The organism is Pseudomonas azotoformans, assembly GCF_900103345.1.
Taxonomy (GTDB): domain Bacteria; phylum Pseudomonadota; class Gammaproteobacteria; order Pseudomonadales; family Pseudomonadaceae; genus Aquipseudomonas; species Aquipseudomonas azotoformans.
The window spans coordinates 456,386-917,758 of record NZ_LT629702.1 but is presented as its reverse complement, the minus strand read 5'-3'; the positions used below and the strand labels follow the sequence as shown (position 1 = coordinate 917,758).

Annotated in this window: 349 protein-coding genes, 7 pseudogenes and 1 riboswitch (2 of these 357 only partly in view); of the genes and pseudogenes, 142 read left to right on the top strand and 214 right to left on the bottom strand. The window is 62.2% G+C overall.

Features of this window, described 5'->3' with window-relative positions:
* From BLR69_RS03945 to BLR69_RS03915, 6 genes are all read left to right on the top strand, one after another.
* On the top strand, positions 1-593 hold the 3' portion of the coding sequence (locus tag BLR69_RS03945; RefSeq protein WP_071496074.1) for an ABC transporter ATP-binding protein. Its footprint begins 1,021 nt before the window's first position; 593 of the gene's 1,614 nt are visible here — the last part of the coding sequence; its start codon lies off the left edge, out of view; the stop codon is at positions 591-593.
* Between the two features lie 190 nt (positions 594-783).
* On the top strand, positions 784-1,305 hold the full coding sequence (locus BLR69_RS03935; RefSeq protein ID WP_071496075.1) for a sigma-70 family RNA polymerase sigma factor: 522 nt from the start codon (positions 784-786) through the stop codon (positions 1,303-1,305).
* On the top strand, positions 1,302-2,252 hold the full coding sequence (locus BLR69_RS03930; RefSeq protein ID WP_071496076.1) for a FecR domain-containing protein: 951 nt from the start codon (positions 1,302-1,304) through the stop codon (positions 2,250-2,252). The genes BLR69_RS03935 and BLR69_RS03930 overlap by 4 nt, the downstream gene beginning before the upstream one ends.
* Positions 2,253-2,350: 98 nt before the next feature.
* Complete coding sequence (locus BLR69_RS03925) at positions 2,351-4,813, top strand: TonB-dependent siderophore receptor (RefSeq protein ID WP_071496077.1); 2,463 nt, start codon at positions 2,351-2,353, stop codon at positions 4,811-4,813.
* A gap of 121 nt (positions 4,814-4,934) precedes the next feature.
* Positions 4,935-8,429, top strand: coding sequence for a hypothetical protein (locus tag BLR69_RS03920; RefSeq protein WP_071496078.1), 3,495 nt, complete (start codon positions 4,935-4,937; stop codon positions 8,427-8,429).
* Between the two features lie 49 nt (positions 8,430-8,478).
* A complete protein-coding gene (locus tag BLR69_RS03915; protein ID WP_071496079.1) occupies positions 8,479-9,354 on the top strand; it encodes an AraC family transcriptional regulator in 876 nt (291 codons plus the stop codon).
* On the opposite strand, the gene BLR69_RS03910 is transcribed toward BLR69_RS03915, so the two are convergent.
* Positions 9,296-9,883: a LysE family translocator gene (locus BLR69_RS03910; RefSeq protein WP_071496080.1), complete on the bottom strand. Its 588-nt coding sequence runs from the start codon at positions 9,881-9,883 to the stop codon at positions 9,296-9,298. The genes BLR69_RS03915 and BLR69_RS03910 overlap by 59 nt on opposite strands.
* A 226-nt stretch (positions 9,884-10,109) precedes the next feature.
* Here BLR69_RS03910 and BLR69_RS03905 point away from each other — a divergent pair, with 226 nt between their 5' ends.
* Positions 10,110-10,952 (top strand): alpha/beta fold hydrolase, encoded by an 843-nt coding sequence (locus tag BLR69_RS03905; RefSeq protein ID WP_071496081.1) that lies wholly within the window; start codon positions 10,110-10,112, stop codon positions 10,950-10,952.
* Between the two features lie 8 nt (positions 10,953-10,960).
* On the opposite strand, the gene BLR69_RS03900 is transcribed toward BLR69_RS03905, so the two are convergent.
* Positions 10,961-11,395 (bottom strand): winged helix-turn-helix transcriptional regulator, encoded by a 435-nt coding sequence (locus tag BLR69_RS03900; RefSeq protein WP_058426307.1) that lies wholly within the window; start codon positions 11,393-11,395, stop codon positions 10,961-10,963.
* Positions 11,396-11,501: 106 nt separating this feature from the next.
* On the opposite strand from BLR69_RS03900, the gene BLR69_RS03895 reads away from it, so the two are divergent.
* On the top strand, positions 11,502-12,200 hold the full coding sequence (locus tag BLR69_RS03895; RefSeq protein WP_071496082.1) for an SDR family oxidoreductase: 699 nt from the start codon (positions 11,502-11,504) through the stop codon (positions 12,198-12,200).
* 26 nt (positions 12,201-12,226) lie between these two features.
* On the opposite strand, the gene BLR69_RS03890 is transcribed toward BLR69_RS03895, so the two are convergent.
* A complete protein-coding gene (locus BLR69_RS03890; RefSeq protein WP_071496083.1) occupies positions 12,227-12,856 on the bottom strand; it encodes a ribonuclease T2 family protein in 630 nt (209 codons plus the stop codon).
* 37 nt (positions 12,857-12,893) lie between these two features.
* Positions 12,894-13,874, bottom strand: a complete 981-nt coding sequence (locus BLR69_RS03885; RefSeq protein WP_071496084.1) for a Gfo/Idh/MocA family protein — start codon at positions 13,872-13,874, stop codon at positions 12,894-12,896.
* 127 nt (positions 13,875-14,001) lie between these two features.
* Between BLR69_RS03885 and BLR69_RS03880 the strand changes: the two genes are divergently transcribed.
* Complete coding sequence (locus tag BLR69_RS03880) at positions 14,002-14,364, top strand: NUDIX hydrolase (protein WP_071496085.1); 363 nt, start codon at positions 14,002-14,004, stop codon at positions 14,362-14,364.
* A 36-nt stretch (positions 14,365-14,400) separates the two neighbouring features.
* Here BLR69_RS03880 and BLR69_RS03875 read toward each other — a convergent pair whose 3' ends face one another.
* From BLR69_RS03875 to BLR69_RS03860, 4 genes are read right to left on the bottom strand one after another with little or no spacing between them, the layout of a single operon-like run.
* The gene (locus BLR69_RS03875) at positions 14,401-14,868 is read right to left on the bottom strand and encodes a periplasmic heavy metal sensor (protein WP_071496086.1); all 468 of its coding nucleotides are present in this window, start codon (positions 14,866-14,868) and stop codon (positions 14,401-14,403) included.
* The gene (locus BLR69_RS03870; RefSeq protein ID WP_071496087.1) at positions 14,865-15,296 is read right to left on the bottom strand and encodes a hypothetical protein; all 432 of its coding nucleotides are present in this window, start codon (positions 15,294-15,296) and stop codon (positions 14,865-14,867) included. Before BLR69_RS03870 ends, BLR69_RS03875 begins: the two co-directional genes overlap by 4 nt.
* Positions 15,293-15,871 carry an RNA polymerase sigma factor gene (locus BLR69_RS03865; RefSeq protein WP_071496088.1) on the bottom strand — a complete coding sequence of 193 codons (579 nt, stop codon included), beginning with the start codon at positions 15,869-15,871 and terminating at the stop codon, positions 15,293-15,295. The genes BLR69_RS03870 and BLR69_RS03865 overlap by 4 nt, the downstream gene beginning before the upstream one ends.
* 15 nt (positions 15,872-15,886) lie before the next feature.
* A complete protein-coding gene (locus BLR69_RS03860; protein ID WP_071496089.1) occupies positions 15,887-16,198 on the bottom strand; it encodes a YXWGXW repeat-containing protein in 312 nt (103 codons plus the stop codon).
* 198 nt (positions 16,199-16,396) lie between these two features.
* On the opposite strand from BLR69_RS03860, the gene BLR69_RS30875 reads away from it, so the two are divergent.
* Positions 16,397-16,537 carry a hypothetical protein gene (locus BLR69_RS30875; protein WP_166794343.1) on the top strand — a complete coding sequence of 47 codons (141 nt, stop codon included), beginning with the start codon at positions 16,397-16,399 and terminating at the stop codon, positions 16,535-16,537.
* Here BLR69_RS30875 and BLR69_RS03855 read toward each other — a convergent pair.
* A complete protein-coding gene (locus tag BLR69_RS03855) occupies positions 16,534-16,782 on the bottom strand; it encodes a DUF1652 domain-containing protein (protein WP_058427593.1) in 249 nt (82 codons plus the stop codon). The genes BLR69_RS30875 and BLR69_RS03855 overlap by 4 nt on opposite strands.
* Before the next feature lie 247 nt (positions 16,783-17,029).
* On the opposite strand from BLR69_RS03855, the gene BLR69_RS03850 reads away from it, so the two are divergent.
* A complete protein-coding gene (locus BLR69_RS03850) occupies positions 17,030-17,974 on the top strand; it encodes a GGDEF domain-containing protein (protein ID WP_071496090.1) in 945 nt (314 codons plus the stop codon).
* Between the two features lie 266 nt (positions 17,975-18,240).
* On the opposite strand, the gene BLR69_RS03845 is transcribed toward BLR69_RS03850, so the two are convergent.
* From BLR69_RS03845 to BLR69_RS03825, 5 genes are all read right to left on the bottom strand, one after another.
* Positions 18,241-18,498, bottom strand: a complete 258-nt coding sequence (locus tag BLR69_RS03845) for a hypothetical protein (protein ID WP_071496091.1) — start codon at positions 18,496-18,498, stop codon at positions 18,241-18,243.
* A 3-nt stretch (positions 18,499-18,501) separates the two neighbouring features.
* Positions 18,502-18,948, bottom strand: a complete 447-nt coding sequence (locus BLR69_RS03840; RefSeq protein ID WP_071496092.1) for a GNAT family N-acetyltransferase — start codon at positions 18,946-18,948, stop codon at positions 18,502-18,504.
* A gap of 75 nt (positions 18,949-19,023) precedes the next feature.
* Positions 19,024-19,932 (bottom strand): helix-turn-helix transcriptional regulator, encoded by a 909-nt coding sequence (locus BLR69_RS03835; protein WP_071496093.1) that lies wholly within the window; start codon positions 19,930-19,932, stop codon positions 19,024-19,026.
* A 36-nt stretch (positions 19,933-19,968) separates the two neighbouring features.
* On the bottom strand, positions 19,969-20,664 hold the full coding sequence (locus BLR69_RS03830) for a fumarylacetoacetate hydrolase family protein (protein WP_071496094.1): 696 nt from the start codon (positions 20,662-20,664) through the stop codon (positions 19,969-19,971).
* A gap of 65 nt (positions 20,665-20,729) precedes the next feature.
* The gene (locus tag BLR69_RS03825; protein ID WP_071496095.1) at positions 20,730-21,782 is read right to left on the bottom strand and encodes an AbrB family transcriptional regulator; all 1,053 of its coding nucleotides are present in this window, start codon (positions 21,780-21,782) and stop codon (positions 20,730-20,732) included.
* Positions 21,783-21,891: 109 nt separating this feature from the next.
* On the opposite strand from BLR69_RS03825, the gene BLR69_RS03820 reads away from it, so the two are divergent.
* Positions 21,892-22,791: a LysR family transcriptional regulator gene (locus BLR69_RS03820; protein WP_071496096.1), complete on the top strand. Its 900-nt coding sequence runs from the start codon at positions 21,892-21,894 to the stop codon at positions 22,789-22,791.
* A gap of 4 nt (positions 22,792-22,795) precedes the next feature.
* Here BLR69_RS03820 and BLR69_RS03815 read toward each other — a convergent pair whose 3' ends face one another.
* Together BLR69_RS03815 and BLR69_RS03810 are read right to left on the bottom strand one after the other, a co-directional pair.
* Positions 22,796-23,125: a hypothetical protein gene (locus BLR69_RS03815; protein WP_071496098.1), complete on the bottom strand. Its 330-nt coding sequence runs from the start codon at positions 23,123-23,125 to the stop codon at positions 22,796-22,798.
* A gap of 80 nt (positions 23,126-23,205) precedes the next feature.
* The gene (locus BLR69_RS03810) at positions 23,206-25,707 is read right to left on the bottom strand and encodes a TonB-dependent siderophore receptor (RefSeq protein ID WP_071496097.1); all 2,502 of its coding nucleotides are present in this window, start codon (positions 25,705-25,707) and stop codon (positions 23,206-23,208) included.
* 253 nt (positions 25,708-25,960) lie between these two features.
* On the opposite strand from BLR69_RS03810, the gene BLR69_RS03805 reads away from it, so the two are divergent.
* Complete coding sequence (locus tag BLR69_RS03805; RefSeq protein ID WP_083365767.1) at positions 25,961-30,586, top strand: RHS repeat-associated core domain-containing protein; 4,626 nt, start codon at positions 25,961-25,963, stop codon at positions 30,584-30,586.
* On the top strand, positions 30,583-30,993 hold the full coding sequence (locus BLR69_RS31460) for a DUF6896 domain-containing protein (RefSeq protein WP_071490046.1): 411 nt from the start codon (positions 30,583-30,585) through the stop codon (positions 30,991-30,993). The genes BLR69_RS03805 and BLR69_RS31460 overlap by 4 nt, the downstream gene beginning before the upstream one ends.
* Before the next feature lie 37 nt (positions 30,994-31,030).
* On the opposite strand, the gene BLR69_RS03795 is transcribed toward BLR69_RS31460, so the two are convergent.
* Positions 31,031-31,468: a DUF3995 domain-containing protein gene (locus tag BLR69_RS03795; RefSeq protein ID WP_058425721.1), complete on the bottom strand. Its 438-nt coding sequence runs from the start codon at positions 31,466-31,468 to the stop codon at positions 31,031-31,033.
* Between the two features lie 93 nt (positions 31,469-31,561).
* On the opposite strand from BLR69_RS03795, the gene BLR69_RS03790 reads away from it, so the two are divergent.
* The gene (locus tag BLR69_RS03790) at positions 31,562-31,951 is read left to right on the top strand and encodes a DUF2946 domain-containing protein (protein ID WP_071496099.1); all 390 of its coding nucleotides are present in this window, start codon (positions 31,562-31,564) and stop codon (positions 31,949-31,951) included.
* Between the two features lie 95 nt (positions 31,952-32,046).
* Complete coding sequence (locus tag BLR69_RS03785) at positions 32,047-34,173, top strand: TonB-dependent receptor (RefSeq protein WP_071496100.1); 2,127 nt, start codon at positions 32,047-32,049, stop codon at positions 34,171-34,173.
* A 138-nt stretch (positions 34,174-34,311) separates the two neighbouring features.
* Here BLR69_RS03785 and BLR69_RS03780 read toward each other — a convergent pair whose 3' ends face one another.
* Positions 34,312-35,328, bottom strand: a complete 1,017-nt coding sequence (locus BLR69_RS03780) for an ABC transporter substrate-binding protein (protein ID WP_071496101.1) — start codon at positions 35,326-35,328, stop codon at positions 34,312-34,314.
* Between the two features lie 133 nt (positions 35,329-35,461).
* Complete coding sequence (locus BLR69_RS03775) at positions 35,462-35,911, bottom strand: hypothetical protein (protein WP_050554011.1); 450 nt, start codon at positions 35,909-35,911, stop codon at positions 35,462-35,464.
* Between the two features lie 267 nt (positions 35,912-36,178).
* Between BLR69_RS03775 and BLR69_RS31050 the strand changes: the two genes are divergently transcribed.
* From BLR69_RS31050 to BLR69_RS03760, 3 genes are all read left to right on the top strand, one after another.
* Entirely contained in the window at positions 36,179-36,604 is a 426-nt protein-coding gene (locus BLR69_RS31050; RefSeq protein WP_232000951.1) for a hypothetical protein, read from the top strand.
* 110 nt (positions 36,605-36,714) lie between these two features.
* Positions 36,715-36,945, top strand: a complete 231-nt coding sequence (locus BLR69_RS03765; protein WP_071496102.1) for a hypothetical protein — start codon at positions 36,715-36,717, stop codon at positions 36,943-36,945.
* Between the two features lie 68 nt (positions 36,946-37,013).
* Positions 37,014-37,250, top strand: a complete 237-nt coding sequence (locus tag BLR69_RS03760; protein ID WP_071496103.1) for a DUF2789 domain-containing protein — start codon at positions 37,014-37,016, stop codon at positions 37,248-37,250.
* Between the two features lie 7 nt (positions 37,251-37,257).
* Here the strand turns inward: BLR69_RS03760 and BLR69_RS03755 are convergent, their stop codons facing one another.
* From BLR69_RS03755 to BLR69_RS03695, 14 genes are all read right to left on the bottom strand, one after another.
* On the bottom strand, positions 37,258-37,461 hold the full coding sequence (locus tag BLR69_RS03755) for a hypothetical protein (RefSeq protein ID WP_034104418.1): 204 nt from the start codon (positions 37,459-37,461) through the stop codon (positions 37,258-37,260).
* Between the two features lie 114 nt (positions 37,462-37,575).
* Complete coding sequence (locus BLR69_RS03750; protein WP_408003530.1) at positions 37,576-38,808, bottom strand: methyl-accepting chemotaxis protein; 1,233 nt, start codon at positions 38,806-38,808, stop codon at positions 37,576-37,578.
* Between the two features lie 545 nt (positions 38,809-39,353).
* Complete coding sequence (locus tag BLR69_RS03745) at positions 39,354-39,758, bottom strand: TraR/DksA family transcriptional regulator (RefSeq protein ID WP_003191666.1); 405 nt, start codon at positions 39,756-39,758, stop codon at positions 39,354-39,356.
* A gap of 423 nt (positions 39,759-40,181) precedes the next feature.
* Positions 40,182-41,204 (bottom strand): ABC transporter permease, encoded by a 1,023-nt coding sequence (locus BLR69_RS03740; protein ID WP_016975559.1) that lies wholly within the window; start codon positions 41,202-41,204, stop codon positions 40,182-40,184.
* Positions 41,205-41,230: 26 nt separating this feature from the next.
* A complete protein-coding gene (locus BLR69_RS03735; RefSeq protein WP_071496105.1) occupies positions 41,231-42,784 on the bottom strand; it encodes a sugar ABC transporter ATP-binding protein in 1,554 nt (517 codons plus the stop codon).
* Between the two features lie 65 nt (positions 42,785-42,849).
* A complete protein-coding gene (locus BLR69_RS03730) occupies positions 42,850-43,779 on the bottom strand; it encodes a sugar ABC transporter substrate-binding protein (protein WP_071496106.1) in 930 nt (309 codons plus the stop codon).
* Positions 43,780-43,827: 48 nt separating this feature from the next.
* The gene (locus BLR69_RS30870) at positions 43,828-44,004 is read right to left on the bottom strand and encodes a hypothetical protein (RefSeq protein ID WP_163033238.1); all 177 of its coding nucleotides are present in this window, start codon (positions 44,002-44,004) and stop codon (positions 43,828-43,830) included.
* A 127-nt stretch (positions 44,005-44,131) separates the two neighbouring features.
* The gene (locus BLR69_RS03725) at positions 44,132-45,160 is read right to left on the bottom strand and encodes a Gfo/Idh/MocA family protein (protein WP_071496107.1); all 1,029 of its coding nucleotides are present in this window, start codon (positions 45,158-45,160) and stop codon (positions 44,132-44,134) included.
* 138 nt (positions 45,161-45,298) lie between these two features.
* Positions 45,299-46,309, bottom strand: coding sequence for a Gfo/Idh/MocA family protein (locus BLR69_RS03720; protein WP_071496108.1), 1,011 nt, complete (start codon positions 46,307-46,309; stop codon positions 45,299-45,301).
* A gap of 19 nt (positions 46,310-46,328) precedes the next feature.
* Positions 46,329-48,260: a 3D-(3,5/4)-trihydroxycyclohexane-1,2-dione acylhydrolase (decyclizing) gene (gene iolD / locus BLR69_RS03715; protein WP_071496109.1), complete on the bottom strand. Its 1,932-nt coding sequence runs from the start codon at positions 48,258-48,260 to the stop codon at positions 46,329-46,331.
* Positions 48,261-48,270: 10 nt separating this feature from the next.
* Positions 48,271-49,086 carry a TIM barrel protein gene (locus BLR69_RS03710; protein ID WP_071496110.1) on the bottom strand — a complete coding sequence of 272 codons (816 nt, stop codon included), beginning with the start codon at positions 49,084-49,086 and terminating at the stop codon, positions 48,271-48,273.
* 29 nt (positions 49,087-49,115) lie between these two features.
* Positions 49,116-49,904 (bottom strand): 5-deoxy-glucuronate isomerase, encoded by a 789-nt coding sequence (gene iolB / locus BLR69_RS03705; protein ID WP_071496111.1) that lies wholly within the window; start codon positions 49,902-49,904, stop codon positions 49,116-49,118.
* Positions 49,901-50,794 carry a myo-inosose-2 dehydratase gene (gene iolE / locus BLR69_RS03700; protein WP_071496112.1) on the bottom strand — a complete coding sequence of 298 codons (894 nt, stop codon included), beginning with the start codon at positions 50,792-50,794 and terminating at the stop codon, positions 49,901-49,903. Before iolE ends, iolB begins: the two co-directional genes overlap by 4 nt.
* Positions 50,795-50,964: 170 nt before the next feature.
* A complete protein-coding gene (locus BLR69_RS03695) occupies positions 50,965-52,902 on the bottom strand; it encodes a bifunctional 5-dehydro-2-deoxygluconokinase/5-dehydro-2-deoxyphosphogluconate aldolase (RefSeq protein ID WP_071496113.1) in 1,938 nt (645 codons plus the stop codon).
* A 284-nt stretch (positions 52,903-53,186) separates the two neighbouring features.
* Here BLR69_RS03695 and BLR69_RS03690 point away from each other — a divergent pair, with 284 nt between their 5' ends.
* Positions 53,187-54,095, top strand: a complete 909-nt coding sequence (locus tag BLR69_RS03690) for a MurR/RpiR family transcriptional regulator (protein WP_012723775.1) — start codon at positions 53,187-53,189, stop codon at positions 54,093-54,095.
* Between the two features lie 54 nt (positions 54,096-54,149).
* Here BLR69_RS03690 and BLR69_RS03685 read toward each other — a convergent pair whose 3' ends face one another.
* From BLR69_RS03685 to BLR69_RS03660, 6 genes are all read right to left on the bottom strand, one after another.
* A complete protein-coding gene (locus BLR69_RS03685; RefSeq protein ID WP_071496114.1) occupies positions 54,150-57,248 on the bottom strand; it encodes an efflux RND transporter permease subunit in 3,099 nt (1,032 codons plus the stop codon).
* Positions 57,245-58,474 carry an efflux RND transporter periplasmic adaptor subunit gene (locus BLR69_RS03680; RefSeq protein ID WP_071496115.1) on the bottom strand — a complete coding sequence of 410 codons (1,230 nt, stop codon included), beginning with the start codon at positions 58,472-58,474 and terminating at the stop codon, positions 57,245-57,247. Before BLR69_RS03680 ends, BLR69_RS03685 begins: the two co-directional genes overlap by 4 nt.
* Positions 58,467-59,705, bottom strand: a complete 1,239-nt coding sequence (locus BLR69_RS03675; protein WP_071496116.1) for a TolC family protein — start codon at positions 59,703-59,705, stop codon at positions 58,467-58,469. Before BLR69_RS03675 ends, BLR69_RS03680 begins: the two co-directional genes overlap by 8 nt.
* 96 nt (positions 59,706-59,801) lie before the next feature.
* Positions 59,802-60,140 carry a hypothetical protein gene (locus BLR69_RS03670; RefSeq protein WP_071496117.1) on the bottom strand — a complete coding sequence of 113 codons (339 nt, stop codon included), beginning with the start codon at positions 60,138-60,140 and terminating at the stop codon, positions 59,802-59,804.
* A 78-nt stretch (positions 60,141-60,218) separates the two neighbouring features.
* Positions 60,219-61,076: a hypothetical protein gene (locus BLR69_RS03665; protein ID WP_134434923.1), complete on the bottom strand. Its 858-nt coding sequence runs from the start codon at positions 61,074-61,076 to the stop codon at positions 60,219-60,221.
* Positions 61,077-61,325: 249 nt separating this feature from the next.
* The gene (locus BLR69_RS03660) at positions 61,326-62,231 is read right to left on the bottom strand and encodes a hypothetical protein (RefSeq protein WP_058425745.1); all 906 of its coding nucleotides are present in this window, start codon (positions 62,229-62,231) and stop codon (positions 61,326-61,328) included.
* Between the two features lie 324 nt (positions 62,232-62,555).
* Here BLR69_RS03660 and BLR69_RS03655 point away from each other — a divergent pair, with 324 nt between their 5' ends.
* On the top strand, positions 62,556-63,239 hold the full coding sequence (locus BLR69_RS03655; RefSeq protein WP_010564812.1) for a response regulator transcription factor: 684 nt from the start codon (positions 62,556-62,558) through the stop codon (positions 63,237-63,239).
* Positions 63,217-64,611 carry a sensor histidine kinase gene (locus BLR69_RS03650; RefSeq protein WP_071496119.1) on the top strand — a complete coding sequence of 465 codons (1,395 nt, stop codon included), beginning with the start codon at positions 63,217-63,219 and terminating at the stop codon, positions 64,609-64,611. Before BLR69_RS03655 ends, BLR69_RS03650 begins: the two co-directional genes overlap by 23 nt.
* Before the next feature lie 117 nt (positions 64,612-64,728).
* On the opposite strand, the gene BLR69_RS03645 is transcribed toward BLR69_RS03650, so the two are convergent.
* The 5 genes and pseudogenes from BLR69_RS03645 to BLR69_RS03630 all read right to left on the bottom strand — a co-directional run bounded on the left by BLR69_RS03645 (position 64,729) and on the right by BLR69_RS03630 (position 69,181).
* Positions 64,729-65,145 (bottom strand): SRPBCC family protein, encoded by a 417-nt coding sequence (locus tag BLR69_RS03645; protein ID WP_071496120.1) that lies wholly within the window; start codon positions 65,143-65,145, stop codon positions 64,729-64,731.
* Between the two features lie 29 nt (positions 65,146-65,174).
* Positions 65,175-65,264 (bottom strand): annotated as a pseudogene (locus tag BLR69_RS31045) (oxidoreductase); the annotation flags it as partial.
* 154 nt (positions 65,265-65,418) lie between these two features.
* On the bottom strand, positions 65,419-66,714 hold the full coding sequence (locus BLR69_RS03640; RefSeq protein WP_071496121.1) for an NAD(P)/FAD-dependent oxidoreductase: 1,296 nt from the start codon (positions 66,712-66,714) through the stop codon (positions 65,419-65,421).
* Complete coding sequence (locus BLR69_RS03635) at positions 66,711-67,799, bottom strand: polyamine ABC transporter substrate-binding protein (protein WP_071496122.1); 1,089 nt, start codon at positions 67,797-67,799, stop codon at positions 66,711-66,713. Before BLR69_RS03635 ends, BLR69_RS03640 begins: the two co-directional genes overlap by 4 nt.
* 23 nt (positions 67,800-67,822) lie before the next feature.
* On the bottom strand, positions 67,823-69,181 hold the full coding sequence (locus tag BLR69_RS03630; protein ID WP_058425759.1) for a glutamine synthetase family protein: 1,359 nt from the start codon (positions 69,179-69,181) through the stop codon (positions 67,823-67,825).
* A gap of 139 nt (positions 69,182-69,320) precedes the next feature.
* Between BLR69_RS03630 and BLR69_RS03625 the strand changes: the two genes are divergently transcribed.
* A complete protein-coding gene (locus BLR69_RS03625; protein ID WP_071496123.1) occupies positions 69,321-70,268 on the top strand; it encodes a helix-turn-helix domain-containing protein in 948 nt (315 codons plus the stop codon).
* Here the strand turns inward: BLR69_RS03625 and BLR69_RS03620 are convergent.
* The 5 genes from BLR69_RS03620 to BLR69_RS03600 form a co-directional block, all read right to left on the bottom strand.
* Complete coding sequence (locus tag BLR69_RS03620; protein WP_071496124.1) at positions 70,265-80,980, bottom strand: LysM peptidoglycan-binding domain-containing protein; 10,716 nt, start codon at positions 80,978-80,980, stop codon at positions 70,265-70,267. The two genes, BLR69_RS03625 and BLR69_RS03620, sit on opposite strands and share 4 nt — an antisense overlap.
* 25 nt (positions 80,981-81,005) lie before the next feature.
* Positions 81,006-82,430 (bottom strand): hypothetical protein, encoded by a 1,425-nt coding sequence (locus BLR69_RS03615; RefSeq protein WP_071496125.1) that lies wholly within the window; start codon positions 82,428-82,430, stop codon positions 81,006-81,008.
* A complete protein-coding gene (locus BLR69_RS03610; protein ID WP_071496126.1) occupies positions 82,427-86,068 on the bottom strand; it encodes a hypothetical protein in 3,642 nt (1,213 codons plus the stop codon). The genes BLR69_RS03615 and BLR69_RS03610 overlap by 4 nt, the downstream gene beginning before the upstream one ends.
* A gap of 28 nt (positions 86,069-86,096) precedes the next feature.
* Positions 86,097-86,846, bottom strand: a complete 750-nt coding sequence (locus BLR69_RS03605; RefSeq protein WP_134434924.1) for a hypothetical protein — start codon at positions 86,844-86,846, stop codon at positions 86,097-86,099.
* Between the two features lie 130 nt (positions 86,847-86,976).
* Positions 86,977-87,360: a hypothetical protein gene (locus BLR69_RS03600; RefSeq protein WP_071496128.1), complete on the bottom strand. Its 384-nt coding sequence runs from the start codon at positions 87,358-87,360 to the stop codon at positions 86,977-86,979.
* A 318-nt stretch (positions 87,361-87,678) separates the two neighbouring features.
* Here BLR69_RS03600 and BLR69_RS03595 point away from each other — a divergent pair, with 318 nt between their 5' ends.
* The gene (locus tag BLR69_RS03595; RefSeq protein WP_071496129.1) at positions 87,679-89,832 is read left to right on the top strand and encodes a TonB-dependent siderophore receptor; all 2,154 of its coding nucleotides are present in this window, start codon (positions 87,679-87,681) and stop codon (positions 89,830-89,832) included.
* Here the strand turns inward: BLR69_RS03595 and BLR69_RS03590 are convergent.
* Entirely contained in the window at positions 89,822-90,952 is a 1,131-nt protein-coding gene (locus BLR69_RS03590; RefSeq protein ID WP_071496130.1) for an MFS transporter, read from the bottom strand. The genes BLR69_RS03595 and BLR69_RS03590 overlap by 11 nt on opposite strands.
* 99 nt (positions 90,953-91,051) lie before the next feature.
* On the opposite strand from BLR69_RS03590, the gene BLR69_RS03585 reads away from it, so the two are divergent.
* Entirely contained in the window at positions 91,052-91,822 is a 771-nt protein-coding gene (locus BLR69_RS03585; RefSeq protein ID WP_071496131.1) for an AraC family transcriptional regulator, read from the top strand.
* A 4-nt stretch (positions 91,823-91,826) separates the two neighbouring features.
* Here the strand turns inward: BLR69_RS03585 and BLR69_RS03580 are convergent, their stop codons facing one another.
* Positions 91,827-92,264 (bottom strand): carboxymuconolactone decarboxylase family protein, encoded by a 438-nt coding sequence (locus BLR69_RS03580; protein WP_071490085.1) that lies wholly within the window; start codon positions 92,262-92,264, stop codon positions 91,827-91,829.
* 794 nt (positions 92,265-93,058) lie between these two features.
* A complete protein-coding gene (locus tag BLR69_RS03570; protein WP_071495339.1) occupies positions 93,059-93,967 on the bottom strand; it encodes a LysR family transcriptional regulator in 909 nt (302 codons plus the stop codon).
* A gap of 204 nt (positions 93,968-94,171) precedes the next feature.
* Here BLR69_RS03570 and BLR69_RS03565 point away from each other — a divergent pair, with 204 nt between their 5' ends.
* On the top strand, positions 94,172-94,570 hold the full coding sequence (locus tag BLR69_RS03565) for a helix-turn-helix domain-containing protein (RefSeq protein WP_071495221.1): 399 nt from the start codon (positions 94,172-94,174) through the stop codon (positions 94,568-94,570).
* A 58-nt stretch (positions 94,571-94,628) separates the two neighbouring features.
* Entirely contained in the window at positions 94,629-97,391 is a 2,763-nt protein-coding gene (locus tag BLR69_RS03560) for an ATP-binding protein (protein WP_071495222.1), read from the top strand.
* Here the strand turns inward: BLR69_RS03560 and BLR69_RS03555 are convergent.
* On the bottom strand, positions 97,338-98,807 hold the full coding sequence (locus BLR69_RS03555; RefSeq protein WP_071495223.1) for a winged helix-turn-helix domain-containing protein: 1,470 nt from the start codon (positions 98,805-98,807) through the stop codon (positions 97,338-97,340). The genes BLR69_RS03560 and BLR69_RS03555 overlap by 54 nt on opposite strands.
* Before the next feature lie 149 nt (positions 98,808-98,956).
* Positions 98,957-99,907: a GlxA family transcriptional regulator gene (locus tag BLR69_RS03550; protein ID WP_071495224.1), complete on the bottom strand. Its 951-nt coding sequence runs from the start codon at positions 99,905-99,907 to the stop codon at positions 98,957-98,959.
* Between the two features lie 180 nt (positions 99,908-100,087).
* Here BLR69_RS03550 and BLR69_RS03545 point away from each other — a divergent pair, with 180 nt between their 5' ends.
* Both BLR69_RS03545 and BLR69_RS03540 read left to right on the top strand, forming a co-directional pair.
* Positions 100,088-100,810, top strand: a complete 723-nt coding sequence (locus BLR69_RS03545) for a pirin family protein (protein WP_071495225.1) — start codon at positions 100,088-100,090, stop codon at positions 100,808-100,810.
* Between the two features lie 146 nt (positions 100,811-100,956).
* Positions 100,957-101,304 carry a hypothetical protein gene (locus tag BLR69_RS03540; RefSeq protein WP_071495226.1) on the top strand — a complete coding sequence of 116 codons (348 nt, stop codon included), beginning with the start codon at positions 100,957-100,959 and terminating at the stop codon, positions 101,302-101,304.
* Between the two features lie 122 nt (positions 101,305-101,426).
* On the opposite strand, the gene BLR69_RS03535 is transcribed toward BLR69_RS03540, so the two are convergent.
* On the bottom strand, positions 101,427-102,386 hold the full coding sequence (locus BLR69_RS03535; RefSeq protein WP_071495227.1) for a GlxA family transcriptional regulator: 960 nt from the start codon (positions 102,384-102,386) through the stop codon (positions 101,427-101,429).
* Positions 102,387-102,495: 109 nt separating this feature from the next.
* On the opposite strand from BLR69_RS03535, the gene BLR69_RS03530 reads away from it, so the two are divergent.
* The 5 genes from BLR69_RS03530 to BLR69_RS03510 all read left to right on the top strand — a co-directional run bounded on the left by BLR69_RS03530 (position 102,496) and on the right by BLR69_RS03510 (position 107,090).
* Positions 102,496-103,038: an acyl-CoA thioesterase gene (locus tag BLR69_RS03530; RefSeq protein WP_071495228.1), complete on the top strand. Its 543-nt coding sequence runs from the start codon at positions 102,496-102,498 to the stop codon at positions 103,036-103,038.
* A gap of 296 nt (positions 103,039-103,334) precedes the next feature.
* On the top strand, positions 103,335-104,063 hold the full coding sequence (locus BLR69_RS03525) for a winged helix-turn-helix domain-containing protein (protein WP_071495229.1): 729 nt from the start codon (positions 103,335-103,337) through the stop codon (positions 104,061-104,063).
* Positions 104,056-104,751 (top strand): YuxH family protein, encoded by a 696-nt coding sequence (locus tag BLR69_RS03520; protein ID WP_071495230.1) that lies wholly within the window; start codon positions 104,056-104,058, stop codon positions 104,749-104,751. The genes BLR69_RS03525 and BLR69_RS03520 overlap by 8 nt, the downstream gene beginning before the upstream one ends.
* Before the next feature lie 31 nt (positions 104,752-104,782).
* On the top strand, positions 104,783-105,442 hold the full coding sequence (locus tag BLR69_RS03515) for a winged helix-turn-helix domain-containing protein (RefSeq protein WP_071495231.1): 660 nt from the start codon (positions 104,783-104,785) through the stop codon (positions 105,440-105,442).
* Between the two features lie 256 nt (positions 105,443-105,698).
* On the top strand, positions 105,699-107,090 hold the full coding sequence (locus tag BLR69_RS03510) for an undecaprenyl-phosphate glucose phosphotransferase (RefSeq protein ID WP_071495232.1): 1,392 nt from the start codon (positions 105,699-105,701) through the stop codon (positions 107,088-107,090).
* A gap of 114 nt (positions 107,091-107,204) precedes the next feature.
* Here BLR69_RS03510 and BLR69_RS03505 read toward each other — a convergent pair whose 3' ends face one another.
* The 20 genes from BLR69_RS03505 to BLR69_RS03410 form a co-directional block, all read right to left on the bottom strand.
* On the bottom strand, positions 107,205-109,280 hold the full coding sequence (locus BLR69_RS03505; RefSeq protein ID WP_071495233.1) for a YjbH domain-containing protein: 2,076 nt from the start codon (positions 109,278-109,280) through the stop codon (positions 107,205-107,207).
* Complete coding sequence (locus BLR69_RS03500) at positions 109,277-110,044, bottom strand: capsule biosynthesis GfcC family protein (RefSeq protein WP_071495234.1); 768 nt, start codon at positions 110,042-110,044, stop codon at positions 109,277-109,279. The genes BLR69_RS03505 and BLR69_RS03500 overlap by 4 nt, the downstream gene beginning before the upstream one ends.
* Entirely contained in the window at positions 110,041-110,694 is a 654-nt protein-coding gene (locus BLR69_RS03495) for a YjbF family lipoprotein (protein ID WP_371858642.1), read from the bottom strand. The genes BLR69_RS03500 and BLR69_RS03495 overlap by 4 nt, the downstream gene beginning before the upstream one ends.
* A gap of 12 nt (positions 110,695-110,706) precedes the next feature.
* Positions 110,707-111,819 carry a polysaccharide biosynthesis/export family protein gene (locus tag BLR69_RS03490; RefSeq protein WP_071495236.1) on the bottom strand — a complete coding sequence of 371 codons (1,113 nt, stop codon included), beginning with the start codon at positions 111,817-111,819 and terminating at the stop codon, positions 110,707-110,709.
* Between the two features lie 87 nt (positions 111,820-111,906).
* The gene (locus BLR69_RS03485; protein WP_058425523.1) at positions 111,907-112,146 is read right to left on the bottom strand and encodes a hypothetical protein; all 240 of its coding nucleotides are present in this window, start codon (positions 112,144-112,146) and stop codon (positions 111,907-111,909) included.
* Between the two features lie 180 nt (positions 112,147-112,326).
* Positions 112,327-113,736 (bottom strand): mannose-1-phosphate guanylyltransferase/mannose-6-phosphate isomerase, encoded by a 1,410-nt coding sequence (locus BLR69_RS03480; RefSeq protein ID WP_071495237.1) that lies wholly within the window; start codon positions 113,734-113,736, stop codon positions 112,327-112,329.
* Between the two features lie 23 nt (positions 113,737-113,759).
* Positions 113,760-114,218 carry a GDP-mannose mannosyl hydrolase gene (locus BLR69_RS03475; protein ID WP_071495340.1) on the bottom strand — a complete coding sequence of 153 codons (459 nt, stop codon included), beginning with the start codon at positions 114,216-114,218 and terminating at the stop codon, positions 113,760-113,762.
* Positions 114,219-114,223: 5 nt separating this feature from the next.
* Positions 114,224-115,432: a glycosyltransferase WbuB gene (locus tag BLR69_RS03470; protein WP_071495238.1), complete on the bottom strand. Its 1,209-nt coding sequence runs from the start codon at positions 115,430-115,432 to the stop codon at positions 114,224-114,226.
* Entirely contained in the window at positions 115,432-116,409 is a 978-nt protein-coding gene (gene fcl, locus BLR69_RS03465; RefSeq protein ID WP_071495239.1) for a GDP-L-fucose synthase, read from the bottom strand. The genes BLR69_RS03470 and fcl overlap by 1 nt, the downstream gene beginning before the upstream one ends.
* A gap of 2 nt (positions 116,410-116,411) precedes the next feature.
* Entirely contained in the window at positions 116,412-117,533 is a 1,122-nt protein-coding gene (gene gmd, locus BLR69_RS03460; RefSeq protein WP_071495240.1) for a GDP-mannose 4,6-dehydratase, read from the bottom strand.
* Between the two features lie 69 nt (positions 117,534-117,602).
* Positions 117,603-118,538, bottom strand: coding sequence for a glycosyltransferase family 2 protein (locus BLR69_RS03455; RefSeq protein ID WP_071495241.1), 936 nt, complete (start codon positions 118,536-118,538; stop codon positions 117,603-117,605).
* Positions 118,535-119,104 (bottom strand): LbetaH domain-containing protein, encoded by a 570-nt coding sequence (locus tag BLR69_RS03450; protein WP_071495242.1) that lies wholly within the window; start codon positions 119,102-119,104, stop codon positions 118,535-118,537. The genes BLR69_RS03455 and BLR69_RS03450 overlap by 4 nt, the downstream gene beginning before the upstream one ends.
* Positions 119,101-120,246 (bottom strand): glycosyltransferase, encoded by a 1,146-nt coding sequence (locus tag BLR69_RS03445; protein WP_071495243.1) that lies wholly within the window; start codon positions 120,244-120,246, stop codon positions 119,101-119,103. The genes BLR69_RS03450 and BLR69_RS03445 overlap by 4 nt, the downstream gene beginning before the upstream one ends.
* Positions 120,247-120,277: 31 nt before the next feature.
* Positions 120,278-121,600, bottom strand: coding sequence for an O-antigen ligase family protein (locus BLR69_RS03440; RefSeq protein ID WP_071495244.1), 1,323 nt, complete (start codon positions 121,598-121,600; stop codon positions 120,278-120,280).
* Positions 121,578-122,810 carry a glycosyltransferase family 4 protein gene (locus BLR69_RS03435; protein ID WP_071495245.1) on the bottom strand — a complete coding sequence of 411 codons (1,233 nt, stop codon included), beginning with the start codon at positions 122,808-122,810 and terminating at the stop codon, positions 121,578-121,580. The genes BLR69_RS03440 and BLR69_RS03435 overlap by 23 nt, the downstream gene beginning before the upstream one ends.
* A gap of 1 nt (position 122,811) precedes the next feature.
* Positions 122,812-123,405, bottom strand: coding sequence for an acyltransferase (locus BLR69_RS31295; protein WP_269458220.1), 594 nt, complete (start codon positions 123,403-123,405; stop codon positions 122,812-122,814).
* Entirely contained in the window at positions 123,395-124,696 is a 1,302-nt protein-coding gene (locus BLR69_RS03425; protein WP_071495246.1) for a lipopolysaccharide biosynthesis protein, read from the bottom strand. The genes BLR69_RS31295 and BLR69_RS03425 overlap by 11 nt, the downstream gene beginning before the upstream one ends.
* 8 nt (positions 124,697-124,704) lie before the next feature.
* Positions 124,705-126,042 carry a UDP-glucose dehydrogenase family protein gene (locus BLR69_RS03420; protein ID WP_071495247.1) on the bottom strand — a complete coding sequence of 446 codons (1,338 nt, stop codon included), beginning with the start codon at positions 126,040-126,042 and terminating at the stop codon, positions 124,705-124,707.
* A 73-nt stretch (positions 126,043-126,115) separates the two neighbouring features.
* A complete protein-coding gene (locus BLR69_RS03415; protein WP_071495248.1) occupies positions 126,116-128,338 on the bottom strand; it encodes a polysaccharide biosynthesis tyrosine autokinase in 2,223 nt (740 codons plus the stop codon).
* Positions 128,339-128,474: 136 nt separating this feature from the next.
* Positions 128,475-128,915 (bottom strand): low molecular weight protein-tyrosine-phosphatase, encoded by a 441-nt coding sequence (locus BLR69_RS03410; RefSeq protein ID WP_071495249.1) that lies wholly within the window; start codon positions 128,913-128,915, stop codon positions 128,475-128,477.
* Between the two features lie 219 nt (positions 128,916-129,134).
* Here BLR69_RS03410 and BLR69_RS03405 point away from each other — a divergent pair, with 219 nt between their 5' ends.
* On the top strand, positions 129,135-129,443 hold the full coding sequence (locus tag BLR69_RS03405) for a phosphomannomutase (RefSeq protein WP_232000950.1): 309 nt from the start codon (positions 129,135-129,137) through the stop codon (positions 129,441-129,443).
* Positions 129,440-129,772, top strand: coding sequence for a hypothetical protein (locus BLR69_RS03400; protein WP_071495251.1), 333 nt, complete (start codon positions 129,440-129,442; stop codon positions 129,770-129,772). Before BLR69_RS03405 ends, BLR69_RS03400 begins: the two co-directional genes overlap by 4 nt.
* Here the strand turns inward: BLR69_RS03400 and BLR69_RS03395 are convergent.
* The gene (locus tag BLR69_RS03395; protein WP_071495252.1) at positions 129,724-130,344 is read right to left on the bottom strand and encodes a hypothetical protein; all 621 of its coding nucleotides are present in this window, start codon (positions 130,342-130,344) and stop codon (positions 129,724-129,726) included. The two genes, BLR69_RS03400 and BLR69_RS03395, sit on opposite strands and share 49 nt — an antisense overlap.
* A gap of 291 nt (positions 130,345-130,635) precedes the next feature.
* On the opposite strand from BLR69_RS03395, the gene BLR69_RS03390 reads away from it, so the two are divergent.
* Complete coding sequence (locus BLR69_RS03390) at positions 130,636-131,718, top strand: LLM class flavin-dependent oxidoreductase (protein ID WP_071495253.1); 1,083 nt, start codon at positions 130,636-130,638, stop codon at positions 131,716-131,718.
* A gap of 52 nt (positions 131,719-131,770) precedes the next feature.
* Here BLR69_RS03390 and BLR69_RS03385 read toward each other — a convergent pair whose 3' ends face one another.
* On the bottom strand, positions 131,771-132,568 hold the full coding sequence (locus tag BLR69_RS03385; protein ID WP_071495254.1) for a class II aldolase/adducin family protein: 798 nt from the start codon (positions 132,566-132,568) through the stop codon (positions 131,771-131,773).
* A 245-nt stretch (positions 132,569-132,813) separates the two neighbouring features.
* The gene (locus BLR69_RS03380; protein WP_071495255.1) at positions 132,814-133,719 is read right to left on the bottom strand and encodes a LysR family transcriptional regulator; all 906 of its coding nucleotides are present in this window, start codon (positions 133,717-133,719) and stop codon (positions 132,814-132,816) included.
* A 217-nt stretch (positions 133,720-133,936) separates the two neighbouring features.
* Here BLR69_RS03380 and BLR69_RS03375 point away from each other — a divergent pair, with 217 nt between their 5' ends.
* The 6 genes from BLR69_RS03375 to BLR69_RS03350 all read left to right on the top strand — a co-directional run bounded on the left by BLR69_RS03375 (position 133,937) and on the right by BLR69_RS03350 (position 140,666).
* The gene (locus tag BLR69_RS03375; protein ID WP_071495256.1) at positions 133,937-134,548 is read left to right on the top strand and encodes a cysteine dioxygenase family protein; all 612 of its coding nucleotides are present in this window, start codon (positions 133,937-133,939) and stop codon (positions 134,546-134,548) included.
* Entirely contained in the window at positions 134,545-136,128 is a 1,584-nt protein-coding gene (locus BLR69_RS03370; protein WP_071495257.1) for a rhodanese homology domain-containing protein, read from the top strand. Before BLR69_RS03375 ends, BLR69_RS03370 begins: the two co-directional genes overlap by 4 nt.
* A gap of 85 nt (positions 136,129-136,213) precedes the next feature.
* Positions 136,214-137,188 carry an ABC transporter substrate-binding protein gene (locus BLR69_RS03365; protein ID WP_071495258.1) on the top strand — a complete coding sequence of 325 codons (975 nt, stop codon included), beginning with the start codon at positions 136,214-136,216 and terminating at the stop codon, positions 137,186-137,188.
* Positions 137,189-137,200: 12 nt separating this feature from the next.
* Positions 137,201-138,550 carry an LLM class flavin-dependent oxidoreductase gene (locus tag BLR69_RS03360; RefSeq protein ID WP_071495259.1) on the top strand — a complete coding sequence of 450 codons (1,350 nt, stop codon included), beginning with the start codon at positions 137,201-137,203 and terminating at the stop codon, positions 138,548-138,550.
* Complete coding sequence (locus BLR69_RS03355) at positions 138,547-139,725, top strand: acyl-CoA dehydrogenase family protein (RefSeq protein WP_071495260.1); 1,179 nt, start codon at positions 138,547-138,549, stop codon at positions 139,723-139,725. The genes BLR69_RS03360 and BLR69_RS03355 overlap by 4 nt, the downstream gene beginning before the upstream one ends.
* Positions 139,722-140,666: a D-isomer specific 2-hydroxyacid dehydrogenase family protein gene (locus BLR69_RS03350; protein ID WP_071495261.1), complete on the top strand. Its 945-nt coding sequence runs from the start codon at positions 139,722-139,724 to the stop codon at positions 140,664-140,666. The genes BLR69_RS03355 and BLR69_RS03350 overlap by 4 nt, the downstream gene beginning before the upstream one ends.
* A gap of 126 nt (positions 140,667-140,792) precedes the next feature.
* Here BLR69_RS03350 and BLR69_RS03345 read toward each other — a convergent pair whose 3' ends face one another.
* The 5 genes from BLR69_RS03345 to BLR69_RS03325 form a co-directional block, all read right to left on the bottom strand.
* Positions 140,793-141,548, bottom strand: a complete 756-nt coding sequence (locus BLR69_RS03345) for an energy transducer TonB (RefSeq protein ID WP_071495262.1) — start codon at positions 141,546-141,548, stop codon at positions 140,793-140,795.
* A complete protein-coding gene (gene tolR / locus BLR69_RS03340; protein ID WP_048731426.1) occupies positions 141,545-141,991 on the bottom strand; it encodes a protein TolR in 447 nt (148 codons plus the stop codon). Before tolR ends, BLR69_RS03345 begins: the two co-directional genes overlap by 4 nt.
* Before the next feature lie 15 nt (positions 141,992-142,006).
* The gene (tolQ, locus tag BLR69_RS03335) at positions 142,007-142,699 is read right to left on the bottom strand and encodes a protein TolQ (RefSeq protein ID WP_071495263.1); all 693 of its coding nucleotides are present in this window, start codon (positions 142,697-142,699) and stop codon (positions 142,007-142,009) included.
* Between the two features lie 46 nt (positions 142,700-142,745).
* On the bottom strand, positions 142,746-144,608 hold the full coding sequence (locus BLR69_RS03330; RefSeq protein ID WP_071495264.1) for a phytase: 1,863 nt from the start codon (positions 144,606-144,608) through the stop codon (positions 142,746-142,748).
* A 144-nt stretch (positions 144,609-144,752) separates the two neighbouring features.
* Positions 144,753-147,266 (bottom strand): TonB-dependent receptor, encoded by a 2,514-nt coding sequence (locus BLR69_RS03325; RefSeq protein WP_071495265.1) that lies wholly within the window; start codon positions 147,264-147,266, stop codon positions 144,753-144,755.
* A 416-nt stretch (positions 147,267-147,682) separates the two neighbouring features.
* On the opposite strand from BLR69_RS03325, the gene BLR69_RS03320 reads away from it, so the two are divergent.
* Both BLR69_RS03320 and BLR69_RS03315 read left to right on the top strand, forming a co-directional pair.
* Entirely contained in the window at positions 147,683-148,597 is a 915-nt protein-coding gene (locus BLR69_RS03320) for a GGDEF domain-containing protein (RefSeq protein ID WP_071495266.1), read from the top strand.
* A gap of 1 nt (position 148,598) precedes the next feature.
* A complete protein-coding gene (locus BLR69_RS03315) occupies positions 148,599-149,636 on the top strand; it encodes an AraC family transcriptional regulator (protein ID WP_071495267.1) in 1,038 nt (345 codons plus the stop codon).
* Here the strand turns inward: BLR69_RS03315 and BLR69_RS03310 are convergent.
* The 5 genes from BLR69_RS03310 to BLR69_RS03285 form a co-directional block, all read right to left on the bottom strand.
* Positions 149,623-150,504 carry a LysR family transcriptional regulator gene (locus tag BLR69_RS03310; protein ID WP_058425557.1) on the bottom strand — a complete coding sequence of 294 codons (882 nt, stop codon included), beginning with the start codon at positions 150,502-150,504 and terminating at the stop codon, positions 149,623-149,625. The two genes, BLR69_RS03315 and BLR69_RS03310, sit on opposite strands and share 14 nt — an antisense overlap.
* Positions 150,505-150,675: 171 nt before the next feature.
* On the bottom strand, positions 150,676-151,293 hold the full coding sequence (gene ycaC / locus BLR69_RS03305; RefSeq protein ID WP_058425558.1) for an isochorismate family cysteine hydrolase YcaC: 618 nt from the start codon (positions 151,291-151,293) through the stop codon (positions 150,676-150,678).
* Between the two features lie 29 nt (positions 151,294-151,322).
* Positions 151,323-153,161 carry an amidohydrolase gene (locus BLR69_RS03300; RefSeq protein WP_071495268.1) on the bottom strand — a complete coding sequence of 613 codons (1,839 nt, stop codon included), beginning with the start codon at positions 153,159-153,161 and terminating at the stop codon, positions 151,323-151,325.
* Complete coding sequence (locus BLR69_RS03295; RefSeq protein ID WP_071490110.1) at positions 153,158-153,748, bottom strand: antibiotic biosynthesis monooxygenase; 591 nt, start codon at positions 153,746-153,748, stop codon at positions 153,158-153,160. The genes BLR69_RS03300 and BLR69_RS03295 overlap by 4 nt, the downstream gene beginning before the upstream one ends.
* A 941-nt stretch (positions 153,749-154,689) precedes the next feature.
* On the bottom strand, positions 154,690-155,160 hold the full coding sequence (locus BLR69_RS03285) for an Lrp/AsnC family transcriptional regulator (protein WP_071495269.1): 471 nt from the start codon (positions 155,158-155,160) through the stop codon (positions 154,690-154,692).
* Positions 155,161-155,283: 123 nt separating this feature from the next.
* On the opposite strand from BLR69_RS03285, the gene BLR69_RS03280 reads away from it, so the two are divergent.
* Together BLR69_RS03280 and BLR69_RS03275 are read left to right on the top strand one after the other, a co-directional pair.
* Positions 155,284-156,519, top strand: a complete 1,236-nt coding sequence (locus BLR69_RS03280) for a methionine gamma-lyase (RefSeq protein WP_071495270.1) — start codon at positions 155,284-155,286, stop codon at positions 156,517-156,519.
* Between the two features lie 155 nt (positions 156,520-156,674).
* Entirely contained in the window at positions 156,675-157,346 is a 672-nt protein-coding gene (locus BLR69_RS03275) for a response regulator transcription factor (protein WP_134434925.1), read from the top strand.
* 116 nt (positions 157,347-157,462) lie between these two features.
* On the opposite strand, the gene BLR69_RS03270 is transcribed toward BLR69_RS03275, so the two are convergent.
* From BLR69_RS03270 to pvdP, 5 genes are all read right to left on the bottom strand, one after another.
* Entirely contained in the window at positions 157,463-159,421 is a 1,959-nt protein-coding gene (locus tag BLR69_RS03270; RefSeq protein ID WP_071495272.1) for a MacB family efflux pump subunit, read from the bottom strand.
* 3 nt (positions 159,422-159,424) lie between these two features.
* Positions 159,425-160,576 (bottom strand): macrolide transporter subunit MacA, encoded by a 1,152-nt coding sequence (macA, locus tag BLR69_RS03265; RefSeq protein ID WP_071495273.1) that lies wholly within the window; start codon positions 160,574-160,576, stop codon positions 159,425-159,427.
* An 815-nt stretch (positions 160,577-161,391) separates the two neighbouring features.
* Positions 161,392-172,686, bottom strand: a complete 11,295-nt coding sequence (locus tag BLR69_RS03255) for a non-ribosomal peptide synthetase (RefSeq protein ID WP_071495274.1) — start codon at positions 172,684-172,686, stop codon at positions 161,392-161,394.
* Positions 172,683-185,510, bottom strand: a complete 12,828-nt coding sequence (locus BLR69_RS03250; protein WP_071495275.1) for a non-ribosomal peptide synthetase — start codon at positions 185,508-185,510, stop codon at positions 172,683-172,685. The genes BLR69_RS03255 and BLR69_RS03250 overlap by 4 nt, the downstream gene beginning before the upstream one ends.
* A gap of 367 nt (positions 185,511-185,877) precedes the next feature.
* Positions 185,878-187,497 (bottom strand): pyoverdine maturation tyrosinase PvdP, encoded by a 1,620-nt coding sequence (gene pvdP, locus BLR69_RS03245; protein ID WP_071495276.1) that lies wholly within the window; start codon positions 187,495-187,497, stop codon positions 185,878-185,880.
* A gap of 142 nt (positions 187,498-187,639) precedes the next feature.
* Here pvdP and pvdM point away from each other — a divergent pair, with 142 nt between their 5' ends.
* Genes pvdM through pvdO form a run of 3 tightly spaced genes read left to right on the top strand, consistent with a single transcriptional unit; the run spans position 187,640 to position 191,175 of the window.
* Positions 187,640-188,989, top strand: coding sequence for a pyoverdine-tailoring dipeptidase-like protein PvdM (pvdM, locus tag BLR69_RS03240; protein WP_071495277.1), 1,350 nt, complete (start codon positions 187,640-187,642; stop codon positions 188,987-188,989).
* 18 nt (positions 188,990-189,007) lie between these two features.
* Positions 189,008-190,279 (top strand): pyoverdine-tailoring periplasmic protein PvdN, encoded by a 1,272-nt coding sequence (pvdN, locus tag BLR69_RS03235; protein WP_071495278.1) that lies wholly within the window; start codon positions 189,008-189,010, stop codon positions 190,277-190,279.
* Positions 190,280-190,314: 35 nt separating this feature from the next.
* On the top strand, positions 190,315-191,175 hold the full coding sequence (gene pvdO, locus BLR69_RS03230; protein ID WP_071495279.1) for a dihydropyoverdine dehydrogenase: 861 nt from the start codon (positions 190,315-190,317) through the stop codon (positions 191,173-191,175).
* A gap of 819 nt (positions 191,176-191,994) precedes the next feature.
* Here pvdO and BLR69_RS03225 read toward each other — a convergent pair.
* Positions 191,995-192,825, bottom strand: a complete 831-nt coding sequence (locus tag BLR69_RS03225) for a N(5)-hydroxyornithine transformylase PvdF (protein WP_071495280.1) — start codon at positions 192,823-192,825, stop codon at positions 191,995-191,997.
* A 201-nt stretch (positions 192,826-193,026) separates the two neighbouring features.
* On the opposite strand from BLR69_RS03225, the gene BLR69_RS03220 reads away from it, so the two are divergent.
* Positions 193,027-194,679, top strand: a complete 1,653-nt coding sequence (locus tag BLR69_RS03220) for a cyclic peptide export ABC transporter (RefSeq protein WP_071495281.1) — start codon at positions 193,027-193,029, stop codon at positions 194,677-194,679.
* A 108-nt stretch (positions 194,680-194,787) separates the two neighbouring features.
* Positions 194,788-197,220, top strand: a complete 2,433-nt coding sequence (locus BLR69_RS03215; RefSeq protein ID WP_197681377.1) for a TonB-dependent siderophore receptor — start codon at positions 194,788-194,790, stop codon at positions 197,218-197,220.
* A 120-nt stretch (positions 197,221-197,340) separates the two neighbouring features.
* On the opposite strand, the gene BLR69_RS03210 is transcribed toward BLR69_RS03215, so the two are convergent.
* The 4 genes from BLR69_RS03210 to BLR69_RS03195 are packed head-to-tail and all read right to left on the bottom strand — an operon-like array spanning position 197,341 to position 237,441.
* Positions 197,341-201,459 (bottom strand): amino acid adenylation domain-containing protein, encoded by a 4,119-nt coding sequence (locus tag BLR69_RS03210; protein WP_071495283.1) that lies wholly within the window; start codon positions 201,457-201,459, stop codon positions 197,341-197,343.
* Positions 201,459-215,609, bottom strand: coding sequence for a non-ribosomal peptide synthase/polyketide synthase (locus BLR69_RS03205; protein ID WP_371858638.1), 14,151 nt, complete (start codon positions 215,607-215,609; stop codon positions 201,459-201,461). The genes BLR69_RS03210 and BLR69_RS03205 overlap by 1 nt, the downstream gene beginning before the upstream one ends.
* Before the next feature lie 10 nt (positions 215,610-215,619).
* The gene (locus BLR69_RS03200) at positions 215,620-223,401 is read right to left on the bottom strand and encodes a non-ribosomal peptide synthetase (protein ID WP_076955280.1); all 7,782 of its coding nucleotides are present in this window, start codon (positions 223,399-223,401) and stop codon (positions 215,620-215,622) included.
* A 3-nt stretch (positions 223,402-223,404) separates the two neighbouring features.
* A complete protein-coding gene (locus BLR69_RS03195) occupies positions 223,405-237,441 on the bottom strand; it encodes a non-ribosomal peptide synthase/polyketide synthase (protein ID WP_071495284.1) in 14,037 nt (4,678 codons plus the stop codon).
* A 209-nt stretch (positions 237,442-237,650) separates the two neighbouring features.
* Between BLR69_RS03195 and BLR69_RS03190 the strand changes: the two genes are divergently transcribed.
* Both BLR69_RS03190 and BLR69_RS03185 read left to right on the top strand, forming a co-directional pair.
* Positions 237,651-237,902, top strand: coding sequence for a type II toxin-antitoxin system HicA family toxin (locus BLR69_RS03190; RefSeq protein ID WP_058424734.1), 252 nt, complete (start codon positions 237,651-237,653; stop codon positions 237,900-237,902).
* The gene (locus BLR69_RS03185) at positions 237,899-238,264 is read left to right on the top strand and encodes a type II toxin-antitoxin system HicB family antitoxin (protein ID WP_071495285.1); all 366 of its coding nucleotides are present in this window, start codon (positions 237,899-237,901) and stop codon (positions 238,262-238,264) included. Before BLR69_RS03190 ends, BLR69_RS03185 begins: the two co-directional genes overlap by 4 nt.
* Here the strand turns inward: BLR69_RS03185 and BLR69_RS03180 are convergent, their stop codons facing one another.
* On the bottom strand, positions 238,265-239,437 hold the full coding sequence (locus tag BLR69_RS03180) for an MFS transporter (RefSeq protein ID WP_071495286.1): 1,173 nt from the start codon (positions 239,435-239,437) through the stop codon (positions 238,265-238,267).
* Positions 239,438-239,579: 142 nt separating this feature from the next.
* Between BLR69_RS03180 and BLR69_RS03175 the strand changes: the two genes are divergently transcribed.
* Positions 239,580-240,167 carry a TetR/AcrR family transcriptional regulator gene (locus BLR69_RS03175; protein ID WP_071495287.1) on the top strand — a complete coding sequence of 196 codons (588 nt, stop codon included), beginning with the start codon at positions 239,580-239,582 and terminating at the stop codon, positions 240,165-240,167.
* Here the strand turns inward: BLR69_RS03175 and BLR69_RS03170 are convergent.
* The 3 genes from BLR69_RS03170 to BLR69_RS03160 all read right to left on the bottom strand — a co-directional run bounded on the left by BLR69_RS03170 (position 240,151) and on the right by BLR69_RS03160 (position 242,925).
* Positions 240,151-241,506 carry an MATE family efflux transporter gene (locus BLR69_RS03170; protein ID WP_071495288.1) on the bottom strand — a complete coding sequence of 452 codons (1,356 nt, stop codon included), beginning with the start codon at positions 241,504-241,506 and terminating at the stop codon, positions 240,151-240,153. The genes BLR69_RS03175 and BLR69_RS03170 overlap by 17 nt on opposite strands.
* 24 nt (positions 241,507-241,530) lie before the next feature.
* Positions 241,531-242,103, bottom strand: a complete 573-nt coding sequence (locus tag BLR69_RS03165; RefSeq protein ID WP_071495289.1) for a DUF2239 family protein — start codon at positions 242,101-242,103, stop codon at positions 241,531-241,533.
* A gap of 81 nt (positions 242,104-242,184) precedes the next feature.
* A complete protein-coding gene (locus tag BLR69_RS03160) occupies positions 242,185-242,925 on the bottom strand; it encodes a GntR family transcriptional regulator (protein WP_071495290.1) in 741 nt (246 codons plus the stop codon).
* A gap of 104 nt (positions 242,926-243,029) precedes the next feature.
* On the opposite strand from BLR69_RS03160, the gene BLR69_RS03155 reads away from it, so the two are divergent.
* The 3 genes from BLR69_RS03155 (at position 243,030) to BLR69_RS03145 (ending at position 247,272) form a co-directional block, all read left to right on the top strand.
* Positions 243,030-244,385 carry a class-II fumarase/aspartase family protein gene (locus BLR69_RS03155; RefSeq protein ID WP_071495291.1) on the top strand — a complete coding sequence of 452 codons (1,356 nt, stop codon included), beginning with the start codon at positions 243,030-243,032 and terminating at the stop codon, positions 244,383-244,385.
* A gap of 164 nt (positions 244,386-244,549) precedes the next feature.
* Positions 244,550-245,854: a cation:dicarboxylate symporter family transporter gene (locus BLR69_RS03150; RefSeq protein ID WP_071495344.1), complete on the top strand. Its 1,305-nt coding sequence runs from the start codon at positions 244,550-244,552 to the stop codon at positions 245,852-245,854.
* Between the two features lie 11 nt (positions 245,855-245,865).
* The gene (locus tag BLR69_RS03145; protein WP_071495292.1) at positions 245,866-247,272 is read left to right on the top strand and encodes a class II fumarate hydratase; all 1,407 of its coding nucleotides are present in this window, start codon (positions 245,866-245,868) and stop codon (positions 247,270-247,272) included.
* Positions 247,273-247,333: 61 nt separating this feature from the next.
* On the opposite strand, the gene BLR69_RS03140 is transcribed toward BLR69_RS03145, so the two are convergent.
* Positions 247,334-248,164 (bottom strand): IclR family transcriptional regulator, encoded by an 831-nt coding sequence (locus BLR69_RS03140; protein WP_071495293.1) that lies wholly within the window; start codon positions 248,162-248,164, stop codon positions 247,334-247,336.
* Positions 248,165-248,406: 242 nt separating this feature from the next.
* Between BLR69_RS03140 and BLR69_RS03135 the strand changes: the two genes are divergently transcribed.
* From BLR69_RS03135 to BLR69_RS03105, 7 genes are read left to right on the top strand one after another with little or no spacing between them, the layout of a single operon-like run.
* On the top strand, positions 248,407-249,435 hold the full coding sequence (locus BLR69_RS03135; RefSeq protein ID WP_071495294.1) for an ABC transporter ATP-binding protein: 1,029 nt from the start codon (positions 248,407-248,409) through the stop codon (positions 249,433-249,435).
* The gene (locus BLR69_RS03130; protein WP_071495295.1) at positions 249,432-250,277 is read left to right on the top strand and encodes an ABC transporter permease; all 846 of its coding nucleotides are present in this window, start codon (positions 249,432-249,434) and stop codon (positions 250,275-250,277) included. Before BLR69_RS03135 ends, BLR69_RS03130 begins: the two co-directional genes overlap by 4 nt.
* A gap of 4 nt (positions 250,278-250,281) precedes the next feature.
* Positions 250,282-251,076: an ABC transporter permease gene (locus tag BLR69_RS03125; protein WP_071495296.1), complete on the top strand. Its 795-nt coding sequence runs from the start codon at positions 250,282-250,284 to the stop codon at positions 251,074-251,076.
* Positions 251,076-251,366, top strand: a complete 291-nt coding sequence (locus BLR69_RS03120) for a (2Fe-2S)-binding protein (protein WP_071495297.1) — start codon at positions 251,076-251,078, stop codon at positions 251,364-251,366. The genes BLR69_RS03125 and BLR69_RS03120 overlap by 1 nt, the downstream gene beginning before the upstream one ends.
* Positions 251,363-252,706 (top strand): FAD/NAD(P)-dependent oxidoreductase, encoded by a 1,344-nt coding sequence (locus tag BLR69_RS03115; RefSeq protein ID WP_071495298.1) that lies wholly within the window; start codon positions 251,363-251,365, stop codon positions 252,704-252,706. Before BLR69_RS03120 ends, BLR69_RS03115 begins: the two co-directional genes overlap by 4 nt.
* Positions 252,703-253,800 carry an NAD(P)/FAD-dependent oxidoreductase gene (locus BLR69_RS03110; protein WP_071495299.1) on the top strand — a complete coding sequence of 366 codons (1,098 nt, stop codon included), beginning with the start codon at positions 252,703-252,705 and terminating at the stop codon, positions 253,798-253,800. Before BLR69_RS03115 ends, BLR69_RS03110 begins: the two co-directional genes overlap by 4 nt.
* Before the next feature lie 14 nt (positions 253,801-253,814).
* On the top strand, positions 253,815-254,846 hold the full coding sequence (locus BLR69_RS03105; protein ID WP_071495300.1) for an ABC transporter substrate-binding protein: 1,032 nt from the start codon (positions 253,815-253,817) through the stop codon (positions 254,844-254,846).
* A 1-nt stretch (position 254,847) separates the two neighbouring features.
* Here the strand turns inward: BLR69_RS03105 and nadE are convergent, their stop codons facing one another.
* The 3 genes from nadE to BLR69_RS03090 are packed head-to-tail and all read right to left on the bottom strand — an operon-like array spanning position 254,848 to position 257,535.
* Complete coding sequence (gene nadE, locus BLR69_RS03100; RefSeq protein ID WP_071495301.1) at positions 254,848-255,657, bottom strand: ammonia-dependent NAD(+) synthetase; 810 nt, start codon at positions 255,655-255,657, stop codon at positions 254,848-254,850.
* A gap of 1 nt (position 255,658) precedes the next feature.
* Positions 255,659-256,876, bottom strand: coding sequence for a nicotinate phosphoribosyltransferase (gene pncB, locus BLR69_RS03095; protein ID WP_071495302.1), 1,218 nt, complete (start codon positions 256,874-256,876; stop codon positions 255,659-255,661).
* A gap of 11 nt (positions 256,877-256,887) precedes the next feature.
* On the bottom strand, positions 256,888-257,535 hold the full coding sequence (locus BLR69_RS03090; protein WP_071495303.1) for a nicotinamidase: 648 nt from the start codon (positions 257,533-257,535) through the stop codon (positions 256,888-256,890).
* A gap of 146 nt (positions 257,536-257,681) precedes the next feature.
* Here BLR69_RS03090 and BLR69_RS03085 point away from each other — a divergent pair, with 146 nt between their 5' ends.
* Positions 257,682-258,374, top strand: coding sequence for an NUDIX hydrolase (locus BLR69_RS03085; protein ID WP_071495304.1), 693 nt, complete (start codon positions 257,682-257,684; stop codon positions 258,372-258,374).
* Positions 258,375-258,499: 125 nt separating this feature from the next.
* On the opposite strand, the gene BLR69_RS03080 is transcribed toward BLR69_RS03085, so the two are convergent.
* Positions 258,500-259,273 carry an L-iditol 2-dehydrogenase gene (locus tag BLR69_RS03080; RefSeq protein WP_071495305.1) on the bottom strand — a complete coding sequence of 258 codons (774 nt, stop codon included), beginning with the start codon at positions 259,271-259,273 and terminating at the stop codon, positions 258,500-258,502.
* An 18-nt stretch (positions 259,274-259,291) separates the two neighbouring features.
* Entirely contained in the window at positions 259,292-260,551 is a 1,260-nt protein-coding gene (locus BLR69_RS03075) for an ABC transporter substrate-binding protein (RefSeq protein WP_371858639.1), read from the bottom strand.
* Between the two features lie 262 nt (positions 260,552-260,813).
* Here BLR69_RS03075 and BLR69_RS03070 point away from each other — a divergent pair, with 262 nt between their 5' ends.
* The 3 genes from BLR69_RS03070 (at position 260,814) to BLR69_RS03060 (ending at position 263,897) form a co-directional block, all read left to right on the top strand.
* Entirely contained in the window at positions 260,814-261,734 is a 921-nt protein-coding gene (locus BLR69_RS03070; protein WP_071495307.1) for an AraC family transcriptional regulator, read from the top strand.
* A 172-nt stretch (positions 261,735-261,906) separates the two neighbouring features.
* Positions 261,907-262,854: a nucleoside-specific channel-forming protein Tsx gene (locus BLR69_RS03065; protein ID WP_071495308.1), complete on the top strand. Its 948-nt coding sequence runs from the start codon at positions 261,907-261,909 to the stop codon at positions 262,852-262,854.
* Positions 262,855-262,868: 14 nt separating this feature from the next.
* Entirely contained in the window at positions 262,869-263,897 is a 1,029-nt protein-coding gene (locus tag BLR69_RS03060) for a purine-nucleoside phosphorylase (protein WP_071495309.1), read from the top strand.
* Between the two features lie 112 nt (positions 263,898-264,009).
* On the opposite strand, the gene BLR69_RS03055 is transcribed toward BLR69_RS03060, so the two are convergent.
* From BLR69_RS03055 to BLR69_RS03030, 6 genes are all read right to left on the bottom strand, one after another.
* On the bottom strand, positions 264,010-264,969 hold the full coding sequence (locus BLR69_RS03055) for a quinone oxidoreductase family protein (RefSeq protein WP_071495310.1): 960 nt from the start codon (positions 264,967-264,969) through the stop codon (positions 264,010-264,012).
* A 27-nt stretch (positions 264,970-264,996) separates the two neighbouring features.
* Entirely contained in the window at positions 264,997-265,170 is a 174-nt protein-coding gene (locus tag BLR69_RS03050) for a DUF1427 family protein (protein WP_076955279.1), read from the bottom strand.
* Positions 265,171-265,259: 89 nt separating this feature from the next.
* On the bottom strand, positions 265,260-266,024 hold the full coding sequence (locus tag BLR69_RS03045; protein WP_071495311.1) for an AraC family transcriptional regulator: 765 nt from the start codon (positions 266,022-266,024) through the stop codon (positions 265,260-265,262).
* A 120-nt stretch (positions 266,025-266,144) separates the two neighbouring features.
* On the bottom strand, positions 266,145-266,315 hold the full coding sequence (locus BLR69_RS03040; protein ID WP_076955278.1) for a metallothionein: 171 nt from the start codon (positions 266,313-266,315) through the stop codon (positions 266,145-266,147).
* An 89-nt stretch (positions 266,316-266,404) separates the two neighbouring features.
* Positions 266,405-266,857 (bottom strand): DMT family transporter, encoded by a 453-nt coding sequence (locus tag BLR69_RS03035; RefSeq protein WP_071495312.1) that lies wholly within the window; start codon positions 266,855-266,857, stop codon positions 266,405-266,407.
* A 4-nt stretch (positions 266,858-266,861) separates the two neighbouring features.
* Complete coding sequence (locus BLR69_RS03030) at positions 266,862-267,350, bottom strand: DMT family transporter (RefSeq protein ID WP_071495313.1); 489 nt, start codon at positions 267,348-267,350, stop codon at positions 266,862-266,864.
* 117 nt (positions 267,351-267,467) lie between these two features.
* Here BLR69_RS03030 and BLR69_RS03025 point away from each other — a divergent pair, with 117 nt between their 5' ends.
* The 3 genes from BLR69_RS03025 (at position 267,468) to BLR69_RS03015 (ending at position 269,277) form a co-directional block, all read left to right on the top strand.
* Complete coding sequence (locus BLR69_RS03025) at positions 267,468-268,400, top strand: LysR family transcriptional regulator (RefSeq protein ID WP_071495314.1); 933 nt, start codon at positions 267,468-267,470, stop codon at positions 268,398-268,400.
* A 143-nt stretch (positions 268,401-268,543) separates the two neighbouring features.
* Positions 268,544-268,903 (top strand): type II toxin-antitoxin system Phd/YefM family antitoxin, encoded by a 360-nt coding sequence (locus BLR69_RS03020; protein WP_076955277.1) that lies wholly within the window; start codon positions 268,544-268,546, stop codon positions 268,901-268,903.
* The gene (locus BLR69_RS03015) at positions 268,900-269,277 is read left to right on the top strand and encodes a type II toxin-antitoxin system VapC family toxin (RefSeq protein WP_071495316.1); all 378 of its coding nucleotides are present in this window, start codon (positions 268,900-268,902) and stop codon (positions 269,275-269,277) included. The genes BLR69_RS03020 and BLR69_RS03015 overlap by 4 nt, the downstream gene beginning before the upstream one ends.
* A gap of 23 nt (positions 269,278-269,300) precedes the next feature.
* Here the strand turns inward: BLR69_RS03015 and BLR69_RS03010 are convergent, their stop codons facing one another.
* The 3 genes from BLR69_RS03010 to BLR69_RS03000 form a co-directional block, all read right to left on the bottom strand.
* Complete coding sequence (locus BLR69_RS03010; RefSeq protein ID WP_071495317.1) at positions 269,301-270,623, bottom strand: Nramp family divalent metal transporter; 1,323 nt, start codon at positions 270,621-270,623, stop codon at positions 269,301-269,303.
* Positions 270,624-270,662: 39 nt separating this feature from the next.
* Positions 270,663-272,216 carry a DUF726 domain-containing protein gene (locus tag BLR69_RS03005; RefSeq protein WP_071495318.1) on the bottom strand — a complete coding sequence of 518 codons (1,554 nt, stop codon included), beginning with the start codon at positions 272,214-272,216 and terminating at the stop codon, positions 270,663-270,665.
* Between the two features lie 102 nt (positions 272,217-272,318).
* A complete protein-coding gene (locus tag BLR69_RS03000; RefSeq protein ID WP_071495319.1) occupies positions 272,319-273,116 on the bottom strand; it encodes an AraC family transcriptional regulator in 798 nt (265 codons plus the stop codon).
* 209 nt (positions 273,117-273,325) lie between these two features.
* On the opposite strand from BLR69_RS03000, the gene BLR69_RS02995 reads away from it, so the two are divergent.
* Both BLR69_RS02995 and BLR69_RS02990 read left to right on the top strand, forming a co-directional pair.
* A complete protein-coding gene (locus BLR69_RS02995) occupies positions 273,326-274,228 on the top strand; it encodes an EamA family transporter (protein ID WP_071495320.1) in 903 nt (300 codons plus the stop codon).
* 82 nt (positions 274,229-274,310) lie between these two features.
* The gene (locus tag BLR69_RS02990) at positions 274,311-274,712 is read left to right on the top strand and encodes a RidA family protein (RefSeq protein ID WP_071495321.1); all 402 of its coding nucleotides are present in this window, start codon (positions 274,311-274,313) and stop codon (positions 274,710-274,712) included.
* On the opposite strand, the gene BLR69_RS02985 is transcribed toward BLR69_RS02990, so the two are convergent.
* Together BLR69_RS02985 and BLR69_RS02980 are read right to left on the bottom strand one after the other, a co-directional pair.
* Complete coding sequence (locus tag BLR69_RS02985) at positions 274,702-275,598, bottom strand: LysR family transcriptional regulator (protein WP_076955276.1); 897 nt, start codon at positions 275,596-275,598, stop codon at positions 274,702-274,704. The genes BLR69_RS02990 and BLR69_RS02985 overlap by 11 nt on opposite strands.
* Positions 275,599-275,630: 32 nt before the next feature.
* A complete protein-coding gene (locus BLR69_RS02980) occupies positions 275,631-275,936 on the bottom strand; it encodes an XRE family transcriptional regulator (protein ID WP_071495323.1) in 306 nt (101 codons plus the stop codon).
* Between the two features lie 183 nt (positions 275,937-276,119).
* Between BLR69_RS02980 and BLR69_RS02975 the strand changes: the two genes are divergently transcribed.
* Both BLR69_RS02975 and BLR69_RS02970 read left to right on the top strand, forming a co-directional pair.
* Positions 276,120-277,928 carry a monovalent cation:proton antiporter-2 (CPA2) family protein gene (locus BLR69_RS02975; RefSeq protein WP_071495324.1) on the top strand — a complete coding sequence of 603 codons (1,809 nt, stop codon included), beginning with the start codon at positions 276,120-276,122 and terminating at the stop codon, positions 277,926-277,928.
* Positions 277,929-278,000: 72 nt separating this feature from the next.
* Positions 278,001-278,555 (top strand): DcrB/PsbP domain-containing protein, encoded by a 555-nt coding sequence (locus BLR69_RS02970; protein ID WP_071495325.1) that lies wholly within the window; start codon positions 278,001-278,003, stop codon positions 278,553-278,555.
* Positions 278,556-278,614: 59 nt separating this feature from the next.
* Here the strand turns inward: BLR69_RS02970 and BLR69_RS02965 are convergent, their stop codons facing one another.
* Genes BLR69_RS02965 through BLR69_RS02950 form a run of 4 tightly spaced genes read right to left on the bottom strand, consistent with a single transcriptional unit; the run spans position 278,615 to position 281,297 of the window.
* Positions 278,615-279,334 (bottom strand): alpha/beta hydrolase, encoded by a 720-nt coding sequence (locus BLR69_RS02965; protein ID WP_071495326.1) that lies wholly within the window; start codon positions 279,332-279,334, stop codon positions 278,615-278,617.
* Between the two features lie 11 nt (positions 279,335-279,345).
* A complete protein-coding gene (gene cobF, locus BLR69_RS02960; RefSeq protein ID WP_071495327.1) occupies positions 279,346-280,101 on the bottom strand; it encodes a precorrin-6A synthase (deacetylating) in 756 nt (251 codons plus the stop codon).
* A gap of 45 nt (positions 280,102-280,146) precedes the next feature.
* Positions 280,147-280,701: a histidine phosphatase family protein gene (locus tag BLR69_RS02955; protein ID WP_071495328.1), complete on the bottom strand. Its 555-nt coding sequence runs from the start codon at positions 280,699-280,701 to the stop codon at positions 280,147-280,149.
* A 47-nt stretch (positions 280,702-280,748) separates the two neighbouring features.
* Entirely contained in the window at positions 280,749-281,297 is a 549-nt protein-coding gene (locus BLR69_RS02950) for a DUF4865 family protein (RefSeq protein WP_058424688.1), read from the bottom strand.
* Positions 281,298-281,390: 93 nt separating this feature from the next.
* Here BLR69_RS02950 and BLR69_RS02945 point away from each other — a divergent pair, with 93 nt between their 5' ends.
* Entirely contained in the window at positions 281,391-282,257 is an 867-nt protein-coding gene (locus tag BLR69_RS02945; RefSeq protein WP_071495329.1) for a LysR family transcriptional regulator, read from the top strand.
* A gap of 72 nt (positions 282,258-282,329) precedes the next feature.
* On the opposite strand, the gene BLR69_RS02940 is transcribed toward BLR69_RS02945, so the two are convergent.
* From BLR69_RS02940 to gspG, 20 genes and pseudogenes are all read right to left on the bottom strand, one after another.
* The gene (locus tag BLR69_RS02940) at positions 282,330-283,307 is read right to left on the bottom strand and encodes a LysR family transcriptional regulator (RefSeq protein ID WP_071495330.1); all 978 of its coding nucleotides are present in this window, start codon (positions 283,305-283,307) and stop codon (positions 282,330-282,332) included.
* 51 nt (positions 283,308-283,358) lie between these two features.
* Entirely contained in the window at positions 283,359-284,300 is a 942-nt protein-coding gene (locus BLR69_RS02935) for a peptidylprolyl isomerase (protein WP_071495331.1), read from the bottom strand.
* A complete protein-coding gene (locus BLR69_RS02930; protein ID WP_071495332.1) occupies positions 284,297-284,749 on the bottom strand; it encodes a YbjN domain-containing protein in 453 nt (150 codons plus the stop codon). Before BLR69_RS02930 ends, BLR69_RS02935 begins: the two co-directional genes overlap by 4 nt.
* A 20-nt stretch (positions 284,750-284,769) precedes the next feature.
* Positions 284,770-285,396, bottom strand: a complete 627-nt coding sequence (locus BLR69_RS02925; RefSeq protein ID WP_071495333.1) for a DNA repair protein — start codon at positions 285,394-285,396, stop codon at positions 284,770-284,772.
* Between the two features lie 18 nt (positions 285,397-285,414).
* A complete protein-coding gene (locus BLR69_RS02920; protein WP_071495334.1) occupies positions 285,415-287,115 on the bottom strand; it encodes a putative porin in 1,701 nt (566 codons plus the stop codon).
* Between the two features lie 43 nt (positions 287,116-287,158).
* The gene (locus BLR69_RS02915; protein ID WP_071495335.1) at positions 287,159-287,863 is read right to left on the bottom strand and encodes an energy transducer TonB family protein; all 705 of its coding nucleotides are present in this window, start codon (positions 287,861-287,863) and stop codon (positions 287,159-287,161) included.
* Between the two features lie 3 nt (positions 287,864-287,866).
* A complete protein-coding gene (locus tag BLR69_RS02910) occupies positions 287,867-288,292 on the bottom strand; it encodes an ExbD/TolR family protein (protein WP_010211136.1) in 426 nt (141 codons plus the stop codon).
* 11 nt (positions 288,293-288,303) lie between these two features.
* Positions 288,304-290,103, bottom strand: a complete 1,800-nt coding sequence (locus tag BLR69_RS02905) for a DUF2341 domain-containing protein (protein WP_071495336.1) — start codon at positions 290,101-290,103, stop codon at positions 288,304-288,306.
* Between the two features lie 24 nt (positions 290,104-290,127).
* Complete coding sequence (locus BLR69_RS02900; RefSeq protein WP_071495337.1) at positions 290,128-291,711, bottom strand: ShlB/FhaC/HecB family hemolysin secretion/activation protein; 1,584 nt, start codon at positions 291,709-291,711, stop codon at positions 290,128-290,130.
* Between the two features lie 59 nt (positions 291,712-291,770).
* Positions 291,771-292,364: a transposase gene (locus BLR69_RS02895; RefSeq protein ID WP_071495338.1), complete on the bottom strand. Its 594-nt coding sequence runs from the start codon at positions 292,362-292,364 to the stop codon at positions 291,771-291,773.
* Between the two features lie 903 nt (positions 292,365-293,267).
* Positions 293,268-293,672, bottom strand: a pseudogene (locus BLR69_RS02885) (Lrp/AsnC family transcriptional regulator); the annotation flags it as partial.
* 86 nt (positions 293,673-293,758) lie between these two features.
* Entirely contained in the window at positions 293,759-306,211 is a 12,453-nt protein-coding gene (locus tag BLR69_RS02880) for a filamentous haemagglutinin family protein (protein WP_071495346.1), read from the bottom strand.
* Positions 306,212-306,409: 198 nt separating this feature from the next.
* Positions 306,410-307,633, bottom strand: coding sequence for a substrate-binding domain-containing protein (locus BLR69_RS02875; protein ID WP_071495347.1), 1,224 nt, complete (start codon positions 307,631-307,633; stop codon positions 306,410-306,412).
* Between the two features lie 449 nt (positions 307,634-308,082).
* Entirely contained in the window at positions 308,083-309,294 is a 1,212-nt protein-coding gene (gene gspF / locus BLR69_RS02870; protein ID WP_071495348.1) for a type II secretion system inner membrane protein GspF, read from the bottom strand.
* On the bottom strand, positions 309,294-310,712 hold the full coding sequence (gspE, locus tag BLR69_RS02865) for a type II secretion system ATPase GspE (protein WP_071495349.1): 1,419 nt from the start codon (positions 310,710-310,712) through the stop codon (positions 309,294-309,296). The genes gspF and gspE overlap by 1 nt, the downstream gene beginning before the upstream one ends.
* Positions 310,713-311,517: 805 nt before the next feature.
* Positions 311,518-313,794: a type II secretion system secretin GspD gene (gspD, locus tag BLR69_RS02855; RefSeq protein WP_071495350.1), complete on the bottom strand. Its 2,277-nt coding sequence runs from the start codon at positions 313,792-313,794 to the stop codon at positions 311,518-311,520.
* Positions 313,791-314,303, bottom strand: coding sequence for a type II secretion system protein GspM (gene gspM / locus BLR69_RS02850; RefSeq protein WP_071495351.1), 513 nt, complete (start codon positions 314,301-314,303; stop codon positions 313,791-313,793). Before gspM ends, gspD begins: the two co-directional genes overlap by 4 nt.
* Positions 314,296-315,354: a type II secretion system protein GspL gene (gspL, locus tag BLR69_RS02845; protein WP_071495352.1), complete on the bottom strand. Its 1,059-nt coding sequence runs from the start codon at positions 315,352-315,354 to the stop codon at positions 314,296-314,298. The genes gspM and gspL overlap by 8 nt, the downstream gene beginning before the upstream one ends.
* The gene (gene gspK, locus BLR69_RS02840) at positions 315,351-316,220 is read right to left on the bottom strand and encodes a type II secretion system minor pseudopilin GspK (protein ID WP_156790782.1); all 870 of its coding nucleotides are present in this window, start codon (positions 316,218-316,220) and stop codon (positions 315,351-315,353) included. Before gspK ends, gspL begins: the two co-directional genes overlap by 4 nt.
* A gap of 8 nt (positions 316,221-316,228) precedes the next feature.
* Positions 316,229-316,678 (bottom strand): type II secretion system major pseudopilin GspG, encoded by a 450-nt coding sequence (gene gspG / locus BLR69_RS02835; RefSeq protein ID WP_071495354.1) that lies wholly within the window; start codon positions 316,676-316,678, stop codon positions 316,229-316,231.
* A gap of 148 nt (positions 316,679-316,826) precedes the next feature.
* Between gspG and gspI the strand changes: the two genes are divergently transcribed.
* A complete protein-coding gene (gene gspI / locus BLR69_RS02830) occupies positions 316,827-317,192 on the top strand; it encodes a type II secretion system minor pseudopilin GspI (RefSeq protein ID WP_071495355.1) in 366 nt (121 codons plus the stop codon).
* Here the strand turns inward: gspI and BLR69_RS02825 are convergent.
* Positions 317,179-317,610 (bottom strand): type II secretion system protein N, encoded by a 432-nt coding sequence (locus BLR69_RS02825; RefSeq protein WP_058427241.1) that lies wholly within the window; start codon positions 317,608-317,610, stop codon positions 317,179-317,181. The genes gspI and BLR69_RS02825 overlap by 14 nt on opposite strands.
* A gap of 93 nt (positions 317,611-317,703) precedes the next feature.
* Here BLR69_RS02825 and gspH point away from each other — a divergent pair, with 93 nt between their 5' ends.
* Complete coding sequence (gene gspH / locus BLR69_RS02820; RefSeq protein WP_071495356.1) at positions 317,704-318,156, top strand: type II secretion system minor pseudopilin GspH; 453 nt, start codon at positions 317,704-317,706, stop codon at positions 318,154-318,156.
* The gene (locus BLR69_RS02815) at positions 318,153-318,749 is read left to right on the top strand and encodes a type II secretion system protein GspJ (protein ID WP_071495357.1); all 597 of its coding nucleotides are present in this window, start codon (positions 318,153-318,155) and stop codon (positions 318,747-318,749) included. The genes gspH and BLR69_RS02815 overlap by 4 nt, the downstream gene beginning before the upstream one ends.
* Positions 318,750-318,777: 28 nt before the next feature.
* Here BLR69_RS02815 and BLR69_RS02810 read toward each other — a convergent pair whose 3' ends face one another.
* The 8 genes and pseudogenes from BLR69_RS02810 to BLR69_RS31455 form a co-directional block, all read right to left on the bottom strand.
* Entirely contained in the window at positions 318,778-319,032 is a 255-nt protein-coding gene (locus BLR69_RS02810) for a helix-turn-helix domain-containing protein (RefSeq protein WP_071495358.1), read from the bottom strand.
* Positions 319,033-320,007: 975 nt separating this feature from the next.
* Positions 320,008-320,295, bottom strand: coding sequence for a hypothetical protein (locus BLR69_RS02795; RefSeq protein ID WP_071495359.1), 288 nt, complete (start codon positions 320,293-320,295; stop codon positions 320,008-320,010).
* 8 nt (positions 320,296-320,303) lie between these two features.
* Positions 320,304-320,540, bottom strand: coding sequence for a TreTu family toxin (locus BLR69_RS30680; protein ID WP_134434926.1), 237 nt, complete (start codon positions 320,538-320,540; stop codon positions 320,304-320,306).
* A 124-nt stretch (positions 320,541-320,664) separates the two neighbouring features.
* Positions 320,665-320,970: a hypothetical protein gene (locus BLR69_RS02790; protein WP_071495360.1), complete on the bottom strand. Its 306-nt coding sequence runs from the start codon at positions 320,968-320,970 to the stop codon at positions 320,665-320,667.
* Positions 320,971-321,063: 93 nt separating this feature from the next.
* The gene (locus BLR69_RS02785) at positions 321,064-321,582 is read right to left on the bottom strand and encodes a hypothetical protein (RefSeq protein WP_071495361.1); all 519 of its coding nucleotides are present in this window, start codon (positions 321,580-321,582) and stop codon (positions 321,064-321,066) included.
* Entirely contained in the window at positions 321,579-322,058 is a 480-nt protein-coding gene (locus tag BLR69_RS02780; protein ID WP_232000949.1) for a hypothetical protein, read from the bottom strand. The genes BLR69_RS02785 and BLR69_RS02780 overlap by 4 nt, the downstream gene beginning before the upstream one ends.
* 266 nt (positions 322,059-322,324) lie before the next feature.
* Complete coding sequence (locus BLR69_RS30675) at positions 322,325-322,690, bottom strand: hypothetical protein (protein WP_134434927.1); 366 nt, start codon at positions 322,688-322,690, stop codon at positions 322,325-322,327.
* Positions 322,691-323,622: 932 nt separating this feature from the next.
* A pseudogene (locus BLR69_RS31455) lies at positions 323,623-324,024 on the bottom strand (DUF637 domain-containing protein); the annotation flags it as partial.
* A gap of 86 nt (positions 324,025-324,110) precedes the next feature.
* Between BLR69_RS31455 and BLR69_RS02770 the strand changes: the two are divergent.
* Both BLR69_RS02770 and BLR69_RS02765 read left to right on the top strand, forming a co-directional pair.
* The gene (locus tag BLR69_RS02770; RefSeq protein WP_197681376.1) at positions 324,111-324,506 is read left to right on the top strand and encodes a helix-turn-helix domain-containing protein; all 396 of its coding nucleotides are present in this window, start codon (positions 324,111-324,113) and stop codon (positions 324,504-324,506) included.
* 54 nt (positions 324,507-324,560) lie between these two features.
* Positions 324,561-325,187: an RNA 2'-phosphotransferase gene (locus tag BLR69_RS02765; RefSeq protein ID WP_076955220.1), complete on the top strand. Its 627-nt coding sequence runs from the start codon at positions 324,561-324,563 to the stop codon at positions 325,185-325,187.
* Positions 325,188-326,193: 1,006 nt separating this feature from the next.
* Here the strand turns inward: BLR69_RS02765 and BLR69_RS02760 are convergent.
* The 8 genes and pseudogenes from BLR69_RS02760 to BLR69_RS02725 all read right to left on the bottom strand — a co-directional run bounded on the left by BLR69_RS02760 (position 326,194) and on the right by BLR69_RS02725 (position 338,010).
* On the bottom strand, positions 326,194-326,595 hold the full coding sequence (locus BLR69_RS02760; protein WP_071494827.1) for a DUF6911 family protein: 402 nt from the start codon (positions 326,593-326,595) through the stop codon (positions 326,194-326,196).
* Positions 326,596-327,175: pseudogene (locus BLR69_RS02755) on the bottom strand (cytidine deaminase-like fold-containing protein); the annotation flags it as partial.
* 31 nt (positions 327,176-327,206) lie between these two features.
* The gene (locus BLR69_RS02750) at positions 327,207-327,701 is read right to left on the bottom strand and encodes a hypothetical protein (protein ID WP_231999494.1); all 495 of its coding nucleotides are present in this window, start codon (positions 327,699-327,701) and stop codon (positions 327,207-327,209) included.
* Complete coding sequence (locus BLR69_RS02745) at positions 327,701-333,703, bottom strand: two-partner secretion domain-containing protein (RefSeq protein WP_076955221.1); 6,003 nt, start codon at positions 333,701-333,703, stop codon at positions 327,701-327,703. The genes BLR69_RS02750 and BLR69_RS02745 overlap by 1 nt, the downstream gene beginning before the upstream one ends.
* A 22-nt stretch (positions 333,704-333,725) precedes the next feature.
* The gene (locus BLR69_RS02740; protein WP_071494832.1) at positions 333,726-335,420 is read right to left on the bottom strand and encodes a ShlB/FhaC/HecB family hemolysin secretion/activation protein; all 1,695 of its coding nucleotides are present in this window, start codon (positions 335,418-335,420) and stop codon (positions 333,726-333,728) included.
* A gap of 424 nt (positions 335,421-335,844) precedes the next feature.
* Positions 335,845-336,771 (bottom strand): FecR family protein, encoded by a 927-nt coding sequence (locus tag BLR69_RS02735; protein WP_071494833.1) that lies wholly within the window; start codon positions 336,769-336,771, stop codon positions 335,845-335,847.
* Positions 336,772-336,808: 37 nt separating this feature from the next.
* Positions 336,809-337,354 (bottom strand): RNA polymerase sigma factor, encoded by a 546-nt coding sequence (locus BLR69_RS02730; RefSeq protein WP_016980117.1) that lies wholly within the window; start codon positions 337,352-337,354, stop codon positions 336,809-336,811.
* Entirely contained in the window at positions 337,351-338,010 is a 660-nt protein-coding gene (locus tag BLR69_RS02725; RefSeq protein ID WP_071494834.1) for a TonB family protein, read from the bottom strand. Before BLR69_RS02725 ends, BLR69_RS02730 begins: the two co-directional genes overlap by 4 nt.
* 201 nt (positions 338,011-338,211) lie before the next feature.
* On the opposite strand from BLR69_RS02725, the gene BLR69_RS02720 reads away from it, so the two are divergent.
* Together BLR69_RS02720 and mntP are read left to right on the top strand one after the other, a co-directional pair.
* Positions 338,212-338,523, top strand: a complete 312-nt coding sequence (locus tag BLR69_RS02720; RefSeq protein WP_071494835.1) for a hypothetical protein — start codon at positions 338,212-338,214, stop codon at positions 338,521-338,523.
* 210 nt (positions 338,524-338,733) lie between these two features.
* Positions 338,734-338,906, top strand: a riboswitch (yybP-ykoY riboswitch).
* A gap of 10 nt (positions 338,907-338,916) precedes the next feature.
* Positions 338,917-339,480 carry a manganese efflux pump MntP gene (gene mntP, locus BLR69_RS02715; protein ID WP_071494836.1) on the top strand — a complete coding sequence of 188 codons (564 nt, stop codon included), beginning with the start codon at positions 338,917-338,919 and terminating at the stop codon, positions 339,478-339,480.
* 133 nt (positions 339,481-339,613) lie between these two features.
* Here the strand turns inward: mntP and BLR69_RS02710 are convergent, their stop codons facing one another.
* Positions 339,614-340,681: an NAD(P)-dependent alcohol dehydrogenase gene (locus BLR69_RS02710; protein WP_071494837.1), complete on the bottom strand. Its 1,068-nt coding sequence runs from the start codon at positions 340,679-340,681 to the stop codon at positions 339,614-339,616.
* A 149-nt stretch (positions 340,682-340,830) separates the two neighbouring features.
* Here BLR69_RS02710 and BLR69_RS02705 point away from each other — a divergent pair, with 149 nt between their 5' ends.
* Entirely contained in the window at positions 340,831-341,649 is an 819-nt protein-coding gene (locus BLR69_RS02705; RefSeq protein ID WP_071494838.1) for an alpha/beta fold hydrolase, read from the top strand.
* 135 nt (positions 341,650-341,784) lie between these two features.
* Here BLR69_RS02705 and BLR69_RS02700 read toward each other — a convergent pair whose 3' ends face one another.
* Positions 341,785-342,174: a DoxX family protein gene (locus BLR69_RS02700; RefSeq protein WP_071494839.1), complete on the bottom strand. Its 390-nt coding sequence runs from the start codon at positions 342,172-342,174 to the stop codon at positions 341,785-341,787.
* A 77-nt stretch (positions 342,175-342,251) separates the two neighbouring features.
* Positions 342,252-343,127 carry a LysR family transcriptional regulator gene (locus BLR69_RS02695; protein ID WP_058427152.1) on the bottom strand — a complete coding sequence of 292 codons (876 nt, stop codon included), beginning with the start codon at positions 343,125-343,127 and terminating at the stop codon, positions 342,252-342,254.
* Between the two features lie 111 nt (positions 343,128-343,238).
* On the opposite strand from BLR69_RS02695, the gene BLR69_RS02690 reads away from it, so the two are divergent.
* Positions 343,239-344,225, top strand: a complete 987-nt coding sequence (locus BLR69_RS02690) for an NAD(P)H-quinone oxidoreductase (RefSeq protein WP_071494840.1) — start codon at positions 343,239-343,241, stop codon at positions 344,223-344,225.
* Here the strand turns inward: BLR69_RS02690 and BLR69_RS02685 are convergent, their stop codons facing one another.
* The 3 genes from BLR69_RS02685 to BLR69_RS02675 all read right to left on the bottom strand — a co-directional run bounded on the left by BLR69_RS02685 (position 344,226) and on the right by BLR69_RS02675 (position 346,733).
* The gene (locus tag BLR69_RS02685) at positions 344,226-345,350 is read right to left on the bottom strand and encodes an alkene reductase (RefSeq protein WP_071494841.1); all 1,125 of its coding nucleotides are present in this window, start codon (positions 345,348-345,350) and stop codon (positions 344,226-344,228) included.
* 79 nt (positions 345,351-345,429) lie between these two features.
* A complete protein-coding gene (locus BLR69_RS02680) occupies positions 345,430-346,107 on the bottom strand; it encodes a type 1 glutamine amidotransferase domain-containing protein (protein WP_058426953.1) in 678 nt (225 codons plus the stop codon).
* Positions 346,104-346,733, bottom strand: coding sequence for a TetR/AcrR family transcriptional regulator (locus BLR69_RS02675; RefSeq protein WP_071494842.1), 630 nt, complete (start codon positions 346,731-346,733; stop codon positions 346,104-346,106). Before BLR69_RS02675 ends, BLR69_RS02680 begins: the two co-directional genes overlap by 4 nt.
* A gap of 173 nt (positions 346,734-346,906) precedes the next feature.
* On the opposite strand from BLR69_RS02675, the gene BLR69_RS02670 reads away from it, so the two are divergent.
* Positions 346,907-347,851, top strand: coding sequence for a GlxA family transcriptional regulator (locus BLR69_RS02670; RefSeq protein ID WP_071494843.1), 945 nt, complete (start codon positions 346,907-346,909; stop codon positions 347,849-347,851).
* Here the strand turns inward: BLR69_RS02670 and BLR69_RS02665 are convergent.
* Complete coding sequence (locus tag BLR69_RS02665) at positions 347,829-348,335, bottom strand: GNAT family N-acetyltransferase (protein WP_071495187.1); 507 nt, start codon at positions 348,333-348,335, stop codon at positions 347,829-347,831. The genes BLR69_RS02670 and BLR69_RS02665 overlap by 23 nt on opposite strands.
* A gap of 168 nt (positions 348,336-348,503) precedes the next feature.
* On the opposite strand from BLR69_RS02665, the gene BLR69_RS02660 reads away from it, so the two are divergent.
* Positions 348,504-349,376, top strand: a complete 873-nt coding sequence (locus BLR69_RS02660) for an undecaprenyl-diphosphate phosphatase (protein ID WP_071494844.1) — start codon at positions 348,504-348,506, stop codon at positions 349,374-349,376.
* 115 nt (positions 349,377-349,491) lie between these two features.
* On the opposite strand, the gene BLR69_RS02655 is transcribed toward BLR69_RS02660, so the two are convergent.
* Genes BLR69_RS02655 through BLR69_RS02635 form a run of 5 tightly spaced genes read right to left on the bottom strand, consistent with a single transcriptional unit; the run spans position 349,492 to position 353,970 of the window.
* Positions 349,492-350,454, bottom strand: coding sequence for a Dyp-type peroxidase (locus tag BLR69_RS02655; protein ID WP_071494845.1), 963 nt, complete (start codon positions 350,452-350,454; stop codon positions 349,492-349,494).
* A 50-nt stretch (positions 350,455-350,504) separates the two neighbouring features.
* Positions 350,505-351,323: a sugar phosphate isomerase/epimerase family protein gene (locus tag BLR69_RS02650; RefSeq protein WP_071494846.1), complete on the bottom strand. Its 819-nt coding sequence runs from the start codon at positions 351,321-351,323 to the stop codon at positions 350,505-350,507.
* 1 nt (position 351,324) lies between these two features.
* Positions 351,325-352,524: an NAD(P)/FAD-dependent oxidoreductase gene (locus BLR69_RS02645; protein ID WP_071494847.1), complete on the bottom strand. Its 1,200-nt coding sequence runs from the start codon at positions 352,522-352,524 to the stop codon at positions 351,325-351,327.
* 2 nt (positions 352,525-352,526) lie between these two features.
* Entirely contained in the window at positions 352,527-352,847 is a 321-nt protein-coding gene (locus BLR69_RS02640; RefSeq protein WP_071494848.1) for a MocE family 2Fe-2S type ferredoxin, read from the bottom strand.
* A gap of 28 nt (positions 352,848-352,875) precedes the next feature.
* Entirely contained in the window at positions 352,876-353,970 is a 1,095-nt protein-coding gene (locus BLR69_RS02635; protein WP_071494849.1) for a fatty acid desaturase family protein, read from the bottom strand.
* Between the two features lie 162 nt (positions 353,971-354,132).
* Between BLR69_RS02635 and BLR69_RS02630 the strand changes: the two genes are divergently transcribed.
* Entirely contained in the window at positions 354,133-355,176 is a 1,044-nt protein-coding gene (locus tag BLR69_RS02630) for a LacI family DNA-binding transcriptional regulator (RefSeq protein ID WP_071494850.1), read from the top strand.
* Here the strand turns inward: BLR69_RS02630 and rtcA are convergent.
* The 3 genes from rtcA to BLR69_RS02615 are packed head-to-tail and all read right to left on the bottom strand — an operon-like array spanning position 355,173 to position 357,686.
* On the bottom strand, positions 355,173-356,198 hold the full coding sequence (gene rtcA, locus BLR69_RS02625) for an RNA 3'-terminal phosphate cyclase (RefSeq protein ID WP_071494851.1): 1,026 nt from the start codon (positions 356,196-356,198) through the stop codon (positions 355,173-355,175). The two genes, BLR69_RS02630 and rtcA, sit on opposite strands and share 4 nt — an antisense overlap.
* A gap of 8 nt (positions 356,199-356,206) precedes the next feature.
* Complete coding sequence (locus tag BLR69_RS02620; RefSeq protein ID WP_071494852.1) at positions 356,207-356,446, bottom strand: hypothetical protein; 240 nt, start codon at positions 356,444-356,446, stop codon at positions 356,207-356,209.
* A 13-nt stretch (positions 356,447-356,459) separates the two neighbouring features.
* Positions 356,460-357,686, bottom strand: a complete 1,227-nt coding sequence (locus BLR69_RS02615) for an RtcB family protein (RefSeq protein ID WP_071494853.1) — start codon at positions 357,684-357,686, stop codon at positions 356,460-356,462.
* Positions 357,687-357,900: 214 nt separating this feature from the next.
* On the opposite strand from BLR69_RS02615, the gene rtcR reads away from it, so the two are divergent.
* The gene (gene rtcR, locus BLR69_RS02610; protein WP_071494854.1) at positions 357,901-359,481 is read left to right on the top strand and encodes an RNA repair transcriptional activator RtcR; all 1,581 of its coding nucleotides are present in this window, start codon (positions 357,901-357,903) and stop codon (positions 359,479-359,481) included.
* A gap of 167 nt (positions 359,482-359,648) precedes the next feature.
* Here rtcR and BLR69_RS02605 read toward each other — a convergent pair whose 3' ends face one another.
* Entirely contained in the window at positions 359,649-361,610 is a 1,962-nt protein-coding gene (locus BLR69_RS02605; protein WP_071494855.1) for a sigma-54 interaction domain-containing protein, read from the bottom strand.
* A 185-nt stretch (positions 361,611-361,795) separates the two neighbouring features.
* Between BLR69_RS02605 and BLR69_RS02600 the strand changes: the two genes are divergently transcribed.
* From BLR69_RS02600 to BLR69_RS02590, 3 genes are read left to right on the top strand one after another with little or no spacing between them, the layout of a single operon-like run.
* Positions 361,796-362,800, top strand: coding sequence for a Gfo/Idh/MocA family oxidoreductase (locus BLR69_RS02600; protein ID WP_071494856.1), 1,005 nt, complete (start codon positions 361,796-361,798; stop codon positions 362,798-362,800).
* Entirely contained in the window at positions 362,797-363,576 is a 780-nt protein-coding gene (locus BLR69_RS02595; protein WP_071494857.1) for a TIM barrel protein, read from the top strand. Before BLR69_RS02600 ends, BLR69_RS02595 begins: the two co-directional genes overlap by 4 nt.
* A 19-nt stretch (positions 363,577-363,595) precedes the next feature.
* Positions 363,596-364,522, top strand: coding sequence for a sugar ABC transporter substrate-binding protein (locus BLR69_RS02590; protein WP_071494858.1), 927 nt, complete (start codon positions 363,596-363,598; stop codon positions 364,520-364,522).
* Positions 364,523-364,653: 131 nt separating this feature from the next.
* Here BLR69_RS02590 and yghU read toward each other — a convergent pair whose 3' ends face one another.
* The 5 genes from yghU to BLR69_RS02565 all read right to left on the bottom strand — a co-directional run bounded on the left by yghU (position 364,654) and on the right by BLR69_RS02565 (position 369,768).
* A complete protein-coding gene (yghU, locus tag BLR69_RS02585) occupies positions 364,654-365,487 on the bottom strand; it encodes a glutathione-dependent disulfide-bond oxidoreductase (RefSeq protein WP_071494859.1) in 834 nt (277 codons plus the stop codon).
* 44 nt (positions 365,488-365,531) lie between these two features.
* On the bottom strand, positions 365,532-366,632 hold the full coding sequence (locus BLR69_RS02580) for an agmatine deiminase family protein (protein WP_071494860.1): 1,101 nt from the start codon (positions 366,630-366,632) through the stop codon (positions 365,532-365,534).
* A gap of 132 nt (positions 366,633-366,764) precedes the next feature.
* Positions 366,765-367,844 (bottom strand): extracellular solute-binding protein, encoded by a 1,080-nt coding sequence (locus BLR69_RS02575; RefSeq protein ID WP_071494861.1) that lies wholly within the window; start codon positions 367,842-367,844, stop codon positions 366,765-366,767.
* Positions 367,841-368,722 (bottom strand): N-carbamoylputrescine amidase, encoded by an 882-nt coding sequence (aguB, locus tag BLR69_RS02570; RefSeq protein WP_071494862.1) that lies wholly within the window; start codon positions 368,720-368,722, stop codon positions 367,841-367,843. The genes BLR69_RS02575 and aguB overlap by 4 nt, the downstream gene beginning before the upstream one ends.
* The gene (locus tag BLR69_RS02565) at positions 368,719-369,768 is read right to left on the bottom strand and encodes an agmatine deiminase family protein (protein ID WP_071494863.1); all 1,050 of its coding nucleotides are present in this window, start codon (positions 369,766-369,768) and stop codon (positions 368,719-368,721) included. The genes aguB and BLR69_RS02565 overlap by 4 nt, the downstream gene beginning before the upstream one ends.
* Positions 369,769-369,902: 134 nt before the next feature.
* On the opposite strand from BLR69_RS02565, the gene BLR69_RS02560 reads away from it, so the two are divergent.
* Positions 369,903-370,760: a LysR substrate-binding domain-containing protein gene (locus BLR69_RS02560; protein WP_071494864.1), complete on the top strand. Its 858-nt coding sequence runs from the start codon at positions 369,903-369,905 to the stop codon at positions 370,758-370,760.
* 1 nt (position 370,761) lies between these two features.
* On the opposite strand, the gene BLR69_RS02555 is transcribed toward BLR69_RS02560, so the two are convergent.
* A complete protein-coding gene (locus tag BLR69_RS02555) occupies positions 370,762-371,988 on the bottom strand; it encodes an MFS transporter (protein WP_071494865.1) in 1,227 nt (408 codons plus the stop codon).
* Positions 371,989-372,052: 64 nt separating this feature from the next.
* Here BLR69_RS02555 and BLR69_RS02550 point away from each other — a divergent pair, with 64 nt between their 5' ends.
* The 3 genes from BLR69_RS02550 to BLR69_RS02540 are packed head-to-tail and all read left to right on the top strand — an operon-like array spanning position 372,053 to position 374,208.
* A complete protein-coding gene (locus BLR69_RS02550; RefSeq protein ID WP_071495188.1) occupies positions 372,053-373,051 on the top strand; it encodes an AraC family transcriptional regulator in 999 nt (332 codons plus the stop codon).
* Positions 373,048-373,581: a G/U mismatch-specific DNA glycosylase gene (mug, locus tag BLR69_RS02545; protein ID WP_071494866.1), complete on the top strand. Its 534-nt coding sequence runs from the start codon at positions 373,048-373,050 to the stop codon at positions 373,579-373,581. The genes BLR69_RS02550 and mug overlap by 4 nt, the downstream gene beginning before the upstream one ends.
* 30 nt (positions 373,582-373,611) lie before the next feature.
* Positions 373,612-374,208: a glutathione S-transferase family protein gene (locus tag BLR69_RS02540; RefSeq protein WP_071494867.1), complete on the top strand. Its 597-nt coding sequence runs from the start codon at positions 373,612-373,614 to the stop codon at positions 374,206-374,208.
* Positions 374,209-374,214: 6 nt separating this feature from the next.
* Here BLR69_RS02540 and BLR69_RS02535 read toward each other — a convergent pair whose 3' ends face one another.
* Complete coding sequence (locus BLR69_RS02535) at positions 374,215-374,982, bottom strand: SDR family NAD(P)-dependent oxidoreductase (protein WP_071494868.1); 768 nt, start codon at positions 374,980-374,982, stop codon at positions 374,215-374,217.
* Between the two features lie 137 nt (positions 374,983-375,119).
* Between BLR69_RS02535 and BLR69_RS02530 the strand changes: the two genes are divergently transcribed.
* A complete protein-coding gene (locus BLR69_RS02530; RefSeq protein ID WP_071494869.1) occupies positions 375,120-376,268 on the top strand; it encodes an aldose epimerase family protein in 1,149 nt (382 codons plus the stop codon).
* Positions 376,269-376,382: 114 nt separating this feature from the next.
* Here BLR69_RS02530 and araH read toward each other — a convergent pair whose 3' ends face one another.
* From araH to BLR69_RS02495, 7 genes are read right to left on the bottom strand one after another with little or no spacing between them, the layout of a single operon-like run.
* Complete coding sequence (gene araH, locus BLR69_RS02525; RefSeq protein WP_071494870.1) at positions 376,383-377,351, bottom strand: L-arabinose ABC transporter permease AraH; 969 nt, start codon at positions 377,349-377,351, stop codon at positions 376,383-376,385.
* Positions 377,352-377,360: 9 nt separating this feature from the next.
* Positions 377,361-378,863, bottom strand: coding sequence for an L-arabinose ABC transporter ATP-binding protein AraG (gene araG, locus BLR69_RS02520; RefSeq protein ID WP_071494871.1), 1,503 nt, complete (start codon positions 378,861-378,863; stop codon positions 377,361-377,363).
* Positions 378,860-379,864 carry a substrate-binding domain-containing protein gene (locus tag BLR69_RS02515; RefSeq protein WP_058426978.1) on the bottom strand — a complete coding sequence of 335 codons (1,005 nt, stop codon included), beginning with the start codon at positions 379,862-379,864 and terminating at the stop codon, positions 378,860-378,862. Before BLR69_RS02515 ends, araG begins: the two co-directional genes overlap by 4 nt.
* A 36-nt stretch (positions 379,865-379,900) precedes the next feature.
* Complete coding sequence (locus BLR69_RS02510) at positions 379,901-380,764, bottom strand: SMP-30/gluconolactonase/LRE family protein (RefSeq protein ID WP_071494872.1); 864 nt, start codon at positions 380,762-380,764, stop codon at positions 379,901-379,903.
* Between the two features lie 36 nt (positions 380,765-380,800).
* Positions 380,801-382,381 (bottom strand): aldehyde dehydrogenase (NADP(+)), encoded by a 1,581-nt coding sequence (locus BLR69_RS02505; RefSeq protein WP_071494873.1) that lies wholly within the window; start codon positions 382,379-382,381, stop codon positions 380,801-380,803.
* Between the two features lie 11 nt (positions 382,382-382,392).
* A complete protein-coding gene (gene araD1, locus BLR69_RS02500; protein ID WP_071494874.1) occupies positions 382,393-383,382 on the bottom strand; it encodes an AraD1 family protein in 990 nt (329 codons plus the stop codon).
* 15 nt (positions 383,383-383,397) lie between these two features.
* Positions 383,398-384,720: an MFS transporter gene (locus BLR69_RS02495; RefSeq protein ID WP_071494875.1), complete on the bottom strand. Its 1,323-nt coding sequence runs from the start codon at positions 384,718-384,720 to the stop codon at positions 383,398-383,400.
* Positions 384,721-384,913: 193 nt separating this feature from the next.
* On the opposite strand from BLR69_RS02495, the gene BLR69_RS02490 reads away from it, so the two are divergent.
* Complete coding sequence (locus tag BLR69_RS02490; protein ID WP_071494876.1) at positions 384,914-386,650, top strand: IlvD/Edd family dehydratase; 1,737 nt, start codon at positions 384,914-384,916, stop codon at positions 386,648-386,650.
* 48 nt (positions 386,651-386,698) lie between these two features.
* On the top strand, positions 386,699-387,421 hold the full coding sequence (locus tag BLR69_RS02485) for a FadR/GntR family transcriptional regulator (RefSeq protein ID WP_071494877.1): 723 nt from the start codon (positions 386,699-386,701) through the stop codon (positions 387,419-387,421).
* Between the two features lie 70 nt (positions 387,422-387,491).
* Here the strand turns inward: BLR69_RS02485 and BLR69_RS02480 are convergent, their stop codons facing one another.
* Entirely contained in the window at positions 387,492-389,618 is a 2,127-nt protein-coding gene (locus BLR69_RS02480) for a TonB-dependent siderophore receptor (protein WP_071494878.1), read from the bottom strand.
* 191 nt (positions 389,619-389,809) lie between these two features.
* A complete protein-coding gene (locus BLR69_RS02475; protein ID WP_071494879.1) occupies positions 389,810-390,901 on the bottom strand; it encodes an NADH:flavin oxidoreductase/NADH oxidase in 1,092 nt (363 codons plus the stop codon).
* A gap of 80 nt (positions 390,902-390,981) precedes the next feature.
* Here BLR69_RS02475 and BLR69_RS02470 point away from each other — a divergent pair, with 80 nt between their 5' ends.
* Positions 390,982-391,293, top strand: a complete 312-nt coding sequence (locus tag BLR69_RS02470; protein ID WP_134434928.1) for an ArsR/SmtB family transcription factor — start codon at positions 390,982-390,984, stop codon at positions 391,291-391,293.
* Between the two features lie 16 nt (positions 391,294-391,309).
* On the opposite strand, the gene BLR69_RS02465 is transcribed toward BLR69_RS02470, so the two are convergent.
* On the bottom strand, positions 391,310-392,335 hold the full coding sequence (locus tag BLR69_RS02465; RefSeq protein WP_071494880.1) for a GGDEF domain-containing protein: 1,026 nt from the start codon (positions 392,333-392,335) through the stop codon (positions 391,310-391,312).
* Positions 392,336-392,361: 26 nt separating this feature from the next.
* On the bottom strand, positions 392,362-393,225 hold the full coding sequence (locus tag BLR69_RS02460; protein WP_071494881.1) for a hypothetical protein: 864 nt from the start codon (positions 393,223-393,225) through the stop codon (positions 392,362-392,364).
* A gap of 447 nt (positions 393,226-393,672) precedes the next feature.
* On the opposite strand from BLR69_RS02460, the gene BLR69_RS02455 reads away from it, so the two are divergent.
* The 3 genes and pseudogenes from BLR69_RS02455 to BLR69_RS31445 form a co-directional block, all read left to right on the top strand.
* Positions 393,673-394,563: a bestrophin family protein gene (locus BLR69_RS02455; RefSeq protein WP_071494882.1), complete on the top strand. Its 891-nt coding sequence runs from the start codon at positions 393,673-393,675 to the stop codon at positions 394,561-394,563.
* A 143-nt stretch (positions 394,564-394,706) separates the two neighbouring features.
* Positions 394,707-395,786, top strand: a pseudogene (locus BLR69_RS31450) (HAMP domain-containing protein); the annotation flags it as partial.
* A gap of 321 nt (positions 395,787-396,107) precedes the next feature.
* Positions 396,108-396,650, top strand: a pseudogene (locus BLR69_RS31445) (methyl-accepting chemotaxis protein); the annotation flags it as partial.
* Here the strand turns inward: BLR69_RS31445 and BLR69_RS02445 are convergent.
* Entirely contained in the window at positions 396,588-397,919 is a 1,332-nt protein-coding gene (locus BLR69_RS02445; RefSeq protein ID WP_083365763.1) for a dicarboxylate/amino acid:cation symporter, read from the bottom strand. The pseudogene BLR69_RS31445 and the gene BLR69_RS02445 sit on opposite strands and share 63 nt — an antisense overlap.
* 91 nt (positions 397,920-398,010) lie before the next feature.
* A complete protein-coding gene (locus BLR69_RS02440) occupies positions 398,011-399,066 on the bottom strand; it encodes a tartrate dehydrogenase (protein WP_071494883.1) in 1,056 nt (351 codons plus the stop codon).
* Between the two features lie 139 nt (positions 399,067-399,205).
* Between BLR69_RS02440 and BLR69_RS02435 the strand changes: the two genes are divergently transcribed.
* Together BLR69_RS02435 and BLR69_RS02430 are read left to right on the top strand one after the other, a co-directional pair.
* Positions 399,206-400,126: a LysR family transcriptional regulator gene (locus BLR69_RS02435; RefSeq protein ID WP_071494884.1), complete on the top strand. Its 921-nt coding sequence runs from the start codon at positions 399,206-399,208 to the stop codon at positions 400,124-400,126.
* A gap of 67 nt (positions 400,127-400,193) precedes the next feature.
* On the top strand, positions 400,194-401,015 hold the full coding sequence (locus BLR69_RS02430; RefSeq protein ID WP_071494885.1) for a DeoR/GlpR family DNA-binding transcription regulator: 822 nt from the start codon (positions 400,194-400,196) through the stop codon (positions 401,013-401,015).
* Positions 401,016-401,027: 12 nt separating this feature from the next.
* On the opposite strand, the gene BLR69_RS02425 is transcribed toward BLR69_RS02430, so the two are convergent.
* The 6 genes from BLR69_RS02425 to ltnD all read right to left on the bottom strand — a co-directional run bounded on the left by BLR69_RS02425 (position 401,028) and on the right by ltnD (position 407,421).
* Positions 401,028-402,107: an alpha/beta fold hydrolase gene (locus BLR69_RS02425; protein ID WP_071494886.1), complete on the bottom strand. Its 1,080-nt coding sequence runs from the start codon at positions 402,105-402,107 to the stop codon at positions 401,028-401,030.
* A 72-nt stretch (positions 402,108-402,179) separates the two neighbouring features.
* Positions 402,180-402,962: a 2-oxo-tetronate isomerase gene (gene otnI, locus BLR69_RS02420; protein ID WP_071494887.1), complete on the bottom strand. Its 783-nt coding sequence runs from the start codon at positions 402,960-402,962 to the stop codon at positions 402,180-402,182.
* A 15-nt stretch (positions 402,963-402,977) separates the two neighbouring features.
* Positions 402,978-404,438 (bottom strand): GntT/GntP/DsdX family permease, encoded by a 1,461-nt coding sequence (locus BLR69_RS02415; RefSeq protein WP_071494888.1) that lies wholly within the window; start codon positions 404,436-404,438, stop codon positions 402,978-402,980.
* Positions 404,439-404,535: 97 nt separating this feature from the next.
* Positions 404,536-405,180 carry a 3-oxo-tetronate 4-phosphate decarboxylase gene (otnC, locus tag BLR69_RS02410; protein WP_071494889.1) on the bottom strand — a complete coding sequence of 215 codons (645 nt, stop codon included), beginning with the start codon at positions 405,178-405,180 and terminating at the stop codon, positions 404,536-404,538.
* A complete protein-coding gene (otnK, locus tag BLR69_RS02405; protein WP_071494890.1) occupies positions 405,177-406,469 on the bottom strand; it encodes a 3-oxo-tetronate kinase in 1,293 nt (430 codons plus the stop codon). Before otnK ends, otnC begins: the two co-directional genes overlap by 4 nt.
* 10 nt (positions 406,470-406,479) lie before the next feature.
* The gene (ltnD, locus tag BLR69_RS02400; RefSeq protein WP_255336088.1) at positions 406,480-407,421 is read right to left on the bottom strand and encodes an L-threonate dehydrogenase; all 942 of its coding nucleotides are present in this window, start codon (positions 407,419-407,421) and stop codon (positions 406,480-406,482) included.
* Between the two features lie 219 nt (positions 407,422-407,640).
* Between ltnD and BLR69_RS02395 the strand changes: the two genes are divergently transcribed.
* The 6 genes from BLR69_RS02395 (at position 407,641) to BLR69_RS02370 (ending at position 412,519) form a co-directional block, all read left to right on the top strand.
* Complete coding sequence (locus tag BLR69_RS02395; RefSeq protein WP_071494892.1) at positions 407,641-408,231, top strand: amino acid synthesis family protein; 591 nt, start codon at positions 407,641-407,643, stop codon at positions 408,229-408,231.
* 45 nt (positions 408,232-408,276) lie between these two features.
* Positions 408,277-409,110: an alpha/beta fold hydrolase gene (locus BLR69_RS02390; protein ID WP_071494893.1), complete on the top strand. Its 834-nt coding sequence runs from the start codon at positions 408,277-408,279 to the stop codon at positions 409,108-409,110.
* A complete protein-coding gene (locus BLR69_RS02385) occupies positions 409,107-410,588 on the top strand; it encodes an aldehyde dehydrogenase (RefSeq protein WP_071494894.1) in 1,482 nt (493 codons plus the stop codon). The genes BLR69_RS02390 and BLR69_RS02385 overlap by 4 nt, the downstream gene beginning before the upstream one ends.
* 12 nt (positions 410,589-410,600) lie before the next feature.
* Positions 410,601-411,086 carry a flavin reductase family protein gene (locus tag BLR69_RS02380; RefSeq protein WP_058427007.1) on the top strand — a complete coding sequence of 162 codons (486 nt, stop codon included), beginning with the start codon at positions 410,601-410,603 and terminating at the stop codon, positions 411,084-411,086.
* Between the two features lie 114 nt (positions 411,087-411,200).
* Positions 411,201-411,953, top strand: coding sequence for a GntR family transcriptional regulator (locus BLR69_RS02375; protein ID WP_071494895.1), 753 nt, complete (start codon positions 411,201-411,203; stop codon positions 411,951-411,953).
* Positions 411,954-411,955: 2 nt separating this feature from the next.
* Positions 411,956-412,519 carry an NUDIX hydrolase gene (locus tag BLR69_RS02370; RefSeq protein WP_071494896.1) on the top strand — a complete coding sequence of 188 codons (564 nt, stop codon included), beginning with the start codon at positions 411,956-411,958 and terminating at the stop codon, positions 412,517-412,519.
* 140 nt (positions 412,520-412,659) lie between these two features.
* Here the strand turns inward: BLR69_RS02370 and BLR69_RS02365 are convergent, their stop codons facing one another.
* Positions 412,660-412,953, bottom strand: a complete 294-nt coding sequence (locus BLR69_RS02365) for a DUF1330 domain-containing protein (protein WP_071494897.1) — start codon at positions 412,951-412,953, stop codon at positions 412,660-412,662.
* A 69-nt stretch (positions 412,954-413,022) separates the two neighbouring features.
* On the opposite strand from BLR69_RS02365, the gene ribBA reads away from it, so the two are divergent.
* From ribBA to BLR69_RS02340, 5 genes are all read left to right on the top strand, one after another.
* Positions 413,023-414,132, top strand: coding sequence for a bifunctional 3,4-dihydroxy-2-butanone-4-phosphate synthase/GTP cyclohydrolase II (gene ribBA / locus BLR69_RS02360; protein WP_071494898.1), 1,110 nt, complete (start codon positions 413,023-413,025; stop codon positions 414,130-414,132).
* A 166-nt stretch (positions 414,133-414,298) separates the two neighbouring features.
* Positions 414,299-415,324, top strand: a complete 1,026-nt coding sequence (locus BLR69_RS02355; protein ID WP_071494899.1) for an ABC transporter substrate-binding protein — start codon at positions 414,299-414,301, stop codon at positions 415,322-415,324.
* Positions 415,321-416,238 (top strand): ABC transporter permease, encoded by a 918-nt coding sequence (locus BLR69_RS02350; RefSeq protein WP_071494900.1) that lies wholly within the window; start codon positions 415,321-415,323, stop codon positions 416,236-416,238. Before BLR69_RS02355 ends, BLR69_RS02350 begins: the two co-directional genes overlap by 4 nt.
* A gap of 6 nt (positions 416,239-416,244) precedes the next feature.
* A complete protein-coding gene (locus BLR69_RS02345) occupies positions 416,245-417,054 on the top strand; it encodes an ABC transporter permease (protein ID WP_071494901.1) in 810 nt (269 codons plus the stop codon).
* Between the two features lie 17 nt (positions 417,055-417,071).
* Positions 417,072-418,226, top strand: coding sequence for an ABC transporter ATP-binding protein (locus BLR69_RS02340; RefSeq protein WP_071494902.1), 1,155 nt, complete (start codon positions 417,072-417,074; stop codon positions 418,224-418,226).
* A 37-nt stretch (positions 418,227-418,263) separates the two neighbouring features.
* Here the strand turns inward: BLR69_RS02340 and BLR69_RS02335 are convergent, their stop codons facing one another.
* The 3 genes from BLR69_RS02335 to BLR69_RS02325 form a co-directional block, all read right to left on the bottom strand.
* Entirely contained in the window at positions 418,264-419,349 is a 1,086-nt protein-coding gene (locus BLR69_RS02335) for an HNH endonuclease family protein (protein ID WP_071494903.1), read from the bottom strand.
* A 3-nt stretch (positions 419,350-419,352) separates the two neighbouring features.
* Entirely contained in the window at positions 419,353-421,599 is a 2,247-nt protein-coding gene (locus BLR69_RS30665) for an AAA family ATPase (RefSeq protein WP_166794307.1), read from the bottom strand.
* Positions 421,600-421,770: 171 nt separating this feature from the next.
* Positions 421,771-423,177: a purine-cytosine permease family protein gene (locus BLR69_RS02325; RefSeq protein WP_071494905.1), complete on the bottom strand. Its 1,407-nt coding sequence runs from the start codon at positions 423,175-423,177 to the stop codon at positions 421,771-421,773.
* Positions 423,178-423,498: 321 nt separating this feature from the next.
* On the opposite strand from BLR69_RS02325, the gene BLR69_RS02320 reads away from it, so the two are divergent.
* Positions 423,499-423,984 carry a flavin reductase family protein gene (locus tag BLR69_RS02320; protein WP_071494906.1) on the top strand — a complete coding sequence of 162 codons (486 nt, stop codon included), beginning with the start codon at positions 423,499-423,501 and terminating at the stop codon, positions 423,982-423,984.
* Between the two features lie 156 nt (positions 423,985-424,140).
* On the opposite strand, the pseudogene BLR69_RS02315 reads toward BLR69_RS02320, so the two are convergent.
* Positions 424,141-424,325: pseudogene (locus tag BLR69_RS02315) on the bottom strand (hypothetical protein); the annotation flags it as partial.
* Between the two features lie 374 nt (positions 424,326-424,699).
* On the opposite strand from BLR69_RS02315, the gene BLR69_RS02310 reads away from it, so the two are divergent.
* From BLR69_RS02310 to BLR69_RS02300, 3 genes are all read left to right on the top strand, one after another.
* A complete protein-coding gene (locus tag BLR69_RS02310) occupies positions 424,700-425,743 on the top strand; it encodes an LLM class flavin-dependent oxidoreductase (protein ID WP_071494908.1) in 1,044 nt (347 codons plus the stop codon).
* Positions 425,744-425,906: 163 nt separating this feature from the next.
* Positions 425,907-428,315, top strand: coding sequence for a glucose/quinate/shikimate family membrane-bound PQQ-dependent dehydrogenase (locus tag BLR69_RS02305; RefSeq protein ID WP_071494909.1), 2,409 nt, complete (start codon positions 425,907-425,909; stop codon positions 428,313-428,315).
* Between the two features lie 56 nt (positions 428,316-428,371).
* Entirely contained in the window at positions 428,372-429,637 is a 1,266-nt protein-coding gene (locus BLR69_RS02300; protein ID WP_071494910.1) for a carbohydrate porin, read from the top strand.
* Positions 429,638-429,643: 6 nt separating this feature from the next.
* On the opposite strand, the gene rpiB is transcribed toward BLR69_RS02300, so the two are convergent.
* Positions 429,644-430,126 carry a ribose 5-phosphate isomerase B gene (rpiB, locus tag BLR69_RS02295; protein ID WP_071494911.1) on the bottom strand — a complete coding sequence of 161 codons (483 nt, stop codon included), beginning with the start codon at positions 430,124-430,126 and terminating at the stop codon, positions 429,644-429,646.
* Positions 430,127-430,382: 256 nt separating this feature from the next.
* Between rpiB and BLR69_RS02290 the strand changes: the two genes are divergently transcribed.
* Genes BLR69_RS02290 through dhaL form a run of 5 tightly spaced genes read left to right on the top strand, consistent with a single transcriptional unit; the run spans position 430,383 to position 435,306 of the window.
* Entirely contained in the window at positions 430,383-431,870 is a 1,488-nt protein-coding gene (locus tag BLR69_RS02290) for a sugar ABC transporter ATP-binding protein (RefSeq protein ID WP_071494912.1), read from the top strand.
* Positions 431,867-432,844 (top strand): ABC transporter permease, encoded by a 978-nt coding sequence (locus BLR69_RS02285; protein ID WP_071494913.1) that lies wholly within the window; start codon positions 431,867-431,869, stop codon positions 432,842-432,844. The genes BLR69_RS02290 and BLR69_RS02285 overlap by 4 nt, the downstream gene beginning before the upstream one ends.
* 14 nt (positions 432,845-432,858) lie before the next feature.
* A complete protein-coding gene (locus BLR69_RS02280; protein ID WP_071494914.1) occupies positions 432,859-433,617 on the top strand; it encodes an SDR family oxidoreductase in 759 nt (252 codons plus the stop codon).
* 36 nt (positions 433,618-433,653) lie between these two features.
* Positions 433,654-434,655 carry a dihydroxyacetone kinase subunit DhaK gene (locus BLR69_RS02275; protein ID WP_071494915.1) on the top strand — a complete coding sequence of 334 codons (1,002 nt, stop codon included), beginning with the start codon at positions 433,654-433,656 and terminating at the stop codon, positions 434,653-434,655.
* A 3-nt stretch (positions 434,656-434,658) separates the two neighbouring features.
* Positions 434,659-435,306: a dihydroxyacetone kinase subunit DhaL gene (gene dhaL, locus BLR69_RS02270; RefSeq protein WP_071494916.1), complete on the top strand. Its 648-nt coding sequence runs from the start codon at positions 434,659-434,661 to the stop codon at positions 435,304-435,306.
* A gap of 271 nt (positions 435,307-435,577) precedes the next feature.
* Here dhaL and BLR69_RS02265 read toward each other — a convergent pair whose 3' ends face one another.
* A complete protein-coding gene (locus tag BLR69_RS02265; protein ID WP_071491483.1) occupies positions 435,578-436,555 on the bottom strand; it encodes a sugar-binding transcriptional regulator in 978 nt (325 codons plus the stop codon).
* 88 nt (positions 436,556-436,643) lie between these two features.
* Entirely contained in the window at positions 436,644-437,816 is a 1,173-nt protein-coding gene (locus BLR69_RS02260) for a XylR family transcriptional regulator (protein WP_071494917.1), read from the bottom strand.
* 139 nt (positions 437,817-437,955) lie between these two features.
* On the opposite strand from BLR69_RS02260, the gene xylA reads away from it, so the two are divergent.
* The 4 genes from xylA (at position 437,956) to BLR69_RS02240 (ending at position 443,234) form a co-directional block, all read left to right on the top strand.
* Positions 437,956-439,272: a xylose isomerase gene (xylA, locus tag BLR69_RS02255; RefSeq protein ID WP_071494918.1), complete on the top strand. Its 1,317-nt coding sequence runs from the start codon at positions 437,956-437,958 to the stop codon at positions 439,270-439,272.
* Positions 439,273-439,551: 279 nt separating this feature from the next.
* On the top strand, positions 439,552-440,544 hold the full coding sequence (xylF, locus tag BLR69_RS02250) for a D-xylose ABC transporter substrate-binding protein (protein WP_071494919.1): 993 nt from the start codon (positions 439,552-439,554) through the stop codon (positions 440,542-440,544).
* Between the two features lie 5 nt (positions 440,545-440,549).
* Positions 440,550-442,097: a D-xylose ABC transporter ATP-binding protein gene (gene xylG / locus BLR69_RS02245; protein ID WP_172832125.1), complete on the top strand. Its 1,548-nt coding sequence runs from the start codon at positions 440,550-440,552 to the stop codon at positions 442,095-442,097.
* Positions 442,098-443,234, top strand: a complete 1,137-nt coding sequence (locus BLR69_RS02240; protein WP_071494921.1) for a sugar ABC transporter permease — start codon at positions 442,098-442,100, stop codon at positions 443,232-443,234.
* A gap of 90 nt (positions 443,235-443,324) precedes the next feature.
* On the opposite strand, the gene BLR69_RS02235 is transcribed toward BLR69_RS02240, so the two are convergent.
* Together BLR69_RS02235 and BLR69_RS02230 are read right to left on the bottom strand one after the other, a co-directional pair.
* Positions 443,325-444,575 (bottom strand): glycoside hydrolase family 68 protein, encoded by a 1,251-nt coding sequence (locus tag BLR69_RS02235; protein WP_071494922.1) that lies wholly within the window; start codon positions 444,573-444,575, stop codon positions 443,325-443,327.
* Between the two features lie 251 nt (positions 444,576-444,826).
* Positions 444,827-445,765 carry a pectate lyase family protein gene (locus tag BLR69_RS02230; RefSeq protein ID WP_071494923.1) on the bottom strand — a complete coding sequence of 313 codons (939 nt, stop codon included), beginning with the start codon at positions 445,763-445,765 and terminating at the stop codon, positions 444,827-444,829.
* A 383-nt stretch (positions 445,766-446,148) separates the two neighbouring features.
* Here BLR69_RS02230 and BLR69_RS02225 point away from each other — a divergent pair, with 383 nt between their 5' ends.
* The 7 genes from BLR69_RS02225 to BLR69_RS02195 all read left to right on the top strand — a co-directional run bounded on the left by BLR69_RS02225 (position 446,149) and on the right by BLR69_RS02195 (position 453,158).
* A complete protein-coding gene (locus BLR69_RS02225) occupies positions 446,149-447,165 on the top strand; it encodes an iron ABC transporter substrate-binding protein (RefSeq protein WP_071494924.1) in 1,017 nt (338 codons plus the stop codon).
* A 27-nt stretch (positions 447,166-447,192) separates the two neighbouring features.
* Complete coding sequence (locus BLR69_RS02220) at positions 447,193-448,758, top strand: ABC transporter permease (RefSeq protein WP_371858627.1); 1,566 nt, start codon at positions 447,193-447,195, stop codon at positions 448,756-448,758.
* Positions 448,755-449,795: an ABC transporter ATP-binding protein gene (locus tag BLR69_RS02215; RefSeq protein WP_071494925.1), complete on the top strand. Its 1,041-nt coding sequence runs from the start codon at positions 448,755-448,757 to the stop codon at positions 449,793-449,795. Before BLR69_RS02220 ends, BLR69_RS02215 begins: the two co-directional genes overlap by 4 nt.
* A gap of 88 nt (positions 449,796-449,883) precedes the next feature.
* Complete coding sequence (locus BLR69_RS02210; RefSeq protein ID WP_071494926.1) at positions 449,884-450,648, top strand: COG4705 family protein; 765 nt, start codon at positions 449,884-449,886, stop codon at positions 450,646-450,648.
* Positions 450,649-450,671: 23 nt separating this feature from the next.
* Complete coding sequence (locus BLR69_RS02205) at positions 450,672-451,094, top strand: hypothetical protein (protein WP_071494927.1); 423 nt, start codon at positions 450,672-450,674, stop codon at positions 451,092-451,094.
* 76 nt (positions 451,095-451,170) lie between these two features.
* On the top strand, positions 451,171-451,836 hold the full coding sequence (locus BLR69_RS02200) for a response regulator transcription factor (protein WP_071494928.1): 666 nt from the start codon (positions 451,171-451,173) through the stop codon (positions 451,834-451,836).
* Positions 451,812-453,158 (top strand): ATP-binding protein, encoded by a 1,347-nt coding sequence (locus tag BLR69_RS02195; RefSeq protein WP_071494929.1) that lies wholly within the window; start codon positions 451,812-451,814, stop codon positions 453,156-453,158. Before BLR69_RS02200 ends, BLR69_RS02195 begins: the two co-directional genes overlap by 25 nt.
* A 113-nt stretch (positions 453,159-453,271) precedes the next feature.
* On the opposite strand, the gene BLR69_RS02190 is transcribed toward BLR69_RS02195, so the two are convergent.
* Positions 453,272-455,845: a hypothetical protein gene (locus BLR69_RS02190; RefSeq protein ID WP_134434931.1), complete on the bottom strand. Its 2,574-nt coding sequence runs from the start codon at positions 455,843-455,845 to the stop codon at positions 453,272-453,274.
* 245 nt (positions 455,846-456,090) lie between these two features.
* Positions 456,091-457,590, bottom strand: coding sequence for a CoA-acylating methylmalonate-semialdehyde dehydrogenase (locus tag BLR69_RS02185; protein WP_071494931.1), 1,500 nt, complete (start codon positions 457,588-457,590; stop codon positions 456,091-456,093).
* Positions 457,591-457,699: 109 nt separating this feature from the next.
* Here BLR69_RS02185 and BLR69_RS02180 point away from each other — a divergent pair, with 109 nt between their 5' ends.
* The 5 genes from BLR69_RS02180 to BLR69_RS02160 all read left to right on the top strand — a co-directional run.
* Positions 457,700-458,641 (top strand): LysR family transcriptional regulator, encoded by a 942-nt coding sequence (locus BLR69_RS02180; protein ID WP_071494932.1) that lies wholly within the window; start codon positions 457,700-457,702, stop codon positions 458,639-458,641.
* Between the two features lie 184 nt (positions 458,642-458,825).
* Positions 458,826-459,038, top strand: a complete 213-nt coding sequence (locus BLR69_RS02175) for a hypothetical protein (RefSeq protein WP_232000948.1) — start codon at positions 458,826-458,828, stop codon at positions 459,036-459,038.
* Positions 459,039-459,122: 84 nt separating this feature from the next.
* Positions 459,123-460,067, top strand: a complete 945-nt coding sequence (locus tag BLR69_RS02170; RefSeq protein ID WP_071494934.1) for an ornithine cyclodeaminase family protein — start codon at positions 459,123-459,125, stop codon at positions 460,065-460,067.
* On the top strand, positions 460,064-461,197 hold the full coding sequence (locus BLR69_RS02165) for an NAD(P)/FAD-dependent oxidoreductase (RefSeq protein ID WP_071494935.1): 1,134 nt from the start codon (positions 460,064-460,066) through the stop codon (positions 461,195-461,197). The genes BLR69_RS02170 and BLR69_RS02165 overlap by 4 nt, the downstream gene beginning before the upstream one ends.
* On the top strand, positions 461,197-461,373 hold the start of the coding sequence (locus BLR69_RS02160) for a helix-turn-helix transcriptional regulator (RefSeq protein ID WP_071494936.1). The gene runs 450 nt beyond the window's last position; only the first 177 of its 627 coding nucleotides appear in the window; the start codon lies at positions 461,197-461,199; its stop codon lies off the right edge, out of view. Before BLR69_RS02165 ends, BLR69_RS02160 begins: the two co-directional genes overlap by 1 nt.

Sequence of the window (461,373 nt, the reverse complement as noted above, 5' to 3'; positions counted from 1 at the left end):
GCATTCGTTTCGAAGGCCAGCAGTTGGACACGCTCAGCCAGCAACAGGTGCGCCCGTTGCGCCGGGAAATGCAGGTGGTGTTCCAGGACCCGTTCGGCAGCCTGAGCCCGCGCATGTGCGTCAGTGAGATCGTCGGTGAAGGCTTGCGCATCCACAAGATGGGCACGCCGGCAGAACAGGAAGCAGCGATTATCGCGGCGCTCAAGGAAGTGGGCCTGGACCCGCAGTCCCGGCATCGCTACCCCCACGAGTTCTCCGGCGGCCAGCGCCAACGCATCGCCATCGCCCGCGCGCTGGTGCTCAAGCCACGCCTGATCCTGCTCGACGAGCCAACCTCGGCCCTCGACCGCACGGTGCAACGCCAGGTGGTGGAACTGCTGCGCAGCCTGCAGGCCAAGTACAACCTGACCTACCTGTTCATCAGCCATGACCTGGCGGTGGTGAAGGCGTTGAGTCACCAGTTGATGGTGGTCAAGCATGGGCAGGTGGTGGAACAAGGGGATGCCAAGGCGATCTTTGCCGACCCACAACATGCCTACACCCGGCAACTGCTGGAGGCGGCTTTCCTGGTTCCCGAGGCCAGCACTTTGTAGGAGCGAGCTTGCTCGCGAAGGTCGTCAACGCTGACGCGGGAAACCTGACACCCAGCGCTGCTCTCAGGCTTCTCGCGAGCAAGCTCGCTCCTACCTCCTGCTTCATAGCAATCCAATATCATTTGCGCACGCCCCCTCCCTCTGCTTTAATCGCGACCAATTCTTATTTACGCCAATCCTTTTGCGCTGGATGGACAGTGTGTCGACCTCTTTCACCCATCTCTACGGCACCCACCACAGCTGGCTGCTCGGCCTGTTGCGCCGACGCCTGAACGACCGCTGGGATGCCGCCGACCTGGCCCACGACACCTTTATCCGCATCCTCGACCGCCCACTGGCCGAAACCGACCACGTGCGCCAGCGCTCGTACCTGGCGACCATCGCCCGGGGTTTGTGCATCGACCACTGGCGCCGTCGCCAGCTGGAAAAAGCCTGGTTGGAGTCACTGGCGCAGCGTCCGGAAGACACGCACCCCTCCCCGGAGCAACGGGCAATCATCGTCGAAACCCTCTACGAAGTGGACGCCATGCTCGCGCGTCTGCCCAGGAACGTCCGCGAAGCCTTCCTGCTCGCTCAACTGCACGGCCAGCCCTACAAACAGATCGGCCTGCAATTGGGCGTGTGCGAGCGCATGGTCAAGAAATACCTGGCCCAGGCCCTGCTGCACTGCGCGATCCTGGAAGCCGAGCTCGACGGGATGCTGGTGCAATGAACACCCCCGGCAAGCTCAGCCACGCCAGCCTGGAACAGGCCGCGCAGTGGTACGTGCGCCTGCAGGACCCGGCGGGTACGCAGGAACAGCAACGCTGGCAAACCTGGGTCGCGCAGAACCCCGAGCACCTGGCCGCGTGGCAGTACGTGGAGCGCGTCAGCCAGCGCTTCGCGCCCTTGATGGAGCAACCCCATGGCGCCAGCCGGGCATTGCGCAGCTCGCGCCGGCAAACCCTCAAGACGCTGCTGGTACTGTGCGGGGGTTCGACATTGGCCTGGGGCACCTGGCGCAACACCGCCCTGCCGCGGTTGGTCGGCGGCTGGAGCGCGGACTATGCCACCGGTAGCGGTGAGACGCGCGACGCCCTGCTGGCCGATGGCAGTCATGTGTGGCTGAACGCCTTGAGCGCTGTGGACGTGCGCTTTGATGCGGTGCAGCGGTTATTGCAGTTGCGCTTTGGCGAAGTGCTGATCGACACGGCCAAGGATGCCCACCGGCCGTTTTTGGTGGATACCGAACACGGGCGCCTGCAGGCGCTGGGGACACGTTTCAGTGTGCTGCACGGCGAACACCATACCCAGCTCAATGTGTTCGAAGGGCGGGTGCAAGTCACCACCCTCGACCAGCACGTGCGCATCATCGAAGCCGGCCAACAAGTGTCGTACACCGCCAACGGCTTCAACCCGACCCTGCCCGTCTCCCCGGCCCGTGAAGCCTGGAGCCGTGGCGTGCTGCTGGCGGATAACCTGCCGCTCGGCCAATTGATTGCTGAACTGAATCGCTATCGCCCCGGCCACCTGGGCTGCGACCCAGCCGTGGCGCACTTGCCGGTGATGGGCTCATTCCCGCTGCAAGACAGCGACCACGCCCTGGGTTTGTTGCAGGCGGCGCTGCCGATTCGCGTGGATAAACCGATGCCGTGGTGGGTCACTGTCGGTCCAAAGTAAAAAAACGCTCAGCACCAGTTCCCTTTTCCCACCTTCGTTCGGTTAACCCTGCAGACGCTTTCAATTCGCCGATCGATCTGATCCAAAGGGAAACATCCATGTCGCAACCTGCCCGCTTCGCGCTGCGCCCACTGGCGCTGGCCACCTCGCTGTTTTGCCTGGGCGCACCGTCGCTGCAAGCCGCCGAATCGCCCTCGACCCAGGAAGCTTCACGCAGCTATCGCATCGCCGCCGGCCCGCTGGTCAGCGTGCTCAACAGCTTCGCCGAGCAGTCGGGTATTTTCATCGCGGGCCACAACAGCCTGGCCGCCGGCAAAACCAGCCCCGGCCTGAATGGCAGCTACACCCCGGCGGCCGGCTTGCAGCGCCTGTTGCAGGGCAGCGGTTTGCAGGCCCTGCCCCAGGGCAATAACGGCTACGTACTGGAACTGATCCCGGCCAACACCGGCGCTCTGGAGCTGGGCGCCACGACGATCTCCGGCCAGGGCCTGGGCGCCACCACGGAAGACACCCATTCGTACACCACCGGCTCCATGGCCTCGGCCACCGGCCTGCCGCTGTCGATGCGCGAAACCCCGCAATCGATCACGGTGATCACCCGCCAGCAAATGGACGACCAGGGCACCAACAGCATCGCCGACACCCTGCGCCGTGCCCCCGGCGTGAGCGTGCAGAACTACGACAGCGAGCGCTGGGAGTTTTCCAGCCGTGGCCTGCCGATCACCAATTTCCAGTACGACGGCGTCAATTCCACCTATGACGGCGTGTATGACTATGGCACCACCAGCACCGACATGGCGGTGTACGACCACCTGGAAATCATCAAGGGTTCGGCCGGCCTGCTGAGCGGTTCCGGCGACCCCTCGGCCACGGTCAACCTGATCCGCAAAAAACCCACGGCAGCGTTCAAGGCTTCAGTAACCCAGACCTTCGGCTCCTGGGACAACTACCGCACCGAAGGCGATATCTCCGGCCCCTTGACGGCGTCGGGCAATGTGCGCGGGCGTTTTGTCGGTGTGTACCAGGATCGCCAGTCTTACCTGGACCACTACCAGAACACCAAGGACATCGCTTACGGCATCCTTGAAGCCGACCTCACACCCGACACCCTGCTGACCTTCGGCATCGACCAGCAGAACACCCGCTCACGTGGTGCCAGCTGGACCGGGTTCCCGATGTACTTCAGCGACGGCTCGCGCACGAACTTCTCGCGTTCGTTCAACCCGGCCGCCGACTGGAGCCGCCGCGACTTCCAGAACCAGACGCTGTTCGCCTCGGTGCAGCAGAAGCTGGCGAACGACTGGTCACTCAAAGTCAGCCTCGACCGCAAGCGCAGCCAGCACGACACCCTGCTCGCGTCCGCCAGCGGCGGCAACCCGGACCCGGTCAGCGGCCAGAACATGTACATGTTCATGGGCAAGTACAAGGGCGACCAGGTGCAGAACACCCTGGACGTCAACCTCAGCGGGCCGTTCAGCCTGCTCGGCCGTGAACACGAACTGATCATGGGCTTCATGGCCACCCGCTCGAAACAGGACGTGCCGGTGTACGGCTCGATCTACCCAGCGGTGGGGGGCAGTATCTTCGACTGGCACGGCGAGTACGCCAAGCCGGACATCCCGCGCAGCGGCCAGAACGATATCGTGCAGCGCCAGACCGGCGCCTACCTGGCCACACGCCTGAAGCCCACCGATGACCTGTCGGTGATCCTCGGCACCCGCGTCAGCACCTTCAGCGGCACCGACACCACCGATTTCTACGACCCGACCAAGGCCGATAACCGCACGACTTATCACCAGAGCGGCGTGGTCACGCCCTACGCCGGCATCGTCTATGACCTCAACGACACCTGGTCGGTGTACACCAGCTACACCCAGATCTACCGTCCGCAAACCAGCAAGGACGCCGATCGCAAACTGCTCGACCCGATCGAGGGCGAAACCTCCGAGGCCGGGCTCAAGGCCACGTTCTACGAAGGGCGCCTGAACGCCAGCTTTGCCGCGTTCCGTATCCAGCAGGACAACGTGGCCGAGTACGTCTCGGGCTTCGAGACCGACTCGGTGTACCGCCCCATCGCCGGCGCCACCACCAAGGGCTTTGAAGCGGAGTTGTCGGGTGAAGTGCTGGACGGCTGGAACGTCTCCGCCGGCTACACCTACCAGCACACCCGTGATGCCAAGGACGACTACGTCTACAGCTCGGTGCTGCAAACCACCACACCGCAGCAGGTGGTGCGCCTGTTCAGCACCTATCGCCTGCCCGGTGCCCTGGAGAACGTCACCGTCGGTGGTGGGGTGAACTGGCAGAGTGAGTTCTTCGGCAACGTGTTCCAGCCCGACCCGACTGACACCGTCAACTTCGGCCACAACGCGCGCATCACCCAGGACAGCTACTACCTGGTCGACCTGATGGCGCGCTACCGCTTCAACGAGCACTTGAGCACCACACTCAACGTGAAGAACCTGTTCGACAAAAAGTACTACACCGGGCTGGGCAACTTCGGCACCGGGTTCTATGGCGAGCCGCGCAGCCTGCAATTGGCGACGCGCTGGGACTTCTGAGCGCCGGCCTGAACCTTGCTGCCGTGGCTGACGCAAGCCACGGCCTTGCAGGAAACACCTGCTACAGATGCCCCCTCCTCGCGGCGCATCATCCGAGGTTTCATCAACCGGAACCGTCCTCATGGATGACATTCACGCCCTCGCCCTGACCTGGGACAACCTGCCCAGCGACACGCCCCTGCCACTCAGTGTCAGCCCCTCCAGCGCCTACCTGAGTGAGCGCCAGACCTTGCGCAACGAGGGCGACCCACCTCTGATCGCGCAACTGACCCGTCTCTTGGTCACCGCTTCGAACCAAGCGTTGCCGCTTCCCACGCACCCCGTACCAATGATCGAGCATTCACAGTTGGGCCAGTGGTGCGAAGCCTTTTGCAAAGCCATCAACCAGAAAGATTTCATCGACTGGGCCAACGCCCAAGGCTTTGATCTCGCCACGCTGCGGGTGCACAACAGCCGGCTCAGCGTGACGGCTCACGGGCAGCCCAGGGTCTACTGCCTGGCCGACTCGTCCGCCTGGTGGACACTGGCCAACCCGATCATCTACATCAGCCAACTCCTGGACCCGACCGAGCTGGGCATGCCGTATATCGCACCTGTACCTCCCGCCGGCGTGCGCAGCTTTCCGTTGAACCTGACCCTGGCGTTCCATGGTTTGCCAATGCCTGCGAACCGCCTCCAGGCGCAGACCATTGTCGAAGAACTCGAGGCCTTGCAGGGTTTTCCCGGGTTTGATGACAACGGTCGCAGCAAGTCGATGATCTACGCCGAACTGGGCCAGCAGGCGCGTGACTTTCAGCAACTGGCTGACGCCCTGCAACAGTTGGTCAAAGACCAGAGCAGCTTTAACGCCTTGGACGTCTACAGCACCGCACTGTATCTGCAGTCCGACTCGCGACTGGCCAGAAACCTCAAAGAAGCGGCCGACCTGTTGCGGGCAATCATCGACAATCAAGACCTGGGCACAACAGACGACGCACCGCAGCCCACTTACTACGATTACCAGCGCCAAGTGTTGTGCGTGCTGAGCCCCGACAGCGGGCTGGAGATGAACACCCTGGCGCCCAATGTGCCCGATGCGCGGTGGCACAGGCTGGGAACGCTGGGCGAACAACTGGGCAGTCATCTCTATCCCGACCGGCGCATCAGTATTGTCGGGGTTTTACAGGCGTATGCCATCGAGCGTCCACTGAGCAGGACGGAGGTCAGCTTCCTGAGCGAGCGCCTGCGCAACTGGCCTGCTCCCGCGGTGCCGGTGGTACTGAACAGCGCCCGCTCGTTCGGCGAACTCTACCGCTATCGGCAGTACATCGGCCTGCTCAACGATCGCCACGCGCTGCGCGCTGCGTTGTCGACGGTGATCGATGGCGGCAACCTGAGCGATGCCGACACGCTCGATATTGGCAGCAACGTCGACCAGGACACTCTCCAGGCGACCGTTAAAAAAGCCTACGCGGCGCTCAACAGGCTGACCGATCACCCGGACTTCCTGGACATCCGCACCCAGCAACGTATCGACCCCGACAGCCATGTGTTGCTCAGCGCCACCGGCAGCGTGGGCGCCAATGGCCTGGATGGCACCTGGAAAAGCCTGACCGACGCGGTGATGAGCAATATCGAGCTCGCCGCCCTGGTCCCTCCCCTCAAACAGCTCGCGGCCAAAACCGGTGGATACCTGCGCAGTCACTTCAAGGTCACGCTTTCTCAGGCACTGCGCCTGTACCACCTTGAACGCCCCGAGACCTTGGATGAGGCACGCCTGACTTTGCAGCAATTGGCGGTCAGCCAACCGCTGCCGGCGCGTCAGGGGCACTACTGGCGAGCGCTCAAGCCGCTGTCCGGCTCACAGCCTTCGGCCTGGAAACTGTCGGTGCTCGAGCGTGCGCAGATTGTGCGCATCATTGAGCGTTTCATGGCTGACCAGGACGTGCCCCTGTTCGAGTACCTCGGCCAGCCCATCGTCGCCGGCAAGTCTATAGCCGATGTCAGGGCGCAGGCGGATTTCCTCATGGTCCGCCTGCTCGCAACGCCGTTGGCCCAGCAACTGGCAGACGCCTTGTCGAACACCCTGAACTGGCATGGCGGCCACGCGGGTGAGCGTACGGAACGCGGCAGCCGCACGGCGCTGATACTGGCCGCCCTGATCCTGAGCCTGGATCCCGAGCCCGATGCGTTCCCCACCCGTATCAACCTGACCGACTGGAACTCCGATTACTTTTGGGGCGAAGGCGTGCCGTTCGTACGCCAGAGCATCGATAGCAGCCTGAGCGGGCTCGGCGCAGCCACCGCAGCACTGGCCGCGCACCTGTTGCTGAGTGAAAAAAGCCCGCACCTGCTCGTACGCGGCATACCCGATGCAACGCCATGCCTCAGTGCCCAGGCCTGGGTGCTGTACCGTCAGTACGTCATGTATATGGAAAGGGTCATGCCGGGGTCTTCCCGCCAATTGACCTACAGCCAGATCATGTTCCTGGCCGGACTACCGCCAAAGGGCAGCTGGAAGCGCTTCATAGAAAGCCGCGAAGCAGCACCGCCAGTGGTGGAGTGGGCCGTGGTCAACGGCATACTGGGTCCTCAACCGCATTACGATGTGCAGGCGATCAACACGGCGCTGGACAGCCTCAACCAACAGCGAGCCAGCCTGGCCGCCGCGCTCGAGACGTTTGCGCAGCCCGTGGTGACCGTACGCCAGACCGCCCTGGAAGATCTGCGCAGGGTTTACCCCAATACCCCTCTGTTGGATCAACCAGTATTGATGTACCTGCCGGAAAACTCGCCATTTTCCGAAGAAGGCCGTTTCGAAGGTGTGTACAGCGGCCCACTGTACTCGTTCGTCGACTTGCACAGTGCTGGCGCGCTCGATGTCACGTCGACACGCTGGCACTCCACAAACACAGCGGTCAAATACCGGGAAATGGCTCGGCAATTCCATTTGCTGACCCCGATCAACCGGCTGTTTTTCGAGACCTTCGACCGCAAGCTCGGGCAACTGAAAGACGCTTATGGGACTGCCATCCGGTATTGGTTGTCGCACCTGACCTTGCCCAGTCGTGAAGCCCTGGAGTACGGCCTGGTGGGGTTTTTCGGTATTGCCCAGCGGCGGGCTGCCGATGTCGGCCGATTCGGCGTGCTGATGTATGTCTCGCACTACGGCGACCGCAAGTTCTATGAAATCTTTCCCAGGCACCTGCTGGTTCGTCCACGTCCAGACCTTGACTATGAACAGGTCACACACGCGGCCGAGAACGGCGCCAGCAGTGCCTGGATGCGTTTCGACTGGCCGGCCTATGCGCAAGGAACCCGACCGGCCGAGGTGGCGCTGACCACTGCCGACAACGCCCTGGTCATTCGTCAACTCGACAACCTGGCGCCCGCCGCAATACCCGCACCGGACCTCTTCGGACGCCGGGTCCCGCGTACCTTCGACTCACCACGCACCCGCGCATTGACCCGTGTCATCGTCGAGCGGCATCTGCTGCATGACGGTGAGGCGTTACGTGAAAAAGCGCGGCTGCCGATCACCCTGGCAGAGGCGGTGAGCGGCAACGACCCATGGGCCGACTACCTGCGACGCTATGCACCACTGGTACGCCAGGGCTTGAACAATGGCGGGTTTTAGCTGACGCTGCTGCCCTGTCCGTTCAACTGCTGCGAGGAAGCGCCCGCCCATGACTGCTGCCACTGCTCCGTGTTTCTGGCGTGACCCCGCGTTGGCCTTCATCGAGGCGCGCACCATCGCTGATGGGCGCAAGGTCACCTACAGCCGGCATGCCCATGAGCATTTTTCCATCGGCGCGATCACCAGCGGGCGCAGCTACTACCACTATGGCACCGACACGTTCCAGATCAGCGCTGGCACGGTGGTGTTGATGAACCCCGGCGATGTGCATGCCTGCAACCCCATCGATAATCAGCCGTGGTCCTATCAGATGCTGTACATCGACACGCCCTGGCTGACGGAGTTGCAGCATCAGTTAGGCTTCAGCACCGACCAGGGTTACCGGCCGTTCAATACGCCCCATACCCAGGACGCCGTGCTGTACCGTGGTTTGCTGGAGTTGTACCGCATCCTCGTCGATGAACAGGCCGAGCACCTGCAGAAACAGGGCGCGCTGGTGAGTTACTTCAGCGACGTCCAACAGCGCCTCAACCCTGCCGGCACCCCGCTGCGCGAGGTCAACCACAAACTGGAACGGGCCGCCGAGTACATCCGCACGCACTGCACCGAAGGGTTGAAGCTGGAAGACATCTGCCTGGCGGCCGAACTGTCGCCGTCTTACCTGATCCGCGCCTTCAAGCAGTATTACGGGCTGACACCGCATGCTTACCTGGTCAACCAACGCATCCAGTTCGCTCGCGCCCAATTGCGCCAGGGTGCGCTGATCGCCGATGTGGCGCTGGCGGCGGGGTTTGCCGACCAGGCGCATTTCCAGCGCGCGTTCAAACAGCATTTCGCCGCAACGCCGGGGCAATACCGCGACGTGCTCAAGCCATCAGCAAATAACCCACACTGGCCACCAGCAACGCGGCCATTGAACGGTTGAATACGCGCACGCCCTGGGGGTTGCCCAGGTAGCGCCGCAAAAACGTGCCGGCATAGGCCCAGCACGCCACCGACAGATAGCAGATCACCAGGTAGAGCCCGGCAAACAACCACACCTGCCGTGCATCGCCATCGGCCACGAACAACCCCATCCCGGCCACACACGCCAGCCAGGCCTTGGGGTTGAGCCACTGCATGATCGCGCCATACAGCATCGACGGCGCCGTGGCACTGCCATCGGCGTCGAGCCGGCCGTCGTCCACCGCCAGCTTCCAGGCCATGTACAGCAAAAAGGCCACCCCGCCCCACTGGATCAACTGGGTCAGTATCGGCCAACGTATCAGCACCTCATGCAACCCCAGGCCAATCAACACCAACAGCAACGTGAAGCCCACGGCGGCGCCCAAGACGTGTTTCTGGCTGGCGAGAAAACCGAAACGCGCCCCCGAACTCAGTGCGACCACATTCACCGGGCCAGGGGTGATAGACGTGGCGAGTGCGAAGGCAGCCATGGAAATGATCAGACTCATTGCAGTTCCTTGTTATTCGAGCGAATGACGACGGAGCCACGGTAAAGGGGCCGCTCGGTCGAGGTATTGAAGAAAATGCCCCTCGCTCGCTTAGACGCTTTTATTCCATTGATATAACTGCATTTTTTTCTTTCGCACAGGCAGTTTTGATAGGCAAAAATGCGTATTTGCCGTGCGGAGCCCGATGCTAGAGTTCAACCCCTGCTGATCAAAAAGAGGAACCGCCATGTCACGTCGCCTGCTGGCAGCCGCCTGCCTGATGCTGTGTTTTTCCGCCGCCCAAGCCGCTGAACGCTGGGAAACCCTGCCGCCAACGCCCGCCCCTGTGGCCGGTGCCCAGACCGGCTATGCCGCCGTCAACGGCATCAAGGTCTACTACACCCGTACCGGCCATGGCTCGCCGGTGGTGCTGCTGCACGGCGGCCTGTCCAACTCCGATTATTGGGGTAACCAGGTCAAGGCCTTGGCGGCCAGGCATACGGTGATCAGTATCGATAGCCGTGGCCACGGGCGCAGTTCGCGGGATGAAAAACCCTATGGTTATGACCTGATGGCCGATGACGTGGTGGCCGTACTCGACCACCTGAAAATCCCCCGCGCCGATATCGTCGGCTGGAGCGACGGCGCCATCATCGGCATCGACCTGGCCCTGCGTCACCCGGACCGCCTCGGCAAAGTCTTCGCCTTCGCCGCCAACACCCAGACCGCCGGGGTGAAGGACGGCGTCGAGAAGAACCCGACCTTCGCCGCCTTCATCGAGCGCGCCGGCAAGGAGTACGCCAGGCTGTCGCCGACGCCGAAAGAGTACGACGCGTTTGTCGAGCAGATCAGCCATATGTGGGCCAGCCAACCGAACTGGACTGACGCACAATTGCAAAGCATCAAGACGCCGATCCTGATTGCCGATGGCGACCATGACGAAGCGATCAAGCGCGAGCACACCGAGTACATGGCCGCAACCATCCCCGGCGCCGGCCTGCTGATCCTGCCGAACACCAGTCACTTTGCGTTCCTGCAAGACCCGGCGTTGTTCAATGCGGCACTGCTGGGCTTCCTCGACGGCAAATAGGCACAGCCTCAAGCCCCGGGCATTTGGGTGACGATGTCGCCGATGCCCAGCACCCGGCCATCCTCGGCGAGGATCTCGACCTTGCGCAGAGGCTTGAGCAAGCGCGCATCCAGCACTTGCGCGCCGACATCCTCCGGCTCGGTATAGGCCTGGCCCCACTGCGCCAGCGTCACCAGCACCGGCATCAGCGCACGGCCCTTGTCAGTGAGCTGGTATTCGCTGCGCGCACCGACTTCGCTGGTCTGCAACAGGCCTTGCTCGACCATGTCCTTGAGCCGTGTGGCGAGGATGTTTTTCGCCACGCCCAAGTGTTTTTGAAAATCACCGAAACGCGTTACTCCGGCAAAGGCGTCACGGATGATCAACAACGTCCACCAGTCACCCACCACATCCAGGGCACGGGCCACCGGGCAGCCGTCGCCTTCCAGGCATTTGCGCTTCATCGTCGGCCCTCCGGGCACTTGCAAAATAAGGTTGCATTATAGGACCAACAAGCTCAGGATAAAAACGGTTTCATTATTAAACCTAATTCCTTGTCTGGAGCGCATCATGGATATTCGTGGAAAAGTGGTACTGGTCACCGGCGCCAATCGCGGCCTGGGTAAAGCATTCGTCACCGCCTTGCTGCAAGGTGGTGCAGCCAAGGTCTATGCCGGCGCACGCGATCCAGGCAGCGTGGACATCCCCGGCAGCACGCCGATTGCCCTGGACATCACCGACCAGGCCAGCGTGCAGCGCGCCGCGGAGCAGTGCAGCGATGTAGATGTGGTGATCAACAACGCGGGGTTCCTGAAATACGGCTCGCTGCTGGCTGAAGACAGCGTCGAGAACCTGCAACAGCACTTTGACGTGAACACCTTCGGTACCCTGCGCGTCAGCCGTGCCTTTGCGCCGATCCTCGCCAGGCAAGGCGGCGGCGCGCTGATCAATGTGCTGTCGGTATTGAGCTGGCTCAGCCCGCCCGGCACTGGCGGCTACAGCGCCTCCAAGTCCGCCCAGTGGGGCCTGACCAATGGACTGCGCGGCGAACTGCGTGAGCAAAAGACCCTGGTGATCGGCGTGCATCCCGCCTACATCGACACCGACATGGTGGCCGAGGTGCAGGCGCCGAAGAGCACGCCCCAGGACGTGGTCGCCATCACCCTCAAGGCCCTGAGCGAAGACCGCGAAGAAGTGCTGATCACCGACATGACCCTGGCCGTGAAGGCCTCGTTGTCCACTGACAGTCCGGTTTACCTCAACAACTGATCAACCCGATGCCCGCCAGCGGCCGATCACCGCTGCGCGGGAATCCGGATGTCGCCATCGCGGCATTGGGTTTTCACACTGCGCGGGCAACCGGCGAAGGCCAGGTCCTTGGTCAGGCATACCCGCACCTCGGACAGCACTTTGCCTTTGCAGATGACTGCCAGCCCATGATTGCCCATGCGCGGGTTGCTTTCACGGAACAACGCCTCGATCTCACTGGCCTGCAACGATGGCGGCGTATTGAACGGCTGCAGTTGTTGCGGAATGGTCACTACCCCCAGCGCCTGGTCGGTTTTTTCCAGGTAGGCCAAGGGTTCCAGGCCACTGCAGGTGCCATGCTTGGACCATTCATGCTTGAGCAGTGAGCGGGTCGGGAACAGTGCCGCGCCCTTCTCGATTTCTTCACGACTCAACGGCGACTGTGGCGCACAAGAGGCCGGCCAGCCACCACGCGCGTACTGCGGCCACAGGCCATGCAAGACAAAACCGTAGCCCTTGCCGGAACATTGCTCGTTGTCCGGGTGCGTCTGGCAAAAGGTCGGCGACCACGACAACGACAGCACATAAAAATCAAACTCCCCCGGTGTGCCTTGGCTGCGCGGCGCCGCCATCGCACTTGTCGCCAGTACCAGCCATACCGCCATCCAGTATTTCATCTGTCTGTTCCTTGGAAAAAAGACCACCCTATGCCGCCTACCCGGGACGATGGGGGTTACGTTGTAGCACCTTGTCCAGGATCCGGTCGGTCTTCAACGCGTCGATGCCCATTGATGGGTGCTCGGCTTCGCCACGGATATGCGCATTCATCGCCAGCACGTGGTGCCACTGGATATGCGCGTGGCACGGCACTTCCAGCACTTCGCTGGTTTCACCCTCAAGGTGCAGCGGCTGGTCTTCGAAGACCGAGAATCGGATGCGCCCACGGCTGCCGATCAGTTCCACCTGGTCTTCGCGACGGTCCGCGACAAAATTCCAGCAGCCCATGCCGAGTGCGCCCGAACTGAACGTCCAGCACGCCGTCACCGCATCCTCGGCCGCATACCCCCCGGCTTGTCGCGCGGTAAAGCCTGTGACCTCAACGATATCCCCGACCAGGTACTGGAACAGGTCAAAACCATGGCTGGCCAGGTCGGCAAAGTAACCACCGCCGGCGATGGCCGGGTCGGTGCGCCAGTTGGCGGCGCTGGCATCATTGGCGCCCGGTGGCTTGCACAGGGTCCAGGTGAGCTGGCGCAGTTCGCCGATGCGTCCATCCCGCAGCCAGTCGCGCACTTGCTGGAAACGCGGCAGCGAACGGCGGTAATAGGACACAAACAGATGCAGCCTGGCACGTTCGAAGGTGCGCTGCATCAACGCGCTCTGCTCGGCGTTGAGCGACATGGGCTTCTCGACGCAGCAATGCTTGCCGGCCGCCGCGACCATCAGACTGTATTCGAGGTGGCTGTCCGGGGGAGTGGCGATGTACACCGCGTCCACCTCGGGGTCGTTGATCAGCGCCTGGGCGCCGGTGTAGCACCGCGCAATGCCATGGCGTGCCGCATAATCACGCACCGCCACTTCGCGGCGCCCCATCACGGCTACCAACGCAGAACCTGGCGCTTTGTAGAAAGCCGGTCCACTCTTCAACTCAGTGACACTGCCACAGCCGATCATGCCCCAGCGTACGCTGCCCATCTGCTCTCCTCGTGCGTTTTGATCAATCGGGCAGTATCCACATCCCCACACGTCAGCGCCACAAGCACTTAGCATGACAATTGCATTACACTTTTATGACAATCATCCCGCTGCGGGGGCACAGACGATGAAGATACGCGCAACGGTCATTTGCGAACACGAGGGGCATATCCTCTTCGTGCGCAAGGCCAGATCCAAGTGGGCATTGCCGGGAGGCAAGGTCGAACGCAATGAACGCCCGGTCGGCGCGGCCGAACGTGAGTTGGAAGAAGAAACCGGATTGAACGTGGACGGCTTGCTGTACCTGCAGGAGCTCAAAGCCCGCGACACCGTGCACCACGTGTTCGAAGCGTCGGTGGTGAACGTCGCCGATGCAAAACCTTGCAATGAAATAATCGATTGCCAGTGGCACCCCTATGGCGCCATGGACGCGCTGGACACCACCGATGCCACCCGCCACATCGTCAAATCCTTCCTGCGTCGCCTGTAGTTCAGCGCTCTGGGCGCAGACCTACAAGCGCCACGTTCAAGACTGAGGCTTGCGGCCTGCCGCCTGCCCCCGCAGATACAACGCCTCCACTAACTTCTGCCGCTCCTCCCGAGGCAAGGTGCTGGCGAACTGCGCCAACGTCGTGTCCACCAACGCACGCAGCGCCATATCGGCTTCACGGGCCTTGGCCAGTTCCGCCACCAGCACATCCCGATCCAGGCTCGGCGCCTCCAGTTGCTTGATCACCCCCATGCGCGCTTCACGCCCGGCCATGATCAGCGGCTGGCTGTCGGCCCGGTTGTGCCGCAGCAGTTGGCGCAGTTCCCGGCGCAGCTCCGGCGGCAGCTTGATCATCGCCTGGCGCAAGCCATGCTGGTTGACCACCGCTTCAACGGGCTTGGCACTGGCCATCCAGTGGTAGAGGCCACCGCCGACGCCACCGATCAGGAACACGTTGAGCAAGACCGAGGCCAGCAGCCAGGGTTTCAGGGGGTTCAGGCTCATTGCTCGGTGTCCTCGGCATTGACGGTAAAGATGACTTGCGCGTCGCCTTGATCGAAGACGCTGGGCAGCACCTCGGACGACAGCATCGGCAGCGGCACACTCAGGGATGCCACCAGCATCCCGGTGACGATGCCCGCGACGCCCACGCCCACCAGGCCGGCGGGCGACAACCAGCGGGCATAGCGCGACCAGAATGAACGGCGGCGCGGGGCCGACAGGCGAATCTTCCGCGCCAGCGAGGGATCGACGAACGCCAGTTGGTGGCTGTCCAGTTGGCCGTCAAGCCAGCGCGCCTGTTGCTGGGCCTCGCGCGCAAGCACATCGCCGCTGTCCAGTAATGCCTGGGCTGCACGCTGTTCGGCGCCGGGCCAGCGGTGCAGGTCGGCGCCATAGGCGTCGGCCAGGTAAGCAAAGCGTTCGGGTGTCATGGTTTTCCCCTTCCTGGGCGGGCGAGCCCGGGTGTATCGGCAAGTTGGCTGCGCAACTGGCGTCGGGCCCGCGACAGCAGGCTCTCCAGTGCCTCGACGCTGATATTCATCAGGGCCGCGGCGTCGATGTTCGACAGCTCCTGGTAGTACTGCAACACAATCGCCTCGCGCTGACGCTCGGGCAACGCCGCCAACGCAGCGGCCATGCGAGCGCTACCGTCGGCGGCTTCCAGCTGTTCATCCGGCAGCGGTGCGCTGTCTGCCAGCGCCAGCGCCTCCTCGTCCTCCAATGGACGCTCCTTGCGCCGGCGCAAACGGTCGTGGCACAGGTTCAATGCCACACGGTGCAGCCAGGTATCGAAACGCGCCTCGCCACTGCGCCAACTGGCCGCATGGCGCCAGATGCGCAGGAAGCTTTCCTGGGCCACGTCCTTGGCCTCGTCGGCATCCCCCAGGATCCGGCCGGCGAGCGCCAGCAGACGCGGCAGTTTGCGCGTCACCATTTCGTTGACAGCCGCAGGCTCGTTGTTACCGATGCGCGCCAGCAGTTCCACGTCCGGATCAGTGTCTTTCAATCGGGCAATTCTCGGTCAGCGGATCCAATGCCCTTCGCGCCAGTACCAATTGGGGCCGTGGGCCTCCCAATGGCCCGGTTCCCAGCGCGCATTGCGCATCACCGGCTGCCAGTGACCCGGCACCCAGCCATAACCGCGCCCTTCCCAGCGCCAGTGGCCGCGGTCCCAGGCGTAACCTGGGCGTTCCACGGGGATCACTTCCACACGTTCCGGCGGCGGTGCCTGGCGGATGATGATTTCGGTCTGGGCAAACACAGGGGTGCTGACAAACGCAGCAAGGGCCAGCGGAGCAAGCAAGGCATAGCGCAATTTGGCCAGGGATCTCATGGCAACTCCTTCATGCAACACGCGAAAGTGCGGGTGCTGATGGGTTGAACGGCGGGGGCAGGAAAATCCGTCGCAGGTTTTTCAGCAGTATTGCGCAGGGGGTGGCAGGGCTTGATGAAATGTTTGAAAGCTTCGCGACGGATTTATGCCGGTGGCTGCGTTGAAGGATTAACGCTGAACAACCCAAGAGGAAACACCATGTACCGCCGACTTTACATGCTGGTTGCCGCACTGCTGATCGTCAGCCTCAGCGGCTGCGTGATCGTGCCGGAACATCGCCATTGCTGCTGGCGCTATTACGGCGCGCTCGACACCCCCACCCACACCGTCAACGGCTAACCCACCGCAGCAAACCCGCGACGCCCGGCCTTGATCTCGGTACGCAACTCACCAATCAGGTTTGAGATGGAACGGATGCTGTCCAAACCGTCGGGGGAGACCCCGGTCAGCAGCAGGTCGACCCGGCCGGACACCGGTTCGAAGACAGTGATGCGCAACGAACCGTCGCTGTTCAAGGTGCAATCGCACGCCAGCGGCAGGAAACCCGAAGCCATGATGCGATTGAATTCAATGATTGAAATCATGACAAGTCCCCACCCCTGGGCCTCACCCGGTCGTTGTGATGGAACCAGAGTAGACGAGGTTCTGCGGGGCATGGGGCGGTTCGTGCAAAAGTGTTAGCCATGCCTCATTTCCGTGTGGAAACGCCGGCCCGCTGGCGCCAGAAACCCGTTTGGCGACCTCTCGTCTGCTGCGCCGGCGAAGGCTTGACTCGGCGCCCCGATCGAAAGACGCTCTTGGCTTTTCGCCATCATCCAGAGCAACCGCCCCATGAGCATCGACCCTCCGAGCCAGCCCGACAGCGATGTGTACAAAACCTTGCTGGAGTCGACCAAGGCCATCCCCTGGCGTATCGATTGGCAGAGCATGACCTTCAGCTATATCGGCCCGCAGATCGAGGGGTTGCTCGGATGGACCCCACAAAGTTGGGTCACCGTAGACGACTGGGTCGAGCGCATGCACCCGGACGACCGTGAATACGTGGTGAATTTCTGCGTATCCCAGTCCCGCGCCGGGGTCGATCACGAAGCGGATTACCGGGCGCTGACGGTGAATGGCGACTACGTGTGGATCCGCGATGTGGTGCACGTGGTGCGCAAGGACGGCGAGGTCGAGGCGCTGATCGGTTTCATGTTCGATATCAGCGAGCGCAAGAAGACCGAAGAGCACCTGGTGCGCCTGCAGAAACAACTCGAGGAATACTCCTATCAGGATGGCCTGACCGGCATCGCCAACCGCCGCATGTTCGACACCGTGCTGGAACGGGAATGGGCCAGCGCCCAGCGCAGCCAGTTGCCACTGTCGTTGATCATTCTGGATATCGATTTTTTCAAGCAGTACAACGACCACTACGGCCATATCAAAGGCGATGAGTGCCTGCGCCAGGTGGCGCACACCTTGTCCCAGGCGGCCAATCGGCCACGGGATTTCATTGCGCGCATCGGCGGCGAGGAGTTTGTGTGGTTGCTGCCGGAAACCGATGCGCAATCGGCCAGGCAGGTGGCGCAACGCTGTCTGCACCTGATCCGCCAGCAACAGATCGAGCATGGTTATTCGGCGGTATCGAGCCTGCTGACCCTGAGCCTGGGCGTGGGTACACGTATCGTAAAACCTGATACACCGATGCTGGAGTTCGTCGAAGAGGTCGACAAATTGCTGTACCAGGCCAAACGCAATGGACGAATGCGCGCGGAGTTCGCCGACGGTGAAGGTTGACGCGAAGGTCAAATCCAGGGCAAAAAAAATCCCAAGTAGCTGATGGAAACTTGGGATTTAAAAATGCATAAACCGTGGGAGGTGAACGCCCGGCTATAGTAACGATTGTAAAAAGCTGTAACAAGATTATTTTAATCCTTTCGTCGGATTGAAAGCGCTGTAAGTCATTCAATAACCACACATTTTTTAAGGTAGCCAAACATCTAAATGCCACTTTTTGGTGCAACTACTGGCGCTATTTCCACTTATAAAAAAGGGTTATTGAGTTAAGGCGACGTTACACTTTTCGATATACGCTCGCTCAACTGTTCGCAGGCATCTTGTGTATCGAGGCTATTGGGCAACACCGAGCGCGCCACACTTTCCACCTGTCGGCACAGCGCCAAGCGCTCATTGGTCGCATCCCGCTCGCGGTCGACCTGGGCATTGAGTTGCACAAAATAGCCGCCCAGCAACACCGCCGCGCACAGTACTCCGAACACGAAGTAGCGAAAGTTGTTGGACGGCGGCTCGGGTGGACTCATGGCTCACTGCGCCCTGCTCTTCTCATACCGCACGTCGCCATCCTCGACCTGCGCCGTCAGCGTCCAGCCCAGGCGTTGGTAAAACCCGTTGGCGCGGATTTCGTCGCGTCCATCCGTGATCAGAAACAACCTGTCATGGTGTTCAAACAGCGCGGCTTCGGCCACCGCCATCAGTCGACGCCCCAGCCCCAGGTTTTCGTGGGACGGCAATACGAACATCGCGAACACCTCGCCGGTTGCCAGGTCAACCATGCTGAAGGCCACGGGCCGGCCATCCACTTCGGCGATCCATACGCAGGGGGCTTCGCGGATGCTGTCGGCCAGCACCTCTGGGGTGATGCCCAGCTCGGCCATCTGCTCGACACTCAGATGGTTTTGCACCACCGAGGTGCGAAGGGTGAAGAGCGTGTCGACATCGTCCTGCGTCGCCGCGCGGATAAGCGTTTGCATACTGGCCTCCCAATGAAGGACGCAATTGTATGCAAATAGAAACACAGCGATTGTCGTGGATTTGTAAACCGCCGCCTAAAAGGACTCGCCATGCTGCTGGCGACGGAATTGCCCTGGCGCCAGGCCATGGGCCTTGCGGAAGCAGCGGGAAAAGTAAGCTTCATCGGTAAACCCGCAACGGTGTGCAATGGAGCCGATCATCTGCGCACTGTTGAGCAACAAAGTGCGCGCCAACTGCAAGCGGCGGTCGAGCACCAGTTGCGAGAAGGGTTTGCCGGTCTCCTTGCGTAACAGATGCGTGAGGTAGTTGGGTGACAGAAACGCCGCCGCTGCCGTGTCGGTAAGGTTGAGGGTCGGCTCGTGCAGATGCTCGCGGAGGTAGCGCTGCACCCGCGCCAACGCATCCTTGCGCCCGCGCCGGGTGGCATTGTCGGCGGCGAACGCCTGCAACGGCTCGGCATATTGTTCGCAGACCAGGCCGATCAGTTGAAACAGGTAACCCTTGAGACGTTCGCGGGTGCCGAAGGTGCGGTGGGCATCCAGTTCGCGCATGTGAACGAGCCAGCGTTGCACCTGCTCAAATGCTGCGTCATCGAGGATGAAGTCCAGGTGTTCCTGGAAGCGAAACGGTGAAAGCTCTGGCGCCTGAACGATGGGAATATCTTCCAGGTCGAGGGGGTCGCAGGTCAGTTGCGGCAGGAAAAAGCCCTGGCTGAAGTTGATCAGCATGAACTCGCCGTCTTCGGGATGGGGGATCACATGCAGGCGATGGGGCAGGATAAAGGCCAGGGCCTTGCACGGAAACGGTCGCACCGCGCCGCCGATGTGCTGCACGGTGTCGCCGCCAAGGTTGATCTGGATCTGGAAGTATTCATGCCGATGCGGACTGGTCAGCGCCGCCCGCCCGCGTTTGTCGCGTATGTAGAAGTCGGGGCGGTCGCTGCGCTGTTCCATGCCGTAGGTGGTGACGCGGGTGCCTGGCATAACGGTCTCTCGGGTGGCCGGGTCACCACTTTAGCCTCAAGCCTGGCCGAGGGTGAACTGCAACTCGCCGATGCCCTCGATGCCCGCCGTGACCACATCGCCCGGCTGCAAGGCACCGACACCTGCCGGGGTGCCGGTGAAGATCAGGTCGCCCGCCTTCAGCGCGACGGACCTTGAGGCATGGCTGATCACTTCGCTGACCGACCAGATCTGGTCGGTCAGGTCGCCCACCTGGCGTTGTTCGCCATTGACGTCAAGCCAGATCTTGCCGCTGGACGGATGCCCTACCGCGCTCACCGGGCGCAATGCGGTGCTCGGCGCAGACGCATCGAACGCCTTGGCCCATTCCCATGGCCGCGAGAGTTTTTTCGCCTGCGCTTGCAGGTCGCGGCGGGTCAGGTCGACGCCGACGCCATACCCCCAGATGTGGGAAAACGCCTGTTCCGGGGCGATATCCACTCCGTCCTTGCCGATGGCCACCACCAGTTCCACTTCATGGTGCAGGTCGGCGGTCAGCGGTGGGTAGGCGATCACCCCTTCGGCGGGTACCACGGCATCCGCCGGTTTCATAAAGAAAAAAGGCGGCTCGCGGTCCGGGTCGTGACCCATCTCACGCGCATGCTCACTGTAGTTGCGGCCCACGCAGAACACACGGCGCAGCGGGAAGCGCGCATCGCTGCCTTGGACTGCGAGGGATGGGGTTGGCGCGGGGGTGAATACGTAGTCAGTCATGGCCTGTGCCTCGAGTTTACCTGGCGCCAGTATGGCCAGGGCCGCCGAGGAAAAGTTGGACAGGCTTACGCAGATTTTGTACTGGCCGGTGCTTGCGCCTGAGGTTCCCGGTTCAGTAGGCGATACAGCGGCAAACACGCCGCCTGGATCAGCAGCATGCGGATCACCTGCATCGCCGTCACCAGTGTCACGGCTAGGCCCAGGGCCTCGGCGGTGAGGCTCATTTCCGGCGCGCTGCCGGGCATCATGCCCAGCGCCAGGGACAGCCAGGGCATGCGCAACCCGGCACCAAGCGCCCAGGCGGCCAGCGCCGTAGCGATCAGCGAAGCGCTCAATAACAGCAGTACCTTGCCCAGCAGGCCCGGTGCGCGGCGCATGAAACCGCGGTCAAACCCGGCGCCCAGTGCACAGCCGATCAACACCTGCCCGCTGCCACTGAGCCAACCCGGCATGCTCATCGACAAATGATTACAGCCCACCCCCACCGCGCAGATCAGGAACGGCCCGAACGTCCAGGGGTTGGGGAGCTTGCATTGTTTGAAACCCAGAGCCGCCAACCAGCCCATCGCCAGGATAAAGATCAGCCACGGCCAGATCACTGGCAATGGCACACGGGCCGCCACCGCGGGCATGCCGAAGGTGGCGACGGCAGGCACCGTCAACAGAATCAGCAGCAGCCGGAGGCTATGGGCAGCAGCGATAAAGCTGGTGTCCGCCTGGCGTTCGCGGCCCAGGTGCACCATCTCGCTGGAGTTGGCCGGCATCAAGGCAAAGAACGCCGTGCCGAAAGGCACACCCCAGCGGTGCAGGATCAGTACCGAACACTGCGCCAGCACCAGTGTCAGCAGCACCGCCGTGACGATCAGCCCGAGGTGAGCCGCCACCTGCTGCATCACCGGCAGGGTGAAATGACAGCCGATGGCGACCGCCACGATGAGTTGCCCGGCTTGGCGACCATGGGGGATTTCCGGCACAAGACCACCGGCGCAACGGGTCAGCATCACGGCGACCAGCGCACCGATCACCCAGGGCAGTGGCCATCCCGCCCAACTGGCAAGGCTGCCACCCACAGCACCGACGATCAGAGTGATGAACCAGTATTGGCGCAGGTTGGGCATCTTGGGGCGCTCGGCATGGAGAAGAATGCCGACAGGTTATAGACTTGCCTTCATCACAGAAAATATCCATTTGTTAAGCAAACCATCACCCTTTGTTATGCGAGATCGTATGAACCTGAAAGCGCTGGAGTATTGCGTCGAGATCGCTCGCCAAGGCAGCTTCACCAAGGCGGCCCAGGCGTTGCACGTTGCACAGCCGGCGCTGAGCATGGCAGTGAGTCGGCTGGAGGATGAATTGGGCGTGGCCCTGTTCAACCGCGCCACGCGGCAAATCAGCGTGACAGCCGAAGGCCAACTGTTCCTGGCGCGGGCCGAAGCCTGCCTGCAAGGCCTGGCCGGTGCCCGACGTGAACTGCAGGACCTGACGCAGTTGCACAGCGGCGAAATCCGCGTCGGCGTGCCGCCGATGTATGGCATCCGGCATATTCCCGAACTGTTGATGCAGTTCCGTGCCCAGTACCCCGGCATTGCCATGCATGTGGTGGAAGGCAGCGCCGACGACATCAACGAGCGCCTGGCCACACGGGATATCGACGTGGCGTTGCTGGAGTCGCGGCGGGTGGACCCGGGATGGGAGTCGGTGTTGCTCGGCAGTGACGAGATGGTGCTGTGCATGGCCGAGCAGCACCCGCTGGCGGGCGCCGCGTCCATCCCGGCGCAACAGCTGCAAGGCGAACCGATGCTGGTGTTCGACAACACCTTCCTGCAACGCCACCTGCTGGAGGCCTTTTGCAGCAACGCCCGCGTACGTTTCGACATTGCCCTCGAAAGCAACTTTGTTCCGCTGGTGATCACCGCCACCCGCAGCGGCATGGGCGTGTCCACCCTGCTGCGCTCGGTTCAGCAGCAGGAGCCCGGGTTGGTGGGCGTGTCGTTCGAGCCGGCGCAGTTCATGCACTTCAACCTGTGCTGGCGCGCCAATGAGTACCTATCCCAGGCCAATCGACGGTTTATTGAAACGGCGAAGATGTATTTCCAGGAGGACGCCAGCTCGCCACTGTCGCGCTGAGGGGTTATTTGCGTGCGACCTTGTAGCGCACGCAATCCTGATAGAAACCCTGGCGAATCGCCTCGGGTTTGAGCCGCGAACGGCTGTCGTAGGTCTGTTCGGTGATGCCCATGGCCATCATGCGCATCCAGGACTTGTTGAACTTCATGCTCTGGATCTTCTGCCGCGCCGCGTACAGCGACACCCCCGACAGTTTCAACTCCTGGGCCCTGGCGGCGGTGCCGGCGCCCCAACTGCACATATACTTGTCACCCTCGCGCAGCTCCCGTGCCTGCACGGCAGCCGCGCAGCCGGCCAGGGAGCAGACGATCAGCATGATTCCAACAGTGCGCATTTGCATCCTCACCTAACCACCTGAAAATAAAAGCGATTCTGGCGAGGATTTGGTTACAAGGGGGCCATTAAATTGCCTTATCACCACTGGTAGGTTGCACTCGCCTGCACAGTGCGCTGCGAGCCATACCAGCACCACGAATAGGAGTAGCAGGACGCGACATACTCTTTATTCGCCAGGTTGGTGGCATTGAGCGCCAGGCGCAGGTTGTCCTTGAGGCTGGTGATATTGGGGATGTCGTAGTGCACCGCCGCATCGAACAAGGTGTAGCCCGGCACCTTGAGGGTGTTGGCGGTATCGCCCCAGGAAGACCCGACATAACGCGTGCCCGCACCCGCGCCGAAGCCCTTGAGGTGGCCGTCGTGGAAGGTGTAGTCAGCCCACGCCGAGGCGGTGTGGCGCGGCACGCCGTAGGTGGTGGTGCCTTCGGCGGCGATGGCCGGGCCTACGCCGATATCGCTGATGGGCGCATAGCGCACAGTGTTGTTGGATTTGCTGATGCGGTTGTCCAGGTATGCGTAGGCCGCTGTGATGTCGAGGTTATCGTTGAGGCTGGCCTTGCCTTCCAGCTCGAAGCCACGGGATTGCACTTCACCGTCCTGGCTCTGGCAGCGCCCGGTGCCGCACAGGTGGGTGGGGTCCGGGTCGGTGGTGAGCACGTTGGTCTGACGCAGGTCGAAGATAGCCGCGGTGATAAAGCTGTTGCTGCCCGGCGGCTGGTACTTGATGCCGATTTCGTACTGCTTGCCTTCGGTCGGCTTGAACACCGAACCGCCGTAGCCGGTGCCCGATTGCGGGTTGAACGACTCCGCATAACTCGCATACGGCGCAAGGCCATTGTCGAAGAGGTAGACCAGGCCGATACGACCGGTAAACGCCTTGCTGTCCAGGGACGACTTGCTCTTGGCCCCCGTGCTGATGGTCTGGGTACTGTTATCGGTGCTGGCCCAGTCATAGCGACCGCCCAGCAGCAGCACCCACTTATCCCACTTCATCTGCTCTTGCAGGTACACCCCGGTCTGTTCGCTGCGCGAAGTGCCGTCGGTGGTGTAGGCCGGCACCGGGACAGCCGCGCCATAGACCGGGTTGAAAATATCCAGGGTCGGGCCGGCGGTGTACACGCCGGAGCCGGACTTGGTGTCGGTGCTGGTGTTCTGGTAGTCGAGGCCCATCAACAAAGTGTGCTGCAACGGGCCGGTGTCGAATTTGGCCTGCAGTTGATTGTCGAGGGTGTAGGCATCCAGGTCGACATCGCTGGCGATGGTCGAGCGGCGGATGGTGCGGTAATCCGCCATCAGGTAGTTGCTGTAGAGGCTGCGGTACTGGCCTTCACTGCGCAGGTAACGTGCATTCTGGCGCACGGTCCAGACGTCATCGAAGTGATGCTCGAACGCCCAGCCGATGGAGTAGTACTCGCGGTCGCTTTTCTCGAAGTTCTTCTCGCCATCGTAGAAATCCACATCGATGCTGCGCCCGGTCGGGCTGTGCAGTACCGAGCCCCAGGCCGGCACCGAGCCATAGGACGCACCCTTGGGGTCCTTCTGGAAATGCCCGAGCAGGGTCAGCGAAGTGGTGTCGTCCGGGCGCCAGGTAAAGGCGCTGGACAATGACTGACGGCGCGTCTCGGTGTGTTCCACTTGCCCATCGGCATCGTCGAAAAGCCCGGCCACGCGGTAGGAATACACGCCCTGATCATCCAGCGGGCCGCTCAAGTCGAAGGTGGTGCGCTTCTTGTTGAAGGTGCCGTATTCCACGCCGACTTCATGAAACGGCGTATCCAACGGGCGCTTGCTGACCATGTTGATCACCCCGCTCGGCGTGCCCTGGCCGTACAGCACCGACGCCGGGCCGCGCAGCACTTCCACGCGTTCCAGGTCAAAGGCGTCTTTCTGCGGCAGCGCGTCACGGCTCGACGGCATGCGCAGGCCATCGAGGTAAGTGGCCGGGGAGAAACCGCGGATAGTCAGTTGGTCAAGGCGCGACGCAGTGGCGCCACGGGTTTCCGGGATGACGGCGGCGCTGTAACGCAGGATCTGGTTGAGGCTCTCGGCGTTTTGCGCACGCATCTGGTCTTTGGTGACGATGGAAATCGACTGCGGGGTTTCGATCAGCGCGGTGTCAGTCTTGGTCCCCGACAAACTGCGCGTGGCCACATAACCGGCCACCGGCCCGGTCGGGCTTTCGGCCTGATACGCGCCACTGATGGTGGTGGCCTGCAGTTCCATGGCCCCACCGTTATCCGGGATGGCTTCGAGGCGGTAGCGGTCGGCGGAAATCTTCAAGGCTTGCAGGCCGCTGCCGGCGAGCAATTGGCTCAGTGCCACGTCAGTGTCGTATTGCCCGCTCAACCCCTTGCTGCGTTTGCCCCGGGTCAGGCCTGCATCGAAGGCCAGCACCAGGCCCGCCTGTTCGGCGAGGTTGTTGAGCGCCTGGCTCAGGTCACCGGCAGGGATCGAGAAACGGCGCAACGCGCTGCTGCTCTCTTCGGCATAGGAGGACTGGACGGTCAGCAACGGTACGGCGGCAAAAGCCATCGCCACTGACAGGGCCAGTGGGTGCAAGGGAGGAGCAAGGCGCGACATGGGAAATCCTGCGTAAGGGAGGTTCTATTAACCATGACGGCCATGTCGGGGAATCGGGCAAGGATGCGAGCGATTTTTATTTGGCGGGCAATTCTGCAATCAGGTTTATCGCTTTTCCGTGTAGCACTTTGGGCTGACTTTTCGCGGTTTTTTCCCCTGCGTAGTGGGCTCTTTCTGAATTTTCCAACCGTTCATCCAGCCGCTTTTTGCTGGGGCATGCTCCGACGCCTTGCCCTTTGCCGAGACGTCACGGATGACCAACGCTTCCCACATTGCCCTGATCGAAATGGAACTGGACGGCTTTCATCAGAGCCTGGTGAGTTATCGCCAGCAGATGAACGCCTGGTATTCGCGTGCGCTGGATTCGCTGAGTCATGCGGCTGACATGCCGTCGTTGCTGGGGATTGACCGGGTATTGCGGGTTGGCGATTCGCAGCGTTCGGTGAGCCTTTCCGACACTGACTTTTCGACCGTGACCCGCTGCCCGATGGGCGGTGAACTGAAGATCGAGAGCAAGTTCGAGTCGGTATATGACGTACCAATCGGCAATATCCCGGTTGAGGTCATCGGCCTGGATGACGGCAGTTCCAGAGTAATCATGCTGGATGAACAGGGTAAGGGCTCACATCACTGCGCGGCGGGTGGGCGCTATCAGGTGCGGGTGCAGGGCGGTGTTTCCAGCGAGCAAGTCGACGCGTTGTTTGCCTCCTACGACGGGTTGATGGGGGATCTGCAGCAGTGGCTTCGGGAGCAGTGGTCTGGCTTTAAACCGCATTGGGAGCGCTCGACCGCCAGTGCAATTGGCAGCGGTTTATTGGCGGGCAGTTGGGCGGCGATTCGCGACGTGTGGGACAGCATCAAGCTGGTGCAGGCAATTCTTGAAGACCCGTTGGCGTTCGTTGAGCAGTTGGGTGAGCAGGCCGCCAGGTTGGCGCAAATCGCCACCGACACGCCGAAGGTCATGGAACAGGCGATGTTGCTCGCCAGTGACGAGGCGGCGCTGTACCTGATGGTACGTACGGCAATGCTCTGGCTGGACGCATTACCCCCCGGTGAGATGGCCGAGGTAGCAGCAGGGTTTGTGGTGTCGCTGCTGATTGACCTGGTGATTGGCGCCGTGTTGACCATCGCCTTGCCGGCGGCGGGTGTGGCGTATCTGAGCTTGCGGTTGGTCAAGTATGGAGCGGCGATTCTTGAGGCGGCGGTGGGTTTTGTTAAGGGCCTGTTGGCGATTCTGACCAAGTTCATGCAGGCGGTGGATCGCTACAAGGCGGTGGCGGTTCGCGGGGTAGTCGGCGGGCTCAAGCAAGGCACGATGCAGATACGCTGGAAGGCGCGGCAGAACGCGGTGCTGAAGCAGAAAGAACATGTGGATGATGTGCCGGCTTCTGCTCGAAACCCGAATGGGGATGCGGCGGCGCCTGCGGACAAGACCGCCACTAACGGTTGCCCGGTGTCGATGGTTACCGGCGAGGAATTGCTGACCCTCACCGATGGGACGCTGGACGGGATCTTGCCGTTTGAGTGGACCCGGTTGTATCGCACCAGTGCGGTGGAAGTGGATGTCGGGCTGGGGTTTGGTTGGAGTCACGCGCTGGCGCATCGGCTGGTGGTTGTGGGTGATGCGGTGGTGTGGACCGATCATGAGAATCGGTCGACCACCCTGCCCTTGCCGACTGCCTCTCGACCTGCGATCACCAACAGTCTGGCCGAAGCCGCAATCTATTTGGGTGCTGTGCCTGATGAACTGGTGCTGGCCCAAGCGTCACGTTTCTACCACTTCCGCGACGGTGTGCTGACAGCGATCAGCGACGCGTATGACAACCGCCTGCGCATTTCCCGGGATTTTCTGGGGCGTGTTGAGCGGGTGGATAACGGCGTCGGGCGCTCGCTGTTCTTGCGGTATGCGTCGGGTCGGATTGTGGCGGTGGATTACCAGATTCATCGCGTTCTGGATGAGGGTCCGTTTGTTTGGGTGACGGAGCAGACCGTTGTTTCCTACACCTATGACGACCTGGGACGACTGGTTTCAGCGACCAATGCGGTCGGTGAAAGCGAGGTTTATCGGTACGACGAGCAGCACGTCATTCTTGAGCGCGGTTTGGCCGGTGGGGCGAGTTTCTTCTGGGAGTGGGAACGGTCTGGCAAGGCGGCGCGGTGTGTGCGGCATTGGGCCAGCTTCTCGCAGATGGACACGCGTTATGCCTGGGATGACAACGGCCAGGTCACGGTGTTTAACGCCGATGGTAGCCAGGAAGTCTACGTGCATGACCAGCGGGCGCGACTGGTGCAGCGGGTCGATCCTGACGGGGCCGAGCATTTCAAATCCTACGATGAAAAAGGCCGGCTGACGGTTGAGCAGGATCCGCTAGGAGCGATCACGGCGTATCAGTACGACGAAGCCGGGCGCTTGGTGGCGGTGTTTCCGGGGGACGATGAGCCGAAGACCTACGAACATGACAATGGGTTCGTACGGGTTGTAAGGCGGGGTCAGGCGGTTTGGAAGTATGAGCGCAATGACCAGGGCGATGTCATTCGCAAGATCGATCCTGACGGTCACGTTACCGATTACACCTACAACAAATATGGGCAGCTGATTGGAGTTTGGTACCCGGATCACAGCTGTCAGCGGCTGGTGTGGAACGAGCGTGGGCAGTTGCTTGAGGAGCAGTTGCACAATGGTGGGATCAAGCGTTATCGCTATGACGATCTCGGGCGGCAGATTGCGCGGGAAGATGAACACGGCGGGCTGACCCAGTATCAGTGGGACAGCGTGGGTCGGTTGACTCGCGTTGTGCTGCCAGGCGGCGAGTTCAGGGAATACAGCTACAACCCCTACGGAAAAATCACCGCCGAACGCGATGAACTCGGGCACGTCACCCGCTACGAATACGCCGACGGCCTGCACCTGATCAGCCGCCGCATCAATGCCGATGGTACACAGGTCAACTACCGCTACGACAACGCGCGGTTACTGCTGACTGAAATCGAAAACGAAGTTGGCGAGACCTACCGACTCCAGTACCACAACAACGGCCTGATCCAGCAGGAAACCGGCTTTGACGGTCAGCGCACGGCGTACGTGTACGACCTCAACGGCAACCTTCGGGAAAAGACCGAACACGGCGATGACGGCAGTCAGTTGGTTACCCGCTACGAGCGCGATTACGCCGGACGCCTCGTCAGAAAAACCCTACCCGATGGCAATACCGTCGATTACACCTACGACCGCCAAGGCAATCTCTTAGGCGTCGAAGACGGCCACTGGTCCCTGGCCTACGAGTACGACAGCCAAAACCGCCTCACCGCCGAACACCAAGGCTGGGGCACCCTGCGCTACGGCTACGACGCCTGCGGCCAGCTGCAAAACCTGCGCCTGCCAGACAACAACCGCCTCACCTTCAATCACGACAAAGGCGGTCACCTCGCCACCGTCGAACTGAATGGCTCGGTACTCACCTCACACCTGTTCAAGGCCGGCCGCGAACAGCAACGCCAACAAGGCCAACTGCTAAGCCACTACCAACACGACCACCAGGGACGCCTGTTCAACCAGAGCATCGTTGATGCCGAAGGCCCGGTCTACCGACGCCACTACGACTACGACAAATCCGGCAACCTCACCCGCCTGCTCGACACCCGCAAAGGCGAACACCGCTACCACTACGACCCACTCAGCCGCCTCACCCGCGCCGATCACACCCAAGGCGAGCAAGAACGCTTCGGCCACGACCCCGCCGGCAACCTACTGATGCACAACCGCCCCGGCCCCGACATCGTCGCCGGCAACCGCCTGATGATCCAGGGCGACCATCATTACGACTACGACGCCTTCGGCAACCTGATTCGCGAACGACGCGGCAAAGGCCATCAACTCGTCACCGAATACCGCTACGACTGCCAGCACCGCCTGATCGGTATTAAAAAACCCAACGGCCAGACCGCCAGCTACCGCTACGACCCGTTTGGGCGGCGTATCAGTAAAACCGTCGACGGCATCACCACCGAGTTCTTCTGGCAAGGCGACAAACTCATCGCCGAACACCACGCGGATCGGCATCGCAGCTATCTCTATGAGCCCGACAGCTTCCATCCGCTAGCCTTGCTGGAAGGCTTCGGCCCCAAGGAAACCAAGGCCTACCACTACCAGCTCGACCACTTGGGCACCCCGCAAGAACTCACCGCCCCGGATGGCGAAATCGTCTGGTCGGCGCATTACCGTGCCTACGGGGAAATCACCCGCCTCGACATCGGAAAAGTCGACAATCCGCTGCGTTTCCAGGGTCAGTATTTCGATCGGGAAAGCGAGCTGCACTACAACCGCCATCGCTACTACAATCCGGATGTTGGTCGTTACCTGACGCCTGATCCGGTGAAGCTGGCGGGTGGGATCAATGCTTACCAGTACGTGCCCAATCCGACGGGATGGGTGGACCCTTTAGGACTGAGTGCCTGTCCCGGGGAGGACAGCTGCAAACTACAGACAATCCCAGGCGCGGACGATCCAACCCAAAAAGCACATGTGGACGATGGAGTTCAATCGCCTCCCCTCATCCACGGAGTTAATGCGGAAACCTTGATTCGAACACACACCATCGAGGGCAAACGCTCAACCAAACGGGTTGAGAGAATTGCTCTCAGCATGCGAAGCGATGGGTACAAAATCAACGAACCCATTGAAATACTCGAACACAACGAACGGCGCTATATTGTTGACGGGCATCATCGTGCCTCGGCAGCAAGACAAACACATACGCCAGTCACCTTAAAGTTAATCACCGATATATATAGCCACAAAACCACGTTCAACAGCATTGAAGAAGTGATAGAAGCATCAAATGCGGTTGGGCTCGATAGATTGGATAGGCCAAGACGATGAAAAATCAGACCCTGGAAAATTTGATAGCCGAGTATTTGACGCAAGTAAAAATAGCGACTGACTTGCTTGAACAAACTTTTGGAACCAAGAACATTCTCAGGCTGTGGCACTCCAAAAAAATTCCGCGACGAGGATTTGTCACCGACGGCGTAACCTACGAGTTGCATGGCATTGGATGCAGCGTTTATCTATCTGAACTCTGTGTCGACTTTGATTACGGCCCGAATGAAAGAGTCGATGGATTCGACCCGTGGAGACTATATATGTACGCGTGCGAGGTTCCATGCAGATACAAGAAATATACCAATAAAGACTCGCTTGAGCGTGATTTCAGCGAGTACCTGAAAAAGGGCAAAGCTCAGAAAATCTCTGGATCCATGTCCAACTTGTACTTCATACAGCCTTGATTGCATGGCCTGATCCAATGATCAGGCCCTCCACCTCTCACCCCCACGCCACCACCAACAACCCCACCCCCAACACCAGACACAACGGCGAATAAAAATACGTATCCCACCTCGCAAACCTCGACCCACCGACCTTCTTGAAGAACCCCACCAACTCCGAATCCCCAATCGCCCGGGCAAACATCAGTACGGCAATCGCGCTGATGCCCCACTGCAACGCCCCATGGGATACCGCCGAGAAGTACAACCCGGCGCGCAGGCACACCAGCAGTGCAATGGCCACCAACCCCATCGCGACCAGGAACGTGCCCAGTGCCGAGGGCTTGAATGCAGGTCTGGGTCCGTTGGCAAATTCGCCGGGCAGTTGGGGAATGGCGGCCTGGAAGCCGAGTTTGCCGCCGGCCGCCCAGTACAGGTGGACCATGCTGATGCAGGTAAAAACCCCGACAATCCATCGTGCGACAACGAAGCTCATGGCTGGCTCTCCCTGAAAAGGTGCGAAACAGGATAGTCGCCCTGAGATTTTTTGCAGGCATTTCGTCGGCGGCTGATGGTAAAGTGCCGCCCCATGAAACTTGCCCGTGCCGACCGCTCGCTCATTGCCTGGATGCTCTACTGCTGCGTCCTGTTCAATGTGTTCGCCTGCAGTATCGGGCATGGGCAGATGGTCGGGATGCAGCTCAATGGCATCGGCGGTCAGTTTTGTACAGTGGACCCGCGTACCCAGGCGCCACAGCCGTCCAACTCCACTGAAGAGAATTTGCCTACGCTGTCCAAGGCGTTTGGTTGCCCGCTGTGTTCCACCGGTGGAATGGGCCCGGCGCTGAGTTCCAGCCTGAATGTGGCGGTGTTGCCTCAGCCCCATGCACCACCGCCTGCCATTGTCCTGGCTGCCGACATCCCTGCCCGCTTCACCTGGCCTGCAGCTAATCCGCGCGCGCCGCCTGCCTTCGCCTGATGCCTTCGCTTTCCGATCTGCACTGAGTACCGTTTCCGCAAGGAAGTACGGGCGCCTGTGCGTTGTTTTCAAGCCAAGTTTTTCAGGATTCAACCATGAAACATCTACCCCTGTTGGCAGGCCTGTTCGGCTGCCTGCCTGTCTGCGGCTGGGCCCTTGAGCTGGCCCCGACCACCATCGATGGCGAGCAAACCGCCGAACCCGGCCTGGCCCTGGATCAATCCAGCGGCGTGGCGTCACGGTTGGGCTTGAGTGTGCGGGAAACCCCGGCGTCGGTAGCCATCGCCAATCGCAATGACATCGAGCGCCATGGCGCCAAGACCTTCCGCGATGCGGCCAACACCTTGCCCGGCGTCAACGCCAGCGCCCCGCCGGGGTTTGGCGGGTTTGTTTCCTATCGCGGTTTTACCAGCAGCCAGATCACCCAGATGTTCAACGGCATCAATGTCGCCACTGGTCTGGCCCGCCCCGTGGATGCGTGGATCTATGACCGGGTGGAGCTGGTGGGTGGCCCCTCCTCGCTGATCAACGGCGCAGGCTCCGTGGGCGGCTCACTCAACTACGTGACCAAGCTGGCCACCCGCGAGGAACAAGCCGCCGAAGGCCAGCTCACCTACGGCAGCTACGACACCGCCGGCATGGCCTTCGGCGTCAACCATGCCCTGACCGAACCTGGCGCCGAGGTGCAGCATTACGCCCGCCTGGATGTGAGCCGCAACACCAACCACAGCTACATCGACCGAGACCAGCGCGACGCCTGGAGCCTGGCGTTTTCGCTGCTCAGCGACCTCACGCCCAACCTGTCCCACACCCTGGCGCTGGAATACCAGGATGAGCATGAAGACAGCCCCTACTGGGGCACGCCGGTGCTCAACCCCAAGGCCGGCGAGTTGAAGATCGACAAACACAACCGCTTCAACAACTACAACGTCGCCGACGGGCGCTACGAACAGCGCACCCTCTGGGCGCGCTCGATCATCGACTACCGCCTCAACGACAGCACCACCCTGAAAAACACCCTTTACCACTTGGACAGCCAACGCGATTACCGCAACCTTGAAACCTATCAGTACAACGCGAACAACACGGCGGTAAACCGTTCGACGGCCTACCAGGTTCGCCATCAAGGCGAACAGAACGGCAACCAGTTCGAGCTGCGCCACGACGATAGCCTCTTCGGCCTGTCAACCACCTGGTCCGGCGGCTTCGAGTACAAGGTCAACAGCACCACCAATACACCGTGGAACGTACCCGGCAACGGCACGGTAGACCCGAACAACTTCGACCCCGGACACTTCTTTGACCTCCCGCGGACCCGGGAAAGCTTCGGCAAGGACAAGACCAACGCAGTCACCACCAAGGCATTGTTCGTGGAGAATCGCCTGGGTCTTACCGACAAATTGTCGCTGTTGACCGGCCTGCGTTATGACGCCATCGACCTGGACGTCACCAATCATCGCGCAATAACCGCCACCAACCCCCGCCACTTCAAACGCAGCTGGGAGCCGGTGACCGGACGCGTGGGCCTGACCTACCAGTTCATCCCAACGGCCAATGTGTATGTGCAATACAGCACCGCCGCCGAGCAACCGAACACCACCACGCAGGTGTTTGATGTCTCGACGGGCAAGCAGTGGGAAGTGGGCAGCAAGTTCGACTACCTGGACGGCCGTGGTTCGGCCACCGTTGCCGCGTACAAGATCGAGCGCAAGGACTTTGCCGTCACCGACCCGCAGGATCCCACCAATAGCATTCCGGTCGGTGCACAGTCATCCAAGGGGATCGAATTGGCCAGCTCGCTGCGCATCACGCCAAAGTTGCTGGCGGAAGGCAATTTCGCCTGGGTGGATGCCGAATACGATGACTTCAACGAGAAAATCGCCAGTGGCGCCGTGGTGTCGCGCAAGGGCAACACGCCAACCAACGTGCCCAAGCGCGTGGGGAATCTGTGGCTGACCTATGATTTTGCCGAGGACTGGCAAGGGGGCGTGGACGCGCGATATGTAGCCGAGGTGTATGCGGACAACGCCAACACCCAGACAGTGCCGGCCTACACGCTGTTCGGGACGTTCCTGCGCTATAAGGTGGATTCACACACCTCGGTGACGGGCCGTGTGCGCAACTTGACGAATGAGGTGTATGCCGAGTTTGCCCATGTGTCGCCGGCGTATTACTTGGGCTCACCACGAACCTTTGAGTTGGCGGTACAGACCCGGTTCTAATCCTGGAATGCAACTAAATGTGGGAGGGGGCTTGCTCCCGATAGCGGTGAATCAGTCAACCATGCTGTGACTGACACGCTGCAATCGGGAGCAAGCCCCCTCCCACACTTGATTTGCATTGAACTGAAAGATCCGTGGTTATTTCAGGCTCGCCTCGACCTTCTGCGCCACATCCTCAGTCAACCAAGCCTTCCACACCTCGGGATGCTCCTTGAGAAACACCTGGGCGACCTCCCGTGGCGCCGTATGGTTCTCACTCATGGTCGCCAACGCCTTGTTCAACGGCTCAATCGGAAACTCGACCTTCTCGAAAAACTGCGCAACCTGCGGATGCTCTTTCTGGAACGGCGTCGACACCCCGATACTCAACTTCGACGCCAATGACCGGGTCGGCTTCGGATCCGGGTTATCAGCATCGGTCAGGGTCTTCCATGCCTCTGCATCAAACGGCGGCTCTTCCAGCTGGATCAACTTGTAACGCCCCATCAGCGGCGTCGGCGACCAGTAATAGAACAGCACCGGCTTGCCGCGGCGGATCGACGAGGCGATCTCGGCATCCAGTGCCGCGCCCGAACCACTGCGGAAGTTCACGTAGCTGTCATCCAGGCCGTAGGCCTTGAGCTTCTGTTTGTTGACCACTTCCGAGGTCCAGCCGATGGGGCTGTTGAGAAAGCGCCCCTTGCCTGGGGATTCCGGGTCCTTGAACACGTCCTTGTAGCGTGCCAGGTCCTTCACGCTCTTGAGGTCCGGCGCCAGGGGTTTGATACCTTTGGCGGGGTCGCCCTTGACCACGTATTCCGGCACCCACCAGCCTTCGGTCGCACCCTTGACCGTGTCACCCAGGCCCACCACTTTGCCTTCGGCCTCGGCCTTGACCCACACCGGGCTGCGGCCGGCCCACTCTTCGCCGATCACCTGGATGTCGTTCTTCGCCAGGGCGGTTTCCAGGGTGATGGTGGTGCCGGGCAAGGTATCGGTGGGCAGGTCGTAGCCCTTCTCGACAATCACCCGCAGCACTTCGGTGATCAGGCTGCCGCTTTCCCAGTTCAGGTCGGCAAAATGTACCGGCGCCTCGGCGGCGCTTACCGGCAACGTGGCCACTGACAGCCCCAGGGTCGTCAGGGACGCAGCCAACAGCGTTCTCAATCCTTTCATGCCTTCGCACCTCGCGATATCGCAGCCAATGGCGGACGGCTTTGCTGCGTATGCGCGAAGCCTCTGAATAGTTAAGTCAACTCAACTGTAGTAGAGGTTCCGGGAGATAACGGGTGTTCGCGGTTTTTGCTGATTATTCACTGGCCTTGAAGGTAACCAGTTCGCCCTTGCGCCATTTGGCGGCCTTGCCGGTCACGGCCTTCAGGGTTTTGGTCAGGCCTTCCTGCAGTTGCTCGTTGGCGGCGAACACCAGCATCACGCTGTGGCCTTCCTTGAACACGATGCCCTGGCCTTCGGCCGATGACACAAAGGCGTAGTCGCCCAGGCCATAGACCGTCAACTTGATGTCGCGAAACTTCAATTCGAACTTGCCGCCCTCACGGCTGGGCAACACCGCCGCGCGGAAATGGTCGCCGACCTTGAGCTCAAGGCGCGGTTTGTCATCCACCACCATCGCCGCCTCGGTATCGATTTCGGCGATGTAGATGCCTTCCGGCGTCTGCTCGGTAATGTAAACAAAACGGGATTGGAACTGTTTGACCAACTTTGCGCGCAAATCACCCAGCACGAATAACGCGTGCATATCCAGATTACTGACTGCCAAGGAAACGCCCCCACATGGAAAAGAGTGCTGTCCGCCAGAGCGAGCAGCACAAAAAAACGGCCATCACGGCACGATCACACAACTCATTCTTTTAAAAAACTGAAGAAAATCCTGCTGTCGAACCAAAAGACTAGTACAGACATGCGCGATGGGCCTTATGCAAGGTCATCAGGCGCCACAGGAGATCACAGGTTCAACGGCCCGAGAATACGGGTCGACCAACTTCAGAGAATAACCCGATTAAAAATGCAGTTTTCCGACATGCATACACAAATAAACACGCTGTCATGGAACCGGACGCACACCGCTGACGACAATACTAAAACAGCAGCATGGATCAAGACCACTCAAAACGCTGCAATCCAGTCATCCCGCCAGATCGAAAAGGAGCAGGCCATGCAACGATCACCCTACAGCGCTATGTCTTCGCAAACCCGTTCATCCTTTCAGGACGAGGCTCAATACTACCGCTTCAACGGCTTCGAGGGGTACCCGGCTGCGGTTCTTTACCAAGTCGTACCTGCAGGCCGGAACTTCTTCCACGTGCGCGAAGTGCTCAGTGGCCGCATCAAAGGCTTTCGCAGCGACCATGTCAAGGCCTGTGAACTGGCCAGAAAACTGGAAGCGATGTTGCACGCCCCCCACGGCGCAATCGTTTCGTCCGCCCGGTAACTTTACTGCGCCGCCGACCCGCGACAACTGCCATACTGGCCCGTCCACTGAAGTTTGCGCCCCACGGGCCAGGTTTCTCCAGTGCAGTTATCTCCAAGGGAAGGCTCTACGTGACGGAATTTGATATCGGCGAATTTTTCATCCATGGCGACGCAAGGGAAGTAGACGGTGAGTTTCAAGCAGTGATCGTGATGCGGGCCAAGCCACCGCTGACCACTGTGACCACGCACCAAGTGGAAAAAGACCGCTGGTTCAAAACCGTCGACGCAGCCGCCGCCGCTGCAAAAGAGGCCGCCAAGGCGTTAAAGACGGCTGTGGATGCCGGGGCCTTGAATTCCTGAACATTCGATAGAACTCCGCTGCGCTACAACCCTCCCATGCATAACGACCACCCTGCATGGAGAACGAAATGGACGCGCCAATTCCCACCCTCGAAACCCTGTTTGAACAATTGGGCCTGGATTCAACCCCGGAGGCCATCGACGCGTTTATCGTCGCCCATCCTCTGCCCGAAGATGTGAAACTGATCGATGCGCCGTTCTGGTCCGCACAACAGGCCAGCTTTCTCAAGGAAGAACTGCGTGACGACGCCGAATGGGCGATTGCGGTGGATGAGCTGAACCAACGCCTGCATCAACCGCACTAAGCAGCCGTCAATGCAGGCTGTCTGACTGCTCCAGCCGCAACAGCGCCTGCCAGGCAGCCCTGCATTCCTCCGCCTCATCGCGACTGGCGAACGCCGTGCCGCGCTGCTCACCGTTGAGCAACACCACCCAGCAAGCCTTCTGGCCCAGCGCACGCAGGGTTGGGGGTACGCCACTGCCAATCATCACGGCCACATCGACTTTGTTTTGCATGGAGCTTCTCCGCAGCATTAGTTAGCTGGCTAACAATGTTCGCCATGCTACGGTTTTCCTCCCGTTGGAAAAAGCTGTCTCCGGAATAGCTTCATTGCATAAACCGCAATAATCCTAACGCCCGCCTTTCGCGGCCTCGGGCTTGTAACCCAGGCGCAAACCGCCCCAGTGCCGGCCCTTGACCATGATCGGCACCGACAGATCGTGCATCAGCTCACCGGTGTCGCGGGTATAGGTTTGCAACAACACCGCCTGCTGATGGCTGCCGCAGCGGATTCCGGTACGGTCGTCGAACTTGCGCTTGGTACGGTTCTGCACGGCGTCCACCTGCGCATCGCCGGTCAGGGCCTGGGAAAATGCCTTGTTGTGCGTCGGCACATAGCCCTGGGGCGTACAGGCAATGGCGAACACCAGCCCTTCGTGACGCGGCAACAGCGCCTCCTGGATCGCCGGCAACACTTGGTCGGTGTAGCCGTCGAAGCGGGTGTGGTATTTGCTCGGGCGGGTGTTGGCGATCGGTGTGTAGCTGCGGTCGAACAGGTCATCCAGGCTGATGCGGTTCTGCTGCACATCGGCCTCGAATTGCGCAGCGATCCGACTCGCCCCTTCGCGGGCCAGGTCATAGATGCGCTGGTGGTAGTCATCCAGGCCGACTTCCGCCAGGCGCTCACTGATGGTTTCGGCCTGGCCTTCCATCTGCACGGCCGCGTCGGCCAGTTGGCGGGTTTGCTGATCGCTGACGGCGAGGTCGCTGCGCATCTGTTCCACGGCATGGAACAGGCTATCGAGCTGGGTGCGGTTGGTGTCGGTGCCCTGGGCAATTTCATTGACCTGGCCTTCCACATCCGCCGCCAGGCTGGCGATATTTTGCAGCTGTTCGCCCGCGTGTTCCACCTGCTCGACACCGGTGTGCAGGTCCGCCGAGAGCTGGCGAATCTGCTCCACCACCTGGGCAGTGCGTTGCTGGATATCCGCCACCATCACACCGACTTCATCGGTGGCCGTGGCAGTACGCCCGGCCAGCCCGCGCACTTCATCCGCCACCACGGCAAACCCGCGACCATGTTCACCGGCCCGCGCCGCTTCAATCGCTGCGTTCAGCGCCAGCAGGTTGGTCTGGCTGGCGATGGATTGGATCACCAGGGTCACGCGCTGGATTTCCTCACTGCGCTGGCTCAAGGCTTCGATCAGCTCACGGCTGGCATTCGCACGCTGGCTGAGCTGGTGCATGCGGCTGATCGACTGGGCCAGCACTTCACGGCCTTCGGTGCTGCGCTGATGGGCCTGGCTCGCGGCGCTCAATGCCTCACGGCTGAGCTGGGACGTCACCTTCTCAGTGCCGATCATCACTTCGGCACTGCTGACGATCTGCTTGGCCGCACTCAACTGCGACTGCAGGCGCGCCGCCAGTTGCTTGACCGAATAGGCCACGCCGGCGGCGGAGAGTGCGTTATGGCTGGTGGTATAGGACAGGTCGCGGGTCAACTCGCCAATGGCATCGGCGGTGTCGGAAGGCGCAATAACCGGCGTACGATTTTTCAGGCGAGGCAGCCAGATCACCAGCACGGCCAGTGGCAGGCAAAGGTAGAGCGGCAAGTTGGCAAACACGAGGCCCAGCAGTACCAGCACCAGGGCGGTGCTCTGCAACAACGGCGTGAGCCAGCCGGGCAGCCCGCGTACCACCGGTTGCGGTGACACAGCTGCGCCCATCAGAGATCCGTCTCCAGCCATCTTCGTTACCCCACTGCTTGTCATTATTGTCGCTGCATTAAACGCCACTATCGGGCCATTATCCATGGGCCTTTAGTGGGGTAGCTTGCAGCAGATCAATAGACAGGGCGTAACGGGTCTTGCCCTGGGGAACCGCGTGGCGGTCCCCCAGCTTCACCGCATCAGGCTTGGCGCTGGTGCTTGTCGATCTGCTCGTGGCGCTCTTGCGCTTCGATGCAGTACTTGGTGGTGGGGCTGATCAGTAGGCGCTTGAGGCCGATAGGCTCACCGCTGTCATCACACCAGCCAAAGGAATCTTCCTTGATACGCTCCAACGCGCGCTCAAGCTGCGGCAGCATGCGCTGGTCGCGGTCGATGGCGTTGACCAGCCAGGTACGCTCTTCTTCCACGGAAGCGGCGTCGGCCGGGTCGGCCGGGGTATCCAGGCTTTCAATGGCGATACGGTTCTGTTCAATGCGCTCGTGGTGTTCCACTTTCATGTCTTGCAGCAACTTCTCGAAAAAAGCGTGCTGTTCGGCATTCATGTAGTCATCCGCCGGCATGGCCAGCAACTTTTCCTTTGTCATTGATTTCTCTATAAAAAATACGTGCATTAAGGCGAATAAGGGAGCGTTCCGGAAGGCCTCTGCAGGTCCCAGAAAGGCGCCGTCCATTTCAAGCGCCACCCGGCACTCAATTTACGAGGGGCGGCAGTCTAAGGCCGACTTGAGGGCGCAGCAACTGAAATGACAGGCATTTTTTCCCGGATAACCCCAAAAGGCACCAGGACGGGCTTGGCGAATGGTTATCGGAGTGCGTTTATAGCAAGAAATTCAGTGTTGTGGAGCTATATAGAAGACAAACGGTTAGCACAGGTCAGCGATAGACCCCATGTGGGAGCGGGCTTGCTCGCGAATGCCGTCTGCCAGTCAACACATCTTTGACTGATACACCGCTTTCGCGAGCAGGCCCGCTCCCACATTTTATCCCGTGTTCGACAGGGTATTGAATCAGCGCTTGAGCTTACGCTTGTTGCGGTATTGGTCGATGACCACGGCTACCACAATGATCAGGCCCTTGATGATGTCCTGGATATACGCATCCACCCCGACAAAGGTAAACCCGCTGGCCATCACCCCGAGGATCAGCGCGCCGATCACTGTGCCGGTAATGCGCCCTACCCCGCCCGCCAGGCTGGTACCGCCGATGACCGCAGCGGCAATCGCATCCAGTTCATAGGACATGCCCATGCCCGCCTGCCCGGTCGCGGCACGTGCCGACGCCACTACGCCGGCCAGGCCTGCGAGCAAACCGGCGATGCTATAGACAATGATCAGATGCCGCTTGACGTTGATCCCCGAGGTGCGCGCCGCCTGCATGTTGCCGCCGATGGCGTAGGTGTACTTGCCGTACTTGGTGTAGCGCAGGGCGATGTGGAAGATCACCGCCACCACCAGGAAGATGATCACCGGCATCGCGCCATGGCCGATGGCCGTGTACGAGTCCGAGAGCATGCTCACCGGCTGGCCTTCGGTGTAGTAACGCGCCAGGCCACGGGCCGAAACCATCATGCCCAGGGTGGCAATGAACGGCGGAATGCCGGTGACAGCAATGATGCTGCCGTTGATCGCCCCCGCCAACAGCCCCACGCCCAGCCCCATCGCCACCGGAATCCACACCGGCAAGTCGGTCAGGCTGGGGAACACCGCCCGGGAAAAGTCGGAAGTCTGCGCCAAACTGGCGGCAATCATCGCCGACAGCGCCAGCACCGAGCCTGAAGACAGGTCGATCCCCGTGGTAATGATCACCTGGGTCACACCGATTGCCAGCAAGCCGATGATCGACACTTGCAGGATCATCAGCACCAGGCGCTGGGAGTTCATCAGGAAGCTCTGGTCGCGCACGATCCAGCCGAACAATTCAAACACCAGGCCAATGCCGATCAGCACCAGGAAGATGCTCAGCTCGGTGGGCATGCGTCGGCGACTTTTGGTTGGCACCGTCGCAGGTTTGTTATCCGTTATTGCGTTCATAGCCCATCACCTTTTTATTCTGTACATCAGTGGACTGCGGTCATCCCGGAGGCCAACTGCATGACTTTTTCCTGGGTTGCATCGCTGCGGTCCAGGGTGCCCATCAATTCGCCCTCGTGCATCACCATGACCCGGTCGCTCATGCCCAGCACTTCAGGCAACTCGGAGGAAATCATGATCACCGCCATGCCTTCACTGGCCAGGAACGAGATCAGGCGGTAGATCTCGGCCTTGGCACCCACGTCGATGCCCCGGGTCGGTTCATCGAGGATCAGCAGGCGCGGGTTGGTCATCAGCCAGCGTGCGAGCAAGGCCTTCTGCTGGTTACCGCCGGACAAGGTATCGATGCACTGCTCAAGGGAGGGGGTTTTCACCCGCAGCTTCTTGCACATGTCTTCGCACAGCGCCCGCAGGGCTTTCTGCTGGATAAAGCCGTTGCCGGTGTAGTGCGGCAGTACCGCCATCTCCATGTTTTCCAGCACCGACAGGCACGGGAACAGGCCACTGAGCTTGCGGTCCTCGGTCAACAGGGCGAAGCCTTTCTCGATGGCCATGTGCGGGTCGGTAATGCGTACCGCCTTGCCATCCAGGGTGATCTGGCCACTGCTGCTGGGGGTGATGCCGAAAATGGTTTCGGCCACGTTGGTGCGGCCCGAGCCCATCAACCCGGCGATGCCGAGGATCTCGCCGGCATGCAGGTCGAAGGACACGTCCTTGAACACACCGTCCAGGCTCAGGTCGCGCACCGACAGCAGCAGATCGCCGATGGGCGTCTCGCGCACCGGGAACAGCTGGCTCAGCTCACGGCCGACCATCATCGAGATCAGGCTGTCGCTGTTCATGCTCTCGGCGCGCTGCAGGCCGATGTACTGGCCGTCGCGGAACACCGCCACTTCATCGGCGATGGCGAACACTTCGTTCATTTTGTGCGTGATGTAGACGATGCCTTTGCCCTGGGACTTGAGGTCGGCAATGATCGAAAACAGATGGGCCACTTCCTTCTCGGTAATGGCCGAGGTCGGTTCATCCATGATCAGGATGTCGGAGTCGTAGGACACGGCCTTGGCAATCTCGACCATCTGCCGCTCCGCGATGCTCAGGTTGCCCACGTGTTCCTCGGGGTCCAGGTTGATACGCAGGCGCGCCAGCAACTCGGCGGTGCAGCGATGCATTTCGCGGTGGTTGACCATGTGCAGGCTGTTGAGCTGCTCGCGGCCAATCCAGATGTTCTCGGCGATGCTCATGTGCGGCATCAGGTTGAGTTCCTGGTGGATCATCGCGATCCCGGCCTTCTGGGCCGCCAGGGGGGTTTCAAACACAATCGGCTTGCCACGCAGACGAATCTCGCCTGCATCGGGCTGGTAGATGCCAGCGATGATTTTCATCAGCGTCGACTTGCCCGCACCGTTCTCGCCCATCAGCGCCAGCACCGTGCCAGGGCGAACGCGCAATTGCACGTCGGCCAGGGCCACGACGCCGGGAAAGCCTTTGCTGATGTTGACGATTTCCAGCAGGTAGGGTTCGTCCAGCGGCAGCGGCTGGATACCGGGAGGCTGCGAGACAGCGGCTTGAGCGAGCATAGGGAGGTACTCCATCGGCAAGGCGGGCACGACCGCCCTGCCGGCTTATTGTTGTTATGTAGGGACTACTTGAAGTCTTTGACGTTGTCCGGGGTGATCAGCTGGAAAGGGATCACCACGTTCTGCTCGATGGGCTCGTTCTTGGCCATCTTGCGCGCGGTCTCTACCGACTTGTCCGCCTGACCCTTGGCATCCTGGAAGGCCGACACGGTCATGTCACCCTTGGTGATCGCGTTCAAGCCGTCTGGCGTGCCGTCGACACCGGCGATCAACACGCCCTTCCTGCCCGCCGACTTCAGCGCCATGGACGCGCCGATGGCCATTTCATCGTTGTTGGCCAACACCGCGTTGAACTCACGGCCCTGGGTCAGCCAGTCGTTGACCAGGGTCATGCCCTTGTCACGCAACCAGATCCCGGTCTGTTCCTGTTCGATCTTGATGCCCGGGTATTTGGTCAGGACTTCCTTGACCCCCTTGGTGCGGTTGGTGGTGGAGTTGTTCGCCAGGTCGCCCAGCAGGATCACGATGTTGCCCTTGCCGCCGAGTTTTTCGGCGATGTACTGCATCTGCAGCTTGCCGGCCTCGACGTCGTCGGAGGTCACCGCCGCGACGCCCGGCGCCAGGGTCGGGCTGTCGGGGCGGCGGTTGACGAACACCAACGGGATTTTCGCCGCGGTGGCAGCCTTGATGATGTTGGCTGTCGAGGCGGTATCCACCGGGTTGACGATGATCGCGTCGACTTTCTGGCTGATAAAGTTCTCGACCTGGCTCAACTGCTTGACCACATCGGCACGCGCATCTTCGAACTGCAACTGCACGCCGTCTCCCTTGGGGTAGGACTTGGCTTGCTTGTCCATGTCTTCGCGCAGGTAGGTGAGGAAGGTGTCATCGAAGGCGGACATACTCACGCCTATCTTCAGATCGGCAGCCGCGGCAACACCGCTGGCGAGCAGCATGGACAAGGCCAGCGCGGTAAAACGGATCGGGGTCTTCATGAACGGTCTGTCTCCACTTTCTTGTTGGTTTTTTGGACGTTGCGTTTATCAGAGCTCGGCAGGCAGCCGCACGACCGGTGCGCCGGGAATACAGCAGACCAGCGCGCCCTGGTTTTCGACGCACAGCACATTAAGGAAGGAGAAGTAGAACGGCCGGGCGCGGGGCAGACCGCGTGGCGTGTGGGCAGGGCGTAAAACTCGCAGTACAGCGTTGAAGATTTTCATCTGACGGTACCTGGTTGTTTTTGATCTTGTTTTTGTTGAGTCGTACGGATCGAGTCCGAACGTACTTTATGCAACCTGGAAAAGACTTTATTGGAAAATAATTTCCATATCAACCTGTTTTAGAATTTTATTCTATTTTTGTTGAAACCACCTGCTGACGCTCGGCGCTCAGGCGTGCGGCGTCCAATATACGGGTGGTTTCCAGCGCATCATAGGCGTCCACCGGCAGCGGTCCCTGCCCTTGCACAGCCATTTGCAACTGCCGATAGAACTGCGTCCAGCAGCCCTTCTCCGACGGCACCCGCTCGCGTTCCGGGCCTTGTTCGAACCAGCCCCAGCGTCGGTGCTCTTGCGCCCCCCAATGCTCGCCTTCGGTTTTCGGCGACTTGCCAGCCATCAAGGCCTCTTCCTGGCCGTCCAGGCCTTCGACGGTGTAGCACCCGGAGGTGCCGCTCACACGAAAGCGTGGCGCCTGGCTGTTTTGCAGGGCATTGCCCCACAGGTGCGAGATCACACCGTTGGCATGGGTCAGGGAGACAAAAAAACCGTGGTCCACCGTGGGGTGTTCGGCGGTGTAGTGCAGTTGGGCGAACACTCGGTCTACCGGGCCGAACAGTTGCAGGGCCTGATCGACCAGGTGGCTGCCCAGGTCGCGCAACCAGCCGCCACCGCTGGCGTTGCCCACGGCTTGCGGGCTGTAGCGTTCCACGCGGGATTCGAAACGGGTGATTGTGCCCAGGGCGCCTGCGTCGATCAGCTTGCGCAGGGTCAGGTAGTCCGAGTCCCAGCGCCGGTTCTGGTAGACGCTGAGCAGCGAGCCCTGGCGTTCGGCGGCGGTGATCAGCGCCTGGGCCTGCTCGGCGTTGGCGGCGAAGGGTTTGTCGCTGACCACGGCTACGCCGTGTTCGATGGCCTCCAGCACCAGCGCGGGGCGGCCCTTGAGGGTGGTGGAGATGACCAAGGCATCGACGCCGGCTTCGACAATCTGACCGATGGAGTCGAAGGCCTTGAGGCCTGGGTGGTCGGTTGCCAGTTGTTGGCGGCGTTCCGCAGACCGGGTGACCACGCCGACAAATGTGGCACCGGCCAATGTTGCAATCAGCGGCGCATGAAAGAAGCGCCCTCCGTGGCCGTAGCCGACTAGTCCGATTCGCATACCTACACTCCTTGCTTGAAGTGAAAACCCGATTCAAATGTGGGAGGGGGCTTGCCCCCGATTACAGTGTGTCAGTCAATAAATATCTATCTGATCCACCGCCATCGGGGGCAAGCCCCCTCCCACATTGCCCGAGTATTAGCCGTAGAAACGTGGGCGATCCGGCAAGCTCACCTTCACAATCTGCTCACTGCCCTGCGCTTCAATACACGCATCCGCCGCCACCGCCGCGGCAAAGCCATCCCACGCCGACGGCCCACCGACCTGCCCGGCGCGCACACTGTCGATGAACGCCTGCAACTCCACGTCATACGCGCCAATAAACCGATCCTTCCAATCCATCAGGATCGCGTTGGACAGCTTCGCGCCACTGCGCATCTGCACCTGGGAAGGCTCCGGCAGCTTGGCGATACCGGTCTCCCCCACCACTTCGCACTGGATGTCGTAGCCGTACTGGCAGTTCACAAACACTTCCACATCGATGCGCGTGCCCTTGGCGGTTTCCAGCAGCACGATCTGCGGGTCACGCAGGTGGGCCAGGGCCTTGCTGGATTGGCGCGGGAACACCACCTGCACCGACACGTAGTCGTCGTTGAGCAGCCAACGCAACACATCCAGCTCGTGGATCAAGGTGTCGGTGATCGCCATGTCGGTCTTGTAGTTCTCGCCCACCGTGGGGTTGCGGTGCGCGCAATGCAGCATCAGCGGCTCGCCGATCTGGCCGCTGTCGATCACAGCCTTGAGTGCGCGATAGCCTTCGTCGTACGGGCGCATGAAGCCGACCTGCACCAGGCGCTTGCCGTAGGCCACTTCGGCGTCGACGATCTTGCGGCAGCCCTCGGCGGTGACCGCCAGGGGTTTTTCGCAGAACACCGGTTTGCCGGCGGCGATGGCGGCGAGCACAAACTCTTCGTGGCTCGGTCCCCAGGACGTCACCAGCACGGCCTCGACCTGCGGCGAGTTGATCAACGCATGGCCGTCGGCGTACACCTCGGCGTCCAGCTTCAAATCGGCGACGACCTTGGCGGCCTGCTCCAGGTTGATGTCAGTCACCGCCACCACCTGGCTGTTGAGCAAGGTCTGGCTGCAACGACGGATATGGTCCCGGCCGATAGCGCCTGTACCGATGACACCTAGCTTCAAAGACATACAAACACTCCTCTTGTTATTAGTACTGCCGGGCCTTCGCCAGGTGTTCATTGAGTTTTTTCGCGGCGGCATTCGTGCGTTCGCTGGTGGACACTTGCGCCACACCCACCCGCCACCACGACAGGTAGCCGTGGACCATGGTCTTGGGCAGCACCTTGATATCGATCAGCGTCGACACCGTTTGTATACGCGCATCCGCCAGCGCCGCTTCGAGTTGCTCCAAGGTGCTGACCTTGTAGGTCTTGCAGCCATAGGCCGCCGCGCTCATGGCGAAGTCCACTGGCACCAGCCCACCGTCGAGCTTGCCGCTCTCAGGGTTGCGGTAGCGGAATTCGGTGCCGAAGCTGTCCATGCCATTGCCGATCTGCAAGTTGTTGATGCAGCCGAACGCCATGTTGTCGAGCAGCACCACGTTGATCTTGCGCCGCTCCTGGATCGAGGTGGCCAGCTCCGAATGCAGCATCATGTAGGAGCCATCGCCGACCAGGGCGTACACCTCTTTAGTCGGCTCGGCGAGTTTCACGCCGAGCGCCGCGTTGATCTCGTAGCCCATGCACGAGTAGCCGTATTCGACGTGGTAGGTGTTGACGCCCTTGCTGCGCCACGCGCGTTGCAGGTCGCCGGGCAGGCTGCCGGCGGCGGCGACGATGATCGCATCGTCGGCCAGGGTCTGGTTGAGCACACCCAGTACACGGCTCTGGGTCAGGCACGAGCCGGTCAGCTCGATAAATTCACGCAGCACGCCACGGTCAAGGCGGTCGTCGACCTCGGGCACAAACCCGTCGCTGTGGTATTCGACCTGGTGCACACGATCCACTTCGGCGTCCAACTGCGCCTTGGCCTCGACGACCTGCTCGCCCCAGCCAGAGCGGTAATCGCCGAGGGCATCCGCCAATGCTTCGAGGGCGACCTGCGCGTCGGCCAGCACTTGCACGCCGTCAAGCTTCAAGGCATCGCAGGGGCTGATGTTGAGGTTGAGGAACGTCACCTCAGGGTGCTTGAACAGCGATTTGGACGATGTGGTGAAATCGGTGTAGCGCGTGCCCACACCAATGATCAGGTCGGCCTCGGGCGCCAGCAGGTTGGCCGCCAGGCAACCGGTTTCGCCAATGCCACCCACGTTCAGCGGATGGCTGGAGACCACGGCGCTCTTGCCCGCCTGGGTCTCGGCGAAGGGAATAGCAAAGCGCTCGGCAAAGGCTTGCAGCGCGGCATTCGCACCGGAGTACTTCACCCCGCCACCGCAGATGATCAGCGGCTTGCGCTTGCCCCGGAAAGCGGCCAATGCATCGCCGATCATCGCGTTGGTCGCCGGGCGCCGTTCGATACGGTGCACGCGTTTTTGCAGGAAGTAATCCGGATAATCCCAGGCCTCGGCCTGCACATCCTGGGGCAATGCCAGGGTCACCGCGCCGGTTTCGGCCGGGTCGGTAAGCACGCGCATGGCGTGGATCGCGGCAGTCATCAACTGCTCGGGGCGGTTGATGCGGTCCCAGTATTTGCTCACAGAGCGGAAGGCGTCGTTGGTGCTTATGCTCAGGTCATGGAACTGTTCGATCTGTTGCAGCACCGGGTCGGGCTGACGGCTGGCATACACATCACCGGGTAACAGCAGCAACGGAATACGGTTGGCCGTGGCGGTCGCGGCGGCGGTGAGCATGTTGGCCGCCCCTGGGCCCACGGAGGCAGTGCACGCGTAGATCTTGCGGCGCAGGTGCTGCTTGGCGAACCCGATCGCCGCATGGGCCATGCCCTGCTCGTTGCGGCCCTGGTGCACCACCAGGTCGCCGCTGTCCTGCTCCAGGGCCTGGCCCAGGCCCAGCACATTGCCGTGGCCGAAAATGGTGAACACCCCGGCGACGAACTTGCTCTGTACGCCATCGACTTCGATGTATTGGTTGTCCAGGAACTTCACCAGGGCCTGGGCCATGGTCAGTCGGGTTGTGGTCATGTCGCGCCCCTTATCGTTTCTGCAGGTGGGCGATGCTTGCGCCCAAGGCCTGCTGGATATCCGCCAGCCCGTGCACGCTCTCGGCAAACGGCTCGAACGACAGGTAGCCGCTGTAGCCGGTGCTGAGCAAGGTGTCGATCTGCGCCGCGTTGCCGAGGATGTCGCCCTCGCCCACCAGCACGCGGTGGCCGTCGCGAATCGAACTCAGCGGCGCCTCGGTATCTTCGACGCCGGAGATATGCACCAGGCCGGTCAACTCCGGGAAGAACTCATGCTCGCTGGCCAGGTGATGATGGAAGGTGTCGTGCACCAGGCGGAACACATCCAGGCCGCCGATGGACTTGATCGCGTCCACCGCCACACGCTTGCGCCGCAGCGCACACTCTTCAAAGCCCAGGGGTTCGATAAACCCGAGGATGCCGTACTCGCGCAGGATCGGCGCCAGCTCGCTCAAGGCCGTGCGCAAACCGGCCGCACGCTGGGCCTCGTTGCGCGTGTCGCCCGGCTCGTTGAGCGGGCACATCACCAGGCCCTGGGCGCCGCACTCGCGGGCGTAGGTCGCCAGCTTGATTGTCTGGGCACGACGCTCGTCGTTCCACACGTCAAAGGGGTACAGCGCGTTGATGGACAGCACCGTGATGCCCTGCACCGCGCACAACTCACGCACGCGACTGGCCGGGGTGCCGAACTCGATCTGCTTGTCCGCCAGGTCATTGCGCAGCTCGATGGCATCGCACTTGAGCGCCGCCGCCAACTGGATGAAATCCGGCAGGGACAGGTTGGGCGCGACCATGCGGTTAAGGGCGAAACGTAGAGGCGACTTCATTGTTGTTGTTCTCCGTCCAGAACCGCTGATTAGAGGTCCAGCAGCCAGCTGTGCTGCGGGTCGTTGTGGAAATGCCAGGCGCGCTTGGGGCCGGCCATCACGTTCAGGTAATAGGACTCGTAGCCATAGGGCACGCTGACCGGGTGATAGCCCTTGGGCACGACGACCAGGTCGCTGTTTTCCACGGCCATGGCCTGGTCGATGCTGCGGTCGTCGGTGTAGACGCGTTGGAACACAAAGCCCTGGGGCGGGTTGACCTGGTGGTAGTAGGTCTCTTCCAGGAAGCTCTGGTGCGGCAAATCATCGGTGTCGTGTTTGTGCGGCGGGTAGCTCGACGAATGCCCGGACGGCGTGCGCACCTCCACCACCAGCAGCGAATGGGCCGGTTCGCTGTCGGGCAGGATGTCGCACACATAGCGGGTGTTGGCACCTTTGCCGCGCACGCTGCGCTTGCAGGTTTCCGGGCGGATCAGCCGCGGTTCGTAGCCTTCGGCGCCGGGCGCGGCGCAGACCGCAATCTGCACATCGCTCAAGGCGGTGACCTGGGCGTCGGTGCCCGGCGGCAGGTAAGCGGAGAACGGTGATTTGTCTTCAAACACCGACTGGCGATCGCCCAGGTTCTGCCAGTTGAAGCCCTCGCCCTCGATGTTCACGCGGCCACTGAGCAACACCAGGCACAGTTCCTGGTCACCAGCGCTGACCGGCAGGGTTTCGCCCAGGCTCAGGCGGTAGGCGGCGAAGCCCACGTACTCCAGGCGCCCGGCCTCCAGGGCGACCATGGTCTGGCCGCGTTTGCTGCTTTTGACCAACAGGCTCATTGTCCGGTCCTCTCATTCAGAAGCGCACGCAAGGTGTCGTAGCCTTTTTTCGCATAGATATAGCTGGGCGCCACGGCCGGGTCCTGCTCGGCTTCCACCACCAGCCAACCTTCATAGTGGGCGGCCAGCAGCACATCGAGCAGTTCAGCGAAGTCGATATCGCCATCGCCGGGCACGGTAAAGGTGCCGTTGACGATGCAGTCGGGAAAACTCCACATCTGGTTACGCGCCAGTTGTACCACCGCTTTGCGCACGTCCTTGAAATGCACGTGGCAGATGCGGTCGATGTGTTTGCGCAGCACCTCGATCGGTTCGCCGCCGCCCATGTAGCAATGGCCCGAATCGAACAGCAGGCCGACTTCGGGGCCGGTGCGTTGCATCAGTTGGTCGATGTCTTCCGGGGACTCGACATAGGCGCCCATGTGGTGGTGATACGCCAGGCGCACGCCCTGGGACAGGGTGAAGCGCGCCAGTTCGGTGAGTTTGTCGGCGTAGTCCTGCCAGGCCTGTTCGCTGTGGAAACGTGGGCGTTCGATCAGGCGGATGCGCGAGCCCTGGATCGAATCGGCCACCTCGCCGTACACCAACACGGTGGCGCCGTTCTGTTTGAGCAACTCGACATGCCCGGCGATGGCCTCGATTTCTTCAGCCACCGAACGCCGGGCCAGGCGGCTGGAATACCAGCCGGAGACCAGCGCCAGGTCATACGGGCGCAACACGTCGCCGACGCCCTTGGCGTCCTTGGGGAATTTGCCGTTGAGTTCGAAGCCTTCGTAGCCGATTTCCTTGCCTTCGCTCAGGGCGGTGCTCAGGGGCGTTTCACCGCCCAGGGCCGGCAGGTCGTCGTTGCTCCAGGAGATCGGGTTGATGCCAATTCGGATTGCGGGCATGGCTGCACCTTTATTATTTTCAGGTATCACTGAGATCTGCTTTTTGCTGTATGTGGGAGGGGGCTTGCCCCCGATAGCTGAGTGTCAGACACCACTGCTGTCACTGAACAACCGCAATCGGGGGCAAGCCCCCTCCCACATTGGATTGCATTTCAAATCAAGAACTGGGTTTAGCCTCGGGAACTGCACCAGGCGTTGATCAGTTGTTCGAACGTGGCCTGCACCTGCTGGATCAGGGCTTCATCGTCGATCTCGCCGGCCATCCACGCCCGGCTCGGCTCCTGGAAGATCGTGCGGCCCACCGCAAAACCCCGGCAGGTGGTGCTCAGGCGGGCCTGCTGGAAGCCATCGGCGAGGCATTCGGCCGAGGCATTCAGGCCCAGCAGTACCACGCCTCGGCAGTACGGGTCGCGCTCCTGGATCAGGGCGTCGAGCTTCTGCCAGTCCTCGGCCGACTGCGCTTCGATCTTCCACCACGCCGGGTAGATGCCCAGGTTGTACAGGCGCTTGAGGCTGCGATAGAGCACGTCGGGATATGTGGACGGGTGGTCCTTGGGCGGGATGACTTCCAGCAGCAGTTCATGGCCGCTGACAATCGACGCCTCGTACACCGCTTTCAGTTGCGCTTCCTGTTCCAGGCGCAGTAGCGGTTCGTCGTCCGGGTGGAATTGCACCAGGCACTTGATGATCTGTTCCTGGGGCCAGGCGATCAGATTGCTGCCCACCGAACGGCCGTGTTCAAACGCCAGCGGCCGCGAGTTCTGCACTTCCACCGGGCGCGCGACCCACCAGCCGCGACCGCTGGCGGCGTTGAGTGCGTCCTGGCCGAAGCGCTGGTCGGCGAGCAGGCCGACATCGGCCTCTACGCCTTGTTCGGCGAGCTTTTGCTCGACGCGTTCGATGGCCTGGATAAACAGTTGCTTGGCCTCGCTGATGCGCGCCAGGTCCTGGCCGCCCTTCTGCGCCAGGTCCACCAGTTGCCAGCGGTGGTCAAAGGCAAACACGAACAACTGCTTCCAGCTTTTGCGCGGCACCGTCACACGGTGCAGGCGCTGCAGGGTCACGTCCTGGTCCGGACGGGTGATCGGCACCGGGCTGTTGAACAGGTATTCCAGCTCCGCCGGCGTCGGCATGGCCGGTGCGCAGGCGTGGCGCGAGACCACCAGGCCACCGCAGGCATTGGCCAACTGGCTGCAACGCTCATCACTGGCATCGTTGAGCCAGCCGCTGAGGAAGCCCGACATGAACGCATCGCCGGCCCCCAGCACATTGAGCACTTCCACGCGCACGCCGGGGTAGATGGCGCCGTCTTCCAAGCGTGCGGGGATGGCGCCGTGGATCACCGTGCAGCCTTGCGGACCGAGCTTGACCACCAGGGTCGCCGGGGTCAGTTCACGCACCTTGCGCAAGGCAGCGAGCAAGTCTTCACTGCCGCCCGCGATGAGGAATTCTTCTTCGGTGCCGACGATCAGGTCGAAGCGCGGCAGGATCTTCTGCACGTGCTGGCTGACATTCTGGTCGGGGACAAAACGGGTTTCGCCATCGGCCTTGCCCGCCAGGCCCCATAGCACCGGGCGATAGTCGATATCCAGCACGCGCTTGACGTTGTGCCTGGCCGCGTAATCCAGGGCCTGGATGCTGGCCTTGTACACGCCGTCGGTGGAGAAATGCGTGCCGGTGATCAGCAGGGCTTTGCTGGACGCGATAAAGGCTTCGTTGATGTCCTCGGCGCGCAGGGCCATGTCGGCGCAGTTTTCGCGGTAGAACACCAGGGGGAAGGTTTCGCGGTCCTTGAGGCCGAGCAGCACCAGGGCGGTGAGGCGTTCCGGGTCGACCTTGATGCCGCTGACATCGCAGCCCTCGCGGGCCAGGGATTCCACCAGGAAACGACCCATGTGGTCGTCGCCGACCCGGCTCAGCATCGCCGACTTGAGCCCGAGCCTGGCGGTGCCGAAGGCGATATTGGCGGAGGACCCGCCGAGGTACTTGGCGAAGCTGGACACGTCCTCAAGCCGCGCACCGACTTGCTGTGCATAGAGGTCGACGCCCAGGCGCCCGAGGCAAATCAGATCCAATTGACGCCCACTGGCAAAACGAGTCTGGCCCATGCTGGCTCCTGTTATTTTTATCAGCCTGCGTTGTGCCGCCGTGGGGGCGGCAAACGCTCTTGGTGGGAGCAGACTAGAACGTCCGGCGGCACCAATCAATATTTATTCCAGATATTTTTTCATTGGAATATTTTTTCCATTAAGCTTGTACAGGCGCACTCCCACCACAGTGCATCGTTTCAGCAGGCCACGCCGGCCGTGATGCCGGGGTATTTTTTTGCGCCTACCCTGTAGACTTGCGCCACCCATCAGCGCAACAGACGAAAACGCCAGAAGGATTGCCCATGTCCCGCACCGATCCCGAGACCACCCTGGAAGACTCTATCGCCAGCCCTCCGATCAATGCCGAGCGCCTGTTGCAGCTGATCACCGACGAATACGAGAGCCTGCCGCGCCAGCTCAAGCGCATCGCCAGCTACATGAGCCAGCAGAGCGACCGGATCATGGTCGACCGCATCAGCGACATCGCCCGCGAATGCGAAGTGCACCCGTCGGCCATCGTGCGTTTCTCGCAGCGTTTCGGGTTCAGTGGCTTTAGTGAGATGCAGGCACTGTTTCGCGAGGCCTACACCCACAAGACCACGCCGGTGCAGAACTACCAGCAGCGCATCCGCAGCATGATCGCCAACAAGTCGCAAAAGGCCAGCGGCGGCGACCTGGCGCGCGAATGCGTCAACGCCACGCTGTCAGGCATCGAGCGCCTGGGCTTGGAGCTGGATGATGTCGCCTTCGACAAAGCCGTGGACCTGGTGGTCAACGCCGACAACATCTACGTGGTCGGCGTGCGCCGTTCCTTTGCGGTGGCCGATTACCTGGTCTACAACCTGCAGCACACCAACAAGCGCATCCACCTGATCTCGGGCCTGGGCGGCAGCTACCGCGAGCAGATGCGCAGCGTGCGCGCCAATGACCTGGTGATCGCCATCAGCTTCACGCCCTACGGCAAAGAGACCCAGCACTGCCTGCGCATCGCCCAGCACCACCAGGCCAAGACGCTGATCATCACCGACAGCAACCTGTCGCCCCTGGCCAAGCGGGCGAACGCAGTGCTGTTGGTGAATGAAGGCTCGTCGTTCGCCTTCCGCTCGTTGAGCGCCACCCTGTGCCTGTGCCAGGCGCTGTTTATTGCGGTGGCGTACCGGTTGGAGCTGAAGGTGGATGAGATTCACGAGCAGGTCGGGTTCGACGACTGAACCTGCCGGCATTGGAGATCCCTTGTGGGAGGGAGCTTGCCCCCTCCCACATGTTTATCGGCGGCGCATCAGGTAGTAGGCTGCGGGAATGACGAACAGCGACAACAACGGCGCCGTCAGCATCCCGCCAATCATCGGTGCAGCAATCCGGCTCATCACCTCACTGCCGGTGCCGCTGCCCAGCAAAATCGGCAGTAACCCGGCAATGATCACCGCCACCGTCATCGCCTTGGGCCGTACCCGCAGCACCGCACCTTCGGTGATGGCCGCCAATAGATTGCCATCCTTGCGCTCGGCCCAGGCGTTCTTCAGGTACAGCAGCATGATCACGCCGAACTCCGCCGACACCCCCGCCAGCGCAATAAAACCCACGCCCGTGGCGACCGACAGGTTGAAGCCCAGCCAGTAGAGCAGCCACACGCCGCCGGTCAACGCGAACGGCAAGGTCGCGAGGATCAGCAACGCCTCCCCCACCCGGCGAAAGGTCAGGTACAGCAGCACGAAGATGATCAGCAAGGTGGCCGGCACCACCAGCTTCAAACGCTGGTTGGCGCGTTCAAGGAACTCGAACTGCCCCGAATAACTGAGGCTCATCCCCGGTTGCAACTGCACCTGCTGGTTGATCGCCGCACGCAGGTCCTTGACCACCGAAGCCAGGTCACGATCACGCACGTCGATATACACCCAACCGGAAGGCCGCGCGTTTTCACTCTTGAGCATCGGCGGGCCATCGTTGACCTTGATCCTGGCCACCGTGCCCAGGGTGATCTGGCTGCCCTGCGGCGTGTACACCGGCAGGTTGCGCAGCGCTTCCACCGAGTCGCGCCATTCCTTCGGGTAGCGCAGGCTGATGGGGAAACGCGCCAGGCCTTCCACGGTTTCGCCGATGGTTTCACCGCCCACCGCACCCGACACGATGGACTGCACATCGCTGATGTTCAGCCCGTATTGCGCGGCGGCGGCACGGTCGATGTCGACGTCGATGTAGCGCCCGCCGGTCAAGCGTTCGGCCAGCGCCGAACTCACGCCAGGCACGGTCTTGGCGACTTTCTCCACGGCCTGGGTCACCACATCGATCTGCATCAGGCTGGTGCCCGCAACCTTCACGCCAATCGGGCTCTTGACCCCGGTCGCCAGCATGTCGATACGGTTGCGGATCGGCGGGATCCAGATGTTGGTCAGGCCCGGCACCTGCACCACGCGGTCCAGCTCCTTGACCAGTTTGTCCGGGGTCATGCCGGGGCGCCATTGGTCCTTGGGCTTGAACTCGATGGTGGTCTCGAACATCTCCAGCGGCGCCGGGTCGGTGGCGGTTTCAGCGCGACCGGCCTTGCCGAACACGTGGGCGACTTCGGGCACCGTCTTGATCAGCCGGTCGGTGCGTTGCAGCAGTTCACCCGCTGTCTGTGTCGACAAACCCGGCAGCGCCGAAGGCATGTACAACAGATCGCCCTCATCCAGCGGCGGCAGGAACTCACCGCCCAGTTTCGAGATCGGCCACAGCGCGCTCGCCACCATCAGCAGCGCCACCAGCAGGGTCATGCGCGGCCAGCGCAGCACCGCCTCCAGCGCCGGCTGGTAGAGCTTGATCAGGCCGCGATTGAGCGGGTTGCGTTGCTCGTCGGGTATGCGCCCGCGAATCCAGTAGCCCATCAGCACCGGGATCAAGGTCACCGACAACCCGGCGGCGGCCGCCATGGCGTAGGTCTTGGTGTAGGCTAGCGGCCCGAACAGCCGGCCTTCCTGGGCCTGCAAGGTGAACACCGGAATAAACGACAGCGTAATGATCAGCAGGCAGAAAAACAGCGCCGGGCCGACCTCGACCGCCGCGTCCGTCATCACCTTCCAGTGCGCATCGCCCTTGAGTTCCCGGCCAGGGTTGGCGTGGTGCCAGGCTTCGATTTTCTTGTGCGCGTTTTCGATCATCACCACCGCCGCATCGACCATCGCACCGATGGCAATCGCAATACCGCCCAGGGACATGATGTTGGCGTTGATGCCCTGGAAGCGCATGACGATAAACGCGATCAGTACACCCACCGGCAACGAGATGATCGCCACCAGGGAAGAGCGCAGGTGCCACAGGAAAATCCCGCACACCAAGGCCACCACCAGGAACTCTTCCAGCAACTTATGGCTGAGGTTGTCCACGGCGCGGTCGATCAGCTTGCTGCGGTCGTAGGTGGTGACGATCTCCACACCCGGCGGCAGGCTGCCTTTCAACTGTTCCAGCTTGGTCTTGACCGCGGCGATGGCTTCCCGCGCATTCTTGCCGCTGCGCAGGATCACCACGCCGCCGACCGCTGCGCCCTCGCCGTCCAGCTCACTGATGCCCCGGCGCAGGTCCGGGCCGAGCTGGATGTTCGCCACGTCGCCGAGGGTGACCGGCACATTGTTGGCGTCGAGGCGCAGCGGGATGGCGCGGAAGTCGGCCAGGTTTTTCAGGTAGCCGGAGGCACGCACCACGTATTCGGACTCGCCCAGGTTCAGCACCGAGCCGCCGGCTTCCTGGTTGGCTTTGTCGATCGCGTCTTTCACTTGCGCCTGGGTAATGCCGCGACTGGCCAGGGCCAGCGGGTCGAGCTGCACCTGGTATTGTTTAACCTGGCCACCGATGGTGGCGACTTCCGCCACATTCGGCAGGGTCTTGAGTTCGAACTTGAGGAACCAGTCCTGCAACGCGCGCAATTGCGCCAGGTCGTGCTGGCCGGTGCGGTCCACCAAGGCGTACTGGTAGATCCAGCCCACGCCGGTGGCGTCCGGCCCCAATGACGGTTTGGCCGATGCCGGCAGCCGCGCCTGCAACTGGCTGAGGTATTCCAGCACCCGCGAGCGCGCCCAGTACAGGTCGGTGCCTTCATCGAACAACACGTACACGTAGCTGTCGCCGAAGAACGAAAAACCGCGCACGGTCTTGGCCCCCGGCACCGAGAGCATGGTAGTGGTCATCGGGTACGTGACCTGGTTCTCCACAATCTGCGGCGCCTGGCCCGGGTACGGGGTGCGGATGATTACCTGCACATCCGATAGATCTGGCAAAGCGTCGACGGGTGTGTTCTGCACCGACCACACGCCCCACGCGGTGATGAACAAGGTGGCGAGCAGCACCAGGAAGCGATTGGCCACCGACCAGCGAATCAGTAGCGCGATCATGGCTGGGCTCCCGGCTGCATGTTCATCGCCGCTTCCGCAGCGGTGGCGGTAATGCCCTTGAGACTGGCCTCGGAGTCGAGCAGGAACTGCCCGGAGGCGACCACCTGCTGGCCTTCCTGCAGGCCACTGAGGATCACCGTGTGGTCCTGGTTTTCCACGCCGGTTTCGACCTCGACCGGACGATAGCGCCCACCCTCCTCGGCCAGCATCACCAGCACGCGCTTGCCGGTGCGGATCAACGCTTCACTGGGCACCTGCAACACTGCTTGGCCGCTGGTCTGTGCCAGGCTGACCTGGGCGGTCATGCCCGGGCGCAAGGCGCCGTCGGGGTTGGGCAGCTCGACCCGCACTTGCACGGTGCGGCTATCCATGGCGGTGGCCGGCAAGACCGCGCTGACCGTGCCGTCGAGCGTCTTGCCCGGCAAGCCGACGAAGCGGCTCTGCACGGTTTGCCCCACTTTCAACGTGGCCCCCTGGGCTTCGGGCACGGCGACCTGCAACCACACCGAGCCCAGGCCGTTGAACCGCGCCAGGGTCTGCCCCGGCGCCACGGTCATGCCTTCGCGCACCTCGAGGGTTTGCAGCGCGCCGCTGATCGGGCTGGTCACGGTCAAGACCGACTGCACCTGGCCGCTGCGTTCCATCTGCGCAATCAACCCGGCCGGCATCCCGCTCAGGCGCAGGCGTTGGCGGGCAGCGGCAATCAAACCGCGCTCGGCGCTGCGTCGCAGGGCCAGGAACTCCTCCTGGGCGGCCGCCCACTCGGGTATCAGCAGGTCCACCAATGGCGCGCCGGCCTTGAGCACATCCCCCGGCGCCCGCGCGTAAACCCGCTCGACAAACCCCGCCGCCCGCGCCTGCACCACCGCCACATCGCGATCGTTGAAGGCCAGGATGCCCGACAGTTCCAGGCGGGAGGTCAGCATGCCGCGGCTCACACTCGCCAGGCGCACGCCGATGTTCTGCGCCAGACCCGGGTCAATCTGCACCGCTGGCGTGGCTGCCGACCCCGCACCGTCGGCGTAGCGCGGCACCAGTTGCATGTCCATGAACGGCGACTTGCCAGGCTTATCGAACTTTTGTTGCGGGAACATCGGGTCGTACCAGTACAGCGCCTGCTTGTCGGCGTTGACGGGCATTGCGGGTGCGCCGGGCTGCCACTGCGCCAACCCGTAGCCCGCGCCCAGGCCCAACAGCAATACAGCGGCCACGATTCGATTATTCATTGGCGGGTTCCCCATAGGCGAAATACAACTGCGCGCCGACCAGGGCGCGTTGTTCGATGGCATCGATCTGCTTGAAACGGGCTTCGACCAGCTCACGGCGGGCGTTGACCACCGTCATCAAGTCGCCTTTGCCGGCGCGGTAACCGGACAGGCTCAAGCTGACTTTTTCCTCGGCCAACGGCACCAGGCTGTCCTGGCTGCGTTGCACCGCGCGGTCCAGGCGCTGGTAGTCGGCGAGGTCGTCATCGAGCATCTGGATATGCTCACGGGTCGCGGCTGCACGCTCGGCGTCGAGCTGGTCCAGCTCGGCCTGTTTGGCGGCAATGCCGGGGTTCTGTCGACGGCCGGGGAAGATCGGCAGGTCAAAGGTGAACTGCACGTTGACCATGTCACCGAACTCACGGCTGCGATGCCCGTAGTCGACCTCCCAACTCCAGTCAGAGGTCTTTTGCGCCTTGGCCTCCTGCAAGCGCGCCTGCGCTTCACGGGTGCGCGGCACGTAGGCTTGCAGTGCCGGGTGCTGGTGCAGGTTGTGGTTCAGGCTGTGGGGGTCGAAGGTCCAGTTGGGCAGCTGACCGCTGGGGGCTTCGTTGGCGGCCGTGCCGATCCAACGCTTGAGCGCGGCGCGGGCCTGGACGCGTTGCTGGGTCAACTCATCTTCGCGCCCCGCCAGCTCGGCGGCTTCCTGCCGGGGGATGACCGCGTCGGCGGCCTGACCACGGCCGCCAGCCAACTGCGCACGCACGGTGTCTTGCAGCAGACGGTTCTGTTGGTAGAAGTCCTTGAACAAGGCTTGCTTGCGCGCGACCGCATACGCACGAATCCACGCCTGGGCCGTGGCCTGGCGCACGTTCAGGCGCTCGATACGCCCTTCGGCGGCGGCCCGCTCGATGGTTGCATCGGCCAGCTCGACCCGGGCCTTGCGTTTGTCGCGGCTGGGCACTTGTTGCTGGATGCCGATCATCTGTTGCGTCATCTCATCGCCATACAACGTGCCGCGATTGGGCCCGCCGATGGGAAAGTTCTGCAGGCCGACCACCAGCTTGGGGTCGGGCAGTTCACCCGCCGGGATCGCCGCCTGGGTGGCGGCCTGCAACTTGGCCGACTCGGCCAGCAGCGACGGTGCAGTGTTTTGCGCCAGGCGCAGGGCGTCATCCAGGGTCAGCGCACTCGCCAACGCCGGCCACGCCAGCACGCCCACCACCAGGGCGCGCATGTAGGAGGCATTCATGTTGAAAATTCCCGTTCCGTTGCGCTGTGCGCCGCGTCAGGCGGCCCACAGCAAAACCATCCCGATCAAGGGATGCGTCTTGAGGTGCAACAGGGATCAGGCCCGGGGTGGGCGCCAGACGCCGGACGGCGTACGGAGGGGGACGAAATCGGAAGCGGTGCCGACCAGCAGCGGATGGGCCAGGGTCAAGGGCGCCTTGAGCACCGGCAAGGAAAATTGCAGCAGGCCACCGGTCTTGCATTCCTGGCCGGGCTTGCAGGCCTTGCCATGGTCAGCGCCGTCCTGGCAGCAGTCGGGCGACATGTCGCTCATCATCGGCATGTCCGACATTTTCATCGGGCAGGGCTCGGTGCTCGACGGCACCCCCGCCATCCCGGTCAGGGGAAGCGTGAGGCTCAGCAGCAGGACCAGGAATAAACGCAGAAGGCAGCTCATGGGGCGCGAGTCTAGCCAAGCGCGGGTTAAGCCGCCATTAACAATTGCGTGAGAAGTCGGCAGGCCCGCCGGCTGAACCTAGAGTGCAATATCGAACACCACCTTGACGTGGAAAGGCGGCTCCTGATTCTTCTGCACCATGCAGTCTAGGCTGCCGGCTGCACGACCGCTGGCAGGTAGAGCGGTGAAGTTCAACGACCCGCTGTTGGCATACGCAAACCCAAAGGAGTCCATCTTGGCGAAAAAAGCGCGGGCTTCACGGTTACTCCCTAACACGTAGTTAAGCGCCGTCTGGTCAACGTCCAGCAAGATGGCAACATAGTTCTGAACCCTGAACTCATCGTACTGCCTGCCGATGATTTCAAAGTAGTTCTTGATAATGCCACCACCGTCGACTTCTCTGAGGCTGACAACTTCCGCGTCAAAGTTCGGGTTTGGCAAAGGTCCGCCTACAACATCACCTCGCATATAGCCCGTACCTGTGACCGTTGGCGGCCGCACCGGTACTGGCTGGGTAATAAAGCCCGTCAGGTCGATCTGGCCCTGGCTGACGCTGACGTGCTGGCTGCCGTTCTCTCCCGAGAAATTGAACGCCCCCGTCAACGTGTCGTTCTGGTCCAGTGAAACAGTGAGACTGCCACTTACAGCCGTGTACGGCGTGACACCACCATGCTCATGAGCCCAATAAATACCCAGAGCAGTAACGCCAAGCACGAAGGTGTGCGACCCACTCCCCGGAATGAGGTCCGGTATACGAAAATTGAAACCGTTGAAATCATTGACCGTGGAGCCCAACCTTTGCGTTGCAGCAATCTCGATATATCCGCCGGATCGGTACATCCGCATTTCACCGGGATCGCCATTAAACAGTTTGTTCGGTGGAGTGACTTGTGGGTTGACGACAGTTGCCGTCCATGTGCCGGTTGTCTGGTTCATGACCGTGCTCTCACTGAGTGTGGACTTAGACCAAACTAGGCACTTTCAGCGCCCGGCGATACTGTCAAACTTCACAGGTATAAGCCTTCGTGCCCGAGAGAACAAAAAGCCGCGCCTGTGGAAACAGGCGCGGCCTTGGGAAGCCTGAGCGAGGATCAGTGCATGAAGATCGCAATCAGGATGATCACCGGGATAGGCACACCGAGGAACCAGAGCAGTAATGAGCGCATGTTGTTCTCCTTGAATTGATTAACGAACGAAGTGTTCGGTTTCGACATACACCACGGCATCGCGGCGGCGACCGCCGAAGGTGGCGGCGAGGCTGGCGAAGAACGCACCGATCAACAGGGCGACGAAGGTCCACAGCGAGGTATACGCAGCCACTTTGGCGGCGGTTTCCGCAGCTTGCTTGGCTTTGAGCTTGGCGTCTTCCACCGCTTTACGGGCGTCGCCGTAGACTTTGTCGATGCGCGCTTCGGCATCCGCCTGGCTGAGGTTGGTGCGCTGGCTGATCAACTGGGCCAGGTAGGCACGGTCTTCCGGCGCAAGCTGGCCGTCGTTGCTCAGGGTACGGGTGAAGATGCGCGCCACCACGCCATGGGCGGCGTCATCGCTGACGGCGACCGGGCGATCGTCACGGAACAGGCTGTCTACGTAGTAATCGAAATCGCCGCTGTTGGCACCTTTGGCGGCACTGCCGGCGGCTTGGGTGATACCGCTGGCCGCACCGGCTGCAACGCTGGCACCGGCTTTCACGCCGCCGCTGACCACACTGCTGACCGAACCGACCACCAATACGGCAGTGACCAGTGTGGCAACGGCCCAGGCCAGGAAGCCATGGGCGGTGTCGCGAAAGTACACCTCATCGCCGTGCATATTGGCCCATTTCACACGCAACCGACCGGCGATGTAACCGCCCAGGCCGGATGCAACGATCTGGGTAAAGGCCAGCCAGACAATCGTGGAAATACCCAGTCCCTTGGCACTGATACCGCTGTCGGCCCACGGCGACACCGCCGAAAAGCCCAGGCCGAAGCCTAGCAGCACCAGGATCAGCGACAGCGCAGCCGCGGCGGCAGCCCCGGCAAAAATCGCCCCCCAGGAAACCCCGGAGAGCGCGCTCGACTCTTGCAGCGTGGATGAGGATGTGATCATTGTTGTTTTGCTCCAAGGCAGAAAAATAGTGTTACAAGTCTCAAAAGGGACAGTGCAGGCACCATGCCAGCCTGGTCAAAAAATAAAGTCCTTATATTTCAATGAATTAAGTAATTTGAACTAACCTGACCCATGCAACTTGCAAGAAATGGCCGTTTGAAGCGGGCGTTATGCATTCCCCGGCGCGGCGATGAAATCGGTGTCAGTTTTGCCAACATGAAGTTTTATTTAGGAAGCATTCAGCCGTTTCTTGGCAAAATGCCCCCACTTCTGTAGGAGCCGGCTTACCGGCGATTGCGGTCTTCCAGTGTGAAAGGTAATCCCATGACCCGAATTTTGACCATCGAGGATGACGCCGTAACGGCTCGCGAGATCGTCGCCGAGCTGAGTAGCCATGGACTGGATGTAGATTGGGTAGACAACGGCCGTGAAGGCCTGGTCCGCGCCGTGAGTGGCGATTACGACCTGATCACCCTCGACCGCATGCTGCCGGAACTCGATGGCCTGGCCATCGTGACCACGCTGCGTACCATTGGCGTCTCCACGCCGATCCTGATGATCAGCGCCCTCTCCGACGTTGACGAACGCGTGCGTGGCCTGCGTGCCGGCGGTGATGACTACCTCACCAAACCGTTCGCCTCGGATGAAATGGCCGCCCGCGTCGAGGTACTGCTGCGGCGCAAAAGCACGGTCAAGGAATTCGAAACCGCCCTGCGTGTGGCCGACCTGGAGTTGAACCTGATCAGCCGCGAAGCCAGCCGCGCCGATCAACCCCTGAGCCTGCTGCCCACCGAATACAAACTGCTGGAATTCCTGATGCGCAACACCGGGCAGATCCTGTCGCGGATGATGATCTTTGAGGAAGTCTGGGGCTATCACTTCGACCCGGGCACCAACCTGATCGACGTGCACATCGGCCGTCTGCGCAAAAAGATCGACCCACCGGGCCTCACGCCGCTGATCCGCACGGTACGAGGTTCCGGTTATGTCATTGCTGAACCCCTCTAAAGGCTGGCGCTCCTCCAGCAGCCGCCTGCTGGCGCTGTACAGCTCGCTGTTCGTGGCCTGGAGCTGCATCCTCATGGGGGTGCTGTATTACGAGGTGTCAGGTTACCTGGGCGACCTGTCGCGCCACTCCCTGATGCAGCGCCAGCACCTGTTCCAGCGCTTCGACGGCGAGGAACTGGTGGAAGCGCTGACCACCAGCATGACCTTCGACATGAAGGGCGTGGATGCCTACGGCCTGTTCGATGAACAATTCCGTCCCTTGAGCGGGCCGATTCGTGCGATCCCGCCGGATCTGCCGCTGGACGGCAAGATCCACGCCCTGGCCAATTGCGTCGAGTCTGACGACCCCAAACTGCCTAAAGACAGCTGCGACGCCGTGGCCACCCACACCGAAGACGGCCGTTGGCTGGTGCTGGTGCGCGCCAACGGCTCGCTGTTCGGCGTGACCCGGATCATCTGGCATGCCCTGCTCTGGGCATTGTCCCTGACGATTATTCCCGGCGCGGCCGGCTGGCACTTGCTGCGCCGCCGCCCGTTGCGGCGTATCCGTGGGATCCAGGCCAGCGCCGAAGCCATCGTCGCCGGCGACCTCACCCACCGCCTGCCGCTGTCCAACCGGCGTGACGAACTGGACATGCTCGCGGCCATCGTCAACGCCATGCTCGACCGCATCGAGAAGCTGATGAACGAGGTCAAGGGTGTGTGCGACAACATCGCCCACGACCTGCGCACCCCGCTGACCCGCCTGCGTGCGCAGCTGTATCGCATCAGGCAGGAGGCTGAGGCCGAGTCGGACTACGCGGTGAAACTCGACGATGCAATTGCCGAGACCGACACCCTGATGGCGCGCTTTCGCGGGCTGTTACGCATCTCCGAGCTGGAGGACCATCAGCGCCGCTCCGGTTTCCTGGTCATGGACCCGTTGCCACTACTGCGCGAGTTGCACGACTTCTACCTGCCCCTGGCCGAAGAAGGTGAACTGCAACTGAAGCTCGAAACCCCGGAGTCCCTGCCATGGATCACCGGCGACCGTGCCCTGTTGTTCGAAGCCCTGGCCAACCTGCTGAGCAATTCGATCAAATTCTCTCCGCCGGGCGGCACAGTGATCCTGCGCGGGGTCAATGACGCCGGCAGCACGCGTATCGAAGTGCACGACTCCGGGCCGGGTATACCGGCAGCGGAGCGGGATGCGGTGTTCCAGCGTTTCTACCGCGTGGATGAAAGCGACCAGCAAGGCGGGTTTGGATTGGGCTTGTCGATTGTGGCGGCGATCATCAACTTGCATGGCTTCAAGCTGGACGTAGGGACGAGTGAGCAAGGCGGTGCCCGCCTGGTGCTGGAGTGCCGCCAGCAACTGATGCCGGAGGCCTGAGACCACTGGCGTCCCAATGTGGGAGGGGGCTTGCCCCCGATTGCAGTGTGTCAGTCACCCTACATATTGACTGAAGCACCGCCATCGGGGGCAAGCCCCCTCCCACATTGGACTGGATCAGGCCGGGAAGTTGGCGCGTAGGGCCTCAAGACCACCGCTGTAGACACCGGCAAACAGCTCCTCCACTGCCGCATCCGTGGTCCCCGCCGCTGGCGTGAACACACCGGACCAGGTCACTTTCGCCGAAGCGTCCGTCAGCGCCTCAACCTGCAACGTCGCCAGATACGCACTCACCGGAAACGGCGACTGCTCAATGGTGTAGCTGTAGGTACGCCCGACGTGATCAAAGCGCTGCAAGCGCTCGACGATCACTGCGCCGTCCGCCGTTTGCAGGTGACGCACGCGGCCGCCATCGTCCGGCTCACTTTTGACAATCAACGGCAACCAGTTCGGCAGGCTGTTGAAGCCGCCGACCAATTGCCAGACCTGATCGGCCGACACCGGGATTTCAATCACAGAAGACGCTATTGCCACGATAAATACTCCAGAAAATGAAAAACAATTCAGATCGCCATGCTGTCAACAACACCACCGTCGACGCGCAACGCGGCACCGGTAGTCGCAGAAGAAAGCGGTGAAGCAATGTACGCCACCGGTGCAGGCTGAGCCACTCAACCAGAGAGGGTTCCGCCGAGCATTATTCGCGGACATGAGCAGTCCTTTACGCGCTGAATTGCGCAGTGTAGCCCCCCAAACCTATCTGGCGATGTGCATAGCAGCTGCCAATACCTGTGATGTTGCGGCCCGTCACTGCACGAACTCTCGCAACCGAAACCACATCATCCCCAACGCCAACAACGGTGACCGCAATGCCTTCCCCCCCGGAAAGGTCATATGCGGCACCTGGCTGAAAATATCCAGGCCCGAACTCACGCCTGCGTGAATCCCCTCGGCCAGCAACCTTGCACACCAGTGCGTCACGTTCAGCCCATGCCCGGAATACCCCTGGGCATAAAACACATTGGGGTACTGCTTCAGGCGCCCCACCTGCGGAAAGCGGTTGGCGGTAATGCCGATCTTGCCACCCCACTGGAACTCAATGGCGGTCTGCGCCAGTTGAGGGAACACCTTGAGCATTTTCGGGCGCATGTAGGCGGCGATGTCCGCCGGATCGCGCCCCGAGTAATGGCAGGCGCCGCCGAACAACAGGCGCCGGTCAGCGGACAGCCGGTAATAGTCCAGCCCGACTTTCTGGTCGCACAGCGCCAGGTTCTGTGGGATCAACTGCTGGGCGACGGCTTCCGATAACGGCTCGGTGGCGATGATGTAGCTGCCCGCCGGAAGTACCTTGCCGCTCAAGCGTGGTTCCAGTTCTTCCAGGTGTGCATTGCAGGCCAGCACCAGGCTGGTCGCGCGCACCGTGCCGCCGGCGCAGCGCACTTGCACCGTGTCGCCGTGGATCAGTTGCAGCACTTCGGTGTGCTCGAAAATCCGCACGCCGAGGGACTCGGCCAGTCGCGCTTCACCCAGTACCAGGTTCAACGGATGCAAATGCCCGGAGCCCATGTCCACCAGTCCCCCGGCATACACCTTCGAACCGACCACTTGCTGCATATCCTGCGGGCCGACCAGGCGGGTTTCGTGGGCATACCCAAGCTCCGCCAGGTGCGCCTGCTCGCCCTTGAACGCGGCGAACTGCGCGGGCGTGTTCGCCAATTCACAAAAGCCCCAGCGCAGGTCGCAGTCAATGCCGTGTTCGCGAATGCGCTCGCCCACCAAGGCCACCGACTCGATCCCAGCGCGCTCCAGGTAACGCACGCCCTCCTCGCCCACGTATTTGGCAAATCCCGACACGTCATGGCCGATACCGCGGATCAACTGCCCGCCGTTGCGCCCGCTGGCGCCCCAGCCGATGCGCCGGGCTTCCAGCAGAATCACCGAGAGCCCGCGCTGGGCCAGTTCGATGGCGGTATTCACGCCAGTGAACCCGCCGCCGATCACGCACACATCGGCGGTCAGGTCGGTGCCCAATGCGGGGCGCTCCGCCAGGGCGTTGGCCGTGGCCCGGTAGTAGGACCGGGCGTGGTCAGTCGGCTGCATCATTTGTTGGTCTTCACTTTGCTCCAGGCGCGGGTCATCAGGCGCATGGTCGACGGGGTCGGCGTGGTGGAAATATAGAGTTTGTCGAGCACCGCCTGCGGCGGATACACCTCAGGGTTGTTCACCAACTCAGGGTCCATGAACGCCTTGGCCGCCGGGTTGGCGTTGGCATAGCCCACCGAGGCGCTGACCTTGGCGATCACTTGCGGGTCGAGCAGGTAGTTGATGAAGGCGTGGGCTTCTTTCGGGTTGCTCGCGTCGGCGGGAATCGCCAGCAGGTCGAACCAGAGGTTGGAACCTTCCTTGGGAATGGAATAGGCGATGTTCACGCCGTTCTTGGCCTCCTTGGCACGGTTCGCCGCCTGGAACACATCGCCGGAATACCCGAAGGCCACGCAGATATCACCGTTGGCCAGGTCCGAGATGTACTTGGAGGAATGGAAGTAGGTGATGTACGGCCGCAGCGTCAGCAGCTTGGCTTCGGCTTCCTGATAATCCTTGGGATTCTCGCTGCGCGGGTCCTTGCCCATGTAGTTGAGGATCGCCGGGAACAGCTCGTCCGCCGAATCGAGGAAGGCCACGCCGCACTGGTTGAGCTTCTTGATGTTCTCCGGTTCGAACAGCACCGCCCATGAGTCGATATGGTCGATGCCCAGCACCTGCTTGACCTTGTCGACGTTGTAGCCGATGCCATTGGTGCCCCACAGGTACGGCACCGAGTGCGCGTTACCCGAGTCGTTTTTCTCCAGCAGCGCGAGCAGCTTGGGGTCGAGGTTCTTGAAGTTGGGCAATTGCGTGCGGTCGAGCTTGAGGAACGCACCGGCCTTGACCTGGCGCGCCAGGAAGTGGTTTGACGGCACCACCACGTCATAGCCGGTGCGGCCGGCGAGCAACTTGCCTTCCAGGGTCTCGTTGGAGTCGAACACGTCGTAGATCGGCTTGATCCCAGTCTTGGCCTGGAAGTCGGCCAGGGTGGTCTCGCCGATATAGTCGGTCCAGTTGTAGATACTGACTGTCGGCGCCGCCTGGCCGGCACTGCTGAATGCGGCCACCAGGGCCAGCGGGAGAAGCTGTTTTACAAGACGCATATCGACACCCCTTTATTGGTTTTTTAGACGCTCAACAGCAGGAACTCACGCTCCCAGGAACTGATCACCCGCTTGAAATTCTCGTGCTCGGCGCGTTTGACCGCGACGTAGCCGCGCACGAATTTATCGCCCAGGTACTGCTTGACCGTGTCGCAGTCCTCCATGCGTGCCAGCGCATCTTCGAGGGTGAACGGCAGGCGCAGGTTGCGACGCTCGTAGGCGCGGCCTTCCACTGGTGCGCTGGGTTCGATCTGCTCGACCATGCCCAGGTAGCCACACAGCAGACTAGCCGCGATCGCCAGGTACGGATTGGCATCTGCGCCGGGCAGGCGGTTTTCCACGCGCATGGCGTCGGGGCTGGAGGTCGGCACGCGCAGGCCGACGGTGCGGTTTTCTTCGCCCCACTCGACGTTGACCGGCGCCGAAGTGTCAGGCAGGAAGCGGCGAAACGAGTTCACGTTGGGCGCGAACATCGGCAGCAGCTTGGGGATGTACTTCTGCAGGCCGCCGATATGGTGCAGGAACAACTGGCTCTTGTTGCCCTCGGCATCGACGAACACCGGTTTGCCGGTGGCGATCTCCACCACGCTCTGGTGCAGGTGCATGGCGCTGCCCGGCTCGTCGGCCACCGGCTTGGCCATGAAGGTCGCGGCCACGTTGTGCTTGAGCGCGGCCTCGCGCAGGGTGCGCTTGAACACGGTGATCTGGTCGGCCAGGTCGAGAGCGTCGCCATGGCGGAAGTTGATTTCCATCTGCGCCGGGCCGTCTTCGTGGATCAGCGTATCAAGGTCCAGGCCCTGGGCTTCGCACCAGTCGTAGACGTCCTCGAACAGCGGGTCGAATTCGTTGGCGGCGTCGATGGAGAACGACTGGCGGCCGGTCTCGGCGCGGCCGGAGCGGCCCACCGGGGTTTTCAGCGGCAAGTCCGGGTCTTCGCAGCGCTGGGTCAGGTAGAACTCCATTTCCGGCGCAACAATCGGCTGCCAGCCCTTGTCGGTGTAGAGCTGCAGGACTTTCTTCAGCACATTGCGTGGCGACAGCTCGATGGGGTTGCCCAGTTTGTCGAAGGTGTCGTGGATCACGATTGCGGTGGGCTCGATGGCCCACGGCACGACGTAGGTGGCGTGTGAGACCGGGCGGCAAACCATGTCGATATCGGCGGGGTCGAGCAGGTCGTAGTAGATCTCGTCGTCGACAAAGTCCCCGGTTACCGTTTGCAGCAGCACACTTTCCGGCAGGCGCATGCCTCGCTCATGCAGGAACTTGTTGGTGGGCGCAATCTTGCCGCGTGCGATGCCAGTCAAATCACTGATCACGCATTCGACTTCGGTAATCTTGTGTTCTTTCAGCCAGGCGGACAGCTGATCGAAGGGGGCGTTCATAAAGACCTCGGCATGGGTTGGGTGCATGCGCCGGCTTGTACTCCTGGCGCATTGAGGTCTATCTTGAGGCCGCCGCGCCCCGGCATCTATCCACTTTGCACGCACCACAACGCACCAATAGAGTGCGCCCAGGCTCCCCATGACACAGGCAACCGCTTTGCGCGTACAGGCCTTCACCACCGGTGATGTGGCCGCTCAATGCAGTGCGACACCCGGCTGGGTGCAGCAGTACCAGCAGATGTCCCCGGGGCATTTCGCCGGGCGCATCCGTTACCTCGACCTGCAAGGCGTGGAGGTGTACGAAGAGTGCATGAACACCCGCGTGGAGCAGCATTTCAATGCGCCAGCGGGCTCCCTGGCATTCTGTTTCGACGGTAGCGACAACGCGCTGTACCTGCTCAATGGCGAGAGCCGCAACACCTGGATCACCCCGGAAAACTACCGTGAAGTGGCAGTGGTGTTCGGCCCGCAGTTCGTGCAGCGCCATGGCTTGGAGGTGGCGAAGCTGGAAGGTTTGTTCATGGCGCCGCTGACCGGCCAGCAGAACGCGTTGTTCGCCCGTTGGCTGAGTGGCACGCTGACACGCTTGCCCACGGTCAGCGACCCCGCCGCGCTCATCCAGCAACTGCTCGACGATTGCCTGTTCATCCTCGACAACGCCTGCGTGTGCCTGGACCGCAGTTCCTTGCAGCGCCGCAACGAAGAACGCCGGCTGATGGCACGCATCGGCGAATGGGCGGCGGACGCGCCGGACGAGACCGTCAACCTGCTGGAACTGGCGCAGATTGCCGGGGTGCCGTTGCGCCAATTGCAGCAGGGCTTCAAGACCTACACCGGGATGAGCCCGGCGCAGTGGTTGCGCTTGCGCAGGTTGAATGGGGCGCGGCGTGAGCTGCTCAATTCAACCGGGACCACCGTGGCCGAGGTGGCGATGAACTGGTCGTTCTGGCATTTGGGGCGGTTTTCCAATAGCTACCGGGCGTTGTTCAAGGAGTTGCCCAGCGAGACCCTCAAACACCGGCATGCCTCCTGTCAAAACGCCGCCCTTGCCTGTGATGACAGGCAAGGGCCATGGACGTCCCCCTAGTCCTCGGCGATATTCTTCGCCGCTAATGTCAACGCATCGATTTTCAAAAGTGGCAGGCGATTGGTGCCCGTACCAGAGAAAACCGTCAGCCCGAAAATGAAGCCCGCCGCCCTGTCCCTTACAGGTTGCGCCGTCTGGAACCACTGCTGGTTGGCGTTCCCCACTTGCGCAATGAACGGCGGATGCACCTCACCCGCCGTCAAGGTCGGCGCCAGCAAGCTCACGGGAATGACCGTTGGCGGCACATTGTTTTTGTCCCCGTCTGGCACCAGGTTGTAGGCGTAACTGCTCTGTAGGCCAAGCAGCACGGGGAGTGCCGTGTCCGCGCGCAGGGTCGGCGCCAGCAGCCCGGCAAAGAACCCGTCCAGCCACTGTGTAACGGTTTGAGGGTGAGGGGCTTGGCGGTCCAGGGCATAGCGTGGGATTTGCAGCAGCGGCACCATGGCATCCGCGAAACGTGAGACGGCTGACGCGAACTCGAAGGCCGGCGTGGTCTGCACCGCAGGGTCAGGCGCCAGATGACGGTTGCGCGTGACCTGGATCGATGCCCAGCCATTCTGCAAGGCGAACAGGTCCAGGTCGGCGAACTCCACCGCGCGCTCGGTAGTAAGCCGTGCAGTCTCATAAGGCAAGACCGCTGGCAGCGAAGGGTCCTTGGCATCCTTACGCAGTTCATAGCGCCACGTAACGGCGCCCGTGGCGGGGTCGAAGCTGACCTGTTCGGGGGCGTAGTTGTCCGGATCTATCAACACCTTCGCCGCCGGCAGAAAGTTGCTGGATGGCTGTTCATACTGCGTGAAGGCCTGTGGCAGGACCTGCACCTGCGCGGCTTCAGTCAGTCCATCTGGCACCAGGCGAATCTCGAAGGTGTACTCAACCTTGTAGTCCGCCGCCAATACTCGCGCGGCCATCGACTGGGATGCGGCCCATGCAGCAAACGCCTCGGCCACGCCCGAAACCACCGTATCCAGTGCGTCCACGGCGTCGCGGGCACGCTCGACATTCGGGTTGCCGACCACCGTTTTGCCGTCGATAGGACGCAAGAAAGTTTCGAGGTCTCGATTCACCGCAGGGTAGATGGCGACGAACTGTGCCAGGGCCATGTAAAGCTGCTCGGTAGGTGACGGTGTGCCCCGCAGCATTTGACCATCGGCATCGGAGTTGAACACCACATTGGCGATCACCGAATCCTGGGCGGCCTGCTGTTGAAGGTAGCTGAAACGGTAGGTCCAGCTTTTCAGCTCAGCGGGGGTGGCTGTCAAGGGGTCGACCACACTGGAACGGCCTGTCTGCGCCACCACGGTTGCGGGTACCGGCAGCGCGCGCAAGGCGACCGGGATGGCAAAGCGCGTGCCCGTCGCGGGCTTGATCGCTTCGCTATAAGGCCCGGTCAGGAAGGTCACCCAGCGCGACTGCTGGTAGTTCTCGATACCGGACACACCGTGGATATCATGCTCAACATGAGTGAGCGCGTACGCCAGGTCCAATTGAACGTAGGCTTCGCTCTCGGCCGACCGCGAATTCACCAGGAACGCCAGCGAACTGACGTCGGCCCCCGCAACCAGCGGAATCTTCGCCGTGGACAGCGCAAAGTTATCGTTGGACAGCGCACTGGTGTTGCCCAGATCCCCCGTCGGCTGCCCGAACAGTCGCGGCGCAATCACACCACTGGGCAGTGCCGGGCCGTATTGGGCGTTGGTCACGGGGAACACGGCTACGCAGGTGAGACTATTGGCATTGCTCAAGCGCCGCAGCAAGGCCTGCTCCAACTTGTCCACTGCTGCAGGCTTGAGGTCACCCGCCGATTGCTTGAGAACCGGGGTCGCCGTCGAGGCAATCGCACTGGCCAGCACTTTCTTGGACTGCAATAGCCGATAGAGATAACCGGCCTTGGGGTCCTTCGCCCCGCTGGGGTTCTCGCTCAGGCCCAGCAAACGGTCGAGCTGGAACATTGGCGTCGCATAGGTTGCACCCAGGGTGTCATCAATCGCGGCCAGGCACTCGGCCAGCCACACATTCGGGTCAGCATTCGTGAAGGTGGTGGGTATGGCCGTTCCCGCCGGATAAGGCTGGCCACTCTGGTATTGATCCACGTCCACTTGCAGGGTCTGCAGGCGGCTGGCGATGGGCAATGGCGCGAAATAACATGGGGCATTGCCGATCTGGAAACCGATCCCCTGAGGCGCGTTGCCAGTGCGCTTGGCCATGCGTACGGCCCAGACGGTCGGGGTACGTGCATCATTGGGTGTGGCGGGGTCTGCAGAACTGGTACCCAGGCGCATCTGCCAATCAGCCGTGACGAAGACTTTTTCGAAATCGACGGCGAATTGACGCAGAGCGATCGGGTACGCCGGGGCATCCACCGGGTTGTCATTATCCGGCGCAGTTTTATCCAGACTGGCGTCGACCGGTATCGTCGACACCACCGCCCTCCCGTCTCGCAGTGCCCGTAATGCAGGCGCCACCAAGTCGGCCTGGCGACTCAGGCGCAGGGCCAGGTCCAGACGAATGATGTCGCTGCCTCGGGTCAGGGTGCTGATGTCCACCGGTATTGACACGTCCGCTGGCTGCGGCGGCGTGGCAACGCTGCCAACCGCACGGGCAGCCAGGTAAACAACGGCTTGGTTGACGTAATCGAGAATCGCCCCCCGCGCGGCGTCAGGCAACGGCTGTTCAGGCGTTGCCAGCAGCGAGTTGACCAACGACATGGACACTGCCGGCCCTGCAAGCCCCTCGACCCCAAGCCCGTCATAGTTCTGGTTGAGCTGGAAGTAGATCAACCGGAATCGGGCCAGGTCTGCCTCGGCATTGCGCTGCCAGACCGGCAACACGTCACCGAAGCGGACCGTGTTGAGATAAGCCTTGGCATTCGTGGCCTTCGGTTCGTACGGTGTGTGATCGAACGCCAGCACAATGTTCAGCACCGGCGCACCGGCCGCGCCTTTGTAGCGGTAGCCACGGGTCGTACTCGGCCAGGCATCCAAAGGTATCAGCCGATCGCTGTACATGAGGGCCATAGGCACATTGCCAAAGGGCTGCGGATCGCCAACGGCAGGGTCACTGAACGGGCTGGGCGTCCGGTTGCCGAACAGGTCCTGCCAATCCACCTGCAACTGTACAAGCGTACCAATCCCCACGTAGGGATTACTTTCAGGGGCAGGCAAGCCGGGCAATGGCGACGTCGGTGCAGGATTGATCAAGGCCAACGCGCCAAACCCCAGGGCCTGGCTGTACAGATACGGGCTCTCTTCGGCGGCGGCGACAAACCCACTACCGCTTTTGCGCACCCTGCCCTGCGCCGGCGTTGTCGGCACATCTTTTGGCCCGAACGCCGCGCTCTCCACGCTGGGTTTGAAGAACCGTGTGGCAACGATGCGTGCCGAGAGCAGTTGATACAGCTGAAGCAAGGTGGCACGGGTGTACGCGTCAATTTCAGCCTGGGTGGGGTTTGCCCCCAGCGTAACCGGAGGCAAACCGCGCTCACGCTCCAGCGTCAGCGCTGCATTGGTCAGGCCCAGGTTGGGTGTGGCGTCCAGCGCGACCGGATTGATCGTCACGGTGGTCTGGGCGAACAGCCCACCGACCTCCCGTGCACCGAAGGCGAGCGCCGCAAGGTCTGCCTGGTAATACTCGGCCATTGTGGACAGGGTATTGCCTGGTCCATCCGCCCCGACCGTATAAGTGAACGGCGGAACCCTGAATACAGCCTGCGGCTCCACCGCGACGCCGAGGTTGAACTGTTTGATGGCATCGACAGTGACCGGTGGCGTCACACCGACCGAGTAGTAGGCGGCCATGGCCGCGATGGGGTCTTTACCGTTACCGACATCCCCAGGCAGCAGTTGATGATAGAGGCCCGAGACAGGGATCGACTTGCCAGGCACTAATGGCGCATCGGCGTTGCTGCCGGCCAGGCCGGCGATATCGATAGCGTAGGCATCGCTGATCCCGGCAATGCTGGCATCGGCGGCCAGCGCCAGACTGGCCGTTGGGGCGTCGACACCACAGAGCTGTACCACCGACGACTGCGGATCAATCGCCGCGGTGGTCAACAACGCGTTGATCCCGTTGAAGATCCGCTGCCCTTTGGCCAGCACCGCATCCCGGCGCAAGGTCACCACCAGGGTCAACGTGCCAATCCCACTCTCGTCGAACAATGCCGGCGGTAAACCGGTTCCCTCAGCCAGCAACTGATAGAACAAATAGCTGCCACCGGAATTGACCGTCGACAACTCCCACAGCAACTTGATGAACTCCGCGGGTGTGTTGGCAATGCCGCTGGGCGGTTCGGCCTTGGCAAATACGTCCACCTTCAGTGATTGTGGCGGGTTGGTCTCGGTCGACAGGTTCGATTGCACGATGAACGACAAGAACTCACTGTCGGCGCGACCGGTCAAACCGTTGGCACCGTTATTCACGTCGCCATACAGCAGGAACAACCCACTGGCGAGGTGCTCCCCCTCGCTCGCCATCGCCGTCAACCAACGCTCGAGCAGCACCGCCTGGGCGGGGTTGGGGCCGATGATCTCATAGGCGAACTTCGCCAGGGAACGTGCAGCCGAACCCGGGTTGCCGGGGCCGGGTGGCACCACGTCATTGGCGTTCGGCTGCTCGGGTGCAAGGTCCGCATCCTGGGCCAATTGCTTGATGCGAAATTCAATGCGGGTGGCAAATGTGCAGTCCTCGACATCACTGTAGGTCGTCAGAGAAGTGGCGGGATTGCTGATGCCGACGGACGCGGACAACACCGGCATATACGGCATGAGCGCCGAGGTGGACGCGATCCGGGAAGCCAGGGCAGCCTGTTTCGTTTCTATGGTCGTCAGCAAGGCGCTGGAAAGGTCGAACAGCAATGGCTTGACCTGGGGAGTGGCACTCGCATCACCCAACACCTTGCCCTGCGGCCGGCTCACGGCGACCAGATTGGCCATGTCCGACGTGAGCCAGGTCACTGCGTTGCCCACATTGTAGTGAGTCGGGGCCACCGTCATGAGCGGCTCTGCGATCAACTTCTCGACCTGCGGCCGGTAACCGTTCTGTTGCCCACAAGCCACGACCTTGCTGAGCAACGAGGTCTGCAGGTCAATATCGAAGGTCAGGCTCGCACCACTGCCCAGCGTGAACCAGGCGTGGGCCGGATCATCCGGACGCGTCAGCGTGACGGGGTAGGTCCCCGTACGGACCGCCAACGGGAACTGCTGGCCGGTCAACTGGTAGATACCATAACCGGCCTGGGCAGACGCCCAATGAGGCGCGCCGTAAAGGAACCCGTTGGCTGGAATATTCAAGCCTGGCGCCACCGGCAAACGCATACCGTGCAACATGTAGCGTGCCGCCGTCCCGGCCGTCTGGGCAAGCGTACCGGTAGCCAGAACCGCTTGCCACAGGCTGTCCTGGGGTAGAACCACCAACCCCGGTACGGCGAAACGCAGGCCTGCATCGACCTTGAACAGGCCTGGGAGTGCAAGATTGGCGGCCGTCAGGAAACTGTCCAGTGGTACTCGCAATGCATCAATGACCGACGCGATGGTATCGCCAGCGGCAGTCGTCACCACCACATGGGGAATGGTCAGCACCACCGAGGCACGCAGCAAGCCGACCATGCCGTACAGCGTCGACTCAGTCGCCAGTTGTTCGAGGGTGAGGCCGAAGGCCCTGGCGATGCTGTTGAAATCATCGCCGACTTGCGTGGTGTACTGCTCGGCCTTGCCACCGACGATTAACGTGATCAGCACTGGCGCCGCGATCAAGTTGCTTTGGGCCTGATTGGCGAGGATCAACGCCGCCGGGGTGGTACTGTCAGGCGTCAGCGGGTCTGCGTAGCGTGCCGCGATGGCGGCCAGGGTGTCCGCGGCTTGCACCATGTATGCGATGTTGGCGATATCGAGCTTGAGCCCTGTATTGAGCGGATAGTTCAAGTTAGCCTGCGCAAGCGGGGTCGCCTTCAACTGGCCGTCGAGCAAACCATTGGCCCAATCGAGGATGGATTGCAGGCTGGTGGTCGCAACCAATGGAAACGGATAATCGTCAAACCCATCGAGGGCGCTCTGCACCAGTTGGCGCGCCAGCAGGATGAAATAATCGCTGAACACAGAGGCGGCCAGCGGTTCACTGGCATCCAGCAGCGCCGTACGCGCACGAGGTGGTGCGGTTTCATCGCTGACGTGAGCGGCCACCGAATTGAACATTGCCCGCAGCTCCGCCTGGTAAGCGGGGGTTGCCGTGACGTAGTTGTCGTAGTTGACCGTGACCGAGGCACTGTCACTGTTGGGGTCCGGAACCTCCATGCTGAGGAAGCTGACCGCTGGAAAAATGGTTGATCCGGCGTCCAGTTCCGCCTGTCGCTGAGCCGTCAGGCTGGCTTGGGCCGCCGACACAGTCACGGAGAAGTTGGCGGCGAGGAAATCCAGCAGTTGCGTGGCGGTGAATGGCGCCTGGGCTGGATCGGACAATGCCTGCAAAATGCCTTCGAGCAGCGGCCGCGAGACATCGTTCGCGCCTGCCGAAGGCAACGCGAACAGGTTCGAACCGACTTTCGGAACCACACTCTCAATCAGCCAGGGCAGCAGTGCATGGCAGAGTTTGCCGAACGACGTCTGGTCGCCCACCCCGCCACCGTCGACCGTTGGTGCATCCATGGCAAACAGCAGCACCAGGGCGCCCTCCTGGCCGGCATACCCCGCGCCCTCGGCAGCCAGCACGGTGAACTGGGTGATGGCGGTAATCTCGATAGCCACCTTGTCGACACTGCGGTTACGCGACGTGAACAGTCGATGAGCCTGGGTGAAATCCAGTTGGAACGGTCGGGTTGTCACGCCATGCTCGTGCAAAGTACGAGGCAACGGCAGCGAACGTGATTCCGTCAGCGCCTTGCCTTGGGTGAAGGTCGGGGCGGCGAGCGTGTCCGAGCCATCCCAAGGTGCCTGGCTGTCGGAGCCGATGGTCAGTTGTTCGGTAATGCTGGCCGAGAACGACAGGCTGATCTTGATGGAGAACAGACCCAGATCGATCTTGATCGACACGCTGACGTTAACCGATGCCGATAATGTCAGCGGAATCTTGCGGAACGACTCATATTCGATCTTCAGGTAGACCACGACCGTCAAGTTGACATCGGCCTTGATGATGGCGAAATCAATCGAGCCATAAAGCTTGCCGATGATCCCGAACGTCCCGGCGATCTTGAAGTAATAGTCGCCCTGGACCTCATTGGCACTGCCGCTGTTGCCGATCTGGTAGGGGTGCCACGAGGCCAGTGTGCCTTCGATGATGCCGAACACCGTGATTGAGAAACCGGCCTTGAGAATCCCCTTGTCGATGTAGCGACCAATGCCCAACTGCGCACCGAAGCCAAAGACGATGACCGGATGGAATGTACCTCGGGTGGTCTTCGGCAAGTTGGGTGCCGTGGCATTGGACAGCTTGCCGAAATAAAAGCCCCCGGAGCCCAGGACCGGAACCCCGTAGATGATCGCCTGCACAGTAAAGGAGCGGGAAAAATCCATGTTGTAGGGGAAGCCGAAATCCACCAGGAAGTCGCCATTGGTATAGATTTGCAAGCCGATGACGGGCAACGTGACGGAAAATGCGCCGAAATCCAGGTTGCGCAGCACACTCGGCAAGGTGAACTCGATCTGGTAGCAACCGATATCATCGGTGACTTTCTTGTACAACACATCGATGGCCAGGCCTGCCAGCACTTTCATCTTGTCGCCGTTGAGCGCCAACCGCATGCCGTATAGATCCGGATCGTTGAACACCACCATGAAGTCGATGGCGTACTCCGCCGTATCGCCGATCCGCAACACCCCGAAATGCATCGCGCCCAACCAGTTGGAACTGCGACTGTAATAGGGCTGGCCGGGCGTTCTCTGGCCAGGGTCAAACGGCATACCCGGACCACTCGACGGCGGAACCGCCTCCAGGGCCTTGATCACGCCCTGGGTGGTCTTGAAGTCAGGTGCCCCCGCAATGGCAATACGTTGGCCCAGGGCCAGGAGCTTCAGATCGAAGTAGGCGTTGCCCTGCCCCGGCACCGTCGGCATGTCCTTGACATCCTGCCCACCCTGTTGTGGATTGAACAACGGCTGATCATTGAGCCCTGGCACCGTGGTTGAACCGTCAATGGCCAGCGTGACCTTGCCATCGGCCTGAAGAAACTGCAGGCCATTGATGGTGAGAAAGCCGAGATTGATCGGCGACGGCAAGGTGTACTTCGCCGTCACCCGGTTCTTGACGCCCGTGTTGAGGTCAATTTGAAGGGAAAACCCATTCAGCGAAATCGTATTGAGCACACTCCATGGGTCCGGCAAGGTGAAGTAAGGATCGCCCAACATGTCCATCAGTGCGGTGATCAGTGAGCCGACGGTCCAGCCCGTCAACGAAAATGCCACGACCTTTTTGCCAAAATCGTACTCGGCCCGAAAGCCCTTCCAACTCATCCACAAGGTACTGTTGCCCGCACCGGGCACGGCAGACGGAAACAACAGCGCGCCGTCAGGTGCCGTCGGCGCACCGAACCGGTAACCGATCTGGATCGCGCCAATAAAATCGATGTCGATGGTACCGATAGCGCTGCCTGCGAACTGCTCCCCGGCCTTGCGGTTACCGTCATAGTCCAGGCCGAGTTCGGCCAGGATATCCACCGGGATGTCCGGCGTCAGGTCGAACACCCAGCGGATGCGTGTCGATAGTGAATAAGCCGACTGGTTCGCCGGCTCGACAGCCAGGAAGCTATGCAAATCCAGGACTGCCGGGTGCGTCGGGGCACGCACCGGGCTGCGCCAGCCGTTGCGCGGATGGCGGCGATTCGGGGTGCGGGTATGGGGGCGACCGGCTTTAGCCCTGAGCAAGGACTTGGCAGTAACCGGGATACTCGCGTGAATCGCCAACGCTTCGACCGTCAGGGTTCCCGGCAGGAAATCGGGCAGGTTGTAGGCGAGGAAAAACTGCTCGATCACGTCCGACAGCACCAACGGCTGCGCCAACGCGGCATCCAGTGTCCAAACGGGCGTTTCAGCGGTACCGTCGTACACCACACTGACATCGGCGGCGAGCGGACCCACGATAATCTGCCCGACCATCGAGCCGGCATACACGCTTTTGCCGGGCTGGCCATCCGTGCGATTGGGCGTGTTGGCGGCCAGGTCAAACACCAGCCCCTCGATCTGGATCAACGGTTGCGGCTGACCGGAGGTATCTGTGTACTGTACGAACGGCACGCTGAGGGCGGCGTCCACCTGGAAGCCCAGGCCGTAGGATTTGCGACTTGGGCTGACCTTGACATAAATATCCGAAAAGTCGATGGCAACCCCTTCAGGCAAACCGATCGCTCCTCCGGTAATGCCATTGAGCACATCATCCAGGGACGCGCGACCTTCAAAGCTGCCGGCAAAATTCAGGTCCTGGTCGATGGTGACCTTGAACAGGCCCCCGGGCTTGCCGTCCTTGGTCTTGAACACCTCGGGAAACAGCTTGAAGGCCGCCATCAGCGAGCCATTGGTCTTGCGCTTTCTACTCTCCAGGGGATTGCTGATAAGCCAGGCCAGCGAAAACTCGTCCAACTGGAAGACCTGGTTGGAAGTGGGATCGGAAAACAGCACGATAGGCTGGCTCTGCACACTGCCAATGCGTGTGGACAGGCTGGTGATGGTCATCTTCGGTGCCAGTTGGCCAGAGATGGAAATGCCCTGCATCTGTACGCTCGCCAAGTACTCCTGCAGCACCGGCGGGATCAGGTTGAAGAAGCTTTCGCCCATCAGCTTGATCATCGCCGCCGGCGTGATGGGAGAACGGTCATCGAGGGCCAGCGCATTAAAGCGATAACGCTCGCCTGTCGGGCTGGCATCGGCCGATAGCGCCATGCCGACGGTGCTGCCATCGGCGCCATTCATCACCAGGTTGATGCCCAGGCCGTAGGACGACTGTTGGAAATACTGGGTTTTCGACGGTTCTCCCAACTCAGGGGAAGGCAGTTCACCTTCGGCGGTCGTGATCCTGAAGGTCAGGTGCGGATCGCTGACCTCTATGAAAAACAACGTCAAGTCGACCCCGGCGAGTGGCGCCCGCAGATTCATGTCCGGCAGCAGGATCGTCGCGTTGTCCACCTTGTCGAGCTCGATAGCGCCGCTGATCAGTACATTGGGTCCAACCGCCGGCAAACCGCTCAGTAACGGAAACAGCGCCGAAATAGCATCGGGAATCGAGGTCAGGCCATAGAGATTTTGCCCGGCGTCGAACATCAGCAACTGGGCATTCCAACCGAAGGGTTGGGGTGCGGAGGCAAAATAAAATCGCTGCTGGTCGAAGGCAATCAGCGTAAACGGCCAATTGTCCGGGCTCATCGCCGGGAACTGGTCCGAGAGCTGCCAGCCCGCGGGCACCACGTCGATCCCCAGCAGTGGCGTTTGCGCAGTGCCTGGGGTGCAATAGAGCGTGGCGCTGGTCGTATCGGCAGGCGCGTCGAGGAACGACAGCCCTACCCCCGTAATTTGGAAGCCCTGTTCATCGGCAGGGGTGACGGCGCCCCGGTCATAAGTGATCAATAGCCCTTCCTGCGTCAGCGGCAAACGGAATGCCGCGTTGATCAGGCTATTGAACCCTGACGGTGGCGCGACGCCTGCCATCATCCAAAAGTCGGCATTCACAGCAACCGGCCCGGCTGGGGCGGTCGCGAAGGCGTCACGCAGTTTCTGGACGGCTGGGTCTGTCACGGAACACCTCTCGGTACTTCAGGTTTTAGACGTCAAACAGGATTGGCACATGATCGCTGGTGGAGCGAATGCACCCATAGTTGCCCCATTGCCCGAACGAGGCCCGCCGAGGATCAGGCACAACCGGCGGCGGCGGAGGCGCAGGTGCCGGGATCACCAGAGGTGGTGCTTGATATTGATTGACTGTGCCCATTTGCATGCCGTAGCCGAAATAGCCGATGGGCATGTTGCCAACCCGTGCATGGTCGTCGTAGGGCGTGCCGACGACACTGTTGAGCATCGTGATGTGGGTGAGTGCCCCGCAAGGGTCAACGCCCCCCTGGACCGGGCCGAACCTGGCAAATATGTTATCGAGGCAGAAACTCTTCGGGTCGGTATAGCCATAGCCGGGATAGCAGTCCGCGTTGCTGCCCGTCCACCAATAAGTGGCCTCTGCGAGGGTTCTCATGTGGGTGGCAAAGAAACCACGGTAACCGGTGGGCGGACCTGGCACGGGGGGAGCGGGAGGGTCCGCCGGTTGCACAATACCGAGCTGGAAGCCGGTCGCTGCAAAGTCGGTATAGGCTTGGTCCTGAACCAGGTTGGGGTCCGTCAGATTGAAGTTGAAATCCCCCAGTACCAGCCGAACGTCATTCGTTGCCAAGACGGCTGGCCGGACCACCTCCGTGACGTTGGCGAGCTTGCCAAGGTAGGTGCGCGCACGATTGGGCCGCACCGGGCCGTGAATCGCGAACAGAGAAAAGGTGCGTCCGACTTGCGGCGGCTCAACGCCAAAATCCACCTCCGCCAGGGTTGCCAGACAAGGTGCCCGTTGAGGGCCGTCAAACACCACCGGTGCGCCTGCTGCATCACCACCGATGGTTTGGTAGTAGGTGTAGCCGGTCACCCGACTCGCCACACAAGACTCATTCATGCCGGCATTGGGCAGTCCATCGGGTATCGGGCGGTCCGGCAAGCACCCGTCATAGCCGTCGTAGGCCGGATTTTCGATAGGCGCTCCACCCGGGGCACGGGACGGCCCGACATTACCGCCGGGCCATAGCCAAGGCCCGGTAAAACAATAGCGACTGCTGTCGTAATAGATCGCGACACCCTCACAGCGCCCCGTCATCAGGGGTGGGATCAGCATCCAGGCCTCGTTATCGGTACTGGCCCTGATGTTCTCGAGAAGCAGGCGCACACCCGCCCCTGCGTTTCCGGTCACCAGGTCACCCGTGGCGGTATAGCCGCCCATGCCGACATTGACCTCTACCACGACGATGATGTCCGGGAATTCCTTGGGATCGTCACCTGGAGCCGTCGCATGCAGATTGTTCAGAATGAAGGTACTGCGATCTCCGGAAGCGGCACTGTTGGAAATATTGAAGGGGAGTAATACCCCGTCCATATCGGGATCGTCTATTTTCAACAGGTCGAACATCTCGATATTCCAGTACAAAATCCTGGTCATGACACATTCTCCGCACTGGCTTGGCCTTCATGCCCAAGCCTGGTTTCGTGCCCCTGGGGCACCACCTGTATGGCGCTCAGTTGGGTTTTCCGGTCCTCGACGTAGGCCGCATACCAGCCAAGGCTGCCGGTGCCGGCTGGATCGCCGAAGAGGAAAAAATTGATCGTAGCGCCGGGCGGCAATTTGACGATGCCCAGGAACGTCAACCCAACGTTGTTCAGACGCAAGGTGAACGAGTACTCCTCCCCGGTGACCTGCTCGCGTCGCAGCAACAGACTGTCGATCGACAACTTGAGCACGCCCTGAATAGAAAACAGCTTGGCGCCCGGTGCCGCACCCGGCAGTTGCAGCCCGGTAAAAACCGACGTCGTGGTGTCGCGTGAAAGCGAGGTCGGTGCCCACGCCAGGAGCATGCGCGAGCTGAACCCCGCCTGCGATACCAACCCGCCGGGAGACCCCATCGTGACGTTGTAGGTGACGCCAAACCAGGGGCCGGACAAGGCCTTCACCTTGGGTTCCACCCCCACCGGCAAGAAGCCGAAATCAATCGGACGCTTGTCTTCAGCGCCGACGATAAAGCCGTCGACCTGCAATGCCAGGTCCGTGAACAGACTGTGAGGGCGCGGCTGGCTGGCGCCCTGATCAAGCGCCAGTTTGTTGGCTTCGAACGCAAAGGTGACGGCGTTGGGCGCATCCACCGGCGAACTCATGGAGACATCCAGACCCGAGAAACTCAATCCGGCGGCGGCAGCCGTCGGCTCGCCAGCACCCTGTGCACCAAAGGACAGCAGGTCGATCTCGCGTGCCGCCTGGTCTTTGATTGCCACCGACAGCATCGCGAATTCCAGCGACCCGGACATCAGGAAGCGACTGCGTACAATCCCGTCGCCTCCCGGCTCGTCGCCACTGGACAACGTATTGAATACCACGCGTTGGAGCGCGACGCTGGGCAACACATTACTGTTGAGCAGAAAGCGCGTGGTTGCGTTCTGCTCAAACACATACACACCTGTTTCGCCTTGGCGCTGATAACTGCCCTTGAGCACCACGGCCTGCGCCGGTAGTTGACCCACGGCGCCATATGCCGAAACCACCGGTGACAGGAACAGTTGGTTGACCGTCAGTTGCACGTGGCTACGGAAGTCGACCAACGCGGCGTTGCGAAACAGGGTTTGCAGCTGTAGTACCTGGAAGCCAAACTCTGCGCTGCCCGCAATAGGCACAGGCATATCAGGGCTTCCTCCGGCCGCGACATTGGCCTTGTAGGCCGGCAGTTCATAGTCGATCAATCCGAACAGGCTGCTGGGTGTCTGCACGGTCACGCTGGTGCCGGAAACGTCTACGCGGCTGGCTGTCGCACCGAAATGGTGGGCACGAAACTGGGTGAAATCGATCCCCCCCACCAGGCCCTTGATCTGATCGGGGAACCCCGAGGGATCGACATCGGCGGCCAACACGATGAAGCCTTGCCAATCCGGGTCCTGCACGATCCTGGCAAAGTCCTGGTACAGGTCATTTCCATGGTCGGCCGCAGCGATGCCCGCCTCCAGATAACGCTGTAGATACGTCGACAACCCTGTGAGCGCCACCGAGGCGTTACCTGTATTGCCGGCCGACACTGAGAAAGTCCCCACGTCCACCCATTTGTTCGGGTTACGCAGCCGTTCCAGCAGTGTGCCGTCGCAATACTTCATGATCAGGATGTTGCTGTAGGAGGTACTGTTCAGCGAGTCGCCCACCGCCGCCGTCATCCGCCAGTCGGCAATCACTACATCGCGCTCGAAGGTGGCCGCATCAGCAGAAACCGGGGCCGATAAAACGGGTGCGCCGAGCTTGGTCGAGTTGACGACGACCGCCATCAGCTGGTTAGTCTGGAACAGGTTCTGCACCTCAGGTTTCAGCGCATTGAAGGCGAAATCCACACTGCCGGTAGCGGGCAGCTTGGCGATAGAACGCGCAACCACCACTCGGTGATAGAGGCTTTCCGGCGAGTCTTGCGAGGGCACTTCGACGTCGGCATACAGACCTTGCGGCGTCGTGGCCTGATGCGTGCTTGCTGAGACACCCGCGACCCTCAACCGACTGTTACGGGCGTTCTTCAACGCCGCCACGCGCGGCATGCCCAAAGCACCCAACCGGTCCTTGCGCACCGAGGAGAGAATCTGGCTCTCAAAAGCGGCAAGGTTTTCAATCGGTGTCGTGCCAATGCCCGCGTAAGGTACCAATGGCAACAACACCAGCGCGCCCGCGGCGTCACATTGTGAAATGGGCGAAGGTGTCGGCAACGGCGCCAGCAATGCCAGGCTACCGCTGCTCGCCCCGCAAGCCGGTGCATACAACGGGCTGCCTTCGGGTTGCGCCAGGTAGCAGGCGTGCCCCTCGGCGCCATTCAATACGGCTGCCCAGGCCGTGACATAAGTACTGTCCAGGCGTGGCTTGGGCTTACCGATATCCGGCGCATTCATGTTGGCCGGTGCGTAGGGAAAGACCGGTGCGTTGGCCGCTTGTCCGGGCACAAAACGCAAGCGATCGAAGGGCTGCGCCGACTGCCACGGCGTCATCAACACCCGCTCGCTGCCATACAGCCCGGGCATGAACTGCAACGCCGATTCACTGCTCACCGGGTTGGCCTCGGCCATGGCGTAGTCACCGGCCAAGGTCATGTACACCGCGTCCACAGGCGCCCCGGCGGGTGTCTTGGGCTGCAGCACCAAGGCGCTGCACCAGGCTGACGGTTGCCCATCAGCGTCCAGCCCATTCAGGGGAATCAGCACGATGGGCCGACCGGTCGGGGTGCGATACCAACTCGGCAATGCATCGGCGCCGGTCAATGCAAACTGGGTACGCAGGATACCGGGGGGCAACGCCACGGTCTGGCTGTTGAACAGGTTGAGCGGGTCGACCGTGCCGGTATACGACAACGTGGCCTTGGCAGGCCCGGAAACAATCACCGGATAGACCTGCCGTTTCAGGCCGTCGGTCGCACGGTGGAGGTAGTGAAAGCCGGTTTCGAAGCCATTGAGCGTGTTGTGTTCGCCGGAGCGCAAAAGCGTTCCCGCAACAATAAAAGCCCCCGCGTAAGCGCCCACGAATGGCAGGTACGAATCGCCGTCCACCGAAGGCGTACTGGCCGCGCCTTCCATAAGGAAATCGATTTGGCCAGCACCATTGGCGCGAAACACCAGACCTCGCGCATCGACGCCAAGTACCGTCTGGGCCGGCACGGAAAAGGTCAACTGGCCAGCGTGCAGGTTGAAATCGCTGGCCGTAGAGACGGTGCCGCCACCGCCCTGGGAAAAGGTAATCGCACACTGAGCGGGATCGTCGCCAAATACCGGCCCGTTGGCATCCGGCAGCCACAGACAGGCATAACCCAGGAATGGGTCATTGAAGTTGTCCGCCAGCCACGCCTTGATCTTCAAGGCATAGTCAGTCGCCGCCTGTTCGTCAGCGAAGGTCGGCGCCGAGGGCGCGAACAGATAATAACCACTGGTAAAACTCGCTTCGAACGACAGGCTCGGCGGCGGGTCAGCACCTTGCCAGACAAAGCCGACCCACCCCACAGCCCCCGAAAACGCGTCGAGTTCATAGAGTGAACTTGCGAAATACCGATTGAAAAACGGCGCGTTGGTGTTCATCACAAGATCCTGGTTCTGGGCAACGCATTCAGGCGCCCGGCAATTGCCAGTTGGCGACCGACGAAGAGACTTGCGTTGGCGGGGTGGTGGATGAAGAAAATGTCGCCTGTAGCCATAACCAGCCGGTGCTGATCGTTGTGGGGATGAACAGGGAGACCTGTGCGGCGGGCAATATCTTGATGTCGCCCGACTCGATCGCATCGGGGAAAATCTGCAACGGCGCAAATTGCGTGGCTTCGGTCTGCGTCATCAAGGTGGAACCTGCGTAGAAGGCAAAGCCGGCGATATTCGCCGCCGCCCCCCGCACGGTTGTCAACGTGCTCAGTTCGCTGGTCAACATCACTCGATACTCGCCCACCACGGGCTCTATCGTGGCCGGCCAGTCGCACACCATGCCCCGTAGCGGGTAAGCGGTTGCGGCCTGAGTAGCGATGACATCCGCCGTCACCGAAGCGTAGCCTTGGGTGCCTTGCAAATTCAGCGTCAGGGTGCCCTTGGCAGTGCTGTCGGCCAAGGCAATGTCCAAGGTCAGCACCGGCTCGAGAAAACACAGCAACTGTTTGGCCAACAACGTGCCCAGCAGCGTGGCGCCGACCACCGCCTGCCCCCGGGAAGCATCGGCCTGGACGCTGATGGACAGCGGCCCGACCTGGACGTGGACGGGAGGCACATCGGTAAACAGTTTGAGTATTTCTTCGGAACCCAGGGGTTTGCTGATCACTGCGGACGCTGGCAGAAGTATCGGTGAAGACCCCTCTGGCGGAGGTAAGGCAGGCATATGCAGGTCTCCCTGACCGTGAAGCGGCAGCACGCATCGCGTCTCTCCCTGTCATCCTTGACTCATGGGGCTAACAGCGTGAACCCACTGCCGACACACGGCCATGACGGCCGTGCCCGACAGTTCTGGATCAGGAACTAAGTGGCCACTGCGCCACCTGCGCATTGAAGGGAATGCCGCCTGGGTTGTTCGGTGTGATCAACGTCAAAGCCGCCGTCATGCTGCCCGGTTGAGTCACGGTCGGAATTTGCAGGGTGAATGTGCCGCCAGCCTTGATGGTCACCGACCCAATGATCAGATTGGACCCGATAGTCGCGGTCGGTTCAGCCTGGGTCATCGTCGCGTTCCACACCTGCTGGCTGCCATTCATGATCGTGACCGTCGCATTCTGACGAGCATCGCCGCTCACCTCCGTGACGATGCTGATCGTCGAGGTCAAGACGTAGGTGATTTTCAGATTGGCCGCGGCAAAGGCGGCGACGGAGAATTCGTCCAGCTTTTGATGAGAAGTCATTGCAGTTCCTTTTGCGAGCAGAGTGAGTGAAAAGAAAAAGACATGCTCCGAGGTTTGACCATCGCTTAGCGATCAGCAAATGGCTGGTAGCTCCGTCCTCTGCGACATCCTTTTCTGACGAGGAAACGCTCCTCGAGCCGAGAGACTAGACCCCCATGGGAAATCCACAAGCCGCAGACGTGGATTGAATTCGCATCAAAAGCTATGTTTTTATTTCCTTTATTGGCATCAAATAGCCACCACCTTTCAGACTTGTAAAAACTGGCCGATATGCCTAGCTTATGCGCCCCCCCGCCCGCGCTTTAAGGCCCTGCCCCCATGGTTTTGCGTTTTCGTCCCATCGTCACCTCACGTCTCGCCCTCGGTTTGCTGATCAGCGGCGGCATCGGTCACACCCTGGCGGCGGACCTTGAACTGCCGGCAGTGAAGGTCCAGGGCCAGGATGAATCCGGCTACCGCAGCGAAACCGCTTCGGTGGGCGGCTTCGATGAGGCAGCGCTGCTCGACACCCCGGCCTCGATCACCGTGATCAACGCCGCACTGATCAAGGACCAGCAAGCGCGCCTGCTCAGTGAAGTGCTGCGCAACGATGCCTCGGTGGGCGACAGCTATGCGCCCATCGGTTACTACGAGAACTTCGTGGTGCGCGGTTTTTCGCTGAATGCGGCGAGCAGCTACAAGATCAACGGGCGCACCATCACCGGCGAGCAGAATGTCGCGCTGGAGAACAAGCAGCAGGTCGAAGTGCTCAAGGGCCTGGCCGGCCTGCAAAGCGGGATTTCCGAGCCCAGCGGTGTGATCAACTACGTGACCAAGCGCCCGGAAGACGTGCGCTCGGTGACCGTCTCCACCGACGATCGTGGCAGCGGTTACGTCGCCACCGACGTCGGCGGCTGGTTCGGCAGCGAGCAACAATTCGGCCTGCGCGCCAACGTGGCCCACGAAGACCTTAACTCCTACGTGGAACACGCCAACGGCCAGCGCGATTTCGTGTCCCTGGCCTTCGACTGGAACATCAGCCCCGACGCCGTGTTGCAACTGGACGCCGAATACCAGAACAAGCAGCAACGCTCGGTGCCGGGCTACCAGTTGCTGGGCGGCACCGAGGTGCCACACGGTGCCTCGCCGAAAAAACTGCTGGGGCATCAGAGCGGGTCCAGGCAGGTGGGCATTGATTCGCTGAACCTCAACGGCAAGTTTGAATACCGTTTCAGCGACCAGTGGAAAGGCAGCGTCAGTGCGGCGCGCAGCAAGGTGGTGATCGACGATTACAGCTCGTTTGCCTATGGTTGCTTCTATGTGACCGATTGCGGCACCGCCTTCTTCAGCCCCACCGGCGACTACGACGTCTACGACTACCGCAGCCCCGACGACACCCGCCGCGACGACGAAGTGCAGGCCGCCATGACCGGGCTGTTCAACACGGGCAGCCTGGGCCATGAACTGACGTTTGGCACCAGCGCCTTTCGCCGGGTAGTCGACAAGCGCAAGTCGGTCAACGAATACATCGGCAGCACCAACATTAACGCCGACGCTCCAACCTTCACCCCCACCGACAAGCCGCTGAACGACAGCCATCGTAACCTCGACAGTCGCCAGTACGGCCTGTTCGTCACCGACCGCATCCGCCTCAACGAGCAATGGCAAACCATCCTCGGTGGCCGCGAAGTGCGCCTGGACGAAAAAGCCTTCGACGGCACCTCTGGCGACCAGGTACGCCACACCCAGCAATACGTGTTCCTGCCCCAGGCCTCGTTGATCTACAAGCCGGTCGAAAATATCTCGCTCTACACCAGCTACAGCAAAGGCCTTTCCCTGGGCGGTCAGGCGCCGTGGACCACCAGAAACGCCGACGAAACCCTCGCCCCCACCACCTCACGCCAAATCGAAGCCGGGGTGAAATACGACTGGCGCCGCATCAGCTTCGCCGCCGCCGTGTTCCAGACCCGCCAGGCCTACCAGTACGCCAAGCCGGATGGCACTGGCCAATTCGACTACGTGCAACAGGGCGAGCAAAAGAACACCGGGCTGGAACTGTCGGCCAACGGCTGGGCCACCGAGCGCCTGCAGATCGCAACCAGCGTCGCGGCGATTCGCGCACGGGTCACCGGCAGCGGCACGCCGGACTACGAAGGCCACCAGGCGATCAACGTGCCCAAGCTGCGCGCCAGTGTGTATGCCGATTATGCGTTGCCGTGGGTGAACGGCCTGGCGGTATTGGGCGGCGTGCAATACAGCGCCAAGAAGTACGCCAACCGCAGCGGCAATGTGGAAGTGGGGGACTACGCGGTGGTGAATGTGGGCAGCCGCTACACCACCCGAGTGGACGGCTATGAAACGGTGTTCCGCCTGAGCGTCGACAACCTGTTCGACAAGCGCTACTGGCGCGACGCGGGCGAGTACATGGGCGATGACTACCTGTTCCAGGGCGCGCCAATGACGGCGCGCCTGAGTGCTTCGGTCAACTTCTGAAGCCCCGCGCCGCCGCTAGCCACAATGCCACCAGGCCGCAGGTCAACAGGCTCCAGCCCAGGTCCTGTGCCCAGGCGACCAGGGTAAGCCCAGCGCCAATCACCAGGTAATAGAGCAAGCCAAATACCGCAGCGGCGGTGCCCAGGCGGTCCTGATAAGCCACCAGCGCGACCCCCAGTACATTGGGGATCGCCATGCCAAATGCCAGCACTACCAGCAGCATAGGCCATACGAACAGCCAACTGTGCTGCAGCATCAGAACTGACAGGCCGCCCAGCAGTGCCAGCCCGGCGGCGGCCAACACCAACTGATCGCCATTCAGGCCACGCTTGAGCAAGGCTTTGTTCAGCCACGCCCCGAGTGCTGATCCAAGCGCCAGCAACACACCGCTGTAGCCGAATTCGGCAGCGGAAAAACCCAGCCGCGCGAAGATAAACGGCCCCACGCTGTAGTAGCCAAACAGCGCAATATTGAACGCCGCCACCAGGCCAACGGAACGCCATACCCCGGCGTCCCTGAGCATCAAGCCCACGGTCTCGCCCAGCGGTGACCTCGGCAAGAACGCTGGCCGCGTCTCGGGCAAGGCCCACAGGCAAGCGCTCCACAATATCGCTGCCATCAGCAGCAAGCCCGCGAGCACGCCACGATAGCCGAAGGCCTGGACCAACGTCGCACCAGTGAACAGGCCAATTGCCGGGCTGGCGGCCAAGGCAATGCCCATTATGGAAAACACCTGGGCCAACTGCGCGCCCTGGAAGCGGTCGCGCAACAGCGTCTGCGTGGCTACCGAACCGACTGCCGCACCAAAGGCCGCGATGGCCTGGGCCAACAACAAGCCGTTGAAGGTGCTCACACTCAAGGCCAGCAGCATGGCGGCGACATACAACCCCAGCCCGGCCAACATCACCGGGCGCCGACCCCAGCCATCACACAACCGGCCCCACACCACCACGCCGAATGCAAACGCCAGGGAGTATACCGACAGGGCCTGCCCGGCCCGTTCAGGACCGACTGCGAAAGCCTCGCCGATATTACCCAGCGCCGGGCTGTAGAGGGTTTGGGCCAGTTGCGGGAACATCAGCAGCGCCACGGCCAGCACCAGCAAGTATTTAGATGACATGGAAAGATCCTTCACGAGAACACAGCGTGAGGATTCTAAGCAGCGCGGCCTGGGGTATTATCCAGACTTTGACAAATTACCCATGAAATCGGACAAACCATGGCCTGGCTCGCTGCCGACGCATCCTTCGACCCGGACCAGTACCCGGCGCCCGTCATTGGCATTGCCGCCCTGCTCGGCGACCACGACTCCGGCCTGCACCAGCACCAGCGCGGTCAACTGCTGTTTACCCAGCAAGGCTGCACCCGCATTACCCTGGACAACCAACTGTGTCTGCTGCCACCGACCCGGGCGGCATGGATACCTTGCGGCGTGTATCACCGGGCGATGATGAGCAAGACCGTCGATTACCGCTCGCTGTATGTAAGCCCGGCGGTCGCAGCACAGTTGCCGACACAGGTGCGGGTGATCGAAGTGAGCGGCTTGTTGCGGGCCGTGTTGGAACCGATGGCCATGGCCCCTTTCGAGACCCATTGGCACACAGGCCGATATGCCCATTTGTTGGCGTTGTGCCTGGAAGAAATTCAGGCCGCGGCCGAGCAACCGCTGCTCCTGCCATTGCCACGGGACAAGCGTCTGGCGCCATTGCTGGCCAATCTGGAGCGATTGCCGCCCACGCTGCAAGACCTGGAAAAGCAGATCGGCGCAAGCGCCAAGACCATCGGCCGGATCTTCCTGCGAGAAACCGGCCTGGGGTATCAGCAATGGCGCCAGCAGTGGCGCTTGATGCGCGTCATCGAGTTGCTCGCCACCGGGCGCAGCCTCGGTTACTGCGCCTTTGAACTGGGGTTTGCCAGCGACAGCGCGTTGATCGCCTTCTTCAAGGGCATGACCGGCACCACGCCACGCGGCTATTTCAAATCAGGTTGAGACCTTATTTGGGCATCTTGCGGAAACCCACGGCCAGGCGGTTCCAGCTGTTGATGGTGGCGATCGCCACACTCAGATCGACCTGCTCCTTGGGGCTGAACTCGGCGGCCAGTGCGTTGAAGTCTTCATCCGGCGCGTGGGTATGGCTGATCAGGGTCAGGCTTTCGGCCCAGGCCAGTGCGGCGCGTTCACGCGGGGTGAAGAACGGCGTTTCGCGCCAGGCCGACACGGTGTACAGGCGGCGTTCGGTCTCGCCGCCTTTGCGGGCGTCGGCGGTGTGCATGTCGAGGCAGAAGGCACAGCCGTTGATCTGCGAGACGCGCAGGCGTATCAGTTCCAGCAACGGTAGTTCGATGGACAGTTTGCCGACGGCGGCTTCCAGCGCGAGCATGGCTTTCATGGCGTCTGGGGAGGCGGTGTAGAAATCGGTACGGGGTTGCATGGTGATGCTCCAAGGCGGTGGGGATTGATGGCTAGGTTAGTCATCGGGCCTTGGGGGAGGAATAGCCAATTTGGGGTAAGAGTGGGTGACCAATTTTTGGGGGCTGGGGTTGAGTACATATCCGTTATTTCGGTAACGGCGGTTTATGGTTCCGCCCTTACGGCGGGTCACTTTCGAAAAGCCGGAATGCCGGCCCAGTCGAAAGTAACCAAAGCGCTCTTGCCCCAACACTCGGCACCTCGCTTAGGCTCGGTGTGCCCGTAATCCGACAGTGATTTGGGGGGCCGCCTAAGATCAAAAGCCAGAGCCAGAGCAAACCACCCTTCAACTGATACATGAAGATCAAACTGTGGGAGGGGGCTTGCCCCCGATGGCGGTGTGTCAGCCAACTCATCAGTGACTGACCCACTGCCATCGGGGGCAAGCCCCCTCCCACACTTTGACCGAGTACCGGCCATACAATCCGGTCGGCTCTAAGGCCGCCGCGCTCTTGCTTTTGATCTGGGATCGCCCCGTCAAACACGCTGGCCGAACGCAGGCTTGAATTCGTGGGTAACCCGGCAGGACGCCGGGTTAGCCGTCCTGGGCCAGGGATGGCCCATGACGGCGGCCCACGGATTCAAGCCGGAGTGAGGGCACACCGAGCCTAGGCGAGGTGCCGAGTGTTGGGGCGAGGACCTTTTGCTTACTTTTGGCTGGGCCGGCATTCCGGTCCTTCCAAAAGTGAGCCGCTGTAAGAGCGGAACCATAAGCCGCCGTTACCGAAGCAACGGATATGTACTCAGTCAAACCAGTCAAACCACCCGAGCCATATGCTCCCCAATCCTCCCCCTCAACCACCGCTCCGCCGGATCATTGTCATGCACCCCACTCCACACCATCGACAACTCCGCCGCATCAATCGCAAACGGCGGATCCTGCGCTCGTAAGGAAGTCCCCTCCGTCAACGCACACGCCGCATAATCCGGCACCGTCGCAATAATCTGCGTACCGGCGAGCAACGCCCGCAACCCACTGAACTGCGGCACCGCCAACACCACCCGGCGCGTACGACCAATGCGCGCCAGGTCCAGGTCGATGTTGCCGCTCAAGTCCCCCGAAAACGACACCATCGCATGGGGCCGTTCGCAGTACTCTTCGAGGGTCAGCGGTTCAACGCCGTCATCCCCACGCAAGACCTTGCACGGAATATCCCGCAGTTTCTTGCGCTTGGCATTCGCCGGCAATTCCGTGGTGTAGCTCACCCCCACCGAAATCTCGCCGCTGGCCAGCAGCGATGACATCAACAGGTAATTGGCCCGACGCACCACCACGACAATACCCGGCGCCTCTTCGCGCAATTGACTGAGCAGCGGCGGAAACAGACCGAATTCGGCATCGTCGGAGAGGCCAATGCGGAACACCGCACAACTGGTGGAAGGGTCGAAATCCTTGGCACGGCTGACCGCGCCGGAAATGGTGTCCATGGCCGGTTGCAACTCCTTGAGTATCGCCACGGCGCGTGGCGTGGGCTCCATGCCCCGCCCGTTGCGCAGCAGCAACGGGTCGTCGAACAGATCGCGCAAACGTCCCAATGCCGCACTCACCGCCGGTTGGCCCATGAAGAGTTTTTCGGCGACCCGGGTCAGGTTCTTCTCGAACATCAACGCTTCGAAAATCACCAGCAGGTTCATGTCGACGCGGCGCAGGTCGTTGCGATTCATGCTGGTATCCAAACGGTTGGCAAGCTCACAGATAAACACGCCCAACGCTGGCTGCATTGCACACCTGTGCTGTCTTTTCCGGGTCGGCACCTGGCGAAATTAACAACGATTAACTCGTCAGCCGGACGGTCCGGCAACAAGATTGGCCACGTCTACACTGCATCCATCCACCGGGAACGCTCCCATCGACTGCGGATATTTGTCATGGCCCGACTCGATCAATACCCCCCTCGCTTGTCCGCCACCGGTGGCCTGTGCCCACGGCGCGAGCGCATCGCCAAGCAACTGATCCTGGCCAACCTTGGCGAAAGCCTGGCCATTGCCGACCTCGCCCAGGCCTGCGCGCTGTCGCGCAGCCATTTTTCCCGTGCGTTCAAGTGCACCACCGGGCTGTCGCCGCAGGAATGGATCCGCCAACAGCGCATCCAGCGGGCCAAGGAGCTGATCGCTCATTCATCCTTGAGCCTGACGCAAATCAGCCTGGAATGCGGCTTCTGCGACCAGGCGCATTTCTGTCATATGTTCACCCGTAGCGAAGGCGTCAACCCGATGACCTGGCGAAATCACCACTCTCGCCCTAAACCGCAAGTGATCGCGGCCTAGTGGTCCTGGCCTGCCTGGCCTATGCTGGCCGCTCATCCCGTTTCGAGCATGGCCACCCATGAACGACCTCAGCGACCAGGCCGTGCACTTCGGCCCCTACCGCATCCACCCGCGCCAGCGCCTGGTGCTGGAGGCGGGTCGCCCATTGCGCCTGGGGCGGCGTGCGGTGGATATCCTGCTGATCCTGCTGGAACAGGCCGGCAATGTGGTGAGCAAGCAGGAGCTGATCGCCCGCGTCTGGCCCAGGAGCGTGGTGGAAGACGGCAACCTGCGGGTGCATATGGCGGCGTTGCGCAAGGCATTGGGCGATGGCCAGGCCGGGCAGCGCTATATCGTGACCGTGGCCCAGCGCGGCTACAGTTTTGTTGCGCCACTGAGCATCGAGCCGATGACCCTGCCAACCGAAGGTGCCGCCCAACGTCCGTGCCACAATTTGCCGCTGCGCCGTACCCGCATGCTCGGCCGCCAGGCCCTGATCGACAGCCTGGTACAGCAACTGCCCGAGCAACGCTTTATCACCCTGACCGGCGCCGGCGGCATCGGCAAGACCACGGTGGCCCTGCGGGTGGCGGAATTGCTGATCGGGCACTACCGCGACGGCATCCGCTTGCTGGACCTGGCGCCACTCAGCGCGCCGTCGATGATCCTGCCCAACCTCGCCGCCCTGCTCGACCTCACCCACGCCGAGCACGAAGCCCTGCCCACGTTTGCGCGGCGCTTGCAGGAGCATCAGTTGCTGCTGGTGATCGACAATTGCGAACACGTGCTCGACGACATCGCCCTGATCAGCGAAACCCTGCTGCGCCACGCGCCCCGCTTGCACATCCTGGCCACCAGCCGCGAGGCCTTGCGCGCCGAAGGCGAATACGTGCAGCGCCTGGAGCCCCTGGCCTGCCCGCCCGCCACCGGCAACCGCGCCCAGGCGCTGGGCTACCCGGCCCTGCAATTGTTGATCGAGCGGGCCATGTCCCATCAGGACAGCTTTGAACTGAGCGAAGCCGAGCTGCCATTGGCGATTGATATCTGTCAGCGCCTGGACGGTATCCCCCTGGCAATCGAGTTGGTGGCGGCGCAGATCGAACGTTTCGGCCTGCCCGGACTGCTGGTGCAGATGGAAGACAACTTCCGCCTGCTCACCCGAGGTCGGCGCAGTGCCCTGCCCCGCCATCAGACCCTGCGCGCCACCCTGGACTGGAGCTTTGCGCTGCTGACCGCCTGCGAACAGGTCTGCCTGCGTCGCCTGGCGGTATTTCGCGGCGGGTTCAGCCTGGCCAGTGCAGCGGCGGTGATTGCCGGGGAACAGATTGCACCGCACGAGGTGCTGCATTCGATCACTCAGCTGGTCGCCAAGTCCTTGCTCAATGTGGAAGCCGGCGATGACGAGATGGTCTACCGTCTGCTGGACATCACCCGTACCTATGCCCTGGAAAAACTCAGCGTCGCCCAAGAACTCGACGCCACCCGCCAGCACCACGCCGAGCGCTGCCTGGCGCTGATGAACCAGGCGCAGGACGATTGGGAGCTGGTCGCCACCCAGACCTGGATCGACCGCTATGCGCCGCTGCGCGAAGACATCCGCGCCGCCCTCGACTGGGGCCTGGGCGACCAGGGTGCGCACCTGCTGGGCATTCGCCTGACGGTGAGTGCAATGCCGTTGTGGCAGGAGCTGTCGCTGCTGCGCGAACACGGCTTGTACGTGGGCAAGGCCCTGGCACGACTCGGGCAATCGAATGCGCCGAGCCAGCGCTTGAACATGGCCTTGCAGCTGGCGCTGGGCAGTTTTTCCTATCACACCCAGGGCGGCACGCCGCAGACCATTGAAGCGTTCTGTTGCGCACGGCGCCTGGCGGAAGCCGGCAAGGATCTGGCCGGCCAGCTGCGTGCGGTGTCGGGGCACATGGCGGTGAACCTGTGCTGCGGCAACTACCGCGAGGCCTTGGCGCAGAGCCTGCATTTCGACCAACTTGGCCCCCAGGCCGAGCCGTTGCTGGCCCTCAGTGCCCAGCGCCTGCGGGTGTTGGCGCAGCACTTCGCCGGTCACCAGGCCCTCGCGCAGCACAATGCCGAACAAGTGATCCAGCGCATGGCCCAGAGCGGCCATCTCAACCGCTTTACCCATGGTTTTGGCGTGCAGTACGACCAGAGCGTCGCCTCCCTGACCATCCTCGCACGCATCCTGTGGCTGCGCGGTTATCCGGAGCGCGCGTGGCGTACGGCGAGCCAGGCGCTGGCGCTGGCCTTGCAGATCAACCATGGCACGTCGATCTGCTACACCCTGGCCCTGGGCGGGGTGGTCATCGCCCGCTACAACGGCGACAGCGGCATGGCCCACGAGCACCAGGATCAACTGCTGCAGCAGGCGCAAAAGCACTCGGTGCAGTTGTTTCACACCTGGGCGCGTTGCTATGAGGGCACGCTGCCCATCGCCGATGTGCAGGGGCTGGGCCTGGTCGAGGATATCCTGGTGACCTTCAATGCAATCGAGGTCAGTGACGCGGCCTTCGAGCGCGCCAGCAGTGGCGCGGCCGGTTGGTGCACCCCGGAAATCCTGCGGGTGCGTGCCGAAAGCCTGGGCGATAGCCGTGCGGCAGAAGCCCTGCTGCTGGAAGCCCTGGGCCTGGCGCACCAGCAAGGCGCGCTGGCCTGGGAATTACGCTGTGCAACCTCGTTGGCAAGCCTGTGGCAGACACAAGGCCGCGTCCAGGCGGCGCGCGACTTGCTGAGTTCGATCTACGCCCGCTTCACCGAAGGCTTTGCCACCCAGGACCTAGTCCGCGTACGCAGCCTGCTCGACGAGTTGCAGGACAAACGGCCGGCCTGAAAACGGCCCCAGGTAATGCCCATAGCCCTGCTGCAAACGCGCCACCTGCAACGGGTCGCGCAGTTGCGCCAGGGCGTAGCTGCGCACGCAATTGAGCAGGCGATAACGCGGGTCTCCCGGCCCGGGCTCAACCGTCAGCAACGACGTGCCAACCAGGCGCCCCAGCAGGTAGGACAGGTCGGCGTGTTCCAGCTCGGTACCGGCGACCAGTTCACTCAAGGTGGGCAAGGTCACGGCCATCTTGAACAACCCCAATTGCAGGAATAGCCAGCGCTCCGGCAGGCTCAGGCGCTGATAGGTCCAGTCCAGGGCCGCCGTCAGGGACTGGTGGCGTTCCACCGCGGTGCGCCGGCCTCGGGTCAGCACCTGCAAGCCTGCGCGCAACTGCTGCTGTAAACCGCGCACGCCCAGGGCATCCACTTGGGCGGCGGCCAATTCCAAGGCCAGCGGGATACCGTCCAGTCGCCGACAGATATCCCGCAGCGGCGCCAGGTCATGCAGGCGCAGCGCAAACCCTTGCTGGCCGGCACGCACCCGCGCAACGAATAATTGCACCGCCGGGTAAGCCATCGCCTGTTCGACACTGCCCTGGGCAGTCGGCCCCGGGATCGCCAGCCTGGGCACGCGCTGTACCCATTCACCGGGGACTTGCAGGGTTTCACGGCTGGTGACCAAGACGCTGACTTTGGGCGCTGTTTCGCGCAGCGCCCGCACCAGATGCCGGCAGGCGCCGAGCAGCAGGTCGGCACCGTCGAGCACCAGCAACAGGTGGCGCGAGGCCAATTGACGGCACAGGTCGCTGGCGTGGGTGCAGGGCTCCAGGTGCAGCACGGCGGCCAAGTGGCGCAACATGGTGATCGGCGCCTCGACGGTAGCGAGGTCAACCCACCACACGCCGTCCCGGTAGCGCGGCAACACGCGCTCGGCCAATGCCAGGGCCAGGGTGCTCTTGCCGACACCGGCGCATCCTGTAAGCGTCATCAGGTGTTGCCCGGACAGACGCCGGACCAGCACGCCCAACACCTCGTCACGGCCGATCACTGCACTGAGCCGCATCGCCAGGTTGTGCCGTGGCAGCGAGGCCGGCAGCGCACCGTGTACGGGGGCCGCGAAACAGTAACCACGCAGAGGGTCATTCAGAATGAACTGTTGCCCATCGAGCACGCGGCGCAGTGCGGCGATGTGCACCCTCAGGTTGTTTTCTTCCACCACACTGTTCGGCCAGACCCGCTCGATCAGGCTGGCTTTACTGATGAACTGCCCAGGCGCTTCGAGCAGCGCCGTGAGGATATCCAGCGCACGCCCGCCCACAGGCACCGGCCAACCCGACTTGCTGACCAGCCGCTGCTGCCGGTGAAACACATAGGCGCCGAAGCGTACCGTGCCATCAGCGTCAATCGCCTGAGGATTGTTCATGTGTGTAATAGCGCTGAAACACCCGGCCTTGGGCGTTCGCGCATCCTTTTCCGTGGGCTCGACGCTATCTTGCCAGTTGGCGATGACAGGACAATGCTGGCACAGGGAGCGATACGGACATTCGGGTGCGCGAGACGGACATTCTGTCGTTAACTGAACTGTTGTCGGTATTGGGTCGGGTTGAGGCCCAGTTTTTCACTGAACAGAAAGCGCATATGCCGCACGCTGCCGAAGCCTGCGTGAAAAGCCACGGTCTTGAGCGGCAGGTCGGTGGTCTCCAGCAACTGCCGGGCGCGGTCGATGCGCGCACCTTGCAGGAAGACCATGGGCGTCATCTGCACTTCCTTGGCGAACAGCCGCGCAAAATGGCGGGCGCTCATGCCGGCCAACTCAGCCATGGACTCGATGGTGAACGGTTGGTCCAGATGCGCCAGCACATGGTTCTGCACCCGGGTAATCGTGGTCTCCTGCGGTGCCACCGCCGCCGTCATCGGGCTGAACTGGGCCTGGCCGCCCTGGCGCTTCATCACCACCAGCAACACTTTGGCCACGTCCACGGCGACTTGCTTGCCATGGTCCTGGGCCACCACCGACAACGCCAGGTCGATGCCGGCGGTGACGCCGCCCGAGGTGATCAAGCGTCCGTCCTGCAGGTAGATGCGATCCGTTTCGACCCTCGCCTTGGGGAACGCCTTGATCAGTCGCTCGGTGTAATGCCAGTGCGTGGTCACGCGGTGACCGTCCAGCAGCCCGGCATGCCCCAGCACAAAGGCCCCGGTGCAGATCGAGCCGAAGCGCCGCGCCCGTGGGGCCGCGTCCCTCAGCCAAGGCAACAGCGCCGGGTGACATTCGTTGTAGGCACCGGGGCCGCCGGGCACCAGCAGCAGGTCGTAGGCATCCTGGGCCTGGTCCAGCAGCAGGTCGGCCTGTACCGCTACGCCATTGGAAGCCCGCAACGGACCGGGCTCCGTGCCGAGGGTGAGGATCTGGTAATGCGCCGCCGCCGGCAGGTAGCGGTTGGCAATGGAAAACACCTCGAGCGGCCCGGCCATATCGAGCAGGAGAAAGTCCGGGAACAGCGCCATGGCCACGGTTTTCATAGCAGGTAAGGTCCATCGGGAAGGAATACGGCGGGCATTATGACACGCTCGAAACTGTCAACCTGAATGAGACAGTTATTCAGTTTTCATCTTCTTAATGAATATTCCAGTAACCATTAATCTTCTTCTCAACGCAAGAGCCCTGCATGCCGCAGCCCGCTCTCACTTGAGGACAAGACCATGCTGACCCTTCGCAAAGCTTCCGAACGCGGTGCCGCCAATCACGGTTGGTTGAAGTCGTTCCACACTTTCTCGTTCGCCAACTACTGGAACCCTCAGGAACAGGGGTTTTCCGATCTGCTGGTGATCAACGATGACCGTGTCGCCGCCGGCAAAGGTTTCGGCCAGCACCCGCACCGCGACATGGAGATCTTCTCTTATGTGCTCGAAGGCGCCCTGGAACACAAGGACACCCTGGGCACCGGCTCGGTGATCCGCCCCGGCGATGTGCAACTGATGAGCGCCGGCAGCGGCGTGGCCCACAGCGAGTTCAACCACAGCCAGACCCGTGGCGTGCACTTCCTGCAAATCTGGATCGTGCCTGCCGTGGCCGGTGCCGAACCGCGCTACCAGCAGGAACACTTCAGCGAGGCACAGAAACGTGGGCGCCTGCAGTTGATCATCTCGCCGGACGGTGCCGAAGGCTCCCTCAGCGTGCGCCAGGACGCACGGGTGTATGCCGGGCTGTTCAACGGCGACGAGAGCGCAGCCCTGGACCTGCCGCCTGATCGCCATGTGTACATCCATGTGGCCCGGGGCAGCGTTGAAATCAACGGCCAGCGCTTGCAGGAAGGCGACGGCGCCCGGGTGCGGGATGAGCGGCAGATCCGTGTGGGCCACGGTGAGGACGCCGAGGTGCTGGTGTTCGACCTGCGCCCGCAGGAACTGCCGCAGATGCCATGACCGGCCCTGCGATGGCTCGCAAAACCGAGCCATCGCTGACGTCGATAGTCACCATCAGCCCAATGAAGTTCTCTTAAAAAATGCAACGCGTAACATCAAACCCATACCCGGCAACACTTAAATCAAAACACTCGGAGCACACACTCATGAAACGCCAAATCTTGCTTAGCCTCGCTTTCTCGGTACTCGCTGCCAATGCTTTTGCCCACCCGGTTGTGGCTGAAGGCGGTTCGGATCGCCTGATCGAAAGCCGCGTCGCCGAGGGTGGTTCGGACCGCCTGCAAGGCAACCGTGTTGCCGAAGGTGGTTCGGACCGCCTGCTGGAACGCCGTGTCGCTGAGGGTGGTGCCGACCGCCTGCAAGGTAACCGGGTAGCCGAAGGTGGCGCCGACCGTCTGCAGGAACGTGGCCTCGCTGAAGGCGGTGCTGACCGCTTGCAGGAACGTGGTCTGGCCGAAGGCGGTGCTGATCGCCTGCAGGGCAACAACGCATAATCCCGCGCTGTTTGCGGGAACCCCAAACCGGCCTGATCAGCCGGTTTTTTTTCGCCTGTGATTCATGCAGGTCACGATCGATCCTCAGCAACGCCTTGCCGATCTGTTGCCGCGCCCCTGAGTCAAACCGGCCGGACCAGGAACTTCTTGCGATACGCCGCCGGCAACACACCTACCCGTTGCAGGAACAGGCGGCGGAATGAATTGCTGTCTTCATAGCCCACCGCATAGGTGATGCTTTCCAAGGTCATACGGGTCGACTCCAGCATTTGCTTGGCCCGTTCCAGACGCAGGGTCTGCAGGTAGGCAATAGGCGTGAAGCCAGTGGCCTCCTTGAAGCGCCGCTTGAAATTGCGCACGCCAAAACTGAATTGCCGGGCCACCTCGTCAATCACCACGGGTTCGGCAAAGTGTTGTTCCAGCCAGTGCTGTACCCGCAGGATCTCAGCGTCGCCATGGCTTTTGGGCAGTGACCACATGGCATACACCGATTGTTCGCTGCGCACGTTATCGATCAGCAGGTATCGGCCACAGGTATGGGCCAGTTCCGGTGAGCCGAAACGGCGGATCAGGTGCAGCATCAAGTCCATCGCTGCACTCGCCCCGCCGCTGGTGATCACCCGGTTCTCCTCGCAGAGCAGCTGCGCGTCGTCCAGGCTCACGTCGGTGTAGCGTCGCCGGAACAACTCGGCAAACGCCCAGTGGGTCGTGGCGCGCAGGCCCTGGAGCACGCCGGATTCAGCCAATAGAAAAGCTGCGGTGCACATCGAAGCCAATACCGCACCACGTGCGTGCTGTTCGCGCAGCCAGGGCGCGTAGGCGGGAAAAGTCGGCAGGGCTTCCTTCAGCGTGAACAGAAAGCCCGGGATCAACACCAGGTCAGTCTGCACGATCTGCGCAAGCGCGTGATCAACCTGCAGGCGTTGACCACCCCAGGCCTCCACGGCGTGACCGTCCAGGGAAGCCACTGCGACCTCAAAGGGTGGTTGGTCGGCAAACAGGTTGGCGGCGCTGAGCATCTCCAAGGCCGTGGTGGCACTGGCGGCAGAGCAGCGATCAGCCAGAAGCAAGGTGATATGCATGATAAAAACCCGATTGCGTTTTTCGCATGTAATAAGTCATTTGTGCATCTACCTTAGCGGATTCCACGTCCCTACAGTGCTGCCTTTGATCAACTGTCAGGTACTTTGGATGAATCTGTGGTTTCGCTTGCTCTTCATGCTGTCCCGGCGCCCCTGGCGCAAACCTGTGCATGGCCTGGACACCACGGTGGTGCGCATGCGCGTCTGGCCGCTTGACCTGGACATCAACCGACACGTCACCAATGGCCGGTACTTTTCCCTGGCGGATGTTGCCCGGATGGATTTCGTATTGCGCACCGGGGCCTTTCGCGTGGCATTGCGCAACAAGGCGCTGCCGATCGTCGGTGATACCTGGGGCAAATTCCGTCGCGAGCTGAAGCTGTTCGAAGTGTTTGAGGTACACACGCGCATGCTCGGCTGGGACCACAAGTGGAGCCTGATGGAGCACCGCTTCGTGAGCAACAGCCGGGTGGTCGGCGTGGTGGTGATGCGCGGGCTGTTCCGGTCGGCCAAGGGCACCCTGCCGCCGGGCGACTTTGTGAAGGCGTTGGGCCTGGAAGAGACGTCGCCACCGATGCCGCAATGGCTCAGTGACTGGGCGAAAAACTGCGATGACATGAGTGTGCAATTGCGGGGGGAGGAGCAGATTTGAATGCAGGCGCGTGGCGCGCGCCTCTGCCTTCCCTCCTTAGCGATGCAAGGGTTTCCCCGATTCAGCAAAAAAACCGTTTGGGCTAAAATACTTATCGCACATTAAGAGTTTGCACTAGCATATGTGTACGCCCGTGCAAAACCCCTCGCAATAACCGCGCACTACCCCATTCCTTTTTGAAAACAAAGTGGCGAATGTTAAAATTTGTCACGTTTTACCGTATTCAATTCGATTAGTATCTAAACGCTAGCAGCGATTGAACTGACGGCCTTGCATGCCGGAAAAGGGAGTAGGTGATGCATTTTTCCAACGTCCTCGCTATTGCACGGACTCCATCTAAATCGGAGGATTTTCGGGAGCTTATAGTTCGCACTGTAGCGGATGATTTGAAAGTCGATACACGTTACTACGAACAACTCGTTGACACCCAGGAAAGCCACGCAAGCTACCGCGCTATCATCATAGAGATCGACACCCCTGCGGCGAGCAATCAAACCCTGGACATAATAAGAAAAACCCGAAACAGCCACCCCAACTGCACCATATTTGTCGTCGTCACATTCGCCTCCAGTTTGAGTAAGACCAAATACTATCTGGCTGGCGCGGATTACTGCATCAAAGTGGCAGAGGGGTCCCCTGAAAAAAAGTTAAGCCTGTTTGATGCTTTTCTCAGTGAGGGTGAACGACTGAATCGTTGTGGCCTGGTGCTCGATCAGGATCGCATGTGCCTTTATGGTAACGGCAAGAAACTTGAAATTTCCTTCATCGAAATGAAAGTTCTGGACGCGCTTATACAGCGCCGACTGCTCAGTCACAATGAAATCGCCGAAGTCATGGGCCTTAATACCAAGTACTACGACTCCCGCGCCCTGGAAAAGTCCATCAGCCGACTGCGTAGCAAAATCAAGGCGCACTACGGTGACAACATTATTCAGAATATCCGTGGTTATGGGTACAAACTAAGCCGGGGAGTTATATGTGCCAGCCATTTTCAAACCGCCAAGGAAAGACCCCATCGTGAATAGCGAAAAGGTAGCCCCTGCCAATGCTGTGGACTTCAGGCTTGCCAGGCAAGCCATCGTTGATCGCAGCCATGCACTTTGGGGCAGCGAAGTCAGTGTCGGCTCACTGCAGGATCACCAAGTACCCGACAGCGCCTACCACAAGGCGCTGCAACGTATCAGCGCAGCACACAAAGCCTCCAACTCCGTTGTCAGCCGCAAGTTCCTGCGGATCGATCAAGCCGCCTTGATGAACGAAGATCTCCACAAGAGCATTGTTCAGACCGCCCAGTCACTGGAAAAACGCAGACAGCCCTTTACGCTCAGTATTACCAATCCTCTGGATGCCCTGCCCGGCCCTGTCGAGCGCCGCGCGATGGTGCGTCAGTTGTATAAGTTAAAAGACCAGTGCGCTATCACCCTGGCCTACAACAATTACAGACTCGATACAAAACCGGCAGACTTGCTGATCGACCTCAAGCTTTACGACTACGTGAAAATGCCTTTTCCGGACTCCGCCCTGCGGCTGAGCCTGAATACGCGTTCCGGTCTGTTCGATCGGCTGTACGACCGCATGCTAGAGCTGATCAGTGCAACCGGGATGTGCTTCATCGCCGACACCGTGGAATTTGCCGACAGTGCCATGCTGGCTAAAAATCTTCCGTTCGAATACTTTCAGGGCGGTTACTACTCCCCTGCCGATTGTTTATAAAAACCGCACTTTCATACTAACGGTGGACACGATGAGCTCCCTCAAGAAACACACCTTCACCCCCACACTTGCGGCCATCGCACTGCGAGACTTTACACCCAATGCCGAATTATTTAATTACGACTTGAATACACTCGCGCCAACAGAAACAGACCCTAGAATCCGTGCAAACAATCCTCGACACTGCAACTCCGACGACAACCGGCGCCTGACAACCTATGTCATTACCCACACACTTGGCTTACCCTCACACTCTTTTAACGCTGTGCGACAAGAATCCAGACTCCCCATGCCAACGGATCACGACAGCACGCCTAATAGCCCCACTCGGCCTACGGAGATACCTCCTGAGCGAACTCAACTTTATCCTCAGGATTTCTGGCTACTGACACAACATGACCGCACTCTGGTCAAAGGCGGCTTACGTATTTCACTGACAACCATTGAATCGGCGTTGATTAAAAAGATGCTGCACCATGAAGAGCGTGTGGTCAGCAAAGAGGAGCTGATCCGTAATATCGGACGCGAACCTGATCTATATCGCGGGTTGGAAATGTGCCTGAGCCGGCTGCAAGAAAAGTTCAAGCGTGCCAACGATGGCGAACGCTTGTTTCGCGCGGTGAGAAACCGTGGTTATTGCCTTACACAAAAAATCAAGAAACCACTGGAACTCACACAGTCACGCCGTTAAAACCAAAAAAAAAAAAAACAAGAACGGATACTTTGATACCCACCCTGCCTATTAATACACATTTTTTTACCTGCCCATTTATAACACCCTCACACTAAGACGCCGCTGACCTTGTTATAAGTCGTCAGCCAATGCCTCCTGCCGTTCATTACTATCCGTGGGTACGCGACTGCGCGTGCCTATCTTTTAGTGCGGGTATTCCACCGCGTGATTAGACCCTGCCACCACCTGCGTGGTCACCACCGGGAGCAGAACTATGCTGAATAACACTAGAATGCATCGCAACCTGACCCCCAAGGGGTTGACGTTCTGGGGTCAGTGGATGCTTGCCTCGGGTTTGGTCGTTGCACTGTTATTTATGTTGGTCGTGTTCAAGACCGGCCAACTTGAGTACAACTACCGTGTGCTCGCGGCGTTTACCATACTGGCTTCATTACCGGCGTACAGCCTGTGTGATGTCTACAGCAAGAAAGATGACTATGGCGTGGGCTTGGGACGACTGTTCATGGGCTGGTTACTCACCGCTTTAATAGTGTTCGCGGTGGGTATCGCCTGCAATGCCACCTCATTGTTTCCATTGGACATCTTGTTGCTCTGGGCGGCGGTTAGTTACCCTCTGCTGGCCCTGTGTTATATCCCGCTGCACAGCCTGTCCCGGTATTACCATCGCCAACTTCACCAACGGCATAAATCACTGATAGTGGGCACCGGCAAGCTTGCCGTTGACCTGGCGAACACCCTGTCTCGCCAAAAGCGCTCACCGTTGGTGGGGCTCGTCGGCAGCCATGCCGAGGCCGCGCCGGATGCACAGGCGCAGATCCTTGGCGAGCTGCCGCAATTGCCGCAACTGATCCGCCAGCATGGCATTCGCCGCCTGTACATCACCCACTCGTTGCAGGACGCCACCCACATCGAGGCGTTGTACCTCAACCTGCTGGAGATCAGCGTGGATGTGATCTGGGTGCCCGACCTCAACAACATGCTACTGCTCAACCATTGCGTCGCCGAAGTGGATGGGCTGCCAGCGATCTTCCTCAATGAAAGCCCGCTGACCAGCCGCCCCACCGCCGCCCTGAGCAAAGCGTTGCTGGACAAGAGCATCGCGCTGCTGGCCATCCTGGTGCTGAGCCCGGTGCTCCTGGCGTTTGCCCTGCTGATCAAGCTCACCTCCCCCGGCCCGGTGATCTTCAAACAGGACCGCCACGGCTGGAATGGCCAGGTGATCAAGGTGTGGAAGTTCCGCTCGATGCGCGTGCATGACGACCACGAGGTACGCCAGGCCAGCCGCAACGATTCGCGCATCACGCCGGTCGGCCGGTTTATCCGCCGCACCTCTATCGATGAATTGCCGCAATTGTTCAACGTGCTGCAAGGCCATATGGCCCTGGTCGGTCCACGCCCCCACGCCATCGCACACAACGACTATTACTCGGGCAAGATTCACGCGTACATGGCGCGCCATCGCATCAAGCCCGGCATCACCGGGCTGGCGCAGATCAATGGGTGCCGGGGTGAGACCGAGACACTGGAGAAGATGCAAAAACGCGTGGACATCGACCTGCGCTACATCAACACCTGGTCGTTGTGGCTGGATATCAAGATCCTGCTGAAGACACCGTTTACGCTGCTGTCCAAGGACATCTACTAACCCCCAATCCTGTAGGAGCGAGCTTGCTCGCGAAGAACTCATAGGCGCCGCGTTTATCCAGCTATCACGCGTTATCGTTGAGTTTCTTCGCGAGCAAGCTCGCTCCTACAGGCCTTACTCAGTGATCTTGTCGATGTTCTTGTAGAACAATGCACTGTCGCGCCCATCGGTCATCGAGTGCAGTGAATACGCGCGATTCAGGCGCGCGCCGCCATCGCGGGTCAGCGGTGCCCACACCAGGTTGGCGCGGCGCATCGTCGACAGGCTCATCAACTCATCAAACGGAATGGACAGGTAGAGGCCCTTGTCGAAGCTGCCTTCGCCAAACTCTTGCTTGGACACGTTGGTGCGAGTGATCCACGCACCAATCCGCACGCCATTGTTGAACTCCCGCGAAAGATCCAGCGTTGCACCCCAGTCCCGAGCCAGGTAGCGGCCGACACTCAAGGCCCCCTGCAGGTTGAATGGCAGGTCGGTATACCCGGTGATATGCCCGGTCACCGTGCGATAGTCGCGCAGGCTGAAATCCTGCTCGAAACCGCGCTGACGCACATAGTTCACATCGGCCCCCACCGCCCAGCCCTGGCCCATCGGCCGGTACAGCACTTCACTGCCCACACCGGCATACATCGATTCCAGCAAACCACCGTAGACCATGCCGTACAGGTCCTGGTCCAGGCGCTGCGCATGGTTTAGCTGAAAGGTCGGCAGGGTCACGTCGGCACTGGTCATGTACTTGCGCAGGTCGGTGCGTACCCGCGGCAAGCCCGTGGGCGCGTCGTAGGTGAACCCATCGTAGTTGTTCAGCAGGTTGACGCTGAGCAAACCACTCCACCAGGTGTTGCGGGTGAAGCGGTACTCGGCATCGAGGTCGGCGGAAACCTGGTAGAGCAGACCATCCGGCCCACCGACGTTCTGCTTGTAGCCCAGGCCCAGCCCATAGCTGAGGGGCTTGGGCGTTTGGGTGTAGAGCACGGTCTGCGTACGCTCGCTGGCACGATTGACCTCGACCTGGCGGTGCAGGTCCTGCAGGGCTTCGCGCTGGTTGACCACCTCGCGAAAGGTCTTGCGCGGCACGCTGGTTTCCTCGATCGGCATGGCATAGCGTTCGCTGACCAGGGTGAACCAGTCGATCTGGTCATTCACACTGTTGTCCAGGATACGACTGGCGCGCCCCACCGCCTTGGCGCTGTAGAAATAGCGCTGCTGTTCGCCATACACCAGCAACTCCGGACCACGCTGGGTAATGCGTTGCACATTGTAGCCGGCGTTATCGTGCAGGCGCTGGGACACGGCGGCCCAATCCACCTGGTCCGGCGGTGTGGTCGGTGCCTTCGCCGGCAACGGAGGAGCCGGTGGGTCATAGGTCTTGGCGGGTGCCTTGCGGCTGACAAAATTGGTGTGCTGGGTAATGCCGAACATCGCGGTATTGCCCCGCTCCCATGCGGCGCTCACGTCGACCGCATCGGCGAGCTTGTAGACCAGGCCCAGGTTGACCGGTGAAGCCTGGCGAAAGCTGTTGCTGCGTGGTTCATTTTTGTAGTCGTTGCCTTCCACTTCAAGCTTGAGGCTCAACGGCGCCCAGGGCGTCTGGTAGGCAATACCGCCAAACAGCGCGGGCCGGCCACGGAAATAGCCGTTGGAAAAACTGCCGGATCCTTCAGCGCTGGGACGTTCGTTGAAACGATCGTCCAGCACGCCCAGCGGGTTGCCAAAATCACCACGGCTGCCCAGGTAGCCCCAGGCGATGCCGGCACTGAAATCCACATCGCCATACCGCTTGTTGGCCACCAGGTACTCACTGGAAAACAACCCGGTGCCACCCAGGTCCATGAACCCCAGCGCCACTTCCGGCAGCCAGTGGGTTTCCTGGTTCAAGCGCACCTTGGCGTCGACGGCCTTGTCCTTGTAACTCTGGCCGCCGCTGAATGACTCAGCGCCATAGGGCCGGTTGGTGATCGCGGTGTAGCGGAACGTGCCTTCCAGCCAGTCCAGTGGTTGCGCAGAAAAACTGTAGCGGCTGTAGGGCTCGGTGCGGTTGGCGTTCACGCTGAGTTCGCCGGCGGGCGCCATGCGGGCGGTAGGCGTCTGCAGCAGCCCTACGCCGCCGAAATCGCTTTGGGTGTAACGGGGATCACCATGCACGACGCCACAAGGCACCAGCAGCACGGCCGCAATACATAATTTCAAGGCGTGACCTCGGCCAGGGGTTGGGTGGCGAGAAACTCGGCCAGTTGCTGATTCAGGTCAGGGGTGGGCGCGCTCAGGTCGTCACTGCGGATCGGCACCAGCAGCGTGGCGCCGGGCGCTGGGGGGGCGCCCTCTTCGCGGTTCCAGGACGCAATGCCCAGGCGCGAGACCTTCCCGTCAGGCTGGATCACCCACAAATAATCAGCATCCGCCTCCACCAGTGGCGGGCATGCAGTGAGGTAATCGCGGGCTGCCCGCAGCGGCTCGAACGCCAGGCTGCACGCCGCAGCGACAGCCCCCACCACCCGCACCTGCGTGGGCCGTGGCGGGTACACCAGGCGATCGCCATCGCTGAGCGGCAGGTTCGGCGCAAAGCCGACTTCCACCGCCACCGGGTCCAGCACCGCCACCTGGCGGCCAGTGACCGGCAAGGCCTGCACCTGCTGATACAAGCGTTCGGCAACACGGGCCCGGCCTTCGCGTGCGTCAGCCCGCGCGGCCTGGTGCAGGGTTTGCAAATCAAACAGCACACCGGCCTTGAGCCGCGCCTGGCGTTCCAGCAAGGGTTGATGCAACCAGGCTGCACCCAGCCAATAACCCTGGGCATCCGGTTGCGACGGAATGATCGCGTCGAGCAAACGTGCATCGGGTGGCAGCGCAATAGGCCCTGGGGTGCGCACCTGGCCGCTGACGGTCACGGCGGCGTGGCTCGTACTGACGCAACTCCAGGACAGCAGCAGCGCCGTGAGTATTCGACCGATCATCGGGCGTCCTTGCGAGTGGGTTGCAGCTGGGTGATGGTCAGGGTCAGGTCGGGCGTGAGGTGCTGTTCGCTCTGCACGATAAAGCCGTCGACGGGGTCGACCCAGTAACGGTTGCGCGCCTGAAAACCGCTGGCCTCGACGTCTTCGTCCACCCGCAACAAGGCGTAGGGCGTGCCGAGGATCTCGACCGTTTCGATGCCCTTGCGGGTCATACGGCTGGTGAGCGTGATGCCCATGCGATAGCCGTCCACCCCATCGATCTGCCGCGTGCTGCGGTAGCCATCCGGCACACGGTGCAAGCCTTGCTGGAACGGCGACTGGCCCTGCCAGTGCGTGCCATTGAGGTCCACGCCCAGGCCGACCGTGCGCACCACCAGGCCGTCACGCACCAACAGCACCTGCTTGCCGGAAGCCACCCAGAACTGCAGGTCGCCACGCTGGCGAATCAGCGCCATCACCCCTTCGCTGGACACCGTGGTGACCTTGATCTGGGCAAACGGCACTGCGTCCACCTGGGCCTGGGTCAGCTCCAGCGGCGCCGGCCCAGCCACGGCCGCCTTGAAGGTATCGAGGGAGGCGGTCATCAGCGGATTGCAGCCCGCCAACAGCCACGCCAACCCCATGTAAGCAGCGAATTTATGAGTGTTCACGCAGGTTCCACCCTATCGGCTGCTGGCTTCGCTCAGGTTGTTCTGGGTGGACGCGCCGATGCCGACGATCGTGGCGGAAGGGATCAACTGGCTGATGAAGCGGTTCCAGCGCGTGATATTCGCTGGGCCGACAAACACCACGTCCTGGGGCTGCACATCAAAGCGCGTGGCCAGGGCCATGGCCGAAGGGGACGCAGCTTCCAGCTGGAACACCTTGGCCGGCTCGTTGGCGATATTCTGCGCGCCGCGAATCACATAGATCGCGTCCGCGTTGGAGGTGTTCTGATTGACCCCACCCACCGAGCCGAGCACGTCGGAGAGGTTCATGCTGCGGGTCTTGAAGGTCAGGGCACGGGGCTGCATGACTTCGCCCATCACATAGATGCGCTTGCGGTCGTTGTAGGCCAGGTACAACTGGTCGCCGTCCTTGAGGTAGATGTCGTTCAGGCGCGACTGCGCCAGGTTGAGCGTGTCGAGGTCCAGGGTGTAGCGCTTGCCGCCCCGGCTGAGCGTGAGGTTGGACAGGTCGGCATTGAGCGGGTCGATCCCGGCGGCGCCCATGGCTTCCATCACGTTCAACGGGATGGTGGTGATCGGCACCGGCCCGGCCTTGGCCACCGCGCCGGTGATCACCACGCGCTGGCTGGCGAAGCGCAGTACGCTGACGTCCACCTGGGGGCTGTCGATGTATTGGCGCAGCTTGTCGGTGATCTCACTGCGCAGCGCTTCAATGGATCGACCCTTGGCAACCAACTCACCCACGTAGGGGTAGAACAGGTTGCCCTCGGGGCTGACCAAGCGGCCGTTGGCGTCGATCTGTTGTTGCGGGCCGGACGGTGCCGTGAGTTCAGGGTGATCCCACACGGTGATATACAACGCGTCATTGGCGCCGATCAAATACGGGCCCGGTTTATAACTCAATAGTTCCGCGGGAATGGAATAAAGCACTTGGCTGGCCGCGTCCATGGCAAGTAACTTTGGTGTGATCGGAATCAAATCCACCCGGCTGTTTTGCGCGCCGCCACTTTCAGTCAACGCCGCCGTGTCCATGTATTGGCCCGGTGCGAACATGCAGCCCTGTAACAATGCGGCGGCCACGGCCGCCACAGAAAAAATACGCATCATAGTGCTCGGACACTCGCGATAAACGACAAGAAAAAAAGACTACTCGGGTGGGGAATCCAAGCAGTCTGAAAAGCGGAAGGTGGTGGATCAGTTGCCGGTGCCGGTGGTTCCGGTCGTACCCGTGGTCCCGGTGGTGGTGCCGCCGTTGGAACTGCCGCCGCTGTTGGACGCAGCCGCCACGCCGGCAACAATGGCGCTGGCGACCAGCAGGGTTTCCCCGACTGTCACCGAACCCGCGACCTTGGTACTGAGCCCCAACGGCAACTCGTCGGCCAACACCGTCGTACTCATGACACTGAGCACAATAACCGCCAGTGCTTTTCTCATAACAGACTCCTTATCGTCAGTGAGTAGCCGGGCCGATAGTGCCATCCAACTAAACAGCGCACCAGACGGGTAACTTCCAGGCGCATTAGTTGAAAATAACGTTTTACCGGCAAAGTGCCCGGCCCTCACTGCATTGCCGATGGTTGAAGTTATTCGGAACGTTATTAATTGTCGGAAACTTCAGGCCCTGCCGTACTTGTCTTCAAACCGGATAATGTCGTCTTCGCCCAGATAAGACCCCGACTGCACTTCGATCAACTCCAAAGGAATCACCCCCGGATTCTCCAGCGCATGCACTTGGCCGATGGGGATATAGGTCGACTGGTTTTCCGCGACCAGGTAGGTCTGCTCGCCATTGGTGACCCGGGCCGTGCCGCTGACCACGATCCAGTGTTCGGCGCGGTGGTGATGCATCTGCACCGACAATTTGGCTCCCGGCTTCACGGTGATGCGCTTGACCTGATACCGCGCGCCACTGTCCACCGAGTCATACATGCCCCACGGCCGATACACCTCTCGGTGGTTGAGGTGCTCGTGCCGCCCGGCTTGCTTGAGCTGATCAACGATCCCCTTGACCTGCTGCACCTGGTCCTTGTGGGCCACCAGCACGGCGTCCTTGGTCTCGACGATGATCAAGTCGTGCACCCCGACGGTGGCGACCAGGCGGCTGTCGGCGTGCACATAGCTATCGCGGGTATCGAGCAGCAACCCATCACCGCGCAGCACATTGCCGCCGGCGTCTTTTGCACTGGCCTCCCACAGCGCCGACCACGAGCCGATGTCGCTCCAGCCGGCGTGCAACGGCACCATCACCGCGTCATCGGTTTTTTCCATCACGGCGTAGTCGATGGAGTCGTCCGGACATGTGGCGAAGGTTGCCGCATGCACGCGGGTGAACGGCAGGTCCTGGCTACCGCCCTCCAGCGCCACGCGGCAGGCTTCGAGCATGGCCGGCTGGAAGCGTTCGAGTTCTGCCAGGTAGCGGCTGGCGCGGAACATGAACATGCCGCTGTTCCAGGCGTAATCACCGCTCGCCACATACTGCGCGGCCGTGGCAGCGTCCGGCTTCTCGACAAAGCGCCTTACCCGGTACCCGCCCTCGCCCACCGCCGCACCCTGCTCGATGTAGCCGTAGCCGGTATGCGCGCAGGTCGGGGTGATGCCGAAGGTCACCAGCTTGCCAGCCCTGGCCAGGGGTAACGCCACTTCGAGGCTGGCATGGAACGCGGGCACATCTTCGATCAAATGGTCGGCGGCCAGCACCAGCAGGATCGGGTCCTGGCCCTCGGCAACCGCCTTGCACGCCGCCAGCGCGATGGCCGGCGCGGTGTTGCGCCCCACCGGCTCCAGCAGGATGCTCGCCTGCTCCATGCCGAGCTGGCGCAACTGCTCGGCCACCAGGAAACGATGCTGCTCGTTACAGATCAACTGCGGCAAGGCGACGTTGGCGCCCTCCAGGCGCTGGATGGTCTGCTGCAGCATCGACAGGTGCGCATCGGTCAGGCGCAGGAACTGCTTGGGGTTCAGTTGCCGCGACAGCGGCCACAGGCGCGACCCCGAACCGCCTGCCATGATCACGGGTAACAACATAAATGCATCCTCGAGGCAGAGCGTCAGAAATAGGCGCGGCTGTTTTCATGCACGCGCGGGCTGAAACGCAGTTCATCCTGTGGCCACCAACGGTACTGCTGATGCTGCTCGGTGGGCAGCAAGAGAGTCTGCCCATCGTCCAGGTCCAGGCAATAGCCGAGCACCACATAGTGGGTGTCCGGCCCGCTGCCGGCGTTGGCGAACACGCTGTCATCGTAGAAATGCTCGTACACGCCCAGCAGACATGCATTGGCGCGTTCAAACGTGCGTCCCAGCTCCTCGCCGGTGATGCGCCGGAACGCGCTGTCGAGGCTTTCGTTCTTGCGGATACGCCCACCGGGCACGAACCAGAAACCAAAGGCTGGCCGGTTGACGCGCAAACCGAGCAAGACTTCGCCACGACTGTTTCTCACCACCAGGTCAATCGCCACCAACGGCGTCGAAGCCACGACCGTTTGGAAGGTCGGTAAATCAAGCCACATACCCATCAAACCTGTGCCAGAAAACGTTGCAGAATGCGTTCCTTGTCGAGGAACTCCTTGGCGTAATTCAACGCCACCTCATTACGCGTCGGCATTGCCAGTGCCCGCTCGATACCCGTGCTCAGTGCCGTGACCGATTCCGGCTCGATCAACACCGCAATGCCCTGATGTTCCTCGCACAGGCGGCCGAGGGTGGTGTCGGGGTCGGCGGTGATGATTGCGTTGCCGCCCACGGCCAGAATATTGGTGAGCTTGGACGGCAACACCGCATCTGCCACGCCGCGTTTCTGGATCACCAGGTGCACGTCGGCCGAGGCCAGCAGCGCCGGCAAGTCCTCGTAGGCCTGCAACGGCGCGAACAGCACATTGCGCAGCCCGTCACGCTGAACACGTTCGAGCAGACGCGCCTTGCCGGCGCCCTGGCCGACGATCAGGAACACCCACTCCGTGCGCTGGGCATGGGCTTGGGCAGCATCGAGGATCAGCTCCAGGCCTTGCTTCTCGCCGAGGTTGCCGGAGTACAACAACACCTTGGTTCCCGGCGGCACGCCCAGGCGTTGCAGCAACGCGCGGTCGCGCGGCACATCGCGAAAGCGTGCGGTCTCCGACCAGTTCGGAAAGAACATCAGCCGCTGGCTGTACACGCCCTTGCCCCGCGCCTTGTCGAGCATGCCGCTGGAAATCGTCGAGACCCGATCGAAGCGCCGCAGCAGCCAGCGCTCCACACCCAACGCCAGGCGCCGCAACAGCGAACCGCCGCCAATGCCCAGGCCGAGCATCGCATCCACTTCATAGTCCTGGACATGCAACACCGACCGCGCGCCAGTGAGCTTGGCCAACAGCAACGCCTGGGGCGCACAGAACAGCGTGGGCACCACCAGGATCACCAAGTCCGGCTTCCAGCGCAGTTGCCCCAGCACCGCCACACACGAGCTGGCGGAAAAACTCATCAGGTGCAGCAGGCGCGTCATCGCCGTGGGCTGGCGCGGGACGTACAGCGGACAACGGATCACCGTCACGCCGGCATCCAGCTCGGTGCGAAAACGCCACGGCGAATAGCCCTCGCCCACCTGCCACTGCGGGTAATACGGCGGCGCCGTGACCACGCGGACCTGATGACCTTGCGCTGCCAGCCAGCGCGCCTGTTCACCGCTGTACTTGCCGATACCGGTCAGCTCCGGGCTGTAATTGATGCCGTACAAAAGCACTTTCATCACTGGCCCCGAGGCTGTTCGAGCGCCGCGAGATAGGCGTTGTAGGCGTCACGCAAGCCCTCCTCCAGCGGCACGTAGGCTTCCCAGCCAAGGGCGTTGATGCGGCTGACATCGAGCAACTTGCGCGGCGCGCCGTCGGGTTTGTCGGTGTCGAAACGCAGGCGACCCTGGAAGCCGGTGACCCGCGCCAGCGCCTCGGCCAGCTCGGCGATGGTGCAATCCACCCCGGTGCCGACGTTCAGGTGCGAGCGCATCGGCTGGGTCTGTTCGCGGTAGCGTGCCGCATCGAGTTCCATCACATGCACGCTGGCCGCCGCCATGTCGTCCACGTGCAAGAATTCCCGTCGCGGTCGGCCGCTGCCCCAGATCACCACCTCGTCATCGCCGCGCTGGGTCGCTTCGTGGAAGCGCCGTAACAAGGCGGCGATCACATGGCTGTTTTGCGGATGGTAGTTATCGCCCGGCCCATACAGATTGGTCGGCATCACACTGCGGTAATCGCGGCCGTGCTGGCGGTTGTAGCTTTCGCACAGCTTGATCCCGGCGATCTTGGCCACGGCGTAGGGCTCGTTGGTGGGCTCCAGTGCACCGTCCAGCAACACCGCTTCGATCATCGGTTGCGGCGCATGCACCGGGTAGATGCATGACGAGCCGAGGAACAACAGTTGCTGCACGCCATGGCTGTGGGCAGCGTGGATCACATTGGCCTGGATCATCAGGTTCTGGTAGATGAAGTCGGCCGGGTATGTGGCGTTGGCATGAATCCCACCCACCTTGGCGGCCGCCAGGTACACCTGGTCGATACGGTGCCTGGCGAAGTATGCCTGCACGGCCGCCGGGTCGAGCAGGTCCAGTTCATCGCGGCCCGCCGTGAGTATCTGCGTGTAGCCCAACGCCCACAGGCGCCGCACGATGGCCGAACCGACCATGCCGCGATGGCCGGCGACAAAAATCCGCGCATCAAGATCACGTGCCATGTTCAGTTCTCCACCGCAATCGGTGCGTCATGCCCGTGCAGGCGCAACAAGGCGTGGCGCTGGGCGATCTTGAGGTCTTCGCGGACCATCTCCGCACACATCGCCTGCGCACTGATTTCAGGCCCCCAACCGAGCACACGCTTGGCCTTTGACGGGTCGCCCAGCAGCGTCTCCACCTCGGCCGGGCGGAAGTAACGCGGGTCCACCCGGACAATCACATCGCCCACCAGAATGCCCGGCGCCAGGTCGCCGTCGATGTGCTCGACCACCGCCACCTCCTCCACGCCTTCACCCACAAAGCGCAGGCGTAGCCCAAGCTCCGCCGCCGACCAGCGAATGAAGTCACGCACCGAATACTGCACACCCGTGGCGATCACGAAATCTTGCGGGCTGTCCTGCTGCAACATCATCCACTGCATGCGCACATAGTCCTTGGCATGCCCCCAGTCGCGCAGGGCATCCATGTTGCCCATGTACAGGCACGGCTCCAGGCCCAGCGCGATGTTGGTCAGGGCGCGGGTGATCTTGCGCGTCACGAAGGTTTCCCCACGGCGAGGCGACTCGTGGTTGAACAGGATGCCGTTGCAGGCATACAGGCCGTAGGCTTCGCGGAAGTTCACGGTGATCCAGTAGGCGTACAACTTGGCTACTGCATAGGGCGAGCGCGGGTAGAACGGTGTGGTTTCCTTCTGCGGGGTTTCCTGCACCAAGCCATACAACTCGGAGGTCGAGGCCTGGTAGAAACGGGTCTTCTTTTCCAGGCCCAACAGGCGGATCGCTTCAAGGATGCGCAAGGCGCCCAGGGCGTCCACATCGGCGGTGTATTCCGGTGAATCGAAGCTCACCGCCACATGGGATTGCGCGCCGAGGTTGTAGATTTCGTCGGGCTGGATCTGCTGGATGATGCGCGTCAGGTTCGACGAGTCCGCCAGGTCGCCATAGTGCAGGATCAGGTTTTTATGCAGGGCCTGCGGGTCCTGGTAAATATGATCGATGCGCTGGGTATTGAACGACGACGAACGTCGTTTGAGGCCGTGCACCGTATAGCCTTTTTCCAGCAGCAGTTCCGCCAGGTACGAGCCATCCTGGCCGGTAATACCGGTGATAAGCGCAACTTTGTTCATGTCTGTCTCCCGATTGATAGGCGAGCGAAGGCCGACACCCAAACTTGGGTGTTTGTTAAAAACGGTCAGTTACTTCTGTTTGGGCAGGTTCAAGTTATGGCCGGTCAACTTCGAGAGTTCCCGGACAATGGCTTCCTTATCGTTTAAATGGGCAATTGCGGTTTCCAGCTCCAGCACCTTGGCGCCCACCAGGAAGCGGTACCAATAGCCCTGGAGCAGGTGATAGACCAGGCCGCTGCGGCCATCGAGAAACCCCAGCTGGATGATGTAGCGCCACAAGAAATAGGCGGTGGAACTCAGGGTGAACGGCACGCGGTTATAAAGGCGGTTCTTGATCAGGCGCTTGGCCTTGGCCTGGAACGAACTCTGCCCCGTGTGCAGTTCATCGCGGATCGCAAACAACCCCAGCCGCGTGTTGAGCACTTCAATCGCTTCGCGGGTGGCGTACTGGTTGTGCTTGTGGGTGAAGAAGGTCAAGTCATGCAAGTTATGGTCGGCGAACCCACCTTCCAGGGTGATGGTGCGACCCTCGGCCACCGTGATGTGCTCGTCCATCCAGCGGTCTTCCATGCGCCCGAGCCCGGTGCGCCACAGCCGCAGCATCCTCAACGGGTAGCGCCCGCCGTGCCGCACCCAGCGCCCCATGAAAATGTGCTTGCGCTTGAAGTTGATGCCGGTGATATCGCTGGCCAACGTCGGCAAGCGTGCGTTGATCTCGGCAGCGAGGTCAGCCTCGATGATCTCGTCGGCATCCAGGCGCAGCGTCCAGTTGCCGGTGATCGGCAGGTTGTCCAGCGCCCACTGGAACTGCTTGGCCTGGTTGACGAACGGGTGCTGCACCACCCACGCGCCGTGGGCACGGGCGATGTCGCAGGTGCTGTCGGTGGAGAATGAGTCCACCACCAGCACTTCATCGCTGAAGGCCCGCACCGAGTCGATGGCCCGGGCGATGTGCAGGCTTTCGTTGTAGGTGAGGATGATCACGCTGATGGTTTCGCGCTTCATGGCGTGGGCTCCTGCACATGCTGGGTACGCAGGCCGATCTGGCGGGACGGATGCCCTGCATGCACGGTCCACGGCTGCGCGATGTTCTTGATCACCAGGGCGCGGGCACCCACCACCACGCCGTCAGCCACACTGACGCCCGGGGTGATGAACGCCTCGGCACACACCCACACGTGCTCCCCCAGCACGATGGGTTTTGCATACAGCTGGAAGTTCTTGCTGTTGTAGTCGTGGGAGCCGCCGCACAAATGCGCGCCCTGGGAAACCACGCTGTAGCGCCCGATGCGGATCAACGCCATGCTGTACAACGTGGTGCCATCGGCAATGCCGACATGGTCACCCAGCTCCAGGTTCCAGGGCGCCCAGACCTTGGCCCGTGGATACACGTGCACCCCTTTGCCCAACCGCGCACCGAACAGCCGCAGCAGAAAGGCCCTCCACGCATGGAACGGGCGCGGGCTGGTGCGAAACAGCACCACGTACACCATGTTCCAGAGCTGGCGGCGCAGCCGATGGCCCAATGAGAACGAGGCCGAACGGTGCGGGTCATTGCCTTGAAGAATCACGGGAAGCACTCCCGTACAATCTCCAGCAGGCGCTGCGCACCGCGACGGATATGAAAGCGTTCGGCAAAGCACGCCCTGGCCCGCTCGGACATTTTCGCGTAAGCGGGCGCCTCCAGCTGCAACCAGCGTTGCAGGTTGTGCAGGGCGCCGTCGGCGGTGTCGTCACTGACAAAGCCGACGCGATCCTTGTCGATTTCACGCCAGATATTGACCTTGTTGCTGATCAGCACGGGCTTGCCGCACGCCAGCGCTTCCGCCACCACCACGCCGAAATTTTCCTGGTGCGAAGGCAGGCAAAACACTTCGGCGGCGTAAAACGCGCCCCACTTTGCAGTCCCCTGCAACATGCCGGGCCAGCTGATGCGATGGGCAATGCCCGACTTTTCGGCCTGATCCTGCAGCGCCTGTACCCAACCGCCCTGATCGGGGCCGGCCATGACCAGGTGCAGACGCTCGTCTTGCCCGGCGACCTGGGCAAATGCCTGCAGCAGGTGGTCGCACCCCTTCTTCTTATGGATGCGACTCAGGAACAGCACTACCCGCTTGCCCTTGAGTTCCGGGTGACCGTTGATGAAGTCCCGCGCCAGGCGCGCCCCATCGGCCGGTGGGCTGGCAGTGCCATACGCCGTGATCGTTTCATGGGCGCGATACAGCCAGAACGACTCACGCGCGCGGATTTGCTCTTCTTCACTGGTAAACACCACGCGCCGCGCATCCCTCAGCACCCGGTATTCGCCCCATGGCCAGTAGAGCCATTTCTTCAGATGCTTGAGCGGGTATTCGTGCTTGAACCAGGGATCCAGCATGCCGTGGGTATACACAATGTAAGGTCGTCCCAACTTGTTCAGCACCTGGCGGGCGACAAACCCGTGGTACTGCCACAAGCCGTTGATAATGAAAAAATCATAGTGCCGGGCGTGCTGCTCCAGCCATTGGCGGATGTTGCCGTTCAAGCCGTAGCCGAAACGGCTTGGCCCCATGAAGTGCACGGTGCCGGGATAGTCCACCGCGAACTCGGCATCCAGCGTCAGGACATCCACGCGATGTCCCTCCTGGGCGAGCACCGTGTCGATTTCCCGGGCCGCGTTGATCGGGCCGCCTTTTTCCGGTCTGACCGAAGAGATGATTCTTAGTAACTTCACGTGCTGTCGTCCGCTGATGCGTTGAGTAGGTTCAGGTTTTCTTGCAGGCCGCGAGAATCAGGCAGGCATACAGCACACCAAACGCCAGGAAGGTGCCCTGCATGGTCATGACCCCGTTGAACAGGATCGGCGCCAGGAAACCGCACAGCAGCAACGGCACCCCGGTGCCTTGCCTGACCAGCGCCGTGTAGGACTTGAGCAGTAACCAGAGCAGCACGAAGATCCGGAACAGGATGAACATCAGCCCGGCGGGCAGGCCCATTTCCAGCACGATGCGTGACCATTCATCTTCGGCCAGTAAAAAGCCTGCACCCTGCTCCCGCCCTGCACGCAGGATCGTCGAGGCGGCGTTGGTGCCCGAACCTATCCCGTGGCCCCATAACGGCGCGTCATCGACCACACGCGTGAAGGCATAGAGGCTGGAGAAGGCGCGAGTGACCGGCGAGCCTTCACTGGCCACCGCGCTGCGGTTGCGCTCCACCAGCACCTGGTAGCTGTCGGTGGACATGAAAATCAGCAGGCTGACAAACAACGCGGACGCCAGGAAAAACAACGACAACAGGTTGCGTTGCGATTTCTTGATCAGGGCGACCATCAGCGCCGCCAGCAGCACAATCGCAGCGTACGCGTAGATGGCCCTTGAGCCCGTGAGGAAACACATCACCGCCACCGCAGCCGCCGACACGCCAAACAGCCCGTAACGCCGGGCGAACACGGCTCGGAACAAGGCCTTGTCAAACACCGCCGCGACCAGGAATGCAAAGCAGGCCGACACGTACACCACATGCCCGGCCGTGAACGTGAAGGTGCCGTAGGGGCGCACGACACCGTCGGCAATCATGAAGATGAAGTCATCATCACCAATGCCTTTGTTCACATACGCCTGGGGTCCGGACGAATACTGCAACACCACCAGCACGCTGATCGGGATCGCCGCGAACAGCGTGATACGGGCGAACCGATAGACATCCGTCAACCTGAGCGTCTTGCCAGCGACAAATATCAACGGGAAATACAGCAGGTAGTTGCGCACGCCGTAGCCGTAGATGACGAAGCCTTCAGGGCTGCTCAACAAAAACGCGGCCACCAGCAGGAAGAACACCATGACCAGCACGACAAAGTAGGCCGACACCAGGTTTTTCGAGAAAAACCCGAACCGGTAGGCGCACCAGTAGATATAAAGAACAATCGGGTCCTTGATGAAATAGATGGCCGAACTGAGGCCCGGCATCACCCACTTGCGCAAGACCCCTTCGAACAGGATGAACAGGTAGATGAGCACGAAGGCGCTGACCACCCGCGTGCGATAGCGATCATGCAGGCTGACCCTGTCAGGAATGGCCAAGGATTGCATCCATCACCTCCCTGGCGTAGCTGTCCCAGGTGGTTCCACCGGCAGACAGCACAGCGTTGTGCTGCAACGCACTGAGCTTGTCCTTGTCTTCGGCCAGCTCAACCAGACGGCTGGCGATCGCTTCGGCAGAGCGGATCGGCACCACATAACCGTTGAAACCCTCGACGACCAGGTCGGCCGCCCCGCAGTTCTGCGACACGATCACCGCTGTGCCCGTGGACAAGGCTTCACCCACCACCAGGCCAAACGCCTCGGCGACCGACGGCAGCACCAGCACATCTGCCTCCAGCAAGTGGCGGATAACGTCATCGTGGGACGCGGAGCTGAACCACTGGTACTTTTTCAGCTCGGCATTGAGCACGGGGTTGCGACCGTTGGCGTAGTCGCCACCGATCACCGTGACGTCCAGGGCAACGCTGCTCGCCGCAAGGTTCAACGCGTCGAAAAAGTACGAAATGCCCTTTTGCTGGGTCAGCGCGCCGACATAAATCACTTTCAGTCGTGCACCTGGCCGGGCGCTTGCTTCATGACGCACCATCGGCGCCGGCGCGCCATAGGGCGTGATCGCAACCTTGCCTGGCGCAACGCCGTGCTCACCCAGGGTGCGCTTGGCAAAGGTACTCGCCACTATGATCCGGTCCGCCAAAGCCAACTCGGCCGTCTGTTTGCGCACGGTGTCATCGCTGATATTGGGAATGCTGGCACGCCAGGCAGGGTTGGCCTCGCGCTCATGCTCAAGCATCCTGCAGGCGTAGGCGATGGAGCCGAAGGCCGCCTCATAATTGAGGGTGATGCCCCCGATGTCGCGGGCGGCGCTGAACAAGCCCAGGCACTTGCCGTCATAGCCGTACACCTGGCTGGGTTTGCGCGGGGTGTTGTAGAGGAAACCGGCGCTTGCCTGGTCAATGTGGTTGTAGACGTTTTCCGGGCAGAAGATGCCGGTGTTGCGCCGTGTCAGGCGATACCACCTCAGTTTGTCGCAGATCACACGCGGCACGTCATAACGCGGGTAACTGTGCAGCAACGCGCCATCGACCTGATCGAACGTACGCCGCAGGCACTCCTTGCCCACCACCGGCAGACGGCAGAGGAACGACTCCTTATGCAGTGCCAGCGAGGTATGGAACGAGTGCAGCAACTGCCGTTGATTCAACGCGCGCAGCAACGCGCGGACATTCTGATTACCAACGGGATGAGCGACCAGAATCATCTTATTTACCCATCCAGGCTTCGACGACGGCACTTGAGCGGACCGGGCTGTAGGTAAACGCATGCGCCCCGCGCGACCTGATGACCCGTGCCGGATTGCCCGCCACCACGCTGTACGGTTCCACATTGCGCCCGACCACACTGCCGGCACCGACGACGGCACCTTCACCGATCGTCACGCCCGGCAGGATGATCGCGTCGGTGGCGACCCAGGCGTAGTCGCCGATCACCACCGGGGCGACTTTCAAGCGCCAGGCAGGATCATCCAGGCCATGGGTACCCGTGAGAATACGCACGCCTTCATTGATCGCCACATGGGCGCCCACACGGACGGCGGCGTGCAATTGGATAAAGGTGCGCTTGCCGATAAAGCTGCCGGTGCCCACGCTGAAACACGCGACGGAGCCTTCGAATTCCACGGCATTGATCATCACCAGCGGAGCCAGGCTGGCCCCCTGTCGGCGCAACATGCGTTGGCGGCGATCGGCCTTGAGCAAGCGGCCCAGCAACAGCACGCGCTTGGCCAGGTACTTGAGCCCCTCAGGCGTCAGCAGGCTGATTTTCAATCGATGGCGGATCAGGTGATTAATCAGCACGGGCCATCCTCAGTTCAAGACGATGGAAACCGCGCCTGGCAAAACAGAACAGGACGACTTCGGTGGCCACCAGCACATAGCAGACGCCGAGCAAGCCATAGTCTTGTGCCAGGCAGAACACCGCCAGAATGCTGGCGATTGACACCAACATGAACACCACGGCAAACGACGAATAGGACGCCGTGGCCATCATTGCCACCCAATACACCTGCCAGGCCACGTGGGTCAGCGCGCCGATGATCAGCACCAGCATGATGCTGGAGGAATAATCGTCTTTGCGGCCCGACCACACATCGAAGATCGTCCCGCCGAATATCACCACCAGCGCGCCCAGCACACAGGCGATGGGCAGCGAGAACCGCAACGCGTAGCGGATCATCTTGCGGACCAGTTGGTTGTCACCGATAGAGAACGCATAGGAAATCTCCGGCCACAGGGACTGATTCACCACGGTCGAGAATTGCACCAACACCCTGGAAATGGTCCGGTACAAACCGAATATCGCCGCGTGCGCCGGAGACAGCAGCACCGACAACAGAATGATCAGCCCCTGCACGTTCAACGCCAGGCCAATCGGAAAGGCCAGCGAAGCCAGCGAGGGTTTGATCAACGTCACAAATGCCCGCCTGCCGATTGCAGAAAGGTTGAAACGCAAGGCGATCCCCAACCGATTGGCGATCTGGTTCTTGCTGACGATGCCCGTCGCGCGCACGGCCAACAGCACCAGGCTGGTGGCGACCAGGCTGTGGCTCAGATAAGCGCACAACAACGCAGCCGACCACTCCAGCATGCGGATGACGTTCATGATGAATGCCGACAACGGCAAGGCCTTATTGGCCCGGTAGCGGATCGAAATCATGTTGGTAAACAGGCAAAGCAGCGAGTAGCCGGTCAGCGCCGAGAGAATCAGCACCCCGTCGCCGCTCTTGATCGACTGGAGGTTGAGCACGCTGAACAGGTCAAACAACGCCAGGGCGCCCAGGGTCAGCAACAGCACACTGAGTCCCGCCAGGGATAGAAACGCAAAGCTGGTGCTGTACACCGCACTCGCGACCTTCAACCGTCCGCGCTCGTGCCAGATCACGACCTTGCTCGATGCCGCCGTGGTCACGCCCAGGTCAGACAGCGCCAGGTAGGTCGGAATCGCAGACAGCACCACCCACTCGCTGTAGGCGCCAAAGCCCCAACTGGCAATCAGCACCGGAACACTCACCACCTGGATCAGCAGGTTTACCACCTGGCCAAACGAATTGGCGCCAATGCCGCTGACGATTCTTTTAAGCACACTCATGGGAAGACCTATACCGGGTTGAGAGGTCGCCCAACGGATACGTAGTGAATACCTTTCTTCTGCACACTGACGGGGTCGAACAGGTTGCGTCCGTCAAAGATCAGCGGTTGCTTGAGCTGCTGTTTGATCACCGTGAAGTCCGGTGCCTTGAAGACCTGCCACTCCGTGACGATCAGCAAGGCATCGGCGCCTTTCAGGCAGGCTTCCTTGGTGCCGCACAGGCGCAGGTCTTCGCGGTCGCCATAGAGGCGCTGGGTTTCATCCATCGATTCCGGATCAAAGGCCTGCACGTTTGCCCCGGCACGCCACAAGGCCTCCATCAACACGCGGCTGGGGGCTTCGCGCATGTCATCGGTATTGGGTTTGAAACTGAGCCCCCAGAGCGCGAAAGTCTTGCCCGCCAGTTGCGCGTTGAAGTGCGTGGACAGTTTGTTGAACAGGCTGTTTTTCTGTTCGGCATTGCGTCGTTCCACGGCCTTGAGCAGCGTGGCATCGAAGTCGAGGGTCTCGGCGGTCTGGATCAAGGCCTGGACATCCTTGGGGAAACACGACCCGCCATACCCCACGCCTGCATACAGAAAGTGATAGCCGATACGCGGATCGGACCCGATGCCCTGGCGCACCATCTCGATGTCGGCCCCCAGTCGCTCGGCCAGGTTGGCCATCTCGTTCATGAAGCTGATCTTGGTGGCGAGCAGGCAATTGGCAGCGTATTTGGTCAACTCGGCGCTGCGCACATCCATCACGATGATTTTTTCGTGGTTGCGGTTGAACGGCGCGTAGAGCTCGCGCATCACCGCCTCCGCATGCCGGCTGGCGGTGCCGATGACAATGCGGTCCGGACGGATACAGTCCGCCACCGCGCAGCCTTCCTTGAGAAACTCCGGGTTGGACACCACGTCGAAGGCCAGGTCGGTGCGCTCGCGCAGCGCGAGCATGGCAGCCACCCGTGCACTGACTTTGTCGGCGGTGCCCACGGGAACGGTGGATTTGTCGATGATGGTCAGCGGGGCCAGCATGTGCTGCCCAATGGTCTCGGCCACCGCCAGCACGTACTTCAAGTCGGCCGAGCCGTCTTCATCAGGCGGTGTCCCCACCGCGATAAACTGCACTTCGCCATGCTTGACTGCAGCCACGGCGTCGGTGGTGAAGTTCAAGCGGCCGGCACCATGGTTTTCCCGGACAAGCGCCTCCAGGCCCGGTTCGTAGATCGGGATATGCCCCTGTTTGAGACGCTCAACCCGCTGCGCATCAATATCGACACACAGCACATCGTGGCCGACTTCAGCAAGGACGGCGCCCTGGACCAGCCCTACATAACCAATGCCAAAAACTGTGACTTTCATAGCGTTTCTCGTTGAACCTGCGGCCAGTGGTAGACGTGCTGCGCGTTGGACTTCAAATGCCTGGCGTCCAGGATCAAACGCGGTCTGACGTGTACTCGTAGTGGTAATAGCTGTAGGCGCCGTATCCGTATTTGGCGGATGAGCGCTTCTCGATACCGTTGAAGATCGCGCCTTTGAGTTCAATGCCGTTCTGTTGATAGCGACGCATCGTCAGCTCCACCTCGCGCACAGAGTTCAACTCGAAACGGGCCACAATCAGATTGGTACCGGACTGGCGCCCGACGATGGTTGCATCGGTGACCGCCAGGAATGGCGGTGTATCCAGAATCACCAGGTCGTACAGCGCGCTGACCTGCTCCAGGAATTCGCTGAAGTTGGCGTGCATCAGCAGTTCCGATGGGTTCGGCGGGATCCGCCCACGGCTAAGGACGTGAAGGTTCTCGACCTCCGTGGGATGGATCGCAGTGGTGAGCTCGCAGCGTTTGGCGAGCAGGTCGGACAGACCGTTTTCTGCCGCAACGCCAAAGACTCTGTGCAAGTAACCCTTGCGCATATCCACGTCCACCAGCAACACACGCTGCCCCGAATGCGCGACCACAGCAGCCAGGTTCGCCGAGACGAATGTCTTGCCCACCTGCGGGCTCGGCCCGGAGATCATCAAGCGGTTGTTGCCCGCTTCCAACATGGCGAAATGCAGACTCGTGCGCAGGCTGCGCAGCCCTTCAATGGCCAGGTCCGTTGGGTTGCTGATGGCCAGCAGTTGCGTAGGCCCTGACTGGTTGCTGCGAAAGAGCTTCTGGTCCATGTCCTTCTGGATGGCACTGAACGGGATGGCCGCATACACCGGCAAGCCGAGTTTTTCCAACTCGTTGGGGTTGGACACGCCCCGATTGAGCGCCTTGCGAAACAGCACCAGCGCGACTGCAACAAAGGCCCCGAGCAGCGTGGCGATCACCACGATCAATGCTTTTTGCGGCCTGACCGGGTTCCTCAGGTCGACATCGGCGGTATCGATCAAGCGCACGTTACCGACCGTGCCGGCGCGCATCACGTCCAACTCCTGATACTTGTTGAGCAGTTGCGTGTAGATCTCGGTGCTGACCTTGAGGTCGCGGGTCAGGCTCAGCAACTCTTGCTGGGTGGTCGGCAAGCTTTCGACCTTCTTGGCCAGCTCGCTCTGGCGGGCCGTGAGTTCTGCCAGTTGCGTCAGGAGCGCGCGGTACACCGGGTGCTGGGGGGTGAACTTTCGCTCGATCTCGGCCTGTTGCATCTTGAGTTCGGAGATGCTCGCGTCCAGCGCCACGATCTGGTCAAGAATGGCCTTTGCCTCAAGGCTGATGTCGATGGTTTTATTGCGGATCTGAAACTGGTTCAGCGCCGTCTCAGCCTGCTCGACATCCTTGCGCACCTGGGGCAATTGGTCTTTGAGGAAGGCCAGGCTCTGGGCCGCCTCGGCGGAGGTGCGCTCGATGTTCTGGCGCACGTAGATACGGGCGACCTCATTGAGTACCTGAATGGCCGCCTCGGGCCGCGTGCTTTCCAGCGCCAGGCCAATGATCCCCGACTCCTTGCCGCGCTCTGCCACATCCAGCAGCTTCTGATAGCGCAGAATGCTGGTGAGGCGTGGCGAACGCACAACGCTGAATTGCGCGCCGGGGTTGGCATCCAGCGTTTCGACCTGCAGTTGGAGGCCACTGCTTTCATAGAAGCGACCCACCTGCCCCGTCAGCAACACGTTTTGGTCCTGGTCCGACAGGGTAAAGGTGCTGCCACTACCGGCAGTCAAGGTCAGTTCCTGGCCCAGCAAGTCGGCCGGAAGGCGCAACCGCGAAAACTTCAGGGCCTCGCCACCCCAACCGTAACTGTCGAGGCCGAGCCAGGGGTTCGCCACCTCATGGGCTTGCGCTGGCTTGAAGCGACGCGCCATGAAATCACCGATCAAGGGGAAGCGCTTGGGCTTCACTTCGAGGTCCAGGTTCAGGTTGTCGACGGCAGTGCCAACGGTGATCCGTGAGCGGATCAACTCGACCTCCGTGACCGTGGGCGACTCCTTGCCGAGCAGGCTGCCGACATCGGAAAAGCCGAGCATGTCGCCTTTTTTCGGTTCGACCTGAATCAGTGCGGTGGCTTGATAGACCGGAGGCGTCAACACGGCATAGGCCACGCCCAGCGCCATAAAGACGATACTGATGCCACCGATCAGCCATTTGTGATCGAGCAACGTGCCCAACAACATCATGAAATCCAGATCAGTTTCTTCGCCGTTATGCGACGCTGTTGCGGGTGTTGATTGCATAAGTCAGTTCTTTTTTCCAACCAATAGTCAAGGAATGGCACAGGGTGCAAGACGCCCGGCTCCATGCACGATTAACGCAGAACTTATCAAGTGTGTTACATGACGACTTTTAACCAACTTAACCAACTTAACCAACTTAACCGACTAACCTTTGCGCCCACGCCTGAGCCGCTTGCTCTATCAACGCATAGGCATGAACAAAGGCTGGTTTGCCTTGACGATAAGGGTCCATGATCTCGCGGTTGTATTGCCATTTACCCAGCAGGAACACTTTGCCCCGTGCTTCCGGCGCGAGGCTGAGTACCCCGTCGATATGCCGTTGTTCCATCACGAGTACAAGATCCGCGTCACTCACCGCAGCGCTTGTCAGTTGACGTGCCCTGTGTGAAACCGGTGCATGCCCGTGCTCTTCCAGTACCCGCAGAGCCGTGGGCTCCAGCGGGCTGTCACGCAATGCGGCCAACCCCGCAGAACTCACTTCTATCGCGGAGTGCGCCAGCGCATTGCGCAGTAATTGTTCTGCCGTGGGGCTGCGACAAATATTGCCGACACACACAATCAAAATCCTATTGAACAAGGCAACCTCCCACGCGCCGACTGTATTAACCCGGTAGTAAAAGGGAAGACCTTACTTCAAGCAGCGAGGCGATTATGGTCACAACCGCGGCACTTCGACCACCTGCCGAGGCAGACTAAAAATAACAACACCCGGCATAACCGACTAAAAATAACATTCCAGTACTTTTGCCCTCCCACAGAATAAAGTGCCGCCTGACCGCAACAACAAGAGACGGCCATGAACATGTCAAAGTTATTGGTAGAGCGTATTGGTCTATTTCCTTCTTCGGGAAACATTCATGTCGAAGTGAATAACTCGACCCGCGTCGTCGAGCGCATGCAGGTGTTATACCGCGACAATTCCCTGGCCAGCGATGAATCCTGTTCCGGACTGTCGATGGTGTTCGCCGATTGGCGCTTCAAGTTGCAGGTGAGTGATGCGCTGTCGGTGTGCCTGTGCGTGGAAAGTCGCGGTGACAGCCAGTTCATGCGGGTCAAGACCGCCGAGTTGCTGGCGAACATCTGCGGCACCGAGGAGCGGCCATGAGCCTGTTGGATGATGTGATACGCAGCTATGCGCTGAGAAAACTCACCGGGATGTTCGAAGGTTTCGCCGAGCCGCCGGTGGGTACGCAATACCGGCGCAATACCCAGGCCATCGGCCGTTGGCTGGAGCAGCTGCACGGCAGCTCACCGCAGCAGATCACCCATACGCTGCTCAAGCAGATGAACGAGGCGCGGCTGCGCGGCGATATGCGGCGTTTCAATGCGCAGACGGTGTTGCTGGAACTGATGGTGGACAGCCACCGGGCGCTGGACCTGGTGACTTACTCGGCCTTTGTGTGTGCCGCATCCAGCCGCCAGGAAGGCTCTTGATGGGCCTGGTCGGCACCTGACAAGGTGATGGCAACCCGGTTGAGCAGCAACTCGGCGTTGAACTTTGGCACCAGTGCGCAGGCCAGCAACACCACCAGCCCACCGCCGATGAAAGAGGGGGACACCCTGACGTGGGTGGTCTCAATGCGCCAGAGAAAGGCAATCGCCGCGACAGCACCCACGGTAACACCGGCCAGTGCTTCATTGACTGGATGTATGTACGGCGCGACACAGTAAGCACCAAACCAGGCGCTGGCGAGTAACCCCGCACCTGCCGCCGGCCAGCGCAATGCCGGATTGAACTGGCGGGCCACCAGACTCAGCGCCACGGTGAGCATCAGGCAGGTATTCATGGCATGGCCGCTGATGACGGCAATGTCCAAGCGCTGAAATGACAGGCCCCAGCCCTTGAACAGCAACTTGCTGAGCGCGACCACTGAATAAGCGACACCGACCGTAATGATCCAGGCCCTCAGTGCCCGAGGGTTGGAATACCGCAACCACACGGCGATGATGATCGCGGCCGGAATCATGACGGTAATGCCGCCATATTGCGCAAGTTCTGCCCGCATAGTTCCCCAATCCGGCAAGCCCGTTTCGGCGCCCATCAGACCTCAGTGCCGGGGAAAATACAACGTTATCTAAAGTCAGCCTTGGCACATGAAAAGCCGGCAGGTGACTCGCCTAAACACTCTGAAGATGCAATTTACTGATACACAACCAAATTAATAATTCCACATTTTAATAATTAGGTTAGAACCAATCGGCATTTTACAGACCCCGTCCCTGCCCCTACTTTGGACGCGAATAACCGACCCCCTGCCCGGTGGAGGTGGTAATCACACCCAAGACAAGGACAGACCATGAGCATCGAATTCATCGGCTACATTGGCGGCCATCACGCTTCCGAGATCCATCCGCGCAGCGGCCCTACCCTGCAACCCGACTACGTCGAGAGCGTGGCCCGCGCCCACGAAGAGGCCGGTTTCGACCGCGCCCTGGTGGCCTTCCACTCCAACAGCCCGGACAGCACGCTGATCGCCTCCCACGCCGCCAGCGTGACCACCAAGCTGCAATTTCTCATCGCCCACCGCCCCGGTTTCGCCCAGCCCACCCTGGCCGCGCGCCAATTCACCACCCTTGATGTGTTCAACGGCGGGCGTACAGCGGTGCACATCATCACCGGCGGCGACGACCGCGAACTGCGCGCCGATGGCAGCCATATCGGCAAGGACGAACGCTACGCCCGCACCGACGAATACCTGAGCGTGGTGCGCCAGGAATGGACCAGCGAGCAGCCCTTCGACTTCAAGGGCACCTACTATCAGGTCGAAGGTGCGCACTCCACGGTGAAGTCGCCACAGCAGCCGCATATCCCGCTGTATTTCGGTGGCTCGTCCAAAGCGGCGATTGAAGTGGCGGGCAAGCATGCCGACGTGTATGCGCTGTGGGGCGAAACCTACGAGCAGGTGCGCGAGATCGTCACCCAGGTACGCGCCGAAGCAGCCAGGCATGGGCGTACGATCAGGTTCAGCTTGTCGTTGCGGCCGATCCTCGCCGAGACCGAAGAGCTGGCGTGGGCACGGGCCGAGCGCATCTTGCAGCAGGCGACCGAGCTGGCAGAGAACAATGGCTTTGTGCGGCGTGAACCGCCCAACGAAGGCTCGCGCCGCTTGCTCGCCGCAGCGGCGCAAGGCTCACGCCTGGATAAGCGCTTGTGGACCGGGATTGCCGGGTTGCTCGGTGCGCAGGGCAATTCCACCTCGCTGGTGGGCACCGCTGAGCAGGTCGCGGAGGCCTTGGTGGATTATTACGACCTGGGGATCACCACGTTCCTGATTCGTGGGTTTGATCCTCTGAATGATGCGATTGACTACGGCAAGCGCCTGATCCCCCTCACCCGCCAACTGATCGCAGAACGCGAACAGGCCAAACAAGTCGCCTGAGCACAACACAAAACCCAATGTGGGAGGGGGCAAGCCCCCTCCCACATTAAGCTCAGTTTTTGTAGTCGGTATCGCTGCGCTCCAACTGCCGGACCAGCGCATTCCAATGCCGCGCCACGCCCGGGCCTTCGCCGCTGGCGTGCGCCTTGGCCTGTTGCTCGACTTTCTCCACCACTTCCTGCGGCGGGAAGATCAACTCCGCATTCCCCGCTGCCTGCGCTGCGACCTGGATATTGCAGGCCCGCTCAAGTTGCTGCAGTTGCTGAAACGCATGCTCTACGCTGACGCCCGCGGTCAACAACCCATGATTGCGCAGGATCATCACGCTTTTGTCGCCCAGGTCGGCAACCAAGCGCTCGCGCTCGTCAAGGTCGAGGGCAATCCCTTCATAACCGTGATAGGCCACCCGCCCGGAGAAACCGATGGAGTGCTGGGAGATCGGCAGCAAGCCGTCTTTTTGCGCCGACACCGCGATGCCGTCGCGGGTATGGGTGTGCAGCACCGCTTGCAGGTCGTGACGCGCGCCGTGGATGGCGCTGTGGATGACATAGCCGGCGTAGTTGATGCCCAGGCCCGTCGGGTCATCCACGATAGTGCCATCGAGGTCGACCTTGACCAGGTTGGACGCACTGATTTCATCGAACAGCAAGCCGAAGGCGTTGATCAGGAAATGCTCCTCCGGGCCCGGCACACGGGCGGAGAAGTGGGTATAGATATGGTCGGTCCACTTGTACAAGGCCGCCAGGCGATAGGCGGCGGCCAGCTTGACGCGCACTTCCCATTCTTCTGGCGTGACGCGTTGGCGAACGGTGTTGCTGGAAACGCTGGAAATCGAGGTGACGCTGCTCATGGCAAAACTTCCTGGATGGCCTTAAGGACTTCCAGGCAAGCCTAGGGGATGCAAAAAAATAATAAAAAGCACATTTTAATCTAAGCTAATTATTATTTTTTTTCATAACCATTCAAGCAACAACACAGAGCAAATGTGGGAGCGGGCTTGCTCGCGAAAGCGGTGGATCAGTTAGAACAGCTTTGACTGACACACTGCATTCGCGAGCAAGCCCGCTCCCACATATAAAGCTGCTTTCACTAAGGTTAAGCGGCGTCTCTGATCTTGTGCAATGAGGCAGCCACCAGCTTGCCAAACGCATCCACCGGCCCCTGCAGGTTGCCCAGGAAGTGCGGGTAGATCAGCCACAGGTCCATCACCGGCTTGAAGTCCTTGAGCGGCATCACCGCCAGGTGCTCGCGGTGCGCGCTGCGTTCCAGCAGCGGGCGCGGCACCAGGCCCAGGCCCAGGCCGTCCGCCACCAGGCCCAATTGCAGCTCGGTGCCGAAGGTTTCCAGGTTGACCCGCAGCGCCAGGCCCTGATCGGACAAGGTCCGCTGCAAGCCCGCACGGAAGCCGCAGCCATCCGGGTTGAGAATCCAGCCGTTCTGGTACACATCCGCCAGCTTGCACGGTTTCTTCGGCAACTGCGCCTTGGCGCACACCACCACCAGTTCCATCTTGCCGATGGACTCGCCGACGATGTTGTCCGGGAAGATCTTGCCCGCCGGGAACAGCGCCGCCGCCGCATCCAGCTCACCGCGTTCGATCTTGCCCACCAGTTGGCTGCCCCACCCCGTAGCGACCTGGGCACGCAGGTCGGGGTATTCGGTGCGCAGGTGCTTGAGTGCATCCAGCAACACCACATCGCCGATGGTCTGCGGCACGCCCAGGCGCAACAGGCCAGTGGGCGGTGCATCGGTGGCCACCAGTTCGCGCAGGGCGTCCATCTCGCGCAGGATCAACCGGCACTGCTCGTAGACGCGGGTGCCGATCAGCGTGGGCTTGAGGGGCTTGGTGTTGCGGTCGAACAACTCCACCCCCAACGCCTGCTCGAAGTTCTGCACGCGACGGGTAATGGCCGGCTGGGTCAGTTGCAACGACTCGGCGGCGTGGCTGATGGACTGGCAACGAATCACTTCGACAAAGGCATCGATATCGTCAATTTTCATTTGGGCCGCACATAGAGAACCGTCATTAAGATGTGTGCGAAGCATAGTTGCAGGAAAGCTGCCTGGATAGCCTGCGCTGTGATCGATAACGTCTAACGCTATTCAGACCAGTTCTAAATTACCTTCAGCTATAAGCTAATCATTAAAAAATAGCATATTAACTATAAACATTATGCTTAGATAAACCCATCACCACCGACCGCACGATGGAACTGTCATGACCCAGGCCCGACACCCCGAGAGACTCAGAGCCTTCATAGGCGCCCTGGCGGAATTGATCGACGGTAATCCACGCGAAGGCGACCTGCTGCACCGTGGCGGCAAGCTGCTGGCGCAACTGGTCAGCCATGACGACTGGCTTCCCGACGAATTCGCCCAACCTGATCCCGAGCGCTACCAGCAGTTCCTGCTGCATGCCGATTCACGCCAGCGTTTCAGCATCGTCAGCTTTGTGTGGGGGCCGGGACAAAGCACACCGATCCACGACCACCGGGTATGGGGCCTGATCGGGATGCTGCGCGGCTCAGAGTTTTCCCAAGGGTTTGAACGCGCCCCTGACGGCCGCCTGATGGCCGAAGGCAAGCCGATCCAGTTGGTGCCGGGCCAGGTTGAAGCGGTGTCGCCCAAGGTCGGCGACATCCACCAGGTGAGCAACGCCCACAGCGACCAGGTGTCCATCAGCATCCATGTGTACGGCGCCAATATCGGTGCGGTGCGCCGCGCGGTGTACCAGCCCGACGGCAGCGAGAAACTGTTTATCTCCGGTTATTCCAACGCCTTCCTCCCGAATATCTGGGATTTGTCCAAAGAAAAGAGCCCTGCCCTATGACCACCCTCTCCACCCGCAGCTTTGCCCGGATTCGCCAGGCCCTGTTGGACCATGCAGAAGTCGCGCTGATCGACGTGCGCGAAGAAGCGCCGTTCGCCGAATCCCATCCACTGTTTGCCGCGAACATCCCGCTGTCCAAGCTTGAGCTGGAGGTGTATGCACGCATTCCACGGCGCGATACCCAGGTCACCGTGTACGACAACGGTGAAGGCCTGGCCGCCCGCGCCGCCGAGCGCCTGGTTGCGTTGGGCTATTCCCAGGTCAGCCTGCTCGAAGGCGGCCTGGACGGTTGGCGCAAGGCCGGTGGCGAGCTGTTCATCGACGTCAACGTACCGAGCAAGGCGTTCGGCGAACTGGTGGAAAGCGAACGACATACGCCGTCCCTGGCCGCTGAAGAGGTGCAGGCGCTGCTCGACAGCCAGGCCGATGTGGTGGTGCTCGATGCCCGGCGTTTCGACGAATACCAGACCATGAGCATTCCCACCGGCATCAGCGTGCCGGGGGCCGAACTGGTGTTGCGCGCCCGCGAACTGGCGCCCGACCCGGCCACCCGCATCATCGTCAACTGCGCCGGACGTACCCGCAGCATTATCGGCACCCAATCGCTGATCAATGCCGGCGTGGCCAATCCGGTGTCGGCCCTGCGCAACGGCACCATCGGCTGGACCCTGGCCGGGCAGAAACTTGCCCATGGCCAATCGCGGCGTTTTGCGCCGACCTCCGAGGAGCACCGCCAGATCGCAGCCGTGGATGCGCGGCGTGTCGCCGACAAGGCCAGCGTTGGCCGTGCCACCCTGAGCGACCTGCGCACCTGGCAGCAGGACACCACACGCACCACCTACCTGTTCGATGTACGCACCCCGGAAGAATTCGAAGCCGGTCACCTGCCGGGCGCACGCTCCACGCCGGGCGGGCAACTGGTGCAGGAAACCGATCATTTCGCCAGCGTGCGCGGTGCCCGGCTGGTGCTCGCGGATGACGATGGCGTGCGCGCAAACATGTCCGCGTCCTGGCTGGCCCAATTAGGCTGGGAAGTGCATGTGCTGGACGACCTGCAAGCGGCGCACCTCAGTGAGCAAGGCACTTGGGTCGCGCCGGTGCCGGTGCCGCCCCAGGCCGAGCTGATCAGCCCCCATACCCTCGTCGATTGGCTGGCCCATGGCGACACCGTGGTGCTGGATTTCACCGCCAGCGCCAACTACGTGAAGCGCCATATCCCCGGAGCCTGGTGGGTACTGCGTGCACAACTCGCCGAGGCCCTGGCCAAGGTGCCCGCCGCCCAGCGTTACGTGCTGACCTGCGGCAGCAGCCAACTGGCGCGCCTGGCGGTGGCTGAAGTCGAAACCCTCACCGGCAAGCAGGTGTTCCTGCTGCAGGACGGCACTGCCGGCTGGATCAACGCGCAGCTGCCGCTGGAAGCAGGCGAAACCCACCTGGCCTCGCCGCGTATCGACCGCTACCGCCGCCCGTACGAAGGCACCGACAACCCCAGGGAAGCCATGCAAGCCTATCTGGACTGGGAATTCGGCCTGGTCGACCAGTTGGCACGCGACGGCACCCACGGTTTCCATGTGATCTGACCCACCCCGTACATGCGATGGAATCCGACCCCTTCTCCAGGCGGAGGTATCCCTTGAAAGACACCAAACGCCTGGAGTTTGCCCCATGCTCGACAACCGCCCTTTCAAACGCCTGCTCCTGGGCACCGCCCTCGCCCTTGGCCTGATCGGCAGCGCCGCTGCCGCCGACCTGCAACCGCTGCGGGTGGCCAACCAGAAGTCGACAATCAAGGCGCTGCTGGAAGCCTCCGGCGAAACCCGGAATGTGCCTTACACGATCCAGTGGTCGGAGTTCCCATCGGCCTCGCCGCTGGGCGAAGCACTCAACGCCGGTGCCGTGGACATCGGCGCCCTCGGTGATGCGCCGTACGTGTTCGCCCTCGGTGCCGGTGCCTCCCTCAAGGTGGTCAGCATCATCCACTCCGAAGGGCGCACCACGACCGCCCTGGTCGTGCCCAAGGACTCACCGATCAAGACCGTTGCCGACCTCAAGGGCAAGAAGATCGTCACCGGGCGCGGCTCCATCGGCCATTACCTGGCGATCAAGGCCCTGGCCACCGCCGGCCTGACCACCCAGGATGTGCAGTTCATTTTCCTGCTGCCCAGCGAATCACGCCTGGTGCTGGATAACGGCACCGCCGACGCCTGGGCCACCTGGGACCCGTACACCACTGTGGTCACTTCACAAAGCCAGGCCCGTGTGCTGATCAGCGGCAACCAACTGTTGAGCAACCACCTGTACCTCGCCGCCACAAGCCAGGCCATCGCCGACAAGCGCCCGCAGCTCGACGACTTTGTCGCCCGCGTCGACCGCGCGTATGCCTGGGCCAACACCCACCCCAATGAATACGCCGCCGCCCAGGCCAGGATCACCGGCCTGCCGCTGGACGTGCATGTGACGGTGGCCAAGGACACCCGCCTGAACCCGGTCACGATCGACGATGCGGTGATCAGGGGCCTGCAAGCGACCGCCGACACCTATCAACAGGAAGGCCTGCTGCTCAAGCACATCGACGTGTCGCAGGGCTTCGACAAGAGCTTCAACGCCAAGCGTGTCCCCTTCAACCAAGCCTCGCGCTAAAAGGAGCAGCACATGAGCAAGCCACGTCATTTGAAACTGGGAGCCATGGTCCATGGCGTCGGTCACGGCTGGGGCGAATGGCGCCACCCGAACGCCCAACCGAATGCCAGCACCAGCTTCGGCTTCTACAAACAACAGACTGAATTGGCCGAAGCCGCCAAGTTCGACTTCGTGTTCATCGCCGACAGCCTGCATATCCACGCCAAGTCCAGCCCGCACTACCTCAACCGTTTCGAGCCGTTGACCATCCTGTCGGCACTCGCCGCGATCACCACACATATCGGCCTGGTCGCCACCGTGACCGTCAGCTACACCGAGCCCTACCAGGTCGCGCGCCAGTTCGCGTCCCTGGACCATATCAGCGGCGGTCGCGCCGGTTGGAACGTGGTCACCTCATGGCTCAGCGGCACCGCCGACAACTTCAGCAAGGCCGAGCACCCGCCCCACGCCGTGCGTTACCGCATCGCCAAGGAACACGTAAGCACCGTGCAGGGCCTGTGGGATTCGTGGGAAGACGACGCCTTTACCTACAACAAACAGTCCGGCGAGTTTTTCGCCCCGGGCAAGCTGCATGCACTCAACCACAAGGGCGACTTCTTCTCGGTCAAAGGTCCGCTGAACATCGCGCGCTCGCGCCAGGGCCAACCGGTGATTTTCCAGGCCGGCACCTCGGAGGACGGGCGCAACTTCGCGGCGCAGAACGCCGATGCGATCTTTGTGCACGTGGACAGCATCGAGGAGGGCCTGGTGTATACCCAAGACCTGAAACGCCGCGCCGAGGGCTTTGGCCGTGACCCGCAAAACCTGTCGATCCTGCCGGGCATCCGCCCGATTGTCGGCCGCGACGAGGCCGAAGTGGAAAGCCGCTACCAGCAGGCCGTGGAGCTGGTCACCGTGGAAGATGCCATCGTCGCCCTCGGTCGCCCGTTCAACGACCACGATTTCAGCCAATACCCGCTGGACGCGCCGTTCCCGGAACTGGGGGACCTGGGGTCCAACAGCCAGAAAGGCGGCTCCGACCGCATCAAGCAACTGGCCAGGGACGAAGGCCTGACCCTGCGCGAAGTGGCCCTGCGTTTCTCGCGGCCCAAACGTGATTTTGTCGGCACCCCGGAACAGGTCGCCGATGCGATCCAGACCTGGTTCGAGCGCGGCGCCAGTGACGGTTTCATCATCAACTCGGTGCTGCCGGATGGCTTGCAGTACTTCACCGAACTGGTGGTGCCAGTGTTGCAGAAGCGCGGCCTGTTCCGCAGCGAATACAGCGGCCAGACCCTGCGCGATAACCTGGGCCTGGAGGTGCCGGTGAACCGCTACAGCGTCGCCGCCGAGGTTGAAGAGCAGCAAGAGGCGCTGGCATGAGCCCATCCTTGCAGCCCTCCTTGCGCTCCGTGGAAGTCGCCCAGTTCGACGCCCTGCTCGAACGTCTTACCACCGAGCTGGCCAGCACCGCGCAAGTCTACGACGAGAGCGGCGCTTTCCCTCACGCCAACTTCAAGTTGCTGCACGAACACGGCCTGCTCGCCCTCACGGTGCCCAAGGCCCTGGGCGGCGGCGGCGCCAGCCTGTCCCAGGCACGCAGGGCAATCAGTGCGATTGCCAAGGGCGAGCCGTCCACCGCGCTGATCCTGGTGATGCAGTACCTGCAACACACCCGCCTGCAAGACAGCAAGACCTGGCCCGCGCACCTGCGCAGGCAAGTGGCCGAAGACGCAGTGCACAACGGCGCACTGATCAACGCCCTGCGCGTCGAGCCCGACCTCGGCACCCCGGCCCGTGGCGGGCTGCCGACGACCACCGCCGTGCGCACCGCCGAAGGCTGGCGCATCAGCGGACGCAAGATCTACTCCACCGGCAGCCACGGCCTGAGCTGGTTCAGCGTGTGGGGCCGCAGTGACGACGCCGACCCGCTGGTGGGCGCCTGGCTGGTGCCCAAGGACAGCCCCGGGGTGAGCATCATCGACACCTGGGACCACCTGGGCATGCGCGCCACCTGCAGCCATGAAGTGCTGCTCGAGAACGTGCTGGTGCCACTCGACCACGCCGTCAGCGTCAGCCCGTGGAGCGCGCCGTCGCCGGAGCTGGATAGCGAGGGCTTCCTATGGATGTCGGTGTTGCTGTCCTCGGTGTATGACGCCGTGGCCCAGGCCGCCCGGGACTGGCTGGTGAACTGGCTGGAGGAACGCCAACCGTCTAACCTCGGTGCGGCGCTGTCGAGCTTGCCGCGCTTCCAGGAAACCGTCGGCCATATCGACACCCTGCTGTTTGCCAACCGCAGCCTGCTCGACGCCGCCGCCGAGGGCCAAACCCCGGCCGCCAACGCCGCGCAATTGAAGTACCTGGTAACCAACAACGCGATCCGTGCCGTGGAGCTGGCCATCGAGGCCTCGGGCAACCCGGGCCTGTCGCGCCACAGCCCGCTGCAACGGCATTACCGCGACGTGCTGTGCAGCCGCGTGCATACCCCGCAGAACGACGCGGTATTACAAGGTGTCGGCAAGGCTGCCTTCGCCCAACGCCACAAGGAGCGCACATGACCCAGGTGATTATCGCCAGCCAGCTGGACGAGGATTACAACGAGGTCCTCCGCCAGCGCCTGGCGTCGATCCACCCCGAGGCCCAGGTGATCGGGGTGCCCGTCGGGGTGCCCAGCGACCTGCCGCCCCAGGCGAATATCCTGCTGCTGCGCCCGATCAACGTGCGCGGCTACACCGCCCCGGACACTCCGCCCCCCGGTTGGCCCTACGGCGTACAGTGGGTGCACCTGGTGTCGTCGGGCATCGACTTCTACCCACAGTGGCTGTTCAACGGCCCTCCGGTGACCACATCGCGGGGCAGTGCAGCCGACAACCTGGCCGAATTCGCCTTGGCAGCGATCTTTGCCGCGTCCAAGCATTTGCCGGATATCTGGGTCAAGGATGCCCAGTGGCACTTCACCCCGCTGCGCCCGCTCAAGGGCACCACGCTGGGCATCCTGGGGTTTGGAGCGATTGGCGAGCGCCTGGCGCACAAGGCCCTGGCCCTGGGGATCAAGGTGGTTGCGCTGCGCCACAGCTCGGCCCCCTTCAGCACCGGAGTGGAAGCCGCCAGCGACATCCACGACCTGTTCGCCCGCGCCGATCACCTGGTGGTGGCGGCACCGCTGACCGAGGCCACGCGGCATATCATCAACCGTGACGTCTTCGCCAGCGCCAAGCCGGGGTTGCACCTGATCAACATAGCACGGGGTGGCTTGCTGGATCAGGAAGCGTTGCTGGAGGCGCTGGACAATGGGCAGGTTGGCTTGGCATCGCTGGATGTGACCGAGCCGGAGCCGCTGCCGGACGGGCATGCGTTGTACACCCATCCACGGGTTAGGCTGTCGCCGCATACCTCGGCGATTTCGACCAATAGCCGCAACGAGATTGCCGATACTTTTTTGGCGAACCTGGAGCGCTACGTGGCCGATCAAGCGCTGAATAACTTAGTTTACGTCTAACGCAAATCAAAACGTGGGAGCGGGCTTGCTCGCGAATGCAGAGTGTCAGTCGATAGACCTTTGACTGAACCACCGCATTCGCGAGCAAGCCCGCTCCCACATGTGATCTGTGTTGACTGGGAGAAATCATTTGATGCGGTAGTGGAACGTGTTGCGCACTGCTGGCACGGGCACGGGTTTTCCATCAACAATCCGTGGCTGGTAACGGAAGGTATTCGCCGCCGCCAGTGAAGGCCGCATGAACAAAGGGTGGCAGCCGTCGAGCACCCTGGGGTTTTCCACGCGGCCCTGGGTGTTGACGGTGTACTCCACCGAACAATCGCCTTCGATGTGCTTATCCAGGGCGCGCTCGGGGTAGTCCGGCGCGTCCTTGCTCAAGGGCTGGTACTGGCGGCTGTCGAAAGCCGGTGCCGCAGCGGGTGTTGCAGCTCGCGCTGTTTCAGCGGCCTGGCGCTGCTGGTCAGCACGCTGTTGTGCCTGCTCACGGTTGCGCTGTTCAGTGGCCAGCCGTTGCTGCTCCTGCTGCTTTTCTTCGACGCGCTTACGCGCCAGGGCGGCCTGTTCGAGTTTGCGCGCCTGGATCTGCGGATCGACCGTGGGCTTCACCGGTACGGGCACCGCGACCGGCTCCAGGGGCGTGATGGCCACCGGTTCAGGTGCGGGAGCCGGCACAGGTGCAGCCGGCAGCATTACCAACTGGGTATGCATCACCCTGGGGGCTTCCACCGGCGGTTTTTCCGTCGACCAGCCGAGCATCAGCGCAGCCAGCACGCCTACATGCAGCGCCACCGCGAGGCTGGCCGCCACGCTGTTTCTCCAGAACCCGGAAGGCTCCCCAGGCCCCACTGCGAGCAGCGGACTGTGCATGATCATCGCCGTCATTGCGGGGCCTCGGTCACCAGCCCAAGGTTGCTCACCCCGCCCTTCTGCAACACCGCCATGGCCGCGACCACACGGCCGTAACCTGCGTTATCGTCGGCGCGGATGTACACCTGGGTGTCGCTGCGCGCCGCCACCACCTGCATGACCTTGGCGCCCATTTCGTCGAGGGTCACGGCGCTGTCGGTCTGGTGTTGGGTGTCGAGTTCACCGCCGAGGTTCCAGTAGTAGCCACCATCGGCCTTCACCGACAGCGTGAGGATCTGCTGGCGGGTGTCGGTGGCCAGCGCCTCGGCGGCGACCTTGGGCAGCTCGATCTTCACGCCCTGGGTGAGCATCGGCGCGGTAACCATGAAGATCACCAGCAGCACCAGCATCACGTCGATATAGGGCACCACGTTCATCTCGGCCTTGGGCCCATGCTTGCGTTGCGGCCTGGTCAACATCGGTTTGCTCCTTGTTCAGGCGGCCACGGCCAGGTTGATCGGCGTGCCGCGCAAGGTGCGGTGCAGGCGCACTTGCAGTTCGTTGCCGAAGGCGTAGTAGCGGGTGAGCAAGGTTTGTCCGCGTGCGGCGAAGCGGTTGTAGGCGATCACTGCCGGGATCGCGGCAAACAGGCCGATGGCCGTGGCGATCAAAGCTTCGGCGATGCCCGGCGCCACGGTGGACAGCGTGGCCTGCTGTACCTGGGACAGGCCGATAAAGGAATTCATGATCCCCCACACAGTGCCGAACAGGCCGATGTAGGGGCTCACCGACCCCACGGTCGCAAGGAATTGCAGGCCTTTTTCCAGCTCGACTTCCTGCTCGGTGATCGCCACCTGCAACGCACGCTCCACGCCGTCCAGCACGGCCGGATCATGGCCGTGCAGGTGCTGGTATTCCTGCACGCCGGCTATGAAGATCGGTGCAATCCCACCCTCGCCGGCCTGCACGGTGTCGCGGTACAGCGGCTGCAAGTCGGGCGCCGCACGAAAGCGCTGCACAAAGCCATTCAACTGGCGCTCCAGGCGCCGCAGCACACTGCCGCGCTGGATGATCAGGTACCAGCTGAGCAAGGAGGCCAGCAGCAAGGTGATCATCACCGCCTTGACCAACAGGCTGGCGTCGCTGATCAAGCCCCAGATCGTCATATGTTCCATCGTCGCGTGCATGGTGAAGCTCCTATTCGATAAAAAAGTGATGACCGGGTGATGACGCCTACGGCAATTTCAACGTGCGGGTCACCTCGGCCCAGGGCACGAACTTGAAATTCTGGGTCTGCTCGGGCATGCGCTTGCGGCCGTCCTGCACCACCAACATGCCCTTGCTCCAGGGCCCGCCGAGGTTCATGGCCGTCACTTCCAGACCGTCGGTTTCCGAAGCGCCATCGATCCCCGCTGCCGCGTTCAGGCCGACACGAAAGGCACCGTGGCTGGCGAACGGCGGCTCGGCATCCAGCACCAGGTAGCTGTCATTGCCCTGGCTGGAGATCACCAGGTAGTCGCGCTTGTCGCTCTGGTACAACGCCAGGCCCTCGACATCCGCATGCAACTGCGGGCCGACCTTGATCACGCTGGTGAGCGTGGCCGGCTGGTCGGCGCGGGCATCCACTGCCCACACGCCGACGTCTTCTTCACCGATAAACAGGCGCTGGCGCTGGTCATCGGCCACGCAACCCTCGGGCTGGCTGTCGACCTTGAACTGGCGCACCAGCTCGCCCTGCACCCGGCCATCCGGCGCGCTGAGGCGGTATTGCAGGAAGGTGCCGTCCTTGCCGTTGGCGATCGCGTAGAGCTCGCCACTGGCGGGCTGGAACAGGCAGATGCCGTAGATCTCCTTGAGCGGCGTCGGCACTTCACCGGCTTCGCGCAGTTCGCCGCTCTGGCGGTCAATGCTGAACAGGCTCAGGCTGTTGTGATCGCGATTGCTCGCCACGGCCAGGTCGACAGTCTGCGCGCCGAGCTTGAAGTGGGGGCGCACATCGACATTGTTGAGACGCCCCACCGCCAGTTCCTGCAACAGCTTGCCGTCAAGGTCGTAGGCCAGCAGGCCCTGCTTTTTGTTGGTGCCAAGCACGCGACTTTTTTCCGGTTGTGCGGGGTGAATCCAGATCGCCGGGTCATCCGCCGCATCGCCCTGTCGACCGACCGGGTCGGTCTGGCGCACCGCAGCGACTTCCGGCAGTACCGGTTCCGCCGTCACAGGCTTGGCTTTCCAGCTGAGCGTGCCCTGGTAAAGCTTGCCATTGTCGTCATCGCGCACCAGCAGTTGCTGGCCGTTGACGCTGAGCTGTTCCGGTTCCTTGAGGCCTGGCAGCGTCAGGCCCGGTTGCTCGACCCAGCCCTTGCCGACGTGCTGGAACAGGTGCACCTGGGCCGTCTTCGGATCGAGTGCGACCATCCCGCCCGGCACCAGCGCCATGGCGCCCGCTTCACGCTTGGGGTTGTCGAACAACGCCACCGGCGTGCGCTTGACCTCGGCTTCCGGGTGCGCCGGGTAGGCCCACCAGCCGACGTTTGCTTCATTCACCACCAGCTGTTGGGTGGTGTCATCCACCTGGCAGAACTGCGCCGACGGCGGCAACGGCAGACCGCGTACACGCTGGGGATCGCTGAGCAACGTCGAGCCGTTGCCCACCAGCCACTGCTCACCCTTGCCCTCTTCACCCACCAGGAACACAAACAGGTTGGCGGCGCCGTCGCGGAACAGGCACAGGCCGTTGACCGGGTAGTCACGGGTGGGCAGGTACAGCGGTTTGCCAAAGCTTTTGGCGGACGCGTCAAGGTTGATCAGCACGGCTTGCTGGCGGTCGTTGTCGAGGCTGGCGACCAGTACCTGGGTGCCGGCAGCGCGGGTGTCGAGGCTGCTGAAGTTGCCGTTGAAGCGGGCGAGTTCGGTGCCTTTGGCGTCGAGCAGTTGCAGGCCGTTGCGGGTACTGGCGGTGAGGCGTTCGGTGCTGCTCAGCACGGCCATGGCCTCGGCATTGAGGCTGGGAGCCCAAGGGGTCAGGACCAGGTCCGTGGCCATTGCCGGTGCGCAGAGGGTCAAGGCCATTAGCAGGTACAGCTTGGAAATCTTCATGTACGAGTCAATCCGTCAAAAACAATGGAGATCCAATGTGGGAGGGGGCTTGCCCCCGATAGCAGTGTGTCAGTCAACACAGATGCCAGCTGGGCCACAGCCATCGGGGGCAAGCCCCCTCCCGCATTTCGACCGAGGTATGGGTTAGAAGTGGGTGAAGGTCAGGCCAACTTTGTAGGTCGGGCCGTACTCTTCGTACTGGCCGTTGTAGCTGCGGTGGCCGGTGTAGACGAAGTACGACTCATCGGTGAGGTTCTGGGCCTCGAAGCTGACTTGCAGGTTCTTGGTCAGCGAGTAGCGTGCGCTGAAGTCGACAAAGGTCTGGGCGTCGACGTGCAGGTCGTGGGCCTTGTCGTTGATCGAGGCCAACTCGTAGAGGTAGGCCGATTTGTAGTTGGCCGACAGGCGCAGGCTGAGCGTGTCGTCTTCCCAGCCAAGCATCAGGTTGCCGACGGTGTCGGACTGGTTGGGCAGGCTGATATTGCGCTTGCGGTTCGTGCCACTGGCACTGTCGAAACCTTCGATGTCGGCGCTGGAGCGGCTGAACGTGCTGTTGGCACCGATCAGCAGGCCGTTCCACGGCGCGGGCAGCCAGTCGAACTTCTGTGAGTAAGCCAGTTCCAGGCCATAGAGCTTGGCGCTGTCGCCGTTGGCGTAAGTATGGGCCTCGGCGAAGTTGGTCCAGGCGCCGGTGCCGGCCAGGTCGGTGTTGTAGACGAAATTCTTGATGTCCTTGTAGAACACGAACGCCGAGACGGTGCCGGCGCGGCCCATGAAGTGCTCGATGCCCAGGTCCAGGTTGCTCGATTCCAGGGGCTTGAGGTTCGGATTGCCAAAGGTGGCTTCGTCATCATCGATCACAAAACCCGGCGCCAACTGGCCAAAGGTCGGGCGGACCACGGACTTGGTCCAGGCCGCGCGCACCTGGGTGTTCTTGTCGATCTGGTAGCGCGCATGCAGGCCCGGCAGCCAATGGTGATAGCGGCGTTTGGTATCGGTCGGGGTGAATACGCCATCGGTGGCGCCGGTGCCCTTGGCTTCGAACTCGGTGCCTTCGTAACGCAGCCCGGCGATAAAGCGCCAGTCGTCAATATCGACGGTGTTCATCAGGTAGCCGGCGTTGATGTCTTCGCGAATGGTGAAGTCGTTGACCCGCGATTCGGTCTCGTCATAGAAGTCCGCCGGGTTGAGGCTGCCGATCAGCTGCTTGATCGCGCTGGGGCTGATGCCGGGGCCGTAATTGCCCAGGCGGTAGTCGACGTTGCCCTTCTGGAACTGGCTGAGGTTGAGCTGATCGGCAGTAAAACCAAGGGTGTCGAAATCTTTGTAGACCCAGGCTTCCAGATCGTTGTCCTTGTTGCGGCGGCTGACCTTGCCGCCGAATTTGACCTGGGATGCATAGCCGCTCAGGTCGTAGTCGCGGGCCAGGTCCAGGCGCAGGTTTTTCTCGGTGTCCTGGGTGTTCTGTTTTTCCCAGTCGACTTTGTCGAGGCTGAAGTTGCGCGCGTCGTAGAAGCCGCTGTCGATGATCGGGCGGGGCTTGTCCTTGTCATAGAAGCCGCTGTTGGCAAAGTCGCCGCCGTCGAAGGTGGCGCCGGCGATGTGCGCCGGGCTGTCTTCGCTGGACTGGCTGTAGCCGGCCTGGCCGCTCAGGGTCCACAGGCCGAGCATGCGTTCGCCGCCAAATACGTAGGACTGGATTTGCTGGGTCTCTTCGCGGTTCTTCAGCTTGCGCTTGCCCTCGGCATCGCCCAGTTGGCCGGGGGCCTGCGGGTCGGCGAATTCGAGGCTGGTGGAGTTGCGGGTTTCGGTGTCTTTGTAGCGGCTGTAGAGGGTGCGCAGGTAGTAGCTGCTGAGGTCATCGGGTTTGTAGTCGAAGTTCAGGCCGCCACCGGCCCGCTCGCGGCTGATGTCGTAGTCACGCTGTTCGAACTCGTTGAGTCGGGCGCCGTCGGTGAAGTCCCAGGCGCCGCCGGTCTCGACGTTGTCCGAGCCGAAGTCGCGCTTCTGCCAGCTCAGTGCGGCGGCCACACCAAAATTGTCGATGCCGTCGCCAAGACTGAAACGGTTGCTGGCCGCGCCGGAGAATTTGGGGCTGGTCTGGCTCGTGTTCTTGTCGTAGCTGGCCTCGCTGCTGCCGGTGTAGAACAGGCCCTTGTGGTCGAAGGCCGACAGGCTTTGCACATCCACCGTGCCGCCGAGGGAGTTGGCGTCCATGTCCGGGGTGAGGGTCTTGATCACCGACAGCGATTGCACCAGTTCTGCGGGCAGCACGTCGAGAGCCACCGCGCGGCGAGCGCTCTCCGGGGCGGGTACCAGGGTGCCGTTGATGGTCACGCTGTTGAGGTCCGGGCCCAGGCCACGCACGCTGACGAAGCGCCCTTCGCCCTGGTCGCGCTCCACGCTGATGCCCGGCAGGCGCTGCGCCGCTTCGGCGACGTTTTCATCCGGCAACTGGGCCACGCCGTCGGCATGCACCACACTCTTGATGCTGTCCGAATTGCGTTGCTCCTTGAGCGCCTGGTCGATGGCCGCTGCCTGGCCGACCACTTCGACGTGCTCGGTGTTGGCCGCTTCGGCCGCGTTGAGCCGCTCGCTGGCAATCGCCAGGGCCAAGGCAGTAAGCGTGAAGCTGACGAGCCCGGTGCGCTTGTACATGCAATCCTCCCCAAGAGTCCGTTGGCGCCAGGCAAGAGGCCCGGCAACTGGGAGGGCACGCTAGGGGTGGGGGATGACGGTTCTGTGACAGCGAGTGGCGCGGAGCCCCGTAAACCGGGGGTTTGAGCAGCATCTTGAGTTGGAATGAGCTGAAATGACCTGTGAAGATCAACTGTGGGAGGGGGCTTGCTGTGGTGAGCGGGCTTGCCCCGCGCTGGTCTGCGAAGCAGACCCACCGGATCATCAGTGAACCTGTCGGGGGACAAGCCCCCTCACCACAGCAAGCCCCCTCCCACATTCTTTGACCTTTGTTGTCGGTGAGATGAGCTGATTCGACCCCTGCCCTGCGTCACGCAACCGTCACATCCATCTGCTGTGCTGGCGCCCACGACTGAACCTTGCAAGGACTCGCGGCCATGTTTTCCGTGCTCAAACCCCACCGCTGGAAACTCTCCCTGCTGCTGATCGCCGCCAACCTGGGGCTGATCCTGCACCTGGCCTGCGGCGAGTTGAAAAGCGTCAGCGAATGGGTGTGGCTGGATATCTTCGGTGAAGGCGGTTCCGCCCTGCTCGCCCTGGTCTGGCTGGGGCTGGTGCTGAAAAGCCGACCCGCCGGGCGCGTGACCAACTACCTGGCGCTGGGGCTGTCATGCATTTTCTTCTCGTGGTGGATCGACAGCCTCGACGAATTTATCCGCCTGCCCGACAGCATCACCTGGGACCACTGGCTGGAGTCCGGGCCGATGCCGGTGGGCATGATCCTGCTGACCATCGGCATCTACCACTGGCACCGCGAACAACTGGCGATCAGCGCACAGATGGAGAAACGCGAGCGACTGTTCCGCGAGCATCGGCTGTTCGACAAACTCACGCCCCTGGCCGGCGCCGACTACCTCAAGCGCCAGTTGGCCGACAGCCTGCAAGACAGCCAGACCCAGCAGCAACCGCTGTCCCTGCTAGCCCTGGACCTGGACCACTTCGCGGCCATCAACCAGGCCTACGGGCATGCCGAAGGCGATGCGGTGCTGCAGGCCCTCAGCCATTTGCTGTTGCTCAACCTGCGCCGCCAGGACCTGCTGTGCCGCCTGGCCGGCGACCGTTTTGTGGTGCTGCTGCCCAACACCGGTGAGCGCCAGGCCAAGGAACTGGCGCTGGAGTTGCAGCAGGCAGTGCGCGGCCTCGCGCACAAGACCCGGCTGCACGGTGAGCGCCTGCAACTGGCGGCGACCACCGCCGTGGTCATGGCCCTGGACGAGCCGCCCCAGGACTTGCTCAAGCGCCTCAACCTGGCCCTGGCCAGGGCCAAGCAACCCCTGGCGAAAAGCGCCTGAAATGGCCGTGAAAACCAGTTGGTACGAAGCCGACAGCCGCTTCATACCGGGGCACTACCAACCCGCCACGCTGATCGACCTGGCCTTGTCCCGGGACATCGACAGCCATCGCCTGCTGCGCGGCACCGGGCTGTTTCACGAGGACATCCTGGCCGGCACGGCGCGCTTGAGCCCGCAGCAGTTTTTCGGCTTGATCGGCAACAGTCGCAAACTGCTCGACGCCGACGACAGCAGTTTTCTGTTCGGCCAGCGGCTCTTGCCCGGTTATTACGGCGCGGCCAGCCATGCCTTGGGGCATGCGCAGAACCTGCACCAGGCCCTGGAGATCCTGATCCAGCAACAGGTGCTGCTCAGCCCGCTGGTCACCCTGCAACTGGAGTTGGATACGCATCACGCCTACCTGTACTGGCGGGACAGTTGCGGCGCCGGCGAGCACTGGCGGTTTTTGCTGGAAGCCAGCATGACCTCGCTGGTTGCCATGAGCCAGTGGCTCAGTGGCGAGCGCCTGCCGTGGGCGTGCAGCTTCAGCCATGCCGAACCGCGCTACGTCGAGCAGTACTGGGTACATCTGGGTGAAGAGACGCGCTTCGAACGGCCGCTGGATATGCTGAGTATCCCCCGCGAATACCTCACCCGCGCCTGGCCAGGTGCCTCGGCCACCGCCGGCCAGGTGGCACGCCAGCAAGCCCGTGTGCAGATCGAACAACTGGGCTTCTCCAGCAGTTTTCTCGACTGCCTCTACGACTATCTGCACGAACAGGTACGCCAACCGCCCAGCCTGGAACAGGCTGCGCAGGCCTTCACCATGAGCCCGGCGACCCTCAAGCGCAAGTTGCACAAGCATGACACCGGCTTTCAGCAGCAGGTGGACCGCGTGCGCAAGCAGGTGGCGTTGCACCTGTATCAGGTCAAGGGCTACAGCAATGATGAAGTGGCGGCGTACCTGAACTTCAACGATGCGGCGAACTTCCGCCGCTCATTCAAGCGCTGGACCGGCAGTACGCCCAACCTGATCCGCCAGCTCTTCAACAGCCGCTAGCCAGGCGCTCACGCAGGAATTCCACCAGCGCCTGCACCGGTCGCGAACTCTGCCGGTGCTGGGGGTACACCGCCGACAGCGTCAGGTCTTCGGGGGCGAATTCGTCCAGCACCGTGACCAGGCGGCCATCCTTCAACGCCTCGCCGACGATAAAGGTCGGCAGGTAGGTCACGCCCAGACCGGCGATGGCGGTATCGCGCAGCAAGTCGCCGTTGTTCACCCGCATGCGCCCGCTCACGCTCAGCGCCTGCAACTTGCCCTTGAAGCGCCATTGCACCTGGCGGCCGTGGCCGTAGGGCAGGCAGTCGTGGTCGGCAAGGTCATCGGGTTTTTGCGGCGTACCACGCAAAGCCAGGTAGTCGGGGCTGGCGCAGTACACCCGGGGAATGCTGGCGATACGCCGGGCAATCAGGGTGGAATCTTCCAGGGTGCCGATGCGCAAGACCAGATCGTAGCCTTCGCCGATCAGGTCCACGGGGCGGTCGCTCAAGTCGACCTCCACCGCCACCTGGGGATGGCGTTGCAGGAACAGTGGTAACAGGCAGCCCAGATGAGCCATGGCAAACGACAACGGCGCGCTGAGGCGAATGGTGCCGCGCGGCTCGCTGTTCTGGCCGGCGATGCCCTGCTCGACTTGCTCGACTTCACTGAGCAGGCGTAGGGCGGATTCGTAGTAACTCTGGCCGAGTGGCGTGACATCCAGGCGGCGGGTGGAGCGGTTGAGCAGGCGCACGCCGAGGCGATCTTCCAGCTGGATCAGGCGGCGGCTGACGAATTGCTTGGACAGGCCCAACTGTTCGGCGGCGGCGGTGAAGCTGCCGGATTCCATGACTTGGCAGAACAGGCGCATGTCTTCGAAGGGGTTCATTGTCGCTTCTCGGTGGACATTTCTCGGATTTATAGCCTGTTAGTGGACACACCACAAAACAAATTGTGGGAGGGGGCTTGCCCCCGATAGCAGTGGGCCAGTCAGAGAAGTTGTGACTGACACACCGTCATCGGGGGCAAGCCCCCTCCCACAAGGAATAACCTGAGCCAGTTACTTGGCAGTAAACGCCGAGTAGCTGTTCATCAGGTTGCGATAGTTGGGGATGCGTGGCGACAGCAGGTTGGCCAGGCCTTCCATGTCGTTGCGCCAGTCGCGCTGCAGTTCGCAGGCCACGGCAAACCAGTTCACCAGTTGGGCTCCAGCGGCGGTCATGCGCGCCCAGGCCGCTTGTTGTACGGTTTCGTTGAAGGTGCCGGAGGCGTCGGTGACCACGAACACTTCAAAGCCTTCTTCCAGCGCGCACAGGGTCGGGAACGCGACGCACACATCTGTCACCACACCGGCAATGATGATCTGCTTGCGGCCGGTGGCCTTGACGGCCTTGACGAAGTCTTCGTTGTCCCAGGCATTGATCTGGCCAGGGCGGGCGATGTACGGCGCGTCCGGGAACAGGGCTTTGAGCTCTGGCACCAGTGGGCCGTTGGGACCGCTTTCGAAGCTGGTGGTGAGGATGGTCGGCAGGTTGAAGAACTTGGCGACGTCAGCCAGGGCCAACACGTTGTTCTTGAATTCGTTGGGGGAGAAATCCTGCACCAGGGAAATCAGGCCAGTCTGGTGGTCGACCAACAGTACAACGGCGTCATCTTTGTTCAAACGAGGGCTAGCCATGGTTCAACTCCTTACGGGGGTATGGGTAATCAAAACGCAAAACACGAGCAGCCGAACGCACCCCAGAAACCCTGGAAGTCGCTGACCGGCACGCTGGAATGGCGGGCTTTTTCGTGGCTGTGGGCATGCACGCCGCACGGCCCGCTGCACTGGTGCACCTGGGCCTGCAACGGCGAGCCTGGGCGCCAGTGACCCGGCACCTTGACCACCGGCGACCAGTCCGGCAGTACCGGCACGCGCGGGGGTGCGAAGTCTTCGAAGTCACCGGCACCGTAGACCACCTTGCCGCCGACCACGGTGAGGACCGACTCGATCCACTTGATCGCTTCTTCATCGACACTGAAGAAGTCTGCCGACAGCGCCGCCACGTCCGCCAACTGCCCGACCTTGATCTGGCCCTTCTTGCCCTGCTCGGACGAGAACCAGGCGCTGCCATGGGTGAACAGTTCCAACGCGGTCAGGCGTGGCAAGCCTTCGGCATGCAACTCCAGGCCACCGACGGTGCGGCCGCTGACCATCCAGTACAGCGAGGTCCACGGGTTGTAACTCGACACCCGCGTCGCATCGGTGCCCGCGCCGACCGGCACGCCTTCGGCCAGCATGCGCTTGATCGGCGGCGTGGCTTCGGCGGCCTTGGCGCCGTAGCGCTCGACAAAATATTCGCCCTGGAACGCCATGCGGTCCTGGATCGCAATACCGCCACCGAGGGCACGTACACGCTCGATGTTCTGCGGGGTGATGGTTTCGGCGTGGTCGAAAAACCACGGCAGGCCGTTGAACGGGATGTCGCGGTTGACCTTCTCGAACACATCGAGCATGCGCGAGATGGATTCGTTATAGGTGGCGTGCAAACGGAACGGCCAGCGCTGTTCAACCAGGTGGCGCACCACCGGCTCCAGTTCCTGCTCCATGGTCAACGGCAGGTCCGGACGCGGTTCCAGGAAGTCTTCGAAGTCGGCGGCCGAGAACACCAGCATCTCGCCGGCGCCGTTGTGGCGCAGGTAATCGTCGCCCTGATACAGGGTGACGCTGCCGGTCCAGTTCTTGAAGTCGCTGAGTTCTTCCTTGGGCTTCTGGGTGAACAGGTTGTAGGCGATGCGCACCGTCAACTGTTGGTCCTTGGCCAGTTGCTCGATCACCGCGTAGTCATCGGGGTAGTTCTGGAAACCGCCGCCGGCGTCGATGGCACTGGTGAGGCCCAGGCGGTTGAGTTCACGCATGAACTGGCGGGTCGAGTTGACCTGGTACTCCAACGGCAGTTTCGGGCCTTTGGCCAGGGTCGAATACAGAATCATCGCGTTCGGCCGCGCCACCAGCATGCCGGTGGGGTTGCCGTTACTGTCCCGCACAATCTCGCCGCCCGGCGGGTTCGGCGTGTACTTGGTGTAGCCAGCCACACGCAGCGCTGCGCGGTTGAGCAAGGCGCGGTCGTACAGGTGCAGCACGAACACCGGGGTATCCGGCGCCGCCTGGTTGAGTTCTTCCAGAGTCGGCATGCGTTTTTCGGCGAACTGGAATTCGTTCCAGCCCCCTACCACACGTACCCATTGCGGGGTCGGGGTGCGGTCGGCCTGGTCCTTGAGCATGCGCAGGGCATCGGCCAGGGACGGCACGCCCTCCCAGCGCAGTTCGAGGTTGTAGTTCAAGCCGCCCCGGATCAGGTGCAGGTGCGAGTCGTTGAGGCCGGGGATGACGGTGCGGCCCTTGAGGTCGATGACCTGGGTGCCACTGCCGCGCAGGGCCATGGCTTCACCGTCGGTACCCACGGCGACAAACCGCCCCTCGCGGATGGCGACGGCCGTGGCGCGCGGGTTTTCACGGTCCACGGTGTGGAACTGGCCATTGAACAGAATCAGATCGGCGTTCATAGGGTTTCCTTTACAGAGGCTTCAAGCCAGGGAGCGAACAGGCGGGTGGCCGCCGGCATCAGCAGGTAGACCACCAGCACGACGATGGTCACGGTCACCAGGAACGTGGCGACCACGTAGTTGGAGAGGAACGGGTGCAGGCGCAGCACCGGGCCCCACACGATCGGCACCAGCAGGGTCAGCGGCAGGATCACACACAGGGTGACCACCGCCTGCTTCCAGCGCGGCGGCTTGGCGGCGTTTGGCGTTTCGGGGTTGAACCAGAATTCGTTGACCGCGCCGATTTCGGTGTTGTCACCGTCGGCAAGCATGGGCGCGGCTTCGGCGATCAGGGTTTTGCGCTCGGGGGAGTCGAGCCAGGTTTGCAGGTCATCGGTGGAACGGTAGCGCAACACACAGGTAAACAGCGCCAAATTGCCCTGTTTGCCGCGTACCACGTCGACACCGAGGTGGCCAGGGCGGTCGCCGGCAATGCGCACGATGCGGCGCAGCCAGGCTTCGTAGTCGGCCTCCAGGCCGGGTTTGATGAGGTGTTTGACCACCAGGGTGACGACTTCGTCGGGGCCTGGTTTTGTGGTTGGGTCCATGGGTGTCCCTCTGCCTTGAAGATTCAGCGATGAGGGAGTTTGAGGGGGGATGGGGTGGGGAAAATTGGATGTACGTGCTGTTTGGGGGGTTGGGTTGGATTGGGGACATATCCGTTATTTGGGTGATGGCGGATATTGGTTCCGCCCTTACGGCGGCTCACTTTGGAAAAGCCCCAAAGTAAGCAAAGGGCTCTTGCCCCAACACTCGGCACCTCGCTTAGGCTCGGTGTGCCCGTAATTCGACAGGGATTTGGGGGGCCGCCGCCACGCGCCATCCATGGCGCGGGGCGGCTAAACCGGCATCCCTGCCGGTTTACCCCCCAAATCCCTGCCGAATTCCGGCCAGCGTGTTTGACGGGGCGCCTAAGATCAAAATCAAAAGCAAAGCGCGGCGGCCGAATAGCCGACCGGATCGTTGAGGCATACGCGTTCCTCTGTAGGAGCCGGGCTTGCCCGCGATGGTCGTTAACGATGATGCGGGAAGCCAGAATGCACGCGGCGCCCTCACTGGTCTTAGGGCTGCTTCGCAGCCCAACGCGGGGCAAGCCCGCTCACCACAGTAAGCCGGCAACACAGTAAGGCGCTAACACAGAACAAAAAGCGTATCTACGATGCGCAGCGAGTCGCTCTTGCTTTTGATCTTCGGCGCCCCGTCAAACACGCTGGCCGAACGCAGGCTTGAATCCGTGGGTAACCCGGCAGGACGCCGGGTTAGCCGCCCCGCGCCATGGATGGCGCGTGGCGGCGGCCCACGGATTCAAGCCGGAGTGAGGGCATGCCGAGCCTAAGCGAGGCACCGAGTGTTGGGGCGAAGGCCTTTTGCTTACTTTTGGCTGGGCCGGCATTCCGGCCTTTCCAAAAGTGAGCCGCTGTAAGAGCGGAACCATAGGTGGCCGTTACCGCAGCAACGGATATGTACACAATACGACACCACCACCCAATCACCCCGGCACCGGAATCACCCGCAACCCCCTCACCGACTTATAGGAAAAACTCGAATAAATCTCCTTGACGCAAGGCAACGTCTGCAACACCTCCCGCGCAAACTCCCCAAACGACTCCAGATCCTTCGCCACCACTTCCAACAAAAAATCATACCGCCCCGACACGTTATGACACGCCACAATCTCGGGAATCTCCAACAGCCGCTGCTCGAATGCCCGGGCAATGTCCTGGGTATGACTCTCCATCATGATGCTGACAAAGGCCGTCACCCCATACCCCAGCGCCTTGGGCGAGAGAATCGCCTGGTACCCACTGATCACCCCGCTCTCCTCCAGGTTGCGCACCCGGCGCCAACACGGCGAGGTCGTCAGGGAAACGCGGTCGGCCAATTCGGCCACCGTGAGGCGAGCATTACCTTGCAACGCGTTTAAAAGCGCTTTATCGGTGCGATCCAGACTGACAGGCATAACGTGCCTCTATTCGTTATTTTTATGAGGTTTTCATCCCAGGACGCGGGATTTAGCAGCAAATATTGCAAAATTCATCTGTGGTTATGAGCATAGCATTGTAGGAAATAAGGAGCGTCCGACATGAACAATAAACACAATGCATTCGGCTTTTCCACCCGCGCCATCCACCACGGCTACGACCCCAAGGACCACCACGGCGCGCTCGTCCCGCCGATTTACCTGTCTGCCACCTTTGCCTTCCCCACCGCCGAATACGGCGCCGCCTGTTTTGCCGGCGAAGCCAGCGGCCACTTCTATACGCGCATTTCCAACCCGACCCTGGCACTGCTGGAGTCGCGCATGGCGACCCTGGAAAACGGTGAGGCGGCGGTGGCGTTCAGTTCCGGGATGGGGGCGATTGCCGCAACGTTCTGGACCCTGCTGCGCCCCGGCGACGAGGTGATCGTCAGCCAGACGCTGTACGGTTGCACCTTCGCCCTGCTGCACCACGGCATCGGCGAGTTCGGCATCAAGGTGCGACATGTCGACCTCACCGACCTGGCGGCCCTGCAAGCCGCGCTCAGCCCCGCGACCCGCATGATCTACTGCGAAACCCCGGCCAACCCCAACCTGCAACTGGTGGATATCGCCGCCGTCGCCGCCCTCGCCCACCAGCAACCCGACATCACCGTGGTGGTCGACAACACCTACTGCACGCCCTACCTGCAACGCCCCCTGGAACTGGGCGCCGATGTGGTGGTGCATTCGGCGACCAAATACCTGAGCGGCCACGGCGATATCACTGCGGGCATTGCCGTGAGCAGCCAGGCGCTGGCCCAGCGCATTCGCCTGCAAGGCCTCAAGGACCTGACCGGCGCCGTCATGTCGCCCCAGGATGCCTCGCTGTTGATGCGCGGCCTCAAGACCCTGGCCCTGCGCATGGACCGCCATTGCAGCAACGCCCAGGCGGTAGCCGAAGCCTTGCAGGCGCACCCCGCCGTGGAGCGCGTGACTTACCCGGGGCTGCGTTCTTTTCCACAATACGAACTGGCGTCACGGCAGATGAAAATGCCCGGCGGCATGATCGCCTTTGAACTCAAGGGCGGGATCGAAACCGGCCGGCGCTTCATGAATGCACTCAAGCTGTTTACCCGTGCGGTCAGCCTGGGCGACGCCGAGTCACTGGCCCAGCACCCGGCAAGCATGACCCACTCCACCTACACCCCGGAGCAACGCGCCCGGCACGGTATCAGCGAAGGGCTGGTGCGGTTGTCGGTGGGCCTTGAGGACGTCGCCGACCTGCTGGCCGATGTGCATCAGGCACTGGCCAAATGCACGCGCACGCCGCAACACAAGTCCAAACTCGTGAGTGTCTAATCCAATTTTTTTAGATTGGATCCCCTTCCCGCCGCCAGGCTGTACTAGCATAGGTTCCGGCGGGAAGGATTATCACCGCAGGTTATTCGCATTGGCATGCCTCTTAATCCCCGTCGCTATAAGGCCGAATACCTGCACGCCTCATGGACGAATTGATGAACTCACAGCTGTTTCCCCATATTGGCAAGGTCATCGCCAGCACCGGCAGCCGCCATTTTCCGCGCATGCTGCATGACCTGATCCTCACCCAACTGGCCGTGGACGCCACCCATATCAGGCAATTGCAGCTGAGTGCCGAAGGGCAGGTCCGCCGCAAGATCAGCCCGGTCTACACCGACTCGGTAGAAGCCTTGGGCGAAGAGCAACCTGCGGCACAATTGCACCTCACCCGCCGCCGCGACGACGTGCGCTATGTGTTATCGGTGTATCGCTCACACCAGTCCGAAAATTTCTCGCCGCAGGAGCGCAGCATGCTGCAGGACTTCTCCACCCTGCTGCTGCCCATGGTCGAAAAACACATCGCCGCGATCCAGCCGTGCCGCCAGGACAGCGAGCCGGTGAACCCGGAAAACCAGGGCCTCGAAACCCTGCGCCGGCGCATCGAGGAACGCCTGGTGCAATCGGGGCTGACCCTCTCCAACCGTGAGCTCGAAGTGTGCGTCGGCCTGCTGGCCGGGCGCACGGCGCCGGAGTTGGCGGAGCAATTGGCGTTGAAGGTCAACACCATCGAGAGTTACCTGAAACGTGCGGCGATCAAGCTGGGGATCAGCGGGCGGCATTCGTTGCTGCGGTGGATGTATGCCACTGAGGACACCGCTGGTTTTTAAGACGACACCGGTCTGAATGTGGGAGGGGGCTTGCCCCCGATGGCGGTGGGTCAGCAACATAAATTGTGGCTGATACACAGCAATCGGGGGCAAGCCCCCTCCCACATTCGGCCCTATCAATCCCTTGCCAAGGCCTCGATCGGATCGAGCCGCGCCGCATTCCGCGCCGGCACAAAGCCGAACACGATGCCGATCAATGTCGAACAGGCAAACGCGGTGATGACCGAGCCCAGGGAAAACACCATCTCCCATTCCTTCACAAACAACGAAAACAGAAAGCCCAGGGCATAGGACAGCGAGATCCCGATCAGCCCGCCGATCAAACACACCATCACCGCCTCCACCAGGAACTGCTGGCGAATGTCCGATTGCCGGGCGCCCACCGCCATGCGAATACCGATCTCACGGGTGCGCTCGGTCACAGACACCAGCATGATGTTCATCACCCCGATACCGCCCACCAGCAGCGAAATCACCGCGATCAACGACAGCAACAGTGCCAGGGAGCGGCTGGTTTTCTGCACCGTCTGCATGATGCTGTCGAGGTTGTTGGTGAAGAAATCCTTGGTGCCGTGGCGTTGCAGCATCAGCTTGTTGACGTTGTCTTCGACCACCTTGCTCGGCTGGCCGTCCTTGATGCGCACAGTAATGCTGTCCAGATGGCGTTGCCCCAACAGGCGCCCCGCCGCCGTTTCATACGGCACCCACACATTCAATGCCTTGCTGGCGGCGAACATGTTTTTGTTGTCGGCCGTCACCCCGATCACCGTGCACGGCAGGTTACCCACCAGGATCACCTGGCCCAGCGGGTCGACGTTCGGCCCGAACAGACGATGGCGGGTGTTGTGGTCGATCACCACCACCTGGGCCTGGCGCCGCGCATCGCTTTCGCTGAAGGCGATACCCGCTTCGAGCTTCAGGCCCTTGACCTTGAAGTAGCGGTCACTCACCCCGTTGACCTGCGCATCCAGGTCGATATTGCCAAAGCGCAGCAACAGGTTGCGCCCCACCACCGGCGTGGCGCTGTCGACGTAATACAGCTGGTTCAAGGCGTCGACATCCGAGGGCATCAAGGTCTCGATGGCCGATGCGCGACTGTCGCCGAAGCTGGTGCCGGAAAAGATATCGATGGTGTTGCTGCCGATCGCCTGGATGTCCTTGAGCACATAACGCTTGGCGCCTTCACCGATGGCCGAGATCGACACCACCGAGGTGATGCCGATGACGATACCGAGCATGGTCAGCAAGGTCCGCATGCGATGGGACACCAGCGCGACCCAGGCCATATTGAAGGCCTCCTTGAACAACCCCAAGCTCGCCACCAGACGCCTGGCGCCGCTGCGCTTGGACTCGATGGGGGTTTCGCTGGGCAGCTCCAGGCCGACACTCTCGTTGGCCTTGTCGCTGACAATCTCGCCATCGCACACCTCGACGATGCGCTGGGCGTTCGCCGCGACCTTGGGGTCGTGCGTCACGATAATCACCGTGTGCCCCGCGGCGTGCAGCTCGGCGAGGATACGCATGACCTCCTTGCCGCTGTGGGTGTCGAGGGCGCCGGTGGGTTCGTCGGCGAGGATCACTTCACCGCCGTTCATCAACGCCCGAGCGATACTCACCCGCTGCTGCTGCCCGCCCGACAGCTGGCTGGGACGGTGGCTGGTGTGGCCCGCCAACCCCAGGCGCGCCAGCAACTCCCGCGCACGGCTATGGCGCGCGGTCTCCGGTGTACCGGCATAGATCGCCGGCATCTCCACGTTGTGCAAGGCGCTCAAGTGCGCCAGCAAGTGGTAGCGCTGGAAGATAAAGCCGAAGTAATCGCGGCGCAGTTCGGCCAATTGCTCGTCGCCCAATGAGCGGGTCTCGATACCATTGATCTTGTAGCTGCCGGCCGTGGCGTAATCCAGGCCGCCGAGGATGTTCATCAGGGTCGATTTACCCGAGCCCGAGGCGCCGATGATCGCGACCATTTCCCCGGCGTGAATCGTCAGGTCGATGCCCTTGAGCGCAATGAACTCACGCTCGCCGGCCATGAAACTGCGGGTGATGCCCTTGAGTTCCAACAGTGGCTGGGTCATCCGTCAGTTCCCCGCCACAGCCGGCGTGGCGTCGCCGATCACCACTTTGTCACCTTCGGCCAGGCCGTCGAGGATCTGCACCTTGACGTTGTTGTTGATCCCGGTCTTCACATCCCGCGACACCGCCTTGCCCTTGGCATCCAGCACCCGCAGCGGGTAGCTGCCGTCGTTGTTGCGCGCACCGAGCGCCGCCACCGGCACCATCAACGCGGCCTGGGCAGTATCGAGCACGATACGCACCTGGGCGGTCATGGCGATACGCAAGCGGTGATCGGGGTTGGGCACGTCGAACAGCGCGTTATAGAACACCGCCGTGTTCTGCTTCGGCGTGCCGGCGGTCTGGGTTTCCAGGAAGTTCTGCGGCGCCGGCTCGGTGCCGCGCAGCTTGGCGTAGTAACGCTTGTCGGCTTCACCGAGGATGGTGAAGTACACCTGCTGGCCGGGGCTGATGTGAATCACATCCGCCTCGGAGACCTGGGCCTTGACGGTCATGGTGTCCAGGTCCGCCAGCTTGAGCAGCACCGGCGCCAGCTGGCTGGCAATCACGGTCTGGCCTTCCTGGGTGACGATGCCCACCACATCGCCGTCGATGGGCGCGACGATGCGGGTGTAGGCCAGGTTGACCTTGGCAGTGTCGATCTGGATGTGGGCGCTTTTGATCTGCGCATCCAGGGACAGCAGGTTGGCCTGTTGCACCTGGAAGTTGGACTCGGCGTCTTCGAAATCCTGGCGTGAAACCGACTCGTCGATCTGCAGGCCTTTGTAGCGCTCGTACACGGACTTGGCCTGCTTGAGCTGGGCCGCTGTGGCGCGGCGTTGGGCCTGGAGGTTTTCTTCGTCGACCTGGGCTTTGCGCAAGGTGTTTTGCAGGACCAGTGGGTCGATTTCGGCGAGCCATTGGCCCTTTTTGACTTTGTCGCCGACTTTGACTTTGAGGGATTTCAATTGGCCGGAGACCTGGGCGCCTACGTCGACCTGTTTGATGCCTTCGAGCAGGCCGGTGGCCAGGACGGCGTTTTCGATGTCACCGCGTTCGGCGGTGGCGGTGAGGTATTGGGGGGCGTCGGCGGGGGCCTGGACCGTGTAGATGATCAGGCCGATGGCGACTGTGATGACTGTGAGCATTCCTAGTTTGCGTAACTTTGACTTTTCCATGGGTGGCCTTTGGTTGTGTACATATCCGTTGTTTCGGTAACGGCAACGATTGGTTCCGCCCTTACGGCGGGTCACTTTTGAAAAGAGCCCAAAAGTAACCAAAAGGCTCTTGCCCCAACACTCGGCACCTCGCCTAGGCTCGGTGTGCCCGTAATCCGACAGTGATTTGGGGGGCCGCCGCCACGCGCCATCCATGGCGCGGGGCGGCTAAACCGGCATCCCTGCCGGTTTACCCCCCAAATCCCTGCCGAATTCCGGCCAGCGTGTTTGACTGGGCGCCTAAGATCAAAATCAAAAGCAAAGCGCGGCGGCCTGGTAGCCGACCGAATCGTCGAAGCGTACGCGCTCTCCCTGTAGGAGCAGGGCTTGCCCGCGAAGGTCGCCAACGATGACGCGGGAAACCAGGATAAACGCGGTGCTCTCACTGGTTTTAGGGCTGCTTCGCAGCCCAACGCGGGGCAAGCCCGCTCGCCACAGTAGTAAGTGGGCAACACAGAACAAACAGCGTATCCACGATGCGCAGCGAGTCGCTCTTGCTCTTCGGCGCCCCGTAAAACCACGCTGGCCGAACGCAGGCTTGAATCCGTGGGTAACCCGGCAGGACGCCGGGTTAGCCGCCCCGCGCCATGGATGGCGCGTGGCGGCGGCCCACGGATTCAAGCCGGAGTGAGGGCACACCGAGCCTAGGCGAGGTGCCGAGTGGTGGGGCGAGGACCTTTTGCTTACTTTTGGGTCCTTCCAAAAGTGAGCCGCTGTAAGAGCGGAACCATAAGCAGCCGTGACCGCAGCAACGGATATGTCCCCATACCAAAACTTCACGAAACCACCTCCCCAGCCACCACCCCGTCCACCCACCACCGCGCCACCCCCAAAACATTGGGCGCCTTGAGCAACGTAAAGTGATTCCCCCCGCCATACCAAACCTGCAACCCACTCCCCTGCCGTCGCCACCCCTCAACCATCAACCCTTGCTCCCGCTGATTCCCCGCCGCATCCAGCGCCGGATCCTCCGCCAACACCAACCGCACCACGCCCTTGAACCGCGCACCCGGCCGATACTCTGTTCGCAACGCCGCCGCATAAGTGCGCGCCGGCCCCTCCATCGCATCCACCGCAGAACGCCCCGGCAACAACCCGACACCAACCATGCCGGCGTGTAACCACCGCCGCTGCGCCCCCTCATCACTCGCGGCAAAATCCCCCGGATCAATCCCCAGCGACCTGCCGGCCGACAACTGCATCGCCTCGATCAACCGCAGCAATACCGCCGTCGTGGTGTACACCTTCGCGGCCCCACCAGGTGCCTCACTGTCGATCACCGTCAACGACGCCACCTCGCGCCCGGCCGCCTGCAACCGCAGCGCCATCTCCAGCGCGACCCAGCCCCCGAACGAATGCCCCACCAGATGCACCGGCCCGTGCGGACATTCCTGCTCCAAGGCCATCAAGTAACACGTCGCCGCCGCTTCCACCTGGCTATGGGGCACCGCCTCGCCGTCCAGCCCACGCGGCTGCAAGCCAAACAAAGGCCAGTCACGCCCGAGGGCCTCGCCCAAGCCAACGAACCCGGTGACACTGTCCCCTGCCCCCGGTACACAGAACACCGGCGCATACCCCGCCCGGCCACTCTGAATACGCAACGTGGGTTGATGCGGCGCCTGCACCACCGGCGAGCAGGCCCCCAGCGCCTCGTTCATCGCTCGCCCCAGCGCCTGGATATGCGGCGCCTGCATCATGCTCTGGTGGTCCCCCGGCACCTGTACCTGGCGCAATTGCCCCGGCGCCAATACCTCTTGCCAACCCAGCGACTCACTGCGCCGCGACAACTCGGTCGGGCGCTCACCCGCGCTGAACAGGTACACCGGAACCGGCAACGGGAACAGGCTGTAGTGCGCCAGCGCATGGCCGTGGCCGACTTCGCGCTGGATATAGTTCAAGAGGTCCGCGTCCGTCGCCGCCGCCATTTGCGCGTGCAGCACACCTTCATCGCGACAACGTTGCAGCAGGCGCGCAAAGTCCAGATGTCCAACGTCTGCCTCCAAGTGTTCAAGGCTCGCCAGTTCACTCACACCTCCCTGTGCCTTCCAATACGCCGTGCACTGCAACAGCAAATGCCGCTTGAGCGCGTCCGGCCCGCTCCAGCGCGCCTTGCCCTGGTCGGTCATGCGCGGCACGTAGCTGTCGATCAGGCCGAGGAACTCCACCGCCTCATCCAGCCCCAGCAGTTGCATCGCCACTTCATAGGCCAGCACGCCGCCAAACGACCAGCCGGCCAGCCGATAAGGTCCATGGGGTTGAAGGCCGCGAATCAAGCCGACCAACCGCGCCGCCAGGCCTTCCATGGTGTTCAGGTGCGGTTCGCCCAGGGCCACGCCCGGCAGGCCGTAGATCGGGTAGTCACCCGGCAAGTGCTGGCCCAGCGCCGGGAAGTACACGTCCATGCCACTGAACTCGTGCACCAGGAACAACGGCGCCTGCGTACCACTGCCACGCACCGTGATCACCGGAGTGTCGCGCACCGGCGCGGCGGTACGCTGGCGCAACAGCACAGCAACAGAGGCCACGCTGGCGTGCTGGAACAGCTCGGCCAGAGACAGATGCAACCCGGCGTCCTCCACCAGGGTGACCAACCGGATCGCCAGCAGGGAATGCCCACCCAATTCGAAGAAGCTGTCATGACGCCCGACCTGCTCCAGCTTCAGCACCTCGGCCCACAGCGTTGCCAGGGTCTGCTCCAGTGCATCCACCGGCGCTTCAAACTCGCGGCGGTGCAAAGCTTCCAGCGCGGGCACCGGCAAGGCTTTGCGGTCGATCTTGCCGTTGGCGGTCAATGGCAGGTGCTCCAGCGGCACGAAGGCCGACGGCAGCATGTAGTCTGGCAACTGGCCTTGCAGGTAGGCCCGCACGCTGTCGATGCCGAGGGGCGCGTCAGCCCAGGTGAAATACGCCACCAGGCGCTTGTCGCCCGGTGCGTCTTCACGGGCCAGCACCACCACGTCCTGGATACCCACGAAACCGGCCAGGCGCGCTTCGATCTCGCCCAACTCAATACGGAAACCACGGATCTTCACTTGGTCGTCATTGCGCCCGATGCATTCCAGCAAGCCCTCCGCCGTCCAGCGGCCGAGGTCGCCGGTGCGGTACATCAAGGCGCCTGGGATAAACGGGTCCTGCACGAACTTCTCGGCGGTCAATTCAGCACGGTTCAGATACCCCTTGGCCACACCGTCGCCGCCGATGCAGATTTCACCGGTCACGCCCACGGGCACCGGCTGCAACTGCGCGTCCAGCACATGCACCTGCGTGTTGGCGATCGGCCGGCCGATGGGCACGCTGTCGGCCGTTTCGGCCAGCGACCGCACCTCGTAGGTGGTGGCGTAGGTGGTGGTTTCGGTCGGCCCGTAGCAATGCACCAGGCGCAATGCCGGTGCCTGCGCCAACAGGCTGCGGAACGCCGCCGGGTCGGCCCGCTCGCCGCCGCACAGCAGGATGCGCAAGCCCGCCAGGGCCTGGGGAATCAATTGCACGTACTGGTTGAACAATGCGGTGGTGACAAACAGCACCGTCGCGTCCGCCAAGGCCACGCCGAAGGCGGCCGGGTCGAGCAAGGTGGCGTGGTCGATCACCTGCACCTGGCCGCCATTAAGTAACGCCCCCCACACGTCCATGGTGCTGGCGTCGAACGCCGGGTTGGAGGCGAAGGCGACGCGGTCACTGGCATTGAAGTCGGCGTAGCCGTTGTTCAGCACCAGGCGCGTGATGCCGCGATGGGGCACCAATACGCCTTTGGGAGTACCAGTGGAGCCGGAGGTGTACATGATGTACGCCACGCTCTCCGACGACTGCGACAGATCCGGGTTATGGCTCGGCTGCGGGTCGAGGGCCAGGGTGTCGAGGTCCAGGCGCTGCACGGGGTAATCGACGGCAACGTCGCTGCCGGTCAACAACCAGGCCGCGCCGCTGTCCTGCACCATGAACGCCTGGCGCTCGGCCGGGGCGTTGATATCCAGCGGCACGTAGGCGGCGGCGCACTTGAGCACGGCCAGCTGGCTGACCAGCAGGTCCAGCGAGCGCGGCAGCAGGATCGCCACGTGATCGCCGGGGCGCACCCCAAGGCCCAGCAAGTGATGGGCCAGCCGATTGGCGCGGCTGTTCAGCTCGCCATAACTGAGTGATTGCTCGCCATGCAGCGCCGCCATGGCTGCGGGACGCGCATGGGCCTGGGCTTCGAACAAACGGTGCACCGTATGCTCACGCGGGAATGCGCGGGTGGTGGCGTTCAGGTCGAGCAATTGCTGGCGTTCGGCGGCAGGCAGGATCGGCAGGTGGCCGATGGCCGTCGTACCGCCCTGTTCCAACGCCTGCACCACCTGCTCCACGGCGATGCGCAGGTAGTCGCACACGCGGCGGGCGCCCTGCCCCACGGCTTTGAAGGAGAAACCCGCGCCCAGGTCATCCACGCTCACCGACAGGCCATAGTTGCTGTGTTCCTCGGCCTTGAGCAACCGGATGCCCTGCCAGGCCTCGCTCGCCACCTGCGGCGCACTGTGGCGGTAGTTGAACAGCGTATCGAACAGCGGCGTGGCCACCGGCACGCCGCTGCAGCGCTGGGCCAAGGCCAACGGCGCCTGCTCGTGGCTGAGCAGTTGAGTGAGGCGTGCGTGGGTGGCACGTAACGCGTCGCGCACGCTGTGCCGACCCAGGTCGACCCGCAGCGGCAGCGTGTTGATGAACACGCCCATGGCCCGCTCGGCCCCCTCGCCGCCTTGCAGGCGACCCAGCATCACGCTGCCGAACACCACCTGCTCACGGCCCGAGACCTTGCCCAGCACGTGCGCCCAGGCCAGGTGCATCAGGCTGGCGGCGCTCACGCCGGATTGCCGGGCCTGGGTGCGCAGGCGTTGGCTCAGCTCCAGGTCAAGGGCGCAGTGAACCTGCTCATTGCCGCCGAGGTTTTCCAGGCGGGTCGGCTCGTCGATCTCGCCCAGCATCTCGCGGAAGAACGCCTCGTGATCGTCCACCCCCAAGCGGGTCTGGGCCACATAGTTGCGATACGGCACCGGCGCGCCCAGGCTGTGTTGGGTGCCCGACAAATACGCCTGCATTTCGTGCTGCAAAATCTCCAGGGCGATGTGGTCCATCACCAGGTGGTGGAACAGCAAGGTGGCACCGTCTTCACTCACCACCAGACGCATCAGCGGCGCCTGGGACAACTCGAGCCGCTCCGGCCCCGGCCCCTGTTCGACCCGCAGCGCGGCCTCGCGCCACACCACCTGCACCGGTTCTTCCAGGCCGTCCCAGTGGAACGACGAACGCAGGATGTCGTGACGCTGGATCACCGCCTGCAAGGCTAGGGCAAATGCCTCCAGTCGCTGGGCGCTGTCGAATGCAAACTGCGCCCGTAGCACATAGTCGTCACCGCCCTGCGCGGCGCGATGGTGATAGAGCATGCCGGCCTGCAACGGCGCCAGCGGGTAGATGTCCTGCACATTCGCCGCGCCGCCCGGGATGCAGGCGACGATACGCTCGATGGCCGGCTGGTCCAGCTGGATCAACGGCAACATGGCCGGGGTGATCGCGGTGCAATCGGCAGCAATGCCATTGACCGGCACCGCCACTTCACGCCCGCCGCCCAACGCAGCGGCTAACGCCGACAAGGTCGGCTGGCCGAACACTACCTTCACATCCGCCGACAATCCGAGGCGACGCATGCGCCCCATCAGGCTCACGGCGAGCAACGAGTGGCCACCCAGCTCGAAGAAGTTGTCGTGACGGCCCACGCGCTCCACGTTGAGCAACTCGGCCCACAGGCTGGCCAGGGCGATTTCCGTGTCGCCCTGGGGCGCTTCGTACTCGCGCACCACCACCGAGTCCAGGCCCGGCGCGGGCAGTGCCTTGCGGTCGAGCTTGCCGTTGGGGCTCAGGGGCAGCGTCTCCAGATGCACGAAGATCGCCGGCACCATGAACTCCGGCAGGTGCTGCAACAGGTGCGTGCGCAAGGCATCGATCTCGCTGAACGCCCCGGTGTAATAGGCAATCAGGCGATTGTCGCGTGCGATCACCGCAGCTTCTTTGACCTGCGGGTAGTCGGTGAGGCGCGCCTGGATTTCCCCCAGCTCGATGCGCAGGCCACGGATCTTCACCTGGTCATCGTTGCGCCCCAGGTACTCGATAGTGCCGTCCACCAGGTAGCGGCCTACGTCGCCAGTGCGATACAGGCGCCCATCGGTGAACGGGTCCTTGAGGAAGCGTTCGGCGGTCAGTTCCGGTCGGTTCAGGTAGCCGCGCGCTACTTGCACGCCGCCGATGAACAGCTCGCCGACCACGCCCAATGGCACGGGCTGCATCTGTGCATCGAGCACGTACATACGGGTGTTGGCGATGGGTTTGCCGATCGGCGTGTTGTCCGGCGTCACCGGCCCGGCGCAGTTCCAGGCGGTCACATCCACAGCGGCTTCGGTCGGGCCATACAGGTTATGCAATTGGCTGCCTGGCAATTGCTGCTTGAAGCGTCGCACCAGGCTGCCCGGCAGGGCTTCGCCGCTGCACATTACGCGCAACAGCCCGGCAGCCTGGCTCACATCGCCATGGGCCAGGAACACATCCAGCATCGACGGCACAAAGTGCAGCGTGCTGATCTGCTCGGCGGCAATCACCTCACATAGGTACGCCGGGTCTTTGTGACCGCCCGGGCGCGCCATCACCAGGCAGGCGCCGGTAAACAGCGGCCAGAAGAATTCCCACACCGACACGTCGAAACTGAACGGGGTCTTTTGCAGCACCCGGTCATGGGCTTGCAGGCCATAGGCATCCTGCATCCACAGCAGGCGGTTGACCACGCCAGGGTGGTCGTTGATCACGCCCTTGGGCTGGCCGGTGGAGCCGGAGGTGTAGATCACGTAGGCGCTGATGGCCGCCACGTGGGGGTTTTCGGTAGGTTGATGCTGCCAGGTCGGCTGGTCCAGATCGACCACCGGCACATCCCCCAGCAATGCCCGCGTCGCCCCCTGGGCCAGCACCGCCACCGGCGCGCTGTCGTCGAGCATGTAGGCAATGCGCTCCAGTGGATACGCCGGGTCCAGCGGCACATAGGCGGCGCCAGCCTTGAGGATCGCATACAGGCCGATGACCATGTCCAGGCCGCGCTCCACGCAGATCGCCACCCGTGAATCCGGCTGCACGCCCATTTGCAGCAGGTGGTGGGCCAACTGATTGGCTCGTGTATTCAGCTCGGCATAGGTCAACACACGGTCATCGGCCTTGACGGCGATGGCATCCGGCGTCCGTGCCACCTGCGCTTCGAACAGGCCATGCAAGGTCTGCTCAAGGTTGTAAGCCACTTCGGTGGCGTTGAAATCAAACAGCAGGTGCTGGCGCTCGCGCTCATCCACCAGCGGCACCTGTTCCAGCACGGCCTGGTCGTTGTCGACCATGGCCTGCAACACGCGGGTGAAGTAGCCGACGTAACGCTGCACCGTCGATGCGTCGAACAACGCCACCGCGTATTCCAGCGTACCGATGATGGTGCCCTGCACTTCCGACAAGTCCAGGGACAGGTCGAACTTGGCAAAGTGGCTGTCCTCGACAATGCCTTCCAAGGCCAGGTCGCCCAGGGCCAGGGTCGGTGCGCTGCTGTCCTGCCAGGTCAGCAGGGTCTGGAACAGCGGGCTGTGGGCCAGGCTGCGCGGTGGCCGGGTGATCTCCACCACTTGTTCGAACGGCAGGTCCTGATGGGCCTGGGCTTCCAGGGCCTGGGCCTTGACCCGCGCCAGCAGCGCTTCGGTACTCAGCTCGCCGGAGGTGTCGATGCGCACCGCCAGGGTGTTGACGAACAGGCCGATCAGCCCCTCCACCTCGCTGCGCGTGCGATTGGCTACCGGCGAGCCGATCACCACGTCATGCTGCCCGGACAGCCGTGCCAGCAGCGAAGCCCAGGCGCTCATCAAGGTCATGTACAGCGTGGTGCCGTGGCGTTGGCTCAAGGCCTTGAGCCCGGCAGTGAGGCGTTCGTCCAGGCGCACCGCGACGCTGCTGCCGGCGTAGTCCTGCTGCGCCGGGCGCGGGCGGTCGGTGGGCAGTGTGAGCAAGGCCGGTGCACCGGCCAGGGCCTGTTGCCAATAGGTGCTCTGGCGCTGCAGCACTTCGCCGCTGAGCCACAAACGCTGCCACACCGCGAAGTCGCCATACTGGATCGGCAACGCTGGCAAAGGGTCGGGCTGGCCGTGGCTGAAGGCCTGGTACAGCGCCATCAGCTCACGGGTGAGCACGCCCATGGACCAGCCATCGGAGACGATATGGTGCAGGGTCAGCAACAGCACATGGTGATCGCCGGCCATCACCACCAGGCGCCCGCGCAGCAGCGGGCCGCGCTCCAGGTCGAACGGCGCCGAGGCCTCGCCATGGATCAGCGCGTCCAGCGCCTGCTGCGGCTGCGGGTGGCGGCGCAGGTCCTGCACTTGCAGGGGCAACACGTCTTCGGCGGGCACGATCACCACCTGGGCCTCGTCGCCGTGCTGGGCAAAGCGGCTGCGCAGGGTTGCGTGGCGCGCGACGATGCGCGCCAGCGCCCGTTGCAGCGCTTGCACATGCAACTGCCCACGCAGGCGCAGGCCGATGGGAATGTTGTAGGCGGTGTTGGCGCCTTCCATCAGCGCCAGGAACCACAGGCGTTGCTGGGCGAAGGACAACGGCGTGGGCTCATCGCGACTGGCCGGGAGAATATCCGGCAAGGTGCTGCGACCGGACTGGGCCAGCACCTCGGCCACGGCTGCCAACTCAGCATTGGCAAACAAGTCGCCCAGCAGCAACTCCACACCCAGGCGCTGGCGGACCTGCGAGACCATGCGCATCGCCAGCAACGAGTGCCCACCCAGTTCGAAGAAATGATCGCGACGCCCCACGCGCTGCACCTGCAGCACATCGGCCCAGATCTGCGCCAGCACGTTCTCGATCTCGCCTTCCGGCGCCACGTACTCGCGGGTAAACAGCGCCGCCATGTCCGGCGCCGGCAAGGCCTTGCGGTCGAGCTTGCCATTGGCGGTCAGGGGCAACGCGTCCAGCTTCACGTAGGCGACCGGCACCATGTAGTCCGGCAGGTGCGCCACCAGATGGGCGCGGATGTCGCCCACCGCCAGCGGGTCGAGTTGGCGCTGTTCAGTGAAATACGCGATCAAGCGCTCGTCACGCACCAGCACCACCGCTTCCTGAATGCCCGCCAGGTGGTTGAGCTGGGTTTCGATTTCGCCCAGCTCGATACGCATGCCACGGATCTTCACCTGATCGTCATTGCGCCCCAGGTACTCGATGTTGCCGTCCGGCAGCCAGCGCGCCAGGTCGCCGGTGCGGTACATGCGCCCGGGGTTGAACGGGTCGTGCAGGAAACGCTCGGCGGTCAGCTCCGGGCGGTTCAGGTAACCACGCGCCACACCTTTGCCGCCCACGTACAACTCCCCCGTCACGCCCAGCGGCACCGGCCGCTGTTGCTCATCCAACAGGTACACGGTGGCATTGGCGATGGGTTTGCCGATGTGCAACGGCTGGCCCGCCTCGACCTTGCCGGAGGTGGCGACCACCGTGGCCTCGGTGGGGCCGTAGTTGTTGATCAGTTCAAAACGCTGGGCGCGGCCGAACTGGCGCAGGCGATCGCCACCGATCAGCAGCGTGCGCAGCGTCGGGTGTTCGAGCTGCTGGCTGAACGCGTACTCGGCCACCGGGGTGGGCAGGAAGCTCACATCCAACGGCTGCGCACACCACCAGGCCAGCAGTGCGTCGACATCCTCGGTGCCGTCATGGGCTGGTGGCAGGTGCAGGGTCGCGCCCACGCACAGCGCCGGCCAGACTTCCCAGGCCATCGCATCAAAGCCGAAGCCGGCGACGCTGGCGGTGTGGCGCCCGGCGCACAGGTCAAAGGCGCGGCAGTGCCAGTCCACCAGGTTGGTCACGGTGTGGTGCTCGACCATCACGCCCTTGGGCAGCCCGGTGGAGCCGGAGGTGTAGATCACATAAGCCAGGTTGGACGGGGTGACCGCCACCTTGGGATTGCTCGCCGAATGGTGCTGCCAGGTGTAGCGGTCGAGGTTGATCACCGGCACTTCGAGGGCCGGCAGGCGCTCCAACAGCGCCTGCTGGGTCAACACTGCCACCGGCGCGCTGTCGCTGAGCAGGTAGTTGAGGCGCTCGGCCGGGTGGGACGGGTCCACCGGCACATAGCAGGCGCCGGCCTTGAGGATCGCCAGCAGGCCGGCCAGGGTGTCGAGGCCGCGACGGGCAACGATGGCGACGCGGTCGTCGGGCCTCACGCCCAGCGCCAGCAGGTGATGGGCCAGCAGGTTGGCTTGCTGGTTGAGTTCGGCATATGTCAGCTGGCGGCCCTGATGCACGGCGGCAATGGCATCGGGGCTGAGCGCGGCCTGGGCTTCGATGCGCGCGTGCAGCGTATCGCCTTGGGGGAAATCCGCCTGGGTGGCATTGAAGTGCTGCAACAGCAAACGCTGTTCGTCGGCGGGCACCACCGCCACCTGATTCAGCGCGGTATGCGGCGCCTCTTCCAGGGCCGTCACCAGATGGTCGAGGGCGGTTTGCAGGTAGGCGCAGACACGCTGCGGATCGACCTGGGTAGTCGCCAACAGCCGCAGGACAAACCCTTCACCGAGGTCATCGACACTCAAGGTCAGCGGGTAGTTGGTACGTTCATCCGAACGCAGTGTCTCGATGCCCTGCCACGCCGCCACCGCTTCGCTGCTGGTGCCGGTGCCGCTGTGGCGATAATTGAGCAGCGCGCTGAACAACGGCGTCGGCGCCAGCACCCCACTGCAACGCTGCGCCAGGGCCAGCGGCGCGTGCTCGTGGCGCAGCAGGCCGGTAAGACGCGCATGGGTGGCCTTGACCGCACTGCGCAGGTCGTTGTCGCCCACGTCCACGCGAAACGGCAAGGTGTTGATGAAGATGCCCAAGGCACGGTCCGTGGCGTGCCCGCCCTGCATGCGCCCCATCAGCACAGTGCCGAACACCACCTGGGACTTGCCGGCCAGCACACTCAGCACCCGCGCCCAGCCCAGGTGGAACAGGCTGGCGACGCTGACCCCAAGCACGCGGGCCTGGGAGCGCAGGCGCTGGTTGAGTGTGTCTGTCAGCGGCCAGTCGAGCTCATTGATGCCCCGGCCATCGCCCTGCACATCCTGCAGGCCGAAGGGCAAGGTCGGCTCCAGCACATCGCCGAGCATCTGCTGGAAGAACGCTTCGTGCTGTTGCTCGCTGACCCCCAGGCGCGCCTGCGCCACGTAGCTGCGAAACGGCACGGCGTGCCCCAGTTGCCCGGCGTGGCCTTGCAGCAACGCCTGCATTTCATGGCGCACCACCTCCAGGGCGCTGTGGTCCAGGGCCATGTGATGGAACAGCAGCATGGCGACGATGCGCTGCTGCGCCGGGTCCTTGGCCCAGGCCAGGCGCAACAGCGGCGCCTGGGTCACGTCGAGGCGGTAATGGCGGGCGTCGAAACGCGCATGCAACTGGGCGGCGATATCGCCGTCGGCCGGGTCCAGCTCCAGCGCCTGCACCGGCAGCGTTGCCGTGCGCCACACCACTTGCGAGGGTTGCTGCAAGCCGTCCCAGACCACGCCGGTACGCAGGATGTCATGCCGGTCGATCACCCCTTGCAGGGCCTGGGCAAACGCCTCGAAACGCTCGATAGAGTCGAAGGCGAACTGCGACTGCATCACATAGGGGTCGCCCTGCTCGGTGCTGACGTGGTGGAACAGAATGCCTTCCTGCAGCGGCGCCAATGGGTAGATGTCCTGGATATTCGCCACCCCGCCGTCGACGGTGGCGACGATACGGTCGATCTCGTCCTGGCTCAGGTCGGACAGGGTCAACATGGCCGGGGTGATGTGTGCGGCGCCAGCCGGGATGCCATTGGCCGGCACCTCGTTGGCCGCCGAGTAGTCACCGGCCTTGATCAGTTCGATCAGCGCCGGTTTATGTTCGCGCAAGGCGGCGAGGATCAACGGGTCGCTCAGCGCTTGCTTGTTGCCTTGCACCGACAATTGCTCGCCCTTGAGCGCGAGTTGCACATCCTTGGTTTTCAGCGTCGCCAGCAGTTCGAGAATGCTCACAGGACGATCTCCATTCGTTCAGTCATTGCGGCGTAGCCGGCCAGGGTCGGCTGTTCGAACAACCCACGCACATCGGCTTCCATGCCTTCCTGGCGCAAGCGCCCGATCAAGCTCACGGCGAGCAGCGAATGCCCGCCCAGTTCAAAGAAATTGTCCTGGCGCCCTACCCGTTCGACGTTGAGCAGTTCGGCCCAGAGTTGCGCCAGAAGGATTTCGGTGTCGCCCAGCGGGGCTTCGTAGTCGCGCAGGGTCAAGGCATCGGCGTCTGGCGCCGGCAGTGCCTTGCGGTCCAGCTTGCCGTTGGGGCTCAACGGCAACGCGTCCAGGTGCACGAACAGCGCAGGCACCATGAACTCCGGCAGGTGCTGCAACAGATGTTCACGCAGATCGGCTGAGCGCGTGCCGGTGTAGTAGGCGACGAGCCGCTCTTCACGGGCCACCACCGCGGCTTCGCTGACCTGGGGATGTTCCAGCAGGCGCGCCTGGATTTCCCCCAGCTCGATGCGCAGGCCACGGATCTTCACCTGATCATCGTTGCGCCCGAGGTATTCGATGTTTCCGTCGGCCAGGTACCGCCCCAGGTCCCCGGTGCGATACAGGCGGCCATCGGTGAACGGGTCCTTGAGGAAGCGTTCGGCGGTCAGTTCCGGGCGGTTCAGGTAACCGCGCGCCACCTGCACGCCGCCGATAAACAGCTCGCCGACCACGCCCAATGGCACGGGCTGCATCTGTGCGTCGAGCACGTACATACGGGTGTTGGCGATCGGTTTGCCGATCGGCGTGTTGTCCGGCGTCACCGGCCCGGCGCAGTTCCATGTGGTCACATCGACAGCGGCTTCGGTCGGGCCATACAGGTTATGCAATTGGCTGCCTGGCAATTGCTGCTTGAAGCGCCGCACCAGGCTGCCGGGCAAAGCCTCGCCGCTGCACATCACGCGCACCAGGCCGGCGGCCTGGCTTACATCGCCATGGGCCAGGAACACGTCGAGCATCGACGGCACGAAGTGCAGCGTGGTGATCTGTTCGCTGGCAATCACCTCGCACAGGTACGCCGGGTCTTTGTGCCCGCCCGGGCGCGCCATCACCAGACAGGCGCCAGTAAACAGCGGCCAGAAGAATTCCCATACCGACACGTCGAAGCTGAACGGGGTCTTTTGCAGCACCCGGTCATGGGCTTGCAGGCCATAGGCATCCTGCATCCACAGCAGGCGATTGACCACGCCGGGGTGGTCGTTGATCACACCCTTAGGCTGCCCGGTGGAACCGGAGGTGTAGATCACGTAGGCGCTGGCGGCAGGCACTTGCGGGTTGTCGACAGGTTGCTGCTGCCAGGTCGGCTGGTCCAGATCAACCACCGACACGCCCCCCAGCAATGCCCGCGTCGCGCCCTGGGCCAGCACCGCTACCGGCGCGCTGTCTTCGAGCATGTAGGCGATGCGCTCCAGCGGATACGCCGGGTCCAGCGGCACATAGGCGGCGCCGGCCTTGAGGATCGCGTACAGGCCGATGACCATGTCCAGGCCGCGTTCCACGCAGATCGCCACCCGCGAATCCGGCTGCACACCCAATTCCAGCAGGTGGTGGGCCAGTTGATTGGCCCGCGCATTCAGCTCGGCATAGGTCAATACCGCGTCATCGGCTTTGACGGCGATGGCATCCGGCGTCCGCGTCACCTGCGCTTCGAACAGGCCGTGCAGGGTCTGCTCCAGGTCGTAAGCCACTTCGGTGGCATTGAAACCAGCCAGCAGTTGCTGACGCTCCTGGGCCTCCAGCACCGGCAGGCGGTTGACCGCCCACTGCGGTGCCTGCTCCAGCGCGTCGACCAAGCCCTGCAAGGTCACCTGCAGGTAACCGCAGATGCGTTGCGCGCCAATCGACTTCGCGGTCATCGCGGTGAGGCGGAAACCGTCGCCCTGATCGTCCACGTTCAACGTCAACGGGTAGTTGGTACGTTCCTCACTGGCCAGGGTCTGGATGCCTTCCCAGGCCTGGGACACCGGCGCATGCCGGCTGTCGCTGTGGCGGTAGTTGAGCATCGCGCTGAACAACGGCTGCGGCGCGGCAACCCCGCTGCAGCGTTGGGCCAGGGCCAGGGACGCGTGTTCATGGCCGAGCAGCGCGGTCAGTTGTGCATGGGTCTGCTTGACCGCAGCGCGTACGCCGCGCCCATCGATGTCCACGCGCAACGGCAAGGTATTGATGAACATGCCCAGCGCACGGTCACTGCCTTGGCCGCCTTGCATGCGGCCCAGCAGCACGGTGCCGAACACCACGTGCTCCTGGCCGGACGTGCTGGCCAGTACCCGCGCCCAGGCCAGGTGGAACAGGCTCGCGGCACTTACCCCCTGCAAGCGGGCCTGGGTGCGCAGGCGCTGGTTGAGCGACGGGTCCAGGTTCAGTTGCAGCTCTTCAATGGCGTTGCCGTCGCCGCGCACATCCTGCAAGCCAAACGGCAACGTCGGTTCGCTGATATCACCGAGCATCCCGCGGAAGAACTGCTCATGCTCCGCTTCGCTGACACCCAGGCGGGCCTGGGCCACGTAGTTGCGGTACGGCGTGGCCGCACCGCTCGGCTGCGGCAGGCCGAGCAGGCTGGCCTGCATCTCGTGGCGTACGCCGTCGAGCGCCGTGTGGTCGAGGGCAATGTGGTGGAACAACAGGATCGCGACCACCCGCTGATGCGCCGGGTCCGGCGCATACACCAGGCGCACCAGCGGCGCCTGGTTCATCGGCACACGGTACTGACGCGGGTCGAAGCGCTGGTGCAGGTGCTCAAGCACATCGGCCTGCACCGTCAACTCGGCCTTGCGCCACACCACTTGCAGCGGTTGCGCCAGGCCCTCCCAGACCACGGCGGTGCGCAGGATATCGTGACGGTCGATCACCTGCTGCAACGCCTGGGCGAAGGCATGCAGGCGCTCGAGGCTGTCGAACGCCAGGTGCGATTGCAGCAGGTACGGGTCGCCCTGCCCGGCCGTGATGTGGTGGTAGAGAATACCTTCCTGCAACGGCGCCAGCGGGTAGATGTCCTGCACGTTGGCGGCGCCGCCGGGCACCTGGGCGACCACGTGATCAATCGTCGCCTGGTCGAGTTGCACCAATGTCAGCAGGTCCGGGGTGATGCGCCGGCAATCGGCAGCAATGCGATTGGCCGGCACCTGCACTTCGCGGCCACTGCCTACGGCGGCGGCCAGGGCGGCCAGGGTCGGCTGGCTGAACAGCACGCGCACATCGGCACTCAGGCCGACCTGGCGCATGCGCTCGATCAGACTGACGGCCAGCAACGAATGGCCGCCGAGCTCGAAGAAGTGGTCATGGCGCCCCACCCGTTCAACCTGCAGCACTTCGGACCAGAGGCGCGCCAGGGTGGTTTCCACATCGCCCTGGGGGGCTTCGTATTCGCGGGTCAGCAGCGCCGCTTGATCCGGCTCCGGCAGGGCCTTGCGGTCCAGCTTGCCGTTGGCGGTCAGGGGCAATGCCTGCACCTGAATATAGGCGACCGGCACCAGCGCCTCGGGTAATCGGGCTTGCAAGTGGGCACGCAGGGCCTCGATGTCCAGTGGTTGCTGTGCGGTGAACCAGGCAATCAGGCGGCCTTCGCGCACCAGCACCACCGCTTCGCCGACGCCTTCCACGGCCGCCAGGCAGTTTTCGATCTCCCCCAGCTCAACCCGCACGCCGCGCACTTTGACCTGGTCATCATTGCGCCCCAGGTACTCGATAGTGCCATCGGGCAACCAGCGCGCCAGGTCGCCGGTGCGGTACATGCGCCCGGCGTTGAACGGGTCTTGCAGGAAGCGTTCGGCGGTCAGGTCCGGGCGGTTCAGGTAACCGCGAGCCACGCCGCTGCCGCCCACGTACAACTCGCCCGCCACGCCCACCGGCACCGCACGCAAGTGCGCGTCCAGCAGGTAGATACGGCCGTTGGCGACGGGCCGCCCGATATGCAGCACCTGCCCGGCGCGTACACGGCCGGAGGTGGCGACCACCGTGGCTTCGGTGGGGCCGTAGTTGTTGATCACCGCAAAGCGCCGCTCCTGGGTGAACTGGCGCAGGCGATCACCGCCGATCAGCAGGATGCGCAAGGTCGGGTGTTGCAACTGCTGGCTGAACGCGTACTCGGCCACCGGCGTCGGCAGGAAGCTGACGTCCAGCGGTTGCGCCAGCCACCAGGCCAGCAGTTCGTCGATATTTTCATTGCCCAGATCGGCCGGCGGCAGGTGCAAGGTCGCGCCCACGCACAGCGCCGGCCATACCTCCCAGGCCATGGCATCAAAACCGAAACCGGCCACGCTGCTGGTGTGGCTTGTCGCATCCAGGCCAAAGGCTTCGCAGTGCCAGTGCACCAGGTTTTCCACGCTGCGGTGTTCCACCATCACGCCCTTGGGCTGGCCGGTGGAGCCGGAGGTGTAGATCACGTAGGCCAGGTGCGCTGGGGTCAAGGTGTTGAGCTGTGGGTTGCTGACGGGATACTGCTGCAAGCCTGGGTCGTGCAGGTCCACCGTAGCGATGCTGCCCAACAGGTCGCGGGTAGTGGCTTCGGCCAGCACCGCCACCGGCGCGCTGTCCTGGAGCAAATAGGCGATGCGCTCGGCGGGATACGCCGGGTCGATGGGCACGTAACCGGCACCGGCCTTGAGGATACCCAGCAAACCCACCAGCATCTGCGGGCCGCGCCGGCAGCACAGCGCGACGCGGTCGTCGGGCTGTACACCGAGTGCCAACAAATGATGGGCCAGTTGGTTGGCGCGCCGGTTGAGCTGTTCGTAGGTCAACGCCTCACCGTCCTGCACCACCGCGACGGCCTGGGGTTGGCGTTCGGCCTGCACCTCGAAGGCACCATGAACGGTTTGCCCCTGCGGGAACTCCTCGGCGGTGGCGTTGAAATCGCGCAGCAGGGTTTCGCGCTCCGCCGCCGGCAGGATCGGCAGTTGGTTGAGCACGGTCGTCGGCGCGTTTTCCAGGCAGGCCACCAATTGTTCTACGGCGTTATGCATATAGGCGCACAAGCGCTGGGCGCCGATCTGCGGCAGCGCCAGTACCGTGAGGCCAAAGCCTTCGCCCAGGTCATCCACGCTTAGGGTCAGCGGGTAGTTGCTGCGCTCTTCGCCGCCGAGCAGTTGCACGCCTTCCCAGATGCCGTGGCCGTCGCGGGCCATTTCACCGGGGCTGCTGTGACGGTAGTTGAGCAAGGCGCTGAACAGCGGCGATGCACTTGCCACCCCGCTGCAACGCTGGGCCAGCGCCAGGGACGCATGTTCATGGCCGAGCAAGGCGCTCAAGCGCCCGTGGGTAGCCTTGACCGCAGCGGCGGCAGTGGCTGCCACGTCCACGCGCAGGGGCAAGGTGTTGATGAACATGCCCAGCGCACGGTCCGCCCCGTCACCGGCCTGCATGCGCCCCATCAACACGGTGCCGAACACCACGTCGTCACGCCCGCACACCAGTCCCAGCACCTGCGCCCAGGCCAGGTGCATCAGGCTCGCGGCGCTGACGCCCAGTTGCCGCGCCTGCTCGCGTACCCGTTGGGCCAGCGCGGCATCCACGGCCTGTTCGGCTTCCTCGATATCGCGCCCATCGCCCTGCACGTTCTGCACGCCGAACGGCAAGGTCGGCTCATCCACATCGGCGAGCATGTCGCGGAAGAACGCCTCGTGCTCCTCGACACTGACACCCAGACGCGCCTGGGCCACGTAGTTGCGAAACGGCGCCGCCTCGGGCAGGTCCTGGGCCTGGTTGAACATGAACGCGCGCATTTCCTGGCCCACCACCTCCATGGCGGTGTGATCCAGCGCCAGGTGATGGAACAGCAGGATCGCCGCCACCCGGTTGTGCGCCGGATCGTGGGCGTAGACCATGCGCAGCAACGGTGCCTGGGTGATATCCAGGCGGTAGTGACGGGCATCGAAGCGTGCGTGCAACTGCTCGATGATGGCGCCGTCGGCCGGGTCCAGGTCGACCGCTTGCACGCTCAGCTGTGCCTTGCGCCACACCACTTGCACCGGGCTGTCCAGGCCTTCCCAGACCACGCCGGTGCGCAGGATATCGTGACGGGCCACCACCTGTTGCAGGGCCTGCATGAAGCCGTGCAAACGTTCGAGGCTGTCGAAGGCCATGCGCGATTGCAGCAGGTACGGGTCGCCCTGCTCGGCGCTGATGTGGTGGTAGAGAATGCCTTCCTGCAACGGCGCCAGCGGGTAGATGTCCTGCACATTCGCCGCACCGCCCGGTACGTTCGCGACGATACGGTCAATGGCCGAGGGGTCGAGTTGCACCAGCGTCAGCATCGCCGGCGTGATCCGGGTGCAACCCTGTGGAATGCCATTGGCCGGCACCACGATTTCCCGGCCACTGCCCACGGCAGCGGCCAGCGCCGCCAGGCTTGGCTGGCTGAACAACACGCGCACGTCACAGCTCAGGCCGACCTGGCGCATGCGTTCGATCAGGCTGACCGCCAGCAGCGAATGCCCGCCCAGTTCGAAGAAATGATCATGACGGCCGACCCGCTCCAGCTTGAGCACGTCCTGCCAGATCTGCGCCAACTGGGTTTCCACTTCGCCTTCCGGCGCCTCGAAACCACGGCTGAGCAACGCGCTCTGGTCCGGCACCGGCAGGCCCTTGCGGTCGAGCTTGCCGTTGGCAGTCAGCGGCAACAGCTCCAGCCACACATAGGCCGAGGGCACCATGTAGTCCGGCAACCGGCCTTGCAGGTGCGCGCGCAGGGCCTCGATCTCCAGCGCCGCACCGGCCGTGTAGTAGGCCACCAGGCGTTTGTCGCCGGGCTGGTCTTCGCGGGCCAGCACCACCACGTCCTTCACGCCGGGGAAACTGGCCAGGCAGGTTTCGATTTCGCCGGGTTCGATACGGAAACCACGGATCTTCACCTGCAGGTCATTGCGCCCCTGGTACAGCAAGGTGCCGTCGGCCTGCCAGCAGGCCAGGTCACCGGTGCGGTACAGCAGGCCTTCGCCGAAGGGGTTCGGGATGAATTTCTCGGCGGTGAGCTGCGGTTGGTTCAAATACCCCGTGGCCACGCCCGCACCGCCGATGTACAGCTCGCCAACCACACCCAACGGCAGCGGTTGCTGACGCGGGTCCAGCACATAGGCCTGGGCATTGGCGATCGGCCGCCCGATGGGGATGCCGCCCTCGCCGACCCGGGTGATTTCATGGGTGGTGGAAAACGTGGTGGCTTCGGTGGGCCCGTAGCCATTGAGCAGGTGCTGGGGCTTGCCGTGCCTGAGCACGCGGCCGATCACCTGTGGGTCGAGGACATCACCACCGACGATCAGGTAGCGCAACTGCGCGAACACCGGCAGCAGCGCGTCGGCGTACTGGTGGAACAGCCCGGCGGTCATCCACAGCACGCTGACGGCTTGCTCGTGCAACAAAGCAGCGAACGCGGCCTGGGACAACAGCACCGCGTGCTCGACCACCACCACGCAGCCGCCATTGAGCAGGGGCGCCCACACCTCGAGGGTGCTGGCGTCGAACGCCGGGTTGGAGGCGAAGGCCACGCGGTCGCGCGCATTGAAGTCGGCATAACCGTTATTCAGCACCAGGCGCGAGATGGCGCGGTGCGGCACTTGCACGCCTTTCGGCGCGCCGGTGGAGCCGGAGGTGTAGAGGATGTAGGCGACGCTTTCGGCAGCCTGCGGCAACTCAGGGTTGCGCGGCGACAGCGCGTCCAGGTTCAGGTCGGCCAGGGTCGTGAGCACCCGGTGCGCGCCGCTGTCCTGCACGATGAATGCCTGGCGTTCGACCGGCGCGTTGATGTCCAGTGGCACATACACCGCGCCGCACTTGAGGATCGCCAGCTGGCAGATCAGCAGGTCGAGCGAACGCGGCAGTGCAATCGCCACGCTTTCGCCGGGTTGCACACCCTGGTTGAGCAAGTGATGGGCCAGGCGATTGGCGCGGCGGTTGAGGTCGCGGTAACTCAGGGACAATGCGCCCTGCACTGCCGCGACCGCTTCCGGCCGAGCCAGCGCCTGGGCTTCGAAAAGCTGATGCACGGTGAGGTGCGACGGGTACTCGCGGGCAGTGGCGTTGAAATCCACCAGTACCTGGTGACGCTCGGCGGCCGGCAGGACCGACACCGCCTGCAACGGCGTGGTCGGCGCCTGCTGCAACGCCGTCACCAGATGGCGCAGCGCGGTGAGCATGTAGTCCCCCACGCGCTGTACATCCAGGCTCGCCACGCCTTGTACCGTCAGGGCAAAGCCTGTGCCCAGGTCATCGACGTTGAGCACCAGCGGGTAGTTGCTGCGTTCCTCGGAACTGAGGATCTGAATGCCGGAGGCCGCGAACGGGTTGTCTCCCGGCGCCTCCCCCGGTGCGCTGTGGCGATAGTTGAGCAAGGTGCTGAACAGCGGCAGCGAACCCGGCACGCCACTGCAGCGCTGGGCCAGGGCCAACGACGCATGTTCATGCCCGAGCAACTGCGCCAGGCGCGCATGGGTGGCGCGCACGCCGGCTTGCACACCCACGGCACCGAGGCTGACCCGCAGCGGCAAGGTGTTGATGAACATCCCCAACGCCCGATCGGCGCCTTCGCCGCCTTGCATGCGCCCCAGCAATACCGTACCGAACACCACCGACTGCTGCCCCGACACCTGCCCCAGTACCTGCGCCCAGGCCAGGTGCACCAGGCTCGCGCTGCTCACGCCCAGTTGTCGCGCCTGTTCGCGCAGGCCCAGGCTCAGTGCCGGCTCCAAGGGCAAATGGGCCTCGATGATGCCACTGCCATCGCCATTCACGTCCTGCAGGCCGAAGGCCAGGGTCGGCTCGTCGATGTCGCCAAGCATCTCGCTGAAGAACGCTTCGTGCTGCGCCTGGCTGACCCCAAGCCGCGCCTGGGCCACGTAGTTGCGGTACTGCACGGCGGCGGGCAGTTGCGCGCTGGTGCCGCCCAGGCTGGCGCTCATTTCTTCGACCAGCACTTGCAGCGCGGTGTGGTCGAGCAGGATATGGTGCAACAGCAGGATGCCGACAAAGCGGCCCTGCTCTTCGGCGTAGACAAAGCGCATCAGCGACGCACGGCTCAAGTCCAGTCGGAAGTGACGCGGGTCGAAGCGTTGCTGCAACTGCGCCAGCGGTTCGTCGATGCGCTCGACGGCCAGCGCTGCCTGGCGCAATACCACCTGCACCGGCTCGTTGAGGCCTTCCCAGAGGATCGCGGTGCGCAGGATGTCATTGCGCTCGATCACGCTGTGCAGCGCCTGGACAAACGCGTCCACCGCCGTCTGGTCGTCGAAGCTGAACTGCACCTGCAACACGTAGGGATCGCCCTCGGTGGTTGCCAGGTGGTGATACAGGATACCGGCCTGCAACGGCGCCAGGCCGTAGATGTCCTGCACATTGCTGACGCCGCCGGGCACGCTTTGGATAACGTGGTCGAGGCCGGCCTGGTCCAGTTCGACCAAAGGCAGCATGTCCGGGGTGATGTGCTGGGTGGCGGCGGTAATCCGGTTGGCCGGCACCTGCACCTCGTGCTGCCCACCGACCGCAGCGGCCAGTGCCGCCAGCGTCGGCTGGCCGAACAGCACGCGCACATCGGCGCTGAGATCGACCTGGCGCATACGCTCGATCAGCTTGACCGCCAACAGGGAGTGGCCGCCGAGTTCGAAGAAGTTGTCGTCACGCCCCACCCGGTCAAGCGTGAGCAGGTCTTGCCAGATCGCCGCGATGGCCGTTTCCACCGCGCCTTGGGGCGCCTGGTAACCGCGGCGCGCCAGGGCATCGGTATCGGGTGCAGGCAGGGCCTTGCGGTCGAGCTTACCGTTGGTGGTGAGCGGGAATTTATCCAGCAGCACAAAGGCGCTGGGCACCATGTAGTCGGCCAGGCTCAGCAACAGATGGTCGCGCAGGTCGGCAGCACGCAATTCGCCGTCGGCAATCACGTAGGCCACCAGGCGCTTGTCACCCGGTTGGTCTTCACGGGCGATGACAACCGCGTCACGCACGCCCTCGGCGCTGGCCAGGTGCGCTTCGATCTCGCCCAGTTCGATACGGAAACCACGGATCTTCACCTGGTCATCGTTGCGGCCCAGGTATTCGACACTGCCGTCGGCCAGCAGGCGGCCAAGGTCGCCGGTCTTGTACAGGCGCTGGCCGCTGGCCGGGTCGACCAGGAAGCGCTCGGCGGTCAGCGCCTCACGGTTGAGGTAACCCCGCGCCACCCCGGCGCCGCCCACGTACAACTCGCCGACGACACCCAGCGGCAACGGCTCGCGGCGTGCATCGAGCACATACAACTGCAAGTCGGGAATGCGCACGCCAATCGGGCTCACGCCGACCAACTGCGCATCCGCCGCTTCCAGGGCGCGATAGGTCACGTGCACGGTGGTTTCGGTGATGCCGTACATGTTCACCAGTTGCGTGCCGGCGTTGATCGCCCGGGCGTACCACGGCTTGAGCAGGCCCGGTTCCAGCGCCTCGCCGCCGAAGATCACCTGGCGCAGGGAGTGGGAATGGGGGTTCTGGCCTTGCGCAGCGATCAATTGGCGGAAGGCGCTGGGCGTCTGGTTGAGGATGCTCACACCGGCTTCGCAGAGCAGTGCGTAGCACTCGTCCGGCGAGCGGCTGACCAGTTGCGGCACGATCAGCAACTGGCCGCCGTGCATCAGCGCACCCCAGATTTCCCATACCGAGAAGTCGAAGGCAAAGGAATGGAACAACGCCCAGACGTCGTTGCGGTTGAAGCCGAACCAGTGTTCGGTGGCGGTGAACAAGCGCACAACCTGGCGGTGTTCGATCATCACGCCCTTGGGCTGGCCGGTGGAGCCGGAGGTGTAGATCACGTAGGCCAGGTGGGCCGGGCTGAGGTCAACGCGTGGGTTGACGATGGATTCACCGCGCAAGCCATTGAGGTCGATCTGCGGCAGGTCGCCGACCAAGTGACAGGTATTGGCTTGCACCAATACCGCCAAGGGTGCGCTGTCGGCCAGGGTGTAGGCGATGCGTTCCAGCGGGTAGGCCGGGTCGATCGGCACATAGCCTGCGCCGGCCTTGAGGATGCCCAGCAGGCCAATGATCATCTCCGGGCCGCGCTCTACGCAGATCGCCACGCGGTCATCCGCGCGAACGCCCTGGGCCAGCAGGCGATGGGCGACCTGGTTGGCACGTTCGTTGAGTTGGCGGTAAGTAACGCGCTGGTTGTCGAAACGCAGGGCAATGGCGTCAGGCTGGGCGGCGGCGTGGGCTTCGACTTGATGGTGGATCAGTGCGGTATCGGCGTAATGCGTGGGGCTGTGGTTGAGGCCGTGCAGCAGGGTGTGGCGTTCGGCGTCGGGCAGGATGTTCAGGCCGCTGAGCGGCATATCCGGTCGCTGCTCAAGGGCGTCGGCCAGGCTGTCCAGGGCGGTATGCAGGTAGGCGGCGACCCGTTCGGCGCCAATGGCGGCATCGACCATCACCGTCAGCGCAAAATCCTCGCCCAGGTCATCGACGTTGACCGTCAGCGGGTAGTTGGTGCGTTCCTCGGCACTGAGCACGCGGATGCCTTCGGCCACCTCGATCACCTCGGCCATGTCCGTGGCGGCGCTGTGGCGGTAGTTGAGCATGGCGCTGAACAACGGCGTCGGCGCCGCCACGCCACTGCAGCGCTGGGCCAGCGCGAGGGAGGCGTGCTCGTGGTTGAGCAATGCCGTGAGGCGCTCATGGGTGGCCTTGACCCCGGCCCGCACGCCCTGCTCGCCCACATCCACGCGCAGGGGCAAAGTGTTGATGAACATGCCCAGGGCTCGCTCCCCGCCCGCGCCCGCGCCCATGCGCCCGAGCATCACGGTGCCGAACACCACCGCGTCACGCCCGGCGACCACGCCCAATACGCGGGCCAGCGCCAGGTGCATCATGCTGGCCACGCTCACGCCCAGCGGGCGGGCCAGGGTGCGCAGGCGGCGGCTCAGTACGCTGTCGACGGGGACGCGCGCCTCGTCGATGCCCAGGCCATCGCCCTGCACATCCTGCAAGCCGAACGGCAAAGTCGGCCCGTCGATATCCGCCAGCATCTCGCGGAAAAACGCCTCATGGGCCTGCTCGCTGACACCATGGCGCACCTGGGCAATATAACTGCGGAACGGCACCGGCTCACCGGCCTGGGCCTGTTCGCCGGCCAGGTACAGCTGGATCTCGTGGCGCACCACGTCAAGGGCGGTGTGGTCGAGGATGGTGTGATGAAACAGCAACGTTGCCGCCACGCGCCCGTCCGCTGGATCTGCGGTATACACCAGGCGCAGCAGCGGTGCCTGGCCCAGGTCCATGCGATCGGTGCGCGCATCGAAGCCCACGGCCTCGCACGACAGGGTCGCCTTGCGCCACACCACTTGCAGCGGCTCGTCGAGACGCTGCCAGACCATCGAGGTGCGCAGGATGTCATGGCGATCGATCACCCACTGCAAGGCTTCGGCAAACGCCTGCAAACGTGCGCGACTGTCGAACTCGAACTGCGCGTGCAGTACGTAGGGATCGCCCTGCTCCGCCGACAGATGGTGGTAAAGCATGCCCTCCTGCAGCGGCGCCAGCGGGTAGATGTCCTGCACATTCGCCGCGCCACCGGGGATGGCGGCGACGATACGGTCGATGGCCGCCTGGTCGAGGCTGACCAGCGGCAGCATGTCCGGTGTGATGCGGTAGGCCGGGCTCAGCCAGTCACCGCCATGTTCAGCGACCAGTTCCAACAGGCGCGGCTTGTGCACGATCAATTGATCCCACAGCGCATCGTCCAGCGCCTCGTCGTCACCCAGGATGACCAGGTCGCCTTCTTCCCGTTGCAGACGGATCGCATGGGTGGAAATCGCTGCCAATAATTCGCTGAACTGCATGGGGGTAACCTGCCTGATAAGTCACGGTTGAGAAGAAAGTCCGTTTTCAGCTGCCGCTTGGATCGGGTCTGCTGGGCGCACCGCCGTCAAAAAAAGCGGGCGCAGCCGGGGGCCTGGAGAGGCTTCCGGCAGGCTTGGAAAATTAAGGGATTTGGCGGGCGGGGGGTGACATGGGAAGCGGGGACAAGGCGGGACGGGGTTGGTTCAATCCAGGTGGGTGGAGTGTATTCCAGTGGTGAGCAGGCTTGCCCTGCGTTGGGGCGCGAAGCGGCCCTAATCCGGCCACCTCGTTTTACCTGAAAGAACACAGCGGCCTTGATGGGGCTGCTTCGCAGCCCAACGCAGGGCAAGCCTGCTCACTACAAGTTCAGGCAAGTTTCAGGTGACGGGCGTACCACGGGCGTCTCGGCACGCGTTTGAACAACCCCTTCAACAGGCCCTCGTCTTCACCGAAAGTGATGCGCAGCGCCAGCTTCATGGTCTCCGGGTCCATCTCCATCGACCGGCCCATCTGCAACCCCGGCGTGGTGCTGCAGCCGTGGGTATCCGGACCCAGCCAGGGGTCGCCGACTTCCACCCAGCGGCCCGGCGCGAACCAGGCTACGCCGTTGACTTCCATGCGGCTGACTTCGCCTGGATTGAAACGCTCATGGGCGCGAAACCAGTCTTCGATACGGTCATCGATCCAGCCGTGGAAGTGCCAGAACACCGGGTTGACGTGGGAGGAAAACGGATCGCCGAGGAAGTCGTTTTCCGCCGCGTACCAGCGCGGGGCAAAGTCGGAGGGGTCGCGGGCCATGGGCACCGGTGCGCCGTTGGACGGGTCGCGGGGCACCGAGGCCCAGCGCATGTGCAACCAGTCGTGCAGGCCCAGCTCCATTTCGGAGCCGAGCTGCCCCAGGGTAAATCTGGCCAGGTAGCGCGGGTCGCGGTACTGCGACTCCCACACCTGGAAATTGCTGTGATAGGTCTCGGCGGCCTTGATGTCGCTGACCCACTGGGTGTAGTCGCTGTCGTCCGGCGCCCACCAGGTGGGCGGTAGCGCAAAGCCGTCGTGGTTGTCGAAGTAGCGCAGAAAGCCCAGGCGATCACGCTCCAGGGCCGGTTGCGGCGCGGGGAATTGCGGCCATGAGGGCAGGTCCTGCATGGAGCGCGCGGTGCCGAGCATGTGGCGGTGCATGAAGAAGAAGTCGATACCCGAGCCGTTGCGGTCCTTGCGCTTGCCCCGGGCGTCGCGCTCCTGGCCACGCGGGCCGGGTTGCCAGCCGATGCCGCGCAAGGCGTCGCGCTTTTCTTCGGAGAGTTTGTGCCATTGGTCGCGGGTGGCGTGCCACAGTTGGTGGAACAGGCGGTGTTCGGGGGATATCAGCCAGGCCAGCAGGGTCGGGTTGAGGCCGATGCGTTGCCGGGCTTCGGGGAACCACTGCTTATGGGCGATGAAACGGTTATCGCGCTCGACCAGCGCCAAGGGCCGGTCGAGGTCAAGGATCTGACCGCTGAGTGTGCTGCTGCCGGCATTGGCAAAATCCGCCCAGACCTGGTCAAGGGTCATCTTGAATTCATAGGCGGGGATGCCGTCAATCGCGTCGCGGTCGATCAGGCGCCAATAGAGCACGGCGCTCTCGCCTGTCAGCAGGTCACCCAACACGCGGTAACGCGGCTCGCCCTCGGCGCGCAGGTGGGCGGCGGTGTCCAGGTACCCTCGCAAGCCACGTCCACGCGGGGCGATGTCGAGCAGCAACTCCAGACCTTCCAACGGCAGGCCCTTGAGGCCGGCGTCGCGGCCTTCCAGGCGCAGGCTCCACACCCCACGCAGCGTGTTCGCCAGGTGCTGGCCGGCGGTGTCGGCCAGGTCCACCGTGGCTTCGCCGGGGGTGACGGGCAATTCTTCTTCGCGCGTCAACTCGCGATGGGCATAGAAGGCGGCCGGCACGGCGGCGCCGGTCAGCGCCAGGCCTGCGATGAACCCACGTCGAGAGATGGTCATTGTCTACCTTAGGAAACGGCTTTATCAGAGCTAGAACGTTTGCACGCCGGGGAAATTTACCGCCGCGCCCTCACCGCCTAAATTTCCCCGCCCATCACTCGTTCTTCCCTGATAGCGAAGGCCTCAACTGACTGAGATGGCAATGACAAAACCACGTTCGAAAAAGGCGCTGTATATCGGCTTGCCGTTGGCACTGGCCATCGGTGCCGGGGCCGGTTTCCTGGTCTGGGATCACTGGTTCAAGGGCAATGCCGGTTACCCGTTGGAGGTGATCAAGCAGGCCAATGAAATGCAGGACCGGCTGTTGTCGTTCGACAGCCATATCACCGTGCCCATCGATTTCGGCACCGCCGGCAACGAGGCGGACAAGGACGGCAGCGGCCAGTTCGACCTGGCCAAGGCGGCACGCGGGCGCCTGTCCGGTGCGGCACTGACGATTTTCGGCTGGCCGGAAATCTGGAACGGCCCCAACGCCCCGCACAAGCCCACCGATGGTTTTGTCGAAGCCGCGCGCAACGAGCAGGAAGTGCGCTACAAGATCATCAGCGGCATGGTACGCGACTACCCCAACCAGGTCGCCATCGCCTACACCCCGGATGATTTCCGGCGTCTGCATGGCGAAGGCAAGTTCGCGATCTTCATCAGCATGCTCAACGCCTACCCGCTGGGCAACGACCTGAACCTGCTGGACCTGTGGGCGGCGCGCGGCATGCGCATGTTCGGCTTCAGCTATGTGGGCAACAACGCCTGGTCGGACTCGTCGCGCCCGCTGCCGTTTTTCAATGACTCCACCGACGCCCTCGACGGTTTGTCGGACATCGGCAAGCAAGCGGTGCACCGCCTCAATGACCTGGGGGTGATCATCGATGTGTCGCAGATGTCGACCAAGGCCCTGGAGCAGGTGGCGCAGTTGAGCCGCACACCGATGGTCGCCTCCCACTCGGCGCCGCGTGCGTCGGTGGATATCCCGCGCAACCTGAGCGACAAAGAGCTGCAACTGATCAAGCAGAGTGGCGGCGTGGTGCAGATCGTGGGCTTCTCCGCCTACCTGCGCCCGCTGAGCCAGCCGACCCAGGACAAGCTCAACGCCCTGCGTGCGCGCTTCGACCTGCCGCCCCTGCCCAACCTGGCGGTGGCCTTGATGCCGGGCGACGCGATCATCGCCGCCTGGCCGGAACACAAGTTCGGCGAGTACGCCAGCGCGCTGTACGGAATCCTCGATGAAGAACCCAAGGCCACCCTCAAAGACCTGGGGGACGCCATCGACTACACCGTGCGCAAGATCGGCATCGACCATGTCGGCCTCGCCTCGGACTTCAACGACGGCGGCGGCGTCCAGGGCTGGAACAACGTCGGTGAAATCCGCAACGTCACCGCCGAACTGATCCAGCGCGGCTACTCCGAAGCCGATATCGCCAAGCTGTGGGGAGGCAACTTCCTGCGGGTGTGGGACCAGGTACAAAAAGCCGCCAAGCCGTTGGCCAATCGCTAATCACCTAGAAGCCAGTCCATGACCGACCGCCGTACATTTCTCAAGCAGGCCGGGGTATTTGCCGCCAGCCTGCCACTGGGCGCCGCCCTGCTGCCCCAGGCCGTTGCCGCCCCCGCATCGAATGACCCATGGACCGGGTTCAAGCAACTGTTCAACCAGGACCCGGACTACCTGCACTTTTCCAACTTCCTGGTGGCCACGCACCCCAAGCCGGTGCGCGATGCCATCGAGCGCTACCGCGCGCAGATCGACCGCAACCCGGGCCTGGCCATGGACTGGGGCCTGCAGGAAACCTGGAAACGCGAAGGCCAGGTACGCGAATGGGCCGGCCGTTACCTGAAGGCCACGCCGGCGCAGATCGCCCTCACCGGCAGCACCTCCGAAGGGCTGGCGATGATTTATGGCGGGATCAAGGTGCGGCCTGACCAGGAGATCCTCACCACCGTCCACGAACACTACGCCACCGAGTTCAGCCTGGACTTCCGGGTGCGCAAGGAGCAGACCCAGGTCCGCAAGATCAGCCTGTTCAAAAACGCCAACCAGGTGTCCGTGGACGAGGTGCTGGGCAATATCCAGCGCAATATCCGCCCCAACACCCGCGTGCTCGGCATGACCTGGGTGCAGTCCGGCAGCGGCGTGAAACTGCCCATCGGCGAGATCGGCAAGCTGGTGGAAGAACACAACCGCAACCGTGACGACAGGGACCGCATCCTCTATGTGGTGGACGGCGTGCACGGCTTTGGCGTGGAGAACCTCGACTTCCCGGACATGCGCTGCGACTTTTTCATCGCCGGCACCCACAAGTGGATGTTCGGCCCACGGGGTACCGGACTGGTGTGCGCCCGCGACCCGCAAAACCAGTACGTGACCCCGATGGTGCCGACCTTCTCCGAAGACAAGGACTTCGCCACCACCATGACCCCGGGTGGCTATCACGCCTTCGAGCATCGCTGGGCGGCGGATGAGGCCTTCAAGCTGCATCTGCAACTGGGCAAGGCGCAGGTGCAGGCGCGCATCCACGCCCTGAACAGCGAACTGAAAGACCACCTGCTGGGGCACCCGCGTGTCGAGTTGGTCACCCCGCGCAGCCCCGAACTGTCGGCCGGTTTCACGTTCTTCCGGGTCAAGGGCCAGGACAGCGATGCCGTGGCCGACTACATGATGAAAAACCGCGTGGTGATCGACGCGGTGGACCGTGATGTCGGCCCGGTGATCCGCACTTCGCCCGGCCTGCTTAATTCCTCCGATGAGATCCAGCGCTTCATGACGTTGCTGGGTCAGCGGGTGTAACGCACAGCTTTTTCCACTTTGAATGAGAGGACCCCATGAACAAACCCCTCACGGCATTGGCACTCACCGCCCTGTGCGGCGCCTTGCTGCCCAACCTGGCCCAGGCCGCCACGCCGCAACCCGGCAAAGTGTTCAAGGACTGCAAGGATTGCCCGGAAATGGTGGTGCTGCCGGCCGGCACCTTTACCATGGGCACCCCCGAGGACGAAGTCGGCCGCGAGCCCGATGAAGGCCCGATGCACGAGGTGACCTTCGCCAAGCCGTTCGCCATGAGCCGCTTCCACATCACCGCCGGCGAGTGGGACAGCTATATCCGCCAGACCGGCGTGAAGATCGCCGACGGCGACACCCGCCCCGGCCGCGAATGCATCGCCAGCAAGCCGCGCTACCCCCAGGGCCCGCGCCAGCCGGCGGTGTGCATGGACATGGACGACATCAAACAGTACGTCGCCTGGCTATCGAAGAAAACCGGCCAGCAGTACCACATGGTCAGCGAAGCCCAGCGTGAATACGCCGCGCGCGCCGGCTCCACCGGGCCGTTCCCCTTCCCGTTCGACGAGGGCAAGGACTACAGCATCGCCAAGCACGCCAACACCTATGGCCCGGCCGATGGCTACAGCTATTCATCGCCGGTGGGCAGCTACCCGCCGAATGCCTTCGGCATGTACGACATGCATGGCAACGTCTACGAGCGCGTGGCCGACTGCGAACACCCCAACTACATCGGCGCGCCCACCGACGGCAGTGCGTGGATGGAGCCGAACTGCGAGGGCTACATGATTCGCGGCAATGACTGGGGCGAGGCACCGGTGTTTTCGCGCTCGGGCAACCGCAATAACATCTACCCGCAGACGCGGGGGGATTGGATTGGGTTCCGCGTCGTGCGCGACCTCTAACGGCACTGGAGATCCAATGTGAGAGGGGCGGCTTGCCCCCGATGGCGGTGTATCAGTCACTGCCGCCATCGGGGGCAAGCCCCCTCCCACATGTTTAACCGTGCCTGCTTTAGATTCCCTTGCCTTCAGCATGCGCGATGTGCGCGGATTGGATGGGGTTTCGCGTCATGCGCGACCTCCAAGAACACTGGAAATCCATTTGTGGGAGGGGGGCTTGCCCCCGATGGCGGTGTATCAGTCACTACCGCTATCGGGGGCAAGCCCCCTCCCACATTTTTAACCGTGCCTGCTTTAGATTCCCTTGCCTTCAGCATGCGCGATGTGCGCGGACTGGATGGGGTTTCGCGTCATGCACGACCTCTAACTGCACTGTAGATCCAATGTGGGAGGGGACGGCTTGCCCCCGATGGCGGTGTATCAGTCACTACCGCTATCGGGGGCAAGCCCCCTCCCACATTTTTAACCGTGGCTGCTTTAGATTCCCTTGCCTTCAGCATGCGCGATGTGCGCGGATTGGATGGGGTTCCGCGTCGTGCGCGACCTCTAACGGCACTGGAGATCCAATGTGAGAGGGGCGGCTTGCCCCCGATGGCGGTGTATCAGTCACTGCCGCCATCGGGGGCAAGCCCCCTCCCACATTTTTAACCGTGCCTGCTTTAGATTCCCTTGCCTTCAGCATGCGCGATGTGCGCGGATTGGATTGGGTTCCGCATCGTGCGCGACCTCTAACTGCACTGGAGATCCAATGTGGGAGGGGGCTTGCCCCCGATGGCGGTGTATCAGTCACTGCCCCCTCCCACATTTTTAATCGTGCCCGCTTTAGATTGCCTTCCGGGCCAACAACGCCAACCCTTCATGTAACGCCGGGAACAGGCTGTTGTTGAAGTTGTTCCAGCGCAACTCAAGGATGGTGTCGTCCGGCGCGATTTCGGTGTTGAGCACGTCGTGGAACACTTCACCCGAATCAATGCCGTTGTCCACGTAGTGGAACGAGGCACCTGTGAGGTACAGCGGCTCGGATGGCGTGGTGGCCTTGGTCGCCCAGTCGGTGACCGTCAGCCCCCGCGCACCGTACAGCGCGTTCCAGGTGGCATACGCGCCACGGCGCTCGTACGGCGATTCGATACGGGTGATGCCGGGGTGAATGTTCATGATGCGCCCGGCAAACGGCGCGCCCGGGCGCACCAGCTCATCGAGGATCACCAGCAGGCCGTCGAGCACCACGATGTCCGCCTTCAATTCCACCAGCGTGTCGTGCAGGCGACGTTCGAAGTCCTGCTTGCCGGCGATATGTTCCGCGCTGCCCCGTGGCAGGCGTCGATAGGTGGACGGCACGCTCAGCAGCAAATCATTGACCAGGCGCCCCTGCACGCGCAGGTCGGCCGGGTACAGCCATTGGCGGCCCGGTTGGTAGGCAAAGCCGTAGTCGCGGACCAGTTGCTGGTCGCGCGGGTTCTGCTCGTCATCGTCGTACACCACGCCCACCAGGTTGTAAGCCTCGCCCAGCGGCGTGTCGTTCAGCGCCCCTGCCAGGGATTCCAGCACCGACATCATGTAGCGCTCGTGGTCCTTGTAGGCCACTGGCTGTCCGGCCTTGTCGGCGGCGGCATTGCGCAGTGACCACACGTACACCAGATTCCTTTTCGTCATTGTTTCGCTCTCGCTGGATAGATCAGGCACGCGTCGATACGCGTGCGGCTACTCCACAAGAACGAACCAGGCCCCGCCTAATTTATCCATCCCTGCCACCGCCGGGCGCGCCGCGCTAAATAGTCGCGCCAATCCTTCGTTTGTCATGGGTAAGGGTCTGTGTGCCCAGCCCCCTCTTTTTTCACTTTCCGGGAAGTATTTATGACCGACCCCAAGCGCGGCGCCTTCAAAGGTTTGCTCGCATTGCTCAGGCCCTTTCGCACCATCGTGACCGTCTCCGTCGCGCTGGGCATGGCCGGCGGCCTGGCCATCACGCTGTTGCTGGCGACCATCAATAACGCCCTGCACTCGTCCACCGGGATGACGCAGGGGGTGATTCTGACGTTTGCGGCGTTGTGTGTGCTGGCGCTGGTCAGTTCGATCGTGTCGGATATCGGCACCAACTACGTAGGCCAACGCATCATTGCGGCACTGCGCAAGGAACTGGGTGAGAAGGTGCTTTCGGCGCCCATCGAGCAGATCGAGCGCTACCGCACCCACAAGCTGATCCCGGTGCTGACTCATGACGTCGATACCATCAGCGACTTTTCCTTCTCATTCACACCACTGGCAATCGCCACCACGGTAACGCTGGGCTGCCTGGGCTACCTGGCGTACCTGTCGGTGCCGATGTTCCTGATGATGGTCGTGGCGATTGTGATCGGTACTGCCGTGCAATACATGGCTCGCTCCGCAGGCATCAAGGGCTTTGAGGCGGCTCGCGACCAGGAAGACGAACTGCAGCGCTACTACACCGCCATCGCTTCCGGCGCCAAGGAGCTGCGCATCCACCGACCGCGTCGCTACCGCATGAATACCCACCGCATCCAGGCCACTGCCGATCGGATCGGCGATATCCAGATCCGCTCGGTCAACATCTTTATCGTCGCCAAAACCTTTGGCTCCATGCTGTTCTTCGTGGTGATCGGGCTGGCGCTGGCGTTCCAGGCGTACAACCCCAACCCCGACCCGGCGGTGATCACCGGTTTTGTGCTGGTGCTGCTGTATATGAAGGGCCCCCTGGAGCACGTGGTGACGGCGCTGCCAATTGTCAGCCGCGCGCAGATCGCGTTCTCGCGCATTGCCGAACTCTCGGAACGTTTCTCGTCTCCCGAGCCGCATTTGCTGCTGGAAGACAGCGAAGCCCCCAAACCGGTGGTGCACAGCCTGGAACTGCGCGGCGTGAGCTACAGCCCGCCACCGGTGGAAGGCAGCGAGCCGTTCCACCTGGGGCCCATCAACCTGAGCATCAAACAGGGCGACATCGTGTTTATCGTCGGCGAGAACGGCTGTGGCAAGACTACGCTGATCAAGCTGCTACTGGGCCTTTACCAGCCGCAATCCGGTGAAATCCACCTCAATGGCGAAGCCGTGATCGCCCCGACCCGCGACGATTACCGCCAATTGTTTACCACCGTCTTTGCCGATTACTACCTGTTCGACGACCTGGTCCAGGGCGGCGGGAAACAGTCGCTGGACAGCGCGGCCCAGTACCTGGAACGCCTGGAAATCGCCCACAAAGTCACGATCAAGGACGGCGCATTCAGCACCACCGACCTCTCCACCGGACAGCGCAAGCGCCTGGCCCTGGTCAACGCCTGGCTGGAAGAGCGCCCGGTACTGGTGTTCGACGAATGGGCCGCGGACCAGGACCCGGCGTTCCGCAGGATCTTCTACACAGAACTGCTGCCGGACCTCAAGCGCCTGGGTAAAACCATCATTGTCATCAGCCACGACGACCGTTATTTCGACATCGCCGACCAGTTGGTACGCCTGCGTGCCGGAAAAGTAGTACACGAAATGGAGCCTGCATGAGTTTTCTTTTCCGGTTTTTCCAGGCAGGAACGTCTCACTAGTGGTAATGAGAACCAACCTCATAAACATCTAAAAACTGCCCAACCAAACATAGAAGAGAAAACATCCATGTCAGTACGACTCGGTCTCAGCCCCCTGAGCAAAGCGTTGTCAATGCGCAGGGCCTTGAACGTCAACCTGAAGCCATGCGCCCTGGCCCTGGCGGTTTCGTTACCGCTATCGGGCTATGTACAGGCTCAAGAGATCGAGATCGACATTCCTGCACAGCCGTTGGGGACGGCACTGCAGGAGTTTGGCCGTCAGACCAATCTGCAGGTGCTGTACAGCCCGACGGATGTTCAGGATAAAAGCAGCACTGCGGTGAAAGGCAGACTGGAACCGACCCAGGCCATTACCGCCCTGCTCAAGGGCACCGGCGTCAGCCACGCCCAGCAGGGCAATGCAGTGACCATCACGGCCGGCACCACCTCCGGGCTGGAACTGGGAGCGACCCAGGTGACCGCCAACCAATTGGGGACGATCACCGAAGGCAGCGGGTCCTACACGCCGGGCACTATTGCCACCGCGACCAGAATGGTGCTGACCCCGCGTGAAACCCCACAGTCGATCACGGTCATCACCCGCCAGCACATGGATGATTTCGGGCTGAACTCCATTGATGACGTGATGCGTCATACCCCGGGCATTACCGTGTCGACCTTCGACAGCGAGCGTACCAACTATTACGCCCGTGGGTTTTCGGTCGAGAACTTCCAATATGACGGTATCCCTACCCTGCGCAACTCGGCCTACTCGTCGGGCCAGACCCTCAGCGACATGGCGATCTACGACCGCGTGGAAATCCTCAAGGGTGCAACCGGCCTGTTGACCGGAGCGGGGGCGCCAGGCGCAACCATCAACCTGATCCGCAAGAAACCAACCCGAGACTTCAAGGCGAGCCTGGACCTGGGTGCTGGTAGCTGGGACAACTATCGCTCCCAGATCGACGTGAGCGGCCCGCTGACCGAGAGCGGCAACATACGCGGGCGTGCCGTGGCGGCCTACCAGGACAAGCATTCGTTCATGGACCGCTATGAGCGCAAGACCAACGTCTATTTCGGCACCCTGGAAGCCGACCTGGACGAAGACACCCTGCTGACGGTGGGCTTCGACTACCAGAACAGCGACCCCAAGGGCTCGGGCTGGTCCGGCAGCCGCCCACTGTTCGATCGCAGCGGCAACCGCATCGATGTAAAGCGTTCGTTCAACAACGGCGCCAAGTGGAGCAGTTGGGAGCAGTACACCCAGAGCGTCTTCTCCACCCTGGAACACAATTTTTCCAACGGCTGGGTGTTGAAGGGCCAGTACACCCACCAGTTCACCGGCTACGACGCACCGATGGGCGCGATCCAGCTCGGCCCGTTCCCAGCGACCGGCCTGTCGACCCTCTACGCAAACAAATTCACCGGCCACACCCGCGCCGACTCTGGCGATATCTACGCCAGTGGCCCGTTCACCCTCGGTGGTCGCGAGCATGAACTGGTGATTGGTGGCTCGGCCTCCAACTCCCGCTGGAGAGGCAAGGACTATGGTGCGCCGATTTACGTCAACGGTCGTGTCGTTGACTTCTGGAACTTCGACGGCAACTTCCCGGAGCCGAATTGGGGCAAGCCAACCCGTGTGATTGACGAAACCACCCGGCAAACCGCTGGCTACATGACCGCGCGCTTCAACCTGACCGATGACCTGAACGTCTTCCTCGGCAGCCGCGTGGCCAACTACTGGCTGACCGGTGACAACCACTCCACGGAAACCGGCAAGGTCGTCCCTTACGCTGGCGTTACCTATGACCTGAACGACAACTTCACCGCCTACGCCAGCTACAGCGAAATCTTCATGCCGCAGGTGTACAACCGCGACCGCGAGAACAAACTGCTGGAACCGGACGAAGGCAAGAACTACGAAGTCGGCGTGAAGGGCGAGTTCTTCAACGGCGGGCTCAACACCAGCCTGGCCTACTTCGAAGTGCATGAAACCAACCGCGCCGAGCCCGATGCGCAATACAACGCCAACCCGACCAACCCAAGCATCGAGTTCGCCAACAAGGGCATCACCGCCAAGACCAAAGGCTTCGAAGCGGAAATGTCTGGCGAGCTGGCCCCCGGCTGGCAAGCTCAAGCGGGCTACACCCATAAGGTCATCCGCGATGAGCATGGCGTGAAGGTCTCGACCTGGGAGCCGCAGGACCAGGTCAGCTTCTGGACCTCCTACAAGCTCAAAGGCCCGCTGGACCGCTTGACCATCGGCGGCGGCGCGCGCTGGCAGGGCAAATCCTGGCAAAACGTGTACAACAGTGGCAAGGGTCGCAACGAAGACTTCACCCAAGAGGCCTATTGGCTGGTGGACGTAATGGCCAAGTACCAGATCACCGACAATGTCTCCGCGACGCTGAACGTGAACAACCTGTTCGACAAGTACTACTACACCAACATCGGCTTCTATAACACGTCCTATTACGGTGACCCGCGCAACGTCATGCTGAGCACGCGCTGGAACTTCTAAGCGCAAGTAACCCAGGAACCCCGCCCCTTCGGCGGGGTTTTCTTTGGGCGTTTACAAACCGCCAGGCAAAAAAAACACCGGCGCAGGGCCGGTGTCCAGAGCTGAAAAGGTTGGCCGGGCTTAGTGCCCGGCCGCCTTTACAGACGCCACGAACGACGCAATGAACTCGGGGTTATCGACGATTCGATCATGGGTTGTGTCAAGAACCACCGACGCCGCGACTTCGTGACCGATCCCCTCCTCCAGCGCCGTGCAGATAACCTGGCGGTCCTGCAGGGACTTGCTTTGCGCCGCCCACCAGCAACTGACCGGCGCATCAAGAGGTGCGTAAGCCGCGTCCTTCAAGCGCTCATCCAGCGTGCGCTTCAACGCCCAGGAAACGTCCAGCTCTCCGCCTTGTTGCAATTCGTTGCGCAGACTGGCAATTCCTTCACCCAAAGCCACCTGTGCCCACGCACAGAGCGCCTCCCACCGTTGCTCCGCAGTCGCATCGGAGTACTCGATATCCCGCCAGGCGTGCGTAATAGCCTGCGCTGACTCTGGGAACATCACCGTCAGCAACTCCACACGCTTGTCGCCTGAGCCGGAGAGTTCGGCCACGGGCTGCGAGGTTTTATCCCTGTCCCAGAACGCTTTGACGTGCCACGGTGGAGGCGCATCGATGCACCCCAGGAACGCCACTGCGCCGCCCTGTGCTTCCAGATAGGCAGCCACCTGCAGCGCAAGGTTCCCGCCCAGCGACCACCCGCCCAGGTAATACGGCCCCTCCGGTTGGCTCGCCAGAATCTGCTCTGCGTAGTCCGACACCATGGCATCCCATGTAGGCACTTGGTTTTGCGGGTCGAGCAACGCACGACAGACCACGCCCTGTACCGGCATGTCCTCACGCAACGCCAAGCCAATGGCCTTGTAACAATGCACTGAACCAAAGCTTGGGTGAAACAGGAACAAGGAAGGCCCGCCCTTGCGGCCATTCAAGTCAACGATCGACGACTGCCGCGAGTCCGTCGGCGTACCATCCGCCAGCGCCCTGACCGTCGGGCGCGTCATCAGTTGGCTGACCGTGAGCGCCAGCCCGCATTGAACGGCGAGACGCTCTTTAACCACCAGCAGCAGCAGCGAATGCCCGCCCAGTTCGAAAAAGTTGTCGTCAAGCCCCACCCGCTCGACGCCCAGGACATCCTGCCAGACCTGTGCAATCTGCACTTGCAGTGCCGTGTGCGGCGCAACGTAGCCACGCTGTTGGCTGCCGGCCTCAGGACGCGGCAGCGCCTTGCGTTCCAGTTTGCCGTTGGGGCTCAGTGGCATGGCCTCCAACAACACCCACTGGGCAGGCACCATAAAGAGCGGCAAATGGGTCGACAGATGCGCAGCGAGGGTTTCACGCCAGTGCGAAGACGGAGTGTCGAGCACCACATAACCGACCAGTTGCGTACCGTCCAACGCCAACACTGCCGTCTCGCGCACCCACGGATGCTCAAGCAGGCGCGCCTCGATTTCACCCAATTCGATACGCAGCCCGCGCAATTTGACTTGGTGGTCGATACGCCCGGCGTACTCGATCACCCCGTCAGGACGATACCGCGCCAGGTCCCCGGTCCGGTACATACGCTCGCCGGCGCCGAATGGGCTGGCGACAAAGCGTTCGGCGGTCAGCAGTGGCCGACGGTGATACCCGCGCGCCAGCCCCTTGCCTGCCAGGTACAACTCACCCAGCACTCCGATCGGCACGGGTTCCAGGTTTGCGTCCAGGATATGGCAGCCGAGGTTGGCAATGGGCTTGCCGATGGGCACCGTGTCCTTGCCTTCGTCGACGCAGTGCCAACTGGTCACGTCAATCGCAGCTTCCGTAGGGCCATAGAGGTTGTACACATCGGCTTTGGGCAGTTTCGCGAACACCTGTTGCTGCGCGTCCACCGGGAGTGCTTCGCCGCTGCAGATAATGCGCTGCACACTGCTGCAGGTGCCGACCTGTCTATCCTGCAGGAAGGCTTGCAACATCGAAGGCACAAAGTGCAGCGTCGTGACACCTTCACGTGTGATCACCTCCACCAGCTTCGCCGGGTCGCGGTGATCGCCAGGCGCCGCCATGACCAAGCGAGCGCCACTGAGCAAGGGCCAGAAGAACTCCCATACCGACACGTCAAAACTGAACGGCGTCTTCTGCAACACCGTGTCACTGGCATCCAATGCATAGACCTGTTGCATCCAGCACAAGCGGTTTGCCAAGGCCGCGTGACTGTTCCCCGCCCCCTTGGGTTTACCGGTGGAGCCGGAGGTGTAGATCACATACGCCAGGTTTTCGCCGCTGACAGGCACTTCAGGGTTGGCATCGCTGTAGCCATGGAGCCAGTGTTCATCGAGGTCCAGGTCAATACGCTGTACGCCCTCAGGTGAGGGCAGGCGCAAGTGTGACTGACTCAGCAGCAGGCTGACTGCACTGTCATCGAGCATATAAGCCTGACGCTCCTCGGGGTAGTCAGGGTCCACGGGGACGTAGGCCCCCCCGGCCTTGAGCACGGCCAACAGGCCGACCACCATCTCCACCGAGCGCTCCATCGCCACGCCTACCAGACTGTCCGGGCCAACGCCGCGCTCGATCAAGGCATGGGCCAGGCGGTTGGCACGGGCGTTCAATGCCGCGTAGTTCAATTGCTGTGCACCAAACACCAGTGCGCACGCGTCAGGCTTGAGCGCGACGTGCGCTTCGAAACGTTGATGCACGGCTGCTTCAAGGGGGTAATCGGTGGCCGTGGCATTCCAGTCCACCACCATCTGGCGACGCTCATCCGCCTCCAGCATGGGTAGCCTCTCCACCAAGGCGTCAGGCGTGGCGATCATGGCGTGCAACAGTCGTTGCCAGTGATGCGCCATACGCTCCACAGTGGCGGCTTCGAACAGGTCGGTCGCGTAGCCAAAGGATGCCTGGATGCCCGAAGCATCCTCGGCGACGTTCAAGCTCAGGTCGAACTGGGCCGTACGGCTCTCCCAATCCAGGCCTTCCAGCACAAGGCCAGACCCTGTCGGCTCGCTTGCACTGCCAGCGCCGCGGTTCTGATGATTGAACATGACCTGGAACAACGGGCTGTAACTCAAGCTGCGTTCCGGGCGAAGCGCTTCCACCAGTTGTTCAAACGGCAGATCCTGATGGGCCTGGGCCTCCAGCACGCGCTGACGAGTCTGACGCAGCAGTGCAAGAACAGTGGTCTGCTCATCCAGCTCGGCTTTCAGCACCTGGGTATTGACGAAAAACCCGACCAGCCGCTGCGTTTCCACACGATTACGGTTGGCCGTCGGCACACCGACCCGGATGTCCCGTTGCCCGCTGTAGCGATGCAACAACACCTGGAACGACGCCAGCAGCACCATGAAGCTGGTTGCACCTTCACGTTGGGCCAAGGCCCTGACACCCGCTGCCAATTGGCCGTTCAGGCTCAAGTCCAGGGATGCACCACGATAGCTCTGCACGGCAGGACGTGGCCGGTCCAGAGGCAGTTCCAGCACCGGCTGATCGCCGCCCAGCAGGTCGCGCCAATAGGCCAACTGGCGCTCCTTCTCGCCCGCCTCCATCCAGCTTCGCTGCCAGATGGCATAGTCCGCGTACTGAATCGGCAAGGTGGGCAATTCAAACTCGCGACCCTGGCTGTAGGCCGTATAGGCCTGCACCACGTCTGCCACCATCACCTGCATCGAACCACCATCAGAAATGATGTGATGCTGCACCAGAACCAGCACGTGTTCCTGCTCTGCCAGACGCAGGAGGGTCATGCGCAACAGCGGGCCCTGCTCCAGGTCGAAGGGTTGCTCAATGGCCTGCTCGACGCGCGTCTGCAACTGGCTTTCATCAATCGTTTCGGGCACCAACACCACACGGCAATCGGCCTGGACCTCCTGCTGCACATCCTCACCCACCTGCCGGAACCGCGTGCGCAAACTCTCATGCCGGGCGATCAGGTGCTCGAAGCTCTTCTGTAGCGCTTCGAGATCGAGGCAGCCTTTGAGCCGCAGGGCGCTGGGGATGTGATACGCCGCGCTTTGCGGATCCAGTTGCCAGAGAAACCATTGGCGTTCTTGTGCATAAGAGAGTCTCAGGGCGGTTGCTTCAAGGCGAACCTGCGGGATTGGCAGGTTGGCCGGCGAAACACCTTCCTGCAGCATCCGCTGCAGGTAGACCTTGCGCTGTTCAAGCGGCAGCCCGATAAAGCGCTTCATGATCTTGTGCGCCATCTGGTCGTCCATTACAGCTGCTCCATTTCGTCTAGGAGTGAGTCGAGGAACGACAGTTTCTCGGTGCTGACACCTGCCCCCTGCCCCTGCAGATGCTCTGCCAGTTGCTTGAGTACGGCATGCTGGAACAGCTCATGCACACTGATCTTCGCGCCCAGTTCCAACTGAATGCGCGACATCACATTGATCACCAACAGCGAATGCCCGCCCAGTTCGAAGAAGTTGTCGTTCAAGCCCACTTGCTCAACGTCCAGCACATCCTGCCAGATCGCTGCCAGTTGTTTTTCCAGGTCACTGCGGGGCGCCACGTATTCGCCCTGGGTGATTTGGCTGTCGGGCTCAGGCAAGGCCTTGCGGTCCAACTTGCCACTGGGGCTCAACGGCATGTGCGAGAGGCGCACGAACTGCTTGGGTACCATGTAGTCCGGCAATTGCGCCAGCAGAGTGTTGCGCAGCGCCTGCCCATGCTCGGCCGCGTCCGGCGCCGAGGGATGAGCGACGTAGTAGCCAATCAATTGGCCGCCGCCACTGCCCTGGCGCAGCACCACTTCGGCCTGGATCACGCCCGCCTGGCGCACGACCAGGGCCTGGATTTCTTCCAGCTCCACACGGAAGCCGCGAATCTTGATCTGATGATCCAAGCGCCCCAGGTATTCCAACGCTCCATCCTCGGCCAAGCGCACCCGGTCGCCGGTGCGATACAGGCGCGAGCCCGCACTGCCGGACGGGTCGGCGACAAAGCGCTCTGCCGACAACCCTGGCCGCCCGAGATAACCACGCGCCAAGCCAACGCCTCCCACGCACAGCTCGCCGGCAACCCCCACAGGGACCGGGTTCAGGTCACCATCCAAGACTCGGCAGATCACATTGCCCAAGGGTCGGCCGATCGGCGAACGGGCGCCATCGTCCAGGGAGCATGGCCACCAGGTGGCATTGATGGTCGTTTCAGTCGGCCCATAGCGGTTGTGCAGCACAACGGCAGGCAGGGTGCGCAGGATCTGATCGCGCAGCTCGGCCGTCAGTGCTTCCCCGCCGGAGAACAACCTGCGGATACTGTGGCACCGGGCGACGCCCGGTGTGTCCATGAACAGTTGCAGCAGCGATGGGACGAAATGCAGCGTCGTCACACCATACGCCTGGATCAGCTCCATCAGGCGCACCGGATCGCGGTGTTCGCCCGGCGCTGCGATGACCAAGCGACTGCCGCTGATCAACGGCCAGAAACACTCCCACACCGACACGTCAAAACTCATCGGTGCCTTTTGCAGCAGCACGTCGTCGGCCTGCAGCGCGTAGGTCTGCTGCATCCAGTGCAGGCGCTCGGCCAAGGCTTCGTGCGTCACGCCCACGCCTTTCGGGTTACCGGTGGTGCCCGAGGTGTAAATCACGTACATGAGGTTCTGGCCGTTCACGGTGACCCCAGGATCAGACTCGTCGCCCTCACTCAACCACGCCTGCTCGCCCTCCAGGCTCAGGCACTGCACGCCATCGGCCAGTGGCAGGTTCAGGTCGGAGCGGGTCAGCAGCCACTTCACGCCACTGTCCTTGAGCATGTAGGCCAGGCGCTCTTCAGGGTAGTCAGTGTCCAGTGGTACGTACGCACCGCCCGCCTTGAGAATGGCCAGCAGCCCGGCCAACATGTCAAAGGACCGCTCCAGCGCGATACCCACCAGAGCGTCAGGCCCCACCCCCTGCCTGATCAGCCCGTGAGCCAGGCGATTGGCGCGCCGGTTCAACGCCTCGTAGGTCAACGACTGCTCGCCAAACACCACGGCCGTGGCGTGCGGCGTGCGGCGCACCTGTTGTTCGAACTGCTGCTGGACAAGGCTGCATGGATGCGCATCGACCAGCCCGTTGCCCAGCGCCATCAGGTCGAGGTGCTCGGGTTCCGTCAACAGCGTCAGTTGCGCCAGGGCCGCCTGCGGTTGGGTGACCAGCTCCGTCAACAGGTGCAGCAGGTGCCGATTGAGGCGCTCGACCGTCGGCGCATCCACTTCGCTGCGGTCATAGCTGTAGTGCAATGTCAGGGTGTCGCCCACACCGACGGCAATCGACAACGGATAGTGTGTCTGCTCGCGGCTGCTTACGCTGCCAAAGCGCACACCTTGGGGCGCGCCCTGCTCCAGCACCTCCGACACCGGGTAGTTCTCGAACACCAGGATAGTGTCGAACAACGCTTCGCCGCCCAACCCGGCCCAGCGCTGCAGTTCGAACAACGGTGTGTGCTCCTGTTCGCGCAGCGCAAGGTTCTGTTGCTGGATCTGTTGCATCCATTGCGACACAGGCATGTCTGGCCGTGGGGTTGCCACCACCGGCAAGGTGTTGATGAACAGCCCGACTTGTTGCTCCACGCCACGCAGGTCTGCGGGGCGCCCTGACACGGTTGCGCCGAAGGCTACTGTGTCCTGGCCGGTGTAGCGTTGCAGCAGCAACAACCAGGCGGATTGCACCAGGGTATTGAGGGTTATTTTCTGCCCCTGGGCAAACGCCTTGATCCGGGCCATCTGCGCGGCATCCAGCTCATGGGCATGCTCACCCAGCCCGGACGCGTGCAGATCCCGGGTGCGCGGCAGTGCCTGGAACAAACGCGTCGGCTCCTCCAGATTGGCCAATTGGGTCTTCCAGAACGCTTCGCGCAAGGATTTGTCCTGCGCTTGCAACCAGGCGATAAAGTCGCGGTAACGTGCAACCTGAGCCTGCGGCACATGGCCGGCGTAACGTTCCAGCACCTCACCGAGCAGTTGGGAGTTGCTCCAGCCGTCCATCAGGATATGGTGGCTGGTGTAGATCAGGTGGCAGCGTTGCGGCCCGGTATGCGCCAGCGCGATACGCACCAGTGGCGGCATCTCCAGATTGAACCCCTGCAAGCGTTGCGCGTCGGCGAGATGGTCCAGCCGCTGTTGCTGATCGTCACCTTCAGGGCACTCGATTTCGATAAACGGCAGTTGGGCATCGCGATGCACCACTTGCAACGGCTCACCGAGGTCGCCATGCCAGATAAAACCGGTACGCAGGATGTCATGGTTGTCCAGCGCAGCCTGCCAGGCTGCGCGGAAACGCGGAATGTCCAGCCCGTCCACATCCACACGCATCTGGTTGACGTAGTCACCGGCCTGCGGTTCGTACAGCGCATGGAACAACATGCCTTGCTGCATGGGCGACAGCGGGTACACATCATCGGCGCCAGCCAATGCGAACTGATCCAACTGCACCTGGCTGAGCCCGGCCAGCGGGAAGTCCGAAGGCGTCACACCTTGCTGGGTCGACGCACAGCAATGTTCGATGAGGTTTTTGAGCTCCTGTGCATAGGCGTCGGCCAAACCTTGTATGGTCGCCTCGCTGAACATCTCACGGCTGAAGCTCCAGCTCAGGTTCAACTCACCGCCAAACACCTGGCCGTTGATTTCCAGCCAGTTGCCCAGCAACGCGTGCTCGCTCTGGTCAGAGCCGGCGCGTTCACCCGTCGGGGTGAAGAATGCCTGCTCGGTGTCGTCCTCGAAGCTGCCATCGAACTGGCCGAGATAGTTGAACGTGATGCGCGGTTGCGCCAGACCGCCCAACGCCTCACGGGCCGGCTCATCGCCCAGGTAGCGCAGTGCGCCAAAGCCCAGGCCTTTGTCCGGGACCGCGCGCAGTTGCTCCTTGATGCCCTTGATTGAGTCGGCCAGGCTTTGCGCCGGTGTCAGCGCCAGCGGATACATGCTGGTGAACCAGCCGACCGTACGGGTGAGATCGACATCATCGAACAAGTCCTCGCGGCCGTGCCCTTCCAGCTTGACCAGCAGTGAATCACCCCCCGTCCAACGCGTGATGACGCGGGACAAGGCGGTCAACAACAGGTCATTGATCTGCGTGCGATAAGCCGACGGAGCCTCTTGCAGCAGGCGTCGGGTGTAGGACGAGTCAAGGTGCGTGCCCACGGTAAGGGCCAGCGAATTGCGCAGGCTGCCCTGGGGGTTGTCACACGGCAAGCCGGCATCGGCGCCTTGCAATTGCGCCTGCCAGAAACGCAGTTCTTCCTGCAACGCCGGGCTCTGTGCATGGGTTTGCAAGCGCTTTGCCCACGCCTGGGTGGAACTGGTCTTGACCGGCAGTTCCACGGCTTGCCCGGACTGCACCTGGGTGTAGGCAGTTTGCAGGTCCTCCAGCAGAATCCGCCACGATACACCGTCCACCACCAGGTGATGGATCACCAGCAACACACGTTGCGATGCGTCCGGCAATTCGACCAGCACCGCTCGCAGCATCGGCCCGCCTGCCAGGTCCAGGCTGCGCTGCGCCTCCAGGCCCAGCGCCTCAAGTGCCTCGATGTTATCCAGGGAAGTTTGCCAGAGCAGGCTGTCCTGTGATTCAACCGCGCGATAATGAGCCTGCCAGCCCGTTGGTTGAAGGGTAAAGCTCAGGCGCAACGCATCATGGTGCGTCACCAGCGCTGCCAGTGCTGCGCTCAATCGCGCACCCTCCAGACGCTCGCCAGGGCGCAAGACCACGGATTGGTTCCAGTGATGGCGTTCGGCAATCTCTTCCTGGAAGAAGTACTGATGGATCGGCAGCAGCAGCGCTTCGCCCGTGGCCGGTCCTTGTTCAATAACCAGCCCTTGCCCGCCGATCTGGGCGACGCCGGCCAGGCTCTGGACGGTCTGGTGCTGGAACAGGTCCTTGGGCGTGAAGCGGATACCGGCCTGCCGCGCTCGGCTGACCACTTGGATCGAGATGATCGAGTCGCCGCCCAACTCAAAGAAGTTGTCGTTCAAACCGACCCGCGGCAGACGCAGTACGTCGGCCCACAGGCCGGCGATTTTTTGCTCCAGCTCGCTGCGCGGTGCCACATAGGCCTGTTGCATCTGGCTCGCGTCCGGCTGCGGCAGCCCTTTGCGATCAAGCTTGCCGTTGGGCGTCAGCGGCATCTGTGCCAGGAACATGAAATAGGTCGGCACCATGTAATCCGGCAGGCGGGTTTTCAGGGCCCGGCGCAGGGTGTCGCGCCACTCGGCCTGGTCCGCCAGGTCAGCATCTGCCGGCACCACATAGGCCACCAGCTGTTTACCTGTAGGGCCGTCCTGGGCCACCACTACGGTTTCGCCGACGTTGTCCTGTTCGCGCAGACGCGCTTCGATTTCACCCAGTTCGATACGGAAACCACGGATTTTTACCTGATGGTCGACGCGCCCGAGGTAATCCACCACGCCATCCGGGCGGCCACGGGTCAGGTCGCCACTGCGGTAGGCACGGCTGCCGGGCTTGCCGAACGGGTCCGGCACAAAGCGTTCGGCGGTCAATGCCGGGCGCTCAAGATACCCACGGGCCACGCCTTCGCCGCCCAGGTACAGCTCACCGGCTACGCCTATAGGTTGCAGGTTGAGTTGCGAGTCCAGCACGTAGCCATTGCGATTGCCCAGCAATGTGCCAATCGGGGCGTAGACCGCGCCGCATGGGTCGCCCTTGCGCGCTTTCCACAGCAATGGCGTGACCACCGTTTCCGTCGGGCCGTAGCCGTTGAACAGATAGGTCGGCTTGAGTGCGCGCCAGGCCAGGTCGTAGCTGGCTTGGGCAACGGCATCACCACCGAAGCAGTACACGCGCACCTTCGGCGGGTTGCCGTCACGCTCGGCATGCTCGGCCAACTGTTGCAGGTACACCGGCGGGAACACCGCCATGGTCACGTTGTGGCGGTGCATTTGCTGGTAGGTGTATTCCGGCAGCCACAGGCTGTCATCGCGGATCAACACACTGGCGCCGTTGATCAGCGGGTGCATCCAGCCTTCATGGGAGCCGTCGAAGGCAAACGACATGAAGTGCAGTTCGCAATCGGCGGGCGAGGTTTCATAACGCTCGCCGGTGGCGATGATATGGGCCACCAGCGGACCGTGGGATACCGCCACGCCCTTGGGCAGGCCCGTGGAACCGGATGTATAGATCACATAGGCGAGGTTGTCGCCGTCCAGTTTCACATCAGGCGCCGTGTCGCTGTAACCAGACCACTCCTCGGTGCGATCAATCGCCAGGCTGTCCAGACCCTCGGGAATCGGCAATTGCTGCAACGCGCTGGTGTGGGTCAGCAGCAATTTCGCACGACTGTCCTGCATCATGTACAGCAGGCGATCACGCGGGTATTCGATATCCAGCGGCACGTAGACGCCACCGGCTTTCATCACCGCAAGGAACGCCACCATGATCTCGGCACTGCGCGGCATGGCAATCGCCACGCGCACTTCCGGGCCGACGCCACGGGCGATCAGCGCATGGGCCAGGCGGTTGGCCTGGCGGTCCAGTTCGCCGTAGCTCAGGGTTTGCGCGTCGAATTTCACGGCGACTGCATCCGGGTTTTCCCGGGCGCGGTCGGCCACCAATTGGTGCACCAGGCGCTCGGCCGAGAAGCCCGCGTCGGTCTGGTTCCACAGCCGGAGGATGCGTTGTTGCTCATCCTGGCCCAGCAGGTTGAGTTGGCTGATGGGTTGCTGTTGATCGGCGACCATCGCCTGCAACAGGTTCTGCCAGTGGCCGGCCATGCGTTCAATCGTGGCTGGGGCAAACAGATCAGTGGCATACCCCAGGGAAGCACTCAGCCCCTCGCCCCACTCGTGGACATCCAGGTCAAGGTCGAAATGCGCGGTTTGGCTGTTCCACGCCAGCCCTTCGACGCGCAATTCGCTCGACGCGTGCTCCGTGAAGGCTTGGCGGCTGGCCGCCTGATGGTTGAACATCACTTGGAACAACGGGTTCAGACTCAGGCTGCGCTCGGGTTGCAGTGCCTCCACCAGTTGCTCGAACGGCAGGTCCTGATGGGCCTGGGCGTCCAGCGCACGCTGCTTGACCTGTTGCAGCAACTGGGTAACGGTGGTTTGCCCATCGATATCGGCCTTGAGCACCTGGGTATTGACGAAGAAGCCAATGAGTCGTTCGGTTTCAACACGGTTGCGGTTGGCAATCGGCACGCCGACACGGATGTCTTCCTGGCCGCTGTAGCGATGCAGCAGGGTCTGGAACGACGCCAGCAGCAACATGAACATTGTCACGCCTTCGCGCTGGGCCAGGGCGTTCAGGTCGGACACCAGCGCAGCCGGCAACGCCACATGCAAACGCGCGCCTCGATGGCTTTGTTCCGCCGGACGCTGGAAGTCGAATGGCAATTCGAGCACCGGTTGCTCACCGGCCAGCAGGTCGCGCCAGTAGCCGAGTTGACGCTCTTTTTCGCCAGCGTCCATCCAGTCGCGCTGCCACACGGCATAGTCGGCATATTGAATCGGCAATGCAGGCAATTGCAGGTCCCGGCCCTGGCTGAACGCACCGTAAAGCTGCACCAGTTCATCGACCATGACTTGCATCGACCAGCCATCGGAAACGATATGGTGCTGCACCAGCACCAATACATGGTCGTCCTCGGCAATGCGCAGCAGATCAACACGCAGTAGCGGGCCCTGCTCCAGGTTGAACGTGCGCGCAATCTTCGCTTCCACAGTAGCCTGTAGGTCAGCCTCCAGCACGTCACTGCGAATGATTGCGACAGGCGCCGGCTCACCCACGACTTGCACCGTGCCATGGTTTTCCTGACGCAGCAGGGTGCGCAGGCTCTCATGACGCGCCACCAGGCGGTCAAAACTGTGTTGCAACGCGGCTTCATCCAACGGGCCTTTCAGGCGTAGCGCGCTGGGCACGTGGTAAGCGGCACTGTCTGGGTCCAGTTGCCAGAGAAACCACTGCCGCTCCTGGGCATACGACAGCGGCAAACCACCGTCTCGTGCGACGGGAACCAGCGAGGGCGCTTGAGCGCCCTCACTCGCTTCAAGGGCGAGCAACGCGGCGACAAATCCTTGCAGGCGGGGTTGTTCGAACAACACCTTGAGCGGCACTTCCAGTGCCAGCGCCTGGCGCAGTCGCGACGCCACCTGCATGGCCAGCAGCGAGTGCCCGCCTAGCTCGAAGAAGTGATCCGTCAGACCGACGCGCTCCACGCCGAGGATATCCGCCCAGATCGCTGCTACTTGCACCTCGAGCACGCTGACCGGCGCGACCCAGTTTTGCAATGAGAGGCTCGCATCCGGTCGCGGCAGTGCGTGGCGATCCAGCTTGCCGTTGGGGTTCAGCGGCAGACGTTCAAGGAATATCAGGTGCGCCGGTACCATATAGTCCGGCAGTTGCTCGCGCAGGACCGCTTTGAGCGTCTCGCCCAATACGCCAGCATCCGGTTGTTTGGCCACCAGGTACGCCAGCAACTGGTTGTCGACCGCCAACACCACGGCTTCACGAACACTGGCCTGGGCAAGTAACAGGGCTTCGATTTCACCCAGTTCAATACGGAAACCGCGGATCTTCACTTGATGATCGACCCGCCCGACGTATTCGATCACGCCGTCGGCACGGTAACGCGCCAAGTCCCCGGTGCGGTAAAGGCGCCCGCCATGATTGCTGAAAGGATCTGCGACAAAGCGTTCGGCCGTCAGCAACGGACGGTTCAGGTAAGCGCGCGCCAGGCCGCAGGCGCTGCCGATATACAACTCGCCCACGGCGCCCAACGGCGCGAGGTTGAGATCGCGATCCAGCACATACAAGGCACGCCCCGACAGGGAGCGACCAATCGGGCTGGCGGTGGCGCCAATGACTTCATCGCCCGAGGTGCAGTCCAGCACACTGGAGACCACGGTGGCCTCGGTCGGCCCGTAAGTGTTGAGCAGCCGCACATGCCCCAGGCCCGCACGCAACCATTGTGCGGGACCGTCCAGTGGCATGGCTTCGCCGCCGATATGCACTTGCCGCAGGGCGCCATAGGTACGCGGCCCGGCCGCCAGGCAGTCAAGCAGGAACAGGTTCCAGTAAGCGGTCGGCAGGTCGGCCAGGGTGATGCCCTGTTGCAGGATCTCGCGGTACAGCCGCCCGCTGTCCCATAGTTCCGGGCCACGCAGGATCACGGCGGCGCCGTGGGTCAGCGCCGGGTACAGCTGTTCGACGAAGCCGTCGAAGTTCAGGGTCGCGAACTGCAGTACGCGGTCATCCTCGGTCAGCTTGGAATAACCGGCGGCAATGCTTGCGAATTCGCTCAAGGCACCATGGTCGATCGCCACGCCCTTGGGTTTTCCAGTCGAGCCGGAGGTATAGATCACATAGGCGAGGTTGTGCGGGCTGACCGCTCCATCGAGGTTGTCCTCGGCATATTCCGCCAGAGGGGCCGTATCAATTGCCAGCGCGGCGATCCCTTCGGGCAACGCAATCGGCACCTGAGACTGGGTCAACACCAGCCCTACGCCACTGTCTCCAAGCATATGTGCCAGGCGTTCGCGTGGGTATTGCGGGTCAAGCGGCACATAGGCGCCGCCGGCCTTGAGTACCGCCAGCAGGCTGATCACCATGGCGAAGGATCGCTCTACTGCGACCCCCACCAGCACCTCCGGCCCCACGCCCTGCTCCACCAGGCAGCGCGCCAGACGGTTGGCTTGCCGGTTGAGTGCCTCATAGGTCAGCGACGTGTCAGCGAGTACCAGCGCCACCGCTTGCGGGCGTTGCAGCACTTGAGCCTCGAACAAACGATGGACACCGGCCTGCCAGGCCGCTGCCGGACCGCTGGCGTTCCAGTCCTGTTGCAGTGCGTGTTGTTCTTCCGGCGCCAGTACCGGCAAGTGGGCAATTCGCTGGGTCGGTGCCTTTATCACAGCACGCAACAGGCCAAGCCAATGCTGGGCCAAGCGCCCGATGGTAGCCGCCTCGAACAGGTCCGTCGCATAGGTCAGCGACGCCCAAAGCCCATCTTCGGACGCCTGGGTATCCAGGCTCAAGTCAAAGTGCGCGGTATGGCTATCCCATGCCAGGCCCTCGACCTGCATTCCCGGAATCGACTGCACGCCCGTTTCGCCGCGCGCGTCGGACTGGTGGTTGAACATCACCTGGAACAACGGGCTATGGCTCAGGCTGCGTTCGGGCTGCAACGCCTCCACCAACTGTTCGAACGGCAGGTCCTGATGTGCCTGCGCATCAAGAGCCACTTGCTTGACCTGCTGGAGCAATTGGGCAAACGACAGCTCGCCGGTAATATCGGCCTTGAGCACCTGGGTATTGACGAAGAAGCCGATGAGTTTCTCGATCTCGACCCGGTTGCGGTTGGCAATCGGCACGCCGACACGAATGTCCGATTGGCCGCTGTAGCGATACAACAAGGCCTGGAACGATGCCAGCAACACCATGAACAAGGTCGCACCCTGGCGCTGGGCGAAAACCTGCAACTCGCTTGCCAGCGCTGCATCGAGCTCCAGGTCCAGGCGTGCGCCGCGATGGCTTTGTACCGCCGGGCGAGGATGATCCAATGGCAGTTCCAATACCGGCTGCTCGCCGGCCAGGCGCTCACGCCAATAGGTCAGCTGACGATCCTGCTCGCCCGCTTCCATCCAGCCACGCTGCCACACCGCGTAATCGGCATACTGAACCGGCAATGCCGGCAACTGGGGTGCCATACCCAGGCTGAACGCGGCATAAGCGTGCACCAACTCATCGACCATCACCTCCATCGACCAGGCGTCGGAGATGATGTGATGCTGGACCAACACCAGCACATGATCATCCGCGGCCAGGCGCAACAGCTTGACCCGCAGCAGCGGGCCTTGGCACAAGTCAAATGGACGGGCGATCTCTGCTTCGACCCGGGCCTTCAAGGTGCCCGGCTCATCGCTGTGCAAGGTCTCACTGTCGATCAGAAACGCGGTCGCAGCCGCGACCCGCTGTACCGTACGCTCGCCATCGACGGCAAACACCGTGCGCAGGGTTTCATGGCGTTCAAGCAGCTCATCGAAGCTACGTTGCAGGGCATGAAGGTCCAATGCACCCCGCAAACGCAGGGCCGCCGGTATGTGATAGGCGGTGCTCTGCGGCTCCAGCTGCCAAAGGAACCACTGGCGCTCCTGGGCATAGGACAGCGCCAGGGGTTGATCACGTGGCAACCGCGGGATCGGCGGCAAGTCCAGCGTTTTACCTGACAACGCCTGCACGAAACGGCCAAGCACGGGCTGTTCGAACAGGCCTTTCAAGGGCGCATCAATGCCCAGTGCCTGGCGTACGCGGGACATCACCCGCGTGGCCAACAGGGAATGCCCGCCGATTTCAAAGAAGTGATCTTCCAGGCCAACCTGTGGCAGTCCCAGAACCTCGGCCCAAATAGCGGCGACCTGACACTCGTGCTCGGTGACAGGCGCGACAAAGCGCTTTTGCAGGGCCGCAGCATCGGGCTTGGGCAACGCCTTGCGGTCGAGCTTGCCATTGGGCGTCAGGGGCATCCGCTCCAGGAACACCAGGTGAGCCGGCACCATGTACTCTGGCAACTGCTCACGCAGGGCGGCCTTGAACTGCTCGCGCAAGGTGACTTGCTCGTCGTCCGACACCAACTGCCGGGTGACCAGGTACGCCAGCAATTGCTCATGCTGCGCCACGACGGCGGCTTCGCGCACGGTCGGCAGCTCGCGCAGGCATGCCTCAATTTCCCCCAACTCGATACGGAACCCGCGCACCTTGACCTGATGGTCGACGCGGCCGATGTACTCGACCACGCCATCCACGCGATAACGCGCCAGGTCGCCGGTGCGGTACAGCCGCTCACCGTTGCGGGCAAAGGGATTGGGCACGAAGCGCTCGGCGGTCAGCGCCGCCCGGCCGTGATAACCCCGGGCCAGGCCGACACCGCCGATCAGCAGTTCGCCGCTGACGCCGACCGGGGTCGGAGCGAGTTCGGCATTGAGAATAAACAGGGAGGTGTTGGCGATCGGGCGCCCCACAAACGGCAACGGCTCAACCAGTGGGTGAGCCGCCGACCAGATGGTGGTTTCCGTCGGGCCGTACAGGTTCCACACCGTGCCCTGCTGGGCCAGCATGCGCTCGGCCAGGTCGGCCGGCAGCGCTTCGCCGCCGCACAGGCACTTGATCCCGTGCAGCACGGCACGGCGCTCGCTGTCGAGCAGCATGCGCCAGGTCGAGGGCGTGGCTTGCACGACAGTGATCGCCTGTTCATGCAGCAGGCTCAGGATGGCTTCGGGGTCCTGGGAAACAGGCTTGTCCGCCAACACGACCGTGCCGCCCATCGCCAGGGGGACATAGAGTTCAAGGGCGAAAATATCGAAGGAGAAGGTGGTCAACGACAGCAACCGCGCCTTGGCGTCGATGCTCAACGTGTCGGCCATGCCCTGGGTAAAGCTGCTCAGGGCGCCATGGCGCACCATCACACCCTTGGGCTTGCCGGTGGAACCGGAGGTGTAGATCACATACGCCAGGTGCTCATCGGTCAGCGCGACCTGCGGGTTGTCACTGCTGTAACGGGCGTCCTCCTGTTCACTGATGAACAGCACCTGTTGATCGGCTGCCAGCGGCAGGCGCTCGTGCAGGTCGCCGGCGGTCAACAGCACACGTGCGCGGCTGTCTTCGAGCATGAACGCCAGCCGGTCGGCCGGAAACTGCGGGTCGAGCGGCACATAGGCGCCGCCCGCCTTGAGGGTCGCCAGCAACGCCAGCACCATGTCCACCGAACGCTCCAGCGCCACGGCCACCAGCACATCCGCGCCGACACCGGCCGCGCGTAGGCGATGGGCCAGGCGGTTGGCGCGCAGGTTCAGTTCTGCGTAGCTCAGCGACTGGCCATTGCAGACCAGTGCTGTCGCGTCCGGACGGGCCTGCGTCTGGGCTTCCAGCAGGCGGTGCACCCCGACATCCTGGGGGACCGCCTGATGCGTGTTGTTCCAGGTGTGCACCAGTTGCTGCCATTGCGCATCGTCCAGCAACGGCAGCTCGCCGACGCGGCCGTTGCAATCCAGCACCACCTGTTGCAACAAACGGTGCCAGTGCGTGAGGAAGCGCTCAAGGCCCGGCGCGTCAAACAGGTCAGTGGCGTAAGTCAACGACGCCTGGATGCCCTCAGCCGATTCCTGGGTGTCGAGGTTGAGGTCGAATTGCGAGGTCTTGCTCTCCCACTCCAGCCCCTGCACGTGCAGGCCGGTGACGCTGCCGCCGCTGCGCTGGGTGTCGGTCTGGTGGTTGAACATCACCTGGAACAACGGGTTGTAGCTCAGGCTGCGCTCCGGCTGCAGCGCTTCCACCAATTGTTCGAAGGGCAAGTCTTGATGCGCCTGGGCTTCTACCGAGCGCTGCCGGGTTTGTTGCAGCAGTTCGCGGAAGGTCATCTGGCCGTCGATATCGGCCTTGAGAATCTGCGTATTGACGAAAAAGCCGATCAGGCGCTCGGTTTCCACCCGGTTACGGTTGGCCACCGGCACGCCGATGCGGATGTCACCCTGGCCGCTGTAGCGATGCAACACGGCCTGGAACGACGCCAGCAGCAACATGAACACCGTCACGCCTTCGCGCTGCGCCAGGTGCTTGAGGCCCGCCACCAGCGACGCTTCGAGCGTCAGGTCGAGCCGCGCACCCCGGTAGCTCTGCACCGCCGGTCGTGGTCGGTCCATCGGCATTTCCAGTACCGGTTGCTCGCCACCGAGCATGCCGGTCCAGTAACCCAATTGGCGCTCGCGCTCCCCCGCCTCCATCCAGCTGCGTTGCCACAACGCATAGTCGGCGTATTGAATCGGCAAGGCCGGCAATTGCAGGTCCTGGCCCTGCACATGGGCCGCGTAGAGCTGGACCAGTTCGTCGACCATCACCTGCATCGACCAGCCATCGGACACGATGTGATGCTGGACCAGCACCAGCACATGTTCCTCAGGCGCCAGGCGCAGCAGCTTGACTCGCAACAGCGGGCCCTGCTGCAAATCGAACGGCTGGGCAATTTCCGCTTCCACCAGGTCCTTGAGCTGCGACTCCCGGGCGTCGACCACGGCGATCTGCACCCGCGCCTGCTCGGCAATCACCTGCAAGGCACTGTCGCCGTCCTCCTGCAAATGCGTGCGCAGGCTTTCATGGCGCATCACCAGCGCATCAAAGCTGCGCTGCAATGCGGCCACGTCCAAGGCACCGCTCAGGCGCAGCGCCCTGGGCACGTGATAAGCGGTGCTCTGCGGCTCCAGTTGCCACAGAAACCACTGCCGCTCCTGGGCATAAGAGAGTCGAAGGAGCTCACCGTCCTGACGCTTGAAAACCGGGGCAATCTCAAACAGGTTGATGCCTTGCTGCTTGAGCATTACCGCCAACGCTTTCTTCTGTTGCGCCGAAAGTGACCCTACCGACTCGATTAATGCTTGCACGCCACGCCCCTCAGGAAATCAATTTATCCAAATCTTCTGCTGATAGACGTTTGAGGGCCTCCAAGGATTTAGCCAATGCGTCCTGCACCGGCGAATTATTTGTCTGCCGGGCCGCCACATAGCCACTGAAATCGGCCAGGGTCGGGGTGGTGAAGATCGATTTGACGTCGAACTCGGCGTGCAATTGCTCACGCAGGCGCACCACCACCTGGGTGGCCAGCAGGGAATGTCCGCCCAGTTCGAAGAAGTTGTCGTTTAGCCCCACCCGCTCAACGTCCAGCACCTCGGCCCAGATCGCGGCGATCTGTTGTTCCAGTTCGCTGTGCGGGGCCAGGTATTCGCGGGCTTGCAGGTTGGCGTCGACCTTCGGCAGCGCTTTGCGGTCCAGCTTGCCGTTGGGGCTCAGCGGCATCTGTTCCAGCAACATCCACTGGGCCGGGACCATGTAGTCCGGCAGTTGTTGTGCCAGGTGAGCGCTCAGCACATCGCGCCAGTCATCGCCGGCGTCTTGCAACACCAGGTAGCCCACCAGGTATTTGCCGTCCACCGCCAGTACGGCGGTTTCACGGACCCAATCGTGTTCCAGCAGGCGCGCTTCGATCTCACCCAGCTCGATGCGCAAGCCGCGCAATTTGACTTGATGGTCGATGCGCCCGGCGTATTCGATCACGCCGTCTTCGCGGTAGCGCGCCAGGTCACCGGTGCGGTACAGGCGCTCGCCCTTGATGAAGGGATGGGCGACAAAACGTTCGGCGGTCAGCGCCGGGCGGCGGTGGTAACCACGCGCAAGACCGACGCCGCCCAGGTACAGCTCGCCCAGCACGCCCACGGGCACCGGTTCGAAGTTGCTGTCGAGGATGTAGCAACCGAGGTTGGCAATCGGACGGCCAATCGGTACGGCGTCACGGCCTTCATCGACGCAGGTCCAGTGGGTCACATCGATGGCCGCTTCAGTTGGGCCGTACAGGTTGTAGAGCCCGGCTTGCGGCAGCTTGGCGAAGACTTGCTGCTGGGCATCCACCGGCAAGGCTTCGCCGCTGCACACGATGCGTTGCAGGCTTTGGCAGGTGGACACCGCCGGATCCTGCAGGAACGCCTGCAACATCGACGGTACAAAGTGCAGCGTGGTGACCTGCTGTTGATTGATCAGGTTGATCAACTTGGCCGGATCGCGGTGATCGCCCGGCGCTGCCACCACCAGGCGCGCACCGGTCATCAGCGGCCAGAAGAATTCCCACACCGATACGTCGAAGCTGAACGGCGTCTTTTGCAGCACCGTGTCGCTGACGTCCAGGCCGTAGGCTTCCTGCATCCAGTGCAGACGGTTGGCCAGGGCTGAATGCCGGTTACCGGCGCCTTTGGGTTGGCCGGTGGAGCCCGAGGTGTAGATCACGTAGGCGAGGTTTTCGCCGTCCAGCGTGATGCCTGGGTTGGCGTCGCTGTAGGCTTCAAAGGCCGACTCACCCAGCACAAGGGTTTCCAATCCCTGAGGAATCGGCAACTGTTCACGCAAATGCGCCTGGGTCAGCAGCAGCCTCACGCCACTGTCGTCCAGCATATAGGCCAGCCGATCACGCGGGTATTCCGGGTCCAGCGGCACATAGGCGCCACCGGCCTTGAGCACCGCCAGCAGGCCCACCACCATTTCAATGGAGCGCTCCACGGCCAGGCCCACCAGCACGTCCGGGCCGACCCCGGCTTCCATCAGGCGATGGGCCAGGCGGTTGGCGCGACGGTTCAGTTCGATATAGCTCAAGCGCTGCCCGGCAAACACCAGCGCCGCAGCGTCCGGCGTGCGCGCCACCTGTTCTTCGATCAGTTGATGTACGCCGTGCTGCAACGGGTAGTCCCGCGCCGTGGCGTTCCAATCCTGAAGCACCTGCTGACGTTCCGCCGTATCGAGCATCGCCAGGTCGCCCAGACGTTGCTGGCCACCCTCAAGCATGGCTTGCAGCAGATTGACCAGGTGACGCCCATAGGTGTGCACCGTGCTTGCATCGAAATGCGCACGCGCAAAGCTGAACTGCACCGACAACGTATCGCCGACATCCACCAGCACCGTCAGCGGGAAGTTGGTCTGTTCGCGGGATTCCGGCAGGCCAAAACGGATTCCGCTGCCACCGCTTTGTTCCAGGGCCTTGGACACCGGGTAGTTCTCGAACACCAGGATATTGTCGAACAACGCTTCACCGCCCTGCCCGGCCCAGCGCTGGATGTCGTACAGCCCGGTGTGTTCATGCTCGCGCAGGGCCAGGTTCTGCGCCTGCACGGCCTGCAACCAGGCCGCCACGTTCTGCTGATCATCCACTGCACTGATCACCGGCAAGGTGTTGATGAACAGCCCGATCTGCTGCTCCACCCCCACAAGCTCCGCCGGGCGCCCGGCCACCGTGGCGCCGAAGGCCACCACCGACTGCCCGCTATGGCGCTGCAACAGGATCAGCCATGCGGCCTGGATCAGTGTGTTGAGCGTCACTTTGTTGTGGCGTGCAAAGGCCTCGAGGCGTTCAGTCTGAGCGCGATCCAGGCTCAGTTGATGCTCGCCATGCCCGTCTGCCGCCAGCGGCTGGCTGCTGCCCAGGCGGGTGGGTGCTTGCAGAGTGCCCAACTGTTCGCGCCAGAAGGTTTCGGTGGCAGCGGCATCACGTTGCTGCAACCAGCCGATGTAGTCGCGATAGCGCCCCGCCGCTGGCGGCACCGCCACGCCAGCGTAGCGTTGCAGCACTTCGCCGAACAGGCGCGAATTGCTCCAACCATCCATCAGGATGTGATGGTTCGTATAGATCAGCTCGTGACGTTGCTCATCGGTGCGTACCAGTACCAGGCGCACCAGCGGCGCCTTGGCCAGGTCAAAGCCCTGGCGGCGTTGGGCTTGCTGCAGGTTGTGCAATTCCAGTTCGCGCTCCGGCATGGCGCGCCAGTCGAGGTGTTCAATCGGCAGTCGGGCTTCGCGGTACACCACCTGGCACGGCCATTCCAGCTGGCCTTCCCAGAAAAAGCCGCTGCGCAACACATCATGGGCTTGCACCGTGGCGTCCCAGGCCTGCTGGAACCGCGCCACGTCCAGGCCCTCGGCGGTCACGCGGATCTGGTTGATGTAGTCGCCGGCTGCTTGCTCGTAGAGCGTGTGGAACAGCATGCCCTGCTGCATGGGCGACAGGGTGTAGAGGTCTTCGATGGCATCGGCGGCCAGCGGCAGGGATTCCAGCTGCGGCTGGGTGAGGCGCGACAACGGGAAGTCAGAGGCGGTCACACCGTGGTTGCCAGGCGTGCAGCAATGCTCGACCAATGCAGTCAGTTCACGTGTAAACGCCTGGCTCAAGGCTTCGATCTGCGCAGGCTCGAACATCAACGGGCTGAAAGTCCAGCCCATGTGCAGCTCGCCGCCATACACCTGGCCGTTCAACGTCAACCAGTTACCCAGCGGCGCCTCCGGGCTCTGCTCGGCACCGGTGCTCTCCGCCGCCGGTACGAACAAAGCGTCCGGCTGATCGAAGCTGCCATCGATCTGGCCCAGGTAGTTGAAGGTAATGCGCGGCACCGGCAACTGGCTGAACGCCTGGCGTGTAGCGTCGTCGCCCAGGTAGCGCAGCGCACCGAAGCCCAGGCCCTTGTCCGGCACGGCGCGCAGTTGTTCCTTGACCTGCTTGATCGAGGTCGCCAGGGAGTCGGCCGGGGTCAGGCGCACCGGGAACAGGCTGGTGAACCAGCCCAGGGTGCGAGTCAGGTCGATGTCGTCGAACAGGTCTTCGCGGCCATGGCCTTCCAGTTGGATCAGGCTGGAATCCTGCCCGGTCCACTGGCAGATGACGCGTGCCAGGGCGGTCAGCAGCAGGTCGTTGATTTGGGTGCGGTAGGCCGTGGGCGCCTGTTGCAGCAGTTGCCGGGTGCGCTCGCCATCCAGTTGGCTGACCACGGTCTGGGCCAGGCGCCCGGGACGTGCGCCCTGCGGATCGCGGCAGGGCAAGTCGGTCGACACGCCCTGGAGCTGTTGCCGCCAGAAGGCTTTTTCCGGCGCGACCGCTTCGCTGCGGGCATGGGCCTGCAAACGCTCGGCCCAGGCTTTGAACGACGAAGTCTTGGCCGGCAAGCGCTGTTGCCGATACAGGCTTTGCAGGTCTTCAAGGAATACCCGCCAGGACACGCCGTCCACTACCAGATGATGCATGACCAGCAACAGGCGCTGGGAACCGTCGGCCATGTCAGCAAGCACCGCACGCAGCAACGGGCCTTGTTGCAGGTCGAGGCTGCGCTGGGCGCGTTCGCACAGGGCATGCAGTTCGGCCGCGTCCTGCACGCTGGCCTGCCAAAGCAGCGTGGCAGCTGGCGCGTCGTGGCGTGCGGTCCAGCCTTCGGCCTGTGGGGTGAAGCTCAGGCGCAGCACATCGTGGTGCTGGGTGAGTGCCTGCAACGCCGTCTCCAGTGGCTCGGCACGCAGCGGCTGGCGCGGCGTCAGCAGCAAGGACTGGTTCCAGTGATGGCGGTCCGGCAAGTCCATCTCGAAGAACAGTTGCTGGAACGGCAGCAACGGCGTCGCGCCCTGCACCGGGCCCTGGTCGATTACTTGCGCGGTCTGTAATTGCGCCACGCGGGCCAGGCTGCGCACCGTCTGGTGCTGGAACAGCGCCTTGGCAGTGAAGTGGATACCGGCGGCACGGGCGCGGCTGACCACTTGAATGGAGATGATCGAGTCACCGCCGCGCTCAAAGAAGTTGTCGTTCAAGCCGACTTGTTCGACGCCGAGCACCTCGGCCCAGATGGCAGCGATCTGCTGCTCCAGCGCACTCTGCGGCGCTTCGTAGTGCTGGGTGGCTGCGGGCTTGGGCAGGGCCTTGCGGTCCAGCTTGCCGTTGGGGCTCAGCGGCATCTGTTCCAGCAGCACCCATTGGGCCGGGACCATGTAGTCCGGCAGGTGCTGGCCCAAGTGGGTGGCCAGCACATCGCGCCAGTCATCGTCGGCGCTTTGCAGCACCAGATAGCCCACCAGGTATTTGCCCTCCACCGCCAGCACAGCGGTTTCGCGGACCCATTCGTGTTCCAGCAGGCGCGCTTCGATTTCACCCAGTTCGATACGCAGGCCGCGCAGTTTGACCTGATGGTCGATGCGCCCGGCGTATTCGATCACGCCGTCTGCGCGATAGCGCGCCAGGTCACCGGTGCGGTACAGGCGTTCACCCTTGATGAAGGGATGGGCGACAAAACGTTCGGCGGTGAGTGCTGGACGGCGGTGGTAACCACGCGCCAGACCGATGCCGCCCAGGTACAACTCGCCCAGCACACCCATAGGCACCGGCTCGAAATTGCTGTCGAGGATGTAGCAACCGAGGTTGGCAATCGGACGGCCAATCGGTACGGCGTCACGGCCTTCGTCGACGCAGGTCCAGTGGGTCACGTCGATGGCCGCTTCGGTCGGGCCGTACAGGTTGAAGAGCCCGGCTTGCGGCAGCTTGGCGAAGACTTGCTGCTGGGCATCCACCGGCAAGGCTTCGCCGCTGCAGACGATACGCCGCAGGCTTTGGCAGGTGGATACCGCAGGGTCCTGCAGGAACGCCTGCAGCATCGACGGCACAAAGTGCAGCGTAGTGACCTGCTGTTGATTGATCAGGTTGATCAACTTGGCCGGATCCCGATGATCCCCAGGCGCTGCCACCACCAGGCGCGCACCGGTCATCAGCGGCCAGAAGAATTCCCACACCGATACGTCGAAGCTGAACGGCGTCTTTTGCAGCACCGTATCGCTGACATCCAGCCCATAGGCTTCCTGCATCCATTGCAGGCGGTTGAGCAACGCCGAATGACGGTTACCCGCCCCTTTCGGTTGGCCGGTGGAGCCTGAGGTGTAGATCACGTAGGCGAGGTTTTCGCCGTCCAGCGCGATGCCTGGGTTGGCGTCGCTGTAGTTCTCACATGCAGACTCACCCAGCACCAGGGTTTCCAGCCCCTCGGGAATCGGCAACTGTTCACGCAAATGCGCCTGGGTCAGCAGCAGCTTCACGCCACTGTCGTCCAGCATGTAGGCCAGGCGCTCACGCGGGTACTCAGGGTCCAGCGGCACATAGGCGCCACCGGCCTTGAGCACCGCCAGCAGGCCCACCACCATTTCAATGGAACGCTCTAGCGCCAGGCCCACCAACACGTCCGGGCCTACCCCGGCTTCGATCAGGCGATGGGCCAGGCGGTTGGCGCGGTGGTTCAGTTCGGCATAACTCAGGGCGATAGCGTTGAAGCGCAACGCCGGCGCATCCGGCTGGGCCAACGCCTGGGCTTCGATCAACTGATGCACCCACTGCCCTTGCGGGTAGTCGCGCTCGGTGGCGTTCCACTTGACGAGGATCTGCTCGCGCTCTTGGGTGTCGAGGGTCGCCAGGTCCTGCAACGGCAACGCGGTGTCTGCCACGGCGGCACGCAGCAGGCTCAGCCAGTGCTCGGCCATACGCGCTACGGTGGCGGCGCCGAACAGGTCGGTGGCGTAGGTCAGGGACGCCCAGATCCCGTCGCCGCTCTCCTGGGTGTCCAGGCTCAGGTCGAACTGGGCACTGTGACTGTCCCATTCCAGGTTGGCCACGCGCAGCCCCGGTAGCTGCTGTGCCACGGCCGGAGAATGGGCCTGATGGTTGAACATCACCTGGAACAACGGGTTATGGCTCAGGCTGCGTTCCGGTTGCAGCGCTTCCACCAACTGTTCGAAGGGCAAGTCCTGATGGGCCTGGGCTTCCAGCGCACGGCGCTTGGTGTGTTGCAGCAATTGGGCAAAGCTCATCTGGCCATCGAGGTCGGCCTTGAGCACCTGGGTGTTGACGAAGAAGCCGATCAGCGATTCGGTCTCGACGCGGTTGCGGTTGGCAATCGGCACACCGACGCGAATATCCGGCTGGCCGCTGTAGCGGTACAGAAAGGCCTGGAACGAAGCCAGCAGCAGCATGAACATCGTCACGCCTTCCCGCTGGGCCAGCGCCTTCAACCCGGCAACCAGCGCCGGTTCCAGCGTGATGTCCTGGCGCGCCCCGCGGAAGCTCTGTTGCGCCGGACGCGGCTGGTCGAACGGCAATTCCAGTACCGGTTGCATGCCGCTGAGCAATTCGCGCCAATATTCCAGTTGCCGGGCCTTCTCCCCCGCCTCCATCCAACTGCGCTGCCACAGGGCATAGTCGGCGTACTGGATCGGCAACGGCGCCAACGCACAATCCTGGCCCTGGCTGTAGGCGGCATAGAGCTGCATCAACTCCTGCACCATCACGCCCATCGACCAGCCATCGGAGACGATATGGTGCTGCACCAGCACCAGCACGTGTTCCTCTTCACTCACGGCGAGCAAGCTGACCCGCAGCAAAGGGCCGTGCTGCAGGTCGAACGGACGGGCCATCTCGGCCTCGACCCATGCCTTGAGCTGTGTTTCGTCGACGGCATGCTCGGCGATCTCGATCACCCCATGTTCCAGCACTTCCTGGGCACGCTGCTCAGCGTCCAGGTGCAGGCGCGTGCGTAGGCTTGCGTGGCGGGCCACCAGGGTATCGAAACTGCGTTGCAGGGCGGCCTTGTCCAGCTGGCCGCTCAGGCGCAGGGCGCCGGGGACGTGGTAAGCGTCGCTGTCCGGGTCCAACTGCCAGAGAAACCACTGGCGTTCCTGGGCGTAGGACAGCGGCAGGTGCTGGCCGTCCTCGCGGATCGAGGCAATCGGTAGCTGGGCGAAGCTCATGCCCCGGCTTTGCAGGCGTTGGTAAAACTGCTGGCGCTGTTCCAGAGGCAGGCGAAGAAAGCGCGAAACCAGATCGATGTTAGGGTTGGAAAGCATGGGTCAAATCGCCTCTAGTTCGCTCAAAAAGTCACGAAGATCATCAAAGTCTTCCGCGCTGCCGGCGCGGAAGGTGGCGGCGGCCTGCACGTAGGCACGCAACGTTTCGGTCTGGAACACTTCCACCAGCGGCACTTCCAGGCCCAGTTCGGCCTGGACCCGCGAGGTGATCTGGATCGCCAACAGGGAATGGCCGCCCACCTCGAAGAAGTTGTCGTTCAGGCCCACTTGCGGCAGGCGCAGGACATCGGCCCAGATCGCGGCGATCTGTTGTTCCAGCTCGGTTTCGGGAGCCACATAGGCCTGTTGCAACAGGCTCGCATCCGGCTCGGGCAGGCCCTTGCGGTCGAGCTTGCCGTTGGGGGTCAGCGGCATTTGCGCCAGGAACATGAAATGCGTCGGCACCATGTAGTCCGGCAGGCGGGTTTTCAGGGCGCGGCGCAGGGTATCGCGCAACTCGGCTTCTTTGATCTGGCTGCCGTCTGCGGGCACTACGTAAGCCACCAACTGCTTGCCGGTCGGGCCTTCCTGGGCGACCACAACGGTTTCGCCGACGTTATCCTGTTCGCGCAGACGCGCTTCGATTTCACCCAGCTCGATACGGAAACCACGAATTTTCACCTGATGGTCGACACGCCCCAGGTAATCCACCACGCCATCCGGGCGGCCACGGGTCAGGTCGCCGCTGCGGTAGGCACGGCTGCCAGGTTTGCCGAACGGGTCCGGCACGAAGCGTTCGGCAGTCAGTGCCGGACGTTCCAGATAACCCCGCGCCACGCCCTCGCCGCCCAGGTACAGCTCGCCTGCTACGCCGATGGGTTGCAGGTTGAGTTGTGAATCCAGCACGTAGCCGCTGCGATTGCCCAACAGCGTGCCGATGGGGGCGTAGACGGCGCCGCACGGGTCGCCCTTGCGCGCTTTCCACAGCAATGGGGTGACCACGGTTTCGGTCGGGCCATAGCCGTTGAACAGGTAAGTCGGCTTGAGTGCGCGCCAGGCCAGGTCGTAGCTGGCTTGGGCCACGGCATCACCACCGAAGCAGTACACGCGCACCTTCGGCGGGTTGCCGTCACGCTCGGCATGCTCAGCCAACTGTTGCAGGTACACCGGCGGGAACACCGCCATGGTCACGTTGTGGCGATGCATTTGCTGGTAGGTGTATTCCGGCAGCCACAGGCTGTCATCGCGGATCAACACACTGGCGCCGTTGATCAGCGGGTGCATCCAGCCTTCGTGGGAACCGTCGAAGGCGAAGGACATGAAGTGCAGTTCGCAATCGGCGGGCGAAGTTTCATAACGCTCGCCGGTGGCGATGATATGGGCCACCAGCGGACCGTGGGATACCGCCACGCCCTTGGGCAGACCCGTGGAACCGGAGGTGTAGATCACGTAGGCGAGGTTGTCGCCGTCCAGTTTCACATCAGGCGCCGTGTCGCTGTAACCGGACCATTCCTCGGTGCGATCAATCGCCAGGCTGTCCAGACCCTCGGGAATTGGCAGTTGCTGCAAGGCACTGCTGTGGGTCAGCAGCAATTTCGCACGGCTGTCCTGCATCATGTACAGCAGGCGATCACGCGGGTATTCGATGTCCAGCGGTACGTAGACGCCACCGGCTTTCATCACAGCGAGGAACGCCACCATGATTTCGGCACTGCGCGGCATGGCAATCGCCACACGCACTTCCGGGCCGACGCCACGGGCGATCAGTGCATGGGCCAGGCGGTTGGCCTGGCGGTCCAGTTCGCCGTAGCTCAGGGTTTGCGCGTCGAATTTAACGGCGACTGCATCCGGGTTTTCCCGAGCGCGGTCGGCCACCAATTGGTGCACCAGGCGCTCGGCCGAGAAGCCCGCGTCGGTCTGGTTCCACAGCCGCAGGATGTGTTGTTGCTCATCCTGGCCCAGCAGGTTGAGTTGGCTGATGGGTTGCTGTTGATCGGCAACCATCGCCTGCAACAGGTTCTGCCAATGGCCGGCCATGCGTTCGATGGTCGCCGGGGCGAACAAGTCGGTGGCATAACTCAGGGACGCACGCAGCGTCGCCTGGCTTTCCTCCACATCCAGCGCCAGGTCGAACTGCGCCACACCTTCATCCCAGCTCAGCACCTCGACATCCAGATCGGCGAGCCGCTGCAAATGATTGGCGGCCGAGGTCACGCGATGGTTGAACAGCACCTGGAACAGCGGGCTCAGGCTCATGCTGCGCTCGGGTTGCAAGGCTTCGACCAGTTGCTCGAACGGCAGGTCCTGATGGGCCTGTGCTTCCAGGGAACGCTGGCGCACTTGCTGCAACAGTTGCGTCACACTCATCTGCCCATGGATATCAGCCTTGAGCACCTGGGTGTTGACGAAGAAGCCGATCAGCCCTTCGGTTTCCAGGCGATTGCGGTTGGCAATCGGCACGCCGACGCGCACGTCTTCCTGGCCGCTGTAGCGGTGCAGCAGCGCCTGGAAGGACGCCAGCAGTGCCATCGGCAAGGTGACCCCGACGCTCTGCGCCAACTGACGCAGACCGCTCAACAGCTGAGGTTGCAACTCGATGCCCAGGCGCGCGCCACGCTGGCTTTGTACCGCCGGGCGCAAGTAGTCGAAAGGCAGCTCCAGCACCGGTTGTACGCCACCCAGTTGAGCCTGCCAGTACGCCAGTTGACGGACCTTCTCACCGGCTTCCATCCAGTTGCGCTGCCACAGGGCGTAATCGGCGTACTGGATCGGCAAGGCTGGCAAGTCGGGCATCCGCCCCTGGCTGAAGGTGGCGTACAACTGCACCAGTTCCTCGACCATCAATTGCATCGACCAGCCATCGGAGACGATGTGGTGCTGCACCAGCACCAGTACGTGCTCCTCAACAGCCAAGCGCAGCAACTGGGCCCGCAGCAGCGGCCCGCGCAGCAGGTCGAATGGCTGCGCAACCACTTCTGCGACCTGCGCCTTGAGGCCATCTTCCTCGGTGTCAAGCAGGCTGATCTCGATCAGGCCCGAGTCTTCAATCACCTGCACCGCGCCGCCAGCGTCCTGGCGCACATGGGTGCGCAGGCTTTCATGGCGTGCCAGCAAGGTGTCGAAACTGCATTGCAGAGCAGGCAGGTCGAGCAGCCCTTTCAAACGTAATGCGCTGGGGATGTGATACGCCGTGCTTTGCGGGTCCAGTTGCCAGAGGAACCATTGCCGCTCCTGGGCATAGGACAACGGCAGCGGTTGATTGCGGTCAGCCTTGAGCAACGCGGGTGCAACCACGCCCTCCTCGCCCAGCGCCTGAACGAAACCCTCCAACCGCGGGTGTTCGAACAGGGTCTTGAGCGCCACTTCCCGCGCCAGCACCTGGCGAACCCGCGAGACAACACGGGTGGCCAGCAGCGAATGCCCGCCGAGCTCGAAAAAGTGATCGTCAAGGCCGACCTGCGGCAGCTCCAGCACCTCGGCCCAGATCGCCGCGACCTGCTGTTCACGCAGTGTCACTGGCGCTACATGGCCGTTGCTCAACTGTGCCACGTCCACCGCAGGCAAAGCCTTGCGGTCGAGCTTGCCGTTGGGGGTCAGGGGCAGGCTGTCGAGGAACACCAGGTGCGCGGGCACCATGTAGTCCGGCAGGCGCTCGCGCAGGGCCGCCTTGTAGGCTTCTACCGTGTCGGGTACCGCGCTGACCAGGTAAGCGATCAAGCGGTCGTTATCGGCCAGGACCACGGCCTCGCGCACGCCGGCATGCTCGCGCAGGCAGGCTTCGATTTCACCGAGTTCGATGCGGAAGCCACGCACCTTGACCTGATGGTCGACGCGTCCGATGTACTCCACCACGCCATCGGCACGGTAGCGGGCCAGGTCGCCGGTGCGGTACAGGCGCTCTCCCGGCGCACCATACGGGTTGGGCACAAAGCGCTCGGCCGTCAGCGCGGGGCGCTCGTGGTAACCACGGGCCAGGCCGACACCGCCGATCAGCAGTTCACCGGCAGCGCCCATCGGGCTCGGTGTCAACCCGGCATTGAGGATAAACAACGTGGTGTTGGCGATAGGCCGCCCGACAAATGGTTGTGCGTCGTGCAGACGATGGGCCGCCGACCAGATGGTGGTCTCGGTGGGACCATAAAGGTTCCACAGCGGGCCTTGCAGGTCGAGCATGCGCTGCGCCAGGTCGGCCGGCAGTGCTTCGCCGCCGCACAGGCTCTTGATACCGTGCAGCAGCTGGGAGCGTGGGCTTTCCAGCAGCATGCGCCAGGTCGACGGCGTCGCTTGCAGCACGTTGGCCGATTGGCTGTGGACCAGGTCGATGATCGCTTCCGGGTCGAGGGCCAGTTCCTGGCCGCTCAGCAATACGGTGGCGCCGACGGTCAACGGGACGTACAGCTCCAGGGCGAAGATGTCGAACGAGAAGGTGGTCAGCGACAACACCCGAGCGTCAGCACCGATGTCCAGGGTGTCGGCCATGCCGCAGGTAAAACTGCACAGCGCCTGGTGCCGCACCATCACGCCCTTGGGTTTGCCGGTGGAACCGGAGGTATAGATCACATAGGCCAGGTGTTCCGGCGTGACGTCGACCTGTGGGTTGTGCTCGGCAGCCTGCGCGTCGTCAACCATCACCACCTGCAATCCATGCGGGTGCGCCATGCGCCCGATCAGGTGTGGCTGGGTCAGCAGGACCTGTGCGCGGCTGTCGTCGAGCATGAACGCCAGGCGATCCGCCGGGAATTGCGGGTCCAATGGCACATAAGCGCCACCGGCCTTGAGCGTCGCCAGCAGGCCGACCACCATGTCCAGGGAACGCTCGACATGCACCGCCACCAATACGTCCGGCCCCACACCCGCCGCGATCAGACGATGGGCCAGGCGGTTGGCGCGACGGTTGAGTTCGCCGTAGCTCAGGGCTTGGCCATTGAATTGCACCGCCAGGGCTTGCGGCTGTGCCACGGCCTGGGCTTCGAACAATTGGTGCACGCAGCGTTCGCGGGGGTAGTCGACAGCGCTGTCGTTCCACGTTTCGACCATCTGCTGCCATTGCGGGGCGCTGAGCATCGTCAGTTCATCCACAGCCTGGGACGCGTCCTGCACCACCGCGTGCAACAGGTTTTGCCAATGCTCGGCCAGGCGATCCAGGGTAGCGGCGTCGAACAGGTCGGTGGCGTAGGTCAGAGAGGCCCATAGGCCTGCAGCGGACTCCTCAGTCTCAAGATTCAAGTCGAACTGGGTGCTGTGCCCTGCCCAATCCACCGCTTGCAGGTCCAGGCCAGGCAACTGCAGCGGGGTGGCGCGCAGGCGGTCCTGGTGATTGAACATCACCTGGAACAGCGGGTTATGGCTGAGGCTGCGCTCCGGTTGCAGGGCTTGCACCAGTTGCTCGAACGGCAGGTCCTGATGGGCCTGGGCTTCGAGGGCACGCTGCTTGACCTGGACGAGCAATTGGTCGAACGCCATCTGCCCGTGCACATCGGCCTGCAGCACCTGGGTATTGACGAAGAAGCCGAGCAGGCGCTCGGTTTCGAGGCGATTGCGGTTGGCAATGGGCACGCCGACCCGGATCTGGGATTGACCACTGTAGCGATGCAGCAGGGTCTGGAACGACGTCAGCAGCAGCACGAACAAGGTTACGTCCTGACGCTGGGCCAGGGCCTTGAGCCCGGCGACCAACGCGTTGTCCAGGTGCACCTGGCGGCGTGCACCGCGATGGCTTTGCACGGCCGGGCGTGGGTGGTCCAGGGGTAGTTCCAGCACGGCATGCTCGCTGCCCAGGCGCAGGCGCCAGTAGTCGAGTTGGCGTTGTTGCTCACCGGCTGCCATCCAGTCACGTTGCCACTGGGCATAGTCGGCGTACTGGATGAGCTGCGCCGGCAGTTCGGCCCGGCCCTGATACAGCGCCACCAGCTCATCGACCATCACCTGCATCGACCAACCGTCGGAGATGATGTGGTGCTGGGTGATCACCAGTACGTGGTGCTCGGCCTCGATCTGAAGCAATTTGACGCGCATCAGCGGGCCATTGACCAAGTCGAACGGGCGTTGGACCTCTTGCGCCACGGCAGGCTCGATCGCCCAGGCCTCGACCTGTTGGTGTTCGATCGGCAGCGCAAGGTGCGGGTGGATCCGTTGCCAGGTGTGCTCGCCCTCTTCCACAAAGGTGGTGCGCAACGGTTCATGGCGTTGCACCAGGGCGTGGAACGCCTGTTCCAGCGCCGCGACGTCCAATCGGCCACGCAGGTGCAGCGCGCTCGGCACATGGTAGGCGGCGCTGGACGGATCCAGTTGCCAGAGGAACCATTGGCGCTCCTGGGCGAACGACAGCGCCAGCGGCCGATCACGCGTCAGCGCCACCAGAGGCCGTGCAGTGCTGGCCTGCAACCCTGCGCAAACATCGGCGAACGCCTCCAGCGTCGGTTGTTCGAACAATGCCCGCAGCGGCACTTCCAATTGCAGTGCGTGGCGCACCCGCGAAATGACTTGGGTGGCCAGCAACGAATGACCGCCACGCTCGAAGAAGTGGTCATTGAGCCCCACCTGGTCCACTTGCAACACCGCTTGCCAGATGGCGGCCAAGCGCGTTTGCAGCGGGGTTTGCGGCGCCAGGTAGGCCTGGCGTGCGTGATTCAAGTCCGGTACCGGCAGTGCGCGACGGTCAAGCTTGCCATTGTTGTTCAACGGCAAGGCGTCGAGGACGACCCAGTGCCCCGGCACCATGTAGTCCGGCAGGGACTGGCGCAAGGTGGCCGCCAATGCCTGAGCGTCCACGGTCTGCCCGTTGGCGGCAACAACGTACGCCACCAACTGCGTGCCCGTCGCGCTGGATTGCGCGATGACCGCGGCTTCACGCAGCTGCGGCAAAGCTTGCAGGCTGGCTTCGATCTCACCCATTTCCACGCGGAACCCGCGGATCTTCACTTGATGATCGATGCGCCCGACATACTCCAACGTACCCGCCTGGTTATAGCGCGCCAGGTCGCCACTGCGGTAAAGCCGTGCGCCGGGCACAGCGGAAAACGGGTCCGGCAGGAAGCGCTCGGCGGTCAGCGCCGGGCGATCGAAGTAACGCTGGGCCAAACCTTGCTCGGCGCCGATGCACAACTCGCCCACGCCGTCGGTGGCGAGCAATTCGAAACCACTGTCCAGCACATACAAGGAGCGACCGTCGATGGCCCGGCCAATCGGCACGCCAAACGCATCACTGGCGTCCGCCAACTGGCAAGTGTGCACACTGGACACCACTGTCGCTTCAGTCGGCCCGTAGGTGTTGACCAGGCGCACGTCGCACAGGCCGGCGGCGTGCCACGCACGCAACCCTTCCACCGACATCGCCTCGCCGCCGACATGCACCTGACGCAGGTTGCCCAGGGTGCGCTGGTCGACGGCACATTCCTTGGCCAGCAAATACCAGTAGGCCGCCGGCAGGTCCGCCAGGGTCACACCCTGCTCGACGATGTGCCGCGCCAGTTGCCCGGCGTCCCACAATTCGTCGCCACGCATGATCAGCGCCGCGCCCACACACAGCGGCGGGTAGCATTGCTCGACAAAGCCGTCGAAGCTGAACGTGGCAAATTGCAACACCCGGTCTGCCGCGCTCAAGCCGCTGTAGACCTCGGCACTGTCGCAGAACTGGCCGAGGGCGGCATGGTCGATGGCTACACCCTTGGGCAGCCCGGTGGAGCCCGAGGTGTAGATCACATAGGCCAGGTCGGCAGCGGCGGCATGGTTGGTTGGATTGGTCGACGGGTAGCCTGCCAGTTCTTCTCCGGACGCGGTGAAACTCTCGCGCGCCAGCCCTTGGGGCAATGGCAGGTCGGCCAGCAGCCCGGTTTCGCTGAGCAGCAGGTCGAGCCGGCTGTCGGTCAGCATGTAGGCCAGGCGTTCGGCGGGGTAGTTCGGGTCCAGCGGCACATAGGCGGCGCCACTTTTGAGCACCGCCAGCAGGCTGACGATCAACTGCGGGCCACGTCGTGCCGCCAGGCCGACGCGCTGGCCTGGGCCAACGCCCAGTTCCAGCAGGCGATGGGCAAGCCGGTTGGCGCGAGCATTGAGCAGGGCGTAGCTCAGGCGTGCGTCGCCCGCCTGCACGGCCAGCGCGTCAGGCGTGGCGGCGGCCTGGACGGCGATGCGTTCATGCACGCGCAGTTGGCGCGGGACGGCACCGGTCGCCCGGCTATGGGCGAGAACGTCGCGGCGTGTAGCGGGGTCCATCAGGCGCAGGTTGCCCAGCGGTGCTTGCGCGTCTGCGAGCATCTGCACCAGCAGGTGGTGCAGGTTGCCGCCCAATCGAGCGACCTGTTGAGCGCTGAAACGGGCCTGGTCGTAGCCGAACTCCAGGCGCAGGCTGGCGCCCAATTCGATCCCCAGGGTCAGCGGGTAGTGGGTCTGCTCATGGTTATGCAGGCGGCCGAACGTCAGGCCGGCGGGTGCGCCTTGTTTCAAGGCTTCGGCCACCGGGAAGTTTTCGAACACCAGCAAGGTGTCAAACAGCGCAGCGCCCTGCTGCCCCGCCCAGCCCTGGATGTCGTAGAGCGGCACATGTTCGTGGTCGCGCAGGCTCAGGTTGAGGGCTTGCAGCTCGCTCAGCCAGCCGGCCACCGACAGCGCTGGCGAGGCCGCGCTGATGATGGGCAGCGTATTGATGAACAGGCCCAGTTGTTGCTCGATCCCCGGCAACGGTGCCGAGCGCCCCGCCACCGTGGCCCCAAAGGCCACGCAGTCCTGCCCGGTATAGCGTTGCAGCAGCACGCTCCATGCGCCTTGCAGCAGCGTGTTGAGGGTGACTTTCTGATGGCGGGCAAACTCGCCGAGGGCGCGGGTGAAGTCGCTGTCCAGCAGTACCTGATGGTCCGCCATGCCCTTGCCTTCGACCGGCACACGCAGCGCCTGCGCAAGCAGGGTTGGCGCTTGCAGCGGCGCCAGCGCAGCTTTCCAGAACGCCTCGCCCGAAGCCTGCTGTTGCAGCCAGCCCAGGTAATCGCGGAACTGCCCCTGCGGCAACGGCACGGTTTGCCCGGCGTAATGGGCGATCACTTCGCCGAGCAACTGGGCGTTACTCCAGCCGTCCATGAGGATGTGGTGGCTGGTGAAGATCAGGTGCCAGGCCTTACCGGCACCGCGCACCAGCATCAGGCGAAACAGCGGCGCGGCATTCAGCGCGAAACCTTTCTCGCGCTCGGTAGCGGCGAGCGCATCGCAATCGGCGTCGATGTCTTCGATCACGTGCAACTGCACATCGATTCGGCGCTGGATCACTTGATGCGCGCTGTCCAGGCCAAGCCAGTGGAAGCTGCTGCGCAGGATGTCATGCCGGTCCAGCGCTGCCTGCCAGGCACGGCCGAATGCCAGTAAATCCAGACCTTCGATGTCCAGGCGCAACTGGTTGATGTATGCCTCAGCCTCGGGCGCATACAGGGTATGGAACAACATACCCTGCTGCATCGGCGACAACGGGTAGAGATCGGCAATCGCCGGCCCGGCGATGGGCAAGGCATCCAGTTGCTGCTGGGTCAGGCGCGTCAGGGGGAAGTCCGAAGGCGTGACCTGCCCCGCCGGCGTGGCGCAGCAGTGTTCAATCAAGGCCTGGAGTTCAGCGGCATAGTCATCCGCCAGGCGTTGGACGGTCGCCACCTCGAACATCTCGCGACTGAACCCCCACCGCAGGGCCAGCTCACCGCCGTACACCTGGCCTTCCACCGTCAGCCAGTTGGCCAGCGGTGCTTCCGGGTCCTGGGCCTGACCGCTGCCCTGGGTCGCCGGAACGAACAGCGCCGCCTCGTTGAACTGGCGATCGAACTGACCCAGGTAGTTGAAGGTGATGCGTGGCGCTGCCTGTTTTGACAAGGCCTCGCGTGCGCCAGGCGTGCCGAGGTAGCGCAGCAGGCCATAGCCGATGCCTTTGTGCGGCACGGCACGCAGTTGCTCCTTCACCGACTTGATCGCCGCCGACAGCTCGCCTTCGGCTTGCAGGCGCACCGGGAACAGGCTGGTAAACCAACCCACGGTGCGGCTCAGGTCGAGCGTGTCGAACAGGTCTTCGCGACCATGGCCTTCCAGTTGGATCAGTGCGGCAGGTTGCTCGCTCCAGCGGCTGATGACCCGCGCCAACGCAGTCAGCAGCAGGTCGTTGACCTGGGTGCGGTAGGCCGCCGGGGCGTCTTGCAGCAGTTGGCGGGTGTGTCCGGCGCTGAGGCGGATTTCGAGGGTGCTGCCCAGGCGGTTTTGCAGGCCGCCCTGGGGGTTGTCGCACGGCAGGTCGGCGCTTGCGGTCTGTGCCTGCCAGTACGCCAGTTGCGCGTCCAGCGTCTGCGCGTGGGCCTGCAACTGCTGCGCCCACTGCTGGTAGGCGCTGGTCTTGGCCGGCAGCGCGGCGTTGCGATAGGCCTGCTGCAGGTCTTCGAGCAGGATGCGCCACGATACGCCGTCCACTGCCAGGTGATGCACCACCAGCAACAGGCGTTGGGTACCGTCGGCCATGATTGCCAGGACCGCCCGCAACAGCGGGCCCTGTTCGAGATCGAGGCTGCGTTGAGCCTCATCGCACAGTGCGGCCAACTCAGCCTCGCCGGCGACCTGGGACTGCCATAACGAAGCGGTCGCAACCGGCTCGGAATGAACCTGCCGCCAACCATCCGCCTGCCGCACAAAACGCAGGCGCAGGGCATCGTGGTGGTTGATCAAGCGGGTCAAGGCGGCCTCAAGGCGCACGGGCTCCAGCGCCTCACGCGGGGTCAGCAGCAATGACTGGTTCCAGTGCTGGCGCGCAGGAATCGCCTGCTCGAAAAAGCTGTGTTGCACTGGCGTGAGGAGCACCTCGCCGGTGACCGGCCCCTGGTCGATGAGGGTCGCCTGCTCGAAGGTCGCCACCAACGCCAGGCTGCGCACGCTCTGGTACTGGAACAGGTCCCGCGGGCTCAGGCGAATGCCCGCCTGGCGCGCACGGCTGACTACCTGGATGGAGATGATCGAATCACCGCCCAGCTCGAAAAAGTTGTCTTCCAGACCGACTTGCTCCACGCCGAGCACATCACTCCAGATCGCTGCCAGGGCTTTTTGCACCTCGCTTTCCGGGGCGACATACGCCTGCTGGGGCGCGGCGTCGGGCAACGGCAAGGCCTTGCGGTCGAGCTTGCCGTTGGCGGTCACTGGCAGCTTGGCCAGGCGCACCATATGGGTCGGCACCATGTATTCCGGCAGGCTGTCGAGCAGCCAGGCCTTGAGGTCGGCCGGCGCCTGGTCTTCCAGCACCAGGTAGGCCACCAGTTGCTTGCCGCCCTGCACCAGCACCACGGCTTCACGCACCGAGGGGTGCTGCATCAGGCGCGTCTCGATTTCGCCCAGCTCGATACGCAGGCCGCGCAGCTTGACCTGATGATCGAGGCGACCGAGGTATTCGATCACCCCATCGGCACGCTGGCGCACGCGGTCGCCGGTGCGATACAGGCGCGCACCGTCACCGAACGGGCTTGGCACAAAACGTTCGGCGGTCAGTGCCGGGCGCCGGTGGTAACTGCGCGCCAGGCCGGCGCCGCCCAGGTACAGCTCACCGCTGACGCCGGCAGGCACCGGGTTGAGCTGGGCATCGAGCACGTACGTAGCGAGGTTGGCGATGGGCCGGCCGATGGGCACGCTGTCGGCGCCTTCGTCGACGCAGGTCCAGTGCGTCACGTCGATGGCGGCTTCGGTCGGGCCGTAGAGGTTGAACAGACCCGCCTGTGGCAACTTGGCGAACACTTGCAACTGCGCATCCAGCGGCAAGGCTTCACCGCTGCACACGATGCGTCGCAGGCTGTTGCAGGCTTGCACGCCCGGTTCATGGATAAACGCCTGGAGCATCGACGGCACGAAGTGCAAGGTGGTGATGCGCTGTTGCCCGATGGTCTCGATCAGGCGCGCCGGTTCGCGGTGTTCACCGGGCGCGGCAACCACCAGGCGAGCGCCGGTCATCAGCGGCCAGAAGAACTCCCATACCGATACATCGAAACTGAATGGGGTTTTCTGCAGCACCGCATCGCTGGCGTCCAGACCATAGGCCTGTTGCATCCAGCACAGGCGGTTGACCAGCGCACGGTGGCTGTTGCCGGCGCCCTTGGGCTTGCCGGTGGAGCCTGAGGTGTAGATCACGTAGGCCAGGTTAAGCGCATGCAGGTCAACATTGGGTGACTGACTGCTGTAACCATCAAGCCAGTCGGCGGGCTGGTCCAGGGCTATCACCCGGATGCCCTCGGTCGGCAGCAAGGGCAACAGGGCGCGCTGGCTGAGCAGCAACTGAATGCCGCTGTCTTCGATCATGTAGGCCAGGCGTTCCCGGGGATATTCAGGATCCAGCGGGACATAGGCGCCGCCAGCCTTGAGAATCGCGAGCAGGCCGACCACCATCTCGATGGAGCGCTCGACGCAGATCCCCACCAGCGCGTCAGGGCCGACGCCCTGCGCGCGCAAGGCGTGGGCCAGTTGGTTGGCACGGGCATCGAGCTGGGCGTAGGTCAGCGTGGTCGCACCGAACACCAGTGCCGGCGCATCCGGCGTGGCCTGCGCCTGGTCTTCGATCAGGTGATGAATGCCGCGCTCGGTCGGGTACGCCTCAGTCGTCTGGTTCCACCCGTGGACCAGCACCTGCTGCTCATCCGTAGCCAACATCGGCAGCTCGCCGATGCGCTGTTCACCGTCGACCACCATGGCCTGCAACAGGCTGATCCAATGCCCGGCCATGCGCTCGATGGTTGGCGCGTCGAACAGGTCGTTGGCGTAGGTCAACGCGGCGTGCAGGGTGCCGGATTTTTCATAGGTGTCGAGGGTCAGGTCGAACTGAGTGGTGCGGCCTTGCCACTCCACCAATGCCAGTTCCAAGCCGGAGGCGGTGCTGACGCTGGTAATGTCGGCCACAACCGGCTGGTGGTTGTACATCACCTGGAACAGCGGCGTATGACTCAGGCTGCGCTCGACCTTGAGGGCTTCCACCAGGCGCTCGAACGGCAACTCCTGATGGGCCTGGGCGCCCAGGGCGTGTTCCTTGATGCTTTGCAGCAGCTCATTGATGCGGGTTTGCCCAGTCAGCTCGGTACGCAAGACCTGGGTGTTGACGAAGAAGCCTATCAGCCCTTCGACTTCAGTGCGGTTGCGGTTGGCGATCGGCACGCCGACGCGGATATCGCCCTGCCCGGTGTAGCGATGCAGCAACACGTTGAAAGCACCGAACAACAGCATGAACAGGGTGACGTTGTGTTTTTGCGCGCAACTACGCAGCTGTGTGGCCAGCGCAGGTTCAATCGCGAAATTGTGGCGCGTGCCCTGGTAACTCGGCATGGCCGGGCGCGGGCGGTCGGTGGGCAGCTCCAGCACCGGGTGCTCATCGCCCAGGCGCGCTTGCCAGTAATCCAGTTGGCGCGTCTGCTCCCCCGCTTCCAGCCAACGGCGCTGCCACAGGGCGTAGTCGCTGTACTGGATCGGCAAGGCCGGCAGATGCGGGGCTTCATTGCGCTCGTGGGCGTCGTAGCAGCGGATGAACTCGTCGATCAGCACGTTCATCGACCAGCCGTCGGAGACGATGTGGTGCAGGGTCAACAGCAGCACGTGTTCCTGCGCGTCGAGCTTGAGCAATTGCACGCGCAGCAGCGGACCGTTTTCCAGGTCGAACGGCAGCAGCGATTGACGGGTCGCGGCCTCGTTGACGGCCTGTTCGCGCGCGGCGGCGGCCAGGTGACTCAGGTCCAGGTGCTCGACGGTCAACGACGTGTCTGCCGGCACCTGCATCAGGCGCTCGTCCGCCTGGCGCTGGAACACTGTGCGCAGGGTTTCGTGGCGCGTGACCAGGCTGGCGAACGCCTGCTCCAGCGCGCCGAGGCTCAACGCCCCCTTGAGTCGCACCGCTCCCGGCAGGTTATAGGCGCCGCTGGCCGGGTCCAATTGCCAGAGAAACCACATGCGCTGCTGCGCGTAGGACAACGCCTGGCGATCCTGCGCCTCCACCCCTGCCGGAATCGGGAACCGGGAAAAATCCACGCCTTCTTTCTGCAGGGCCTGCAGGAACAATTGGCGTTTTTCCAGGGGCAACCCGATAAACCGGCGAGCAAGTTTCAAGGAGTCTTCAGCATTCATTTCTTGGAGTCCGGAGCAATAGGCAGGAAGCACAAAGGCACGTCGTCCCTATAAAACGAACCGGAGAGGGAAAAATTAGCGGGGGATGCGAGGCGCGGCGCACAGTGTCATCAAGGGTTACATCAATCTCGGGAAGACCACCCGAACAGCAGCTAGCATTGACGAACACCACTTTTTGCAACTACATTTAGTTACACGCAGGGAACGCCGTGTCCAAAAATGAAAAGCTGCTGACCAAATTGCTCAACGAGCAAATGACATTTACCTGGCCCGAGCTCGTCACGCTGCTGCGACGACTGGGCTACACGCAGATTGAAGGGGCTGGAAGCCGCGTCAAATTCGACATCGGCGACCCCAGTGCAATGATCACCTTGCACAAGCCTCACCCTGGCAACGAACTGAAACACTACATTCGGCGCCAGATCATCGAACAATTGAAATCAGGAGAGCTGATTCAGTGAACAACCAACTGAAACACAACGGCTACATCGGCTCCATCGAAGCCAGCCTCGAAGACAACTGCCTGTTCGGCAAGGTCTTGTTCATCAAGGCACTGGTGAGCTACGAAGGGAAAACCGTCGCCGAACTGGATACGGCTTTTCGTGAGGCGGTGGATGATTACCTCGCCACCTGCCAGACCCTGGGGCATGCACCAGAGAAACCTTGCAAGGGCTCCTTCAATGTCCGGGTCGGCCATGATCTGCACCTGGCGGCGGCGCTGGCGGCAACCCGTAAAAAGGTGACGCTCAATGACCTGACCCGCCAAGCGTTGAACGAGTTTCTGCAGCATCACGGCGCAGACGCTTGCCCTGCGATCAACTGATCATCCCAGCCGCCGATACCCCAACACCGCTGCCCCAAACACGACCGCCCCCGCCGCCAGCGCCACCCAGAACCCGCTGGTGGCGCCAAAGTGATCGATCATCCACCCGGAGCTGGCGGCGCCGATGGCCACGCCGATGCTGAGGCCGGTGATCAGCCAGGTCATGCCCTCGGTCAATCGGCTGGCGGGCACGACCTGTTCCACAAGGGCCATGGACACAATCAGGGTGGGGGCAAAGAACAGTCCGGAGACAAAGACCGCCACCGCCAGCCCTGCGATGTTGGTCACCAGCAGCAACGGCAAAGTGGTCAACGCCGTGGCGATGCCGCACAACAGGAACTGCCGGGGCAGCGGCGCCTTGAGCTTGAGGGTGCCGAACGCCAGCCCCGCCAGGCACGAACCGATGGCGTACACCGACAGCACGATACTGGCAGCCGCCGGCTGGCCCTGATGCTGGGCAAAGGCGACACTGACCACATCTACCACGCCGACGATCACGCCCATGGCCAGCAGCAGGATCATCAGGATCAACACCGAGGGCGACGCGATCAGCCAGCGACCGTGATGCCCGTGATGCGCGTGCACCGGTGGCTCGGTCTCGCGCTGCAGCACAAAGGTGGTGACGCCCACCGCCAGCAACAACGCAGCCACCAGCGGCCCTGCTTCCGGGAACAGCACCACGCACAAACCCACCGAGATCGGCGGGCCGATGATAAAGCACACCTCATCCAGCACCGACTCCAGCGCAAATGCGGTCTGCAACTTGGGCTGGCCCCGGTACAACTCGGTCCAGCGCGCGCGCACCATGGCCGACATGTTGGGCATGCAACCGGCCAGGGCGGCGAACAGGAACAGCGTCCAGTTCGGTGCCTGCAAGCGAGTGCACAGCAGCAACATCAACAACGCCCCACCCCCAACCAATGCGGCAATCGGTAACACCCGCCCTTGGCTATAGCGATCCACCAGCCTGGATACCTGCGGCGCGCAAAACGCCGTGGCCAAGGCAAACACCGCCGCCACCGAGCCCGCCAGGCCGTAACCGCCGTGCACCTGCGAGAGCATGGTGATCAAGCCGATCCCCGTCATCGAGACCGGCATGCGCGCCAGCATCCCCGCCAGTACAAAAGCCCGGGCGCCAGGAACCTGGAACAACTCGGCGTAAGGGTTTGCCATCCTGCGTGACCTCTTTGTGAAAGCCCCGGAACTTGCTATCTGCACTGTTCGAGGCAAAATACATACGGTGCGTATGTGACAAATCATGCGTAACATACGCAGCGTATGTCAATCTTTCACTTGCCCATTGCGAGCCCTACCCATGAGCCGAGCCCGTGCTGAAATGATCGAAGAGACCCGCGCCAGGCTGATCGCCAGCGCCCGCGAAGCCTTCGCAGCCCAAGGGTACGCCAATACCTCAATGGACGATTTCACCGCCCGCGCCGGTCTGACCCGGGGGGCGTTGTACCACCACTTTGGTGACAAGAAGGGCTTGTTGGCGGCCGTGGTGGCCCAGCTCGACAGTGAGATGGATGCGCGCCTGCAGCGCATCACCGCTGAGGCCACCGACCCCTGGGTCGGTTTTTGCGAACGTTGCCGCACCTACTTGCGCATGGCTCAAGACAGTGAGATCCAGCGCATTGTGTTGCAGGACGCGCCAGCCGTTCTGGGCGACACCGGCTCTCAGCAACACTGTGTCGAATCGCTGCGCGAACGCCTGGAGGCGTTGATGCAAACCGGTGTTATCCGCCCGGCCCCGAGCGATGCACTGGCGCAGTTGATCAATGGAGGCCTGGTCAACACTGCCCTGTGGATCGCCAGGGACCAACACTCGGACGAGCGGCTGGAACAAGGCTTGCAAAGCCTGGAACTGTTGCTGCGCGGCCTGAGCCTCACACCAACCGCTTGATCTGCTTGTGTCGCCACACCAGCCGGTAATACGCAGCCTGCAACGCCAGCATGGCCAGGTAGGTCACCGGGAACGCCATCCACACCCCTTCCAGGCCGAAGTGGGCGTTGAGCAGGTACGCCATTGGCAGTTCCACGCAGAGCACGCAGAAGATCGAGATCGCCACCGGCATCAACACCACGCCGCTGGCGCGCATGATCCCGCCCACCACCGCCTGGAAACCGAACACCAGGATGCTCCACAACATAATGTGCAGCAGGTGCTCGGCATTGGTCCGTGCCGCGTCATCGGTGATGAACAAGCCGAGCAGCCAGTGGGACAACAGGTAGCCGAGCACGATCAGCCCACCGGTGAGGCAGGTGTTGATCAGCAGCCCGGTGCGCAGGATCGGCCCGATGCGCTCCAGGCGCCCGGCACCAATCGCCTGGGCCCCGAGGATCGACGCAGTGATGGCAATCGACAGCGCCGGGAATTGCACATAGTTGACGATCTGCGTTACCGCGCCATAGGCCGCGGTGGCCTGGGAGCCATGGCCGTTGACCAGGGCGAGGATGACCAATTCCGACAGCGACAACACCACCATCTGCAAGCCCGTGGGCAAGCCGATGCGCAGGACCTTACCGAGAATGACGCGATCCAGGCGCAGGGCCGCCAGCAGTTCGCGATCCGGCGCCATCACATGATGCTTATGCCGCAGGCGCAGGATCAAAAACAGCATCGCAGCCGCGTTACCCACCAACCCGGCGTAGACCGCGCTCTGGATACCCAAGGGCGGCAGGCCGATCCAGCCGCGTATCAGCGCCGGTGTCAGCAGCAGGCCAACCAGGGTCGAGACCATCAGCGCGAGCAACGGCGAGATCGTGTCGCTGACGCCCCGCAACAATTGGGTGTAGAGGATAAAGACCAGCAGCAGCGGCATGATCAACATCATCATCTGCGCATAGCCCACAGCATCGTCGAGCACATCCACCGGCGTGCCGAGCGCCTGCAACGCAGGGCGTGCAAACAGACTACCGAGTACTGCTGCGATCACCCCCACCAACGCGCCCAGCGTCAGGGTGGCGCCGGTGATCACCTTGACCAGCGCGGTTTCCTGCGCGCCCCACGCCTGGCCGATCAGTACCGAGGCGCCCGCCCCCAGGCCGATCACCAGAGCAATAAAAAAGAACACGATGGGAAACATCCCCGACACCGCCGCCAGCGCCTGGGTGCCAAGCATCTGCCCGACATAGATACCGTTGAGGGTGCCGGAAAAACTTTGCAGGAAGTTGGACAGCACCATCGGTGCCAGAAAGATCAGGTAGATCTGCCACAACGGCCGTTGCTGGGTGACTTCCATGAGGTTCGAATCCAGGAGTTGTTGTCAGACAGGGAACGCGTCGCGCGACAGCCAAGCCAGGTAGGTCTGCACGTCTGGCGGCCAGTGCGCGATCTTGCTCGAAAAGTCCGCCGCATCAAAGGCAAATAACGCACGCGAGGCGTCTTCAAAACCGGGCAGGTCACCGCCGACGGCACTCATGAACCGATAGCTGGCTTCCTTGGCCTGGCGTATCCGGTCACGGGAAGCATGGGCAGTGCGCGCTTCATCCACCAGCCGCCGCAATACCGCCGAAGCCCCGCCGCGTTGTTGGCCCAGCCATTCCCAATGACGCGGCAACAGCGTGACTTCCCGCGCGACTACCCCAAGCTTCGGGCGCCCAACCGAGGGGGTAGCGGGAGGCTCGTCGGTCACGTCGACCTGGGTTGGTAGTTCGGGCGCATAGCCTGCGGGCCAGGGAAAGTCGACCTGGTTGCCGGTGGCGTCGTCGAAGACCAGGAAACTGCCCGTGGGCTGGTCAAGCTCGGCGAGCGTCGTGGCGACGTCCGTATAGGAACCTGCCGCCACACGCTGGTGGCGGATAAAGGCGGTACAAGCAGGAAGCGTGCGCGTAGACATATTTATTACCCGGGCGATATATGTTTTACCCGGGTCATATTAGCCAAAGTTTTACCAGATGCAAGGTTATCGTCGTATGGATCAGCGCTTGTCGCGCTTCATCTGCATGGTCAGGGTGAAACGGTCCGCTGGATAGACCGTCTCCGACACCGCAATCAGCCCGCCGTTTTCATCACGATACTGGCGGATGATATTCAGCCCCAGCGCCCCGCCCTGTGCCTTGAGGCTGGCCGCCAGTTCGGTCGACAACTGCACCGGCCGCACTTGCTGGTCCACCACATCGATAGACCGCGAGAACGCCTTGCCGATCAGCGCGGCGATCAGTTCATCCGGGTGCTTGCGCGCTTCGGGGATCACTTCGGCAAAGGCCTGTTCGGCGTACACGTCGGTCCAGCACAGCGGCGCATTGCCGGCGCTGGCATCGACCTTGATGCTCGACACGCAGAAATAATGCCCACCCGGCTCCAGCCCCAGGCGCCGGGCCTGGGCGATATCGACGACGAATTCGCGTACGCCTTGGATATCCCGGATATGGGTTTCAGCGACCTGCACCAGGTCGGCCACCGAGGCCATCGCCTGGGAATACCCGCCCTGGGGCGAAGCGGCTTCGACCCGCGTGCCCACACGCTTGCGCCGCGAGACCATGCCCTGCCCCTGCAACTGGTCGATGGCCGCGCGCACGGTGTGGCGACTCACTGCGTACAGAGAACAGAGTTCGAATTCAGTCGGCAATAACGACCCTACCGGGTAATGGCCATTGCCAATCTGATCGATCAGGTCCTTGGCCACCGCCGCATAACGCCTCTGGCTCACACTTTCCATTTTTACCCTCGCAGTCGAGTTGACAGTGTATCAGCACAAGCGTAATCATAATGTACGGACATATTAAATATGTATGGTTTAAAAATAACAAATAGGATTAGCCCATGTCGAGTACCGTTTTTGATTCCGCCCTGTTCCGCGACATGTTCGGCACCGCCGAAATGCGCGGCGTGTTCTCTGATAAAGCGCTGATCGAGCGTTACATCGAAGTGGAAGTGGCCCTGGCTCGCGCCGAAGCGCGGTGCGGCGTGATCCCCGCCGACGCCGCCGAGCAGATCGCCGCGCTGTCGCAGTACGAGGCCCTGGACCTGGCGCTGATGCAGCACGAGACCGAGATCGTCGGTTACCCGATCCTGCCGCTGGTGGAGCAACTGTCGAAAATCTGCGGTGAAGCCGGCCGCTACGTGCACTGGGGCGCCACCACCCAGGACATCATGGACACCGCCGTAGTCCTGCAAGTGCGCGCCGCGCTGGCCATCGTCGAGCGTGATATCCAGACCGTACGCAGCCTGCTCGCCGGCCTCGCCGCGCGCTATCGCGACACGCCGATGGCGGGTCGCACCCACTTGCAGCACGCGCTGCCGATCACCTTCGGCTACAAGTGCGCGGTATGGCTGAGCATGTTCGATCGCCACGCCGAGCGCCTGGTGGAGTTGCGTCCACGGGTCGAAATCGGTCAGTTCGCCGGGGCGGCCGGCACCCTCGCCTCCCTGGGCGACAAGGGGCTGCAGGTGCAGGAAGCGTTGATGGCTGAGCTCGGCCTGGGCGTGCCGCAAGCCACCTGGCATGTGGCCCGTGATGGGCTGGCCGAAACCTTGAACTTCCTCGGCCTGGTTACCGGCTCCCTGGGCAAGATCGCCCTGGACATCATGATGATGATGACCAGCGAACTGGGCGAAGTGTACGAACCCTTCGTCAAGGGCCGTGGCGCCAGCAGCACCATGCCGCAGAAGCGCAACCCGATTTCCTGCGAGCTGATGTACGCCGCCGCCAAGGGCGTGCGCCAACACGCCGGGCTGATGCTCGACGCGATGATCCAGGACTTCGAACGCTCCACCGGCCCGTGGCAGGCGGAGTGGATCGCCATCCCTGAAGCCTTCGCCCTCAGCGCCGCGTCCCTTGGCCAGGCGACCTTCATGCTCGCCGGCCTGGAAGTGCGCCCCGAGCGCATGCGCAGGAACCTCGACATGACCCAGGGCCTGATCGTCGCCGAAGCCGTGATGATGGGTCTCGCCCCGGCCCTCGGTCGCCAGGTGGCCCACGATGTGGTGTACGCCGCGTGCCGCATGGCCAACGACCAGGGCACCAGCCTGCTCGACGCCCTGCTCGCCCAGGGCGAAGCCACTGCGCAATTGGATGTGGCCGAACTGCAACGCCTGACCGACCCCGCCAACTACCTGGGGCTGGCGCCGCAGATGGTGGACATCGCGCTGGCGCGCAGCGGACCAGTCAAACGCTGATCCCAAATCCAACGGAGATCTAACTGTGGGAGCGGGCTTGCTCGCGAAAGCAGTCTGTCGGTTGATGAATGGGTTGACTGATGCACCGCATTCGCGAGCAAGCCCGCTCCCACACTGGGATCTCCAGCGTCACACCGAACCATAACAACAACGAGATCACAGACATGTCATCCACCCCCGCCAAAAAACCGCTCTACAAGGACCTGACCTTCCAGGTCGTCGCCGCCATGTTCCTCGGCATTGCCTTCGGCTTTCTCGCCCCGGAACTGGCCGCCAGCTTCAAGATCCTCGGCGATATCTTCCTCAAGCTGATCAAGACCGCTGTCGCGCCGCTGGTATTTTTCACGGTGGTCCACGGCATCGCGTCAGCCGGTGATATCAAGCGGGTCGGCAAGGTCGGCCTGCGTGCGTTGATCTACTTCGAAGTGGTGTCGACCATCGCCCTGGCCATCGGCCTGTTGTGGGGCAACCTGCTGCAGATCGGCTCCGGCATGCATGACGCCCACCCGAGCAGCGCCGCTGCCGCCGCCGCGAGCGCCGCCGTGGCCAAGGGGCATGCGCCCGCCTCGACCATGGACTTTATCTACGGCATCTTCCCGGACAATTTCGTCGGTGCCTTCGCCGGCGGCCAGCTGCTGCAAGTGCTGGTGATCTCGGTGCTGTTCGGCTTCGCCCTGCTGGCGTTGAAGCCCGAGCGCCGTGAAGTGATCGAGGACGGCCTGAACCGCATCTCCGAATGCTTCTTCGAGTTCATCAACCTGATCATGAAGTTCGCGCCCCTGGGTGCCTTCGGCTCGGTGGCGTACGCGGTGGGCAGCAATGGCACAGCGGTGCTGATGTCCCTGGCCAACCTGGTGTTGATGTTCTACGTCGGCATCGCCTTCTTCATCTTTGTGGTGCTGGGCGCCGTGTGCCGGTTGAGCGGCTTCAGCCTGTGGCGCTTCCTCACCTATATCAAGGATGAAATCTTCATCGTGCTCGGCACCGCCTCGTCGGAAAGCGCCCTACCGCGCCTGCTGCAAAAGCTCGAGAAATTCGGCTGTTCCAAACAGAGCGTCGGTCTGGTGCTGCCTACCGGCTATGCGTTCAACCTCGACGGCACATCGATCTACATGTCGCTGTGCGTGCTGTTTATCGCCAATGCCTACGGCGTGTCGCTGAGCTGGGAACAACAACTGGGCATCATTGCGATCATGTTGGTGACCTCCAAGGGCGCGGCGGCGGTGTCGGGTGGCAGCTTTGTGGTGTTTGCCGCGACCGTGACCGCCATCGGCGTACTGCCGGCCGAAGGCCTGGCGCTGCTGTTCGGCGTGTACCGCTTCATGTCCATGGCGATTGCCACCTGCAACACCATCGGCAACAGCGTGGCCACGGTGGTGGTATCGAAATGGTCCGGCGAGTTCTCCCAGCAGACTGCCCAGGGTGAATATCAACGCGTGCTCGGCCGTGCCGCCGGCGCTGCGCTTTAACGAGGCTTCTGATGACTACTCAGCGAATCGAACACGACGCGTTCGGCCCGGTGTCCATACCGGCCGACCGCTACTGGGGCGCACAGACCCAGCGGGCGCTGGAGGTGTTCGGCAGCAAACAGCCGTTCCCCGCCAGCCTGATCCGCGCCTTCGGCCACCAGAAACGCGCGTGTGCCCGTGCCAACGTACGCCTTGGCGCGCTGGCGCCCGCCCTGGCGCAGGCAATCGAACAGGCCGCGGACGAACTGGCCAACGGCGAGCTCGACCTGCACTTTCCGCTGTCGGTCTGGCAAACCGGCTCCGGCACCCAGACCAACATGAACGCCAACGAGGTGATCGCCAACCGCGCCAACCTCGCGCTCGGCGGTGAACTGGGCAGCAAGTCGCCGGTGCATCCCAACGACCATGTGAACTGCTCGCAGTCGTCCAACGACAGCTTCCCCACGGTGATGCACCTGACCACCGTGCTGGAACTGCGCGGTCGCCTGCTGCCTGCATTGGGCCATCTGCGTGATGGACTCAACGCCAAGGCAGACGCCTGGCAGGACGTGCTGAAAATCGGTCGCACCCACCTGATGGATGCGGTGCCCATGAGCCAGGGCCAGGCATTTGGCGCGTTTGCCCAGCAAATCCAGCACGGTATCGCGCGCATCGAAGCGTGCATGCCGCGCCTTTGCCTGCTGCCCCAAGGCGGCACGGCGGTGGGCACTGGGTTGAATACACCTGTCGGTTTTGACGTGGCGTTCTGCGAGGAAATCAGCCGGCTCACCGGCGAACCCTTCGAAACCAACCCGTGCAAATTCGAAGGCATGGGCACCCACGATGCCCTGGTCGAAGCCTCTGGCGCGCTGAATGTGCTGGCCGTGTCATTGACCAAGATCGCCAATGACATCCGCCTGCTCGGTTCGGGTCCGCGCTGCGGCCTGGGTGAATTGATCGTGCCGGACGATGGCCTGACCTCCTCGATCATGCCCGGCAAACGCAACCCGACCATTGCCGAAGTACTGGTGCAGGCGGCGATGCAGGTGATGGGCAACCACACCACGATCACTCTGGCGGGCGCTTCGAGCACCTTCGAATTGAACGTGGCCAAGCCGGTGCTGATCCATAACCTGCTGCAATCGATCGACGTGCTCACAGACGGCGTCGACCTGTTCACCCACAAGCTGCTGAGCGGCCTGGAGGTGAACCGCCCGCAGTTGGCACACAACGTGGAGCATTCATTGCTGATGGCGACGGTGCTCAACCCGCTGCTGGGTTATGACCGCGTGGCCCAGATCACCCGCAAGGCCGCGGACGAGGGCTTGTCACCCAAAGAGGCGGCGGTGCAATTGGGCTTGATCAGCGCCGAAGAGTACGAACAACGGGTAAGGCCGGAAACGATGATTCATCCCACTGCGCCGACAAACAACGGCTGACCCACCTCACCCATAAGCCAGCCTGCTCAGACTTTTTGATCTTCATCGTGGCTGAAATGGATTATCCGCCAAAGGTTTGTGAGGGCCGGCGCAACGTCGGATCAAACGGATTGATCCGTGGCCCGATCGCCGCCGCTTCGCGCTTGAGCAACTCCACCACCATCGGCAACCGGCCCGGCCCCAGGCGATCGCTGATGGTCGCCACACTCAACGCCGCCACCGCGTGCCCATCCCGATTGAGGATGGGTACGGCCAACCCGGCCATGCCTTCCAGCACCCCGGTATTGCGCGCCGCATACCCCAGGTTGCGCACGTTCTCCACTTCCGAGCGCAACAGCACTTCGTCATACAGGTGGAAGTCCTTGAGCCGTGGCAGGTTGTAGCGGATCACGGTTTCGCGCTCTTCCTCCGGCAGAAAGGCCAGGATCGCCAGGCTGCCCTGCCCCACACCCAATGCCACGCGCCCGCCGATATCGCCGGTGAAGGTGCGGATCGGGTACGGGCCTTCGCTGCGGTCCAGGCAGATCGCATCGAAGCCGCTGCGCGCCAGCAGGAACAGCGAGTCACCCAATGACGCACTGAGGCGCAGCATGCTCGGGCGCACCAGGTCGCGCAGGTTGCCGGTCTTGCCCGCGTTCGCCGCCAGGGCGAAGAACTCCAGGCTCAGGCGATAGCGCTTGCTGCGGGCGTCCTGCTCGACCATCCCTTCGTCCATCAGGCTGCGCAGCAGCCGATGGGTGGTGGGTTGCGACAGGCCCACCTGTTGCGCCAGCTGGGTGACGCGTTCGCCGCCCTCCGGCACGTCACCCAGGGTGCGCAGCAGGGCGAACAGCCGGGACACCGCACCGGCGCCGACTTCTTTGCCAGTTTCGTTTCGATCAGTGGAATCCATAACACTCAATCTCTTGGTAAATTCCGGTGAGTGAATAAATACGAAAATAATAGTCCGTTCAGTGAAATTCCATCTTCCGCCCATCCTAGTCTTCGTCCTAATCTGCGTCCACAGGGGCGAAATGAACAACAACCGGCAGCCGACTCAAGATCGAGCGCCAACGCACCGGCAATACCTCATTCGCATCTGCCCAAAACAAAAAAGCGCGTTTCGACGCGACTCAAAAAAGGTGGAACGCAGACATGGCATTTCTCCAACTCAACGCCTTGAGCAAACGCTACGGCGCCGTCGACGCGGTGGTCGCCACCGACCTTGCGGTGGAAAAGGGCGAGTTCGTTTCCCTGCTCGGCCCCTCGGGCTGCGGCAAGACCACCACCCTTCAAATGATCGCCGGCTTTGTCGACGTCAGCGGCGGACAGATCCTGCTCGACAGCCGCGACATCACCCACGCCAAGCCCGCCAGCCGTGGCCTGGGCGTGGTGTTCCAGAGCTATGCGCTGTTCCCCCACATGAGCGTGCGCGACAACGTCGCCTTCGGCCTGAAGATGCGCAAAGTGCCGGCCGCCGAGATCGCCAGCAAGGTCAAGACCGTGCTCGAACTGGTACGCCTGGCGCCCCACGCCGAGCGCTACCCCCGGGAACTGTCCGGCGGCCAGCGCCAACGCGTGGCCCTGGCCCGTGCGTTGGTGATCGAGCCGCCGGTGTTGCTGCTCGATGAGCCGCTGTCCAACCTCGACGCCAATTTGCGCGAAGAAATGCAGTTCGAGATCCGCCGCATCCAGTGCGCCGTCGGCATCACCACCTTGATGGTCACCCACGACCAGGCTGAAGCGCTGTCCATCAGCGACCGCGTGGTGGTGATGCAGGCCGGGCGAGTGACCCAGATCGACGCGCCGTACAAGCTCTACGAACACCCACGCACGCGCTTCATCTCCGATTTCGTCGGCAAGGCCAACCTGCTGGCTGGCGATTACGATCAGTTGGGGATCCCGCAAGTACGGCATGAACGCGGCGATGGCGAGTTGGTCCTGAGCCTGCGCCCGGAAAAGATCACGCTGGTGGATGTGGGCGCCGGCCGCCTGCAAGGCAAGGTGCTTGATCGTTACTTCTTCGGCAGCCAATGGCTGTACCGCATCCACACCGACCTGGGCGAGATCACCGTGGTGCGCAGCAACGATGGCAGCGCACCACTGGGCTGCGGCGCGGCGGTGGGCCTGGACTGGCATTCGGACTTGCTGCGCGTACTGGCAGCCGACGAGGTGCACGCATGAGTCGCGGTTACCTGCTGTCGCTGCCGGCGCTGGTGCTGTTTGCCGGGCTGCTGGTTTTGCCGCTGGGCCTGACCCTGGTGCTGTCGTTCAACGTGTTCGACTACCAGGTGGGCGTGAAGGCCGATGAATGGACCTTGGCCCATTACCTGTCATTGTTCAGCGACTCGTACTTCTACGAGATCTTCTGGCGCACCTTCTGGATCAGCGCGCTGGTGACTCTGCTGTGTGTGGTGATCGGTGTGCCCGAGGCCTACATCCTCAGTCGCATGGGCACGCCGTGGCGCTCGATCTTCCTGATCCTGATCCTCACGCCGCTGCTGATTTCGGTGGTGGTGCGCGCCTTCGGCTGGAGCCTGCTATTGGGCGCCGATGGCCTGGTGAACCAACTGATCCAACTGCTCGGCGGGCGCCCGGTGAAGCTGCTGTACACACCGTTCGCGGTGATCATCGCGCTGGTGCACGTGATGCTGCCGTTCATGATCATCCCGGTGTGGACCTCCCTGCAAAAGCTCGACCCGTCGGCGGAACAGGCCGCATTGTCGCTGGGCGCCAGCCAGGCCACGGTGATGCGCAAGATCGTGCTGCCGCAGGTCATGCCCGGCGTGCTGTCCGGCACCCTGATCGTGTTCGGCCTGGCCGCCAGCTCCTTCGCGATCCCCGGCCTGCTCGGCGGACGCCGCCTGAAAATGGTCGCCACCGTGGTGTACGACCAGTACCTCTCGGAACTCAACTGGCCCATGGGAGCGACCATCGCGGTGGTGCTGCTGTTGGTCAATCTGCTGATCATGCTGAGCTGGAACCGCATGGTCGAAGGCCGCTACAAAAAGTCCCTGGGGGTTTAAGCGCATGTCCAGAAACGGTCCTTTGGCCCTCGGTTTCCACGGTTTGGTGGTGCTGTTCATGATGGCGCCGCTGGTGGTGGTGTGCCTGGTGGCCTTCACTCCGGAAAACACCTTGAGCCTGCCCACCTCGGGTTTCTCGCTGCGCTGGTTTCGCGCGGTGTTCGAGCGGGCCGACTTTATCCAGGCGTTCTACAACAGCCTGGTCCTGGCCTTCACCGCAGCCAGCCTGGCCACGTTGATTGCGGTGCCGGCGGCGTTGGCGATCAGTCGGTACACGTTCCCGGGGCGCAACTTCTTCAGCGCGTTGTTCCTGTCGCCGATCATCATCCCGCACCTGGTGCTGGGCGTGGCGATGCTGCGCTTGTTCGCACTGATGGGCGTCAACGGCAGCTTCACCTGGCTGATGCTCGCCCACGTGGTGATCATCACACCGTATGTGCTGCGCCTGGTGCTGGCGGCCGCCATCGGTATTGATCGCAGTGCCGAGCAGGCCGCCGAATCCCTCGGCGCCGGCCGCTTTACACTGTTTCGCCAGATCACCCTGCCGATGATTCTGCCCGGTGTCGCTGGCGGCTGGTTGCTGGCGTTCATCAACAGTTTCGATGAAGTGACGCTGTCGATCTTCGTCAGCTCGCCGGCCACGCAAACCCTGCCGGTGCGTATGTATGTGTACGCCACCGAGTCCATCGACCCAATGATGGCGGCGGTGTCGGCCCTGGTGATTGCGCTGACGGCGGCCACCATGATTCTGCTGGACCGGGTCTACGGCCTGGACCGCGTGCTGGTGGGGAAACATTGATGGCCTTGTTCAAACGTGTAGCCGAGCGCGCGCGCCCTGCCCTGTCCTTTACTCTGGACGGTCAACCCGCCAGCGGCTTGCTTGGCGATACCTTGCTCACCGCCATGCTGACCTGCGCCGAACACCTGCGCGGCAGTGACTTCAGCGCCGAGCGCCGCGCCGGTTTCTGCCTGATGGGCGCCTGCCAGGACTGCTGGGTGCGGCTTGAGGACGGCCGCCGCGTGCGCGCCTGCTCGACGCTGCTGGAAGAAGGCCAGGCGATCAGCCGTGACCCGGGGCGCCAGCCATGAAACCGGTGGTGATTGTGGGCGCAGGCCCGGCCGGGATCAGCGCGGCGCGCACCCTGCTCGACCATGGCGTCACGCCGTGCCTGATCGATGAAAGCCTGCGCGGCGGCGGGCAGATCTATCGGCGGCAACCCCTGGGCTTCCAGCGCACCGCCAGGCAGATCTACGGATTTGAAGCGAGCAAGGCCCAAGCCGTGCACCGCACGATGGATGAGCTGGCGCCGCTGATCGACTATCGACCGCAAACCCTGGTGTGGAATGCCGAGGACGGTCGCCTGGACATGCTCAACAACGGCCGGGCCGAGAGCGTCGAATACGCCAGGATCATTGTCGCGACCGGCGCCACCGACCGTATCCTGCCGGTGCCGGGCTGGACCCTGCCCGGCGTGTACAGCCTGGGCGCGGCGCAGATCGCCTTGAAATACCAGGGCTGCGCCATCGGTGAGCGCGTGGCGTTCTGCGGCAGCGGGCCGTTGCTGTATCTGGTCGCCTACCAATACGCCAAGGCCGGGGCCAAGGTGGTGGCGGTACTCGACAGCGCGCCGTTCAGTGCACAGTGCCGTGCGCTGCCGGCGCTGCTCGGGCAACCACTGACCTTGGCCAAGGGCATGTATTACCGCGCCTGGCTGAGTGCCCATGGGATTCCCGTGCATCAGGGCGCCACGCTGCAGAATATCGAAGGAGAACAGCGGGTCAGCGGCATTCGTTGGGGGGAACACCGTCTGGAATGCGACGCCGTGGCTTTCGCCCACGCGTTGCGCAGCGAGACGCAACTGGCGGACTTGCTCGGCTGTGAGTTCGCCTGGAACAGCTTGAACCGCGCCTGGTTGCCGCAACGGGACAACGCCGGGCGCAGCAGCGTCAACGGTGTGTACCTGGCTGGCGACGGCGCAGGGATCATGGGTGCGGACGCCGCACAGATGGCCGGTGAACGTGCGGCACTGGCGGTGCTGGAAGATTCGGGGGCAACGATTGACTCGCGCCGCTCCGCCGTATTGGAGCAGCAACTGGTGCGCATCCAGCGTTTTCGTCATGGGCTGGAAACCGCGTTCCCCTTCCCCGAGCAATGGGCGGCCCAGGCGCCGGACGCGTTGATGGTGTGCCGTTGCGAAGAAGTCAGCGCCGGCGAGATACGCGCGGTGGTGGATGAAGGCCACTGGGAGCTCAACCGGGTCAAGGCCCACTGTCGCGTCGGCATGGGCCGCTGCCAGGGCCGGATGTGTGGGCTGGCGGCAGCGGAGATTGTCGCCGAACGCAGCGGCCGCGCCATTGAACACGTGGGCCGCCTGCGCGGCCAGGCACCGATCAAGCCGCTGCCGTTTGGCGTGGAGGTGCAGCCATGATCGACGTGATCGTCCTCGGCGGCGGCATTGTCGGCGCCTCGGCGGCCTTGATGCTCGCGCAGAAAGGCCAGCGCGTGGCCCTGGTGGAGCGGGATTTTTGCGGCTCGCATTCCAGTGGCGTCAACTATGGCGGCGTGCGGCGCCAGGGTCGGCCCTTGCACCAACTGCCATTGTCCCAGCGCGCCCATCGACTGTGGGCCGACTTGCCGGGGTTGATCGGCATCGACGGCGAATACGTGCGCTCCGGGCATTTGAAGCTGGCGCGCAGTCATGCTGACTTCGCCGCGTTGCAGGTGTATGCCGAGCAGACCCGTGGCTTTGGTCTGGGCCTTCAGTTGCTGGATTACACCGAGTTGCGCGCACGCTTCCCCTGGGTCGGCGATATTGCCGTGGGCGCCTCGCTGTGCCCGGAAGACGGACATGCCAACCCGCGCCTGGTGTCTCCTGCCTTCGCCCGTGCCGCACAGCGTTATGGCGCCGTCGTGTATGAGCAGGCCGAGGTGATCCGCATCGAACATGACAGCCGCCGGTTCCAGGTGCACTGCGCCAACGGCCTGCACCTGCAAGCGCCATGGCTGCTCAACTGCGCCGGCGCCTGGGCCGGAAGCGTCGCCGCGCAGTTTGGCGAAGCGGTGCCGATCACCTCGGCGCATCCGGCGATGCTGGTCACCGAGCCCTTGCCGGTGGTGATGAACGTGAGCACCGGCGTTGAAGGTGGCGGGATTTATGCGCGGCAGGTCGCTAGGGGCAATTGCATCCTCGGCGGTGGTCGCGGCTTTGCTCTCGGCCCGCTGACCGCGCGCCCAGGGCAGGCGGCGGTGCTGGAGATCCTGCGCAACGCCGGCGAACTCTACCCCTTTCTCAAGGGCGCCCAGGCCATCCGCACCTGGAGCGGCACCGAAGGTTACCTTCCCGATCACGAACCGGTGATCGGCCCCAGCAGTACCCAACCGGGCTTGCTCCACGGTTTCGGCTTTGCCGGCGCCGGGTTCCAGCTCGGTCCCGCGGTTGGTGAAGCCCTGGCAGAGATCGTCTGCACCGGGGCCAGCCGCCACCCCATCGAAGCGTTTTCCATCCGTCGTTTCCAAGCCTGAGAGGAAAAACATCCATGAACCCACGTATTGCGCTGTCCTGCTTGTCCCTCGCCCTGCTCGCCTCAACGGCGCACGCCGCGCCCACGCTGTACCTGGGCATGAACGGCGGCACCATGGAACGGGTGTACGCCGACAAGGTGCTGCCCGCGTTCGAAAAGGCCAACAACGTCAAGGTGGTGATCGTGCCCGGCACCTCGTCGGACATCCTCGCCAAGGTCCAGGCCAACAAAGACAACCCACAGATGCACGTGATGTTCCTCGACGACGGCATCATGTACCGCGCCATCTCCATGGGCCTGTGCGACAAGCTGGCGCCGAGCGCGACCCTGGAGCAGATCCCGGCCAAGGCGAAGATCAAGGACGAAGCCGTGGCCGTGACCCTCGGCGTGACCGGCCTGGGCTACAACGCCAAGATGTTCAAGGAAAAAGGCTGGGCCGCGCCCACCTCGTGGATGGACCTGGCCGACCCGCGCTTCAAGGAGAAAGTGGTGTTCCAGTCCCTGGCATCGTCCACCTTCGGCCTGCACGGTTTCCTGATGTTCAACCGTATCCAGGGCGGCGACGAAACCAACGTGGAGCCCGGCTTCAAGGCCTGGCCAAAGACCGTCGGCCCCAACGTGCTGGAATACATCGCCAGCTCGGCGAAAATCTCCGAGATGGTGCAGACCGACGAAGCCGCGATCTTCCCCCTTACCCCGACCCAGGTCGCCACCCAGAAACTGCTCGGCGTGCCCATGGAATACGCGCAGCCCAAGGAAGGCGCGGTGGTGCTGAACGTGGCCGAATGCGTGATTGCGCGCAATGACCAGCCGGAACTGGCGCAGAAACTTGCGGCCTTCCTGCTGACCGCCGAAGCCCAGGCCCCGGCGCTTGAGGAAGGCGACCAGATTCCCTCGAACCCCACCACGCCGACCACCGACAAGACCCGTGCGCGGGTGGAAGCGATGCAGGGTTACTTGCAGACGGCGATTTCGATTGATTGGGACCAGGTCAACCAGGCGCGGCCGGAGTGGAATGCGCGGTGGAGTCGCTCGATCGAGCGTTAAATCAAAGGGGCGCAATCGGCAGCGCGCGTTTGTGCGCTGTCTTGCTGTACGCGCCCTCGACAATCGCCCTCACCCGTTCGCTCACCGGTTCACCCATCAGGTAAGCGTCGATCTCTGCGTAGGTGCAACCGTAGGCATGCTCATCCAGCTTGCCCGGTGCCAGTTCTTCCAGGTCGGCCGTCGGGTGTTTGTGCACCAGGTTGGCCGGGGCGCCGAGGGCCGTGGCGAGCAATCGCACCTGGGTCTTGGTCAGGCCCGACAACGGGGCCAGGTCGCAGGCGCCGTCGCCGAACTTGGTGAAGAACCCCATCAACGCTTCGGCGCCATGATCGGTGCCCACCACCAGGCCATTGTGCAGGTTGGCCACGGCGTACTGCGCGATCATGCGCGTGCGGGCCTTGACGTTGCCCTTGATGAAATCGACATGCTCGGCGCTGGCTTCGGTGGCGGTCAGGCTGGCCATCAGGCCGTCGACGCTGGCGGCGATGTTGAGGGTGTCGATGTGGTCCGCAGTGATGAAGTCCAGGGAGGCCTGGGCGTCGCGTTCATCGGCCTGGGTCTTGTAGGGCAGGCGCATGGCGATGAAGCGTGCGGCGTAGCCCTCGCTGCGCAGTTGCTCCGCCGCCAATTGGCACAGGCGGCCGGCGGTGAGGGAGTCGACGCCGCCACTGATGCCCAATACCAGGGCCTTGCAGCCTGAGTGGCGCAAGGTGGTCTTGATGAAGTCGATGCGCCGTTGGATTTCCTCGGGTTCGCCGCCTTGGGTCAACGCGCGATTGATGTTCAGTTCCCGTGCGATACGTTCTTGCATGTCACACCTCCACACTGCCAACGTTGAACACTTGTGCTGCGTACTGCAAAAACGAAGCGTCTTCGCAGACGTTCTTGATCGGGTCATCGGAGAATTTCACCACTGGCTCGCCGTGCACCCGCACCAGTTTCATCACGATGCTCAGCGGCTCCACGCCGTCCACATCGCAGGCCAGGCTGGTGCCCATGCCGAAACCGAACTTGGCCTTGCCGCGCACGTGACGCAGGATCGGCAGGCATTTTTCGAAGTTCAGGCCGTCGGAGAACATCAGGTCCTTGGTCATCGGGTCGATGCCCAGCTGCTTGTAACGGGCCAGCACCTTGTCGGCCCAGGCGATGGGATCGCCGGAGTCCTGGCGCAGGCCGTCGTAGAGCTTGGCGAAGTACAGGTCGAAGTCCTTGAGGAAAAAGTCGGTGCTGATGCAGTCGGTCAGGGCGATCCCCAGGCGACCACGGTACTCGCGCACCCAGTTTTCCAGGGCGGCGTTCTGGCTCTCGCGCAGGCGCCCCAGTTGCTGGTGCACCATCAGCCATTGGTGGGCCATGGTGCCGATCAGCGGCAGGTCGAATTCGTAGGCCAGGTGCGCGTTGCTGGTGCCGACGAACTGGCCGGGGAAGTCGCGGCGCATGATGTCGACCACTTCGCGCTGGGTCTTGAACGACAGGCGCCGACGGGTGGAGAAGTCCGACACACGCAGGTCAGCCAGTTCATCGCGGCTGAGGTTTTTCTCCAGCCAGTCGAACTTCTGGTAGAGCTTGCGGGTGACGTCTTCGAGGGTCACGTCGGGGTATTTGTCGCGGTTGCGCAGCTCGCTGACCAACGCCAGCACCGGTTGCTCGAACATGATGCAGTGCAGCATCGGACCGACCACGCGGATATTGAGTTGGCCGTCGACTTCACTGACGTGGATGTAGCGCAGGTTGAATCGAAACAAGCCGAGGAAGCGCTCGTAATCCGGGGTGAGGTATTCACGAAAACGTGGGTTGAACAGGAAGCGCAGCTCGCCTTCGCGCATCCGCAGGCTGGCGAGTTTCTCCAGTTCAGCACGGATTTCAGGAATCAGGTGGCCGAGCTTTTCCCTGGAGCGGACGATGAAGTTGTACTCCACATCGACGTTGGGGTACTGGTGCAACACCGCCTGCATCATGGTGAAGGTGTAGTAGTCGGTGTCGAGCAACCCCTGGATCACCGGGGATTCGTAGTCGTAGGCACTTTCCATGGTGTTTCTCCTTAACGCGTGGCCATCGCGGCCAGTTCTTCGCGGGTACGGCTGATCGCAGCACCGGCCTTGAGCAACTGATTGACCGCCTGTACACCGCCCTCCTCGCTGATGCCTCGGCACGCCGGCAAGTGCAGCACCACTTGCAGGCCGGCCTTGAGCAACTGCAACGCGGTGGTCTTGACGCAGTAATCCAGGGCCAGGCCGCCGACGATCACGCGAACCACACCTCGGGCTTTCAAGTACTCGATGACGCCGGTGGACAGCTTGTCGTGCAGGTCGTGGTAGCAGGCGCCGTAGGGATGCAGGTCGGGTTCGACGCCTTTCCAGATGAAGTAGTCGTAGTCATAGGGCGTGGGCAACTCGTCCAGCAGGTTGAAGCCTTCGGTGCCCGGCACACAGTGGCTCACCCAGGTCACATCGGCGTGTACCAGGCCGGTGGGTTGCAACATCTCGCTGTGCTGCGACACCACCCACGGAGCGTGCGGGGTGTGGGCATCCTTGCTGCCGACACGATGGCCGGCGAGGCTGGCCATGTAGTTGAGTTCGGCGCCGATCCGGTCACCGCCGGCCACCGGCAACTCGTTGGGGCACAGCGGCGTGAAGCTTTTCTGGGCGTCGACGTCGAATGAGGCAATGGCAGTTGTCGCGAGGGTCATGGTGGTTCTCCTGTGGCCTGGAAACAAAAGTACACGTCATGTACTTTCATTGCAAGAAACATTTGCTTATCTATCCTGGAGTCAGTACATGACATATCTGTTCGATCCGTTAGACTGTGCCGCACTGCTGTTTAGAAGGACATAACATGCCCCGTAGCGCCTACCTCCATACCGTCGATCTGTGCGTGCTGTTTTACTGCCGCACCACAAGTGAACTGAAACTGCTGCTGAACCAACGCGACGCCGAGCCCTTCGCCGGGCACTGGGCGTTGCCGGGCGTGGTGGTGAATGGCGGCGTGCAAGATCTGAGCCTCGAGGATGCGGTGGAGCGCTTGCGAGCGAGTGACAAGGTCGGGCTGGACCTGGCCTGGAGCGAACAGGTGGGGACGGTGGGGGATGCGTTTCGCGATCCGCGCTGCTGGTCGTCGTCCACCTATTACCTGGCGATCGTGAACGAGGACGTGACGCTGGGTGAGCATCAGGGCTGGTTTTCGCTGACGGCGGTGGCCAGTGGCGGCATCAAGTTGCCGTTCGATCACAACAGCATCGTGGCAGCGGTGCAGGAACGTCTGTTTTCCAAATCGTTGTACAGCAGCTTGCCGCTGATGTTCCTGGGCAATGAATTCAGCGCGCCGGAAGCGACCACGATTTTTTCCCTGGTGCTGGCGCGGCCGGTGTTGAAGACCAGTATTCGCCAGCGGTTGCTGAAGCTGACTGAAGCGGGTTTTCTGCGTGAGACCGGGCGCAAGAAACAAGGTGAAGGCGGCAGGCCCCAGGCGACGGTGGAGAACCTGAAGCCCGGCGAGATTTACTTCTTCGACCGCAGTTTTGCGGACTGACCCTATCCACTGTAGGAGCGAGCTTGCTCGCGAAGATCGTCAACGATAACGCGTGCATTCTGGATGGGCGCGCCGTCTATGCGTTTTTCGCGAGCAAGCTCGCTCCTACAGGGAATGCAACGAGGTCAGTTCAGCCAGTTGCCACCATCGACGTTGTAGGTCTGCGCCACCACGTAGTCGGCCTCCTTTGACGCCAGGAAGACCGCCATCCCGGTCAAGTCCTGTGCCGTACCCATCCGCCCGAACGGCACCTCGGCCCCTACCCGCTTCTTTTTCTCGCCAGGCGCCAATCCTTCATGCTTGGCAAACAACGCATCCACGCCATCCCAATGTTCCCCGTCCACGACCCCGGGAGCAATGGCATTGACGTTGATACCCTGCCTGATCAGGTTTAACCCCGCCGATTGCGTCAGGCTGATCACCGCCGCCTTGGTCGCGCAGTAGATTGCCACCAGCGGCTCGCCGCGCCGCCCGGCCTGGCTGGCCATGTTGATGATCTTGCCGCCATGGCCCTGGCTGATCATCTGCCGCGCCGCAGCCTGCAGGGTGAACAGCGTGCCGGCGACGTTGATCGAGAACAGCCGCTCGTAGCTGTCGCGGGTGATGTCGACGATGGGCGCCAAGTCGAACAGCGCAGCGTTGTTGACCAGGATGTCCAGCTTGCCAACCTGGGCCACCACAACGGCAATCGCGCTGTCGATGGAGGCCTGGTCAGTGACGTCCATGGCCACGGCATAGGCCTGCGGGCCCAGTTCGGCGGCCGTGGCCTGGGCCCGTTGCAGGTTGATATCGGCGATGGCCACGGTAGCGCCCTCTTCGATGTAGGCCTGGGCGAAGGCGCGGCCGATACCGCGCGCCGATCCGGTGATCAGCGCGCTTTTACCTTCCAGTCGTTTCATGGGTAGGTCCCGTCAAAGTTACTTCGGATAGCCGGCGCGTTTCATCTCGCGCTCGGTGGTGGACTGCGCTTGCAGCAAGGCCTGGTCAACCGACATGCCGCCCGTCAGCGCCGCCGAGAACAGCTTGCCGACCGAGGTGCCGATGGCCTGGAACTCGGGGATGGTCACGTACTGGATGCCCACGTACGGCACCGGCTTGGCCGATGGGTGCGCGGGGTCGGCGTGTTTCATCATCTCCAGGGTCACCTGGGCAAACGGTGCTGCCTTCAGATACGCCTCGTTATAGGTGGACTGGCGGGTGCCTGGCGGCACGTTGGTAATGCCTTCTTTATCGGCAACCAACTGGATGTAGTCCTTGGACGTCGCCCAACTGATAAAGGCCTTGGCGGCGTCCTTGTGCTTGGAGGTGGCCGGGATCGCCAGGGACCAGGCGTAGAGCCATGACGAGCCTTTATCGGTGACCTCGGTGGGCGCGGCGGCGAAACCTACGCTGTCGGCTACTTTGCTCTGGCTTTTATCGGTGGTGAAGGAGCCAGCCACGCTGGCATCGACCCAGATCGCACATTTGCCGCTGTTGAACAGTGCTAGGGTTTCGTTGAAGCCGTTGCTGGATACGCCCGGCGGGCCGTATTGCTTAAGGGTGTTCACGTAGAAGTTGGCGGCGGCAGTCCACTCGGGGCTGGTCAGCTCGGGCTTCCACTGCTCGTCGAACCAACGCGCACCAAAGGCATTGGCCATGGTGCTGAGCAAGGCGATGTTCTCGCCCCAGCCGGCCTTGCCGCGCAGGCACATGCCGTATTGGCCCTTGTCCTTGGCGGTGAGCTTGGACGCGAACTCGCCGAGCTGGGTCCAGGTGGGGTGCGCCGGCATGCTCAGGCCCGCCTGCTGGAACAGGTCGGTACGGTAGTAGGTCACGGTACTTTCGCCGTAGAACGGCAAGGCATAGAGGGTGTCGTTGACCGACAGGCCCTGGCGTACCGAGGGGAAGATATCGTCGGCGTCATAATCGGCCGGCAGTTGGGTCAAGGGTTCCAGCCAGTGCTTGGCGCCCCAGAGCGGGGTTTCGTAGGTGCCGATGGTCAGCACATCGAATTGCCCGCCCTGGGTGGCGATGTCGGTGGTGAGGCGCTGGCGCAGCACGTTTTCTTCCAGCACCACCCAGTTGAGCTTGATGTCCGGGTGCTGGGCTTCGAACACCTTGGACAGGCGCTGCATGCGGATCATGTCGCTGTTGTTGACCGTGGCGATGGTGACGGTGTCGGCGGCGTGGCTGGGCATGGCCAGCACCAGGCCGGACAGCAGGAACAACACTTGCGGGAGCTTGAACATGGCGGTTTCCACCGGTTGTTTTTGTTGTTGAGCGCCGATTACAGCAGCTTGGCCAGGCCCTCACAAACCCGTGACGGATGCTCGACTGGTACTTTTTTAACCTGGGCGCGCGAGTTAAAAAAGTATCAGCGCCGGACGCAAGCGGGGGTAGCGCCTGAACGCCCGAGGCGCGTATTTTGAAGCGATTACAAGAACCCCAAGAAGCCCGCTCATGCCCATCAGCCGTGCCACGCTGTTCGAGCACCGCCCCGCCGAACTGGAAGTGATCCTGCCCGAGCCGGACCACTGCTTCCGCTGGTTCGAACATGACTACCCCTACGACCTGGCGCGTTGGAACCACCACCCTGAATTCGAAATCCACTTGATCCGCCAAGGCAGCGGCAAACTCGTAGCGGGCGACTACATCGGTGCATTCAGCGCGGGGCACGTTGCACTGATCGGCCCGGACCTGCCCCACGACTGGATCGGCGAACTGGCCCCTGGCGAATACCTCACCGGCCGCGACGTGGTGCTGCAATTCGACGGCGCCGCCCTCCTCGCCTTGCGCAACACCCTGCCGGAGCTCGGCGACCTGCAGCCGTTGTTCGAACAGGCACGCCGTGGCCTGGAGTTCACCGGCGACACGGCGCTGCAGGCCGCGCATTGGATGGAAGCCATCGGCAACGCCCAGGGTCTGCAACGCTTGATCCTGTTCCTGCAACTGCTCGACACCCTGAAAAACGCCCCGCCCCAGCAGGCCAAGGCCCTGGCCAGCCCCTGCTACGCGCCGACCCTGGATGCGCGCAGCGCCGAACGCATCAACAAGGCATTCGACTATTTGATGCGCGAGCTGACCGGCGATGTGCGCCTGTCGGTGATCGCACAACAGTTGGAGATGAGCGAACCGGGCTTTTCGCGCTTCTTCAAGCGCAACACCGGCCACGGCTTTATCGAGCTGATGCGCAAGTTCCGGGTACAACGCGCCTGCCGGCTGTTGCTGCAAAGCGATATGTCGGTGGCGGACATCTGCTTTGAAGTGGGCTACGCCAACCTGTCGAATTTCAACCGGCACTTTCGCATCGAGATGAATCAGACGCCGAGTGAATATCGGCGGGAAACCGCGATGCACCTGTTCCAACGCCTTGAAAAATGACACCCAGTCAATTCTGACCAAAAGGTCGACTAATCCAGTTTTTTTCCAAGCTGATCAATCGATTGAGCAAAGTTGGTACAGCCTGTGCAAACGTTTGCGGTACGAACTTGGCAACCAAGTTCACCTCCACCCGAAGAATCGGGTTCAAACCGCGTACGAATAGGGATTTTCAATGCACTTCACCTCAAGGCGTCCTACCTCCTTTGGTGTTTCCTTGCTACTGGCTGCCGTTACAGGACTACCCAGCGCGCCCCTTTTGGCGCAGGAAAAACCCGTCGATGACTCAGCACAGGGCGAAACCCTCAGCCCTGAAGCCAGCCCGACAAAAAAAGGCGTGTACCTGTCGGACTGGTTCAACCAGGACCTGACGTTGATCGGCAGCAAAGACATCAGCTTCGGCCCCAAGCCGCAGGATGACGTGTACCTGGAGTACGAGTACTTCGGCCGCAACGGGCCTTTCGAGCTGTACGGCTATATCGACGTGCCGAAGATCCTCACCATCGGTAACAGTAATGACAAGGGCGTGTGGGACCATGGCTCGCCGGTGTTCATGGAGCATGAGCCGCGAATTTCCATCGACTACCTGGCGGGCCGCAGCCTGGCCATCGGGCCGTTCAAGGAATGGTACGTGGCCTTCGACTGGATCTACGACCACGGCAGCAACAAGGCCAACCGCGCCAATACGCTGTACAGCGGCCTGGGCACCGATATCGACACCTACTCGCGGGTCAACCTGTCGGCCAACTTCTACGGGCGTTACCAGTGGGAAAACTATGGCGCCAGCAACGAATATTCCTGGGACGGCTACCGTGCGCAAATGAAGTACATCGTGCCCATCGGCAAATTCGATAACGGCGCCTCGCTGACCTACATCGGTTTTACCAACTACGATTTTGGCTCGGACCTGCACAAGGACAACCCGGCACGCACGGCCAATTCCCTGGTGGCCACCAACGTGCTGCTGTATTCGTTTACCCACCTGCGTTTCACCCTGGTCGGCCGTTACTTTCATAACGGCGGCAACTGGGAAGACGGCAGCGAGTTGAATTTCGGCGAAGGCAATTTCCGCGCGCGCTCGGACGGCTGGGGTTACTACGCCGGCGTGGGCTATCAATTCTGATCAAGGAGCTTTAGATGAACGCGTTTACCCGTCTCTCAATGGCTGTTGGCCTGGCCGTTCTGCCCCAGCTGGTGCTGGCCGATGCATCTGCACCGATCAAGCCCAAGGTGATGCTGATCACCATGTTCGCCCCCGAGGCGCAAACCTGGATCGACCGCCTGGAACTCAAGCAGGAAGTGCGCGTACCGGGCTTGTCTGCCGAGTATCCGGTGATCCGCTGCAATACCCAGGATGTGTGCCTGCTGGTCACCGGCATGGGCCAGACCAACGCCGCGGCCTCCACCCTGGCCTTGGCGCTGTCGCCCAAGTTCGACCTGCGCCAGAGCTACTTCCTGATCGCCGGGATTGCCGGCATCAGCCCCAAGCACGGCACGATCGGCACCGCCGCGTGGGCGCATTACCTGGTGGAATTCGGCACCCAGTGGGAGCTGGATTCGCGGGACGCGCCGCAGGATTGGCCGACCGGCTATATCGGCATCAACACCAAAGGCCCCAACGAAAAGCCACCACTTGACTACAAGACCGAAGTGTTTGAGCTGAACCCCAAGTTGCAGGCCAAGGCGTTTGCCCTGTCGCAGAAAGTCGAGCTGGCGGAAAGCAAGGAGTCCAGTGCCTGGCGCAAACACTACCCCGCCGCGCCGGCCAACCAGCCGCCGCAAGTCACCCGCTGCGACACCTTGGCGGGCAACACCTGGTTCTCCGGCACACGCTTGAGCGAGCGCGCCGAGGTGTGGACCAAGCTGCTGACCGACAACAAAGGCGAATACTGCACCACCCAGCAGGAAGACAACTCCACCTATGAGGCGCTGCTGCGCGCCAGTCGCGAAGGCTTGGTGGACATCCAGCGCCTGGCGGTGGTGCGCGCCGGTTCGGATTTCGACCGGCCGTACCCGGGCTACAGCGAAGTGGATAACCTGTTGAAGTACGCGGACCAGGGCGGTTTTGTCCCGGCGCTGGAGAACCTGTACCGCACGGGCAAACCGTTGGTACAGGCAATTCTCAAGAACTGGTCGGCCTGGGAAAAAGGCGTTCCTGAAGCTTAATGGAGATCGACAGGTGGGAGGGGGCTTGCTCCCGATGGCGGTGTATCAGGTACAGATTCGCTGACTGACACACTGTCATCGGGAGCAAGCCCCCTCCCACATTTTCACCGTGTCAGGGCAGGAAGATAATTTTGTCGGGGCTGCCCTGGTTCACCTCTTCGAAGTACTGCACCCCATCGGCCAGCACCACTTCACGCAGGCCGGTGGGCAGCGGCAACAAGCCTTCGTCAAAGAAACGCCCGAACTGCTCCAGCATCACCGCGCACTGCTCGCAGTTGTAGAGCAACGAGTTGATCCCCACCACCGAACCGCCCTTGCGGTACAACGCGAGGGCCGGCAGTTGTACATGGCCGTCCACCGGCGCGGCGATAATGGCGATACGGCCGAAGGGCGCCAGGCCTGCCACGGCGGCCGGCAGCCAGAAACCGGTGGTGTCGAAGATCACATCCACACCGCCCTTGAATACGGCGTTGACCTGCGCACCCAGGTCTTCCGGCTTGCCCAGGGCAATCGCGTCGAAGCCCTGGCCCAGCAAGACGTCGACCTGTTCCGGGCGACGCACGGCGGCCAGCACCTGGGCACCACGGATTTTTGCCAGGGCCAGGGCCGCGCTGCCCACCGCGCCATTGGCACCGATCACCAGCAGGCGTGTGCCTTGGGACACGCCGCTGCGCTCCAGTGCATCCCAGGCGGTGGTGTACGGCACGCCAAGGCTCGCGGCCTGGGCGAAACTCAGGTGGGTAGGCTTATGTGCCACGCCCTTGGCCGACACGGTGAGGTACTGGGCATGGGAACCGTCGGCAAAAAAGCCCAGGTCACGGCCGGTGCCCCAGACTTCCTGGCCCACCAGTGCCTGCGGGCCTTCAACCACAACACCGGCGAAATCACGGCCGGGGATGCGCGGCAAGGTAGTGTAGGGGAAACGACCGAGCACGTTTTTCACGTCGCTGGGGTTGAGGCCCGCGGCCTTGATCTGTACCAGCACGTCACCCACGGCCGGCACCGGGGTGGCGACGTCGACAAAGCGCAGGGTGTTGAGGTCGCCGGTGGCAGTAAATTGCAGTGCTTTCATGGCCAATATCCATCGAAGAAAAAGAGATCAGGAGAACCAAGTGCCCACCAGTTGCCGCCCCATGGGCCAGAGCTTTTCGCCCAGCAACATGCCCATCAAGCCGATCAGGGCGATGGCCGGCGGCGCGGGCGAGCGGAAGTCCAGGGCACCGTAGATCACGCCGACAAACAGGCCGATGGCGAGGGAAATCAGGTAGTTCATGGGGGCAGCGCCTTGTGGGTGGATGCGCTCAGTGTAGAGAGCGCTTGCCTGAGGCATCGGCCAAGTGCTTCAGGCTATCGGCCAACCCCTCAGCCCTGGTATTGCGATGGTGCCACACCGAGTTCACGCCGGAACATGTCGCTGAAACTGCTGGGCGAATACCCCAGGGAACGCGCGATGGCGCTCACCGACTGGCCCTGGATCAACTCCGCCACCGCCGTGGCCAGTTGCACCTGGCGGCGCCATTCGGCAAAGCCCATGCCCAGGTGGTTCTGGAACAACCGCGCCAGGGTGCGCACGCTGGCACCGGCGGTTTCGGCATGCTGCTCGAAAGGGATCTCCAGGGACGGCGCAGCCATGACCGCCTGGCAGGCGTTGATCAACCGGCGGTCGGCCTCCACCGGCATGGCGATGCGAATCGGCGAGCGGCGCGCCCGCTGCAGCTCCAGCAAAGCCAGGCTGACCAGTGCGTCGTAGTACGCCACCTCACCGTTGTCGCCCTCGCCCACCAACGTGACGATCAGCTCGCGCAACAACCCACCGACTTCGATCACCTGCACCTGGCTGTCCAGCGTTGCGGCCAGGGCCGGGCGCAGGTAGATATTGCGCATCTGCAAGTCCGAGACCACGCGAATGCCATGCTCCACTCCGGGCGGCAGCCATACGGCACGCTGCGGTGGCACCACCAACGCTTCTTGTGGAGTCTCGACCCACATCACGCCGCTCATGGCATAGAGCAGCTGACCCCAGTCGTGGCTGTGGGGCTCAACGTAGAGCCCACGCGGATAGGTGCGCGCCAGGGGTTGCACGGGAACGGCAGGATCACTGAGGTCAGGCGGCGCGGCCAGGGCCATGGGGTGCACATCATTCGAGGGAGAGTCGCTATGGTAATCACCACCGCATGACAATCCGAGTGATTTTTGCGGCCGGTAAACCATGTGGGAGCAAGCATGCTCCCACCGGTTCAAACACCGCTAGCCTTTGGCAGACTTGGCACATTCACACCCCGTCGCAGCCGCACACGGCTCACCATGGGCATGGTGCTCGGCACAGCCCTGACAGCAATAGCCTTTGCCGTCCTTCATGACCGCATCAGTTCCCAGCACGCATTTGCAGTGTGGGCAGGCACAGGTTTTATCTGGCATGGTCAGACTCCTTCTTCATGGTCGTCCCGGTGCGGCGGGCGCCGGCACCTTAAGCAGTGACTGCGGCCCGCCGTCGTTGGTTCAAGCCATCAGTCGGTGCGGGTATTGCTGCGGTACATGAACACCAGTGCCAGGGCCAGACAAACCATCGCCACGATCCGGGCACCCGACAGTTCGATGGCCGGGTTGCCCAGCCAGCCAAAATTGTCGATCAGCATGCCCATACCCAATTGCCCGACGATCACCGCGACGGTGGCGACGGCCGTGCCAACCACCGGTACCGCGCCGACCATCACCATCATGTACACCACACCGAACAACGCACCGGTCAGTTGCCATTTCGGCACGTCCAGCAGGCTCACCGCCTGGACGGGTTCAAAGAAGAAAATCATTAACGCGGTGACAATCGCACCCACCGAGAAGGTCACCAGGCTGCCACGCAACACCCCCACCGCCTGGCCCAGGCGACCGTTGATCGCCGCCTGCACGCTCAACACCGCACCCGCGGCAACCACTACGACCAGTAACAGAATCAGATTCATCGCCTTAACCTCGTGCAATCAGAACAAGTGCCACCACAATCAACGCCAGGGCAATCCAGCGTTCGCCATTGACCCGCTTGCGCGCCGCGCCGAACCAGCCGAAATGGTCGATCAGCACACTCTTGCCGACCTGCCCGGACAAAATCGCGATCATGGTCATCGCAATACCGATATGCGGCGTGGCCAGAGTCAGCACCACCACGTAGATCGGCCCCAGGAACCCGCCGATCAACTGCCAGCGCGGCAGTTCGGAGAGCGCCGGGCCCTTTTGCTGGCCACTGAACAACAGCAGCAGATACAGAATCGCCGAGCCCACCCCGAAAATGCTCAGGGTCGCCCACAAATGCCCCACCTGCACACCCAGCGGCCCGAGCAAACCGGCCTCTACCGACAGGCCCATGCCGGCCAGGATCACCAGCGGCAACAACAGCAACCTCAAGCCGTTTTTTTTCGGCGTGGCTTGCGCCACACCCTCGATGGAACTTGCCTGCATACATCACCCGCGCTTCAAGAAAGGAAACATGGCGCGCATTATCCGGTGGCCGTCCTGTGCGATAAATGGGAGCATGCTGACAACACCTTTGCGAAAAACGCACAGCCTGGAGGCATGATGCAAGGCTTGAATGAATTGAGTTTCAAAGCACTGCGCCTGTTCGTGGCGGTGCTGGACCTGGGCAGCTTCTCCGAAGTGGCGCGCCGCGAAGGCCTGGCGCCCTCCTCCATCTCCCGGCAGATACAGTTGATGGAACAGGCCCTCGGACAACAGTTGCTCTACCGTCACACCCGCGCGGTCAGCCCCACCGAAGCCGGTCGTCTGCTCGGGCGGCATGCGCGATTGATGCTGGAACAACTGGAAGCCGCCGGCCAGGCGTTGCAGGAACAGGAAAGCGAGCCCAGCGGCCTGGTGCGCATCAATGCGCCCATGGTGTTCGGCCAGCGTCACCTGTCACCGTGGCTGGGCGAATTGTGCCGACGCTATCCGAAGCTGCAACTGGACATCCAGCAGACCGACACCTACGTCGACCCACTGCAGGACGGTACCGACCTGCTGTTCCGCATCGGCGTGCTCAACGATTCCAGCATGCAGGCCCGCATCTTTGCGCCCCAACGCTTTCGCATCGCCGCCAGCCCCGCCTACCTGGCCCGGCATGGCACCCCGCAGCACCCCGACGAGCTGAGCAACCATCAATGCCTGGCCTACAAAGGCATCACCGGCCAGCAACGCTGGTTCTTCCGCAAGGGCCAGGGCGACTGGACGCCCTACAGCGTCAAGGGCCCGATCACCGGCAACCATGCCGACACCTTGACCCACGCCGCCGAGCAAGGGCTGGGGCTGGTGGTGTTCCCCTCCTGGTTGATCGGCGAAGGCTTGCGCGCAGGCACGTTGCTGGCGGTGCTGACCGACTATGAAGTGGCGACCACCCTGGAGCCACAGCAGATTGCGGCACTGTGGCCGGGTAGCCGGCGCTTGTCGCTGAAGGTGCGGACGGTGATTGATTATTTTGTGGAGTGTTTCGGGGGCGTGCCGTATTGGGATCGGTGAGCTAAGTGGCTCGGGAGAAACATCGCCACGTCGGGAATTCTCTTACAGGAAAAAGTAGTTCCATTCTGTTTTTTCGGGCCAGTATTCTTCCGACCAAGCCTATTACGGCAGACTTGCGCAACATCCTCTTTTAGAGAACTGCCATGAAAGTCACGTATCACAAACCATCGCGATCTGAGCGCGCCGCTACCGCCAGTGGTCTGGCCGTCTTTGATAGCGCACCCGTTTTTGGCTATATTTGGCCAAAATATGGGGGTAACCACATGATCACGGTTCCTTTGGGCGAAGCGAAAAACAATCTGTCAAAACTTGTGGATGAGGCCGCTGCGGGCAAGGTCATCACCATTGCCAAACATGGACGTGCAATGGCACAGCTAGTGCCCATGGGGAAATCCAAGGGACGCAGAATCGGTGCCATGAAAGGCAAGTTCATCATTCCCGAAGACTTCGACGCACCTTTGCCTGACGATCTGCTGGATGCCTTCGAAGGCAAGCCTGCATGAGAGTGCTGTTGGACACCCACATTCTGCTTTGGACCCTGATGGAAGATCCCAGGCTATCCAGCAAAGCCAGGAAGTTGATAGAGAATGCGGCGGAGGTTTACATCAGCGCTGCGACATTCTGGGAGATGGCAATCAAGGTCGGCCTGGGGAAACTCGCTGTCGATCTGGATGAAATCCGTGAGTACTGCCTGGAAAGCGGATTTGTCGAACTGCCCGTCACCTCGGAACACGCCATCGCGGTCAAGGATCTCGAGCACCATCACAAGGACCCTTTTGATCGGCTCATCGTTGCCACAGCCATGAGCGAACCCATGAGGCTGTTGACGGCCGATCCACACATCGCCCAATACACATCCTTGGCAATTCTGGTCTGACCCATCTTGATGGCTGCACAGCCTCAACCAAACACCCACTGCCCAATCAACCAGGCATTCGCCCCGCTGATCAGCGCAAACAGAAACCACGCCAACAAGCGCGTCGGCAGCCGATTCACGAATGGCCCCATCAGCTGTTTATCACCGGTCATGCGGATCAACGGATACAGCGCAAACGGCAACTGCAGGCTGAGCACCACCTGGCTGAGGATCAGCAGCTTGCCGATGGCATCGTCGCCCATCAGCCACACCCCCAGAAACGCCGGAATCAGCGCCAGCCCACGGGTGATCAGGCGGCGTTGCCAGCAGGGAATACGCAGGTTGAGGTAGCCCTCCATGATCACCTGCCCGGCGATGGTGCCGGTAAAGGTGGAGCTTTGCCCGGAGGCCAACAGCGCAATGCCGAACAGGATGCTGGCGAAGGCACCGCCCACCAGCGGGTCAAGCAGGTGGTAGGCGTCCTGGATCTCGACCACTTCAGTGTGGCCGGTCTTGTGGAAAGCGGCGGCGGCAAGAATCAGGATCGCCGCGTTGACCAGCAGCGCCAGGGCCAATGAACCGATGGTGTCGATGCGCGCCAGCTTGACCGCGTCCAGTTTGCTGGCGAGGTCCTTGCCGATCAGGCGGGTTTGCACGATGGAGCTGTGCAGGTAGAGGTTATGGGGCATCACCGTGGCCCCGAGGATACCGATGGCCAGGTAGAGCGGCGCGGCGTCGCTGATCACGGAAAGTGACGGAGTGAAACCACTGAACACGTCCGGCCAGTAAGGTTTGATCAGCACCAGCTCGATGAAGAAACACACACCGATGGTCGCCACCAGCGCCAGCATGATCGCCTCCAGGCGCCGGAAACCACGATTCTGCAGGGCCAGGACCAACAGCGTGTCAAAGGCGGTGATCACAATGCCAGTGGTCAGCGATACCCCCAGCAGCAAGTGAAATGCCAGGGCACAGCCCAGTACTTCGGCAAGGTCGGTGGCGATGATGGAGATTTCCGCCAACACCCACTGGGTGCGTGCAGAACGCGTGCTGTAACGCTCTCGGCACAGCTGCGCCAGGTCTTTGCCGGTGGCGATGCCCAGGCGCGAGCACAGGCACTGCACCGCCATCCCTGCCAGGCTGGCCAGCAACACCACGAACAACAGGCTGTAACCGTAGCGCGAGCCGGCCTCGATGGCCGTGGCCCAATTGCCCGGGTCCATATAGCCGATGGAGACCAGCAGGCCAGGGCCGGCGAACATCAGCATGCGTTTGAAGAACGAGGCCTTGGGGTCCACGGCGACGGAGCCGGCCACTTCCGGCGGGCAGAACGGGGCGGTAGCAATTTTCGGCAGGCTGAATTTCACGCGGTATCCCAGGCACACACAAGACAAGGGTGCAGCTTATCAGTCAGACGCGACCGTGCGCATCACCGTTTCCCTTGGCAGGTCGAACGCCTCCACCACCTGCACCACCAGGTCCATCTCCTGGTTCAGCGCTTCACGCTCCATGCGCTGGCGGATAACGCCGATCACCAGCACGGCCAACGTGGTGATCGAATACGCCGGGCCGGAAAATGCTCGCACGCCGCTCACCACCAGCATCGCCGCCGCCAACGCCTGGCCCACCACCGGGATTGCCGTGGCCGCGCCACGGCGCAGGATAAAACCGGTGAGCCCGGCCAACGCCGTGCCGCTCAACGCGGTGGTGGCCGACCGGCCTACGTTAAAACGGCTGAACAAGCCCTGCTCCTTTTGCGCGGCAGCCTTGAGTTCTGCGTCGAACACCTGTCGGTCCGTGTTGCTGAGTTTGTCCTTGTACTGTTCGATGAGTTTCTCGGCGACCCGGGTTTCGAGATCGGCCAGCGCGACCGTGTCCAGCGGTTCATCGAACTTGATCCCCAGCCGCTGCGATACATCTTCGGCGATCTGGCGGTAACCCACGCCATGCCCACGGGCCAGGTTCATGAAGGTATCGCCACCCATGCGTTGCAGTTCAATCGCCAACTTGAGCGGCTCGCGCACCGTGGCGTCGATTGAGGCGCTACGCTTTTGCACCATCAATTCGGCAAGAAACTTCAACTCTTCCGGGCGGGCCTGTACCAAGGCAGGAAACAGATCAACATCCTCCTCGGCAAAACGCACTTCAGCACTGCGCTGGTCGGAGCGGATCATGCCGCGTCGTTCATGCAGCAGGTCGGTGTACTGCACCACCGTCTGCAATTGCGGCCAGTAGGCGGCGTGATCGAAAGTCGCCAGGTGCACGTTGGTGACCTTGGCCTTGAGCGCCGGCGTCACCGGGATCGCATAACGGCCAATACAGCGTTCAGTGTCCGGCTTTATGGCCAAGGCCCAGTCCTTGCTGGAGTGACAGTTGATGACCCGCCCCTTGAGCGGCGCCGACACCACATCCCACGGGCTCGACGTGCAAATTGCGCCGCCCATCAACAACAGGTTGTCCAAAGGCAGCTCACGGGCGGTTTCCGGGCTGGCCAGCAAGCTCTTGACCAGGATCCGCGCGCCGAGGGAGTGCCCGATCAGATTGATACGCCGCACGTCCATGGACTCACTGTGCAGGTAGTTGGCCAGTTCCGGCAGCAGGCTGTTGGCGACTTCGTCCACCCGCGCCTCGACGCTTTTGTAGTGATCGAGAAAATAGGCAATCGCCTTGCCCACCCCAACGGTCGCCGCGCCCAGGCTGCCGCCGCCCAGCATTGCACCGATCACCTCCTTGAAAGGCGCAAACAGGTTTTCCAGGAAATGCCCCGCCGGCCAGAACAGCATCAGGTTGGTCGAACCTTCGATACTCGCCAACTGCTCCTTGAAACTGCCCAGTTGTTGCCGGTTGAAGAACGCCGAATAACCGTGAACATAGAGATTGAGCACGTCGCCCTGAGGCTCGCCGCACAGTACGAAGGTGGGCTTGCGGGTGCGGTGCATTTCATCCCACTGGTGCTGCATGGGGCAGTGACTCCTGGCGACAAGGGACGGCGATAGTAACAAAGGGCGAGGCTCATCGCCGTACCGCTGGGGAAAAGGCACCCGGTTGGCCCCCTCCTCCTTTCAGAATAGGGACGCGGCCTTGGACTTGGCCAGGTAACGTGCAGGTGAGTCGCCCAGGTTGCGACGAAATACCGAGGTGAACGCGCTGGAACTGCTGAACCCCAATTCGAACGCCACATCGGTGATGGACGAACCATGGCTGAGCCGCGCCGTGGCTTCCAGCAGGCACACTTGCTGACGCCATGAAACAAAAGTCATGCCGGTGTACTCACGGAAGTTACGGGTAAAGGTGCGCCGGCTCATGCTCGACCAGTCGGCCATCTCGCCGATGGAGACTTTCTGCGTGGGCGCCTCCAGGAAGCGCTGGCAGGATCGGGCCAGGCGCGACTCGGACGGCAGCGGCGCACTCAGCGGCAATTCGGGCATGGCGCCGATTTCATCGATCAACAGGGTCAGTACGCAGCAATCGCGCACGCTGGGCGAGGCGCAAGGCCCGATCGCCAGCGCCGCCTCCAGCAGGTGCCGCAGCAACGGCGACACGCCAAACACCTGGCAGTAGTCCTGCAACCCGGCGCGCCGCGCCGCATCGTCATCCAGATAGGTGTTGAGCATCACCACGTCGCCGCGCATGTGCATCTCATGCGCCACCCCGCCCGGCACCCAGATCGCCCGCTGTGGCGGCACCACCCAATTGCCCAGCTCCGTGAACATCTTCAACGCGCCGGTGGACGCGTAGGCGAACTGCCCGCGCCGGTGGGTGTGGCGTGGGAACACCGTGCCGGACGGGTACTCGCGCAGCGTCACCACCGCAGCAGAGCTATCGAGTTCGTAAGGGGATAAGGTGAAGGTCGGTGACATGGCCCGATTTTGTCAAAGTATGACCTGACATAGCAAGCGGGCCAATCATCTACCACCTAGAATCGCCGCGTCCCAAGTTGGGTTCGTTCGAAGGGGTATCCGGAAATGGAAATCACCGAGCTGTGCCTGATGCAAAAACGGTTCGCCTTGAACTGACTTCCCGTCGGCACATCGCGATTGCGCTGTGTCGCCTGACCCAAGGAGGGTCCATGCTGAAAAAACATTTGTCACTCGCCGTGCTCGTCACCCTGGTCTGGGGGGTCAACTTCCCCATCACCAAGCTGGGCCTGCGCGCCATCGACCCGTTTGTGCTCACCGGTATCCGCTTCGCTCTCGCTGCCTTGCCACTGGTGTTCTTTATCAAGCGCCCGGCCGTCAAGTTCAGCTATGTGGCCGCCTACGGTTTTATCTTCGGGCTGGGCATGTGGGGCGTGATCAACTACGGCATCCAGGTGGGTGTGAGCCCGGGTATTGCTTCACTGATCATTCAACTCAGCGTGTTCTTCACCATGGGCTGGGGCTTTGTGCTGTTCAAGGAGAAAATCCGTGGCGCGCAGATGATCGGCGCCGTGCTGGCCTTGATCGGCCTGGCAGGGATCATCTCCACCCAGGAAGGCAACCATGCAGTGCTGGGCGTCATGCTGATCGTCCTCAGTGCGGTGGCCTGGAGCATAGGCAACGTGATCATCAAGAAGTCCGGGGTCAAGGAGATCTTCTCGTTCATGGTCTGGGCCAGCCTGATCCCGCCGATCCCGCTGTTCCTCACCGCCTGGCTGCTGCACGGCAGCGCCGCGTTCGAAGGCTTGCAAGCCAGCCTCGACCTGACGGCGATGCTGTCGATCCTGTTCCAGGTTTACCTGGCGACGCACTTTGCCTACTGGGGCTGGAACTCGCTGCTCAAGCTGTACCCGGTGTCCACCGTGGCGCCGCTGTCGTTGCTGATTCCGGTGTTTGGCATCACCAGTTCGATGCTGATTCTTGATGAGCGCATTTCCACGCCAAACCTGATTTCGATCGGGATCATCATTGTCGGTTTGGCAGTGGGTTTGTACCGCAAGCCAGTCAATCTGGCGCCAGCGAATCCGCAGCCCATTGTCCACATGGATGGATAGTCTTGGCATAAATTCGGCATTTTGTTCGCGTATTGAGTGCTTTAGCCTGGGTCCGGTCTTGCACTGAACCAAAGGAAATACCATGAGCACGCCCGAATTTTTTGTCACTCCTGGCTACGGCGATTACATGCGCGAACACCTGCATTACTCGCAGGCGGTGAAAGTCGGCAATCGCGTGGAAACCTCAGGACAAGGGGGCTGGGACGATGAATTCCAGATCCCCGCCGACCTGGCCGACGAGATCACCCAGGCGTTCCACAACCTGGAACGCACGCTCGCTACTGCCGGCGCCAGTTGGGAACACGTGATTCACGTCAACTCCTACCACGTCGGCGGTTTCCCGCCTGAAGTCAACGACACGATGGTCAAGCACTACCGCCAGTACATGCCGCACCATGCGCCAATCTGGACGCAAGTCGGCGTCGAGGCCTTGGGCCTGCCGACCATGCGCGTGGAGATCCGAGTGACCGCGATTATTCCCTGACCCCGAACCTACGAATCACCCATTCGACAAACACCTTGAGCCGTGCGCTCTGGTGGCGATTGGGTGGATAGAGGATGTGCAGCGGCGTGGCCGGACGCGACCACTGCGGCAGGACACTGACCAATTGGCCGTTGTCCACGTAATACTGCACGATGGCTTTGAAATGCTGCCCGACGCCCAAGCCGGCGAGCAGCATTTCCTTGAGGCCATTGCCTTCATTGGTGGAATAGGCGCAATCGCTCACTTCGATGCGCCTGTCACCCTGTTCGAAAATCAGTGGCTGCGCTTTACCTGATCCGGCAAAAAAATAGCCGGCCTTGAGGTGGTTGTGCGCCAGGTCCTCCGGAGAAACCGGCACACCTCGGCGCGCCAGGTAGTCGGGCGCGGCGCAAGTCAGATAATCCAGGTCGGCCACCTTGCGCCCGATCATCGCCATGTCATCGAGTTGACCGGCGCGGATCACACAATCCACGCCCTCCCCCACGATATTCACCGCGCGATCACTGATGCCCAAGGCGACCGTGATGTCGGGATACTCGCGATGAAAATCCACCAGCGCAGGAATCAGCAGGCAATTGGCAAACGACGCCGGTGCATCCACCCGCAAATGCCCGCCGGGCTTGAGGACTTGCCCGCGGATGGCGCTGTCCAGTTCATCCAGCTCCGCCACCAAACGCCGGGCATGCTGGTAATACTCCAGCCCGTCGGACGTGGGCGCCAGGGCGCGGGTGGTGCGATGCATCAACTGGATGCCCAGGTGTTTCTCAAGATCCGTGATGAGCTTGCTGACGGTGGAACGTGGCAGCGCCAACTGGTCGGACGCACGGCTGAACGAGCCGGTTTCGACGACGCGAACAAAGGCACGCATGGCGAGAAGTTGGTTCACGAGGCTGACCCTTTGAATAACTGCAACCGCTTTCAGTAAGCGAAATTGTCGATCTTGACCTGGCCATCGGGGAAGGTTGCGATGATTTCCAACTCGCCCCCCATCGCACGGATGTAGTCGCGCAGCGTGCTGATGTACATGTCTGTACGTCGCTCCATCTTGGAGACGGCCGCCTGGTTGATGTTCAACGCCTTGGCCAGGCTCTGCTGGCTCAACTGCTGGGCTTTACGCAGCTCATGCAGCGGCATTTCCTGCAGGTGTTGCTGGAACAACTGCTTGGCTTCGGCTCGGTCTTGCGGCGTCATGCCCGCTTGAAGTTCAGCGAATTTCTTAGCCATAGGAGCCCTCTCACACAAAAATTCAACACCGAAAATTATTCCACCAAGGGAATACATATTCAACCTGCCTTTAAGTGTCATCCCCCTGCCTCTACTTACTCCCCTCAAAAATACAATTTTCGACCTGTAAAAAGCGCTCTAATACCCGTCTGTTGATTGGCTTTAAAGATCCTGGAGTTCGTAATGCCCCATGAAGGCAACCTGTTACAAGCAGCCGTGGTGTTCCTGCTCGCCGCCGTGCTGACCGTGCCCCTGGCCAAACGCCTGCAACTGGGCGCGGTGCTGGGCTATCTGTTCGCCGGTGTGATCATCGGCCCCTCGGTGCTCGGCCTGATCGGCAACCCGCAAAGCGTCGCGCAGTTTTCCGAGTTGGGGGTGGTGTTGCTGCTGTTCATCATCGGCCTGGAACTGTCCCCCAAGCGTCTGTGGGTGATGCGCAAGGCGGTGTTTGGCGTCGGCCTGGCGCAGGTGTTGCTGACAGGGCTGGTGATGGGCGTGGTGGCGTTGTGCCTGTTTGGCCAGTCGTGGAACAGCGCCATCGTGCTGGGCCTGGGCCTGGCGCTGTCGTCCACCGCCTTCGGCCTGCAAAGCCTGGCCGAGCGCAAGGAGCTGAACCAGCCCCACGGTCGCCTGGCCTTTGCCATCCTGCTGTTCCAGGACATCGCCGCGATCCCGCTGATCGCCATGGTGCCGCTGCTGGCCGGCAGCGATCATCCGACCACTGAAGCCCAGGGCCTGCAACACGTGCTGCAGATCCTCGGCAGCATTGCCGTGGTGATCATCGGCGGACGCTACCTGTTGCGACCGGTGTTTCGCATCGTGGCCAAGACCGGCCTGCGTGAAGTGTCCACCGCCACCGCGCTGCTGGTGGTGATTGGCACGGCGTGGTTGATGGAGTTGGTGGGCGTGTCCATGGCCCTCGGCGCCTTCCTCGCCGGCCTGCTGCTGGCGGACTCGGAGTACCGCCATGAACTGGAATCGCAGATCGAGCCATTCAAGGGCCTGCTGCTGGGGCTGTTCTTCATTAGCGTGGGCATGGGCGCCAACCTCAGCCTGTTGCTCAGCTCGCCGCTGGTGGTGATTGGCCTGACGCTGCTGTTGATAGGCCTGAAATTGCCGCTGCTGTATGCCGTGGGCCGCATGGTGGGTGACCTCAATCGCGAAAGCGCCTTGCGCCTGGGCGTGGTGCTGGCGGCCGGGGGTGAATTTGCCTTCGTGGTGTTCAAGATCGGCCGCGACCAGGGCCTGTTCGAACCACACCTCTACGACGTGCTGGTGCTGACCATCACCCTGTCCATGGCGGTGACGCCGCTGTTGCTGCTGGTGTGCCCGAAGCTGTTCAAGCCCAAGGTCAAGCCGGTGGAAGTGCCCGAGGAATACCGCACCATCGAAAGCGATGCGCCGCGCGTGGTGATCGCCGGCATGGGCCGTATGGGCCAGATCGTGGCGCGGATCCTGCGTGCACAGAACATCTCGTTCATCGCCCTGGACACCTCGGTGGAAACCATTGAGCTGACCCGCAGCTTCGGCGGCATGCCGGTGTTCTACGGCGACCCGCAACGCCCCGAGATCCTGCACGCGGCCAAGGTCGACCAGGCGGAATTCTTCGTGATCGCCATGGACGACCCGGAGATCAACATCAAGACCGCCGAGCTGGTGCGCAACCTCTACCCGCACATGCAGATCATCGCCCGTGCACGTAACCGCCAGCACGTGCACCGCCTGGTGGACCTGGACGCCTCGCCGGTGCGCGAGACCTTCTATTCCAGCCTGGAAATGAGCCGACGTACCCTGGTAGGCCTCGGCTTGAGCCAGGCCCAGGCCGATGCGCGCATCACGCGCTTCAAGAACCACGACCTGCAAGTGCTGGCCGCACAACACGCAGTGTACGACGACGCGGCCAAGGTGATGCAAACCGCCCAGGAAGCACGGGCAGAACTGGCGCGGCTGTTTGAGATGGATCGCCTGGAGGAAGAGTCCGACAAGGTGTGAGGCTGCCGATGAACGATATTGCGATTTTTCTGACAGAATACGCCGCAATCTCGTTCATCCCTGGAGCGCTTCATGGCCACTTTCACCAAGACCGCCGTCCTGCTGGCCCTCGCGCTGACCGCCGGCAGCGTATTCGCCGCGTCCAAGCCGACCACGCAAACCATCTCCACCCTGGGCGGCAAGTTCACCTTCAATCTGCCCAAGGCCTACGCCGCCGACACCCTGCCGGCCGGCAAGGCCGAGGATGGCACCGCCGACACCCAAGGCACGATGTACGCCAACCAGACCACTAAAAGTGTGGTGATCGTCGCCGAAACCGTGCGTAACGATGGGGTGACCATTGGGGATAACGACGCGAAATTCCTGGACGGCGCCGTGGCCGGTTTCGTCAAGGACCAGAGCGCCGCCCTGCCGGACTTCAAGAAACAAAGCGAAAAGAAACTGACCTTCAAAGGCCTCGGCCTGCGCCAGGTGGACAGCACCGCCACTCAAGGCGGCGGCAAAACGCTGAACTCCACGTTCCTCGGTGGTTCGGGCAATCACCTGCTGGTGATCCAGGCGATTTCGCGGGCGGATGATGCCAAGGGGCATGCGGCGTTGGTGAAGCAGATTACCGGCGGCAAATAACCGTCTTCCGATCCACATGTGGGAGGGGGCTTGCTCCCTCCCACAATGTTTGACCGCGTTTAATTCAGGCTCTTTTCCAGCCAGGCTTTCAGGTCCTGCACTTGCGCTTCACTGATGGTATGCGGCATGCCCGGATACCCGTGGAACTCTGGCTTCAACCCCAGTCCCGTCAACACCTCATTCGCCCGAGTGGCCGACGCATAAGGCAGCGCCTGGTCCAAGGTGCCGTGGCCAATGAAAATCGCCAGCTTGTCCAGTGACGCATCCGGCTTCAGCTCAGCCTTGAGCACCGGCAGCACGCTGCCACTCAAGGCCGCAATCCCACGCAGCAGATCCGGGCGGCGTAACCCGACCTCGTACGCCATGATCGCGCCCTGACTGAAGCCCACCAGGAACACCCGATCCGGCTGAGTGTGGTACTTGGCGGTGGCTTTACCGACAAACTCTTCGATCAACCGGGCGCTGCGTTGCAGGTCGGCGGTCTCGCCATCGTAATCGCCATCACCGGGCTTCCTGGCAAACCAGCGATAGCCATGCGGGTCCACCGGCATCGGCGCACGGGCCGACAGGTAAGTCCAGGTCGACGGCAGCGCGTCCTTGATGCCGAACAAATCCTCTTCGTCACTGCCGAAACCGTGCAGGAAAATCACCAGCGGCTGGTTGCGCGCATCGCCCTGGGTCTGCTCCAGGTACGACAGCGGCAAGTCGGTGTGCAATGTGTCGTCGGCATGAGCGACGCCGACCACCAGGGTCAGTGCCAGGGCAAACAGTTTGAGCATGGGACGTGACCTCAGGGTTTGCGCAGCAGATAAGTGTCCATGATCCAGCCATTTTCCAGGCGCGCCGCCTTGCGCACGCGTTCGATTTCTTCTGCCACTTCACTGACCTTGCCGCTGATAAGGATCTCATCCGGCGTGCCCAGGTAGGCGCCCCAGTAGATGTCCAGGCCCTGATCGGCCACGGTGCGGTAGGAATCTTCCGCATCGAGCATCACCACCAGGGTGTCCGCATCACTCGCCTGCCCCGCCGCCAGACGGCGCCCGGTGGTGATCTCGACCGACTTGCCGATGCGGTTCAGCGCCACTTTATGCTGTGCGGCCAGAGCCTGCACGCTGGTGATACCGGGGATCACCTCGAACTCGAAGGTGCAGCGGCCACTGGCCAGAATCGCCTGCAAAATGCGGATGGTGCTGTCGTACAACGCCGGGTCGCCCCACGCCAGGAAAGCACCTACTTCACCGTCAGCCATTTCTTCGTTGATCATGCGTTCGAAGGTCTGCTGCTTGTCGCGGTTCAGGTCCTGCACGGCGGTGGTGTAGTCGATATCGCCGCGCACACGCTCGGGGCACTCGGCCTCCACAAAGCGATAGCCGGGCTCGGTGATGTAGGTCTCGCAGATCTCGCGGCGCAGGTCGATCAACTTGTCTTTGCTCTGGCCCTTGTCCATCAGGAAAAACACGTCGGTGCGGTTGAGCGCCTTCACGGCCTGCATCGTGATGTAGTCAGGGTTGCCGGCGCCAATGCCGATGATCAGGATGCGTTTCATGGGTTGCTCTCAGTGCGGGGCGTGGATTTTGCCATGTTCCGGTGCTCAGGCGTGAGTTTCCAGGCGCAGGCGCCAGACGTTGTTGAAGCGTAGTTCGGTGGCGGACAACGGTTCGACGTCGATGCGGTAGAACATCGACAGCGGAAACTCCATCACCTGCAACAGCGCGGCGCGGATCACAAAGGGGTGGGTGATGGCGACAATATGGCCGGGTTGGGTTTCGAGGGTTTTCAGCCACTGCGCTACGCGTGCACACACGTCATCGACTGACTCTCCACCCTGGGGCGCGAAGGTGCTGTCGGTGAGCCAGGTATTCAACTCATCACTACTGAGCTGGTTGATGGCCTGGCCTTTCCACTGGCCGAAATCAGCATCGCGCAGGGCGTCTTCGATCACGGCGTCATTGCCGAACAAGCCAGCCGTCTGCCGAGTACGCAGCTCCGGGGCGCAGACTAAACGCGGTGTTTTCCTGTAACGCCCGGCGAGGGAGCCTGCCGCGTCCTGCCAATCCATCGCCACCGGCTCGTCATCGCAGAAACGCCCCTGTTTCTGCAGGGGCGTGAGGGCATGGCAAATGAGTGTCAGGCGTGTGGCTTGCATCGCAGCGTGCTTAGACCCAGGGAATGAGGCCACCAAGACTGGCGCAGTTATCCCAGCCGCGCAACGCCTTGTGCCAGATAGAGCACTTGGTAACCCGTCCCTGGGTGCTCTGCGTCCAGTGCCTTGGCCGACAAGGTGACGCGCACCAGCCGCCACGCTTGCACATCCAGCGCCAGGAACACCGCAAAGGTCTGCGCGCTGTCGGCCAACTGCTGATTGCGCCGTTTCCCCTCGGCCAAGGTCGCCGCCCTGTCCGCGCCCGGCTCCAGTGGCCATTCCTCGCGGTACAAACTCACTGCGCCCTGCGCCGGGCCACGTTGTACATCCAGCGGCAACCAGCTCTCGATATGCGGGCGACCAAAGCTGTCGAGCACCTTCTGGAAGCGCTCGCCCAATAAAAAGTCAGCGGCCTGCAACGGGTCGGCCCACAGGTACACCGACGAATACACCTTGCCCCCGTGCTCCCGGGCGATAAACGCCTTGAACAACAACCCCTCGGCGTCATCCCACAGCGGCCCCAATTGCGCGGCGCGCCGGTGAATCACGCCCATGTCGTAGTCAGCTGGCAAGCGGTGAGAATACTGTTTGGCAAACATGCGAGAACTCCTGTGCAAGATGAGCATTCAGCTTGCGCAGCGGCGATGATTTCAACAAGATATCATCCGATATATGTGCGATAAGGATTGAATATGACTGACGCCCTCAGACCGTTGGATATCGATACCGTCCAGGCCTTCGTGCTGGTGGCCGATTTCGCCAGTTTCACCCGCGCCGCCGAAGCCCTCGACACTTCCCAGGCTGCCATCAGCCTCAAGCTCAAACGCCTAGAAGAGCGCCTCGGCTACCGCCTGCTCGAGCGCACGCCTCGCCATGTACGGCTATCGCCCCAAGGCGAACAGTTCATCATCGCCGCCCGCGCCCTGCTCAATGCCCATGAACGCGCCTTGGGCGACATGGCAGCTCACACGCCCCGGCGCCTGGTCATTGGCATCAGCGACCACGTGGCCGGCCCCGACCTGCCGGCCTGGCTCAGCCGCCTGGCCGCCTACGACCCGTTGGTGATCCTCGAAGTGCGCATCGCCTCCTCCCGCGACCTGGTTACCGCCTTTGATCGCAACGAGTTGGACGCCGTGATCGTACGCAACGAAGGCGACCGCCAGGACGGTGAAGTGCTGGCGGTGGAACGCTTCGGCTGGTTCGCCGCCCCCACCTGGCAACACGCGCCAGGTACGCCCCTGCGCATGGCGACCATGGCTGCACCCTGCGGCGTGCGCCACCTGGCGACCCGCGCACTGGACGCTGCGCGCATCGACTGGACCGAAGTCTTCGTGGGCGGCGGCGTCATGGCCGTCGGTGCCGCCGTCAGCGCCGGATTGGGCGTCGCCGCCCTCGCCCGCCGCGTGGCGCCGTCTGGCGCGGTAGATGTGAGCGAGCAATACGACCTGCCACCGTTGCCGGTGAGTGAGGTGGTGCTTTACAGCCGCATCACCGATGTGCGCTCACGGGAGACACTGCGTGCCTTGAGCGCGACCTTTCGCGGCGTGCTGCAACACTGAAATAACTGTTTTTTGTGGCGAGCGGGCTTGCCCCGCTCGCCACAGGGGATTTGCTGGCCTAAGAGAAATCTGTCAATCAAACCACTCCCGCCGCCCCTCAAACGTTCCGACGATCAGTTCCACAATCATCCGCACCGCCTCCTCATCCCGCACCTGCGCATTCACCGCCAACCACACTTGCCGCTGCATGCTCTCGGCCAATAACCCCGGCAACGCCACCAACCCCCGGTCAAAACTGCTCATGTAATGCGGCAGCAACCCAATGCACGCGCCACAACGGATCATCTCCAGCATCAGCGAATACGCCTGTACCTGCACCACCGCCGCCAGGCGCTGCTGCACCACCTGGTTCCACGCCTGTAAAGCCTCCACCTGCGCATCCGGCTGCCACTGCACCAGCATGTAATCATCAAGGTCCTCCACACTGTCCGGCCGCGTGGTCAACCGCGAGTAACGCTTGGCGATATGCGGCAAGTACTGCAAGCGCGCGAGGGCCCTTGGCGGCTCAGTGGCAAAACTCGGACCCGGCAGCGGACTGTCGGTGTTCGACAGCCACAGCACCACGTCCACATCCACCGCCTGCAACGACAGCTGGCTGTCGATGGAAATGATCTCCAGGCGCACGCTGGCATTACGGCGCAGCAAGGCGATCAGGTCACGACCGAGAATGTCATGCAGGATCGGCTCGGCCACCGCCAGGCGAATCAATGGCTGCTCCGTCACCGGCAGGCGTCGTTCATGGGCCAGGGCAATCAATTGCGCCTGCAACTGCTGACCGTCACGGCTGAGCACCAAACCATTGCCCTGATAACTGAACAGCGAATGCCGCAGGTGTTCTTCAAGCTGCGCCAATCGCTTGCGCAACAGCGTCGCCTTGATATTCAAACTGCGCGCCGCCTGCATGAAACAACCGCAGCGCGCACTCACCAGAAAGTAGCGCGCCACTTCCGGGTCGATCTCGTGGGCCAGGGTCAGCCAACTGCTGCGGCCCTCGGTTGGCACGCGATAAACGGAGGGCCCCTGGGGGGCAGACGGTTCTAGAAATGCCATGGGAGACTCCCTGTCTTGTTGGTCTGTGCATCCAATGCGGGTTGACGCGTGTTACTCCAGCACTTTGTTCAGCTCGGCGCCGTCGATACTCAGGGTGGCGGTATTGAGCATGCCTTCGAGGTAAGCCTTGGCGATCTGCTCCTGGCGCTGGGCACGCAAGGCTTGGGTGAGGCGTTCACGCAGTTCGTCGAGGGTCGCGGTGCGCGCCGGTTGCTGGCCGGTGAGTTTGAGCACATGAAACCCCGCCGCGCTCTGCACCACGTCCGACACGGCACCGACCTTGAGGCGCGACACTGCACTGCGCACTTCCGGCACCAGTTGCTGCAACGGCTGCATGCCCGAGTCGCCACCGCGTGCCGCAGAGTCGGTGTCCTGGGAGAACTGCGTAGCCAGGGCGGCGAACTCATTCGGTGCCGCCTGGGCGCGACGGCTCAGCTCCTGGGCCTGGCGGCGCACACTGTCGACGGCTTGCGGGTCATTCACTGCAAGGAAAATCTGGCTCACTCGGTACAACGGCGGCGTCACCCACTGCGACTTGCCGCTGTCGTAGGCCTGCTGCAATTCGGCGGCGCTGGGGTAATCGGCCGGCACCTGGCTGACCGACAACATGTAGTCGCGAAATACAATCTGCTCGGCGGCGGCGCGGGTTTGCTGCTCCACGTCCGGGCGCTGGCGCCAGCCCTGGGCGTCGGCCTGTTCGAGCACGGCCTTTTGCGCCAGGCGTGAACGAATCCAGGTTTCCAGCGCACCACGGTTGCCGCGCAATTGCTCGCGGGACTCGGCAGGCAGGCTGGCCAGCACGGTTTTCAGTTCCGTCAGGTCGATCTGCTGGTTGCCCAAGCGGGCCACCGCCGGTCCGACCGGTACAGGGTTAGTCACCGGCGCCGGTTGCTGCGCCGCCACCGGGTCGCTGCCCGGTCGCAGGCTCAAGCCCACCGCCACCACCAGCAAGGCCAGCGCGCCCGCGCCGACCATCAGGGTTGGCTTTTTCACAATACCGGCGCCTCGGCTTCCGCCTGCAACTGCGCGGCCTGCTGGCTGTACTCACGCAGGTAGACGATAAACTCCTGCAACAGGCGGTCCCACAACTCCAACTGGCTGCGCAAGTGCGTAGCGCCGACACCGGCCACCACCACGTCCATTTCCATCAGCAGGAATTCGCCCTGCACCGACAACCGCGCAAAGCGACGCGAGGCGTTCCACACCTGAGCCAGGCCTTCGGGCAGCTCGCCCTGGATACGCAGTGCGCAGCTGTAGGTGAAATCCACATAGCCGCCCTGCTCCGCCGCCGGGTTACCGAAGCGCACGGCAAAGCCGATGCCCTGGCTGGCGCTGAGCAATTGCACGATGCCGTTTTGCTCAGTCTGGTTGACCCGGTAGCCGGCTTCCTGCAACAGCTCGGTGAGGCTCTGGGTGGTGACGCTGGTGATCAATTCGCTCATGGAGATCTCTTCCCTGTCTATCAATGATTGGCGGTTGCCTGGGGCGCATCGAAACGGCTCTTGTACAAATCGTCGCCAAAACCCTGGGCCAGTTCCTCGAACTTGACCCGGGCGCTGCTGGCGAACGGCTGGCGGATACTCATCACCTCAGCCACGTCGATCTTTTCGTAGGCCGCGAGTAATTGCTGGGCCACGCCGTACATCTGTTGATTCTTGACTGAACATTGCTGCACTTGTGTGTCACGTTCGCTCAGTTGGGCCTGCAAGCGCGCACGCTCGGCCTCTTTGCCCTTGGCCAGCACCAGCAGTTCGTCATAGGCCTTCTTGAACTTGCCGATCTGCTCGTTGCTGGCCGCCACCTGGGCCTGCGCCTGGCTGTGCAGGCTCTGTTGCTGGCCGGCCATCTGCTCGGCCACGCCACGGGCCTTGTCCAGCTCGGCCGTCAGTTGCTTGATTTGCGCCTGGGCCTGCTTGGCCTGGTTTTCCGCAGCCAGGCGCGCAGCGCTGGCCTGGGCCTGCTCGCTTTGCAGGGCCTGCAATTGCTGGGTGGTGCTGCGCAGTTGCGTACGCAAGCGTTCCTCCATGCCTTCAGCCGACGCGCCGGTGGCGACCAGCAGCAGTAACAACCCGCAGATTCGCGTGTTCATGTGGCATCTCCCTGCGCATCAAAAGCGCGTGTTGAGTTCCAGTTGCATCACATCGACTTCGAACGGCGCGCCATACACTTCGGACGCGCTCAACCAACGCGCACTGGCGTAGATGTTCTTTTCGATGCCGTAGTTGGCGCCGATGAAGTAGCCCTTGGCGTTGGTGCCGCCCAAGTGGAACGAGGAATCGTTGAAGCCGTCGGGCAAGGCGTCGGGCTGGATGTACTTGTAGCCGGCCAGCACGTTCCAGTCGCCGCGCTTGCGCATCTCCAGCGCGCTGCCGAGGGTGAACGAGACCATCAGCGCATTGCCGCCACTTTCAAACTGGCCCTTGCTGTTGATGTTGTTGACGATCTCGCCCTCGCTGCGCTTGAGCATTTCGCCCTTGTCGTAGGCCAGGTTGTGGATGAAGTTGGCCTGGGAACGCAGTTTGAAATCGCTGGGCAACTCGCTGTCCAAGACCAGGTTGAGGTCCAGCACATTGAACTTGGACGCCAGGCCTACGAATTGCGGGTCCGGCGTTTTCGCCGGGTCGGCCGGGTTGGTGGTGTTGTTGCGCAGGTTGAACACCGTGTTGCCTTTTTGCATGAACGCCACCCGCGTGCCGTCGGTGTCGCAACCCGCAGCGCCGGCCCAGGGTGAGCAAGGGCTGGAGCGCTCGCCTTCGATGTCCTGGAATTGGTAATAGGCCGCGGCCAGCTTGAGGCGGTTGTCACGATTGATCTTCCAGTCCGCGCCAATCTGCCCGCCAAACAGCCACTTGGTCTCGCTGTCTTCCTTGTCGATGCCATTGGCGCTGGCGGTGTCGGAGGTGTATTCGATCGGGAAGGCGCCAAGCGTCCCGAACAAGCCCCATTCACTGTTGAGCGAATGGTTGAAGATGGCGGCCACGCCGTCGAAGTTGAGATCGTTGGAATACATCATGTCGGTGGAATAGAACGGGTTGCCGATACGCCCGGCGGTCAACTTCATGTAGTCGGTGGTGGTCCAGGTGAGGTAGCCCTGGTCCAGCCAGATATCTTTTTTGCCGAAGCCGCCGCCCAGGGTCTGGGTGGTGGACACAGGGTTATTGTCAGAGCCAGTGGCGATGCGGATACCAGCAATCCAGTCCGGCGAGAGCACCGCTTTCATGCCCAGGCGGGCACGCAGGCGGAACAGATTTTCACGGTCCTCGCGGGTGTTGAGCAAGGGCGGGAACTTGGTGTTGGAGTTCTTGTTCACGTCGTACGGGCCGGTGTCATTGACCTTGGCGAAGTCAGTGATGTTGTTGCTGTTGTTGCCCGAGAAGTAGCGCGATTCGTCGCGCAGACGGATGTCACCGTCAAAGCTGATGCGCGAGATCCAGTCCGGAAAAGTATTGGGCTGGGCCCAGTTTTCCTGCTTGGCGGTGGCCATGACCTCGGCCTTGACCTGGTCACGAATCTGATCCTTCACCGCCTGCGGCACATATTGCACCCGCACATCGCCGGGGGCTGCGGTCGGGCCTGCGGCCACCACCGGCGCGGCATTGGCCTGGCGCGCCTGCTGGGCTTCTTTTTCGGCCTGGGCGATCAGCCCGTTGGCGGTGTCCTGGGTCAGCACGCCCTGCTGCACCAGCAGGCGGATCAGGTTGATGGTGACGTTTTCCGAGGGCGCGACCGGGGCAGCTGCCGCCTGGCCGACCAGGGTCGCGATGACCATGCCGACCGCCAGGGTCAGGCGATTCACGGGGGAAATCATGTATACGCAACTCCTGTAAAAAACCGTAGATAAGAGGTTTCGATCAATCCGGACGCCGGCCCTTGAGGGACAGGCGCATGGGCAGCGTCAGCGACGCCGGTGGCTTCTGGGTGGCACGCGGCGCCTGGATCAAGGCGAGCATCTGCGCATCGGTCTCGGCATCGCCGCTGGACTTGGCCACCAACGCCTTGGTCACCTGGCCATCGGCGCCCAACCACAGGTCTATCTGTATGGAGAAGGCCTTCTTGCGCAGCTCAGGGTCTTCGCGCATCAACCGCTGATAGGTGCCGGCCAGGTACTGCTTGTACGTACCGGTTCCCAGCCCGCCGCCACCGCTGCCGGCCATACCGCCACCTTTACCGGCACCGATGTTGAAACCGTCATTGCCGGACTGGGCGTCGCCATCGATCTGCATCGGGTTGGCCAAATCCTCGTTAGGCGAAGGCGGCGCTTCCTCGGCCGGCTTGACCTCCTCGGGTTCGGGGCTCGGCACTGGTTCCGGGACTTTTTCTTCGACCTGGGGCTCGGGCTCCTTGGGTTTCTCCGGCGGCGGTGGAGGTGGCGGCGGCAACGGGATAATCGTCGGCACCTTCGGCGCTTCACGGCGCACGCCGCTCATGTCGTTGGCCCACTGCCACAAGAACCAGGCGGCGACGGCGCCCAGCAACAGGCCGGCGCCCCACTTCAATGGGCGCAACGGCGGCTTGTTTTTCACAGGCAGTGGTGCAATCGGGATCTGTGCAGTCATGACTCAACCCTGGCTCGGTTTGCCGGTGACCAGCCCGACCTGAGACAGCTCCAGCCGGCGCAGCAGGTCGAGCACTTCGATCACTTTCTGGTACTGCACCATCGCATCGCCGCGCACAATCACCGGGAAGTCCGGGTTCAGGGCTTTCTCGATGCGCAGGCGCTCTTCCAGCTCGCCGAGGGTCACCGGGTAGGCGTCGAGGAACACCTGGCCGCCGTCATTCACGGAGATGGCCTTGGTCTTGGCCTCCGACAACGACACCGAGGCGCTGGCCTTGGGCAGGTGAATCTGGATGCCCGACACCTGGGCGGTCGCGGTGAGGATAAACATCACCAGCACCACCATGAGCACGTCCACCAGGGGCGTGATGTTGATGCTGTCGACGGCCGCGTCATCGTCATCGTCGTGGGAGGCATTTACGGAAGCCATGGCGATTCTCCTCAGGCCGGAACCGATGCGTGATGTTCGCGGCGGTGCGCGGCTTCACTGTGCTGGCTCTCGCCGTGCATCTCCGCCAGGCGGGTGATGAACTCATCGACGAACACGCGCATGTCGGCACTGACTTCCTTGTTGCGCGTGATCAGCCGGTTGTAGCCAAACAGCGCCGGGATCGCCACGAACAGGCCCATGGCCGTCGCCAGCAGCGCCGCCGCCATGCCGGGGGCGATGGCGTTGATGTTCACGTCACCGGCCATCGCCGTGCCGAGGAACACCACCATGATCCCCAGCACCGTACCGAGCAGGCCGATGTACGGGCCGCCGGCGATGGCGTTGGACAGGGTCGAGAGTTTGGAACTGAGGGCCTGGTTCTCGCGGGTACGCACGCCATCCATGGAGCAGCGGATGGCTTCGATGGTGGCGGCCGACACCGACGAGGTGTCGGCGCCCTGGGCACGGCGGGTACGGATTTCCTTGACCGCCACCAGATACAGGCGCCACAGCGACGAATGGGCCAGGCGCTCACCCAACTGGGCGTCGTCGGCGTACATCTCCAGGCGGGTGCCGATCTGCGCGAAGTGCTCGCGGAAGATCTCGTTGGCACTGCTCACGCGGCTGACCTGGCGGTTCTTGCGCAGCATGATGACCCACGACTGGAACATCATCGCCACTAGCACCAGGATGATCACCCAGGCATCTACCGGTACGGCGTTGAGCAAAAAGCCCAGGCTACCGAAGCCAAAGCCGGACTGTTCTTCATCCACGCCGTAGGCCACCAGCTTCGACTCGGCGCCCTGGGCGCTGGCATCGGCCAGCAACAGTGCTGCCGGGCGTGCCACCTTGGACAGGCGCAGCTCATCGATGGCCCCGGCGAATGGCAAGTGGGTGCTGCCGGCTTCCGGCAGGTCGGCGCCGATGGCGATCTGAGCGTTGAACGCCGGCAAAGCCTGCGCCAGGGTCGCGGTTTCGCGGCCATTCACGTACAGCGTGACCTTGTCGCCCTCGGCGGTGAACGCCAGGTGCTGCCATTGGCCGGGGTTCAGCGGTTGGGTGGACACGGCGCGCTGGCCGTCGACTTCCACGAACGGCACGCCCTGGTTCAGGCCCAGCAACAGGCTATGGCCGCCGTCGCGACGGGCCAGCACCGCTTGCTCGCCGCTGGCCTGGTCCAGGCGCAACCAGGCGCTGAAGGTGAACGCGCCGCCCGCCGCGTGTTGCAGCGAGGGGCTGGCCGGCAACATCAGCGCTTGGCCGCTCAACTGCAAGGCACGGCCGATCACACCATCAATGCTCGCGCCGGTGGCGTTCAACGCGGTGTTGGCGTAGGCCGTGGTGTCCCGGGCCGGCGTGCCATTGGCCCCGTCAAAGTGGTAGAGCGCGGTGTAGTTCGGGTCGAAGGTCAGTTGCCCATTGGCCGTGGCCGGGGCCTTCTGGTTGCCGTAGTACATCCACAGGTCCTGGCGCTGACCGCCTTCGACCTTGGGCACATCGACCCAGATCAGCGCCATGCCCATCAGTGGGTCGAAGCTTTCGATCTGGTGGTTGAACACAGTCTTGTCGTCGGCACTCACAAACCGCAGGTCGGAACCGTCGTCCTTGACCCCGTCAAAAGTGAAGTTGCCGGTGTGCAGGCGCACCAGCAGCGCGGTGCGGCCCAGGGCCTGGCTGATCGCGGCGCCTTGGGCTGTGGTGTCCACCGAAATCTGTTTACGGTAGTGCCAGTCGTCCTGCCACCAGGCATGGGCGGTGGCCGGGAGCGCGAAGCCCAGGCAGATCAACAGGCTCAGGAATAGGCGTTGCATGGGTGGAGTCTCCGGAAGAAAAAGTCAGAAAGTCGCCTGCACACTGAAGTGCAGTCGCGAGTCCTGTTTCTGGGTGTTCGGTCCATCGAGCAGCGGGTAGCCCCAATCCAGGCTGCCGGACAACCATTTGCTCAAACTGGCGCGGGTGCCCAGGCCGACACTGGCCAGGCTGTATTCGTCTTCTTGCTCGGGCAGCGGGTCATGCAGGCGCATGCGCGCGCCCTCGGCGAACGCATAGAAGCGCCACTCCTGCACATAACTGCCGAGGAACTTGGCCAGGGACGGCGTGCGCAGCTCCTGGGAAAGCAAGTAGCCCTCATCCCCGGTGCGCTCCGCCGCCAGGTAACCACGCACCGAGGTAGCACCGCCGGCGGAATACTGTTCGTTGGAAACCAGCGGCCCCGACGCGAGCTGGAAACCGCCCTTGGTTGCCGACTGCCAATCATTGGCGAAGGTGTAGGTGTAATTGAGGTCGCCCTTGAGCACGGCGAAACTGGCGCTGGCCTTGTAGCGTTTGTAGTCGAACTCTTCGGCATCGCTGCCGTAGCCGAAGAACGCGCGAGTGCCGACGATCAGGTTCAAGCCGAGCCCCAGTTGGGATTGCTCGGTGTAGCGATAGCCGTTGTAGCCAAGGGTGAACGGTGCGTACTTGAGCGGCACCTGGTCGCTGCTGGAGCCGAATTTCATCTGCTCGTCGAAGTCCTTGAAGTCGACGCCGAACGAGAAGGAGTTGGCCCAATTGCCCGCCGCCGGCAGGCTGTAGATGGCCGACACGCCATAGGAATGGCCCTTGCCCAACACGTTGCTGCCGCCGATGGTGGCGATGTTGCTGTCGGACTGGTAACCGGAGAACTGCAAGGTCCAGCGCTCGTTCAATGGCGCGCTGTAGGAACCGGACCAGACCTTGGCGTTGTCGGTGTCCTGGGGCGCGGTGAAATAGGTCAGGGAAATGCTGTGGCCCAGTTGCCAGAGGTTGTCGTAACCCAGCGTGGCGACCGAACGCAGCTTCTCGGTGTCGGCGCTGTAGTCGTTGTTCAGGCCGAGGCTGGCGTGCCAGGGATTCTGGTCTTCCACCTGCAGATCCACATCCATCGTGCCCGGGCGCTGGCCTTCGCGCACCAGCGGCGTGACCTGGCGCCCGGCGCTGCGGTTGAGGCCAGCCAACTGGGTTTGCACCGTGGCAAAGTCCGGCACTGCGCCCTCCTCCAGGGCCGGCACCTGCTCGCGGATTTCCACCGGCGAATAGTGCTTGGCACCGACCACCCGTACGCGGCCAACCTTGGTTTCGCTCACTTGCAGGTAGACGATGCCGTCATCGACCTTCTGCTCCGGCAGCTCGACAAACACCGACTGGTAGCCACGCGACTGGTAGATCTTCTGCAATGCATCGCGGGCGCCTTCGATATCGCCCAGAGTCTTTTGCGGACCGAGGAACGGGTACACCGCCTCCTCGATCGTCGCCGCATCGAGCACGGTATTGCCGCGCACGAAGTACTCGTTGACGTCGACCTTGCGCGCCGCCGCCTCTTCCTCGGCCAACACCGGTTGCGCCAGGCTCCCCAGCGTCACGCAACACAGCGCCAGCGTTAATTTGAACAGATGCTCCACACCGCCCCCTGACTGTCTGATTGTTTGCACCGCCGCCGAATGCCCGGCGTACGGCCTGCTCAATTGCTGGTGATCGCGGTGTTGCCGTGGCGTGCCAGCCAGGTGTGCAACAGGGCGAAGTTCAAGGAGAACTCCGGCATGTGCAGCAAGGCGCCACAAAACACGTCACCGATGATTTTCTGGATGAGTTGCACCGCACGCGGGTTGTTCAGCAGCGTGGCGATGTCTCGCGTCAAGACATGAACGCTCCAGACCTTCTGGTTGAGGTCCAGGCCGACGAACCAGCGGAACAGCAGGTTGTAGTTGAGCTGTTCATGCAGTTGCTGCTCGCTGGGCACCGAATACAGCAGTTGCAGCAGCAGGATCTGCAGCACGGTCTGCGCAGGGATCGACATCGCGGGTTCGGCGGTGAGCCAGTCACGGTGCTGGTCGAGCACTTCATCGATCTGTGGGCGCAGCAATACCAGGGAATGGCCGGCCGGGATGTAGCTTGAGACTTCCTTGCGGGCGCCCTGCCAGTCGTCCTGGGAGACGATCCATACCCAGGGCGCGCCATAGCGATAGACCGACACCGGCTTCTTACGCGCTGCTTCGACGATCTTCGACAGGCGCTGGTCGAGCTCCTGCATGCCCACTTTCGAGTAACGTTCCATAGTTCCCATCGCCCCACTCCTGGCATCCTGCTTGCGGCTGAAAAGCTCACCTTTCTGGTGGGCTCAAGCGCGTTACACAGAGGAGACGGGAGTGGCCATGGGCTACCGAACTTTTGTCATGAAAGCTTCATTTTTGATTGGGTGGGGGGCATTTTTTTGGGGACATATCCGTTATTTAGGTAACGGCTACTTAGGGTTCCGCCCTTACGGCGGCTCACTTTTGAAAAGCGCAAAAGTAAGCAAAACGCTCTTGCCCCAACACTCGGCACCTCGCCTAGGCTCGGTGTGCCCGTAATCCGACAGGGATTTGGGGGGCCGCCGCCCCGCGCCATCCATGGCGCGGGGCGGCTAAACCGGCATCCCTGCCGGTTTACCCCCCAAATCCCTGCCGAATTCCGGCCAGCGTGTTTGACGGGGCGCCTAAGATCAAAATCAAAAGCCAGATCAAAAGCAGGCGGATATCTAACTGATGTATGGAGATCAAACTGTGGGAGGGGGCTTGCCCCCGATGGCGGTGTGTCAGCCAACTCATCAGTGACTGACCCACTGCCATCGGGGGCAAGCCCCCTCCCACACTTTGACCGAGTACCGGCCATACAATCCGGTCGGCTCTAAGGCCGCCGCGCTCTTGCTTTTGATCTGCGATCGCCCCGTCAAACACGCTGGCCGAACGCAGGCTTGAATCCGTGGGTAACCCGGCAGGACGCCGGGTTAGCCGCACTGGGCCATGGATGGCCCATTGCGGCGGCCCACGGATTCAAGCCGGAGTGAGGGCACACCGAGCCTAGGCGAGGTGCCGAGTGTTGGGGCGAAGGCCTTTTGCTTACTTTTGGGCCTTTCCAAAAGTGAGCCGCTGTAAGAGCGGAACCATAAGTAGCCGTTACCGAAGAAACGGATATGTACTCAACCCCGAGAACAAAACCCAACGCCCTGCAACGGCAACTCATAAGACTTCTTGACCGTCCGAACCACCAACGTAGAAGAATAAGTCCGAATCGGAATATCCCGATAAGTCTCCAGAAACCGATAGATATACTCGGTGTACTCCGCAGCATCCCGAAACTTCGCCACCATCACAAAATCAAACTCCGCGGTCATCAAGTAACAATCCTGAATCTGCGGATGAGCCGACAGGATGTGCTGCATCTTGCGGTCAATATCCTGGCTGTCCCTGTCCAGCTTGATCAGGAAAAACGCCGTCACTTGAATGCCCAATTTGCGTTCATCCAACACCGCTACCTTGGCCTTGATGATCCCTGCGCGCTCCATGCGGCGAATCCGCCGATAACAACGGGTGGCAGACAGCCCTGAAGCACTGAACCTGTACCCGGCGCAAAAAAAGGGGCGATCATTGATCGCCCCGAACGGTACATCGAGAGGTCCTTTCCACAGCCTTACAAACTGATCTGCTTGCGCTCCTCATCGGTCAGCCGCGCTCGCGCCTGTTCGCTCAGCGGCCCTGCGCCCAGCACCTGCACCGGGCTGTCGGGGTTGTAACCCGAGGTTTTCTGCGCCGGTGCAGGCTCTTGCGGCAACGGTTCGTTGCCCAGGCTCAACACTTCCACGGTCATGATCGACGGCCTGCCCTGCCTGGATGCCGCCTGCTGGCTGCGCGCCGCGTCTTCCGCGGCCTGGGACGCCGCCGCACCGGCCGCGCTGGCCGAACTCATCGCGCCGGTGTTGACACTGGCGGTCACCGGCACCCCGGACGATTTGCCCTGGGTCTGGATATTCGCCGCGTTCACCACGCGCAAGGCGGCGATATTGACGTTGCCGGACACCCGAATCCCCGCCTCGCCGGCATCGATGGTGCCCAGCGGCGCAATCAGGTCGATGTCCCCCGCCGGCACTTCAGGAATCGGGTTGAGCGTGGCGATCCCCGCACCGGTACTCGGCACCGACGGCGACAGGCCGACGTTGCCCCAGTTGTCATACACACGCTTGGGCGGCGTATACACCACAGTGGTCTTGGAGCCGCGCCCGGCGTTGATGTCGCCTTCGCTGGTCCAGCCCATGATCGAGCCGCCGAAGGTGGTCATGATGCGACTCTGGCCCAGCAGGATGCTGCCCAGGGAATACAGCTGGATATCCCCCGCGCCCTGGGTGATCACCCCCGCCGTGGACGGTGGTGCCGCGCCTTCGATACCGAAGGTCTGGCTGCCGCCCGGCGTGAGCATCTGGATCGAACCGCCGAAGTTGGTGTGTACCCCCGCGCCGCCGAAAAGGGTGATGTCGCCTTTGTAGGTGATCGGGTTGCCAGCTACGTCCTTGGCCGGAAACAGCGCGGCGATGGCCGCACGACCACGCAGGTAACTGCCCTGGCGCACACTGCCGTCCTGGTTGTACTCACGGCCGGCGGCCTTGAGTTCGGCGAAGTACAGGTTGCGGGCAAACATACGTTGTTGCTCGTCAGGCAAGGCGGCGTAGTAGGCGCGGGCCTGATCGGTATCACCGACAAACCCGAAGCGCTCGGCGAGCCAGCCGACCAGTTCTTTTTCGTAGGTCTTGGCCACCTTGCTGCCCTGCAACGACTCACCGGGTTGCGCCAGGTTCGCAGGGTCCAGGTAGGCCTCGACGAAACGACGGTAATCCGGGCCGTCGGGGCCGACGCCAGCTTGCATGACAATGCTCGCGCCGGGGCGGTTATCGCCCGAGGCTACGGGGCCGAGGCTGGTGACACTGACTTTGTCGTCCATCTGGATATTGCGCCCGGCCGTCAGCTCCAACGCGCCCGGCCCGGCGACCTGGAAGTTGCTGTAGAGGATGTCGCGCCCGGCAGACACGATGGAGATATCGGTGGGGCTGTTATGGACAAACAGGTTGCCCATGGACGTTTCTCTCTGGTAACCGCTGATTCGGTCAAACAGGCTGCCACTGCTGACAATATCCCGGCCTGCCATCATCCACACGGCACCACCGCCCTCGTACCAGGTCTGCCCTTGATGCAGATCGCCGGGGTTGACCCCAAACGAGATGATCCGCCCACTGCTGACACCCACCAGGTCACCGGTCAATGCGTAGAAACGCGCAGCGGAGGCCGGAGCATAACCGCTGGTCGACGCGCTGGCGGAACCAAACACAAACAGTGGTAGAAGCGGGACGTTGTCGGAACTGCCGTTTGGCGAGAGGTTGCTGGCGACAGGCTTGATGTCGGTACCGAGCCTACCGACAAATGCCGGTTGCCAAGGCGTGGCCATGATCGCTGGATCAGCTGCCGATTGGCTCACGAGCGTGCCGCCGGCATAGATCGAATCATGGGCAAGCAACTGCAACTGGCCGTTCACGCCCGGAGCAAGCAACAACGGAAACTTGTAATCGTTGTCGGTCAAGGAAGAGCTACCCGCCTTGCCGTAGTACAGGCTGCCGCTGGCGGCCGTCGCACGCAGGATCGACGGATAGACCACCGCCAGGTCAGAGGCCAGCCCCGTGGAATTGGGCGACAGGTTGCCGCCGGCAGAAAACAGGTCGATCGCCGTTTGCCCGGTCCACAGCGAGAACCAACTGGTGCCTGGACCGTGCTCCTGCCCCCGGACAAATGACGAACTGTTGGGCAGCAACACCCGGCCGGGGTCGATCACGCTCTGCAACGCCAGGTCGCCCAAGGTCGCCAGGCTGAACGTCGCATCACCCGGCACCAGCACCATGCCGCCGCGCGTCAGCCCCCGGGTGGCCTGCAACGCGTCGAACGCCCGCACTTCACCCGGGCTGTGGTCGGTATTGGCAATGCCATACTGCAACTCTATCCGGCCCGAGGCGCCGCCCAGCAGTTGAGCGTTACCGCGCAGGTCCACCAGTGTGCCGTTCAAGCTGCTGCTATCAAGCTGGCTTTCAGGGTTAAGCGCCCCGCCGATATGCACCCGCAGGTCCCCACCACCGGTGAGTTGCAGGCTGCCATCACTGGCCACCCGCCCGGTGCTGCCGACCGCCAGCACCAAGCCCTGGCTGCGTGGGTTGGCATTGGCCGCCATGGCATTGCCGGCCAGCGAGCGAAGCATCCCGGCGTCACCGCCTACCCGCACATCCACATCGCCGCCGCCCAAGGTGCCGAAACCGGTAAAGCCCACCAGTTGGTCAGCTGTGGCGGTCGCGGTGTAACTGCCGAAATTGATCCACCAGGCCGTAGGCTGCGCTGCCCCGCCCGTATCGACAGTGCCGCTGCCCTGGCGCCACAACCAGTTGCCGACACTGGCCGAATCGAAGCCGGTATCCAGAGGGTTTGGCCGACCAGGCGCGGAAGCGGTGACGTTGAGGATATTGCCTGTCAGGTTGCCACCCACCTTCACGTTCAGGTTGCCGCCCGCTTGCGGATACCAGGCGCGGTACAGGCTGGTGGGGCTGGCGTTGACGAATTGCTCGAAATAGCTGCCCTCGTCGTTCAGCACGGTCTTGCCCCGGCCTTTGGACTTGGGCTGGTTGTACGGGTCGCCCGCGAAGGTGGCGGCAGACGACGTGCCGGCGGTGTACACCCCGTACAGCGAGTCCATGCTCAGGTTGCCGGCGCTCAACAACTCCAGATCGCCGGTGCCTGTGCGGATCACACTGAAGCGCGTCGCGGCGGGGCTTGCACCGAACTCCTTGACCGATTGGGAAAGGCAGTAAGCGGGGTTATCCGCACAGAACTGCGTGGTGGTGGTGTTGAATTGCGCCAGGAATGCATCGGTAATCGGCGCGCCTTCCGTCAGGCCGTACTCGGCCAGGTCCGCCACCGCCTGGGCGGTCCAGACAAACGATGGCTTCACCGCGCAGTATTCCGGCGAACCCGCACAGAAATCGGCGATCGGACCGCCGCCCAACTCATCGAGCAGCGACTGTTCGATCGGGTCACCCACCTTGACGTCCTTGCCCAGGCTCGCCAGCAGCTCGACCCCGGCCGCAGACCACGTTTGCACGACCTGGGATGGCAGCTCCTTGGCGAACATTCCGTAGTGACTGTCCGCCAGGCGCAGGTCACCGGTTGTGGGATGAGGTTGCAACAGACGACTGTCGGCCGCCTCGGTGTCGGCGCCCGCCACCAGCCGCAGCGACCACGACTGCGAACCCTCGGCCAGCATCGGTGCAATGGCCCAGTTCCGACCCTGGCGCCCCGCCACTTCGGGACGCAGCTCAACCGATGTCGCATCGTTGAGCAACTTGACGTTGGTACCGGAAGGAATCAGTGCACCCTTGGGCAACAGCAAATCGCGGGCCAGGGTCACCACGTTCTGGGTGGGGCCGAGCGCCTGGAAATTCTGCGGCAGCGGCACGCCCTTGGGCCAGGTCATCGCCTTCAACAACGTGTTCTGGGTCAACAGACTGCCGGCGTCCAGCTGTGACCCGCTGACCAGGGTCTGCGCCTGGCTCAGCAAGGTGCCTGCGGCAAACAGCACGTTGCCCGCGCTGTCGAATACCGCCGCCGCCAGCACGGTGCCGGCTGGCAGCACCAGGTCCTGCCTGAGGGTGGCGCGCACCGGCAAACGGGTGCCCGCGCTCACGCCGATGTCGGCGATCGGCAGGTCGTAGTTGAGTACCACACCCGCCGGGAAGGCCGTGCCGCTTGCCAGGCTTACGCCCTGCCCCGGCACCACGATATCGCCACCGGTGAAGTCAACCCCCGGCAACAGCACCCAGCCCTTGTCGTCCACCGTCTCCGGCGGCAGCGCAAAGCCATCGTTGATACTGCCGTAGATGCTCAGGTCGCCCCCCGCGCGCAAGGTCAGGCTGCCGGCCTCGGTCTTTTCATGGGTCGGCGACTTGAGGCTGGCGTAGCGATAGCCGGACAAGTCCAGGTCACCCTGCACCACCAGGTCGCCGTCTGGCGTCTTGCTGACGATTTCCACACCGGGACGCAGGTGGAAGGTGTCGCCGTAGGTGTCGTTGTTCAAGCCGGCGAGCTTGTTTTGCAGCAGGTTGTTGTTGAGCAGTGCCGCGTTGATAAAGTCCGTGCTCAGTCTATGTTTGTCGTTCAGATAATCCTGGGTGATTTGCTGGTACGGTCTGCCGCTGGCGGTTGGATCGTTTTTCTCGGGTGCATCGTCATAGGTGGCCATGCCATTGAGGGTGATCGCGCGAGCACCTTGAATGTCCACGCGGCCGTGGGCGTCGATGTCGATGTCGTTGATGACGCCGCCGGCCCCGGCCAGGCGCGGTGCGTTGAGTTCCAGGGTGCCGCGATTGCGCCCATCGTTGCCGCGGATGGCTGCGGTGCCGTGGCGCAGGTCGATGCGCGCGCCTTCGGCCAGGGTCAACACGCCGTTACCGGAACTCAGCGCCACCATGGCCCGGTTCGGCGAATCGATGATCTTGCCGTAGCTGTCCACCCGCAACTTGCTGCCGTGGGCATCCAGCACCGCACTGCCCGCGAGGGTCAGGCCGTTCTTGCCGGCCAGGCTGATACTGCCGACGCGTTCGCCGCTGGCGTCCACCAGGCCAGTGACCCGCAGGCTGCCGTTGTCCACCGAGACGTTGATGATGCCCGCCTTGAGCCCCTCGCCAATGGTCAGGTCGCCCTGCTTGAGCTGGAAGCTGCGCGCACCGAACACCTGGCCGGCATTGAGACGCTGGTTGAGGTCGGCAAACTGTTGGTCCAGCGAACCATTGCCGCCCAGGCGTTGTGCCTGGATTTCCACGCTGCCCGCCGTATAAGGCATCAAGGTCCCGCCGGCGTCGTAGTAGCCGGTGCTGCTGCCGAGAATGCGGCCTTGCAGGTCGACCATACCGCCTGCCGCATCAACGGCAACCGCACGCAGTTTGCCGGCCTGGTTATGTTTGGCCGACAGATCGATGGTCGAACCCGCCGCTTGCAAAACATTGCCGCTGCGGCTGTCGAGCAGTACCTCGCCCCCCCAGCCGTATTGAGTGAGGTCGTTGAAGACCACCGAGCGTCCGGCGACGTCGATCAATGCACCGTCCGTGAGTACCACGTCGCCCCGTGCGCCGAGCTTGACCTTGCCGCTGGGCAATACCACGGCGCTGGCTACTCGCACGCTGTCGCCTTGCAGGGACAGCTCGGCGCCCATGCCATTGGCGGTCCCCCGCGCACCGGCGGAGGCAGCGACATCAATGGCGCCGCCGGCGGTGATACGGTTGACCGAGCCGGCTTCACCGGTCATCAGCGGGGTGAGGATATTGAGGTTGCCGCCGCTGTACTGGAAGCCCTTGACCGGGTCGTAGCCGGTCAGGTTCCGGTACACCGACAAGCTGCCCTTGTAGTTGGCCGTGACGCGGTCACTGGCATTCAGGTTGACGTTGGCAAAGCCCAGGGCCAGGCGGTCGAAAGTCTTGGTGGTGCTGGGCTGGGCAAAGGCGCCGTAGCCGAACTCGATGCGCTCGGCATTGATATCCAGGCGCCCACTGCCGGTGCCGGCACCGCCGGCAACCACAGCGCCGGGAGGCGCCTCGGCGCCCTGCCAGATCAGGTTGGCGGTGTGAATTGTCGCCACGTCGTTGGCATTGCCGGCGCCGTAGATCGCCGGCGTGGACAGCAACAAGTTGTTCAGCAGCGACTTGCCGGTCTGTGCATCATACGTGTCCAGCGTCGTGGTGCCGTAGAAGTTGAACGCCTGGGCCGCGGACAATTGCAGGGTTTCCAGGGCCGGTGCGCCAGACTGGGTATCACCGCGCAGCAAGCGGTTGATCACCTGCTGGTTGAGGGTCAAGCCCGCCGGCAACACGTTGCGTGCGGCGGCATCGGCCAGGGCCTCGACGCTGCCGACGTTGATGTTGCTCAAGGCCAGTGCGAGGTGGCGAGTGCCGTAGCGCACCTGGTCATTCAGCTCCAGGGCCTGGGTGGTCGAGATCACGATACTGCCTTCGGAATACAACGCAGTCTGCCCACTGCACGGGCTCGCGGTGCAGGCACCGATCCGGATACCGCCGCCCCTGCCGGCCGTTTCCGGATACGGCAGCACATTGATCAAGCCGTTGGAGACCACGAGCATGTTGGGCGCGCTGCTGTAGACAAAGCCATCGCGTGAATCATAAGACGCCGCGCCCTGGCCCAGGGTATTGATGGAGGCGCCTTGCTCAACCACGATATCGCCATTGCGCGAAACCATCATCACTTCCGGCGCCACCAGGTTCGCGCCTGAACGCAGGGTGATGGTCCCGGCCATGCTGGTGGCAAATCCGACGTTGTTGCCACTCTGCCCATACAGCACCATCGACAAACCGCCCACCAGCAAACGCTTGGCACCCATGGCGTTGAGACTTTGCGCATCCACCGTCACACCGCTGAACGCTTCGGTCAACGGGCTGTTGGCGTCGACAATCTGTATTGCGCCGTTCGGCACCCTGCTGGTGACCGCAACCGTGCCGCCATAGCCACCCGGGGCTGCTTCGAACCGGCCAATGCCCTTGAACGAAAAGGTGTCACTGCCGCCGCCGGCATCCAGGGCCAGCTTGAGCGTTTTGGCGTCCACCGGCATCAGCGCCCGTGGCACACCGAGCCTGGCCGCATCCGCGACGGCGAATTGGGCATAACTCATTTCGTTGTACTGGGAATAACGGCGCAAGGTATCGGCCGACGTGATGATCACTTGGCTGGCCTGGCTGTTACGGATCCCGGTGTTGATGATCGACAGCTGCCCGGCGGTGGACCATGAGCCGTTGCGCATCGCAATGACACCGGCACCGCTGCCGGCCCCCGCCAGGCCATTGATCTCGACCCGGAAGGCGCCGGGCATCAGGGCATAGGTGGACGGCATCAAGGTATAGGTGCCGGCCGGCAGCCCCGGCACACCGGCGCCGATGGTGATCTGCTGGCCGGCCAAAGGTGCTGTCGCACCGCCCTCGGCGGCCACCGGCGCATACCCCGGCTGCGCGCCCGGCACGATGGCGTACACCGGGTTGGTGCTCAACCCCGGCAGTACAAACCCGCCGTTGACGCCGAACTGCACCAGTGGGTTATAGCGCGCATCCGTAGAGCCGCCACGACCGGAAATAAACCCGGCCCCCAGCAGCTCACCGCCGCCGGACAAATCCAGGGTAGCGTCGGGCAGTACCGCCACCGACGTGCCGCCCAGGATCACGCCGACCGTCAGGTCGCCGTTGCCATTGCGCACGCCGCCCTGGCCGATGAAGTTCACGGTTTTGCCGTTGTAACGGTAGACCTGGCCGTCCACGGTTCCGCCGTACGGCAGCACCAGCCCCTTGCCGCTCACGGACGTCAGGCTGCCGGGCAGCAGTTCGACACGGGTGCTGCCTTGGTTGCCGATTTCGATCAGGCCCAACGGGGCCTGGAGCACGCCGCCCTGCTTGATGGTCGCGGCGCCCAATTGCAGGCGACCGAAAACCGAATACGGGGCGACCACGCTGGCGTCGCCGTTTTTTTCCAGGGTAAGGGTACGCGCGGGGTCGAACACTAAACCGGTGGCCGTGCTGCCGGTCATGCCCACCAGCACCTGCGCGGCGATTTCGCTGCCGGGGTAGATACGTGAGGCGCGCAAGGTCAGATCACCGCCTGACTGCAAGACCGTACTGAAGCCATTGGGGGTGACGCCGCCATCGCGTCCGGCGAGAAGACGCAGATCGCCACGGCTGTTGAGGTTGACCCGATCAAAGCCCTGGTTGAGGGCAAACGTGACTTTGTCGCGAATATCCAGCAGATCGCTGTCAACCTTGAACCGGCCCTGCCCCGGAACGGTCGACACCGGGTCACCCAGGTACGGCGTGATGTAGCTCTCCATGCCGGTCCGGTCTGGCGCGAGCATGCCGCTGAGTACCACATGGGGCGCGGCAAGATGGGCCTGGGCCGTCACGGGCGCGTTCTTCGCCAACCCTATGCCTTGTGAGTACACCTGCAGGCTCTGGCCCATGTTCAGCGAAACGTCACCCGCCATGTTCAGCGCGCCATTGACCAACAGCGCCAGGCTATCAAAACCGCCCGCCGTCACCTGGTCGACGCCAAGGCGGGCATGACCGTAGGTCAACGCATCGGCCGCCGCTTCGGCACTGCCTGGCAGCGCTTGCGCCTGGTGCTGCTGGCTCAGGACCAGCTCGCGCACCGGTAACACTCGGTTGGTGGCCAGGCTGCGCAGGTAGTACGGTGCCTCCAGCGCCAATGCCAGGCGCCCGCCGGCCGCACCGGCACCGCCTGCATTAGCCTTGAAGCTGCCATCCAGGTACAGGCCGTTGCTGGACGCAAAAGCGAGGGTGCCACCGTTGCTCGCCACCGTCGTGCGACCCTGGCCTAGCACATCCAGCGCCGCCTGGGTGCCGGAAGCATCCAGGCGCGCGCCCTCGCGCACGACCACGAACAGGTTGCTGGTCTTGGCAACCCCGGTGGTGGGGTCAATGTCGCCCCCTACCGTGATCGTCCCGCCGTTGCGCACCTGGCCATAAATGCCGCCGCGATTGTCCACGGCCGTCACGGCACGGCCAGCCACATCGATCAGCGCGTGTTCGCCGATCCAGATCGAACGCCCATGGCCGATCGCCTCGACTTTTTCCGAGTCTGCCGTGGTCAAGCCCTTGAGGCTGACGCTGCCGCCCCACGCGTTGAGCGTGCCGTCCAGGGTGAGCTGGCCAATGCTCTGCAGGTTGATCGCCTGGCCGGGGTCGACGTTGATCACCGCCCCCTGGCCCACGGTCAGTGCCGTCGTCGCCATCTGCGCGGCCGTCGACAGGGTATGGCCGGCGCTCAGGCTCAGGCTGGCGCCCCGGCGCTGGGTCAGCACGCCTTTGGTGGCGTCCTCCTGGTACAGCGGCGGGGTCCAGCGTTCGAGGGCACTTGCCGCATCACTGCCGGTCGGCGCGCCGGTGGCCTGCTCACCCACATGGTAGACCGGCATGTTCACATCGACCTGGGTACCGTCCGCGACGATCAGCCCTTCATTACCGGTGATGTCATACGCCGAGAACCCCTTGTTGAAAAAGTCGCCGCCCAATTGCAAGGTGTCGGCATCTGCCGCACCTGTGCCGATCAATACCTTGTGCGCCTGCAACGCCAGGGTGCCACCGCCGTTGACGCCATAGCCACGCACCTCGCCGCCCAGGCCGAGGCTGCCGAGGCCGCCGAGCTTCACGTCGCCGCCCTTGCCACCGCTGAGCTTGCCGTCTTCGCCAACCGTAGCGCCCGAGGACACATCCACCAGGCTACCGGCGGCGAGGTTGACCACGTTGGTGCTGCGCAGCGACACCTTGCCGCCATTGATATACGCCACACCTTCGCGGTTGGCGGGATCCAGCGCGAGGTTATTCCAGCGTCCGCCGGCCTCCAGCCTGACCCCGGAGGCCACGTCAAGCCGCCCGCCGCCCGCCAGGATCACATCCCCCACCGCGTTGCCTTTGTCGCGGTCAACCTGGGTGAGAATGTTGCCAGCATTGATACTGCCGCCATGGGCCGTGAGGTTGGCGTTGATGGCGACACCCGGCCCGAACAGGGTGATGTCGCCGCCATCGGCCACTTTCAGCGCGCCGTTGACGGCGATCTGCTGCTTGGCGCCGACCTTGATCGCCCCCAGCTTGAAGCCGTTGAGCTGGTCACTGTCGAGTACCAACTTGCCTTGGCGGTCCGCCGGCAATGCGGCAGTGAGGTCGAGGCCGTCTGCGATTTTCTGCGTGTTGCTGTCGATCAGCACCTGGTCGGCGGTACCACTGAGGGCGTAGCGCAGGGTGCCGGTGGCCTTGTTGTAGATCGGAATGTATTGGCCAATGATCAACTGCGCACGCTGGGCCTTGGCCTTCTGGGACTGCTGGTAACCGTCCAGGTTGATAGTCGGCGCCTGGGTCTGGCGATCGCCCTGGAACACATCGCTGACCACCTGGCCTTCGAGCACCGCGCTGCTCGTGCCGATGACCAGCTTGCCGGCATCGCGGCCCACGGTGTAGCCGTTCTCGTAGCGGCGTTGCGTGGCGATCATCGGGTTGTAGTAGTAGTCGGTCTGGCCCCAGCGCGTGCTGGTGTCTTCATAACCTTTGTAGAGACCCGAATAGAGAATATCGCCTGGTGCCGTGGACAGTTCGTACAGCCGCCCATCTGGCCCCTTGAGCCAGGTCTGGCGCACATACCCGGCCTGCACATCCACGGTGCCGCCGGACAGGTTGATCTGCGCGCCCTGTTGGGTCACCGCCTCCTTGCCGGTAAAGGTCACGGTGCCGCCCTGGGCCATCCATTCGCCCACCGAATGACCCTGTGTGCCGAGGTAACCGCCGACTTCAAGCAAGCCACCCGCGGTGTACCAGCGGTCTGTCGCATAACCATTGGTGCCTGCCGGCACGAAGACCAGTTCACGCAAGTCGACCCAGACATCATTGTTGATCAGTTGCCCGCCATCGCGGTTGACCGGTGCATCACGCTGCTCGTTGCCCTGCACGTTGATCTTGATGTTATTGGCGTCCATCGACACCTTGACGCCAATGGCACCCGACACGTCGATCATCGCGCCATCGCGCACCAGGCTGCGACCGGTGGCGCTGACCGCGACCTGACCGCCGGTGGCCAGGGTGATCGAGCCTTTCTGGAAGTCCACGGTGCCGCCGCTGACGATTTCGATACGCGACTGGTCGGTACGGTCGGCCAGCGCGCTGAGGTTGTTGAACTGGCCTGTGATCAGGTTGGCGGCCAGGCCATCGAATTTTTCCAGGCCGGCCCCCTTCTGGCTGTTGAGGGCTGTGCTGCCGCTGGCGTCCAGCAAGATCGCGGTGGTGCTGCCCTCGCCCAGGGTCACGCTGCCGGTTTGATCGGTTGCCGAGTTCAGCAGATGGATCGTGCCGCGCGTGTCCACCGAGGTACTGGCCAGGGCTACGCCGTTCTGTTGCACCTGATGACCCGTGAGGGTGATGTCGCCGGTGGAGGCCATGATCAGCCCCTCGTTGGTGACCTTGCCGGCCGTGCTGCCGGCCTTGAGGCTGGTAGCGACTTCATTGCCACGGGTGGTGGACCGATCATTGCCGGCAGTCCCGACGCCCTTGCGGATGTAAAAGCTGTCACCGGCTGCCAGCGTGGTCTGGCCTTTGGCGGTGATGAGGGTACCGGCGTTTTCCACTTCCGAACCGAGCAGCAACGCATAACCACCGGCGTCGGTGGAGGTCGCGGCCTTATGGGTCTGGATCAACGCACCGCGCTGCACCTGGACCTTGCCCGCCGCATCGGTGAAGGTCGGCTGGGTGCCATTGGCATCCACATAGATACCGCGCTGGGTGAACTGTTCATCGGTGATGTTCGCCGCCGCGGCCACCAGGTTGCGCACATTGACCTGGCTGGTACCGCTGAACACCACACCGTTGCGGTTGACGATCATCACGGTGCCGGCGCCCTTGATCTGCCCCTGGATCTCGCTGGGGCGTGATTCGGGATCATTGACACGGTTGAGCACGGCCCAATTGGACTGTTGCTGGAAATCCACGGTGGTGTTGCGCCCGACGTTGAAGGTCTCCCAGTTGAGGATCGCCTTGTCGGCGGTCTGCTCGATGGCCACGGTGGTCTGGCCGCCGGACTGGCTCTGGGTCGGGTTCTTGGCGTTGATCCAGCCCTGGGTCAGGCTGTTATCGACCTGCAGGCCGCCCTTGCCCAAGCCATCGGGAATGGTCGAGACCTGGCCCAACGCCGCTTGGCGCCCAGCCGCCTGCGCCGCCTGCTGCGCGGCAATGGCTGCGACACTGGTGTTCAGCGTGCTGATGGAACGCGCCAACTGCTGGTTGACCCGGGCCTGTTCGTTCAGCGACGGAATCCCCGGTACCTGACCTGCGCTGATCCGTGCCGCCGTCACCGCCTGGGTCGCGCCTTTGTCGGCAAACCAGCTGGAACTGAACGCCGTGGCCGCCTGGGCATTGCCTGCCACCATCAACAACGCGATGGCGTGGGCCAATGGCTTCAGGCGCAGGATAGTCTCTGGGGCTTTCAGGTTAACCGGTGATTTGCAGCGGACCATCTGGAGTCTTCCTTCTTTGTCATCACACATTTGTCTGCGCACAGGCAGCAAGACAGGCTCACGTATGAGGAGTAGGCGGTTGTCGAGGCACGGGACTGAACTTCTGTCATGGAAAGTTCACATGGGGCTGTTAACGCAAAAAAATCAGCAACGGCACAGGCCGTTGCTGATCGGTGTCGCGGGTCGTTGAAACGTGGGTTACAGCGGACGACCGATTTGGTTGCAAACAGAGGTGTTGCCGATGCTCAAACCGTTGGACGCGGTGACGAAGGTGTCACGCACAGCGGTTTTCCAGCTGGCTGGCAGCGGTACGAAGCGGTTGTTGGTGATCGCCGTGTCGTTGTTGGACAAAGCGCCGTAGTGCTTGGAGAAGAACGCACGCACTTGGGTGGTTTGATCAGCGTTGGCATAGCACTGGCTGAAGATCAGGTTAGTGAAGCCCAGGATTGGGTAGCCGGTGCTTGGGTATTGCACGACGCTGGCGTCGTTGGGGTTGGTAGTCGCTGCGAACACAGGCACCCAGACGTTCTGGTCGCCACGGCTGGCGACGGCTGGCGGCTGGATCGCGTTGATCGCGGCCGAAACGTTGGCAGGTGCAGGCGAAACACCACCGATCGTGGCGACTTTGGTTGCGTCACCCAGGCCGGCGACGCTGGTTGCAGCCCAGTCCGGGCTCATGTAGGTGATGCGGTTCTGAGCATTGTTGAGCAAGCCCATCACACCTTCACTGGTGTCCTTGAAGGTTTCTTTAGGCGTGGTAGTGCTGGCTGGGTTGACTTCTTGCAGAGGGTTGATTGCACCCGCTGGCAGGCCACGGGAGAAGCTGCTTTCGAAAGTCTGGGTCACGGCGAAAGTACCGTTTTCCAATGTCGGGTTGCACTTGGCATTGAGGAAACGGGTGAACAGCTCGGTGGTGCCGCTGGCGCCTTTACGGTAAGCCACTTGGATGGTACCGGTAAGGCCTGGAGTGATCTGGTCCCAGGTAGTCAGACGACCCGAGTAGACGCCGCAGAGTTGGTCAACGGTCAGGTTGACGTTACCGGCACCGGTTTTGTTGAAAGGAATGGCAACCGAAGTGGCCACCGAAGGGACCTGGATCAGCTTGCCCCAACCGGCTTGCTTGTTGTTTTGATAAGCGAGCAGTTCAGCGGCGGAAAGCTTGGAATCGCTGCCGGCCCAATGCACGTTCTTGTTGGTCACACCGGCGACGAACTTGGTGTAGTCGTTGTTCAGGAAAGCTGACTTGCCATTGCCGCTGCCGACACCGATGTACTCGGCAAAACCGGCAGTCAGTACGCCAGCAGTCTTGTACAGCGGTTCTGGCAGAGTGGCGCCGCCGCCGTTGATGTCAGCCATTGCAGCCTGGGCCGAGCACAGTGCGGCGAGGGTCATGGATACCGCGAGAACGTTGCGCTTAAACATGAAGAATCTCCTTTCGTCGTGTTTGTACGTTTGGGGTAGATGGCTCTTGCATGACGCCATGGCTTCGGTCCCAAGCCGTCTTGCGGGGGTGGCCAGGGGTGAAAACCATGGGAGAGAAATTCGCAGTTTCCGATGACGTTTGTAGGAAAAAACCTCGGGAGGAACACCTTGATTTTTAAAAAGATTCTCGGGTGTTTTGGTCATGATTCCGAGCGCTTTGGGCGCAGGTGACAGCGAGGTTTCAGCGCGTTTGGCTGGAGGCGGCATGGATCTTAGGGATGTGACGGAATGAGAAACCCGAGGTTGGACGGGGCAGCATCAGGTGCGCACAAAAACCCATTGAATAAACACAGTTCAAATGTGGGAGGGGGCTTGCCCCCGATTGCAGTGGGTCAGCCAAAGATGTAGTGACTGACTCTGCGCAATCGGGGGCAAGCCCCCTCCCACAGTCAGGTGACGAGTTGGTTGATCTCGATGATCGGCAACAGCACGGCCATGACGATCACCAGCACCACGGCGCCCATCACCACGATCATCAGCGGCTCCAGCAACGCGGTCATGCCCATGGCACGCCGTTCGATATCCCGCGACAGCGTCTGCGCCGCCCGCTCCAGCATCGGTGGCAGCGAGCCGGTTTTTTCGCCGCTGGCGATCAGGTGGATCAGCACTGGCGGGAAGACCTTTTCCACCGCCAGCGCCGGGGCCAGGTTGACGCCCTCGCGCACCTTGGCGGTGGCATCGCTGACGCATTGGTCGAGCCGGTCGTTGGACAAGGTTTGCCGCGCCGCTTCCAGGGCACGCAGCAACGGCACCCCGGCACCGCCGAGGATCGCCAGGGTCGAGGCAAACCGCGCCGTGTTCAGGCCCAGCACGAAGCGCCCGATCAGCGGCAAACGCAGTACGCGACTGTGCCAATTCAGGCGCGCCACGGGGTTGCGCAGGTACAGGCGCCAGCTCCAGAAACCGCCGACGATCCCGGCAAAACACAGCCAGCCCCAGGCGCGGATGAAGTCACTTGCATTGAGCATCGCCAGGGTCAGCCCCGGCAAGTCCTGGCGCGCCTGGGAGAACGCGCTGACCACCTGGGGCACCACGTAGCTGAGCAAGAAAATCACAATGCCGATGGACACCAGCCCCACCACACCGGGGTAGATAAACGCCGTGAGAATCTTGCCCCGCAGGTTGTTGCGCTCCTCGATGTAGTCGGCCAAACGCTCCATCACCTGGGCCAGGTCACCGGACTCCTCCCCCGCCGCGATCAGCGCACGGTAGATCGACGGAAAATCCCGAGGTCGCGCCGCCAAGGCATCCGCCAGGCGCATGCCACCCCGCACATCGGCACGCACGGCGGCCAGGGTCTGGGCGATGTGCTTTTTCTCGGCCTGCTCCACCGTAGCACTCAGCGCGGCCTCCAACGGCAGGCTGGCGCCCAGCAGGCTCGCCAGTTGCCGCGTGGCCCAGGCCAGGTCGTTGTCCGACAGTTTGGCGCTGAACAGGCTGCTGCCCGTCGCGGCCGGCTGATTGCCTTCGATCTGCACCAACAACGCGGTCAAACCGCGACTGCGCAGGTTGGCAAAGGCCGCGCTCTGGCTGTCAGCCTCCACATGCCCGGCCTCGACTTTGCCGCTGGCATCGGCGGCTTCATAGCGATAGCGATTCATCAGGCGTCCCGTGTCACACGCAGGATTTCTTCGGGGGCGGTGGCACCGCTGCGCACCCAGCGTTCACCGTCTTCACGCATGCTCAGCATCCCGGCGCGGCGCGCGGCCAGACGCAGGTCCTGCTCGTTGGCGCCCTCATGAATCAGGCTGCGCACCGCGTCGTCGACGCAAAACAACTCATGGATCCCGGTACGCCCGCTGTAGCCGACCTGATTGCACTGCGGACAGCCCACCGGGCGCCAGGTGCCGGGCGCGGCCGGGTCTTCCTGCTTGCAGTGCGGGCACAGGCGTCGCACCAGGCGCTGGGCCAACACGCCGAGCAACGACGACGCCAACAGGAACGGCTCCACGCCCATATCGATAAGCCGGTTGACCGCCGACACCGCATCGTTGGTGTGCAAGGTCGCCAGCACCAGGTGCCCGGTGAGCGAAGCCTGCACGGCGATTTGTGCGGTCTCCAGGTCACGGATTTCACCGATCATGATGATGTCCGGGTCCTGGCGCAGGATCGCACGCAGGGCCAGGCCGAAGGTCATGTCGATCTTGGCGTTGACCTGGATCTGGCTGATGCCCGGCAGGTCGTATTCCACCGGGTCTTCCACGGTGAGGATATTGCTGGTACTCGCATCCAGCCGCGCCAGGGCGGCGTAGAGGCTGGTGGTCTTGCCGCTGCCGGTGGGCCCGGTGACCAGCACGATGCCGTGGGGCTGGCGGATCAGCGTATCCAGGCGCGCCAGCAGTTGCGGCTCCATGCCCAGGGTCTCCAACTGCAGGCGCCCGGCCTGTTTGTCCAGCAGGCGCATCACGACCCTTTCGCCATGGCCGGTGGGCACGGTGGACACGCGGATGTCGATGGGTCGCCCGGCCACGCGCAACGCAATACGCCCGTCTTGGGGCAGGCGTTTTTCAGCGATATCGAGTTGGGCCATGATCTTGATCCGCGACACCAGTGCGCCATGCAGTGCCTTGCGCGGCGAGACCACGTCCCGCAGCGTGCCGTCGACACGGTAGCGCACCACGGAATGGGTTTCGTAGGGTTCGATGTGGATGTCGCTGGCTTCGTCGCGGGCGGCCTGGGTGAGCAAGGCGTTGATCATACGGATCACCGGGGCGCCGTCCTGGGTGTCGAGCAGGTCGGTGACTTCGGGCATGTCTTGCATCAGGCGGTCGAGGTCGACCTCGTTTTCGGCGGCGCCCACCACGGCGGCGGCGCTGCCGGTGTCGGCGTAGGCGGCGGTGAGCAGGCCGTCGAGTTCGTCGTCGCGTACCTGTTCGAGCTGGGCCTGGCCGAACTGGCGGTGGACTTCGCTGATGGACCAGCCGGGGGTCGAGGGGCACACCGTCAGCAGGTGGCCTGCTTCGGTGGGGCGCAGGAGGATGCGTTGGGATTTGGCCCAGGCGTAGGGCAATAGGCTCATGGTTTTGGCCCTGTTTGTAGGTGTACATATCCGTTGCTGCGGTAACGGCTACTTATGGTTCCGCCCTTACGGCGGCTCACTTTTGAAAAGCGCAAAAGTAAGCAAAACGCTCTTGCCCCAACACTCGGCACCTCGCTTAGGCTCGGTGTGCCCGTAATCCGACAGTGATTTGGGGGGCCGCCGCCACGCGCCATCCATGGCGCGGGGCGGCTAAACCGGCATCCCTGCCGGTTTACCCCCCAAATCCCTGCCGAATTCCGGCCAGCGTGTTTGACGGGGCGCCCAGGATCAAAATCAAAAGCAAAGCGCGGCGGCCTGGTAGCCGACCGGATCGTTGAGGCGTGCGCGTTCCCCTGTAGGAGCCGGGCTTGCCCGCGATGGTCGTTAACGATGACGCGGGAAGCCAGAATGAACGCGGTGCTCTCACTGGTTTTAGGGCTGCTTCGCAGCCCAACGCGGGGCAAGCCCGCTCGCCACAGTAGGGCGGCAACACAAAACAAAAAACGTATCCACGATGCGAAGCGAGTCGCTCTTGCTCTTCGGCGCCCCGTAAAACCACGCTGGCCGAACGCAGGCTTGAATCCGTGGGTAACCCGGCAGGACGCCGGGTTAGCCGCACTGGGCCATGGATGGCCCATTGCGGCGGCCCACGGATTCAAGCCTTCGTTCGGGCACACCGAGCCTAGGCGAGGTGCCGAGTGGTGGGGCGAGGACCTTTTGGTTACTTTTGGGTCCTTCCAAAAGTGACCCGCTGTAAGAGCGGAACCATAAGTAGCCGTTACCGCAGCAACGGATATGTACTCAATCACCGTCTCCCCCCAGAACCAGGAATCGCCTTGTCCACAGAAGGCAACTGCGGCGCCTGCACATCCGGCATCGCCCAACTGTGCTCCGGCTGCAACCCCCCTTGCGCCCTGCGCATAAACTCATACCGATTCAACGTAATACTGCGCCCCGCCCCACTGTCCCGAATAATGTACGGCCGCAAAAACACCATCAGGTTGGTCTTGTTCACACTGCGCTTCTCATTGCGAAACAACGCCCCCAACCCCGGAATATCCGACAACCACGGCACCGCATCATTGCTCTGGCTGTACCCATCCTGCAGCAACCCGCCGAGCACCATGATCTGCCCGTCATCCAGCAAAATACTGGTATCGATCGCCCGCTTGTTGGTCACCGTGCCCGCCTCCACCGACGCCCGCGCATCCACGGTGCTGACCTCCTGGTAGATATCCAGCTTCACCGTGCCGCCCTCGGAAATCTGCGGTCGCACGTTCAACTTGAGCCCCACCTCTTCACGCTGCACGGTCTGGAACGGGTTGTTGCTGGTGCCTCCGCCGCCGGTCACATAACTGCCGGTGACAAACGGAATGGTCTGCCCCACGAAAATACTCGCCGCTTCGTTGTCCAGGGTCAGCAGGTTGGGCGTGGACAATATGTTGGTGCCACCCTTGCTCTTCAACGCACGGGCCAACACCTTGAGGTCGAGTACCTTGCCGATGCCGGGAATATCCACGGTGCCGTTGACCAGACCCACGTTGAGCCCCTTGGGCAACACATCGATGCTGGTCTTGCTGGTGGGCGCGCTGTTCACACCGCTGCCGCCCAGGTTGACGCCGCCAAACCCACCCTTGCCTCCCAGGTTGCCGGCCTGCCACTGCACGCCGAATTCAGTGGCGTCGTCTTCGCCGACTTCCACGATCAGGCTTTCGATCACCACCTGGGCGCGGCGCTGGTCGAGCATGTCGATGACTTCGCGCAGGTTGCGGTACAACGGGTCCGGCGCGGAGATCAGCAGGGTGTTGGTGGTGGCGTCGGCCTGGATCGTCACGCCGCCGGCGCTGAACGCGGTGTCCTGATCCTTGGCGGTGCCGTTGGTGCCCGTGGTCGAACCGGTGGCCTGGCCATAACCCGACTGCACACCGCTGCCGGTGGGGGTGCCGCTGCTGTTTTGCGCGTTGCTCGCGCCTTGGGCGGTGTTCTTGCCATTGCCGCCCATGGCGCTGAGCTTGCCACGGGCATCGTCGCTCACGCCGGAATCGCTCTCGCCGGTGAGCAAGCCGCGCAGCGACTGGGCCAACTTGCCCGCCTGGGCGTTGCGCAGGTACACCACGTGCATATTGCTGGGGTTGCTCTGGGCGTTGTCGAGTTTGTAGATCAGGTTGCGCGCCAGTTCCGTCCGCTCCGGGCTGCCGGAGCGGATGATGATCGAGTTGGAACGCGGGTCGCCGATCACGTTGATCTTCTGGGTCTGGTCGGCGCCCTGGGTGTCCAGCAGCTCGGAGACCATCGCGGCGATGTCCACGGCGATGCCGTTCTGCACCATCACCACATCGGTGTCGATGGCACTGGGGGTGTCGATGCCATTGATGATCTGCGCCACTCGTGCCAGGTTTTCCGCGTAGTCGGTGATCACGATGCTGTTGTTGCCGGGGTAGGCATTGATCGGGTTGTTCGGCGACACGATGGGGCGCAGCACCGGGATCAGGTTGACGGCATTTTCATATTGCAGGCGGAAGGTGCGGGTCTGCATGCCGCTGCTGCCGGCACTGTAGATCGGCCCGCCGAGCAGCTTGGCATCGGCCTCGGGCACCACCTGGGCGACGCCGCCCACATCGACCACGCTGAAGCCCTGCATGCGCAGCGCCGCCAACAGCATGTCGTAGGCCTGATGCGCCGGCACCTGGCCTTCGCTGACCAGAGTGAGGTTGCCCTTTACCCGGGGGTCCACCAGGAACTGCTGGCCGGTGGCACGGGAGAGTGCGCGCACCACCGCCTGGATGTCGGCGTCGACAAAGTTGAGCTGCACCGGTTGGTCACCCAGCGGGTTGCGGGCCTTGACGGTTGCCGGGGCATGGCCGCGAGCACTGTTGGTGACGCGGTGCTGCACCGGCGCTTTGGGGGCGGGTTGGCTCTGGCGGTCGAGAACGGTCTCGCCACTGCGACGGGTGTCCGCCAGGGGTTGGCCGAGTTCGCTGTCCACCAGCAACGGCTTGGATGCGTCCTGGCTGCTGCACGCACTCAGGGCCAGCACCAGCAACGGCGCGACCATACGAAAAGGGGGGACTGACCACTTCATGAAGCTTCCTTAGCGCCAAGCGCCTGATCCATGCGAACGGTCCCGGACACAGTGCCGGCCGAGTTGTCGACGGTATCGAGCACGCGCTGTAAACGCGCCTCGGACACCTCCAGGGAAAACGAACGGGCGTTGCCCAGCAGCCAGCCCACCACCGCGTCGGCCGGGGCGTTGTCGAAGGTCAGGCGCCACCCCGCGGGCTCGAGCGCCTGCAACTGGTAATGCCCTTGCAGGCCGGCACTGTCCAGGGCCTGGCGCAACGCGGCTTCGTCGCCCGGCCTGGGCGCGGCGACGTCCTGCAACAACACCTGCAAGGCCTCGGCCTGGGCGCGCAGCTTGGGGGTTTCGGCCTGCCAGTAATCGATCTTTTTCAACGCGGGCTGCACCAGCACCAGCCAGGTCAACAGGCTGGCCAGGACCAGGCCGGCGCCGCCGAGCATGCGTTTTTCGCGCAGGGCCAGGCCGCTCCAGAACACCCGGGCCTGGCTGCGCAGTCGCTGGACTTTATTCATCGCCGGCTCCGGTTTTTTCTGCGGCTTGCGCGGGAGCAATGGTCCAGGCATGGCCATCGCGGCTGGCGGTGAAACCGGCCTGGGCCAACGCCGCCTGCCATTCGCCTTCGGCGGTCGGGTTACGGCTGTCGGCGAGCAACTCGACACGCAAGCGCCCCTGTTCAAACGTCAGGCTGTCGACACTGCCAACCATGAACGGCAGGTTGCTGCCCACCAGTTGCAGCAGACCGGGGAAACGTTGGCCCGGGTCAGCGGCCGCACCGGTCTGGCGTGCAGCCAATTGCTGGCGGGCCTGTTGCAAGGGGTTGAGCACCACCGGCAACCCCGGAAACGCCTGGCGCACCTGCTGGCTCATCAGCGCCTTGAGTCGCTGGCCTTGCTCCACCTGGCGCGCGGCGTACAGGTTGAGGCCCAGGGTCCAGATGGCCGTGGCCAGCACCACACAGGCCAATGCCCTTCCCCATCCGCCGGTCGAGGGCTGTGTGAGGCGACCGTGCAACCCCCACGTGGGCAGCGGCCCGCTCCAACGCTGCGCCGCGTCCACCCGTGGCAGGTCCAGCGCCTGCATGCCCAACGGGTGCACCGTGCCTTGCTGCAGGCTGTCACGGGTCAGCAGGTAGCCGTCATCCAAGGCAGCGGCGCCCACCGGCAACGCATAAGGCGCCGGGTACAGGCCGCGCAGCTTGAGTGGCAGTTGCGCCAGCCGCTCCAACCCGGCGTTGGGCAACCAGGCCACTTGCACGCGGCCATCGCTTTCACGCGGGCCGTGGGCCACCTGCATCTGCTCAACCGGGCCGAGGATCAACGCCTGGGCGGCACAGGCCACGGCGGCGGCGGTCTTCGCCGCGGGTAAAGGCGGCAGCTCGAGGCTGGTCAGCAGGCTGTCCCGTGGATGCAGGAAACAGTCCGCCGCCTGGCGCGCCTGGCACAACTGCGCCAGGCTGGCGTCGCCCTCTTCAACGACCACGCCACGTTCCACCCAGGCAAACCGGACCTGGCTCTGCGCGCTCAACTGATCCAGCGGCGCCAAGCCAATGCGCAAGCGTTTCATACGCCCACCCGCGACCAGATCACCCGGGGCTGCCGGTCTTCAGGGCGGTGCAACAAGGCGTCAAGGGTGACCCGCCGCTGCTCGCGCCGCGCCTGGCCCTGCACGCGGAACCACTCGCTGGTGATGCCCACCTGCACCGAATCCACCGCCACTTGCGGCAGGTGCAGGCGGTTGACGAAATCCCCCCGGTTGATAAACCACTGCCCACTGTCACGCTCGGCCACCAACCCATGGGCCTGGGACAGGCTGAGCTGGGGCACCACTGCACTGAGCACTTCGGCGCTGGCGGTGTTGCCGTTGACCCAGGTTGGGCCGGGCAACACGCTGATATAGGCCTGCATGCGCTGCAACACCAGGGGGTCGAGGCCTTCGATCCCGCTCAGCTCATCCAGGCTGCGCAGCATCGGGTATTTGGCGGGCGGTTCATAAGACGCGATCACCCGCTGACTGATGCGCCGACTCACCGCCGGGTCGACACCGATCAGGCGGCACAGTCGTTCGAAACTCTGCAGTTGCTCGGTGTCCACCTGCTCGCGGTTGACCAGGTTGCGCAGGTTGAACTTGCCCTGTTCGTCCTCGATACGCCCCTCGAAGGCACCACCCTGGGCCCGCGCCCAGGGTTGATCGAGACGGGTCAGCACGTCTTTCTGGCGGGCGTCCCAGAGCAGCTGCCGGCTGCGCTCCAGGCCGCCCTGCAACAGCCATTGGCCCTGGATGCGCAGCTGTTCGGCTTCGAGGCTGCGGGTAAATACGGTCTGGCGCGTGAGCATGGCGCCGGCCAGTACCGCCACCACTGCTGCGATCAGCAAGGCGCTGATAATCGCCATGCCGCGCTGCTTCGCCGCTGGGGGCGAATACCGTTTCATGGCGGGCCTTAGAGCTGCCAGGAGCCGATATCGGCATTCACGCCATCGCCATCCGGTTGGCCGTCGGCACCGAGGGAGAACACGTCCACCTCACCATTGGCGCCCGGGTTGAGGTAGTGATAAGGGTGGCCCCATGGGTCGTTGGGCAGGCGGTCCAGGTAGGCGCGCCAGTTGCTGCTCTTGGCGTCCGCCGGGCGCTCCACCAACACCTTGAGGCCCTGGTTCATGCTCGGGTAAGTGCCGTGGTCGAGGCGATAGAGTTTCAGCGCCTGCATCAGCCCGCCGATGTCCTGTTTGGCCGCCGTGGCCCGCGCCTGGTCCGGGCGATCCAGGACCTTGGGCACCACCATCGCGGCGAGGATCCCGAGGATGACCACCACCACCATGATCTCGATCAGGGTGAAGCCACGCTGCCCGCGAGGGCCTGGCAATGGGGACGTTAGGCGCGCGATATCCATCTCGACATTCCTTGGCTTGAGTGCAATTCGTGGCGCAGTGTTGCAAGAACACATGTCAGTCGTATTGAAATTCCTCGGGAGTTTCGGTCGCCAATCGGTCAACTGCCGGCGCTAGTCTGCGGGCCTGTTTCCCGGCTTTGAGAGCGCCATGTACGGCCGTCGCAAGGAGCAAGGTTTTACCCTGATCGAAGTGCTGGTGGCACTGGCGATCATCGCCGTGGCCATGGCCGCCGCCGTGCGCGTGGCCGGGTTGATGACCCAGAGCAACGGCCTGCTGCGAGACAAATCCATCGCGTTGCTGGCGGCGCAGAGTCGCCTCGCCGAACTGCGCCTGGAAGGCCATCTGCGTAGCGGCAAGAAGACCTTCACCTGCGATCAAGGCCGCCTGAAGCTGCGCTGCGAGCAGACCATCAACACCGACGGCCGCCTGTTCCAGGTCAGCCTGCAAGTGCTCGACGCCAGCCGCGAGGCACCGCCCCTGGCGCGCCTGGACACCCAGGTCATGGCCGAGTGAGCAGCGGCAACGCAGGCCCCGGCGGCAACTTGTCGAGGTTGACGCGCAGCTTCTCGCCAGCGCGCTCGATCTCCACCCCGTCGCCCTCAATGGCCGTCAGCCGCACACCGGGGCTGAGCCGTTCACCCAGCAGAAAGCTGCGCGGCGGGCCGTCATTCAGACTGAGGATCGCCACCGCGCCCCGCGCTCCCGCCAGTACGCCGGTGACCTTGACCTGCAACGCCGTCGGCACATTGGAAAACCATTGCAGCGCCGGGTTATCACTGCGCGCCGCCAGTGCCTGGGGCGTGGCTTGCGGCGTGTGGGATTCGGCGCTGGTGAGCAGCAGCGGCGTCCATACCGCCACACCCGCCAGCGCGGCCAGCACACCCACAGCCTGCACACCGTGGGCCAGGGTGAAACGAGGGGCAAATGTCATGGGGAGGACCTCCTGTTTGTCCGTCGCACCAGCCTACAGGTCAATTCGCACGCTTTTATTTCACACACTCCCCAGTTCTCCAGGTAGCCCGCGATGAAACAGCAAGGCTTCACCCTGATCGAGCTGATGGTGGTGCTGGTGATCATCGGCATCGCCAGCGCCGCCATCAGCCTCACCATCAAGCCCGACCCGCTGCACCTGCTGCGCAAAGATGCCGAGCGCCTGAGCCAACTGCTGCAAGTCGCCCAGGCCGAAGCCCACGCCGACGGCCGCCCCATCACCTGGCGCGCAGATGCCAAGGGGTTTCGCTTCAACCGCCAGCGGGACGACGGCCAGGGCCTCGACACCTTTAAAAACGACGACCAGTTGCGCCCACGCCTGTGGGAAAGCACGCCGATGCAGATCAGTCTCGAACCCCGGCAAACCCTGGTGCTCAACGCTGAATGGATCAACCCACCGCTGCGCGTGGTGCTGTCCGACGGCCAACACAGCCTCAGCCTGCAACGCGACGCCGCCGGTTTGATGCGCGTGGTCAGCCAACCATGAAGCCGTCACAGCAAGGCTTCACCCTGATCGAAGTGATGGTGGCGATCATGCTCATGGCCGTGGTCAGCCTGATCGCCTGGCGCGGGCTGGACAGCGTCACCCGCGCCGATCAGCATTTGCAGGCAAGCACCGAACAAACCGAAGTGCTGCTGCGCGCACTGAACCAGATGCAACGGGATATCAGCCTGCGTGCCAGTGTCGAACTGACGCCCCCGGAAACCACCCAAACAGAGGGACTGGCCGCCGTGACCGTGCGCAGCTCCGACAGCAAGGGCTTTCGCCTCGACGTGATCCGCAGCGCCCCAGCGGCCGGCGATGGCCTGCAACGGGTGCGCTGGTGGCTCAAGGGTGACGCACTCTACCGCGCTGCCGCCCCCGCGCGGGACCGCTACCCGCTGCCGGCGGCAAAGGACGGCGTGGTGGTGCTGACCGGCGTCAGTGACCTGCAGGTACGCGTATGGGAAGCGGACAAAGGTTGGCGGCAACTGAGCGGCAATCGCCGCGAAGACCCGCTGGGACTGGAGATCAGCCTGGTGCGGCAGACGCCACAGGGAGTGGAAAAATACCGGCAGGTGGTGGGACCGTTGAAGTAGGGGCGGCGAATTGGCCGCCCCGCCACTGTCATCGTCCGCGCTCGCCGGTCTCGAGCCACACTTTGCTGACGCTCAAGGTTGTCGCCAGTTTCTCCACGCGATCCATCGGCAGCCCGCGTGAAAACCAATTGTTGAGGCACTGCGGGCTGACGTGCATCCATTCGGCAAAGGCCGTGGGCGGGATGCCGTAGGTGTTGAGCACCAGACGCAGGCGATGGCCGGAATGAAGGGGCGGGGGTTGTAGTGGGGTGTGGCGCCGGGGGGATTTTTTCCGGGTATGCATGAGGGGGCGGCTCCCTGCCGTGGTGGATTTCTCCGTGAACTATAAACAGCGCGGAAATGAAACAGCAGGTGTCTGGGAGGGCTGGAAAAGCATAAAACGAAATAACCTACATATTGCCGGGAATAATTCTTACAGCTTGATAGGAAGCTGAACGCCGGTCACGGCTGATCGACGTTCGGGTTGAACTGACTTGACCACGTATTACAACAATCGGCGTTGCACCGCTTCTTCCAGCGTACTGCGGGTCAATGCATGCACCACGTCCTGCGTGTTCTTCTGGAAAGGAATGGCGACGATCGATCGCGGGTAACACACCTTGCTTAGATTTTTGCTGTCATTGCCTCAAGGCTGAGTATGACTAGCGTTATGCTTGTCGAGATCAAATCTTTTCTGCATAAAAAACCGATTGTATCCAGTGACCGGGTAATCTTTGAGTTCTCCAAATATGCTGAAGCCGAGCCGGCGGTGAAGTCCGCTGTGGCTTTTGCAACTACTCAGGAATAATTATCAACTCACTCCATAATGGTTTCAGCCCTACACTTTCCATATAAGCCCCATAGTCGAAAAATGCCCTGACCCCAATATCTTCGTATAAAAACCATGAGGCCTCGCACTCTTGACATACGAACAAGCTACTGTCGTCAGCTATAACTTTAGCCTTGACAATATCTCCCTGCTCACACCTTGGACACAACATATAAAACTTCTCTATTTAACAGGATAGGCGGTAATGTCCTGACTGGTCCCAGGCCGAACAATAATTTTAATACTCGTTTCTCCCGAAGTACCAATCGCTCGGCCCATCGGGACAACATATGCACCCGGATCTCCGACTACAGGACTACCTTTCTTGAGCCATGCCTCATCGACAGCGCCTAAAATCTCTTTTCTGTCCATACTAAAGACGCCATGAGGATCCCTCTGGGTCTGACCCCGTTTACCCGAATAAGCACCCTGGGTTTCCGGAGATACTTATTAACTATTTCGATTTAATGTATCCAGAAACTTTTCAAATGCTTTAGGGACAAGATCTTTTTCCTCTGGAGAAAGCAAAATATTCATTACCTGCTCATCGCCAGCATAGTCATATATATCAATGCCTATCCAGCCTTCAGACCAAAATTCTACGGTCGCCAGCTTATTGAAGCCTTCCAGCTCTATCCGTTCAAGTTCACCAAAATCCCCGTTGGCGAATGTTGAATACTCTACGGAGTAGCCTTTCAATAGAGGCTTAACTTCTTTATTAAACTGAAAAGCATCCATAACCCCTCTCACTTACTATCTAGCACAGTGATATTTTTTACCTCAGGAAGATATTCTCCACCCTGTTTATTAAGCAAATACTGCTGGGATTTACTTGCGTCCAGACCAATCATTCTATACCAGCCTTCCTTACCACCCTGCAATAATCCACTACTTGGAACATCAAACTCGACACAGACGAAACCTTTAGTTGAGATAAAGGTTTGCCCGCCGCCTCCCTCAACAATTTTGTTACTACTTTGCATCCGTGCCAGCTTATCAGAGGTGTGATGCGCCTGAAATCCCTTGTTTAATCCCTGAAGCTTTCGATAAGCAGGACTAATTACGTCAGGTAAAATCTGGCCTGTTGCTTTTGCACCAAGTCAAAAATCACTCTTTTCGACGATAAACGACCCTCTCAGCTTCCGACAAACTAGGTAGATCTTCGTTGCCTACAAAAATTTCCGACCTGCATTTTAAATCCGCCCCCTGGTAAGCAGTATATTGACATATGATATCTTCTACCTCACCAATATCATCCTCTATATTTTCTTCAAGATAAAATCTTATTACCCAAACATCATCTTCACAATACAAAACTACCATCCTGAAGTTTGGAGTAACTGCCCCCAGCATCGCTTGAACAAGCATTAAGACTTGGAAATTCCAAGCTTTCAATTCGGCTTCTGCATTCATTTTTGAGTCCAACTAGGATCCCTCAGGGTCAAACCCCGTTTACCTTTCCAGATAAATGCGCGCCTTTTCCACTTTTTTAGGTTCAGCAGGCTTTTATGCATAATCCGACAGGGTGTAAGAAACATCTCCCGAGTCGCGCCAAGCTCCATTCGCAAAACTTATCGGCCGCTGTGGATAACATACCAACATCCCTTCGACGAACTGACGAAACGACAAGTCAAGTCGCGTTATCCAACGCATATTGTCGATTTCCAACAATTGCCAGTTGTCTCCACTGTCGAAACCGAAAGCAGTCCCGGCGCTATCCCAGCCGAAAAGCCACACCTCGCCCTTAGCACCCGATTCATAGGGGCCGTCTTTATAAAACCCTTCATCACCAAAATAGTCTACCGCGGGGCATAATGTGGGTTGAATCGTCAAAAGCGACAGCGCGCAGTCGTCCTCCTTTATCTCACCATGCCCCCGCTCCCGCATAAAAGCAAAGTACTCATCGGGAGCCGCTGGCCACTGCTGTCGCATACCGCTCACGTCACCAGAAGAAACAGGGTTCAGCCGCTCCAATAGCACGCATGCGAGTGCATTGAAGGCCTCTAATTTTTCGTACATGGTCATATTAAACAAATCGCCCCCCTTTTTCCGCCCAACAAACCAAACGTTAACCCCTCGCTGGCAATTATTTCATCTGGCACTCTATCATAAAAAAATAGCTCATCCCCTAAATTCAAAATTGATAGAAACGAGTCATATTCAAACAACAATAAAACGCCTATAACTTTACGTTCCACTGAGGATTTTATAGCCGAGACCGAAAGTAATCTACGCCCCACAACATCAAAAAAATAACTTTCACTAGAGACACAAAAATCAATCAATTTTCCGTACTCACCCAAATCACATTCAGCAATAGGTTTTTCAGAAAAACATAGCGACACACCATCGCTCCCGCAATATAGCCTCCCACTCTCCAAATCTTCAAATCGAAGAGAAACCTCTTGAGGGATCGAGCCTCTATAAGACTCGAACACATGAAGCAATGCATTTACTGAAAGCAGCTTACTTCCTAACGCCTTCACTAACCAAGCATTCATAAGACATGAATGACTCATTACCATACCCCCCCTTCAAAGCACTTTTTACAGATGAATTCTGACTCACCCCATCTTTCAAGATAGTCACAAACGTTCCGTCAGGCTTGATAACAACAACATCATTACCTTTAATTCTGAAGAGTCCCTCAGGGTCTGACCCCGCTTACTTACGAGTAGAACTAAAACTAACAACAGGCGCGAGAGCGCAAGACTTCGCCTGTCGCTTTTGCACCTACTATTCAAAACGACAGCAAACTGATCACTTATCAACCCCAATTAAATTCAGGTTCAACAGTACAATCAAGCCCAGCAGAAACAAGAGCATTTCTAACTTGTAGAACTTCCATCGCCTGCCCAGTAAACACGAGAGAAACCCCATTCTGGAGAGTCTTTCTAGACGTCAAAAAATTATAGCCTGTCACTTCAGATACGGCTCTTACATGGGCTTCATTTTTATAATCGCCACTACAACTAACCTTATACTTCGCCTCATCAACCTTAACACCCGAAACATGTGTCGTCACTACAGACCAGCCACAATCAGCACACCTTAAGCCTTGAGCGCTCCCCTCGTTGAAGCTCTCTAATCTCCCTCCGCATCGCTCACACACCATAAAGTAGTTCTTTTTCATTCTGCCTTACCAGGATAAAATACTTTAAATACTCCCTGATTTGACAAATCAGGAACATTAAACAATGGTGAACTCTGGCTCAATGAGGACCTTGGAGCAACTATCATCTTACCATCACCATAAGCCCACACCAAGTTAGTTGGCGCTTTCACCGGCACTCCCATTTTATTTGCCAAGTTTTGAGCAAATCCAGTATCACACCCCCCAGTATCACACGATAGCAAGCGGATTGGTTGCCCATTATAGCCAGGGTTATTTTCGATAAGCCTGGAGACGACACGTTGATCAGCCATAACCGTCCCATTAGGTGTAAAGATTTCTATTTTCTGTTTACTTCCATGGGCTACCACATCAAAAAATCCCTCTGCATCAATGTCCGTTCTCTTAGATGCATTTTTAAAAAACTGATCGGCGTCACCCATAAAATTCGTTGGGCCTGGAACTGCCTCTCTAGTTGAAACAAGTACTCCTTCAGCCCCACCCGCCACAGCCCGCCTATAAGCCACCACCCCCGCCGCAGTCCCCACCCCAACCGCCAGCGCGATCTTCAGGTTGTGCGCAATGTCCTGCGCCTGAGCGTCGCTCAGTGCCCATTTCGACTTGAGCGACTCGACCATCGCGCCCACCGAGTGCTCGGTCGTGGCAGTCGCCAGCATTTCCTGAAATTCGTAATTGCCGTTGATCAGGCTCTGTACCGCCTCCCGTGCATCGGGCGAGGCGTAGTCGGCGATGTCGCGGATGGCGTTGAGGTTCGCCATGGTGTTGGCGACTTCTTTGGAGCTTGCCGCGCAGGAGCTGGGGTCGGCCTGGCAGCTGACGATGGCGTCAATGTCCTGCTGGAGGCTCAGTTCCTGGAATTTGCGCGTGGCGTCCTGGATGCAGGAGGCGTCGGTGCATCGGGCTATCTGTTTGGCGGCCCGTTCCAGTTGGTTGTGTGACAGGTAGTTGTATTGCGTGGCGTTCTTCGCCACCCAGCTGCCGGTCTCCAGCTTGGCGGCGTCAGTGTCGCTTTGTGCCGCAGCCGCCAGTACGCCGACGATCTGCGAACTCATGGTGAGCAGGGTGTCGTTGCCTTTGACCAACGTATCCAGGTGGCCTACCAGTGCTTCGCTTGCCGCCGCCGCCAATGCGCCGGTCTTGAAGTCGCCGCCGGTGACTTCTGCCAGCAAGCCACCGACCATGGCGTGGATCGCCACCTTGGGTAACGAGCCGTCCGCCAGGACGTTTTTCGTGTAGTCCCCTACCAGGTTGAAACTGGCCGCCGCCAAGGTGTTGAACAAGGCATTTTTCAGCGCGTCACTGACACTGCCGCCCTGCCCCAGCGCTTTGTTCAGTCCCTCAGGGTCTGACCCCGTTTACCCGTGGTAAAACCTGGAGTACGTTAATGGCTGTCCTATTACAGATATCGTCGACGATAGCCATGAGCATCACCAACGAAGAACGTGAATTTTTCATTGCCTTGGGCGAACGCATTGCCCGCCTGCGCAAAGAACACGGCATCACTCAAACTCAACTGGCCGAACGGCTGGGCGTGTCCCAGCAGACTATCCAAGCCTATGAGTCCGGCAAGCGGCCGATTCAGGTAGCGGCGTTGCCGGAGCTGGCCCGGCTGCTTTCGACCACACTCGAAGAACTGTTTGGTCAGCAGCAGGAAACCACTGTGCGTAAACATGGCCCCGCTCCGAAATGGCAACAGCAACTGGAAGCCATCGACCAGCTACCTAAGAGCCAACAGAAATTCGTTGCGCAGATGCTAGATGCCCTGATCGCTCAGGCCACGACTAAAGCTAGCGAAGGAAGGGAGATTTTGCAGTAAGTAAAAAGACTGCGACTAAATCCTGAAAAATCGAAAAATGCATGCAGGACAATCATGAATAAAAAGCAACTAAACGAAACAAGCAAGTTTCTAAGTTATATCTTGCGCCATGAGCCTCACACTATCGGATTGCAACTCGACGCAGAAGGCTGGGCAGACATCAACTCTTTGATTACCGGCGCAGCGAAAGAAGGCCGCGTACTTGACCAGGCAATAATTCAGGCAGTAGTAAACAGCAGTGACAAGAAACGCTTTACCCTCTCCGACGATGGCCAGCGTATTCGAGCCGCACAGGGACATTCAGCACCAGACGTAAACCTCCAACACATAGAGAAAGAACCGCCAGAATTCCTCTACCATGGCACTGCAACACGCTTTCTTGAATCTATTCTTCAGCAAGGATTGATTGCAGGTTCACGCCACCATGTGCATCTATCGCAGGAGACTCTGACAGCTATCGCTGTCGGACAGCGCTACGGTAAACCAGTGGTTCTGAAGATTGAATCCCTGCGGATGTACCAACAGGGATTTAAATTTTTTCAGGCTGAAAATAGTGTTTGGTTAACTGAAGCGGTTCCCGTTAATTTCATTTCAAAACAAAATCAACTGCCCGACAGCTCATTGGATAAAAATACATCTACAGCCAGCACATGTAAAGTAAGATTCTCTGACAAAAACTGAATGCTGAAATGCCTCAACTTCGGCGGTTCGTGACTCGACACGGAACGCCATGCTTTCAAGTTATTCCTTACCAATTCGGAGTCTATAAACTCGGTCAACTTACCCAACCGAAACTCACTTGGATCACCATCAAACTCAAAAATAGCACCTCCAGGGAATGGCTCCCGAATAAAGCATCGCACAGACTTGAACGCAACCTCCCGCCTTAAAGCCAGTACAACCTCTTCGCTATCAACTACAACCTCCTTCTCATACTCAATATCAAGTATCACATCCGAGCCAACGGAGTGGAATGATACTCTTGACTCACCATATCCTGGCAGCCACTCATATGGATCTAGTATTAATTTTGGCTGACCTATTCTCATGGACGCACCGACTTTAATTGTTCTGCGCCTGTCGGCGGCAATTTGTTATTTTTTAACTGATCTGCTGCCAAATCATTGAATGTCTTACCTGGATAAGCCTCAACACCTGTCTGATTTCGCCCGAACCACTCACTTCGAGGGATAGCTGCCTGCTCAAGCGCGGTAGAAGTTCGCGTATTCAAAATAAGGCGAGTCCCCTTCATATCTACATAATCAACGGGAAGCTGATTCGGCTTAATTGTCCCAGCCCTCAAAGCGCCGGCTAAGTCATCAACTGTCTTGATCGGTGTGCCCGCCAGCTCTGAGTATACCTTTTGCCCTTCCTCACTAAAGGGAAATCGGGGTCAGACCACCAATATACATTGGCGCACTAATCGGGCGCACTAATCGTGGTCCGCCCCCTATTTCCCAATAATGTGCAACGAGATATACGGCAGTATAACCCTAGGACGGCGAACCATATAAATCCCCAAATAAATAAGAGCTTACAGCTTAGCCGCCCATCACTAGGCCAACAAAATCGAATAAGTACAAAAAATAAATCATATTTTAAAAGAGCAATTCTGCTGAACTCTAAAAATCGCAAAACCGTGGCCTGCCCCCTATCTTTTCAGGTCCTAGGCTAGCAGCAAAACTTTTTAAGCATTCAACACTGCAAAGCTTACATCACCGGACCTCAAAAATTCTTGAAAACAAGAAATAACGATATCTATATTTCTTGTGACAACACTCGCCGGATAGTAATCGCCCAAAACATCAACCAACTTTGCTCCAGCCGACGTATTATTAAGAGTACGCACAACATGCTCACCATCATCAACGTATTGGTTCAGCATCAGAATATAATTTCCGGAATCAGCATAAAGATTGATTTCGTAAGGTCCGGCTTCAGGTGCCGGGGAAATAGACAACGAAACGACGCCGTCGACTTTACTATATTCAAATATAATGGACCTTACCTCTTCCATGGTCGGCTGAGCAATTAGAGGGATTTGCGATCTGCCATACTCAGGACTAAGGGTATACCCTCCGATGATCATCTATTTTTTCTCCTTAATAGACTTCATACCTGACTCCCAGTAATAGCTTTTCGGAAGTCCTGTTTTATCATCTATAGCTCTTACGGTTAAAGATTTCAACTCAGCCTTTTCTGCGGCAGCAGCTATGTCACATTTGCAGAATCCGCAAACATCTTTCCCTGCGACTGTCATAGACATGTCCGCTCCGGCAGTTTTACCGGAGCTATATGCTTGCTGGATCACACCGATTTCAGCGTGGGCATCTTTCATATTTCCGTTTGGATAAAGTTTTCCAGGATTCTTAGCGGCTTTATCTGCAATCCTATCCGTGATCAACGAAGGTATTTTCGGGTCCGCCTCGTTGAGTGGATGAGCGGTTTGATTGACGTCTTGGAAGGTCTGACCTCCTACCTTTCCCTCTGCCGCCACTTTTGGTGCAGCGCCCTTAGCCGTTCCTTCGATAACATTTTTTTCGGTTAATACCGCAGTCTCCGAATCTGTAGTCCCCTACCAGGTTGAAACTGGCCGCCGCCAAGGTGTTGAACAAGGCATTTTTCAGCGCGTCACTGACACTGCCGCCCTGCCTCAGGGCTTTGTTCAGTCCCTCAGGGTCTGACCCCGTTTACCTACGTTTACCTATCCCTTTTCTCGCCATAGCCGATAGATTGATAAAAAGTAACAGTAGGCCCGTAATCCTGATCTGAATTCGAAACCTCTACAGAAAAATTACATCCTGGAAATTTGTCCTTTAAAACTAGCCGCCATGAAAAAGCAATAGTGTCAGCTAGCTGCTCAAAAACGACATCATCAACTTCATCCGTACAGCCTGAAAAAACATCGTACATGTGAGTATGGTTCATTATTTTTTCAACTGCAGAAATATCCCCATCAAGCTTTTTTAACCATACCAAAAAAACCTCATGATCATATTTAGCATTTAAAAAAATCGCACCTTGGCTGATAAAAAAATCAGGAAACAACAGCCTGCAAAATAGCAGACAGTCTTCAGGCTTACAAATAGCGCTCATATAAGAAAATATATCAATATTATCTCTCTCAGCCCAGCTTGACGCCCATAGCTCGTATCGACTCAAACCGCTAAATTGCCCAAGCGTATTTACTTTCATTATGGAATCTCATCTGAATTGGTAGGCCGCGGAGCCAGTTTAGTAGAAGGCGACTGAACTCTTACTGTTCCGTCCGGAAGCGTATTTCTACCATATTCTATTACATGTGGTGTCGATACATTAGCATGAGCAGCACCTCTAACATCGACCCGCTTAATAATCATCCCAGCTGAATCATAGACGGCGTAGCTCGTAATATTTCCTTGATTATCGGCCCGATACAAAGCTCCATTCGCGGGGCCGCCGTCTAGCTTAAAGCGGCCGCTAATCTGAGTAGCATTTTCAAGCGGACCTCCGACAAGATTATTTGCGTTGCGAGGAATAGAGTTGTTGCTAGTCGCGCCTTTTACCCCACCCGCCACAGCCCGCCTATAAGCCACCACCCCCGCCGCAGTCCCCACCCCAACCGCCAGCGCGATCTTCAGGTTGTGCGCAATGTCCTGCGCCTGAGCATCGCTCAGTGCCCACTTCGACTTGAGCGACTCGACCATCGCGCCCACCGAGTGCTCGGTCGTGGCGGTCGCCAGCATTTCCTGAAATTCGTAATTGCCGTTGATCAGGCTCTGTACCGCCTCCCGGGCGTCGGGCGAGGCGTAGTCGGCGATGTCGCGGATGGCGTTGAGGTTCGCCATGGTGTTGGCGACTTCTTTGGAGCTTGCCGCGCAGGAGCTGGGGTCGGCCTGGCAGCTGACGATGGCGTCAATGTCCTGCTGGAGGCTCAGTTCCTGGAATTTGCGCGTGGCGTCCTGGATACAGGAGGCGTCGGTGCATCGGGCTATCTGTTTGGCGGCCCGTTCCAGTTGGTTGTGTGACAGGTAGTTGTATTGCGTGGCGTTCTTCGCCACCCAGCTGCCGGTCTCCAGCTTGGCGGCGTCGGTGTCGCTTTGTGCCGCAGCCGCCAGTACGCCGACGATCTGCGAACTCATGGTGAGCAGGGTGTCGTTGCCTTTGACCAACGTATCCAGGTGGCCAACCAGTGCTTCGCTTGCCGCCGCCGCCAATGCGCCGGTCTTGAAGTCGCCGCCGGTGGCTTCTGCCAGCAAGCCACCGACCATGGCGTGGATCGCCACCTTGGGTAACGAGCCGTCCGCCAGGACGTTTTTCGTGTAGTCCCCTACCAGGTTGAAACTGGCCGCCGCCAAGGTGTTGAACAAGGCATTTTTCAGCGCGTCACTGACACTGCCGCCCTGCCCCAGGGCTTTGTTCAGCAACACAGAGGTGCCGTTCTGCAGCGCCTGGTTGGCCGCGAATTGGCCGACGCCGCTCCAGGTGCCCAGCGAGCCGGAGGTGGCCACTTTGCTGATGGTGGTATTGGTCTGCGCTCCGGTCCACGGGTCGAAGTAACCCACCGTCAGGCCGGCAGTGATCGCCGAAACCCCGTAGCCCTTCAGGGCATCGGACGACGTCACGTCTTTGAACACTGCACCGAGATTGCCCCGGTTGTTGACCACGCTGACACTGGCATTGGTCGAGGCGCCGGTCGCAACCGCACCCACCATGGCGCCGCCGACACCGCCGCCTGCTGCGGCCGTCGCCATGGGCCCGATGACCGCCGACATCACGATGGCAATGATCAGTTGCGAGGCCGGCCCCAGCCCGGAGTGGCTGTACTTGAAGCTGTCGTGGACCTCCCTGACCTGGCGCCAGTCCACATCCCCGCGCTGTTCTGCATCCTTGAGCCAAGCCAATTGCGGGTCGGCCTTGACCATCGCATCAATCGACTGGCTGACGCTCTGCTGATTGACCTGCTTGATGTCGATCTGCAAACCGTCGACGGCCTGGATCGCAATGGTGCCCCCGGCAACCAACTGGCTCTGGCGCAGCGTTTCGTCAGTGCTGCCCTTGCCCTTGGATGCCACCCAGAATGCGTTGTTGTTGGTCTTCTCGTGGCTCTCCTGATGCAGGTCTTTCACTGCTTCGAAGGTCACCGCCCCACCACTGGTGATGGCGATATCCGCCGCACTTTCCAGCCTTGCTCCTTGATACAACTGATCGCCGCCGCTGATCAGGTCGAGGTTGCCGCCTGTGGTGATCTGGCTGCCCACCGCACGCACGTCGGTGACTTCGTCGCGTTGGGTCTTGAGGGCGCCGAAGCTGCCTTTTCTCTTGTAGTCATACAGGCTGTAGTCGCTGTCATTGGCACTCAGCAGTTGCAACTGCCCACCCGCCACCAGATACGCGTCCTTGGCGCTGTTGACCTGGCTGGCGTGCAGCACGATGTCTTGCCCCGCGCTGGCGCTCAGTTGGCCGCCGGCGGTGAGCTGGCTGCCCACGTGACGCACTTGGGTGGTTTGCTCATGCACCTTGGCGCCGCCGCGTTTGCTGTTGACCGCGTGATCGGTGTCGTTGGCGGCGGCCAACAGGTGAAGGTTGCCACCGGCGGCGACGTTCAGGTCTTTGCCGGCGCTGGCTTGGCTGGCCAATAGGGTGATGTCGCGCCCGGCGTGCAGGCTCAGGCTGCCGGCGGCGTTGAGGTTGGCGCCAAGCTGTTCGGTGCGGCTGTGTTGGCTGACCCGGTGGCCGCCGTTTTCCGTGGTGCGTACCTGTTGGGTGTCGGTGACAGCGATGAGGTTGATGTCGCGCCCGGCGCTCAGGCTGGCATCGCCAGCGCTGTTGATGTCGCCGCGGTTGGTGATGTCGCGCCCGGCGTTGAGCGTGAGGTGCTGTGCGGCGCTGATCTGGCCCGCCTGGTCGAGATGGGTGACAAGGGTGCCGTCGCCCTGATGCTTGGCCTGGGCGGTGCGCTCGTTGACGATGTCGCCGGTGACGCTGGTAAGTTCGATATGGCTGCCACGGATCTCGCCGGCCATCGCGTTGCGGATACTGTCGGTGGCCAGCAGGCTGATGCGTTCACCGGCGCTGAGCGTACCGCCATTGAGCAGGCGGCCATCGGTGATGGCGGTCAGCTCCCGTGCCGCTTTCAAGGTGCCGACACTGACGATGTCGCCACCGCTGACCAGGTTGATATCCCGGCCTTGCACCAGGCTGCCCCCGCGCAGGTTATTGGCATCGACCGTCGCCAGGTACAGCACCGGCACCAGCACGTCTTCACCCTGCACCTGGCGTTTTTCCATCCACACGATGTCGTGGGTCAGGGCCGCCACCTGCTGCGCGGTAAGGCCAACGCCGACGCTCAATTGCAGGCTGTCACGGGCGCTGAGACCGTTGTCCATCAGGTAGCGGAACTGTTCCTCGTCGCTCTGCAGTCCGGCGAGTAAGCGTTGCCCGGTCTTCGCCAGCACGGCGTCACGGATCAGGCGGCTTTCGTAGTAGCCGTCGCCCAGGCGCCGCCAGGCTTCGTCGCTGCTGTAGCCGATCTTGTCGAGCAAGTACTGGGAACTGAGGAAGTTGGCCAGGTGGGTGAACAGGGGATTGGTTTCAATCAGGTAGGGGCTGCCCGGATTCTTGCTGGGGATAAACAGCCCGTATTTACCGCTGGGGAGTTGGAATTCCGGCGGTTGGGTCAGGTCATCGCTGAGGCGATCCGGGCTCAGTTCGAGGTCGTTGGGGTTGTGGCCAATGTCGCCGGTCAGTTGCGCCAGGGTGTTTTCCCGCAGGGTGCCGTTTTGTAGGTACTCGCTGGCCTGCAGGTTGAGGCTGCCGCCGGCTTGCAGGGTGGCGGCATAGACTTCGCGGCCATCCTCGCGCCAGGTGGTGAGGGTGCCGGGGTTGCTGAACCCCTCTCCGGTCGAGCGGGCCTTGAGTTCGGCAAAACGTACGGGGTCGAACGGTGCGTTATTGAAGGCCGGCAGGTCGTGGAACTCCATCTGGTCCCACAGGGCTTTGTCGATGCGGCCAGGCGTGCCGATGATGGTGCTGGAAATGCCGGTCTGGGAGGCCGCGCCCTGGTTGACAAGACGGTTGGCGGAAAGGTGCAGGTCGCCATTGGCGGCGAGCAGGCTGTAGCGGTTTTCCAGGGTCTGCGCGTCGATACGCAGGTCTTTGCCGGCCACCAGTCGCGCCGCCTTGGTGGAGTTGGGCGCGGCGGTTTCGCGCCAGGTTTCGCTGATGTAGATGGTCCCACGCTTGAAGCTGTCGTCGCCGTCGCAGTGCTGGCCGCAGACCCACTGGATGCTGCCGCCGACCAGTTCACGTTCGAGGACAAGGTGGGTGCGGGCGTTTTCCAACTCGCGGGCGTGGATGTGCAGGTTGCCTTCGGTTTCCACACTGCCGGAGAGGTTGCTGAAGCGCGTGCCGGCGAAACTGAAATCACCGACGCTGTAGAGGTCGCCTTCAAGGTTGCTGAACTGCTCGCCACGCACATGCAGGTCGCCGCCGCTGAACAGCAGGCCGGTGTTGGTGACGTTGGCAGTGAGCAGGAGGTTGCCTTGGCTGCCGAGCGTGCCGGGGTTATTCAGTTGAGCCGCATTGATCTGCATATGCCGCGCTGCGCTGAGCACGCCGAGGTTATGCAGTACATCGCGCACGCGCAGTTGGATGTCTTGGCCGCTGAGAATCTGGCCGTGGTCTTGGGTCAGGTTTGATGCGCTGATGTCGGCATCGCCTTTGGCGGCGATCAGGCCACTGTTGTTCAGGTCGCCGTCGACCCGCAGTTGCAGGTGGTTGTCGCCGAGCAGTTCGCCCGCGTTGGTGAACGTGCCGGCCGCAATACTCAGCGCAATGCCTGCCGCCACGATCTTGCCGCTGTTGTCGACGCTGTCGGCGACCAGGCTCAAATCGCCTTCGGCATGCAGCGTCCCGGCTTGGTTGACGGCCTGTCTGGCGGCAATTTCAAGTTGGCCGGCGGAGACCACCTGGCCAGTGTTTTTCAGGTCCTGGCGGGCTTCGATCCTGGCGCTGCCGGCGGCGATCTGGCCGCTGTTATCGAGGCTGCCACTGGCGATTTCCAGGTGGCCACTGGCATTGAGTTCACCCGGGTTATCCAGGCGCTGGGCCTTGATACTCAGCTGTTTGCCCGCGATACGCCGGTCTTCCAGGATGCCGCTGACGACCTTGCCCTGGTTGCTCACCGTACTGCCTTCGAGGCTGACATTCCCGGCGCTGGCCAGGCTCTGCCGCACCACCAGATCGCCCTGGGCCTGCAGGTCGATATCAGCCATCGCAAAGGTCGGGCCCTGCAAGTCGATCGACTCGGCCTTGGCCGTGAGGGCGCCGACGCTGGTGGTGTGGGACAGGCTCAGGCCGCCATTGGCATTGATCACGATGTCGCCGGCGGTGCTGGCCATATCGCCCGCCAGCCTTACGCCAACACCCTGCTCAGTGCCCACCAGGCGAATCGTCCCGGCGTACATGCCGCCGAGGGCGCTGGCATCGATGGCCAGTTGCGGCTTGTCGCGGCCATCCTCGGCATGGGCACGGGCCTGCAAAGTGTCAGCGCTGACATCGTTACGGCCGGTGATAATGTTGAGCTGGTCGGCATGCAATTGCGCGTTGAGCTTGGCCGTGCGCGTGATCAGGTCGAACTGGCTGACATTGCGGGCATTGAGCCCGGCGCCCTCCACCGCTATATCACCGCCGTCTACGCGAAAGTGATCCAGCTGCCCACCTTCGATCACGGGCTTGCCGGTGGTCAGCGTCGCGCGCGGCGTATTGATAAACCCGCAGCCGTTGCAGGTGATGCCGTGAGGATTGGCGACGATCACCCGCGCGGCATGCCCCGCCACTTCGGTGTAGCCCCCCAAGTGGCTGCGGTTGCCACCGGTGACTTCGTTGAGGATCACGCTGGCAGGCCGCCCTTGCAGGCCTGGATTGCCGAGGATCACACCGCCGAGCTGGGTGTTTTGCGTGGCCTGGGTGGCGTTATTAAGGATCAGCCCGTTGCTGCCGACGTTGTAGTCGGTGAACAGGTTATGGGACAGCCCGCTGCCATTGGGCCCGGCGATATTCACCACCGGCACGCCATTGGGCGCATGGCCGATGCTGGTGCCGGGGCTGGCCGGGTCCACGCTCAGCTCTGCGGCGGCCGCGACAATCGGGTTGAGGAAGATGATGCCTGCGAGGCTCAGGGCCAGGCACTGGTAAAACGGGCGGCGCACGTCCATAGGCTAGGTTCCTTGTTGTTATTCAGAAAAACAGGTCGATTCGGGCGTAGATCGGGTGTTCGCGGCGCTCAACGATGGCCGGGCGCTCCAGGGAGCGGGCAAGCACCAGCGAAGCCGCAAGGTGAGAACCGCGTGCGCTGAGTTCCCAGGCATGGCCGGTAAGGCGCCCGGCGACGTCAGGGTTGTGCGGGCCACGGCGGATCACACCGACGTCGTAGCCAAAGCCCACGCCCACTTCGTGCACCCAGGGCCGCAGCGCCTCCCAGGCCACCGGTTGGCGCCAGCGCACCTGGCTGCGCCAGTAGCCGCCGCTATTGCCCGACAGGTTCTGTTGCTGGAACCCGCGCACCGCACCGAGGCCGCCGACGCTCAGGCGTTGTGGCCCATAGAGTTCGTCTTCGGCGTACTGGCCGGTGGCCAGGCTGTCGACACTCCAGTGCTGGCCCAGCCAGCGAAAGGCCTGCAAATAGCTGAGGGTCAGGGTGTATTTCTGATAGCGCGAGGTCGGCGCGCCGCGCTGTGTAGAGAGATCGCGCTGGGCGTCCAGGGCGCCGATGCCCTGTTGCCAGCCGGCATCGAGGTTGAGAAAGGCGTTGCCGATGCGGCGGCCATGGTTGAAGCCCAGTTGACGCTCCGTGATGCGATGGCTGGAGGTGCGCAGCAACGCGTCTTCCAGGTAGTTGCGGGTCCGCAGGTGGCTCAGGCCAAAGCTGAACGCCGTCTTGCCCAGGTTATCGCGGTGCAGCACGCGCTCGGCGCGCAACTGCTGGCTGGAGGTCTCGCCTGACAGCGCGAAGGCAAACCCGGAAAGGTCGTTGCGCGTGCGATAGAAGCTTTGGCTGTGGCTGACATTGAACGTCCACCAACCATACGGCAGGCTGTAGAACAGGTTCTGGCTGTGGGAATGGCGCCAGCGGTCGCTGACGGTGTCGCGGCTGGCCCGCAGGTTCAATTGATCCGCCAGGCCCAGGGGGCTGTCCCAATCCAGGCCGATACCGGCCTGCTGGCGACCGGTGCTGGCATCGCCATGGTTATTGCGGTTGGCCGAGACACGCCAGGGTTCGCGACGCTCACCTTTAAGCGTCACGCGGCTGCCACCCACCGCCTGCCCCGGCAACACCTCAAGTTGCGGCTGGCGCGAGGGCAAGCGCGACAGCTGATCCACCCATTGCTCCAGCTCGCGCAGGTCGAGCACCTCCCCTACGGTGCCGGGAAAGGTCATGGCGGACTCCAGCGGGCTGGCCAGCGATGAGCTGTCGAGCCCTTCAAGGCGCCCTTCGACCACGATGATGTTCAGCTCGCCATGTTTCAGGTCCTGCTGTGGCAGGTAGGCACGGGTGGTGACATAGCCGCGATGCAGGTAGTGGTCGGTGAGGCTTTTGAGCACGGCGTTGAGTTGCGGCCCCCCCAGGCAACGCCCCTGCCAGGGTTGCAGCAGCGCCTCTCGCTGGCCTTCGGGCAGCAATGTCGCGCCTTCAATGTTGATACGCGTGACGGTGATGCACTGACCATCGTCCAGCGGCGCGGGGGCCGTTGGCACAGCGATTTGGCCGGGCAGGCCCTGCAGGTCTTCAAGGCGACGACGCTGCTCTTCCAACACTTGCTGCTGACGCTCACGGGCCAGTTCGCGGTCGCCGGGCGACACGGGCGGCGCGGCAAGAAGCGGACCTGAAAACAGCGCCACCCCCAGCAGCGCAGGTCGAAAAACAGCTGGCATCCCTTCACCCTCACGCAGGCACTCACATGGAAAGAGCACCCATGCTGCCGAGGCTGAAACGCTTAAGGAAAACAGGAAAGGTTACAAAAAATTCGGCGTTCTCGAGGGCGTCGCCCTGTCTGCCACACAGCCGTTGGAGGACTGTCGGATGCTTCCGAACAATGTCAGTCGAAGGAAGAAACCGGATAGGAAGTGAGACTTGAAACGCATATTTCCTGGTTTTTTCTTACGCTAAAAATTCTTTCCCCTACAAACGAGAAAGACAATTCAGAGAGGATAAGAAAGGAGATCTGTCAGAGGAAAAAGACCGGATGCTCAACCCATAAGCACACGGGCATACCTGAAAGCGACCAGTGCAGAATAGCGTTCGGGCCTGGCCCATTTACATCGTAAAAATTGAAGTTGCCCGACGAGCGGCAGCCTCTCAACTCAACAACACCACCCCACCCGGCAACTCCGTGCACTTGGCCCCGTACGCATCGCGGATCAACAACGCAACGCCCGCCAACTGCTGCAAACTGAAGCGTGCCTGAACCCGGCGCTGGCCCAGTTCCTTGTTCAACAGCAGCAGCATGCCCGGGCGATAACGGTTGATTTCGTCCACCACCGTCGCCAACGTGGCGTTGTTGAACACCAGCACCTGTTCACGCCAGGCGACGACTGCCTGGGTGTCGACGGTCGTCACGTCACTGAAACCGGCAGCGCTATAAGTCAATTGCCGGCCTTTGCCCAGGCTCACGCTGTTGCCGGCAACGTCCACCGACAGCGACCCTTCGATACAGGTGACACACACGGTGCTATCGGTGTGCCGCACGTTGAACCGCGCCTGCGCCGCACTTACCCAGCCTTCGCCGGCCTGCACCTTGATCGGTTGGGCAACGTGGGCGAGGACTTCAACTTCACCTTCAAGCAGTTCAATGCCCTGCCCCACCCGGCTGATGCGGGTCTGGGTGTTGAGCTCCAGGCTGATCCCTTGGCTCAACAGCACCTGGCGCTGCTCACCGACTTCGGTGCGATAGTCCGCTGTGAGCCCGGCAAACCCACCCGGTACACCGACGCGCACCATCACCACGGCCGCCGAGGCGGCGATGGCGCCGCCGAGGAAGGCACGCCGGCCAAAGCTGCGCGGCTGCGACACTTGATCAAGGGCCGGGGACAGTTGCTGCCATAGCACCTTCGCGTGCTCGAAGGCCTGGGCGTGTTCCGCGCTTTGTGCGCACCAGGCTTTGAGGGCCTTGGCATCGGCCACGGTGGCACGGCCCGAGGTCAGCAGGAGCAGCCAGTCGCGGGCTTCATCGTGCAGGGGGCTGGCGGCGGACTGCCGGGCGGTGGAGAGGCTAAAGATATTCAAGCGCGCACGTACTCACGGATTTATCAGGGACTCGACACTAAGACGGTTTTCCGGCCCCGGGACCGAACCGCTGAATCACTTTTCTTTCCAGGCGTTTGGCACAGTGGCCCAGGGCGGCCTTGATTTCCTTTTCGACCATACGCGTGGAGATGCCGAACCGCTGGGAGATTTCCAGGTGTGGCGCCTCTTCCAGGCGTGCGGCGATGAGGATCTTGCGCCGGCGCGCGGGCAATTCGTAGAGCGCCTTGACCAGAGATTGGATTTCTTTCTGGCCACCCACCACCCGCGAGGGGTCCTGGGCTTCGTCGGCGCTTTGCAGCAACTCTTCCACCTCGCTGCCGGTGAGCAGGCGCGCATCGGCCTGGCGGCGGTCGGCGGCGATGTTCAGGGCCATGCGGTACAGGTAGGCATTGGGCTGTTGCAGGTTCGGCGGCACGTCCATGCGGTCGACGCGCAGGTAGGTTTCGTGCAGCACATCGTTGGCCAGGTCCTCCGAGCCCAGGCGCTTGCGCAACCGCACCTTGAAGTCTTCGTAAGAGGCCAGGAACAGGCTGACCATCGTACTGTGCCCGGTATTTTTCATCCCTCCGAGGCTCCTTTTGCTGCTGTGCATTCCATGCGCGTTCCTGTTGTGTCAGGCATCAAAAGTAAAGTCACCGGTTGGCGCAACGAGCTTGGCGCCGGGCGTTCAACCCGCGCCGCTGCCAGGCCGCGCACCAGTGCTTCATCGCGTTGTTCATCGCCGGTGGAACTCACCAACCGGCTGTGTTCGATCAGCCCTTGCGGGTTGACCCACACCTGCACCAGCGCGCGAAAACTGCCGGGCCGGGTCAGCGGCGAGCGGCACAGGCTGGTCTCGATGGCTTGCTGCAACGCCGTCGCGTAACTGTTGTTGATCCGCGCAGCGTTGCGTGCCGCCGCACCCCGCGTCGTGGGCGGCGGGCTGACTTGCGGGGTCTGCAAGGTAAACGCATCGCTGCGTGCATAACGGGCCATCAGGCCACTCCCTGTCAGCAATATCGCCAGTGCTTCTTGCGCCGTGAAGCGCCCGCGCACGGCGATGGAGCGCCGCCCGCGCGTCAACTCTCGGTCCACCAGCACCGCCATCCCGGTGGCACGGCTGTAGGCTTGCAGTGCGTGTTCCAGGTCCTGGGCCGGCAGGTTCAACGACAACAGCGGTGACTCTGCCTGGGCCGTGCGTCCACCAGCCAGCAGCAACAGCAAGACCAGGGCGCACATGACGCGCCTCCAGGCTCCGTGTTCACCCCCTGTTCTGCATCGCTGCACGGCCGACGCGCCCTAGAAAACCGTCATCCTGAGGCCAGTTTATGAACCTGATGTTACGGTGATAGCAAAAAAAACATCACGGTGATGAGAGGCCCGCTGCACTAGACTTCCAAGCCATACCGGCCCACTCCTTCGGGCCTGCCAGGAGGCCCGATGAAAACCTTGCCGACCCTTGCCAGCCTGTTGCTGTGCGCCACCCTGCCCTTGCTGGCCCATGCCGAAAATTCCGCCGGCACGTGCGCCGAGGTCAGCGTGGATGGCTACAAAGCGCCCGACTATGGCTGCCTGAGCCAGCAGATGGGCAACGACACCAACGCGACCAAAGCGGCCAAAAAGAACCGCGAGGCGCAGAACATCCCCATCGAAAAACGCCCGCCGAATGCGCTGGGCCTTTCCACCCCGGCGGCGACCAGCGTGCGCATGGGCAATACCTTCGGAACGTCGGTAAAGCCGCAGCGGCCCTGAGGGCCAACCCTTTCAAAACGGGCGATAAGCCCCCTGTGGCGAGCGGGCTTGCCCCGCGTTGGGCTACGCAGCAGCCCCAAAACCAGCGCCCGGAGCGGGCCTGATTCACCGCATTCCTCCTTCCAGGGTCGCTTCGCAACCCAACGCGGGGCAAGCCCGCTCGCCACAGGCCGTTTGACACAATTTTCATATCTGCTCGCCTAAAATCCCCCCCCTCTCGTTGGGGAGTAACCGGCTTCTGACCCTGTTGGAAGCGTTCGTATCAACATATTCGGCAACCTGCCGTGGTGCGAACACCGTTTTTTCGGTTGGTGAGACCAGCGACACCTCCATGCCTGAAGTCGGGCGCGTGGGAGTGTCGTTGTGTCCCATAGCCCGACTGGAAGCCTTACCGTGAACCCCATTTCCCTGATTCTTCTCGCCCTGGCCATGTCCACGGACGCCTTTGCGGCGGCCATCGGCAAAGGCTCCAGCCTGCACAAACCGCGCCTCACCGAAGCCCTTCGCGCCGGCCTGATCTTTGGTGTGATCGAAGCCATCACGCCGATGATCGGCTGGGCCATCGGCCATGCTGCCACGCGCTGGGTGGAAGACTGGGACCACTGGATCGCGTTTACCCTGTTGGTCGGGCTGGGGCTGCACATGATCTGGAACGGGCTCAAAGCCGATGATGAAGAAGCGGAGAAACCGACCCAGCACTCGTTCATGATCCTAGCCGTCACGGCCTTCGCCACCAGCATCGATGCGCTGGCGGTCGGCGTGGGCCTGGCGTTCGTAGACGTAAACATCCTGGTGGCGGCGGCGGCGATCGGCCTGGCGACCATGACCATGGTGACGATCGGGATGATGCTTGGCCGAGTGCTGGGAACGGTGGTGGGCAAGCGTGCGGAGATGGTCGGTGGTGTGGTGCTGATGCTGGTGGGGGCGACAATTCTGTACGAGCACCTCTCGGTCTAGGCACCGCAAACCAATGTGGGAGGGGGCTCGCCCCCGATAGCGGCGGGTCAGTCAATGACGCGGTGACTGTCCTACTGCTTTCGGGGGCAAGCCCCCTCCCACTGGGGTTCTACAGCGGTTTGGAGAATGCATTTCAAGCCGCCTGGCTTTCTTTTTTCAAGCTGTCCATATCGATCACGAACCGATACTTCACATCGCCCTTGAGCATCCGTTCGTACGCCTCGTTGATGCCCTGGATGTCGATCATTTCGATGTCCGAGACAATCCCGTGTCTCGCGCAGAAGTCGAGCATGTCCTGAGTCTCCTGGATGCCGCCGATCAACGAGCCGGCCAGGCTGCGGCGCTTGAAGATCAGGTTGAATACCGTGGGCGACGGATGCGGGCTGTCGGGCGCGCCGACCAGGGTCATGGTGCCGTCACGCTTGAGCAAGTTAAGGAACGCATCGAGATTGTGCGGCGCGGCAACCGTGTTGAGGATGAAGTCCAGGCTGTTGGCGACCTTGGCCATTTCGTCCGGGTTCTTCGACACCACCACCTGGTCGGCGCCCAGGCGCAGGCCGTCTTCGCGCTTGTTTGGTGAGGTGGTGAACAGCGTCACATGGGCGCCCATGGCATGGGCGATCTTCACCGCCATATGGCCCAGGCCACCCAGGCCGACCACTCCGACCTTCTTGCCGGGGCCGACCTTCCAGTGATGCAGCGGCGAATAGGTCGTGATGCCGGCGCACAGCAACGGCGCCACGGCTGCCAGGTTGGCTTCATCGTGGGAGATGCGCAGCACGAACTTTTCCTTGACCACGATGCTGTCCGAGTAGCCGCCGAAGGTGTTTTCACCGCCGAACACCGGGCCGTTGTAAGTGCCGGTAAAGCCGTTCTCGCAGTACTGCTCCTCGCCCTCGGCGCAGGACGCACAGTGTTGGCAGCTGTCGACCATGCAGCCGACACCGGCCAGGTCACCAACCTTGAACTGCTGCACATTGGCGCCGACCGCCGTGACACGGCCGACGATTTCGTGGCCGGGCACGGACGGGTAAAGGGTGTTGTTCCACTCGTTGCGCACGGTGTGCAGGTCGGAGTGACAGACCCCGCAGTAGAGGATGTCGATCTGCACGTCATCAGCCCCCGGCGCACGGCGCTCAAAGGTGTAGGGCTTGAGGGAATCCTTGGCGTTCTGGGCGGCGTAGCTGTGAGTCTTGGCCATTTCGTTCACCTGTGTGATCTGACGGTAGAAGTCAGTGGACCAGCATAGACGCTCAACCGTTCAACCGAGCACAGGCGTACAAGCCCTTCGTCCGGTTTATCGCAATAGTGTGCCTGAGCTGTTTTGCCCCCCTATCACAGGAGTTTTCCATGAGCACATTCGTTGCCAAAGACGGTACCCAGATCTACTTCAAGGACTGGGGCAGCGGTAAGCCCGTGTTGTTCAGCCACGGCTGGCCGCTGGACGCCGACATGTGGGAATACCAGATGGAATACCTGAGCAGCCGCGGCTTTCGCACCATCGCCTTTGACCGCCGTGGGTTCGGCCGCTCGGACCAGCCGTGGACCGGCAACGACTACAACACCTTCGCCGACGATATCGCCCAGTTGATCGAACACCTGGACCTCAAGGACGTGACCCTGGTGGGCTTCTCCATGGGCGGTGGCGACGTGGCTCGCTACATTGCACGCCACGGCAGCGCGCACGTGGCCGGCCTGGTGCTGCTGGGTGCAGTGACACCGTTGTTCGGCCAGAAACCGGACTACCCACAAGGCGTGCCGACTGAAGTGTTCGATGGCATCAAGGCCGGACTGTTGAAGGACCGTGCGCAATTCATCAGCGATTTCAACACGCCGTTCTTCGGCATCAACCAGGGCCAGAAGGTCTCTGACGGTGTGCTGACCCAGACCCTGCAAGTGGCCATGCTGGCATCCCTCAAGTCGACCGTGGATTGCGTCACCGCGTTCTCCGAAACCGACTTCCGCCCGGACATGACCAAAATCGACGTACCGACCCTGGTGATCCACGGTGACGGCGACCAGATCGTACCGTTCGAAACCACCGGTAAAGTGGCGGCCGCCTCGATCAAGGGCGCTGAACTGAAAGTCTACAAGGACGCGCCCCACGGGTTCGCCGTGACCCATGCGCAGCAGTTGAATGAAGACCTGCTGGCGTTCCTGAACCGCTGAAACATCCTCTCCTTTGGTGGATTCATAGGGCCCTCAGCCTGTAGGAGCGAGCTTGCTTGTGAAGGTCGTCAACGATGACGCGGGAAACCAGATTGACCGCGTCATCGTTCAAGATTTTCGCGAGCAAGCTCGCTCCTACAGAGGACTTTTTTTGCTCAGGGCCAGGCGACCCGGCCCGGCGATCCATAAGCTGGTGAAGATGATCAACAGCAGCCAGCCGAACTGCCCTTCGAACAGCGTCCACTCCGGGTGTACCACCAACAGGGCGATCAACAGCACCGCCAGGATCGGCAGGCATGCCAGGCGCACCAGCACCCCGGCAACGATCAGCAGCGGGCACAGCACTTCAGCGAAAATCGCCAGCAGCAACGTGATGTTCGCCCCCAGGTGAAACGGGTCTTCGATCAGCTTCAATTGCTCGCTGTAGTTGAGCAGCTTGGGCAAGCCATGCACCCACAGCAGGAACAGCGCCCCGCTGATCCGCAGAAACAATAGTCCCAGGTCCTGACGCGTCGATTCGTTCATACGTGCTCTCAGTTGATTGCCACAAAGGTCGATTGTGTCGACCGAGCCACCTAAGCGCTTGCAAGCCTGTGCTGACCTCACTCCCCCGTGCCGGCAAACGCCGCGACAATCTCCTCGATCACCGCGCGCACCCGTGCGGTGTGGCGCAGATCGGCGTGGGTCACCAGCCACACGTCGTACGGCAGTGGCCGCGTGCGCTCCGGCCACAGGCGCACCAACCCGTCGCGCTCACCGGTGCACACCGGGATTTCACCGATGCCGATGCCGGCAGCGATGGAGCGGCGCACCAGCAGGCTGGAGCTCAAGGCCGCGACAATGCGTCCACGGCCCAAGGGTTCGGAGACCAGGGTCATGTCCTTCTGACTTTGCAGGTGAGGTTGGTAGACCACCAGGTCATGGCCTTCGAACAGGCTGCCCGGCTCAGGCACGCCGTGGCGGTCGAGGTAGCCCTGGGACGCAAACAAACCGAGCGGCCAGCGCGCAATGCGCCGGGCGATCAGGTCGGGGTTATCCGGGCGCTGGTTGCGCACGGCGATATCGGCTTCACGCTTGGCCAGGCTGAGGATCTGTGTGGACGCGTCCAGTTGCACGCGCACGTCAGGGTGTTGGTCGTGCAGGCGGGCGATGGCCGGGATCAGGAAATCAATGGCCAGGGAGTCGGTGGTGCTGACCCGCACGGTGCCGGTCAGGCGGTCATCCAGGCCCTGGATCTGGCGCTCCAGGTCGAGGGCCGAGCGCTCCATTTTTTCCACCGAAAGCAACGCCGCTTCGCCGACCGCAGTGAGCGCGTAGCCCTCGGAGGTGCGCAGGAACAAGGTGGCGTTCAAGGACTTTTCCAAGGCGTTGACCCGGCGCCCTACCGTGGCCTGGTCGACGCCCAGCACCCGTGCAGCGCCCCGCAGTGTGGACTCGCGGCACACCGCCAGGAATACCCGTGCATCGTCCCAGTTCATTGCCTCCTCCACTGCTGCATATATGCACTCTTATCATGCTGATTCGCAGCATTATTGCATCACCAATCTCGGCTATGCTCACAGCCATCGAAAATACTCAGGATTCGCCCAATGACTCTGCCTACCGACATGACCCTGATTGAAATCACCACGCCCGGCGGCCCCGAGGTGCTCAAGCCGCGCCAGGAACCGGTGCCCTCCCCGGCCCCCGGCGAAATCCTGATTCGCGTGCACGCCGCCGGGGTCAACCGACCCGACGCCTTGCAACGGGCCGGCAAGTACCCGATGAAACCCGGTTTCAGCCCGATCCCCGGCCTGGAAGTGGCCGGCGAAGTGGTCGCGCTGGGCGCAGGGGTCAGCGGATATGCGATTGGCGACAGGGTCTGCGCCCTGACCAATGGCGGCGGCTACGCCCAATACTGTGCGGTGCCCGCCAGCCAGGCGTTGCCGGTTCCCGAAGGCATGGAGTGGATTCAAGCCGCCGCCATCCCGGAAACCTTTTTTACCGTGTGGGCCAACCTGTTCGGCATCGGCGGCGCGCACAAGGGCCAGCGCGTGCTGATCCACGGCGGCACCAGCGGGATCGGCACCACCGCGCTGATGCTGTGCCGTGAGTTCGGTATCCAGGCATTCGCCACCGCCGGCAGCGAAGAGAAATGTGCGGCCATCCGTGCCTTGGGCGCTGAAGCGATCAATTACCGCGAGCAGGATTTTGCCGAGGTGATCGGGGCTAAGGGCGTCGATGTGATCCTCGACATCATGGGCGGCTCCTACCTCAACAATAACCTCAAGGCGCTGGCCATGGACGGACGCCTGGTGATGCTCGGCTTCCTCGGCGGCGCCAAGGCCAATGACGTGGACCTGCTGACCATCCTCGGCAAACGCGCCATCGTCACCGGCTCGTTGCTGCGCGCCCGCACCAAGGACGAGAAAGCCGCCATCGCCGAGCAACTGCGCGAGCATGTATGGCCGGTGCTGTCAGCCGGGCGCTGCCTGCCGATGATCGACCAGGTGTTCGATTACACCCAGGCCGATCAGGCGCATGCGCGGATGGAAGGTGGCGATCACATTGGCAAGATTGTGTTGCGGGTGGTTTGATTACCCGGCGAACACCGGGTAGTCGACGTAACCCGCTTCGCCGCCCCCATACATCCCTTCGGCCCGCAGCGGGTTCAACGGCCAGTCGTTGAAAATCCGTTGCGGCAAGTCCGGATTGGCGATGAATGGCCGTCCGAACGCGATCAAATCCGCCAGCCCTGCCTCAACCAGATCAGCACCGCGTTCAGCGGTGTAGCGACCGGCGTAGATGATCCGCCCGCTGAAGGTGTCGCGTACCGCTCGGCGGAACGATTCGGGCAATACCGGGGCGTTATCCCAATCGGCTTCGGCAATCGACACATAGGCAATGCCCGACGCTTCCAGCACCTTGATCGCTTCGATATAGGTGTGGTGTGGGTCGTCTTCCACCAGGCCGATGTACACCCGGTCCTGGTCGGTGCCGCTGAACAGCGGCGAGAAACGCACACCCAGGCGCTCTGGCCCGACCACGGCGGTCACCGCTTCGACGATCTCGCGCAGGAAGCGCAGGCGGTTGTGCAGCGAGCCACCGTACTCGTCGTCGCGCTGGTTGGCGTGGGCCGAGATGAACTGGTTGACCAGGTAGCCATTGGCTGAATGGATTTCCACCCCATCAAACCCCGCATCCAGTGCATTGCGCGCTGCCTGGGCGTAGTGCCCGACCAGGTCCTTGACCTCCTGCGTGGTCAACGCACGCGGTACAGGCGGTTGCATCAATTGCCCCTCGCCCGGCGCCGTTTCGATAAAGGCCTTGGCCTGAATTGCCTGGATAGCAGAAGGTGCGACCGGTGCGGCACCCTCAGGCTGCAACGCGCTGTGGGACACCCGACCGACATGCCACAACTGGGCAAAGATCACCCCGCCTTCGGCATGCACCGCCTCGGTGACCTTGCGCCAGCCGTCGATTTGCGCCGGCGTATAAATACCCGGCGTCCACGCGTAACCCTGGCCACGCGGTTCAATCTGCGTACCCTCACTGACCATGAAGCCGGCACTGGCGCGCTGGCGGTAATACTCGGCCATCAAGTCAGTGGCGATATCGCCCGGCTGGGCGCTGCGCTGGCGCGTCAACGGTGGCAGCACAATACGGTTGTTCAGCGTGTGGTGCCCCAGGTTTACCGGGGTACTTAAAATAGAGTGATTCATTGAATAATTTCCAAATAGCGGGCGCGCTAAAGCATTGGCGACTTTTACAAGTCGCCAATGTTTGCAGCGGTTTATTGAGTTAAGCGGTGAGTTTCAGCAGGGCCTTGGCGACATCGCTGGAACTGCCGGGGTTTTGCCCGGTGACGAGCAAGCCGTCGGTAATGACAAAGGACTGCCAGTCAGCGCCTTTCTCATACAGGCCACCCAGCTTCTTGAACTCGTCTTCTACCAGGAACGGCACCACATCGGTCAATTCCACGGCGGCCTCTTCCGAGTTGGAGAAACCGGTAACGCGACGGCCCTTGACCAGCGGCTCACCGTTGACCGCCTTGACATGACGCAAGGCACCCGGCGCATGGCAGACAAAGCCGATCGGCTTGCCGGCACGTTCGAAGGACTCGATCAACGCGATCGACACCGGCGACTCTGCCAGGTCCCACAGCGGGCCGTGGCCGCCTGGGTAGAACACCGTGTCGAAGTCATCGGCGTTGACCGAATCCAGCTTCAGCGTGGTCGCCAGGGCCTGTTGCGCGGCCGGGTCGGCAGCGAAGCGGTGGGTCTGTTCGGTCTGGAAGTCCGGCAGGTCGCTGACCGGGTCCAGCGGCGGCTGGCCACCGGCCGGGGAAACCAGCACCACGTCGGCGCCGGCGTCCTTGAACGCGTAATAGGGAGCAGCAAACTCTTCGAGCCAGAAGCCGGTCTTGCGCCCGGTATCGCCGAGCTGGTCGTGAGAGGTCAGTACCATTAATACTTTCATTTTCCAGTGCCTCGATAGGTGTGAGTGTCAGTGTCGTGCGGATGCCCCAACAACTGTCGGGTCAACCCCAGCGCCTGGTCGAACGGCGCCGCTGTACGGGTGATCTTGCTCATGACGCTGGTCCCCAGCCACAACGCATACAGGCGCTGGGCCAGGCTTTCGGGGTGTTGCGTAAGCGTTACCGAGCCGTCTTCGACACCCTGCCGCAAGGCCTCGGCGAGCAGCCCGATGGTGCGTGCGGTGCCGCGTTGCAGGGCCAGGCGCATCGGCTCTGAAAGGTCTGACACCTCGGCACCGAGTTTGACGGCAAGGCATTTGCCCGCGTCGGTGCAGCCGGTCTGGTTGTTGATCCAGCTGTGCCAATAACGCATCAGCTTGGCGTGCTGGCTCAAACCCGGCTGTTCAAACAACTGCTGCATGCCATGCACGTAGTGGTCGAAGTAGTGGTCAAGCAATACAACGCCAAACGCATCTTTAGAGGTGAAGTAGTGATAAAACGAACCTTTGGGTACTTCGGCGGCTTGCAGTATTTCGTTCAGGCCCACCGCAGAAAATCCCTTGCGACCGACAATACGTTGCGCGGTGTCCAGAATGGTCTGTCTTGCACTTTTGGTTTCGCTGCTCATGCTTGATCCCGTCCGATTAGACCAGTCGTCTAGTTCGTTGAGGGAATGTTAGGAGTCGGCGCTATCGCGCACAATGTCAGATCCGCAAGGATTCCGGACATGCCGCGAAGGCAGTTGCCGTTTACCCGGCACGCGCCGACAATCCCCTTTCCCGCGCCCCTTGGAGAATGACGATGCACAGCGTTGCGCTGATGGTTTACCCGAACTTCCAATCCCTGAGCCTCAGCCTGGGTTCGGTGTTCGAGTGCGCGAACCTGCTGCGCGGCGAGCCGGCCTATGAGTTTCACCTGGTGTCGGAAAGTGGCGGCGCGGTGATGACGTCCCAGGGCTTTTCCGTGAACACCACGCCGATCCGGCCGCAGGGCTACGACACGCTGATCGTCAGCGGTTACCTGGAATTCCGCCTGCCGGAAGCCAACCTGCTCGAACTGGTCAAGGCCGCCTCCGCCCAGTCGCGGCGTGTGGCCTCGCTGTGCATGGGCATCTTCGTGCTGGCCGAAGCCGGCCTGCTGGCAGGCAAGCGCACCACCACCCACTGGATTCACGCCCCGGCCTTTAGCAAGCGCTACCCGGATATCCGCCTGGAAGAAGACAAGCTGTTTATCGTCGACGGCCAGGTGTGGACCGGTGCCGGCATGAGCGCCGGCGTGGACCTGGCGCTGGCCATGGTGGAAAACGACCTGGGCAGCGACCTCGCCCGGCGCATTGCGCGCAAACTGGTGATCGCCCAGCGTCGCGGCAGTGAGCAATCGCAACTGTCGGCGCTGTTGGAGCTGGACCCCAAGTCAGACCGCGTGCAACTGGCCCTGGCCTACGCCCGTGAGAACCTGACCCACGACCTTTCGGTGGAGGCCCTGGCCGATGTCGCCCGGCTGAGCCCGCGCCAGTTCAGCCGGGTGTTCCGCGAGGAAACCGGGCAGACACCGGCCAAAGCCATTGAAGCCCTGCGCGTGGAAGCCGCGCGGGCGCTGATGGAAACCAGCCGTCACCCGGTCGAGGTGGTCGCTCGCGAAACCGGGTTTGGTGATCGCGAGCGTATGCGCCAGGCGTTTTTAAGGGCGTTCGGCCAGCCGCCGCAGGTGATGCAGCAGGCTTTTAATGCAGCGCCGCCCGCGTGATCAGGTAACTGACCAACTGCGGGTCATCCTCCAGCTCTATCGTCTGCACCGGGCGCGGCAGGTTATCCAGCACCGAGCGCCAGAACGCCTGGGACACTTCGTCCTGGTCATAGAACCGCACCAGCCAATTGGCCTGGCCGCTGCACAGCACCTGGCTGGCGATGGCACGACCAATGCCTTTGCGGCGGTAGCGCTTGAGGATGAACAGGTCGGCCAGTTCCAGGGCGTCGATGCCCGGCAGTTCGCTGCCTTCGATCAGCAGGAAGCCGGCGATGTAGCCATCCACCAGCAGCAGGTTGGCGCTCCATTGCGGGTCTTGCCAATAGCGGGCCAGGTGTTCGTCATGGATGTAGAAGCGGCCATCGGCCTCCACATCTTCCTGTTCCCAATCGGACGATTCATAGGCGTAGTACTGGTAGAGATTACGGATCAACTCGGCTTCTTCGGGGCCGGTCTGGATCAATTCGACGGTGGTTTCAGGCATGGGGCTCTCGGTGAAAAAACGCAGGGCGCCATTGTTCACAAAACACGGGCAGAGGCCAACCTTTCTACTTGCTGAACCGATTGCAAATAGGTGTTGCCTCTGCCGAAACCTTGAAACATTTCGAATAAACTTCGTGAAATTTGCCTCTGCTCTTCAAGGACACCTATTTTGACCACCATGTGTACCGCCGGCCTGGATGTGGGCTTTGCCTCCCTGGATTACGTGCAGATCTTCATCCTGGGCGTGATCCAGGGCATTACCGAACTGCTGCCGGTGTCATCCACCGCCCACATGCGCGTGGTGCCCGCCCTGCTCGGCTGGCAAGACCCCGGCTCGGCGTTTTCCGCGGCCATGCAACTGGCGGCGCTGGCGGCGGTGGTCAGTTACTTCTGGCGCGATGTGCGCCAGGTCACCACCGGCAGCATCGGCGCGGTGCGTCGGGGTGACTACAACGACCGTTGGTTCAAGCTGGCGGTGGCGATCGTGCTGGCGACCATCCCCATCGGGATTGCCGGCCTGGCGCTGTCCTCGACCTTGAACGCATGCAACTCGCCATTGCGCGGGCTGATGGTGATCGGCATTTCCTGCGTGGTCATGGCGGTGCTGCTGGCGGTGGCGGAAGTGCGCGCACGCCACACCCGTGAAGTGAGCGAAATGCGCCTGCGGGATGCGTTGATCGTGGGGATCGCGCAGATTGGCGCGTTGATTCCGGGGGTATCGCGCTCCGGTTCCACTCTGACCGCTGCGTTGTTCCTCAATTTCAAGCGTGAGGAAGCGGCGCGCTTCTCCTTCCTGCTGGGCTTGCCGGCCATCGCCCTCGCCGGGCTGAAGGAGTTGTGGGTGTTGCTGCACGCCGATATGCCGGCGCATGCCTGGCCGCATTTGCTGTTCGGTTTGGTGGTGGCGAGCGTCTCGGCATTCTTTGCGATCTGGGGCCTGATGAAGTTCCTGGAGCGGTTCTCCACCTGGCCGTTCGTGATCTACCGTGCGCTGTTGGGGGTGTTCCTGATTGTGGCGGTCAGCACTGGGCTGTTGAGCTGACCCAATTTACTGTGGGAGGGGGCTTGCCCCCGATAGCGGTGTGTCAGTCAACTTATATGCAGCTGACCCTCCGCAATCGAGGGCAAGCCCTCTCCCACATTTGTTCTGTGTTGCCTTATAGACCACCGGTTCGCTCGGCGAGCGCTTCCAGCAAGTCGGCCGAGGGCACGAAAAACAGGCCGCCGGTGACTGCCGTGCTGAAATCCAGCAGGCGGTCATAATTGCCCACCGGGCGGCCGACGAACATGTTCTCCAGCATCAATTCCAGGGGCTGCGGCGAGCGTGCATAACCGATGAAGTAGGTGCCAAACTCCCCGGCTCCGGGTCGGCCAAATGGCATGTTGTCGCGCAGGATCTTCACTTCTTCGCCGTTCTCGTCGGTGATGACAGTCAATGCGCTGTGGGAGTTGCTTGGCTTGGCTTCTTCATCCAACTCGATATCCGACAATTTGGTGCGCCCGATCACTTTCTCCTGGGCCTCCACCGTCAAACCGTTCCAGGCAGTCATGTTGTGCAGGTACTTCTGCACCAGCACGTAGCTGCCGCCGCGAAACTCGCTGTCTTCCTCGCCGACGATGGTGAAACCCTCGGCCTTGCGCCCTACCGGGTTCTCGGTGCCGTCGACAAAGCCAATGATGCTGCGCATGTCGAAATAGCGGAAACCCTGGACCTCATCCACCACCTTCACGCTGTCGCCCAGGGCCGCCATGATGTGGGTGGCCAGTTCGAAGCACAGGTCCATCTGTTCGGCGCGGATATGCAGGAGGATATCCCCCGGCGTCGACACAGCCATGCGCCCTGCCACGCCGAACTCACGGAACGGATGCAACGCCGCCGGGCGTGGCGCGCCGAACAGGCGGTCCCAGGCATCCGAGCCAAACCCGCAGACGCAGGTCAGGTTGCCGGCCGGCACGCGCTTGCCCACCGAACGCACCAGCCCGGCGATATCGGCGCACCAGGCGCGTACCCTGTCCTCGCTGCCGGGGGCGACGGTGGCGACCATGAAGATTGCGCTGCTGGTGATCGGGTGGCACACGGACTGCGGTTCCAGGGGCGGCTGAACGGAGGATGGGGTCATGGTGAAAGTCCAGGCTAAAGGGCGAGATTGAACCCGCGCAGATTAGCAGATCATTTCTGACAACTGCGCCACACCTCACGCATCAGCGCCTGCATCTTCAGCGCTTCGGCCCAGCGATCGCTGATCTCGCGGCCGTCCGCGGCGGTGATTGCATAAGGTGGCGGGCCCAGTTCACAGGTAAAGGACAGGCTCTGCGGCGTCTGCGGGCGGGCCAGCCAGTCTTCGATCCCGTAGCGCCACCACTCGGTAAAGCGCTGCACCCAGGCTTGGTGCTGGGGGAAGTCCAAAGACACTTGCACCTGCTCGCTACTGGCCACGCGACCATGGAAACCCCAGCTGTTGCGCAGGATGCGGCGTATCTGCGCATCGTCCTCGGCGGCGCCAGGCTCCGGCAGTTCACGCCCGACCACGTAGTGGGACAGGTCGGCCAGCAGCTTCAAATCCGGCATCTGTGCCAGCAGGTCAAGGGTGAACAGCAGGTCGTTGGTGAGGCGATAACGGTGGGTTTCCAGCAGCACGGGGAACGCCACCTGCTCGGCCAGCCGCTGCCAGCCTTCCACCAGTCGGGCCGCTTCGGCCTGGGTGCGCGGGCGCACATCGGCTTGCAGGGTGAGGTGGTGGCAGCCGTAGCCGCTGATCACATCCAGTGCGACGGCCAGGTCGTCCACCGATTGCGGGAACAACTGGCCTTCGATCTGCAAGCCGTGCGCTGTGGCAGCGGCGTGCAGGCGGGCGACATCGGCGGGCTTGAAGTAATGGTCGGTAATGCCGTCGAAACCGGCGGCCTTGATGCGCTCGAGTTGAGCCTCGAGTGGGCCGGGTTCGGTCTGCATGGCCCACAGGGATTGGAACACCAGGAATTGGCGCATATCAGCCTCGCAGCAGGTGTTTGAGGGACAGTTCGGGGTTGGCCAGGCTGGCGGAATCGAGTGACAGTCGCGCGCTGATCAGGCGCTCGCAGAGTTTGATGTCCTTGGCCGCGCTGTTGCCCGGTGCCCATCCGCAGGCACCTTGCAAGCGGTGATCGGCATCCAGGTAGAACAGCAGCAAACCGCCGTTCGCCAACGGCCGGCTGATGGTCAAGGGCGTGATCACGCCGACCGTCTGCAAGCCCCAGTCATACTGGTCGGACCAGAACCCGGGCAGCGCCTCGAACGGCAGGTCACGGCCCAGCAGGTTCAGCGCCGCATGCCGGCCCTGGGCCTCGGCATTGCGCCAGGTTTCCTGGCGTTGATACAGGCCATCCAGGCGAAACTCACACACGTCGCCGGCGGCATAGATATCCGCCGCGCTGGTGCGCAGGTGCGTATCCACGCGAATGCCCTGCCCCACGTCCAAACCGGCCGCTGCGGCGAGTTCAACATTGGGTTGCATGCCGATGCCGACCACCACTAGGTCGCAGGGCAAGCGCTGCCCGTCCATCAGCAGCACGGCGTCGGCCTGGATCGACTCCAAGGCCACCTTCAGGCGAACGTCGACCCCGTGCTGACGATGCAGGGCCAGCAGCGCTTCAGAGATAACGGGCGGCAACACCCGGCCCGCCAATCGCGGCCCAGCTTCGAGCAACGTTACCTCACAGCCCAGGCCGCGTGCCGTCGCCGCCACTTCCAGGCCGATAAACCCGCCGCCGACCACCACCAGCCGCGTGCCAGGCTTCAGCGCAGTACGCAGGGCCAAGGCGTCATCGTGGGTGCGCAGGTAAAGCACATTCGCCTGCGCCTGGGGCAAGCGTCGCGCCCGACCGCCGATGGCCAGCAGCAGGCCGGCGTACTGCAGCCATTGGCCATCGGCCAGTTGCAGCCGATGCTGTTGCGGCTGCAACTGCGTCACCGGGTTCGCGGCGATGTGCTCAATGCCCAGCTCCGACAGTCGCGCGCTGTCGCACAGGCTGCAGCCGGCCAGGTCCGCCGTGCCCTGCAACACGCCTTTGGACAGCGGCGGCCGCTCGTAGGGCAAGTGCGGCTCATCGCCAATCAGGATCAGCCGCCCGGTGTAGCCTTCTTCACGCAAGGTCAGCGCAGCACGGCCACCGGCATGGCCGGCGCCAACGATGATCAAGGGATCGTTCATGATCAGGCCGTGACAGCGAGCAACACCCGCCCCGCTTCGACCCGCACCGGGTAGGTCTTGAGGTTGACGCACACCGGCGCGCCGAGGGCCTTGCCGGTGCGGTAATCGAAGCGCCCGTTGTGCTTGGGGCACTCAATCACGTGGTCCATCACCAGGCCGTCGGCCAGGTGGATTTTCTCGTGGGTGCACAGGCCGGCGGTGGCGAAGAATTCATTCTCGGACGAGCGATACACCGCGTAAGTGTGCGGCCCGTGGTCGAAGCGCAGCACGTCTTCTTCGTCTATTTCGCCCACGGCGCAGACGTCGATCCATTGATCGTTCATGGCGTTTTCTCTTGTGCTTGGAGGGGGGTCAGCCGGCAGCGGTTTCTGCATGCACCGGTGCATGGGCGGCCGGATGCGTGTTCGGGTGAATCGGACGCTGGACGAAATAGGTGGGATCGCTGCGCTGCTTCCAGATGGTCGGCAGGATCTCCTTGTACGCCTCGAACAGGTTGGCGTACGGCGGCGGGCAGTCGCTGCGGATTTCTTCGTGCAGTTGCGCGAGGGCGTGGTACGGCACCATCGGGTACATGTGGTGTTCGAGGTGGTAGTTCATGTCCATGTAGATAAAGCGCAACACGCGGTTCATGTAGATGGTGCGGCAATTGCTGCGGTGGTCCAGCACATCTTCGGCCAGGCCGACATGCTGGGTGAGGCCGAACAGATAGCCGAGCCAGGCGCCATAAATACTCGGCAAGCCCACCAGCATCAGCGGCAGCCAACTGTGCAGGTACAACGCAGTGCCAATCACCAAGGCATAAATGCCGACCCAGATGCGCGCGGCACGGAACACCTTGGGCCATTCGGATTCGGGGATGAAGTCCGCTTCCTGGGCACTCATCTTGCCCATGGCGTGGCGCGCCACACCGCTGAACGTTTTCCAGGCCAGGGGCAGGTTGAACAGGCTCAGGCCCATCATCAGGTAGCTCGGCGGACGCGGCTCGACGATCTCCGGGTCACGGCCGACCACGATGGTATCGGTATGGTGCCGGGCATGGCTCCAGCGCCACACGTGGGGTTCGAAGATGCACATGAAGCTGGCGACCTGGTACAGCACGTCGTTCATCCAGCGGGTCTTGAAGGCGGTGCCGTGGCCGGTTTCATGCCAGCGCGGGTTGGACGCGGTGCCATACAGCACGCCATAGACGAGGAAGAACGGCACGCAGGCCCAGGTGCCCCAGAACCAGTAGCCACCAAAACCGCTGGCAAACAATGCGATCACCCAGATCGCGGTGTCGAGCAGTGCCGGGCCGTCGCGGCGCTGCATCAGTTCTTTCATGCGTTTACGTGAGATCGGCGATTGGTACCAACTGGCCGAGACCAGGCCTTTTTCAGCGGCGCGGGCGGCTTCGGGGCCGGTGAGGCTGTAGTCGCGACGAGCGATAGGAGCGGTGTGTCCAGGCATTGTTATTGTTCTCCGCAAGCGGGTGGTTTCTGGTGCTGTGTGAAACCCACCTTAGAGAACCGGTTATTCAGCCTCAAGGCCTTGAATCCATTCCCTATCAAGCTATCATCCAGGCCCAGCGGGGCTTGATAGTTTTCTATCAAGACGCTCAAGGGGCCAGTCATGCACAACAACAAACGCCCAACCATCGCCAGCGTGGCCGCCCAGGCCGGGCTGAGTGTGGCCACCGTCGACCGCGTGCTGAATGCACGGGCACCGGTCAATCCCGAGACCGCCGAGCAGGTGTTCCAGGCGGCCGAAGCGGTGGGGTATTTCGCGGCGCGGCTGATCGGCCAGCGCATTCGCGAACGTCGGCCGACCTATCGCTTCGGCATCCTGTTGCTGGCCACCGCCCAGGCGTTCTATGCCAGCCTGGCGCAGGCGATCAGCACGGCTGCCGAACAGCATGCCAACGCCAATCTGACGTGCCAGTTCGAGTACATCGTTGACCGCTCGCCCAGCGCCATCGTCGCGCAGATCGAACAACTGGCCGTGCAGTGCGATGGCCTGGCGGTGGTCAGCTTCGCGCACCCGCTGATCAACGCGTGCCTGGCGCAGATCCGCGCCGCCGGCGTGCCGGTGGTCGCCCTGCTCTCGGATATCCACGAACAGGCCGATGAACCCTACGTGGGCCAGGACAATCATGTGGTCGGCCGCACCATGGGCTGGTTGCTCGCCCGCACCTGCGGCGCGCGCAAAGGCAGCGTGGGCATCCTGCTCGGCGGCCATCGTTTTCTCGGCCACCAGGCACGGGTCGAAGGCCTGCACAGCTACCTGGCCAAGCACGCGCCGGGGCTCAAGCCGCTGGAGCCACTGATCAACCTGGACAACTGCGACATCACCGAAGAAGCCACCCTCGACCTGTTCAGCCGCCACAGCGACCTGCGCGGCCTGTGCGTGGTGGGCGGCGGCGGCGACGGCATCATCAGCGCCCTGGCGCAGTTGCCCAAGCGGCCAGCGTTGTGCTGCATCCTGCAGGAGTCCACCGAACTGTCGCGCCAGGCGCTGCGCCAGGGCTTGATCGATGTGGTGATGGACTCGCAACCGGGCCAGACGGCGACGGCGCTGGTGCAGTTGATAGTGGAGTTGCAGAGTGCCGAGGGGTTCGATCCGGTGCGCCAGCGGGTGTATATACCGCCGCAGATTGTGACGTCGGAGAACCTCTAACGGGCGCGGCACTCGATGATCAAGCCGCCCTCCTCCCGCACGTGACTCTCAATCCGCACGGGCAGGAAGCGTTGGATCACCTGCATATTGCTGTGCAGATGGTCGCTCATATGCGGTGTGGTGAAACGACCACCGCCAGCCAATGCCATCGGCAACAACAATTGATCGGCCAGATGTTCGCCCACCGCCGTGTCGGTGCCCTTCCATTCCATGGCCTGGTCGATCGCCTGGTCAGCCACGGTCTCGGCGCGCAGGTTGGCCTGGCCAAAAGCGCTGAACACTTCGGTGACATGTTCGTGGACATACTCCAGCATCAGCACGTTACCCGGACCTTGTTCCGGGTCGATCTCAATCGGGCACAGCTGGGATTCATCGAACGACAAGCGCTGGCGCACGCGTTTGAACTCACGTTCGCTGACCTGGGCAGGCAACCCGGCATTAAGCGTTATCGCCCGGGCTTCGAGCAGTTTTCCGCGCTGCATCAACTGCAACGGTGCCAGTTGCGCCGGCTGAATGAACGCCTCCAACTCACCACCACCGGCGGGCACAAACCCATACCGGTTCAAGCTCAATTCGATAGCCGCGCCCATGCGCCGCAACAGCGGAAGCCAGGCACGCTGCAAAAAGTCCACCGGCGGTGCCAGCGGATTGTGGGTGCCGCCGCAGATCGTCACGCGACTGGCCGCGGGCGCGCGCAGCAAGGCCGGCAGCAGGGTCTGCAACACCAGGGTGCAACTGCCGGCGGTGCCGATGCTGAAGCGGTATTCGCCGCCTTGAATCGGCCCTGGCTCGAACACCAGGGATTGCGAGCCCAATTGCGCACCGTGTACCTGAGCCCCACAGACTTGCGCCGCCGCCAGCACAGCGGTCAGGTGTTGGCGCATCAACCCTGGCCGGCTGCGCTTGGCGCGAATATTTTTAATCCGCAGGGTCAGCCCGGTCACCATCGACAAGCTCAGGCCACTGCGCAGTACCTGGCCACCGCCGATGGCGCCGTCGAGTTCAATCACGTCCTGTTTCATCGTCATCCTTAGGCAAAGCGTTTGACCGTGTCCCGCAGGTACTGGTCCAGTTGTTGTGAATCCCCATGGGTGCGTGGCAATCCAGGCACGCTGCGTTCCAATTCCGCTTGTATGTACGCGTGCAGCGCCGGACGCCGAGGCCCGTAGGCCGCTTCCCCGGCATTGCGTTCACGCTCTATGCGGTCAAGCTCCTGTAGCACCCGCGCGCGCATGGCGTCGCTCAATGGGTGGCGTTCATCCTTTTGCATCTTGCTTCCCCTCTTAGCCTTTGACGCACACTACCTGGCGCAAGGTGTGCAGCACTTCAACCAGCTCGCGCTGAGCGTGCATAACCTGGTCGATGTCCTTGTAGGCCATCGGAATTTCGTCGATCACATCGGCGTCCTTGCGGCACTCGACATGGGCGGTGGCGCGGATCTGATCGGCCACGGTGAAGGTGTTCTTCGCCTTGGTGCGGCTCATGGTGCGCCCGGCGCCGTGGCTGCAGGAGCAGAACGACTCTTCGTTACCCAGCCCGCGCACAATGAAGCTTTTGGCGCCCATGGAGCCCGGGATAATCCCCAGCTCACCTTTCTTCGCCGACACCGCACCTTTACGCGTAACCAGGATCTCTTCGCCGAAGTGCCGCTCGTTCTGCACGTAGTTGTGATGACAGTTCACGGCCTCCAGGGCCACTTCAAACGGTTTGCTGATCACCTGGCGCGTGGCCTGGACCACCGCACGCATCATCAACTCACGGTTCTGCCGGGCAAAATCCTGGGCCCAGCCCACGGCTTCCACGTAGTCATCGAAGTGCTGGCTGCCCTCTTCGAAGTACGCCAGGTCGCGGTCCGGCAAGTTGGCCAGGTGTTGACGCATATCCCCCTGGGCCAGTTGGATAAACAGGTTGCCGATGGCATTCCCCACTCCACGCGAGCCGCTGTGCAACATGAACCACACACGGTTGGCTTCATCCAGGCACACCTCGACGAAATGGTTGCCGGTGCCCAGAGTGCCCAAGTGGTGGCGGTTGTTGCTGCGTTCCAGTTGCGGGTACTTGTCGGTGATCGCCTTGAAGCGTGGATGCAGCGCCGACCACACCTGATCGGCCTGGGCTGGTACATGCTCCCACGCACCTTTGTCGCGGCCCTTTCGGCTATGGGTCCGACCATGGGGCACTGCGGCCTCGATGGCGCAACGCAGGCCGTGAAGGTTGTCGGGCAAGTCGCCGGCCATCAACGTGGTACGCGCAGCGATCATGCCGCAGCCGATATCCACGCCCACCGCCGCCGGGATGATCGCGCCCACGGTGGGGATCACACTACCGATGGTCGAGCCCTTGCCCAGGTGCACATCGGGCATCACCGCGAGGTGCTTGAAAATGAACGGCATCTGGGCGGTGTTCATCAGTTGCGCGCGCGCTTCAGGCTCCACAGGCACACCCTGGGTCCAGAGTTTGATCGGCTTGCCGTTGGCGACTTCCAGCAGTTGGTAGGTGGTCTCTTGCATGATCTCGATTCTTTTGTGTGTAGGCCGGCGCTGCGGCGTTGGCTGAGGGATTGCAGCGGGCGTGCCACGTTTTGCCCCATTTCAAAAATAATTTATAGGTGATTGTTTTATATAGATATTTTAAACAACTGCAGCTTGGGATTTTGAAAAACGATGACAACCCTACAATCCAATCCATATCCTTGCATATCGCTATTTATCTTTTGGTCTAGTCATGAAATACAAGCGCACGGTCGCCATCGGGTTTATCGGGTCCAAGCTGGATCGCGTCGGCAAGGGCACCAACCGCTGGAATCACTGGCGCCCCAGCGTCGGCCTGTGCCAGCAGGAGAACCTGCAAGTCGATCGCCTGGAGCTGATCCACGACATCGACGCCCGTGACGTCAGCCTCGCTGAACGGGTTCGCGCCGACATCCAGCAGATCTCGCCTACTACCGAGGTGCGCCTGCACCCCATGCCACTGCACAACCCCTGGGATTTCGAAGAGGTCTACGGCGCACTGCACGACTTTACCGCCGCCTACACCTTCGACACCGACCATGAGGACTACCTGGTCCACATCACCACCGGTACCCACGTGGCACAGATTTGCTGGTTCCTGCTCACCGAGGCACGCAACCTGCCGGCGCGCCTGATCCAGACCGCCCCCAGTCGCCGCCGGGACGACACCGCTCCCGCTACCGGCACCCACACCCTGATCGATCTCGACCTGTCGCGCTACGACCGCATCGCCTCGCGCTTCGCCCACCAACGCCTGGAGGGCCTGGCCTTTCTCAAATCCGGGATTGCCACACGCAATAAGGCGTTCAACGCCTCCATCGAGCGGATTGAACGCGTGGCCGTGCGCTCCACCGCGCCCATGCTGCTGATCGGCCCTACCGGCGCGGGCAAGTCCTTCCTCGCCCGACGCATTTACGAACTCAAGCGCAGCCGCCACCAGATCCAGGGGCGCTTTGTGGAAGTCAACTGCGCCACCCTGCGTGGCGATGGCGCCATGTCGGCGCTGTTCGGCCATACCAAGGGCGCCTTCACCGGCGCGCAGAACGCCCGCGACGGCCTGCTGCGCGCAGCAGACGGCGGCATGCTGTTTCTCGATGAGATCGGCGAACTGGGCCTGGACGAACAGGCGATGCTGCTCAAGGCCATCGAAGAAAAACGCTTCTACCCCATGGGCGCCGACCGTGAAGTGGCCAGCGACTTCCTGATCATCGCCGGCACTCACCGCGACCTGCGCGGGCGCGTGGCTGAAGGGCTGTTTCGCGAAGACCTGTATGCACGCATCAACCTGTGGACCTTTGACCTGCCAGGCCTGGCGGGAAGGCGCGAAGATATCGAGCCCAATATCGACTTCGAACTGGAACGCCATGCCCGCGAGCAAGGCCGCCGCGTGCGTTTCAACCTGCAAGCGCGCCGCCGCTACCTGGCATTCGCCTGTTCCAGCGAAGCGGCGTGGCTGGGTAATTTTCGCGAGCTGTCGGCCTCCATCACGCGCATGGCCACCCTGGCCGACAGCGGGCGTATTGATGAGGCCCAGGCCGAAGAGGAGATCCAGCACCTGCGCTACGCCTGGGGACTGACCGAAACCCATGCACTGCTGCCGGCCGATCTGGACCTGTTCGACCAATTGCAACTCAAGGCGGTGATCGACGTGTGCCTGCAATCCGACAGCCTTTCCGACGCCGGCCGACGACTGTTCGGGGTTTCGCGCCAGGCCAAGGCGCAACCCAATGACGCTGACCGCCTGCGCAAGTACCTGGCGCGCTTTGCCATTGATTGGAAGCAGTTGAAGCCTTAGGCCTGCTACACCGCCAGATTGCCAAGACCATGGTGGACCGCACTATCGAGCGCATGAAACACGTTTAACCATGTGGGAGGGGGCTTGCCCCCGATAGCGGCGGGTCAGTCTAAACGTCCTTGACTGACACTCTGCTATCGGGGGCAAGCCCCCTCCCACCTTTGGCCTTATCCGCCGCGAAAATCGCTCGCACTCAGTCCGAATCGACTCATCTTGTTGTACAGCCCGCCCCGCGACACGTTCAGTTGCCGGGCGGCCAGGCGGATGTTGCCGCCGGTGCTCTGGAGTGCAGCGACGATGGCGTGCATTTCGTGGCTGCTCAGGTCCTGGGCGGGTGTCGGCTCGTAGGCGCGCAGCGGGGCGCGTTGGCGGTTTTCCAGCGGCAGGTCCAGCGGTTCGATCAGCTCGCCCATCGCCAGGTTGGTCGCCCGCTCAATACTGTTTTCCAACTCCCGCACATTGCCCGGCCAGCCATAGGCCGACAGCAATGCCATCGCCTCCGGCGAAAAGCCCTGCACCGATTTACGCAACGAGCGTGCACAGCGCGCCAGGAAATGCCGCGCCAGCAGCGGAATATCTTCGCGGCGCATGCGCAGGGGCGGCACGGTCAGGTTGAGCACGTTGAGGCGGTAGTAGAGGTCTTCGCGAAACGCACCTTCCGCTACCGCCTGGCTGAGGTTGCGGTGGGTGGCGGCGATGATGCGCACGTCCACTTGCCGCGAGTTCTTCGCACCGACGCGGGTGATTTCCCCCTCCTGCAACACCCGCAACAGGCTGACCTGGGCATCGAAGGACATGTCACCAATCTCATCGAGGAAGATGGTGCCGCCGTCCGCCAGTTCGAACTTGCCCGCCGAGCCGCCACGGGTGGCGCCGGTGAACGCGCCCTCAACATGGCCGAACAGCTCGCTTTGCACCAGGTCACGGGGGATCGCCCCGCAGTTGACCGCCACAAAGGGGCCTTTGTGGCGGTCGCTGCCGTTGTGGATGGCCTGGGCGAACAGCTCTTTGCCGGTGCCGCTTTCACCGAGGATCAGGGTGGTGGAATCGCTGCGACTGGCGATACGTCCCAGGTGCAGGGCGTCGTGGATGGCGCGGGAGTTGCCCTGGATCGTCTCAAATGTATAGCTGGCCTGGGTGCCGATCAGGCGCCGGGTGATTTCGCGGATGCGACGGTTCTCCCGCAGCGACACGATCACCCCGCCCTGCTCCAGCGGGCACACCGAAACCAGGCAGGCGAGTTGGCTGCGATTGTTCAGGTGGAAGGTGCAATCGAGGTCGCGCACGGGTTCACCCAGGGCATCGCTCAACTCGCTACGGCCCAGTTGCTGGAACGGCCGGCCGATCAGCTCCAGCCCTACGCCGAACAACTGCCGGGCATAACGGTTGAGCGCCTTGATGCAACCGCGCTCGTCCAGCACCACCAGGCCTTCGTTGAGGACTTCGAGCACGGTTTGCTGCTCTTCCAGCAACGCCTGCAACGCCATCTGCCGCGACACTGCCTCGGCGGCCGCCTGCACCGTGCCGAGGGTGTGGAAGTGAAACCAGCCAGGCTCGGCGGTGAGGGTCAGCATGGCCACGGTGTGGCCCTGGGCATTCCTGATCGGCGCGGCGGCGCAGTGCATGCGGCGCTGGCGCAGGCCGATGCCGAAGTTTTCCTCGGCCAGCACGTACACCAGGCGGTCTTCGGCCAGGGCCAGGCCGGTGCAGTTGGTGCCTTGCACCGACTCCAGCAGGCGGCTGCCCACCGGAGTGATGTCCAGGCCGCAGAAATACAGGGTGGTGCCATCGGCATCGGTGAGGTTGATGTGGCCACGCGGGTTGTAGGCCAGCAAGCCGTGCATGACTTGTGCAGCAGCGGCGATCAGCACGCGGTGGGTGGCCAGGGTGGCGGCCAGCGTGTCGGCGGCGACAAAGCGATAGGCGTTGTCGGCGGGATCGATACCGGCCTCGACGCTGCGCCGCCACGAATCCCAGATCACTGGTCGCACGGGCGCCGGGCGCTCGACCTGACCAGCCTGGCAATCGCGCCAGGCCTGCTCCAGCGCGGCCACCGGGCCGTCATTCAGCGCACCGGGCCCCAGGGTCGTCAGGTAGTCGAGGTCTTGCACGCTGAAGGCCATGCTCATTGGGCGATATCCATGTTCATGTTTTTGACATGTCAGTATAGGCATGTCATCAGAATGAACACTTATTATTGATAGATATTAATTAACCCTTATTAATCAATAACTTGAAAACTGGCACACGCCTTGCTCCTAGCCCTTTGCCCATCAGGACTGTCCTGAGGCCAATAACAACAAGGGGTCATCGCATGAGTACACAAAACATCCGCCTGGGGCTGATCGGTGCCGGTCGCATGGGCAGCTTCCACGGCCTGACTGCCGCACGGCACATCCCCGGCGCCCGCCTGGCGGCGATTGCCGACCCGACACCCGGCCAGGCCGCTCGCCTCGCCGCCGAACTGGCGGTGAGCAAGGTCTACACCGACCCTCAGCACTTGCTCGACGACCCGGACATCGACGGCGTGATCATCGCCGCCCCGGCCCGCAGCCATGCCGAACTGGTGATCCGCGCCGCCCGCGCCGGCAAGGGCATATTCTGCGAAAAACCCATGGCCATCACCCTCGATGAGGCCGACCGCGCTATCGCCGCTGCGGCCGATGCGCGGGTGCCGTTGCAGGTGGGCTTCAACCGGCGTTTCGCCAAGAGCTTTCGCACCGCGCACCTCGACGTCGCCGCCGGTCGCATCGGCACCCCGCAGTTGTTGCGCTCGCTGACCCGCGACCCAGCGCTGAACAACCCGGCCAACTCGCCGCAATGGGTGATCTTCCTCGAAACCCTGATCCACGACTTCGACACCCTGCGCTACCTCAACCCCGGTGCCGAGGCCGTGCAGGTGTATGTGATGGCCGACGCGCTGATCGCGCCGGAATTCAAGAGCAAAGGCTTCCTCGACACCGCCGTGGTTGCGATCCGCTTCGACAACGGCGCCATCGCCACCGCCGAGGCCAACTTCCAGGCCGTGTATGGCTACGACGTGCGCGGCGAAGTGTTCGGCAGTGCCGGCATGCTGAGCATGGGCAGCCTCAACGAGAGCGACCTGGTGCGCTACCTGGCCCAGGGCATCCAGGCCGACACCCAGCGTCTGGACACCGACCTGTTGCGCGACGCCTACATTGCCGAACTGAATCACTTTGTCGACTGCCTGCGCAGCGGCGCCAAACCGATGGCCAGTGGCGAAGACGCGCGCGCGGCCCTGGCGATTGCCCGCGCCTGTATCGAGTCGTTCGAAACCGGCAAGGCGGTGGCGGTATGAGCCCGTTCAAGCTGGCGGTCAGCGCCGAGATGGTGTTTCTCGATCTGCCGTTTGTCGAGCGTGTAAAGCGCATTCACGCGCTAGGGTTCAGCGCCGAAATCTGGAACTGGACAGACAAGGACATCGCCGCCCTGGCCGCCACCGGCGCCGATTTCACCTCCATGACCGGCTACATCAGCGGCACCCTCACCGACCCCGACGGCATCCGCCAACTGCTCGACAGCGCCCGCGAATCCCTGGGGGTAGCCGAGCAGTTGAATTGCCCCAGCCTCAACCTGCACGGCACCGGCCTGGGCGACGGCGGCCTGCCCGTTCAACCGGTGAGCCGAACCACCGGGCGCATGTGGCTGAGCGCCTGCAAGACCCTGGAAAAGATCGCCCGCCTGGGGCAAGACGCCGGTCGTGTGTTCCTACTGGAAAACCTCAACACCGAGGTCGACCACCCCGGCACGCCATTCGCCCGCGCCGACGACACCCTGGCGTTGATCGAGGCCGTGGGCAGCCCGCACCTGAAGCTGAACCTGGACCTGTACCACGCACAGATCGGCGAAGGAAACCTGATCGAGCTGATCCAGCGCGCCGGCCCGCACATCGGTGAAATCCAGGTGGCCGACGTGCCGGGACGCCAGGAGCCCGGCACCGGCGAAATCCACTACCCGGCCATCGCCAGGGCCTTGCATGCCATGGGCTACAGCGGCGTGGTCGGCCTTGAGGGCTGGGCCAGCGGCGACAGTGAGTTGGCCCTGGCACGTTTCCGCCAGGCGTTCACCCTATAACAATAAAAGGAACCCCCTTATGAACCGCTATTCATTGCTCGCTGCCACGCTGTTGCTGCTGTTCAGCCAATGGACCTTCGCCGCTTATCGCATCGGCGTGAGCATTGCCCGGGTCGACGACAACTTCATGACCTACGTGCGCACCGGTCTGGAAGCCGCCGCCAAGCAGCAGGACGTGCAGATCCAGTTCGAAGACGCCCAGGGCGACGTGGTGCGCCAGCTCAATCAGGTCGAAGGCTTTCTCAATCAGAAGGTCGACGCGGTGATCGTGCTGCCGGTGGACACCGCCGCCACCGCCAACATGACCCGCGCCGCCGTGGCGGCCAAGACGCCGCTGGTGTACGTCAACCGCCACCCGGACGAACGCACCCTGCCCAAGGGCGTGGTCACGGTGGCCTCCAACGACATCGAGGCCGGGCAGTTGCAGATGCGCTACCTGGCGGAAAAACTCGGTGGCAAGGGCAATGTGGCGATCATCATGGGCGACCTCGCACAGAACGCCACCCATGACCGCACCGAGGGCGCCAAACAGGTGCTCAAGGACTTTCCCGGGATCAAGGTGGTCGAGCAGCAAAGTGCTGAATGGCAGCGCAGCAAGGGCATGGACCTGACCAGCAACTGGCTGCTGGCGGGCACGCAATTCGATGCCATCGTGGCCAATAACGATGAAATGGCGATTGGCGCGGCCATGGCCTTGCAGCAGGCGGGTAAAGCCAAGGGCGATGTGGCAATTGTGGGCATTGATGGTTTGCCCGACGGGCTGGCGGCGATCAAGCGCGGCTTGCTGACAGCGTCGGTGTTCCAGGACCCTAAGGCCCAGGCCACACAGGCCGTGCAGGCGGCGGTGCGGATGATCAAGGGCGAGTCGATTGAGCCGGAGGTGTGGGTGCCGTTCGAGCTGATCAAGCCCGAGCAGGTGGCGGTGTTTGAGCAGCGCTACAAGTAGAGTGAAATACACAAATCCAAATGTGGGAGCGGGCTTGCTCGCGATTGCGGTGGATCAGCCAATGGATCTGTTGACTGACACTCCGTATTCGCGAGCAAGCCCGCTCCCACATTTCTTACCGCGTCAGGCCTTTAGTCCAGGTCGCTGGCGTCATGCCGCTCGGCCAGTTGCTCATGGGGCTCACCGGACACCCGATTCACCCGCCGTCCACGCTGCACCGCCGGCCGCGCTTCAATCGCGTCGGCCCAGCGCAGCACGTGCTGGTATTCATGCACCGAGAGGAACTCCGCCGCGCCATACAAACGGCCTTTGACCAACCCGCCATACCAGGGCCAGATCGCGATATCGGCGATGGTGTATTCATCACCCGCGATGTATTGGCTCACCGCCAGGCGTTGGTCGAGCACATCGAGCTGACGCTTGGTCTCCATGGCAAAGCGGTTGATCGCATATTCCATCTTGCTCGGCGCATAGGCATAGAAGTGGCCGAAACCACCGCCCAGGTAAGGCGCGCTGCCCATCTGCCAGAACAACCACGACAGGCATTCGGCACGGGCCGCCGGTTCGGTGGGAAAGAACGCACCAAACTTCTCGGCCAGGTACTGCAGGATCGCTCCGGACTCGAACACCCGAATCGGCGTGGCGCCGCTGCGGTCCAGCAGTGCCGGGATCTTGGAGTTCGGGTTCACCCCCACGAAGCCGCTGCCGAACTGGTCGCCGTCACCGATCTTGATCAGCCAGGCATCGTACTCCGCACCGCTGTGCCCCAAGGCCAACAGCTCCTCCAGCAGGATCGTGACCTTCTGCCCGTTGGGCGTGGCCAGGGAATACAGCTGCAGCGGATGCTTGCCCACCGGCAGTTCCTTGTCATGGGTGGCGCCGGCAATGGGGCGGTTGATGCTGGCGAAAGTGCCGCCGTTCTCGGTGTCCCAGGTCCACACTTTCGGGGGTACGTAATCGGTCATGCTGACGGCTCCAGAGGCGTTTGCGATTAGCGAAGCGCTCCAGACTAAACCAAAGGTTGATGGCTCGTCACACAGTGAATGCCACCGCCGCCCGCCGCGATCGCGTCGATATTGAGCTGCACCACCCTGCGATTCGGGTAAAGCCGCGACAGCAGGTCCAGTGCCTTGCGATCCGCCACCGGGTCGCCGAATTCAGGCGCAAGCACCGCGCCGTTGATCACGAAATAATTGATATAGCCGGCAGCGAAGTCCTCGTTGCTCCGGCTGAATTTGCTTTTGCGCGGGTTCAGCGGCGGCGACACCGTATGCACCTGCAAGGGGCGACCGTCTGCGTCGGTGGCCTGCTTGAGGATTTCCAGGTGCGCCAGGGTGACCTTGTGGTCGTAGGACTCGGGGTCGGTGTCGAGGTTGGCCAGCACCACGCCAGGCGAGACAAAACGTGCATAGAAGTCGACATGGGCATCGGTGATGTCCTTGCCCTTGATACCCGGCAGCCAGATGATCTTGCGCAGGCCCAGGCGTTCCTTGAGTTCGGCCTCGACCTCGGCCTTGCTCCAGTCCGGGTTGCGATTGCGGTTGATCCAGCTGCTTTCGGTCATGATGCCGGTGCCCAGGCCATCCACCTCGATGCCCCCGCCCTCGCCCACCAGTTCGCTGCGTATAAGGCGGGCGCCGGTTGCTTCGGCGATCTGTGCAGCCAGCAACGCATCATCGGCATGCTGCTGCTTATTGCCCCAGCCGTTGAAGTTGAAGTCCACCGCGCCCAGGCCGCCGGTGCCGTCGATGACAAAATTGGCACCGGTGTCGCGCATCCAGATGTCATCCAGCTCGGTTTCCACGAAGGTGATATTGCGTGTGCCGCAGTGCTGTTCGGCCAGCCCACGCTCATCCTCGCGGCAGAACACCGTGACCGGTTCATGCTCGGCAATCGCCCGGGCAATACGGCCAAGGGCTGCTTGCACATCGGCGGTGAAGTCCTCCCAGATGGCGTCCTGGGCCCCAAAGGCGATGAAGGCCTGGCGATGTTTTTCGCCCTCGTCGGGCATGTAGAAACCGCCGCGGGTGGCGGCTCGGATGTGCGGGGCGATCAAGGTCATGGCACAGACCACGCTGGCGTGTTTGATGAAGGTGCGACGGGTTGGCATAAAATCCTCAACGTAGGGTACAGGTCTGTAGTGAGCGGGCTTGCCCCGCGCTGGGCTGCGAAGCGGCCCCGAAAAAGCGGGAGCGCTGCGCACTCCAGCGCGGGGCAAGCCCGCTCACTACAACGAATGCGCTCATTGCAGGGCAGTCTTGAATTTAGTCCAAACCCGCATGCGTGCACGCATGTCGGCCTGGGGGATGTCCTTGCCGGCGATCAACCGTTCGAAGGTCGCTGCGTCCGGGTAGATATCCGGGTTGTCGCGCATGCTCGCCTCCACGTCCGGCCGCGCCTTGGCGTTCGCGGTCGGGTAGCCGGTGAGGTTGGTGATGGCGGCCATGTTTTGCGGGCGCATCACGAAGTTGATGAACGCATAGGCGTACTCCGGGTGTTGCGCATCGACCGGGATGGCCATGGTATCCATCCACACCGTGGTGCCCTCACGGGGGATGTGATAACCGAAGGTCACCGCTTTGCCGGCCGCATCCGCGGCGCGCTGGGCCTGGGTCATGTCGCCGCTGTAGCCGAGGGACAGGCACAGGTTGCCATTGACAAGGTCGGTCACCGGTTGCGACTGGAACTTGCGGATGTAGGGCCGCAGCTTGAGCAACAGCTCGCTGGCCGCCGCCAGGTCTTCGCGCTTGGCACTGCGCGGGTCAAGGCCCAGGTAGTTGAGCACCACCGCGAGCACTTCGTCCGGCGAGTCGATCAGCGAGATGCCGCAATCGGCGAATTTGGCCGCGTTCTCCGGCTTGAACAACAGGTCGAGGCTGTTGACCGGCGCATTCGGCATGCGTTGCTGGATCTGCTGGGTGTTGTAGGTCAGGCCGATGGTGCCCCAGGTGTAGGGCACCGTGGCTTTGTTGGAGTTGACGTAATGGGTGCGCAGTTTCTGCAGGCCCGGCTCGATGTCGCTCATGGCGCTGAGCTTGGCGGGGTCCAGTGCTTGTAGACTGCCGGCGCGCATCAACCGTTCGGCCACGGTATCACCGGGGAAGATCAGGTCGTAGCCACTGCCGCCGGCCATCAACTTGGCTTCCAGGGTTTCGCTGCCGTCCATCACGTCGTAGATCACCCGGATGCCGGTCTCGGCGGTGAATTTGGACAGGGTGTCGGCGGCGAAATAGTCGGCCCAGTTGTAGAGCTTCAGGGTTTTGTCGTCGGCCGAAGCGTAGACACTTGTGAGGACCAATGCACAACTCAGTAGCAACTTCATGATGGGCGCCCGTCCAGCGTCAGCAGGCCGCCGTACATGTCCGGGCGACGGTCGCGGAAGATGCCCCAGGTCAGGCGCTCCTCACGTATGGCAGACAGGTCCAAGCCATGCAACAACACGCCGGTCGAGTCGCGATCCGCTTCGGCCAGCAACTGGCCCTTGTGGTCGCAGATGAACGACGAACCGTAGAAATCCATTTGCAGGCTGGCGTCGGTGGTAGCCACTTCACGTCCGACGCGGTTGGCCGCCACCACCGGCAGGATATTCGCCGCCGCATGGCCGCGCATGGTCATCTGCCAGTGGTCCCGCGAATCCAGCGTGGCACACCCGGGTTCCGAGCCGATGGCGGTGGGAAACAGCAGCACCTCGGCACCTTGCAGCGCCAGGCAGCGTGCGGTCTCGGGAAACCACTGATCCCAGCAGATGCCCACACCGAGGCGCCCGAACGCGGTGTCCCACACGCGGAACCCGGTATCGCCGGGGCTGAAATACTCTTTCTCCTGATAGCCGATGGCATTCGGGATATGGGTCTTGCGGTACACGCCGAGCAAGCGCCCGTCAGCATCCGCCACGCTCAGGGAATTGAAGAAGGCATTGCCGGCCTTTTCGAACCAGCTGAGCGGCAGTACCACGCCCAGCTCCCGGGCCAGGGCGGCAAAACGTTTGAGTACGTGGCTGTGCGCGTATTCCTCGGCCAGCGCCAGATGCTTGTGGTGCTGCTCGATGCAGAAATACGGTGTGGCAAACAGTTCCTGCAACAGGATCACTTGGGCGCCCTGCGCCGCCGCGTCGCGCACAAGCTGCTCGGCACGGTCGAGGTTGCCGGGCAGGTCCCAGGTGCAGGGCATCTGGGTGGTAGCAATCGTCAAGAGGCTCATGGCTTCACCCACGCCGGTTGTTGTTGAGTGATGCAATGCACCCCACCGCCGCCATGGGCCAGGTGGTTGATCTGCACCGGTACGATCTCGCGACCAGGGAATGCTTGGGCCAAGACTTCAGCCGCGACCTGATCGGCTGCAATGCCATAGGCCGGCATGATGATTGCGCCGTTGGCGATGTAGAAATTGGTGTAGGAGGCGCAGAACACCTCGGCGTCGGTGTCGACCGCATCAGTGGCTTCATACAGCTCGATCAGCTCGAAACGGCGACCTTGGGCGTCGGTGGCGAGTTCCAGGGCGCGACGGTTTTCGCGCACCACTTCGGCGTAGACCGAGGCCCGAGCGTGGGTAGCGTCCACCAGCAACACGCCGGGACGGGCGAAGGCACACACGCCATCGACATGGCCATCGGTCATGTCGCCGGTCACGTAGTCCGGGTCGCCCGGCAGCCAGACAGTCTTCTTGATGCCCAGCAGGCGCGCAAAGATCTCTTCCATCTCGGCCTTGTTCATGCCGGGGTTGCGGTTGGGATTGAGCAGCACTGATTCAGTGGTGATCAGCGTGCCTTCGCCGTCCACATGGATGGCACCGCCTTCATTGCCCAGGGGCGTACCGAAGCACTCCAGCCCCAGGTGGTTGAGCACGCGGCGCGCCAGGCTTTCGTCCAGGTCGTGGGCCGACTTGCCGCCCCAGGCGTTGAAGCGCCAGCTCACCCCGGCCGTACCCAGTTGCGGGTGGCAGACAAAGGTCGGGCCGGAGTCGCGGCACCAGCTATCGTTGACGGCCTGCTCGATCAGCTCGATGCCCGGCCCGCACAGGGCCTTGGCACCGGTGACTGCGGATGGATCAACGAGCATCTTCACCGGTTCAAAGCGCGCAATCGCATTGGCCACCCGCGCGAAATCCTGCTGCACCTGCGCCAGGGTTACGCCCCAGGTGGTTTCCCACAGGGCCTGATTGTGCGGCCAGACCATCCAGGTCGCCGCATGCCGGGCCCACTCCGCAGGCATCCACCAACGGTTGTTTTGCATTGCATTGTGCTGCATGACAAGTACCCTTCAGTTAAGTCATTGTGTTCAGTGAAAACTGCCCACGGAGTCTTGGGGTACATGCTATGGCTGCTCACAGCGCCGGACAAACGATGGATTTTGTAGAAAACTGATTAGAGGAACTTATCAGCATGCTCAATCACTGGCCGCCGCTCGGCACCCTGCGTGGCTTTGAAGCCGCCGCCCGACTGGGCAGTTTCCACAAGGCCGCCGAAGAGTTGCACCTGACCCAATCGGCGATCAGCCAGCAGATCCGCAGCCTGGAGGCGTACCTGGAACAGCCGCTGTTTTTCCGCAGCGGGCGCAGCGTGGCCCTGACCGACGCCGGGCATGATTTCCTCAGCACCACCCAGGCGCTGTTGCAGCAACTGGCGGTGGGCGTGCGGCGCCTGGGGCAGTACCGCAAGCCCAATCAACTGGTGCTCAACACCACGCCGACCTTTGCACGCCATTGGTTGCTGCCCCGGCTCGCGGATTTCCGCCAGCAACACCCGGAAGTCGACCTGTGGATCTTCAGCACCGACGAAGTGCCCGACATGGCCAGCCAGACCATCGACCTGGCGGTGCGCGACGACATCAGCTCCCAGGCCGAATGCAGCTTCAAGGTGCTGCATGCAGACCGCTTGTTTCCCGCCTGCCACCCACGGCTGTTGAAGCAGCCCAGGGAACAGCGCACCACCCTGCACGGTGAGCGGGAAATGGACTGGAGCCATTGGGCGGTGGAAGCCGGGGTCGATGTGGGGCAGCAGGACCAGGGCCTGAATTTTTCCGATCCTGGCCTGTTGCTCGACGCGGTGTGTACCGGCTTGGGGATCGGCTTGGTCAGCCAGTTGCTTAGCCGCCAGGCGAACGCGGATGGGTTGCTCGCGCCTCTGGTCGAGGCGACCATTCGCGGACCAAGCTGGGCAATGCTGACCCACCGCGACAGCGAGCATGACCCGCTGGCGCGAAGTTTCACGGCGTGGTTGCTGGCCAACCTGGCCGGCTAGTTCACAGGTGCAGCGCCGCGCCAACGCCCGGCTCGGTGCGTGGCACCTGCACCCGCAGTGCGATCAACAAGGCGGCCAACAGCATCAACACACCGGCGCCGAGAAACACGCCGCTGATGCCACTGAGACTGAACATCGCGCCCCCTCCGGCCGCGCCCGCCGCAATGGCCGATTGCACGGACGCCACCACCATGCCGCCGGCACTTTCAGCTTGATCCGGTACAGCGCGGGCCACCCAGTTCGACCACGCCACGGGCACCCCGCCAAAGGCCATGCCCCACAGCGCCAGCAGCAACGCCTGGCCTGGCAGCGAGGCCGGCAGCAACACCAGGGCCAGCGCCGCGACGCCTACCAACACCGGCATCAGCACCAGCGTGCCGCGTGGATAACGCACCAGCATCCAACCGGCCAACAGCGTGCCGACGAAATTGGCTGCACCGAAGCCCAGCAGCATCAAGGCCAGCCCTTCGGTGCCCACGCCCGTGGTGCTTTCCAGGAAGGGGCGGATGTAGGTGAACAACGCAAAGTGCCCGGTGTGCACCAGCACGCAGCCCAACATGCCGATGGCGATGCCTGGGCGCAGCAGCACATCCAGCACCGTGCGCAAGCGTGCACTGCCCGTGGGAGCCAGGCGCGGCAGCGTGAATAGCTGGAACACCAGCGTCACCGTGCCGACCGCTGCCGCTGCCACAAATGCGCTACGCCAGCCGTACACACCGCCGAGGTAGCTGCCCAGCGGCACGGCAACCACCGTGCCCACGGCAATCCCACTGAAGATGATCGACAGCGCCCGGGGCAGCAGCGCCGCCGGCACCAGGCGCATCGCGACCGCCGCCGCCATGCTCCAGAAGCCGCCCAGGGCAACCCCCAGCAGGATGCGCATCAACAGCAGCACTGCCAGGCTGGATGAAAACGCCACCAACAGGTTGGAAGCAATCATCAGCAGGGAAAAACCCAGCAGCACCACGCGCCGGTCGATCCCACGCGTCAGGCCCGGCACCAGCAACCCGGCGAACAATGCCACCATCGCCGTCACGGTCACGGCCTGCCCGGCCAGCGCCTCCGACACGCCCAGGTCCATCGCCATCGGCGTCAGCAGGCTGGCCGGCAGGTATTCGGCCGTCAGCAAGCCGAACACCCCCATGGCCAGGGAAAACACCGCCATCCAGGCGGGCGCATCGGGCGCCACCTCGGCAGGGCGAGCAGCTTGGGCTACACAATCATTCATCACACGACATCCTCGGTCATTAGCACGACGGCCAGTCTAGGTTTGCCAACCCGGATGATCTATGATGCAAACCCTTGAGTTTTTGACCAAAACCCCGAACATGACTGTAGCGGCACCGTTCAACCTGTCCTCCGACCTTATCGACGAACTGCTGCGCGGTATGCGTCTGCGCGGCGTGCAGTACCGACGCATCCAGGCCGGGCCGAGCTTCGGCATGGGCTTTGACGCCAGACCGGGGCATGCCTACTTCCATTTCCTTGCCGCAGGGACAGCCACCCTGCGCACCGATGACGACAGCCTGTTCGAATTGTCGGCGGGCAATGCCGTGTTCATCTCCCACGGCGGTGCCCATGCGCTGCTTTCCAGTGCGGACAGGCCGGTGCAGGACATCGGTGGCTTTGACGCGACGTCGCTGGGCGATAGCGTCTGCGCTGTGGATGCATCACCGGACTCGCCGCCGCGTACGTTGCTGTTCAGCGCCTGCATGGAGTTCGAACTCGGCAGTCTCCAGGGGCTGGGCAGCCTGATGCCGGCCTTGATGCTGATCGATGCCCAGGGCCAGCGTTACCCCGGCCTGATGCCGATCCTGGCGGTGATGGAACGCGAAGTCGCCGCGGCGCGTGTCGGCTACCCCGGCATTCTCACGCGCCTGGCCGATGTGGTGGCCGCCATGATTGTGCGGGGTTGGGTGGAGTGTGCCTGCGGCAATGCCTCGGGGCTGGTGGCGGCGTTGCGCGACCCACGCCTGGCGGGCGCCCTGCTCGTCCTGCACCAGCAGCCCGGGCGCGATTGGAGCGTGGCCGAACTGGCCGCGCAGTGTCACACCTCCCGCTCGGTATTCGCCGAACGCTTCCAGGCGACCCTGGGTATCCCGCCGCTGCGCTACATGACGGAACTGCGCATGCGCCTGGCCAGCCAATGGCTGACCCTGGAGCGTTTACCCATCGAAGAAGTGGCGCTGCGCCTGGGCTACACCTCCCAGGCGGCGTTCAGCCGTGCATTCAAACGCATTACCGGCGAGCCACCGGGGGCCAGCCGCAAGCCTATCCGGAGCCCCACATGAACAACCGCCTCGCAGACATCCTGGCCGACCACCTGAACGTGGTGTTCTGCGGCATCAACCCCGGCAAGGGCTCGGCCGCCCTCGGCCTGCACTTTGCCAATCGCAGTAATCGCTTCTGGCGCACCTTGCACCTGGCGGGCTTCACGCCCGATGAAATCCGCCCGGAACACGGCGCTACCCTGTTGAACTACCACTGCGGCCTGACCACGGTGGTGGAACGCCCGACCGCCAGCGCCGGCGAACTGGCGCGACATGAGTTCACCGACGCGGCCGCGGCGTTTGAACAGAAGATCCGCCGCTATCAACCACGCTTCCTGGCCTTTCTCGGCAAGGCCGGTTACAGCGCACTATCGGGCCAGCGCGAGATTGCCTGGGGCTTGCAACCGCAGCCGCTGGGCGGCGCAGCCGTATGGGTATTGCCCAACCCCAGCGGGCGCAACCTGGCGTTCAGCCTGGAGCAACTGGTGAGCGCGTATGGCCAACTGCGCGAGGCCATTGCACACGCCGATCCCCAGCCCTTACTCTCTTGAGCCCATCACCTTGTGAGCAACGGAGGCTTCATGAAACTGATCGGCATGCTGGACTCGCCCTACGTACGCCGCGTGGCCATTTCCCTGGACCTGTACGGCGTGGATTTTGTGCATGAACCGCTGTCGGTGTTCAGCACCTTCAGCGAGTTCGCCCAGATCAACCCGGTGGTCAAGGCGCCGACCCTGGTGCTGGATGACGGCACGGTGCTGATGGATTCCAGCCTGATCCTCGACTATCTGGAAACCCTGGCCCCCGCCGACAAAAAGCTGCTGCCCCCATCCCCCGGCGCTCGTGCCCATGACCTGCATATCCTTGGCCTGGCTCTGGCGGCCTGCGAGAAAAGCGTGCAGATCGTTTACGAACACAACCTGCGCCCGGCCGAAAAGCTGCATGCGCCCTGGCTGGATCGCGTCAGCGGCCAGTTGCTGGCGGCCTACTCGCTGCTGGAAAAGCAACTGCCTGACAGTGACGTATTGACCCAGGCGTCCCTGACGGCGGCAGTCGCCTGGTCGTTCAGCCAGTTCACCGTGGCGTCGGTGGTCGAGGCCGATGCCTTCCCCAACCTCAAACGCCACGCCGAGCGCCTGGAACAGCACCCGGCTTTCAAAAAATACCCAATCGAATGACCGGGCCTACACCCACCCACCATCCACAATAAAGTTCTGCGCCGAACACATCGCCGAGGCATCCGAGGCAAGAAACAACGCCATGTTGGCGATGTGTTCCGGCAACACACTCCCCGGCAAACATTGGCTGCGGCTGATCAGTTCCTTGGCGGCATCGTCGACCCACATCGCCAGTTGTTTTTCCGTCATCACCCAACCCGGCACCAGCGTGTTCACGCGGATGCGGCTCGGCCCCAATTCTCGGGCCAGGGCGCGGGTCATGCCGTGGGCGGCGGCCTTGCTGGCGGCGTACACCGGGTAGCCGGCCGAAGCCATCATCCAGCCCACCGAACCGAGGTTGATGATCGCCCCGCCGCCCGCGCCCTTCATCATCGGCACCACCGCCTTGGCGGCGAAGAAGGCGTGCTTGAGGTTGACGGAGATCAGCCGGTCGAACATCTGCGAGTCGACCTCCTCCAGGGTATGACGCACGTCATTGGCGGCGTTGTTCACCAGCACGGTGATCGGCCCCAGGGAGTGTTCGAAACGAGTGATAGCGGCTTTATAGGCAATCTCGTCGGTGATGTCGCAATTGACGAATTCCACGGTATGCCCACGTGAACTCAACAGCGCTGCCAGACGTTCGCCCTGGCTTTGAGCGCGGTCGACAAAGCCGACCTTGGCGCCTTGGGCCGCGAAGGCGCGCACCATGAATTCGCCGATGCCCGAGGCACCGCCGGAGATCAAGACAGTCTTGCCTTCAAGGTCGGGGTAAACCGCGTATTGCGTCGTCATAAAAGGTTGCCTCGCTTAATTAGTCTTATTTTATTTTGCAAAAACCCGGTTTAAGGCTATAAATTCGCTGTCATATCGACAAAATATCGCACATTAGTAGAACTATTCCACTCAAAACAACAAAAGGAAGTTCGACCATGAAGCACCCTCGTTACCTGCTTTCGGGCCTCGCCCTGTCCATGCTGGTCGCCAGCGGCGGCGCCCAGGCGGCAGGCCTTACCAGCGAACACAAAGCGTTCGGTAAAACCAATGACGGCACTGCCGTCGAGCAGTACATCCTGCGTAACAGCCATGGCATGCAAGCCACGGTGATCACCTACGGCGGCGTGTTGCAGTCGCTGAAGGTGCCGGACAAAAATGGCAAGCTCGACGACGTGGTGCTGGGCTTTGACGACGTGCAAGGCTATCAGAGCGGTACGGCGTTCTTCGGCGCAACCATCGGCCGTTTCGGCAACCGCCTGGCCGGCGGCGCCTTCGAACTCGACGGCAAGCGCTACCAGGTGCCGCTCAACGACGGCCCCAACTCGCTGCACGGCGGCGCCCAGGGCTTCGACAAGCGGGTGTGGAAAGCCACCCCAGTCAAGGCCAAGGACTCGGTTGGCGTGACGCTCACTTACCTGTCCAAGGACGGTGAAATGGGCTTCCCCGGCAACCTGAAGACCGAAGTCACCTACCGCCTCAACGACAACAACGAACTGCACATCGACTACACCGCCACCACCGACAAACCCACAGTGCTCAACCTCACCAACCACAGCTACTTCAACCTGGCCGGTGCGGGCAATGGCGACATCCTCAAGCAGGTCGCCACCTTGCATGCCAGCCATTACACGCCGGTGAATGCGACGCTGATTCCCACCGGCGAGCTGGCGCCGGTCAAGGGCACGCCGATGGATTTCCTCAAGCCCACGCCAATCGGCCAGCACATCAAGGACGACCACCCGCAGCTCAAATTCGCCGAGCCGAAACAGGGCGGGTTCGACTTCAACTGGGCGCTGGATACCCAGGGTGATGTGAAGCAGGTGGCGGCCGAGGTGCATGATCCTGCCTCGGGGCGGCGTTTGCAGCTGTTTACCACGGAGCCTGGGGTGCAGTTTTATACCAGCAACTTCCTCGATGGATCGGTGAAGGGCAAGGCTGGCAAGACCTATCAGCACTGGAGCGGGTTTACGCTGGAGACCCAGCACTTTCCGGATGCGCCTAACCAGCCCAAGTTTGCGTCGACCCGCCTGGACCCAGGGCAGACCTATACCCAACACACCGTCTTCAAATTCTCCGCGGACTAAACTGTAGGAGCGAGCTTGCTCGCGAAGAATTCAAGGGCACCGCGTTTATTCAGAATATCCGCGTTATCGTTGACGTTCTTCGCGAGCAAGCTCGCTCCTACAGTAACGACCAATTCAGCGTTGTTTCATGCGGTCGATGACCACGGCCAGCAGCAGGATCGACCCGCGGATCACGTATTGGTAGAAGGTGTCGATGTTCTTCAGGTTCATCGCGTTCTCGATGATCGCCAAAATCAACACTCCGGCGATCACATGGCGGATCATGCCTACCCCGCCACTCAACGACACCCCGCCCAGCACGCACGCCGAGATCACGGTCAGCTCAAAGCCCTGGCCAATCATCGGCTGGCCGGAGGTCATGCGTGACGCCAGGATCACCCCGGCCAACGCACCGATCACTCCGTGCACGGCAAAGATCAGGATCTTGGTGCGGTCCACATTCACGCCCGCCAGCAACGCCGCTTCCGGGTTGCCGCCGATGGCCATGGTGTTGCGCCCGTAGGTGGTGTAGTTGAGCAGCCAGCCGAAGAACAGGAAGCACAGGATCGTGATCAGGATCGGCACCGGCACCCCCAGCAACTGGCCGTTGCCGAAGATGAAGAACTGATCCTGGGACACCCCCACCGCCTTGCCGTTGGCGAATATGTACGCCAGGCCGCGCACGATCTGCATGGTCGCCAGGGTGGTGATCAGCGCGTTGACCCGCAGCTTGGCGATCACGATGCCGTTGATCAGCCCCACCATCAGGCCCATCAGCAAGGCGGCGCCAATACCGAGCAGGACGCTGTCGGTGTCGCGCATCACAATCGCCGCTACCACCCCGGCACAGGCAATCACCGAGCCCACCGACAGGTCGAAATGCCCCGACGCCAGGCAGAACAGCATGGTGCAGGCGGCGATGCCCACGGTGGAAATCGCCAGGCCCAAGCCACGCATGTTCAGCGGTGACAGGAAGTTATCGATCAGCAAGGCGCACAGCAAAAAGATGCTCACTGCCGCCAGCAGCATCGCCCAGTTGTCCAGCAAGGCCCGCAGGTCCAGGGGCTTGCGTGCCGTGGGCAGCACGTTGTGTTGAGTGGTCATAGTCGTCTCTCAGTTCGCCACGCTGCGCGGCAGGGCCAGTTGCAGCAGGTTGGATTCGGTAGCGTGCTCGCGGGTTTGTTCGCCGCGCACCGCGCCTTCGCACAGCACCAGGATGCGGTCGGAGATGCCCATCACTTCCATCAGGTCACTGGACACCACGATCACCGCAATGCCCCGGGCCGCCAGGTTATGGATGATCTGGTAGATCTCGGCCTTGGCGCCGATATCGATGCCACGGGTCGGTTCGTCCAGCAGCAGGACTTTCATCGGCATCGACAGCCAGCGACCGAGAATGGCCTTCTGCTGATTGCCACCGGACAGGTACATGATCTTCTGCGCGGCGTTGGGTGTCTTGACCTTCATGGCCTGGATCTGCTGGTCGGCGTTGCCCTTTTCCCAGCCCTCGCGCAGCAGCCAGCCGAACGTGGAGTGGGCACCGCGTGCGCTGATATTGATGTTCTCGGCGACGCTGGACAGCGGAATAATGCCCTCCTTCTTGCGGTCTTCCGGGCACAGCAGCACGCCGGCGGCGATGGCATCCCTGGGCGAGCGCAGTTGCAGCGCCTGCCCGCACAATTGCAGGCTGCCGGCACTGGCGCGCTCCAGACCGCTGAGCAGCCGGAACAGCTCAGTGCGCCCTGCCCCGACCAGCCCGAACAGGCCAAGGATCTCGCCCTTGCGCACGCTGAAACTGACCGGCTCACGCAGGCCGGGACCGAGCAGGCCGTCGACCTTGAGCGCGACTTCGCCGTGCTCACGCGGGCGGTAGTCGTAGATGTCCTGGATGTCGCGACCGACCATGCAGGTCACCAGTTGGTCGTGGGTCAACGCACTCATGTCATCGAACGTACGCACATAGCGACCGTCCTTGAACACCGTGACGGCGTTGCAGATACGGAACACTTCTTCCATGCGGTGCGACACATAGAGCACCACTTTGCCCTCATCGCGCAGACGCGTGATGATCGCCATCAAGCGGTCGATCTCCCGCGCCGACAGGCTGCTGGTGGGCTCGTCGAAGGCGATCACCTGGGCGCCACGGGACAGCGCCTTGGCGATTTCCACCAGTTGGCGCTGGCCGAGGGACAGGCGCCCGAGTTTCTCGGCAGGGTCGATTTCATCCGCCAGCCCCTTGAGGCACGCGAGGGCCTGCTTGCGCAGGAGCCCCCGGTTGACCACGCCAAAACGCGACGGCAAGTGGCCGAGGAACAGGTTCTCGGCCACTGTCATTTCCGGCACCAGGTGCAACTCCTGGTGGATCACCGCCACGCCGCTGGCAATGCTGTCGGCGGCGTTTCGGAAGGCCATGGTCTGCGCGCCGATCCGCAGCGTGCCGCTGCTGGGAATGTAGGCGCCGCCGAGGATCTTCAGCAGCGTCGACTTGCCCGCACCGTTCTCGCCCATCAGGGCGTGCACCTGCCCAGGGTGGGCGCTGAAGCTGATGCCATCCAGCGCCTTGACCCCCGGAAAGGTCTTGCCGATGCCGTCAAACTGCAGGACGGCAGCGGTCATTGCCACAGCCCGATCTTGGTCAGTTCTTCCTTGAAGTTGGCGCGGGTGATCAGGGTCACTTCGTCCATCGCCGTGTACTTCGCAGGTTCGGTGCCTTTGGTGACCCACTCGTACATCATCAGTGCGGTGTTGTAGCCCTCGATGTGCGGGCTGGGCAGCATCGAGCCGAAGAAGCCGCTGTCAGGCTTTTTCAGCTCGCCGATGGCGTCGGTGCCATTGATGCCGATGCCGATCACGTTGGCCGCCTTGAAGCCGGCGCTTTCGGTGGCGCGTACGCCGCCGAGCACGGTGTTGTCGTTCATGCCGCCGATGATCAGGTTTTTCGCGCCGCTGGGCAGCTTGACCAGCGCAGAGTTGGTGGCGTCCATGCTGCCGGGTACGTCGAGGGTCTTGGCGGCGGTGAACAGGATGTGGTCCTTGGGCATGCCGGCCTCTTCCAGGGATTTGACCGAGCCGTCGGTGCGTTTCTTGCCGGTGTCGAGTTCGTTGAAGGTGTTGATCACCGCATAGGTGTCCTTCCAGTCCCAGCCGCGTTTTTTCGCTTCGGCCGCCATCGCGGCGCCCTGTTTCTGGCCTACTTCAAAGGCCGCCATGCCCAGGTACGGTACGTCTTCCATGAAGTTGCCCTTGGCGTCGACAAAGCGGTCATCCACGGCGATGACTTTCAAACCGTTGGCCTTGGCCTTGGCCACGATGGCCGGGCCGAGGGACACATCCGGCGGGCAGATCACAAAGCCCTTGGCACCGTTGGCGGCCAGGCTGTCGATGGCCGACAGGGTCTTCTCACCATCGGGCACGGCGATCTTGATCACGGTGAAGCCATGCTCCTTGCCGGCTTTCTCGGCGAAGGCCCATTCGGTCTGGAACCACGGCTCCTCGGCCTGCTTGACCAGGAAGCCGATCTTCACTTCTTCAGCGGCCAGCAACAGCCCGCTCAAGCTCATGGCCGAGACCGCCACAGCGGCGCAGCACAGGGAACGCAAACCACGACGACGATTCATACGGGTGACTCCTTGTTGTTGTTTTTAAAGGGGGACTTATCCGGCAAAGCGATGACAGGGTGTTCCAGGCACATCGACCTCGATGGCCAATACCGCGCCATCCAAGGGGTGCTCCAACGGGCTGGCCGCGCTGGTGATGTACAGGGTGGTGAGGTTCGGGCCGCCGAACACGCAACTGGTGGGGCGGCTGACGGGCAGCTCGATGATACGGTCGACGACGCCGTCGGGCGTGAGGCGCAGCAGGCAACTGCCATCCCAGCGGGCGTTCCAGATATAGCCTTGCACATCCATGGCCGAACCGTCCGGCCCGCCACGCTCGTGGGGACCGAACCACACCTGCGCGGATTCGAGTTGGCCGTCTGGCTGGATAGCGTGGCGGTACAGCGTAGCGTCCAGGCTGTCGCCAAAATGCACGTGGCGGCCGTCATCGCTCCACAGCAAGGTGTTGGGAATGCCCAGGCCGCTGAGCAACGGCGTGACCTGCGCATCGGCATCGATACGAAACAGGCCACCGGAGCGCCGGGTGATGGGCAGGTCTTCACCCTGCTCGCCGATGTTGTTCTGCATGGTGCCCAGCCACAGGCGGCCCTGGGCATCGCAGCGGGCTTCGTTGCCACGGTTGCCCGGTTGCGGGTCGGCCACGCACAGCAGGGTCAGGGCTTCGGTGGCCAGGTCGAGGCGATACACGCCGCTGCTCAGGGTCACCAGGGCATCGCCGCGTTCACACGGAATGAACGCCGAGACATGCTCGGGCAACTGCCACACCCGCAACTGCCCGCCCATCAGGCGCAGCGCCTGCTTGCCGGCGATATTCACCCAGTACAGCGCCTGGGTGGGCACGTCCCAGAACGGCCCCTCGCCCAATTGCGCACGGTGCGGGGTAACGGCGATACACGACATGATGCCTCCTGGATTCTTGTTGTTCTCAGGTGCGCGTTACAGCGGGTCGCGGGATGGCGTGCCATCCACCAGCCGCTGGATACGCAACGGGTTGGCGTTTTTCAACGCGTCGGGCAGCAGGCTATCAGGGTAATTCTGGAAGCACACGGGGCGCAGGAAACGCTCGATGGCCAAGGTGCCGACCGAGGTGCCCCGGGCATCCGAGGTGGCCGGGTACGGGCCGCCGTGCACCATCGAATCGCAGACTTCCACACCGGTGGGGTAGCCGTTGAGCAGGATGCGCCCGACTTTCTGCTCCAGCAGCGGCGTGAGTTCGGCGAACTGTTGCAGGTCGGCCGGCTCGCCAATGATCGTCGCCGTGAGTTGCCCGTGCAGGCCGTGCAAGGCGGCGCTGAGCTGGGCCTGGTCGGCGACTTCGACGAACACGGTGGTGGGGCCGAACACTTCTTCCTGCAGCACTTCATCGCCGTCGATCAACAGGCTCGCATCGGCTTTGAACAACTGCGGTTGCGCCTGATTGCCGACCTGCTGGCTGCCCGCCAGGTGCTGGATGCCGGGGTGTGCCAGGAGTTTTTCCAGGCCCTTGCCATAGCTGCCCAGGGTGCCGGCGTTGAGCATGGTCTGCGCCGGTTGCGCGCCGATCAGTTGCGCGACGTGTTGGGTGAACGCGGTGAATGCAGGCGACGCGATACCGATCACCAGGCCAGGGTTGGTGCAAAACTGGCCGCAGCCTTGTACCACCGAGGCGGTCAGGTCGCGCGCCACGCTGTCGGCCCGCGTGGTCAGTGCCTGGGGCAATACGATCACCGGGTTGATGCTCGACATCTCGGCGAACACCGGGATCGGCTGCGGGCGCGCCGCCGCCATGTCGCACAAGGCACGCCCGCCCTTGAGCGAGCCGGTAAAGCCCACCGCCTGGATCGCCGGGTGCTTGACCAGCGCTTCACCCACGCCACCGCCGAAGATCATATTGAACACACCGGCCGGCATCTCGGTGGCCTCGGCCGCGCGGATGATCGCATCGGCAACCCATTCGGCAGTCGCCATATGCCCGCTATGGGCCTTGAACACCACCGGGCAGCCGGCCGCCAGCGCGGCGGCGGTGTCACCGCCCGCCGTGGAAAACGCCAGGGGGAAGTTGCTCGCGCCAAACACTGCCACCGGCCCAAGGCCGATGCGGTATTGACGCAGGTCCGGGCGTGGCAGCGGTTGGCGGTCGGGCAGTGCTTTGTCGATGCGCGCGCCGTAGAAATCACCACGACGCAACACCGTGGCGAACAGGCGCATCTGGCCGCTGGTACGTCCGCGTTCGCCCTTGATGCGGGCGGCCGGCAGTGCCGTTTCGCGGCAGACCAGCTCGACAAAATCATCCCCCAACGCGTCCAGCTCATCGGCCACCGCATCCAGGAACTGTGCACGGCGCGATGCGCTCAAGGCGCGGTACGCAGGGTAGGCCTGCGCGGCAGCCTTGGCGGCGGCGTCGACTTCCTGCGGCGTGGCCTGGAAAAAGTCCTGGGGCAAGGCCTCGCCGGTGCTGGCGTCGACGCTTTTCAGCGTGACGCTGCCGTTGGCGCTGCGCTGGCCGCCGATGTAGTTGTGGCCGGGAAACTGAGTCATGGGGCTCTCCATTAAAGGGTGATGACGTTGCCGGGTTCGAACGCCGCAGCGCTGCTGCCGACACGGTTGACCAGCGGCGCACCGAACTCGGCCTGGCTGATCTCGAACACATCGCCGGCCTGGGTCCGTATACCGTCGGCGAATGACAGCGTGGCGGTGCCGAAGAAGTGGATGTGCACATCACCGGGCGTGAGGAACTGGCGGTATTTGAAGTGGTGGTATTCGAGGTTCTCCAGGCTGTGGCACATATTCGCCTCGCCGCTGAGAAACTCGTTCTGCCAGATCACTTCGCCGTTGCGCAGAATACGGCTGGTGCCCGCCAGGTGCTGGGGCAGTTCACCCACGCGCAACTCCGGGCCGTAGCTGCAACTGCGCAGCTTGGAATGGGCCAGGTACAGGTAGTTCTTGCGCTCCATGATGTGGTCGGAGAATTCATTGCCCACCGCAAAACCGACGCGATAGGGCTTGCTGTCCGGGCCGATCACATACAGGCCGCCGATCTCCGGTTCTTCACCGGCATCCTCGGCAAACGGTGGCACCGGGAAGGCCGCGCCAGGGCGCACCACGATGCTGCCGTCGCCCTTGTAGAACCACTCGGGTTGCACGCCCGCCTGGCCAGCCGGTGGACGACCGCCCTCCACGCCCCATTTGAAGATGCGCATGGTGTCGGTCAGTGCGGTGTCGTCGCCGGCCTGGTGCATCTTGTCCCGCGCCGAGGCACTGCCCAGGTGGGTCAGGCCGGTGCCGCTGATCAGCATATGGGCCGGGTCCGGGTGGTCCAGCGGCGGCAGAATCCTCAGGTCGGCCAGCAGCGTTGCGTAGTCGTAGCTGTCGCCCAGGCCCAGGCTGTCCACGTATTGCGCCAGGCCTACGCCGGCGTCGATGGCAGCGAGGGCCAACTCGCGCACGCTGCGGGCTGTGTGTACTTCGCGCAGCTGGGTGCCGTCGACCACGCCGACGCGGCGGTCACCGTTACGCAACTCGAACTGAACTAAACGCATGACTGTTCTCCTGGATTAAGGTCGGGTGGCGCCACGGGCACTGGCGGCAAATTGGTCGGCGGGCAGCACGTGCTTGCGCTCGAGCAGGCGGTAGACCACCAAGGTCAGCACCAGCCCGAACAGCATCACCCCGGACAAGAAGTACAAACCCGAAGCGAGGTTGCCGGTGTATTCCTTGAGCGCGCCGATCACGAACGGGCCGATATAGCCGCCGAGGTTGCCCACCGAATTGATCAGGGCAATGCCCGCCGCCGCACTGGCGCCGGCGAAGAAGCGCCCGGGCAAGGTCCAGAACACGGCGGTGCAGGAAAACATCGCGAATGCCGCCAGGCACAGCGCGGCCATTTGCAGCACCGGCACACTGAGCGCGGCACTGAAGAACAGGCCGATGGCACCCAGCACGTAGAGCACCGCAAGGTGGCCGTAGCGGTCGTTCAAACGGTCGGAACTGCGCGGGATGATCAGCAGGCCGATGATGCCGAAGATATACGGCACCGCAGCGATAAACCCGGTGACCAGGTCGGTGCCGCCGAATTGCTTGATCAGGGTCGGCAGCCACAGGCCCAGGCCGTAGATGCTCAGGGTCACCGGCAGGTAGAACAGTGCCAGCAGCAACACGCGTAGGTCTTTCAAGGCATGCAGTGGGTTGCCGTGACGGGTCTGGCCGTAGGTTTGCAGGTCTTTGGCGAGTTCGCCGGTGAGCCAGGTCTTTTCGTCGTCGCTCATCCAGGTGACTTGCTTGGGGCCATCCGGCAGGAAGCGCAGCACCGGCCAGGTCAGCAGGATCGCCGGGGTGCCGATGACGATGAACAGCCATTGCCAGCCGTGCAGCCCCAGGATGCCGTCCATGCCCAGCAGGCCACCGGACACCGGCCCGGTGATCATCATCGCGATGGGTTGCGACAGGATGAACAGCCCGAGGATCTTGCCGCGATGGCGTACCGGAAACCATTGGGTGATGTAGTACAGCACGCCGGGGAAGAACCCCGCCTCCGCCGCGCCGAGCAGAAAGCGCATCACATAGAAACTGTGCGGCCCCTGCACGAAGGCCATGCCGATGGTGATGGCGCCCCAGGTGATCATGATCCGTGCAAACCAGCGGCGTGCGCCGAAGCGGTCGAGCATCAGGTTGCTGGGGATCTCGAACAGGAAGTAGCCGATGAAGAACAACCCCGCGCCCAGGCCATAGGCAGCGTCGCCCATGCCGACGTCGGCGCCCATGTGCAACTTGGCGAAGCCCACGGCGGAGCGGTCCACGTAGGCGATCAGGTACAGCAGGATCAGGAAGGGAATCAGTTTCAGCGTAATGCGCCGAATAAGCCGCAGTTCCTGGCTCATGGGGGTCGATCTCCGATTGTTGTTTTTATAGAAGCTCGGGGGACGCCTCTCGCGAAAATCCGCCAGGGCCATACCTCAGTTGAACCCGACTATATAGTATGACTATTTGCAAAACAACTCTTCCAAAGAAGGGTTTTTGCGCTTATGTTTAGGCACGCATAGAACATATAGTCATACAATAAGAGAATCGATCATGCCTGATAAAAAGCCCGGCCTCCGCTCCGCCCAGTGGTTCGGTACCGCCGACAAAAACGGCTTCATGTACCGCAGCTGGATGAAGAACCAGGGCATTGCCGACCATCAGTTCCATGGCAAGCCGATCATCGGCATCTGCAATACCTGGTCGGAGCTGACCCCATGCAATGCGCATTTCCGCCAGATCGCCGAGCACGTCAAACGCGGCGTGATCGAGGCCGGTGGCTTCCCGGTGGAGTTCCCGGTGTTCTCCAATGGCGAATCCAACCTGCGCCCCACCGCCATGCTCACCCGCAACCTGGCGAGCATGGATGTGGAAGAGGCGATTCGCGGCAACCCGATTGACGGCGTGGTACTGCTGACCGGTTGCGACAAAACCACCCCGGCCCTGCTGATGGGCGCCGCCAGTTGCGACGTGCCGGCCATCGTGGTCACCGGCGGGCCGATGCTCAACGGCAAGCACAAGGGCCAAGACATCGGCTCGGGCACCGTGGTGTGGCAGCTCAGCGAACAGGTGAAAGCCGGCACCATCACCCTGGATGACTTCCTCGCGGCCGAGGGCGGCATGTCGCGCTCGGCGGGCACCTGCAACACCATGGGCACCGCGTCGACCATGGCCTGCATGGCCGAGGCACTCGGCACTTCCTTGCCCCACAACGCGGCGATTCCGGCGGTGGATGCCCGGCGTTATGTGCTGGCGCACATGTCGGGCATGCGCGCCGTCGAAATGGTTCGCGAGGATTTGAAGCTGTCGAAAATCCTGACTAAAGAGGCGTTTGAAAACGCGATCCGCGTCAACGCCGCCATCGGTGGCTCGACCAATGCGGTAATCCACCTCAAGGCCATCGCCGGGCGCATCGGCGTCGAACTCGACCTGGACGACTGGACCCGCATGGGCCGGGGCATACCGACCATCGTCGACCTGCAACCTTCGGGGCGCTTCCTGATGGAAGAGTTCTATTACGCCGGCGGCCTGCCCGCGGTGCTGCGCCGCCTGGGTGAAGCCAACCTGATCCCGCACCCGAATGCCCTGACGGTCAACGGCAAGTCCCTGGGCGAGAACACCCAGGACTCGCCGATCTACGGCCAGGACGAAGTTATCCGCACGCTCGACAACCCGATCCGCGCCGACGGCGGCATCTGCGTGCTGCGCGGCAACCTCGCCCCGCTGGGCGCGGTGCTCAAGCCGTCCGCCGCCAGCCCGGAGCTGATGCAGCATCGCGGTCGCGCGGTGGTGTTCGAAAACTTCGACATGTACAAGGCGCGCATCAACGACCCGGCACTGGACGTGGACGCCAACTCGATCCTGGTCATGAAAAACTGCGGTCCCAAGGGCTACCCGGGCATGGCCGAGGTCGGCAACATGGGCCTGCCGGCCAAGCTGCTGGCCCAGGGTGTGACCGATATGGTGCGGATCTCCGATGCGCGCATGAGTGGCACGGCGTACGGCACGGTGGTGTTGCACGTGGCACCAGAAGCTGCGGCCGGCGGGCCGCTGGCCACGGTCAAGGAAGGCGACTGGATCGAACTGGACTGCGCCAACGGCCGCCTGCACCTGGACATCCCCGACGCAGAGCTGGCGGCGCGCATGGCAGACCTGGCGCCACCGCAGAACCTCATCGTCGGCGGCTATCGCCAGCTGTACATAGACCATGTGCTGCAGGCCGACCAGGGTTGCGACTTTGACTTCCTGGTGGGTTGCCGTGGGGCGGAAGTCCCACGGCATTCCCACTAATTGGGATGCTATGATGCCGCGTCTTTAAGCCAGAGCCTCCCCGTCGTCATGGATCACCAGCCGCCCAAGCCGCGCAAGAGCCAGCATGCCCAGATCGTTCAGGACTTGGGCATGCACATCGTTTCCGGCCGCTTCAAGCCCGAAGAACGGCTGCCCATGGAGGCCACGCTCTGCGAGGAGTACCAGGTCAGCCGCTCGGTGTTGCGCGAAGCCACGCGGGTGCTCAGCGCCAAGGGCCTGGTGTATTCCAAGCCACGGGTGGGCGCGGTGGTGCGGCCGCGATTGAAGTGGCACCTGCTCGACCCGGACGTGTTGTCCTGGTTGATGCAGTCCACGCCCCACAGTGAGTTCTTCAACACCCTGGCCGGTGTGCGGCGCATCCTCGAGCCGGAGATCGCCGCCATGGCCGCGACCACGGCCACCGACGAAGACATCGCCACCATCGAAAAAGCCTACCTGGGCATGGAAACCGCGCAGACCCACGAACAGTTGCTGCAGGCCGACCTGGACTTCCACCGCGCCATCGCCGACGCCACCCGCAACGACCTGCTCGCCTACATGTGCAACATGCTGTCGCTGCCGTTGCGCGAGTCGATCAACATCACCAACCGCCGCCCCGACATCCAGGGCCTGAGCCTGCCCCGGCACAAGGCGATCCTCACCGCGATCCAGAACCGCGACGCCCTCGGCGCCCGGCATGCGTCGCTGGTGCAACTGGATGACACGCGGGTGGCGTTGGATACGGTGATGAACGTGCTTACGCCGCTCTGACTTCAAGGGGTACACAGAACCAAATGTGGAAGGGGGCTTGCCCTCTCCCACATTGAAACTGTGCTAGGCATTAGAGGGTGTAGGCGATGCCCACCTGCACCGTGCGTGGCGCGCCTGGGTAGGCGTAGAAGTTGCCGAACGCGCCTTCCTCGAAATCGCGGTTGAACAGGTTCTTCACATCCAGGTTCAGGCGCACCTTGTCGTTGATCTTGTAGTAGCCGAGCAGGTCGACCACGGTGTAGGCGTCCATCGAAAAAGCGGTGTTGGAGGTCTGGCCGACCCGTTCATCGACGTATTTGGCGCCCGCGCCCAGCCCGAGCCCCTTGAGGCGGCCGTCCTGGAACTCGTAGACATTGAGCAGGCTGAAGCTGTTGCGCGGGATGTTGGCCAGGGGTGAGCCGACGCGGATGGTGTTGTCTTTGGTGACTTCGGCGTCGACGTAGGCGTAGCCACCGATCACGCGCCATTCAGGGGTGAGGTTGCCGGCCACGTTGAGGTCGAAGCCGCGGCTGCGCACCTGGCCGGCGGCGACACTGAAGGTCGAGTCCAGGGGGTCGGTGGTGAGCACGTTTTTCTTCTCGATCTGGTAAACCGCAGCATCGACGCTCAGTTGACGATCCAGCGCTTCCCATTTGATGCCCATTTCGTAGGACTTGCCCTTCTCCGGCTCAAACCCACCCCCCTGACGGCTGGCACCTGTATTCGGCTTGAACGAGCGAGCGGCATCGGCGTACACCGCGACGGTGTCGGTGAGGTCGTAGGTCACGCCTACGCGCGGGGTGACCGCGTTATCGCTGGCCTCCCAGCTTTTACCGCCTGGCACATAGGTGTGGTAGTCGTGCTCGAAGCGCTCGAAGCGCGCGCCGGCGAGTACCTTCAGGCGCTCGGTCAGGGCCACTTGGTCCTGGACGAAGGCGGCGTAGGTCTTGAGGTTTTCCTTGTCGTGGGTCGGCGTGCGCGTGAGCGCCGGACGCGGCTGACCGTAGACCGGGTTGAAGATATCGATGGGGTAGGCACCCACCGCGCCGCTGGAGCGCTGGATGATCGACTTGTAGTCGTAGTCTTCGAGCTCGACGCCGGTGAGCAGGGTGTGGTCAAAACCGCCGGCGGAGAAATGCCCGGTGAGGTTGAGTTGGGTGTCCTTGTCGGTCCACTCCAGCTTGCGGTAGTTGAAGTTGCGACCCAGGGTACGACCGTCAGCGGCCAGACCGTTGGCTTCGATGGCGTTGCCTTGCAGGGTGCCATCGAGCCATTGAAAACCACCGCCCAGGGTCCAGTTGTCATTGAGCAGATGCTCGAAACGCAACTGGGCCATGCTGTTGTCGTTGTGCAGCTTGCCGACGTCTTTGTCGCCCCAGAAGGTATCGCGCGAAGGCGTGCCTTTCTGAGTGGCAAAGCGTGTCAGCCCGCGATCCAGCGGGTGGTTGTTGCGCATGAAGTCGCCTTCGAAGATCACCTTGGTGTCGTCGCTGGCCTGCCAGGTAAGCACCGGGGTGATGCCGTAGCGTTCGGTTTCCACATGGTCGCGGAAGGTGTCGCCGCCCTCGCCCACCACGTTCAGGCGATAGGCCAGGCGGCCCTCATCGTCCAACGGGCCGGAGGCGTCCAGGGTGCCGCGCTTCATGCCCTGGTCATTCAATTGGCTGCCGAGAGTGACCGTACGTTCGGCCAACGGTTGCTTGGTCACCACGTTGAAGGTGCCGCCGGGATCGCCACGGCCATAGAGCATGGTCGCCGGGCCGCGCAGCACTTCCAGGCGTTCGATGGTGTTGGCGTCCGGCATGTTCGGGTAGCCACGGTTGATCGGGAAACCGTTGCGGTAGAACTCGCCGGTGGTAAAGCCGCGCACGGTGAAGGTCGTGAGGCCCTGCCCGCCGAAGTTGTTGGCGCGTCCGACACCGCCAGCGTAATCCAGCGCATCCTGCAGGCGAGTGGCGCCGATGTCTTCGACCACCGCCTTGGACACCACGCTGATGGACTGCGGGGTTTCATGGATCGAGGTGTCGGTGCGCGTCGCACTGGCTGAACGTGTGGCGTGGTAGCCCTGCACCGGCCCTTGGGCGGTCTCGTAATCCGCCTCGCCGGTGACATTGGTCGCTTGCAACTCAAGGCTGGCTTTCTCGGTAGAAGCAACCTCTGCCCAGGTGAACGGGGAAAACGCCTGAAGCACGCAGAGGGAAATCAGGGTACGACGCATGGGTGTGGAACCTAGTGAATGAGCTAGATGGGACGGCAGACCTGCCAAGAATTCGCGAGGGATGGTATATCAAGTCATTCGCGGTTGACATCTATTCTCATTCGCTATTTTTCGCGAATCGACTGTGTATCAGCGCTGACGCAGGCGAAAAAAAGCCACTCAATCGAGTGGCTCATCGTTGACGCGTGACCTCAGCGATAACGTTCCAACCAATGCGCGTAAGGCGCAGGCAAGGTCCACGAGGACTTCTCGACCCCCAGTTCCTTGGCCGCAAAATACGCCCAATGCGGGTCGGCCAGGTGCGCACGCCCCACCGACACCAGGTCCAGGTGCCCGGCCTGCAACGCGCCTTCGGCCAGTTGCGGGGTGCCGAAGCCCCAGGCCGAAGTGACCGGGATACCGGCTTCACGGCGCACGCGCTCGGCAATCGGCCCCATGAACGCCGGGCCCCACGGGATGTTGGTGTCGGGGATGGTGAAACCGACGCTGACGCTCAGCAGGTCCAGGCCACCGGCCTTGAAACGGCGGGCCAGTTCGATGGACTCGGTGAGGGTCTGCTCGTCGCGGCCGTCGTACTCGATCACGCCGAAACGTGCGGTGAGCGGCAGGTTTTCCGGCCAGACTTCACGCACAGCGGCCAGGGTTTCCAGGAGGAAACGGCTGCGGTTGTCGAAGCTGCCGCCGTAGGCATCGGTGCGCTGGTTGGAGTGTTCGGAGAAGAAACTCTGGCCCAGGTAACCGTGGGCAAAGTGCAACTCGATCCACTCGAAGCCGGCGTCGCGGGCGCGGCGGGCGGCGTCGACGAAGTCCTGGCGCACCCGGGCAATGTCGTCCAGGGTCATGGCGCGAGGCACCTGTGGCAGGTTGGCGCCGAAGGCGATGGCCGAGGGCGCGATGGTTTCCCAGCTGCGGGCGTCGGAGGCGGCGATATGGTCATCCCCTTCCCACGGACGGTTGGCGCTGGCCTTGCGGCCGGCGTGGCCGATCTGGATGCCCGGCACGGAACCGGCGGCCTTGATCGCCTGGACCATCGGCACGAACGCCTCGGCATGCGCATCACTCCACAGGCCCGCGCAACCGGGGGTGATACGGCCTTCCGGCGCGACAGCAGTGGCTTCGACCACCACCAGGCCGGCACCGCCACGGGCCATGCTGGCCAGGTGCACGAGGTGCCAGTCGTTGACGATGCCGTCATCGGCCATGTATTGGCACATCGGCGGGATAGCGATGCGATTGCGCAGGGTGACGTCTTTGAGGGTGAACGGTTCGAACAATGCGGCCATGGGGCGACTCCAATGAGCAGATGGTTGATTCGATAGTTCGATGGTAATCGAACTATGGTATTCAAGGATAGCCCCCTGTTATGATTCGTTTCATGCGAGCCTTCAAACACCCTCCCCTGCAAGACCTGACCCTTGAGCGCGTGCTGTACGCCCTGAGTGACCCGGTGCGCCTGGAAATCGTGCGCTGCCTGGCCGGCGTACCCGAGGCCACGTGCGGCGAACTGGACGGCGGGCGGCCCAAGTCGAGCATGTCCCATCACTTTCGGGTGTTGCGCGATGCCGGGTTGGTGCAAACCCGCAGCGTGGGCACCACTCATCTGAATGCGTTGCGTGCGGACGATCTTGAAGGCCGCTTTCCCGGTTTGCTTGCGAGCATTCTGGCCCAGCACTGAGGCCCGTCTTTGCGTTTCACCTGGAAGCAGTCACCGGCTCGCCATCCAGGTACACGCAGTCCTTGCCATTGCGCTTGGCGGCATACAGGTTGCGGTCGGCGCACTTGAGTACCGCTGACATATCGGCGCCTGCCGAGAAATGCGTCATACCGGCACTGCACGTGTAGTGATGGGGTGGCGGGACACTGCAGCGAATCGCTTGCAGCAGGCGCGCGGCAAAATCCGTGGCAGCCCAAGGGTCATCACCCACCAGCAAGACACCGAACTCCTCCCCCCCGATCCTGCCGAAGCTGTCGCTGCCAGGGGTGGCTTTCAGGCAATGAGCCATCGCACAGAGAATCTTGTCACCGACATCATGGCCAAACTGGTCGTTTTTCAACTTGAAGCTATCAATATCCAACATCATGAAATAGCCGCACTGCCCCTCGGCGATCACCTTGGCGAAACGTTCGATAAAGGCCCTGCGGTTCAGGATGGAGGTCAAGTAATCCGTTTCTGCCAGCTCCCGGAACTCACTCTCGACCAGCAACACAGAGCGCAGGTTCTTCACGTAGGAATAATTCAGGATAAAGCCGATCGACACCGACGCCAGGCAGAACATCACCAGGTAAACCTCAACCCCGGCGTAGATCGACATATGAACAGCTGGCCACAGCATCGACCAGATCAATGCAGCGCCTATCAAGAAATCCTGGACTGCGATAAAGAGCAAGGCACTGCTCAGCACCAGAATCACCGCCAGCGGTAGAGCAAATACCTGCAACGCCTGATCGGTCTGCATCACCAACGCAAAGCCGCCGGCCAACACCGCCATATAGACCACACCGAACGCCCGCCAGGCCAGGAAATTGGCCAACCGCCGGTGAAATCGACACAACGCTGTCAAACAGACGGTAATGAGCACGGTGTACCACCCGAACTCCAGCACCGGATCCACCAAGAGCACCCACCACCAGGCAATCAGGCCTATCCATTCCGCCTGGGCAACAGCGGGCGACAATAACCTCTGCATCCTTGGCCTGAGCTTTAAGTCAGCCGGCATCTCAACACTCCCTGCGCATAAGTTGCCTATATTTTGCTGGCTTGGCCCAACTCGATACTAAGCAGGGTGATTGCAAATGAATACGCCATGAAACGGCGCACCAACTTTACAAAGGGCGGCAATACTTCCAACTGCGTCTTGGAATGCACTTTAAAGCAACCTTTTTCAACACCCTCCTGAACCAGACGAATCACATGGGTCTTGGACACTGAAAGTCGCATCGCCAGTGAAAGATAAGAAGACGTCCTGAAACTTGCGCCCTGACAGTCCAAGGAACAGGCATCGTTATAAATCGCCAACATCAGCATATGTCCGGCATCGCGGTTAACCAGCCAGTCACATTCCGGCAGCAATACATCGATGGTCAGCTTATTTGAAAGAAGGGTGGCAAAACCTTTGAAATAAAGTGCCAGGAAGGCTCGGTCGTCCAACTCACTCATCCGCTGGACCTGCGCTTCACTGGGGCACATTGGTCCCAGCGGCTGTACCACGGAATTGAGCATCGACCTGACTTCATGGCAAGCCTGCGGCGATGGGCTGAACACCCGAAAACGGCTGTCGTCAGGGTGGCCAGCGACCTTCATGAACCCCAGGGTCCTGAACAGCAGGAAGATCGACTCCAGGCTGTTCCTGGAACAGAAACCGCGAGCCACGCAGAACGCTTTCACGTCGGACAACAATGGCGCGGGCTTGGAGAAATATTCACTCAGCAGCGTGAAAGACACCATCAAACGGTTGAACTTCAGCGCTGTCTTGTAGAAAAACGGTCGTTTTGAATAGGGACCCAGCAGAATGGCGTAGTGCGCGCGAATACTGCATTCAAATTCCCCGTGACGTTCCAACACCTGCGCCGAATGATCCAACGCCCACTTCAACGAACTGACGCACATGAGAAAGAGCCCTGATCAACCTACTGGAATTCACTGATCGATGGCGCAGCACTTCTGCAACCAGGTCTCACAACAACTCACGTCGTAAACACCACCAGCGATGGCGTTTTGCCTCGAGCGCAATGTATCGCGATTAACCCGACAGACATCATCGCTACCAAAATTGTTCCAAAACGTATTGGCGTCCCTAAAACAACCCACTCATACACGCCCATGACAGCTGCGGTGCTTCGCTGCCTTTAAATATATCCAAGCGTTGTGATGAAACTGTTCAATCGACCTGTTCGCCGATGCCATTGAATCCTGGCGGCACTGGAAGAATTGCGACGACTCTCACGGGAGCCGGTGAGCACTACTTAAACGATTCAGGCCCTGGGGCGAACCTTTCCCGCGAACCCACGTCCGAGCTTAAGCACTGTTGCTTACCGCTCGCCGTGAGGTCCCCGTTTGAAAGCCGCCATCGTCAAAAAGTACCGCCTGATCATCAAGACCATGGGCTACGTGGGCTGGGCGTTGTTCTGGCTGTTGCTGTGGGACGTCGCCGTCACCGTGGACTTCATGTTGTTTCTCACCTACAAGATCAATCTGCCGCTGATGCCCCTGACCCTGCTGGGTTCGGCGCTGGTGGTGCTGATCAGTTTCCGTAACAGCAGTGCCTACAACCGCTGGTGGGAAGCCCGCACCCTGTGGGGCGCAATGGTCAACAATTCGCGCAGTTTTGCGCGCCAGGTGCTGACCCTGCTGGACGACCCCGACGGCGAAGTGAACCCGGTCAAGGCCACCCTGCTGCGTCGCCATGTGGCCTATGTGAATTGCCTGGCCGCGCACCTCAAGGGCCAACCGTGCCCCGAAGAAGTCCGTGCGTTTATCCCCGGCGATGAGTTTGCGCGCAACGGCGCCACCAACAACTTTGCCAACGATATTCTCACCGGCTCGGCGGCGTTGCTGGCCAGGGAGTACAAGGCCGGTCACCTGGACAGCATCCGCCTGGCACGGCTGGAGTCGACCCTGGTGGACTTGTCCAACGCCCAGGGCGGCATGGAACGGATCGCCAACACCCCGCTGCCCTACCCTTACGTGTACTTTCCACGGCTGTTTATCTCGCTGTTCTGCCTGATCGTACCGGTGGGCCTGGTGGAGTCCCTGGGTTGGTTCACCCCGCTGGCCTCGACGGTGGTGGGCTTCATGCTGCTGGCCATCGAGCGCATCGGCACCGACCTGCAAAGCCCGTTCAACTCCAGCGAACACCAGATCCAGATGGACACCATCTGCGAAACCATCGAGAAAAACCTGCAGTCGATGCAGCGTGATGCGCTGGGTGGCGAACGCATCGGTTAAACCTTCCCTCGGCCCTCAAGTGCGTGCCCGCGCAGTCGATATACAGGGGGTACGCATGGCCACACCCCCTAAAAACAACACATGCGACGCTCGACGCTACTGTTTTCTCCTTGCCAAAATTATAAATACCCGCGGGTGAAGTCATGAATATCAAGCAAAAGCTGACCTGGGCGTTTGCCGCCATCGCGTGCGTCCCGGTTATTTTGGTCGCTGTATTGGTTGTACTGAATCTGCGCGAGGGGGCCCAGGCCAATTTCCTCGACAGCAGCGGCCGCGAGATCCGCCAGATCGACAATGGCATGAAGCAGTTCTTCGACGGCATCAGCCAGAACGTCGAGTATGTGGCCAAGGACCCGCGCGTTGTCGCGGCCAAGGACCTCAAGAGCTACGCCGGCGCCGATGCCGCGCAAATCCCCCTCACCCCCACCAACACAGCGCTGCTGGAGATTTTCGACCAGTTCGCCAAGAGCCATCCGAGCACCGCCTACCTGTCCCTGGGCCTCGCCGACGGCGGCTACGCCAGTTGGCCCGACGACACCAAGCTGAACAACTACGACCCGCGCGTACGCCCCTGGTACCAGGCCGCCATCGCCGCGCCGGGTAAAACCGTGCGCACCGGGGCCTACTATTGGGCGCCGGACGACGTGACGCTGATCGGCACCGTGCACACCGTCACCGACGCCGCCGGCAAGATCCTCGGTGTGGTCGGCCTGGACGTCTCGCTCAAGCAGCTCACCGAACTGGTGCGCAACATCAAGCTCGGCGACAGCGGCTACCTGATGCTGGTGGAAGGCAACGGCAACGTGCTGGTAGACCCCAGCGACGCCAAGCACAACTTCAAGCCCCTGGCCGACCTGGGCCCCAACTACGCCGAACTGGCCAAGCGCGGCGACGGTGTGAGCCAGATCGACATCGATGGCGTGGCCTACATGGCCAACATGGTCAGCTCCAAGGACCTGGGCTGGCGCTTCATCGGCCTGATCAAGCGCGACGAAGTGATGGCCGGCGCGACCCGCCTTACCTGGTTGATCGCTGCGATTGCCGCTGCGCTGGCCGTGGTCTTCGCGATTGTCGGCGCCAGTTTCGCCAGCGTGATCGTGCGTCCGATTCGCGGCGTGGCCGACGGCCTGCAAGAGATCGCCGAAGGTGAAGGCGACCTGACCCGCCAGCTCAAGGTGCAAGGCAAGGACGAAACCGCCAGCCTGGCCGGCTGGTTCAACCAGTTCCTGAGCATGATCGCCCAGTTGGTGCAGCGCATCGGCAATGCCTCATCCGACCTGCAAACGGCCGCCGCCGACACCAGCGAAGTCGCCCACAACATGAACCAGGCCGCCGGCCGCCAACGTGAAGCGGTGGAACTGGTGAGCACCGCGTTCAACGAAATGGTGGCCACCGCCAACGAAGTCGCCCGCTCCTGCAGCGCCGCCGCCACCAGCGCCGACGAAGGCTACCGCGATGTGCACGACGGCCAGCAGCACATCGGCGAAGCCACCGGCAGCGTGCTCCAGCTCAGCGAAGACCTGCAACGCTCGACCCAGACCATGCAGCAGCTGGAGCAGGACAGCAAAAACATCAACACCATCCTCGACACCATCCGCTCGATTGCCGAACAGACCAACCTGCTGGCGCTCAACGCCGCCATCGAGGCCGCCCGCGCCGGTGACCAGGGCCGCGGCTTTGCGGTAGTCGCCGACGAAGTTCGCGCCCTCGCCCGCCGCACCGCCGACTCCACCGGCGAGATCGACAGCCTGCTCGGCAACCTCGCCCGTCGCACCCAGGAAGTGACCCAGCAGATGCAAGGCAGCCTGCTGGTGTCCCACACCAGCGTGGAACGCATCCAGCAGGCCCGCGACAGCTTCGACAAGATCCGTGGCTCGGTGGACTCGATCCGCGACCAGAACACCCAGATCGCCACCGCCGCCGAAGAACAGCACCAGGTGGCCGAAGAGATCAACCGGCACATCGCGCAGATCCATGCCGATGCGCAACTGGTCGAAGGGTTTGCCCATTCGGCGCAGACCGGGTCAGGTCGGTTGACGGATATTTCCGGGCAGCTCAAGGGGTTGGTGGGGCGGTTCAAGTTCTGAATGTGCACCTGGGCTCTCGACTTCACCGTCGAGGGCCTTGCGCATTTTCACCGTATCCAGCGCCCCCACCCACTTGGCGATCGCCATGGTGCCCACGCCATTGCCGATGGTGTTGGTGATCGCCCGCGCTTCCGACATAAAGCGGTCTACCCCCAATAGCAGCACCATGCCCGCCACCGGAATAGTGCCCAGTGACGACAGCGTTGCCGCCAGGATGATAAAGCCTGAGCCGGTCACTCCCGCCGAGCCCTTTGAGGTGAACATCAACACCGCCAGCACGATTAACTGATCAGTCAGGGTCAACGGTGTGTTGGTGGCCTGGGCGATGAAAATCGCGGCGATGGTGTAGTAGATCGCCTGGCCGTCCGGGTTAAAGGTCAGGCCCGAGGGGATGATCATCCCGGCCACCGGTTTGGACACCCCGGCCCTCTCCATCTTGGCAATCATTTGCGGCAATACCGACTCCGACGAGCTGGTGCCGAGCACGGTGAACAGCTCTTCCTTGATGAACTTGAGGAACTTCCACAAGCTGAAGCCGCTGTAGCGGCAAATCGGCCCCAGCACGAAGATCACAAACACCGCGCACGTCAGGTAGACACAGGCCATCAGTTTGCCGAGGGAAAACAACGAACCGAAGCCGTACTTGCCGATGGTGAACGCGATGGCGCCAAACGCACCGATAGGCGCCAGGCGCATGACCATGTTGACAATACGAAACATGCCCTGCATGAGGCTGTCCAGCGTGTCCACGAACGGCTTGCCGCGCGGCCCCACAGCAGCCAGCGCAACGCCCAGCAGGATAGAAAACAGCAGGATTTGCAGCACATTGCCCTTGGCAAACGCATCCACCAGAGTGTCGGGAATGATGTTCATGACAAAGTCCATGAACGAGGCGTGCTTGACCGCCGTGGTGTAGGTGGCAAGGCTTGAGGTGTCGAGGGTGGCCACATCGATGTTCATGCCGGCGCCGGGCTTGAACACATCCACCACCACCAGCCCGACCACCAGGGCCAGGGTGGATACCACTTCGAAGTAGATCAACGCGCGAAAACCCACGCGGCCCAGCTCTTTCATGTTCTCCATCTTGGCAATGCCGGTGACCACCGTAAGGAAGATCACCGGTGCCAGGAGCATCTTGATCAGTTTGATAAATGCATCGCCCAATGGCTTGAGCGCGGTCCCGGTGTCGGGCACAAGCACCCCGACAATCGCACCGAGGATGACCGCGATGAGGACTTGCACATAGAGTTTGCCAAATATTCTTTTCATGACAGGGCCCTGATTCTTATTGTTGTCAGGAAATGCCAGGGGGCGGACGTGACCGCCGGCCCTTGGCGTTGTGCCGCAGTACTCCCGTGAATCAGCGGTTGATCAGCTCGATGACGGCATCGGTGATCTGGCGGGTGGTGGCGGTGCCACCCAGGTCAGGGGTGTGCAGGCCGCTTTCGGTGACCGCCTCGATGGCTGACATCAATTGCCGGGCGGCGGCTGGCTCGCCCAGGTGTTCGAGCATCATGGCGGCGGTCCAGAATGTCGCGATGGGGTTGGCCACGCCTTTACCGGTGATGTCGAACGCCGAACCATGGATCGGCTCGAACATCGACGGGAACCGGCGCGAAGGGTTGAGGTTGGCCGTGGGCGCAATACCCAGGCTGCCGGACAGTGCGGCGGCGAGGTCGGAAAGGATGTCAGCGTGCAGGTTGGTGGCCACAATCACATCCAGGGTCGAAGGTTTGAGCACCATGCGCGTGGTCACGGCGTCGACCAGTTCCTTGTCGATTTTCACATCCGGGAAGTCCTTGGCCACTTCGTAGAAAATCTCATCCCACAGCACCATGCCGTGACGCTGGGCATTGGACTTGGTGACCAGGGTCAGATGCTTGCGGGGGCGACTGCGGGCCAGGTCGAAGGCAAAACGATGAATACGCTCCACACCGGCACGGGTGAACACCGACACTTCAGTGGCCACCTCTTCGGGCAAGCCGCGATGCACCCGCCCGCCGTTGCCGGAGTACTCGCCTTCGGAGTTTTCCCGTACCACCACCCAATCAATCTGGTCGCCGTTGTGCAACGGGCTTTTCACCCCCGGCAACACCCGCGCCGGGCGCACGTTGGCGTACTGGTCGAAGCCTTGGCAGATCGGCAGGCGCAGGCCCCACAGGGAGATGTGGTCCGGCACGTTCAAGGCACCCACTGCACCGAAGAAAATTGCGTCGAAGGTCTTCAACTCTTCCAGCCCCCCCTCAGGGATGTAGTAGCCGTTTTTCAGGTAGTTGTCGGAGTTCCACTCGAAATGCTTGAAGTTCATTGCAAAACCGGCTTTGTTCGCGAGGCTTTGCAGGACTTCAACGCCCGCGGCGATCACTTCCACGCCGATACCGTCTCCTGGAATTGCCGCAATGTTGTATGCACTCATCATTCACTCCACTTCGTCACGTTTGTTGTTGTGTCCCGTCGCAGCCAGGCTGTCCAAGCGGGGGGTGATCGGAGTATATGTAGCGATCAAAGCAGCATGATCGACTCGAAATCACTACATAAATAACCTTGAGTTACGAATGAGCCAAACCCTGGATTTGTCGTTTTTCTACCTGCTCGCCAACAAAGGCAGCTTGGTCGCCACCGCGCGCGAACTGGGGGTGACTCCGCCGGCAGTGAGCAAACGCCTGACGGCACTGGAGGCGCGCCTGGGCATTCGCCTGGTCAACCGCACTACCCGCTCGATGAGCCTGACTTCCGAAGGTGAGCTGTATTTCACCCATGCGGCGCGCATCCTCACCCAGATCGACGAACTGGAGCAGGTACTCAGCAGCAGTCGCGCCACGCCCAAGGGCCTGATTCGGGTGAATGCCTCGCTGGGGTTCGGCCGACGTTATATCGGCCCGGCCCTGGCCGCGTTTTTTGCGCAGTACCCGGAGGTCGAGATCCAGCTGGAAATCAGCGATCACCCGCTGGACTTGACGACCCACGGTTTCGACCTCGGCATCCGCTTCGGCAGCCTGCCGGACGCGGCGTTCCATGCACGCAAGATCGCCTCCAACCGCCGCCTGCTGTGCGCTTCGCCGCTGTACCTGGACAAATACGGCACACCCGAAAAGCTCGCCGACCTGCACCAGCACAACTGCATTTTCATCCGTCAGAACGAATCACCGTATGGCGTGTGGTCGTTCACCCACGGCGGGCGTACGGACAACATCAAAGTGCACGGCGCCCTGGGCTGCAACGACGGCGAGGTAGCGCTGAACTGGGCACTGGAGGGCTACGGGATTCTACTGCGCGCCGAATGGGACATCGCTCGCTACGTGCGCAGCGGGCGCCTGCGCCTGGTACTGGAGGACCAGACCCCCACCCGCGCCGATGTGTACGCGGTATACCCGCAACAACTGCACCTGTCGGCACGGGTGCGCAGCCTGATTGACTTTCTGATCGAACGCTTCAAGCACCTGGACACAGTCGATGACGCACTGATGACTGACTGAAGTGCATCACCTCGGAACGCATATTCGCTACTATGTGCCCCAGCCCCCAGACCGACCCGGAGCCTCAATGCCCACCCCCAAGGACACTGCCCCCGACAGCGGCACGCCGATGATTCCCGAGCAGCGTCGCGAGCAAATCCTGCGTCAGTTGCGCAAGCATCAGGTGATGAGCGTGCACCAGTTGATGGAGATGTTCGACTGTTCGCACATGACCGTACGCCGTGACATTGCACTGCTGGAACAGGAAGGCCGGGCGTACTCCGTCACCGGAGGCGTCAGGATCGCCAGCCAGTTGCACAGCGAGCCGAGCCATCAATCCAAAGCCGTAGTGGAATTGCCGCAAAAGCAGGCGATGGCACGGCTGGCGGCACGTTTGCTGCACGCGGACATGACGGTGTACCTGGATGCCGGCACCAGCACCCTGGAGATCGTCCCCTATATCAAGGCGCTCTCGGGGATGACGGTGGTCACCAACGATTTCGGGATCGTGCAGGCCCTGATGGATGCGCCCCAGGTCACGGTGATCCACACCGGTGGCCAACTGGACCATGACAATCACTCTTGCGTCGGCGGGCTGGCGGTGGCGACTTTGCGCCAGGTGGTCACGGATATCGCTTTTGTGTCCACCAGTTCCTGGGACCTGCACCGTGGCATCACCACCCCCTCGGCGCTGAAGGTCGAGGTCAAGCAAGTGGCGATGCAATCAGCTGCTCAAGTAGTACTGGTGGCCAGCAGTTCCAAGTACGGCACCTTCAGCATGTACCGCATCGCCGGGCTGGAGCCGTTCGATGTGATCATCAGCGACGACGCCCTGGCCCCGGCGGCCGCTGACGGTATCCGCAAGCGCGGCATCGAACTGATGCTGCCGGGCGATCCAACGCCGGCGTGACCCGGCGGCGTGTTAACGCGCCTGGCGTACCTGCTCGGTGTGTTGCATGAACGCCGCCAACTCCCGGGTGTAGAACTTCGCCATCGCCGTAGTGCCATGGCCGCGCGTCTCAGCGCTGACCGGGATCAGCAGCAAACGCGCGTCCTTGATGTGTTTCAGGGACGCCTCCAGAGTGCCGGTTTCGGTCGGATTGCGCTCGTCATCCGCCGAATTGATCGCCAGTACCGGGGCCTGGATATTGCCCAGCCCGGGGGCAGCGTTGTAATCGGCAGACGATTGCCATTGGTAGATAAAGTCGTTGGCGTCAGCCGTTTGCGCAGCGTTGAGGCGCTCGTCCACCAGCTTGTCGGCCAGCGCTCTGCTCGGCGCAGCCGCCTGGTAAGCCAGGGTGCCGCCACTGGTGCCTACACTGAATAGCGCATTGGCCAGACGCAACGAAGGCGGCTGCTGGGTGTAATTGCCGCTATTCCACGCAGGGTCCTGCCTGATCGACTCCACCAGCAGCCGACGCATCATCCAGTTGCGTGATGACATCTGTGTGGGCTGCGATGCCATGGGCACCAGACCATCCATCATCTGAGGCCAGGTCTGGCCCCACATCCAGGTCTGCATGCCGCCCATGGAATTACCGATGACCAGGCGCAGGTGCTTGACCCCCAGGCCCTCGGTCACCAGTCGATACTGCGCCTGGACCATATCGGCATAGTTGTAGGCGGGAAACGTGGCGCGCAGCCCATCCGACGGTTTCGTCGACTGGCCGACCCCTATGCCATCGGTGGAAATAATGTAGTACTTGCTGGCGTCCAGCGGCTGGCCCGGCCCGAACAACTCACCGCCGAAATCCTTGCCCAGCACGTCGCTGCCAGGTCGATACGTGCCGTGCAAATACAGGACCGCCGGGTGAGCCGGATCGCCCAGCGTCAGGTAATGCAATTTCAGGTTGGTCAGCTTTTCACCCGTGTGAAAAGTGAACTCGGGCGCGACCCAATCGCCCTCCGTCGCCGATGGCAATGGTGCAGCGAAGAGCATCGAAGGTACACAAGACAACGCAAACAGCCAGCCTGGAGCAGGCCGGACGGTGAAGTGCTGCATAGGGGAACTCCCGTTATTTTTGTTTTTATTGTAGAACCCCCTGCTTACCGGTTATGCAGGGGATGTTTCGGATCAGCGTGCCTTCCAGTCCCGCAGCCATTGCAGGCCAGCCGAAGTATCGGCTTTGGGCCGGTATTCGCAGCCGACCCAGCCGGTGTAGCCCAACTGGTCCATCAGCTCGAACAGGAACCCGTAGTTCAGCTCACCCAGGTCCGGCTCGTGGCGGTCGGGCACTCCGGCAATCTGGATATGACCGATGCCGTCGACGTCACGACGCAGTTTGGTCGCCACATCGCCTTCGACAATCTGACAGTGATAGCAGTCGAACTGCACCTTGAGGTTGCTTGCGCCGACTTCACGACAGATCGCCTGGGCCTGGTCCTGGCGATTGAGAAAGAAGCCCGGTATGTCACGGGGGTTGATCGGCTCCACCAACACCGTCACGCCAACCTCGGCCGCCGCAGCGCTGGCGTAGGCCAGGTTCTCCAGGTACACGGCATGATGGCGTTCGCGCAGGCTTGGCGACGGCAACAGCCCCGCCATCACATGCACGCGGGTATTACCCAGCACCGCGGCGTATTCCAGGGCACGGTCGAAGCCGCTGCGAAACTCGGCCTCGCGCCCCGGCAAGGTGGCAATGCCTCGCTCACCCGCCGCCCAGTCACCCGGCGGTGCATTGAACAACGCTTGGACCAGGCCGTTATCACTCAAGCGCTGCTTGAGGGTGGCGGCGCTGTAATCGTAGGGGAACAGGTATTCCACGGCATCAAAACCGTCGGCTTTCGCCGCAGCGAAGCGCTCGAGGAAATCATGTTGCGGGTACAGCATGCTCAGGTTGGCAGCAAAACGAGGCATGTAAGCTCCTAGAAATCAGACAAATGGCCAGATCAGCAGGGTCATCAGGAACCCCAGGGTGCCGAGCAACGTGGTGATGATTGTCCAGGTACGCAGACCGTCTGCCACATTCAGCCCGGCCAGCTTGGTGAAGATCCAATACCCTGCATCGTTGATATGGGACATCGCCAGCCCGCCACCGCCCATGGCCAGGCACAGCAGCGCCATATGGTTAGGCGTGAGGTTGAGGGTGGCAATCAGCGGGCTGATGATTCCTGCGGTAGTCACCAGGGCCACGGTCGTAGAACCCTGCACCGCGCGCAGCAGCATGGTCAACAGGAAGCCCAGGGCCAGCACCGGCAGACCGGTGGTGCGCAACATATCGGACACGACTGCGCCGATCCCGGTGTCCACCAACACTTTGCCGAACACCCCGCCAGCGCCGGCGATCAGGATCACCATGGCCACGCCCGGCAAGGCGGAGCCGATGACATCCGACACCTGGCTGCGGCTCCAGCCCCGACGCGAGCCCAGCAGCCAGGCACACAGCAAGGTGTCGATCAACAGCGCCACCAATGGTGCGCCAAGCACGGTCATCACGGCGCGCAACGTCGACTCTATCGGAAGCAATGATGTAGCCAGGGTGCCCAGTAGAATCAACACAATCGGCAGCAGGATCAGGCTGACGATCAGCCCGAACCCCGGCGCAGGCGCCGCAGGCAACTTGGCGGCGATGGCACTGGTGGACTCCTCCAGGCCCATGTGGGATTCGGCCACGGCGTTCTGTTGCGCGGCCTGGTTGCTGCCGCTGGTCCAGGCCCGCAAGTCTTCATTGGTCACATGGGGGCCATAGACTTCGGCGCGAATGTCATCGGTCATCGGATAAAAGCGGCGAGTCATGCGCCCCGCCACGCGGTAGCCGACGTAACACAGCAACGCGGTGATCGGCAGGCCGAACATCAGCACCCGGCCCAGGTCCGCACCCAGTTGGCTGGCCGCCGCCACCGCACCCGGATGAGGCGGCAGGAACGCATGTACCGTGAGCAGTGCCGCACACATCGGCAACGCAAATACCAGCAGCGGCTTGCGTGCCCGGCGTGCCACACCGTAGGCCAGCGGCATCAGGATAATCACCCCGACTTCGAAGAACACCGGCACGCCGATGATGAATCCGGCAATGGTCAAAGCCAGCGGCGTACGGCTGTTGCCGAAGCGCTCGATCAGCGACTTGGCCAAGGCTTCGGCGCCGCCGGACAGCTCGATGATCCGTCCGATCATCGCGCCCAAGGCAATGATGATCGCGATATGACCCAGGGTCTTGCCCATGCCACCTTCAATCGTCGCCACCAGATCAGCCGGTTTCACCCCGGCCACCAGCGCCACCACAATACTGACCAGCATCAGTGCGACAAAGGGCTGGAATTTGTACTTGAGGACCAGAAACAGCAGCAGCGCGATACCCGCGCCGGCGGTCAACATCAAAATCAGTGGGCTCATTCGGGAATGTCCTGTTGTTATTGTTTTTTGGTGCAAGCCGCCCCCGCCACGATCCGCAGGCGGGTCTCGCGGGAGGCTTGCAATATCGATCTACGGCTTACCAGTGCGCGCCGAACGTCTCGCGTAATTCATCCAAGGCGGCCTGGCCCAGCGGCTCGGGCCGGGGGTTGCTCATCAGCCAGAGCCTGGCGGTTTCTTCCAACTCTTCCAGGGCGTAACTGGCCTTGGCCACCGAGCTTTCCCAGACCACCGGCCCCAGTCGTTCAAGCATCACCCCACGCACGCTGTTGGCCAGTTGCGCCACTTGCTCGGCGACGTTGGGCGAGCCCGGACGCTGGTAGCCGATCAAAGGAATGTGCCCGACCTTCATCACTTGATAGGGCGTGAGCGGCGGCAGAATAGCGTCTGGCCGCCACACCCCGGCCAGGGTCAACGCCACCAGGTGGGTCGAATGGGTGTGCACCACCCCGCCCACCGAGGGATTGCGGTCATACACCTGACGGTGCAGGGCCAGGGTCTTCGAAGGTTTGTCCCCGGACACCCACTCGCCTTCCAGGTTGACCTTGGCAATCGCCCCAGGCGCAAGACGTCCCAGACAGACATCGGTAGGCGTAATCAACCAGCCATCATCCAGGCGCGCACTGATATTGCCGGCGCTGCCGACGGTATAGCCACGTTGATACAGGCTATGGCCGACATCGCAGATCTCTTCGCGCAGGGCCTGTTCGTCGATGCCAGTCATTGTGCACCTCCTGCCAGGTGCACAAGGGCCTTGGCAAAGAACTCGCGCCCCCCGAAGTTGCCCGATTTCAGCGCCAGTGCCAGCGGTTCGGTGGAACTGCTGAGCGTGGCCGGCACACCGGGGTCGATCTGTGCACCAATCTGCAACAGGTTGACGCCGAGGGCCTTGACCACCGCACCGGAGGTTTCCCCTCCGGCGACTACAAAACGTCGCACTCCCTGCTCACGCAGACCGGCGGCGATCTCGCCCAATGCGTTCTCTACCAGGGTGCCAGCGCGTTCGACGCCCAGTTGTTGCTGCACCGCCTTGACCTCAGCCGGGGTGCTGGTGGCGTAGATCAATACGGTGTGTGCACTGTTGCGAGCAAAGGCCAGCGCCCGCGCCACCACCGGTTCACCGGCGGCCAGGGCGATGGGATCGATGCGTAATGCCGGGCGGCCCGCCTCGCACCATGCTGCAACTTGTCCAAGGGTCGCCACCGAGGCACTGCCGGCCAGCACCACCTCGCCCCCCCTGACCGTGGGCAATGCATTCACATCAAAATCGCGCAATTTACCCGCGCGGCGGAAATTGCCCGGCAGGCCCAGGGCCAGGCCCGAGCCGCCAGTGAGCAACGGCAAGTCGGCGCAGGCGCTGCCCAGGGTATAGAGGTCCTGGTCCGACAGCGCATCGGCGATGGCAATGCCCACGCCTTGCTCGCGCAGTTCGGCGATCCTGGTGCGTGTCGCGTCCACACCGGCGGCGACCGCGTCGTACCGCAGGAGCCCAACCGGCAATGCAGTCTGGCTTTGCAGCACCCGCACCAGATTAGCGTCACACATGGGTGTCAGCGGGTGATGCTGCATGCCCGATTCATTGAGCAACTGGTCCTGCACGAACAAGTGGCCACGGAAAATCGTGCGACCGTTTTCCGGGAACGCCGGGCAGGCCAGGGTGAAATCAGCATCCAGCGCCTTGAGCAAGGCCTCACTGACCTGGCCTATATTGCCGGCGGCGGTAGAGTCGAACGTTGAGCAATACTTGAAGAAAATCTGTTCGCAGCCCTGCGCGCGCAGCCATTCCAGTGCGGCCAGGGATTCCTCGACAGCGTCTGCGGCCGGCGTGGTGCGTGACTTGAGGGCGATGACAATGGCATCTGCATCCAGGCCGTCTACAACTTCTCGGCTGGGGATGCCAATGCTCTGCACCGTGCGCATGCCGCCGCGCACCAACATGTTGGCCAGGTCGGTGGCGCCGGTGAAATCGTCGGCGATGCAACCCAGCAACGGGCGTGTGGTGTGGTCAGTCATAAAATGTTCCTTACACCGGTTCGGGCTTGGCAGTCGGCAACTCGATACCGGGGAAAATCTTGATCACCGCCGAGTCGTCCTCGCGGCCAAAACCGGCGCTGGAGGCCTGCATGAACATCTGGTGCGCAGTGGCCGACAGCGGCAGTGGGAACTTGCTGGCACGGGCGGTATCCAGCACCAGGCCGAGGTCCTTGACGAAAATATCCACCGCCGACAGTGGCGTGTAGTCGGCCTTGAGGATGTGCGGCACACGATTTTCGAACATCCAGGAATTGCCGGCGCTGTGGGTGATCACCTCGTACAAGGCATCGGCATCCACCCCTTCACGCAGGCCCAGGGCCATGGCCTCGGCGGACGCCGCGATATGCACGCCGGCAAGCAACTGGTTGATGATCTTGACCTTGGAGCCGAGTCCATGGACGTCGCCCAGGCGATAAACCTTGCCGGCCATGCCCGCCAGCACTGCATCGGCCTTGGCATAGGCGGCCTGTGGGCCTGAGGTCATCATGGTCATCTCACCGGCGGCGGCCTTGGCCGCACCGCCGGAAATCGGCGCATCCAGGTACAGCAGCCCGTGTTCGCCCAGCCGCCGGCCGAGGTCCACGGCGTAGGTCGGGGCCACGGTGGCGCAACCGATCACCAGGCTCGCAGGGCGCAGCGCCGCCACGGCACCGCCCGTACCAAACAGCACAGTCTCGGTCTGCTCGGCGTTGACCACCACGGTGATGATCACATCACAGGCCTCGGCCATCTGCGCCGGTGACGAGCACGCCACTCCGCCCTCCCCGGCGAACTGCCGGGTGACTGCCTCACGTACATCACAGGCATGCACACTGAAACCAGCGCGCAACAGCGAGCGGGCAATGCCCAGCCCCATCGCGCCCAAACCGATCACACCGACATTCTTATTATTCATAGGTACTCCAGGGGAAAACGGCGACTGACACCACACCGGCGAGCCGCATTGGAATTGGGACCGATCATCCACCAATGAACAGATTATGTGAAGTATTTTTTCAATCTAACATTTTTTAACATCACCTCGAAAAGACCTTCATACACCACCCTCTATCGCCTCACCCCACGCAAACTCATTCGCGACGCTTGTGCTTTACGTATTATGGTATACCATCATACGCAACCCACTCCCCCGCACCTGATGGAGCCGCTCATGAGTTTCGAAATCCGCAAGATCGTCAGCTACACAGAAGAAACCTTCATCGAAGGCGGCAAGGCCGCTGATACCCCCGTGACCATGGTCGGCCTGGCCGTGGTGCTGAAAAACCCATGGCTGGGCCGTGGTTTCGTCGAAGACCTCAAGCCGGAAATCCGCGCCAACTGCTCCGACCTCGGCGCGCTGATGGTCGAGCGCCTGGTGGGCATCATTGGCGGCGCCGACAAGATCGAAGCCTATGGCAAGGCTGCCGTGGTCGGTGCCGATGGCGAGATCGAGCACGCCAGCGCGATCATCCACACCCTGCGCTTCGGCAATCACTACCGTGAAGCGGTCAAGGCCAAGAGCTACCTGAGTTTCACCAACAAGCGCGGCGGTCCGGGCACTTCCATCCAGATTCCGATGATGCACAAGGATGACGAAGGCCTGCGCTCGCACTACATCACCCTGGAAATGCGCATCGAAGACGCCCCGCGTGCCGACGAAATCGTCGTGGTACTGGGTTGCGCCGATGGCGGCCGCCTGCACCCACGCATCGGCAACCGTTACATCGACTTGGAAGAACTGGCCGCCGAAAAGGCTCAGTAAGCCAGGCCGGCACCCCCAATAAGAAAAGGCATGCAGGAGCGCTCCATGATTCGGCTCACCGCTGAACGCACCCCGGCTGGTACCAGTTATCTGGCGACCGGCCAAGGCCAGCCTGTGGTTTTGATCCACGGCGTGGGCCTGAATAAAGAAATGTGGGGCGGGCAAGTCGTTGGCCTGGCCACCCACTACCGCGTGATCACCTACGACATGCTCGGCCACGGCGCCAGCCCGCGCCCGGCCGCCGGCACGCCGTTGCTGGGGTATGCCGACCAGCTGCTGGAGCTGCTCGACCATCTGCAAGTGCCCCAGGCCACGGTAATCGGTTTTTCCATGGGTGGCCTGGTCGCACGGGCGTTTGCCCTGCACTACCCCGAGCGCCTCAAGGGCCTGGTGGTGCTCAACAGTGTGTTCAACCGCAGCCCGGAACAGCGCGCCGGCGTGATCGCGCGCACCGCCCAGGCCGCCGAACACGGGCCGGACGCCAACGCCGAAGCGGCGCTGTCACGCTGGTTCAGCCGCGAGTACCAGGCGGCCAACCCGGCGCAGATCGCGGCCTTGCGCGAAACCCTGGCGGGCAATGATCCCCAGGGTTACCTCACCACGTATGAGCTGTTTGCCACCCAGGACATGTACCGCGCCGACGACCTCAAGACGCTGCGCGTTCCCACCCTGGTCGCCACCGGCGAACTCGACCCCGGTTCGACGCCGGAGATGGCGCGCCAATTGGCCGACCGCATTCCCGGCGCCACCGTTGCGGTGCTGGCCGAACAACGGCATATGATGCCGGTAGAATCGCCGCGCCTGGTCAACCAGTTGCTACTGGGTTTTCTAGAGACCGTGTACGCCCAAAACAATCCAATAAAGGGGATCGTTGCATGACACTCGCACGCTTCCAGATGTGCATCGGCGGTGAATGGGTCGATGCCCTGTCCGGCAAGACTTTCGACAGCCTCAACCCGGCCCTGGCCGAACCCTGGGCGCAACTGCCTGACGCCGACGAAGCGGATGTGGAGCGCGCCATACAGGCCGCACAAACCGCCTTCGACAGCCCGGCCTGGCGCGGCCTCACCGCCACCGCACGGGGCAAGCTGCTGCGGCGCCTGGGCGACCTGATTGCCGAGAACAAGGAACAACTGGCCCAGCTGGAAAGCCGCGACAACGGCAAGTTGATCCGCGAAACCCGTGGCCAGGTCAGCTACCTGCCCGAGTTCTTCCACTACACCGCCGGCCTGGCCGACAAGCTCGAAGGCGGCACCCTGCCGCTGGACAAGCCGGACCTGTTCGCCTACACCGTGCACGAAGCCATGGGCGTGGTCGCCGCGATCATTCCGTGGAACAGCCCGCTGTACCTGACTGCGATCAAACTCGCCCCGGCACTGGCGGCGGGCAATACCATCGTGATCAAACCGTCGGAACACGCTTCGGCGACCATCCTCGAACTGGCACGCCTGGCCCTCGAAGCCGGCATCCCGGCGGGCGTGGTCAACGTGGTCACCGGCTACGGCCCGAGCACCGGGGCCGCCCTCACCCGCCACCCACTGGTGCGCAAGATCGCCTTCACCGGCGGTGCGGCCACGGCGCGCCATGTGGTGCGCAGCAGCGCGGAGAACTTCGCCAAGCTGTCCCTGGAGCTGGGCGGCAAGTCGCCGAATATCATCTTTGCCGATGCGGATCTGGACAGCGCCATCAACGGCGCGATTGCCGGTATTTATGCCGCGTCCGGGCAGAGTTGCGTGTCGGGCTCACGCCTGTTGGTACAGGACGACATCTACGACGAATTCGTCGAGCGCCTGGTGGCACGTGCCCAGCGCATCCGCATCGGCAACCCGCAGGATGACGCCAGCGAAATGGGGCCCATGGCCACCGCGCAGCAACTGGCCGTGGTCGAAGGCCTGGTGGCGGACGCAATTGCCGAAGGCGCGCGCCTGCGCACCGGCGGCAAGCGCCCACAGGGCCTGGGCGATGGCTGGTTCTACGAGCCGACGCTGTTCGAATGCGACCGCAATTCGATGAAGATCATGCAGGAAGAAGTGTTCGGCCCGGTCGCCTCGGTGATCCGCTTCAAGGATGAAGCCGAAGCGCTGGCCATTGCCAACGACTCGCAGTTCGGCCTCGCCGCCGGCATCTGGACCCGCGACCTCGGCCGCGCCCATCGCCTGGCCCGGGACGTGCGCTCGGGGATCATCTGGGTCAACACCTACCGTGCCGTGTCCGCGATGGCGCCGATCGGCGGCTTCAAGAACAGCGGCTACGGACGCGAGAGCGGCATAGATTCGGTACTGGCCTACACCGAGCTGAAAACCGTGTGGATCAACCTGTCCCAGGCGCCCATGCCTGATCCTTTTGTGATGCGCTAAGAGACCCCGACCATGATCGAACCCGGCATTTACAAAGACGTCATGAGCTCCTTCCCGTCCGGCGTCACGGTGGTCACCACCCTCGACCCGGACGGCGGCATCGTCGGCATCACCGCCAGCGCGTTCAGTGCGCTGTCGATTGACCCGGCGCTGGTGCTGTTCTGCCCCAACTATGCCTCGGACACTTATCCGATCCTGCGCGACAGCAAGCGTTTTGCGATTCACCTGCTGTCCGCCGACCAGACCGCCGAAGCCTACGCCTTTGCCGGCAAGGGCAAGGAAAAGGCCAAGGGCATCGAGTGGCACCTCAGCGACCTGGGCAACCCGCTGCTGGCCAAGGCCACGGCGATCATCGAGTGCGAGTTGTGGCGCGAATACGATGGCGGCGACCACGCGATCATCGTCGGTGCGGTGAAGAACCTGATCCTGCCCGCACAACCGGTCACGCCGATGATCTACCACAAGGGCAAGCTGGGGCCATTGCCGGCCTTGGCCTGAGGCAGGCTGGGGGCCGTGAGGGTTTGTCGCTTAAAGGACACCGCGTGATAAACTCGCCGACAATTTCGGCCCCTGATCGGCCCCCTGTTAACCGTTACATACAGAGCAGCCCCCATGAAACGCCTGCCACTCGACGACAGCTTCAAGGTCAATCACAACCCGGTCACCCTGCGGGAAATCGTGCTGGAGAAACTGCGCAGCGCGATCATGAACTTCCAGCTGTTGCCGGGCGACCGCCTGGTGGAGCGCGACCTGTGCGACCGCCTCGGCGTCAGCCGCACCTCGGTGCGCGAAGCCTTGCGTCACCTGGAGTCCGAAGGCCTGGTGGAATTCGCCGACGCCAAGGGCCCGCAGGTGGCGATCATCACCCTGGCCGATGCGGTCGACATCTATGAGCTGCGTTGCGTGCTCGAAGGCCTGATCGTGCAGCTGTTCACCCTGCGCGCCAAGGCCAAGGACATCAAGGCCCTGGAAAAAGCCCTGGAGGAGAACCGCAAGGCCCTCAAGGACGGCGAGCTGCAACAGGTCATCGATTCGGTGCAAGGGTTCTACGATGTGCTGCTGGAAGGCTCCGGCAACCATGTCGCGGCCACCCAGTTGCGCCAGTTGCAGGCCCGTATCAGCTACCTGCGCGCCACCTCGGTGTCCCAGGAAAACCGCCGCGCCAGCAGTAACCAGGAAATGGAGCGCATGGTCCAGGCGATCAAGAGTGGCGACCCGCTTGCCGCGCACCAGGCCTGCGTCGATCACGTGCGCGCCGCCGCCGCCGTGGCGCTGGACTACCTCAAGCGCAAACAGGAAGAGACCGGCAAGCTGCCCGAGATCACCCTGCCCATCGCCCTCAAAGAACCGCGCATAGGCCACTGACCATGCCCAGCCCGCGCTTTTGCCCGACCTGCGGCAGCAGTGACCTCGGTCACCAGCTGCCACCGGGCGATACCCATGAGCGCCTGATGTGCCGGGGCTGCGGCTATATCCACTACATCAACCCCAAGATCATCGCCGGCTGCATCATCGAGCAGGACGGCAAGTATCTGTTGTGCCAACGGGCAATCCCGCCTCGCCCGGGCACCTGGACCCTGCCGGCCGGCTTCATGGAAGGTGGCGAGACCACCGAACAGGCGGCGCTGCGGGAAGTCTGGGAAGAAAGCGGCGTGCGGGCGGAAATCGTCTCGCCCTACTCGATCTTCAGCGTGCCCAGGATCAGCGAGGTGTACATCATCTTCCGCGCCATCGCGCTGGAGATCACCGGGCAGTTCGGGCCGGAGACGCTGGATTATAAGTTCTTTGCGCCTGAGGAGATTCCCTGGGACAGCATTTACTATCCGGCGATTCGGCAGATTCTTGAGCGGTATATCGAGGAGCGGCAGGCTGGGGTGTATGGCATCTATATCGGCAATGACGACAGCGGCAAGATCCACTTCATCCGCTGACCTCTCGACCAAACAGGGCTCCAATGTGGGAGGGGGCTTGCCCCCGATGGCGGTGGTTCAGTCACCTTATCCAGTGGCTGACACACTGTTATCGGGGGCAAGCCCCCTCCCACATTTAACCCAATGTCTGGCCTGATCATCTAGGGTGCCAGCCCTTCAACGATGATGATCTGCGCCAACCCCGCCCCTTCACGGTGCGCCTTCGCCTCCTGATATTCAGCAGACTCATAACACGCCACCGCCCTCTCATAACTCTCAAACTCAATCACCACATTACGCGGTGCTCCAGGCCCACCTTCCAGCACAACACTACGCCCGCCCCGGGCCAGAATCTTCCCCCCATACAGCGCAAACGCCGCCGGCGCACGGCAGGTGTATTGCGTGTATTGCTCGGCATCCGCCACATCCACGTGGGCAATCCAGTAGGCCTTCATCGCGACATCCTCTTGTTGAATTTTTGTGGTATACCATAATACATACAACCAACAAGCCGAGCATCCTCCATGTCCTTCAACAGCATCGCAGACATCATCGAAGACTACCGCCAGGGCAAGATGGTGCTTCTCGTGGACGACGAAGATCGGGAAAACGAAGGCGACCTATTGTTGCCTGCGGCGTGCTGCACTGCCGAGACTATCAGTTTCATGGCCCGCGAAGCCCGTGGCCTGATCTGCCTGACCCTGACCGATGAACATTGCCAGCGCCTCGGCCTGGAACAGATGGTGCCGAGCAATGGCAGCGTGTTCAGCACCGCGTTTACCGTGTCCATCGAAGCCGCCACCGGCGTGACCACCGGCATCTCTGCCGCCGACCGTGCGCGCACGGTGGCGGCCGCCGTGGCACTCGACGCCGGCCCCACCGACATCGTGCAACCGGGGCATATTTTCCCGTTGCGCGCCAAGGACGGCGGCGTGCTGACCCGCGCCGGCCACACCGAAGCCGGTTGCGACCTGGCGCGCCTGGCCGGGCACACCCCGGCCTCGGTGATCGTCGAGGTGATGAACGATGACGGCACCATGGCGCGCCGCCCGGACCTGGAGGTGTTTGCGCGCAAGCACGGCATCAAGATCGGCACCATCGCCGACCTGATCCACTACCGCCTCAGCACCGAACGCACCGTGGTGCGTATCGGCGAACGCGACCTGCCCACGGTGCACGGCACGTTCCGCCTGATTACCTTCGAAGACCGCATCGACGGCGGCGTGCACATGGCGATGGTCATGGGCCAGCTGCGCCGCGATACGCCGGCACTGGTGCGCGTGCATGTGATCGACCCGCTGCGCGACCTGGTCGGCGCCGACTACAGCGGCCCGTCCAACTGGACCTTGTGGGCCGCCTTGCAACGCGTCGCGGCTGAAGGCAGCGGCGTGGTGGTGGTGCTGGCCAATCATGAGTCGTCCCAGGCGCTGCTGGAGCGCGTGCCGCAACTGACCCAGGCACCGCGCCAATTCAATCGCTCGCAGTCGCGGATTTACTCGGAAGTGGGCACCGGTGCGCAAATTCTCCAGGACCTCGGCGTGGGCCTGCTGCGCCACCTCGGCCCACCGCTGAAATACGCGGGCTTGACCGGTTATGACCTGGAAGTGGTGGAGAGTATTCCGTTCGTTGAATGACCTTGGCCAGATGGCCGGTATGGCAAAATGCTTGCGCAAAGTTTGGAATACCATAATATGATATTCCACAGGTTGGATGACCCTGCAAAGGCCATCCACACCGACTGCTCCCGATAGGCGGGCACTCAAAAGCCCCGCTCATAAACACAACAATGAGGGCGTAAAAATGGTGTTGAACACACGTATCAGCGCAGTCCTGTTCGCGGGTTTGCTGGCCACCGCCAGTCATGCCGCCATGGCGGCCGAAAGCGTCAACTTCGTGAGCTGGGGCGGTAGCACCCAGGACGCACAGAAGCAGGCGTGGGCCGACCCTTTCAGCAAGGCCAGCGGCATCACCGTGGTACAGGACGGCCCGACCGACTACGGCAAACTCAAGGCCATGGTCGAAAGCGGCAACGTGCAATGGGACGTGGTGGATGTGGAGGCTGATTTTGCCTTGCGCGCCGCCGCCGAAGGGCTGCTCGAACCCCTGGATTTCTCGGTGATCCAGCGCGACAAGATCGACCCGCGCTTCGTCTCCGACCACGGCGTCGGCTCGTTCTTCTTCTCCTTCGTACTCGGCTACAACGAAGGCAAGCTCGGCGCCGGCAAGCCGCAGGACTGGACCGCGCTGTTCGACACCAAGACCTATCCCGGCAAACGCGCCCTCTACAAATGGCCAAGCCCCGGCGTGCTCGAACTGGCACTGCTGGCCGACGGCGTCCCCGCCGACAAGCTCTACCCGCTGGACCTGGACCGCGCCTTCAAGAAACTCGACACCATCAAGCAAGACATCGTCTGGTGGGGCGGCGGCGCGCAATCGCAACAGTTGCTGGCCTCCGGCGAAGTCAGCATGGGCCAGTTCTGGAACGGCCGCATCCACGCCTTGCAGGAAGACGGCGCACCGGTGGGCGTGAGCTGGAAACAGAACCTGGTAATGGCCGACATCCTGGTCGTGCCCAAAGGCACCAAGAACAAGGCCGCCGCGATGAAGTTCCTGGCCAGTGCCAGCAGCGCCAAGGGCCAGGCCGACTTCTCCAACCTGACCGCTTATGCACCGGTGAACATCGACAGCGTACAGCGCCTGGATTCGGTCCTTGCGCCCAACCTGCCGACGGCGTATGCCAAGGACCAGATCACCCTCGATTTCGCCTACTGGGCCAAGAACGGCCCGACCATTGCGACACGGTGGAATGAATGGCTAGTCAAATGAAAATGACGGCAAGCACGCCGACCGGGAGCGCCCTTGGCGCTGCCGGCGCAGTTTCCCGCAACGTCGGGGCACCGTCCCTGGCGCAGCGCTGGCGGGGGTCGAGCAACCTGATCCCGGCCCTGCTGTTCCTCGGTCTGTTCTTCCTCGCACCGCTGATTGGGCTGTTGCTGCGTGGGGTGCTGGAGCCGGTGCCAGGCCTGGGCAACTATGAGCAACTGTTCGCCAACTCGGCCTATGCGCGGGTGTTGCTCAATACGTTTTCCGTTGCCGGCCTGGTGACGCTGTTCAGTCTGTTGCTGGGCTTCCCGCTGGCCTGGGCGATCACCCTGGTACCGCGTGGCTGGGGCCGTTGGATCCTGAGTATCGTGCTGCTGTCGATGTGGACCAGTCTGCTCGCCCGCACCTATTCCTGGCTGGTGCTGTTGCAGGCCTCCGGGGTGATCAACAAAGCGTTGATGGCGATGGGCATCATCGATCAGCCGTTGGAGATGGTGCACAACCTCACCGGCGTGGTGATCGGCATGAGCTACATCATGATTCCGTTCATCGTGCTGCCGTTGCAGGCGACCATGCAGGCCATCGACCCGATGATCCTGCAGGCCGGCTCGATCTGCGGCGCGAGCCCCTGGACAAACTTCTTCCGGGTGTTCCTGCCGCTGTGCCGGCCGGGGCTGTTTTCCGGCGGCTTGATGGTGTTCGTGATGTCCCTGGGTTACTACGTCACCCCGGCGTTGCTCGGCGGTGCGCAGAACATGATGCTGCCCGAGTTCATCATCCAGCAGGTGCAATCGTTCCTCAATTGGGGCCTGGCCAGTGCCGGCGCGGCGCTGCTGATCTTCATCACGCTGGTGCTGTTCTACTTCTACCTGAAGCTCCAGCCGGAATCCCCGGTTGGCGCCAGCAACGCGAGGTAAGCCGTCATGCTGCTGACTCCCAATGCCATGAGCCGCAGGATGCGCTTGGGCCTCTATACCACCACCGGGCTGATTGGCTTGTTCCTGTTGCTGCCGATCGTGTTTATCGTGTTGCTGTCGTTCGGCTCATCCCAATGGCTGGTGTTCCCGCCACCGGGCTGGACCCTGAAATGGTACGGCCAGTTCTTCTCCAATGCCGACTGGATGAACGCCGCCATGGCCAGCCTCAAGGTGGCGGTGCTGACCACCGTGTTCGCCGTCGCCCTGGGTTTGCCCACCGCATTTGCGCTGGTGCGTGGGCGCTTCCCCGGCCGTGAGTTGCTCTACGGTCTGTTCACCCTGCCGATGATCGTGCCGCTGGTGATCATCGCCGTGGCGGTGTATGCGTTGTTCCTCAAGCTCGGCTACACCGGCACGATGTTCGCGTTTGTGGTCAGCCATGTGATCGTCGCCTTGCCGTTCACCATCATCTCGATCATCAACTCGCTGAAGCTGTTCGACCAGTCGATTGAAGATGCCGCGGTAATCTGCGGCGCATCACGCTTGCAGGCGGTGTTCAAGGTGACCTTTCCGGCGATCCGCCCCGGCATGGTCGCCGGTGCACTGTTTGCCTTCCTGGTTTCCTGGGACGAAGTGGTACTCAGCGTGATGATGGCCAGCCCGACCCTGCAAACCCTACCCGTGAAAATGTGGACCACCCTGCGCCAGGACCTGACGCCAGTGATCGCCGTCGCCTCGACGCTGCTGATCGGCCTGTCGGTGCTGGTCATGGTGATTGCCGCCGTCGCTCGTCGACGCACTGAAACCCGCGCTTGAGCGCCGAGGATTAACCCATGAGTGCCGTGATCAAAGACCCCACTCGCAACCCTGGCCAACCCCTGGTCAGCCTGCGCAACCTGAACAAGTACTACGGCGAATTCGCCGCCGTGGACAACATCTCGCTGGACATCCAGGACGGCGAATTCCTCACCTTCCTCGGCTCCAGCGGCTCGGGCAAAAGCACCACCCTGTCGATGCTCGCCGGGTTTGAAACCCCCAGCAGCGGCGAGATCCTGGTGGGCGGCCAATCCCTGGTCAACGTGCCGCCGCACAAGCGTGACATCGGCATGGTGTTCCAACGCTACTCGCTGTTCCCGCATTTATCGGTGCGCGACAACATCGCCTTCCCCCTGGCGATCCGCAAACTGGCCAGCGCCGAGCGTGAAAAGCGCGTCGACGCCATGCTCAAGCTGGTGCAACTGGAACCGTTCGCCCACCGCCGCCCTTCGCAACTCTCCGGCGGCCAGCAGCAACGCGTGGCCATCGCCCGAGCGCTGGTGTACGAACCGCGCATCCTGCTGATGGACGAACCCCTTGGCGCCCTCGACAAAAAACTGCGTGAAGACCTGCAAGACGAACTGCGCCAGCTGCACCGGCGCCTGGGCATCACCATCGTCTACGTGACCCACGACCAGGAAGAAGCCATGCGCCTGTCCCAGCGCATCGCGATTTTCAGCCACGGCAAAATCGTCGGCCTGGGCAGTGGTTTCGACCTGTACCAGAACCCGCCGAATGCGTTTGTCGCGTCTTTCCTCGGCAACTCCAACTTCCTCAAGCTCAAGGCCCAAGGTAATGCAGCGGCGTCGTTTGAAGGGCAATCGCTGTCGATCCGCCTGACCAGCGGGCTACGCAGCGAACAGGATGTGCTGCTGATGGTGCGCCCGGAAAAGGCCCTGGCGCTGTGCGTGGCGCAGGCCAACCTCGAACCCTTGGCAGCCGGTTGGAACGAAGTGTCCGCCATCGTCGGCGAGGTATTGTTCCTCGGTGAAAGCCAGACCTGCAGCGTAAAAACCCTTGGCGGCACCTCGATGACGGTCAAGGCACTGTCCGCCGCCGGCATGCCGCTCAAGGCCGGCGACCCGGTGCGGGTGCGCTGGGCCACGGCGGATGCGTGTGTGTATACCGAATGGGCTGAAAGCGATCTGAACAAGGCGGCTGGGGTGCATTAATCGTTTGAGTGGCCGGGACTGCTGCCCCGATAGCTCTTCAAAGTCGTTTCTTCAGATCTTTGAGGTAAGCGCGCACCATCATGGAGTAAGGCGCGTGGTCATCAGCCATCGATGTCATCTGCCGCATCGTACGGTCAAGGAGGTCGTTCAGACATTTGAGAATGCGTTGATTGTCAACCTGATAGTTGGAATCGTAAGGTCGCGATTCCAAATCTGTAATGACCTTGCTCAGATCAACCACCTGACCCTCCATAAATCTCAAATGGCGCAGTACGCGAGTACGATCCTGCACCAACCCCAGCCGGTTCAGGCCATAGATATGGATCGAGAATGCCCCCCGCAGGCTGAGCCCATCCATCAAGGCCTCAGTTAGTTCCTTCTTGAATTTCGGCAGCATATCCGTAATGAGTTTTTGAGCGGGTAAGCCGCCGGACTCGCCCTTCATCGGCAGTATCAAACCGATGATATTGGTAGGCTCGATGTAAAAGCGCAGATGCTCCGAGGGATTGTCCCGACAAGGATCCAACAGCAGAGGAAGCTCTCTGGAATAGTCCCTTGCTGCGTCGTGGGCACGCACCCCCAACACCGGAAAATGGTTGCCCTTGCCAGTCACGACCTTGCGTGAGTCGCTGAATTCTCCCGGGTCACCGAGCAGTGTCGTCAACTTGGCTGACAGAGTGGGTGTGTCGTGGGTATTCAAGCGATTGCAAAAAATACAACTGGGCAAGAGATTGTCCCACGCCATGCCCAACCACCAATAACCGGTGTGTCCCTTGTCCTGCACAACACCTTCTTTTGGACGGTAATGTTCGACTTCCATGGCTGATGTGGACCGATAAAAACTCTCGCAGTAGGCGCATTTACCATGGAACATGTCATTGAGCTTTGCTCGGACGCTCGCGTGCCCGTAGAGATCAAACTTTGCTACAAGCTCCTTTTCCTCAGAATCTGCATGGGCAGTGCGCTTCTTCGGTGCAGTATCAGCCTTTACGAGCTTCCCTTTCTTTTTTGCCTCAAAGTACACGGCCAAGGCGGCAAGTTCCGCCTCGATCGCCAGATTTCTGCCATTGGTCAGCGCGAGCGCTTCAGGGAGTTCTTCGAGGTTTCGCTGCACATACCGCATAAGTTAAAAACTCTCCAGATACGCCCGGATTTTTGCCTTTGCTTTCACATTCAGATCCTTCAACTTCTCGCTGGAAGCCTTTGCCCGGTCCTGAAGAAACTCCGCCACCGCCGTCTGTACCAATCGCTGCCCCTCCGTACTACCAACGGGCAACACATCGTTGATTTGCTGCTTGAACAGTGCCACCACTGCTTCCTTATCCGCATCCAGGTCTTCACCAGCATTGCTTGCACTCAACAAGTCAGCGACCTTGGCCAACTTCAAGTTCATCAGCGGCTGGTCGGTGGAGGCCAGGCTGAAAAAATCAGACGTCAGCAACTGCTCGACGGTTAACTGGGTGATATCGGGCAGATCTTTCAGTTGTTCAATGCGTACCGAATGCCGACTGTTGTTGTCTGGCGTTCTACCGTTGCGATGCACCACGACGACTTCACGGTGATGCATGCCGCGCACACATAAGGGGTCATGGCTGGTGACAATGAACGTCACATTTGGCAACGCGGCACGCAACGCCCCCATGATCTGAATTTTCCAACGTGGATGCAGGTGCGCCTCCACCTCATCAATCAATACGATCGCGCGGGCGTTTTCCAGGCTTTGGTAGTGCGGGTTGATGGTGCGATCCATTAGCCGACGCATGATGTCGCAAGCCATTGCCAACACGGCGCGATAGCCCGAGGACACTTGGCTGAGCGGTGTCTGGCTTTCCTGATCGGCATGTCGTGTAACGATCAGGCACTGTGTCCCGTCCGCAGACTTTATAAAGACGTTGAATTCCTCCTGGACTGCCAGGATCAGCCGCAATGCGCGTGCCACATCATCGAACTCACCCGGGCTGGCAAGGTTTACCAGCCAGGGCTCGGGATCGGGCAGCAGTTGGTCTGAATGAAAAAGGTTGGTAATGCAATGATCAGGCTGGTAAGCCCCACCGTGTTTCCTAAATTGGCGGAACGCACCATAGGCAAACACCGGCGGAACCTTTGACGATCGCCTCAAGGGCTTCCAGCCGCCCGCATCGATATCAAGCACCGACTGACGGCCGTTATCAAAACTCAGGCGAACCTGCGCAGAAGTCAGTCGTTCCTGGTTCAACGCACCCAACTGCTTCGGATCCAGCACCCATTCACCCGCCTCTAGCTTCAGCGACTTGCGGGTCATCACACTGGACAACGCGAGCGCTGTAGCCTCAAGAATCGAACTCTTGCCCGTGGCGTTTTCCCCGAGAATCAACATGGCTGGTTGTTGCACCTCGCCGGACAGTACCTCACTTGACGGTTGCGCCAGGTGCAACTTGAGATGTTCGATGGACTTGAAGTGATTCAACTCGATTGAACGCAGGACGGGGTAAACGGGAGGTGGAACAACAGGTTTATCTACACCCACTGCCTGTTGGGGCTCTGTCGCCTCGGGGGAGTTTTTCTCTGGAATTGGAAGACGACTGATATTTTCGCCTTCTAACCATTCGAACAGATCTTCACGATGGTTCTCAAACTGTGGATTACTGAAGATCAGCTGGAACGAATGGCCAATCCTGGCGCGAGAGTCGTCCAACTCCAGGCCAAATATCGTGGAGAGATGGGCAATAATCTGGCGACATAGCAAATACCACGAACCTCCGAATTCCATCCTGGCAAAATCGAACAGTGAGGCGTTGTCAACCTGATACAAATGTAAATCGGGTAGCCCGTGGATGAGAAGGGCATCTCGATACCCGCTCAGCTGTGCCTTTCGTGCCGCAACCAATTGCGGGCGATTCAGTGAAAAATGTTCAATCGTAGCCCTACCCATCCTGCTCATTTCGATGAGCGCGCCTGAAATCGAAGGCAAGAAATGATTGTCGAAGCTTGAGTTACGACAAGGGTCAAGCAACAGGGTCTTTTCATCAATCGGATAGTCTCCCCAAAGCCCCTCCCCCTTATTGGCAAAGCGGGTCAGTTGCTCAATGCTAGGCAAGGGCGCTCGCCGACCCGCGACTGGGAAATACTCGCGCTGGCGTGGAATACATCGCCTACAGATTGGGTAGATGTTTTCCCATGCAGTGGCCAGCCAGGTGTAATACAAATGACCGTTATCAGCCTCGGGCGTCGCGGAAGAGCGGGGTCGAAAGCGATAGACCTCCGTAATAGTCAACGTCTCACAGAACGCGCACTTTCCCGAAAAAAGTCGCGCGAGGGCGGCATGAGTATCGGCCCCATTCAGCGTCATCATATTGTCGGACAATCGCGTCTGCGAGCGCTCCAGCGGGTCCAACTGAAAGTACCTTAGCAGTTTGTGCCTGGCGGCTCTGGCCTGCCCCCCACAAAGAGACCTCGGCGCAGGCTCGTTCTTTCGATCAAAAAACTGCATCAATCTCATCCCTAAGACTTAAAAGGCCATGAGAATAATAGCAACGAGCCACCAAGCGTAAGCCTCCTTCTGTATTTACTTCACATACTTCAACTTGCCCACCGAGGCATGTATCACTTTGCTGCGCGTCGCCAAGCAGTAATACAACGGACACGTCACCACCAACCCCACCAGCCACGACAGGTCTGCGCCGTCCACCAGGTTGGCCCACGGCCCCACGTACAGCGACGTATTGGCAAACGGCAGTTGCACGAGGATGCCGATGAAATACGCCACGATTGCGTGCAGATTGAAGCGTCCGTAAACCCCGCCGTCCGCCTGGAAGATCGAGGCAATGTCATACACCCCGCGCTTGATCACGTAGAAGTCGATCAGGTTGATCGACGCCCACGGAACCAGCACCAGCAGCAGGGCGAGGATCAGGCCGATGAACTGCGAGATGAAGTCCGCCGACGCGCCCAGCGCTACCACGCAGCAGCCGGCAAGAATCACGCCGGACAGCACCACGCGCACCTTGATGCTCGGCGTCCACTGGCTGGCGAAGGTCTGGATCGAGGTGATGATCGACAGCACTGCGCCATACAGATTCAAGGCGTTGTGGCTGATGATGTTGAGCAGGAACAGCACCATCAGGATCGGGCCGAGCCAGCCTGTGGCCTGCTTGACCGCGACCATGGCTTCGGTGCCTTCGGGCGTGGCCAGTGCCGCCACCAGGCCGAAGGCGAAGGACAACATCGTGCCGAGGGTCGCGCCCAGGTAGGTCGCGATGAACGGCCGGGTAATGCCGATATCCGCCGGCAGGTAGCGCGAATAGTCGCTGGTGTAGGGCGAGAAGCTGATCTGCCAGATAACACCGAGCGACACCGTGGCCAGCCAGCCAGCGGCATTGAAGCCGCCACGGGTGAGGAAGTCCGCCGGCAGGTCATGGGCGAAGATGTACATGAAACCGGCCAGCAGCGCGCTGCCCATCACCCAGGTGCCGATGCGGTTGAGGCTATGGATAAAGCGGTAGCCGATCACGCCGATGGCGGTGGCGCTGAGCGCACCGATCAGGATGCTCGCCGGAACCGGCACCGACGGCACGATGCCAACGATGGACTTGCCGGCCAGCACGATGTTGGAGATGAAAAAGCCGATGTAGATCAGCGCGGCAAAGAACACGATCAACAGCGCGCCATAGCGACCGAACTGGCCCCGGCTCTGCACCATCTGCGGGATGCCCATGCGCGGGCCCTGGGCCGATGCGAGGGCAATCACGATGCCGCCGAGCAGATGCCCGAGGGCAATCGCCAGCAGCCCCCACACCAGGTTGAGATGGAACACCTGGGCAACCATGGCGCCGGTGACAATGGGCAGCGGTGCAATGTTGGTGCTGAACCATAGGGTGAACAGGTCGCGGGCCTTTCCGTGGCGCTCTGCGAGAGGGACATAATCGACCGTGTGATGCTCGATCAGGGGGTCTTGCCGGGACATCTGGGGCATGGAAATGAACTCGCGTTGGTCTGATCTTATAGTTGTTTGACGCCAAACCGGGGGCGCTTCATGGCGCCCCTCAGATGAACACCATATTATGGTATTCCAACATTTTCACAAGACTGATCCGTAGTCCTGGCACGCATCTGATCCGCAATTGTGCCACATGGCTTATGGCTATTTCTCGCTGAAAACCCTGTATTTATTGGTGATAAGACCAAAGGCATGCGTTCATCGGGTGGCTGAAAAAGATCTTGCACGCTTCGTATTACGGTATACCATCAGACCCACAAATCCATAAAAACCGCCACACTGTCTGAGGACCTTCCCATGATCGATGCCGCCATCTACAAACAAGTGATGGGTTCGTTTCCGTCCGGGGTCACTGTGATCACCACGCTGGATGACGAGGGCCAGATCGTCGGGCTGACCGCCAGTGCCTTCAGCTCGCTGTCGATGGACCCGGCCCTGGTGCTGTTTTGCCCCAACTACAGCTCCGATTCGTACCCGGTGCTGATCAAGAACAAGCGCTTTGCCATCCACGTGCTCTCCGGTGGGCAGCAGACCGAAGCCTACGCCTTTGCGCGCAAGGGCAAGGACAAGGCCCAGGGCATCGAATGGACCTTGAGTGAGTTGGGCAACCCGATCCTGGCGAATGCCACGGCGGTGATCGAGTGCGAGTTGTGGCGCGAATATGAAGGCGGCGACCACGCAATCATGGTCGGCGCGGTGAAGAACCTGATCGTACCCCGGCAGAACGCCGGGCCACTGGTGTATTGCCATGGCAAGATGGGCGCCCTGCCCATGCCGGCCTAATACCCCTATTTGAAGGCACCACACATCAAAATGTGGGAGCGGGCTTGCTCGCGAAGGCAGTCTTTCAGTCGATGCATTCAGTGACTGACACACCGCATTCGCGAGCAAGCCCGCTCCCACCTTTTTTGCATTTCAAATAAAAGGAAGCGGCGGTGGTCAGGTGCGGAAGCGGCTGACCAACTGATTCAAGGTCTGCGACAACGCCGTCAACTGCTGCGCATCCCCGTGAATCTGGCTGATATCCGATTGATGTCTTCGGCCATCTTGTGCTGCTCTTCAGCGGCAGTGGCGATCTGGGTGCTCATATTGCGGATCACATCGACCGTTTCGTGGATCAACCCACGAAACCAAGGCCCTGCGCATCGGCGCGGGCGGCGTTGAGGGCCAAGGGGTTGGTCTGTTCGGCGATAGCGAAAGCCGTCCCGTGCCTCATGGCGCACGTTGAGGATGATCAGCACAGCCACCAGAATCACCGGCAGACTGGCGATCACCGCAAAGGCCAGGATCAATTTTTGTTTTATGTTCATCAGGCTCGCCTTCCTTGTGAGGTGAGGGTGTGACCATTGGAGAGAAATGTTTTGCGGATATTCCGTATTATGGTATACCAACAATCAATCCGCCGAACAGCCGTCATCACTGGCATGCTTCAGATTGGCGAGAGCACTTAAGGGCCTGCAGTCGACAGGCCGATCACAATAGATCCGAGGTAAGCGTCATGAAGTTTTCCCTGTTCGTACACATGGAGCGTTGGGACGAAAGCGTCAGCCACCGCCAGTTGTTCGAAGACCTGACCGAGTTGACCCTGATGGCCGAGGCCGGCGGCTTCAGCACCGTATGGATTGGCGAACACCACGCCATGGAATACACCATCTCGCCAAGCCCGATGCCGCTGCTGGCTTACCTCGCAGCCAAGACCACCACCATCCACCTCGGCGCCGGCACCATCATCGCGCCGTTCTGGCACCCGCTGCGGGTGGCCGGTGAATGTGCGCTGCTGGACGTGATCAGCAACGGGCGCATGGAAGTCGGCCTGGCCCGTGGCGCCTACCAGGTGGAATTCGACCGCATGGCCGGCGGCATGCCCGCCTCTTCCGGCGGCCAGGCCCTGCGCGAGATGGTCCCGGTGGTACGCGCGCTGTGGCAGGGCGACTACGCCCATGACGGCGACATCTGGAAATTCCCCACCTCCACCAGCGTGCCCAAGCCGATCCAACAGCCCAACCCACCGATGTGGATCGCCGCCCGCGACCCGGACTCCCACAACTTCGCCGTGGCCAACGGTTGCAACGTGATGGTCACGCCGCTGATGAAGGGCGACGAAGAAGTCCTCGACCTGAAGAACAAATTCCAGGCCGCCCTGGACAACAACCCTGGCGTGCCACGCCCGCAACTGATGGTGCTGCGCCACACCCACGTGCACGCCGAGGACGATCCGGACGGCTGGAAAGTCGGGGCCAAGGCCATCTCCCGGTTCTATCGCACCTTCGATGCCTGGTTCGGCAACAAGAGCGTGCCGGTCAACGGCTTCCTGGAGCCCAGCCCGGAAGAGAAGTTCGCCGGCCGCCCCGAGTTCGAACTGGAGAGCCTGCACAAGACCGCAATGATCGGCACCGCCGCACAAATCATCCCGCGCATCCAGTACTACCAGGAACTGGGCGTGGATGAATTCAGCTTCTGGTGCGACAACAGCCTGTCCCACGCCGAGAAGAAGAAGTCGCTGGCGTTGTTTATCGAGCAGGTCGTGCCGGCGTTTCGGTGATCGCTGACAAGAGCCGCTTGCCGCTGACACCGGGCAAGCGGCTTTTTGTTGTGCGCGATCATCACCATCCCCGTAAGAGTCTATTACCACGCACAATGTACTAACTGGTTACTTATCTTGCTAAAATCGCGTCTTTGCCCTCTCACATTCGAGTGCTGTCGACATGAAACGAGCATCGCGCGCCACTGGCGTCTCTAGAATCTTACTGCTGGGCCTGGGCGTGATCATCGCTCTGCTCGGTCTCGCGCTGGCCATTGGCGGCGGCAAACTGGTGAGCCTGGGAGGCTCCTGGTACTTCCTGATCGGCGGTGCGGCCATGGCCGTGTCCGGTCTGCTGATTGCCCGGCGCAAGCCGGTGGGCGCGTGGCTGTTCGCGGCCTTCCTGGTCGGCACGGCTATCTGGGCGGTGGCGGATGTGGGGCTGGTGTTCTGGCCGCTGTTCTCCCGCGTGTTCATGTTCGCGGTGATCGGCATGGTGGTAGCGCTGGTGTACCCGCTGCTGGTCAACCGGCCTGCTCGCGGCGCCTATGGCGTGGCGGCGGTAATGGCGGTGGGCGTGGCCGTGGCGGCGGGCAATATGTTTGTTGCCCACCCAAGCGTGGCACCCACCGGCAACGGCCCAGGCATCACGCCGGTGGCCGCAGCCGATGCGCAGAAAGACTGGGCGCACTACGGCAACACCGAAGGCGGCAGCCGCTTCGCTGCGCTGGACCAGATCAATCGCGACAACATCAACAAGCTCAAAGTGGCCTGGACCTACCACACCGGCGACGTCGCCATCAGCGACGGCAACGGTGCCGAAGACCAGCTGACCCCGCTGCAGATCGGCAACAAAGTGTTCATCTGCACGCCGCACAACAACCTGATCGCCCTCGACGCCGACACCGGCAAAGAGCTGTGGAAGAACGAGGTCAACGCCAAATCGGCGGTGTGGCAGCGTTGCCGTGGCATGGCCTACTTTGACGCCACCGCGCCGATTGCCCAGCCGACCCAACCGAACAGCTCGCCGATCATCGCCGCCAGCGTGCCCTCCGGTGCGCAGTGCCAGCGTCGCTTGCTGACCAACACCATCGATGCACGCCTGATCGCCGTGGACGCCGACACCGGCCAGTTCTGCGAAGACTTCGGCACCCATGGCCAGGTGGATTTGAAAGCCGGCCTGGGTAACGTGCCGGACAGCTACTACCAACTGTCCTCGGCGCCGTTGATCGCCGGCACCACCGTGGTAGTCGGCGGCCGCGTGGCTGACAATGTGCAGACCGACATGCCCGGCGGCGTGATCCGTGGCTTCGACGTGATCACCGGCCAGATGCGCTGGGCGTTCGACCCCGGCAACCCGCAAGACAAAAAAGCCCCGGCCGACGGCAGCACCTACGTGCGCAGCACGCCGAACAGCTGGGCGCCGATGTCCTATGACCCACTGATGAACACAGTCTTCCTGCCGATGGGCAGTTCGTCCACCGACATCTACGGGGTTGAACGTACGCAACTGAATCACAAATACGGCGCGTCGGTACTGGCGCTGGACGCCTCCACCGGCGCGGAAAAATGGGTGTACCAGACCGTCCACAATGACCTGTGGGACTTCGACCTGCCGATGCAGCCGAGCCTGATCGACTTCACCCCGCCCGGCAGCGACAAGGCTGTGCCTGCGGTGGTGATCGGCACCAAGGCCGGGCAGATCTACGTGCTCGACCGTACCACCGGCAAGCCGCTGACCGAGGTGAAGGAAGTCCCGGTCAAGGCCGCCAATATCCCCAACGAACCCTACTCGGCGACCCAGCCAAAATCGGTCGGCATGCCACAGATCGGCGCACAGACCCTGACCGAATCGGACATGTGGGGCGCCACGCCGTTTGACCAGTTGCTGTGCCGCATCGACTTCAAGGGCATGCGCTACGACGGCCTGTACACCGCGCCGGGCACCGATAAATCCCTGAGTTTCCCGGGCTCGCTGGGTGGCATGAACTGGGGCAGCATTTCCACCGACCCGGTGCACGGTTTTATCTTCGTCAACGACATGCGCCTGGGCCTGTGGATCCAGATGATACCGTCGCAGAACAAGGCCCAGGCCGCGTCCGGTGGCGAAGCGCTGAACACCGGCATGGGCGCCGTGCCACTCAAGGGCACGCCGTATGCGGTGAACAAAAACCGCTTCCTGTCGGTGGCCGGCATTCCGTGCCAGGCGCCGCCATTCGGCACCCTGACCGCCATCGACATGAAGACCCAGAAAGTCGCCTGGCAAGTGCCAGTCGGCACCGTGGAAGACACCGGCCCCCTGGGCATCCGCATGCACCTGCCGATCAAGATCGGCCTGCCGACCCTCGGCGGCACCCTGTCGACCCAGGGCGGCCTGATCTTTATCGCTGGTACCCAGGACTTCTACCTGCGCGCTTTCAACAGCGGCAACGGTGAGGAAATCTGGAAAGCCCGCCTGCCCGTCGGCAGCCAGGGTGGCCCGATGACCTACGTGTCGCCGAAAACCGGCAAGCAGTACATCGTCATCACCGCCGGTGGCGCACGCCAGTCCACCGACCGTGGCGACTACGTGATCGCCTACGCCCTGCCATAACCCCCCGTTCGCGCGGCGCCTCCCCGGCGTCGCGCCTTGTGCCTGGAAAAACCCGCATGACCCCCACTTCTCATATTCCCCTTGGGCGCCTGCTGCTGGGCCTGGCCCTGGGCGCGGCCCTGCCCGTGCAAGCCGATGACACCACCCTGACCGGCGACTGGGGCGGCCTGCGCCGTGAACTCGACGCACAGGGCATCCGCTTCAGCGGCGACTACAGCGGCGAGACCGCCTACAACGCCCATGGCGGCCAGCACCGCTCGGCGCGCTACTCGCAGAACCTCAAGCTCGGCGTGCAGTTCGACCTGGGCAAGCTCTACGGCTTGACCCATGGCGATCGCATCCAGCTCACGATCAATGACCGACGCGGCAACAGTGCGTCCGAGGACCTGGTGGGCAACCGCCTGCCGATCCAGGAAAACTACGGCGGCCTCTACACTCGCCTCACCGAGTTGAGCTACGAGCGCACGCTGTTCACCCCGGCGCTGAACGTCAAGCTCGGCTACATGGCCATGGGCAATGACCTCGGCGGCCTCGACAGCGGGATCTTGTGCAACTTCATGAACGCCGGGTTCTGCGGGCACCCGCTGAACATGTCCGGCGGCAGCGGCTGGACCAACTACCCGAATGCACGCCTGGGTGCGCGGGTGAAATATGACTTCTCGCCGTCTTGGCAACTGCGCGTAGCCGCGTTCAACGTCGACCCGCAAAGCAACGGCAACTCCAGCCGCGCCTGGCGCCTGGACCCCAAGCACACCACCGGCACCGTGGTGCCCATCGAATTGATCTACAAACACGCCGGCAGCCTGCCGGGTGAATACAAGCTGGGTTATTACTACGACAGCTCCGACGTGAAACGCATCGGCAGCAACAAGGAAGTCAGCGGTCGCGGCGGTCACTACCTGCTGATCGACCAGGCGGTGTGGGCTTCGGATTCCTCCAGCGGTCGTGTGCTGCACGCCTTCGGCCAGTATTCTGCCGCCAGCGAAGCGGCGTCGCCGTTCAGCAAGTGGTATGGCGCAGGGGTGGTGCTGTACAAACCGTTCGAAGGCCGGCCGCGGGACACCGTCGCGCTGGGCTATGGCCGTGCCGTGCCCAACCCACGCAGCCGCGACGTACAGGAACTGGCCGCTTTCAAGGCCGGGACCGACTACCCCAACCTGAACAACGCCGAGCAACTGATCGAACTCAGCTACGGCTACCAGGCCACCCCCTGGCTGACCCTGCGCCCGGATGTGCAATACATCATCGAGCCGGGGGCGTTTTCCGGTGACAACATCGACAACGCCCTGGTGCTGGGCCTGCAGGTCAAGGCGGTATTCTGACGCGGCTCAGTCGTCTGAAGGCAACGCCCTGTTTGCCTGTTCGAGCGCAGTGATGCGCTCGACTTTCTTCCCGGAGCGCTCCACTTCGAACTCCGACTCCAGGAACACTTTGACGATGCTCTTGGCCAACTCGGGGCCGATCACCCGTGCACCGATGGACAGGATCTGCGCATCGTTGCTCTTGCGTGCACGCTCGGCCGAATAGGTGTCGTGGGCCTGGGCCGCCCGCACGCCCTTGATCTTGTTGGCGGAAATCGCCATGCCGATGCCGGTGCCACAGATCAGCACACCCAGGCGCTGCTCACCCGCCCCCACCGCCGTGGCCACCGCTGCTGCGATGTCCGGGTACAGTACCGGGCTGGACGAATGGCAGCCAAAGTCCTCGACCCCATACCCCAGGCCTTCGATAAAGCGCTTGAGCATTTCCTTGAGCTCAAAGCCCGCCTCGTCGCATCCGATGGCCACCGAAAACGTCGTTTGTGCACCCATTACTGTTTCTCCATCAGACCGATCAAATGATCACTAACTGAAATTATGCACAATCATTAGCGGACGACACGCCTGCTGCTGTCAAGGCTTATTTCAAGGCAACAACCCACTAAAACCTTAAAACCTCAGGCGAATGCTGCGCCAAGCCATTGACAAAACTAACTCGACCAGTTTAAACATATGATCACTATCCGATCATATGATCAGGCTGTTGGCTAAGCCTACCTAATAAGAAAATCAGCAAGAGGACACACCGATGGCCCCGCCATTACTGCTCCAGGCTGAACAAGTTTCCAAGGCCTACGCCGGGGTCCCTGCCCTGCGCGACGGGCGCCTGGCCCTGCGGGCCGGCAGCGTGCACGCACTGTGCGGCGGCAATGGCGCCGGCAAATCCACCTTCCTCAGTATCTTGATGGGCATCACCCAGCGTGACGCCGGCAGCATCCTGCTCAACGGCCAGCCCGTGCAGTTCGACCGCCCCAGCGCAGCACTCGCCGCCGGGGTGGCGATGATCACCCAGGAGCTGGAGCCCATCCCCTACATGACCGTCGCCGAAAATATCTGGCTGGGCCGCGAACCGCGCCGCGCCGGTTGTATCGTCGACAGCAAGGAACTGAACCGACGCACCCGCGAACTGCTGCAAAGCCTGGAGTTCGATGTGGACGCCACCAGCCCCATGCATCGTCTGAGCGTGGCGCAGATCCAGCTGGTGGAGATCGCCAAGGCGTTCAGCCATGACTGCCAGGTGATGATCATGGACGAACCCACCTCGGCCATCGGCGAACACGAAGCGCAAACCCTGTTCAAGGCGATCCGCCGCCTGACCGCGCGTGGCGCCGGGATCATCTATGTGTCGCACCGCCTGAGTGAATTGGCACAGATTGCCGATGACTACAGCATCTTCCGCGACGGCGCCTTTGTGGAAAGCGGGCGCATGGCCGATATCGACCGCGCCCACCTGGTGCGCGGCATCGTCGGCCAGGAGTTGCAGCGCATCGACCATAAAGTCGGCCGCGAATGCGCCGCCGCCACGTGCCTGGATGTCAATGGCCTGAGCCGTGACGGCGAGTTCCAGGACATCAGCCTGCAACTGCGCCAGGGCGAAATCCTCGGCATCTATGGGCTGATGGGTTCGGGGCGCAGCGAATTCCTCAACTGCCTGTATGGCCTGACCCTGCCGGACGCCGGCAGCGCCACCCTGCAAGGCCAGCCCCTGCCCACCGGCACCCCGGCGGCGACCATCCGCGCCGGCATGTCCCTGGTCACCGAAGACCGCAAGGACAGTGGCCTGGTGCTCAGCGCCAGCATCCTCGCCAACATCGCGCTGTCGGCCTACAAGCAATTGTCGAGCTGGTCGGTGATCAATGCGCGCAAGGAACAGGCCCTGGCGCAGAGCATGGTCAAGCGCCTGCAGATCAAGATCTCGTCCCTGGACCTGCCGGTGGAGTCCATGAGCGGCGGCAACCAGCAGAAAGTGGTGCTCGCCAAATGCCTGTCGACCCAGCCGATCTGCCTGCTGTGCGACGAACCCACGCGCGGCATCGACGAGGGCGCCAAGCAGGAGATCTATCACCTGCTCGACGAATTCGTGCGCGCCGGCGGTGCGGCCATCGTGGTCTCGTCCGAGGCGCCGGAACTGCTGCACCTGAGTGACCGCATCGCGGTGTTCAAGGGCGGCCGCCTGGTGACCGTCAGCAGCGACACCGCCCTTTCCCAGGAAGCCTTGTTGAGTCTTGCCTCATGAACAGTAAAGTCCTCGCCGCACCCGTCACTGCCGCGCCGCGCAACCGCCTGCGCTTGTCCCTCGACCGCTTCGGCCTGCCGCTGGTGTTTATCCTGCTGTGCCTGGTGATGGCGTTTTCCAGCGAATACTTCATGACCTGGCGCAACTGGATGGACATCCTGCGCCAGACCTCCATCAACGGCATCCTGGCGGTGGGCATGACCTACGTGATCCTCACCAAGGGCATCGACCTGTCGGTGGGCTCGATCCTGGCCTTCGCCGGCTTGTGCAGCGCGCTGGTCGCCACCCAGGGTTATGGCCTGCTGGCGGCGGTGAGTGCGGGGATGTTTGCCGGGGCCATGCTCGGCGTGGTCAACGGTTTCATGGTAGCCAACCTGAGCATCCCACCCTTTGTCGCCACCCTCGGCATGCTCAGCGTGGCGCGGGGCATGACCTTTATTCTCAACGACGGCAGCCCGGTCACCGACCTGCCGGACAGCTTCCTCGCCCTGGGCATCGGCAAGCTAGGCCCCATTGGCGTGCCGATCATTATCTTTGCGGTGGTCGCGCTGATCTTCTGGATGGTGCTGCGCTACACCACCTACGGGCGCTACGTGTACGCCGTGGGCGGCAACGAAAAAAGCGCGCGCACCTCCGGCATCGGCGTGCGCAAGGTCACGTTCTCGGTGTATGTGATTTCCGGCCTGCTGGCGGGGTTGGCCGGGGTGGTGCTGGCGGCGCGCACCACCTCGGCCCTGCCCCAGGCGGGCGTGTCTTATGAGCTGGATGCGATTGCGGCGGTGGTGATCGGCGGCACCAGCCTGTCGGGTGGCACAGGCAGCATTGTCGGCACGTTGTTTGGCGCGCTGCTGATCGGTGTGATCAACAACGGTTTGAACCTGCTCGGGGTGTCGTCGTATTACCAACAAGTGGCCAAGGGATTGATCATCGTGCTTGCGGTGTTGATTGATGTCTGGCGCAAGAAAAAACGCTAAGTGGAGTGTGTGCAATGTCCAATTTCTGGAACCAGGCGTTCGACCTCACCGGCCGTTGCGCCGTGATCACCGGGGGCGCCGCCGGTATCGGCCTGGCCTGTGCCCAGTTGCTGGTGGAGCGCGGCGCCCGGGTGGCGTTGCTGGACCGTGACCCGGCGGTGGTCGAAGTGGCTGCCAGCCTCGGCGCGGGTCATGTGGGGCTGGTGGCTGACCTGCGCCAGCTCGATTCGCTGCAGGCCGTCGTCGACCAGGCCGCTGCCGGGCTCGGGCGCATCGATTACCTGGTCAACAGCGCGGGGGTCGCGCTGCTCGACAAGGCCCTGGACGTGGATGAAAACGCCTGGGACACCACCCTGGACATCAACCTCAAGGCCAGTTTCTTCGTGGCGCAGGCCTGTGCCCGCTACATGATCGAACAAGGCGGCGGGCGTATCGTCAACCTTGCCTCCCAGGCCGCCGTCATCGGCCTGGACCGTCATGTGGCCTACTGCGCGAGCAAGGCCGCCGTGGTCGGCATGACCAAGGTGCTGGCCATGGAATGGGCGCCCCACGGCATCAACGTCAACGCCGTGTCACCGACCATCGTCGAGACCGCCCTGGGCAAGAAAGCCTGGGCGGGCGAACTGGGCGAACGGGCCAAATTGCAGATCCCGGTGGGGCGCTTCGCCCAGCCGGAAGAAATCGCCGGCCTGGTGCTGTACCTGGTCAGCGACGCGGCCAGGATGATCACCGGGGAAAACGTAGTGATCGACGGCGGCTACAGCATTCAGTAAGCCGATTCCAAACGAATAAGAACAAGGAAACACCCAATGAATCGAGTCATCAATGATGCGGACCTGGTGGTCGAGGACATGCTCGCGGGCATCCTCCTGGCGCACCCGGAACTGGTGCAGTACGAGAGCAACCCACGGGTCATCCGCAAACGCACGTCCTCACCGGCCGGCCAGGTCGGTATTGTCACTGGCGGCGGTTCGGGGCACGAGCCGGCGTTTCTCGGCTATGTCGGCCCAGGGTTGGTGGATGCGGTGGCGGTGGGCGAGATTTTCTCTTCACCCACCGCCAAGAGCTTCTTCGACGCGTTCCGTGCCGCCGACCAGGGCGCGGGCGTGGCGTGCCTGTATGGCAACTATGCCGGCGACAACATGAACGTGAAGCTGGCGATGAAAATGGCCGCCAGCAAAGCCATGGACATCCGCACCGTGGTGGCCAACGACGACGTGGCCTCCGCCCCGCCCGCCGAAATCGCCAAGCGGCGTGGCGTGGCCGGCGAGATCTTCATGTGGAAGATCGGCGGTGCCGCCGCCGCCCAGGGCTACGACCTCGACGGCGTGATCCGCGTGGCGCAGAAGGCCGTGGACCATTGCCGCTCCATCGGCGTGGGGCTCACGCCCTGCACCATCCCGGCAGTGGGCAAACCCAACTTCCAGATTGCCGACGGCCTGATGGAACTGGGCATCGGCCACCATGGCGAACCGGGTATCGAAGTGGTGCCGGTGGAGTCCGCCGCCGCCATGGCCGAGCGCATGCTCGCGCCGATCCTGGCCGACCGCGACTTCACCCAGGACCAAAGCGTGGTGGTACTGGTCTCGGGCCTGGGCGCCACGCCGGTGATGGAGCTGTATATCTTCTACGCCGAGGTCGAGCGCCAACTGCGCGCCAAGGGCCTGCGCATTCACCGCTGTTACGTGGGCAACTACTTCACGTCCCTGGAAATGATGGGCGTGACCCTGACCCTGCTTGGCCTCGACGCCGAGCTGAGCCGCCTGATCGACCAACCTTGCCGCTCCATCGGCATGACCCAGTCGGAGTGAAGCATGCGCGAACATTTCCCGAGCAACACCGGCAGCGCCATCGTCACCAACCTGGTGTCGATCATCGTCGCCAACCGCGAATACCTCAGTGAAGTGGACGGCGCCATCGGCGACGGCGACCACGGCATCAACATGGCCAAGGGGTTCTCGCGCTGCGGCAAGACCCTGGAGGGCCGCGAACTTTCCCTGGCCGAGGCGCTGGACGAACTGACCCTGGCGTTGATGGAAGGCATCGGCGGCTCCATGGGCCCGCTGTATGGCAGCCTGTTTATCGGCATGGCCGACGAAGTGCGCGGCCACGACAGCATCGATGGGGCGACCTTCGCCAAACTGCTGCGCGGCGGCCTGACTTCTCTACAGGACATCAGCGATGCGGGTGTGGGTGACAAGTGCCTGATGGATACCTTGATCCCGGCGGTGGAAGCGTTTGAACAGGCCCAGGCCAGCGGCGCGACGTTCCGCGAAGCGTTGCACCGAATGAAAAGCGCCGCCTCCCAGGGCCGTGATTCCACCCGCGACCTGGTGGCCAAGATCGGCCGTGCCAGCCGCCTGGGAGAGCGCTCCCTGGGGGTACTGGATGCGGGCGCGGTGTCGTGCTGCCTGATCCTGACCAACCTTGCCGAATCGGTTGAGGCGCGGTTGGTGGCGTAGTTGTGAGCCTGCTTTGTGTGGTGAGCCCGCTTTCTGTGGTGAGCCTGCTTTCTGTGGTGAGCGGGCTTGCCCCGCGCTGGGCTGCGAAGCGGCCCCAGAACCTGTCAATGAGTTCTAACTGAATAAATGCGGTGCCTGGATTGGGGCGGCTTCGCCACCCAACGCGGGGCAAGCCCGCTCACCACAGCAAGCCCCCTCACCACAGCAAGCCCGTTCGCCACAACAAGCCTGTTCACCACAACAAGCGGGCTCAACACATACAAGATGTCACCTAGCGGCGCGTTGCATCATCCAGGGCGAGGATCGTGTAGGCATTCGACACGGTCGTCGCCAGGGTGTTGATCACCCCGGAGCGCAACGCACCGAGGGTGGCCGCCGCCTTGGTGTTCTCGCTGGCAATCGCCACCACGTCGGGAATGCGCACCAGTTCCTGTACCGACAGGCCGATGACCCGGCCCTGCATGGCGTTGACCGCCGGTTGGCCGTGGATGTCGATAAAGTCGTAGCCCATCATGTCACCGACTGTACCCGACACCCGGGCCTGGGCGATTTCCTGGGGGGAGAACCAGCCCATGCGCACCATGTTGCTGTTCTCGCTCATGTCGCCGATGCCGATCAAGGCGATATCGGCGCGGCGCGCACGGTCGAGGGTGGAGCGCACGGTGTCGTTGTTGATCAGCACGCTGCGCAGTTCCGGGTTGGCCACCAGGGCCGGGGCGTACAGGGTTTCGCTCTCGGCGCCAAAACGCAGGGCCAGGCGCCGGCAGATATGGTCGGGGTTCATGTATTCACCGGCCTTGAGCGAGCCGCCGATGGCGCACACAAAGGTGCAGTTGCGCGTCACCGGCAGGAACACGTTCTCGGCCACGGCGCCCACGTTGCGGCCCATGCCGACGGCGACGATCATGCCGTCGCTGAGGGTCTTGTTCAGGTAGTTGGCGACCAGGCTGGCCACGGCCGACCGCTGGGTGTCGGGGTCGCCGTGGTCGACCGCGATCAAGGCGCGGTCCAACTGGAAGCGCTCGACCAGCGCCTGCTCCAACTCCGTGTTCAGGGCCGGATGCTGCAACACCCGCACCTCCACCACCCCTTCATCACGGGCGCGCTTGAGCAAGCGGCTGACCTTGACCCGCGACAGGTCGAAGCGCTTGGCAATGGCTTCCTGGGTGATGTTGTCGAGGTAATAAAGCATGGCCACTTCGGTCATCAGGTCGATGTCGCTGGCGGCACGCTGGGCACTGTCGGTCATGGGAGCTTCCATTTACGCCACAAAAAACCATTCTCCCTAGTCTGTACGGTGCAAGTCCAGCGGCGAATGGGCGATGCCTGCAAAGTTTCTAATGGCTGTGCTGGTATTCCCGTGGCGTGCAGCCGAACTCGCGCCGGAACACGGTGTGCAGGTACTGCGCCGACTTGAAGCCGCACTGCTGGGCGATATCGGCAATCGCCAGGTGGTTGCCCTGCAAGCCCTTGGCGGCGCTGGCAAGTTTGAAGCGCAGGATCTCGTCGTGCACGCTGCACCCGCGCGCCTTGCGAAAGTGCGACTCCAGCGATGAACGCGACACCCCGACATAAGCCGCCACCTGGGCGGTCTTGATGCCCTGGCAGGCGTATTGGCGGATAAACAGCAGCGCCTGCATCACGTAAGGGTTGCCCAAGGGTTGGTGCAGGCTCGAGGCCTGCACGTTGATCGCATCCGGCGGCACCAGCACCTGCGTGCCCGTGCAAGGCTTGCCATGCAGCATCTGATGCAACAGCGCGGCGGCGGTGCGGCCCATGGTTTCGGTGCCCTGGATCACCGAGCTCAACGGCACGCGCGTGAGGGTGCGGGTCAGTGGGTCGTTGTCGATACCGATCAGCGCCACCTCTTCCGGCACCGCGATGCCGGCGGTGAGACAGGCTTGCAGCAGTTGCCGGGCGCGGGCGTCGGTGACCGCGATAATTCCGATGGGCTTGGGCAGGCTTTGCAGCCAGGCGATCTGCTGCTCCACCGCGCTGTCCCAGAGCGGCGCGCTGGTGCCCAGGCCGCGATAGATCTGCACCGGCAAGCCATCGCGTTGCAGCAAGCGTTTGAAGGCCTTTTCGCGCTCCTGGGCCCAACGATTGGCCTGGGCTTCGGGCAGGCTGAAACAGGCAAAGCGCATCACACCGGCCTCGATCAGATGTTCATAGGCCAGTTTCATCAAGGCCGCGTTGTCGGTGGCCACATAGGGGATGCCCTTGGGGTAGGCGCGTGCATCTTCATAGGATCCGCCCACCGCCACCACCGGCACCTTGCTGCCGGCCAGCGCCTCGCCGATCAGCGGGTCATCGAAGTCGGCAATGATGCCGTCGCCCTGCCAGCGCTCGATACCTTTGAGGCGGCACAGGAAGTCCTCCTCGAGGAACAAATCCCAGGAAGCGCGGGTGCTGCTCAGGTAATTGCCGATGCCGGCGATGATGCCACGGTCGTAGATTTTGCTGCCGTTGAACAGCAAGGCGATGCGGTGCACGGGCGGTAGGGTTTTCATTGTTGTTGTCCTGGGGCCGGTCGCAACAGCCTAGACCCTGCCACTCAAAATCGCACTGTCCCTTGGTGATTTTCATAATCAGCAGGCCAGGTGCCGTTGCTAGTATCCAGACACCGCCAAGAACAATAAGGAAAACGCCATGCCGTACTTCCCCGGTGTCGAGAAGGTTCGCTTCGAAGGCCCCAGCAGCAACTCTCCCCTCGCCTTTCGCCATTACGACGCCAATAAAATCATCCTCGGCAAACCGATGCGCGAGCACCTGCGCATGGCGGCCTGTTATTGGCACACTTTCGTCTGGCCAGGGGCGGATATGTTTGGCGTGGGCACCTTCAAGCGGCCATGGCAGCGCAGTGGCGAGCCGATGGAGCTGGCCATCGGCAAGGCGGACGCGGCCTTCGAGTTTTTCTCCAAGCTGGGCATCGACTACTACAGCTTTCACGACACGGATGTCGCCCCCGAAGGCAGCTCCCTCAAGGAATACCGCCACCACTTTGCGCAGATGGTTGACCACCTGGAACAGCATCAGGAACAGACCGGCATCCAGCTGCTGTGGGGCACCGCCAACTGCTTCAGCAACCCGCGCTTTGCCGCCGGCGCCGCGAGCAACCCGGACCCGGAGGTGTTTGCCTACGCCGCCGCCCAGGTGTTCAGTGCGATGAACGCGACGCTGCGGCTCAAGGGTGCCAACTATGTGCTGTGGGGCGGTCGTGAAGGCTATGAAACCCTGCTCAACACCGACCTCAAGCGCGAACGCGAACAGCTCGGGCGCTTTATGCGCATGGTGGTGGAACACAAACACAAGATCGGCTTCACCGGCGACCTGCTGATCGAGCCCAAGCCCCAGGAGCCGACCAAGCACCAATACGATTACGACAGCGCCACGGTGTTTGGCTTCCTGCATGAGTTCGGCCTGGAGCATGAGATCAAGGTGAACATCGAGGCCAACCACGCGACCCTGGCCGGGCACAGTTTTCATCATGAGATCGCCACTGCCGTGTCCCTGGGGATTTTCGGCAGCATCGACGCCAACCGTGGCGACCCGCAGAACGGCTGGGACACCGACCAGTTCCCCAACAGCGTCGAGGAAATGACCCTGGCCACCTATGAAATCCTCAAGGCCGGGGGGTTCAAGAATGGCGGCTACAATTTCGATTCCAAGGTACGCCGCCAGAGCCTTGATGAGGTGGACCTGTTCCACGGGCATGTGGCGGCGATGGATGTGCTGGCGCTGGCGCTGGAGCGGGCGGCGGCCATGGTTGAAAACGATCGGTTGCAGCAGTTCAAGGACCAGCGTTACGCCGGCTGGCAACAGCCGCTGGGCCAAGCGGTGCTGGCGGGTGAATTCAGCCTGGAGTCGCTGGCCGAGCATGCCTTCACCCATGAGCTGAACCCGCAGGCGGTGAGTGGTAGGCAGGAGATGCTGGAAGGTATCGTCAACCGTTTTATCTATCGGTGACTGTGTGGCATGCGGGCTTGTGGTGGCTGCCGCACCCTGTGGTGAGCGGGCTTGCCCCGCGTTGGGGCGCGAAGCGGCCCCATTACAGGCGATGTGTTTTTACCTGACATACGGAGGTGCCTGGTTTTGGGGCTGCTTCGCAGCCCAACGCGGGGCAAGCCCGCTCACCACAAAAAAGCATGCTCACCACAACAAGCCCGCTCGCCACAACAAGCGTCATCGCCACAAGTACGGTGTTTGCCTAGAGTCTTTCCAACAACAATAAAAGGACGCACAACCATGAAACGCACCCTCATCGCCACTGCCCTGGCCCTGCTCACCCTGCCGGTCATGGCCGACTCAGCCCACCCTAAGATCGGTTTTTCCATCGATGACCTGCGGCTGGAACGCTGGTCCCGCGACCGTGATTACTTCGTCGCCGCCGCAGAGAAACTCGACGCCAAGGTCTTCGTGCAATCGGCCGATGCCAACGAGCAAAAACAGATCTCGCAGATCGAAAACCTGATCTCCCGTGGCGTCGATGTGATCGTCATCGTGCCGTTCAACGCCACCGTGCTCACCAACGCCGTGGCCGAAGCCAAGAAAGCCGGGATCAAGGTGGTGTCCTATGACCGCCTGATCCTGAATGCTGACATCGACGCCTACATATCCTTCGATAACGAAAAAGTCGGCGAAATGCAGGCCAGCGGCGTGCTGCAAGCGGCACCCAAGGGCAACTACTTCCTGCTCGGCGGCGCGCCCACCGACAACAACGCCAAGGTGCTGCGCGAAGGCCAGATGAAGGTGCTGCAACCGGCCATCGACAAGGGCGATATCAAGGTGGTTGGGCAGCAATGGGTGAAGGAATGGAACCCCACCGAGGCCCTGAGCATCGTGGAGAATGCCCTGACCCGCAATAACAACAAGATCGACGCCATCGTCGCCTCCAACGACGCCACCGCCGGCGGCGCGATCCAGGCCCTGGCCGCGCAGAAACTGGCGGGCAAGGTGCCAATCTCCGGCCAGGACGCCGACCTCGCGGCCATCAAGCGGGTGATCGACGGCACCCAGACCATGACCGTGTACAAGCCGCTCAAGCTGATCGCCACCGAAGCCGCCAAACTCTCGGTGCAACTGGCACGTAACGAGAAACCCACCTACAGCTCGCAGTACGACAATGGCAGCAAACAGGTCGACACCATCCTGCTCACCCCGACCCCGCTGACCAAGGCCAATATCGACCTGTTGGAGAAAGACGGGTTCTACACCAAAGAGCAGATTGCCGGGCAGTGACCGCCATGTCCGACTACCTGCTGCAAATGAACGGCATCGTCAAACGCTTTGGCGGGGTCAACGCGCTGGACGGCATCGATATCAAGGTGCGGCCGGGGGAATGCGTCGGCCTGTGCGGCGAGAACGGGGCCGGTAAATCCACCTTGATGAAGGTGCTGTCGGCGGTCTATCCCCACGGCACCTGGGACGGCGAGATCCTCTGGGACGGGCAGCCGCTCAAGGCCCAGTCGATCAGCGAGACCGAGGCCGCCGGCATCGTGATCATCCACCAGGAACTGACCCTGGTGCCCGACCTGTCGGTGGCCGAAAACATCTTCATGGGCCATGAACTGACCCTGCCGGGTGGGCGCATGAACTACCCGGCGATGTTCCACCGTGCCGAGGCTTTGATGCGCGAGCTCAAGGTGCCGGACATGAACGTGGCGCTGCCGGTGTCGCAGTACGGCGGCGGTTACCAGCAGCTGGTGGAAATCGCCAAGGCCCTGAACAAACAGGCGCGACTGCTGATTCTCGACGAGCCCTCCTCGGCCCTGACCCGCTCGGAAATCGAGGTGCTGCTGGACATCATCCGCGGCCTCAAGGCCAAGGGCGTGGCCTGCGTGTACATCTCCCACAAGCTCGACGAAGTGGCGGCGGTATGCGACACCGTTGCGGTGATCCGCGACGGCAAGCACATCGCGACCACCGCCATGGCCGACATGGACATTGCGCAGATCATCACCCAAATGGTCGGCCGCGAGATGAGCAACCTCTACCCCACCGCACCCCATGCGGTAGGCGAGGTGATTTTCGAGGCGCGCAACGTCACCTGCTACGACGTCGACAACCCCAGGCGCAAGCGCGTGGACGATGTGTCCTTTGTGCTCAAGCGCGGAGAAATCCTCGGCATTGCCGGGTTGGTCGGCGCCGGGCGCACGGAACTGGTGTCGGCGCTGTTCGGCGCCTACCCCGGCCGCTACAGCGCCGAGGTGTGGCTAGACGGCCAGCTGATCGACACGCGCACCCCGCTCAAATCGATCCGCGCCGGGCTGTGCATGGTGCCCGAGGACCGCAAGCGCCAGGGCATCATCCCCGACTTCGGCGTGGGCCAGAACATCACCCTGGCGGTGCTCGACACCTACGCCCACCTGACGCGCATCGACGCCGAAGCCGAACTGGGCAGCATCGATCAGCAGATCGTGCGCCTGCACCTCAAGACCGCCAGTCCGTTCCTGCCGATCACCAGCCTGTCCGGTGGCAACCAGCAAAAGGCCGTGCTGGCAAAAATGCTGATGGCCAAGCCCCGCGTGCTGATCCTCGATGAACCCACACGCGGCGTGGACGTGGGCGCCAAGTATGAGATCTACAAATTGATGGGCGCGCTGGCGGCCGAGGGGGTGTCGATCATCATGGTCTCCTCGGAACTGGCCGAAGTGCTCGGCGTGTCCAACCGCGTGCTGGTGATCGGCGACGGCCAGTTGCGCGGCGACTTCATCAACGAGGGACTCACCCAGGAACAGGTGCTCGCCGCGGCGCTCAGCCAACACAATAATAATGATCGGAAGACCGCGTAGATGAATCAGCTCAAACAGCTGTTTACCCGCTACAAAATGCTTGCCCTGGTGATCGCCGTGGCGGTGATCTGGTTGTTTTTCAGTTGGCAGACCGAGGGTGGCTTCCTCACGCCGCGCAACCTGTCCAACCTGCTGCGGCAGATGTCGATCACCGGGATTCTGGCGTGCGGCATGGTGCTGGTGATCATCAGCGGCGAGATCGATTTGTCGGTGGGCTCGTTGCTGGGACTGCTGGGCGGGTTGGCGGCGATCCTGGATGTGGTTTATCACATACCGTTGTTGGCGAATCTGAGTCTGGTTGCCCTGTGCGGCTTGATGATCGGGTTGGCCAACGGCTACATGACGGCCTACCTGCGCATCCCGTCGTTTATCGTCGGCCTGGGTGGGATGCTGGCGTTTCGCGGGATTCTGCTGGGGATCACCGGTGGCACCACCATTGCGCCGGTGTCGCCGTCCTTGGTGTATGTGGGCCAAGGGTATTTGCCGCATTCGGTCGGGATCGGCCTCGGTGTCTTGCTGTTTGCGCTGACCCTGCTCCTCACCTGGAAACAACGGCGCAACCGCGCACTGCATGGCCTGGCTGCGCATTCATTGGTGCGTGATGTGCTGCGCGTGGTGGTGATCGGCGCGGTGCTGGCCGGGTTCGTCACCACCCTCAACAGCTACGACGGTATCCCTGTGCCGGTACTGCTGTTGCTGGTGCTGCTCGGCGTATTCAGCTACGTCACCAGCCAGACCGTGTTCGGCCGCCGGGTGTATGCGGTGGGCAGCAATATGGAAGCCACGCGCCTGTCGGGCATCAACGTGCAGGCGGTGAAGCTGTGGATCTTCGGCATCATGGGCGTGATGTGTGCGCTCGCTGGGTTGGTCAACACTGCGCGCCTGGCTGCGGGCTCGCCGTCGGCGGGCAGCATGGGCGAATTGGATGCCATCGCCGCGTGCTTTATTGGCGGCACATCGATGCGCGGCGGGTCGGGCACGGTGTACGGCGCGTTGCTCGGGGCGCTGGTGATTACCAGCCTGGATAACGGCATGTCGATGCTGGATGTGGACAGTTACTGGCAGATGATCGTGAAGGGCAGCATTCTGGTGTTGGCGGTTTGGGTGGATGTGAGTACCCGCACAGGTCGCAGGTAGGCACGCAGGACACATGTGGGAGGAGGCAGGCCCCCTCCCACATGGGCATCGGTTTACACCTGATGAATCAGGCTGACGATTGCACGGCAGTCACTGGCTCAACACCACATCGCGCATCGCCGGGATGTAGCCATAGTCATAAGCCTCCTGCACAAACGAACGATCACCCTTCAACACGATCCTGACCGTCGGCGCTTCGGTGCCGCCGATACGGTAGTCATCGCCCGTGGTGGGCACGCTGTCGATAAACGACGTCACCAGGCCGTTGGGCATCACGCAGTGGGAGTATGTCTGGAAGGGCTGCGAAGGCGGATTGCCGAGCACCAGGCCGGACGCATTCATCGGTGTGTAAGGGCCGAGCAGCCGGTCGCTGACGAAACCATACACGCCATCCGGGCCCGTCACGCCGTCCGCGTAGGTGAACTTGTGACTGATGGTGAACAGGTAGTATTTGTTGTCCTGGAACACATAGTGCGGCCGTTCGGTCTGGTCGTTCACACCAACGGCGGTCACCAGCGGTGGCAAAATCTCCCACTCGTCACCGTTGAGGTCTTTGGCCACCGCAATGCCGATGCAGCCGACCTGATAACGCGCACCGCCGACATCTTCATGCCCAGGCGGCACCAGGCCTATTTCATTCGGGCCTACTTCGTGCGTACCCCGCTCGCCGGCAACGTTGCCTTCGAACACCATGTACAACCTGCCATCTTTTGGATCGATAAAGGGGCTGGGATCGCGAAAGTTCCAAGTCGAATTCTGCGCTTCGGTTTGGTAATAGATACCGTCGGCATCAAACAACGATTTGACCTGATCAAAGCCCCGCAGGGTCACGCCGGTATCCGAGGTGACCACCTGGCCCCTGACTTTGGCAATGGTGGCGCCCGGTGTGACGCAGGTGTAATACAGGTCGATATCACCGTTGTTATTCAGCAGGATCGGTGTGCCCGCCCATTCACGCGTGGTCGGCGAAACTCCTTCGGCCATGACACGACCGCCGAAGATCCAGTCCTTGCCGGTGCGCGAGTACCAGTAGCAGATACGCGCATGACCATGGCGGTCTTCCCAGTCGCGCTTGATGTCGTAACGGCCATCGGCGTTGATGAATTGTGGATCATGGGGGCGACGATCAGCCGTCAGGGTGAAGATCACTGACCAGCCATTGACCGATACCACCGTGCCATCCAGTTCACGCAAGGGCATGGTGTCCCAGATAAAGACCGTGTCACTCATGACAGGAAAGTCAGGACTCACTAACGGCTGTGTCGTCGTCGGGTCATTCTCATTAACTTTCAGCGCATCGGCCCGTGTCCAGCGAGTGGGTGTGTGATTCGCATGTTTCATGATGATGTCCTTTTACTGACGCTTAAGTGACAAGCGAAGATTAAATAGCACATGACAGCCAGCAACTTAATGGTGACTGAAAGAGCAAGGGATAGTTGGCTCTGCAAGTGCGAAACAAGGTTTAACATGGAAGTCTGCCTGTCGCAACATGAAGAATTATTTAGATTAGAAAGGCCATCACTGTATTTATATCCTTGATATAAATACAGTGGCACCCGCATTAAGTGATCACTAAGTAGAAAGCTAGCTAATCAACTACCAAAGACCAGTGCAACCGGCTGGGCGCCGGCATTCTTCTGGGTAAAATCCTTGGCTTGTGCGGCGGTCTTCAAGGTATAGCCATAGTTGGATGAGGCCGTCCACTGCGCCTTGGGCGACTTCTGATTAGTGATTGGCGGCACACTGTTGATGTCGGTGAAGGTCCCGTTGCCCTTGTCATCCAACATGCCTTTATTCTGGCTGCCTTCGCCAAAGTAATTACTTTCAGAAAGGATATTGGCATTTTGTGCCAGGGTAAAACCGAGGTGAAAGTTATTGATGTAGTTGTTGTACACATGAAAATAACCGTAACGCATCAAGCCAGGCGCACGCACTTCCATATTGTCGAAGCGGTTATGGCACAGCGTCAGGTGCGGGTAACCATTGAACGCGGCATTATTATCATCAGCCGGGTGACCGAAGATCAGACCATACTTATGGCTGCCAAAGAAGCAGTTGCTGATGGTGGCATAATCGGCCTTTTCCCCGATATACAGTAGTTTATCTTCGCTACCGTCCGTGGTGGACCAGCTGTGCCCGACGAAAGAGCAATGGTCGATCCAATACTTGCTGCCGTAGTTCAAGTAGACCTGGATATCGTCATTGGCCTTGATACTTGCCGAATGCTTGAAGATAAGATTCTGCAGAATGATGTTCTGCGACTGCGCCGTTGCACGCAGGTGAATATTCTCCAGGGTACGGTTCTGGAACGAGCCAATCAGTGTCTTGTTGGCGCCCATGTTGACTTTGGTCAGGCTCGACGCCGAGATATTACTGTTGATCACCAGTACCCGTGGGGTGGTGTCGCCGATATTGGCCTTGAGTTGATCAAGGGTGGTGATACTGACCACAGGGCCGGACCAGCCACCTGTCACTTTTGCCGCTTGGGCGAAACCGATCAGACCGTTGAGTTTGCTTTCTGGGTAGGACATGAGTTCCCTCTCTATCAATAAAAATGGCTCGGTAAAACGAGCCTGTGCATCAAGTTAATCCGTTAACTTGCACACAGTGTTTGGCATGGCTGAGGTTGCCGGGGTTTGGTTGGTCAGCGCTAAACACTGTGTTTATGTACAGTATTCGGCATTACCTTGGCCGTCAACCCTCATGTTGAAAAACAACCCAGCCACCTCCCGCATTTGGCCTGCTACGCCTGATCACCCTCATCACATTTGTTAACCGTATTTTTGACGTTTTTTTCTCATTCCCAGCTCTACATTCGCCGCGCCCAAACATGCAAATGATTCCTATTGGTCTACCCTCAACCGACCTCTCGCGAATTTCCCGTGCAGTCATAAAAACCCGGAGCGCTCACCGCATGACCACTCGCCTTCCCTCGTTCGTCAAACAAGCCCTGCTCGCCACGGCCCTGGTCAGTGCCGGGCATGTGTATGCCGCCAGCGAGCCGGTCGGCATCGTGGTGTACAACGCCCAGCATGAAAGCCTGACCAAGGCGTGGGTCGAAGGCTTCACCCAGGAAACCGGGATTCCGGTGACCATCCGCAATGGCGACGACGCCGAGATGGGCAACCAGCTCGTGCAGGAAGGCGCGGCTTCTCCGGCGGATGTATTCCTCACTGAAAACTCCCCGGCCATGGTACTGGTGGACAACGCGGGCCTGTTCGCCCCGGTCGCGCCGACCACGCTTGAACAGGTGGACGCCGCCTACCGCCCGGCCCATGGCAAATGGGTGGGCATCGCTGCGCGCTCCACGGTGTTCGTGTACAACCCGAGCAAACTGAAAGAAGCCGACCTGCCCAAATCCCTGCTGGACCTGGCGTCGCCCAGCTGGAAAGGCCGCTGGGCCGCGTCACCGGCCGGTGCCGACTTCCAGGCCATCGTCGCCGCCGTGCTCGAACTCAAGGGCGAAGCCGCGACCCTCGACTGGCTCAAGGCAATGAAGGCCAACGCAAGCATCTACCGGGGCAACAGCGCCGTACTCAAGGCCGTCAACGCCGGCCAGGTCGACAGCGGTGTGATCTATCACTACTACAGCTTCGTCGACCAATCCAAGACCGGCGAAAACAGCAAGAACACCCAGTTGCACTACTTCAAGCACCAGGACCCTGGCGCGTTTGTGAGCATCTCCGGTGCCGGTGTCTTGGCCTCCAGCAAGCATCAGGAACAGGCCCAGGCCTTCTTGAAGTGGATCACCGGCAAAGACGGCCAGGCGATCCTCAAGGACGGCAACTCGTTTGAATACGCGGTCGGTCAGAACGCTCAATCCAACCCCAAGCTGACTCCGCTGGCACAACTGGATGCACCCAAGGTCGACGCGTCCAAGCTCAACAGCAAGAAGGCCGTCGAGTTGATGACCCAGGCCGGACTGCTCTGATTGCTGCCTGAATCGTCGATTCCCGGCATCGCCCACGCGCTGCCACGCAAACGCCCCCACAGCCTGTTCAAAAGCCGTGGGGGCACCTGGGTCACCGGTTTGTCGGTGCTGGTTTCGTTGTTGGCGCTGTTGCCGATCGCGTTTGTAATCGGCGTGTCGTGGCAAATCGGCTGGACGCAGATCGAAGCGCTGGTCTGGCGCCCGCGCGTCGGCGAGTTGCTGACCAACACCGTGCTGCTGGTGCTGTTCACCTTGCCGTTGTGCATCGTGTTGGGCATCGCGCTCGCCTGGTTGACCGAGCGTACCGACCTGCCCGGCCGCCGCGCCTGGTCGTTGCTGGCGGTCGCGCCGCTGGCGGTGCCGGCGTTTGTGCACAGTTATGCGTGGGTCAGCCTGGTGCCGTCGATCCATGGTTTGCCCGCTGGCGTGCTGGTGTCCGTGATTGCCTATTTCCCGTTTCTGTACCTGCCGGTGGCGGCGACCCTGCGCCGGCTGGACCCTGCAATTGAAGACGTGGCCGAATCCCTGGGCCTCAAGCCCTGGGCGGTGTTCTGGCGCGTGGTGTTGCCCCAGTTGCGCCTGGCAATCTGCGGCGGCGCGCTGTTGGTGGGCCTGCATCTGCTGGCCGAATATGGCCTGTACGCGATGATCCGCTTCGACACCTTCACCACGGCGATTTTCGATCAGTTCAAATCCACCTTTAATGGCCCGGCGGCGAATATGCTCGCGGCGGTGCTGGCCCTGTGTTGCCTGGCGATGCTCACCGTTGAAGCCTCGGCACGCGGCCATGCGCGTTATGCGCGGGTCGGTTCCGGCAGCGCCCGCGAGCAACGCATCGTGCGGCTGAGCCCCGCAACCACCCTGCTCGCCCTCGGCTTGCAAGCCGCGACCTGTGCCTTGGCCCTCGGCGTGCCGCTGGTCACCCTGGGCAAATGGCTGATCGCCGGTGGCCGCGAGGTCTGGCAGTTCAGCGAATTGCTGCCGGCGCTGGAGCAAACCGTGCTGCTGGGCATTGCCGGTGCGGTGCTGACCACCTGCGCGGCGGTGCCGATTGCCTGGCTGTCGATTCGTGCACCGGGGCGCCTGCAACGCATCCTGGAAAGCTGCAACTACATCACCAGTTCGTTGCCCGGCATTGTCGTGGCGCTGGCGCTGGTCACGGTGACCATCCACTTCGCCCGACCGATCTACCAGACCACCATCACCGTATTGCTCGCCTACCTGCTGATGTTCCTGCCACGGGCGCTGGTCAGCCTGCGCGCCGGTATCGCCCAGGCGCCGGTGGAGCTGGAAAACATGGCACGCAGCCTTGGCCGTTCGCCGGGTCGCGCGCTGTGGCTGATTACGATGCGCCTGGCGGCTCCGGCTGCCGCAGCGGGCGCGGCGCTGGTGTTCCTGGCGATCACCAACGAGCTGACCGCCACCCTGCTGCTCGCGCCCAACGGCACACGCACCCTGGCCACCGGCTTCTGGGCGATGACCAGCGAGATCGACTACGCCGCAGCAGCGCCTTACGCGTTGATCATGATCCTGCTCTCACTGCCGTTGACCGGCCTCCTTTACCACCAATCCAAACGCACGGCAGGCCGATGAACGCCCTCGAACTCCACGCCCTCTGCAAGACCTTCGGCACCCAGCGCGCCCTGGCCGACGTCAGCCTGGCAGTGCCCAACGGCAGCCGCACGGTGATCGTCGGACCGTCCGGCTCGGGCAAGACCACCTTGCTGCGCATGATTGCCGGCTTCGAATTCCCCGACAGCGGCAGCCTGACCCTTAACGGCCAAGTACTGGTGGACGCCACTCACGCCGTGCCCGCGCACCAGCGCCAGATCGGTTATGTGCCGCAGGACGGCGCGCTGTTCCCGCACATGACCGTGGCCGACAATATCGGCTTTGGCCTTGCCGCCAGACACGCCACGCGGCACGAACGCATCGCCGAGCTGATGGACAGCGTGTCCCTCGACGCCAACATGGCCCAACGTTGGCCCCACGAACTGTCCGGCGGCCAGCAGCAACGGGTGGCGCTGGCGCGGGCGTTGGCGCAACAGCCGCGGCTGATGCTGCTGGATGAACCGTTTTCGGCACTGGACACCGGCCTGCGCTCGGCCATGCGCAAGATGGTCGCGCGGCTGCTGAGCGATGCGGGCATCACTACGATCCTGGTCACCCATGACCAGAGTGAGGCGCTGTCGTTCGCCGACCAGTTGGCGGTGATGCGCCAGGGCCGCCTGGTGCAATCGGGGCATCCGATGGACCTGTACCAGTACCCCGTGGACGAACAGACCGCGTTGTTTCTCGGCGAAGCCGTGATCATGCCCGCGCACATCGAGGGCGGCTGGGCCCATTGCGCGTTGGGGCGTGTGTCGGTCGACCGCCAGGTCAATCACGGTGCTGCACGCATCATGCTGCGCCCGGAGCAACTGCACCTGAGCACCACCGACCCATCCGGTTGCCGTGGCGTGGTCACCGAGCGCGAATTCGGCGGCAACACCTGCACCCTGACCGTGGCGCTGCAACCGGATGACAGCACGCCCGGCCAAGCGATCCTGGTGCGCAGTTCGGGCCTGCATGCGCCAAACATGGGCAGCGTGGTGCACCTCACCACGGTGGGTTTGGCCCATGTGCTGTAAAAAAGCAGCGGCCCTCAGTCCCAGCTAAGTTTCGCGGTTTACCTTCTCTCCTGCGCCCACCCCCGCGCCATCAAGGAGAGGTAACCCGATGAATGCCACAGCGGCCCGTTGGCTGAACAAAGTACCCGAGGTGACGCTGTCATTCTGGGTGATCAAGATCCTGTCCACGACCGTGGGCGAAACCGGCGCGGACTACCTCGCCGTCGACGCCGGTTTCGGCGCCGGCTGGACCAGTATCGGCATGGCCGCGCTGCTGGCGATGGCATTGTTCTGCCAGATGCGCACCAAAGCCTACACCCCGTGGATCTACTGGCTCACCGTAGTGCTGGTGAGCATCGTCGGCACGCAGATCACCGACATTCTCACCGATAAACTCGACGTGAGCCTGTACACCAGCACGGCGATTTTCTCGATGCTGCTGGGCCTCAACTTCATGGTCTGGTTCCGCACGGAACGCAGCCTGTCGATCCGCGACATCGTCACCCCTCGGCGTGAAGGGTTCTACTGGACCACGGTGCTCTGCACCTTTGCCCTCGGCACCGCCGCCGGCGACCTGGCCACCGAAGCACTGGGCCTGGGTTTCACCCTTGGCGCGGTGATCTTCGCCGGTTTGATCGCCGTGGCCCTGGTGGCCTGGCGCCTGGGGGTCAACAGTGTACTGACCTTCTGGATCGCCTACATCCTCACCCGCCCGTTTGGCGCCTCCCTCGGCGACCTGCTCACCCAAGCCAAGACCTACGGCGGCCTGGGCATGGGCGCCAGTTGGACCAGCGCGCTGTTCCTCTGCGTCATTGTCCTGCTGGTCGCCGTGGCGCAACTGAGCGTCGGCAGCCGCAAAGCCATCACCCCATGAACACTCACCTCAAGGAAACCCTCATGCGTCCTGTTCAACACCTGATCCGCCGTGTCGCCATTGTTTCAGCGATCTTCATGCTCGGCATCGCCACCGGCTGCTCCAAACCCGCCGACAACCCCAAGGACACCACCCGTGCCGCCGCCAGCCAACACCAGGCGTCGAAACTGGGTGACCTGTCCGAGTTCCGCAACATCGCGGTGGACGTATCGGCCCTCGTCGCCAAGAACGACCTGCCCGCGGCCAAAGCCCGCATCAAGGACCTGGAAACCAGCTGGGACTCCGCTGAAGCCGGAATCAAGCCCCGCGCCGCCAGTGACTGGCATGTGCTGGATAAAGCCATCGACCGCGCACTGGAGGCGTTGCGCGCAGGCAGCCCGAACCAGGCCGACTGCAAGGCCGCGATGGATGACCTGCTCAAGGCCTTCGATACGATGAAGGGCTGATGCCGGACAAATGTCTGCCCAGATGCTTCAATACAGACGCGGCGATGATCTCACCGCGTTTTTTTCGGAGAGGGATATGCGGATACTGCTGGTCGAAGACGACCCCATGATTGGCGATGCGATCCAGCGCGCCCTCAGCGACGCCAGCTACGCCGCCGACTGGGTCAAGAACGGCCTCACCGCCCTGGCCGCCCTCGACACCCACCCCTACGACCTGGTGCTGTTGGACCTCGGCCTGCCCGGCAAGGACGGCCTGCAAGTGCTGGAGATCATCCGTGCGCGCAACAACGCGGTGCCGCTGCTGATCATCACTGCCCGCGACAGCCTCGATGACCGCCTGCGTGGCCTCGATGGCGGTGCCGACGACTACTTGCTCAAACCTTTCGACATGCCCGAACTGCTCGCCCGCATGCGCGCCGTACTGCGCCGCAAAGGCGGCAGCGCGTCGTCGTTGCTCGGTAACGGCGTGGTGTCGCTGGACCTGCTCTCCAAAGAAGCCAGCACCGAGGAACTGCGTGGCGTGGCCCTGTCCAGTCGTGAATTTGCGCTGTTGCAAGCCTTGCTGATCCGCCCGGGAGCAATCCTGTCACGCAGCGAATTGGAAGACCGCCTGTATGGCTGGGGCAATGAGGTTGAAAGCAACGCCATCGAGTTCCTGATTCACGCCTTGCGGCGCAAGTTGGGCAGTCACGTGATCAAGAACGTCAGGGGCATGGGATGGATGGTTTCAAAAAACGTTTGAGCGAGTCGGTGCAGCTGCGCCTGTCGGTGACGCTGTCCCTGGCGATTCTGTTGGTGGCGTTGCTGGCCAGCGTGTTTGCGTATGTCTCGGCCTTTGACGAAGCCCACGAACAACAGGACGCCACCTTGCGTCAGGTGGCCATGCTGTTCGACCGCCAACAGATGACGCTGCACTACCCCCAGGGCAAGGCGATTGACGGCGATGATGAAGAATCGCGGGTGATCATCCAGCACCTGGGCGATGGCAACCAGGCGACAGGCAGCAGTGACGAGGCGTTGCCCCTGCCGTTCCCCACCACGCTCGCCGATGGCCTCGCCACGGTGCAAGTGGCCGGCGAAGCCTTTCGGGTGCTGGTGCACACCACCTCAAAGGGCGAGCGCATCGCCGTGGCCCAGGAACAGGACGCCCGCGACAAGGATGCCCGCGAGAGCGCCTGGCGCAGCCTGCTGCCGTTCCTGATCCTGTTCCCCGTGCTGTTGCTGGTGGTGGGCGACCTGGTGCGCAAACTGTTTCGCCCCATCGGCGTACTGGCCGCCGAGATTGACCAGCGCGACGAACAGGCGCTGCACCCGATTGACGAGCAGCATCTGCCCACGGAAGTGCGCCCGTTCGTGGTCGCCATCAATCGCCTGCTGGCCCGCGTCGGCCAGTCCATGGACAGCCAGCGCCGCTTTGTCGCCGACGCCGCCCATGAGCTGCGCTCACCGATGACTGCCCTGTCGCTGCAAGCCGAACGCCTGGCCGCCACGGACTTGTCAGCGGTCAGCCGCGAGCGGTTCTTGCCACTGTCCCGAGGCATTGAGCGCGGGCGCAAACTCATCGATCAACTGTTGGCACTGGCGGCGGCGCAAGCGCCATCAACGCGGGTGCAAACGCCGCTGTCGGTGCATGGCCTCTATCGACAGGTGCTGGAAGATTTACTGCCCTTGGCAGAGCGCAAGCAGATCGATGTCGGCCTGGAAAGCACCGAGGATGTGCAGGTGCGGTTCAATGAACTGGACCTGTTCACCCTGGTCAAGAACCTGGTGGACAACGCCATCCGCTACACCCCGCAAGGCGGGCGTATCGATCTGTCGGTGAAGAAGATTGAAGGTGGCGTGCTGCTGCAAGTCAAAGACAGCGGCCCCGGCATCGCCGAGGAGGAACAGCTGCGGGTGTTCGACCCGTTCTATCGCAGCCTCGGCTCGGAGGAAGCCGGTTCCGGCTTGGGTTTGTCGATCGTCAAGGCGATCAGCGAGCGCACCGGTTGCCGCGTGCAGCTGGCATTCAGCGACACGCTGACGGAACAAGGGTTGTGCGTCAGCGTGTGGATCGCTCAATGAGTGGTGCATTCAGACGCAGATCCAAACAGCTCCAGGGCGAAAAAATGTGGTGGAGAAAAGTCTCCACCGCGCTTTGAACAACAGCAGACCGTGTTCGACGTCAGCTGCACGCCTCAGTCATCATCATCGCTATCGCTGATCTCGTTGCCAATTTCGTTTGTGGCGTATTTCTGTTTCATGAACTCGTCATGGGCAGCTTTTTCGTCCTGGGCCAAATGCGTGCTTTCATGCCAGGCTTTTTCTTGTTCCCTCGACAATTTGTCCTCCTCCACAAACCGTTCTTCGGGCAATACTCTCTTGACCGCTGGTGTGAGGTTAGTGGTGCGCAATTCGGCAGGTGGCTGGTAATGACCACTCGAATTCGTCCAGAACTCCGGCTTGCCACCCTTGACGTAAATAGTGCCTGCATACAGCACGTCAGTTGTGCCCCCCTTCAATGATTGCATTCCTTGGGTCAATGCCGAGTGTCCTGACACCCACTGTGGACTGACGTGAGCAACGTAGGCGTATGGCTTGCCGCCCGGCGTGAGACCTTTGTCCATTGAGCCTACATAGACTTTGTCCGGCTCATCGGCGCGTATTACAAAAGCATATGCTCCATCGCTCAGGGCAAACTTGCCGTACCTCGGGTCTTGCGACGTTAACGCATAGCGCCCGTCAGGCAGCAGGCTGAGTTCAAAAATCTGGTCCGGCCTAGCGGGCGTCTGTAGTGTCGAGCCTGAAATGCGTTCCTTCAGCCGAACAGGAAAAGTCCGGTTTCCACCGGTGACCCCACGGCTCCTCCAAACTCCGGCTTCATCAGGCTTGGCAATTTTGCCAGTGCTCACCAGTTTTTCCGGGTCCTTCAAGTCCCGTACCCGCAACAAAAAATGCTCCCCGTCCCCGGCATCAGAAATATACGAGGCGAAATAGGTTTCGCCCCTGAACTTCACCTCTCGCATCCCTGGAAAGGGGGCGGGCGTGTCGACGGCTGCGTTTACTGTGGGAGCCCTCGTCAACTCAAAATCTTTTCCCTCAGAGGCGCCTTTTCTCCAGACGTAGTTTTCGGCGAGCGGGGAATCAAAATTGATGGAGGGCTCACCGAACCCGCCTTCTATCACCGTTGGCCCGACTTCGTGCACCAATTGCAGGCCGGAGATGACCGCTCCAGCAGTGCCGCCAAGCCGGTCATCTGCGGTCTTTCCATAGAGACTGTCGTGAACACCAAAGACAATGTTCCCAACGTTACCCACCACAGGTACATAGCCAAAGGTGTTACTCCAGAAATCCTTTGCCGCCTTCCAGTTCTGTTGAGAAGAGCCAAACACCTCGGTCTGGTCGGACCACAGCGCATTCTTAGCGTTCACCTCTTGGTACTTTGCAGCAATACCATCATTCAGGTTGCCATATTTCAACTGATAAGCACTTCGTCGCGCCCGGGTGTAATTAAATGTTTCTCGGACAGGAATAGCCTCATCCGATAGTAGACTGTGATATCCCGGGTAAGTGGAAGAATTGTTCAGAATCAAACTATCGAGCACGTCCTTACTTTTCGGCCAGCGAGCATCCCTACCACCTTGCCTGTCGCCGGCATTGAAACTACGCAGCAAATTATCGCGATTTTTTTTGGCCCAATGGGCAAAGTCATCATCCCCTCGAATTTCACTAACACTTCCGTTCTTCAAGTCAAGGATCAGCCCCTTGTTGGGCCTGTTTTTATAGTTACCATCATAAGGAGCGTAAGGAATAAATGCATACCCGCTCAAGGTATACCCATATATATTGGGGATGATTACCTGACCATTTTTATTCAAAACATTATCGATGGCTTCTCTACCTTCAGGGCTTAACCCTTCAAAGGCCTGCGTATCATTACGCAAGCTTTGCAAAGTCCCCTTTACCAAATAAGCATCTGCTTTCCCCGAGCGCTCCGCTATGACTCCCGATTCATCGCGCATCGGCGCGGCAATATCTTTCTCCCAACGATCTTGAAGCTGCTTACCAAGACGTTCCAGATTATCGACCTTGCCCCGGTCCTTTGCGTCAATATGCATGAAGTTGAAATTGATCGGCCCACCCCGCTCAACCTTATCGTGCTGAAGGGCACCTGCTGCAATTTCCCATGCGAAGTAAGTGCGATGTTCGGGGGGGCTCCAATTCGTAGGCTGCCCCATTCCCTTGGCAGACATGAATGTCACCGTGATTTTTTCATGTGGGTCGTAGCCAGCCGCCAATAAACCTCCACTGAAATACCCAGCAGGTTCCATGAACATGCGCATGTTCTGAAACTTGACGTTTCTTTCACCTTCCCGGCCAAGTTCTATATTCCCGATTTGCGTACTCACGCGACTGGCATAATCACTGATGCGTTGTTCTCGTTCCTCCATCGTGTACTTTTCGGTGGGTGGAGAAACAGTATCGGATCCGTAAATTGTCATCCTGAAGACACGGGATTCAGGAGAGGTGGAAGAAGAGGCCTTTGGCTGCTCCGGTCCAGGCCCGCTTACGTTGCCGCCTACCTCACTCGGCTTCGCGCTTATTGCATTGTTTGGGGAATATGTATCGACCAGCGCCCTCCTAGGGCGATGATGTGCAGCTCCGCCAATTAAACTTGATGGTGGTGTATCTCGAATCGTTCCTGGTGGAGTTCCCAATGGCACAGCGGGTACTGGAAGTGATTGCCCGGGAAAGAAGCTGAGGCCAGTCATCGAAATATTCCTGTTTATATTGGTTGGAAAACATACCGATGGCGTTAATTATTCCTACACTACTCAGGCCACCTTGCCTCCACCGGCTCACCAGTAAGTCGCACTTACCAATGTGAACGTTCCTTCAATACAAACCGCGCTTGTCACACTGTGTTTCCTCCGCGCTTACCGATAACAACCGACTCCTCCACCCCCAGACGATCCTCCGGATTGCGTAACGGGTCATTTGTGACCTAACAGGGAGATTACTTGGACACCGGCATCGCAAACTCCGCGCCCTGCTCGATGCTCTCCGACCAGCGCTGCATGATCGACTTCTGCTTGGTGTAAAAGCGCACGCCCTCGGTGCCATAGGCATGCATGTCACCGAACAGGCTTTTCTTCCAGCCGCCAAAGCCGTGCCAGGCCATCGGCACCGGGATCGGCACGTTGATGCCGACCATGCCCACTTCAATGCGCCGTGCGAATTCGCGGGCGATGTTGCCGTCGCGGGTAAAGCAGCTGACGCCGTTGCCGAACTCGTGGTCGTTGACCAGCTTGATCGCCTCGGCAAAGTCATTCACGCGTACGCAGGCCAGTACCGGGCCGAAGATTTCTTCGCGGTAGATGCTCATTTCCTGGGTGACGTGGTCGAACAGGGTCGCGCCGAGCCAGAAGCCATTTTCCAGGCCTGCCTCAGTGGGCACGTAGTCTCGCCCGTCGAGCAGCAGTTGCGCACCGGCCTGTACGCCTTGTTCGATGTAGCCGCTGATGCGCTCCAGGGCGGCGCGGGACACAATCGGGCCCATCTCGGCCTTGAGGTCGCGGCCGTCAGTGATGCGCAGTTGCTTGGCACGTTCGGTCAGCGCCGCGATGACTTTGTCACCCACATCGCCCACCAGCACCGCCACGGAGATGGCCATGCAGCGCTCGCCGGCACTGCCGTAGGCGGCGCCCATCAAGGCGTCGACGGTTTTTTCGATATCCGCGTCGGGCATCACCACCATGTGGTTTTTCGCACCGCCCAGGCCTTGTACGCGCTTGCCGTTACGCGCACCGGTTTCGTAGATGTATTGGGCAATCGGCGTGGAGCCGACGAAGCTCACGGCCTTGACGTCCGGGTGTTCGATCAGTGCATCCACCGATTCCTTGTCGCCCTGCACCACGTTGAACACGCCTTTGGGCAAGCCGGCTTCACGCAGCAGTTCGGCCATGAACAGCGAGGCGCTCGGGTCGGTGGGGCTTGGCTTGAGAATGAAGGTGTTGCCCGCCGCGATGGCGATCGGGTACATCCACATCGGCACCATCACCGGGAAGTTGAACGGCGTCACGCCCGCCACCACGCCCAGCGGCTGGCGCATCGTCCAGTTGTCCATGCCACGGGACACCTGGTCGGAATGTTCGCCCTTGAGCAGGTTGGGGATGCCGCAGGCGAACTCCAGGATATCGATGCCACGGTCGACTTCGCCCTGGGCGTCGGTGAAGACCTTGCCGTGTTCGGCGACGATGATGCGCGCCAGGTCGTCTTTGCGTTCACGCAACAGGTGCAGGTATTCGAACAACACTCGGGCACGGCGGATCGGCGGGGTGTCGGCCCAACCGGCGAACGCGGCCTGGGCAGCGGCGACGGCTTCGGACACGGTCTGGCGACTGGCCAGGGCGACGCGCCCGGTCTTTTCGCCGGTGGCCGGGTTGTAGACATCCTGATAGCGATCGTCGCGGGACACGCGCTGGTCGTTGATGTAGTGCTCGATGGTCGTGGTCATGGCAGTAGATCCCAGGTGGATAGCGTTGGGGACCACGATAGGCTTTCGGTTTGTTCCAAACCAGAGCAGAATCCAGAACTTATTGTCCACTATGGCGAACAATACACCCATGGAAAAATCCGAGATCGAAGGGCTGTGGACGCACATCCACTGGCTGTCGGTGCTGGAGGAACAAGGCACCTACACCGCCGCTGCCGCACGCCTGGGCGTGAGCAAGTCGGCGGTGAGCCAGCGTATTTCCGACCTGGAAAAAGCCACCGGCACGCGGCTGGTCACCCGCACCACGCGTAGCGTCAGGCTGACCGATGCGGGGCTGTCGTTGACCCGTGAGGTGCGCAGCGCCTATGCGCAGATCGCCCGCAGCTTCTCCTCGGTACGCGACTCGGTCGGCGAGATTCGCGGGCTGGTACGGCTGACCGCGCCAGTGGCGTTCGCCCGTCAGCAATTGGTGCCGCACTTGTCGGAATTCCTGCAACAGTACCCGCAGGTGCGCATTCAACTGGACGTGTCGGACGCCCTGAGCTCACTGGCCGCCGAAGGCTACGACCTGGCCGTGCGTCACGGCTTCCAGGTCCCGGAAACCCATGTGGCCTGGAAGCTGTGCGATACCGGTTCGGTGCTGGTCGCCACCCAGGACTACCTGCAACGCCACGGCGAACCCCGCGAACCCAGTGATTTGTCCGCCCATAACTGCCTGTTCTACCCACGCGGCACCGACCAACCCGCCTGGACCTTCGAGCGTGGCAGCAAAAACCTCGAGCGCGTGACCGTACCCATCGCCGGCAGCTTCGCCACCAACAACAGCGAAGCCCTGCGTGACGCCGCCCTCAACCACCTGGGCATCGCCCTGCTCCCTGACTTCAGCGCCCACGCCGCGTTGGCCGGCGGCAAGCTGGCGCAGGTGCTCAAGGGCTGGACGCTCAAGGGCGCGTTTGCCGATGAGATCTATTTGATACGACCGTATTCGCCCCATGTGCCGAAGGCGGTGAGTGTGTTGGTCGGTTATCTGAAGGAAAAGTTATCGGCCGGGTTTAGGTTCACAGCGCCTTAATGGCCCGACCAAAACAGCAATAAGTGGATCTTTCTGAGGAACCAATCACGCCGTAGGATTGCCCTGCGGCCACCACCCTCCAGGCCGTTGCAGCTCTATCTCAAGGGCTCTCCTGCGCAGAGTGTTGGTCATCATGAATTGGAACATCGTCCCCTCCACAGCTTTTCAAACCACAGCAGCCGTGATGTCCGCGATTGCCCTGCTCGGTTGCCAACCGCCCACGCGGGCTGACTTCATCAAGTACCCGACGCTGCAACAGCGCTGGTCGATGATCTGTGATCCGCGCAGCAACCTGGCCGAGGCAAATGTGGAGGGCTGCCAGCACTTCCATGAGTGGCTAGCCGCCAGCCGGGAACCGGTGCTGGACAACCTGATGAATCAGAACCTGGGCAAGTGAACCGCCAGCTTTTTTTCAGGGGGATATTGCCCACAAGAACTAAAAGTCCATAATGGACAAATTAGTTTAGTTGCGGAGACTCCCATGTCCAGCTCACCCCACGTGCTCCACCAGGCCCAGGCCCGCGAATTGCTCGCTCAAGTCGATGCGCCGCAGATCCTGCGCAAGCTGTTCCAGGACCTGGCGGCCGGGCAAGCCGTGCAGCCGGCGCAGCAGTTGGTGGAGTTTCCACGCGCCGCCGGCGACTTTATCAACTACCTGGGCGTGCTGGCCGAGGATGGGGTGTACGGGGTCAAGACCTCGCCCTATATCGTGCGTGAGCAAGGCCCGTTGGTGACCGCGTGGACCTTGCTGATGTCGATGCAGACCGGCCAACCCCTGCTGCTGTGTGATGCCGCCGAACTGACCACGGCCCGCACTGCGGCAACCACAGCGCTGGCGGTGGAGGCATTGGCGCCCTTATCAGCAAGGCGCCTGGCGATCATTGGCAGTGGCAAGGTGGCGCAGGCGCATGTGCACTACGTCAAACAACTGCGTGACTGGCAGCACATCAGCCTGTTTTCGCCGAGCCTGGCCAACGCCAGCGCCGAGGCTATCACCCAACTCAAGAGCCTGGACCCAAGGGTGGTCATCGCCGCCAGCTGCGATGCGGCCGTGGACAACGCCGATGTGATCCTGCTGTGTACCTCGTCGGCCGGACCGGTGCTCGACCCCGCCCGCTTGAGCAAACCGGCGCTGATCACCTCGATCAGCACCAATGCGCCGCGTGCCCACGAAGTGCCGCCCCACAGCCTCAACGCGATGCAGGTATTCTGCGACTATCGCCAGACCACCCCGGGCGCGGCAGGTGACATGCTGATCGCCGCCGAACAGCACGGGTGGGACCCACGTGCCATCGTGGGAGACCTGCCCGAACTGCTCAGCGACTGGGTGCAGCGCCCGGCCTACGACCGTCATGTATTTTTTCGCTCCATCGGCCTGGGCCTGGAAGACATCGCCCTGGCCAATGCCCTCTGGAGACAGCTATGAGCCACGCAGATTTCATCATCATTGGCGGCGGTATCGCCGGTGCCTCCACCGGCTTCTGGTTGTCGCAGCACGGCAAGGTGCTCGTGCTGGAGCGCGAAAGCCACCCGGCCTATCACTCCACCGGGCGTTCGGCGGCGCTGTTTACCGCCGCCTATGGCACCCCGCAGGTGCGGGCGCTGACCCTGGCCAGCCGCGCGTTTTTCGACAACCCGCCGCCGGGCTTTTGCGAACACCCGTTGCTCACGCCACGGGGCGAAATGACCGTGGACTTCATCGGCGATGCGACCGAATTGAACGTCCAGTACCAGAGCGCCAAGGCCACCGTGGTCCAGGTCGAGCTACTCAGCGCCGACCAGGCCTGTGCGAAGTTGCCGATCCTGCGCCGCGAAAAAGTCCACGGCGCGTTGTATGACCCCACCGCCAGTGACATCGACACCGACGCCCTGCACCAGGGCTACCTGCGCGGTATCCGCCGCAACGGTGGCGAAGTGCACACCGACAGCCACGTACTCGGCTTGAGCCGCGACGGCGACGGCATCTGGCAGGTACAAACCCAGGACGCCTCCTACACCGCTCCGGTCATCATCAACGCCGCCGGCGCCTGGGCCGACCACATCGGCGGCCTCGCCGGGGCCGCTTCCATCGGCTTGCAGCCCAAGCGGCGCTCGGCCTTCATCTTCGCCGGCCCCGACGGCGTCGACAGTCATCACTGGCCGATGCTGGTGGCGCTGGACGAGTCCTTCTACATGAAACCCGACGCCGGCATGTTCCTTGGCTCGCCGGCCAACGCCGACCCGGTCGACCCCCAGGACATTCAGCCTGAAGAACTGGACATCGCCATGGGCATCTACCAGATCGAAGAAGCCACCACCCTGACCATCCGCCGCCCGACCCGCACCTGGGCCGGCCTGCGCAGCTTTGTGCACGACGGTGATCTGCTCGCGGGTTTTGATCCGGTGGTACCGGGGCTGTTCTGGGTCGCGGCACAGGGCGGCTATGGCATCCAGACCTCACCGGCCATGGGCCAGGCCAGTGCCGCACTGGTGCGCGGCGCACCGCTGCCGGAGGCGCTGACACGGTTCGGCCTCGACGCTGGTATGCTCTCCCCTGCCCGCCTGGAGCCCCATTGATGACCACCGCTGAACAAGACACTGTCATGCAGAACTTCCGCGCAATGGCCGACGCCATCGCCACGCTGTTCTTCCCCCACGCCGAAGCGGTGCTGCATGACCTGCGCTCGCAAAAAGTCGATTACATCGCCAACAACCTGTCCAAGCGCAGCATCGGCGATGACTCGGCGCTGGAG

What these genes read in the sequence shown, in the direction of transcription:
- nadE (WP_071495301.1), bottom strand. Translation starts at nt 255,657, where the DNA reads ATGCAAGAACGTATCGCACGGGAACTGAACATCAATCGCGCGTTGACC.
- BLR69_RS02305 (WP_071494909.1), top strand. Translation starts at nt 425,907, where the DNA reads ATGAAACGAGCATCGCGCGCCACTGGCGTCTCTAGAATCTTACTGCTG.
- macA (WP_071495273.1), bottom strand. Translation starts at nt 160,576, where the DNA reads ATGGAAAAGTCAAAGTTACGCAAACTAGGAATGCTCACAGTCATCACA.
- BLR69_RS02620 (WP_071494852.1), bottom strand. Translation starts at nt 356,446, where the DNA reads ATGCAAAAGGATGAACGCCACCCATTGAGCGACGCCATGCGCGCGCGG.
- xylF (WP_071494919.1), top strand. Translation starts at nt 439,552, where the DNA reads ATGAAACGCACCCTCATCGCCACTGCCCTGGCCCTGCTCACCCTGCCG.
- BLR69_RS03565 (WP_071495221.1), top strand. Translation starts at nt 94,172, where the DNA reads ATGGCCCGACTCGATCAATACCCCCCTCGCTTGTCCGCCACCGGTGGC.
- BLR69_RS03025 (WP_071495314.1), top strand. Translation starts at nt 267,468, where the DNA reads ATGCAAGGCTTGAATGAATTGAGTTTCAAAGCACTGCGCCTGTTCGTG.
- BLR69_RS02215 (WP_071494925.1), top strand. Translation starts at nt 448,755, where the DNA reads ATGAACGCCCTCGAACTCCACGCCCTCTGCAAGACCTTCGGCACCCAG.
- BLR69_RS02200 (WP_071494928.1), top strand. Translation starts at nt 451,171, where the DNA reads ATGCGGATACTGCTGGTCGAAGACGACCCCATGATTGGCGATGCGATC.
- BLR69_RS03110 (WP_071495299.1), top strand. Translation starts at nt 252,703, where the DNA reads ATGATCGACGTGATCGTCCTCGGCGGCGGCATTGTCGGCGCCTCGGCG.
- BLR69_RS03585 (WP_071496131.1), top strand. Translation starts at nt 91,052, where the DNA reads ATGGCCTGGCTCGCTGCCGACGCATCCTTCGACCCGGACCAGTACCCG.
- BLR69_RS03875 (WP_071496086.1), bottom strand. Translation starts at nt 14,868, where the DNA reads ATGAGCCTGAACCCCCTGAAACCCTGGCTGCTGGCCTCGGTCTTGCTC.
- BLR69_RS31460 (WP_071490046.1), top strand. Translation starts at nt 30,583, where the DNA reads ATGAAAAATCAGACCCTGGAAAATTTGATAGCCGAGTATTTGACGCAA.
- BLR69_RS03275 (WP_134434925.1), top strand. Translation starts at nt 156,675, where the DNA reads ATGAACTCACAGCTGTTTCCCCATATTGGCAAGGTCATCGCCAGCACC.
- cobF (WP_071495327.1), bottom strand. Translation starts at nt 280,101, where the DNA reads ATGAAACGCATCCTGATCATCGGCATTGGCGCCGGCAACCCTGACTAC.
- otnC (WP_071494889.1), bottom strand. Translation starts at nt 405,180, where the DNA reads ATGACTGGCATCGACGAACAGGCCCTGCGCGAAGAGATCTGCGATGTC.
- BLR69_RS02790 (WP_071495360.1), bottom strand. Translation starts at nt 320,970, where the DNA reads ATGAATGCAGAAGCCGAATTGAAAGCTTGGAATTTCCAAGTCTTAATG.
- BLR69_RS03695 (WP_071496113.1), bottom strand. Translation starts at nt 52,902, where the DNA reads ATGGGCCAGACTCGTTTTGCCAGTGGGCGTCAATTGGATCTGATTTGC.
- BLR69_RS03640 (WP_071496121.1), bottom strand. Translation starts at nt 66,714, where the DNA reads ATGATGCAGCCGACTGACCACGCCCGGTCCTACTACCGGGCCACGGCC.
- BLR69_RS03090 (WP_071495303.1), bottom strand. Translation starts at nt 257,535, where the DNA reads ATGACCCTCGCGACAACTGCCATTGCCTCATTCGACGTCGACGCCCAG.
- BLR69_RS03350 (WP_071495261.1), top strand. Translation starts at nt 139,722, where the DNA reads ATGACCCAGGTGATTATCGCCAGCCAGCTGGACGAGGATTACAACGAG.
- BLR69_RS03325 (WP_071495265.1), bottom strand. Translation starts at nt 147,266, where the DNA reads ATGTACAAGCGCACCGGGCTCGTCAGCTTCACGCTTACTGCCTTGGCC.
- BLR69_RS03200 (WP_076955280.1), bottom strand. Translation starts at nt 223,401, where the DNA reads ATGCTTTCCAACCCTAACATCGATCTGGTTTCGCGCTTTCTTCGCCTG.
- BLR69_RS03485 (WP_058425523.1), bottom strand. Translation starts at nt 112,146, where the DNA reads ATGAGAAAAGCACTGGCGGTTATTGTGCTCAGTGTCATGAGTACGACG.
- araG (WP_071494871.1), bottom strand. Translation starts at nt 378,863, where the DNA reads ATGACCGCTGCCGTCCTGCAGTTTGACGGCATCGGCAAGACCTTTCCG.
- BLR69_RS02635 (WP_071494849.1), bottom strand. Translation starts at nt 353,970, where the DNA reads ATGCCTGGACACACCGCTCCTATCGCTCGTCGCGACTACAGCCTCACC.
- tolQ (WP_071495263.1), bottom strand. Translation starts at nt 142,699, where the DNA reads ATGCACGCGACGATGGAACATATGACGATCTGGGGCTTGATCAGCGAC.
- BLR69_RS02180 (WP_071494932.1), top strand. Translation starts at nt 457,700, where the DNA reads ATGGAAAAATCCGAGATCGAAGGGCTGTGGACGCACATCCACTGGCTG.
- BLR69_RS02730 (WP_016980117.1), bottom strand. Translation starts at nt 337,354, where the DNA reads ATGAAAAATACCGGGCACAGTACGATGGTCAGCCTGTTCCTGGCCTCT.
- BLR69_RS02705 (WP_071494838.1), top strand. Translation starts at nt 340,831, where the DNA reads ATGAGCACATTCGTTGCCAAAGACGGTACCCAGATCTACTTCAAGGAC.
- BLR69_RS03515 (WP_071495231.1), top strand. Translation starts at nt 104,783, where the DNA reads ATGAGCTCCCTCAAGAAACACACCTTCACCCCCACACTTGCGGCCATC.
- BLR69_RS02490 (WP_071494876.1), top strand. Translation starts at nt 384,914, where the DNA reads ATGCCTGATAAAAAGCCCGGCCTCCGCTCCGCCCAGTGGTTCGGTACC.
- pvdP (WP_071495276.1), bottom strand. Translation starts at nt 187,497, where the DNA reads ATGACCATCTCTCGACGTGGGTTCATCGCAGGCCTGGCGCTGACCGGC.
- BLR69_RS02970 (WP_071495325.1), top strand. Translation starts at nt 278,001, where the DNA reads ATGGCCACTTTCACCAAGACCGCCGTCCTGCTGGCCCTCGCGCTGACC.
- pncB (WP_071495302.1), bottom strand. Translation starts at nt 256,876, where the DNA reads ATGGAAAGTGCCTACGACTACGAATCCCCGGTGATCCAGGGGTTGCTC.
- BLR69_RS03400 (WP_071495251.1), top strand. Translation starts at nt 129,440, where the DNA reads ATGAGCCTGTTGGATGATGTGATACGCAGCTATGCGCTGAGAAAACTC.
- BLR69_RS03355 (WP_071495260.1), top strand. Translation starts at nt 138,547, where the DNA reads ATGAGCCCATCCTTGCAGCCCTCCTTGCGCTCCGTGGAAGTCGCCCAG.
- dhaL (WP_071494916.1), top strand. Translation starts at nt 434,659, where the DNA reads ATGCGCGAACATTTCCCGAGCAACACCGGCAGCGCCATCGTCACCAAC.
- BLR69_RS03855 (WP_058427593.1), bottom strand. Translation starts at nt 16,782, where the DNA reads ATGATTTCAATCATTGAATTCAATCGCATCATGGCTTCGGGTTTCCTG.
- BLR69_RS03425 (WP_071495246.1), bottom strand. Translation starts at nt 124,696, where the DNA reads ATGAGTGTGCTTAAAAGAATCGTCAGCGGCATTGGCGCCAATTCGTTT.
- BLR69_RS02975 (WP_071495324.1), top strand. Translation starts at nt 276,120, where the DNA reads ATGCCCCATGAAGGCAACCTGTTACAAGCAGCCGTGGTGTTCCTGCTC.
- BLR69_RS02785 (WP_071495361.1), bottom strand. Translation starts at nt 321,582, where the DNA reads ATGACCATGTACGAAAAATTAGAGGCCTTCAATGCACTCGCATGCGTG.
- BLR69_RS03145 (WP_071495292.1), top strand. Translation starts at nt 245,866, where the DNA reads ATGACTACTCAGCGAATCGAACACGACGCGTTCGGCCCGGTGTCCATA.
- BLR69_RS02340 (WP_071494902.1), top strand. Translation starts at nt 417,072, where the DNA reads ATGAGTGCCGTGATCAAAGACCCCACTCGCAACCCTGGCCAACCCCTG.
- BLR69_RS02720 (WP_071494835.1), top strand. Translation starts at nt 338,212, where the DNA reads ATGAAAACCTTGCCGACCCTTGCCAGCCTGTTGCTGTGCGCCACCCTG.
- BLR69_RS03040 (WP_076955278.1), bottom strand. Translation starts at nt 266,315, where the DNA reads ATGCCAGATAAAACCTGTGCCTGCCCACACTGCAAATGCGTGCTGGGA.
- BLR69_RS03510 (WP_071495232.1), top strand. Translation starts at nt 105,699, where the DNA reads ATGCTGAATAACACTAGAATGCATCGCAACCTGACCCCCAAGGGGTTG.
- BLR69_RS03125 (WP_071495296.1), top strand. Translation starts at nt 250,282, where the DNA reads ATGTCCAGAAACGGTCCTTTGGCCCTCGGTTTCCACGGTTTGGTGGTG.
- BLR69_RS02740 (WP_071494832.1), bottom strand. Translation starts at nt 335,420, where the DNA reads ATGCCAGCTGTTTTTCGACCTGCGCTGCTGGGGGTGGCGCTGTTTTCA.
- xylA (WP_071494918.1), top strand. Translation starts at nt 437,956, where the DNA reads ATGCCGTACTTCCCCGGTGTCGAGAAGGTTCGCTTCGAAGGCCCCAGC.
- BLR69_RS02710 (WP_071494837.1), bottom strand. Translation starts at nt 340,681, where the DNA reads ATGGCCAAGACTCACAGCTACGCCGCCCAGAACGCCAAGGATTCCCTC.
- BLR69_RS03070 (WP_071495307.1), top strand. Translation starts at nt 260,814, where the DNA reads ATGCCCATCAGCCGTGCCACGCTGTTCGAGCACCGCCCCGCCGAACTG.
- BLR69_RS02380 (WP_058427007.1), top strand. Translation starts at nt 410,601, where the DNA reads ATGATCGAACCCGGCATTTACAAAGACGTCATGAGCTCCTTCCCGTCC.
- BLR69_RS02965 (WP_071495326.1), bottom strand. Translation starts at nt 279,334, where the DNA reads ATGCTCAAACTGTTTGCCCTGGCACTGACCCTGGTGGTCGGCGTCGCT.
- BLR69_RS02980 (WP_071495323.1), bottom strand. Translation starts at nt 275,936, where the DNA reads ATGGCTAAGAAATTCGCTGAACTTCAAGCGGGCATGACGCCGCAAGAC.
- BLR69_RS02675 (WP_071494842.1), bottom strand. Translation starts at nt 346,733, where the DNA reads ATGAGCAGCGAAACCAAAAGTGCAAGACAGACCATTCTGGACACCGCG.
- BLR69_RS03665 (WP_134434923.1), bottom strand. Translation starts at nt 61,076, where the DNA reads ATGAACCAGACAACCGGCACATGGACGGCAACTGTCGTCAACCCACAA.
- BLR69_RS02530 (WP_071494869.1), top strand. Translation starts at nt 375,120, where the DNA reads ATGAAGCACCCTCGTTACCTGCTTTCGGGCCTCGCCCTGTCCATGCTG.
- BLR69_RS02815 (WP_071495357.1), top strand. Translation starts at nt 318,153, where the DNA reads ATGAAGCCGTCACAGCAAGGCTTCACCCTGATCGAAGTGATGGTGGCG.
- BLR69_RS03795 (WP_058425721.1), bottom strand. Translation starts at nt 31,468, where the DNA reads ATGAGCTTCGTTGTCGCACGATGGATTGTCGGGGTTTTTACCTGCATC.
- BLR69_RS02440 (WP_071494883.1), bottom strand. Translation starts at nt 399,066, where the DNA reads ATGAGTGCATACAACATTGCGGCAATTCCAGGAGACGGTATCGGCGTG.
- BLR69_RS03250 (WP_071495275.1), bottom strand. Translation starts at nt 185,510, where the DNA reads ATGCAGTTCAGCGAATTATTGGCAGCGATTTCCACCCATGCGATCCGT.
- BLR69_RS03710 (WP_071496110.1), bottom strand. Translation starts at nt 49,086, where the DNA reads ATGAAGTCGCCTCTACGTTTCGCCCTTAACCGCATGGTCGCGCCCAAC.
- BLR69_RS03155 (WP_071495291.1), top strand. Translation starts at nt 243,030, where the DNA reads ATGTCGAGTACCGTTTTTGATTCCGCCCTGTTCCGCGACATGTTCGGC.
- BLR69_RS02385 (WP_071494894.1), top strand. Translation starts at nt 409,107, where the DNA reads ATGACACTCGCACGCTTCCAGATGTGCATCGGCGGTGAATGGGTCGAT.
- BLR69_RS03060 (WP_071495309.1), top strand. Translation starts at nt 262,869, where the DNA reads ATGAACGCGTTTACCCGTCTCTCAATGGCTGTTGGCCTGGCCGTTCTG.
- otnK (WP_071494890.1), bottom strand. Translation starts at nt 406,469, where the DNA reads ATGACTGACCACACCACACGCCCGTTGCTGGGTTGCATCGCCGACGAT.
- BLR69_RS03680 (WP_071496115.1), bottom strand. Translation starts at nt 58,474, where the DNA reads ATGAATAATCGAATCGTGGCCGCTGTATTGCTGTTGGGCCTGGGCGCG.
- BLR69_RS02640 (WP_071494848.1), bottom strand. Translation starts at nt 352,847, where the DNA reads ATGAACGATCAATGGATCGACGTCTGCGCCGTGGGCGAAATAGACGAA.
- BLR69_RS03210 (WP_071495283.1), bottom strand. Translation starts at nt 201,459, where the DNA reads ATGGACGACCAGATGGCGCACAAGATCATGAAGCGCTTTATCGGGCTG.
- BLR69_RS03270 (WP_071495272.1), bottom strand. Translation starts at nt 159,421, where the DNA reads ATGACCCAGCCACTGTTGGAACTCAAGGGCATCACCCGCAGTTTCATG.
- BLR69_RS02535 (WP_071494868.1), bottom strand. Translation starts at nt 374,982, where the DNA reads ATGACGACGCAATACGCGGTTTACCCCGACCTTGAAGGCAAGACTGTC.
- tolR (WP_048731426.1), bottom strand. Translation starts at nt 141,991, where the DNA reads ATGTTGACCAGGCCGCAACGCAAGCATGGGCCCAAGGCCGAGATGAAC.
- BLR69_RS03415 (WP_071495248.1), bottom strand. Translation starts at nt 128,338, where the DNA reads ATGCAATCAACACCCGCAACAGCGTCGCATAACGGCGAAGAAACTGAT.
- BLR69_RS03590 (WP_071496130.1), bottom strand. Translation starts at nt 90,952, where the DNA reads ATGTCATCTAAATACTTGCTGGTGCTGGCCGTGGCGCTGCTGATGTTC.
- BLR69_RS03745 (WP_003191666.1), bottom strand. Translation starts at nt 39,758, where the DNA reads ATGACAAAGGAAAAGTTGCTGGCCATGCCGGCGGATGACTACATGAAT.
- BLR69_RS03580 (WP_071490085.1), bottom strand. Translation starts at nt 92,264, where the DNA reads ATGCAACCCCGTACCGATTTCTACACCGCCTCCCCAGACGCCATGAAA.
- BLR69_RS02695 (WP_058427152.1), bottom strand. Translation starts at nt 343,127, where the DNA reads ATGAACTGGGACGATGCACGGGTATTCCTGGCGGTGTGCCGCGAGTCC.
- BLR69_RS03050 (WP_076955279.1), bottom strand. Translation starts at nt 265,170, where the DNA reads ATGAACTACCTGATTTCCCTCGCCATCGGCCTGTTTGTCGGCGTGATC.
- BLR69_RS03140 (WP_071495293.1), bottom strand. Translation starts at nt 248,164, where the DNA reads ATGGATTCCACTGATCGAAACGAAACTGGCAAAGAAGTCGGCGCCGGT.
- BLR69_RS02425 (WP_071494886.1), bottom strand. Translation starts at nt 402,107, where the DNA reads ATGCAGCACTTCACCGTCCGGCCTGCTCCAGGCTGGCTGTTTGCGTTG.
- BLR69_RS02810 (WP_071495358.1), bottom strand. Translation starts at nt 319,032, where the DNA reads ATGCATACCCGGAAAAAATCCCCCCGGCGCCACACCCCACTACAACCC.
- BLR69_RS02650 (WP_071494846.1), bottom strand. Translation starts at nt 351,323, where the DNA reads ATGCGCCAATTCCTGGTGTTCCAATCCCTGTGGGCCATGCAGACCGAA.
- BLR69_RS02365 (WP_071494897.1), bottom strand. Translation starts at nt 412,953, where the DNA reads ATGAAGGCCTACTGGATTGCCCACGTGGATGTGGCGGATGCCGAGCAA.
- BLR69_RS03780 (WP_071496101.1), bottom strand. Translation starts at nt 35,328, where the DNA reads ATGAAAGGATTGAGAACGCTGTTGGCTGCGTCCCTGACGACCCTGGGG.
- BLR69_RS02345 (WP_071494901.1), top strand. Translation starts at nt 416,245, where the DNA reads ATGCTGCTGACTCCCAATGCCATGAGCCGCAGGATGCGCTTGGGCCTC.
- BLR69_RS03650 (WP_071496119.1), top strand. Translation starts at nt 63,217, where the DNA reads ATGTCATTGCTGAACCCCTCTAAAGGCTGGCGCTCCTCCAGCAGCCGC.
- BLR69_RS03910 (WP_071496080.1), bottom strand. Translation starts at nt 9,883, where the DNA reads ATGAGTCTGATCATTTCCATGGCTGCCTTCGCACTCGCCACGTCTATC.
- BLR69_RS03310 (WP_058425557.1), bottom strand. Translation starts at nt 150,504, where the DNA reads ATGAACCCCTTCGAAGACATGCGCCTGTTCTGCCAAGTCATGGAATCC.
- BLR69_RS02460 (WP_071494881.1), bottom strand. Translation starts at nt 393,225, where the DNA reads ATGTGCGTCAGTTCGTTGAAGTGGGCGTTGGATCATTCGGCGCAGGTG.
- BLR69_RS02780 (WP_232000949.1), bottom strand. Translation starts at nt 322,058, where the DNA reads ATGAATGCTTGGTTAGTGAAGGCGTTAGGAAGTAAGCTGCTTTCAGTA.
- BLR69_RS02770 (WP_197681376.1), top strand. Translation starts at nt 324,111, where the DNA reads ATGAGCATCACCAACGAAGAACGTGAATTTTTCATTGCCTTGGGCGAA.
- yghU (WP_071494859.1), bottom strand. Translation starts at nt 365,487, where the DNA reads ATGACCGATTACGTACCCCCGAAAGTGTGGACCTGGGACACCGAGAAC.
- BLR69_RS02175 (WP_232000948.1), top strand. Translation starts at nt 458,826, where the DNA reads ATGTCCGCGATTGCCCTGCTCGGTTGCCAACCGCCCACGCGGGCTGAC.
- BLR69_RS03615 (WP_071496125.1), bottom strand. Translation starts at nt 82,430, where the DNA reads ATGACCAGGATTTTGTACTGGAATATCGAGATGTTCGACCTGTTGAAA.
- BLR69_RS03085 (WP_071495304.1), top strand. Translation starts at nt 257,682, where the DNA reads ATGCCCCGTAGCGCCTACCTCCATACCGTCGATCTGTGCGTGCTGTTT.
- BLR69_RS03475 (WP_071495340.1), bottom strand. Translation starts at nt 114,218, where the DNA reads ATGTGGCTTGATTTACCGACCTTCCAAACGGTCGTGGCTTCGACGCCG.
- BLR69_RS03360 (WP_071495259.1), top strand. Translation starts at nt 137,201, where the DNA reads ATGAGCAAGCCACGTCATTTGAAACTGGGAGCCATGGTCCATGGCGTC.
- BLR69_RS02745 (WP_076955221.1), bottom strand. Translation starts at nt 333,703, where the DNA reads ATGGACGTGCGCCGCCCGTTTTACCAGTGCCTGGCCCTGAGCCTCGCA.
- BLR69_RS02945 (WP_071495329.1), top strand. Translation starts at nt 281,391, where the DNA reads ATGACTGACGCCCTCAGACCGTTGGATATCGATACCGTCCAGGCCTTC.
- aguB (WP_071494862.1), bottom strand. Translation starts at nt 368,722, where the DNA reads ATGAGCCTCTTGACGATTGCTACCACCCAGATGCCCTGCACCTGGGAC.
- BLR69_RS03655 (WP_010564812.1), top strand. Translation starts at nt 62,556, where the DNA reads ATGACCCGAATTTTGACCATCGAGGATGACGCCGTAACGGCTCGCGAG.
- BLR69_RS03825 (WP_071496095.1), bottom strand. Translation starts at nt 21,782, where the DNA reads ATGCCCAACCTGCGCCAATACTGGTTCATCACTCTGATCGTCGGTGCT.
- BLR69_RS03810 (WP_071496097.1), bottom strand. Translation starts at nt 25,707, where the DNA reads ATGTCGCGCCTTGCTCCTCCCTTGCACCCACTGGCCCTGTCAGTGGCG.
- BLR69_RS03165 (WP_071495289.1), bottom strand. Translation starts at nt 242,103, where the DNA reads ATGTCTACGCGCACGCTTCCTGCTTGTACCGCCTTTATCCGCCACCAG.
- BLR69_RS03295 (WP_071490110.1), bottom strand. Translation starts at nt 153,748, where the DNA reads ATGGACCCAACCACAAAACCAGGCCCCGACGAAGTCGTCACCCTGGTG.
- BLR69_RS02325 (WP_071494905.1), bottom strand. Translation starts at nt 423,177, where the DNA reads ATGCCCCAGATGTCCCGGCAAGACCCCCTGATCGAGCATCACACGGTC.
- BLR69_RS03755 (WP_034104418.1), bottom strand. Translation starts at nt 37,461, where the DNA reads ATGCAAAACAAAGTCGATGTGGCCGTGATGATTGGCAGTGGCGTACCC.
- BLR69_RS03005 (WP_071495318.1), bottom strand. Translation starts at nt 272,216, where the DNA reads ATGCAGCACCAGTGGGATGAAATGCACCGCACCCGCAAGCCCACCTTC.
- BLR69_RS03690 (WP_012723775.1), top strand. Translation starts at nt 53,187, where the DNA reads ATGTCCCGCACCGATCCCGAGACCACCCTGGAAGACTCTATCGCCAGC.
- BLR69_RS03595 (WP_071496129.1), top strand. Translation starts at nt 87,679, where the DNA reads ATGGTTTTGCGTTTTCGTCCCATCGTCACCTCACGTCTCGCCCTCGGT.
- BLR69_RS03015 (WP_071495316.1), top strand. Translation starts at nt 268,900, where the DNA reads ATGAGAGTGCTGTTGGACACCCACATTCTGCTTTGGACCCTGATGGAA.
- BLR69_RS02210 (WP_071494926.1), top strand. Translation starts at nt 449,884, where the DNA reads ATGAATGCCACAGCGGCCCGTTGGCTGAACAAAGTACCCGAGGTGACG.
- BLR69_RS02275 (WP_071494915.1), top strand. Translation starts at nt 433,654, where the DNA reads ATGAATCGAGTCATCAATGATGCGGACCTGGTGGTCGAGGACATGCTC.
- BLR69_RS03380 (WP_071495255.1), bottom strand. Translation starts at nt 133,719, where the DNA reads ATGAAAATTGACGATATCGATGCCTTTGTCGAAGTGATTCGTTGCCAG.
- BLR69_RS03830 (WP_071496094.1), bottom strand. Translation starts at nt 20,664, where the DNA reads ATGACTGACTACGTATTCACCCCCGCGCCAACCCCATCCCTCGCAGTC.
- BLR69_RS02445 (WP_083365763.1), bottom strand. Translation starts at nt 397,919, where the DNA reads ATGAAAAGAATATTTGGCAAACTCTATGTGCAAGTCCTCATCGCGGTC.
- BLR69_RS02995 (WP_071495320.1), top strand. Translation starts at nt 273,326, where the DNA reads ATGCTGAAAAAACATTTGTCACTCGCCGTGCTCGTCACCCTGGTCTGG.
- BLR69_RS02185 (WP_071494931.1), bottom strand. Translation starts at nt 457,590, where the DNA reads ATGACCACGACCATCGAGCACTACATCAACGACCAGCGCGTGTCCCGC.
- BLR69_RS30870 (WP_163033238.1), bottom strand. Translation starts at nt 44,004, where the DNA reads ATGAAAATCTTCAACGCTGTACTGCGAGTTTTACGCCCTGCCCACACG.
- BLR69_RS03225 (WP_071495280.1), bottom strand. Translation starts at nt 192,825, where the DNA reads ATGACGAAAAGGAATCTGGTGTACGTGTGGTCACTGCGCAATGCCGCC.
- BLR69_RS02630 (WP_071494850.1), top strand. Translation starts at nt 354,133, where the DNA reads ATGCACAACAACAAACGCCCAACCATCGCCAGCGTGGCCGCCCAGGCC.
- BLR69_RS03550 (WP_071495224.1), bottom strand. Translation starts at nt 99,907, where the DNA reads ATGAAAACCGTGGCCATGGCGCTGTTCCCGGACTTTCTCCTGCTCGAT.
- BLR69_RS03555 (WP_071495223.1), bottom strand. Translation starts at nt 98,807, where the DNA reads ATGAACAATCCTCAGGCGATTGACGCTGATGGCACGGTACGCTTCGGC.
- BLR69_RS03075 (WP_371858639.1), bottom strand. Translation starts at nt 260,551, where the DNA reads ATGCCCAGCCACGCCGCCGACACCGTCACCATCGCCACGGTCAACAAC.
- BLR69_RS02685 (WP_071494841.1), bottom strand. Translation starts at nt 345,350, where the DNA reads ATGAATCACTCTATTTTAAGTACCCCGGTAAACCTGGGGCACCACACG.
- BLR69_RS03470 (WP_071495238.1), bottom strand. Translation starts at nt 115,432, where the DNA reads ATGAAAGTGCTTTTGTACGGCATCAATTACAGCCCGGAGCTGACCGGT.
- BLR69_RS02725 (WP_071494834.1), bottom strand. Translation starts at nt 338,010, where the DNA reads ATGTGCGCCCTGGTCTTGCTGTTGCTGCTGGCTGGTGGACGCACGGCC.
- BLR69_RS02665 (WP_071495187.1), bottom strand. Translation starts at nt 348,335, where the DNA reads ATGCCTGAAACCACCGTCGAATTGATCCAGACCGGCCCCGAAGAAGCC.
- BLR69_RS02560 (WP_071494864.1), top strand. Translation starts at nt 369,903, where the DNA reads ATGCTCAATCACTGGCCGCCGCTCGGCACCCTGCGTGGCTTTGAAGCC.
- BLR69_RS03375 (WP_071495256.1), top strand. Translation starts at nt 133,937, where the DNA reads ATGACCCAGGCCCGACACCCCGAGAGACTCAGAGCCTTCATAGGCGCC.
- BLR69_RS03845 (WP_071496091.1), bottom strand. Translation starts at nt 18,498, where the DNA reads ATGAGTCCACCCGAGCCGCCGTCCAACAACTTTCGCTACTTCGTGTTC.
- BLR69_RS03635 (WP_071496122.1), bottom strand. Translation starts at nt 67,799, where the DNA reads ATGCGTCTTGTAAAACAGCTTCTCCCGCTGGCCCTGGTGGCCGCATTC.
- BLR69_RS03570 (WP_071495339.1), bottom strand. Translation starts at nt 93,967, where the DNA reads ATGAATCGCAACGACCTGCGCCGCGTCGACATGAACCTGCTGGTGATT.
- gspF (WP_071495348.1), bottom strand. Translation starts at nt 309,294, where the DNA reads ATGAATCGCTATCGCTATGAAGCCGCCGATGCCAGCGGCAAAGTCGAG.
- BLR69_RS02300 (WP_071494910.1), top strand. Translation starts at nt 428,372, where the DNA reads ATGACCCCCACTTCTCATATTCCCCTTGGGCGCCTGCTGCTGGGCCTG.
- BLR69_RS03740 (WP_016975559.1), bottom strand. Translation starts at nt 41,204, where the DNA reads ATGAACGCAATAACGGATAACAAACCTGCGACGGTGCCAACCAAAAGT.
- BLR69_RS30680 (WP_134434926.1), bottom strand. Translation starts at nt 320,540, where the DNA reads ATGCAAAGTAGTAACAAAATTGTTGAGGGAGGCGGCGGGCAAACCTTT.
- BLR69_RS03750 (WP_408003530.1), bottom strand. Translation starts at nt 38,808, where the DNA reads ATGATCGGCACTGAGAAGGTGACGTCCCAGCTCAGCCGTGAGGCATTG.
- BLR69_RS03175 (WP_071495287.1), top strand. Translation starts at nt 239,580, where the DNA reads ATGAGCCGAGCCCGTGCTGAAATGATCGAAGAGACCCGCGCCAGGCTG.
- BLR69_RS03120 (WP_071495297.1), top strand. Translation starts at nt 251,076, where the DNA reads ATGGCCTTGTTCAAACGTGTAGCCGAGCGCGCGCGCCCTGCCCTGTCC.
- BLR69_RS02555 (WP_071494865.1), bottom strand. Translation starts at nt 371,988, where the DNA reads ATGAATGATTGTGTAGCCCAAGCTGCTCGCCCTGCCGAGGTGGCGCCC.
- BLR69_RS03850 (WP_071496090.1), top strand. Translation starts at nt 17,030, where the DNA reads ATGAGCATCGACCCTCCGAGCCAGCCCGACAGCGATGTGTACAAAACC.
- BLR69_RS03630 (WP_058425759.1), bottom strand. Translation starts at nt 69,181, where the DNA reads ATGAACGCCCCCTTCGATCAGCTGTCCGCCTGGCTGAAAGAACACAAG.
- BLR69_RS03285 (WP_071495269.1), bottom strand. Translation starts at nt 155,160, where the DNA reads ATGCCTGTCAGTCTGGATCGCACCGATAAAGCGCTTTTAAACGCGTTG.
- BLR69_RS02910 (WP_010211136.1), bottom strand. Translation starts at nt 288,292, where the DNA reads ATGGCTTCCGTAAATGCCTCCCACGACGATGACGATGACGCGGCCGTC.
- BLR69_RS03905 (WP_071496081.1), top strand. Translation starts at nt 10,110, where the DNA reads ATGTCACGTCGCCTGCTGGCAGCCGCCTGCCTGATGCTGTGTTTTTCC.
- rtcR (WP_071494854.1), top strand. Translation starts at nt 357,901, where the DNA reads ATGAAATACAAGCGCACGGTCGCCATCGGGTTTATCGGGTCCAAGCTG.
- BLR69_RS03560 (WP_071495222.1), top strand. Translation starts at nt 94,629, where the DNA reads ATGAACGACCTCAGCGACCAGGCCGTGCACTTCGGCCCCTACCGCATC.
- BLR69_RS02235 (WP_071494922.1), bottom strand. Translation starts at nt 444,575, where the DNA reads ATGAAACATGCGAATCACACACCCACTCGCTGGACACGGGCCGATGCG.
- BLR69_RS03540 (WP_071495226.1), top strand. Translation starts at nt 100,957, where the DNA reads ATGAAACGCCAAATCTTGCTTAGCCTCGCTTTCTCGGTACTCGCTGCC.
- BLR69_RS03900 (WP_058426307.1), bottom strand. Translation starts at nt 11,395, where the DNA reads ATGAAGCGCAAATGCCTGGAAGGCGACGGCTGCCCGGTGGCCCGTGCC.
- iolD (WP_071496109.1), bottom strand. Translation starts at nt 48,260, where the DNA reads ATGACCACAACCCGACTGACCATGGCCCAGGCCCTGGTGAAGTTCCTG.
- BLR69_RS02285 (WP_071494913.1), top strand. Translation starts at nt 431,867, where the DNA reads ATGAACAGTAAAGTCCTCGCCGCACCCGTCACTGCCGCGCCGCGCAAC.
- BLR69_RS02230 (WP_071494923.1), bottom strand. Translation starts at nt 445,765, where the DNA reads ATGTCCTACCCAGAAAGCAAACTCAACGGTCTGATCGGTTTCGCCCAA.
- BLR69_RS02190 (WP_134434931.1), bottom strand. Translation starts at nt 455,845, where the DNA reads ATGACTGGCCTCAGCTTCTTTCCCGGGCAATCACTTCCAGTACCCGCT.
- BLR69_RS02430 (WP_071494885.1), top strand. Translation starts at nt 400,194, where the DNA reads ATGCCCACCCCCAAGGACACTGCCCCCGACAGCGGCACGCCGATGATT.
- BLR69_RS03390 (WP_071495253.1), top strand. Translation starts at nt 130,636, where the DNA reads ATGAGCATCGAATTCATCGGCTACATTGGCGGCCATCACGCTTCCGAG.
- BLR69_RS03760 (WP_071496103.1), top strand. Translation starts at nt 37,014, where the DNA reads ATGGACGCGCCAATTCCCACCCTCGAAACCCTGTTTGAACAATTGGGC.
- BLR69_RS03365 (WP_071495258.1), top strand. Translation starts at nt 136,214, where the DNA reads ATGCTCGACAACCGCCCTTTCAAACGCCTGCTCCTGGGCACCGCCCTC.
- BLR69_RS02260 (WP_071494917.1), bottom strand. Translation starts at nt 437,816, where the DNA reads ATGAAAACCCTACCGCCCGTGCACCGCATCGCCTTGCTGTTCAACGGC.
- BLR69_RS03725 (WP_071496107.1), bottom strand. Translation starts at nt 45,160, where the DNA reads ATGCGAATCGGACTAGTCGGCTACGGCCACGGAGGGCGCTTCTTTCAT.
- BLR69_RS02690 (WP_071494840.1), top strand. Translation starts at nt 343,239, where the DNA reads ATGACTCTGCCTACCGACATGACCCTGATTGAAATCACCACGCCCGGC.
- BLR69_RS03530 (WP_071495228.1), top strand. Translation starts at nt 102,496, where the DNA reads ATGAATCTGTGGTTTCGCTTGCTCTTCATGCTGTCCCGGCGCCCCTGG.
- BLR69_RS02540 (WP_071494867.1), top strand. Translation starts at nt 373,612, where the DNA reads ATGAAACTGATCGGCATGCTGGACTCGCCCTACGTACGCCGCGTGGCC.
- BLR69_RS03300 (WP_071495268.1), bottom strand. Translation starts at nt 153,161, where the DNA reads ATGAACGCCGATCTGATTCTGTTCAATGGCCAGTTCCACACCGTGGAC.
- gspD (WP_071495350.1), bottom strand. Translation starts at nt 313,794, where the DNA reads ATGAAGTGGTCAGTCCCCCCTTTTCGTATGGTCGCGCCGTTGCTGGTG.
- BLR69_RS03395 (WP_071495252.1), bottom strand. Translation starts at nt 130,344, where the DNA reads ATGCGGGCAGAACTTGCGCAATATGGCGGCATTACCGTCATGATTCCG.
- BLR69_RS02485 (WP_071494877.1), top strand. Translation starts at nt 386,699, where the DNA reads ATGGATCACCAGCCGCCCAAGCCGCGCAAGAGCCAGCATGCCCAGATC.
- BLR69_RS03915 (WP_071496079.1), top strand. Translation starts at nt 8,479, where the DNA reads ATGACTGCTGCCACTGCTCCGTGTTTCTGGCGTGACCCCGCGTTGGCC.
- BLR69_RS03870 (WP_071496087.1), bottom strand. Translation starts at nt 15,296, where the DNA reads ATGACACCCGAACGCTTTGCTTACCTGGCCGACGCCTATGGCGCCGAC.
- BLR69_RS02950 (WP_058424688.1), bottom strand. Translation starts at nt 281,297, where the DNA reads ATGTTTGCCAAACAGTATTCTCACCGCTTGCCAGCTGACTACGACATG.
- BLR69_RS03330 (WP_071495264.1), bottom strand. Translation starts at nt 144,608, where the DNA reads ATGAAGATTTCCAAGCTGTACCTGCTAATGGCCTTGACCCTCTGCGCA.
- BLR69_RS02595 (WP_071494857.1), top strand. Translation starts at nt 362,797, where the DNA reads ATGAGCCCGTTCAAGCTGGCGGTCAGCGCCGAGATGGTGTTTCTCGAT.
- BLR69_RS02955 (WP_071495328.1), bottom strand. Translation starts at nt 280,701, where the DNA reads ATGCAAGCCACACGCCTGACACTCATTTGCCATGCCCTCACGCCCCTG.
- BLR69_RS03080 (WP_071495305.1), bottom strand. Translation starts at nt 259,273, where the DNA reads ATGAAACGACTGGAAGGTAAAAGCGCGCTGATCACCGGATCGGCGCGC.
- BLR69_RS03775 (WP_050554011.1), bottom strand. Translation starts at nt 35,911, where the DNA reads ATGCACGCGTTATTCGTGCTGGGTGATTTGCGCGCAAAGTTGGTCAAA.
- BLR69_RS03610 (WP_071496126.1), bottom strand. Translation starts at nt 86,068, where the DNA reads ATGAACACCAACGCGCCGTTTTTCAATCGGTATTTCGCAAGTTCACTC.
- BLR69_RS03525 (WP_071495229.1), top strand. Translation starts at nt 103,335, where the DNA reads ATGCATTTTTCCAACGTCCTCGCTATTGCACGGACTCCATCTAAATCG.
- BLR69_RS02350 (WP_071494900.1), top strand. Translation starts at nt 415,321, where the DNA reads ATGAAAATGACGGCAAGCACGCCGACCGGGAGCGCCCTTGGCGCTGCC.
- BLR69_RS03220 (WP_071495281.1), top strand. Translation starts at nt 193,027, where the DNA reads ATGACCGACCCCAAGCGCGGCGCCTTCAAAGGTTTGCTCGCATTGCTC.
- BLR69_RS03605 (WP_134434924.1), bottom strand. Translation starts at nt 86,846, where the DNA reads ATGCCTGCCTTACCTCCGCCAGAGGGGTCTTCACCGATACTTCTGCCA.
- BLR69_RS03920 (WP_071496078.1), top strand. Translation starts at nt 4,935, where the DNA reads ATGGATGACATTCACGCCCTCGCCCTGACCTGGGACAACCTGCCCAGC.
- BLR69_RS03840 (WP_071496092.1), bottom strand. Translation starts at nt 18,948, where the DNA reads ATGCAAACGCTTATCCGCGCGGCGACGCAGGACGATGTCGACACGCTC.
- BLR69_RS02680 (WP_058426953.1), bottom strand. Translation starts at nt 346,107, where the DNA reads ATGAAAGTATTAATGGTACTGACCTCTCACGACCAGCTCGGCGATACC.
- BLR69_RS03035 (WP_071495312.1), bottom strand. Translation starts at nt 266,857, where the DNA reads ATGAATCTGATTCTGTTACTGGTCGTAGTGGTTGCCGCGGGTGCGGTG.
- BLR69_RS03280 (WP_071495270.1), top strand. Translation starts at nt 155,284, where the DNA reads ATGAACAATAAACACAATGCATTCGGCTTTTCCACCCGCGCCATCCAC.
- BLR69_RS03735 (WP_071496105.1), bottom strand. Translation starts at nt 42,784, where the DNA reads ATGCTCGCTCAAGCCGCTGTCTCGCAGCCTCCCGGTATCCAGCCGCTG.
- BLR69_RS02590 (WP_071494858.1), top strand. Translation starts at nt 363,596, where the DNA reads ATGAACCGCTATTCATTGCTCGCTGCCACGCTGTTGCTGCTGTTCAGC.
- BLR69_RS02510 (WP_071494872.1), bottom strand. Translation starts at nt 380,764, where the DNA reads ATGTCGTGTATCGCCGTTACCCCGCACCGTGCGCAATTGGGCGAGGGG.
- BLR69_RS03215 (WP_197681377.1), top strand. Translation starts at nt 194,788, where the DNA reads ATGTCAGTACGACTCGGTCTCAGCCCCCTGAGCAAAGCGTTGTCAATG.
- BLR69_RS02905 (WP_071495336.1), bottom strand. Translation starts at nt 290,103, where the DNA reads ATGCAACGCCTATTCCTGAGCCTGTTGATCTGCCTGGGCTTCGCGCTC.
- BLR69_RS02765 (WP_076955220.1), top strand. Translation starts at nt 324,561, where the DNA reads ATGAATAAAAAGCAACTAAACGAAACAAGCAAGTTTCTAAGTTATATC.
- BLR69_RS03440 (WP_071495244.1), bottom strand. Translation starts at nt 121,600, where the DNA reads ATGCAATCCTTGGCCATTCCTGACAGGGTCAGCCTGCATGATCGCTAT.
- BLR69_RS02165 (WP_071494935.1), top strand. Translation starts at nt 460,064, where the DNA reads ATGAGCCACGCAGATTTCATCATCATTGGCGGCGGTATCGCCGGTGCC.
- BLR69_RS02435 (WP_071494884.1), top strand. Translation starts at nt 399,206, where the DNA reads ATGAGCCAAACCCTGGATTTGTCGTTTTTCTACCTGCTCGCCAACAAA.
- BLR69_RS03480 (WP_071495237.1), bottom strand. Translation starts at nt 113,736, where the DNA reads ATGTTGTTACCCGTGATCATGGCAGGCGGTTCGGGGTCGCGCCTGTGG.
- BLR69_RS02920 (WP_071495334.1), bottom strand. Translation starts at nt 287,115, where the DNA reads ATGATTTCCCCCGTGAATCGCCTGACCCTGGCGGTCGGCATGGTCATC.
- BLR69_RS03675 (WP_071496116.1), bottom strand. Translation starts at nt 59,705, where the DNA reads ATGAATGCCTCCTACATGCGCGCCCTGGTGGTGGGCGTGCTGGCGTGG.
- BLR69_RS03625 (WP_071496123.1), top strand. Translation starts at nt 69,321, where the DNA reads ATGACACAGGCAACCGCTTTGCGCGTACAGGCCTTCACCACCGGTGAT.
- BLR69_RS03935 (WP_071496075.1), top strand. Translation starts at nt 784, where the DNA reads ATGGACAGTGTGTCGACCTCTTTCACCCATCTCTACGGCACCCACCAC.
- BLR69_RS03115 (WP_071495298.1), top strand. Translation starts at nt 251,363, where the DNA reads ATGAAACCGGTGGTGATTGTGGGCGCAGGCCCGGCCGGGATCAGCGCG.
- BLR69_RS03105 (WP_071495300.1), top strand. Translation starts at nt 253,815, where the DNA reads ATGAACCCACGTATTGCGCTGTCCTGCTTGTCCCTCGCCCTGCTCGCC.
- gspK (WP_156790782.1), bottom strand. Translation starts at nt 316,220, where the DNA reads ATGAAACGGTATTCGCCCCCAGCGGCGAAGCAGCGCGGCATGGCGATT.
- gmd (WP_071495240.1), bottom strand. Translation starts at nt 117,533, where the DNA reads ATGAACAAAGTTGCGCTTATCACCGGTATTACCGGCCAGGATGGCTCG.
- BLR69_RS03890 (WP_071496083.1), bottom strand. Translation starts at nt 12,856, where the DNA reads ATGAAATACTGGATGGCGGTATGGCTGGTACTGGCGACAAGTGCGATG.
- BLR69_RS03720 (WP_071496108.1), bottom strand. Translation starts at nt 46,309, where the DNA reads ATGTCTTTGAAGCTAGGTGTCATCGGTACAGGCGCTATCGGCCGGGAC.
- BLR69_RS03135 (WP_071495294.1), top strand. Translation starts at nt 248,407, where the DNA reads ATGGCATTTCTCCAACTCAACGCCTTGAGCAAACGCTACGGCGCCGTC.
- BLR69_RS03420 (WP_071495247.1), bottom strand. Translation starts at nt 126,042, where the DNA reads ATGAAAGTCACAGTTTTTGGCATTGGTTATGTAGGGCTGGTCCAGGGC.
- BLR69_RS03180 (WP_071495286.1), bottom strand. Translation starts at nt 239,437, where the DNA reads ATGGCAAACCCTTACGCCGAGTTGTTCCAGGTTCCTGGCGCCCGGGCT.
- gspG (WP_071495354.1), bottom strand. Translation starts at nt 316,678, where the DNA reads ATGGATATCGCGCGCCTAACGTCCCCATTGCCAGGCCCTCGCGGGCAG.
- BLR69_RS03320 (WP_071495266.1), top strand. Translation starts at nt 147,683, where the DNA reads ATGTTTTCCGTGCTCAAACCCCACCGCTGGAAACTCTCCCTGCTGCTG.
- BLR69_RS03930 (WP_071496076.1), top strand. Translation starts at nt 1,302, where the DNA reads ATGAACACCCCCGGCAAGCTCAGCCACGCCAGCCTGGAACAGGCCGCG.
- BLR69_RS02930 (WP_071495332.1), bottom strand. Translation starts at nt 284,749, where the DNA reads ATGAGCGAATTGATCACCAGCGTCACCACCCAGAGCCTCACCGAGCTG.
- BLR69_RS03805 (WP_083365767.1), top strand. Translation starts at nt 25,961, where the DNA reads ATGACCAACGCTTCCCACATTGCCCTGATCGAAATGGAACTGGACGGC.
- BLR69_RS03020 (WP_076955277.1), top strand. Translation starts at nt 268,544, where the DNA reads ATGAAAGTCACGTATCACAAACCATCGCGATCTGAGCGCGCCGCTACC.
- BLR69_RS03160 (WP_071495290.1), bottom strand. Translation starts at nt 242,925, where the DNA reads ATGGAAAGTGTGAGCCAGAGGCGTTATGCGGCGGTGGCCAAGGACCTG.
- BLR69_RS03880 (WP_071496085.1), top strand. Translation starts at nt 14,002, where the DNA reads ATGAAGATACGCGCAACGGTCATTTGCGAACACGAGGGGCATATCCTC.
- BLR69_RS03370 (WP_071495257.1), top strand. Translation starts at nt 134,545, where the DNA reads ATGACCACCCTCTCCACCCGCAGCTTTGCCCGGATTCGCCAGGCCCTG.
- BLR69_RS02310 (WP_071494908.1), top strand. Translation starts at nt 424,700, where the DNA reads ATGAAGTTTTCCCTGTTCGTACACATGGAGCGTTGGGACGAAAGCGTC.
- BLR69_RS02335 (WP_071494903.1), bottom strand. Translation starts at nt 419,349, where the DNA reads ATGCGGTATGTGCAGCGAAACCTCGAAGAACTCCCTGAAGCGCTCGCG.
- BLR69_RS02355 (WP_071494899.1), top strand. Translation starts at nt 414,299, where the DNA reads ATGGTGTTGAACACACGTATCAGCGCAGTCCTGTTCGCGGGTTTGCTG.
- gspI (WP_071495355.1), top strand. Translation starts at nt 316,827, where the DNA reads ATGTACGGCCGTCGCAAGGAGCAAGGTTTTACCCTGATCGAAGTGCTG.
- fcl (WP_071495239.1), bottom strand. Translation starts at nt 116,409, where the DNA reads ATGGCACGTGATCTTGATGCGCGGATTTTTGTCGCCGGCCATCGCGGC.
- BLR69_RS02550 (WP_071495188.1), top strand. Translation starts at nt 372,053, where the DNA reads ATGCAAACCCTTGAGTTTTTGACCAAAACCCCGAACATGACTGTAGCG.
- BLR69_RS02655 (WP_071494845.1), bottom strand. Translation starts at nt 350,454, where the DNA reads ATGACCCCATCCTCCGTTCAGCCGCCCCTGGAACCGCAGTCCGTGTGC.
- araD1 (WP_071494874.1), bottom strand. Translation starts at nt 383,382, where the DNA reads ATGCGTTTAGTTCAGTTCGAGTTGCGTAACGGTGACCGCCGCGTCGGC.
- rpiB (WP_071494911.1), bottom strand. Translation starts at nt 430,126, where the DNA reads ATGGGTGCACAAACGACGTTTTCGGTGGCCATCGGATGCGACGAGGCG.
- BLR69_RS02495 (WP_071494875.1), bottom strand. Translation starts at nt 384,720, where the DNA reads ATGAGCCAGGAACTGCGGCTTATTCGGCGCATTACGCTGAAACTGATT.
- BLR69_RS02370 (WP_071494896.1), top strand. Translation starts at nt 411,956, where the DNA reads ATGCCCAGCCCGCGCTTTTGCCCGACCTGCGGCAGCAGTGACCTCGGT.
- BLR69_RS02580 (WP_071494860.1), bottom strand. Translation starts at nt 366,632, where the DNA reads ATGCCAACCCGTCGCACCTTCATCAAACACGCCAGCGTGGTCTGTGCC.
- BLR69_RS03500 (WP_071495234.1), bottom strand. Translation starts at nt 110,044, where the DNA reads ATGATCGGTCGAATACTCACGGCGCTGCTGCTGTCCTGGAGTTGCGTC.
- BLR69_RS03815 (WP_071496098.1), bottom strand. Translation starts at nt 23,125, where the DNA reads ATGCGCACTGTTGGAATCATGCTGATCGTCTGCTCCCTGGCCGGCTGC.
- BLR69_RS02395 (WP_071494892.1), top strand. Translation starts at nt 407,641, where the DNA reads ATGAGTTTCGAAATCCGCAAGATCGTCAGCTACACAGAAGAAACCTTC.
- BLR69_RS03925 (WP_071496077.1), top strand. Translation starts at nt 2,351, where the DNA reads ATGTCGCAACCTGCCCGCTTCGCGCTGCGCCCACTGGCGCTGGCCACC.
- BLR69_RS02795 (WP_071495359.1), bottom strand. Translation starts at nt 320,295, where the DNA reads ATGGATGCTTTTCAGTTTAATAAAGAAGTTAAGCCTCTATTGAAAGGC.
- BLR69_RS02700 (WP_071494839.1), bottom strand. Translation starts at nt 342,174, where the DNA reads ATGAACGAATCGACGCGTCAGGACCTGGGACTATTGTTTCTGCGGATC.
- BLR69_RS02750 (WP_231999494.1), bottom strand. Translation starts at nt 327,701, where the DNA reads ATGAAAGTAAATACGCTTGGGCAATTTAGCGGTTTGAGTCGATACGAG.
- BLR69_RS03820 (WP_071496096.1), top strand. Translation starts at nt 21,892, where the DNA reads ATGAACCTGAAAGCGCTGGAGTATTGCGTCGAGATCGCTCGCCAAGGC.
- gspH (WP_071495356.1), top strand. Translation starts at nt 317,704, where the DNA reads ATGAAACAGCAAGGCTTCACCCTGATCGAGCTGATGGTGGTGCTGGTG.
- BLR69_RS03790 (WP_071496099.1), top strand. Translation starts at nt 31,562, where the DNA reads ATGAAACTTGCCCGTGCCGACCGCTCGCTCATTGCCTGGATGCTCTAC.
- BLR69_RS02880 (WP_071495346.1), bottom strand. Translation starts at nt 306,211, where the DNA reads ATGGTCCGCTGCAAATCACCGGTTAACCTGAAAGCCCCAGAGACTATC.
- BLR69_RS03000 (WP_071495319.1), bottom strand. Translation starts at nt 273,116, where the DNA reads ATGTCACCGACCTTCACCTTATCCCCTTACGAACTCGATAGCTCTGCT.
- BLR69_RS03730 (WP_071496106.1), bottom strand. Translation starts at nt 43,779, where the DNA reads ATGAAGACCCCGATCCGTTTTACCGCGCTGGCCTTGTCCATGCTGCTC.
- BLR69_RS02290 (WP_071494912.1), top strand. Translation starts at nt 430,383, where the DNA reads ATGGCCCCGCCATTACTGCTCCAGGCTGAACAAGTTTCCAAGGCCTAC.
- BLR69_RS02895 (WP_071495338.1), bottom strand. Translation starts at nt 292,364, where the DNA reads ATGGAACGTTACTCGAAAGTGGGCATGCAGGAGCTCGACCAGCGCCTG.
- rtcA (WP_071494851.1), bottom strand. Translation starts at nt 356,198, where the DNA reads ATGAAACAGGACGTGATTGAACTCGACGGCGCCATCGGCGGTGGCCAG.
- BLR69_RS03030 (WP_071495313.1), bottom strand. Translation starts at nt 267,350, where the DNA reads ATGCAGGCAAGTTCCATCGAGGGTGTGGCGCAAGCCACGCCGAAAAAA.
- BLR69_RS02615 (WP_071494853.1), bottom strand. Translation starts at nt 357,686, where the DNA reads ATGCAAGAGACCACCTACCAACTGCTGGAAGTCGCCAACGGCAAGCCG.
- BLR69_RS03385 (WP_071495254.1), bottom strand. Translation starts at nt 132,568, where the DNA reads ATGAGCAGCGTCACCTCGATTTCCAGCGTTTCCAGCAACACCGTTCGC.
- BLR69_RS02170 (WP_071494934.1), top strand. Translation starts at nt 459,123, where the DNA reads ATGTCCAGCTCACCCCACGTGCTCCACCAGGCCCAGGCCCGCGAATTG.
- BLR69_RS03600 (WP_071496128.1), bottom strand. Translation starts at nt 87,360, where the DNA reads ATGACTTCTCATCAAAAGCTGGACGAATTCTCCGTCGCCGCCTTTGCC.
- BLR69_RS03195 (WP_071495284.1), bottom strand. Translation starts at nt 237,441, where the DNA reads ATGAATGCTGAAGACTCCTTGAAACTTGCTCGCCGGTTTATCGGGTTG.
- BLR69_RS02240 (WP_071494921.1), top strand. Translation starts at nt 442,098, where the DNA reads ATGAATCAGCTCAAACAGCTGTTTACCCGCTACAAAATGCTTGCCCTG.
- gspM (WP_071495351.1), bottom strand. Translation starts at nt 314,303, where the DNA reads ATGAATAAAGTCCAGCGACTGCGCAGCCAGGCCCGGGTGTTCTGGAGC.
- BLR69_RS03860 (WP_071496089.1), bottom strand. Translation starts at nt 16,198, where the DNA reads ATGAGATCCCTGGCCAAATTGCGCTATGCCTTGCTTGCTCCGCTGGCC.
- BLR69_RS02825 (WP_058427241.1), bottom strand. Translation starts at nt 317,610, where the DNA reads ATGACATTTGCCCCTCGTTTCACCCTGGCCCACGGTGTGCAGGCTGTG.
- BLR69_RS02940 (WP_071495330.1), bottom strand. Translation starts at nt 283,307, where the DNA reads ATGGCATTTCTAGAACCGTCTGCCCCCCAGGGGCCCTCCGTTTATCGC.
- BLR69_RS02465 (WP_071494880.1), bottom strand. Translation starts at nt 392,335, where the DNA reads ATGCCGGCTGACTTAAAGCTCAGGCCAAGGATGCAGAGGTTATTGTCG.
- BLR69_RS02375 (WP_071494895.1), top strand. Translation starts at nt 411,201, where the DNA reads ATGAAACGCCTGCCACTCGACGACAGCTTCAAGGTCAATCACAACCCG.
- BLR69_RS02760 (WP_071494827.1), bottom strand. Translation starts at nt 326,595, where the DNA reads ATGATCATCGGAGGGTATACCCTTAGTCCTGAGTATGGCAGATCGCAA.
- BLR69_RS02225 (WP_071494924.1), top strand. Translation starts at nt 446,149, where the DNA reads ATGACCACTCGCCTTCCCTCGTTCGTCAAACAAGCCCTGCTCGCCACG.
- gspE (WP_071495349.1), bottom strand. Translation starts at nt 310,712, where the DNA reads ATGAGCCTATTGCCCTACGCCTGGGCCAAATCCCAACGCATCCTCCTG.
- BLR69_RS02390 (WP_071494893.1), top strand. Translation starts at nt 408,277, where the DNA reads ATGATTCGGCTCACCGCTGAACGCACCCCGGCTGGTACCAGTTATCTG.
- araH (WP_071494870.1), bottom strand. Translation starts at nt 377,351, where the DNA reads ATGACCACTCAACACAACGTGCTGCCCACGGCACGCAAGCCCCTGGAC.
- BLR69_RS03785 (WP_071496100.1), top strand. Translation starts at nt 32,047, where the DNA reads ATGAAACATCTACCCCTGTTGGCAGGCCTGTTCGGCTGCCTGCCTGTC.
- BLR69_RS30675 (WP_134434927.1), bottom strand. Translation starts at nt 322,690, where the DNA reads ATGAAAAAGAACTACTTTATGGTGTGTGAGCGATGCGGAGGGAGATTA.
- BLR69_RS02645 (WP_071494847.1), bottom strand. Translation starts at nt 352,524, where the DNA reads ATGAACGATCCCTTGATCATCGTTGGCGCCGGCCATGCCGGTGGCCGT.
- BLR69_RS02990 (WP_071495321.1), top strand. Translation starts at nt 274,311, where the DNA reads ATGAGCACGCCCGAATTTTTTGTCACTCCTGGCTACGGCGATTACATG.
- BLR69_RS03545 (WP_071495225.1), top strand. Translation starts at nt 100,088, where the DNA reads ATGCTGACCCTTCGCAAAGCTTCCGAACGCGGTGCCGCCAATCACGGT.
- otnI (WP_071494887.1), bottom strand. Translation starts at nt 402,962, where the DNA reads ATGCCTCGTTTTGCTGCCAACCTGAGCATGCTGTACCCGCAACATGAT.
- BLR69_RS03405 (WP_232000950.1), top strand. Translation starts at nt 129,135, where the DNA reads ATGAACATGTCAAAGTTATTGGTAGAGCGTATTGGTCTATTTCCTTCT.
- BLR69_RS03455 (WP_071495241.1), bottom strand. Translation starts at nt 118,538, where the DNA reads ATGAAGCGCGAAACCATCAGCGTGATCATCCTCACCTACAACGAAAGC.
- BLR69_RS03055 (WP_071495310.1), bottom strand. Translation starts at nt 264,969, where the DNA reads ATGAAAGCACTGCAATTTACTGCCACCGGCGACCTCAACACCCTGCGC.
- pvdN (WP_071495278.1), top strand. Translation starts at nt 189,008, where the DNA reads ATGACCGACCGCCGTACATTTCTCAAGCAGGCCGGGGTATTTGCCGCC.
- BLR69_RS02280 (WP_071494914.1), top strand. Translation starts at nt 432,859, where the DNA reads ATGTCCAATTTCTGGAACCAGGCGTTCGACCTCACCGGCCGTTGCGCC.
- BLR69_RS03130 (WP_071495295.1), top strand. Translation starts at nt 249,432, where the DNA reads ATGAGTCGCGGTTACCTGCTGTCGCTGCCGGCGCTGGTGCTGTTTGCC.
- BLR69_RS02670 (WP_071494843.1), top strand. Translation starts at nt 346,907, where the DNA reads ATGCACAGCGTTGCGCTGATGGTTTACCCGAACTTCCAATCCCTGAGC.
- BLR69_RS03670 (WP_071496117.1), bottom strand. Translation starts at nt 60,140, where the DNA reads ATGAGCTGCCTTCTGCGTTTATTCCTGGTCCTGCTGCTGAGCCTCACG.
- ribBA (WP_071494898.1), top strand. Translation starts at nt 413,023, where the DNA reads ATGTCCTTCAACAGCATCGCAGACATCATCGAAGACTACCGCCAGGGC.
- BLR69_RS03345 (WP_071495262.1), bottom strand. Translation starts at nt 141,548, where the DNA reads ATGACGGCGATGATCATGCACAGTCCGCTGCTCGCAGTGGGGCCTGGG.
- BLR69_RS02265 (WP_071491483.1), bottom strand. Translation starts at nt 436,555, where the DNA reads ATGACCGACAGTGCCCAGCGTGCCGCCAGCGACATCGACCTGATGACC.
- BLR69_RS03045 (WP_071495311.1), bottom strand. Translation starts at nt 266,024, where the DNA reads ATGGCCCTGGCCGCGCCGCCTGACCTCAGTGATCCTGCCGTTCCCGTG.
- iolE (WP_071496112.1), bottom strand. Translation starts at nt 50,794, where the DNA reads ATGCCCGCAATCCGAATTGGCATCAACCCGATCTCCTGGAGCAACGAC.
- BLR69_RS02605 (WP_071494855.1), bottom strand. Translation starts at nt 361,610, where the DNA reads ATGAGCATGGCCTTCAGCGTGCAAGACCTCGACTACCTGACGACCCTG.
- BLR69_RS02875 (WP_071495347.1), bottom strand. Translation starts at nt 307,633, where the DNA reads ATGTTTAAGCGCAACGTTCTCGCGGTATCCATGACCCTCGCCGCACTG.
- BLR69_RS02505 (WP_071494873.1), bottom strand. Translation starts at nt 382,381, where the DNA reads ATGACTCAGTTTCCCGGCCACAACTACATCGGCGGCCAGCGCAGCGCC.
- BLR69_RS03065 (WP_071495308.1), top strand. Translation starts at nt 261,907, where the DNA reads ATGCACTTCACCTCAAGGCGTCCTACCTCCTTTGGTGTTTCCTTGCTA.
- iolB (WP_071496111.1), bottom strand. Translation starts at nt 49,904, where the DNA reads ATGAGCCTGTTGGTCAAAAGCAGCAAACGCGGCCAGACCATGGTCGCC.
- BLR69_RS02320 (WP_071494906.1), top strand. Translation starts at nt 423,499, where the DNA reads ATGATCGATGCCGCCATCTACAAACAAGTGATGGGTTCGTTTCCGTCC.
- BLR69_RS31050 (WP_232000951.1), top strand. Translation starts at nt 36,179, where the DNA reads ATGCAGTTTTCCGACATGCATACACAAATAAACACGCTGTCATGGAAC.
- BLR69_RS03490 (WP_071495236.1), bottom strand. Translation starts at nt 111,819, where the DNA reads ATGATGCGTATTTTTTCTGTGGCGGCCGTGGCCGCCGCATTGTTACAG.
- BLR69_RS03435 (WP_071495245.1), bottom strand. Translation starts at nt 122,810, where the DNA reads ATGATTCTGGTCGCTCATCCCGTTGGTAATCAGAATGTCCGCGCGTTG.
- BLR69_RS02470 (WP_134434928.1), top strand. Translation starts at nt 390,982, where the DNA reads ATGATTCGTTTCATGCGAGCCTTCAAACACCCTCCCCTGCAAGACCTG.
- BLR69_RS02195 (WP_071494929.1), top strand. Translation starts at nt 451,812, where the DNA reads ATGGATGGTTTCAAAAAACGTTTGAGCGAGTCGGTGCAGCTGCGCCTG.
- pvdM (WP_071495277.1), top strand. Translation starts at nt 187,640, where the DNA reads ATGACAAAACCACGTTCGAAAAAGGCGCTGTATATCGGCTTGCCGTTG.
- BLR69_RS02600 (WP_071494856.1), top strand. Translation starts at nt 361,796, where the DNA reads ATGAGTACACAAAACATCCGCCTGGGGCTGATCGGTGCCGGTCGCATG.
- BLR69_RS03535 (WP_071495227.1), bottom strand. Translation starts at nt 102,386, where the DNA reads ATGCATATCACCTTGCTTCTGGCTGATCGCTGCTCTGCCGCCAGTGCC.
- ycaC (WP_058425558.1), bottom strand. Translation starts at nt 151,293, where the DNA reads ATGGCTAGCCCTCGTTTGAACAAAGATGACGCCGTTGTACTGTTGGTC.
- BLR69_RS02205 (WP_071494927.1), top strand. Translation starts at nt 450,672, where the DNA reads ATGCGTCCTGTTCAACACCTGATCCGCCGTGTCGCCATTGTTTCAGCG.
- BLR69_RS03885 (WP_071496084.1), bottom strand. Translation starts at nt 13,874, where the DNA reads ATGGGCAGCGTACGCTGGGGCATGATCGGCTGTGGCAGTGTCACTGAG.
- BLR69_RS03315 (WP_071495267.1), top strand. Translation starts at nt 148,599, where the DNA reads ATGGCCGTGAAAACCAGTTGGTACGAAGCCGACAGCCGCTTCATACCG.
- pvdO (WP_071495279.1), top strand. Translation starts at nt 190,315, where the DNA reads ATGAACAAACCCCTCACGGCATTGGCACTCACCGCCCTGTGCGGCGCC.
- BLR69_RS03685 (WP_071496114.1), bottom strand. Translation starts at nt 57,248, where the DNA reads ATGATCGCGCTACTGATTCGCTGGTCGGTGGCCAATCGCTTCCTGGTG.
- BLR69_RS03835 (WP_071496093.1), bottom strand. Translation starts at nt 19,932, where the DNA reads ATGCCAGGCACCCGCGTCACCACCTACGGCATGGAACAGCGCAGCGAC.
- BLR69_RS03170 (WP_071495288.1), bottom strand. Translation starts at nt 241,506, where the DNA reads ATGGAAGTCACCCAGCAACGGCCGTTGTGGCAGATCTACCTGATCTTT.
- BLR69_RS02475 (WP_071494879.1), bottom strand. Translation starts at nt 390,901, where the DNA reads ATGGCCGCATTGTTCGAACCGTTCACCCTCAAAGACGTCACCCTGCGC.
- mug (WP_071494866.1), top strand. Translation starts at nt 373,048, where the DNA reads ATGAACAACCGCCTCGCAGACATCCTGGCCGACCACCTGAACGTGGTG.
- BLR69_RS02515 (WP_058426978.1), bottom strand. Translation starts at nt 379,864, where the DNA reads ATGAATCGTCGTCGTGGTTTGCGTTCCCTGTGCTGCGCCGCTGTGGCG.
- gspL (WP_071495352.1), bottom strand. Translation starts at nt 315,354, where the DNA reads ATGAAACGCTTGCGCATTGGCTTGGCGCCGCTGGATCAGTTGAGCGCG.
- BLR69_RS02915 (WP_071495335.1), bottom strand. Translation starts at nt 287,863, where the DNA reads ATGACTGCACAGATCCCGATTGCACCACTGCCTGTGAAAAACAAGCCG.
- BLR69_RS03150 (WP_071495344.1), top strand. Translation starts at nt 244,550, where the DNA reads ATGTCATCCACCCCCGCCAAAAAACCGCTCTACAAGGACCTGACCTTC.
- BLR69_RS03660 (WP_058425745.1), bottom strand. Translation starts at nt 62,231, where the DNA reads ATGATCACATCCTCATCCACGCTGCAAGAGTCGAGCGCGCTCTCCGGG.
- xylG (WP_172832125.1), top strand. Translation starts at nt 440,550, where the DNA reads ATGTCCGACTACCTGCTGCAAATGAACGGCATCGTCAAACGCTTTGGC.
- BLR69_RS02415 (WP_071494888.1), bottom strand. Translation starts at nt 404,438, where the DNA reads ATGAGCCCACTGATTTTGATGTTGACCGCCGGCGCGGGTATCGCGCTG.
- BLR69_RS02925 (WP_071495333.1), bottom strand. Translation starts at nt 285,396, where the DNA reads ATGAACACGCGAATCTGCGGGTTGTTACTGCTGCTGGTCGCCACCGGC.
- BLR69_RS30875 (WP_166794343.1), top strand. Translation starts at nt 16,397, where the DNA reads ATGTACCGCCGACTTTACATGCTGGTTGCCGCACTGCTGATCGTCAGC.
- BLR69_RS03895 (WP_071496082.1), top strand. Translation starts at nt 11,502, where the DNA reads ATGGATATTCGTGGAAAAGTGGTACTGGTCACCGGCGCCAATCGCGGC.
- BLR69_RS02565 (WP_071494863.1), bottom strand. Translation starts at nt 369,768, where the DNA reads ATGCAGCACAATGCAATGCAAAACAACCGTTGGTGGATGCCTGCGGAG.
- BLR69_RS02480 (WP_071494878.1), bottom strand. Translation starts at nt 389,618, where the DNA reads ATGCGTCGTACCCTGATTTCCCTCTGCGTGCTTCAGGCGTTTTCCCCG.
- BLR69_RS02575 (WP_071494861.1), bottom strand. Translation starts at nt 367,844, where the DNA reads ATGAAGTTGCTACTGAGTTGTGCATTGGTCCTCACAAGTGTCTACGCT.